The following is a 461,373-nucleotide window of genomic DNA, read 5'->3' as shown; positions in this document are numbered from 1 at the left end:
TCACGGGATCAACCTATAATGAGAATCATGGGATTGGATGTTGGTTCGCGGACAGTCGGCGTGGCGGTCAGTGACCCAATGGGCTGGACAGCACAAGGGATTGAGATTATTCGCATCAATGAAGATGAAGGCAATTTCGGTTATGATCGACTTGCTGAATTGGTGAAAGAATATGAAGTCTCACGTTTTGTGGTAGGACTACCTAAAAATATGAATAATACGATCGGACCTAGAGCGGAAGCTTCTATGGCTTACGGCGCAGCGATCGAACAGCAATTCGGTTTGCCGGTCGTTTACCAAGACGAACGTCTGACGACCGTTCAAGCAGAACGAATGCTGGTAGAACAGGCGAATACCTCGCGTGCCAAACGAAAAAAAGTGATTGATAAATTAGCAGCAGTCATGATTTTGCAGAATTATTTAGATGGTGCTGGGAAACAGCTGTTTTAATTTACAGAAAAGAGGAAAATAAATGTCAGAACATACACACGATCATAACCACGATCACGATCATGAAGGACATGAACACATTACTTTAATCGATGATCAAGGAAATGAAACATTATACGAAATTCTATTAACGGTTGACGGTACGGAAGAATTCGGCCGCAACTACGTCTTGCTTTATCCAGCAGGCGTACCAGAAGAAGAAGATGTTGAATTACAAGCGTACGCTTATATTGAAAACGAAGACGGTTCTGAAGGTGAATTAGAACAGATCGAAACAGAAGCAGAATGGGATATGATTGAAGAAGTCTTCAACACATTCATGGCGGAAGAAGAAGAGTAGTTAAAACGAGTGGGAGAAACCTTTATTTGATAGGGTTTCTCCTTTTTACTTATTTTACTGAATGCCAAATGGAATGCTAGTAGTTAGGAATTTTGATGTTTAACTAATTTTTCAACTATTTGTTCGTTGGTTTCTTTTGCCAAGTGTCCTTACACATCCATGGTTTGAGAGATTTTAGTATGACGTAAGCGGTCTTGGACTTCTTTCATGGTTGCTCCGCTGTCTAATAATCAAGAAGCATGAGTATGTCTTGTAACGTGTACACCTAAGTGAAAACCTTGATTACTAAAGTAAAAAACTTGATTTTCATACAGTGCTAAAAATTCTTTTCTACGCTGTTTACGAGGAGCTACCTAGCAAACGAGAGATAGAGCGAGCCTTCAAGGACCAGCGCTTGTGCAAGGAAGTCGGTATTGACTCTGTGTGTGACAGCTCGTTGTCTGGTCGGACAGCTGAAATCAATCAAGAAGTTTTGATGGAACTTTTTACAAACTTAGTTCAAAAACTAGCAGCCTGCAAATGATTTATTCCACAACGATCTCTCTAAATAAAATGTGGTTTCCTTGGGCGAAGTTTTGAAAGACAAAAGCTGGCATCAACTTGCACTTAAACCTCTGTTATCTGGAGAAAGATAACCAGTATCTGAAAAAAGTTTCACCATTACCAATGCTAGTGAATATGACCGTAACCACTTCGAAGTGTTCGTAGACAAAACAGAGGCAGCTTATGTGGTAGATCGTGGCTATTTTGATTATCAATTGCTGGAAAAAATGAACCACGACGGGTATTTCTTTGGTACCAGAATCAAGAAAAATACTAAAGTAACCGTATTAGATCACATTGAGATCACAAATCATGAAAGCTCTAACGGTCGGATCATCAGTAACCAGCAGGTCATTCTTGGCGGAGGTGTCAATCACATCATTAACGTTTTCGCTTAACAGTCCTCACAAAATGATGAAAACGTTTGCTGATCGTCACGAATCGATTTGACGTAACGCCAAATGAGGTTGCGCGACATGTACCAAGCGCGTTAGCATATCGAGCCATTCTTTAAATACTTGAAGCAGAATCTGTCCATCAAAAAGCTGTATTTTCAAAGCGAAAAAGGTGCGATAAACCAAGTAGTCCTTACATTGATCGCTACTTTACTCACCTACTTGATGTTTGAACCAGCAGAAAATTGGTTGGCTAGACATCTTCTAAATGATTGGTTCGACAAAAAAGTTGATGTCGCTTTCGTTTTCATTTTAATAAAATAGACTATTTCTGGAATAGCAGCCGTCTGTTGCGTAAGCATTCAACTTTTCCTCGATTTTTTAGCAAGATATATTTCCTGAATTTTCTGATAGTATCTTTGCAACATCAGTGGTAGAAAATAGATTGAAACTATTTAAGGTTAGGAATCCTTCGTCTTTCTGATGAATTTTAGAGGTTATTCCCTTAGTATGAAGACACTCTGTCTCGATAAGGCTCAAACTTTGTTATATTCTTTCCTCATCAAATTGAACTGCTTTTTTATGTTGATAGCTTTGACACTGAGCTAGACCGTGATTCGACTTATCAAAGGGAGAATATTTTGCAAAGAACGTAGAAAATCTCCAGAAAAATAACTTGGGGAAAAACCAAGAAGAAAAATAGCGAGCAAGTCATATCTTGAAGAGGTTGATTGAGAATTTGTTGGGGTGCTTAGTAAGATGGTAAAGGGGATTGAAAGGACTGGATAGTTCATGCCATTTGCTATTCAGAAATTTAGTAAAGCAACACAATTTTAGCGTGTTTTTGATTCTTAATATATAACGTGGTAACAGACGTTACGATAAAGATAAATATTTTGAAATGAGTGATACGAATGAAGAACTCTAAAGCCATTCCCGATGGATATATGACAGTAGGTCAGATGGCAAAGAAAGTGAACGTGACAGTAAGGACTTTGCAATACTATGATAAAGTAGGTGTCTTGAAGCCTTCAGCTGAGAGTGATGGTGGGAGACGACTGTATACCGCTAAAGATATGATCCGGTTTAATCAAATTTCGGCGCTGAAATATTTAGGATTTTCTCTGGTTGAAATCAAGGATAAATTACCAAAGATTGATACATCAAAGGAAGTATATGAACTGCTAACCCATCAAGAAAATGAACTTAAAGAACAGCTAAAGCAAATGGCTGACATACTCGAATCAATTGAGAAATTAAAAAATGAAGTAATGCTAATAGAGGAAGTAGATTGGGGAAAATATGCTAGTATAACTGGAAGCATTGCATTAAATAATAGCTCATTTTGGTTATTTAAACATATGGATAATGACACCTATGAAATGTTACACGACAACTTATTTGATGCTAAAGATTTAAAGGGCATTGCCCATAAGCAGAATGAATTAATGGAAAGAGCTAGGGAGCTACAAAAGCAAGGTTATGCACCTACTAGTCCAGAGGGACAAAGATTTGCCAAAGACTTATGGCGTCAGGTCATGTATGTAACGAAAGGTGATCCTAAACTTTTAAGTAAAATGATGGAGTTTGGTCAAAATGTTGATGAAAAGGAGTGGAAAGAATATTATGCCTTCGACAAAGATTTTATGGGGATTGCCATTGAGTCTTATTTGAAAAGTAACGGTGTTTTTGATGAATTGGTTGAACAATCAGACTGAAATGTCAAAAAATTTTTTCTCGCCTTGCTTGTGACGTTACGTCGTCATATACAATATTCTTACGGTGATAACAAAAGCCGAGAAGGAGTGAGATGATGAGTACAGTTGTGATGAAAAACGTAAGTAAATCTTTTGGCGATAATCAAGTGTTAAAAGATGTCAGTTTACAAGCAAATTCCGGTGAAATATTTGGCATGTTAGGTCCATCTGGCGCAGGTAAAACAACGATTATTAACATTTTAACAAGGCAACTTGAAGCTGACTCAGGAGAAGTCTATGTGAATGTTGGAAGTAAAGAAATCGGATTAATGTTAGCTGAAGATGGACTTTTCCCTAGATTAACGTGTTTAGATAACTTAATCATATTTGAAGATATTTACAAAATCAAACGAAGTCATACGCTAGAAATATTAGAGCAAGTCGGTTTAACTAAAGCTATGAAAACACCAGCCGCTAAACTATCAGACGGAATGAGGAAGCGATTAGTTTTAGCTAGGGCAGTGATCCATCAACCGAAAATTTTAATTCTAGATGAACCAACTAGTTCCCTTGATCCGATGACAGCGAGAGGAATCCACCGTTTGATTAACAAACTTCGAGATAATGGTTCGACGATCTTTTTAACGACTCACAACATGGAAGAAGCAACAAACCTTTGCAATCAGGTAGTCATGTTACATCAAGGCAAAATTATTGAACGAGGAAGTCCAAAAGAAATTTGCACAAAGTACAATTCGGTCAAAACAGTAATGGATTTGGAGTCTGTGTTTATTCAATTGACTAGGAGGGATTAGAAAATGAATCATATTAAGGCGATTTTTAAAAAGCAAGTAAAAGATACTCTGAAAAATCCAACTACTTTGCTTCAATTTATTATATTTCCAGGTGTTGCTTGGGCGATGAACCTTGTTCTAAAAAGAACTGATATGCCACCAGAAATGATTGCAGAAATGCCGAATATGGTGCTTATGATGGCTTCCATCTTTGCTGGTATGGGATTAATTCCCGTGGTCACAGGAATGATAGCTGAAGACCGTGAACGAAAAAGCTTAAGATTTCTGACCATGGCAGGGATTAAATCAAGTTCCTATCTGCTAGGAATAGGGTTGGTCGTATTTATCATAAGTGGGGTCACCTCTCTGGCCTTCGCATTCCTAACAGATTTTACTGGTACAGACTTTTGGATTTTTCTAGCCTCCATGTTATCTGCTGTTGTTGGTTCAATTCTACTCGGTGCACTTTTCGGCATCATTTCAAATAATCCTCAGGCAGGAAGTGCACTTGCTGTACCTGTCGCATTGATTTTAGGTTTCGGTCCGATGATGGCTCAATTTAACTCAACCGTTGCCAGATTTTTAAAATTTTTTTATACACAACAACTGAACACGATAACTGATGTTTTATTAGGATATGATGGTGTGTCAGCCGATCTCCTCCAATCTTTTGGAATCATGTGGGCTAATGTCGCTGTATTAGCGGTGTTGTTTGCATTGATTTATAAAAGAAAAGGTGTACGAACTTAATAGCACTTCAAAGAGTCAGTCAAAAGCATATGCTCTCCTAAACCTCTAATTGTGATAATATGCACAAAAAAGTTTATCGCAACTTATATCTATATGGAAGCGACTTCATGAATTCATCCCGATTCTTTTACCCTAGAGCCGTTATTTATCTATGGGGTAGAAAAAGACGGGGAGACCGATTACGGCTTGGTGTTCGAAGCCCAGATCACAGACTTACAGGATGAATTGACCTCAGAGATCGAAGCAATCTATGTAATGGCAGAGCCGCCTGCCAGCTGGACATATCCAACGATTCAGCCGTTGGTATTGGCAGAATATGTTAAACGAGCAAAACAATAATTCAGCCAGCTCAATGGAGGGCTGTCTTGAGTGGGAAAGTAAAAGAAGCTTATTTGACAGGAGTGAGCGAATGAGTTGCGTGATCCTGCAATCAGGCGTAGGATGAAAATGTAAACGTTATCTTATTGGAGAGTAGGGAAAGGCATGGAAAAAATTTATCAAGCAAGTACCGCAGAAGGAGCAATCGATTTTATCAATATGCGCGATTTGGAGATCGCGGCAGAGGAAGTGATTCCTAAAGGTGGGTATGGCTATATCAGCAGTGGTGCGGGGGATATTTTTACCTATCAAGAAAATGAACGCGCCTTCAATCACAAATTGATCATTCCTCATGTCTTAAAGGACATTGAATTACCGGACACAACATTGTCCTTTGGCGGTGACACGTTGTCAGCGCCAATCATTATGGCGCCTGTGGCTGCCCACGGCTTAGCAAATGTTGCGGCAGAACAAGCGTCAGCCAAAGGTGTGTCACGTTTTGGCACGATCTATACGGCGAGTTCGTATGCCTCTTGTACGTTGGAAGAAATCCGAGCAGCTGGAGGTCAAGAAGCGCCGCAGTGGTTCCAGTTTTATATGAGCAAAGACGATGGCATCAATAAAGACATCTTGGCGATGGCAAAACGCAATGGCGCCAAAGCGATCGTTTTGACCGCAGATGCAACTGTTGGAGGCAATCGAGAAACGGATCGCCGCAATGGCTTCACCTTTCCGTTGGCAATGCCGATCGTTCAGGCTTATCAATCAGGGATCGGACAAACGATGGATGCGGTTTACGGCTCCTCAAAACAAAAATTAAGTCCTCAGGATGTCGCTTTTATCGCCAAAGAATCTGATTTGCCGGTTTATGTCAAAGGGGTGCAATCAGAAGAAGATGTGGAACGAGCATTAGGGGCAGGTGCACAAGGGATTTGGGTCTCAAATCACGGGGGACGCCAATTGGATGGTGGTCCAGCTTCCTTTGATTCCTTGCAGATCGTGGCTGAAGCAGTGGCAGGTCGGGCGCCGATCGTCTTTGATAGCGGGGTACGGCGAGGACAGCATGTCTTTAAAGCGATTGCTTGCGGAGCAGATCTAGTGGCGATCGGGCGCCCAGTGATCTATGGGTTGGCTCTAGGTGGTGCTACCGGTGTTCAACAAGTCTTTGATTTCTTCAAAAAAGAATTGGAGATGGTCATGCAGCTTGCGGGGACGCAAACGGTGGCAGATATCAAAAAAGCCGTTTTACGGGACAATCGCTATTTATAAGCAATCCCTCATAAAGGCGCTAGAATCGCTGATTCTGGTGCTTTTTTTAATGGATTTTTCTGATTATGCTGAGGAGCAGGAGCAACTGCTTTGGCTGAAAAAAGTGTATATGATTTTGAAACAATTGCAAAATCCGCTACACTTAAAAGAGACCAATAAACTAAAGGAGAGAGATTGATGATTCCAAAAATTATTCATTATTGCTGGTTTGGCGGCAATCCATTAGGTGAACAAGAAAAGAAATACATGGATACCTGGAAAAAATATTGTCCGGATTATGAGATCAAACGTTGGGATGAATCAACGATCGACCTTTCAAAATTCGGTCCTTATCTAAAAGAGGCCTATGACCAAGAAGAATGGGCATTTGTGTCAGATGTGGTTCGTTTGTATGCGTTAGTGACAGAAGGCGGTATTTATATGGATACCGATATCGAGGTGGTCAAACCTTTAGATGAGCTCTTGACACTGGAGGCATTTATGGGCTTTGAGATCGAAACCAAGATTTCTACTGGGATCATTGGAGCGGTGCCGCACCATCCCTTTATGGAAGAATGGTACCACGATTACGATGACCGAAAATTTGTCCGGGCAGAAAAAACGGAAGATGTCGTCACCAATGTGATCCGAGTGACGGAACTGCTGCAAAACCACGGATTAGAATTGAATAATCAACGACAAACCGTTAAGGGCGTAGAAATCTTCCCGCAAATGACGTTTTCACCAAAAAGCTATATCACTGGTGAGGTCGAGGAAGATCCGAGTACGATGGTGATCCATCAGTTTTCTGGTTCTTGGTTATAAAAGAGTAAGTCTCGAAAAGGATGGACAGCGGAAAAAGCTGTCCGTCCTTTTTGCTTTTGCAAGGGATGATGGAGATGTGATAGAATAGCTTGAAAAAATGAGGAGGCGTTTTGATGGCTATCAAACGATGTACTTTGGCAGATTTAGAAGAATTGGGAGAAATCAGCGTATCCACCTATTACGATACATTTGCTCCTTTCAATACGGAGGAAAATACTCGTATCTATCTAGAAGAAGCCTACAATCTGCCGAAACTGACCCGAGAGTTAGAAAATCCGCAGTCGGCGTTTTATTTTTTACAAGAAAATGATCAAACCGTAGGATATATCAAACTTAACTGGGGTGAGGCACAGACGGAAGCGATTGCCCCAGAGGGGTTGGAAATTGAACGAATCTATATTAAAAAAGAACATAAGCGCAGAGGCTATGGCAAAACACTGCTGCTGTTTGCCCAAGAGACCGCTAAAGAGCTGCAGAAAAAGTCGATCTGGTTAGGTGTTTGGGAATTTAACGACAATGCGTTGGCTTTTTATCATACGATGGGCTTTGAAAGAGTTGGCAGTCACTCCTTTTTTATGGGGGATGATGAGCAGACGGATTTCTTGATGCTGAAAGAACTTTGACATCTGCCTTTGTATGAGGAATTAGAAATTACTTTCCATTTTTTTGGCAATCAAGTATAGTTAAAGGGATTGATGAAAAAAGAACGATTGGTGAAAACCATCGCTAAGGAGAGCAATTGTAAATGGAAAAACAGAGAAACGAAAGTATTTTGTCACGTTTTCTTAAAGGCGTGGTGATTGCCTTGGGCTTTATCTTACCTGGTGTTTCAGGCGGCGTATTGGCAGCCATCTTAGGCATTTATGAGCGGATGCTGCGCTTTATGGCACATCTGACGAAGAATTTTAAAGAGAATTTCCTCTTTTTCCTGCCAGTAGGGATCGGGGGAATCGTAGGGATCGGGCTTTTATCAAAGCCATTAGAGTGGCTGCTGCAAAACTATCAAATCATCGTTTTGTGGGGCTTTGCGGGGGCAATTATTGGGACGTTACCAGCACTTGCTAAAGAATCGACCTTGAAAAGCAAACGGACAACCGGCGACCTGCTTTGGTTCTTCGGCAGTATGGTCATCGGCTTCTTGTTCCTCTATTTTATGGGCGATATCTTAGGAACGATCCCTGCCAATTTCATAGGTTTTGTAATCGCCGGCGGTCTGATCGCGTTAGGTGTTTTGGTTCCTGGCTTGAGTCCTTCAAACCTTTTGCTCGTTTTGGGACTTTATGATCCGATGTTGAAAGGCTTTAAGAGCTTTGACATCATGGGGGTCTTTCTACCGATCGCCATTGGCGGCTTGGCAGTGATGCTGCTGTTTTCGAAATTGATGGAGTGGCTATTGACCCATTATCATTCAAAAGTCTATCACTTCATTTTAGGGATCGTTATTGCCTCAACGATATTGATCGTGATTCCTCCGGTGGCAAACTATAGCGGCTTTACTTGGGTAACGGCTGTCATCGGAATTATTTTGTTTGTCTTGGGGGCTTGGTTAGGTCTTTGGATGAGCAAGCTGGAAGAAAAATACAAGTAAATCAAAACGGCACATCGTTTGGCAATGTGCCGTTTTTGTTAGGTAATGATGGGGACAGCTAAGAAGAAGCGTTGGTCGACAACTGGTAGTAAAAAGATGGGAACGTTTGATAACGATATGATACAGGTTTAAAAACTGTTCTATTTTTGTTGAAAGATTCCCTAGTGTTTGGTATATTGTAGTCTATATAAAGAAGAATTTCCCATGTGTTACAGTTTAGATAATTGTTTGAGGGTTTGAGAAAAAGGAGGGGCAAGCATGCAAGATGCGACCTATTGGGCGGAACAATTGCGGCAAGGAAAAATCAGTTTTGCAGAGCGGGTGGCGATGATCGAAGAAAAAGTCAATCAACAAAATCTGCTTTTGAATGCGCTTGTAACATTTGATCCGCAAGCAGCGATCCAGCATTACGAGCAGCATCTTCAAAAAACGGTTTTTGGGGGACAACCCATGCCGTTAAAAATACTCGGCCAAACCAAAGCAGGGTGGCCAGCAACGTCAGGAGCCAAACTGTTTGCTAAAGCACGAGCCAGCCGCACGGCTCATTTTGTCTCTCGTTTAGAAGAGGCAGGCTTTGTGCCGTTAGGGCAAACCAATGCACCAGAATTTGGATTTAAAAATATCACTGATCCAACATTGTATGGGCCTACACGTAATCCGTGGAATCCTGCCTATTCAGCTGGTGGTTCCAGTGGTGGTGCGGCAGCGGCAGTGGCTTCGGGGATGTTTCCGATTGCGGGTGCCAGTGATGGCGGCGGATCGATCCGCATTCCAGCATCCTTTAGCGGATTGATCGGTTTGAAGCCAACCCGTGGTACGATGCCAGTGGGTCCTAGTGAATGGCGCAGCTGGCAAGGCGCTTCCATCAACTTTGCGTTGACGCTTTCCATGCGTGATACGGAACAGTTGTTTTATGCGTTGCGGACGTCACAGCCGACAGCCCCTTATCAGGCACCGCAAGTAGAATGGCATCATCAGCAAGCGAGTCAAAAACCGCGGTTGAAGGTTGCTTTTACTACCGCATCGCCGACCGGTGGCCAAGTGTCTGAAACTGCCATCCAAGCAGTCCGAAGTGCAGCCGCATTTTTAGAAAAGCAGGGGCATGAAGTCGTTGAAGTGGGCTATCCAGTGGATGGTCAGCAAATGATGACCACTTATTACGCCATGAATGGCGGCGAAACAGCTGCGATGTTTGCTGAGATCAATGCTGCTCGTCAAGTACCGGTCAGACGGGAAGAGATGGAATTGATGACCTGGGCACTTTACCAATATGGCAAAAAACTGCCTGCCGCCGATTACGTTCTTGCCTTGCAGTGGTGGGATCAATTGGCAGAAAAAATGGAAGAAGTCTTTTCAACCTATGATCTCTTTTTGACCCCGACGACGGCTTATCCAGCCCCTTTGATTGAGGAAGACTTACAAAGCGATAGCATTCGCCAAAGACTGCATGAGATCGAATCGCTTGGAAAAAGTGCTGCGGGTGAGTTGATCGAAGAAATGTTTGCCAAGAGCTATGCTCTGACACCTTACACTCAATTAGCCAATTTAACGGGGCAGCCAGCCATCAGCTTGCCAACTGCTCTTAGCGAGGAAGGGTTGCCGCTAGGGGTCCAATTTATGGCGTCTAAAGGCAGAGAAGACCTACTTTTCCAAGTCGGCTATTTATTTGAAACACAGCAACGATTTCTGTTGCCAAAACAAGAAAACTAAGAGGAGGATATTATGAAACAAGTTAGAAAAGGGAAAATCGTTGCAATGGTTGGTTTTTTAGGTTTATTTGCGGGGGTCCTGTTAAGTGCCTGCAGCAAACCAACGGAAGAAGACACCAGTCTAAGTAAGGTAGAAGAAGCCAAAACATTGGTTGTTGCTACTTCGGGAACCTTGTATCCATCGTCTTACTATAACGATGAAAATGAATTAGTGGGCTATGATGTCGATGTGGCAAAAGAAGTCGCCAAACGATTAGGCGTAGAGATCACATTTAAAGAGTACAATGTCGATGGACAAGTTTCTTCTTTAACACGTGGAGAAGCCGATTTTGCTGCCAACGATTTTGGTTTGACAGATGAACGGGCGGAAAAATTCAGTCTCTCAACGCCTATTAAATACTCGTTCGATAGTATGATCGTGCGTAAAAGTGATGACTCTGGGATTGCTTCTTTAGAAGATTTGGATGGCAAAAAAGCTGCTGGTGAACCGAATACCAGCTACATGCGCTTAGCCGAATCCTATGGGGCAGAATTAGTGACTTACGACAACGCAACGAATGATCAGTATTTGACAGATGTTGCGAATGGTCGAACGGATGTGATCTTGAATGATTACTATTTGCAAAAAATGGCGGTTGCTGCTTTGCCAGATATCCCTGTTAAAATTTTAGAAGATGTCTACTTTAATCCGAATGAAACGGGCTTCTTATTTGTGAAAGATCATCAAGCATTGCAGGAAAAAGTGGATGCTGTTTTAGCAGAAATGAAAGAAGACGGCCGTTTAAAAGAACTTGCGGAAACGTATTTTCAAACCGATATTTCAGTAAAATCTGATCAAGCGATCCAAACGGTTGAAACAGACTAATGTATATTCCAACCCTTGATTTGCCGTTGATGTGGGAGTCATTGCCCTATTTGCTGTCGGGCTTGTCCTATACGGTCGGCATTGCTGTCGTTTCGTTTCTAGGTGGCAACGTATTAGGGATCATGCTCACCTTCTTAGGGATGTTGGAAAATCCATTCATTAGAGGGTTCGTGCGGGGCTACCTCTCATTTCTAAGAGGCGTCCCAGCGTTGGTCTTGTTGTTCCTACTGTATTTTGGCTTGCCTTATCAATTGTCGGCGCTTAGTGCTGCGATCATCTGTTTTACATTGACCAGCAGCGCATTTATCGGGGAAATCTACCGAGGATCAATTGCTGGTGTGGATCGTGGACAATTTGATGCTGCCTATGCGTTAGGGTTATCCTTTACGAAAACGATGCGTCTGATTATTTTGCCACAAGCCTTTCGTATTTCTGTACCGGCATTGAGTAATGTGGCAATGGATTTGCTGAAAGGAACCTCCTTGGCAGCAATGATCACGATTCCTGATATTTTTCAAAAAGCCAAGATCGTTGGTGGACGAACCTTTGATTACATGTCCATGTATGTGCTAGTTGCCATCATCTATTGGCTGTTGTGCATTTTGATTGAAGCCGGGCAAAAGCGGTTAGAACAACATTTTTCAAAACGCTTTGCTGCTAATGAGACCGTAAGACAATAAAAAAAGAGCCGAGGCTCGATCACTGCAGAAATCAATTTCTTCTGGAAATGTTTTCTGCAGTTTTTGTATTTGAAAAGATAAAAGAAAGGAGATTGTCATAATAAAATAATAAGCGAAAGCAAGGAAGATGTAGGGATTTCTGGAATGTCAAACTGGGTTCAGTATAAAAATGGTGCTGACCAAGTTATTTTCCTTCACTTAAACAGCCTATATTTCATTCGGTCGGCTCAAGTGATTCATGGTAAAATAAAGAAAAGCAAATCGAGGAGGGGCCTTATGAAGTATGAATGGCGCAAACTAGAAAAAGAGCTTTATCTTCCCAAAAAACCAACAGTGATCGAGGTGCCAACGTATCAATTTATTAGTTTGAGCGGCAGCGGCAATCCGAATCGTCCTGAATTTAGCGAAGAGATCGCCGCTTTATATACGATTTCTTATTCACTCAGGATGGGATTGAAAAAAGGGGCTTTTGGCAATGAACCCTTTGAATACACGGTCTTTCCTTTGGAAGGCGTATGGACCTCGCTGACAAAGCCAGACGGTGCCGTCAACAAAGAAGAATTGATCTACAAAATCATGATTCGCCAACCAGAGCCCGTTACGGAAACACTGTTTCAAGAACAGCTCTTGGCAGTCAAAGAGAAGAAAGACAATCCAAATCTAGAAAAGCTCATCTTTGAGCGCTATGAAGAAGGATTGTGTCTGCAAGCGATGCATACAGGATCTTTTGACAATGAAGCGGAAACCTTTGCGCAAATGAAGGAGCTGTTAAAACAAGAACAGTTAGTGATCCGTCCAACGATGGACACGTTCCAGCATCGAGAAATCTATTTGTCTGATCCGCGAAAAGTCTCACCAGATAAAGCCAAAACCGTCCTGCGATGGGCAGTAGAAGCAGAGGGTGGGATTCAGTGAATAAAAACTATTTAAGCATCGACATCGGTGGCACGAAAATCAAATCGGCTGTCATTGATCGCTCGGGGAATATTCTGACACGAGGACGGATGGATACGCCAAAAAATCTTGCGGAATTTTTGACGGGGATTGAAACGATCGTTGAGGACGTCCATGGAAGCATTCGGGGCATTGCGGTTAGTACCCCAGGAAAAGTCAACCCAGAGACAGGGACGATCTCGTTTGGCGGGGCATTGCCTTTTTTAGATGGGGTCTCCTTAAAACAGCTGCTGGCAAAGTATCAAGTGCCGCTTGCTGTGACCAACGATGGCAAGGCAGCCGCATTAGCTGAATGGTGGCTAGGAAACCTTAAAGGGATTAAAAATGGGGCTGCCATAACATTAGGTACTGGTTTGGGCGGTGGCGTAATCGTTGAGGGAAAACTGATCCAAGGTGCACATTTTCAAGCCGGGGAGTTAAGTTTTCTACTAAATGCCACTAAGAGAAGCGATGCTCCAGAAAACGCTGAGCAACCAGCTAATCAGGGATTGACCCTGCAGCAATTGGCAGGTTTTAGCGGTTCAGCGGTCGCCATGATTCGCCGTAGCGCCCAACTGCTAGGCTTAGCTGATCTTGCGGATGGTGAAGCAGTTTTTGACGCGATCAATCAAAAAGAGCCACAGGTCTGGGCGCTGTTTACAGCGTATTGCCGAGAAATCGCGTGTGTCATACTCAATGTTCAAGCCGTGATTGACTTAGAGCGCTTCGTGATTGGTGGTGGCATCAGTGCCCAAGCGATCGTGGTGGAAGAAATCGACCGTCAGTATCAGCAACTGCTGGCTAGTTTACCGATTTTGCAGCAGACCTTGACGAAGCCGGAAATCCAAGCCTGCAAATTTCAAAATGACGCCAATTTATTAGGGGCGCTCTATCATTTCTTTTTGGAACATGAGCTGAAATAAAATAGACAAAAAAACTGCCGCGAACCAACGATTCGCGACAGTTTTTTTAGGCTTTTTTCTTGGTGTCTTTGTCTTCGTCACCTAGGTAATCTTTGCTAGTGAAGGCACTGTGGAAGTATTTGCCCTCTTGACCGTAATAGCGGTTATAGCGCTGCTTGAATTTGCGGAACACGTAAACGACAAGAACTTTTAGCAGACAATAAATTGGGATCCCGAAAATCACCCCAACGATCCCCATCAAATCACCCATCACTAATAAAACAACCAGAATCGTAATAGGATGAATTTTTAATCGGTCACCCATCACACGGGGCACGACTAAATCCCCATGAAGCAACTGTACAGCAAACCAAGCAATCAAAAATTTAACCAACATCCCGGTGGAGTCTTGTGCGGCAATGAAAAGTCCTGGGAAAAAGACGATAAAAGGACCAATATAGGGGATGATGCAAAGCAGACCAGCGGCGATCGCCAGAATACTGGCATACTCTAAGCCAATCAATAGGAAAACGACCCAATAGATCGCCCCTAAAATCAAGGAAGAAATGATTTGTCCTTTCAAAAAGGCACCGACTTGTATGTCAGAGATCTTGACGATTTCATTAAAGTCTTTGCGAAAACGCGGTGGCACTAATGAGAGGACCGAAAAATAAAACTTGTTGGGGTTGCGCAATAAGAAAAAGGCAATGATCGGTCCAGTGAATAAAGCAATGAACAAGGTCGAAATCGTTGAAAACAAACTGCTGAGCCCAGCAGCACCAGTTTCCCAATAGTCCCCAATAAAACTCATGATGTTGTTGGTGATATTTTGCAATGTGTCTGTAATTTGTGCCATCTCATCTTGAAAAGGGGTATTTTCTAAAAAGGCGGTCGCGTTTTTCTCAAAGTCACTGACCAAACTTGGTAAGCTGTTGATCAGATCGGTGGTTTGTTGCTCCAAAATCGGGTAAAGCTGGAAACCAGCAAAGACGATCAACAAAAGAATCAAAAGATAGATCCCAGCAATCGAAACACTACGGGGAATTTTTTTCGATTCCAATTTATCGACCACCGGGTTAAACAGATAGTAAAGGATCAGCCCAAATAAAAAGGGTGGGATAATAGCTGTAAGTATGGCTGAAAAGGGTGTAAATAAAAAAGAAATCTGATTTAGCAAAAAGACAGCAACTGCCGACAAGATAATCAGTCCTAAGACATAATAGCTTGTTTTGCCGCCTAAAAAGTGGATCAATCGGTTATTTTTCATAATAAACCTCGCTTTCTTAGCTACATTATAACGAAAGACCTCTATTCTGTAAAAAAACAACGTATCTTTCGAAAAAACACTGTCGCGCTTTTAGAATCCTTTTTACTGAAAGAAGCTCGTCCATAAGGAGTTGTCTGGTGAAACTCTTCTTATAAAGCAGGCCAAAAATGCTCCCGTGTTTACAACACAGGAGCGAAAAGAATTATTTGCGCACTGTCGTCAAGGTACAGCGACCAACGGCAGTTTTTAACCCGCTAGCTAACCAAATAGTGGCTTGCCAAGTTTGGATACGGGCGCCGATGCGATCAGGACTAGCTTCTACGATCAGGGTTCCTTCTTGGGCGGCGGCTAGATGGTTGACTTGTAGGTCAACGCCGGCGGCGAAGGCTTCTTCTTGAGCCAAAGCTTGATTGGCACCGATGCTGCAGGCAGTCTCGATCAAAACGCCGTTAATGCCACCGTGAACGAGACCAAAAGGCTGTTTGTGCTGTTCTTTGATGGGCATTCGTAAACGAACAAAATCGGCTGTTGCTGCTTCTACTTCGATTTCTAAAGCTTCTAGTAAGTTCATTTTTTGCTCCTTTTTCTAAGAAAGTTACCATGATTATAGCACGAGTTTTGGTAGAAATAGCCGAAGTTCTAAGAAAGACAGCAACAGGTGGAGAAGTCTTAAGAAATTCCCTTAACCAAAGCAATTTCTAACGAAAAGCGACTAGATATGTGTATAATAGAGCTATGTGAATTGAGGAGGAACAAGTAATGAGAGAATGGAAAACCTTAAAAGAGTACGATGAAATTTTGTTTGAACAACATGGAAAAGTGGCGAAAATCACGATCAATCGCCCAGAAGTCCACAATGCGTTTACACCAAAAACGGTGTTTGAAATGATTGATGCATTTTCGATCAGTCGCGATGAACCAGGCATCGGCGTGATTATTTTGACAGGCGCCGGCGATAAAGCCTTTTGTTCAGGCGGAGACCAAAAAGTCCGTGGTCACGGTGGCTATGTTGGGGAAGATCAGGTTCCTCGCTTAAATGTATTGGATCTGCAGCGCTTGATTCGCACGTTACCAAAACCGGTGATCGCCATGGTCAAAGGCTGGTCGATCGGCGGCGGAAATGTTTTACAATTGGTTTGTGATTTAACGATCGCCGCTGACAATGCTAAATTTGGTCAAACAGGACCAAATGTCGGCAGTTTTGATGGTGGCTATGGTTCGGGCTATCTTGCACGGACGATCGGACATAAAAAAGCCAAGGAAGTTTGGTTCATGACAAAACAATATACTGCTGAAGAAGCATTGGCGATGAACTGGATCAATACAGTCGTTCCTCTTGATCGAGTAGAAGATGAAACGATGGAATGGGCAGAAACGATGCTGCAAAAGAGCCCGTTGGCGTTACGCATGATCAAAGCATCTATGAACGCCGATACGGACGGATTAGCTGGCATTCAGCAATTAGCCGGCGATGCGACCTTATTGTATTACACGATGGATGAAGCCAAAGAAGGTCGTGACGCGTTTAAAGAAAAACGTCAACCAAACTTCGACCAATTCCCTAAATTCCCATAATGACTGGGAGTTGGCTGCAAAGGCAAGCACAACTTCATCCAGAACGACCAGCTTTTTATTGGCATGAAAAAAGCTGGTCGTTTGCTGCCTTGCAAAAAGAGGTTTATGCTTACGCTGCTTATTATCAAGCCCAGTTCGTTGATCAGCCAAACCGGGTAGCTCTTTTTAGCAATAACGCCCCTGAAATGGTCTTTACGATCCTTGCGTTATGGGAGTTGGGGATCGAAGTCCAGCTGCTGAATACGCGATTGACAGCCGCTGAAATCTCCTTCCAATTGCAAGATGCCCACTGCGACTGGGTGATCACGGCGGATCAGGCTGCGGTTTCGGGTGTTCGCAGCTTGACCTTTGGACAAGCGATCAAACAGGCGGAGGCTTTTGTTGGTTCTGTTGTTCCTTCGTTTGTTCCTAATGAAGCAATCTATCAAGCAGAGCAAGTGGCTTCAATTATGTATACCTCTGGTACGACTGGCAATCCCAAGGGTGTGCCTCAAACCTTTGGGAATCATCTAGCAAGTGCCGAAGCGACTCAAAAAAACTTAGCCATCACTAGCGAGGATTGTTGGCTTTGTGCAGTTCCGCTGTATCATATCAGTGGGTTATCAATTCTCTTGCGTTCACTGCGACTTGGAATGAGTGTTCGTTTGTATGAGCGCTTTGATGCTGTAGAAATGGCAAAAGATCTTGAAGCAGGAAAAGGGACGATCGTTTCTTTGGTGGCAAAAATGTTGATGGACTTGCTGCCATTGGTGCCCCAACATGGCTTTGATTCGTTGCGTTATGTACTGCTAGGCGGCGGGCCCATTGCCAAAAGTATATTGGAAAAATGCCAGCAAAAACAGCTTTCTGTGATCCAATCCTATGGGATGACAGAAACTTGTTCACAAGTGGTGGCATTGCCACCAGAAAAAGCTTCAGAAAAAATCGGCTCCTCAGGGGTTCCCCTGCAAAGTGTCCATTTACGAATTGCGGCTGATGCGAAAATGGCAGATCATCAGACTGTTGAAAGTACCCAGCCGATCGGAGAAATCCAACTGCAAGGACCTGCGATCACGACTCGTTACTTGAACGATCGCAGTCCACAGCAGTGGGACCAAGAGGGCTGGTTTGCCACAGGAGATCTAGGTTATCTTGATCAAGAGGGCTTTTTGTATGTAGTCAGTCGTGCAAGCGAACTGATCATATCTGGTGGAGAAAATATCTATCCCGCAGAAGTGGAGCAAGCCTTGTTGCAGCATCCAGCGGTCAAAGAGGCAGCTGTGGTGGGGGAACCAGACGAGGAGTGGGGACAATCTGTCGCGGCTTATTTAACGTTAAATGAGCCCGTCCGACTTCAAGCGTTGTTGGATACATTAGAAGGGCAGATCGCCCATTATAAATTTCCGCGCCGTTTTTATCACGTACGAGAAATGCCGCGCACAGCAAGCGGCAAACTTTTAAAACGGCTATTGCTGAGTGAAGAAAGAGTGAACTACATTGAACAGCAAATCAACAAGTAATTATGAAGCAGCGATCGCTGCCGGGAAAACCTATTTGAGTGAGTATCAGCCTTTAGAAAGGTGTGACTTACTGGCTCTTTATGCAGCGGCACAAGAATATCAAGGGGAACGCTATTTCTGGCGTACTCCTGATGAAACGACTAGTATGGTAGGGTTGGGTTGGTTAGTCACTTTTTCGCAACCCAAACTTGCAGACTTTTCAGAAGTCCGCTCTCTCTTAAAGCAAGCCCATTATCAACCAGAGGCACCTTTTCAGGCGCAGCTGGTTGGGGGCTTTGCTTTTGATGAACAGGCAGAAGTCAGTCAGGATTGGGCTGAGCTAGGTGCCGGTCTCTTTGCGTTGCCAGAAATACTGGTCCGCAAAACTGGCGATCAGTGTGGCGTCGTTTATACAGTAGCCGCTTCTTCCGAGGAACAACGACAACAAAAAGTCGCTGCCTTACAGGAAAAAGTCGCAAGCTGGTTGAATGCCAACCCGGACAAGAGTCTTGTAGCAGAAACGCCTGCTTTTCAGGCACAAGAGGAACTAGAGGTGCCCCAATGGCTGCAAACGGTCGAAGAGACAGTGGCAGCCATTCGCTCGAATGAAACACCGTTGAAAAAAGTGGTTCTGGCCAGGAGAATGAAGATAGAAACGAAGCAGTCGATCATTAGTGCTGGGGTGTTGCAACGGTTGGCGCAACAGCAGCCGAATACCTATCTTTTTGCCATCGAACATGGGGGCCATGTTTTTGCTGGTGCGACGCCAGAACGCTTGCTAAAAGCGACTGTCGATCAATTTGAAACGGTAAGTATCGCAGGTTCCGCACCAAGAGGCCAAACAAAAGAAGAAGATGAGGCACTGGCACAAGCCCTCTTAGCGGACGCAAAAAATACCCATGAACATCAAGTAGTTGTCGATCGCTTAGAAACGGCATTGGCTACTTTGTTAGCTGACGGTTTTCAATCAGAAGCCCGCTCCGTCATCAAGAATCGTGACATTCAGCATTTGTTTGTTCCTTTAGCAGGGCAAAGAAAAGCAGGAGTCAATTTTCTGAGCGCCGTGCAAAAACTACACCCGACCCCAGCATTGGGGGGAGAACCGAAAGAAGCAGCCGTCTCATGGATTCGTACCCATGAACCAGCCAGCAGAGGGATGTACGGTGGACCGATCGGTTGGTTGGGTATTCAAGAAGATATTGGCGAGTTTGCTGTGGCGATCCGCTCAGGATTCTTTAGCGGCAATCAAGCAACGCTGTATGCGGGCTGTGGGATCGTTGCCGATTCAGACGCAGAATCTGAACGTCAAGAAACACGGTTAAAATTTCAACCGATGAGGAGAGGGATCTTAGGAGATGAATAATCAGACAGTCATGACAGACTATTTATTAGCGGCAATCCAGGGACTAAAAGCAGCGGGTGCGAAGCGAGCGGTTATTAGTCCCGGTTCACGCTCAACGCCATTGGCGCTACTATTGCATCGTGATCCTGAGATCACCTGTACGGTGGCTGTCGATGAACGTTCGGCTGCTTTTTTTGCTTTAGGGATGTCCAAAGTTGATCTCCAGCCAACAATCTTACTGTGTACTTCTGGAACTGCAGCAGCCAATTATTATCCAGCCGTTTGTGAAGCAGAAGCTACCAACTTGCCATTGATCGTCTTAACGGCTGATCGCCCGCCAGAACTGCGGGGCGTTGGGGCGCCACAAGCAATGGATCAACAGAATTTGTATGCCTCTCACGTCAAAAAGATGGTAGAGATGACGGTGCCAGAAAACGACCCAGCTTTGTTGCGTTATAGTTTTTGGCAAGCTGCAACTTGCACGATCGAAGCGCAAAAGCAGCCGAGAGGCCCTGTCCAAATCAACTTTCCATTACGGGAGCCGCTGTTGCCTGACTTTAGTCGCCAATGCAGTATACAGCAAGACGTGAGCTATCTGGCACCACAACAAGAGCTGTCAGCAGAGATGATCACCCAGCTAGCCCCTTACTTTGGTAAAAAAGGTATTCTGATTGCTGGAGAAAGCCTTACGATCGAAGAAGCGCAGCAGTTGCTGACTTTTTCAGAGAAATTAGGCTGGCCGATTGTCGGCGATCCATTGACCAATTTGGCGACAGCCGGTACCAAAGTAGGAACATTTATCAGTCAAGCCGATCTTGTTTTCCCGCAATTGACTTCTGCCTTCCAACCAGAAGTGGTCGTGCGTTTTGGTCGCTTACCAGTCACTAAAAATGTCCTATTATGGTTGAACAAAGCAGCGGATACGACGACGTGGCTCTTTGTTGATCCATCGGGACAGTGGCAAGACCAGTTGCATCGGGCAAACTATTTGATCGAAGCAGCGATCAGCACTTTCGTGGCTGCCATCACCCAGTTGCCAATCGTCAAAAATATGGCGTGGCAACAACAATGGCAAGCACTTCAAGCGCGGGCAGATCAGGTGCTTGCTGCATGTCCGCAGTTGCAACAATGGGATGAGAGCAGCGCTGTGCGCATGCTCCAACAATGTTTGCCCGAAGATGCGCAGATCCTTTTGGCAAACAGCAATGCGATCCGTTTCTTTGATCGCTACGGCAGCAAAACTACCTCCACTTATCGAGTGTATGGAAATCGGGGCGTCAATGGGATCGACGGCCTTGTCTCGACCGTGGCTGGGATTGCTTCCGCCAGTCAAAAGCCTACCTACTTGTTGATTGGTGATTTAGCGTTGTACCATGATATGAACGGCCTACAACTACTGCGTCAGTATCAATTGCCAGTAACGATCATTTTACTGAATAATAACGGTGGTGGGATCTTTTCCTTTTTGTCACAAAACACCTTAGAATCAAACGACTTTGTCCCGCTCTTTGGCACGCCGTTAGACCTTGAGTTTCAAAAAGTGGCGGCCTTATATGAGGCAGATTGGCACACACCGACCTCTTTGCTAGAGTTTCAAACGATTTTAACGGAAACAAGCCAACGGCCGTGCTTTCAAATAATCGAAGTGAAAGGTGAGCAAAAAGATCCGGTCAATACATGGCAAGCACTGCAACAGCAGTTTAGCGAGGCGGGAGCACAGCAATGAGGGACACGATAAATGGCGTCAGTTATTTTTATCAGTGGTTGCAACCGTACCGACCAGCCTTACCAACCCTTGTGGCATTGCATGGCTTCACGGGTTCTTCAGAAAGTTTTCGACCGGTTTTTGCAGAGGAAGGTTCTTATAATGTATTGGCAGTCGACTTGATTGGACATGGACGGTCATCGCTTTATGTCCATCCCATGCGTTATGAACTTCCTTTACTGGTGGAGGATCTCGCACAGCTTTTAGCGAAGTTAGGAATTGAACGTTATGGTCTTTATGGCTACTCGATGGGGGCGCGAATCGCACTTGTCTGGGCGGTCATGGAACCAACGGCAGTGACCCATCTTTTGCTTGAGAGTGGTTCACCCGGGTTAGCTGATCCAGCGGAACGACTCGCTCGTCAGCGGCACGATCGTCGCTTAGCGTTGCGCTTACTAAGGGAGCCTTTGGTCGATTTTGTCGATTACTGGCAAGAACTGCCGTTGTTTGCTAGTCAAAAGGAGCTACCTTTAGCGCAGCAGGCTGCTGTACGGCAAGGACGCTTGCAGCAAAACAAATTTGGCTTGGCAGTAAGCTTGGTTTACGGTGGTACTGGCAAACAGCCAAGCTGTTGGTCGGCACTTCCGCAGCTAGCTTGTGAAATTCTTTATTTAGCGGGGGAAAAAGATGTAAAGTTTCGTAAAATCGCCCACCAAATGAAGCAGCTGCAACCAGAGATGACCATCAAAGTCGTTGCTAATGCTGGACATTGTATCCATTTAGAACAGCCGACACAGGTTCGTCATGAAATCGATCAATGGTTTGTAAAAGGATCGGGGCCACAGTCAGCTGATTGACAAGGAGAGAACGCATTGAAGATTGAAAAAATTGAACGCATCGCCTGTCGCTTGCCCCTCAAACAACCCTTTGTGACAAGTTACGGACAATTAACAGAAAAAGCTTTTGATCTTTATTTGGTGACTGCAGAGGATGGAACGGTTGGCATTGGTGAATTGGTCGCTTTTGAGCAGCCAGATTACATTGAAGAAACCCTCTTTTCTGCTCGACAAGTGATTGAAACAGCACTGATCCCATTATTGATTGACCAAGAGATCGAGCATCCGCAAGAAGTTTGGCAATTGTTTCAAACGGTCCAAGGAAACTACATGGCAAAATCGGCTTTGGAAACAGCAATTTGGGATCTATATGGCAAGCACACGCATCAAAGTGTGAAAGAGCTGTATACCGCGACCCGACCGAGTGTCGCGGTTGGCGTTAGTATCGGCATACAAGACTCTGTCGAAAAACTAATGGCTCTTGTTGCCGCTTATGTCGCCCAAGGGTATCAACGAATCAAGTTAAAAATCAAGCCGGGGCAAGATGTGGCACCCTTGCGAGCGATTCGACAAGCCTTTCCAGAATTGCTTTTGATGGCAGATGCGAACGGGGCCTATCAAAGTGAGCCTGAACGCATTTTGGCACTTGATGACTTAGGCTTGGTGATGATCGAGCAACCCCTTAAGGTACGAGATCTGGTGGGGCACAGTCAGCTACAGCGACAGATGAAGACGCCTCTATGTTTGGATGAAGATATTCGAACGGCAGAAGACGTTGATACCGTCGCAGCACTGGACAGCTGCCGTGCGATCAACCTGAAAATCCCTCGTGTCGGTGGGATCACCGAAGCCTTGCGGATCCTTGATCGATGTCAAACCCATGGACTGCTTGTTTGGTTAGGCGGCATGTTTGAGTCTGGTGTGGGACGAGCCATGAATTTGCAATTTGCGAGTCAAGATATTTTCCATTTTCCCGGGGACCTTTCCGCTTCTGACCGTTACTTTTATGATGATGTCATTACACAGCCAGCAACTTTGCATGAAGGCAAGCTGCTGGTACCTGATGGAGAGGGCTTTGGTATCACATTAGCTGAAACAAAGCTAAGTCAATATGGGCAATCTAAAGAACGTATCTACTCAAGAAAACGGTCAGCGAAAGAATAACCGCAGCGAAAGAAAACACAGCGAAAGCAAAAGAAACGGCCAGCAGGGAAATCTGCTGGCCGTTTCTTTTGTTTTAGTCTGCGTTTTTGAATTCTTTTTCAATTTGTAGTCGTTGAACTTTCATGGTTGCTGTTCGTGGGATATCTTCGTAGGCGCGTAAAATTGGTTGATTGAGGTGAGGGAGATCTTCCACCATTTTCCACCAAGCATCCCAATCCATTTCACGATTTGGCGCTAAAGCAATGATTGGTTGTGGTGAGTTTTCTTTGTCGCGAACAATCACAACTTCGGCAAGGAAGTCTAAATGATCTAGCAAAAGGTCTTCCAAGGCAAGATTGCTTTCAATATTTTTGATCAAGTCCACTTGACGGTCTTTTAAGTAAAGATGGCCCTGATCATCCATCATGCCGTAGTCACCACTGTCCCACCAAGCGCCATAGACATTGTCAGCAAAACGCTGATCTTCTTTATAATAGGTCAACGCGCGTCCTTTTGAAAGGAAATGGATGTGCCCATCGGTATTGGCTGGCAGCTCGTTGCCCTCGGCATCGGCGATCCGTGCTCTCGTTAAGTCCTCGAGACCCACACCCATATCACGGGCATCGTTGGTAGCGATGCTTTCTAAGGTATGTGCTTTTAGGATCATTGGCCCGCATTCACTTTGACCATAGACTTGCAAAAAGATTGCTTCTTTTGTTGCTGAAGTATTTAAAAAAGTGGCCATTGTTTGGTTGTTGATGGCATCAAAGGTTGAATGGTAATAGCGAATATTGGCGAAAGCATCTGGTTGTTCTTTTGCCACAAAGCTCCATTGGACAAAATTGTTTGGATGAGTTTCTAAAGCGATTGGTGGATATTCTTTTAGCATGCTTACGACATGAGCGCCGTTGGCATTGGCTAATGGCATCATCGGAAAGCCCATCGCCATCAAGGATGAGATGCCAATATTGAAGCGGGAGTGCACCGGTGAGATATGGAACGCAATTAAATCAGAGTCTGCTTTATCAGAGTCTGCCTTGGTGCGATCAATCTTGGTGAAGATCGTTTTTTGCCATTTTGTCCGCCAACCCATGGAGTTTGCCGAATGACAAATCAATTTTGGAATACCCGTTGTTCCAGAAGTGTGGGTCATATAAGAAATTTGATCCACCGGTAACTCAGTTTGGGCCACTGGTTCCGCTGGTTGTTGCAGCAGATGACGAACAGCAATCTGTTTGTCAGTACTGCTATTTTTCACTTGTGCGACGCGGCCTTCGGTTTCTTCATCAAATAAGATGAATGGATCTTCTAAGCGATCCACAAACACTTCGATGGTTTCAGCAGGGAAATGGTAAGAGATCATAGCAGGAACGGCGCCAAGGTAAGAAGCAGCCGTTGCTAATAAATACGTATCGAATTTTGAAGATTTATAAAGAATGATTTTATCGCCGGCTTGCACGCCTAGTGCAGCAAGTTGGTAAGCACGTTTTAAAATCATTTCATGGCTCGAACGGTAAGTACTACGATAGCCAAGTTCAGGAAATGCTGGCAGCACTTCATCGTGGATGATGGTTGTGTCAGGAAATGCCTCGGCAGCTTCGCGGTAATTGGTGTAAAGATTTAATGGACGATAGTCTAAAATGGTCAAATAGAACACTCCTTTAAAAGTTCGTGAAAAACTTCATTTGATTTCTCCATTTTAGCACAGGAATTTCTCGATACAATAGATTTTCAGTGTTTTTTATTTATTTCTAAAAAATCCTACCCTCAAAGACTTTCGAAGAATGAATGACTGTGATGTGTTATCATTCATTCCTCGTACTAAGCGGAAAAAGCGCATAATCAACGGCTGTATTTTGCTACAAAATCTTCGATTGGGAGCCGAAAATCCAGATAGCGTGCTTCTAATTCTGCACGACTCCAATTCCACCAAGCGATTTCTTGCAAAGCAGTGATCGTTTCTGGATCAAAGCGGTATTTGATCACTTTTGCTGGAACCCCGCCGACGATCGCATAAGGCGGCACATCTTTGGTTACGACTGCGTTTGAGGCGATCACGGCACCATCACCGACGGTCAAACCAGATTGGATCACGGCACCGTGGCCGATCCAGACATCATTGCCAATGACGGTCGTTTTTGCTTTGCGTTTTTCTAAGAAGGACTCGTCCTTTGGCGCAAATCCATAGCCTTCGCCATTATAGGCAAAAAGATGCTGACTAGGGCGTTCATAGGGATGATTGGTAGGTCCGATCCGGACCATCGCAGCGATACTGATAAAACGTCCTAATTGACTGTTCTGAATAAAGCAATATTGTCCCGTATAGGTATAATTGCCAATGGAAGAATGATCAATGTGATTGGCTTCGCCAATTTCGACATAGTCTCCTAAAGTTGTGTCTTGAAGCTGGGAGCCTTTGCCAACGATTGGCTGTTCATCTGGAAAATTTGTGATCGATAGGTGCATAGTAATCATCCTCTCTTGCGTATTGCTATCATTTTACCGCACTTTTTTGTACTATTTGACTAATACGCACTAAAGACAAAAGGAGGTCTGCGTTATGGAGACGATTTATCAGTTAGATAAGATGACCGAAACGATAGGTAAGCGAGCAATCAAAAAAGGATACACGTTAAAAAATCAAGCGGCCCCAGAGGCGCTGTTTGTACGCAGTTCAACGGTTCCTAACGAATTGATCACACCAGAATTAGCTGTGATCGCTCGCTCAGGAACAGGCACCAATACGATCGATTTGGCACGGTGTACTCAAAATGGCACAGTAGTCTTCAATAGTCCCGGTGTCAATGCCAATGCAGTCAAAGAATTGGTGCTCTCCAATTTGTTTCTCAGCGTTCGCCCCTTATTCAAAGCCATCCAGACGGTAGCCGATTTGCAAGAAGAGCTAACGTCAGGTCAAATTGAAGCAGAAGATGTGTTGAAGGTAGCTGAAGAACGGCGAAAAGAAGTGATCGGCGAAGAATTAGCTGGAAAAACCATCGGTATTTTAGGCTTAGGAGAGATCGGTGAACGGGTGGCAAAAGCCTGTCACCAGTTAGGAATGGAAGTCCTCGGCTATGCCCGTACGAAAAAAGCGGCCCACGATTACGAACAAGTCAGTGACTTGCACGTACTGTTGGCCGAATCAGATTTTGTGGTGGTTTTGCTTCCTTTGAGTCAAGAGACCCACGGCTTGCTGAATCGACGAACGATTCAGCAGATGAAAAAAAATGCAGTGCTGATGAATTTTGGTCGTGGGGAGATCGTGGAAGAAACAGCCGTCTTAGAAGCATTAGCCAAAAATCAGCTCAAACAATACATCACTGATTTTCCTAGTGCGGGCTTGATCGGCCAACCGAAAGTATTGTGCTATCCGCATATTGGCGGTAGTACTACCAATGCCTTGGAAAAAGGGGATCACGTAGTTTTTGATCGCATGCATGCCTATTTGCGCGCTGGGACGATTCAAGAATCGGTCAACTTTCCTCATGCAGAGTTGCCTTTTTTGGCACCGTATCGCTTGGCGCTGTTTTATCACGACAAGCCTGGTGCTTTTGCCCCATTATTGCGGATCATTTCTGAAGCAGGTGTAGATATCGATAATTTGACAAGTGAAAGAAAAGCCGGAGTCGCCTATACCTTGATCGATGTTGATGAGACAAATGAAACGCTGCTGCAAAATCTGCAAAAACAGATGCAGCAGGCAGGGGCAATCATTCGTGTACGTTTGATCAAAAATCCGCGAATCAGTGAATAGTTGCCACCAACAATGTTTCTTGTTATGATGAAAAAAAAGTAAAGGAAGTTCATCATGACGAATAAGTTTCAAGATAAAAAGAAGGTCGCTTTGCCTCGTTATCAGCAGATTGCCGTGGCGATCGCGGAACGAATCGTTGAAAATCGCTACCAAGTTGGGCAAAAGATCCATGCACGCTCAACGTTAGCCAGCAATTTCAATGTCTCTCCTGAAACAGCCCGTAAAGCGATCAATGTATTAGTTGATTTAGAAATCATGGATGTCCGTCATGGCAGCGGCGCCTATATTGCTTCAAAGGAAAAAGCACAGGCCTTTGTTGAACAATACCAAGATGTGCAGTCGATCCAAGAAATCAGACAAGATATTTTAGACAGTGTGGAGCGGCAGCAGCAAGAGCTGGATAATTTTTCTGACTTGTTGAACATGTTAGTGCAACAGACCAAAAAGGTACACCACATGAGTCCGTTTGTGCCCTTTGAACTTCAGTTGACGGAACAAGCGCAGCATTTGGAAAAAAGTATCAATGAATTGAATATTTGGCAAGCCACAGGGGCGACGATTATTGCGATCCAAACAACCGAAGAATTGTTGTTGTCACCAGGACCTTATGCGAAATTTAGTGCAGGCAATACGATTTATTTTGTCGGAAATGAACTGGCGTTGCAGCGCATGACCAATTTCTTCTATCCAACGGACCATTCAGCGTAATTCTTTTTCTTGATTCTCATGCTTTTTTTGTAAAAGAAAAAGCATGGGAAATTTTTTTTGACAAAGTGACCACATCTTGTTAAGATAGTATGGTCACTTTCGTGAAATTTTTCAGAAAAAGGAGTATTAATCATTTGAGTAAAGTTAAAGTGGAACATTTAACCAAAATCTTCGGTAAGAAAAAGCAGCAAGCTCTTGCCATGGTCAAAGAACAACGTAGCAAAAACGAGATTTTAGAAAAAACAGGTGCCACCGTCGGGGTCTATGATGTGAACTTTGAAGTCAACGAAGGCGAGATTTTCGTCATCATGGGCCTTTCTGGAAGCGGGAAGTCAACATTGATTCGACTATTGAATCGATTGATCGAGCCGTCTGGCGGAGATATTTACATAGATGGCGTAGATGTTGCCAAAATGAGTAAAGAAGAACTGCGAGAAGTTCGTCGTCACAAAATCAACATGGTTTTCCAAAGCTTTGGCCTTTTCCCTCATCGGACGATTTTAGAGAACACCGAATACGGACTAGAAGTCCGTGGGGTCTCGAAAGAAGAACGAACAGCGAAAGCGGAAAAAGCGTTAGAAAACTCAGGATTGCTTTCTTTTAAAGACCAATATCCTGACCAGCTGTCTGGAGGGATGCAACAGCGTGTGGGACTTGCCCGTGCGTTAGCCAATGATCCAGAGATCCTCTTGATGGACGAAGCCTTTTCAGCACTCGATCCGCTGATTCGCCGTGAAATGCAAGATGAACTTTTAGAACTACAAGCCAATGTTCAAAAAACGATCATCTTTATCACCCATGATTTGAACGAGGCCTTGCGGATCGGTGACCGGATCGCTTTAATGAAAGATGGTCAGATCATGCAGATCGGTACAGGAGAAGATATTTTGACGAATCCTGCCAACCAATACGTGCGTGATTTCGTGGAAGATGTCGATCGTTCCAAAGTCTTGACTGCGCAAAACATCATGGTTCCAGCATTGACGACGAACATCGAGATCGATGGACCAAGCGTAGCATTGAACCGGATGCGGAAAGAAGAAGTCAGCATGTTGTTAGCCGTCGACAAACGTCGTCACCTAAAAGGAAGCTTGACAGCCGAGTCTGCTCGTGAGGCGCGGAAAAACAATCTGACCTTGAAGGAAGTTATTGATAAAAATGTTAAAAAGATTGATAAAGATATGCTGGTAACGGATATCTTCAATTTGATCTATGATTCGCCTACACCTTTAGCCGTGGTAGAAAACGATCGTTTGATCGGAGTCGTGATCCGCGGAAGCGTGATTGAAGCGTTGGCTGAGACCGATTCAGCCGCTCAAGCAGAGGAAGGGGTAGTGACAAATGGATAATTTCTTACAACATACGATTCCGGTAGCTGATTGGGTCGAAAACTTTACTGATTGGCTAACAGGAACTTTCAGTGGATTGTTTTCAGCCTTACAGTCTTTCGGACAATTTATCATGGACGCTATTACAAATGTATTATTGTTTGTACCACCGTTGTTAATGATCGTCTTATTGACGGCTGCTGCCTTTTTCGTTTCACGCAAAAAATTCGGCTTGCCAGCCTTTACTTTTGTTGGGTTGCTGTTCATCTATAATCAAGGGTTATGGACAGACTTGATGAACACCGTGACGTTGGTCTTGTTGTCAAGTTTGGTTTCGATCATCATTGGGATTCCACTAGGGATCTTAATGGCGAAAAGCGAAAAAGCGCAAAGCATCGTGACGCCAATCTTAGACTTTATGCAAACGATGCCTGGTTTCGTTTATTTGATTCCTGCGGTTGCTTTCTTTGGAATCGGCATGGTTCCTGGGGTCTTTGCCTCAGTGATCTTTGCTCTACCACCAACCGTTCGGATGACGAACTTAGGGATTCGCCAAATTTCTCGTGAATTGGTAGAAGCCTCTGATTCCTTCGGTGGGACTGGCTGGCAAAAACTGATCAAATTAGAATTGCCACTAGCCAAAAGTACTATTTTGGCTGGGGTCAACCAAACGACGATGCTGGCATTATCAATGGTCGTGATTGCGTCAATGATCGGGGCTCCTGGATTAGGGCGTGGCGTCTTATCCGCCTTACAACGAGCACAAGTCGGTAACGGATTTGTCAGTGGGGTATCCTTAGTTATTTTGGCGATCATTATGGATCGCTTTACCCAGAATTTGAACCGTTCGGCACATCAAAAAGCAGCGAGCAAGACGAGTCGCAAACAAAAACGTCTTTTTGGCGGGATTGCTGCAGCGGCTGTCGTTGCTTTGATTGGCGCATCGTTTGCCTTTGGAAATGTTTCTGACAGCAAAGGCACGGTGAACTTGGCGTATGTCGAATGGGATACGGAAGTTGCATCTACCCATGTGGTGGCAGAAGTCTTGTCGCAAATGGGCTACGAAGTCAATACGACGCCATTGGATAATGCCATCATGTGGGAATCTGTGGCAAAAGGGGAAGTTGACGGGATGGTTGCTGCTTGGCTGCCATCTACGCATCAATCCCAGTATGAACAGTACCAAGACCAAGTCGAGAACTTGGGTCCTAACTTAGAAGGGGCAAAACTGGGGATCGTTGTCCCAAGCTATATGGATGTAGATTCCATCGCAGACCTTTCTGACGAAGCTGGCAAAACCATCACTGGTATCGAACCAGGCGCTGGTGTCGTAAATGCAGCGGAAAATACGGTTGCGACGTATGACAACCTTTCAGATTGGAATGTCGCTACCTCTTCTTCAGGAGCGATGACAGTGGCATTGGGCCAAGCCATCAAGAACCAAGATGAGATCGTTATTACTGGTTGGTCTCCACATTGGATGTTTGCGAAATATGATCTGAAATATCTGGATGATCCTGAAGGAACAATGGGTGAAGCAGAAAGCATCAATACTGTTGTACGCCAAGGATTAGCAGATGACATGCCAGAAGTTTACGAAGTACTTGATCGTTTCAACTGGACACAAGAAGATATGGAAGAAGTCATGTTAGCAATCAATGACGGAACGTCAGCCGAAGATGCAGCCAAAGATTGGGTAGCCAATCACCCAGAAGAAGTTGCTGCTTGGACGAACTAATGTCTAAAAAAAGAACGACCGCAGATTGAAGCGGTCGTTCTTTTTGTTGTTTAATGACTTTAGTCAGTTTCGTTCGCGTAGCGTACGAAACAAAAAAACCGCGCGTTTCTACGCGTGGACGAAATAGCTTTAGCGATAAAAAACTCCTTTCGATATACTAATAGTGGCTACCAACCGCATATCAGATCGAAAGGAGTTTTTTTTATGTCTAACGACGATAAAAGTTTAGCACATACCAGATGGAATTGTAAGTATCACATAGTCTTCACCCCGAAGTATCGACGAAAAGTGATTTATGGAAAGTTAAGAGTAAGTATTGGTCAGATATTAAGAAAATTGTGTGAGATGAAGGATGTTGAAATCATTGAAGCTCATGCCATGCCTGACCATATTCATATGTTAGTAAGAATACCACCAAAGATTAGTATTTCTAGTTTTATGGGCTACTTAAAAGGACGAAGTGCAACCTTAATCCATGAAAAACATGCGAATTTGAAATATAAGTATGGGAATAAAAGCTTTTGGTCCAAAGGATACTACGTGAGTACGGTTGGGTTAAATCAAAAAACAATCGAAAAATATATTCGAGAACAAGAAGCAGATGATCGAATAAGAGATAGTATAAGTAAACAAGAGTATGTAGATCCATTTAAATAGTTAAAGAGAGATAGGACTGTGAGCGGTTGGTGGTCATTTAAAAAGCCCCTTTTAAGGGGCTAGCGAGTGGTGAGCCCTTCTAGGGCTGTTAAAAAGCCACCCGTTTCACGGGTGGATATTTACTTAAAATACTTAGGTTCATAACGAAAGACGAGGGGATGATTTTTGCAAAAGACGGAGCTTTTGTGCAAGTTAAGCAAAACGATGAAAAGTCGGCTGCATCTGTTCAAACGTACAGAGTTCAGTAAATCCTAATGACCGTAAAAGATCTTGTCCCTCTTTGATTTGAAACCCGAGCTGCTCTGGTTTATGACTATCACTGCCGATGGTTAGCACGCTTCCTCCCAAGTCACGATAAAGCTTGAGGATCTCGATCGATGGCGTATACCCATTGATTCCGTAACGGTGGGAAGAGGTATTCAGTTCAATGCCTTTGCCATCTTTGATCACGACTTTCAAGATCTCTGCGATTTGTTCTTTCGTTTGTTTAAAAGCGTCCTTCTCTTTATCTAAATAACGACGAATCAAATCCATATGGGCTAAGACGGAATACTGTTTATATGTCGTGACTAGCTGATACATTTCATCATAATAGCGCTCGTAGCATTCCTGTTGGCTGCGTCCTTTTTGAAATTCTCCGGTCCAAAATTCTTGATCGTCTACCTGATGAACGGAAAGTAAAATGAAATCGAAGGGATGCGAACGATAAAGACGGGTAAATTGTGGGATCGTGTGCATTTGTATCCCAAATTCCAGCCCAGTTTTTAGCTTGATTTGGTCACTGTATGTTTCCTTTAAGCGTGCCAGTTCGTTAAAATACAAGTCGTAGTAGACATTTTTTACGACTTTATTGGCTCCGACGAGGTATGTATCCGTCGCTTGCCAGTCTTCTTTGACCCCATAATCCACATGATCGGTAAAGCAGATTTCTGCTAAGCCTAGTTTAATGGCGTCTTTGACTACATCTTCCATCAAATACCAAGAATCATCGCTGTAATCACTATGGACGTGATAGTCTGTAAAAATCATGGCGTCTCCTTTTGTTTCGTCATTTTTGCTGCTTCTGCCAGTCTGCTCGTTTTTGATGATAGAGCTGGGCGGCAGTCTCCCAATGTTCTTTGTCAGCCGGCTGAATCTCACGGATCACACGGGCTGGATTGCCGCCGACGATCGTATTCGGCGGCACATCTTTTGTGACGACGGATCCAGCAGCGACGATGGCATGTTTGCCGATCGTGACACCTGGTAAAATCGTACTATTACCCCCGATCCAAACGTAATCTTCGACGGTGATCGGTAGGCCAAATTCCAAATCTTGACTGCGGATCACAGAATCGATCGGATGGCCGGCTGTATAGAAGCTGACCCGTGGTCCCACCATCACATAATCACCAATCAGAATCTTATTGACATCTAAAAAAATGCACTCCATATTGGCATAAAAGTGATCACCAATCTCAACATGGCGACCATAATCAACAAAAAGGGGTGGCTGGACAAAGCAATGCTGCCCAAATTTGCCAAAGAGTACTTTTTCTTTGGCGATGATTCCTTCTCGGTTATCGACTGGTAAATGGTTGATTTCCTGGGCCCGTTTTTTTCCCTCCGCTGAACTATTCTCAGGGAGAATGCCAGCAGCTTGATACAATTGACCAGCCAACATCGCTTGATAATCAAAGTCTTCTTTCATTGCAAAATCCTTTCTAAGACGGTAAATCGTCGGTGGTTAATTCAATCAAATTGCCTTCGGGGTCTTGGACAACTGCTTCATAATAGCCATCGCCTGTTGTACGAGGACCATTTAAAAGAGGGTAGCCATCTTCAACAAACCGTTGAGCGTATCGATCGACGTCAGCTTGATCACCAACTGCTATCGCAAGGTGAGTGTAGCCTAAGCTTTCACTGACACGAGGGCTTAAAAATTTCTTGGTCGTTAATTCTAACCGACTTCCAGAATCAAAGGTCAAAAAATAGGACTGAAAGCCTGTTTTCGGATTATGGTATTTTGGGTTGCTGACCGCCTGAAAGTAGGTTTCATAAAATGTCCTCATTTTTTCCAAATCACTGACATATAGTGCGATGTGTTCAATTTTCATTATCGACAACTCCTTTAATAAGCAACATGCGTCGTTCTTTCTTCGTTCCTTTTTGAACTTAGTAAACTTTGTTTAATAAGTTGCTTCTATTATACCTTTGTTAACAAAATTAATAAAGGTATATTCCCAGCTTTTTATCTGTTAAAATAGGAGCGTTGAGGGGGAGAAAAATGAAAGCTTATCAGCCATCGACCATTAAATTACATAATCAGGCAGTTTTGCTGAATTTGCTAAAACAGCAGCAAGCGCCTATGACCAAGCGCCAACTGGCAGATGCCTCTCAATTAAGCGTGGTAACGATCAACAAGTTGCTTCCTGAATTGATTGAAAAGCAACTACTTTTGACGACGGATCAACCGCAACGAACGGGGGGACGTCAAGCTGCGGCTTACCAGTACAATGCACAACGGACACTGTTGTTGATCATTCAGTTTATCGAAGAAGATCAGCAGATCGTGATTCGTTTTTCAGTTGTTGATCTCGTGGGGAACATTTTGCATCATGAGCAGTCAGCAGAGGGCCGATTGCCGCAGTTCTTGCAAGTGATTCGTCAGATAAAACAGGAATACCCGAAAATCGGCTTGGCAGTCGTGGGGATTCCGGGTGTGGAAATTGCTGGAAGACTGAAGATCATGGATGCTCCGGCATTTAAGGACATGGCGTTAGGGAAATTGATTGAAAAAGAGATCGCTGTAAAAGCGCTTATTGAGAATGACGTGAATGCGGCGGTATTTCATTTCAAAGAAGAGAAAAAAATCGTGGCTGGCATTTATTTTCCGAAAAATTATCCACCAGGTGCGGGACTGGTCATCGACCAACAGCTCTTTAAAGGAGCCAATCATTTAAGTGGCGAAATCAAGCATTTGCCGCATCTTTACACGGCTTCTTATCCTTTGGCAACAGAGGCGATCCCAGAACAAGTGACTGCCACTCTCCAAGCGATCGTGGCAGTGACGGACCCGCATCAAGTCATTTTGTTTTTACCCTCTGAGTGGCAGGCGCTCGTGTCGCGCTCCTTTTTGGAAAAGCAGCTGGCAGCAGTGTTTCAGTATGGCGTCTTGCCAAAATTACACTTTTCCGATCGGTTTTCAGAAAATTATTTAGCTGGGTTGATCACGATGGGAATCGAAGCAGCTGGCTTAGGGCTTTGATTCGCAGCATTCACCTGGGACTTAGGACAAAAACTGCCACCGCTTCCTTTATCAGAAGCAGTGGCAGTTTTTTTGAAAATACGAGAACTCACAGCTTAGCAAGTTTCTGTGCTTTTTCGGTATTCGCAAAATGCAGTTTGGCATATTTGCTCAATAGTGCTATGCCACCTTGTTGTAGTAATTTTGCGGCGACTTGGTCAGCAGCTGCGTGGGCGCCAGAAGGCAAACGCATACCGACTTCTTTGGAGGCTGCCTCTAATTCATCCAAAAAGACTGTACGGCATAAAATAGAGGCTGCCGCTACTGCTAGATGATATTGTTCACCTTTCGTTGCAAAATAGAGCTTTTCGGTGACCGCTGCTTGTTCCGACTTTAAATAGGTGCGATAATTTTTTTCGCTTGTGAACTGATCGATCAAAATGGCATCTGGTGTCTCAGGAGCAATTTTTTGCAAAAGCAAACGAATGGCTTGATTATGCAAAGCAACTTTCATTCGGACCGTGTTGTATTTTGGTTGGATCTCGTTGTATTTTCTGGGCGTGACAGTGAGCAATTGGTAAGGAACCAATTCTTTGATTTTCGGCGCCATCTTACGGATCTCTGGATCTGTCAGCATCTTTGAGTCCTTGACACCTAAGGCTTTCAGTTGTGGTAAATGCTCTTTTTTGGCATAGACGGCACAGACCACCAAAGGACCGAAATAACTGCCGTTGCCGACCTCGTCACTGCCGACGACGCTTTTTTCGCTAAATCCTGCTGGCAACGCAGTGGTTGAAACAGTCGCTTTTTTCTTATCCAGTACAGCACTAGCCGTATCGCCCCATAAGGAAGCTTCTTTTTCAGCAGTCGCTCCTTGAAACATGACTTTTCCAGACGTATAAGCAGTGATCGTCGTTGGCCCTTTTTTGGCGACAAACACTGTATAAGGAACTTTCTTCGCCAGCAATTCTCGTTGGTAAAATTGCTGCATTTTTTGGATAGTTGAAGTTGGTACTTTGATAACGATCGTACTCATTTGATTCCTCCTGATTTTTTGTCTTTTTTTAGGTAGACAAAAGGATACTTTAAGATTTTACCATACTTCTTATTCTTTTTTACTAAGACGATCAGCAAACAAACGATTGGCATGGAAATTCATAAGAAAATCACGTATAATAGTTAAGAGTTTGCGACACATGTTCAATAAGTGATAGAATAGAGCAGAATGTAAGCAATGGGAGGAAATATTCCTATGACGGAGCAAAAGAAACGCTATAAAGCAGTTATCGCGAATCAAAGTTACACGATTATTGGACGCGAAAGCAAAGAACACATGGATATGGTGACAAGATTGGTCAATGACCAACTGCTTGAGATCATGCAATTGTCGCCACAAACCGATCAAGAACAAGCGTCGATCTTATTAGCGATCAACGCTGTTTCCGACCAGCTGAAAAAACAAGAACAGCTGTTGGTCCTACAAAAAAAAGTGGACGAATTGCGGGGACAAGCCATTAAAGCAACGGAGCTTGAGAATCGTATCAAGCGGATCGAAGCGATCGAATCCGAAGCACGGAAAGTTCTCGATGAGACAGGTCGCAGTGATGTGGAGATCCATAATCATGTGGAAGCACAACAGATCTTAAATGAACAAAGGAAACGAAAAATTCAAGAAAAGACAGCCCATGGGTAGTGCGGCGTAGAAAGGATTCCTAAATGATTGGATTATTTGTCTTGGTTTTGTTGTTGGCAGCCTTTTATGGCGGCGCGCGGCGCGGAACCAGTTTACAATTGGTCTCAGTTTTGGGCTATTTGATCTCTTTTTTCTTTGCAGTTGCGAATTACCAAGAAATTGCGAAAAAAATTGAGCTCTATGTTCCTTATATGTCAGTAACGGCGGATTCAAAGTTAAAATACTACGATATGGAACTGGCTTTAGATTTAGACAAAGCCTATTATGCGGCCATCGCTTTTGTGATGGTACTCTTTGCTGGTTGGCTGATCACCAAACTATTAGTGATTTTTGCAGACAGTTTGCGTTACAAACGCCTACGTTTTTTAGGCGGCTATGACTGGGCAGTTGCGGGGGTTTTGAATGTCATCTTGATGTATATCAATTTGTATATGTTTTTCATGATTCTCTCAATGATCCCGTTTGCCACGATTCAAAATCTGTTTGAAACGAGCGGAACTGCGAATTTCATCGTTGATCGGTCACCGATTCTCTCAGATTACTTCTATCGATTGTGGATCACAGATGTGATTGGGTAAAAAGCAGGCAGATGGTTGCAGAGCCATTCTGCCTTTTTCTTAGGAACAAAAAGTTAAAACAAAGCAGGTGAGAAAAGAATGAATACTAAGATTCTTGATGTTTTAGGATTTGAACAAGTAAAGAGTCAAATCGGTCAGTATATCGTAACAGCCCAAGGAAAAGAAGCCTTAGCAAAGCTTGTGCCATCAAGTGATGCGCAAGTTATTTCCTCTTGGCTAGCAGAAACAGAAGACGCGATCAAGATCCAGCGTTTAAGAGGCGGAATCCCTGTACCAAAAATTGAGAATATTCGTCCCCAAATGAAACGGATCGAAATCGGCGCAGATTTAAACGGCGTTGAATTGGCACAAGTTGCCCGCGTCTTATCAACCACGCAGGAATTGAAACGCTTTTTTGCTGATTTGTCTGAAAGTGAGATTGAATTTTCCCGCTTGTATCACTGGGAAGAACAGTTGGTGTCTTTGCCAACCTTGAATCGTCGCTTGAAAGAAGCTATCGATGAGGATGGCCGAGTCACAGACGATGCCTCTCCAGCACTACGGGGAATTCGCCAATCGATCCGACGAGCAGAACGGACGATTCGCGAGACATTGGATGGCATCGTCCGAGGTGGCAATGCAAAGTATCTAAGTGATACGATCGTAACCATGCGAAATGAGCGTTATGTGATTCCAGTCAAACAAGAATACCGAGGTGTTTTTGGCGGCGTGGTTCACGACCAAAGTTCCTCTGGTCAAACCTTGTTTATCGAACCAAAACAAGTAGTGGAACAAAATAACCGTTTGCGTCAACATCAAATTGCGGAACGGGACGAAATCACTCGTATTTTAGCAGAATTATCAGCAGAGTTAGCCCCATACCAAAGAGAGATTCTCCATAATGCGTATGTGATCGGGATCATGGATTTCATGAATGCCAAGGCTCGCTTTGGGAAAGAGATGAAGGCGGTCGTACCAGCGATCAATCAAGATAACCATGTCTTTTTTAAACAAGCACGTCACCCATTGATCGATCAAGAAAAAGTCGTTCCTAACGATATTACGATTGGAAAAGACTATCAAGCTGTTGTCATTACTGGGCCGAATACCGGTGGTAAAACCATCACCTTAAAAACATTAGGGCTGTTGCAGATCATGGGCCAAGCCGGCTTACCAATTCTGGCAGAAGAAGAAAGCCAAATGGGGGTCTTCAATGAAATTTTTGCGGACATTGGTGATGAACAATCCATTGAGCAAAGCCTATCGACCTTTTCTTCACATATGACAACGATCGTTGATGTGTTGAAAAAAGTCGACGAAACAAGTCTGGTGCTTTTTGATGAACTAGGTGCTGGGACCGATCCTCAAGAAGGGGCGGCACTAGCGATTGCGATTTTGGACGAACTTGGGGCTAAGTCGGCTTATGTCATGGCGACGACCCATTATCCAGAATTGAAAGTTTATGGCTATAACCGATCCAATACGATCAACGCCTCTATGGAATTTGATGTTGATACCTTAAGTCCAACCTATCGCTTGTTGATCGGGGTTCCGGGGCGAAGCAATGCGTTTGAGATTTCGAAAAGACTTGGCTTGCCAGATACCATCATTGACCAAGCCAAAGAGATCATGGATGGAGAAAGCCAAGATCTGAATGAAATGATCGCTGATTTGGAAAATCGACGCAAAATGACGGAAACGGAGTATCTGGAAGTTCGTCATCATGTAAAAGAAGCAGCCCGCTTGCACCAAGAATTGGAAGCAGCTTACAGTTATTTCTTTGAAGAACGCGAAAAAGAATTGGCAAAAGCCCGTCAAAAAGCCAATCAAATCGTAGAAGAGGCTAAAGAGGAATCAGAAAAAATCATTGCCGAGATTCGTAAAATGCAGTTAGCTGGCGGTCAAACGAAGGTCAAAGAACACGAACTGATCGATGCGCGCACCAAGCTATCAGGACTGCAGCAAGAAGAACATCTGCAAAAAAACAAGGTTCTGCAAAAAGCCAAAGCAGCCAAGACGCTGAAAGAAGGAGACGAGGTACTCGTAACTTCTTATGGGCAGCGCGGGGTACTGTTGAAAAAAGCCGGTAAAAATCAGTGGCAAGTCCAAATCGGCATTCTGAAAATGAATTTGCCAGAAACAGATCTCCAACCAGCAGCGCCAGTGAAGGAGCCTACACAGCGTATCGTTAATACGATTCGTTCTGCTGACAGCAGTCCAGTGGTCAATCAGTTGGATTTACGCGGCAAGCGGTACGAAGAAGCCCTCAATGAAGTGGATCAGTATTTGGATGCAGCAATTTTGGCAGGTTATCCGCAGGTGACGATTGTTCACGGTAAAGGAACCGGCGCATTGCGTCAAGGGATCACTGACTACCTAAAAAACCATCGCTCGGTGAAAAGTTTTGAATTTGCCCCAGCAAATCAAGGAGGCAATGGAGCGACCATTGTGAAGTTTAACTAAACGTTAAGAACCCTTACCTTTTGTAAGCAGACGATTTTAAAAAACTTCCGATACGTGGTATACTTTTTTTAGTTTTAAAAATGGAGGGGAAGTACGATGGCAAAAGAAATTACCGATAAAACTTTTTCAGAAGAAACCGATAAAGGCTTAGTCCTTATTGATTTTTGGGCAACTTGGTGTGGCCCTTGTCGTATGCAAGCACCGATCTTGGAACAATTAGCGAATGAATATGAGGAAGACGAATTGAAGATCGTGAAAATGGATGTGGATGAAAATCCTGAAACACCTGCTTCATTCGGAATCATGTCTATTCCTACTTTGTTGTTGAAAAAAGACGGACAAGTGGTTGATAAAGCAATTGGGGTTCATACAAAAGATCAATTGAAAGCTTTAGTTGCAGAACATATGTAATAGAAGAAATGTTTTTTAAGCAATAGCCGAAAGTGGCTATTGCTTTTTTTATTTTGGGGACGTTTTTTTCAAATTTTCTTTTAGGCAGTGGTATACTTAAAGTGGGGAGTAGCACTAAAAAATATCTCGTTCATATAGCAAGAAAGTGATACCAAAATAGGATTAAAGGGGGAATAAAAATGAAAAAGTTAAAACGCGGGTTATTTCAAGGCGTTGCGATTGTTGGGGTACTGATCGCACCCATTGTAGGAACGATCACACAAGTTTATGCAGCAAATGAAGGGGATTCGACAACAGCTTCTTTCGCTGCGCAAGAGACGACGTCAGAAAGTTTCTCAGAAGAAAGCGCAGCATCATCTCAAGAGGCCAGCACTGAGAGTATAGAGTCAAGTTCGACAACAGAGTCCTCATCAACGTCTACCTCTTCATCAGAAACAACGTCAAGTACTAGCACGGCTGCGACTGAGACTAGTCAGACCGAGACCACACAAGATTCATCTACTCAATCGACGGAAGAATCTTCTGAAGAACCAGATGTTGCGAAAATCGATGTTAAGAAAGTAGAAGATAATGACCAATATGTAAAAATCAAGTCGATCGCCGCAACGGATCCAGAAACACAAAAAATCCTTTACCGATTAGAAAATGGTCAGTTGATCGAACAAGGAACGATCGATGAATTAGCTGGCAGGGTATATCGTAGTGTCAAACAGTATCAAGGTACCGACAAGCAGACCTATCTTGAAATTCGCGACGATCAAAAGGTTGTCGGTGTCGTAGCAGAAGCAGCAGTGAAAGTTGCCAGCGGAACCTTCAAAACCGAGAAGAAATATGCAACCATCACAAGTGTGAAAGAACCACTTTGGCAAGATGTGTTTTTAGATAAAAAAACGAGCACCTCTTCAAGCATTAATGGTCAAACCTTTGAAATCAAAGAAGTATTCACGACGAATAATAGCGTAGTCTATTACGCATTGTATTCAAATAAAAATGTTCTCATCGGTTGGATAAAAGCCGCCGGTGTTAAGCTAGCGACTTCACCCGGGGGTGCATGGCAATCTGAATCAAAATATGCCACAATCATCAGCGGAAATTATACGCTATGGCAAAATTTTAATTGGACAGCGAAGAAAGGAACGACAGCCGCTTTAAATGGCAAAACAGTCAAAGTTACTGGGAAATATCGTCACTTGAATGGGTCGACGTACTATTCCCTTTATACAAATAACAATAAATGGTTGGGCTATATCAATGCCTCGGGTGTTAAGTTAACGACGGATGCACAAGGCGCCTATCAATCCTACGGAAAATATGTGACATTGACCAAGAAAAATTACACGATTTGGGGAAATTTCCGTTGGTCGAGTAAGAAAAACACTACCACGAAATTAGCGGGAAAAACCTATCTTGCAAAAGGAAGATATAACCACGTCAATGGCGGTGTCTACTTGTCCCTTTATGATGCTAACGGAAAATGGATTGGCTACTTAAATGCCGATGCAGCAACGGTCGCCAACAATCAAGGTGGTACTTGGCAAAGCGAAAAACGCACAGTCCGCCTTAAAAGCAAGAATTATACCTTATGGCAAGATTTAGCTTTTACGAAGAAAAAAGGCAGTAGCGCAAATTACATGAATAAGAATATCCAAGTTACTGGGAAATATCAACATTTCAACGGCTCCACCTACTACTCACTCTATCTCAACAACAAATGGCTGGGCTACATCAATGCAAGTGGAGTGATCAATGCCCATACGATCACTTCTCAAAGCAACATTAGTCGCTATGTGGTCGTTAAGAATGGAGATGGCAATTTCTTTGAAAAAGCCGATCCAAATAGTACGAAACTTGGAAAAAAGAGTGCATACAAAGGCTATATGGCACAAGCGACCAAACTAGCAAAAACAAGTGATGGCAATTACTTGTATCTCGTTTCGCCAGCTGGTCGAATCGGTTGGGTCAAGGAAAATCAAACCACAAATGTAAATAGCAATTTTTGGATGTATACTACAGGAGGGAAATATCCTTCATTAAACGTTCAAAACTTAAACATTGAAGTATCCATCAGCAAACAGCGGGTTTATATCAAATCAGGGAATAAAGTGATTTATACGATGCTTTGCTCGACCGGTGCCTTTAATACACCAACACCTTTAGGGAATTTCCGCATTCAAGCAGAAAAAGGCTTAGCTTTTTCAGGGGCTGCCTACTACCGTTCCTTTAAAGACCATGGGGTCTATTTATTCCATACGATTCCAACGAGTATCGCTTGGTCCACCAATGCTTTTAGTTCCGTTGAAGGACGAAAATTAGGCACTCGGGCTTCTCATGGCTGTATTCGATTAGCAGTGCCGGATGCCAAATGGTTTTACTATAACATGCCTTATAATACACCTGTCAAAATTGCTAATTAATGATCAAAAGTCGTTTCCGTCAACGGAGACGGCTTTTATTTTCCAAAAAAAAGATTGACGCTGGCTATATCATTCGATAATATATCATTAAGTGATATAGGTAATGGATGGAGGAATCTAATGGATGAGGCATTGACAGATTCGACCTATTTGATTTTATTAGCGCTTTTAAAGCCAAAACATGGGTATCTCATCATGAAACAGATTGATGACCTAAGCCAAGGGACGTTTGAGATTGGTCCCGCAACGATGTATACGATTTTGAAAAAGCTTACGAAAAAGGGGTGGATCGATTTAGAAGAAAGCGTTGATCGAAAAAAAATCTATCAAATTACATTAGAAGGAAGACAAATTCTGGAAAAAGATATTCAGCGACGCAAATTATTTTATCAAATCGGAGAACAAGTCTTCGAAGCGTTAGGAGGGGATCAAGATGGGCATCAATAAGAAATATCTTCTTTCTCTTGGCGTCGCCTACTATCCAGAAAAGGAAATGGTTCGTCTGCAAAAACAAGCGTCACTAGGCTGGCATTTTGTGAAGATGAATCGTTTAGGTTTTTTGAAGTTTATCAAAGGAAAACCAGAAGCGACCAAATATGCAGTGGACTTTTTCGAAGGGGAACCATCTGAGATCGTTGACTACTTAGCGATGTATCAAGCTGGGGGCTGGACCTACATTAGCAATTATAAAGATCGGTATTTTTATTTTAAAGCGTCACTAGATACACCGGCGATTTTCAGTGATCAAGAAAGCTATCAAGAACGGATTGATAACGAGACACGTTATTTGATGAAAAAATCGATTCTGTTTTCGGTAATCAGTCTCGCAATACTAGCAGCAATATATTTTATTGCTAGTTATTTCAATATTCGTACAAATCCGTTTAAATCTTTCGGACTAGGAGTACTCACTGGTCTTGTGTTTATTCCGATTGGTATCGGGGTAACCACGATCATTATGAAATTCTTATATAAAAATCGAGCAAGTTATTACAATGAACCAGAGAAACTGGCGAAGCGACAACGGGTAATTCGTGACACAGTCATTTTGATGTTTGTCGGAGCAATCATTGGTGCCGTTATCGGCTTTTTCTTTAGTGATATATTTTATTAGACAGGGAAGGTGAGCATGTGTTAGAAGCAAAACAATTAGTAAAAACATTTGGGGATTATACAGCAGTTGATCATTTATCCTTTACCATCAATGATGGGCAGATCATGGGCTTAATTGGTCAAAACGGAGCAGGAAAAACAACGACATTCCGATTGATATTGGATTTCTTGAAAGCCGATCAAGGAGAAATATTATGGGATGGTCACAAAATTAGTGAAAAAGAATACAATATTATCGGCTATCTGCCAGAAGAACGCGGCTTGTTTCCAAAAGTCACGATTGAAGATCAATTGATCTACTTCGCGCGTTTACGAGGCAAAAAGAAAGAAGACATCGTACCCAAAATCGACTATTGGATGGACAAATTTAAAGTCAAAGGCAAGAAAACTGATAAAGTCAAATCTTTATCAAAAGGAAATCAGCAAAAAGTTCAGCTAATCTCAACATTGATCCATGAACCAAAATTAGTGATTTTAGATGAACCGTTTAGTGGCTTGGACCCAGTCAACGCGGAACTGTTGAAAAACGGGATCATTGAACTGAAAGAAAAAGGCTCTTGCGTCATTTTCTCCAGTCATAATATGGATAACGTAGAAAAAATCTGCGATCACTTGATTATGCTGCGAGATGGTCAAACGGTCTTAAACGGAAAGGTCCATGAAATTCGTGAATCCTTTGGACGAACGAAAGTTTATTTAGAGTCTAATTTGACGAAAGAACAGCTTTTGGCAGTGGCAGGTGTTGAGGAAGTCATTGCCAGAGAAGACGGCAGCTATGATATTACGATCACTGATCCTGCAGTAGGGAAAACCTTATTTGATTTAGCGACGGCGGATGGTTATATCCCTATGTTCAATCAACAACCGCCAACGCTAGAAGAAATCTTTAAGCGGAAGGCAGGAAAAACAAATGAATAAGTTTTGGGTAATCGCATTAGATGTTTATAAGAAAAATATCAAATCAATTTCGTTTTTGATTATGATATTGGTTCCATTCATTGCAATGGGCGGGTTTTATCTAATTAGTTATTTTGCTGATGGTATGAGCAGTGTCGATAAAATTGCTGTTTATGCGAATGAACCAGCCATTGCGCAGACCTTTGTGGACCAAAGTAGCGATGATTATGAATTTGAAGTTGTTGACAGCGAAGAACAAGGACAAAAACAGTTGGCAGACAAAGATGCTGATGCCTTGCTAGTCATTACGGCAACAGAAGATACGTTACAAGGGGAATTGCTGAGTGAGTCCTCGATGGGGCAAGCTTTAGAGCTGACGATCCAACAGTTATTGACGGGTTTGCAGTCCTCCTTTAGAGCTAGTGAGCTTGGATTGACTGCTGAGCAAGTGGCAGTCCTTAGTGAAGTCGCACCGCTTGATCGTCAAAAAGTTTCCTTCAATGAAGATGGCGAAATGACCTATGGAGAAGATAATACCGCGATGCAAGCAGCGGTTAGTACCATCGCAACAATCGTTCTCTTTTTCTTTATCATCACTTACGCACAAATCATTGCGCAAGAAATTGCTTCTGAAAAAGGCACACGCATTATGGAAGTCATTTTGTCTAGTACGCGAGCACAAACCCATTACTACGCCAAATTGACTGGGGTAATCATGGTTGCAGCAACCCAGCTAGTTGCGTATGTTGCGATTTTTGGCGGGAGTTATTTCTGGATCAAGGACAACTCGATGGTAAAAGACTTGTTGGCAAGTTTTTCGTCAGATGGCATTTTTGGTCCTTTCCTCGTGTTTGCGATCGTTTTCGTCTTCTTAGGAATCTTGATCTATTCTGTCTTGTCAGCCCTTTGCGGGTCGTTAGTGAACAAAGCAGAAGATACGGCGAAAGCCATTATTCCAGTGACGTATCTTTCGTTGGGCGGGTATATGCTAGGAATCGTACTAGGCGGTATGGATCCGCATAACGTTGTTTTACGAGTAACTTCTTATATCCCATTCTTGTCCTCGTATATTATGCCAGTACGGCTTGCTAATGATACAGTGGGGATTGGCGGAGCGTTGATTTCAGTAGGAATCCTTGCTGTTACCACGATCGTTCTGATGCTGGTTTCTGCAAAAATGTACAAATCAAATGTCTTGATCTATAACGACAATGGTATCTTGGCAACGTTGAAACAATCACTAGTGTTAATGAAAAACGAGAAATAAGCAAAACGCCCGATTCTTTTCGTAATCGGGCGTTTTTTAGTGGCTAGAATCTAGAAAACAAGGTGCAGGCCTTTAGAATTCCTGCACAAAAAAGTCGAAGATCGATTGCTCAGAAGGCAGCTTGTGAGCGGCTAGCTCAGGATGCCACTGAATACCTAAGATCGGTGCGCCATAGGCGGTGGATTCAATGGCTTCAACAACACCATCAGGAGCGGTGGCGGTCACGTTGAAATCATCTGCAACTGTTTTGACTGCTTGGTGATGAAAAGAATTGACGTGATAGGTTGTGCCTAAAAGAGCAGCCAAACGACTGTCTGCCTTGATTTCCACCCGATGTGTAGGGAATTGAAAGAACGTTGGCAATTGCACGTGTTTGATCGTTGGGTGATCGATCAAAGAGAGATCTTGGTACAAACTCCCACCAAATGCGACATTTAGTAACTGCATACCGCGGCAGATTCCAAGGATCGGTTTGTTTTGAGCCACTGCTTCTTTGATCAATGCCAATTCAAAGACATCACGATCAGGATGAATGCCTTGAATCAAAGGATGAGGATCTTCGCCATAATGGTCAGGGGAGACATCATGACCACCGGCTAACAAGAGTTTATCGATTTTGCTGATATAAGTTGCAGCATCTTCCACGACACTCATTGGTAATAATAGGGGAATGCCTTGGGCTTGTTGGATATGGGTGACAAAATTTTTGGGTGTATAGGACAACCAATGCTCTGCTTCTTCAATCATTGGTCGTTCATTAGCAGCGATGCCGATAATGGGTTTCATTTGATCAAACCTTTCTACTAGTAAATGAATCGAAATGGATCGAAAAAGAAAAAAGGACACGAGGTCCTTTTATCGATCACCTTCGCTTTATTTTTCGCGAATAACTTCGATTTTGTAGCCATCAGGATCTTTCACAAAATAGTAAGAAGGAGAAGTTCCTGGTAGTCCTTTCAGGTCAGTGACATCAAATCCGGCAGCTTGGTGCTTCTCATGAAGCGCTTCTAGATCATCGGTACTGATGGCGATGTGGCCATAGCCGTCGCCTAACTCATAGCCAGGATGGTCATAGTTATATGTCAACTCTAGCTCGTAGTCATCACCAGGCAATGTTAAGTAAACCAAAGTAAATTGATGTTCAGGAAAATCACGACGGCGAGATTCTTCAAAACCAAAGGCAGTTTGATAAAAATCTAGAGAAGCCGTTAAGTCTTTGACGCGGACACAAGTGTGAGCCATTTTCATGGGTAAATCATCCTTTCGATCTTGATAGTTGTATGATAACATATTTTCTCATTTTATAACGAATAAAAGATAACCGAGCGTTATTTCCAGCTTGTCCAGACTATTGGCATAGGGTAAAATGGAAAGAAAGTGTTGGTGGAGGGAATCATGCCAGAAAAGGAAATTGTGTTCGGGGAAAAAGAAGCGGGGAAACCATACAAATCAAGATATGGCGCGTATGTCGTTCTTCCAAATGAAAAAAATGAAGTGATCTTGGTACAAGCACCCAATGGCGCCTATTTTTTACCAGGCGGTGAAATTGAACCAAATGAGACCAAAGAAGAAGCGATCCAGAGAGAATTAATAGAAGAACTTGGATTTGAAGGGGAGATCGCTGCCTATTTAGGAGAAGCAGTTGAATACTTCTATTCACGCCATCGCGATACATTTTACCATCACCCCGGCTATTTCTATTTAATGACCAAATGGAAAAAAGTCTGCGAACCGACAGAAGAAACCAATCAGTTGTCATGGCATACGCCAGAAGAAGCGATTCAGCGATTAAAACGCGGCAGTCATAAATGGGCAGTTGAACAATGGTTAGCAAAATAAAAAAGGCAGGCTTCCGATAAAAAGGAAACCTGCCTTTTTTTACACTTAGTTATTTGCTAAAACATACTTGTTGATTACTTCTGCCACACCGTCTTCTTCGTTTGAAGCGGTTAGGACATCTGCGGCATTTTTCACATTTTCAGTGGCATTGGCCATCGCCACACCGATACCAGCGTATTCCACCATGGTTAAATCATTTTCGTTATCGCCGATCGCCATGACTTCTTCTTGTCTGATGCCTAAGTGCTCCGCCATTTTTTTGACAGCAGCTCCTTTATGGGCTTGTTTATTTAGGACTTCCAAGAAGTAAGGAGCACTTTTAACCACATTGTAGTTGTCGGTCAAACTACTCGGCAATTGTGGGATGATCTGATCCAGTATTTCGGGATCATCGATCATCATCATTTTGATGATATTCAAGTCAGCAGTCATTTCTTCTGGTGTCCGATATTTCAATGGCATGTTGACTAAGAAGGCTTCATAAATCGTGTAAGGACTGATATCGCGGTTAGCGGTATACATGGTATCCTCAGTTTCTACATGAAGGTGAACCCCTAATTTTCTCGCAGTCATCTCAACAAAGAGATAGTCATCTTGGGACAAACCGAATTCAGAGATGATCTCTTGATTTTTGGTTTTTTGAACCAAAGAGCCATTATAAGTAATCACGAAATCATTGTCCGTAAATAAGTCTAGTTCCTTCAATAAATCTTGGACACCAGTTAAGGGGCGTCCCGTACACAAAACGATGCGCACGCCTTGTGCTTCTGCGTCTTTTAATGCTTTGTAAACTGCTGGAGTGATCTTGCGGTCGTTGTTCAGCAGGGTGCCATCGATATCGATGGCGATCAGTTTGATACTCATAAGTTCCTCCTAGTGGCTTGGTTTGATCAAAGCACCATTGCGAATGTGCTTGGCAAACTCTTGATACGTCTCTCCAAATAAATCATAGTGATTTTGGATGTTGGGGTCAATCATTTCTTTTGGAAAATAAAAGCGTTGGTCACCTTGGGTTTGTCCTGCTAAGGCTGCAACAAGTTGACTGGCTTGGGATAATTCTACAAGGGAACCATCTTTTTCCTGTAATTCGATCTGTGTCCGATGCTTACCAGAAGTTGGTCGATAAAAATCATAAGGCAGATCGAAGCTTGAATTGATGGCAGTATAGTAGCGGGGATTGAAGCCGACTTTTTCCACCAGTCCCTGCATTTCTTCAATCATCGGCAACTGTGTCTCGTCGTCAAAGCGGGCGGATTTCAACGGTTTACGATTTAAGAACCGTTTGGCTAAATCGCTGAGGATCGGATCATTTTCTTCTGTCCATTGGGTAAAGTAGGTATTTAATACGCCATCGTCGAGTTTCAAATACTCATCTAAAGTGAATTCTTGTTTTAAAAATGGGAGAAGCAGCTGCGAATGGCCTTGAAACAATTCTGAATGCACCTGATACAGTTCTGCAGCTCGATCCAGCAAATGGGCTAAGATCACTTCCATCCCTCGAGAACTCGCATGGAAATAAACTTGCACATACATTTGGTAACGACTGACGATGTAGTCCTCCACAGCGTGCATGCCATTCATAGAAAAAGCAATACCGCCTTCGTACGGACGAATCACTCGTAGAATGCGAGTCAAATCAAAGGTGCCGTATTCAGTGCCGGTAAAATAAGCATCGCGCAGCAAGTAGTCCATCCGATCAGCATCGATTTGACTGGAAATCATTTGAACGACTTGGGGATTGGGATAGGTTTTAGTGATAACACTTGCCACCTTCTCAGGAAATCCAGCTTCCACACGATTCAATATCTGATGAACTTCCGTCTCAGGAGAAGTGATGATCGCCACTGTGATCGCTTCATGATCCGTATGAAAAATATGCTCAAAGGTGTGGGAGTAGGGTCCGTGGCCCACATCATGAAGCAATGCTGCACACAAGGTCACTAAACGCTCTTTGTCATCCCAGCCGTTTGGCCCGACTTTTTCAATGGGATAATTGCGTTGGAAAATATCGCAAATGCGACGACTGATTTCATAAACGCCCAAGGAATGGGAAAAGCGGCTGTGTTCTGCTCCGTGAAAGGTAAAAGAAGCAGTTCCCAGCTGTTTGATGCGTCGTAAACGCTGTACTTCTTTGGAATTGATCAAATCTAAAATTACTTGGTGCTGTACATGGACATAGTTATGAACGGGGTCACGAAATACTTTTTCTATCGCTAAGGTTTGATATTTATAAGGTAGACTCATCGCTAAACTCCTTTATTGGTTGGTTTCGCTTTTCCATGCCAGCTAAGCGTTGCTGCATTTGTTCGCTAAGGTTATTTTCTGTCAGCCATTGATCCAGTGATTCAAGCGGATATAGGGATTGGTCAGAGATCAAGGAAAGCAGGGCTTTTTGCAAGCGGTCAATCACCTCTTGTGTGGTAAACTTACGGCCGAGGGCTGCTTCTAAAGTGGTCATGCTCGCAGGATTGACGGCTGGATAGCCATTCGTACCAAAGCGCTCTTTCAAACCTGCTTGGTAAAAACGACGAACGAGAGAGCCGCGGGCTGGTTGGTCGCCATTGATGCTCAGATACATCATGACAGCCACGCCATCTTTGATCCGTCGTTGTGCTGTACCAGCAATTTTTTTTCCATCAATACTCAGGTCATAGGTGCCTGGGCAATACGAGTCAGCAATTTCATAAGCCAAAATTGTCTGCTTAGGAAAGGCTGTTTGCAACAATGCTGCCATCATTTCATAGGCTGCATCCGTGGTGACAGCCAAGTGTTTAGGGAAAATGAGGGAGACATTCAAAATACCGGCATCATTGATTACGCCAAGCCCGCCTGAGTTGCGGATGATCGAGGCATAGCCAGCTTCTTTTAAAACCTGCAGACCGTCTGTCAAAAACGGCAACCGGGTATCTTTCATGCCTAAAATCATCGTATCGGACAACTGCCAAAAATGACAATAAACTTGTTCCTGTTTGCCAGCAGCTTCGGTGGCAACATCGGTGAAGGCAAACGGCTCATAAGGATTGTGGATACGTGGTAAGGTTTGATCCATTACATAGATAGTCAAATCGGTTAAACTCCTTTAAAAATAGCTGTTATCCTTATTATATACGATTCTTGGAAAATTACTTGGAGAAAAGAATGAAAACTTGCTTTTGTTTTCGTTTTTTATTTTCAATGAAGAAATAGACCAAGGAGAATCAACTGAAATGATTGACAAACGCATAAAAAAAAGCAAGAATGAAACTGAAATCTTCAAAGGAGGCACACGTACATGCAAGAATTATCAAAAGGAATCCCAATCTCGATTCATTTAACAACCAATGTACGTCAAGCAGGGGAAACAGAGAACTTTCTGTTTGATCTGCAAGGACAAGCAGTCAAGATCGGTGATACCTTATATATCCGTTACAAAGAGATCCAGCCAGATGGCACCGACATTCCCGTTACGATGAAAATCATGCCAGACGGACTGATTCAATTGATTCGCTCAGGGGAAATGCGTATGCGCTTGAAATTTTCTTATAAGGAACGTTTAGAGACGAGCTATCAAACCCCGTATGGCTTGATGATGTTCCACACCTTCACCAATCACTTGCACGTTAGTTTGAAAGACCGTCCATACTCGGGAAAGATCGATATCGATTATGATTTGTTCATGGCTGCTGACAAAGTCGGCGAATACAAACTATCTTTAGAATTTACCGCTTGATCAAAGGGAAATTGAAAGAAAAAATTGCAATTTGAGCCGTAATTTTGTATGATTAGGAGTAGACTGTGAAAGGACGTGTCCTGTTTGGAAATTAATGTATTTGAAGGTGTAAATAAAAACGAATTGTCGATGATTGAAGTTGCCCATGCGATTTTAGAGCAGCGCGGTGACGTGATGGATTTTTCTGATTTGGTCAACCAAATCCAAAATTATCTTGAAACATCAGACAGCGAGATTCGTGATTCATTGGCGCAGTTTTATACAGACTTGAATATCGACGGTAGTTTTATTTCTTTAGGCGACAATCGTTGGGGCTTACGTTCATGGTACGCCATTGATTCGATCGATGAAGAAGTCAACCATGGCATCGAAGACGAGGATGAAGATACACCACGTCGTCGCAAACGTAAAAAAGTCAATGCCTTTATCAACGATGATGAAGACGCAATCGATTATAACGATGATGATCCTGAGGATACTGATTTGTCAGATGACGAAGAAGATGATCTCTTTGATGATGATGATGACGAGGATGAAGAAATCTCGGCATACAATTCAGACTTGCAAGAAATCGGCGCCGACAACAGCACCGATGATGAAGAAGAATTACCTGACAGCATTGAGGAAGATCTCACCATTATCGATGACGATGATGAAGATGATTTTGCGGATGAAGAGGAAGAAGAGGAGTAATCCTCTTCTTTTTTTCGCCTTTTGGTTGCAAGCAACTTATAATCGGTGAAGGACGATTTCGTCTTCTTACATAGATACAAATAAAAAAAGGAACCGCGTCAGCGGTCCCTAAGTGCTTTTGAATTATTGATTTGAATCGAGTATACTTGTAACGAAAAGAAAAAACGCGCCTTGAGGGAATCGAACCCCCGTCTCAAGAACCGGAATCTTACGTGATATCCACTACACTAAAGGCGCGAAGCACAAATATTAGTTTAACCAATTTCAGTGAAAAAAACAAGAGGTAGAATGATGAAATTTCAACAGCAATTTTCACAACAACAAAAACAGACGCAAAAGCTTGCTATGACGCAGAAATTGCAGCAATCGATCCAAGTGCTGCAATTTTCCGCAGACGAATTATTGTCATTCATAGATAACCAGGCATTAGAAAATCCGTTGATTGATCTGGGGGAATATGATTCGCCCATCACACCAAGCAAGAGCAGCGGCTCGTCAGAACAAATAATGGATTATTTAAGTCAGATTCCTGACCAGCATACATCGTTGTTTGAGCACCTCATTGATCAAGTTCATTTAAATTACCGCGACACCTTTTTGCGGACGATCGTTTTATTTTTAGTCGAGTACATTGATTTAAACGGCTTTTTGACGATTGACTTGGAAGAAGCTGGAAAGCTTGTTGGTGGGACCCCAATCCAAATGCTCGATGCTCTAACCTTGATCCAGCAGCTGGATCCGGCAGGAGTCGGTGCTCGTGATCTAAGAGAGTGCTTGATGCTGCAAACGGAAAGAGATGACTATGCGCCGCCAATGGCCTATCTCATTTTAGAAGAATTCTTTACGGAAATGGCAGAGCGCAAGTGGGACAAAATCAGTAAAGCGTTGCAGATCCCTTTAAACGAGATCCAAAAGGTCTTTGACTATGTTCAAACGTTGACCCCGACACCGGGGGCGGCGTTTGGGTCAACGGATGGGCTCTACATTGTACCTGATTTGCGAGTAACGGTTGAAAAAGGACAACCAATCGTGAAATCAAACAAACGCGCCTTACCAGAAGTTCGCTTTCAGCAACAGTACTTTGACCAATTAAAGCAAAGCGGTGATCCGGAGGTCCTAAGTTATTTAGACAATAAAGCCCAAGAGTTCGAGTGGCTAAAGAAGACCTTGCAACAACGAGGGGATACCATCTATCGTGTCGGCGTGCAGATCATTTCTCGGCAAAAGGAGTTTTTCACCCAACCGGATCGACCATTAAAGCCATTGGTTTTAAGAGAAGTTGCCGAAGAGTTAGGCATTCATGAATCAACGGTCAGCCGGGCAGTCAACGGGAAATATTTGGAAACCTCCTTTGGGGTGTTTGAATTGAAACTATTTTTTGGACAGAAAGTTTCGACGCAAGAAAGCGGTGATGACCTGACGACTGCATCGATCAAACAGCAGCTAAAAGCACTGATCGATGAAGAAAATAAAAATAAACCATTGTCAGATCAAAAGTTGACAGATGCCCTCAAAGCCCAAGGCATCGATATTTCCAGACGAACGGTGGCAAAGTATCGCGAAGCCATGAATATTCCTGGTTCTTCCAAGCGGAAACGATTCGAGTAAAGCAAAAGCTTACTACTAACGACGAGTAGGGAAGGCAGCAAAGCCTTTCCTTTTTTTATCGATCACTTCCAATTTTTTAATTTATGACGATTTTATGAAAAGCAAGATTTTGTGACTGAAATAGTTGCGTATCAAGGCGATAAGTGCTACTATTATTGGTGTAGGAAACAGATTTAATTTTTTTTGCAATCGATGGGTCATTTTAAGTCATTGTAGGACGAAAATTGTCCAACGGGAGGATATAAAATGCTCGATGAATTAAAATTGATTGAGGCAATCACCCCGGATATTCTCGCTGTACTCCAGGAACGTTACCGTATCTTAAGAAATATTTATTGGATGCAGCCCGTTGGCCGCCGGACACTTTCGGAAAGTTTATCAATGACGGAACGCGTGTTGAGGACGGAAACAGATATCCTTAAAAAGCTGAAACTGATCGACTCTTCAAAAAGCGGCATGCAATTGACCGCCTACGGAGAAGAAGTGTACACGAAGATCGGTGCACTGATGGATCAGCTGTTCGGAATGCACCAAATCGAGAAACGATTATCAGAGACCTTTGGCATCGAACGTTGTTTGATTGCGAGCGGCGATGGTGATCGACAACCGAAAGTTATTGCTGAATTTGGCCAGTTGCTGAATGAATCGTTGGATCTCTTATTGCCAGAAGGCAAAAACACTATCGCAGTGATGGGAGGGACGACAATGGCGAAAGTTGCTGAGGAATTAGGTAATTTAGAAACCGCCAAACGTCATAACTTGTTTGTACCAGCCCGTGGCGGTATTGGAGAATCAGTCAACGTCCAAGCAAACTCAGTCAGCTCAGTGATGGCGATGCAGACAAATGGCGATTATCGCTCCTTGTTTGTACCAGAACAATTAAGCATGAACACCTACGAGTTTCTCTTGAAAGAACCCGCTATCGTTGATGTCTTAAACTTGATAAGTCAAGCAAATTGTGTTATTCATAGTATTGGACGGGCGTTGCATATGGCGGCTCGACGAAAAATGTCAGAACAAGAAATTCTGATGTTGAAACAAAAAAATGCAGTTGCAGAATCCTTTGGGTATTTCTTTAATGAAGCAGGCGAGGTCGTTTACAAAGTTCCTCGAATTGGGCTTCAATTAAAAGATTTGCAAAAAGTCCCAATCATTTTTGCGGTCGCTGGTGGACAGTCAAAAGCCAAAGCGGTCAATGCATACATGAAAAATGCACCAAAACAAACCTGGCTCATCACTGATGAAGCTTGCGCAAATGAGATTTTAAAAGGGGCAACCCTTTAAAATAAATATTTTTATGATTTTCATAAGGAGGAAATCTTAAATGACAGTTAAAGTAGGTATTAATGGATTTGGACGTATCGGACGCTTAGCATTTCGTCGTATCCAAGAAGTAGAAGGAATCGAAGTTGTGGCTATCAATGATTTAACAGACGCTAAAATGTTAGCTCACTTGTTAAAATATGATACAACACAAGGACGTTTCAACGGTACAGTTGAAGTTCACGAAGGTTCATTCAATGTGAACGGAAACGAAATCAAAGTTTTAGCTAACCGCAACCCTGAAGAATTGCCTTGGGGCGAACTAGGTGTTGAAATCGTGTTAGAATGTACTGGATTCTTCACTTCTAAAGCAGCTGCTGAAAAACATTTAACAGCTGGTGCAAAACGTGTAGTTATCTCAGCTCCTGGTGGAAACGATGTTCCAACAATCGTTTACAACACAAACCATGAAACTTTAACAGGTGAAGAAACAGTTATCTCTGGCGCTTCATGTACAACAAACTGTTTAGCTCCTATGGCGAAAACATTGAACGACAAATTTGGTGTGATTGAAGGATTAATGACTACAATCCACGCTTACACAGGTGACCAAATGACTCTAGACGGACCACACCCTAAAGGTGACTTCCGCCGTGCCCGTGCTGCTGCTGCAAACATCGTGCCTAACTCAACTGGTGCTGCTAAAGCGATCGGCTTAGTAATCCCAGAATTGAACGGCAAATTAGATGGTGCTGCTCAACGTGTTCCTGTTGCAACTGGTTCATTAACTGAATTAGTTACTGTTCTTGACAAAGAAGTAACTGTTGATGAAATCAACGCAGCAATGAAAGAAGCTTCAAACGAATCTTACGGTTACAACACAGACGAAATCGTTTCTTCTGATATCGTTGGTATGACTTACGGTTCATTATTTGATGCAACTCAAACAAAAGTTATGACTGTTGGCGACAAACAATTAGTTAAAACTGTTGCTTGGTACGACAATGAAATGTCATACACTGCACAATTAGTACGTACTTTAGAATACTTCGCTAACCTATAAGAGTTGCGAACGACTTTAATTTAAACCATCGCAAGAGAAAGCGGGGAAGCATCGCGCTTCTCCGCTTTTTTTAACAATTATGCTAGGAGGAATCTGTTCATGGCTAAAATGACAGTTCAAGATATCGATTTAAAAGATAAAAAAGTTCTTGTACGTGTGGACTTCAACGTTCCATTGAAAGATGGAGTGATCGGAGACGATACACGGATCAAAGCAGCATTACCAACAATCAATTACGTGATCGAAAACGGCGGAAAAGCAATTCTTTTCTCACACTTAGGTCGTGTGAAAGAAGAAGCAGATAAAGCTGGAAAATCTTTAGCGCCAGTTGCGAAACGTCTAGGCGAATTGTTAGGCAAAGAAGTAACTTTCGTGGATGAAACCCGCGGCGAAAAATTAGAAGCAGCGATCAACAACATGCAAGATGGCGATGTCGTTGTTTTTGAAAACACTCGTTTCGAAGACATCGATGGCAAAAAAGAAAGCAAAAACGATCCTGAACTAGGTAAATACTGGGCTTCTTTAGGCGATGTTTTTGTAAATGATGCCTTTGGTACCGCACACCGCGCACACGCTTCAAACGTAGGGATCGCTTCAACAGGTATCCCAACAGTTGCTGGTTTCTTAATGGAAAAAGAAATCAAATTCATCGGGGAAGCAGTCGAAGAACCAAAACGTCCAATGATCGCGATTCTTGGTGGAGCAAAAGTATCTGATAAAATCGGCGTAATCGAAAACTTGATTCCTAAAGCAGACAAAATCTTGATCGGCGGCGGAATGACGTATACGTTCTACAAAGCAAAAGGCATGGAAATCGGTAATTCTCTTGTGGAAGCAGATAAAGTAGAATTAGCAAAAGAATTGATCGAAAAAGCTGGCGATAAATTAGTATTACCAGTTGATTCAATCACTGCTGCTGAATTTTCAAATGATGTCCCAACAGAAGAACATACTGGTGATGTTCCTGAAGGACAAATGGGCTTAGATATCGGACCTGAAACCATCGCTTTGTTTGCTGAAACATTAAAAGGCGCAAAAACAGTCGTTTGGAACGGACCTATGGGTGTGTTTGAAATGTCTAACTTCGCAAACGGTACGATTGGTGTTTGTGAAGCAATTGCCAACCTTGAAGATGCAACAACGATCATCGGTGGCGGTGACTCTGCAGCTGCAGCAGAACAATTAGGGTTTGCTGACAAATTTACCCACATCTCAACAGGTGGCGGTGCCAGCCTTGAATTGCTAGAAGGAAAAACACTTCCTGGCCTAGCTGCGATCAACGATAAATAATCAATGACAAGCCGTGCAAAGAACTTTCTTTGCACGCTTGATAACGAAAAGGAGTGCCAGAACATGCGCAAACCAATTATTGCCGGAAACTGGAAAATGAACAAAACTGCGAAAGAAGCAAAAGAATTTGCTGAAGCAGTCAAAACAAAAATTCCTAGCAACGAGACAGTTGACTCTGTGATCGGTTCGCCAGCTTTATTCTTAGAAACATTAGTGAATGCTGCTGAAGGAACAGAATTAAAAATTGCTGCTCAAAACAGCTACTGGGAAAATGAAGGTGCCTTTACTGGCGAAACTTCACCAGCAGCTTTAGCAGATCTAGGTGTTGACTATGTCATCATCGGCCACTCAGAACGTCGTGAATACTTCCATGAGACAGATGAAGACATCAACAAAAAAGCCAAAGCAATCTTTGCAAACGGCATGATTCCAATCCTATGCTGTGGTGAATCTTTAGAAACCTATGAAGCTGGCAAAACAGCTGAGTGGATCGAAGGACAAATCACTGCTGGCTTAGACGGTTTAACAGACGGTCAAGTAAGTAATCTTGTGATTGCTTACGAACCAATCTGGGCAATCGGTACTGGTAAATCAGCGGATGCAAACATCGCAGACGAAATTTGTGGCGTTGTCCGCAAAACCGTTGAAAAATTATACGGCAAAGAAGTTTCAGATAGCGTGCGTATCCAATACGGCGGTTCTGTAAAACCTGAAAACATTGCTGAATACATGGCAAAAGAAAATGTTGACGGAGCATTAGTTGGCGGCGCAAGCTTGCAAGCTGATTCATTCCTAGCATTATTAGATGCTGTAAAATAATTTCATTTTCATGAAAATAACATTTGCAGAATCGTGATTTTTTCACTACAATTAAGTTGTTCGCAAGGGGTATTCCCCTTAAGATAAAACAAACTCAAAGGAGAGACAAAACATGTCAATTATTACTGATGTTTACGCACGCGAAGTCTTAGACTCACGTGGTAACCCAACTATCGAAGTAGAAGTCTACACAGAATCAGGTGCTTTCGGCCGCGGAATGGTTCCTTCAGGAGCTTCAACAGGTGAACACGAAGCAGTTGAATTACGTGATGGCGACAAAGCTCGTTATGGCGGTAAAGGTGTAACGAAAGCAGTTGACAATGTAAATAACATCATTGCAGAAGCTATCATCGGCTACGATGTCCGTGACCAAATGGCTATCGATAAAGCAATGATCGCTTTAGACGGAACTCCTAACAAAGGTAAATTAGGCGCAAACGCGATTCTTGGTGTTTCTATCGCTGTTGCTCGTGCAGCTGCTGATTACCTAGAAGTACCTTTATACCACTACTTAGGCGGATTCAATACAAAAGTATTGCCAACTCCTATGATGAACATCATCAACGGTGGTTCTCACTCTGACGCACCAATCGCTTTCCAAGAATTCATGATCTTGCCTGTAGGCGCACCTACATTCAAAGAAGGCTTACGTTGGGGTACTGAAGTATTCCACGCTTTGAAATCAATCTTGTCTAAACGTGGTTTAGAAACTTCAGTAGGTGACGAAGGTGGTTTCGCTCCTCGTTTTGAAGGAACTGAAGACGGTGTTGAAACAATCTTAGAAGCAATCAAAGCTGCTGGTTTAGAACCAGGCAAAGATGTATACCTAGGATTTGACTGTGCATCATCAGAATTCTACGAAAACGGTGTTTACGACTACTCTAAATTTGAAGGCGAAAACGGCGTAAAACGTACTGCTGCTGAACAAGTTGACTACTTAGAAGAATTAGTTAACAAATACCCAATCATCACTATCGAAGACGGTATGGATGAAAATGACTGGGATGGGTGGAAACTATTAACTGAACGCTTAGGCGACAAAGTTCAATTAGTAGGGGATGACTTGTTCGTTACAAATACTGAAATCCTTGAAAAAGGGATCAAAAACGGTATCGGTAACTCAATCCTTATCAAAGTTAACCAAATCGGTACATTGACTGAAACTTTCAATGCAATCGAAATGGCGAAAGAAGCTGGTTACACTGCAGTAGTTTCTCACCGTTCAGGTGAAACAGAAGATTCAACAATCTCTGATATCGCAGTTGCAACAAACGCTGGCCAAATCAAAACTGGTTCTCTTTCACGTACTGACCGTATTGCAAAATACAACCAATTGCTACGTATCGAAGACCAACTTGGTGAAGTTGCTGAATACAAAGGCTTGCAAGCTTTCTACAACTTAAAAAATAAATAATCTCTCGATTATTGCTTTGCTCTGAAAGAGTAGCGGTTGATTTAACAGTCAGCCGCTGCGATTTCAGAGCTTTTTTGTTGTCTCGATTCATTCATTGAAGACAATGACCATTCATCTAAGATAACTGAAAGTACTCATTTCTTCTTTATTTTCTTTTTCAGAAAAAAGAAATTATAGTTCTGGCTTATCAAAATTCTAAAATAAAAGAAAAAAGGTTAGGAGAAAAAAATGGCTTATGATTATTTGATCGTTGGTACAGGTCTTTTTGGCTCAGTTTTTGCTCATGAAGCAGCGAAACGGGGACATACAGTGAAAATGTTAGAAAAACGGACACATATTGGCGGCAATTGCTATACAGAAAAACAAGCAGGAATCGACGTACATAAATATGGTGCGCACATTTTTCATACATCGAGTAAAAAAATTTGGGATTATATCAATCAGTTTACTGAATTCTATCCCTATATTCATGCACCAATTGCAAACTATCAAGGTGAGTTATATAATCTTCCTTTTAATATGAACACATTTTACCAACTGTGGGGAACCAAAAATCCTGCTGAAGCTCGAATCAAAATATCGACCCAAATTGAAAAGACAGGAATAAAAAGACCACGAAATTTAGAAGAACAAGCTCTTTCTTTAGTCGGGACAGACATCTATCACAAACTGATCAAAGGCTACACTGAAAAACAGTGGGGACGAGAATGTGATCTTCTTCCTTCTTTTATTATCAAAAGACTGCCTATTCGGTATACCTTTAATAACAATTATTTTACGGATATTTTTCAAGGAATACCCAAATTGGGCTATACACAAATGATTCAAAAAATGCTTACACATCCACTGATTGATATTTCTTTAGAGACTGATTTTTTTGCAGATCGCACACATCATGAAGCCTCTTCTAAGAACATTGTTTATACTGGAATGATTGACCAATATTTCGATTATTGTTATGGTGAGTTGGCCTATCGGTCTTTACATTTTGAGACTAAAGTCTATGACACGGATAATTACCAAGGAACAGCAGTCATGAACTTTACAGACAGTCAAACGCCCTATACGCGAATCATTGAGCATAAACATTTTTGTCCAGTGGTGACAAAAAAAACAGTTATCACTAAAGAATACCCGAAAGAGTGGAAGAAAGGAGATATTCCTTACTACCCAATCAACGATCAAAGCAATAATGCACTGTATCGCAAGTATGAGAAATTGGCGCAACAGCAAAAAAAATGTTTATTTGGTGGGCGCCTAGCCAACTATCGCTATTATGATATGGACGATACGATCGCAGCTGCTTTGAAGCTTGTTCAATATGAATTTCCAGCAGAGTAACTTCTTTTATTGGAGAGGTTGCTTTTTTTTTGTCCCGATTCTGGGACAAAACGTAACTTTTTTACTAGCTATGAAATAATTAGTTGTCCTATCTCATAAAGAAATAGGACTTGGGGAAGCTTGTAAAAATATTTTTACGAAAGGGGAGAAAAATAAACGTAATGAGTAAAAAGAATAATTATCGAAAGTTGTTACGATCCAATAAAAGTGAACGCTACAAGATGTATAAAAGCGGAAAACATTGGGTGTATGCAACGATCACTTCTTTTACTGGCATTGCTGGATTGAGTATCACGCCAATCGTGGCGCATGCTTCAGAAATCACACCGCCATTAGATGCAAGTAAAGAAGCAAATGCCGAGAATGTCTTGGCAAATAAAACGACTACCAAAATACCGGCTTCATCGACACAAGAAAGTGAAGCTACTTCACTCTCTGAAAGTACGCAGCCATCGGAAAGTTTTTCTGAATCCGAAAGTAATACGCAGTCACAAAGTGCGACAGAGTCAACTAGTTTAACAGAATCACAGAGTGTGAGTGATTCAGAAATTGAAAACAATGTTACCAGTATTGAAGAATCCCAAAGTGTTTCTGAATCAATGAGTCTTTCTGAGGAGGAGAGTGTGTCCGAATCAGAAAGTTTGAGTATCTCAGAAAGTACTTCGATTTCAGAAAGTGGTTCGTTGTCGTCAAGTGCATCAGAATCGACCAGTTTATCAATGTCACGATCTACAAGTGTTTCTCATTCAACGTCAGTAAGTCAAAAGAACCCACCAAAACAAACAGTCACCGAAAAAAATAAAGTAGAATCACAAAAAGCACAAGAGCTCTTTGATCAATTAGTGCCTAAGAAAGTACAAGCTTCGGTTGACACTACAACGAATTCATTAGAAATAGTAGTCAAAGATGGCAATTCACCAAGTACATCTTTGATACGGGCAGCGCAGCAATATGCTAGTGCCAATAACTTGATTGCAAGTTTTGCAATCACCACTCAATCAGGGCAGATCATTAAAATCAACGTTTCTGCAGATCCGGATATGGGTCGAGAAGAATTTGAACAGGCAATCAATGATGGAAATAAAACCAATTCACCTTCTGGAGTAACAGTTGATGTGCCTGATCAAGTGAAGAATAAAGATTTATACAAACAAACCGCTATTGCTAATGGCACGTATGCGGCAGTTAATGACTGGGCTACCTTAAAAGCAGCGTATGGAAATTCTTCGATTACCTATATCGAGGTCACCGCCAATATTACAGCAGCTACCAATGTGGCTACTCGTGATTTAGGTTGGCGCGAAACGAGTGTGATTATTGACGGGAATGGTTTTACAGTCAATATGGCAGGAGCAGCGTTTAATGTAGGGGCAAGTTCTACGGTTCGCGGTTCTATTTTTACGATCACAAATATTAACTTGATTCATTGGCAGTCAGGCACCAACTCAGGAGACAGTGGGACAGGTACAGCGGACGCAGTGATTGATTCAAGGTCGGCAACAGGTGGTGATGGATACTGGTACTTCAATATCGATAATGTCACTCTCGAAGGACGAGATGGTGTTAGCGGAACAGATACTGCTTATCAACCACGACGACTACTGGATGCTGAGGATAGTCAAGTGACTTTATCTGGCAAAATTGTTGCCAATGTAAAACAAGAATTGATGCAAATTGGGGAAGTAGCTATCGCTAATGGGTCCCATGTAGAGTTGAACCGAACAGCTGGTACCACTGGTTATTCCATGTTTTACTATATGGCGATCCGAGGGAACAATGCGAGTGATACAGGATTCAACCATACCTTTAAAGTAGGTGATGGTGCGACAATTATTGGTAACGAACTTAGTACCTATAATAGTAACAACTATCCCCTTGTCTATTATGGATTTAACTCAATCACTGTTGGAGATGACGTAACCTGGAAACAAGACGGCTTCCAAATGCTCCTTGATTTTTCTCGTTATTCAGGAAGTCAATCAAATGACCGAACTGCAACTTTTGGACAAAATTTGCAAATGACGGCTACGCGTACAGTAGGTTCTAACTCGCTGAATGTCACAAATAGAGCGATTGTTACATTTAATGCAGGAACGGTGCTTGATTTGCAACAATGGAATGCCAATACTGTTGTAAACGTTGATTCTGGCGCAACCATTCGCTTTATTTCACCGCGAGCATTGCACTTAGCACGTCTAACTTCTTCAGGAGCTGTTTCAGCCGGCCGATTGATTACAGGTTCAGGAACATTCGTCATGAATAATTCTCAGATTAGTACATGGCAAGGCAGCAGTAGCCAAACCGATGCTCCAGAAGGAAACCGTAATTTAAAATTCGTAGAAATGACTATTTCAGGTACGACAACCACCATTAAAGATACGGCTGGAAATGTTACTACATCTAATATTGTAGATACCTCTACCCGTGAATTAGCGACTGTTGCTATTGCACCAGGAACTGTAACTGTAAACTATGTTGATCAGTATGGCAATATTATCAAAACTGTTGATATGCCAATTGATCCAGACGTTAATTACATTGGTGAGTATCTTGATTTGCAAACGTTGGAGTATGCAAATGAGTTAATGCCTGATAATTACATGTGGGCGATTGGTACCCAAGTCGCTAGTTCTGCGAAAAATGATGGCCAAAGTGGTGGAGATAGTACGACTGATGCTGATAATGGGGATAGTTATGGACAAGCGACAGTTGCGATCGTTCCGATGGAAAATACCAATTATACCTATAATATTTATGTATACGGTGTTGCCAATAATTCGGTTCAGTACCAATATGTTGACGTTAAGACAGGTCAAGTGATCTCTTCTGAGTACATGAATGCTGGTACCGAAGCTTCAGGAACAGATAGAATTCCTGCAAACTATGGAAATGTTATCGATTGGACCAATAGTTACTATACTTCGACGAATTTACCTCCTGGTTACTATTATGCAACAGGTGCAGTATTAAATGGCAACGTCCAGCCTGGATCTACAACAGTAGGAACAGGTGCGAGTCTAACCACTATTTATGTTGTAGCAGATACACAAACAGTCAACGTAACATTTGTTAATTCAGATGGTCGTCCATTACAGAACCAAACTGGCACAGTTGCCATCAATGGGACGACCGGACAAGAAATAAGTTATACGGATTTAATTGCGGATTACCTCACTCAAACCGGCTATTATGCAGATCAAACAGGGACATTTGTTTTTGATAATACTAGCAATAATGGTAGTACGACAGATAGTGATCAACAGTTTATTACGATCACTCTCTATCCATCTTATCAAGAAGTCGGTGTCGTTGGGAATAACCAACCGGCCTCAGATCCGGCTACAGGGGAAGCATTTGAGCAAATCCCGGGAACAGTCACTGTTGGAAAATATGGTACTTCTGGCGTTTCAAACGAAAGTATTACTCTTGGTGTAACAGATGCAGATTTAGAGAGAAATGGATATATTTATACGGTTACTGGACCAGATGGAGTAGTCTACAATACATTAGCGGAAGCTTTGGCTGCCAATCAAACTTTTGACACTACTAGCAATGGAGCATCTCAAATGGATTCTTCACCTCAGATGTTCACGGTCAATTATGAGCAAGATCCAGTATCATTGTCTACCTCAGAGTCTGTTTCGGGAAGTGAATCATTATCTGAATCCATTATTACTTCTACTTCAGAATCAGAAAGTGTTTCTCTTTCTCAATCGATTTCAGAAAGTGACTCTTTATCAGAATCGATCTCTGTCAGTGATTCAGAATCTATGTCTACATCAACGAGTGAATCTGTTTCAGTATCAGAATCAGAGAGTGATTCATTGTCATCGTCGATTTCAGAAAGTGAATCTGATATGAATGATTCGACATCTGAATCATTATCAACATCAGTCTCTACTTCATCTTCTTTAAGTGATTCAGAATCGGTTTCGATTTCATTGAGTGACTCAGAATCAGCGTCTCTTTCAATAAGTGAATCTATTTCAGTGTCGGACTCAGAGAGTGGCTCGTCATCGACCTCTATCTCAGAAAGTGAATCAATGTCTCTTTCAATTTCGATTAGTGATTCAGAATCTTTATCAGAATCCCTATCTGAAAGTATTTCAACATCTATTTCACTGTCGGATAGTGATTCAATGTCAGAAAGCCTTTCTGCATCAGAATCGTTATCCATATCAGCTAGTGTTTCTGAGTCAGATTCAGAAAGTGATAGTTCTAGCTTTAGTGCCTCTGTTTCTGGATCATTGAGCAACAGTACAAGTGATTCTGAAAGCTTATCTTTATCTGAGTCAGTATCAGTTTCACTCTCGCAATCACTCAGTGAATCCACTTCACTATCATTGTCAGAGAGTGATTCAGTATCAGAAAGTATTTCAGCATCAGAATCATTGTCTGTCGCAATTAGTGAATCTGATTCTTCTTCGCTTAGTGAGAGCATTAGTTTCAGCGAATCTATTTCTGATTCATTGAGTACCAGCATGAGTTTATCAGAAAGTTTATCGGAATCAGACTCGATCTCAAATTCAATTAGTACGTCGATGTCATTGAGCAATAGTGAGTCTACTAGCGAATCAGCAAGCTTCAGTGGCAGCACAAGTGTGAGCAACAGCGATTCCACAAGCGCAAGTACGTCAGTGAGCGAATCAACATCTACAAGTGTTAGTGAGTCGATAAGTACCAGCACATCAGTTAGCGATTCATTATCGTTAAGTAACAGTGAGTCAATGAGCTTGAGTACCTCACTTAGTGATTCCTCCTCATTGAGTGCCAGCATTTCGACCTCACTAAGTGCAAGTGACTCTGCAAGTTATAGCAGCAGTACGAGCGTAAGTAATAGCGATTCGACAAGCGAAAGCATATCTGCAAGTAATTCACTTTCAGTAAGTAATAGTGAGTCAACAAGTGCAAGTACGTCAATCAGCGATTCTTCCTCATTGAGTGCCAGCATTTCGACATCATTAAGTGCAAGTGACTCTGCAAGTTATAGCGGCAGTACGAGCGTAAGTAATAGCGATTCGACAAGCGAAAGCATATCTGCAAGTAATTCACTTTCAGTAAGTATTAGAGAGTCAACAAATGATGGTGTTTACGAACTTCAAAATAAAAAGACACATAAAGAGGTTGATGAAGAGGTCACAAATGATGATGGACAAGTAATCGAAACGGATCTTCCAGAGGGAGAGTATTCCTTTGTGGAAACGGAGGCGCCAGACGGCTACCTGATTGATACGAAACCCATCTCCTTTTCAGAAGATCCAATTGCGAAAGAAGACCAAAAGGTAGTTGTTTCTCTTTCAAAAACAGAATTAGAAAAAGATACGCCGATTACTATCAAAGGGCTGACAAAAGGCACGTCTCCTGTGCTCATCAATGTGGATACTGAAGGAGCAAGTACCGTTAATATCAAGTCGCAAATCAAACTAGAATATACGGATGGCACGTCTCGTAATAGCCATGAAACAGAAGAGTTTGATGATGCTGTTATCTTATGGAATTTTGTTGGCCAATCAGAGGGCCAAACGATTTCGATTAATAGTCCCTTCCAAGGAACCATCTTGGCTGTTGGTGATACAGTGGATGTCCATCAAAATGTTGACGGCAGTATCATTGCGGATACAGTATTGGTCAATGCAGAAACCCATCGCTGGGATCTGCAAGCAAATGAAACAATCGTGCCGACTATTAAACTAGCTGCCATGAATCAATTGCTTTCTTTTGATACAACGACAATCAGCGGGACCAAAACGTGGGACGATTATGACAACAAATTTAATACCCGTCCGGCAAGTATTACGGTTCAATTATTGCAAAACGGTGAAGTGTTCCAAACAAAAACGGTTACCCCAAATAAAGAGGGGGAATGGCATTATGAATTTACGGACCTACCGACAACTGACGAATCTGGTCAGACTTATGATTACACAATCCAAGAAACACCTGTTGAAGGGTATACTACTAAAGTAAACGGTTATGACCTAGTCAACACCTACCGTAATACCGAAACGACAGACGTAGCTGGAACAAAGACATGGGATGACTATAGCAACAAGTTCAACACCCGCCCTGAAAGCATCACTGTCAAGCTGATGCGAAATGATAAGGAAATCGACGATCAAATCGTAAAAGCAGATCACCAAGGCAACTGGACTTATCGCTTTGACAATCTGCCTAAGTATGATGCCGAAGGAAAAGAGTACACTTACACGATCCTAGAAGAAAAAGTGTCAGGTTACACCACTAAAGTCAACGGCTATGACCTAGTCAACACCTACCGTAATACCGAAACGACAGACGTAGCTGGAACAAAGACATGGGATGACTATGAAAACAAGTTCAACACCCGCCCTGAAAGCATCACTGTCAAGCTGATGCGAAATGATAAGGAAATCGACGATCAAATCGTAAAAGCAGATCACCAAGGCAACTGGACTTATCGCTTTGACAATCTGCCTAAGTATGATGCCGAAGGAAAAGCTTACACCTACGCGATCCTAGAAGAAAAAGTGTCAGGTTACACCACTAAAGTCAACGGCTATGACCTAGTCAACACCTACCGTAATACCGAAACGACAGACGTAGGTGGAACAAAGACATGGGATGATTATAGCAACAAGTTCAATACCCGCCCTGAAAGCATCACTGTCGAATTAATGCAAAACGGTAAAGAAATCGCCAAGCAAGTCGTAAAAGCAGATCACCAAGGGGACTGGATCTATCGTTTTGAAGATCTGCCAAAATATGATGCGAAAGGTCAAGCTTACACCTATAGCATTCAAGAAGTGGCTGTCAAAGGATACAAGTCAGATGTCCATGGCTATGATTTGATCAATACTTATGTCGAACCAAAAACGCCGAGAACGCCTGAGACACCGAATGATCCTAGCGGTCCCAAAGTACCAACCCCTTCTGACAAGTCTGATAAACCGAAAAAAATAGCCAGATACGCCGAGCAAAAGCTGGATGACAAAAAGAACCAGACAGAGTCATCACAGACAGATAATGAAAAACGCTTGCCAAAGACAAACGAGGAATCCTCTTATGAACTAAGTGTTCTTGGAGGTATCTTACTCACCATGATTGCTTTCCTATTCTATAAACAGAAACATATTTAACCAAACAAATCTTTGTACTGCTCCTTCGCTAGAAGTCAGTACAAAGATTTTTTCTTAAAAAAGTATAGGACTTATTTAAGACTTGCGACAAAACTTTGGCTGAAAACCGGTGTAAATGGTAAACTAAAATGAAGGGGGGATCCTATGGTTTGGCTATTGCTACTACTGCTTATTTTTATTTTTTTGGTGTACTATGTATATCGCACGTCTGTGATGAAAAAGGGCGTACGCTATTTTGTTTCGGCAATTATTATGCGTAACAATGAATGGTATGAAAAAGAAGGCAGAAAGAAACTGGGGATTCCATACAAAGAGCGGATCGCAAAAAGCAGTTCGGCTTTTTGGGCACAAGGTTCGGAATGTACGGTAACGACCACCGATGATCTGATCTTGAGAGCAGAAGTCTTCGATCAGTGTGCTAAAACATGGGTGATTTGCTTGCATGGGTATCGCAGTGATGGGCAAGCAGACTGTCAAGATGCGGCCGAGAAATTCTGGGCTGCGGGTTACAATGTTTTAGTTCCTGATTTGCGTGGACATGGCCGCAGTGAAGGCAAAGAGATTGGTTTAGGGTGGCTAGATCGGATGGACCTGCTTTTGTGGATCGATAAGATTTTGGAAAAAGACCCCCAAACCCAAATCTTCCTCTATGGTTTAGGAATGGGGGCGGCGACTTTGCTGCTGGCCAGTGGAGAAGTCATGCCGGTGCAAGTGACGGGGTTGATCTCAGACAGCAGTTACACGTCCGTTTACAGTGCCATTCGGGCAAGTCTACCGCAATTTTCTCGGTTACCCGTCAAGCGCTTTTTGCGATTAGCCAATCGTTACAGTAAACACCTAGTTGGCTACCCCTTCCTACAAATCTCAGTGACCCGACAAGTCGGCAGCAACCATTTACCTGTGCTTTTTTTACAAGGAGAGAAGGATACGTTTCTTTCTGAAAAAGAAATCAATACTTTAATGGAGGCAACGGCTGGTCCGAAACAAAAAGTCCTTTTTCCCAGTATGGGACATTTACAGGCAGTTAAAGACGCACCAGAATATTGGACAACCGTTTTGCAATTTATTGAGAATAGCAAACAAAATACAGACATTGTCTGATAGAAAGGGAGAATACAATGGAAATAAAAGAAGAAAACAAGCGTTTTGCTTTATATGATGGAGAAACAGAAATCGGAGAGATCACATGGCAAGAAACGCCAGATGATGTGCTAGAAGTAGACCACACCTTCGTCAACCCTGATTATCGCGGACAGCAATTGGCGCAAAAGTTACTCAAAGCAGTTGTTGAAAAAGCACGACGGGAAGAGAAAAAAATTATGCCTGTCTGCTCTTTTGCGGTCAAGGAGTTTAAAGAGAAACCAGAGTACGATGACGTACTGGTTCGCTGATTTGAACGAAAAGCAATCTATGAGAAAAAGGCTGTCAGAAAGGACAGTCTTTTTTTAAACCATCATGCAAAGGGCAATGACAAAAAGAGAGTAGTAATTTCCAGCGGAAAATGCTAAAATGGAAAGGACGACTTTAGCAAGCAAGGAGGAGCTAACGTGTATAACATCTTATTAACTGCTGTGATCGTTATTTCGATTTTAATGGTCATTACGATCATGATGCAGCCTAGCAAGCAAAATAGTGCAGCTAGTGCCTTTACCGGCGGTGCAGATCAATTGTTTGGTAAGCAAAAAGCCCGTGGATTTGAAGCGGTGATGCAGCGTTCAACGGCCATTTTAGGTTTTGTTTGGATGGTCTTGCTCTTTATTTTGGCTTTTCTTTCATCAAACTAATCACTTTGTTAGCGAACCTCTCGTAAAGAGAGGTTTTTTTCTTTTTAAGGGGAAGATTTTGATCGCATTTGTCGAAGTATTCTTCTTAACTATGGTAGAATTGGACGTGAGGTGAAAGGAAACATGAAAATATTTAATCAACCAAAACCGGTTTTTGCTGAACACGGCAAACGAGCGGTCATTTTGTTCCATGCCTATTCAGGCAGTCCTAACGATGTGCGTATGCTTTGTCGTTCGTTAGAACAAAAAGACTACACCGTTTATACACCGATGTTTACTGGACATGGTACACCGAATCCAGATGATATCTTAGATCAAGGAATGACTGTTTGGCAGCAGGATGCTGCGGATGCAGTTGCTTATGTGAAAGAAAAAGGCTATGAGGAAGTTGCTGTGCTGGGACTTTCCATGGGTGGGATTTTAGCGATGGATCGTTTGACCCAAGATCCAACATTGATGGGGGGCGGACTGTTTTGTTCGCCATTATTTGAAACCAAGAATGAAGTGCCAGTCAATTTTGAAAAGTATGCTGAAATGGTCATACCCTATGCTGATTTAGACGAGGCGACCCAAAAAGAAATATTGGCAGAAGTCCCTCGTAAGGTCAGAGAACAGCTGCAAGGAATCGAAACAGTCGGACAAACCACAGCTGGGCATTTAGGAAAAATCAAGCGCCCAATCTTCCTGGCGCAAGCAGGAAAGGATCAAATGATCGATCCACAGACAGTTTTCAAAACAGCAGGGGCACTGTCCCATGTTCCCTATACGCTTCAATGGTATCCCGAAAGCGGTCATGTGGTGACCGTTGGACCAGAACGGAAAAAATTAGAGCAGGATGTGTTTGCTTTCTTAGAAACACTTGCTTGGAAAGAGTGAGTTATGACAGAAACGATTAAAACAAAAATCATTCAGTTTCTCGAAGAAAGCCGCAAAAAAAGTTTTTCAATGGAAGAAATTGCTGAAGGTCTAGGACTTCAAAAAAGTACAGACTTTAAGAATCTTGTCCAGACAGTAGCGGCGATGGAACGAGAAGGCAGCGTGATTTTTAACAAAAAAGGCAAAGTGAAATTACCCATGAAACGTGTATTTGTGGAAGGGACTTTCCGAGCCAACGAGCGGGGCTTCGGTTTTGTCACGTTGGATGAAGAAGAAGACGATATTTATATCCCTAAAGAAGCAACAGGCTATGCCATGGACGGCGATACCGTTGCTGTAGACATCGTGCACGTTGCGGATCCTTTCTCAGATCGTGGTGCAGAGGGGAAAGTCGTAGAAATCAAACAACGCGCCATCAGTCAGTTGGTCGGCGAGTTTACATTATTTGACGAAAAAGAGATCGAAGAGTCGGATCTATATGGCGTAGTTCAGCCTAAAGATAAAAAACTAAGTGAATTAAAGGTGTTTATTGGCGCTCAAGGGATTCGACCTGTAGATGGTAGCATTGTGATCGTTGAAATCAGCCATTACCCAGAAAAAGGTTATTCGAAAAGCTTAGAGGGGTTGATCACGAAAGTTGTAGGACATAAAAACGATCCTGGAATGGATATATTGTCGATCGTCGTGGCGAACGGGATTCCCACAAAATTCGAGGAAGAAACCTTAGCGGCGGCAGATGCAGTCCCAGATACGATCGATCCTGCCGACTTTCCAGAACGGCGTGATTTGCGAGATCAACAGATTGTAACGATCGATGGAGCGGATGCCAAAGATTTGGATGATGCGGTGACGGTAAAAGCATTGCCTGACGGCAGCTTCTATTTGGGCGTGCATATCGCCGATGTTTCTTATTATGTGACCGAAAACAGCGCATTGGATAAAGAAGCGTTTGATCGGGGAACGAGTGTCTACCTTACGGATCGAGTGATTCCAATGATCCCACAGCGTTTATCAAACGGCATCTGTTCGTTGAATCCAAACGTGCCAAGGTTGACCATGAGCTGTGAAATGTGGATCAACCAAGAGGGGATCGTCACGGATTACAATATTTTCCAAAGTATTATTCAAACAAGTGCCCGGATGACGTATCAAGCAGTCAATCAAATCATTGAAGACAATGATCCAGAAACCACCAAAAAATATGCGGAACTAGTACCGATGTTCCATGATATGGCCGCCTTGCATCACGTGTTAGAAGCGATGCGCATCAAACGTGGGGCAGTTTCTTTTGAAGACCGAGAAGCGAAAGTCTTAGTCGATGGAGAAGGACACCCACAAGAAATCGTTCTGCGAGAACGTGGTGTCGGCGAGCGATTAATCGAGTCCTTCATGTTGGCAGCCAATGAAACCGTGGCGCGCCATTTCAATCGAAAGCATTTACCATTTATTTATCGGATCCATGAGGAACCAAAAGAAGAGAAAATGCGCCGCTTCTTTGATTTTGCGTCTGCTTTAGGGATCGTAGTCAAACAGACCAATGGCTCGATCTCACCAAAACAACTACAAAAAGTGGTTGAAGATGTGGCAGATAAGCCAGAGGCAATGGTTGTCAATACGATGCTACTAAGAAGTATGCAACAAGCGAAGTATTCTGAAGAAAACGTCGGTCACTATGGTTTGGCAGCGGAAGATTATACCCACTTCACGTCACCGATCCGTCGGTACCCCGACTTGATCGTGCATCGCTTGATTCGTTCTTACAGTGAAGATGTCTCTGAAGCCAACCAAAACAAATGGGCGGAAATCTTGCCTGATATCGCAATGCACAGCTCCCAAATGGAACGACGAGCAGTCGATGCAGAAAGAGAAGTCGATGCGCTTAAAAAAGCTGAGTATATGGCCGATAAAGTAGGAGAAGAGTTTGACGGTATCATCAGTTCCGTGGTCAAGTTTGGCTTGTTTATTGAATTGCCTAACACGATTGAAGGGCTGATCCATATCAATAACTTGAAGCGAGATTACTTCCATTATTTGGAAAACCATCTAGCACTTGTGGGGGAACGGACAGGCTTGACCTTTAAAATTGGTCAGAAAGTTCGCATCAAAGTCGTAAAGGCTGATCCAGAAACAAGAGAGATTGATTTCGAACTGGTAGCAGCAGAAGAAGTTGAAAAATTGCAAGCACCAAAAGCTAACAAACGAAGCAACCATCAAAGAAATGAAGCGAACCGCCGTGGAAAAAAACAACGAAACCCTGAGAAAAACCAAGGGAAACGGTTTGAACAATCAGGCAAAGGCAAGCCGAAAAAAGCTGGCAAAGTGAAAAAGAAAAAACCTTTTTATAAAGGAATCAAGAAAAAATAATTGGAGGGATGGCCCGTGCCTAAAGGAGAAGGGAAATTAATCGCCCAAAACAAAAAGGCCCGCCATGATTACACGATCCTCGATACGATCGAAGCGGGGATCGTCTTGCAAGGAACCGAGATCAAGGCGATTCGCAACAGTCGGATCAATTTGAAAGACGGCTTCGTGCGCATTCGTAACGGTGAGGCATTCTTAGTCAATGTGCATATCAGTCCTTACGAGCAAGGCAACATTTTTAATCACGATCCATTGCGGACGAGAAAACTGTTGCTACACAAAAAGCAGATCGCTCGTTTGATTGGCGAAACAAAAAATACTGGTATGACGATTGTGCCATTAAAGGTATATATCAAGGATGGTTATGCCAAAGTTTTGATTGGTTTAGCGAAAGGAAAACGCGAGTATGATAAGCGCGAATCCTTAAAACGCAAAGATCAGGAAAGACAAATTGACCGAGTTCTTAGAAATTTCTAATTTTCTAAGAACTTCTTTTAGAATCCGACAGAGGTTATTGCTTTGAAAATCACGCTAAATTTGGTAGCATTTAAGGGAAATCTGTTGATTTAACAGGCTTTTTCTTCCACATAGCGACACGAGGATTTTTCACTTAATTTAGGATTTTTAGCATTGTGAGTTTTTTGTCTAATTTTCTTGAAAATGCTTTGAAATTTTCCATTCGTGGTGGTATGATACCGATTGTTATGAGAGGAAACGCATTGTAACACCAGATTTTTTTCTGGAGATGACAGGAAAAGAGGTGAGAAAGATTGGAAGATAAATCGCTTATGTTTCATATCGGTCCTATATGGTTTGATGGAACTGTAGCTATGATGACAATCATTTCTTGTATCATTGTTTTTTTGGTGGTCTTTATTTGTACACGTAACTTGCAAATGAAACCGAAAGGGAAGCAGAACTTCATTGAATGGGTCATTGACTTTGTTCGTGGCATCGTGGCGGACAATCTACCAGGATCTCAAGTGAACAACTTTCATTTGCTCGGTGTAACAATGTTTCTTTTTGTGTTTGTGGCAAATGAGATCGGCTTAGTCACGAAAATCGTGACGACAGATGACATTACCTTATGGAAAAGTCCGACAGCAGACCCGTTTGTTACATTGACACTCGCACTTATGGTTATTTCCTTGACACATTTCTTTGGGATCAAGTCGTTGGGCTTCAAAAATTACTTGATCAATTCGTATCTGAAACCGGTGGGCTTTTTATTGCCGCTAAAAATCATCGAAGAATTTACGAATGTCATCACGTTAGGCTTGCGTTTATATGGAAATATATTCGCTGGTGAAGTGTTATTAGGATTGATTGCCAACATGTTTATTAGTCTTGGTTGGTGGTCATTGCCGATCGTGATGCCGCTAGAAATAATCTGGATTGGCTTCTCGCTCTTTATTGGAGCGATCCAAGCTTATGTATTTGTTACATTGACCATGGTATTTATGAGCCACAAAACCGTGGCAGAACATTAATCGAATCGACATACAATTAGGAGGAAAAAAGAATGAACTTTATTGGAGCAGGATTAGCAATTATCGGAGCAGCAATTGGTGCAGGGTATGGTAACGGACAAGTAATCGCAAAAACGATCGAATCAATGGCACGCCAACCTGAAATGTCAGGTCAACTACGTTCAACAATGTTTATCGGGGTAGCGCTAGTCGAAGCTGTACCGATTCTAGGGGTAGTTATCGCGCTGTTATTAGTCTTCCGATAAGACAAGCACGAAAAGGCAGAAACGAACAATTGCACTCGTTTTTGCTTTTTTCTAATGAAACAATGACTTTCAGAAAGGAAGAATCGTTATGCTAAATCAGTTGGTTATAGCGGAAGTTCAAAATCCAATGCTTGGCAATATTATCGTTGTCAGCGGATCAATTCTTCTTTTGCTATTCTTATTGAAACATTTTGCATGGGATGCCATCAGTAGCATGATGCAAAAACGGGAAGATAAAATCGCCAATGATTTGGATTCAGCGGAACAATCACGCTTGAATGCAGCAAAATTAGAAAAAGAACGCCAAGAAAAATTGGCACGTTCTCATTCTGAAGCTGCGGAGATCATCAAGAGCGCCAAAGACAGCGGGGAATTGAGTCGGCAAAATATTTTGAGCGAGACCAAAGAAGAAGTGGCTCGTTTGAAAGAAAAAGCCAACTCAGATATCACCCTTGAAAAAGAAACTGCGTTAAAAGAAGTGAAAGATGATGTGGCAGAACTTTCGCTTCAAATCGCAGAAAAAATCTTAGGCCGCGAATTGACTCCCGAAAATCATGAATCCCTAATCAATCAATATATCGAAGGCTTGGGTTCAGTTAATGAAACTCGATAAATTCACAGTGGGAAAACGCTATGGAAAAGCCTTGTTCGAATTGGCGATGGAAGAACAACGCTTGACAGAAGTTTACCAAGAATTAATGACCTTGCGTCAGATTTATCAGGAGATTCCAACATTCGGCCAAATCGTGACCGATAACCGTTTGGATCTTCATGAGAAAAGACAATTAGTCGATCAATTGCTGAAGGGCTTTGAAGGCTTGGTCAGAAATTTCTTAGAGATCGTTTATGAATATGATCGCATGGATGATCTATTGCTGATCATTGATGAATACGAACGTCGTTACGATGAATATCAAGGTCTTGTTCTCGGAACGATCACAACGGCTGTTGCTTTGTCAGCAGAACAAAAAAGCAAAATTGAAAAGCAGATCGCCGATAAGCTTGGGTACAAGCAGGCACAATTGAAAGAAACGATCGATCCAACGATTTTAGGCGGTGTCATCGTTGAAGCAAATCATCAAGTGATCGACGGTAGTATTAAGAGCCAACTGGATTATCTGCGACAAAAAATCGGCAGATAAACAAGAGATAAGAGGTGAATCGGATGGCCATCAAAGCAGAAGAAATTAGTGCCTTGATCAAAGAGCAAATTAAAAATTATCAGAACGAACTTTCTGTAGAAGAAATCGGTACTGTCACATACGTTGGGGACGGGATCGCCCGCGCCCACGGTTTAGAAAATGCCATGAGTGGAGAACTGCTTGAGTTTTCAAACGGTTCTTATGGGATGGCACAAAACTTAGAGTCAAACGATGTCGGGATCATCATCCTAGGTGATTTTGAAACCATTCGTGAAGGGGACAAAGTAAAACGAACCGGTAAAATCATGGAAGTTCCTGTCGGCGATGCATTAATTGGCCGGGTAGTAAATCCATTAGGGCAACCAATCGATGGTTTAGGTCCGATCGAAACAGATAAATCACGCCCAGTCGAAGCAGCTGCACCAGGTGTTATGCAACGGAAATCCGTTTCGGAACCAATGCAAACTGGTTTAAAAGCTATTGATGCTTTAGTACCAATCGGTCGTGGCCAACGGGAATTAGTCATCGGTGACCGGAAAACTGGGAAAACAACGATCGCTATTGATGCGATCATCAACCAAAAAGGGCAAGACATGATCTGTATCTATGTCGCTATTGGCCAAAAAGACTCAACGGTTCGTGCACAAGTAGAAACATTACGCCGTTACGGTGCACTTGATTACACGATCGTTGTTTCAGCAGGTGCTTCACAACCAGCACCACTGCTTTATATCGCACCTTATGCTGGGGCTGCGATGGGAGAAGAATTCATGTATAACGGCAAACATGTTTTGATCGTCTTTGATGACTTATCAAAACAAGCAGTCGCTTACCGTGAACTTTCTCTACTTCTACGCCGTCCGCCAGGTCGTGAAGCATACCCAGGGGATGTCTTCTACTTGCACTCTCGTTTATTGGAACGTGCAGCGAAATTAAGTGATGAACTAGGCGGTGGATCAATGACGGCATTGCCGTTCGTTGAAACACAAGCAGGGGATATCTCAGCCTATATCCCAACCAACGTGATTTCTATCACAGATGGACAAATTTTCTTAGAAAACGACCTATTTTATTCTGGTGTGCGTCCTGCCGTAGCGGCTGGATTGTCTGTTTCACGGGTTGGTGGTTCTGCGCAGATCAAAGCGATGAAAAAAGTTGCTGGTACCTTGCGTTTGGACTTAGCTAGCTATCGCGAACTAGAGGCCTTTACGCAGTTTGGGTCTGATCTAGATGCTGCGACACAAGCCAAATTAAACCGCGGTCGTCGAACCGTTGAAATCTTGAAGCAAAAACTGCATGAACCATTGGCAGTAGAAAAACAAGTCGTGATTCTTTATGCCTTGACGCATGGATTCATTGATAGTGTGCCAGTCAATAAACTATTGGACTTTGAAGCAGAATTATTTGAATATATCGAAGCAAACGCAGCAACGATTTTTGAAACCATTCGGACAACGAAAGACTTGCCAGAAGAAAGCTTGTTAGATGACACCATTAAAGCATTCAAAGATATTTTCATGGCATCCAACAGTTCTCGGGTGACGCCGCAAGATAAAATATCGACAATGCAAAACGCATAAAAGAGGTGAGAGAAAATGGCTGCTTCATTAAATGAAATCAAGCAACGAATTGCCTCAACAAAAAAAACCAGCCAAATCACAAAGGCCATGCAAATGGTTTCAGCTGCAAAATTAACAAAATCTGAAGCTCATTCGAAACAGTTTCAAGTGTATGCCAACAAAGTACGTGAAATTGTTACGCATTTAACTGCGCAGCAGCTTTCCGATCTTGCAGGTTCCGGTCCTAAAGATGGTGTGAACTATAACAGTATGTTGGTTAGTCGTCCGGTCAAACGCACAGGCTATATCGTCATCACTTCTGATGGCGGTCTAGTGGGCGGCTACAATAGTTCCATCTTGAAGCAAATGATGACCATGTTGGATGAAGACCATGCAAAAGAAGAAGAGTATGTCATGATTGCCATTGGTGCAACTGGCGCCGACTTTTTCAAAGCACGGGGCATCAATTTGGCGTACGAGTTAAGAAACCTTTCGGATCAACCAAGCTTTGACGAGGTGCGTAAAATCGTAACATTGGCGACAACGATGTACCAAAACGAAGTCTTCGATGAATTATATGTGTGTTATAACCATCATATCAACTCATTGACTAGCCAATTTCGTGTGGAGAAAATGTTGCCGATTTCCGATCTAGATCCTGAAGAAGCCGAAAGTTATGAACAAGAATACTTGTTTGAACCTTCCAGAGAAGCGATTTTGAATCAATTACTGCCTCAATACGCTGAAAGCTTGATTTATGGTGCGATTGTTGACGCAAAAACAGCCGAGCATGCTGCCGGAATGACAGCGATGAAAACAGCAACAGATAATGCCAAAAATATTATTGGGGACTTGACGATCTCTTACAACCGAGCGCGCCAAGGCGCAATCACCCAAGAAATTACTGAAATTGTGGCGGGGGCATCCGCGTTAGAATAGTTTCAAGAACGAATGGAGGAATACGAATGAGTTCAGGCAAGATTGTTCAAGTCATTGGTCCCGTTGTTGACGTGGAATTCTCTCTAGACCAATCATTACCAGATATCAACAATGCGTTGATTGTTTACAAAAAAGATGAGCAGAAAACAAAAGTTGTGTTAGAAGCTGCCTTAGAACTTGGCGACGGCGTTATCCGTACGATTGCCATGGAATCAACAGATGGCTTACAACGAGGAATGGAAGTAATCGATACAGGCGCCTCCATTTCTGTTCCAGTTGGGACAGACACCTTAGGACGGGTGTTTAATGTCCTAGGAGACACTATCGATTTAGAAGCGCCGTTCCCTGAAGAAGCACCCCGCAGTGGGATTCACAAAAAAGCTCCTGACTTTGATGAATTGTCAACAAGTACCGAGATCCTTGAGACTGGGATCAAAGTTATCGACTTATTAGCCCCTTATTTAAAAGGGGGGAAAGTTGGTCTTTTCGGTGGTGCCGGTGTTGGTAAAACCGTCTTGATTCAAGAACTGATCCACAACATCGCCCAAGAGCATGGGGGGATCTCTGTCTTCACAGGTGTTGGTGAACGGACACGTGAAGGAAACGACCTTTATAATGAAATGAAAGAATCTGGCGTTATCGAAAAAACAGCCATGGTGTTTGGACAAATGAACGAACCACCAGGTGCTCGGATGCGGGTTGCCTTGACTGGTTTGACCTTAGCGGAGTACTTCCGCGATGTAGAAGGACAAGATGTACTCTTGTTTATCGATAACATTTTCCGATTTACGCAAGCTGGTTCTGAAGTATCTGCCTTACTAGGTCGGATGCCTTCTGCTGTTGGGTATCAACCGACACTAGCAACCGAAATGGGACAATTACAAGAACGGATCACTTCAACGAAAAAAGGATCGGTTACTTCTATTCAAGCGATCTATGTTCCTGCCGATGACTACACGGACCCGGCACCAGCGACTGCTTTTGCCCATTTGGATGCAACAACCAACTTGGAACGGAAATTGACTGAACAAGGGATCTATCCAGCCGTTGATCCACTGGCTTCTTCTTCTAGTGCGTTAGCACCTGAAATCGTTGGTGAAAAACACTATGAAGTAGCGACTGAAGTACAGCATGCGTTGCAACGTTACCGCGAACTACAAGACATCATCGCTATCTTAGGGATGGATGAGTTGTCTGATGAAGAAAAAACGTTAGTGGCTCGTGCGCGTCGGATTCAATTCTTCTTGTCGCAAAACTTCCACGTAGCGGAACAGTTTACTGGACAACCTGGTTCTTATGTACCAGTTGAGGAAACGATCAAAGGCTTTGCTGAGATTCTTGAAGGAAAATATGATGATCTTCCAGAAGAAGCCTTCCGTAGTGTAGGACGAATTGAAGACGTCATTGAAAAAGCGAAAAAAATTGGCTATTAATTAACCAGCCTCGAAGAAAGAGGGGAACCTCATGGATCAATTTTTAACAGTCAATGTGGTGACACCTGCTGGTTTGGTTTACGATCACCACGCGAAAATCGTGGTTGCACGTACGACAGATGGCGAGATCGGTATTTTGCCGCATCATGCCCCAATCATCGTTCCTTTGACGATTGATGAAGTCCGGGTCAAACGGATCGATTCGGATACTCACGTCGACTGGGTCGCCGTCAATGGCGGTATCCTTGAAGTGCGGGACAATGTTGTCTCTATCGTAGCCGATAGTGCGGAACGTGATCGCGACATCGACGTTTCACGGGCAGAAAGAGCAAAACAACGTGCAGAACGTCAAATCGAAGAGGCCAAACAAGTCGAAGATATCGACCAGCTTCGTCGCGCAACGGTTGCTTTGCACCGCGCCATCAATCGAATCAACGTGTCAAAACATTCCTAAAAAAACAAGGGCATCTTGCCTTTGTTTTTTTGTTTCTCCAAGAAAACGTTTTAAAAACTTTTTAAAGTCTTTTCATGAAGGTTTCAAGAAAGATTATTTTTTATCTTGACATCTTTGTGGTATGATAGGAATGTTCAATTATGAAAAAAGGAGCAGGAAGTATGCAAGTGTATGGAATTGATGCAATCATTCGAATCGTGAGTCATTTAGCGTTCATCTATTTAGCATTTTGGGCATTGCAATCTGTGCGGATCGATGCTTTTTTTAAAGCCTTACGAACGACTCAGATACGAATGGTCATGGTGTTTCTTGCGATTGCATTAGGCTACACCGCCAGTACTTTTTTCCTTGAGTTGATTGCGTTATGTCGTAATTTATTTTTAACAGGTTTTTAAGAATTTCATTAATATATGCAAAAACACCGAATATTATGCTATAATTGGCAAGATTTGTGTGAGTCACTGCATTATTTGGAGGGAACATAAATGGAAGAGATGATCGTTCAAGGTGGTAATCGATTAACTGGAACAGTGAAGATCGAAGGGGCAAAAAATGCTGTTCTACCTATCTTAGCGGCAAGCTTATTAGCGGAAGAAGGAACAACGACATTAACAAATGTACCGATCCTTTCCGATGTATTAACAATGAAAGAAGTGATTCGGCATTTAAATGTCGCAATCGATTTTGAAGAAGAAAACAATACGATGACGATCGATGCATCACAAGAGTTAGCGATCGAAGCACCGTATGAGTATGTAAGCCAAATGCGCGCTTCAATCGTAGTCATGGGACCTTTGTTAGCCCGTAATGGTCATGCCAAAGTGGCAATGCCTGGCGGCTGTGCAATCGGCAAACGACCAATTGATCTACATTTGAAGGGATTTCAAGCACTAGGCGCTCAAATCATCCAAAAAGATGGATACATAGAAGCGATCGCCGATGAGTTAAAAGGCAATAGCATTTACTTGGATTTCCCAAGTGTCGGCGCAACGCAAAATATCATGATGGCTGCCGTAAAAGCTAAAGGCATCACCATCATTGAAAACGTCGCTCGTGAACCTGAAATCGTCGATTTAGCAAACATTTTAAACAAAATGGGTGCCAAGGTCTTTGGTGCAGGAACCGAAACGATGCGTATCGAAGGGGTCGAACACCTGCATGCAGTAGATCATTCGATCGTCCAAGACCGTATCGAAGCAGGAACCTTTATGGTTGCAGCTGCGATGACTCAAGGAGACGTTATTATTAAAGATGCAATCTCAGAACACAATCGTCCATTGATTTCAAAATTGATCGAAATGGGCGCAGAAGTGACTGAAGTAGCTGAAGGGATTCGTGTCGTTGGACCTGAAAAATTGAAGGCAACAGATGTGAAAACAATGCCTCACCCAGGTTTTCCTACGGACATGCAAGCGCAAATGTCTGCTATTCAACTTTTAGCAGCTGGAACAAGTGTTGTGAATGAAACGGTATTTGAGAATCGTTTCCAACATTTAGAAGAAATGCGTCGGATGAATGCTCATGTCAAAATCGACGGCAACATAGCAGTGATCGAAGGCGGTCATGAATTGCAAGGTGCGCTGGTCTATGCGACGGATTTACGTGCTGCCGCAGCGTTGATTTTATTAGGTCTGCGTTCAACTGGTCGGACACGTGTCCGCAATCTAAAATATTTGGATCGTGGCTATTACAAATTCCATGAAAAATTGCAGCAATTAGGTGCTTCTGTGGAACGAGTTTCTGAAGCAGTTGAAGAAACCGTACCAGTAAACGCTTAGTAGGAGTAGGAGAGAATAAAGTGAAGTTGAACCGTTACATTCTAACTAGCTTGATAAAAATTCTAATCGTCATTTTGTTAGCTATTTTATTGTTCTTAGCTGGAACAATGATTGGCTATGGAGTGATTGGCGACGGTAGTCCTTTTAAAGTCTTCTCTCCAAGTCTTTGGAATCATATCTTTGAGTTTATGAAGTAAACCAAAACTAGGACTTACGCCTCGTGCTGAGTCCTAGTTTTTTCTATCTGTCTTTACTGCATCGTGATCATAAAAAGAAAGGTTGGCAAGAAATGAGTAAACTTTTGATTGGCTTTGTTCGTTTCTATCAACGTTTTATTTCCCCATTATTTCCTCCTAGCTGTCGTTATTATCCGACTTGCTCAGGATACATGATCCAAGCGATCCAGGTCCATGGGGCTGCTAAGGGAGGCTTGATGGGAATCGCACGTATCTTACGGTGCCATCCTTTTGTAAAGGGGGGAATCGACTACGTGCCTCAGACCTTTACGTTAAAACGTAACACTGATGATAAAGTCAAACCAACATACCGTTATCGGAAAAGTTAAACGAACATAAGAGAAAAAGAAAAGGAAGAAAAACATGATTCGTCCAATCCACCCTAATGAATCGTATCCTTGGTCACTGTTGCTGGATGCGGATCCTGAAAAAACAGTTGTAGAAGGCTATCTATATGACAGCCAGACGCTTGTTTATGAAGAAGATGGAGAAGTGATCGGTGTCTTAGTGTATCAAGACCAAGGCACAAAGTGGGAGATAATGAATGTGGCTGTCTCCCCAGCAAAGCAAGGAAGGGGCATTGGGGGTCAATTGTTGCAAGCTGCCGAAAAAGCGATTCTTAGTCAGCAGCAAGGTGCAAAACACCCTCTTGTCGTGATCAAAACCGGTAGTCTGCCCTCTGCAGCCTTGACTTTGTACCAAAAGCAAGGCTATGTTGAAAAAGACCGGGTGAAAAATTATTTCACCACCCACTATGCTGAACCGATTTTCGAAAATGGGCAGCAGTTGATCGATCAAGTTATTTTGGAAAAGCAGCTCTAATCCCATAGAGATAGTCTATGTCGATTTTAGGCTGTTTTTTTTATTGTTATCGGAAATCGCTTTCTTCATGCGGGGACTTACGGTAAAATAGATAGTATCAGAATAATAAAGGATTGAGGGGAAAAAATGGCGATTTTAGTCTTTGATATGGGTGGTTCAGCAGTAAAATACGGCGTCTGGTCACAAGATTCTTTGGTGAGTAAAGGCAAATTTACTACTCCAAATACTTGGGAGGAAATGAAAACCCAGCTGCAGCAAGTGAGAACAAGCGTAAACGAAGAGATCGAAGGGGTCGGGATCAGTGCGCCGGGTGCGGTCAATGCCCAAGAGCGGCGGATCGACGGCATCAGTGCGATCCCTTATATCCATGGGTTTGATATTTACTCAGAACTCGAAACAGCATTTGGGGTACCAGTAACCATCGAAAATGATGCCAATTGCGCTGGGATGGCTGAATTTTATCAAGGAGCGGGCAAAGAGTTTCAGCAAGCTGCCTTCGTTGTGATTGGAACAGGCGTTGGCGGCACCCTGTTTCAAAATGGTGAGCTAGTCCGTGGGGCACATTTATACGGTGGCGAATTTGGGTTGATGATCTTGGATCAAGGCAAAACATTTTCGCAATTAGGGACAGCGGTTCAGATGGCTTGGCGGTATTGTGATCGAATCGGTGTAGATCGAGCCACAATTACCGGCGAAGAGGTCTTTCAACGCGCAGAAGATGGGGAGGCCATTGCGATCGAGGAAGTCAATAAATTTTACCGCTATTTAGCGCAAGGACTGTTCAGTATTCAATTTGCTTTTGATCCTGAAGTGATCATTATCGGTGGCGGTGTCAGTGCCAAAAAAGGCTTATTACAAGAAGTTGATCAACGGTTGAAAAAAATGCTGGCAGATCAAGCTTTAAATGATTTTGTCCCACTGATCAAGCTTTGTGACTATCGCAATGACGCCAATCTAGTTGGGGCAGCAGCCAATTTTCAAGCATTGTATCCAAGAAATAGCCGCTAACATCTAGATGTGATGTTTTCAAACGTCCTTTTGACAAAAAAATGAAGCAATTCGAAACGTTCAAAAAGTAAGCAAAGGAAAAAAACTTTGCTTACTTTTCTTTTTGCTCAAAAAACTGAAAAGCGATTCCATTGTTGGTGGATCAGTGTTTTAAAAACCCCATTTTTTTATAGCGAAAAAAATAAATTCTGAATAGGTGAAATATTCTGATAATTCGTTGACATTTTCCGGATTTTTCAGTATATTGGATAACATATTCAGGGGAAGTGAAGGAGAGGAAAAATATGAAAAAGAAATTTGCGTTTTTGTTTGCGAGTTTGTTTTTGTTGACAGCGTGTAGCGCTGGACCAACAGGTGGATCAACGGACGGCAGCGGGGCTGCTGAAGGTGGCAACAAACAAGAGGGAGATACTATCAAGATCGGAACCAATTTAGAGTTGTCAGGAGCCGTAGCTGCTTATGGGACGGCTGAAAAAGAAGGAATCGACTTAGCAGTAGAAGAAATCAATGCTGCCGGCGGTGTTCTTGGAAAACAAATTGAAATTATTTCGAAAGATAACAAATCAGATAACAATGAAGCTGCTACAGTAGCAGCCAATTTAGCAACGAATGATAAAGTGGTAGCCATCATTGGTCCAGCAACCTCTGGTGCTACGAAAGCAGCTTTGCCTAACGTGACTAGAGCGCAAGTACCAATGGTTACTCCTTCAGGTACTGACGATGCGATTACTTACACTAGTGGGAAAGTGCAAGAATTTGCCTTCCGTTCTTGTTTCCAAGATAGCTTCCAAGGAACGATCTTAGCGAAATATGCGGCTGAAAATTTGGATGCATCAAAAGCTGTGATCTTGGGAGACAAATCAAGTGATTACGCGATTGGATTGACGGAAGCATTTAAAGAAAGCTACCCAGGCGAAATTGTCTTAGAAGATAACTTTACTGAAGGCGACAAAGATTTCCAAGCAGTTCTTACAAGAATCAAAGATGTCGACTTCGATGTCTTGTTCATTCCAGGCTACTACACAGAAGCTGGTTTGATCATCAAGCAAGCGCGAGAATTAGGAATTGATCAAGCAATCATTGGTGCGGATGGATTCGGTGATGAAAAAATGGTTCAAACAGCTGGTGCAGAAAATGTCAGCAATGTTTACTATACCGGCCACTTCTCTACCAAAGCACCAGCAAACGACAAAGTTGAGCCGTTTGTGGCAGCTTTCAATGAAAAGTATGGCAAAGAACCTTCTGCTTTTAATGCGTTAGCCTATGATGCAGTTTACATGATCAAACAAGCAATCGAAGATCAAAACTCAGCAGATTCATTGGCAATTGCAGCTGGTTTGTCTGAACTGAAAGACTTTGTCGGCGTGACAGGTGAAATCACAATGGATGAAAATCATAACCCTGAGAAATCAGCAGTTGTTTTAGGATTGACTGACGGGAAGGAAACCTCAGCAGACACTGTGGAACCTTAAAAACCTGCAGTTGTTTGGCAGTGAAAACTGGGACAGACCTGATGTGTTTGTCTCAGTTTCTTTTCTCTGACGAGAAGAACCATAATAAATGATATTGGAAGTGAGTATATGGAAATGATGATCCAACAATTGATCAACGGCTTGTTTCTAGGCAGTATCTACGCCTTGTTAGCGTTGGGTTATACGATGGTGTATGGCATCATCAAGTTGATCAACTTCGCCCACGGAGAAGTTTACATGATCGGTAGTTTTATCGGTTACTTTTTGATCAATCAATGGCAATTAGGGTTTTTCCCAGCGTTGTTCATTTCAATGATCGCCAGTGCAGCACTTGGGGTAACGATTGAATTTTTAGCGTATCGTCCCTTACGCAATTCCACGCGAATTTCGGCACTGATCACGGCAATCGGGGTTTCTTATTTTTTGCAAAATGTCATGATCTTTTTCTTTTCAGCCAATGTGCGCCCCTTTCCGCAAGCGATTGAACGACAAACTTATTCCATCGGGTTTGTTCAAGTAAGTAATGTCCAGTTATTGATTTTGGCTGTTTCGGTTACCTTAATGATTCTCTTGCAATTGATCGTGAAAAAGACCCGTATGGGAAAAGCGATGCGGGCAGTAAGTGTTGATGCAGATGCAGCGCGTTTGATGGGGATCAATGTCAATCGAACGATTTCCTTTACCTTTGCCTTAGGCTCGGCTTTGGCTGCAGCTGGCGGGATGCTGATCGGTTTGTATTATAATTCCATTGATCCATCAATGGGCGTCGTTCCTGGTCTGAAATCTTTTGTTGCGGCGGTTCTCGGCGGGATCGGGATCATTCCTGGTGCAGCTTTAGGCGGCTTTGTGATCGGTTTGGTGGAGACAGCAGCGACAGCGCTTGGTTTTTCTGATTACAAGGATGCTTTAGTGTACGTCATTTTAATAATTATATTGTTGGTTCGTCCAGCTGGGATCCTCGGCAAAAATATCAAAGAGAAAGTGTAGGTGGCAGAAATGAAAAAGAATTTACGTTACAACTTAATCTGGCTCGCTCTGGCAGCTATTCTTTATTTCGGATTATTTGCAGCTTACAACGGCGGGATGATCAATCTGTTTTCTGACGCCATCATTGTCAATATCGGGATCAACATCATTTTGGCAGTCAGTTTGAATCTGATCATTGGTTTTTCAGGGCAATTCTCCTTGGGACATGCCGGGTTCATGGCTATCGGTGCTTATGCTGGCGCGATCCTGTCGGCAAGCAATCCAACCTTTGGCGGCTTTTTAACTGGTTTATTGGTGGGAATGCTGGTTTCAGGTGCAGTCGCATTAGTAGTTGGGATTCCGACCCTCCGTTTAAAAGGTGACTATCTAGCGATCGCTACCCTAGGTGTGGCAGAGATCATTCGGATCTTGTTGGTGAACTTACGAGGCTTGACCAATGGCCCTGCAGGAATTTTCGGATTGCCCCAATTCAGTAATTGGCAGATCGTCTTTCTCTTTGCCGTTCTATCGATTCTTGTCGTGTCAAATTTTATCCATAGCGGACCTGGTCGAGCGACTTTAGCGATTCGGGAAGATGAGATCGCTGCAGAATCGATGGGGGTCAACACAACGAAATACAAGGTAATTGCGTTTGTAATGGGAGCAGTGATGGCAAGCATTGCTGGTACCCTTTATGCCAGCTATCAGCAGTCGGTTTTCCCACGAGATTACGGTTTTATGAAATCGATCGATGTCTTGATCATCGTCGTTTTTGGAGGGCTTGGGAGTACCACAGGAGCAGTTGTTTCGGCAGTAGTGCTAGGAATCTTAAATATGTACTTGCAAGGCTTCTCTGATTTGCGTATGATCATTTATGCATTGGCTTTGATCATCATCATGATCTTTAAACCAAGCGGACTTTTAGGAACCTGGGAATTCTCCGTAAAAGGACTGTTGGACAAATTTAGAAAAAAGGGGGATGACAACGATGCCTCTATTAGAAGTTAAAAGCTTAACGAAAAACTTCGGCGGGTTAGCTGCTGTTTCTCATGTAGACCTCCATCTAGATACCAATGAGCTGGTCGGGTTGATTGGACCAAACGGTGCCGGCAAGACAACGCTCTTTAACCTCCTGACAGGTGTGTATGAGCCTAGTGAAGGCGAAGTGCTTTTTGAGACCCAAGGTAAGCCAAAACGTTTAAATGGCGTGAAGCCTTATAAAATCGCGGATTTAGGCCTTTCAAGAACCTTCCAAAACATTCGCTTGTTTAAAAACTTGACCGTGATGGACAACGTTTTGATCGCTATGAACAGTAAGCATAAAGAAGGACTACTGACGAGCATCTTGCGTTTGCCAAAGTATTACAAAAACGAAGAATCCATGAAGAAAAAAGCCTTAGAGCTGTTACGGATCTTTGATATGGATGGAAAAAGTCAAACGTTAGCGAAAAATTTGCCTTATGGCGAGCAACGCCGTTTAGAGATCGTACGCGCATTAGCTACAGAGCCAAAAATTTTGTTTCTTGACGAGCCGGCAGCGGGGATGAATCCTCAGGAAACAACAGAACTGACAAAGCTGATCTATAAGATCCAAAAAGATTTTCAATTGACGATCCTCTTGATCGAGCATGATATGAGTTTGGTCATGGAAGTGTGCGAACGGATCTATGTACTGGAATACGGGCAAGTCATCGCCCACGGTGAACCAGAAGAGATCAAAAACAATCCACGGGTAATCGAAGCCTATCTAGGAGGGGAAATCTGATGCTGGAAATTCAAAATTTAAGTGTTCACTACGGCATGATCCAAGCAGTTCATGATGTTTCCTTCCACGTCAATCAAGGAGAGATCGTTTCGCTGATTGGTGCCAATGGTGCCGGGAAAACCACGATTTTACGGACGATTTCTGGATTGATCCGTCCTTCAAAAGGCTCCGTCACTTTTGAAGGAAAGCAAATTGAGAAAGAAGCACCGCAAAAAATCGTCGCAAACGGCTTGTCGCAGGTGCCAGAAGGGCGGCACGTCTTTTCCGGTTTGACGGTTCAAGAAAACTTAGAGATGGGCGCCTTCTTGCGTAAAGACAGTGGTGTCAAAGAAGACTATGAACAAGTTTACCGCAAGTTTCCTGTATTGAAAGAACGCCTCTCGCAAGATGCGTCGACATTATCTGGCGGTGAGCAGCAGATGTTGGCAATGGGGCGGGCATTGATGTCAAAACCGCGCTTGCTTTTGCTGGATGAGCCATCGATGGGCTTGGCACCAATTTTTATCAAAGAAATTTTTTCCATCATTCAAGAAATCAAGCAGCAAGGAACGACTGTGCTGCTGATCGAACAAAATGCGAAAATGGCTTTATCGATTGCCGATCGCGGCTATGTATTAGAAACGGGGAAAATCGTTTTAGAAGGTACTGGAGAAGAATTACTAGCAAGTGATGAAGTAAGAAAAGCGTATCTAGGAGGCTAAACAATGAGCGTAAGTGATTTTATGACGAAGACGGTCGTCACCGTCGATTCGCAGACACCGATCTTTGATGCAGTAGATTTAATGAAGCAGCATGATATCCATCGTCTGCCCGTCGTTGACGATGGTAAATTAGTAGGGTTGATCACAGAAGGAACGATCGCTGAAGCAACTCCCTCAAAAGCGACAAGCTTAAGCGTTTATGAAATGAACTATCTCTTAAATAAAACGACGGTCGCTGATATCATGTTGAAAAAAGTGACCACGATTGAACCAGATGCACTATTAGAGGACGCCATTTCCGTCATGCGTAGTGAGAACGTGGGGGTTTTACCAGTCATGGATGATGATGCCCTAGTGGGAATCATTACCAACAATGATATTTTTGATGCCTTTTTGAAAATCACTGGCTACCACGATGGCGGGACCCGAGTATCGATCGAGATCACGGATGACCATGTGGGGGTTTTAGCAGACGTGACGAAACTCCTTGCCGATCATCAAATGAGTATTTTGACGATTGTGGTAAATCGGATGGCACTAAAAACAGTTGTTGAGATCCAAGTAGAATCACGGCAAGTCGCAGCAATCGAGAAAATTTTAAGCGATGCAGGATATACCGTGACGAGTGCTGTCTTGACGAACCAGAAGTGATCTAAGGAAATGTAGCTGATCGTAAAGATTGGCTACTTTTTTTATTTATTGACTTTAGTCAGTTTCGTTCGCGTAGCGTACGAAACAAAAAAACCGCGCGTTTCTACGCGTGGACGAAATAGCTTTAGCGATAAAAAACTCCTTTCGATATACTAATAGTGGCTACCAACCGCATATCAGATCGAAAGGAGTTTTTTTATGTCTAACGACGATAAAAGTTTAGCACATACCAGATGGAATTTTAAGTATCACATAGTCTTCACCCCGAAGTATCGACGAAAAGTGATTTATGGAAAGTTAAGAGTAAGTATTGGTCAGATATTAAGAAAATTGTGTGAGATGAAAGATGTTGAAATCATTGAAGCTCATGCCATGCCTGACCATATTCATATGTTAGTAAGAATACCACCAAAGATTAGTATTTCTAGTTTTATGGGCTACTTAAAAGGACGAAGTGCACCCTTAATCCATGAAAAACATGCGAATTTGAAATATAAGTATGGGAATAAAGGCTTTTGGTCCAAAGGATACTACGTGAGTACGGTTGGGTTAAATCAAAAAACAATTGAAAAATATATTCGAGAACAAGAAGCAGATGATCGAATAAGAGATAGTATAAGTAAACAAGAGTATGTAGATCCATTTAAATAGTGAAAGAGAGATAGGGCTGTGAGCGGTTGGTGGTCATTTAAAAAGCCCCTTTTAAGGGGCTAGCGAGTGGTGAGCCCTTCTAGGGCTGTTAAAAAGCCACCCGTTTCACGGGTGGATATTTACTTCCAGAAGAGATTTTCTTTTTCTTTTGCTGCTTTTCTGTTAAAATAGGAAGGTGCTGTAAAGAAAGAGGTGCAACCATGTCTAAGAAAAATAAAGATATCGAAGTCCGTATTGAAGAAACAACAAAAGCCATTCATGGCAAAGACTATACCGTCAATGAATTATTTATCGGTAAAAAACGCATCGGTGAGATTTTAACAACTGGACCAAAAGAATTTCAAAGCTTTTTAGGGGATGAGGATCTAGGTTCGAGCAGAAGCTTAGAAGCTGCCATCGAGATGATTATTCGCCAATGGAATTTACATGAATAATTTCTAGAAAAATTACTTTTTGCTCTTGCAATTTGTTATCTTTTTCGGTATTATAACTATTGTCAGGTTTGAGAAAAACCTTTTGGAGGAGTAGCGAAGTGGCTAAACGCGACGGACTGTAAATCCGTTCCTTAGGGTTCAGTGGTTCGAATCCACTCTCCTCCACCATTATTGGGGTATAGCCAAGCGGTAAGGCAACGGACTTTGACTCCGTCATGCGTTGGTTCGAATCCAGCTACCCCAGTCAAAGAAATACGTAGAAAAAGCAGCAAGCAGACTTGCTGTTTTTTTTTGTTATTTAAAAAGAATCGTTTTTTTTATAAGTACTTAGGGAAATAGGAAGCTGATGAGAAAGAAGCAACTTTCAACGTGCAAGTTTCTACGAAAAAGCAAAAAGTGGTTACTTTGGGGCATTTCTATTAAACAGGCATGGGGTTGCCGTCCATTCTTTCACGGAAGTCTCTTTCAGAGAATTTAAAATATTTGGGCATTTTTTGTTCTGTTTGGTATACTTAGGCAAATCAGTTCCTTTACGAGAACCATTTTTTTGCATGAGAAACGAACGATGACAGGAATATTACCGATTCTCGGATATGATAACTTTACTAGATGGGGGCTTAACGAAGATGGGGAATGAAACAACTTGGGAAAACATAGATCGCCTTTATCTGTTGTGTCAACCAATCATGCAGGTAGAATCGCTAAGTCAGCAAGAGCTGAATGGCTATGAAGTCTTACTGCGTAGCGAGAAGAATAACCGCTTCCCTCAGCAAGAATTCAGTACAATGATTCAAACTGAAAGCGGCAATCAGCAATTGATGGAATGGTATGCTAAGGAATTGCGGCGTTTGTGTCAAAAAAAGCCGGAAACCCGCTTTAGTGTCAATATTCATCCACAACAGCTGCTGTGGCAGTCAACGTGGTCCTTTTTTGAAACGATGGCTGTTCATAAGGAGCAGTTGCAGATTGAATTGACGGAGCATCCCGTACGCATACAGCAGGAGTCATTTGATTTGTCTGTAGCCATTGCAAAAATTAAAGCTTATGGTTATGTGATTGCGGTCGATGATATCGGTTGCGGACAAAATACCCTCTCGTTGGTCTTTGCCAATCTTGCCAGCGTTGATTGTTTGAAATTTTCGTTGTTACCGTTTATTCAGCTTGATGAGGAGATTGGCTTCAGCTTTTTGGCTTGTTGGTTGAAGGTTGCCCAAAAATATCAGCTTGAGCTGATCGTTGAAGGCATCGAGAACCGCGAAAAAATGGTACAGTTGCTTGAGATGGGGGTGCATTTGCAACAAGGGTATTTATGGTCTAAAGGAGAGCGATTGTGATGGAATGTTAGAACGAGGCGTGCTTTTGGCGTTTGGTTTGCCGCTGATGATTGCCAGTTTACTGGTGACCGCAGATGTTTTTGTACGAAGTGTGCAAAAAATATCGGTTTCTCGTCCATTTAAGTATTTTATTATTGGTATTCTGACGTTTACGCATTTGTATTTTATTCTTTCTTTTTCAATGAATTCAGTTGGGTTTATCTGTTATCAATACACAACCGCTTTTATAGCGAGTCATTTTTTATATGGTGATCGTGGTAAGATCTTGATTTTGATAACGCCGTGTATGGTCGTCTTTTATTTGTGGTTTGTCGGTTTTTCTGATGTGGGTAAAGCTTTTTATCTTCCATTATTCGGAGTTGGGCTCTTTGTCCTTGATTTTCTTTTATCAAAAGTCAAGCGGATCCATCCGCAACAGCAATTTTATTTGATGTATTTTTTGACCTGTCTGCTCTCACCGCGTTTTTCGATGCTGGTCCATCATACGACGACCTATGACTGGGAAGCGATGCTGGCAGTATTTGTTGGTTCTTTTGTGCTGTTGGGCGGCTTTATGTGGCTTCATCGGTTGATTGAAGGCGAAGAGTACCAAGTACTGGCAGAGTTGGCGAATAGTAAGATCGATGCGTTGACCGGCTGCTTCAACTATGGGACCTATAACCACGATCTGCTTCAAGCCGTTTCACAGAAAAAGACTGTGACGATCGCCATGATTGATCTCGATCACTTCAAAAAGGTCAACGACCGTTATGGTCATATCGCCGGAAATGAGTTGTTAAGAACCTTTGCCTCACGGACGACTACTTTTTTAGAGGCGCATTTTGCCGAGACCTTTTCCTTTTATCGTTATGGCGGAGAAGAGTTCTGTCTCGTGATCGAAGGGGATGTCAAAGAAAAGACCGTAGCTGCGATGACGACACTGTGTCAAACCATTTCCAGCAGTATGTTTCCTGTGGCCAATTTTGAAAAAGGGACGATGTCTTTGTCTTGCGGCGTTGAAGCGAGTACAGTTTGTCATGGCGATATCTTGGCAGCTGTTGAAAGAGCCGATCAAGCCCTCTATCTCGCAAAACAAAGTGGTCGAAACCGGGTGTGCACCTTGCCTGAGACTTAAAAAATAATGGAAAAATAATTTACACAAATTCACAAAGAATTAAATGTTTATGCACAAAAAGTTAGTAATAATAAAGAATTAATGTTATTTATTTATAAAATATACATTTTGATCATTTTATTTATTTTGAGAATCTTCTTATATCAACAAAAAGATTGAAAATATGTATAATTTCTGGTAAATTATTTTAAATCAAGAGTGATAGAAACTGTCAATGATAAATAGTGATCCTTACTTGATGCTCCGTCCGCTTTTCCATGAAACATCTTTGGAAATGTTCTGTCGAATCAGCAAGTAAGGGTTCTTTTTTTTAGAAAGGAAGCGCAGGAAATGGCAAATACGCTGGTTGTCAATACACTCGCAAATTTAGGTGCAATCATCATCAATATTTACTTGTTGTTCAAAGTCAGTGATGGCTTCGTAGGGCAAGGGACTTTCAAAGCAAAGCAGATCGCAGCGGCGATTGTTTGTGAAACCGTGGTAGGGATGTTGCTAATGAACTTCTCTTATGTCGTATATGAAACAAGATTTGACCTGCGCTTTTTGCTGTACGCTTTTTCTATGAAGTATCTGGGCTGGAAGGTGACCGTACCAACGATGTTCAATCTAGCGTTAGGCCGTTTTTTGTTTGAAGTATCAAAATCTTCCTGGTTGAACTTATATCTCAGTTTCTTTTTGATGGTGACCCTGACGTTTCTCCATGCTTGGGCCAAGCGGCGGCTTAGTGACAAACAAGAGTTGATTTTATCGATCACCTACTTGATTGTTATCTCCTTTCTATTTGGCTGCTATTTGACTGGTGATATTCAAAAAACGACCTTAATTTATATAGTTTATGGCATTCTTGCTTATACGTTGGCGTTTTTCCTTTACTCAATATTAAATGATATGCAGCGCATTTTGGCTTTAGTCAAAATCGATGATTTGACGCAGTTGAACAACTTTCGTAAGTTTCAAGAGGACCGCCAACGCCTAGATACGACCGAGGTGGACTTATCGATCGCTTTGATCGATATCGATCATTTCAAAAATTACAATGACCGTTACGGACACCGTGCCGGGGATGTGATTTTGCAAGAAATCGCTCGTATTTTTTTGAACTACTGTACGGCTAGCAATCCGGTCTATCGCATCGGTGGGGAAGAGTTTGCGATCTTGATCCAAGGAGACGCACAGGCTGCTGCTTATCTCCTCGAAAAAATCCAAAAGCGCATCCGTTACCAAGAAATCATCTTGGATGCCGGCGATTCGGTCAGCATCACGTTGTCGATTGGGATCGCACAACGGCAAAGGGGCGAGCTGCTGATGCAAACACAAGAACGTGCCGATCAAGCATTGTATCGCGCCAAGCGCAGCGGTCGCGACCAACTCTGTCTTTACTGATGGAGTTGGCTTCTTTTCTTTTTTTGTTTTCAAAAATACTACCTTAAATGAGGAACGCATATGGAAAATAGTTTAATCATGATTCCTTCGCTAGAACCTGACCACAAACTGCTGGCTCTGGTGGAGAAAATTCGTTTGCATAACCAGCACCTGCCGATTTTGGTCGTGGATGATGGCAGTGGATCAGCTTATCAGTCTGTCTTTTCGGCGTTGGAACAGCAGTTTGGCTGTCAGGTTTTGACCCATCCAAAGAATCTTGGAAAAGGCGCAGCTATCAAAACCGCCCTCACCGAAGTGCTGACAAATCAACCGGCAGTTGAATTTATGGTGACCATTGATTCGGATGGGCAACATGAGTATACCGATATGATGGCTTGCTTAACCAAGGCACAAGCCCATCCGGACAGCATTATTTTAGGGACCCGATCCTTTGGCAAAGAAGTCCCCTTGCGGAGTAAGTTCGGCAACATTTTGACCCGAAATATCTTACGTTTAGCGACTGGTCTTGCCATCGAGGATTCGCAGACGGGTTTAAGGGTTTTCCCTCGGAAATTCATGACAGATTTGTTGGCGATCTCAGGTGAGCGCTTTGAATATGAAACGCGGATGCTGATCGAAGCCCAGAAGCGGGGGTGGCCGATTCTCTCGCAACCGATCGCCACCATCTATATTGAAGAAAATGCGTCTTCCCATTTTCGGGGCTTGGCAGATTCTGTCGCTATCTATAGCGTCTTTTTGAAGTATTTGTTTTCATCTGTGGTCTCCTTTTTTGTCGATGTGATCGCCTATGCGTTATTGATCCATTTCTTGTCTGTCATCGATCTGTCCTCCATCGTGATCGCTTCGCTGGGGGCCCGATTGATTTCGGCGATCGTCAATTATTACATCAATCGTGAGCTTGTTTTTGGTCAACGGACAAAGAACAGTATGTTGCAATATTTTTTATTGGTGATCGTACAGATTTTGCTGTCCTCTTTCCTCGTCTACTTGATCTATTTGATCCTGCCAATCGGGGATTCTGTGTTGTTAAAAATAGGCGTCGATTGCCTGCTCTTTTTCTTTAGTTACCATGTGCAAAAAAATGTCATCTTTAAGGAGTGATTGAGGTGGAACAAAAACGTTTGCCTTGGGCGAAAAAAGTCGTTTACTTTCTGGCGTTTGTCTTTTCGCTGATCTATTTATCATGGCGGGGGCTGTATACATTGCCATGGCACGAGTCTTGGTTTGCCCTGCTGTTTGGTTTGCTGCTTTGGGGCAGTGAGATCGTATCGAACTTTACGGGCTTGCTGTTGATTTGGAACAAAAACAAAGCAAAGCCTTTTGAAAAACCGATCGTGCCAGAAGCCGACTATCCAGCGATCGATGTGTTGATTGCGACCCATAATGAAGAAGTGCCGCTTTTATTAAAAACGGTCAATGCGGCAGTTCATATGAAATACCCCGATCCCAAAAAAGTTCACATCTACTTGTCAGATGACACCAACCGTCCAGAGGTCAAAGCACTGGCAGATAAATTTGGCATCGGCTATATCGGGTTGACAGGCAATCAGCATGCCAAGTCAGGCAATCTCAATCATGCATTATCAAAAACCAATTCGCCGCTAGTGGCGACCTTTGATGCAGATATGATCCCTTACTCAGATTTTTTGCTGGAAACAGTGCCATATTTTGTGGCAAATCAGCAGGAACGCCGTAAAGACCAGACCATCAAACCGTTGGGCTTTGTCCAAACACCGCAAAGCTTTTATAATGCGGATCTTTTTCAGTACAATCTTTTTTCAGAAGCGGCAATCCCTAACGAGCAGGACTTCTTTTCCAGAGAAGTCAATGTTTTGAACAACGCCCATGATACAGCTATTTATACAGGTTCCAATACGGTGATCGCACGAGAAGCGATCGAAGCCGCTGGCGGATTTCCGACGGACACGATCACGGAAGATTTTGAATTAGGCGCCTTGATCAATTGCAAAGGTTATCGCAGTTTATCAACACTGCAGCCAATGGCCAGCGGTCTGTCTCCCATTGATATCCCAAGTGCCTTAAAGCAGCGGATTCGCTGGGGAAGAGGAGTGGTCCAAAGTGTCCACAATCTCCATCTTTTCAAAAACAAGACGTTGTCTTTGGCGCAAAAAATGGTTTTCTTAAACAGCTATTTGTATTGGTGGTCGTTTTTACGGCGGTTGCTGTTTATTTTCGCGCCGATTTTGTACACCGTCTTTAATGTAAGGGTCGTAGAGACCAACTTTTGGGTCTTGCTGCTGTTTTGGCTGCCAAGCTATACGTTCTTGCATTTGGCGATGCAGGATTTGAGTAGCGATATTCGAACGCAGCGCTGGGGCGAGATCCAGGAAACGATTTTTGCACCTTACCTAGTGATTCCTGTCTTTTTACAAGCCATCGGCATCAAAGAGACCCGTTTCAAAGTGACCAATAAAGCAGCAACTCAGTCTAAAAAAGACTTGTTGTTTGTGGTGCCGCATTTGTTGCTGTTGATTTTGACGATTATCGGCTTAGTGAAGTTTAATTACGGCAAATTCGGCTCAGAGATTTTCTATGGCAGCGTGTTGACTTTCTGGTTGCTGACCCATTTCTTTAACTTAACCTTTGCGGTCTTATTTTATCTTGGTCGCCCGATTTACCGAACGACGGAACGGTTCAGAGCCCATTATCCTGTTGAAGTTTCCGACCAAGACGCCAGCTATTCTTTGATGACAGAAAATATCTCAGAAAACGGCTTGTCCTTCGTTTCTGACGTTCCTCTTTATTTTCCGCCAGATGCGCAGCTGACTTTTAAAATCACCCGTAATGGCTACCAAGCAGAGATGACGGGAAACGTCGTCCGCGTTTTTTCAGGCAAGGACCGCTGGGTCTATGGGGTTGCTTTACACCAATTATCAGAAAAAGACTACTTGGCTTATTTGCAGATCATTTATGATGGCTTCAATCAAAGCCTGCCGGTTCTTCGGGACCCATGGATGACCTTCTTTGATAGTCTTTTTGAGAATCTCGGTAAGCATCTGCTGCAAGCCAAACAAAAGCCATTGCCGCCTCAACGAGTGCCCATACTGACCATTGATCAAAAATGGCACTTTGATGAAGGAACCTATGCGGTCACAACATTTGGTTTTGACCAGCTCACGTTGGCAAAAACAGAAGAGGTCGAGATGCCGACCCATCTAAACTTACCGATCAGTAATCTTGTGCTTCACGCTGAAAAAGCGATGCTTCAACCAACAGAAAATCAAGTGATTTATCAAGTAAGCAATCTTTCCGAGCTGCGTTTTACAGCAGCCTTTCATGAATGGGTAGACAGCTTGCTGAGAAAGGAGGCAGACGATGATCGAGATCCTGCTGCGATTTAGTCTCTTTGGTTTATCATTAGCTGGCTATGCCTATCTTTTTGTACGAGTTTGCCATTTTCCCAAACACATCAGCTGGATCGCTGCTTGCTGTTTGCCGATCCTCGTTCTTTCCTTTGTCGCATATGGTCCCAAAGGATGGTTGATCTGGGGGGCATGGGTTTTATTTGGTCTTGGCTTACTATTATGCGTTTGGCGTTTTTGGCAGGAGTGCCATCAGGTGCGGTGGGGCTTACAAGAGCCCATCATGCTGTGGTTTTACGGCTATTTTGCTTTGTTCGTTTTGACATTGCTTCACAGTCATTTGACCCACTATGACAACTTCTCCCATTGGGCGACGATCGTTAAATTCCTTTATACGCAGGGACAATTGCCAACGGCAGCCGATGCCATCATTAGTTTTACTTCCTATCCTTTAGGCAGCTCGCTATTTGTTACTTATACAGCAATCATCGTTGGCTATCATGAGAATGTCTTGCTGATTGGTCAATTGATTTTGATTTTCTGTAGTCTGTATAGTTTTTTTGCGATTATTCGTGATCCGAAAAGAAAGCTGGCTTTTGCCCTGATCTTCACCAGTATGGCGGTTTTCAATTATTTTAATATTGCGATTCGAATGAATAATTTGTTAGTAGACTTTATCCTGCCAGTGTTGACTTTAGCTGGCATCGCTGGCTTATTCGCTTTAAAAGGCAAAGTACTACCGTCGATCGGTTTCTTTCTTTTGATTGGCGCCTCTCTTGATTTGGTCAAAAATAGTGCCGTCTTTTTTCTGCTGATTTTAGGCGGCTATTTACTAGTCTGCTTGTGGCAGGCATCGGTTCGTTGGCGGCAACGGCTGGGCATGATGATTGTAGGATTAGCTGCCATTGGGCTATCTGTCCTGCCAGCGATTCTTTGGAACCTGCATGTCAAAGCGAATTTTCCTAAATCAAAGCATGAAGTCAGCGTGACCGCTTATAAACAGATTTTTGGCGAAAAGGATTCTCAAATACTGCAGCAGATCACGGATGTTTTTGTTAAAACCATCACGGATGTTGCGACGATCTCCACGCAAGGGATTCTTTTGATCCAAGTTATTTTGTTGGGTAGTTGGCTATTTGTCCGATTTATCATGAAAAAACGCAATCCATTTTTCAAAGAACTGCTGTTGATCGATGGTATTATTGGTCTCTATTACTTGGGTATTTACGCCATGTTCTTGTTCTCGATGCCCACTGATGAAGCACTGTCTTTGGCAGGGTTCGATCGTTATGCCTCGAGTATTGTGATCTTGGCATTAGGTTTGATGACCTTTTTCATGGTCCGGGGCATTGATCATTTGTATCATGAACAAGCGATCGATCGGCGAAACTACCGTAGCTTTGCCAGTTTGACCACAAAAAAAATCTATCAATACAGCACCTTGATTCTGCTGTTTTTTGCGACATTGCTGATCCTCTCAGAAAATAATGGCATGCGTTATACCAATCGTGAATATGCTGCTTCGATTCCAGCACAAGTTTCAGCCGTTACTGGCGATCACTTTGACCTGAACCAGAAAAAATATTTGGTGGTCAGTACTAACAAAGAAGCAGTAGACAGCTACTTAGTTGGCTATGTCGGCAAATATTACTTGTTTTCACCCAATGTCGATGGCCGAGAGAATTTCCTCTTATCTGATGCAGAATTTCGCACGCTATTAAAGCAATACGATGAAGTTGTCGTCTTAGAGGAGCACTATACCTTTAATGCCATGACGAAGAAGCTAACAGGCAAGACCTTTGCCCCAGGCGTATATTCGGTGGCGGAGGTGTTGGGGCGATAAATGGAGAATAGACACCACAAAAGCCGATCCCACTTTAGAGAGGATCGGCTTTTGTGGTGTCTGAAGGTTGATTTATAAGGAATGCTCATCAATAAAAGGAACGGCTGACCTACGTAGAGACCCTAAAAAGTTAGACTTTTGAGGTCGTAGATTCTACACATGGCAGTAAGTAGTTTTTTAATAATAAGAACCAGCCCTACCGCCCATTCTCCGTCTGTCGATAATCACTAGGTGAAATGCCGACTTTTTTCTTGAATAAACGGCTGAAATAGGCGGTGTTTTCAATGCCGATCGCCGATGAGATCTCTTTGATGGATAGCCGAGAATAGCGCAAAAGGTCTTTCGAGTAAGAGATGCGTTTGCTGATCTGGTACTCGATGGGGGGCAAGCCCATGTATTTGGAAAACTCCTTGACGATTTGATACTTATTGATATGATACTTTTCCTCCAAAGATTCCAAGGTGATCCCTTGACGGAAATCTTCTTCTAGCTGGTCACGAATCTGCAAAATATAAAGCGGGATCTCACTATCCGAAAAGTCGAGATGATATTTTTGCAGGAGCAGTTCATTGAGCAGCTGATGGATCAAAACAGAGCTTTGGAAGGCAGTTTTCGCATTTGGTTCTGGCTGTAGCATCAATAAATCTTGTAAGACCAAGTGGATCGGATTTTGACGACTGCTGGCAGGATTGGTGTGAAAAACTGGACTGCCATTCTTTAGAAATTCATCATAAAATGCTGCGACATTGGCGCCATATAGATGGATCCAGTCCATTTCCCAGGGCTCTTGACTAACGGTGCGGTAGTACTGATAGTCTAGACAGTCGATAAAAAACACATCACCTGCTTTTAATTGATAGCTTTTACCTTTGTAGCGCAATTCACCGCAGCCGGACAATGTATATTTGATCAAATAAGAAGGCAGGTTCTCTCGTTCTGTAAAGTAAGGTTTGCTGGCTTTGAAATAGCCGATTTCTTGAATGTAATAGAAAAGTTCACGCTGCTTTTGGGTTGAAGTATTGATGTAACGCAGTGAATCGGTTGACCATGAGTGGTTGGCTTTTTCCCAGTAGTCCATCGGATCCTCCTTTTTACCAAGATTGTGCAAGTCTTTATCAAAATTGTGTGATGAAACTCGTTGATTGTCAAGCTAAAATTGAGGCAACAAGAATGAATCAGTGAATTGTAATCGATTTATTTTTAAACAAGATAATGAAAGGTGGAGACCAGTGAACACATTTATCGCAATCGATATCGGCGCATCAAGCGGTCGTCTGATGCTGAGCCGTTGGGAAAATGAGCAGATCACTTTAGAAGAGATCCATCGCTTTAAAAACGGCTTTCGTCCCCATGACGGCTTTGACCGTTGGGCGATCGATTATTTGATCCAAGAGATTTTAGTAGGACTGCAAAAAGTGAAACAAGCAGGTATCAATGACTGCTTCGTCGGAATCGACACCTGGGCAGTGGATTACTGTTTGATCGATCAAGCAGGCGAGCGTTTAGGCGACCCAGTCGCTTATCGAGATAGTCGCACCAATGATGCGATCGCAACTTTTGGTCAGCGCTATTCTTTGCAAAAACTGTATGAGAAAACAGGCATTCAGCTGCAGCCCTTCAACACGATTTTTCAATTAGCCACAGAAGAAGCGCAACTGTTGCAAAAAGCCGACAAACTGCTATTGATTCCAGACTACTTGGGCTACATTTTTACTGGCAAGATGGTCACGGAAAAAACCAATGCCTCGACGATGCAGCTTCTAAATGCCAACACCCAAACATGGGATGCAGAATTGTTAGCTGAGATCGGCGTAACAGAAGGCCTATTCCCACCTTTGGTTGATGCCGGGACGGTTTTAGGCGCACTGCAAACACAGAAGTTTCCAGCCTATGATTTGCCACAAGCGACCTTTGTCACTGTCGCTAGTCATGATACGGCGTCGGCGATCATCGGTACACCTGGAGAGGGTTCAGATTGGGGCTACATCAGCAGCGGGACTTGGTCATTGCTGGGGATCGAAACCAAAGTACCCAATGTTTCCCTTGCCGCCTTTGATGAAAATTATACGAACGAATGGGGTGCCCACAACACGATTCGCTTTTTAAAAAATATTATGGGCATGTGGCTGATCCAAGAAGTGGCTCGGCAGCAAGACTATCAGTATTCCTATGCAGAATTGGCGGAATTGGCGCAAGCAACGCCTGCTTTTCAACAGTTCGTCGATGTCAATGATCCTCGCTTTTTGAATCCAGAAAACATGATTACTAAACTGCAAGCGTATTGTCGAGAAACCCAGCAGAAAGTTCCAGAAACCGCAGGGGAACTGGCTCGCTGTGTGTATGATAACTTAGCGCTTTGTTATGCCAGTGAATTACAAAAGCTGGAACAGCTGACAGGTACGACGAACAAGCTGCAAAAACTGCATATCGTGGGGGGCGGTTCCAATAATCGCTTTTTAAATCAACTGACGGCTGATGCTGCGCAGCTGACGATCGAAGCTGGCCCAAGTGAAGCAACGGCGATCGGTAATCTTTTAATGCAGATGATGAGTGCTGGCATCTTCACGTCGCTGGCTGAAGCACGCCGCGGGGTCAAACACTCATTTCCTTGCAGTGTTCATGAACCACAGCCTTTTGATCACAAGATTTTAAGCAACTATCAACGTTTTATAGAAGGAGTAGGAAAAAAATGACAACGATTCAACAGCGTTATGAAGAAGCTAAGACAGCATATGCCAAATTAGGCGTCGACACGGATGCGGTTTTGAAAAAATTAGCCGATGTGAAAATCTCGATGCATGTTTGGCAAGGGGACGATGTCCAAGGATTTTTGAGTGATGAAGCGTTATCTGGTGGGATCTCTGTAACGGGGAATTATCCTGGTGCTGCCCATACCCCAGAGGAGTTGCGCCAAGATTTAGAAAAAGCCTACTCTTTGATTCCTGGAAAACACAAATTGAACCTTCACGCCATCTATTTAGACACCGAGGAAGCAGTGGATCTAAATGAATTGGAGCCGAAGCATTTTGAAAAATGGGTTGCTTGGGCGAAGGAACAAGGCTTAGGTTTAGACTTCAATCCAACCTTTTTCTCACATCCCATGTTCAAAGATGGCTTTACCCTTGCTTCACCAGATGAAGAAGTTCGTCAGTTCTGGATCGAACACGGCAAACGTTCGCGTCAAATCGCTGCCTATATGGGGAAAGAAACTGGGCAAGTCTGTGTCAATAATTTCTGGGTGCCAGATGGCTACAAAGACAACCCGATCGATCGTTTTACACCACGGGAACGCTTGATGACAGCATTAGATGAGATTTTTGCTGAAGAATTGCCAGCGGAATACACGGTAGATGCCGTGGAAAGCAAGTTGTTTGGTCTTGGTGCCGAAGCCTACACCGTCGGTTCTCATGAATTTTATATGGGCTATGGCTTGACGCGCGATAAATTGATTTGTTTGGATGCTGGACATTTCCATCCAACCGAAGTGATCTCCAATAAATTGTCTTCATTGGCACTATTTAGCAAAGGCATTTTGCTGCATGTCAGCCGACCTGTACGCTGGGATAGTGATCATGTCGTGATCATGGACGATGAATTGCAAGAGATTGGCCGTGAATTGGTTCGCAATGACTTATTGCCAAAAACCAACATTGGGTTAGATTTCTTTGATGCGACGATCAATCGGGTCGCTGCGTGGGTGATCGGGACGCGCAATACTCAAAAAGCGTTGCTAAAAGCGATGCTAGAACCGATCGAAGAACTAAAAGCAATCGAATTGTCAGGTGATTTCACCACTCGTTTAGCCATGACGGAAGAATTAAAAGACTACCCGTATGCAGATGTTTGGAATTACTTCTGTGAAAGCCAAGGGGTACCAGCAGGTCTGGATTGGCTATCAGAAGTGAAAGCCTATGAAGAAACCGTCTTAAAAGCCAGAAAGTAGGAGAACGATGAAAAAGATTGATATTTTACAAGCGAATTTTGTACAAGAAATGATGGAAACGACAGCAAATCTTTACCGTTTAGGGTGGGATGAGCGCAACGGCGGCAATATTTCTTACTTATTAACAGAAGAAGAGATCTTGCCTTTCATCGATCCGCAAAGCGTCTTGCGGGAAATTCCCATGATTTTTGATGCCACTGCACTAGCTGGCAAGTACTTTATCGTGACAGGTTCAGGAAAATACTTTAAAAATGTAGCGGCACATCCAGCGGAAAACCTTGGTGTGATCCGAGTCAAAGAAGATGGGCAAACATTGGAATTGCTTTGGGGCTTGGAAAATGGTGCGGTGCCAACGAGTGAACTGCCAAGTCATTTTATGAGTCATATCGCTCGCTTGTCGGTCGATCCAGAAAACCGAATCATCATGCATAACCACGCATCGCATCTTTTAGCCATGAGTTTTACCCATGAGTTGGATGAACGCAGTTTCACGAGGACTCTGTGGCAGATGTGTACGGAGTGCTTGGTGGTCTTCCCAGAAGGTGTTTCCATCATTCCTTGGATGGTTCCAGGAACGAACGAGATCGGCGAAGCAACAGCTGCTAAAATGAAAGAAACCCGTTTGGTCCTTTGGCCGCAACATGGGATCTATGGCGCCGGCAAAGATATGGACGAAGTCTTTGGCTTGATTGAAACGGCAGAGAAAGCTGCGGAAGTGTACACCTATGTCAAAGCACAAGGCCCAATTTTACAAACCATTACGGATGAAAATCTGAAAAAATTGGCTGACGCTTTCAAAGTCACTCCCCGAGCAGGCTATCTTGAGGTATAATCAATGGTAGAAGAATAGAAAAGGCTTTCAGTCTTTTCTATTTAAACTATATTGTGAATAAACAAACAAATGGAGGTAGGAAGAATGGCGAATAGAATGATTTTGAATGAAACATCGTATTTTGGAAAAGGAGCGATCGAGAACGTACCGACAGAATTCAAGGCACGAGGGTTCAAAAAAGCGGCAGTGATCACCGACAAAGATTTGGTAAAATTTGAAGTTGCGACCAAAGTGACGAAATTATTGGATGAAGTAGGTATCGACTATACGTTATATGATGGGATCGTGCCCAACCCAACGATCCAAAATGTCAAAGACGGCTTAGCGTTTGTCAAAGAAGCCCAAGCCGATTGCATCATCGCGATTGGCGGTGGTTCACCGATCGACACGGCAAAAGCGATCGCGATCATTGCTACGAATCCTGAATTCTCAGATGTGATTAGTTTGGAAGGCGTGGCAGACACGAAAAATCCATGCTTGCCGATTTTAGCGGTACCGACAACTTCTGGGACTGCAGCCGAGGTAACGATCAACTATGTGATTACAGATGAAGAAAATCATCGGAAATTTGTTTGTGTAGATCCTCACGATATTCCTCTAGTAGCCTTTGTGGACAGTGATATGATGATGGGGATGCCAAAGAGCTTGGCAGCTGCAACGGGAATGGATGCCATGACCCACGCCATCGAAGGCTTCATCACCAAAGGCGCTTGGGAAATGACTGATATGCTGCACATCAAAGCCATCGAAATCATCGGCCGCTCATTGAGAGATTCCGTGAATGGCGATCAAGCAGGACGAGAAGCGATGGCGTTAGGACAATACATTGCCGGTATGGGCTTTTCAAACGTCGGCTTGGGCTTAGTCCATGGCATGGCACATCCATTGTCCGCTTGGTACAACATTCCTCACGGAGTAGCGTGCGCGTCCTTGTTGCCAACCATCATGAAATACAACAAAGACTTTACGGGAGAAAAATATCGTGAGATCGCGATCGTTTTAGGCATTGAAGGGGCAGAAACGATGTCACTTGAAGACGTCCGAGATGCTGCTTGCCAAGCCATCGATCAGTTAAGCAAAGATGTGGGCATTCCAGCGACCATTTCTGAATTAGGCGTCAAAGAAGAAGATATCCCAGCCATCGCCAAAGATGCCTTGAATGATGTCTGCACACCAGGCAACCCGCGGGATACGACTTTAGAAGAGATCATTGAGCTTTATCGTTCGTTGATGTAATCTTGTTAAAGGTACGAAATCCGAAGAAATGAAAGATACTTCTGCAAGTTTCTCTTAACAACGATCTGCTAATCAGTTGCTATTTTAACAGCGCGATGATCCTTTCTTTTGAGAAGATCATCGCGCTGTTTTATTCTGAGGAATTCAATAAAATTGCGATGCAAAGCGTTAGATTTTTGAAGAAATCGTTGTGCCCAGATACTAGTAATCAAATCAAAAAAAGTGATCATTAGAGTTGGTTCTCTAATGGTCATTTTTTTTGCTGTACGCAAGATCACAGCGTACCGATCGCTTCAAAACCATCACCTATTAAGAGCTGAGCGTTTCAGAATTGGTTAGTCAGCCATCCAATCATCTCTTGATAGCAGTTATCAGCGATCGCATTTGGCGTCCGATCAAAGTCATGCTGATCTAAGTCGAGCCAAAGTGTTTTGGCACGGGAGACTTGTGCTGCGAAAGCTTCGGATGCGCTGAAGGGAACGTCTGGATCTTTTTTGCAATGAACGACAAAACATGGAGGAAAGTCTTGATAAGCGGCAGCAGGGATCGCCAAGGCTGCTAGCTGTTCCCGATTCCCTAAATAACGCTGCCAATTGCCGTATTGACGGGCGGAAAGGTACAAAGGGAATCGTTTTTCTAACGTGCCGTGGGTGATTGGTTGGCTTTCAATCATGGCTTCAGCGGCGAGTGGTGGGACTTTCGGAAATTGTGTGTAAAAGCGTGCGGGCTGCAAAAATTCTTTACAAAACAACTCTTGGTAACCGTAAAATCGGATCAAGCCCTTTTGCTCCGAGTGCTTTGTGCGTGCGGTCAGTAAGGTCGCTAAAAAACCGCCGGCGGAGCGACCGAACAAAACGTACTCATTTGTACCAACGCCGCTAAAGTGCCAGCCTTCTGCCAAAAACCACTCCACTGCCTTTTTGGCATGAAGGTAGATATCGTGTAGCGCTACTTCGGGAGCCAGTGGATAATCGAACAGGTAAAGGCTAACACCGGCAGCCAACAATTGGTGGACATAATCCTGCGGAAGGTCTTCCCGCTGACCATAGAGAAAGCCACCACCATGAAAATACAAAAGGCTGATCCGAGGCTGCGCTGCTTTTAGGATCGTCACTTCTAACGGCAAAGTGCCGTAGGTGTCAAATTGGATTTTTTCTGTTTGCGCAAAGGCATTTTTAGGATAAACCATTGTTTTTTTCCTTTCTCTTCTTCGATAGTATAAGGAAGAGTATAGGAGAAGGAAGCGGTTTAAAAAACAGCGTTATGACTAAAAATTGAAACGGTTTTGTCGAAAGTGAACAATGATGTCCCTCAGTAACACGCTTACAATAACCGTATAAATTAAAGGAGGCAGAACAATGGAGTTGAAAAAAGAAGTAGCGGCAATGATCGATGCATTATCTCAGATTGGGAGTGATCCAACTGGAGGAATGACTAGACTGCTTTATACCGATTCATGGAAAGAAGCGCAATCATTTGTAGAAAAACAATTAAAAGAAACTGGCTTAACGACGTCCTATGATGCAGTCGGCAATCTCTTCGGCAGAATGGAAGGCAGCCAGTATCCAGAAGAAACGATTCTTTCAGGGTCACATATCGATACCGTCGTCAACGGTGGCACATTAGACGGTCAATACGGGGTCGTTGCTGCTGCTTTAGCGATCAAGTATTTAAAAGAGACCTATGGGCAACCTTTACGCTCCTTGGAAGTCATCTCAATGGCAGAAGAAGAAGGCAGTCGTTTTCCAACCGTTTTTTGGGGAAGTAAAAACTTTGTCGGAGAGGCCAAAAAAGCCGATGTTGAAGCGATCGCAGATTTTGAAGGCAATAGCTTCGTGGCAGAGATGCAACGCCAAGGCTTTGATTTTCGCGACCCACAAGAACCGGTTCGATCAGACATTAAAGCCTTCGTGGAAATCCATATCGAACAAGGCAGTGTTTTAGAAAAAGAAAATTTGCAGATCGGTGTCGTCAATAGTATCGCTGGTCAAAAGCGCTACACCTTTGTCTTAAAAGGACAAGCCAATCATGCAGGAACCACACCGATGGGGTATCGCCAAGATGCTGTGTATGGTTTTGCCAAAATGTGTGCCGCAGTGATCGACCGTGGCTTAGAGCTTGGGGATCCATTAGTAGTGACATTCGGTAAAGTTGAGCCAAAACCGAATACGGTCAACGTGGTTCCTGGTGAAGTGTTGTTTACGATGGATTGTCGCCATACTGATGGGCAGCTATTGGATGCCTTTACTGCTGAAGCAGAACAGATCATTCAAACGATCGCCCAAGAGCATGACTTGACAGTGGAGATGGATCTATGGATGGATGAACGCCCTGTGCCGATGGACGATACGATCGTTGCCACGGTGGAACACGCGGTGAAGCAAACTGACAAACGCTACAAAGTCATGCATAGTGGGGCGGGGCATGATTCCCAAATCATTGCACCACATTTTCCAACGGCGATGCTGTTTGTACCAAGTATTGATGGGATTAGCCACAACCCAGCCGAAGCAACGACTATCGAAGATTTAACAGCTGGGGTAGAAGTTTTAGCAGCTTCCCTTTACGAGCTAGCATACAAAGAATAGAAAGCAGGGACACACATGGGATACAAAAATAATAACACGGGCTATTTAGATGGATTGCTGCAATCACGAGCAGTCATTAGAAAAAATAATTTTGCGATCTTGCCGCATGATGGGCTAGTGAATAATGTCATTCCAGGATTCGAAAACTGTGAATGTTCGATACTCGGCACACCAAAATTAGGGGCGTCTTTTGTCGATTACATCATTTCATTCAAAAAAGATGGCGCCAACCAATTGGGCTTCGGCGGTCCAGAGATCGAGAGTTTCTTGTATGTCATCTCGGGCAAACTGGAAGTAAGTGATGGCAAAGAAACCCATACATTGACGGACGGAGGCTATATCTATCTGCCTGCTGGAGAAAAACTGTATATGAAAAATCTCCAAGAAGAAGCGACAGAAGTGTTCTTGTATAAGAAGCGTTACCAACCGTTAGAAAATCACCAATCCTACAAAGTAGTGGGGAATCTTTCAGAGTTGACACCGATCCAATACGAAGGGATGGCAGACGTCTTGCTTTGGGATTTCTTACCGAAAGAGTTGGGCTTTGACATGAATATTCATATCCTTTCCTTTGAACCAGGGGCAAGTCATGGCTACATTGAGACCCACTATCAAGAACACGGGGCGTACTTACTGTCAGGTAAAGGGATGTATAACTTAGACAATGAGTGGTTCCCGGTGGAAAAAGGCGACTACATTTTCATGAGTGCCTATGTACAGCAAGCGGCCTATGGTGTTGGTCGTGACGAACCATTGACCTATATTTATTCCAAAGATTGCAACCGCGATCCGGAAATTTAAAGGAGTTTAGAAGATGGAAGAGACGGTTATTGTACAGTCACAAGAGTTACAGCAATTGATCCAAAAAAAATTAGCGGCTGCTGGTTTGTCTGAAGCGCACGCAGCCATCGTTGCAGAGCATTTGGTCTTTGCCGATGCCAGCGGGATCCACTCTCATGGGGCTGTACGGGTAGACTATTACGCAGAGCGGATCGCTAAAGGTGGAATGAATCGCACTCCACAGATCACGTTTGAAGAGACTGGGCCGAGCAGCGGGATCGTTCACGGTCAAAATGGCGCAGGGCAGGTCGTTGTATTAGAAGCGACAAAGCATGCCATTGAGATGGCCAAACGTTCTGGGATCGCGGCAGTTGGTGTACGGAAAACGAGTCATAGTGGGGCGCTATCCTATTATGTCAAAAAAGCTGCAGAAGCTGACTTGATTGCATTATCTATGTGCCAATCAGATTCAATGGTGGTTCCCTTTGGCGGCAAAGAAAATTATTTTGGTACCAATCCAATCGCATTTGCCGCACCACGAAAGCAGGGGGCACCGGTAGTCTTTGATATGGCAACGACGGTCCAAGCATGGGGCAAAATATTAGACGCTCGCTCCAAAAATAAAGAGATTCCTGCAACATGGGCCGTTGATGCCCATGGCAAGCCAACGACGAATCCGCATCATGTTCATGGGTTATTGCCAATCTCAGGACCAAAAGGCTTTGGGTTGATGATGATGGTGGATATCTTGTCTGGAATGCTTCTTGGGCTGCCTTTTGGCAAGCATGTTTCCTCTATGTACAACGATCTGACGAAAGGCCGCGACTTAGGGCAATTTATTTTGCTGATCGATCCGCAACGTTTTACAGATTTAGACACATTTAAAGAATCGGTGGAAACGATGATCGAAGAGCTGCACGATATACCGGCTGCTGAACAGTTCCAGCAAGTCTATTATCCAGGCGAGATCAATCAACTAACTTATGAAAAATATATGGCAGAAGGTATTCCTATCGAAAAGAACATTTATCGCTATCTCATTAGCGACACGGTTCATTTTGACCAGTATTCTGGGTCAGATGCCTTTGCACAGACAGGAACAGGAGAGTGAGGAGACCCATGTTACACACTATTATTCAAAAAAACAATTACCAAGATTCCATTGTTTTAATGCTTTTGACCAATCGTTTACTGACGATCGAAGGGATCAACAACGCTTCGGTCATGATGGGTACACCTGCCAATAAGGATATCTTCAAGACGGGTGGCCTTTATACTGAGGAGATGAGCAATGCGACATCCAACGATATGGTACTCGTTTTAGACATTGAAGGGGAAGAAATCATCGAAACAGTCCTGTCAGAAATCGATGCCTTCTTATCGGACCAAAGCAATAGCGCAGGGGAAGAAACTCAAAGCGTCAAAACTTGGGAAAAAGCCTTAGATCTTGGAAAAGATGCGAAGGTCGCTGTCTTATCGATTCCTGGTACTATGGCAGCACCAGAAATTGAAACCGCATTAGCAGCGGGCAAACATGTTTTTTGTTTCAGTGATAACGTTTCATTGGAAGAGGAAGTTCGGCTAAAGAAACTGGCTCATGAACAAGGACTTCTTTTAATGGGACCAGATTGTGGCACAGGGATTCTCAATGGGATACCAGTAGCCTTCACGAATGCCGTTCGTAAAGGGAAAATCGGTGTTGTCGGCGCTTCGGGTACGGGCATCCAAGAAGTCACCACCATCATTCATAAATTGGGTGCCGGTGTGACACAAGCCATCGGAACCGGTGGACGAGATCTCAAAGAAGAAGTCGGTGGGATCACCATGAAAGACAGCATTCTTGCCTTGGAACATGATCCTGATACGGAGGTGATCGTGGTGATCTCCAAACCACCTGCACCACGTGTCCGCGATGAAGTATTGGCATTATTAAGAAGAGGAACAAAACCTGCAGTCACGATTTTTCTGGGGGAAGAGCCAACGGATCACGAAGAAAATCTTTACCGAGCTTACACGCTGGAAGAAGCGGCTCAATTAGCCGTGCAGCTGCTACGTCAAGAACAGATTGGATTAGAGCCAGTAAAAGAGGAAACGGCAGCTGCCGCTTTTGGCCCTGAACAGCAAAAAATCAAAGCTTACTATTCTGGCGGAACATTGGCGTACGAAGCGGCGATGCTAGTCAAAGCAGGATTAAATCTAGAACAAGAAGATGCCCATCAGGAAGGGTACATCTTAAAAGCAGCTGGCCATGAGATCATCGATTTAGGTGATGACATCTATACGCAAGGCAAGCCCCATCCGATGATCGACCCAACAAAGCGGATCGAACTGTTGAAACAAGCGGGAGAAGATCCTGAAACGGCAGTGATTTTGTTAGATATCGTTTTAGGGTACGGCTCTCATCAAGATATGGCGAGTGAATTGGCACCGACCATCAAATCGTTGAAGGAAGCAGCACAAGCAGCTGGCCGAGAGTTAGCGGTGATCGCTACGATCGTCGGAACTGATTTAGACCCCCAAGACAGTAACGAGCAAGCAGAGATTTTAACAGCAGCTGGCGTGATTTTGTGTCAAAGCAATGCCCAAGCAGTCAAACAAGCTTTAGCATTACTCGGTCACCCCTTTTCACCAATTAATCGTAAGCTGTTGCCAAAAGCAGTGACAACTGCCGATGCATTGCCAGAGCCATCTGAAAAGAGCCGCGAATTGTTGGCGAATGACGCATTCATCAATGTAGGATTGCGTAGCTTTGCGGAAGCAATCCAGACGCATCACGGTCAAGTCGTTCAATATGACTGGCAGCCAATTGCTGGTGGAAACGTAACGTTACAAAAAGCCTTACGTTTCTTAGCACAAGTGTCACTATCAGAGTAGGAGGAAGTTATCGTGTACGAAACTATTGAAGAAGCAAACCAAGCCGTTATTGCCAAAATCGTTGCGGGTTCGCCTTTTTTGCTGGATGTCGTTCCAGCAGTCAGTGTCATTCCAGAGTTAGGTGAAGGAAAAGTCCTATTGCATGCAGGACCACCGATCCGCTACGATCAGATGATCGATCCGATTCAAGGTGCTTGTGTTGGTGCGGGGCTTTTTGAAGGCTGGGGCGAAACGGAAGAAGAGGTACGCCATTTATTAGCATCTGGGGAAGTTCAACTGATTCCTTGTCACCACGTGCAAGCGGTTGGCCCAATGGGGGGCATCACCTCTGCCAATATGCCAGTGCTCGTGGTAGAAAACAAAACCGATGGCAACCGAGCGTATTGTACGATGAACGAAGGGATTGGGGCAGTTTTACGTTTTGGCGCCTATTCTCAAGAAGTCATTGATCGCTTGCATTGGATGAAAAATACGTTAGCACCAGTTTTAAGTGCTGCACTACAAATAAAACCCGATGGCTTGAACATCAATGTCTTAGTCGCAAAAGCAATCGCCATGGGGGATGAGTTCCATCAACGGAATATCGCTGCTTCGTTGGCGTTCTTAAAAGAAGTAGCACCAGCGATCGTTACTCTGGAAGGATTTGAAAAAGAAAAACCAGAAGTCATTCAGTTTCTAGCAGACACGGATCAGTTTTTCTTGAATATCATGATGGCTTCTTCAAAAGCGGTGCTTGATGGCGCCCGAACGATTGAAGAAGGAACGGTTGTGACAGCAATGTGTCGCAACGGGCATGAATTCGGTATCCGTATTTCTGGCATGGGGGACGAGTGGTTTACTGGTCCTGTCAATACACCAAAAGGGCTCTATTTCTCAGGATTCAGTGAAGAAGATGCCTCTCCAGATATGGGCGACAGTGCCATTACGGAAACCTTTGGTGTCGGGGGAATGGCAATGATTGCTGCCCCAGCTGTGACACGCTTCGTTGGTTCCGGCGGATTTCACGATGCGTTGAAAACCAGCAATGAGATGTTAGAGATCTCCATTGATACCAATCCGAATTTTCCCGTTCCTACATGGGACTTCAAAGGGATCTGTTTAGGGATCGATGCTCGTAAAGTCGTGGAAACAGGGATCTTACCGGTGATCAATACAGGGATCGCCAACAAACAAGCTGGACGGGGACAAATTGGTGCCGGGACAGTGACACCACCAATGGATTGCTTTGAAAAAGCTGTCTTGGCTTATGCGAAAAAATTAGGATTTGAAGAATAAATCAGGAACTGAAAACGTGAAAAAGGAGCAACCTAGCGATGATACAGGCAAAATGGATCGAACAAGCTTTATTTGAACCCGCATTTATCAATGGCAACTGGATCGTTCACAGTGTGTTTCAGCATAGTTTCAATCTACAAGATCCTCGTCAGGATCAGCTGATCTGTGTCTCCAAACAAGCGCCTCGCGTGCCCAAAGGGATGATTTTAGCTGCCGACGATTATGCAGCGTTGGCGACAGGCTTAGTTGCTGGTACCGCTCTTTTGGTTCAGCAACGGGTGATCCATTTTCCGCATCATCGTCTGTCTTTTCAAAAGGCAGCCAAATTTACAACCACCTTTCCAGCTGGCACAGTCCCATTTGATCGAGAACTGTTTTGGTCAACCCTCCAAAGCGTCACGGAAAAGACGGGAATTCAAAAAGCTGTTTCAGAAACCATCCGCAGCAATCATCCGTTTTACGACGCAATCGATCAGCTATGCACGCCTTCATTTAAGGAACAACGGCAAGCAGTCGCTTATTTAGTCGGACGGGGTGTCGGATTGACCCCCACAGGCGATGATATGCTAGTTGGTCATTTACTGGCTCGCCGAGTGATGGGGCAAGAAGATACCCGCTTGGTGGCTTATCTACAAAGAAGGCTGTTGACAGTCAATGATTTAACGACTGACGTCAGTAAACATTATCTTCTGCATGCACTGACAGGCGCATTCAATCAATCGGCATTATCCTTGACCAGGTGTACCGATTCAGCGGCTTTTTCCCAAGTAATCAAAGAGATACTAGCGATCGGTCATACCTCGGGGGCCGACTTTTTGGCAGGGTTTGCTCGCAGTATCGATCAATTTCAAAACAATAGAAATGAGGAATTCATATGGCAAAACGAGTGGTCATCGCTCTAGGGGGCAATGCAATTTTAAAACCGAATCAATCAGCGACCGTTGAGACACAGCTTGCAAATATCCAGTTAAGTGCGGAACAGATCGCTAAAATCGAGAAGCTTGACCATCAAATCGTCGTGACGCACGGCAATGGTCCGCAAGTCGGCAATATTTTACGACAAAATGAAGAAGCCAAAGAAGTCGTGCCGCCTTTTCCACTGGATGTCTGCAATGCAGAGTCACAAGGCTTTATCGGGTATTTAATGGAGCAAAGCATCAAAAATAAAATCGAGCAAGAAGAACTGACCAGCAATGTCGTGACCTTATTGACCCAAGTGGAAGTGGCAGCGGATGATCCCGCGTTTGAAAAGCCAACGAAGCCGATCGGCTTGTTCTACTCAGAAGAAGAAGCAAAAAAGATGGCTGAGGAAAAACATTGGGTGATGGAAGAAGATGCTGGACGTGGGTACCGTCGCGTCGTGCCATCTCCACAACCTGTGACGATCCACGGCGTGGAATCAATGGTTCATTTATTGAATCAAAATACCATCGTGATTGCTGGTGGCGGCGGTGGGATTCCAGTCGTAAAACAAGCGGAAGGCTTGAAAGGGATCGAAGCAGTCATCGATAAAGATCGAACTGGGAAAAAAATGGCAGAACAAGTGGATGCCGATGTATTTATGATGCTGACCGACGTCAACAACGTTTATATCAATTATGGAACACCGAAACAAGAAAAATTAACGGGCTTATCCGTAAGTGAAGCGCAAGCATATTTTGATGCGGGGCATTTTGCAGAAGGTAGTATGGGGCCGAAAATGGAAGCGGCGATTGCGTTTGCCAAACAAGGAAAGACAGCAATCATCTGCTCATTGGAAGAAGCGGACTTAGCATTGTTAGGTGAAGCAGGCACAAGGATCGCTGGGTAAAACCAGCGATCCAACTGCTTGATTCGCCTATTAGTCGCCCTCTTCGGACAGCTCAAGGGCTAAACGCAGATCCAGGCTGATGCTAGGATCATGCACGTTTTTTCCTAGTAGCTTTTGACACTGTTCGATGCGGTATTTGATCGTGTTGCGATGAACGAACAAGGCTTTGGCGGTGCGGGTGATCTCACATTGATAATCCAAGTAAGCCCGTAAGGTTTTGCGCAATTCGATGGTGGCATCTTCTTGCGGAAACGCCAATTCTTTAAGAATCGTACGGCAGAAATAATGGATATCTTCAGGGCTCATTTTTTCAAATAGACTCCGCATTCCCCGTTGATGGTAGAAAGAGACGATGGACGAATCATGTTGGCCTCTTCGTTCTTCATAAGCAGTCTTTGCTTCGATGTAGGAGCTGGCTAAATCATTGATACTTTCACAGACACTCCCTACACCAAAGGCCATTCGAAATGGCAACCGACTGGTCAAAGCATTGGCGGTCTCGATCAAATGGTCTTCTAAGGCATCACACTTGTGCTGCACGAAAATCGCAAAGTGATTGCTGCCCTTTAAGCGAAAGAGACAAACATCTTTGATGCGATAAGGTAGTTGTTCACTAAACCACTGATAGACCAGGTCACTTTCTTCTTTTAGGTATTTGTCTTTGCCTTTGGTTTCTTTGGTTGGTTCACAGGCACCATAGATGACACGATAATGGCGGGCTTTGACTAACCCGTAAGTCTTTCCGAGATCTAACCAATCTTTTTGTTCCTGTTTGGAAGATTGCTGGTATTCGATCATCCGTGTTAAAAAGTCACTTTTTAAATCTTCAAAAGATTCTTGCACTTTTTGGTTCTTGTAGAGCATAAACGACAATACCAATGCTGCTTGTTCCAGCGCAAAATCCGAGACAGGATAAGGAATTGCCTCAGGATTCAAAATGACTAAATAATGGGGGAAATAAGTGGAGGTTTCAATGGCATAATAAGAAATTTGTGACGTTTTTTCATGAAGATCTTTGATAGGGATCGCCCCGCTTTTTTCACCAGTAAAAACCCCTTTCGTTTGTCCTAATTGATGGATGTAGTACTCCGCGGGTTTTGACATGCGGGTGAAATGCTTGGAGTGGGCAATCACTTGTTTGAAAGGATTCAACAAAATGATCGGTGTATTGACCATTTGGCCAAAATCAGCGATAAAGCGAGCGATGCTGACATCCTTCATCAAGGAAGCAGAGAACCGTTTTTGGATGTCTAATGCATAACTCAGCTGCTCGGTTTTGGTGTTCCATAGTAAATTCAAAAGCTGGTGCATCAAACGACCCAGCGGCATCGTGGCAGGTACTTCTACGATGGGGAAACCTAAACTATCGGCGTAGGCGATGACTTCAGGATCGATGACATCCAAAAAACGACCGATCTTGATGCCTAATCCAGCGGCATTTTTGGCTACGAGAGAATCGATCAGTTCTAGAAGCGCTCCTTGATTATCTTTATAAACCATCGCCGTGCTTAAGATAAAGGTATGCTCAGGAATATAGTGGGCGATATCGGGGGTCTCAGTGATTTCGATACTGTCGACGGGAATTTCTGCGGTAATGGGATCTGTCAACAAACGCAAATTGGAAAAGCGTGGTGTAGCAAGCAATTCAGCAACTAACTTCATAGAGAAACTCCTTTTGGAAGTGAACAAAATAAACAAAAACATGTCCTTTTTTAGCTTTATTGTACAACAAACTTGGAAACGTTGACAAGGCGTTGGACAGTGAAATCAAAAAGAGAAATGAGGGAAAAAGATGTATAAAGAGTTAACGATCGCACAACGTACGATCATGACACCTGGGCCTGTAGAAGCCCATCCAGCTGTTCTACAAGCAATGACCAATCGTATTTTGGGGCAGTTTGATCCGAATTTTTTGGCGATCATGGATGAGGTCAAAGAAATGATCAAACAACCGTTTGGAACCAAAAACAAAGAGGCATTTGCCATTGACGGGACTTCCCGAGCTGGTTTAGAAGCGGCGCTGATCGCTTTGATCGAACCAGGAGACAAAGTCTTGATCCCAGCCTATGGGCGCTTTGCTTTCTTACTGGGAGAAATCTGTGAACGTGCTCAAGCACAAGTCAAATATGTAGAAAAAGAGTGGACGGCTCCTTTTGCACCCCTAGAGGTCATCAAAGAAATCGACGCATTTCAACCCAAGATCGTGGCGATGGTCCACGGGGAAACCGCCAACGGGCAAATGCAGCCGTTAGCAGAAATCGGGCAGTATTGTCGCGCAAAAGATATTTTCTTTGTCGTTGACATGGTGGCGACTTATGGTGGCGTGGCCCTGTCAGTCGATGATTGGTGTGTCGATTTGGCAATTGCGGGTACACAGAAGTGTTTAAGCGTGCCGTCTGGTCTTTCATTAGTGACCTACAACGAGCGAGTCGAAGCCGTCCTTAATGCCCGTTACCAAAAAGAATTAGGCTTGAGTAAAACGGATCGAAACAAGCGGCACATTATGAGCAATTACCTGGATTTGAGTCAACTGCAACGCTACTGGAACACAGAGCGAATCAACCATCACACAGAAGCGACGAGTATGATCTATGCGCTTCATGAAGGATTACGGATGTTGCTAAACGAAGGCCTTGATGCAGCCTATCAACGTCATTTGACGAATGAAGGCGCGTTGGTCGCTGGACTGGAGGCGATGGGGCTTTCGATTTATGGCGAAAAAGCAACCAAAATGCCGACAGTTACCCCCATCTTTATTCCAGAAGGGGTTGATGGCGAAGCTGTCCGAGAAGAGATGCTTCACTCCTTTGGTGTAGAGATCGCTAGTTCATTTGGTGATCTAAAAGGAAAAATCTGGCGGATTGGAAATATGGGTTACAGCAGCCGCAAAGAAAATATTTTACATGTCCTAGCCGCGTTAGAAGGGGCACTATTGTACCAGCAAGCACCAATTTCTGCCGGCAAAGCGCTCATCGCTGCGTTAAATTACTACCAAAAAACGACTTAAAATTTTAGCACAAATGCACAACGACTGAAAGCGCTTTGTGAAAAATGACAAATGCAATCGTCGGCAAAAAAACGTACACTAAGACTATCTTAAAGCGCTTTCGTTGGCGTGCTTCACAAACTTTACTTGTGTAACTGATGGAGGGAAAAAAATGGAAATCAATAAAGAACGTGGTGGGCTTGCCTACTGGAAACAAATTATTATCTTAATGTGTTCAGGCTGGGTCACTATCTGGATTTATCGTGCTGCGTTATCACCGGTCTATCCGCAAATCAATGAGTCACTTGGCGGCAATATTTCTGATACAGCATTAGGATCGATCGCCAGCTTTTACTTTTTCGGCTATGTGATCATGCAGATCCCTGCCGGCTTTTTAGTGGATAAGATTGGGAAGAAAACAGTTCTGCTTCCGGGATTTGTGGTATTTGCACTGGCAGCTTTACTGATTTCACAAGCCTCTTCAATCACCATGATCTATACCGGTAGCTTTTTAGCAGGGATCGGCTGTGGGTCTTTTTACGGCTCCGCGTATTCTTTGACCTCACAGAACATTCCGAAAGAAAAGAAGAGCTTCTCAACAGCGATCGTCAATAGTGGTTCTGCCGTTGGTTCAGGGTTTGGGATGATCTTATCAAGCTTTATCGTTATTCAGATGAACATGCCTTGGCAAACAATGATGTATTTATCCGCTTTCTTGATCGTTTGTATGACGATCGCTTTCGCATTGGTGATCCGCAGCAACAAAGAAGACGTAGCTTTCTTGGAGAGTCAAGCAGCAGCTGAAGAAGAAACAACGGATCAGCCGAAAGAAAAAGTTTCCCTTTCGACCTTGTTCTCCCTGCGGATGCTCTTTACCTATGTGTTATATTTTGCGACGTGTTATGCCTACTATATGACGGTTACTTGGCTACCAAACTTCTTAGGAACAGAACGAGGCTTCCAAGGAGTCGCAATCGGCTTCTCTTCTTCATTGGTGGCATTTGCTTCCATTCCCGGGGCCTTGTTCTTTAGCCGCTTGGCAGACAAATACATGCATAAAAAAGTTACCTTTATCGTTATTTTAGAAGTATTGGCGGCGTTGATGTTATTAGTAACGGTGCAAGCGACAAATTCGACCTTCTTAATGATCGCGTTGATCTTGTACGGGTTCCTTGGAAAATTAGCAGTTGAACCAATCATCATTTCTTGGCTAGGGGAAAATGCACCCAAAGTTGGGGTCGGTACGACATTAGGGGTCTTCAACTTTTTCGGCATGATGTCTTCCGTTATCGCACCAACGTTGACTGGATCGATCTCGGATGCAACAGGGTCAAAAGTAATGGGCTTTTATATCGCAATTATTTTGTTGATCGGTGGTACATTCTTATTCTTGACTGTAAACTCTAAGAAAACAGCCAAGTAGAAAAGTGAGGAACAACAGATGAAAAAACGATCCTTAAAAATCAGTTTGACCAACCAAATCATGATTGCAACGGTATTGGGGATTTTTTGGGGCGTTTCCTTTCCCGGTTTAGGTGATCAAATGCAGCTAGTCGGGGACTTCTTCTTGCGACTGATTCAAATGTCTGTGGTCGTGTTGGTCATGGGCTCGGTGATTGAAGCGGTGGGGGGACTTGATCCAAAAGAATTAGGTGGTATCGGCGGGAAAGTCTTCCTCTGGTTTACCGGTTCGACCCTTGTCGCCGCTATTTTCGGTCTCTTATTCGCCTTGATCCTCAAGCCCGGCGCAGGCCTTGATCAGTCCCTGCTGCAAAGTACAGAAACGGCATTAAGTACCAGCAGCATGGAAGAAGTCATCTTAAACTTTGTTCCACTGAACATTATTCAAGCCATGGTGGAGCAGAATATGATCCAAGTGATTATTTTTTCGCTCTTCTTTGGCCTTGCCTTGAGCTTGATCAAGCATGAAAAAAAGAATCAGCTGTTTCTAGATATGATCAGCAGTTTTAATCATATTTTGATAAAAATGGTCAGCATGATCATGAAGTTGGCGCCGATTGGGATTTTCGGCCTTGTTGCTTCCTTAGTAGAAGATACCGGTATTCGTGTTTTGGGAATGTTAGCCAGTTTTTTATTGACGTTAGCAGCAGCATCTTTGCTCTTTTTGTTTCTTTGGTTTCTCTTGACGTCGCTCTATTGCAAAGTTTCCTTGTTTCGTTTGATAAAGAACATGTGGCGCCTCTCGGTGATTTCCTTTACGACCACCTCTTCTGCTGTTTCATTGCCGTTTCAAATCGAAGATGGCAAAGAACGATTTGGGATCAGTGATCGAATCAATAAGCTCGTGATGCCTCTGGGCATGACCTTAAATAGCAATGGGCTCTCCTTATTTTTAGCCCTGGCAATCGTAACCGTTGCTCAGGCGTACCAGATCCAATTAAGCTTGGGGGATCTTTTGCAAGTGGTCTTGTTGTCCTCGTTGGCATGCTTGGGAACGATCGTCGTTCCAGGCGGCGGATTAGTCACACTGGCTACGGTTTTACCTATGTTAGGACTGCCTAATGAAAGCATCGCCTTACTGGCAGGGATCGATTGGTTTTCTGGGATGTTTCGGACCCTTTTGAATGTGGATCCTGACGTCACGGTGGCGTTGATCGTTGCTCATGATGAAGGAGAACTGGATCGTGCAGTCTTCAATGGTGAAAAAGCCCCGGTCAAATTAGCAGAAAAAATCACCGATGGCGTATAAGACCAATCATTCTTGTGATGAAACTTTACTCTTTTTTGAAAACGTGCTACGATTGATTCGTTGATAGACTAAAGAAGCTTCCTGAAATACCGTAAACGGTAAACAGTAGCGACTGATTTTCAGCTCGTCATTCAACAGATAAATACGACAAAAAGAGGAGGAAAAAACATGACAGCATCGATGAAATTGTGGATTGACCTTTTGAATAGCTAATTTAAATCTATTTCAAAAGTCTAGGCAATCGTGATTTCAAGGGATGAGTGTCCTCTTTTTTCCAATTTCTTATTAAAATCAGGGTATAGCGGTAGGCTATGGCCTTTTTTTGTTCTTGCGTTTTCCTAGACGGGAAGGACAGACTGATGGAACAATTAAGTGTAAAAATAAACAATCTAATCAAAAATTATGGGTCCAAAGAAGTACTGAACATTGAAGAACTGAGCGCCTATCAAACAGATCGAATCGGGATCGTGGGCGCAAATGGGCAAGGCAAGTCCAGCTTGCTGAAATTGATTGCGGGAGTGATCGATCCTGATTCAGGAACGATCCAAAGAGAAAATTCGTTTCACTATTTCCCGCAAATCGCTGAGGTGACTGAAAAGACGGAGGCTCTTGACTGGGCGCTGTTTGGTCGTTTTTCGATCCCAACGAATGAATTGGCGACACTAAGTGGCGGGGAGGAGACCAAATACCGGTTGGCACAAATGTTATCTTCCTATCAATTAGGACTTTTGCTCGATGAGCCAACGACCCATTTAGACCAGCAAGGAATTCAAGTCTTGATTGAGGAATTGCAGTATTATTATGGCACCCTGATCGTGGTCAGTCATGATCGGTACCTATTGAATCAGCTGGCAACGAAAATCTGGGAAGTCGATCAAGGCAAAGTCATCGAGTATTCTGGCAATTATGACAGTTACCGACAGCAAAAAGAGCAAGCGACACAGCGTGTTGCCTGGGAGGCGGCACAGTATCAGCAACAAAAGCAGCAGTTGACTCAAGCAATCCAAAAGAAAAAAGAACAAGTGATCAAGAGCAGTCGCATTTCTGAAAAAAAGCGGCAGCAAAACATCCGACCAGACCGTTTGTCGTCATCAAAACAAAAGGACACGGTGCAAAAGTCATTGCAAAAAACAGTCAAAGCCATGGAAAGCCGCTTGGATCAGTTGGAAGAAGTGAAGGGTGTCGCCCAGCAGCAGGTGATTCGTTTTCCAGTAGTCCCTGCAGTGGAACTGCATAATAAACGACCGATTCGTGGGGAGCAAGTAACCATTCAAAGAGGGACGAAATGTTTGATAGACAGCAGCAGTTTCCAGTTTGCTGCCGGGAAGAAAATCGCTATCGTGGGTCCGAACGGTTCGGGGAAGTCGACTTTACTAAAAGAAATCATCGCAGGTGGAGAGGGAATCTATTTATCACCGAAAATCGTCTTTGCGATATACGAGCAAATGGGCTATCGAAAAAACAGCACCACACCACTTTTGACGGAATTGATGGCTCAAACAGACTATCAGGAACCACTGGTCCGCAGTATTTTACACAATCTAGGATTTAGCCAGAATGAAGTGATGAAGCCAGTCAATGTGCTAAGCGGCGGAGAAGCGACACGGGTCGAGCTCGCACGCATCTTTACTCAAGCTGCCAATGTCTTGATTCTTGATGAACCGACGAACTTTATTGATCTGCCGACAATCACCGTCTTGGAACAATTGATTCGCAGCTATCGTAGCATGGTTTTGTTCACTTCTCACGATCAAGCGTTTATTGATGCTGTCGCGGATGACGTGTATCAAATCGATCATGGGAAATTAACATTGGTTTCCAGTAACTAGCAGCATTGTCGCTTTTATACCTGTATAGAGAAAAACAGCGCGGGAAAGGAAATGACCGCCCAACGTTCGATCAAAAAATCGGCCGTTGAGCGGTCACTACAAAACCCGCACTGTTTTTTTGCACTAATCGGTATCGCCTAGCTGTTGCTACATCGCTTAATAAATCTTTTTCGTAAAGTATTTTAAGATCAGTGGAGAGATCAAGGTGCTCAATAAGACAACGATCACCAAAGGGGAATACAATGTGGACGAAATCAATTGGTTTTGTTGACCAATCTGCAAAATGATCAATGCCATTTCACCTCGGGAAATCATTCCAGCTCCCACCATCCAAGCACTGTTGTTCGAGAATTTCGCGATTTTCGCCCCGACATAGCCGCCGACCAGTTTGGTCAAGATCGCGACCACGGTAAAGGCAAGAATAAAGAATAATTGCTCATTTAAGCGGGAAAAATCAACTTCTAAGCCAACGCTGACAAAGAACACCGGAATGAAGACGGCATAACCTAATGCTTCGACACTGTGTTCCACTTCCTCACGAACCTTCGTTTGACTGACAGCGATCCCTGCGAAGAAGGCACCAATGACAGAGCTTAACCCAACAAGGTCAGCAAGATACGCCATTCCTAAGCAGATGATCAGTGACATGATGATCACCGCGGAATTTGCAAATAGCTTTTCTGCAAGTGCCAATAAGAACGGAGCGATCCATTTCACCAATAGAAAAATCAACACAAAATAAATCAGTTCTACCAATAAGGTGACCGGCAGTGGTGTTGCTTGGCTGCTTTCGCCGCCTAAAAAGGAAAGGCTAAGACTCAAAACCAACACGACCAAAATATCATCCACGACGGAAGCACCAAGAATCGTCGAACCTTCTTTCGTGTTCACCACATTCAACTCTTTCAATACTTCGACAGAAATACTGACTGAGGTGGCAGCTAATACGATCCCGAAAAAGAACGCTTCTGTGGGACTGCTTTGAAAACCGACTCCTGTGGCATACCCGAAGAGCATCGGGAACACGATCCCCAAAAGGGCAACGAGCATTCCTGGACGAAAATAGCGTTTCAATAAAGAAATATCACTTTCCAGTCCCGCTAAAAACATCAGCAAAATAACACCAATCTCTGAAAAATCATGAACCAGAATATCTGGATGGACCCAATTGAGTCCTGCGCCTCCTAATAAAACCCCCGCTAGCAACTGCCCGATGACAGCAGGAACGCCCATCCGTCTCGCCAGATGCGAGAAGAGGGTCGTCGTGATTAGGATCAAACACAAAATCCCGACAAAATGCATAAAACCTCATCCTTCTTTCCTATAACATACTCCCTTTTAGTATAGCATTCTCTCTTGAATTGAGCCTGTATCAAGCCTTTTTTTAATAAAAGAGTTTCATTAAACCGCACGTTTTTTGAGATGAGGAGGAAGCGAAGGCAATTAGAATTATTCTGCGCAATCATTAAAATAAAAAAACATTATTTTCACTTTACTTGTAACAAATTATTGTTCGAGCCAATGGGCAAGCTGCTGAAAGACCATTTGGACTTGCGGCTCCTCGACGTTTTTCAAAAAGTCGTGGGGCAAATCATAGACAGGGACAAATTTACTTTTAGGCACTTTCTTCAAGCCTTTGCTGTAACGAAAAGGTACTTCCTCATCGGTACTGCTAGCACTGCTGAAAATTGGAGGAAATTGTGAAAGCAGCTCAGGATCAATGGCATAGTCAGAAAGATCCTCAGCTGTTAGCCCATAGATCGTGGCGAGTTCTTGCTGTTGGACCCAATAAACATAAGGCAAATAGCGCTGAAACTGCGGATCATCCCAAACGATCTCGGTTTGATCCAAAGGAGGGACTTGCTCTTTGCTTAAGAGCGGCTGCTGCAAGACTCGTTTGTTTTCGATAAAAGAAAGATCGGTGTACCCATAAAAGTTGACCAGTTTTTCAGGTAATCTCTGTTGTTCCTTCAGTACTTGCTGGGTCAGCGCCAGCATCAAATACCCACCGGCTGACCGACCGCAGAAACAAAATGGGCGATCTTTAAGCACAGTTGCTTGCAATTCTTGAAAGTTCTGCCAGTTCATTGCTAAAATCTCCGCTAACGAGGAATTAGGTGCCAGCAAATAATCGACTGTGAGGACGCTGTATTGCTGCTCTTGAAATAGTGCGATCAGTGATGCGGGAATGTCTTGGCGGGTTCCATAAACAAAACCGCCACCGTGAAAATAAACCAGGTATTTCTCAGAAGCAGGATAAAGGGTCACCGAAGCGCCGGTGGTCAAATGCCATTCTTTTTTCATTTTGCTTGACTCCTTTTCTGAAGCTCTAATAAATAGGTGCCGATCTCGTAATTGACTAATTGGATCGGACTTGTTAGATCGATCTCTAGTAGCTGTTCAATTTTGCTTAGCCGGTAGCGAATCGTTTTGGCATGAAGAAACAAGGTTTCAGCCGTATTTTTGTAATTGCGATTCGTGATAAAAAAGGTATACAGCGTTTTGAACAGCTCTTCATTTTCTTCCGAGAGTTGATACAGCTTCGGGGGAATGCTTTGCTGCAGCTTTTCCAGTTGGTTCTCCTTGATAAAGGAACTAAAGATACCTAAGTCGCTATAGGCAATGATCGGCGCCAAATAAAACTGCCGATTGAAGCGGATCGCATCCAAACACTCTGGCAGGATCTCTTTGATCTGTTCCTTGCGCAAGACTTCGCTGACCACCAAGCAGCCATGTTCATCGGCTAACAGGGCATCATCAAAATGTGTCTGCAGCATCTGTTTCGTCACCTGATGGGCGATCGATTGGAAATTATAGAGGATCACCAAATAATTGTGGTGTTCAAAAAAGACGTGGGGTGTTTTCAACGCCCGTAGCTTGTGCAAAACGACGGACTTACGCTCCTTATCTTTAAAGCTGTTGGAAGCAAAGGCAATGCCTTGGTAGAAATCGTAGCGATCCAGTTGCGCTTCTTCTAACAAAAGATCCAGCTCAGCCAAATTGCTAGGAGTGTTTTGCAAGATCGCATCGGCAAGATTGTTCATGCGATTGTAGCGCTCTTTCTTCAACAAATACTCCATTTGGAGGCGTTCATAGATGACGTCGATCACATTTTCAATAATCATGACTTTTGCCTCAGGGATCTGCGAATCTTTCTGATAAACGATCAAGGTACATAAATCATTGTAAGGATTGATGATCTCTACTTTGATGGCAGTCACATATTGATTGTTCTCATGAGAAAATAATTCCAAATATTCGTAGTGGTTCTTGGTAAACTCAACGGTTTTCATGGGTTCTTGTTTGGTCACCACGAAATTCTTAAAGGATTGACCGACGGACACATGCACATCTAAATGGGGGATGCGCAACGAACAAGGCTTTTCGATCAATTGATAGAACTCCTGCATGATCTGATCGAAAGAAGAGTGGTTGCGCTCGACTTTCATGAAGCGCTGGCGAACTTCGTAATAGGTACGCAGCAGCTGGGTTTGGTGATTCAGCAATGGTTCGTAAACCGCTAGCATGATGGCTTCATAGCTGACTTCTTGCTGCACTTTGATCAAAGGGATCTGATAAGCAAAGCTAAGCTCGATCACCCAATCTGGAATCATAGGGATCAAGCGATCCACTTTGATCACTAAACCGCTGACGCCGATTTGCTGCATTTTTTCAAAAAAAACACGCAGTTCCTCAGGTGATTGGTCTTTGAAGGCATAAAAAGAAGTCAAAATCAATTGATGGGCTTTGCTCCATTTCTCGATATCCATCGCTTCCAGCACCATAACGGAACCGACGGAATTTGTTAAACCAATGGAGCCAGTCAGGACTTTACTTTTTTCAAAAAGCGGCAGTTCAACCAATTCTTTTAATTTCATAAAATGCTCCTTTTTTCTCTTTTGGATAAAAAGTATAGCATTTTTTTAGAACTTTATCCAATGAAAACGCAAACAAGGCTCGTTAGAATGAGAGTATAAGAAAAGGAGGAGAACAAATGCTGCACACAGTAATCTTAAAGAATAACTACCAAGATTCCATTAACTTAATGCTGCTGACGAATACGATCAATGATCTAGGCGATGTCGAAATGAGTCAAATCATGATGGGGACGGATGCAAACAAAGATATATTAAATAACACTGGCTTGCTTTCTAAAGAGGCAGAAGGTGCTTCGCCCAACGATATGATGATCGTGGTCGATAGCCAAAACGAACAAATCATGGATCAAGTTATGCCAGCGATCGATTCATTTTTAGCTGATCTTTCAGCAAAAGATCAAGGCAAAGAAACGCCAGCGGCGGCTTCATGGCAAGAAGCCTTCAGCGCAATGCCGGATGCCAATGTTGCATTATTTAGTATTCCTGGGGAATATGGCGCAGCCGAGATGGAAAAAGCGCTAAAAAATGACTTGCATGTTTTCTCGTTTACGGACAATGTCGCTATCGAAGATGAAGTGCGTTTGAAAAAGCTGGCTCATGAAAAAGGCTTATTGATGATGGGGCCTGACTGTGGGACTGGTATTATTTCTAGCATTCCGATTGCCTTCACGAATGTCGTGGCACCAGGAAACATCGGCGTCGTTGGTGCCTCTGGTACGGGGATTCAAGAAGTGACGACGATCATTGACCGATTAGGCGGTGGTGTCGTTCATGCCATCGGGACCGGCGGACGTGACTTAAGCGACAAAGTTGGGGCGATCACTGTCAAAGATGCCATCGTTGCTTTAGAAAATCATGAACCGACAGATGTGATTTGCGTGATCTCGAAACCACCTGCAAAAGAAGTGCGGGATGAAGTCGTTCAATTGCTGCAAAGTATCAGCAAACCTGTGGTAGCGATTTTCTTAGGAGAAAAACCAGAAGCCCATGAAGGAAAAGTCTATTTGGCACATACTCTGGAAGAAACAGCGCGCATCGCTGTTGATCTTGCCAATGAAGAACCCGTCAAAGCGAACTATTTTGAACGCGTGAAAACCCCAGATGTGCCCAAACTCGCTGAAGATAAAGTGGTCAAAGGTCTTTATTCTGGCGGTACATTAGCTGCCGAAGCAGGAATGCTGATCTCCGAATCCTTGAATCTAGAAGGCCTTGTAAAACAAGAAGGCTATATCTTGCATTCCCACGGCTATGATGTGATCGACCTTGGTGATGATATCTATACCCAAGGCAAACCGCACCCAATGATCGATCCTGAAGTGCGCATCAAAAAAATCGAAGACTATGCGCAAGATGAGCAAACCGGGGTCATTTTATTTGATGTGGTGTTAGGTTACGGCGCACATGCAGATATGGTAGGTGCACTGTTACCAGCCATCGAAGCTGCACAGCAAACAGCCCAAGCAGCTGATCGCGCGCTGTACTTTGTTGCTACCGTCTGCGGAACTGAAAAAGATCCGCAAAACTATCAAGAAGCAGTCAACCGTTTGAAAGCAGCTGGCGTCTATGTGGCACCAAGCAATGCTCAAGCAGTGCAATTAGCCCTCGCCTTAAAAGGGGCGACTCTTTCTGAAGCAGACAAAGCGGTCAATGACTATGCTGGTAGCAAAGTTGAGGTGCCGACAGTTAGCGAGAAAGTGATGGAGCTGTTGACCACCAAACCACGGATCATCAATGTTGGCTTGCAAAGCTTCAATGAATCGATCCTGCAATATGGCGGGAAAACAGAACAATTCAACTGGCGTCCTCGTGCCAACGGCAACAAGAAAATGATCCGCATTTTAGACGCGTTAGAAGAATTTGACGAAAAAATCACAGCTGAAAACCAAGCAGTGACGGATAAAATCAAAAATGCCCAACCATTCTTGATCGATGTCGTTCCAGCTAAATCAGTGATCGCTGAATTAAACGAAAGCCAGAAAACCTTGCTGCATGCAGGACCACCGATCCAATGGTCGGAAATGACGGGACCGATGCAAGGATCTTGTATCGGCGCTGCCTTGTTTGAACGCTGGGCGAAGGATGAAGACGAAGCCCGCCGCTTACTCGAAAGTGGGGAAGTCCGCTTTATGCCATGTCACCATGTCCAGGCAGTTGGACCAATGGGCGGGATCACTTCTGGGAATATGCCTGTCTTTGTGGTTGAAAACCGCCTTGTCGGCAACAAAGCCTACTGTATTTTGAACGAAGGGATCGGTAAAGTCTTACGATTTGGTGCCTATTCACAAGAAGTCATCGATCGTTTGGATTGGATCAAAGACGTCTTAGGACCAGCCATTGCCAAGGCATTACAATTAACAGAAGAAGGCATCAACTTGAATGTATTAATTGCCCGGTCGATCACAATGGGGGATGAATTCCATCAACGTAATATTGCAGCATCATTGAACTTCTTGAAAGAGATCGCACCGTTGATCATCCAAACAGAGATCGATGAAAAGCAAAAATATGAAGTGATCAAGTTCTTAGCAGATACCGATCAGTTCTTCTTGAATATCATGATGGCAACCGGCAAAGCCATCGTTGACGGTGCCCGTGTCGATGCCAAAGGAACGATCGTGACCACCATGACGAGAAATGGCGTCAATTTTGGAGTTCGTGTCGCCCAAACAGAAGACCAATGGCATACTGCACCAGTCAATACGCCGAAAGGTTTGTACTTTACTGGGTTTACCGAAGCAGATGGCAATCCTGATATTGGGGATAGTGCCATTACTGAAACCGTCGGCGTCGGAGCAATGGCGATGGTAGCTGCACCAGGGGTAACACGCTTTGTCGGCGCTGGTGGCTTTGAAGATGCGCTAGAAACTTCCAATGAAATGGCAAAAATCTGTTTCGGTCATAATCCGACCTTCTCGATCCCAACATGGGACTTCCAAGGGACTTGTTTGGGGATCGACATCCGTAAAGTCGTTGAAACAGGCATCACCCCAATCATCAATACCGGGATCGCCCATAAAGAAGCAGGTGTCGGCCAAGTCGGTGCAGGGACTGTGCGCGCACCGTTAGGCTGTTTTGAAAATGCCTTGACGGCTTATGCGAAGGATCTGGGGATCGATGTTGACTGAGAAAATCAAAATCAGTGATTATCTAGACCCATTGCGACGATTCGGTCGTAACGGACGGGTGCATAGCGTGTTTGATCGTTCATTCAATGTGATGATCGGGCAGCAGCTGGTTAACATCAACAATTATCACAACTATTTGACTGGCTTCGGTATCTTTTTACCAGATGCATTGTTTGAACAAGTCCTGCCTTTGATCGAGGTCGGCAATCGCGTGCAAGTCCGAGAGCATGGTCTGACCTTTTACAGCACAAAAGGAACATTTTCTCTGTCATTAGAGGAAAAAGAATTGGTTTCGCTGCAGGTGAAGGAGCTATCCTTCACCTCTGCGGAATTGCAGCTTTTGAAAGAAATCCTGCATCAACAAAAACTAGAAACCAAGATTGGGTTGTCCGAAGATGAGAAAACCCAAGCAGTGTTTGCGGCATTGCGGCAGCCTGTCTCAGATTGGGAACCAATCATTGCTCACCTGATTGGCCGCGGCAAAGGATTGACACCTAGCGGCGATGATCTTTTAGTTGCCTATCAAGCGATGCTCTATGCCTTGCAGCAGCCGGAAGCTGACGCGTTAGCGCAAGCATTGGCAAAACCGTTGTCTACGACGGATGTCAGCCTTGCTTATATTCAAAGTGCCAGTCAAGGGTATGTCAATTCTCTGATGCTGCAATTATTCAAAGACTTAAAAAAGCAAAACCCACAGGTGATTGAAAAAGATGTGCAGCAGTTGATGTCCGTTGGTCATTCGTCAGGCAAAGATCTTAGTTTTGGGTTGTTGTTAGCGTTGGAGTCATTGTCACTTGAGGAAAAAGAATAGAAATGGGGAGAAATCATGGAAATCAGTAACCAGAAAGATGCGGTCAAAGTAAGCAATTCTTACTGGAAAAAAGTCGTTGCTATTTTCTTTGTCGGCTGGATTTTAATGTACGCCACACGGACGATCTTCAATCCAATCATGGGTGTGATCGGAGAAGAATTTAATTTAAGCAACACACAACTAGGACTTGCCAATAGTATTTTCTTTTTGACATATGCCGTTGCGCAAATTCCTTTTGGCATCATCGGCGACAAAATCGGTCGCAAATTGGTGATCGCCCTAGGTTTTGTTTTATTGGCGGTGACTACGTACTTCAGTGGGCTAGCCACAAGCTTCGTTTTGTTCTTAGTGATTCGTGCCATTGCAGGGATTGGTCAAGGTGCCTATTACGGTCCGCAATACGCATTGTCTACCGAAGCGATTCCCGACAACAAACGGACCGTCGGAAATGCCATTATCAACAGTGGGATGGCGTTTGGAACGTCTGGCGGATACTTGCTTTCTAGTAAATTGGTCTTGGATAATGGGGGCCATTGGAGTCAACCCTTCTTCCTAATGGCGATTCCGACCTTGATTGTAGGTGTCTTGTTCTATTTTGTTTTGAAAGAAAAAGTGATTCGTCCAGAAGATGAAGGACAAGAAATAAAAGAAGAGGGGCCAAAAGAAAAGATTTCCTTGAAGCAGATTTTTTCAAACCGCAATCTCGTGGCAGCCTTTGTTCTATGCTTTACCAGCATTTATGCAAACTTTGTGATCATTACTTGGCTGCCGCAATTCTTGATTGCCGAGCGTGGCTTTGAAGGGGCGAGTGTCGGCTTTATTGCTTCCTTAGTCCCATGGGCATCAATTCCAGGTGCGTTGATTTTTGCTCGATTGAATGATAAAACAGGCGCAACGAAAAAATTAGTCTATTTATTGGTCCCATTGGCGACCCTTTCCGTATTTGCCATTGCCTTTGTAACGGATCGTACCTTATTGATCACTGTTTTGATTTTGTATGGATTGACTGGCAAGTTGGCGCTTGATCCAATCGTCGTGACCTTTGTGACGAAAAACGCACCAAAAGGCGCCTTAGGAACGACCTTGAGTGCCTATAACTTTATCGGGATGTCGGGGTCGATCTTAGCGCCTTATGTTACTGGCTTTTTAGCCGATTCTTTAGGATCGATGCAGGTCGGGTTTTACCTGTCTTGTCTATTACTGCTGATCGGATTAGGTGCTTTTGCCGTATTAGCAAAGGAAAATCAGAAGGAGAGCATAAAATGAGTTTGAATGTGATCGCGTTAGGCGGCAATGCTATTTTAGATAAAGACCCCAGTGATGAAGGACAAAAAGCAGTTGTTGCGCAAGCAGCACGTTATATTGCCGATTTTGTCGAAAAAGGGGAAAAAGTCATTGTTTGTCACGGCAATGGACCACAAGTCGGCAATTTACTGCTGCAGCAAAAAGCCGGGGAAAGTGAAAAAAATCCTCAATTGAAATTAGACAGCTGCGTGGCGATGACTCAAGGAAGTATCGGGTATTGGCTGCAAAATGCCTTGATCAATGAGTTTGCCACACGTCAAGCACATCCTTCAGTGATCTCATTAGTCACCCAAGTTCGTGTCGATCCAGCAGATCCATCCTTTGAGAAACCTTCCAAACCAGTCGGACCATTTTATAGTGAAGAGGAAGCCAATGCTGCGATGGCAGCCAATGGCGGGGTATATCAAGAAGATGCTGGGCGTGGTTTCCGCAAAGTGGTTCCATCCCCGAAACCGCAAGAAATCGTTGAAAAAGAAGCCATTAAAACATTGGTCGATGCTGGTGTGATCACGATTTGCGCCGGTGGTGGTGGCGTACCTGTCGTTCGCAACGATAATGGGTTTACTGGCGTGGAAGCCGTCAACGACAAAGACTTTACCGCCAGTGTCTTAGCAAAAGATGTGCAGGCCGATCGCCTGATTATTTTGACCGGTGTCGACAATATCTACATCAATTACAACCAGCCGAATCAGCAAGCCTTAGGGGAAATCAGTGTGGCACAAGCCAAGGGCTACATCGAGGAAGGCCATTTTGCAGCGGGCAGTATGTTGCCAAAAATAGAAGCTGCGATTGATTTTGTTGAAGAAGATGCAGCCAGAACCGCGATTATTACCTCAATCGAAAAGTTAGCTGAACTAGATCAGCATACAGGAACCATACTTCGAAAATAAAGAGGGGATCAAAGTGAAAGCAAAAAAACTACCGATGGTGACGCAGATCGTTATTGCCGTTCTTCTAGGGATTCTTTGCGGTTTGTTCTTTGGGCAAGCCGCTTCATTCCTAAAAATCTTGGGCGATCTTTTCTTGCGTCTGATGCAAATGGCGATCCCGTTATTGATCGTTGGACAAATCATTCAAGCAGTTGGGGGCATTACCCCGAAAGAACTCACACGTTTGGGTGGAAAAACGATCGCTGTCTTTGGGATTTCCTCCTTATTCGCTGCTGCATGGGGTGTGCTGATGGCGGTCTTCTTTGCTCCGGGCAAAGGGATCGACTTTTCACAAGCTGCCGGTGAACCTCTGCAAGCACAAGAAATTTCTATATCAGAGACAGTGATCAACTTTATTCCCACGAATATTTTCGATGCGTTGAGTAAAGGGTCAATTATTCAAATCATCGTTTTTGGGTTATTTTTTGGTGTTGCCCTCAATCGCTTTATGCAAAAGAAACCTGAGTCAGCTCTTTATAGGATGATCGTGGATCTGAATGAGGTCGTCATTGCCATCATTCGTTACGTGATGATCGTGGCACCAATCGGTATTTTTGCATTGATCGCTTCAACGATCAGCTCCCTGGGCTTGCAGATCATTTTGCCATTAGGCAGCTATTTGCTCATCTACGGTCTAGCCACCGTTACGTTCCTTGGGCTGTGGCTAGTCTTGTTGACCGTGTATTGTCGGATCAATCCGTTACGATTGATCAAAAATATGAAAAATATGTCGGTCATGGCATTGGCGACAACCTCTTCTGCCATCACACTGCCGATCGCTATGGAAGAATCCCAGAACAAATTAGGACTCAGTAGCCGCATCACCAATTTGGTATTGCCATTGGGCATGTCTTTGAACAGCAATGGGTCAGCAATGCATATGGCGATTACCGTCATGACGATCGCCCAAATGTATCAAATCAACTTTGACGGGATCCAAATGGTGACGGTAGCTGTCACTGCGACTTTCGTTTCTTTAGCCAATGCTGTTGTTCCCGGAGCGGGGTTAGTTTCCTTGGCAATCATCGTTCCCCAGCTCGGGTTACCAATCGAAAGCATTGCGCTATTTGCTGGTGTCGAATGGTTTGTTGGCATGCTGCGGACGATTTTGAACGTGAACTCAGACGTCTATTCAGCGCTGCTGATCGCTAAGTCAGCCGATGAACTCGATTATCGCGTGTTTAATCAATAGGAGAAGCCGTTGCCAAGCGTGCTTCTCTTTTTCATAAGGAGGAGAAAAGATGGAAGAAATGAGCAGACGTTCTCTGCTGGAATTAGAAGCATTAATGAAAAAGAAACTCTTGGCTGCTGGTTTGCCAGAAGCCGCTGCCAGTGAAACAGCGGCACATTTGACCTTTGCGGATGCGTGCGGGATCCATTCTCATGGTGCCGTGCGGATGGACTACTATGCCGAGCGTTTAGTAAAAGGCGGCATCACGCTGGAACCAAACATGTCTTTTGAAAAAACAAGCGCCGCTACCGGAATTTTCCACGGAGATAACGGTATGGGGCATTATGTGTGCAATGAAGCGATGGCGATCGCCATTCATCTGGCAAAAGAAGCCGGGATCGCTGCAGTAGGAATCGAGCAGACCAGCCATAGCGGGACGATGGCGTATTACGTCAAACAGGCTGCTGAAGCCGACTTAGTGGCGATCGCCATGTGTCAATCGGATCCGATGGCGGTGCCTTTTGGTGGGACCGAAAACTATTTTGGCACCAATCCAATCGCGTTTGCTGCACCACGAGCCAATCATCCGCCGGTGGTTTTTGATATGGCGACAACGGTTCAAGCGTGGGGCAAAATTTTGGACGCTCGTTCGAAGAAACAGCAGATCCCCGATACTTGGGCCGTAGACGAGCAAGGCTTGCCTACCACCGATCCCTATGCAGTCCAAGGATTATTGCCCATCGCCGGTGCTAAAGGATATGGCTTGATGATGATGGTGGATATTTTAGCTGGCTCAATGCTAGGCTTGGCTTTTGGTAAACAGGTCACCTCCATGTATGCGGACTTGACGGAAAAACGCCGCTTAGGACAATTCCTGCTTGTGATCGATCCATCTCGTTTTACCAACACCGAAACCTTCAAGCAAAGCATCGATCAGATGGTGACTGAGCTGCATGCAATCCCGCCAGTAGAAGGGCAATCACAAGTCTACTATCCTGGAGAGATCAGCCAAATACACTTTGAAAAAGCCCAGAAAGAAGGGGTCATGATCCCCAAAGCGATCATCGATTATCTCGAAAGCGAAACCCTCCATTTTGATCGCTATGGTAGTCAAGATTCCTTTGCTAAATAAAAATCCGCAAAAGGCAGTTGGTTCAGAGGGGGATTGAACCAACTGGTTTTTTGCTGTCTGGAGCAAAGAAAAGTTTTCAGTCAGAAAATCGTACATTGTTGGCAGGATCAGACGAATTCTTTGAGTTGGTTCATTTTGTTCAAAGCATTTCTTAAGCCATTCGACCTTTGATTGCTTGTTTTTTGGAATGTGGTAGAATAGGTCGCATAAGGTAAGATCACTCAAGAAATGAGAGAAAAGCGAGGATGCAACGTGGCAATGAATAAAGTGGTTCTTACTGGGAAAATCGCAGAGATGCCTAGTAAAGAAGCGTTTGATGCGGCGGACGATCAAAGCGTACGTTTTGATCTTGTCATTGTGTCTCAATGGCAAAACAGTGAAGAAGTGCACCATGAATGGTTTGCTTGTGTCGTTCATGGAAAACAGGCAGAGACCTTTTTACGGTATACTCAAAAAGGGGCAAGTATCAAAATCAATGGACACTTGCAAGGCTGTCCTTATGAAACACCAGAAGGTCAGAGACTTTGTGCGGCAGAAGTGGTGGTGGATAGCTTCCAAATCTTAGAGTTGGCAGAAGAACCAGCGGCGCCTTTTCCTAAAAAGCGGCCATCGACACTTGATGAAACGACGCAAACAAAGTCGATCCGTAATGAAAAAGATCCCCTAAAAACACAGATGCTGGAGTTTTTAAAAGACAATCGATTATTTTAATGACGAAACATGCGGAAAGCAACGGCTTCTCGCATGTTTTTTTACATAGAGAAAGCATTGGTAAAATTCAACTATATCTGACTAGCGGTGTTCTTTATTGCTTATCAAAGAGGGGGTTAAATAGAATGGTGATTGTAATAAATGATCGCGAAAGTGAAAATAGTATTTCACAAAAAGTGCGGATTGGTTTAGAATAGTTGAAACATATCTTGAGAAAAAGAGCGGCGCTTGCCTTGTGCAACTGCTAGATGCCGCTTTTTTTCTGAAAAAATCGTTAATCAGGGAGGGATGTCGATGGGCAAACCAATTATAGGGATCGCTGCGAATGAAGTGCAAGATGCTGGCGATGTACTGCATCATTTGCCGATCGCCTACACACCATTAGGGTATGTGCGAGCGATCCAGCAAGCGGGCGGACTGCCATTGCTCGTGCCAATCAGTGAGCCAGCTGCAGCTAAGGACTATGTTTCACAGATCGATAAACTGGTATTAGCTGGTGGACAAGATGTTTCACCCAAGTTTTATGGGCAGGAGGCCCATCAGGCAACTGGAAGCGGCTTGTTGGCACGGGATGAGTTTGAACTAGCGCTGATCGATGAAGCGCTGCTGCAAAAGAAACCGATCTTTGCGGTTTGTCGGGGAATGCAGCTGGTCAACGTGGCATTCGGTGGCACGCTGCAGCAAGACATCAGTACCTTCAGTGAGATCATTCATATGCAGGCACCGATTCCGAAAGAAGTGCCGACTCATGCCATCGCGACGGCTGAAAAAAGCATGTTGGCTCGTGTCTATGGTCAAAAAACAAAGGTCAATTCCTTTCATCATCAAGCGGTGGATCGATTGGCTCGTCCATTGCAAAAGACAGCTTGGAGTCCTGATGGCATCATTGAAGGCATTGAACACGTGGGTCAGCGTTTGTTGGCGGTTCAATGGCATCCTGACTTTGCCTATGATGCACTTATACAAGAACAAGCGGTTTTCAAGTATGTCGTTGACGTGTTGTAAGAAAGAGGATCACGCAAGGAGGAGAAAAATGAAAAAGAAAATGATTGGTATCGCTGCTTTCACATTATTGGTTTTAAGTGCCTGCAGTACCACGAGTTCCACGACGGATTCTGGACAGCAAGAGGAGCAAGGCGCCGTGGCGCAAGAGATTCAAGTGTCAACCGCTGGCGCCTTATCGACCCTTGATAGCGGGCAATACACGGATGTCAATAGTTCCGATATGATCGGACAAGTGGCAGAAGGGTTATACCGTCTGGATCAAGAGGGGGATCCTGAGCTTGCGATGGCAGCTGAAGAGCCTACGGTATCAGAAGATGGTCTGGTTTATACCTTCACCATTCGTGATGCAAAATGGAGCAATGGCGATCCTGTTACAGCGGATGATTTTGTCTACGCCTTTCAATATGTTGCCAATCCAGAGAACGGTTCTAGCAGTAGCAATCAAATGGATGTGTTGAAAAATGGCAGTCAAGTGCGTCAAGGGGACGCTGAGGTGAGTGAGTTAGGTGCCAAAGCATTGGACCAGCAGACGTTAGAGCTGACATTGGCAAGTCCAATCTCGTATCTGGATCAAATTTTGGTCGGGACACCTTTTATGCCAAAAAACCAAGCGTTTGCTGAAGAAAAAGGTGCCGATTATGGGTTATCAGCGGAAAATTTTGTCGGCAACGGCCCATTCTTGATCGAAGGGTGGAATGGAACCAACGAATCATGGACGTTAACGAAAAATCCTGATTATTGGGATGCTGAGAATGTCCAATTGACCAAGATCGACGTGCAAGTAGTGAAGGAAACGGCAACTGGTGTGAGCCTTTTTGAAACAGGGGAACTGGACTACACTACCTTGACAGATACTTACGCACAGCAATACCAAAACTCAGCTCAAGCCAACTATGTGCCAAAGGCGCTGGTGGGGTATTTAAGTGCCAACCAAAAACGAGAAGTCACAGGCAATGTCAAGGTACGTCAGGCGATTTTACAAGCCATCGACAAAGAGGCATTTGCCGAAAATATCTTAGGCGATGGGTCCACTGCATTGAACGGCTTTGTGCCAAGCAACTTTGCCAAGGATCCTGAAACAGACCAAGATTTTCGTGAAGAAAACGGCGATTTACTGCCGTATGATCTAACAGCCGCACAAGACCTTTGGGCGCAAGCCAAAGAAGAGCTAGGACAAGACGAGATCACCTTGGAGTTGCTATCGGCAGATACAGCAGCAGCCAAGAAAACCATCGAATTTGTCCAAGGGCAGTTAGAAACCAATTTGCCGGGATTAACCATCGATGCCAAGTCGATTCCTTTACAAAACCGCTTGGACTTGCAATCCCAAGGTGAATTTGATCTCGTCTTTGGGACTTGGACGCCGGATTATGCGGACCCAATCAACTTCTTAGAATTTTATGATTCGACAGGTGGCTTGAATACCTCTGGGTATGCTAGTGAAAGTTACGACCAAGGGTTAGCAGAAGCACGGACGACTTTAGCAAACGACCCAGCTGCCCGTTGGGACTTATTGAAAGAACTCGAAAAGCAATTGATCGTTGAAGATACAGCCGTTTTGCCGTTATATCAAGGAGCGGTGGCGTATTTGAAAACGGATCGCTTGCAAGGGGTGCAAGTGTTTCCTTTTGGACGAACAGTATCCTATCGCCTAGCATCTGTCACAGAATAAACAGGTAGTAAGAAAACAGAGGAACTTTTTTTCAACCAATTGTGCTGATCAAACAGCGCTTGTTGAAAAGAGGGGCATCTGTTTTTTTATTTTTGCCAAAATCCTTGCAACTCTTGGGATAAAACAGGAATTCGTTTTCAAAAAAAGGTTGTTAAAAAGGACTGTTCTGACATTCGCGTTTTTAGAAAAGTCAATCTTTTTTAAATAAAATTAATAAAAGTTGTTGCATTCTCAGAAACTTATCTGTAAAGTGTTAGGTGTAGTCAGCAAAATAAAAAGAGAAGGAGGGATTACGATGCAAAAAGTATTTGATAAAAAAACAACCAAATTGAATAAAGTGAATCCCTCATTCGGTAACCATTAGTGTACAGATAATGTCTATAATAACGACGTTTATGCTCTGTCCTTTTTCCGAAGGGACAGAGCTTTTTTGTGTACTTTTTTAGAATGTGAGGGATAAAACATGAAGTATGTATTAAAACAATTAACAACGTATTTTAAAGAACATAAGGTGCGCTATACCTTTGTATTCGTCTTTATGGTGATCGCTAGTGCGATGTATGTTGCACCGATCTATATTCTGCGCTTGTTCATCGATGCGTTGATTCAAGATAATTTTGATTACTCCGTACTGATCCAATATGTGAGTCTCTTCGCGGGAGCTATCTTGTTAGGATATTTGGCGGAATTTGTTTGGACGTTTAATTTATTTATTGGTTCCTACGATTTGCAAAAACAATTACGGGAACAATTGATGAGCCACTTTCTCAAAATGGGGGCGCCGTTTTACCATCGTTTCCGAACAGGTGATTTAATGACTCGTTCCAGTGACGATGTCCAAGTGATGGGGATGACCGTTGGGTATGGTCTGATGGTTTTCTTAAATACTAGTTTGTATCTAAGCTTTATCGTAGCGATGATGGCTGGGACGGTTTCTTGGTTATTGACCTTGATTGCCTTGATTCCAATGCCGCTTTTAGCCTATTACATTTTCAAATGGGGCTCGCAAGTCGATAAGGCGTTTACGGAAGCGCAGAATTCTGTTTCTGAGATGAACAGTGAAGTGCTGGAGATCATTGATGGCATTCGGGTCGTCCGAGCTTATGGACTAGAAGGAGCCACCACGGAACAGTTTCAAAAGAAAACACTGGAAACACGAGCAAAAAACAATATCGTTTCTGAGATCGATTCCCGTTTTGGGCCGCTGATTACCATCATCTTAGCGATCAGTTTTGTGATGAGCTTTGGTGTCGGGGCGTTTCTTGTTGCTAACCAAACGATCACCATTGGTGCGATGGTTTCTTTCCAAGTGTACTTGACAATGGTCGTTTGGCCGATGATCTCAGCAGGAGATCTTGTGAATGTGATGCAGCAAGGTGCTGCATCCTGGCGTCGGATCAATGAAGTGCTGCAGACAGGGGATGAATTAGAAACGCCAGGCGAAGCAGACCTGCAAGCCATCAATACGATCCGTTTTGAAGCATACCATTTCCAATACCCACAAGCAGCTCGCTATGTGTTAGAAGGACTGGATTTGACGATCACTCGTGGAGAAGTCTTAGGGATCGTTGGGAAGACCGGCAGCGGAAAAACGACGCTGCTAAGACAATTCGGTCACCGCTATCCATACTCTGATCAAGTACCCTTGATCAATGAGCAGCCCTTGACGGCCTATCAAACAACAGCCGTGCGCAACCACTTTGCAGAAGTACCGCAAGAACATACCTTGTTTTCACGAACGATTCGCGAGAACTTGTTATTCGGACAGCCAGACGCTTCCGAAGAAGTATTGTGGGAAGCCCTGGAAGCTGCTTGCTTTAGCGAAGACATCAAGCGGATGCCAGAAGGGCTCGAAACGATTGTCGGTGAGAAAGGCGTTTCCCTTTCTGGTGGACAAAAACAACGCTTGTCATTAGCACGGGCGTTTTTACGAAACAGTGAAGTCCTCTTACTGGATGATGCCCTTTCGGCAGTTGATGCCAAAACGGAACAAGCCATCATCACGAATTTGAAAACGATGAAGCAGGCACCGACCTCCATTATCGTGACCCATCGATTGTCCGCCATCACCGAAGCGGATCAAATCATCGTCTTGGAAGACGGACGGATCACACAGCGTGGTACCCATCAGATTTTGATCGAAACCCCAGGCTGGTACCAAGAACAGTATTACCATCAACAGTTAAAGGAGGACGATACAAGTGTTCTCAACGATTAAGCGCTTGCTCACGTATTTGAGCTATTATAAAAAACAATTTACCGTGGGCGCGATCTTGCTGTTGCTGGCAGCAGCGCTCGAACTGACTTCACCACTGATTGCCAAACAGCTGATCGACCGAGTGATGACACCGGCGGTTGACAGCAGAAACCTAAATACGATGCTTTTGATCCAATTACTCGCTGGGTATTTGCTGGTCAATTTGATTGGTTCCCTTTTTCGTTATATCAGCTTGCTACAATTGCGAAAAATGTCCAACAGTATTGTCAAAAAAATGCGGGATCAGCTTTTTGACCATATGCACAAATTACCGGTTTCTTACTTTGACCAGATTCCAGCCGGCAAGGTCGTCGCACGGATCACGAATGACACCGAAGTCTTGCGGTCTAATTTCTACGTGATCGTGATCAGTAATTTGTTAAGCAACATTATCCAAATCATTGGTGCGTTTATTGCATTATTTCTTTTGAATCGCACTTTAGGAGCAGCGATGCTGATTTTGATCCCGATTCTGGGCATCTGGCAGCATTTTTATACCAAATATGCCTCTCGTTACAATTTAGCAATGCGGGAATATATCTCACAAATCAGTGGGCAGTTAAATGAATTTGTCCAAGGAATGGCGATCATCCAAGCCTTCCAACGAGAAAAGCAGTTGCAGAAAGAATTTAATGAAACAGTAGAGAAATGGTTCAAAACTGGACGTAAATACCTCTTGCTCGATTCAAGTATCGCTTGGGGATTAGGCAATTTGTTGCGAAATTCAACGATCTTGATTTTGATCACGACCTTGGCCGCCTTTTTCCTTGATGGCCGCTTGGCGATATCAGCAGGTTTGCTGTATGCCTTTATTGATTACATCAACCGCCTGTATGATCCCATCGAGGGGCTTGTCCAAACCATCACCAACGTGCAGCAATCATTAGCTGCTGGACAGCGGGTCTTTGAGTTTGCTGATCAGCCGGTTGAAAAACAACAAAGTGAGCAGCTGACTGTTACGAATGGCGATGTTTCTTTCCAACAGGTGACCTTTGGCTACGACCCTGAGCAAGCGATCTTGCACGATATCAACTTTGACGTTGCCGCAGGAGAGACCATTGCTTTAGTCGGTCATACTGGTTCTGGAAAATCGAGTATTTTGAACCTGTTGTTCCGTTTTTATGATCCACAGCAGGGAAAAATCGTTGTGGATGGACAAGTGATCGCTGATTATGATCGTCATAGTTTAAGAGATTCAATGGCGATCGTCATGCAAGATCCCTATCTATTTACTGGAACGATCGCCAGCAACATCGGGATGAACGATCCAACGATCACCGAAGCGATGATTATCGATGCCTTGAAACAAGTCGGCGCTGACTACCTTTTGAGCCGTTATGAAAAAGGCATCCATCATCCAGTCGTTGAAAAAGGCAATGAGTTTTCTAGTGGAGAACGTCAGCTGATCAGTTTCGCCCGTGCATTGGTCTTTGATCCGAAAATCTTGATTCTGGATGAAGCGACGAGCCATGTGGACACTGAAACAGAGTCCATCATTCAAAAGGCGATGACCGTCTTGCAAAAAGGACGGACGACCTTCATGATCGCTCACCGTTTGTCAACGATCAAACAAGCCGATCAAATCTTGGTCCTAGACCAAGGGAAGATCGTGGAAAGGGGAACCCATGCGATTCTTGTCCAAGGGCAAGGAATCTATCAGCAAATGTATCAAATGCAGGCAGAACAGCTGTAATCAGCGGTGATTGCCGACAACGTTAACCGTAAAAGAAAATCCTTGAGCCTCCTGCATGGGAAGTGGCTCAAGGATTTTTAATATAATGCGAAGGTGCAGCCAATCATCTATGGGGAGTAGGAAGAGGAGGCCTTCGCTTATATATCAGTAGGAAAAGCGGCAAGGTGTTGTCGCAATTTTGCTAAGAATTGCTCGCCGATCACTGATAACGGGCGAGCGTTATTTTTAATGAGGATGATCTCACCCTCGGACGCGTCGATCAAAGGAAGAAAAGCCAAGCCTTGGCGTTCTGGTTGGGCAACGATCCCCGAGCCGGTTCCATAAAGATCCGTCTGCTGTAATAGCCGGACCATTGTGCCTCGATCGCTGACATGCACCACTTGAGGGCTTTGAGCAAAGTCGATCAAATCCTCGGAAAAGAACGAATAGCGTTCATCTTCTTGCAAAAAGCGTACTTGCGGATAAGGGGCGAGATCCTTTAAGGAAAGCTGCTTTTTTTCTGTCAAGGGATGAGTCGCTCGTAAAAAGACATGGGGGCGAAACCGTCCCAATGCCTCGAAGGACAATTGGGCGCCTTGTAACAGTCGTTCCAATCCTGCTTGGTTTTGCTCATTCAAATAAAGAACCCCAAATTCACTTCGATATTGCTGCACGTCCGTGATTACCTTTAAGGTCGTGGTTTCTAATAGGCGAAACTGGCGACAGTCGGGAAATTCCTGCAGCAGCTCACTGAAAATTCCAGCCGTGAAATCATAGTGCTGGCTTGCGATGGCGAAGGTTTGACTCGCTGCTTGCTTGCTGGAAAAACGCGTTTGCAGCTGCGCCACTTGACTCAAGATCGGCTGGGCATGGTCTAGAAATTCCGAGCCTTCAGCAGTCAAGCGGGCGCCTTGATTCGTACGCTCAAAAAGCTGGACCTCCAATTCTGTTTCCAACTCTTTCACGGCTTGGGAAAGACTTGGCTGCGAAAGATACAGCCGTTTGGCTGCTTCACGAAAACTTCCATGGTCAGCAATCGCTTGCACGATCCGCATTTGTTGAATATTCAATTTTTGGCCTCCTTTACAAAGATTCAGATGGAAAAGGGTCTACCAATCAATAGTAGTCAGTTCTTTTACTTCTATAATAATAGAAGCTTCTTTAAAAAATAAGACGACAGTTGCTGCTTATTGCTACTTTTCAAGCGGTCATTGCAATTCCTCAGGAATAAACCAATAACCCGTTTGATTCTCTTCTGCCAGCAGTTCTTTAAAGGCTTCAGAATGATAAGCTGCCACCACTGCCTGTGCCCAATCACTATCTTTATTGGCTTCTTTTACCGTTGCCACCAGTTCATATTCTTGCAAAATGTCTTCACTTAATAGGCTTTCCTCTGCAGCGATTCCAGCACTATAAACGATGCTGCCGGGAATCACCGCATAGTCTAAATCTGCTAAGCTGCGGGGGATTTGGGCAGAATCCATCTCGACGATGTCCAGGTCATAAGGATTGTTAGTAATGTTTCTCAAAGTCGCGGCAATGGGCGCCACTTCGGAGTCAAGCTCGATCCAGCCGGCTTTTTGTAGCAGCAACAGGGCACGGGTACTATTTGACGGATCATTGGGGATCCCGATGGTATCGTTTGCTTCAATCGCTGTTAAACTGTTCTTTCTGCCAGGATACAAGCCGGCTGGAACGGTAGGAATCGGTGTGATACCCACTAAATCGGCATCCGTGTTTTCATTGAAGTTTTCTAAATAGGCGGTGTGCTGATCGACGTTTAAGTCGATCTCGCCATCGTTCAATGCAATGTCCGCTTCCAAGACCCCAGTAAAGCCAATATCCGTCACAGTATAGCCAGCTTCTTCTAAAATCGGTTTGATTCCTTTGAGAAATAGTTCACTGTAAGGCCCTGGTGTCGTCCCCAATCTGATTTCTGTTTGCTGTTCCTCGGCATTTCCCGTTACTTCTTCTTGATTGCCACAACCGGCAAATAAAACTAAGGACAATAAACCAATGCCCACACCCAATCGAATCTTTCGTTTCATAACTTTTCCTCCTTTTTTATAAAAAAAGCCTTCCCAAAGAATAGTCTTTGGGAAGGACGATCATTTCGCGGTACCACCTTCGTTTGTTTTTTGCTGAAACAAAAAACCTCAGTCAGTTCATCAAATAAACTGCATTGCGCTATCGGGCTTTCTCCGTCGGGGATTGTTCGTCCACGAATGCTCAAAGGTCATCTTCGGATCTTCTTCCTTACTCGTTTCCACCAGTTCCGAGTTCTCTTGAAAGAAAGGGGGGGATCGTACTCTTCTTCTCACTGCATGTGTATGAAATTAGTAGTATCTTAGAACAAGATGAGAAAGTTGTCAATTGCTTTCGTGATAGGTGATTCCAATCACTACGCAGGTAGAAGGGGAACAAATGGACAAGGGCAAGAATAGACCTAAAAAGCAGATGAATGGTCGAAATCGCTTGGTTGGGTTAGAATCGAAACACAAAACAAAAAAAGAGGCGAGCAAATGAAATTACTTTTGATTGGACATACCGGCACACTTGGGCAGCTTTTAGCTGAAGGCTTTCAGCAGGTACCAGAGGTGGAGCTGATCACGGCTAGCCGTAGCAATGGCGATCATCAGGTCGAAATTGCGGATGCAGACAGTGTCAGCCAGCTATTTGCAGCTACTGGGAAAGTGGATGCTATTGTTTCCGCTGCGGGAAGCACAGTGTTTAAACCCTTTGAGGAATTGACGCCAGCTGATATTCAACAGTCGGTGGCTTCGAAGCTACAAGGACAAGTCAACCTTGCGTTGATTGGCCAGCATTTTCTCAATGAAGGCGGTAGTATCACACTGACTTCTGGAATTATCAAAGACGAATTTATCCCAATGGGCACGCCTTCAGCACTGGTCAATGGCGGTTTAGAAGCCTTCGTGGCATCGGCAGCTTTTGAGATCGGTCATGGGCTACGAATCAATGCAGTCAGTCCCAATGCGCTTGTGGGTTCTTGGGAAACCTTCGCCGATTCTTTCAAAGGCTTTATTCCCGTTGGTGACGCACCCGTTTTTGCAGCGTATCAAAAAGCAGTTTTTGGGATCATGACTGGCAAAACCTTCACCGTTTATTAAGAAAAGCAGAAGTAGGAAAAACCGCCAAATCACAGCTGACTTGGCGGTTTTTGTTCTGCTGAAAAAGAGGTAGCAAACAGTTAAGAAGAGAGCATTTGGATTTTCAGCTTGGGCATTTCTGCTTTGAGTTGTTGGCGAGCAAAAGCCAAGTCATTGATCCAAGAAGCAATCGCTTCTTTTTCTAAGAACAGAGGCATTCGATCATGGACTGGTTCAACAGAATCGTTCGCGGCAGTCGTTAGAATGATTGATTCAGTTTCGATCTGATCCTCTTTTTGAAGGATGCGATAAAAACCAGCGGCATAAATCACGTGATCTTGCGAAAAGAGGAACTTTTCCTTTTCATGATTCCATTCATAGAAACCAGACATCGGAAAGACACAGCGATGCTCTTGGAAAGGTTTGCGAAAAGTCGGTTTCTCTTCAACGGTCTCAGAACGCGCATTGATCATCAAATGCCCTTTTTTAAAGCCGGTAAAGCCCCATCTTGTCACACCAGCTACAACTTGTTGTTGTTGATTTGCACCGATGGTTACGACGTGATTGGAAGGGAAAACATCATTGACAGCGACAGTCTGTTGACGCTTGCGGGCTTTCGCCGCGGCTTCTTGATAATATTCTGACAATTCGCCAGTTGTTGGGTCAAATAAGTATCGGCCGCACATGGACGGGTCACTCCTTTTTTTGGATTGGCTGCTGCCTTTGTTTCAGTATAAAGACTCAAGGCGTCAAAACCAACTAACTTGCTTCACTTCTCGATTCAACAAGAAAAGGATCATAAACATATGTAAAAAGTCAGGAGTATCGCTTGATTTTCTGGAAATCAGATAACAAAAAAAGGCAGTCACCTACTGAGGTTGACAGCCTTTTTTATTCTAGTTGGTTAGCCAATTTTTTTAACTCTCCCGCCGATTTTATTTGCGAAACGTTCAGCATCTTCTCTGCAAGTATAGGTCAATGCAATTGTTTTGTCCCGTGTTCTTTTTCCTTCGGCGGTTAGATAACCATGAAAGATTTTAATCGCATACAATAGATAAACACCTCCTTATCCTTGGTAATAATAACAAATTTACCGCTTACATTCAAGGGATATAGTAAAAGTTTATTTTTTGTTAGTTATTTTATTAAGAATTTATTCAAAGGTTTTAGAAATGATTAAAGGAGAAAGGGAGGGGGTGGAATAGACCAATGCGCATTTGAAGGAATAAGCTCCAGGGAAAAAGAGGAATGTTTCTGAATTTCCATCAAATAAAGAAACTGGTAACTGCTTGAATTATTCTTTTGCTGCACCAATCGAATAGACCAATCCACGTGAATCAAAATTGCCGAAAGAAAACCTATGATAAAGCATAGCTGCCAAACAGGGAATCCATCGTAAGGGATAGGGGCAAGTACGAAAAGGGAAGAGTGGTCCAAACTAAGCACCTGTTTCTGTATTTTTTGATCAAAGAAAAACACCAGACCTTGTACTTTCACAAGATCTGGTGTTTCATCAATTACGCTGATAAACAAATCGCCCATCAAATATGGTCGCTTCAACGGTCGTTTTAAGCAATTCTTCGGCAGTCAAAGGCAAGATGTTTTGGGACAAAATACAAAGATCGGCTAAACAGCCAACTTCTAATCGCCCGATATCTTGCCGACTCAAGGATTTAGCGGCGCCTGCGGTGTGGGCATAGAGGGCATCGGCGATGGAGATTTTTTCTTGTGGCATCAATCCGCCTGCTGGCTGGCCGTTTTTTTCTTGCCGAGCCACCGCATAATACAGCGAGTCTAAAGGGGTCACGTCGATCACGACTGGCGTATCAGTCCCAAAAGCCAAGGTTGCGCCTTGCTCTAGAAAGGACTGAAAAGGAAACATTTGACTGGCACGCTGAGGTCCTACTTCTTCATCGAGGGTCTCATAACCGACTAATAAATGGCTAGGCTGTACGGAGAGTACCAGTTGTTCTTGGCGAACTAGTGGCAGATCAGCGGCATCCATCACTTCCAAGTGTTCCAAGGTATTGGCTTTGCCTTTAGAAAGCGGGTGAGCAGCAGCACTTTCTTGATAAAAGAGGAGTGCTTGTCGAATCGCTTCATCACCAATGGTATGGATGCGCATCGGCCAGTCTTGCTGGTTGGCTTGTAAAATAAAGCGGCGCATCCGTTGAACATCGATCAACGGCATCCCGACATCACCAGCAAAATACGGTGTTTCATATTCCGCTTTTAAAAAAGCGGTGTGCGTACTCGTCACGCCGTCAAAAAATTGTTTGACGCCGCCCATCTGTACTTTTTCGGAGCGATAAGTACGGTAAGTTTCTTTTAGTTGCGTGATGTCTTCTCGCATGGCTGGATAAAAGACAGCGCGCAAGGTCGCTTCTGCTTCCGTCTGTCGATAAAGAGTGGGATAGACTAGATCGTCCCAGCTTTCTCCTGTCAAGGCAACATCGCCGATCGTCGTGATGCCGTATTGATTGAGCTGTTTCATATAGGTCAGAAAAGCAGCAGGGCTTTGTGCTTGGAACGACTGTAAGACCTTTGCTAAATAATGAATGGCGATCGCTTCTAAAAAGCAGCCGCTTAATTGTCCACTGTTTTCGTCAAGTAGTGCCTCCCCGCTGATCCCTGCTGGTAAGTTCTCAGGTGTGATCCCTAAAGCAGCGATCCCTTGGCTATTCAACCAAATACTGTGGGCATCACCGGAAATCAGCATGACAGGCGTGTTGGCACAATAGTTGTCGATCGAATCTTTCGTCGGGTAGACTTGCTGACCGAAATCACTGCTGAACCAGCCGATGCCGATTTTCCATCCATGGGTGATGGGCAGCGCGGGCACTTGCTGGGCAACGGCTTCTTCTGTCACTCCCGTAAGATGGGTCAGTGCCCCTTGATGGAGTAATGCGGAAAGATAAAAATGAACATGAGCATCAATAAAGCCTGGGATGATCATTTGTTCTTTGAGATCAATGACCTGGGTGTCTTCCGCAAGTGTTGGCAGCGCTGAAAGAGGACCCACAGCCGTGATTTTCTGGTCTTCTATCAGGAGAAAGCCCGCAAAAGTCGTTTTCGTTTTGGTATCAAAGATGTGTTCAGATTTTAGTAATAGTGACAATTATAATCCCAACTTCCATTCAAGGAAAAGGTCGTTGTAAAGCTCAACCGCTTCTTTTCCTAAGTATTCATAATGTTCCATTTGTTCCATCGCACTTGGCTCAGGGTAGAAAGCCTTGTCAGCAGTCAGTTCAGCCGGTAGCATGGCTTTTGCCGTTTCACTCGGCGTGGCATAGCCCACGTATTCGGCATTTTGTGCGGCATTTTCTGGGCGGAGCATAAAGTTGATGAAGGCGTAGGCTCCCTCAAGATTACCAACGGTTTTCGGGATCGCAAAATTGTCTGTCCAAATCGCACCGCCGTCATTGGGAACGATATAGGTGACGGCAGGATTTTCCGCCATCACATAAGCGGCATCGCCCGAATACCCGATTCCTAAAGGGGCATCGTTGTTGATCATCAAGGTTTTGATCTCGTCGGTCAAAACTGCTTTGACATTGGGACGGATACTTTCCAGCTTCTTCAAGGCTTTGGCGACCTTGGTCGGGTCTTTTTCGTTTTGGGAAAGACCGAGCGTCTGTAACGCGATTCCTAAGGTTTCGCGAGCACCATCCACCATCAATACATCATTTTTAAATGCAGGGTCCCATAAATCACTCCAGCCATGGATCGAAGAAACATCGACTTCTTCAGTATTTGCCATGATTCCGATCGTGCCCCAAAAATAGGGGATCGAATAGGTATTGTCCGGATCAAAGGCTTGATCCATCAAAAAAGGCGACAGATCTTCCGTTCCCGTCAATTTCTGATGATCTAAAGGCACTAACAGTCCTTCTTCGATCATTTTCGGAATGATCGATTCGCTAGGGAAAACCAAATCATAGCGTGAGCCGCCTTGTTTGATTTTTGTTTCCATCGCTTCGTTGGAGTCAAATGTATTATAAATCACTGAGTAACCAGTCTCAGTCTCGAATGTTTTGATCAATTCGGGGTCAATATATTCGCCCCAATTGTAAATAATCACTGTATTTTTGTCGGACGACGTTGCTGCCCCCGATTCTTTCGTTAACACCGAAGCACCGAAAAACAGCAATGCGGTGATGCCGATCACACCGCCAAAAAATACCCACAACCTTTTCAACTCATCAATTCCTTCTTTCTCTACAATTTCGTATTTCTTGAGTAGCGTAATTGATTTTTAAAGAAAAGGCAATAAAAAAATGAAGAAAAAATAAACCCGTTTCTTTCAAGGCTTAGCAGGAGGAACGGCCAGGTGGCTGGGGCAGTTTCCAAACATATCATTTGTCAAATTTCTTCCTTTTGCCTAAGCTAGGGAAGTGAGAAATCAAGGGATGGAAAAACAGGAACCTCTCTTTGATGAAGAATGAATGTAAGGAGTGAAGCATCAATGGAAACACGTGCTGTCGTTATTGAAGCCTATGGTGGAAAAGACCAATTAAAAGAAGCAACGGTCCAATTACCTGAATTAAAAGCAAATCAATTATTAGTTAAAGTTGCCGCAACATCCATCAACCCAATCGATTGGAAATTAAGAGAAGGCTATTTGAAACAAATGTTTCCATGGGACTTCCCAATTATTTTAGGCTGGGATGTCGCAGGGGATATCGTAGAAATAGGCGCTGACGTGACAGAATTCAAAGTTGGCGATGCGATCTATGCCCGCCCTGAAACGACTCGTTTTGGGACGTATGCTGATTACGCCATCGTCGATGCTGAGTTAGCAGCGATCAAACCAGAAAACCAAAACTACGCAGAAGCAGCTGCAGTGCCATTAGCTGGTTTGACTGCTTACCAAGCGTTGTTTGAACACGGTCGTTTAAAAGCAGGGGAAAAAGTCTTGATCCATGCCGGAGCAGGCGGAGTTGGTACCTATGCGATCCAACTAGCAAAAGCAGCTGGCGCTTACGTCATCACGACGGCTAGTCCTCGTAACCATGAGTTATTACAAAAACTTGGTGCCGATGAGATCATCGATTACCACACGACAGATTTTGAAGAAGTCTTGCAAGACATCGATTTGGTCTTTGATACGATGGGGGGCGACACCCAGAAGAAAAGTTTCACTGTCTTAAAACCTAAGGGCCGTCTGATCTCGATTTTGAGTATTGAAGACGAAGACTTGGCAAAAGAAAAAGACATCTTCGCCAAAGCAGTTTGGTTACGAACCAACGGCAAACAATTGGCAGAATTGACAGAGCTGATCGAAGCAGAAAAAGTCACCAGTATCATCGGTGCAACCTTCCCATTGACAGCACAAGGAATTTACGATGCCCACGCATTGAGTGAGACACACCATGCAGTAGGTAAGATCGTTATTGAAAATCAAGACAATTTCATCAGCCAAGACGCAGAATAAAGGAGGCTGAACCGATGCGCTTATGGCATGAAGCACTGATACCTGCTTTGCCCCGGCAGCAGCTGTTAGGCCAGCATCGTGAAGCAGCAGCCTTACGAGGGTTAGGCTGGGGCAAGAAGCACGCAACGGTCGATTACGTTTTTACTCATCCACCCTATAAATTGGTTCAATACCATCAGTTAGTGCTGGATGAAATGACCCGTCGAGGCTATCGGCCAGCACCTGAATGGTACGATCCAGCGTATCGTGGCAAAAATCTGCCGCTGGAACCATACGTTCAAGCAGTCCCTTTGACTACGCCGATCTATCCAGAACATGATGAAGCATACTTGGAAGAATGCTTAGTGAATCTCCATAGTAAGGGGATCTATCTTTAAAGACCAAACACTTTCCTGAATTTTTGTTCGGGAAAGTGTTTTTTTCGCTTTAAAATCGTTAACTTACAAAAAGTAAGCATATTGTTCGCAACTTTTTTTGTTCCTTGTTATAGTGAGAACAGAGAATCAGTAATGAGAAATGAGGAAAAGAAAATGACCATCAATCACAGAAATCTTGAATTTGGGTTAGATACTTTTGGCGATCTAGCCTTTGATGATACAACGAAAGAACGGATCAGTTACAGCGAATCGTTGCGCAATATCGTAGCGGAAGGAAAATTAGCCGATGAAGTCGGCATCGATGTCATTGCCTTAGGGGAGCACCATCGGGAAGAATATTCGATCTCAAGTCCTGATACGGTACTAGCGGCTTTAGCAATGGTTACCAAAACCATCAAATTAGGTACCGGTGTAACTGTCTTGAGTTCGGATGATCCCGTGCGGGTCTACGAACGGTTCGCGACTGTTGATGCGTTGTCGAACGGTCGCGCACAAATCATGCTGGGACGAGGCTCTTTTACTGAATCATTCCCTCTATTCGGCTATGACTTGCAAGATTATGAAGAACTATTTGAAGAAAAAACAGCAATGTTCAGTGAATTGAGAAAAGGCAAACCATTAACTTGGGAAGGCAAGTTCACGCAATCCTTAAAAAATGCCGACGTTTTTCCAAAAATCGAGGGGCATCAATTAGATACCTATGTGGGTGTCGGTGGAACCCCTGAATCGATCATTCGTGCCGTCCGTTATGGGTTTCCCGTTATGTTAGCGATCATCGGTGGTGAACCTGCTCGTTTTGCGCCCTATGTTGATCTGTATAAAAAGGCAGCGCAGCAATTGGGACAACCGATTCTGCCAATCGGCATGCACTCCCATGGTGTGATCGCCGACACCGACGAAGAAGCCTATGAAATCGGCTGGAACTACATCAAAAAGAGCATGGACAAAATCGGTCTTGATCGCGGCTGGCCAGCCATGAGCAAAGAGCGCTTTGACTTTGAAGTCGAACATGGTTCTTACTATGTAGGCAGTCCAGAAACCGTGGCGCAAAAAATCGCCCGTATGATGCCGCAAGTCGGTGTAGAACGCTTTGATCTGGTTTACGGTACAGGCGGACAGCTGCAAAAAGACCGTTTCAAAACGATTGAATTGTATGGAACCAAAGTGATTCCACGGGTGAAAGAATTGTTGGCAGCAGGTGATGGCAATGCCTAAAACCATCGGAATTTTAGGCGCAGGTAAGTTAGGCTTAGCGCTCGCAAATCTTGGTGCCAAGGCGGGCTATCGGGTTTTGATCGCCAGTACGAAGCCAGCAGAAAAAATCGCCTTATCCGTTTCTGTGTTGGCTCCGGGAGTAATCGCAAAAAATGCCGCTGAAGTGATGGCGGAAGCCCAAACGATCATTTTGGCAATTCCGTTGAGTAAGTACCAACAGCTGCCGGCAGAAGCTTTGGCTGGTAAGCTAGTGATCGATGCCATGAATTATTGGTGGGAAGTCGATGGCAAAGAAACAGAATACTCATCCATTGAGCAGACTTCTTCGGAACGTGTGCAACGCTATTTTTCCCAAAGTAAAGTAGTCAAAGGATTCAATCATATGGGGTACCATGATATCCAAGAGGAATCCTTGCTGACGAGAACGGCTGCTCAAGGAACTGCCAAAAAAGCCATCGCCATTGCTGGTGATGACCAAACCGCCCTTGATCAGACAGCCGAAATCGTTGCCGCCTTCGGCTTTGATCCCTTTCCTATCGGTGCTTTAGCTAATGGCATCATGTTAGAACCCGGCAGTCCTTTCTTTGGTGCCAATCAAACCAAAGAGGGATTGACGGCATTGATGAAGGAGTTTTGGAGTAGTGAGAAAGGGCAAGCGTTCCTGACGCGTTCTGCCACTGTGAATAATGAGCAGCAGGTTTCTCAGTAAAAGAGCCGCCTCAATGTACGACTGGATACGATAAAAACAACCCTCTTCTCAAAAAAAGAAGAGGGTTTTTCCCATCCAGTCAAATCAGCACGTGGTCGCTAAAAAATACAATGTGATTGTTACGATTGTGATTCGTAAGCAGTGGTTGTTACGTTTACGTCTCTGCCAGACGTTCCATAGTGTACATATCAGCCTGTACCTGCTTTGTGCTCGCCTTTGACACCCACCCATATTGATTAAAGATCGACCAGCCAATTGGTTTGTTGGATTTTTCCATCTAATTCTCGCAGCTGCTTGGCGGTCGCATTCAATTGCTCCGTTAGCGTTTTTGTATCGATCGTGCGCACCAGTCGAATTTCGTTGCGACCCATTCGGGGAGCTGCTTTGGTTTCATCCAGTGCTTGCGTAAGCAGTGCATGCTTGCGGCGCAGCTGTTCTCGCTGTTCTAGTGCTTCCATCAGCAATAACGCACTATCTGCTACAGAGGCAGTCGCATTTTTCCGATTGATGGCTACGACTAATTCTGAATACTGTTGATTGATCTCATCGTATTCCTTGAACAATTCTGTGATACTGCGATCCAAGGTATCGCCTTCTTGGACTAACACACTACTAGAGATTTCGTTGCGCAATTGAAACAGACGATTGTTCAAATCTCGTCTTAAAAGTAACGCTTCTGCTAATTTCATTTTGGCACACTCCTTTTTACAAATGAGAAGGCTTATCTAGTTCTTATCCTAGAGAAGAACGTGACGAAAGGCAAGCAAGACGCAAAACAAGCTCTGATAGAAAAATCATAAAAAACTGAATATTCGCAATTCTTGTTGACTTCCAAAAACACCAATAGTATACTTTATAACAATCATGAAATAGACAAAAAAACGTCATTTACCATTTTTTTAGATAAAAAGAAAGACGATGAAGAGAAGAGTAGCTTTGGAATCTGTTAGAAGAGAACCCGGATGGTGAGAAAGGGCAGCAGAAAAAAAGTGAAGATGAGCTCTGAGTGATCTGATTTGTTCACGCAAATCAGACGGAAAGCAGCCGTTACCGTGCCAAGTATCTTAGCGTACTGTTGAGGTGCCATTTGTGAGAGTGGTGCGAAAAAGGGTGGTAACACGAAAATCTCGTCCCTTTGTTTGTCAAAGTTGATAAGCAAAGGGATGAGGTTTTTTCTTTTTATCGTTGAATGCGTTTTTGGCTGTCATGAAAAACACTTGCGTTGGTTGCGCAATCACATAGGAGGAAGAATGAAAATGATCTGGAAGAAGCGTTTATTGGTTGCAGCAGGAGTGATTGGGTTGACCCTTTCTGGCTGCACGACAACAGGAAATACTGAGGGATCAGAGGCTGAAACTAACGGAGCGCCGAATCAAGCGATCGCGGTGAGTCTACCAGCTGAGCTGACGACTCTCGATACGACCCAAACGACGGATAAAGCAACGTTTACCATCGTCCAACATTTATTCGAAGGGCTTTACCGTTTCGATGAAAACAGCGAACCAGTTCCAGGCTTGGCAGAAGGAGTCGAAATCAGTGAAGATGGCAAAACCTATACCTTTACCTTGCGAGACGATGCCAAGTGGAGCAATGGCGAAGCGATCACTTCAGCTGACTTTGCTTATGCGTGGAAAAAGTTAGTTGATCCAGCAACGATGGGACCAAACGCCTATTTGTTGGATAATGTAGTCAATAGTAAAGACATTCGTGAAGGCAATGCAGACGTAGAAACGATTGGTCTGGAAACCCCAGATGATGCGACCTTTATCGTGCAGTTGGAGCAGCCGCAGCCTTCGTTTTTATCCTTGATTTCCATCGGCTGGTTGGCACCGCAAAATCAAGCCTTTGTTGAAGAAAAAGGCGATACCTATGCCCGTACAAGTGAAGATTTGTTGTATTCTGGTCCCTTTACTTTAACCGATTGGCAACAGACGGGAGATGAGTGGACGCTAGTGAAAAACGACCAATACTACGATGCTGATGTCGTTCAATTGGAGGAAATCAAAGGCTCCACCATCAAAGAAGAAAATACGGGGATCCAATTGTTTGAAAGCGGCGACCTTGATTTGCAAAAAATCAGTGGGATCTATGTTCAACAATATGGAGACAATGAAGAGCTAGTTACGCAAAATGATGTGGCGAACTTTTTCTTAGACTTTAACAAAACCGCCAACGATGCCTTAGCAAATGTTCATGTGCGTAAAGCGATCGCATTGGCGATCGACAAAGAAAGTCTCGTGGATAATGTGTTGAACGATGGAGCGAAAGTTTTAAATGGATTGATCCCTACCGGCTTAGCTGCGAATCCAAATACTGGCGAAGATTTTCGAGCATATAGCGGTGATTATAACCTGTATGATTTAGAGGCTGCCAAGGAAGAGTGGGAAAAAGCCCAAGCGGAAATTGGCGAAAGTACGACGCTGCGTTTGTTAGTGACAGATGATGACAATGGCCAAAAAATCGGGGAGTACTTGCAAAGCCAACTCCAAGAAAACTTGCCAGGCTTGTCGATCTCCATCAACAAACAGCCACGTGCCAGCTTGAATCAATCAAGAGCAAATAGTGATTACGAGCTTTCCGTTTCTGGTTGGATCGCTGGAAGCAGTGACATGGATATGTTCTTTATCTTATACAAAACCGGCGCTTCCTTTAACTACGGCGGCTATGTCAATGAAGAATATACGGCGTTGACGGAAGATGCGCGCACCGTTCATGCCAATGACCCCGATCAATATTTTGAAGATTACAAAGCGGCAGAAGAAATTTTATTGGAACAAGATGCTGCGCAAATCCCTCTTTACCAAAGTGCTTCAAATTATCTGATCAAATCAAAGGTAAAAGACATCCAATTCCCAGCTTATGGCGCGCATTTCTTTTTCCGCACCGCCTATGTTAGTGAATAAGGGGAAAAATAGTTGAATGAAACGTGCATGTTTATTCGATGAACATGCGCGTTTTGCAACAAAAAAAGCAGTTCAGAAAGCTGAACTGCTAAATGCGGAAGATGGGAGTTGAACCCACACGAGATAAACTCACACGCGCCTGAAGCGTGCGCGTCTGCCATTCCGCCACTTCCGCATAAGATAAAGATAATCCTTTCTAGGAAGAAATGCAAGTCCAATCTCACAAAAAGGAGCCCGCCAGCGGGGACTGGCGGGATAGGAGTAAAAATGAAAAAGTGTTAGGGTTGTTTGTTGGTATGTATTTATAATAGCGTGTAAATTTGAAAAAAAATTGACGAATCAAACAGAATTCTGAGAAGAAATCGCCAAGAAAAAGTGAAACCATCTAAAACAGTCAGAAGACAAAAAGGAGCCCGCCAGCGGGGACTGGCGGGAAGGAGTAAAAATGAAAAAGTGTTAGGGTTGTTTGTTGGTATGCATTTATAATAGCGTGAAAATGTGAAAAAAAATTGACGAATCAAACAGAATTCTGGGAAGAAATCGCCAAGAAAAAGTGAAACCATCTAAAACAGTCAGAAGACAAAAAGGAGCCCGCCAGCGGGGACTGGCGGGAAGGAGTAAAAATGAAAAAGTGTTAGGGTTGTTTGTTGGTATACAAGTATCATACCGAGAAAATATGAAGAATTTTCGAGCGAAATTCAGGAATTGCGTGAATCTTTTGACAAATTATGCCTTCTGTTTGAATTTTTTCTTAAAAGAGAATTGACAAAAGGCACAAGCTTTGATAATTTAAATGAAACAAAATGCAAACGCGATGAAAAAGAAAGTAGAATCAAGGAAATTGTCTAGCAGAGAGTTCCGGTAGGTGAGAAGGAACGACAACGAATGATTTGAAAATGACTTTGGAGCGGATTTTCTGACTAATTAGGAAAATACGGTTGCCCCGTTAACAAGCGACAGTCTCCGAGTGTTTTCGGGTACTGAATGAGGTGAAGCCTGTGAAGGTTTTGCAGATTAAGGTGGTACCGCAGGTGATGCCCTTAGCTTTGGCTAAGGGCTTTTTTTGTGTCTGCACGGTCAGCTGTTTCAAGCGCAGGTTTTGTTGAAAAGGAGAAAGGTTGTTGGGAGGAGAGAAAAATGCACAAATTAGTGGTTCAAACCGATTTTGGTTTGCAAGATGGAGCGGTCAATGCGATGTACGGGGTAGCTTATCAAGTGGCACCGGAGCTGGTCATTGCTGATTTGACTCATGAGATCGAGCCATACAACATTCATGATGCCAGCTATCGTCTGCTGCAAAGCGTCACCTATTGGCCAGCGGGAACGGTCTTTGTTTCAGTGGTCGATCCTGGCGTAGGGTCTGATCGACGAAGCGTGGTTGCCAAGTTGGCGACCGGACAGTTGGTTTTGACGCCAGATAATGGCACCCTAACCTATTTAGCGACTTATATCGGAATCGCTGAACTACGGGTGATCAATGAGGCAACTGAGCGGTTGGCCGGATCAGCCGAAAGCCATACGTTTCATGGTCGGGATGTTTATATGTATAACGCCGCGCGGCTCGCCAGCGGCGCCATCAGCTTTGATGAGCTAGGAACACCCGAGCCTAAAGAAGCGATCCAAGTCTTTGCCATTGAAAAGCCAAGCCAAACAGCAGAAACGATTACTGGTACGATCGATATTCTCGATATCCGCTTTGGTTCGTTGTGGACGAATATTCCCCATACGTTCTTTAAGCAATGGCAGGTCCAATACAATGAGCCGCTGCTCGTCAGTATTTATTACCAAGATACGCTGCGTTATCAAGAAGAAGTGCGTTTCGGACGCTCCTTTGCGCAAGTGTCGGAAAATGAACCTGTCTTATATGTCAATTTCCTATTGAATATTGGTTTAGGGCTCAACTTGGCTTCATTTGCTGAAACCTATAAAATCGGGACTGGCACGAATTGGAAAATTACCCTCAAAAAAAGGAGAAATGAAAAATGAATCAATCAAAATTTACAGTAAAACACATTGTTGCAATCGGTATCGGTGCTGCGGTCTTTTTCGTCTTAAAACGTTTCGTCACGATTCCGACAGGTTTCCCAAATACAGATATCGCCACAGCCTATCCTTTCTTGGCGCTATTAGGCGTTGTCTACGGTCCAATCGTTGCTGGTTTAGCAGGCTTTATCGGGCATGCTCTAGGAGATTTGACGACTTATGGTCCATGGTGGTCTTGGATCGCCGCCTCTGGGATCTTAGGGGTGTTCTTTGGACTTTTGACTCGTTGGATTCCAATCCAGCAAGGAACCTTTGGCGCTAAAGAAATTCGGACCTTCTTGATCGGTGAAACGATCGCAAATTTGGTCGTCTGGGTGATCATTGCCCCGATCGGTGATATTTTGATCTATGGCGAACCAGCGAACAAAGTCTTTACGCAAGGAGTCATTGCGGGATTGACCAATGCAGTCGTAACTGGGATAATCGGAGTGATCCTGCTAAAAGCCTATGCCCAAACCAAAACCAAAAAAGGCAGCTTGAGCAAGGAATCCTAACCAAAGAAATGTGTGAAGGCTAAAAAATGAAACAAAAAATCATTCAATTTACGAATTTTTCTTTCCAATATGATGCACAAGCGGAACCCACCTTGAAAAACATCGATCTAACGATCTATGAAGGAGAAAAAGTCCTGATCGTCGGTGCCAGCGGTTCTGGCAAAAGTACATTAGGAAAATGTTTGAACGGTTTGATTCCGCAAAATGACAAAGGCAGTAGTACTGGAGCATTGACGATCGGTACCAATGCCTTTGGGCAAGCTTCCATCTACGAGCTGTCTTTGACCGTCGGCACGGTGCTGCAAGACACCGATAGCCAATTTGTAGGCTTGACCGTGGCAGAAGATATCGTGTTTTCATTGGAAAACGATCAGCGTAGTCAAGCTGTGATGCAGGAGGCGCTGCGGGTTTGGGCTGAAAAGACCGACTTAATGGATCATTTGGCGAAAAAACCGCAGGAATTATCGGGTGGCCAAAAGCAGCGTGTTTCAATGGCAGGTGTTTTGATCGATGAAACACCGATTCTACTGTTTGATGAGCCCCTAGCCAACTTGGATCCTCAAACAGGTGTGGAAGCCATCAAAATGATCGACCAGCTGTATCAAGAGAAGCGTTTTACCACCATCATCATCGAACACCGCTTAGAAGAAGTGTTAGCCGCCGCTGTCGATCGCATCATCGTGATGGAAGAAGGCCGCATCCTTGCCGACAGTACACCGAATGAACTATTAAAAACGGATATGCTGCAGCAAGTCGGCATTCGTGAACCACTGTATTTAGCCGCCTTAAAAAAAGCGGGCGTTCCCGTGACCGATGCTGCTGATTTGGTCGCGGTAGAAGCATTTGCATCATCTGAGATTGCCGAAAAACTGACTCAGTTTCAAGAAAAATTTCCGAAAACGGCACTTCCTAGCCACCAGCCGCCGTTGTTGGAAGCGAAGAATCTATCGTTTTCTTACCAAGTCGGTAAACCCATTTTGCAGGCACTGGATTTTACCATCCATCAAGGAGAAATGATTAGTTTGGTCGGGCATAATGGCGCAGGAAAATCGACCTTGTCCCATTTGATTACCGGCTTTTTGACACCGACTTCTGGCAAGTTGCTTTGGCAAGGAACAGACATGGGCAATGATTCCATCAAAGAACGAGCGCAAAAAATCGGGTATGTTCTGCAAAACAGCAATCAAATGCTGTCAAAAAACTTCCTGTTTGACGAAGTTGCCTTAGGCTTGCGCAACCGAAATGTCCCAGAGGCTGAAATCACAGAAAAAGTTCATCAGACCTTGAAAATTTGTGGTCTTTATCCGTTTCGCTCATGGCCATTGTCGGCACTAAGTCATGGGCAAAAACGCCGAGCCGCCATTGCAGCGATCCTCGTCTTAGATCCTGAACTCATTTTATTGGATGAGCCAACAGCAGGACAAGACTATCGCCATTACACCGAAATGATGCAATTCTTACAGGAGTTGAACCAGCGGGGATTAACGATCGTTATGATCACCCACGATATGCACCTGATGTTGGAGTATACACAGCGGACGATCGTTTTGACGCAAGGAACGATTTTGCTGGACGCACCGCCAGAAGTTGTTTTAGCAGACAAACAAGTGGTGAGTGCCGCGAACCTCAAAGAAACCAGCTTGTACACACTGGCGACCCTTAACCAGCTGACAGATCCCGCCGCTTTTACTGCCGCTTTTATTGCCAGCGAGAAGGAGGGACACGATGGAGAGTAATCTAATCGGCTATCTTGACCGCAAAACGTGGATCCACCAACTAAGCGGTGCCGCAAAACTGATTTGTTTTTTGCTGCTATCCGTCATCGGGATGATCTCTTATGATACGCGTTTTCTCATTGGACTGGCATTGTTTTCGGTCTTTCTATTTGCCAGTGCTGGAATTCGCTACCGAGATATCGCTTTTGTATTGAAATTTATCATCTTCTTTTCGCTTTTGAATTTGGTGGCGGTCTATCTTTTCGCACCAGAATATGGGGTGGAGATCTACGGTACGCGCCACGTGATTTTTGAAGGGATCGGTCGGTATACATTGACCCAAGAGCAAGTGTTTTATGAGTTGAATCTGTTGATCAAATATTTTGTCACGATTCCGCCAGGGTTGATTTTCCTGTTTACCACCAATCCAAGCGAGTTGGCGTCCAGTATCAACCGCATCGGGATCTCCTACAAAATCGCCTATGCAGTCGCACTGGCTTTGCGTTACATCCCTGATATTCAAGAGGATTTTCGGACCATTGCCAAAGCGCAGCAAGCACGGGGCGTGGAGCTTTCTAAAAAAGCACCTTTGCGCAAACGCGTGGCAGGCAATGTCGCGATCGCGATTCCTTTGATTTTTTCCAGCTTGGAACGGATCGACCACATTTCTGCTGCCATGGAGCTAAGAAGGTTTGGTAAGCACAAGCAGCGTACCTGGCTGAAAGCTAAGCCGATCCAAGGCAAAGATCTCTTGGCGATTGCTGTTGTTTGCTTGATCGTGGCGCTCGGATTGTCCTTGATGGTCCTTAATGGCGGACGCTTCTACAATCCGTTTTGTTAACAAATCACCCCATGGAAACTTAAAAAACGGACTCATTGTCAATAATGAAAGTGGGACGGATGAATAAGAATGGATTCATCCGTCCCAGAAATGATCGAGCCAAAAAACGCAGGATAGACAGTCAATTGACTTTAGCGAGTGCTACATTTGCTAAAGTCAGTTGCTGCTAGGTCTGCGTTTTTTTGCCGATAAAAAAAGGAGCCCGCCAGCGGGGACTGGCGGGATAGGAGTAAAAATGAAAAAGTGTTAGGGTTGTTTGTTGGTATGTATTAATAATAGCGGGAAAATGTGAAAAAAATAGGAAGAGAAAGCAATAGAAGTGTGTCAATCTGTTGATGATTTTCGTAAAAAATTCCAGCGGAATCCTTTTAGATCTTTGATTGACGGAAACACGAAATAAGGCTACACTGATGGCATCAAAGCAGTACAAGGAGGGGACAGGATGGATGCCATTACGATCAACGGACTAAGCAAACAATACAACAAGAAGTACGCCATCGAGAACGTATCATTGCAAGTGGCAGAAGGAGAAATTTTTGGCTTTATCGGACCAAATGGTGCGGGAAAATCAACGACCATCAAAGTATTGTTGAATTTTATCAAACCAGATGCAGGACAGGCGGCGATTTTGGACGAGATTGCCAACAAGCAGCCAAAGAGATCAAAACGTTTACTGGGTATGTTTCCAGTGATGTACGGTTTTATTCAAAAAAGACGACAGCAGAACTACTGGCATTTACAGCGGATTTTCATCAAGTCAAACAGCCAAAAAAAGAGATTCAGGAGTTGATGGAGCTTTTTCAAATTGATCCAAACAAATCGATCGCAGAGCTTTCTTTAGGGAACAAGAAAAAAGTCGGGCTTGCGAGCGCCTTGATTGCACAACCGAGAATGTTGATTTTAGATGAACCGACCAATGGCTTAGATCCCTTGATTCAAAAAAGGCTGTTTGAAGAGCTCCTTAGAAGAAACAAACAGGGGATGACGATTTTTCTATCTAGCCATGATTTGCATGAAATTCAGACCTATGCCCATCGGACCGCCTTTATTCGTGAAGGACAGATCATCACCGTGAAAGAACTGAGTGAGGAAGAAAATTTCGGCAAAGTTGTAACGCTCACGAATGAGGGGAGCCTCTCATTAGCCGGCTTGGAAAACGTACAAGTTCTTGCTCAGGAATCACACACCTTGCGTTTTTTCTATCAAGGGGACATGAATCAGCTGGCACATTTTTTAACCAATCCTACCATTAAAGAGTTCACGATCGAACACCCAACCCTTGAACAGCAATTTATGCTGCTCTATGAAGGAGGTTCTCAAAAATGACTTTAATGAAAATCGACCTTAAAAATACCTTCAAAGGCTGGCTGGTCTGGACGATCCTTTTTGCAGCAATCATTTTTGCATTTACGGCTATCTATCCTCAAATGATCACGCCAGAAATGAAAACGTCCTTAGACCAGATGTTGGGCTCTTTCAGCCCAGAATTACTAGGCATCTTTAACATCCAACTGACAGGACCCTCAAGCTTGGTTTCACCGACAGGCTTTTTCGGGTACTACTTTCAATACTTATTTATCGCCGCGTGTATTTATGGGATGCTTTTAGGCTTGAACAGTCTGATCACTGAAGAATCAGAAGGAACGATCGAGTATTTATATGCTCAGCCTATTAGCCGCAGAGAAATCGTTGGGTGGAAGTTCCTCGCCCGATTGTTGCTGCTGACTGGCTTTTGGCTGATTGCCTATGGCAGTAGTCTGGCCTCGTTTGTTCTATTCAAACTACCAGGAGATGACCTGTCCGCTTTTATAGAAGAAATCAGCAAAATCTTCGTTGCCGAGTATGGTGTCTTAGTCTTTTTCCTCTGTCTAGGTTTCTTTTTATCCACGATCTTGCGTTCCAGCAAACAAACTGCCAGCGTCGGCTTAGGCTGCGTGTTCGGTCTGTATTTGCTCGGCATCGTGGGGGAACTCTACGATAAATTGGAATGGCTGGCAGGACTTTCACCTGTGCGGATGGCACTACCCGTCCAACTCATGGATAACGGCGCCACATCAGTCCTATGGGTACTGCTGATCGGTATCATCTGTTTCTTTGGCACCTTTTCCCGTTATGAGCGCAAAGACTTGCAGGTCTGAATATATCAATCAAAAGACAAAAAAAGAGCCTGTCAGCGGGGACTGACAGGCAAAGGAGTAAAAATGAAAAAGTGTTAGGGTTGTTTGTTAGTATGCTTATATAATAGTCTCGAAATGTGAAAAAAGTATGACGAAGCAGGCACGTTTTTGCGAAAAAATCATTGCGAAAGTTAAGAAAGCGTAAAGCGTCCCTTCACCAAAAGGCTTGAAGGGACACCCAGAACCTAAAAACACTCCGAAGCAGCAGGCGGTTCATGCTGTTACGGAGTGTTTTTTTAGTTGAAGCTACTTGCTCAAATCAAGGCTATCGACATTAAAGGTGTCGCCATGTGCTAAGTCACCATAACGATAGCCACGGTTAAACCAGTCCACGCGCTGCTGCGATGTGCCGTGCGTAAAACTATCTGGAACAACATAGCCTTGGTATTCTTTTTGCAGTGTATCATCCCCGATGGCATTGGCAGCCGTGATCGCTTCTTGAATATCGCCAGCTTCTAAAATCGGCTGTCCTTGATAGGTTTCACCTTGTAGATACTTTGCAAAAGTACCAGCTAAGTAGTCAGCTTGCAGTTCCAAACGAACGCTGTACTGATTGTATTCCTTTTCTGAAACTTGCTGGCGGATTTTGTCCAATTGTTGGGTGATCCCCAGCTCATTTTGCACATGATGACCGACTTCATGGGCGATGACATAGGCCATTGCAAAGTCGCCGCTTGCGCCATATTTATCAGAAAGCTCATTGGCAAAACTCAGATCAAGGTACACATTCTCATCTGCTGGGCAATAAAACGGACCAACCTGTGACGTGGCATAGCCGCATGCCGACTGGACACTTCCCGTAAATAATACGAGTGTTGGGTCTTGATAGGTTTCTTGCCGCTCTTGAAAAACGTCTTGCCAATAATCTTCTAAATAGCCGAACACGACTGCGGAAAATTCTTTTTCCTCCGTGTACTCACTGGTGCCCACATTTTCTGTCTGGTAATTGGCTGCTTGACCGCTGCCACCCAAGACATCCGGCAGCGAACTTAAATCACCACCGCTAAACAGGAAAAATAAAACAGCGATGATCACCGTACCGATCCCGCCACCAGCAGCCAACATCCCACCTGAGCCAGATGATCGCCCCGTTCGATCATCGACATTTCTGCTTTGTCTACCCCCACGCCATTTCATGTTATCTCCTCCTATATAAATCCTAGCTTAATTATAAGAGAAAGGCGGCAGATTGTGAAAAAAAGCGCCTTGAAATTGTTATAAAATGCCTTCAGGAGCCTTAAAAATCAAAGTGTACACTCCTTTTAATCATTCTTTAATCTAACAATTAGCCTTCTAATTTGGTACAGTAGCAATAAAATAGATGTAGAGGGTGAGCGTATGAAAATGAATTATTCGGGGACATCGGAACGAAGGATTTTGATTTTTAAACGGTTGATTGCTGGCGATCATCTCAGCTATCAGCAGTTAGCAGAGGATTATTTCGTTTCCCGCAGCAGTATTGCCAAAGATATTTCTTATTTAAAAGAGCTGTTTCAAAAAGAAAGCTTACGTCTGAGATTTGATAATTCAGGTACATTTTTTGAAGCAAGTGAATCCCAGATCCATCGGGTGCTCAAACGCTTTTGCTTAATGATGCTGGATCAACCAGCGGCGTTTTCCTTGTTGGTGGAACCTGCGAAATACCAGGAAGTAAATCAGGCCTTTCGTCGAGCGTTAGTGGAAAAACAAGTGGAAATGCCCGACAGCTATATTCAAAGTATCGTCCTTTCCATCGTGCTGCTGATCGAGCGGGCGAGTCATGCGGAAAACTTAGTGATTGAAGAAAACCGCCAAGTGGGGAAGCTGTTTTTGGAGTTCGACAAATATCCGTTAGTCTATGAGCTACTGAAAGAAATCGAAGAACAACACATTTATCAATTTTCACCAAAAGAAGTGCAATATCTAACCTACCTGATCGTCGGTAGCGGCTTGAAATTTTTTATGAAAAGTGAAAAAGTTCCTTTCGTCTTTCGGGGAAAAGTGCGTAACTTGATTCAAAAAATCAGCGAAGGCTTAGGTACCGACTTGACCCAAGACAATCGTTTGGAAGAAGATGTGACGATCCATCTGTATCAACTACTGCTGCGGATCGAAGCGCAAACCACAGTCATCAACCCTTTGTTGGAAGAAATCAAACAAAACTATCCTGCTTTGTATGGCGTGGTCTGGTTCTCGCTTCATGATTTCTTGAAAGCGTATCAAGTGGGGATCTCTGATGATGAGATTGGATTTGTCACGATCCATTTTCAAGCAGCAATCGAGCGAATGCGCCGCATGAACAAAATCATTTTTGTCTGTCCCAATGGCGTCGGCACTAGCTCATTTGTCTCTGCGAAAATTCGCCGCATTCTGCCAGAGATCGACAGTATCGAAACCGTTTCAGTAGAAAAATTAAAGCAGATGGACATTTCGGAGATCGATTTTATTATTTCAACCATCGATCTCGTAGGGATTCAAAAACCTGTGGTGCGGATCTCGCCTATGGTGACCAATCGCGACATGAAGCGGATCATGAATCACTACATCGATTTAGTCATCGATAATGAGGCGGTGGTCGATCAAAATGGTTTACTTCTTCAAGCCCAATCGATGATCCAGCCAACCGTCTTTTTCGAGCGATTTGCCAGCAAAACAGAAGCCATCAATTTTTTGATCGAACAAATCCCTTTTAGTGATGAAAAACGAAAAGCGCAGTTTCGGCAATCCGTCATTGAAAGAGAGCAGCTACAATCAACCTATTTAGATAATGGCTTTGCCATCCCTCATGGCAATCCGAATTATGTCGAAAAAACAGCGATCTCGATTTTGCTTTTGGATCAGCCAGTAGAATGGGGCAACCAAAAAGCCGACATCATTATTTTATTGATGATCCGAGAGGATGAGACGCAAAAGGTGGAACCAATGATGAAATTGATCATGCAAGGAATCGAAAACAAAGAATGGTTCCTATCAAAAATGTTGGAGGTTAAATCAGAATGAAAGTGAAGGATTATTTGCCTGAAAAGCATATACAAACGGATGAGACAGTGGCAGATTGGCGCTTAGCCGTAAAATTAGCTAGCCAGCCCTTGCTGGATGAAGCGCTGATCACGTCAGAATACATCGAAGCGATGATTCAAAGCGTGGAAGAAAATGGTCCTTACATGGTGTTGGCGGATTACTTTGCGCTGATGCATGCCCGTCCTGGAGAAGGGGTTTTGGAGCAAAGTATGAGCCTTTTAGTAACGAAACAGCCCATCGATCTTGAGGGGAAACCGGTGCGGATATTTCTTGTCTTAGCCGCCGCAGATAGTGAAAGCCATCTAGAAAGCTTGAAAGAGATCATGGCGATCTTTATGGATGAAGAAAAATACAACGTGATATTAAACGGCGATCGGGAACAAATTTGTCAATTATTCCAATAGGAGGAAAAGGATATGAAAATTTTAGCAGTATGTGGATTTGGTGTAGGAAGCTCAATGGTATTGAAGATGACGATCGATAAGGTGATCAAAGAGTTAGGGTTGACGGCAACTGCCGAGAATACTGATTTATCAACAGCAAAAGCGACACCAGCAGATGTTTATTTTACGAGTAATGAATTATTGAATGAGTTAAAAGCATCCGTTAAAGCACCCGTTTATCCAATCAAAAAGTATATGGATAAAGAAGAAGTCAAACAGCAAATGGAAAAATTTTTAGCTGAAAGAGAGGGATAAGCATGAATTTTGTTACGGATTATATTTTAAAAAATCCGCCAGTCCTACTGGGGATCATTGCCATGATTGGGTTATTGGTACAAAGAAAACTTTTTGCAGAAGTCGTCAAAGGAACCTTAACAGCTTCCTTCGGGATGGTGGCATTGACGGCTGGGGTAAATATGTTGGTGGGAACGATCGCACCGATCAATGCTGCGGTTCAAACCCAATTAGGAGTTGCTGTGTCAGATGGACTCTCTGACATCACCTTTACGGCAGAATACGGCGGAACAGTTGGCTTAGCGATGTTTTTCGGACTTGTCATTCATTTATTGATTGCTCGCTTTACACCTGTGAAGACGATTTTCCTCACCGGCCACATGTTGTGGTGGTTCCCATTCGTCATCGTCGCTGGGGGCGTTGAAGGCGGACTTACCGGAATCCCACTGTTGATCTTAGGGGCGGTTCTATCTGCTTGTTACTGGTCATTCATGCCATGGATCATGCGGAAATATGTTTGGGATGCCACTGGGGATGATTCATTTTTGATCGGTCATCCAACGGGGATCTTGTCATTGGTTTCAGGATTTGTTGCAAAACGGGTCGGAAACAAAGAAAAATCGACGGAAGATTTGAAAGTGCCTGAAAATCTCTCGTTTTTCCGTGAAATATCGATTACTGGCGCATTAGTGATGTTTTTGATGAATATCGTTATCGGTCTGATTGCGCCCGTATTAGTTCCTGAAGGGGGCAACTTGGTGATGTTTGCGGTTGATGCTGGCTTGAACTTCGGTGCAGGACTATTGATCATGTTGTATGGGGTACGTCTATTGATCAACCAAATCATTCCAGCCTTTCAAGGGATCGCAGAAAAAGTCGTTCCAGGAGCAAAACCAGCTTTTGATGTGCCAATCTTGTTCAACTACCGTCCAAATGCTGTAATCATCGGCTTTATCGTGGCGATGATCACCTCAACGATTTTAGTGGTCATTGCCAATACGACCAACGTCTTTGGCATTTTGATCGTTCCTTTAGTCATCACCAGCTTCTTTGAATGTGGCGGTGCTGCGGTGATTGGTGAAGGACAAGGGGGCTTGCGAGGTGCCATTATTGGCACGATCACAGCTTCTGTCGTTATGGTAGCACTCGTTGGGATCTCTGCAGCGTTATTCTCAACGACGATTCAAAACTGGATCTTGATTTTCGGTGGGAACGATTTATCTCTATGGGGCATCCTTGGTGAATTGATCGGCAAGCTGTTTGGAGGGTTTTAAATGTTTCAATACTTTGAAAAAGCAAAAGAACTATTGTCTATTGTAGAAGAAAAAGAAGCACCAGCGATTGAGCAATCCATTGAATTACTGACGCAAGCCAACTTGACCAAAAAAGCCATCTACATTTTTGGCGCAAGTCACGCTGGGATCTTAGCCGAAGAGATGTATTATCGAGCAGGGGGCATGATGACCATCAACGCGATCTTTGGAAGAGAACTGATGCTTGATCGCAGCCCAATCACCTTCACTAGTAAAATGGAGCGCTTAGAAGGCTACGGTAGGGCCTTGGCGGCGACCCAGCCCTTTACAGCAGGCGATGTGCTGATCTTGCATTCGGTGTCTGGGCGAAACCCAGTTATCATCGATATGGCGCTTCATGCCAAAGAAAAAGGGGTCAAGATCATCGCATTAACTAACCTTACCTATTCGAAAACAGTCAGCAGCCGTCATACATCAGGCTTGCGATTATTTGAAACGGCGGATATCGTCATCGACAATCATGGGGAGATTGGCGATGCTGCTTGTACGATTCCAGACGTAGAACAAAAAGTCGGACCTACATCCACCGTAGTCGGCGCAACGATTTTAAATGCAATCATCGTTGAAGTTTGCCAAAAACTAAAAGAAGCTGGCGTCGACTATCCGCCGATTTTTTACTCAGCGAATCTAGACGGCGGGGATGAATTGAACCAGTCCCTGTTTGAAAAGTACCAAGAAGCGATCCATTATCAGCTGTAAGTAGGGAAGCAAATTCGTTTATTATTGATATTAAAACATCATCTGTTGCTCCGTTGATCAAGGAGCAGCAGATGATGTTTTTTAGGTATCATTGTTTATTCAAACTCTTCATACTCATTTGGGTCTTGACCATCAATACGGCCGTCTTCCTTGTTTAACTGATTGATTTGATTGATTTCATCTTCAGTCAGTTCAAAGTCGAAGATTGCAATATTTTCTCGTTGATGGGCGAGGTTTCTTGATTTTGGAAGGGGCAAAATGCCACGTTCCACATGCCAGCGCAAGATGATTTGACCAGCTGATTTTTGGTATTTCTCAGCTAGTTCAGTGATCAGTGGTTCTTTCAGGGCATCGCTGCCACGACCTAGTGGGCTCCAAGCTTCTGTTACGATGCCGCGTTTTTTGTTCTCTGCAACCATTCGTTCTTGGACCCAGTAAGGATGGATCTCAATTTGATTTAGCGCAGGGGTCACACCAGTTGCTTCAATGATGGTATCCAAATGTTCTGGTTCAAAATTGGAAACGCCGATGGAACGGATCAAGCCTAATTTTTGGGCGGTCACTAAGGCTTGCCAAGCTTCGACATATTTGCCGCGTTTTGGTAATGGCCAGTGGATCAAAAAGGCATCGAAGTAGTCGAGTCCCATGCGAGCAAGGGATTCTTGAATGCTGGTTAGGGCATCATTGTAGCCATGGTATTTTCCCGGTAATTTTGAGGTGATATAAAATTCTGAACGTGGGATACCAGAGCGACGGATCGCTTTGCCGACAATGCCTTCATTGTCATAATTGGTTGAAGAATCGATCAATCGATACCCGTCAGCGATCGCTGCTTGCAGCTGGCTCAACCCTTCGCCACCGCGGATCTGATAGGTACCGATGCCCACTGCGGGGCGTAAATTGCCGTCGTTTAATGTCAGTAAAGGTGCTTTCATAAAATGATTCCTCCTTTTCTTTACATTCTACTCTAACGCTTTTTTGCCAGGAACGTAACCAACTTGCTCAAACAAAGAAAAAAGAGCAACGGTTTCTGTTTCAGAAACAATTGCTCTTTTTGATTAAATTATTTTTCAGGCGGTGTGCCGTACATTTTTGGTGTGACTTGATCGAGTTTTGGCGCTTTTCCTTCGACTTTTGGTTCGTCTAACCATTGGTATTCGCCTTCACCGTCAAGGGCTTTGCCTTTCGCCCAAGAGCCTTCTTTACTTTGGTCGCCTTCTGAGAAGTTATAGAAATCATAAGCGATATCTAAGCGTTCGTTTTTGCGGTCAAAGGTAGACGGCACTAAAATCGAACCTTCGTTTTCTTCCAATTCTTTCACGGCAGCTGCCCAGAGATTTTGGTGGTAGCTATCACGCGCTAATAAGACCGAAAGTAAGTCTTTGACCCCACGGTCATCAATCATTTCATAGATGCGTGCTACTTGCAGACGACCTTGTGATTCCGCATTTAAGTTGGCACGAAAATCAGCAAGTAAGTTGCCACTAGCAATGATATACGCACCTGACCATGGATTGCCGACACTATCAGCAGGACGTGGTCCTAAGCCGGCAACGATGGCATGTTGCGGATTCATTCCAGAAATGATCGCACCGATCGTTGGGTCTTTTTTCATAGCCGCTTCTTGATCTTCCACAGGTGCACCTTCCAGTAGACGTGCAACCATCGTTGCTAACATTTCAACGTGTCCAAGCTCTTCAGTAGCGATATCCATCAACATATCTTTGTATTTTTCTTCCCCACGGCAGCTCCATCCTTGGAATAAGTATTGCATGGCAACACTCATCTCTCCATATTGTCCACCGATTAATTCTTGAAGGTATTTCGCAACTAACGGATTTGGTTTTTCTGGTTTAGCTTCAAACTGTAGTTCTTTTTGATGACGAAACATACTATTCCTCCTAAAATTTTTTATTGGGCCCATAAAAAGTTTCTCATGAATCGAAAGGTTCGTCTAATAAAATGCACTTAGTTCAAAATGAAAAAACCTCCAAAAAGAAAAGCCATTTACTTTGACAAAAAGCGAGAAGCGTTAGATAGTTAAATTAAGAGAGAATTAGAAAAGGAGCGAGTCACCATGTTTCAGTATTACAAAATGGACGACCGAAAAATAAGGGAATCCTCGGAGGAAGATTACAATTGGCTGGTGGTTTCTGGGACAGATCCAGAGGAACAACGCCACTTGTTAGATAAGTATCAACTGCCCGAAGATATTTTTATTGGCGCCAATGAACCAGAAGAAGTCTCACGTTTGGAATACTTACGTAATACTAAGTTAAATCATCCGATTCTTTATACCTTGATCGATTTGTCAGAAGTGACACAAGACCGCATCGAAGATCGTTTAGAACCGGTGACTTTTATTTATACCAAAGATCTTTTAATCACTTATGTCTCTCATCAATCTACATTGATTAAACGCCTGATTGAAAAGCATGAGCAAGATATTCAACGGTATGAAGATATTGTTGCTTACTCGACGTTGATGATCTACACCCATTACATCAAAGGTCTGCAGGGAATGAAGAAGCAAATCGATGATTTGGATCAAGCAGCCCGTAAAACGACGGAAAACAAGGAATTGTTCAATTTAGCCGATACCGAGCGAGACATGGTCTATCTTGATCACACCTTGCGGGACCAAAACCATACCGTCGATCGTTTGATGGATCGCAAAGAATTTTTGGATCGTTTGGATAATGAAGCGCTCGTTTATGACATTAAGCTACGACAGAAGTTTGCCATGAAAATGGTCACCATCTATCGCGACTTGTTAGAAACTATCGGTGGCTTGTTCTCCGATATGATGGACAACAATCTAAACCATCTGATGAAATACTTAGATTCTGCGGCATTAGTGGTGGCTGTGCCATCCTTGATTGCGGGGCTATGGGGGATCAACACCGGGGGACTGCCAGGAAAAGACAATGCGATCGGTACGATCGTCGTCTTCGGCTTGGCTATTTTAGTCGGTATTTTAACCGCCGTCTACTTGTCACGAAAAGACTTTTCAAATTAAAAAGCGCCGCTGCTCTGTAGCACCGTTCATCCATAAAAGGAGAAAGGTGCGACGAAGCAGTCGGCACTTTTTTATTTTAGCCCGCTATCTAAATTGCTGTCGAGAATCCAGCGCTGAAAGGCGAGGAAGACCAGCAGCAAAGGCAAAATGGAAATTACTGAGGCAGCGATCAAAATCGTCCAATTGATATTTTCCGCGCCCACCAAGCTGCGGATCGCCACTTGCAAGGTATATTTTTTCGGATCATTCAAGACGATCAAGGGCCAGATATAATCATTCCACCGCCACTGGAACGAAAAGATCCCCAGTGTCATAATGATTGGTCGGGCAATCGGCAGCATGATTTTCAAAAAGATCATCCCATCCGAGGCGCCATCGATGCGGGCTGATTCAATCAAATCGTCAGGAACGGAGACGAAAAAGGTCCGAAACATAAAGATACCGGTTGCTGTATTGATGGAAGGAATGATGATCCCCAGCAAGTTATCATATAAGCCTAGCGAACGAATGACGGAAAACGTCGGATTCATGATAACTTCCGTCGGCAGCATGGTGGTGGCGATGATACATATGAAGAAAAAACGCAGCCATTTGGCATCGTATTTTGCAAAGGCATAGCCACAGGCGGCGCTGACTAGGATCGTCAATAAAGTGGTGACGACCGCTGAAATCAACGTATTATTGAAGTAACGAAAGAAATCCAATGTCGTCCAAGCATCAATAAAGTTTTGAATGGTTGGATTTTCAGGAATGATTTTCAAGGGATAAGCAAATAGTTCAGTCCCTGGTTTGAAGGCACTCAATAAGAACCAAAGCAGTGGAAAAAGGTACAGTAGGGAAGTGATGATCAATGCCAGCGTTAAAAAAAACATCGCTGACTTTCTTGTGACAGGTCGTTTGGTTTTGATGGTCTTAGATGTCATTCTTGCCGCCTCCAATCTTCATTTGTGCTAAGCCTAACAGTAAAAGAATCACGAAAAGAACCATGGAGGCAGCACTGGCATAGCCGACCCGCATTTTGTCAAACCCAGTCGTATAGATATATTGCACGATCAACATGTTGTCGGTTCCTGGACCACCATTAGTCAGCGATTGCACGAGGGCGAACTCTTTCATAGCGCCGATCGAAGCCAATAAGATGACCATAAAGGAAGTTGGCCGCAGCATAGGCAATGTGATGTAGCGCAATTTGTGCCCAAAGCTAGCGCCGTCGATCTCGGCAGCTTCATACAACGAGCGGGGGATATTTTTCAAAGCTGCAGTAAATTGCAGCATGTTAAAGGCAGTGCCGCCCCAGATGGCAGCCAAAATAATGACAGAAAAGGCAGCATTCGAGTCGGTAAACCACGGGACAGTTTGTTGTCCCGCTTGCTCTAGAATAAAGTTGATAAAGCCAAAGTTTTCACCAAACAGCCATTTCCAGATAACCCCAGCGATGATCCCAGAGATGGTCCATGGTAAGAAAAAAATGATCTTTGCGAAAAATTTGCCTTTCGCCAACTGACTATTCAACATCAAAGCGACGGCGAGAGAAACGACATAGATACTTGGGACCAGAATGATCACATAACGAAATGTGCGGAATAGTGCTTTATAAAAGCTGGCGTCTTGAAACAATTCTTGGTAGTTTGCCAAGCCGATAAAATTGGCTGTCGCAAAGCCTTTATAGTCCGTCAACGAGTAATAAAGTCCTAAGAGTGCTGGAATCAAAAAGAAGATAATGAACAAAATGATGCTTGCGCCAGTGAAAAACAACGGCCATTTGTTTTTTTGTAAAGTGCTCACAGAAAATTCCTCCTCCGACGATCGTATCAGCAACAAAGAACCCGCAGTCTGCAAAAAGCCAGACTATGGGTTCTTTGTGGTTGAACGTCTGTTTATTTCTTCAAAAACCCATCATTGTAATCCTTGATCGTCTTGTCGATTGCCTCATCTAATGTAATTTCATCATTTAATACTTGCACGATGGCATCACGGTAAGCCCCTGTCAATCCAGTGTAGCCTTTCATACTCATCGTCACTTGATCGGTGGTTTGCTTGCTGCTGATTGGTTGAGCAGCGGCTGCGATCTCTTGGTTGTAGATTTCATAAGCATCCTGACCTTGTTCATAATCGACCGTCAAATCTTCCACCGCAGGTAAGTAGCCAGCATAGGTACAAAGCTGTTTGTAATTTTCTTCTTCGTACAACCATTTGATGAATTTTTCGCCTTCTTCACTGTTTTTACTATTGTTGAAGCCAGTGATGAAGTTGCCGCCCATATTTACCGCGCGGGTCTCTTCATAAGGAGAATAGGTGGATTGCCAGTTAAAGTTGCTGATGTTGGTAGAAAAATCAACGATCTGCCAGCTGCCAGAAAAGTAAGCTGGAACACGGCCGCTCTTGAACATAGCAGAAGCATCTTCTCCAGAGGTCCAAACCGATTTTGGCATCACTTCGTCATTGTTCAAATCCACAAATTTTTGCAAAGCCGCTTTCGTAGCATCATCGGTCGTATAAGAATCACCGCTGTCATCTAAAAAGAAATCTTGTCCCCCGTATTGATAGGTGAAAGCCCGTAAACGGTGATCCGACGCGTCCATGACCATGCCGTATTTGGCATCGGTTTTTTCAACGACTTCATTGATCGCAGTTAAAAATTCATCCCAAGTCCAAATGTCTTCTTCCGAAGTGGGGTAGGTCACACCAGCTTCGTCAAACAAATCCGTATTGATAAACAACCCAGTGGCAGTGACATCGGAAGGGAGTGCTTTGACGACATCTGCTTCATCTTTGATCGTCATCGATTCCAATGTTTTTGCCTCACTGGCGATGTCTGATAGATCCATCAGATAGTCATTCCAGTCAGGTTGAACGGTAGAAACCCGCACGACCTCTGGCGCATCATCTGCTTGAACAGCTTTGGTGATCTTTGTCAGCAAGTCCGCATAAGGCACATCGGTGACTTCGACAGTCACACCAGTTTCTTCCTTGTATTTTTCCGCCATTTTCGAATAAGCGCCGCCTTCACTGGTATCTCCAGAAACGAACATACGGATCTGTTTGCTGTCGCTGGCACTGTCACCACTGCCGCATCCAGCGACCCCCAACATCACTGCCGCTAAAGACAAAATTGAATACCCTATTTTTTTGTTCATTTTGTTCCTCTCCTTTATTGAATGATTTTTGTTCAAAAAAACGTTTCCAATCGAAAACGATCGAAACGTCCCCCAATGAAAAATAGCTGAAGTACTGAAAAGATAGCCGCCCAAAAAGAACTGAGGAGTGAAAAGTGCCAATTATCTGACAAAATAAGAGTAGTTCTCCCTCAGTTTAGCGGATAAGATGCAAAATACAAAATAAAACGATTTCAAAAAATGCACCAATACTAAAAAAAACGAATTAAAGCTCTTACAACGATAATTAAGAAGTGCTGATAAACGTTAATATAACAAGGTTTGAAAATTTTTTTTGCAAATTGAGTGCAAATCTTTTGTCTAAAACGGGGATTAAGCGTAACATAATATGTGTAATAACTACTTAAAAGAAAGAAGGAGAAAAATATGCATTGGTTATGGGTATTAATCGTAGGAGCTATTATCGGTTTGATCGCCGGAGCTATCACAAATAAAGGTGGATCAATGGGTTGGATCGCCAACATCGTTGCAGGTTTAGTAGGTTCAGCTATTGGACAAGCGATCTTAGGTTCTTGGGGTCCATCACTTGCTGGAATGGCAATCGTCCCATCAATTATTGGTGCGGTTATTGTCGTTGCTGTTGTTTCATTCTTCTTAGGACGTTCGAACGGCTAGTCCATTCAGCAATTGTTTCCATTTATTTATTTCGGGTAGCAATTACCTCGAATAGACAGGCAAATCCAGAGTTTCTGGGTTTGCCTTTTTTGGTTTCAAGAAACAAGTACAAGCAATCCTTTTGTCATATCGGGAAATTGTCGTTACACTTGAAGTAGGTCAAAAAAGAAAGGAAGAGGTTCAATGAAAAAGCAATATGAAACAGCGATGATCAATCGAGGCGGTCGTGTCGGAGAGGTCGAAGCACCAAATGGCAGTTTTCACCTGAAAATTGACAAACCGGGTCTTCATAGTGAAGGGACTAACCCAGAACAATTATTTGCCGCAGGCTATGCTTCATGCTTCAACGGTGCCGTACAGCATATGCTGAAAGAGCATAACATCGAATCCGAATCCGAAGTTAAAGCAAGAGTGTCTTTGTATCAGCATGAGGACGGTAGTTACCAAATCGGCGTGATTTTAGAAGTATCGTTACCAGGCGTTGAAAAAGCCGAGGCAGAGAAAATCGCAGAAGAAGCGCACGATTTTTGTCCGTATTCTCGGGCCACTCGCGGCAACATTGATGTCGAAGTTCAAGTAGTCTAAGCATTATTGCGAATAGACAAACAATAAGCGGCTGATAAATCAACCGACAAGAGGGAATTCATCAAGGAGGCCAATCAATGAGACAAACAGAGAGCTTGCTGCTTTTGGGCGTGTTTGTGGTTGGCCTTTTTGTGGTGTACTGGCTGAAAAAGCACCGACAGGCGCGCCACAACCAAGCACTGGCAGCCCAGCTGAAGCGTTATCCCAGCGTGCGGCAAGCGTGGCTAGCAGCCGGGGCAAAGAGGGAAGCAGTCCTTTTGGTTCCCGGTTTAAAAGAAGCCACTGCGGCAGTGGCAACGACGGCAACGGCGAAAGCAGAAACGAGGCTACACAAGCATGCAGATCAATGTCAGGCAATGACCCCACAAGGGTTGGCCGTTTCAGAGGACTATTTGTTCATCTCAGCGTATTGTTCGCAGCAGGAACATCACTCACAGCTTTATATAATAGAAAGAACGAGCGGGCGGCATCTGAAAACGGTGGTTCTGCCAAAACGACCTCATGTCGGTGGACTAGTCTTTGATCGAGCAACGCAAATGCTGTGGCTAACCATTACAGGGAAAGGAATGGGGCGCGTGGCGTGTGTTTCTCTGCAGAGACTGCTGGAAGATGATTCCTTGGCAACCAATCAGCCTATCGCGTATCAGCAAGTCATCGAATTGGCAGGCATCACTCACAGCTCCTATTTGGCAGCCGATAGCGGTGAACTTGTCTCAGGGACCTTTGCCTTGAAACAAGGAGGCGTGGTGGCGAATTATCCGCTGTCTGTTCTTTCAGCCAGCGGTCGCAAAGCGCCTCCTCGCATCAAACCGCGTAAGAGAAGGGTCACCACCACGAAAGTCCAAAGTATCGCCTTTACCACTGAATACTTGTTGCTGGCACGTTCTTTTGGACCAGGGGCGGCGGAGTTATGGGTCTTTCCAAAGGATGCAACGGTGCTGACCCGCAAACATGCATTGCGGCGCATCAAGTTTCCCCATTACCTTGAACAGATCGTGGTAGAAAAAGGGCAGCTGTACTGCTTGTTTGAAAGTGGGGCATGGGCGTATCGGCAAAAAGGCGGCAGCATCGATGAAGTCGTGGTATTGGACCTTGCGACTTTGCTCCAGTAAAAGCACTGCTTAAAAAGAAAAAAGACCAGCCTCTTAAGAAGCTGGTCGTAAGTGCAGTGATTATTCCACGATTGCTCGTTGAATATCTAAGACGGTGCCGGTATGAGCATCTGCCAAAAATTCATAGGTGACAAGCTGTCCGTCTTCGGTGCGGGTGATGCCGCCAGTATATCCCTGGGAAGTGATCGCAAATTTGCGCAAAGGTTGTTTTTCGAAATTGATCCAAGAACCTTCGATCGGTCCTTCTTTGATAAACGCCGCTTTTATATTGTCTAAGACATCATCGGCATTCATGGCTTGCCTTTTCTTCAACCAGATCGTTGAAAAAATCCCTCCTGCAAAGCCAAGACCTAAACCGATGGTCAGTCCATTTTTAAAATAATGCAATGGATGCTCATTCTCCATCTAATGTCCCTCCTAAAGTAAGTTTTCCCGAATGTTTTGATCTCGGTGAAAGCACAGGTTCTCTTAACAATAGTTTACCATAGTTTAGAAATATTCTATAAGAAAAATAACCAACAATAGAAATTTGCGCTATAATAAAGAATATCAGTAGGAATAAGGAGGAAGAGAGCACATCCGTTGTTACACCCAAAAATCGCTGGAAAACACAGCCACAGCAAGCGTTGCTTTTTCAAAAAAAGCAGCTTTGTTTCTTTGGGGCAGCAAACAACAGATACGTGTTTCTCGAATGATCATGGAAGAAAAAACATTTCAACGTATCAAAGAACTAACGGAGTTACAAGGAACCAGCGGGTTTGAACACGACGTGCGAACGTATATGCGTGAAGCGATGACTCCATTGGTAGATGAAATCCAACAAGATGGCTTAGGCGGCATCTTCGGTTTGCGTCACCACCAAGAAGCAGATGCACCACGAGTGATGGTAGCTGCTCACATGGACGAAGTTGGTTTCTTATTGACGACGATCACCGATCGCGGCTTATTCAAAGTCACTCCTTTAGGTGGATGGAACCCTTATGTGGTATCTGCTCAACGGTTTACATTGAAAACAGCGAAGGGCGATTACCCATGCGTTTCTTCTTCAGTACCGCCACATTTGTTGCGAGGAAGCAGCGGTCAAAAAAATGTCGAAGTGACAGATATTTTGTTTGATGCTGGGTTTGAATCAAAAGAAGAAGCAGAAAGCTTTGGTGTACGTCCTGGCGATACGATCGTCCCACAAGTGGAAACCATCAAAACAGCCAATGGGAAAAACATCATCTCGAAAGCTTGGGACAACCGTTACGGCTGTGCAGTCGTATTAGAAGCACTTGAAGCCTTGAAAGAGGAAACGTTAGGCCATACGCTGATTGCTGGTGCCAACGTTCAAGAAGAAGTCGGCTTACGGGGTTCTCGTCCGTCTGTGACGAAATTCAAACCAGACTTGTTCTTTGCGGTCGATTGCTCGCCAGCAGATGACACAGTCACGAAAAATGGCACCTTTGGTCATCTAGGAGCCGGGACTTTGATGCGAATCTATGATCCAGGCATGATCATGTTGCCGCGGATGAAAGAATTCTTGTTGGATACAGCAGAAAGCAACAACATTCCTTACCAATACTTTGTTTCAAAAGGTGGTACCGACGCTGGTGCGGCACACATGGCAAATGAAGGGATCCCAAGTTCAGTTATCGGTGTTCCTGGACGATACATCCATACCCACCAAACCCTATTCAGTATCGCTGATTATGAAGCGGCACGGGAAATGGTGATTCAAGTCTTGAAAGGTTTGGATCGTTCAACCGTTGATACGATTTTGGCAGGACAATAAGCGAGAACGAACGAAAGCAAAGAGACAGCAACCCGTTGTCTCTTTTTTTCTGCAGGGGTTCTAAGATCAGCATGTCAGTTGGTAGTCCCTGAAAGAAAGGTGTATACTTAAAGAAAAGAAAGTGGTGAGAATTTGATTATTCCAAAAGATTTAGCAGAGTTAGCAACATATGTGGAGAAAGGCAAAAATGTCTTCTTTTTCACCGCCGATTGGTGTGGGGATTGCCGCTACATCAAACCGCAATTGCCTGAGATCGAAGCGGACTTTCCAGATCTTCAATTTATCGAAGTCGACCGTGATGAATACATGGATGTAGCGGTTGAATGGAACATTTTTGGTATTCCTAGCCTCGTCGTCATCGAAGACGGCAAGGAGCTGGGACGGTTAGTCAACAAGGATCGCAAAACCAAAGAAGAGATCGAAGCCTTTTTAACCAGCGTACAATCAGCATAGGAGGGGAAAAAGATGGAAGCACAAAGATATCAAAACATTTTAGTAGGGATCGATGGGTCAGATCAAGCGATGTCTGCCTTCAAAAAAGCAGTGGAAGTCGCTCGTCGAAATCAAGGGAAGGTCTATGCCGCAACGATCATCGATCAGCAAGTACCGACCATGATGGGCTATGCACCTTTGGATAGTTCCATCTTGGAACAAGAAAAAGATACGGCGAAAAATCTGATCGACGACTGTAAAGCCTACGCAAAATCAGTGGATTTTGATCTAGTAGAAGGCATCGTCGCTTACGGCTCCATCAAAGACGCTCTTGCCACTCAATTACCAGATCAATACGACATCGATTTGATCATGATGGGGCAATCCGGGCTAAACGCCGTGGAACGCTTCATGATGGGGAGTGTCGCCAGCTTCGTTATCCGTGAAGCCCGGTGCGACGTGCTGATCGTATCCCCTGAAGAAACCAAAGCGTAAGGTCATTTTTTTGAAAAAATAAGCTTGTCGTTGCCGTGTTCTTTTCCTTAGTTCGCATGGTAGTAACAAGTGACAAAAGGAAGTTCCTGAGAATCAGCGGTTTTGCTCGCTAGTGAAGCATTGTCTTTAGCAAATGAGCAGTAGCTGGTTTTCAGGCTTTTTTGTCTTTGAAAATAACTAGAATTTCAAGGAAAACAAAGAAATTCCATGACGGATGCCGAAAAATTTGTTAAGATTATGGGCGGAATGAGTAAGTACCTAAGGAGGAAAAAACGTGATTTTTGCTTATAACAAAGAATATGTCAGTGATACACTGATTGCCATCACAGCAGATGATAAAGGATTAGAACAAACCGTCGAACGCAAAGGCAATGTTGCCCAAATCAAAAATGAAGAAGGCACGATCGTCGGCTGGAATTTTTTTGCGATCTCAGAAGTAATGACGATCGAAGGCCGTGGTCAAGTAACGTTGACGAAAGAACAAATCCAACAATTGAACACCATGATCAAAGAAGCAGGATTCAGCGAAGAACTGCCAGCAGATACGGAACCAAAAATCGTTGTTGGCTATGTGAAATCTTGTGTGGAACATCCAGACAGCGACCATCTGTCTATCACGGAAACAGAAGTTGGAGATGGGGAAGTCTTGCAAATCGTCTGTGGCGCTGCCAATATCCGTAAAGGCTTGAAAGTCGTTGTCGCAAAACCTGGCGCAATGATGCCAGATGGCTTGATGATTTGGCCGGGGACGCTTCGTGGCGTAGAAAGCTTCGGAATGATCTGCTCTGCTAAAGAACTACATTTAGAAGGTGCACCAATGAAAAAAGGCATCCTTGAGCTGCCTCAAGATGCCGTTGTAGGTGAAGCTTTTCCGGTCGGTAAAGCCTAAAAAAATGAACTGTCGCTTCCTGTTTTTGCGGCAGTTCATTTTTTGATTGTTTTGATTGGTTTTGGTGATTGGCTGCTTAGTTGCTGCTGTCTGTTGATTGTTCGTTGATCGATGTATCAACGGAAAGTTTTACTTCTGCTGTTTTTTCTTCATCGCCACGATAGAAGGTTACAGTGATTGTGTCACCGACTTTGTGTTTGTACAACGCAGATTGCAGATCAGTTGTGGTGCTGACTTCTGTATCATCGATCTTCGTGATAACGTCATATTGTTGCAATCCTGCTTGTTCTGCTGGAGTTGCATTGTTGACTGAGTAGATCACAACGCCTGAAGTTACGGATGAAGGAACTTTCAAGATTTGTTCTTGTTGTTGTGATGTGATGGAACCTAAATCGATCGTTTGGATCCCTAGTGCAGGGCGGACCACTTTGCCGTCTGCTTCTAGTTGATTGATGATTTCAACGACATCGTTACTTGGGATCGCAAAGCCCATTCCTTCGACACTAACGCCTGAAGCAGAACCAGAGGTGCTGGCGATTTTACTTGAGTTGATCCCAATCACTTGACCATCAACGTTGATCAGTGGACCACCTGAGTTTCCTGGGTTGATCGCAGCATCCGTTTGGATCGCATTGATACTAATCGTACCACCAGATTCGTTTTGGCTCGTTACTTGACGATTCAAGGAAGAAACGATCCCTTGTGTCACAGAGTTTGCGTAATCAGAGCCTAGAGGTGAACCGATCGCGATGGCTGGTTCGCCGACTTTCAAGGCACTTGAATCACCAAATGTTGCGGCAGTTGTAACTTTTTCAGAAGAGATTTTTAAGACGGCTAAGTCTGTGTAAGAATCGGTACCAACCAATTCAGCTTTGACTTTCGTACCATCTGCTAAGACAACTTCCAAACCGTCTTGACCTTCAACTACGTGGTTGTTGGTTACGACATAGGCATCGTCGCCATCGATTTTGTAGATGACCCCACTACCTTCAGAAGAAGCTTCTAAAGCACTGTCGTCGTCGCTTTGGCTATCGCCTTCACTTTGTCCACCTTGCTGACCAAAGAGGCTGTTCCAATCGTTGCTTTGACTTTGTTGTAGATTAATGATGGAAACGACAGAATCTTGTACTTTTTCAACTGCTTTCGTGACATCGCTAGTCACGTCTAGTTTTACATTGGATACCTGTGTTTGTCCGTTAGAATCTTGGACCCCGCTGTTGGTCGTAGTTTCTGGTGTTGAAGTCAAAGATGAACCCATTGCCAAATACAGACCGCCGAAGGTCAATAAACCGCCGACCATACCGCCTAAAATCCCAATACCTAATCGTTTTAATAAACCAGGAGAAGTTTTCTTGCCTGGTGTGACATATTTTCTTGCCATTACTATTTCCCCCTTAATGAATAATTCGTTATAATCAGTATATTCCTTCTATCTGAGATTAGTCTACTAAGAGATTTTGAAAAAAATATGAAGAAGTTGCGTAAGAATCTGTTTCAAACGATGAAATTTTCTTCGCAAAACCGGTTCATTTTTGAATAAAAATAGCAGAGAAATCTGGGGAGAATCAAAGGTTTTTTTATCCACAGTGTGTGGACAATCTTGATGGGGTTGGTTGGGTGGATGGAGGAATCGTTGAATTGTCACAGTTTTATAGATAAGATAGAAGAATTTCAAAGAAAGTCAAAGTGTGTAAAAGGTTGTGGATAGCATTGTCCACATTTTCATAAAATAAGGGGGTAACGAGGAGGAACCTATGAAAATCAAAATCGTCACAGTAGGAAAACTAAAAGAAAAGTACCTCGTTCAAGGAATCAACGAGTACGCCAAACGATTGGGGGCATACGCAAAGCTTGAGTTTGTTGAAGTACCAGATGAAAAAGCACCAGAAACCTTGAGTGAAGCTCAAATGCTGCAAATCAAAGAAAAAGAAGGCCAGCGCATTTTAGCCAAAATCAAAGACACCGAATATGTCTTTGCCTTAGCAATCGAAGGCACCAATCCCACCAGCGAAGCCTTCGCCAAACAAATCGATCAACTCGGCATCCAAGGAAAAAGCCAACTGACCTTCGTCATCGGCGGTTCCCTAGGCTTAAGCCAAGAAGTCATGACTCGCAGTGATGACAAAATCTCCTTTGGCAAAATGACCTACCCGCACCAACTCATGAAACTGATCTTATTGGAGCAAATCTATCGTGCGTATCGAATCAATACGGGGGCGCCGTATCATAAGTAAATATCTCAAGCAATAGAATAGAAAAAAACTATCCACCGATAGTATCGGTAAAAAGGAGCAACAACCATGCGAAATATCAAATTAACGATTGAATATGACGGCAAGCGCTACTTAGGGTGGCAACGACTAGGAGATTCTGAAAAAACGATCCAAGAAAAAGTTGAAGGGGTCATCAAATTATTGACGGGAGAAGAAATTGAGATTGTGGGTTCTGGTAGAACCGATGCGGGCACGCATGCTCGAGGACAAGTGGCGAATTTCAAGACGACCCATCAAATGAGTTTGCCAGAGATGCAGCAGTTCTTTAACCGCTATTTGCCGCAAGACATCGTCGTCAACAAGATTGAAGAAGTGCCTGAGCGCTTCCATGCACGCTATCACGCCAAAGGCAAGCAATACAGCTATTATGTTTGGAACAACGCGATCCCATCGGTCTTTGCTCGCAATACTAGTTTTCATTGCCCGCAGCCCCTTGATTTGGAAAAAATGCAGCAAGCGGCTGAGAAGTTGATCGGCACCCATGATTTTATCGGCTTTTCTGCATTGAAAAAATCAAAAAAATCAACGGTGCGCACGATCGATGAAATCACCATCACACCAGAAGGCGACCTATTGCGGTTTACCTTCAAAGGCAACGGCTTTTTGCATAAAATGGTCCGAATCTTGACAGGCACACTGATTGCCATTGGCGATGGCACACTGCCACCAGAAGTGATCGATCAAGTGTTAGCCGATAAAGTACGACAAGCAGCTGGTGAAACAGTGACTTCTCATGGCTTATTTCTAGATGAGGTGTATTATTAAAAGAAACAGGGTAATGGCTATTTAAGGAAAGGAGATCATCTATTGATCACATTAAAATCCCCACGAGAGATCGAACAAATGAAAACTTCTGGTCGTATCTTGGCAAGTATTCACGAACAGCTACGGGAAAAAATCGTTCCCGGTATCACTACGAACCAAATCAACGCCTTTGTCCATCAACAGATAGAAGCTGCAGGGGCAACAGCCGCGCAAATCGGGTTTGAAGGCTATGAATTTGCGACGTGTATCAGTGTCAATGAAGAGATTTGTCATGGTTTCCCTTCAGAATATGTTTTAAAATCAGGCGATGTCGTCAAAGTCGATTTTTGTGTCGATTACAAAGGGGCAATCTCTGACAGCTGTTGGACGTATGCGGTAGGAGAGATTTCGCCAGAACATCGAGCGCTGATGGAAGTCACGAAAGAAGCCTTGATGAGAGGCATCGAGCAAGCACAGGTCGGTAACCGAGTTGGCGATATTGGTTATGCGATCCAAAGCTTCGCTGAAGAAAAAGGGTATGGTGTCGTGCGGGACTTTATTGCTCACGGCATTGGCCCAACCATTCATGAAGAACCATTCTTTCCTCATTTCGGGTTACCTGGCAAAGGAATTCGGTTGAAAGAAGGCATGACGATCACTATCGAACCGATGATCACGACCGGCACTTGGCGCATGAAGATGGACCCGAACGGCTGGACAGCACGCACGATCGACGGCAGTTATTGTGCCCAATATGAACATTCGATCGCCATCACCAAAGAAGGTCCAGTCATCATGACCTTGCAAAAGGAAGAAACGTCATCATCACTTAATGTCTTTGAAAAAAAACTGTGTGTAATTTCCGTAACATGAATACTTTCTACTCCCCCTGTGTAGGGTGTAGTGTATATGATTTATCTATCGTTGGTTGTCGCACCAATTATTGTTGGTATAGTCATCGAACTATTTTCTCACTGGTTGGATGAGAAAGACAAAGACGACAACTAAGCAAGTTGCTATCCAACTCACATGCTAGCAGTCGCAACTAGCATAAACAAGGCGCTCCCTTTCGTCGCGGTTAGGGAGCGCCTTTGTGCTGCAGTGCTATAAACTTTCTATCGTTTCGCAAGGTTATTATATCACAGGGAAAATAAAAAACTACCCGTGATATCCACTCGAATAAATAAAGAAAACCTAATAAATTTGAAATTTAATTACCTCTACTTCTATTTTCCGAAATATGGATGGTAATCCCCACTTGAGGTATTACCGTGAAAAAAATAGTCTATAGTGGGAGTTATTGTTTTCTCATTTTTTTTAATTAGAGAAAAATTTAAATTAGGTGTACATGTAAGTGATAAATTCGGATAAAGTAAACGACCCAGAATTTTCTGATAAAGCCATGGGTGACGGTTTTGCAGGTATTCCAATTGAAGAAATTATTGGCTTCCTGATTAGTGGGAAAGTTAACTATTTTTTCGAACTAGCTATGCTATCGAATATAGAACACATGAGGGAATAAGTAGGGGAGGGACAGCAATCCCTGTTGTTTACTACTTACTTGCATCTAAATATTGTTAATACCTAAAGAGCGTATCAACGTGGTTATAATCAAATCGTTTATGTCAGTCATTGTCCTGCAATTTGACATTTCGGCATACTACAAATTTTTATTAGCACAGCAGAGTCCACTTTTGAGAACGATTCTTTTTAATGGAATTTAGGTGAATCGACCAAAAAGGATAATTATGTATATACTCCGTCGTGATATATGTTATACTATGTATATACAGAAAGAGGTGTTGCTCATGGAAATGTTACCTATAAAAAAATGGGGCAATAGTAACGGTCTTAGATTGCCAAAGTACATTATGGAGTATCTTGGCATTCATACTGATGACAAAGTGAAGATAATACAAGAAGAAGTAAACGGACATAAACGGCTAATCATCGAAGCAGCAAATTTAGAAAACGAGTTAACGATTGAAGAGTTATTTGAAAATTACACTGCTGAGAGAAATCATGTGGAAATTCAACATTTAGGTGAAGCAGTAGGGAATGAAAAATGGTAAGAAAACCTAGACAAGGGGATATTTTGTTATTGGATACAGCTCCTCGTTCTGGACATGAACAAACGGGAAAAAGACCCTATATTGTTTTAAGTCATGACATGATTGCAGATTATAGTAACGTTGCCACCGTTGCTCCGATTTCTAGTACAAGTAGAAACTATCCGTTATATGTAAGTATTGATCCAGACTATGGAATGAAGACAACAGGAAAAGTATTGTTGGATCAATTAACGACAATTGATTATGAAGCCAGAGCGTGTGTTTTTTTGGAAAAAGCGCATGAGCACTTGGTTGATGAGTTATTGATGAAAGTTAGAACAGTATTTCAAAAAGTAAGTAAATAAAAACAGCATGCTCATCTAATCGATGTTAACCATGCTGTTTTCTTTTATTCTATAAACGCTTTGTCTCGTAACATTATACACCGTACAATCTTTGAGATACTAGCTCTATTCCCGTGATCCTGAACGATGCTTTTATAAACAAGGCAACGGGGGGCGCTTTTGTGTTTGCACTAGCAGTCTTAATACTTTATGCTTGGCGATGGTTGAATTCGGCACGCTACTGCTGGGCATCATTGCAAAAATTTCGACAATTGAGTCTTCGATAAATTTATCAAGGAATCTAATGGCTGTAGGACTAGCCCACAGCGGCTAACATCAAACATCCCCATGATTGAGTTTGTCAGCCACAAAGGTTTCTACACTATACCTGCCCCACTTTGAGAGACTCTCTATAAATAAAGGGAAGGTTACAACTGTAAAATGACTGACCAAGAGATAACAAGCTTGACCTGAAACTTTATGAAAGACCTCAATTTCTTTGTATTGATTCACGAAGGCTTCAAAAGCTGTATAGCGATTTGAATCCATAAAAAACCGGATGTATTGCGTACTTGGGTAGTTTACTACAATACTAAATCGTTGAATGATTCCCTCATCTTGCAATTTCAAGATCCGATTGCCCACGGCTTGTCCCGTCAGGTGGACCATTTCGCCGATTTCTTTGTTCGATAATTTGCTGTTGTGTTTCAGGATAGCTAGGATTTGTTCATCGATGATGTCCATAAGGGTTCCTCCTTTCATAATGAAAGTAAATTGACTTTATCTTTTTCAAGAGACGCTTTGTTGTAGGGTCATATGTATTTATACTGGATTATAACAAATAAGAAAAGAAATGGTGATTCTATGAAAAAAGCTTTAGTAATTATTGATGTCCAAAATGACTATTTTAAAGAAGGAAGAATGGCCCTTCATTCCCCTGAACAGGCGCTTGCAAACATAAATAAACTAGAAGCGTCTTTTATCGAAAAGCAACTCCCGATCATCTATATCCAACACATCAACGATCAAGAAGCAGCTGATTTTTTTGAACGAGGGACCAAAGGTGTGCTGCTGCATGAACAGTTAAAAACAACGCATTCTTCTATTATTATCGAAAAGCACTTTCCTAACTCCTTCATTGAAACAAATTTAAAAGAGACGTTAGACTCTTTAGGTGTTCAACAAGTTATCATCACTGGGATGATGACGCATATGTGCATCGATTCAACCACAAGAGCTAGTAAAGAACTCGGTTATCAGCCCATACTGATTTCTGATGCCACGGCAACGAAAGCATTAACATTTGAAGCACACGAAATTCCTGCGGAAGCTGTTCAACGAGCGTTTTTATCGGCGTTGGAAACCTTCTCTACGGTGATGAAAACCGCTGACTATTTAAACGGATTGTAGAAAAATTGCGTATTTACTAACAAAGGCAAAGGTTCATTTGCATTGAGTGGTTCTTGATCACTCTTTGAAATTGGCGATCCTATCTCATTCCGCTTCAATGTTTCTAAAAAAAATGAATGCCCAGTTGCGTACCCACCAATGATACTGAGCTGGTTCCTCAAAGGATGCATGCGAACCAATTACGCACCAACCCATACAAAAGCCAAAAACGTTCGAGGATTTCTCTCGAACGTTTTTTGGGCATCAAATTGGGCGAATCGGCGAAACTATGGTACAGTGCAACCAAACAAGGAGCGAGAGCCGCTCCTTCATGAGGCAAAGGGGCAATGGTGATGAAGCAAACAACGATGGCGTGGCTGTCAGAAATCTATAATTTGATCTTGCATCCTGGCACGAGACAGTGGGAACGAGAACAACTGGTGCAAGCAAAAAATACACTGGAAACCCAGCTGGCGACCAAACAAAAAGCAGGCAAACACGAAAAAGAATCGTCAAATAGCCTTGAAGACCAACAGATCAAGCGGGTTTTGGAAAAACTAGAAGCGTCGTTGCGTCCTTTGGCACTGAGAAACAATCTGACCCCGAATGTCGCAGAGTTCTATCAAACAATCAGCCAGTCAGCACCGAAAAAGGCAATGAATGAAGATACAGGCAAAGTCCAACCAGCAGAAGTTTCCGTGGAGCCGAACGAAACAGGTGAAAAAGCACAAGAAGTGGCTATTTTTGCTGGCGGCTGCTTTTGGTGTATGGTAGAGCCTTTTGAAGACCAGCCGGGCATTCTTTCCGTCTTGTCGGGGTATACCGGGGGAACAGTCCCGAATCCGACGTATGATCAAGTACTAAGCGGAACAACAGGGCATGTCGAAGCGGTAGAGATCATTTTTGATCCCAAAATCATCACCTATCAGGACTTGTTGCAGTTGTACTGGCAAGTGACTGACCCGACAGATGCTTTCGGACAATTTCAAGATCGCGGCAATTTTTATCGCCCAATCATTTTCTATACGACTGCTGAACAGGAAGTGCTTGCGCAAGAAGCCAAAAAGGAGCTAGCCCAATCTGGTTATTATCAGCAACCCATCGTGACCGAGATCCGCAAGGCCACGCAGTTTTGGCCAGCGGAAAACTACCATCAAGCATTTTACAAGAAGCAGCCAAAGCGCTACCAGCGGATCAAGCGAGCGCGCAAACAACTGATGCTTTTTTATCGGCTGAAACGCTGGACAAACCGAGGAAAAAAACGATCATAAACAGAAGATCACTAAAAAAAGCGAGGCTCCGAGAAAAGGGCAAAAGGATCAAATGAAGGCTCTTTTCTTCACAAGCCGCGTTTTTTTCTGCACTTTTAGCCAATTGGATAAAAAACGTAGATTTATTTTAGAATAATGACCAAAGAAAGCGTTAACAATAAGAATTATAATAGAGAAAGAAAAAGTGGCGAAAAAGGTCGAAAAAGCAGGTGTCTTTTGCTTTATTCCTTTCTTCGAGGAAAGAAGGTGGGAAACACCAGAGAAAAATCAGCGGAAAAATCAATCGGCAACACCCCATAGCAACACAACATTTATTATATGAAGGTTCATATAAGTTAGGAGAAATGTGATGAAAAAAAAAGGAACGTTCGTCTCACTGTTTATGGCTCTCATTCTTTTTATCTTTTCAGAAAGAACAGTGTTTGCGGCAGAAGCGATCAATGAGATCGTCGCACCAACAGGAGTCAAAGCATTTCTAGTACTGATTCCATTAGTGTTAGTGCTGGTTTTGCTCTTTAAAAAAGTAGATATGATCATTGCTGGCTTGATTGCTGGGATCTTGGCGATGATTATTGGCGGGATCAGTTTAGCTGAAGCCAATTCGCAACTGTTGGAAGCTATTCCGGCGATGTTGAGTATTACGGTGCCAATCATCAATTCCGCTGTAGCGATGGCGGTCTTCAAAGCGGGCAGTTATACGGCGGCCTTAACCTTAGCCAAAAGAGGGACCAAAGGAAAAGTGGAATATGTGGCTGGTTTTATTGTCATCTTATTGGCAGCAGCGACTTATATGTCTGGGATCGGCGGCGGGAGTGCGATGGTGATCGCACCGTTAGCATTTGCGGCAGTTGGGGTGGTACCCGAATTGATCGCAGCGATGTCGTTAGCGGCAGCGGTCTCCTTTACGACGTCTCCTGCCTCTTTGGAATCTAGTATCGTGTCTGAACTAGGCGGTTTTAGTGTCGCTTCTTATGTCGATCAAATGCGCCCATTTTGGTTGCTATTCGTTGGTTTGGCGATTTTATTGGCATTCTTCGGAACCAAGCGTCGTCATTTGGGCTTCAAAGAATCTGCCAACCAAGAGTATGAAAACAAAAGCAATGGTGAATTGTTCAAAACGACACTGCCTGCGATCTTCTTGCTTTTTGCGGTCATCTTTGGTCCGTTGATCAATGACCTGATCGGCTTTGTCCTCTTTACACCGCTAGTTTATATGGTGGTCACGTTGGCGTTGATTTTTGTTTGTACCGACTTTTCGATGAATCAATCGGTGGAAGCGATGGTGGACGGATCCACGTATATTTTGACCCGCTTGTTCCAAGTGGGGATCTTTTTAGCCTTCATCAACGTAATCGCTGAAACGGGGACGTTTGCTGTAATTGCCGGTGCGGCACAAAATGCCCCCGCAGCGATCGTCGTTCCCGTGGCGATCTTGACGGGTGTCTTGATTGGGATTCCCGCAGGTGCCTATGTCGGCTCCGTTTTAACACTCGTGCTACCAGTTGCCATTTCATTAGGCTTCCCAGTCTTAGCTCTTGGCTTTGTAACGATGGGGGTTGGCCTCGGCAGTCAAATGAGTTTCGTCAACATTACGATGCAAGCTTTATCTTCTGGTTTCCAAATTCCGATTCTGGATGTAGTCAAAGGAAACGTGAAGTGGTTGAGTTTAGCAGCCGTATTATTATTAGTCATCGGCTTAGTGTTTGGCTGATGGATAGGAGGAAAACATGGATTTATTGATCAAGCAAGCACGTCTTGAAGACGATGCAGAATTAGTAGACATTGCAATTTCAGAAGGAAAAATCACCGCAGTTGCACCCAACATTGAAGAATCAGCAGCAACAACGATTGAGGCGAAAGGCAAAGTGGTGATCCCTGGATTGATCGAAAGCCATATCCACTTAGACAAAGCCTTGATCGCCGATCGTGAGCCCAATAATTCAGGTACGTTGCAAGAAGCGATCCAAGTTACGGTAAAGCTGAAACCGACCTTTACCGAAGAAGACATTTATGATCGGGCGAAACGCGCATTAGAAATGCTGATCGTACATGGCACGACTGCTGTGCGCACCCATGCCGAATTTGATCCAGCACAAGGCTTCACTGGATTTGACACCATCATGCGCTTAAAAGAAGAATACCGCGACTTGATCGATATTCAGGTCGTTGCCTTTCCGCAAGAAGGGATTTTTAAAGCCCCAGGGACGGATAAAATGATGATCGAAGCGATGGAAAAAGGCGCCGATGTCGTTGGCGGCATTCCTTACAATGATGCGCCAGCCAATGAACACATCGACTTGATCTTTGAGATCGCCAAACGATTTGACAAAGACATTGACTTGCATCAAGATTTTGCTGACGAAGCAGACGATACATCGATCGTCTACCTGTGTGAAAAAACCATCGCAGAAGGCTACCAAGGCCGGGTATCAGTAGGACATTTGACTGCGCTGCACGCCATGGAACCGGATCAGCTGGCAGAAGTCATCGATTTGATGGTCAAAGCCCAAATCAATGTGATGCCGTTGCCTGCGACCGACTTGCACTTAGGTGCTAGAAACGATGCCTACAACGTTCGCCGTGCCGTGACGCCGATTCGCAAATTACGTGATGCTGGTGTGAATATCTGCTTAGGCAGCAACAATATCCGAAACGCCTTTACGCCCTATGGCAATGGGGATTTGATCCAAATCGCTATGTTGGCTGTACCAGTGGCACACTTAGGCGGCGCCGATGACTTGCCGACGGTCTTGCCAATGATTACGACCAATACCGCCAAAGCATTAAATATCAAAGACTATGGAATCGCTGTTGGCAACCGCGCAGATTTGATTCTTTTAGATACTCAGAGAAAAGCCGATGTGCTGATCGATATACCTGAACGTTTGATGGTCATCAAAAATGGCCGCATCACTGTGGAAGTCAAAAAAGAGGTGACGATCCACCGCTAAGCGATTTTTCGCCCCTATGGTGGTTGTCACAAAAAAAGTGAATCACTGAAAGAACACGTCCGTCAAAGGCAGTCTGACTGCTTTTGACGGTTGTTTTTTTGTATAGGAGCAACGAGGTCGAAGGGTATGCGCTTTGATTTTCTGAAACCGACAGTGGGACGTTTTCGCTTCAATGAACCTTCCTGATCTAGAAATAGGGAATGCCGCCCATGCAAGGATTTCCTTGACTGATGAATATCCTGATTTTTGCTCTGCGGAGCTGTCCCTTATACTTAAAGAGACAATCGTGGATTATGACTTATTTTCAGCAATTATAAATAAGGAAGCGCTGGTTTTTTCTTTTAAAACCAAATGTTCGAAGCGACGCCAATGCGTAGTTTCTTTGACGCTTTACCTAAGAAACACACTGTTTTGCTGCTTTATGCGCTTCGTTGGTGTGTTGTCTTGTTAGTTTGAACGAATCTCTGACGCACCAGCTAAACACAACAAACAGAATCAAAGGCGTAAGCCATTAAACCATAGAAAATGAAAGAAAGGAGGGGAGCAGCGTAATGAAAAAGAAGCCGCTAAAATTGCTGCTCCTGGTGATCGGGCTAGTGAGTATTCCGTTGCGTTTTCCCTTCTTGCGAGATGCTTTTATTGCGCCCTTGTATGCGCTGCAAGCAGAAGACGAGCACTCATTAACGGAAGAAATGGCTGATTTGAAAGACGCTGATTTTCAATTTTTAACAAGCGGTAAGCAAGGCTATTTAGGGGAGGAAATCCCTATCGAAATCGTGGCGCAGCAGCCAGTAACTGAAGCGGCTGTGGTTTTGCCCCCAGAAGCAGCGATCGAGCCCTCCTTGTTTCCCGAAGGAAGGACGGTTGAACAGGTGGAAGCTGACCAGTGGCGTCTGCTTAGCGAACCCCCTCAAAGCAATTGGCTCTTGCTGTTAACTTTTGCAGAAGGAAGCCACGAAGTCATGGTAGGAGAAGAACGGCTGGCACTAGAGAGCCAAGGTTCACCAGAGGAAAGTGGGGAAGAAACCGAAGAAAGCAAGGGAGAGGGAGTAGAACGCGAGAATGAAGAGCAAAAAGGAAACGCGCATCAAACAGAGCCAGGAGGAGCATTTCCCTATGATGCCGATGATCCAGGCAATCTCTACCTGTTAGAAGTCACGGAGGAGTCAAGCCGAGAGGTCACTAATTGGCAAGAGCTTCTCTTAGCTATCCAAACCCGAACGGTTAATTATATCGCTTTGACCGAGAGCTTTGACTCTCCTGATCGCCCTGCAGAAGGATTGAGTAACGTTGAAATGATTGATTGGTTTGGGGATCAAAACCCCAATGGAGAAGCTTCTTACCTTTATCTCAATTCAGCCGAGATTTCGCGCCCTTTAATTATCGACGGACGAGGACATACAATCGATTTTCGGTCAGTATCGGTTGGTTTTAATGACATGACAGTCAATCCAGATACCCCTTGGGACATTACCCTCCAGAATATTGAGCTGTATAGTGGAAATGACTTTGGACCTATACAATATAACGACTTAGAAACGGACAATCAGGCGGCGGCAACGATACGGTACCATAATGTCAATCATGTCGGCAATCAATTGTTTCATGGGTTTCAATCGACAGCTATTTTATCAGGAAGTGTTTCTTCTATTCAAAAGGATTCTTATGATGCAGCTCTTGGGCGTGGTGAATGGCTCATTAATGCTACCGATCAAGCGAATTTTGAAGTCGGTTATTTGGACGTTCTTGAGGGGGCTAAAGTTCACCTTTCAACAATCGATTCAGGAAATATTTGGTTTCCTCATAGTTCAAATCCAACATTTACGATTGGAGACGATGCGGAGGTTACGATCATTGCAAATGGTACAGGACAAGGTGAAGCGTGGGGAGCAAATATATTCTTTAGATATAGTCCTATCTTAACCGTAGGTAAAGGTGCGACCCTTGATTTGGCACCTAAAAGCAATTCTCCTGCTATTTCAACTAGTGGTTTGCTGCCAGCTCAGACTACTCAGATCAATCTATTGGAGGAAAGCACATTAAAAATCTTCAATTCTGGACGTACTAGTAATAGTAACAATGATTGGACCAATATTATTTCTATGCCACCTGGTCCTGGCAGTAGTATTCATCTCAGAAAAGGGAGTACGCTTGCTATCGAAGCAGTCAATCAACTTCATTCTGCTAGCCATATTATTTATTTTCCTGTATCTGGACATATTACTATTGATGAAGATGCTACCTTTGATATTCGTTCCGATAGCAGGACACTGGCGCATAGTTTGATCTCATTCGGGCACTTTAATTCAACTATCACTATTAATGATGCTGCAAGAGTGAATTTAGAGAAAATTGGTCCTGATACAGGGAATTCTTCCTTGATCCGTAATGCAGCAATAACTGTAAATAATCAGTCGATTAAGCGGTGGAATCTTAGAACCCGAATAGAAGAACCTGATTTTGAATGGGATAATATTGTGCCGTTGTTTGCTCGTGTTAATGAAGCAGGAGTACCGAATAGAGGCGATATCTCGGTTAGCGTATTAGATCCCACTATAGAAGCAGAGGCCTTAGATAGATTTTCGGCAAGAGTGCAACGGCTCTTATTAGAAAAGATTTCTCCTATCGAAGTAACGCTGGATCCTCTATCTAATAATCGCTCTCAACGAAATTCCTATACGATCACAGGAGAAACTGATCCTGGTGCTTACGTACGTTTTAGCAGAGACTTCAGCATGCCAGAACCAGTGATCGGCCCCATTGAAACGGGAGGCGGCGATACAGAATGGTTCCATGTCAATGCCAGAGTAGATGGCACGTTTGAATTTGATCTCTCCCAATTTGACGACTTTGACTATTTCCGTGGGCAAGAAGTTGTAACGGCAAAGGTATTTTTAAATGGACGACGCGATGAGACCTCCATTATCGTTGAAGGCATCAATCCTCGAGACCCTCTGAATCCTGATGTAGATGTTGATCCAGAAAATCGCCCGACGCTTCCTGAAAACCAAGGGTTGATCGGTATCGACTTTATCTCGCAATTTGATTTCGGGCACGTGCCGATTCGTTCGAGTCAAGCCTATTATCCAGCACTGCCGCAAAAACTGCGGAATGCAGAGGATGATTTGGCTGGTGGAGAACGCCCAAATTACGTTCAAATCTCGGATCGGCGTGAGGAGCCCACCGGCTGGACACTGAGCGCGCGGATGGATGAAGCGGGGTTTGTCAGTGAGGAAGGCCATCAGCTGCGGGGAGTCCAGCTCCTACTCAATAATATTCGTATGGCAACGACAGGTTCGAATACCTCCCGTGCGCCCACCTACTGGGAAAGCCGTGAATTAAATACGGGCAGACAAATCTTGGCAAAAGCAGATGAGGGACAAGGCAGCGGAACATGGGTCCAACGCTTTGGGGATCGAGAAACAATGGATCAAAGCGTGATGCTGGAAGTTCCTGTCAACGCTGCGCCGCAAGCAACAAGCTATACGGGCATCATTCATTGGGAATTAAGCTTTGTCCCAGAGCTGGACTGAGTATTCTAAATAAGGAAACCTTATATTGACTTCAAGTATTGAGCAGGCTGTGCGTTCTAGTTGCTTTGCAGGCATACTTGATTGCTGTACAAGCCAAACGCAATTAATAGAATCAAAGGCATAAGCCATGAATCCATAGAAAATGGAAGAAAGGAGGAGATCAACAAAATGAAAAAGAAGCCGCTAAAATTGCTGCTCCTAGTGATTGGGCTAGTGAGTATTCCGTTGAGTTTTCCCTTCTTACGAGATACTTTTATTGCGCCATTGTATGCGCTGCAGGAGCAAGAACGAGAAGAGGATGAGCTTTCTTCATCGGAAGAAATGGCTGATTTAAAAAATGTTGATTTTCAATTTTTAACAAGCAACAAGCAAGGCTATTTAGGGGAGGAAATCCCCATCGAAATCGTGGCACATCAGCCAGTAACCGAAGTGGCGGTGGTTCTGCCGCCAGAGGCAGTGATCGAGCCCTCCTTGTTTCCCGAAGGAATGACGATTGAACAGATGGAAGCCGACCAGTGACAGCTGCTTAGCGAAACACCTCAGAGCAATTGGCTTTTGCCGATAATCTTTGAAGAAGAAGGAACTTACGAAGTACTGGTAGGAGAAGAACGGTTGGCAGTAGAAATCCAAGGTTCACCAGCAGAAGGTGAGGAAGGTCAGGAAGAAGCGCAAGAAAGCGATCGAGAGGAAGCAGAACCCGAGAACGAAGAGCAGAAAGATACAACCGATCCTGACCAAACAGAGCCAAAAGAGGGAGCACTTCCCAATGATGACGATGATTCGGAGAATCCTAAGCGATATGTCGCTAATTGGCAAGAGTTTATCTTAGCAATCCAAACCCGAACGGTTAAGTATATAACTTTGACCGAGAACTTTGACTCTCCTGATCGCCCTGCAGAAGGATTGAGTAACGTTACAATGACTGACTGGTTTGGAAATCAAAATCCCTCTGGAATAGCTACCTACCTCTATCTCAATTCACCAAGGATTTCTCGAACATTAATCATCGAAGGACAAGGACACACAATCGATTTTCGGTCAGTGTCGGTTTGTTTTAATAATATTACAGCACATCCAGAGACGCCTTGGGACATTACCCTCCAGAATATTGAGATGTATAGTGGAAATTACTATGGACCTATACAATATAACGACTTACAAGCTGATAATCAAAGAGCAGCGACGATACGGTACCATAATGTCAATCATGTCGGCAATCAAGTATTCCATGGGTATCAATCGACAGCTGTTTTATCGGGGAATGTTTCTTCTGTACAAAGGAATCCTTATGATGCAGGATTAGGACGTGGTAATTGGAATATTAATGCGACCAACCAAGCGAATTTTGAAGTCGGTTATTTGGAAGTTTTAGAGGGGGCTAAAGTTCACCTTTCGACAATCAATGCAGGAAATGTTTGGTTTCGCTATAGTCCCAATCCAACGTTTACGATTGGAGACGATGCGGAGGTTACAATCATTGCAAATGGTACAGGACAAGGTGAAGCATGGGGGGCAAATATATTCTTTAGATATAGTCCTGTCTTAACCGTAGGTAAAGGTGCGACCCTTGATTTGACGCCTAAAAGCAATTTTCCTGCTATTTCAACTAATGGTTGGGTTCCGGCTCAGACTACTCATATCAATCTACTAGAGGAAAGCACATTAAAAATTTCCAATTCTGGACGTAATACTGCTGCTAACAATGATACGACCAATATCATTTCTATGCCACCTGGTCATGGTAGTAGTATTAATCTCAGAAAAGGGAGTACGCTTGATATCGAAGCAGTCAACCAAAATAATTCTGCTAGCCATGCTATTTTTTTTCACGCATCTGGACAAATTAATATTGATGAAGATGCTACCCTAGATATTAAGTCAGACAGTCTCTCAGCAAGTCAAAGCTTAATTATGTTTTCGACCAATAATAATACGAATAACTCAACGATCAATATAGATGATGCTGCAAGGGTAAATTTACAAAAGACTAGATCAATCACCTCAAGTACGGCACACGTGATTCGAAATGCAATACTAAATGTAAGTAATCAGTCGATTAAGCAATGGATCCCTGGAAATACAAACGAGAATCCTAATTTTGATTGGGAGAATATCTTGAGGTTGAACGCGAATATTAACGGAGCAGGAATACCGGCTAATACGGTTAGCGCATTAGATCCCAATATAGCAGAACATGCTAGAGCGAACTTTACGCCAAGAGCGCAACGTCTCTTGTTTGAGAATATTCCTCCTGTCGAGATCGTGCTTGATCCTCTGACCAATGATCGCTCTCAACGCAATTCCTATACGATCACGGGAGAAACCAGTCCCGGCGCTTACGTTCGTTTCAGTAGGGATCTGAGTTTACCAGAACCAACCTTAGATACTGTTGTAAATGCTGAGGGCGAAACGGAATGGTTCCATGTCATTGCCGAAGAAGATGGCTCCTTTGAATTTGATCTCTCCCAATTTGATGACTTTGATTATTTCCGCGGGCAAGAAGTTGTAACGGCAACGGCATTTTTAAATGGACGACGCGATGAGACCTCCGTCATCGTAGACGGTGTCGATCCTCGAGATCCTCTGAATCCTGATGTAGATGTTGATCCAGATAATCGTCCGACGCTTCCTGAAAACCAAGGGTTGATCAGTATCGACTTTATCTCGCAATTTGATTTCGGACACGTGCCGATTCGTTCGAGTCAAGCCTATTATCCAGCACTGCCACAAAAACTGCGGAATGCAGAGGATGATCCTGCTGGTGGAGAACGTCCAAATTATGTTCAAATCTCGGATCGGCGTGAGGAGTCCACCGGCTGGACACTGAGCGCACGGCTAGATGAAGCAGGGTTTGTCAGTGAGGAAGGCCATCAGCTGCGGGGAGTACAACTCTTACTCAACAACATCCGCATGGCAACGACAAGTTCGAATACATCCAGCACCCCAACCTACTGGGAAAGCCGTGAATTAAATACAGGCAGACAAATCTTGGCAAAAGCAGAAGAGGGACAAGGCAGCGGGACATGGATCCAACGCTTTGGTGATGGAGAAACAATGGATCAAAGTGTGATGCTGGAAGTTCCTGTCAACGCTACGCCGCAAGCAACAAGCTATACGGGCATTATCCACTGGGAATTAAGCTTTGTCCCAGAGATGGACTGAGCCGCCCCAATGTTTCTCAGTAATCGGAAAAAGGAAGAAAATAGAGACAGCAGCTGCAGAGAAAATCTGCAGCTGTTTTTTTATCTGCAAGCAGCCATCGACGATGAAGCGACCGATAGCGCCCTTTGTGCTTTGGCGGATCTTCTTTGCTTAGAGAAATGAGGGGATCATTCATTTCGTATACTAGAGCAGATGCTGCTTTTTATTCCTTCACGTTGAAGGGCAAGAAGTAGTTTGGAAACATTCTGTCACAAAAGACGTAGTCGTTCGCCAAATGTTTCCTTAAAAATGAGAAGATCATTTTCTAGTCATTTGTTCTTTTTTCATCTATGATAGAAAGAAAACCGCTATCACGGAGAGTTTGTTTAAGAAAATCCTGTCAAAACTGTTTGACAATGCTTTAATATCAATGGATTTGAGCAGAAATCACAGCAGGTCTGCGTTAAGGTAGGAGAAGGAGGCCAAGATGACGATTGGGGAAGCACTAAAGAACCATCGAGTCACACAGCAAATGAGCCAAGAAGAAGTAGCAACAAAAATTTTAGTGACCCGCACATCGATCTCAAATTGGGAAACCGGCAAGACGGTCCCAGACAGTTTGAATTTATTAAAACTGAGTACCCTTTATGGGTGCAGTGTCGATGAGCTATTAAAAAAGGAGCGAGCAGGAATGAAAAAGAACTTTCGTACGATGACCTATGGTGCTGGATTGAAAGATGGAACGATGCGTTTGAAAATCGAGACCGATGCCAGCAAGTTTTTCCCAAAAGGGGTTGAAGTCAAAGCATCCGTCGATTTAGAAACAGGAGAAGTGACCTTTTTTGTCGAGCAAGAGGAGTTGAAAAAACTGAAAGCAGCCACTGACGAAAAATAAATTTTTTATGCAGTATTTTGCTGAATTTTGCTTGAACAAGAGAAAAAAAGTGATGGATAAAAAAACACGAGCCTAGCTGCGTCGTGTTTTTTTATGTGGGATGAAAGAGGGCTGAGACAATCGATGAAAGCTGATTCTACTTTTTCTTTTCTGCTATTTTCAAGGTTTGTAACGTTTGAGGAAAAGCGAAAAGACGCTAACGACTATATACAATATATAGTGAATATAACGGTTTTTGTCTAAATGAAGCACAATATATAGTATTTACTTTTTTGAGAGATTGTGTAAAATAGCAGGTGTAGTGAAGAAGGAGCTGTTGTTTTTGAGAGTAACTGTATGTTGCGGCACCCGTTTAGAAAATGAGAAAAAGTTGGCAAAGACCGCTCGTGCCATCGGCAATGCCTTGGCAAAAAATCACATCGAGTTGGTTTATTGCGGCCCTTTGGCTGGCTTGATGAGGGAGATCGTGAAAGGGGTCTTTGAGAAAGAAGGCGCAGTGACAGGGATCTATCCATCAGGTTCCTTTGCAGAAGATTTGCCGCCAATCGTCACTGGATCAAGCACCTATACTGAGTTCTATACGGATACGAGGGAGGAACAAACGCAACAATTGCTGGAAATGAGCGATGCCTACCTTGTATTACCTGGTGGATTTGGTACACTAGAGGAGTTGTCATCAGTATGCTCTTTTACGACTCTTGGGCCATTGTCAGGCAAGCCGATCGGTGTGTTGATGACCGAAGGCTTAACTGATGGACTAAAGCCGCTGCTAAAAATGGTTGAAGCTTCCAGCTTTGCTTGGGCTGAACTGTCTGAAACGCTCTTTTTCCTATCTGACGTTGAGTCGTTGATCCAACGATTGGCTGCGAAGGGGTCAGGAAAGGAGTGCTTGGCAGGATGAAGCATGTCTATTTAGCGGGACCGTTTTTTTCAAACGAACAAGTCGCCCGACTCAAACAGGTAGAACGCAGTTTAGCTGAAAACCCGCAGCCCTTGGCGGTCTATTCGCTGCGCTTGTACCAAGAAGGTTCATCTGAACCCAATACACCAGAACGGGCAAGAGAAATTTTCGAAAAAGACATGCTGGAATTGACACGAGCCGATGTCGTCGTTGCCGTTTTGGATGACCATGAAGGGATCACCGATCCGGGAACAGCCTTTGAAATCGGCGCAGCAAACCTACGAAATAAACCAGTGATCACTTTTCAGGAAAAAGCCGCGGCGGTCAATCTGATGTTGACGGAGTCGGTGCAAGCGTATTTGACTGATCTGGCGGCACGAACAGCGTATGATTTTGAAGAGATGGCGCACCGAGCATTTGTCGGTGACTATATTTAATAAAGGATGATGAATGTGTTATTAATCGCAGGAACGATCGGGGCAGGAAAAAGCAGTTTGACTGATTTTTTATCGAAGGAAATGGCGTCGAAGCCTTTCTATGAAAACGTGGAGGACAACGATGTTCTGCCATTGTTTTATTCCAATCCAGAGCGATACGCCTTTTTATTGCAGATTTTTTTCTTAAACAAAAGCTTTTTAGGGATGCGGGAAGCTTTGTCCAATGATGACAATGTCATTGACCGCTCCATCTATGAGGATAGTTTGATGTTTCATCTAAATGCGGATCTAGGTCGAATCGCACCGATGGAAGTCGAACAATACGATAACCTGTTGAACACGATGTTGCGGGAATTGGAAGAATCAGCGCCGTTGAAGTACCCAGATCTAATGGTTCATATCAAGGTTTCCTTGGATACAATGATTGAACGGATCAACAAACGTGGTCGTTCCTATGAACAAATTACCAACGATCCGACATTGTACGACTATTACAAAGAGTTGAATCAGCGGTACGATGAATGGTATGAAAACTTTGACGTTTGTCCGAAAATGCAAATTGATGGGGATCAATTGGACTTTGTTGCCAATGAAGACAACCTCATGGTGATCCTCGAGATGATCCAAGAAAAATTGGCGGAAGTCCGTGAGACCCATGGCAAAGGACACTATTGTACGGACAAAGCCATCGCAAAAGGTGACTTTTCCAAGAAAAACGCAGCATCTGTGACAAGCTGACCCAGCAGTTGAGGACAGCTTACGAAAAAAACAAGTGTCTTATCGACAATGGGAGGGAGCAAGGCGATGAATGTTGAACGATTTATTGAGGCGAGGAAACAGGCGGGCTTCTCGCAGCAAGAACTTTCGGAAGGAATCTGTACGCAAGCCACTTTGAGTAAATTTGAAAACAACGGGCAGGCACCGTCCCTCAAAATTTTGATCAAATTGTGTAATCGGATCGGCTTGCCATTGGTCGACTTGTTTTCTTCCATGAATGTCGCAACGACCAAAATCAAGGAAGAATTGGCAAAAGCCGAATTCTACTTGATCACGAGCGAGTATGAACAGTTGGCTGCATTGCTAAGTCAAATCGAAGTGAAGCTGATCGATGAACCAGCATTAAAAGCGCAATATGATTATTTAAAAGGCTTTGAAATGATTTTTAATGAAGCGGCGATTACCGATGTCTTGTTTCAATTCGATCAGTTATTGATGAATGAAACGGCGGAGGAATTGTTTGATCTCTTAGCGTATACTGGGATCGGTTTGGTGTATGCCAGAGAAGAGGAATGGGCAAAGGCCGAGTTTTATGTGACGAAGGTCTTTGAGAAAATTTATACCTATCCGATCAAAACGATCGAAGACACGTGGCGGGTGTTGAACATCGTCTTTCATTGCGGCGTCTTTTATGCGAAAGTCGATGATTTGGAAACTAGTGATACCTTGTTGAATTATGTGTTGGCGATTTGTTCCGACAATCATTTGACCTACTACTTGGCTCGCGCGGCAGCCCAACTGACCGAAAATGCCATTCGTGAACAACAGCCGAAAGAAACGATTTTGGAAATGTTACACGATGCACGAGCGTATGCCAAAATCAATAAAAATGTAAAATTACTGGCGCATTTAAAAGCGGTCGAAGAAACGATCGAATAAAAATATATTTTCGACAAAAAAGATTTGTTGCGCAAATGCTTGATAACTAGCAGTCCTTTTGACGAAGGGACTGCTTTTTTTGATTTTCTTTATATAAAAAAATATATAATTGTGTTGACAAAAAAATATATCGGGAGTATTCTTTAATTGTGAAAAAACTAACATAATTTGAGATACATCGTTTTGAGGAGAAGGGATTTTATGAAGGCAGCAGTGAGAGAAGCCGCTCGCACGATTCAGCGGATGGGCACGTCCATTGAGTTAAAAGTCGCTCATACAAAACCAGAAAGTGTACTGGACGAGCTGGAGAACCAGCTGAAAGGATACGACCATCGCTTTAGTGCCAATGATCCGCGATCGGAATTGAATCAGCTGAATCAGTTGGCAGGACAAAAGGGGCTTGTGCTTGATCCAGAATTGTACCAGCTGATCGAAATCGGCAAACATCATAGCTGTGCTCCCCACAGTCAGCTGAATATTGCCATCGGTCCACTGGTCCAAGCATGGCGCATCGGGTTTGAAGATGCCCGCATCGTATCAAAGACGCAGGTCAAAGAATTGCTTGCGCTAACAGACCCGCAACAGATCCAATTGGCAGCAGGCAAGGTTTTTTTGAAAAAAGCTGGAATGAGGATCGACCTCGGAGCATTAGCAAAAGGCTACATCGCTGATAAGTTACGCACCCATTGCCAAGCCCGTGGAGCAGCGTATGGATTGATCAACTTAGGCGGAAATATTGTCTGTTTCGGCGCTGCACCAAATCATTCGGACGGGCATTGGCGGATCGGGATCCGAGATCCCAAAGGCGGTCGGGCAGACACCTTGGGCATTTTGCCAATTAAGGACCAAACCGTCGTCACTTCGGGGATCTATGAGCGGGTCTTGACCACCGCTGAAGGAACGTATCATCATTTGATTGATCCTCAGAGTGGCTTTCCCATCGAATGTGGGTATTTGAGCATCACGATCGTTGCAGCGACATCGTTACTGGGGGAAATCTGGACTTCGCGCTTGTTTGGCAAGCCCATTCCAGTTGTTTTACAAGAGATTCAGCAGCAGCCAGAAATCGAAGGAATCATCGTAACCAAAGAAAATGAAGTCATTGCCTCTAAAGGCATTCAGGCAAGACTTTTAAGATAGCCCAACCAGAAAGGAAGAGACAGGATGAAATTTATCGGATTCGTGGGAACCAATGCCACTCGTTCCACCAATCGCACGTTGTTGCAGTTTATGAAAAAAATGTTTGCCAATGAGGCAGAGATCGAACTAGTCGAGATCAAAGATCTTCCAATGTTCAACAAACCAAAATCAAAAGAGTTGCCCGCACAAGTAACCCAGCTTGCCGAAAAAATCGCGGCAGCAGACGGTGTGATCATCAGCACACCAGAATACGATCATGCCGTACCCGCAGCGTTGATCAATGCTCTGAACTGGTTGTCCTATGGAATTTTCCCGTTTGTTGACAAGCCAGTGATGATCACTGGTGCTTCTTATGGGACGTTAGGTTCTTCTCGTGCGCAAGCCCATCTAAGACAGATTTTGGATTCTCCAGAGTTAAAAGCACGGATCATGCCTAGCTCTGAATTTCTATTAGGTCATTCGCTGCAAGCGTTTGACGAGCAAGGCAACTTGATCGATGAAGAGCAGACCCAAAAACTGCAAGGACTGTTCAACGATTTTCTTTTATTTGTAAAAATTACCAGCCAGTTGCAGCACGCCCATGCCGCCAATCAAAAAGAAGCTGCTGAATTTTCATGGGAAACCATCTAACCGCAAAAGATAGGAGCGTAAAGACAATGAAATTGATCGGAATCGTCGGATCAGCCGCTGAAGTCTCCACCAATCGTCAGCTGCTGAACTTTATCAAAAAGCAATACAAAAAGGAATTCACGTTAGAACTTGTAGAGATCAAAGACTTTCCTCTCTTTAATCAAGAGGAAGATCAAACCCAAAGCCCAGCCATCCAGCGTTTGAATCGGCAATTATTGATGGCAGACGGTGTGATCATTGCTACACCTGAGCACAACCATACCGTGACGGCAGGACTGAAAAGCTTGCTAGAATGGCTTTCATTCAAGATCCATCCTCTGGAAAACAAACCAGTGATGATCGTGGGTGCCTCATACTATGATCAAGGAACTTCAAGGGCCCAGCTGCATCTGCGCCAGATTTTGGACGCACCGGGAGTCAATGCTTTAGTGATGCCAGGAAATGAGTTTTTGTTGGGCAAAGCCAAAGAAGCTTTCGATGAAGCCGGTGATTTGATCGATGCCCGAACGGTTGCTTTTTTAGATGCGACGATCAACAGCTTCTTGCAATTTATCAAAGTCGTTTCTGCTTTAGCGGGTCCCAAACAATTGCCGCCCGAAGACCTCTACGCCACAGGGAAAATCGCAACCACCGTGGAAGGAGTGGATATGTATGATGATCAATGGCTGGAAAAAGCCGCTGAAGCAGTCGGTGCCGTTTCTGGCAATACCTACGTCAAACTAAATCGCGGCTTGCTGACAGTCGATCAGATCAATTACTTCTTAGATTCGATGCCGATGGAATTGACATTTGCCGATAGCAACAACCAATTCTTGTATTACAATCTGCGGGAAGAAGCCCAAAATATGCTGGCAGCACGTGTGCCAGGACAAGTCGGTAATCCATTAGCAAAATGCCATCCTGAAAAATCCTTCAAAAATGTTGAGTGGGTGATCCAACAGCTGCGCAGTGGGGCGACCGACGCGGTTCGGGTCCATGTGCCGAAACAGGTGCCAGAAAAATACATCGTCCACAATTATCAAGCGATGCACGATGAAAACGGTGAATATGCGGGGATCAACGAATACATCCTTGATTTCAAGCCAATCATCGAATGGTATTTGCAACAAACCGGTCAAAAACTTGTCGGCAATGAAGACGCCATTTCCAGTGCTTCTGTGCACCAAGAACCGACCGATGCGGTCACTAGTGCCAGTACTCATGACGCACCTGCAGCAGATGCGGTCACCAGCGCTTCAGTGAAATAAGGGTTGTCTAAAGGGAGAGAAGGAATCGCTAGAAGCATTCGCTTGCAATCAGTTGCCAAGCGAATACTTCTCTTTTTGCTGCTTTTTTATGAATGAACGGTTTTCTATGAGCGATTGAGTTGATCAAGGACATCGTTGCGAGAATTTCACAAAGTTTCTGAAAAAAATTTGCATATTCATCTTTTGCTTCGTATACTAGTTTAGGACGTTGCTTATAAAACGGCTGTATCATCGTACATATTTTTTGATAGGAGGAATTGCATGAAAGACAAACGAAAAGTCTTGCGTCCGTTAGGATCAGGGTTTGCGATGGCGGTTCCTTTGTTTATAGGGATCCTCGTTCAGGACCCTTTGATAAGTTCTGTGGGGGCGATGGGGGCTTTTTCCTACTTGGCTTTTCAACATCGGTCCCTTTTTTATAATCTACGCGCCATTTTGACCCAAGGCGCTGCGTTGCTGTTGGCATTTATTTTAGGCGCTGGGACAGCACTGATTCCTTGGAGCGCGCCTTTTATCATCGGTGCGTTGTCGTTTTCGGCGTTTTTGTTGTCAAAAGTGATGCGGATCCCCAAGCCCGACTATTTCTTCGTGTTGATGCTTTATGCCACCGGCTTTAATTTTCACGCAGCGCACCTTGGAGAGATCTTGCACCACAGTTCCTATTTGCTTTATGGCATCGCAGGCTCGCTGCTTGCTGGACTGGTGATTTCGTTGGCTGAACAGCTGCCGTTGAAAGAAGAAAAAACGGCCTTTCAACAACTGAGCTTGCACGAGAAATATTCGCTAGCATTATCTCAGCAACCAGAAATGGTCATCAAGGCGCTGCACTTTTCTTTGATATTGTTCATTGCGACCTACATTGCCTATCTGTTGCGGGACAGCAACGGCTATTGGATCTTGATTTCTGCTGCTGCCGTCTTGGCAGGAGAACATATGGAAAAAATCAAAAATCGCACGATCGGCAGGGTACTGGGAGGAATCGTGGGGCTGCTGCTGGGTTTCTTATTGATGTCCTTGCATATGCCCCTTGAAGCGATCGCAGTGGTATTGATCATTCTAAACATATTGACGGAGTTTTTTATGCCAGTCAATTATACCGTTGCTAATTTTTTTACCAACCCGCAAGTCCTGCTGTTAATGACCATCGGTACTAGTTTTACGCCGCTGAAATTGATCCCATTGCGTTTTTCAGGGGCATTGATCGGCAGCGTGCTGGCAATGCTGTTGATCTTTCTAATGGATTGGGCAGTAAAGCAAATGGAGCAAGCACTGGGAAACAAACCAGAAGACACGACGGATCAAACACAATAGAATAATGCACCATCATCGATAAGCAAGAGCTGTAGCTCTTGCTTTTTTTGCCTTTGATTCTCTATCTAAACGTTATCTCCATCGGATAGGAAAAATAAGGGAAATATGAAATAATCGAGCAAAGGTTCCTATTTTGAAATAGAAGCGTTTACATTTTTGCAAACTAAAGTGGCAGAAACATCTACTTTTTTTGTTGTAAGCGAAATCATATACTCAAATCAGAGAAGGAGAGAAAGTTGTGAAAAAACGAATCGTAGATGTTTTGCATCGCCTGTTAGTGACTGATTATCCACTATCCATCGAGCAACTGGCAGAAGAGACTGCAGCCAGTGGGCGGACGATCCGCAATGATTTGAATGAGATCAACACGTTTCTTGCTGACTTACACATCGGACCGATCCAAACTCTTCGAGGAAAGGGCATCCTTTTGAAACTGACCTCGAAACAGCAAGCCATCGTTTGGCAGGCATTACACGCACAACAGTCGGAATATATGACCCGTGAAGAGCGTCGTTTTGATCTGCTGCTGCATCTGACATTTTCAAAAGAGATCCTGGTGTTGAATAAAAAAGAAGAAGCGTACCAGATATCGAAAAGTAGCATGGATGAAGACATGCGCCGTTTGCGGGCGGACATCAATAAATATGGCATTGAGATCATCAGCCTAGGAAAAAAAGGACTGCGGTTGAATGGATCGGAACGAGCGATTCGGACGATGATTTTTGACATCATCAATCAGCGGATCGGTAGGTTGCCACTTGATAAACAGACCCCAGATTTAGTCTTTACGAAATTGCTTTATCGCTATTTGCCGCAAAAAGAAATCAAACAGATCCAACTAGTGATGCAAGCAGTGTTGCCGCCAAATCAAAATGAGTTGTATAGCAGCCAAATCTTATTGTTTACCGCCATTTGGCTGATGCGTATCAGAATGAAGGAATTTATCACTCGCATGAACTGGTCTACTTCTAGCAATCAGCTCCAAGGATCAGCCTATATCCAGGCGATCGCTGAAACCTTTTCGATCGAGCCACCAGAAATCGAAGTCAACTATCTTTCTTTCATCATCGAGTCACTGAACTTTAAAGATTTGTCCAATTCCATCGAATGGGCACATGCGCAACTTTTGTCGCTGCAGCTGATCCAATTTGTCGAATGCCAAACCAAGATCCCTTTTAGTAAAAAGGAAGAAGAGCTGTTAGAGGGATTGTATAAACATATGGCAGCGCTGATCGTTCGAGCCAAGAGCGGCATTCAAGTACCCAATCCGATCAAAGAGACTGTTCGCAAAAATTATGGACAAATCTACCAAGCCGTCAAGGGCTTCGCCCCCACGATCGAAGAGATCGTCGGTCATCCACTATCAGAAGATGAACTGACATTTCTCGTGATCCATTTTTCTACAGCCCTAAGTTCATTGAACCACGAGCTCATTACGAGCTATAAGGCGGTCGTCGTCTGTAACCATGGAATGGCAACCGGCAATCTGCTGGCAGCCAGCCTCAAGGAGAAGTTTCCAGAAGTAGAAGTTGCGGCAGTCTTGAATTCACAAGAAGTCAATTTGATTACGAAATTCGATGTGGATCTGGTTTTTTCAACCTATGAGATCGATTATCGAGAAAAGCCGGTATTACTGATCCCACCGATCATCAATGAAGAAAATCACCAAGTGATCCGCCGTTTCTTAAACAACAATGAACAATTCAAGCGGATCGCCTTTGACCAAAAAAATGCCACGCTGTTCTTCAATCAGTTGCTTACAGTGATTGAAGAAAGCGGCGGGACAGTCGATGCTGCCGCCTATCGCAAATTGACACACTTGTTTGAACAAAATCAATTAGCCATTAATGCAAGGGAGATTCAGCCAATGTTAAAAGATGTTTTATCCGCTAATCATATTCAATTAAACGTTCCTGTTCAAAATTGGGAAGAAGCCATTGAACGCTCTGCGCAGCCGCTAGTAAAAGAACAGATCATCGAAAAACGCTATATCGAGGCAATGGTTGCGGCGGTGGAGGAATACGGGCCTTATATCGTCATTGGCAAACATTTGGCGTTGGCGCATGCACGACCAGAAGATGGCGCCCAGCAGTTGGGCGTGAGTGTCCTCACCTTGGCGCCGCCAGTCGCATTTGGGAACCCAGAAATGGACCCCGTCAAAATCATTTTTTGCTTGGCTGCGGTGGACTCCTACTCTCATCTTGCCATCATGAAGGAATTGATCGAACTGATCAATGATGAAGAAAAAGTCACGCAGTTGCTGGCTTGCTCTACGATTGAAGCGTTTCAATCATTGCTATTTTCATAAAAAACAAGAAAAGGGGAAAAAATCATGAACAAATTATCGATCTTATTCGTATGCGGTGCAGGTCTTGGCAGCAGCTTTGCGGCTCAGATGTCAACAGAAGATGTCTTAACGAAATTAGGAGTGGAGGCGAAATTGGATCATGTCGATATCTCATCAGCGGTATCAATGAAACCAGACATCATCATTACGGCAGAGAATTTCCGAACGCAATTTGAAAAGTTTGCCTTGGACCCGACAACCGCAATCATTTATTTACGCAACATCGTTTCAAAACCAGAAATCGAAGAAAAAATCACCCCAGTATTAAAGGAAAAAGGTGCACTGTAAGGAAGAGGCATGACGAAGGGAGTTTGAAAAAATGGGCATCATCAATTTTATCATTGATAATATTTTAACGCAGGCATCGATCACGATCGCTTTGATCGCGATGTTAGGGCTGCTGCTTCAGAAAAAGTCAGCAGGTCAAGTCATTTCAGGAAGTTTGAAGACGCTATTGGGCTTCCAGGTTTTAAGCGCTGGTTCTAGCATCATCGTCGGTAGTTTGACCTATTTCGGCGAGATTTTCACAGAAGGATTCGACATGCAAGGCATAATTCCTTCCATCGAAGCCATCAACGGGCAAGCGATGAATGAGTTGGGCTTGGGTCGGGACATAGCGCTGACATTTTTAGCCATCTTTGTTTTTAATATTTTATTGGCACGCTTTACAAAATGGAAATATATCTTCTTAACGGGTCAAGCCATTTTATGGATGGCGACCATGACGACGGTCTTTGGCTATTTCGCTGGTTTACGCGGCGTTGTCTTGATTCTTGTCGGTGGGTTGATTGGGGCGATCTTTGCCGTAGCGATGCCAGCGATGGCTCAGCCCATCATCCGCAAAGTCACTGGGTCAGACGACATTGCACTCGGACATTTCTGTACGATCGGCTACCTCTTTGAAGCAGGCGTTGCCTATCTGTTTGGAGAAAGAGGCGAGAAGAAAAAATCGATCGAAGACATCAAACTGCCACGTTCTTTTGAATTTTTACAAGATACCTATCTTTCTGTCATGGTCGTGATGGTTCCACTGTATATCGTGACGGTCTTGTTTGCTGGAGAAACCTTTGCTTCTACGCTCTCTGGTGATCAAAATTACATCATGTATGCCTTCTTACAAGCCATTCAATTCGTGGTTGGGGTCTATGTTTTGTTAGCAGGCGTTCGGTTGCTCTTAGGCGAGATCGTCCCTGCGTTTCGTGGGATCGCCATGAAATTGGTGCCTGATGCAAAACCAGCACTCGATTGCCCAGTGTTCTTCCCATATAGCCCAAATGCAGTTATTTTAGGCTTCATTACTACAACGATTGGGACAGTCATCGCCATGTTCGTTTTACCAGTCTTTGGCTTGGCGATGATCTTGCCAGGGATGCTGACGAACTTCTTTGCAGGCGGTACCGCTGGGATCTTCGGCAATGCGGTCGGTGGACGTCGAGGGGCGATCATCGGAGGGATCTTTCACGGCTTCTTCATTACGTTACTGCCAGCCCTACTTGTAACGATCTTCAATCAAATGGGCTTTGTTAACGCTACGGCAACTGATGTGGATACCGTTACGGCAGCCTTGCTATATGCTTGGATCATCAGTCCCTTATTGAAAAACTTTTAATCGCTAGGAGGAAGACCTATGTTCTCTTTTTTCAAAAAAGAAAAAAAGCCCACAGAAACACCAGCGGTTCCTTTGACCGCTGAAGAAAGCCAAGAGGCAGAAGCGCTTATTGCAAATCTAGAAAGTCAGTTGCAAGCAGAAACTGACATCGACGAACAAGCAAAATTGTATGAAGCGTTAGGCTTGGCGCAGGCAAAACTTTCCCGCACAGAAGAAGCGATCGACGCATTGGAAAAAAGCTTGCAGGCGAAAAAATCGATCGGGGACGGCTACAAAAAACTGATGTCCCTTTACAATGCTCAGCGTGCCGCCGCCGCACGAAACGGCGACGATGCAAAGATCGACTATTACATGGACAAAATGGAAGAAATGCGGCAAATCGCCAAACAACTTACGATCAGCGGCAATTAAACTAGACGAGGTGGAATCAAGGATGTATACAACATTAAAAGAAGTAACGAAAACAGCAGAAGCATTGAATTTTACAGTGGGGGCTTTTAATACCCATAATTTAGAAATGCTGCCAAGTATGCTGCGGGCAGCCAAAGAGATGGGGGCACCCATCATCATTCAAACAAGTATCGATACGGCGAAATACATCGGCTATGATGTCTTGGTCAATGTCGTCAAAACGATTGCCGATCACGAGCTAGTAGATGCTGTCTTGCATTTGGATCATGCCAGAGATTTCGATGAGATCAAAGCGGCGATTGATAGCGGCTATAGCTCGGTGATGTATGATGGCTCGCATTTGCCCTTCAAAGAAAACATTTTGAAAACGCGCGCAGTCGTAGAATACGCTCATGCCCATGGGGTGTCCGTCGAAGGAGAACTAGGAACGATCGGCGGCACAGAAGAAGGCATTCATGTGGAAGAAGACGATAAAGTCTTCACACGCCCAGAAGATGCGGTAGAGTTTGTCGCTGCTACTGGCGTCGATGCGCTAGCCATCGCTATCGGAACCAATCACGGTCAATTCCGCTCCAAAACCGAAGTGAATGTTGAGTTATTGAAGGAGATCCATGCAGTCGTCGACGTGCCGCTAGTCATTCATGGAGGAACTGGCGTCAAAGAAGAAGATTATCCTGAATTGATCAATAACGGCATTCGCAAGTTTAATGTAGGTACTGAATTGTTGGTCAATTGGACGAAGATTGCGAAAGAAAATTTTGGGGCAACGGAAGTCAACAAATCTTTGCGCCACAACGTGATCCCATCCAATGAAGCCATCAAAGAAATCGTCAAGCACAAGATCGGCCTTTTCATGAATACGAAAGCGCCGACTGCGATCGGCAAATAGATGGTACGCAAAAAGATGCTTGTTTTATTAGCAGGCAGCCCTGGAACTGGAAAAAGTTATTTACTGAATCTGTTGAAGAAACGTTTTCCTGATCTTTTCGCTCTTACGCCAGATGAAATCAAAGAGTGCTATGCCGAATCCCTCGGCTTTGATTCATTGGCAGAAAAAGCCCAGATCGAAAAGCAGTATGTTTGGCCTTTTTACTATCAGGCATTGGGCTTGTACATGTCTTTAGGAAAACGCTTGGTGGTCTCGGAATACCCTTTTAGTGAAAAACAGAAGCCATTGCTGACTTTTCTCGCCCAAAGCTATGGCTATGACTGCTTGACCATACGTTTGACAGCTTCTTTTGAAACCTTATGGGAAAGACGTTACTTACGTGATCGAGCGGATGACCGCCATTTGAGTTTTATCATGGAACGGTACCATTACGGGGATGTACTGGAAGATAGACAAGCTGCAACCAACCATATAACCAAAGAAGCGTTTCGGCAAATCATCACTGATCGCCGTTACGATGACTTTCAGTTAGGAGCGCTTATCGAAGTCAATGTGGAAGATTACGAGCAAGTGGATTATCGCCCGTTGATCGAGAGAATCGCTGAACAACTCAATGACTCAAATTGAAGAAAAACAGGCGCTACACCTGAAAAGGGCAGCGCCTGTTTTTTTAGTCTAAGCCCAAAAATTTCGAAGTTCCTTGGTTTTGGACTTGGAGGATTTCGGCTAATACTTTGGCATCAAATTGCCCCTCTTTATTGGCAGAATAGACATTGACCTTGAGCTGGTAGTCGGGCAAAGCATAGTTTTCAAGACTTGCTTCAAGCTGCGCGACCGCTTGTTTCGAGAGTGGTTCACCGACGAGTTTTAATTCAAGGGATTGTTTCTGCTCATTAAGTGTTTGCTCCAGCAAATAATGTTCCCCCAGTTTGGCTTCTACAAAACGCTTGGCATGGTATTCCACGATGGTCGTTTGGATCGTCGTATAAACGAAGAAACTGCCAATGACCGTGATCGGTAAGGCAACCACGGCAAACTTCCACCATTTTTGGTGACGGAAATCCCCATACTGCAACAGCCAGATGGTAATGAACAAGGAAAAACAAATCAAAAAGGAATTGGTGAAGAAGAGTTGAGCAGACTCCCATGAAATCGAATAGTCTTTGATCGACAGCCCATAACCCGTCACACAAAGCGGCAAAATCAGGGACGTCCCGATGGAGACACCGATAATGACATCGTTGTCGCGGCCTCTGACTTTGGCAAAAGCCAGTGCTGAACCACCGATCAATGCGATGCAAATATCCCAAATCGTCGCAGACGTCTGGGTCATGATTTCAGGGGTTGTATCTTTGACTGGCGTGAGTAAGAAAAAGGCAAATGAGATGATAAGTACGATGATGACTTGGATGCTAAAGACCAGCAGCCCTTTTTTGACTAAGCGCAAGTGGGAAAGACCTAAACCAAAGCCGATCCCGTTGATCCCATTTAAAAGTGGCGAAATCAACATCGCCCCGATAATCGAGGTAGTGGAATTGTAATTCAAACCAATCGAAGCAATCAGCGTTGCACAAACTAAAAGTGCATAGACGAGCATCGTTTGGTCCATATCTTTTTGAATTTTTCCAATCAATTGTTCTTTGGAAACTAAATCAGGCGTTAAGTTCACCTTCATCATCCTTTCTGAGAAAAATCGTTCTGCTCTTTTCATTGTCCCTTAAATCGGCTGATTTTACAAAAATCTGCGTTTATCAGGCGATGGCAGCAACGAGAATTCAATGATTGGGTTGCCAATCTTTTGCAAAACCGCCGATTTCCTCTAGAATAAGAAGCATAACAGAGAAATGGAAAAGGCGCGGAATGGATGAAAGATTATTTTGCGCAATACAAACGCCTGTTATCGATCGCTGAAGCAGGTTTATACTATGGCAAAGATGTGTACGATAAGGAACGTTACCAAGAGATCAAAGAGTTGGCATTGCATTTGATGAGTACCGTCGTGGATCAAGACGCAGCTGCGTTGACCCTTTTAACAGAAAAAAATGAGGGCTATCCTACGCCCAAAGTCGATGTACGAGCATTGATCCAAAAAGACGAAAAAATCTTGCTGGTGGAAGACAGTCTGACGAAAGAATGGTCACTGCCAGGAGGCTATGCAGAAATTGGCTTGACGCCACGGGAAAACATCAAAAAAGAAGTGCTGGAAGAAACTGGCTTACTCGTTGAGGTCAAGGAGCTGCGAGCAATTTTTGATACGAATCTAAGACCAGACATTCCGCAAGTGTTTCAATACTATAAGCTGGTCTTTGCCTGTGATGTTTTGGCAGGGGACTTCATCAAAAACAGTGAAACCTCCAACAGCGATTACTTTTTGTTGAAGGAGCTGCCGAAGCTTTCCATCAAGCGCACCACCAAGGAACAACTGGAGCAATTGGTGAATGAGAAGTCGTTACACGTTGATTAAAAACAGCTAAGGGTAAGATGTTGGAAAAAGCGTTTTATTGGTTTTTTTAACTGGATAATATTTACTTGCAGATAAAGTTGGTTTATGATTGATTTCGTCGTTTTCATTATAAAAAATCAAGCAATGGCGACACCTTTGCTTGATTGCTGGAGGAGTAAAAATGAAGAATCAAATCAATTCCTTTTTTGGGCTGGATGCCTTACAAACAACGGTCAAACGAGAAATCTTAGCTGGTTTTACCACCTTTATCTCGATGGCCTATATTTTATTCGTCAATCCAACGGTCCTTGGGGCATCTGGGATGGACGAAGGTGCCGTCTTTACGGCAACGGCGTTAGCCAGCGCATTGGGCTGTATCTTGATGGGGGTTTTAGCAAAATACCCGATCGCTACGGCACCCGCATTAGGGATCAACGCGTTCTTTTCTTATTCAGTCTGTATTGGAATGGGGGTTCCATGGCAAACAGCATTAGCGGGTGTGTTTGTGGCATCACTGATTTTCATCGTGATCACGATCTTTAAATTACGGGAGCTGATCATTGATGCGATCCCTGCTGATTTAAAATATGCCATCTCTGGGGGGATCGGTCTGTTCATCGCCTTTTTGGGATTGAGCGAAGGCGGGATCATCGTTTCCGATGATTCGACCCTTGTGGCACTAGGTTCATTGAGTGTCGGTACGACGTGGCTGACGATTTTTGGGTTAGTGATCACTGCCGTCTTGATGGTTCGCAGAGTTCCTGGTGGAATTTTTATCGGGATGGCCGCAACAACTGTTTTAGGTCTTTTGACTGGCTTGATCCAAGCACCATCCAGTATCGTTTCTGCTGCACCGAGTATTTCGTCCACATTCTTAGTGGCGCTAAACCATGTAGGAGACATCAACTCCCTGCAAATGTGGGTCGTAGTACTGACTTTCTTACTCGTCACTTTCTTTGATACTGCAGGCACCTTGGTGGGACTTGCCAATCAAGCGGGTTTTATGAAAGACAACAAAATGCCGCGGGTCGGCAAAGCACTTGCTTCTGACTCCACCGCCATGCTCGCTGGTTCTTTATTAGGGACCTCACCAGTAGGCGCATATGTCGAATCCTCCGCTGGGATCGCCGTGGGCGGTCGCTCTGGCTTGACTGCCGTGACGACTGGAATTTTCTTCTTGTTCGGCTTGTTCTTTTCACCATTGCTATCCGTTGTTACTTCCCAAGTGACGGCACCAGCACTGATCGTTGTAGGTGTGCTGATGGCACAATCGCTGCGAGAAATCAAATGGCACGAAATGGAAATCGCAATCCCAGCCTTCTTGATTCTACTAGGCATGCCGTTGACCTATAGCATCTCCGATGGGATCGCCTTGGGTTTCATCTTTTACCCAATCACCATGTTAGCAGCCAAACGCGGCAAAGAAGTCTCACCAATCATGTACGGCTTGTTCTTTGTCTTTCTTGGGTTTATGTGGATTTTGAATGTGTGAGAGAGACGTTTTAATGTAAACTTAGGATAGGATTTCAACTAATAAAAAACCAGTTAAGCGTGGCTTAGCTGGTTTTTATTATATGTCGCTTGCTATAAAAATGTTCAGAATTGAATAAGGATTTACTATCCGTGGTTTATATGCCGACGGATCAGGGCGTTGTATTGCTTAAAAAAATACTCAATGATCTGATCGATCTTCGCCATATCTTGTAAAGGGAGGTTTTAGTTTCTCTACCATTCATTGATTGTAAGATTACTTTGAAGTGAAGCTTCATTCCAAAACCGCCTAACCCAACAATTTTCACGCAAAACCTGCGCTTTTCTTTCAGTTATTGTTATAATAAAAGAAAACGCAAAGGTGGGAAATCATGACAACGATCAAGGACATTGCTGAAAAGGCGGGAGTAGCGAAAAGTACGGTTTCCCGCTATCTGAACAATGGCTATATCAGTGAAGAAAAGCGCAAAAAAATTGATCAGATCATTGCTGACACTGGCTATCGCCCCAATACATTTGCTCGTTCGCTGAAAGCCCAAGACACGAAATTGCTGGGCGTGATCATTCCTCGACTGAATTCACCATCGACAAATGATGTGTTGAAAGGGATCGATACGACGGCACGGGAAAACGGCTATCAAATGCTGATCACCAACTCTGATCAAAGCGATGAACGGGAATTAGAAAATATCGAAATGCTGGTCAAACAAAAAGTAGCAGGGATGATCCTGTTTGCGCGCAAAATCACGCCGCAGCTGCAAGCGGTGCTGGCAGAGGTTCCTATGCCTGTTTTATTGTTAGGTCAACAGTTAGCTGGCATTCATTCCATCGTCCATGAAGATTATCAAGCTGGCAAAATCATGGCAGAATATGCAGTCAGCGCTGGCCACCGACGTTATTTATTTGTTGGTGTCAGCGAAAATGATTATGCGGTAGGTGTCTTGCGGAAAAAAGGATTTCTTGATGTCTTGGCACAAACGCCCAACGTCAAAGTCGACTTTATCGAAACGTCCTTTTCAAGAAGAGAAACGTACCAAAAAGCCCTTGTGTTCTTGAAAGATCAATCGGCAACGTACATCGCCTGTGCTACCGACAATATTGCTGTTGCTGTATTGAAAGCCGCCCATGAACTAGGGTATCAAGTGCCGCAAGACTTTTCCTTGAACGGATTTGGTGGCTATGATTCGACGGATTATGTCTATCCGACCATCACAACGACCCAATATCCCTATGTCCAATTAGGCATCGATGCCGTCTTAACGATCCAAAAACTGACACAAGGGGAAGAGGTTCCTGAAGTGATCGAATTACCGAATCGATTAGTGGTCAAACAGTCGACTGCCAAGCTTGACAAGCAGGAGAAATAAAGCAAACATTTTAAGAGAAAACAGAACGTCCAGTTGCGGCGTTCTGTTTTTTTATTTTCTTTGCTTGCAATTGCAAACGGTTTCTGTTAATCTACAAATGTAGAACCGGTTCCACAAATGAACCGACGATCAAAGGAGTGGGAAAAATGAAGGAACAAAAAACGATCGACCAAGTGTTAGAAGCTGTTGGCGGCAAAGAAAATGTCAAAAACTTTGAACACTGTGCCACACGTTTGCGCTTGATTTTGAAAGACGATCAGTTAGTAGATAAAGACAAAGCGGAAGCAGTTGAGGGCAGCAAGGGCTATTTTTTCAACACGGGACAGCATCAGTTCATTTTTGGAACAGGAAAAGTCAATGAAGTTTATCAAGCCTTCGCAGCAGAAATGGGCAATGACGCCTCCGCTGATAAAGCTGGCTTCAAAGATGATGTCTATTCGAATCTGTCACCCGTCCAAAAAGTTGTCCGCACGTTGTCAGATGTCTTGGTGCCATTGATTCCAGCTTTGGTAACGACGGGGCTTTTGATGGGGATTCGGGGATTATTGACCGAGTTGGGGGTCACTTATAGTGCTGACTGGTTAGCTATGTTTGAAATGTTAACGGATACAGCGTTTGCCTTTTTACCTGTTTTGATCGCCTATAGTGCGACGAAAAAATTCGGCGGTAATCCGATCATTGGGATCGTGGTAGGATTGATGATGGTGGCACCGCAATTGCCGAACGCTTGGGCAGTTGCCAGCGGGGATGCAGAGCCATTGCACTTATTCGGTTTATCGATCTCTGGGTATCAAGGGTCGATTTTTCCAGCAATTATTGTCGGGCTCTTAGTTTCTAAGCTAGAAAAATGGTTCCGTAAATTTGTTCCGCAAATGATGGATTTGATCGTGACACCATTCTTAACGATCGTCATTACTTTAGGTTTGATTTTGTTTGCGTTAGGACCAATCTTGCAAGTAGCTGAAAGAGCAGTCATCAACAGTATCGTCTACTTGGTGCAAGCACCATTGGGCATCGGTTATATCATTTACGGAGGGGTTCAGCAAGTGATCGTGATCACTGGATTGCACCATTCGTTAAGTATTATTGAGTTAGGGTTATTGAATACGACAGGCGAAAACGTCCTACAAGTCTTAGGTACAGCAAGTATGGCGGGACAATTTGGGGCTGCGATCGCTGCGGCATTTATTTATAAAAACAAAGTCAAACGCTCAAATGCCATCAGTGCGGCGGTTCCAACCTTATTTGGGATCACGGAACCTTTACTATTTGGGGTCAACTTACGCTCGATGCGCATTTTTGGCGCAGGCATGCTGGGAGGCGCAGTCGGCGGGTTTGCGACGTATGTCTTCCAATTAGCTGCCACTGGGATGGGCATCACTTTTATACCAGGTCTATTGTTGTATACTGGAGATTTCGGTGCCATGCTGAAATACGTTGTCGTGATTTTGATTGCCTTTGGTGTCGGTTTTGCTGGTGTCCAATTGCAGCGCAAACCGCTAGCCAAAGAGTTGAACCAATAAATAATCCCTTGCTGTTCATCGGCAAGAGAAAAGAGGTACCACATTGTTAACGAAGGAATACTGGGCACAGCTTGCCCAAACCCAAAACGATTTAGCAGAAAAAATCAGTGCTGATGCGTGGCGCTTGAACTACCATTTGATGCCAGAAACAGGATGGATGAACGACCCGAATGGTCTTTGCCAATTCAAAGGCGTGGTTCATTTTTACCATCAATATGTACCGCAAACGCCCCATGGCGGGGAACCACCCCACTGGGGACACAAAACGTCGACGGATTATGTCACGTTTCAAGAAGAAGCGCTGTTTCTTTCTCCCGAACACGACTATGACAAAGACGGGGTCTACTCGGGTTCTGCCTTTATCGAGAATGACGCGATCCATTTCTTCTATACTGGGAATGTCAAACATCCTGGTGATCATGACTATACCTTTAGTGGACGAGAACAAAACACGGTCCATGTAATCAGCAAAGACGGCTATACCGTCGAAAAGCAAGAAGTCGTGATTCCTCATGAGGACTACCCTGAAGGATTTACCGATCATATTCGTGACCCAAAGGTTTTTGCCCACGAAGGCACCTACTATATGCTGCTAGGCGCGCGTACGTTGGAAAACGAAGGCAAAATTTTGATTTATGAATCGACGGATTTAAATGAATGGACCTATCGAGGAATCTTTTTCGGTGAGGACTATGCTCTAGGCTACATGTGGGAATGCCCAGACTACTTCCATTTAGATGGCAAAGATGTGTTGGTCTTCTCACCGCAAGGCTTGGCAGCCAAAAAACATGCCTACCAAAATATTCATCAATCAGGGTATCTGATTGGTGAGGTGGATTGGGAAACCCTGACGTTTAAAGAAACTTCTGCGTTTCGTGAACTTGATTATGGGTTTGACTTCTATGCCCCGCAAACCTTTGAAGATGAGCAGAAACGTCGGATCTTGTGGGGCTGGATGGGGCTAGGGGATACCAGTCCTGAATACAGCAATCCTACGATCCCTCGCGGCTGGCAGCATGCCGCAACGCTGCCAAGACAGCTTTCGGTCAAAAATGACCAGTTGTATCAAGAACCTTTGCCAGAATTCCAAAAATTGCGAGACAAGCAAGTCAGCCAAAAAATTGTGCTTTCAGAGAAAACGCAGCACTTGTCTTTCGATGAATTGGCATATGAGTTGCAAGTTACGGCGGAAGTCCCATTGCAGCAGTTCCAGCTTGGACTTTTGCAAGATACGACTTTGGCTTATGAAGCTGGTGTCTTCACGATCCATCATGGCGTTTCTGGCTACGGTCGTAAACAGCGCAGTGTCAAGGTCGATGAACTGACGCAGCTGCAGATTTTTGTCGATACGTCTTCGATTGAGATCTTCCTAAATGGCGGGCAATATTGTTTGACCTCTCGCGTGTATCCCAAACGGACCGAGGCGTTCGCTCTCAGCGGAACCGGCACGGTTTGTGTCAATGCTTGGGCATTGGCGAAAAATTAAAGCAACGATCCGAAAACGACAGCAAACAGTTTGTTTTTCTTGTTGCACCCCCAAGAGTCAGCTTTTTCTCTGGCTTTTAGGGGGGCATCATACCAACTATTTTGCTGTCGTTATTTGCTTGTTACTGCTTTTGTTGGTTTTGGATAAAGGTCTGCAGCGCAGGCGCATCGATCCGATAGCCGTCTGCAGTTTTTGTGACTAGTTTTTGCGTTTTGAAATCTTTTAAGGTATACGTTAAATGGCGATAGCTCACGCCTAAGTATTCTGCGGTCTCCGTTAATTTTTCTTGAAAAAGATCATCGATCGAAGCTTCCAACAGTAGATGAGCAAGGCGCCAAGCTAAGGGATAGGTTTGATTGACGGAAAAATGATCCATACGCAGCAGCAATTTTTCACCGATAGTTTTGCCTAGTGTTTGTACGAAAGCCAGGTCTTGCATGAGCCCGTGAGCTGCTGCTTGCATCGGAATGCCCAGACATGTTGTTTCACCGATCGCAACCACGGTTTTCGGTACTGTTTCGGCGCCAATCAACGTGAGATCGCCAATGCAATCACCAGGATGGAGAAACTGCAGCAAGGCACGTTTGCCGTTTTCTTGCGTTTGAATGATCTTGGATTTGCCAGTCAATAGGACGAAAAAGACCGACATCGGCACCGTTTCTTTTTGGATCGCTTCTCGATGATCAAAGGTCCAGAGGGCACTTTGTTGTAAAATCTCCTCAGGAATCGGCAAAGGGCAGCTTTCTTTGATTGGTACCTGCTTTATTGCCAAGGCATAAGCGGTTTTTTTCACTTTTTTCCTCCGAACTAGGAGAAATCTCCTATTTGTTTTTAGTCAGTATAGCACATACTTAGAAAAGCAAAAAAGAAAGTGTGGGAGAAAAAATGAATAAAAAGCAATGGATAGGATCAGGGATTTTTTATGGGTTGAGTGCATTCGGGATCAGCTTGACCATTAAAGCAAGCGTTGGGGTCAGTAGTTTTAATGCCTTGAATGTTACGCTGGCAACGATGTCAGGAATCAAAGTCGGCACCATCACAACAGCCATCAATTTGAGCTTTTTAGCTGCCTGTTGGCTATTGGATCGGCGGCAGACGTCCCTCAAACAAAAAGGCAGTGAGTACTTGATTATGTTTTTTGCTTTGCTGGCATTCGGCTATTTGATCAATGGCTTTGTTTACTACTTCTTGGCATCGCTGCACTTGACGAATTATTGGAGCCAACTAGCTGCTTTGATCGGTGGGATCTTGATTTCTGGAACGGCGACGGGACAAGTCCTACGGTTGCAGGTCTTGAAATTTCCAATCGAGCACTGGTGTCATTTGCTGGCGCAACGCAGTCGTTGGACATTTAAGCAGTACCGTTATGGCGTTGATGCAGTCTGTATTTCGGGGGCACTCTTGCTAGCGATCAGTTTGGGCTTGCCGCTAGCGGTGAGGGAAGGGACCGTCATTAGTTTCTTTTTGCTCTCAGGTGCCGTTGCTTGGTCGAAGGAACGTGATTTGGCAGGGGCTTTACCCATTTGGCAAAGAAACAGTTAGCCAGCAGTATTCTTGGAATCGGGAAGGCGTCGAGTGTTCTAAAAATGCAGAAAGCGTTTTTTATGCTACTCTTATTAAATAAGCGAGATATTTAGTAGGAGGAGACAGGATGAATCGGTTGATTGAAGGGTTTCAGGAAAATTTTGCACCAAAATTGGTTAGGATCAGTGAAAATCGGTTTTTAGTTGCCGTGCGCAACGGAGTCGCCGTTACGATGCCGCTGACGATAATCGGCAGTCTCTTTTTGATTTTAGCCAATCTGCCTTTTCTTGGCTGGACCGAGTTTGTCGGGGAATTTGGCGTCAAACTAGGCGCCGCCAGCAATTTTACATTTGGAATTTTGGGACTGGCCGCTTGTATCGGGATCGCCTACTATTTGGCGGCTTCGTATGAGATCGATCGGATCGGTTCTGTCGTGTTGGCAGTCTGCGCGTTTTTGCTGCTGCAGGCGGGGGAAGAATGGACGATCGATCCAGCTTCTTTGGGGGCGTCTGGTCTGTTTACAGGAATCGTCACGGCGATTGCGACAGTAGTGATCCATCGCTTTTTTCTCAAGCACCGCTTAGTGATTCGGATGCCAGCAGAAGTGCCGACCGCAGTTGCCAAGAGTTTTTCGGTCTTGCTTCCCGGAGCTGCCATCATCACGGGTGCCTGGGTGATTCGGGTCTTGTTGGAATTTAATGTCAATCAATTTGTGCAAGCCATCTTTTCACCGCTGGCAGTTGGTCTAAACACATTGCCTGGGATGCTGTTGTATACCTTTTTGATTTTGTTGCTTTGGTGTTTAGGGATTCATGGCAGCAATGTGATGGGGAGTATCGGCGATCCGATTTTTCTAGCTTTATTAGCAGCCAATACCGAAGCCTACACTGCAGGCGAACCGTTACCGAACATTTTTGCAGGCGGGTTTTATATCATGTTTTTGTGCTATGGAGGCACTGGTTCAACACTGGGGCTGATCATCAACATGTTAGTTTCAAAGAAAAAAGCCTATCGTTCCCTAGGGAAGATGGCTTTGCCCTCTGCTATTTTTTGTATCAATGAGCCAATCATTTTTGGGTTTCCGATCGTGATGAACCCTATTATGATGATTCCTTTCATCCTGACACCCCTTGTATTATGTGTCGGAACGTATTTCTTGTCGGTCACCAATGTCATTGGGCGAATCATGTTCAATCCACCGTGGACCACACCGCCCTTTATCAATACTTACCTTGCAACCGGCGGCAATATCCCTGCTGTTCTTTGGAGTATCGCTTCCTTACTGATTAGTGTGGCGATCTACTATCCATTCTTTAAAATCAGCGAACGAAGTTTAACAGAAGAAGAAAAAGGCGTTACCGACGCAGTTGCCGCGAAGGGGGAGAACTAAACGCTTATGATTGGCTCGTGGTGCGTTGTTTTGTCTGGCAAAGAAAACAGTGGCTGCTACTCATCAAATTGCACAGTGATCCCAGATTTCGTCAATTGTTCCCATTCACGGATCGTTGGCAAGCGGCCTTGGCAAAATAGCTGATCGTCGACACACACGAGTGGCAGACAGCTGCGGCCATTGCTTGCTAATTGCTGCTTGACGGCTTGATTCGTATGAAAAGGGGCAGAATCTTCTGCAAAAAAATATTCGTCGATCGTTAAAGGTTCGTTATGAAATGTTTGATGAGCCTGGATCCTTTCTTCATTTATTTTTAACTGGTGAGTCAAGTGTGCTTCCCAAGTATCTTCTTTCTGGTCGGCATAAACCGCGATCGTTGGCATTGCATCAAATCCTTTCATGGCAGCTGATTTGTCAAAAGTATACCTGAATTTCTTGCCACGAGCAAAAAAGAGTATCAAAAAGAAGTGAAACAACAAAAAAAGACGCAAATGCGTCTTTTTTGTTGTTTCTTATTTATTGACTTTAGTCAGTTTCGTTCGCGTAGCGTACGAAACAAAAAAACCGCGCGTTTCTACGCGTGGACGAAATAGCTTTAGCGATAAAAAACTCCTTTCGATATACTAATAGTGGCTACCAACCGCATATCAGATCGAAAGGAGTTTTTTTATGTCTAACGACGATAAAAGTTTAGCACATACCAGATGGAATTTTAAGTATCACATAGTCTTCACCCCGAAGTATCGACGAAAAGTGATTTATGGAAAGTTAAGAGTAAGTATTGGTCAGATATTAAGAAAATTGTGTGAGATGAAAGATGTTGAAATCATTGAAGCTCATGCCATGCCTGACCATATTCATATGTTAGTAAGAATACCACCAAAGATTAGTATTTCTAGTTTTATGGGCTACTTAAAAGGACGAAGTGCACCCTTAATCCATGAAAAACATGCGAATTTGAAATATAAGTATGGGAATAAAGGCTTTTGGTCCAAAGGATACTACGTGAGTACGGTTGGGTTAAATCAAAAAACAATTGAAAAATATATTCGAGAACAAGAAGCAGATGATCGAATAAGAGATAGTATAAGTAAACAAGAGTATGTAGATCCATTTAAATAGTGAAAGAGAGATAGGGCTGTGAGCGGTTGGTGGTCATTTAAAAAGCCCCTTTTAAGGGGCTAGCGAGTGGTGAGCCCTTCTAGGGCTGTTAAAAAGCCACCCGTTTCACGGGTGGATATTTACTCGTCAGCGGGTAAAAAATCGAAATTGGTCAACTCGTTGTAAGAATACGCTTGGTCGATTTGACCCTTGTCTTTCGTCCAAGCAATGATTGCGTCGAATTGCTCTTGCGGCACTGCCTGGGCATACGGATAGTCTTCCTGGCTGTCTAAGTAGGTACTCATAGCATCGGGAAATTGATAGTCTGCCAAGATGTCGGCATAGTCTTTTGCTGAATGAGCATTCATGTAATCGATGGCTTCGTTGTAAGCAGTGTAGAATGCTTTTAGGTCTTGCGGGCGATTTTGGATAACTTCGTCCATAAATTGCAGTGTGCCGCCTTTGATGCCAGCATCTTTAGAGCTGCCTAAAACAATCGCCCCTTGGGCAGCCAACATGCTGGCTTGCGGTTCCGTATAAACAGCGCCATCGACTTGGTCATTGAGCAATGCTTCGGAACGGGCAGAAAAAGAAGCGATATCCACGATGTCATAGGTAAAATCATTTTCCTGTGCAAATTGGTCCATGATGTATTCTAAAATGAAATTCGGTACAAGGGTGATTTTTTTATCCGCTAACCCTTTCATCTCAGTGATCCCTGAATTCGGTGAAGCGAGAATCTTGAAGTTTTCCAAAATATCAGAAGTGATCGTCATATCGATGCCGTTTTGCTTAAAGGTCGCTTCTGTCATGACATCGCTGATGGTACCATCCAACTCGCCTGCCTGCACCGCCACATTGCGGTCATTCGGGGAAGTGAAGGATTTGAGTTCCACAGTCAATCCTTGCTTTTCGAAAAAGCCTTCTTCTTTTGCTAGAATGATCGGAATCGCTGATTCAGCTGGTAACACCCCGATCGTCAATGTTTGATCTGTGACCGCAGCTTCTGTACTGCTAGTGCTGGAATTGCTGGTACTTGCTGTTTCGTCAGTGTTGCCGCAGGCGGCAGCGCCAACAGCGAATAGTGCTAGGATACTTGCTAAAATCGTTTTTTTCATTGGTTCATTTCCTCGTTTCTAAATCGTTGTTCAAAAGCAGCCATTGGTAGTGAGAACGGGATGACTGCCCGATGGAGTTCCATTGGCTTGGTTTGTGCCGTGTTGATACCTGGTTTGGTGGTAAATGCTAGAACAAAGCCTTCCTTTTCCAAGGTAGCGATCGTCTGCTGATCATAAAAACCAAAGGGATAGGCAAAAACATCCTTGATGGCCACGTGCTGATTACAGCTTCGTAAGTCTTGCGCAAAAGCTGCTGATGTTTCCCACATTGAACGCCCTTGCTGGTCCTTGCGTTCGTGAAAATGATCGGTATGATTGGCATATTCGAAGACATCGCTCATTTCGGCTAATTCGGCGCTGCTCAATGTCCGCGAAACTTCTGGCTCGTAAGGCTGAGGGGCATCAAAAAGCCAGCCAGTTACGACAAAGGCAGTGGCCTTGAAACCAGCTTCTTTCAACAGTGGGTAGGCATATTCTTTCATCGATTGATAACAGTCGTCAAAGGTCAGCAACACGGATTTTTCTGGTAGCGGCTGCTGCCGGAAATAAAAATCTTTGACTTCTGCAAGGGTCAACGTATGGTAATTTTCTGCTTTCAAAAAGTCGATTTGTTGTTTAAAATGAGAAGTGCTATTGAATAAGGGCAGAGGCAAGGCATCTTGATACCCGTCTGCGACTTTGATCGGGCGAACCTGATCATAAAGTTCTGCTTCGGGACGTATTTCATGAAATACGAGGGTCTGAAACATCATAAACCATCCTTTCTTGTCAATCACGCAAAAAATAGTATAGCATAAAATGTGAAAACCAACACAAATAATTTGAAGAAAGAAGTTTATTCTCTGATGAGTATTCTATTCGATTCCGTTTCCTTTACCTATGGAGATACCGCTATTTTTAAAAACCTTTCGTTTTGTTTTGAACAAGGCGCGACCTATGTGCTGCTGGCAGAATCGGGCATTGGCAAAAGCACGCTTTTATCCTTGATCAAAGGGTTGCAGCGACCGCAATCGGGCAGGATCACTTACCAAGGCTGTTCCCCTGACAACATCGAGGTCGTTTTCCAAGAACTGCATTTGTTTCCTTGGCAAACAGTCTACCAAGCACTGGAAATGCCGCTGATTATCAACCAAACCCCTAGTGAGCGCCGTAAAAAACGGGTCGCCAGCTGTTTGGCTGAGTTGGGATTGACGCAGGTGCAGGACCGCTATCCGCATCAGCTTAGCGGCGGTCAAAAACAGCGGGCTGCCATGGGGCGGGGACTGATCACACAGCCCGATGTTTTATTATTGGATGAGCCGACTGCTTCGCTGGACCAAGAAACCAAAGCAAACGCCCAAGCCATGATCGCTGCCCAACAGCAGCGCAGACAAAACAGCTTGATCGTGGTGACCCACGATCCAGAAGAGGCAGTGTTTTTGGGGCAGACGATTTTGCTGCTAAAAGATCAGGGCGTTACGCCGATCAGTAATCCATTTTACGGCAGCCAGCAGGAACGAGACTCGTTGGCTTTTTATGAAGTCGTCTTGCAGTTGAAAGAACAAATGAGGGAGGCGAGGCAATGAAACCCATCAAATCTTTTGCTTGGGGCTTCTGTTCGTTTGTCCTGGTTTGGTGGGGCGTAAGCTGGGTGACCAACAATCGCTCACTGCCTAATCCTTTAGAAACGGCTGAACGTTTTTGGGCACTGCGAGAAGTCATACTGATCCACGCAGGTGCCAGTTTGCTGCGGGTATTTGCGGCGTTGAGCGGGGCGTTGCTAGTCGGGGTGCCGTTAGGAATCTTGATTGGGCGATCCCAAAGAGTGGATCGGCTGCTTGGTCCACTGCTTTACTTTTTATATCCGATTCCTAAAGTTGCGTTTTTACCCGTCTTTATGATTTTCTTTGGCTTAGGCAATCTCTCAAAAATTCTCTTGATTTTTGCGGTGATCGTCATTCAAGTGATCGTCTCGATTCGTGATGCAGTCACGAAGATCCCACCAGCGTATTTTCAGGTCATGAAAAATTATACCAATCAATGGCGCCATGTCTTGCGCTTCGTTATTTTGCCCGCGCTCATGCCCGCGCTTTTTGCCAGTGTGCGGGTCAGTATCGGGATCGCGTTGGCTTCCCTCTTTTTTGCCGAAAACTATAACACGACGTATGGTGTCGGCTATCTGGTCTTAAGTGCGTGGTCAAAAATGGACTACCCACAAATGCTTTCGGGTATCCTCCTGATTGCTTTGATGGGCTATCTGCTTTTTACCAGTATCGATTGGTTGGAAAAAGTGGTGTGCCGTTACCGACAATCTTAAAAAAAAATGATCGATTGATAAATGTTTGCGGCAGTTCGTGTATTTTTGAACAAAATGATTTATACTAAGGATATCTTATTGAGAATCATTCTCACTGAAAGGAAGACCTTACTATGAAAGAAATCGATCTGTCAAAAACGCTCTATGAACTTGTGGCACAATATCCTGAAATACAAGAAATCATGAGTCAACTAGGGTTTACGGCGATCAATCAACCAGGGATGCTGCAAACTGCTGGACGTTATATGACGATACCCAAAGGTGCTCAGATGAAGAAGATCCCCTTGGAAATGGTTTGTCTCGCTTTCGAAAAACAAGGGTTTCTTGTGAAAGGAGCGACGAAATGAAAACCAACAGTCAAAGACAAGAACGGATCGTCGAAATACTGAGTTTGCTTCACCAAGGCGGTTCCTTTGAAGAAGCTAAACGCTTGTTTAACGAAGAATTTGATGGTGTGGATGTGACGGAGATCACTGCTGCTGAAAAAGCTTTGATCCAAACGGGGTTGGACCCTTCTGAGATTCAGCGTTTGTGCAATATTCATGCTGCTGTTTTTAAAGGATCGATCAATGAGATCCATCACTCCAATGAAGAATATGGGCAACCAGGCCATCCTGTGCATACCCTGAGATTGGAGAACCAAGTCCTGCAATCCCTGTTGACCGATGAGATCGACAGCCTCTTAGCCAAAATCAAAACCGGTGATTGGACGCCTAAAAAGCGTCTACAAGCTGCCTGCAATGATTTAATGCAGATCGACAAACACTATGCGCGAAAAGAAACGTTGATTTTTTCTTACATGGAGAAGTACGGCATCACTGCGCCGCCAAAAGTGATGTGGGGTGTTGATGATGATATTCGGGTTATGATCAAAGCGCTCAATGAGCTTTTGGCATCCGAAAAAGCTGCCTATAATCCAATCGCTGTCCAATGGGAAGCAGTCAAAAACGAGATCGAAGAGATGATTTTCAAAGAAGAAGAAATCATGGTGCCCATGACGCTGGATGTCTTCAGTCTTAAAGATTGGGAACAAATTGCGGCTGACAGTTTTGACATCGGCTTTGCCTTTATCCCAGAACCGCTTCCTTGGAAACCGAGCCAAGAAGCCCTTGAAAAGGAACAGGCGGCAGAACCCGCACGGCAAGCGGCGATCAAACAAGCCCAAGAAACAACCGCTGGCATCGCAGCCGGTTTAGGATTCAATGACTTTCAAGTCACAGAATCGGAAGATTCGCCGCAAATTGCTGAACAGCCGACCGTTTCATTGCCTACTGGTAATCTGCAATTTGAGCAATTGGTGGCCATTTTTCAAACGTTGCCAGTGGACTTGACCTTTGTAGATAGTGAAGAGCGGGTGCGCTTTTATTCAGAAGGCAAGAGTCGCGTCTTTCCACGAACGAATTCGGTTTTAGGTCGTGAAGTCGTCAACTGCCATCCACCGAAAAGCATGCATCTCGTGCAACAGATTTTGGATGATTTTCGAGCGGGTACAAGGGAGACAGCTGAATTTTGGATCGATATGCGGGGCCGTAAAATCTATATTCGCTACTTTGCATTAAAAAATGAAGCAGGCATCTATTTAGGTTGTCTAGAAGTCACGCAAGACATTACGGAGATCCAAAAAATCGAAGGGCAAAGCCGTTTGCTGGATCAGTGAGCAGTTTGGAGAAAGGCTGATCCGTGTCTATTTGAAACGAAGCAAAAAAAGAAAAATCAATAAAACGCTTGCAACGTTTCTGGAAAAATAGTATAGTAAAGGCAATCAAATGGGTAGTTACTGATAATGCAGGCTATACCTTTTTACGTGTGTATGGATCCTACACATGTATTAAGGTATCGCCTTTTTTCATTTTAAGGAGGTGAGAAGCGTCTTGAAGATCAAAAAAATCTTAAACAACAATGCAGTTTTGGTCGGACAAGATGGCAAAGATTTTATCTGGATCGGTACCGGCCTTGGCTTCAAAATGAAACCAGGACAAACCGCCGATGAATCAAAAATTGAAAAAGTGTTTGTGCTTCATAAGAAATCTTCTGATCGTTTGATGGAATTGCTAGAGAACATTCCAATCCAATATGCGTCTCTTGCGGATGATATTATCCGTTATGGAAAGCAAGTCATTTCCTACCAGTTAAGTGATTCCATTTACATCTCTTTGACGGATCACATCTATAATTTGATTCGCTTGAAAGAAGAAGGGATCAGCATTAACAATCGCTTGACCTGGGAAATCAAGCGTTTCTATCCTAACGAGTATGCAGTAGGAGAGCATGCGGTTCGGTTGATTGAAAGCAAAACGCAATTCTCCCTAAATGAGGCAGAGATCAGTAATATCGCCATGCATTTTATTAATGCGCAAATCAATGACGATTCAGAGAAGATGGAAGATATCGAATTTCTGACACAAAAAATCAAAGACATTATTTCACTTATTCGTATTCACAATCGTGTGCACATTGATGAGAATAGTTTAGCTTTCGATCGCTTCGTCACCCATTTGAGATTCTTTTTTAAACGGATTGAAAACAAGGAAATCGTTGAAGGCGTCGGGAATCCTCTGTTAGTCCACGTGATTGATAAATATCCTAAAGCCTATGAAACCACCCGTTTGATTGGCGAATATTTAAATAAAACATTATATGACGATGAACAATTGTATTTAACGCTTCATGTACAAAAATTGATCGATCAATAATTCAAGGTGTTACTGATAAAGCAGGCAAGACTTGACAAGGCTACAAGAAATGTAGTGTTGTTTGGTCTTGCCTTTTTTATTGGTTGTATAGTAGAGAAAGGAATGAATGAGATGCAATACCAAGAATTGAATGAACAAATTTTAAAGAATATCGGCGGAAAAGAAAACATTGCTGGATTGACGCATTGTATTACCCGTCTTCGGTTTAAACTTAAAGATGAATCAAAAGCCCAGACCCAAACGATCAAAAATTTGCCGGGGGTTGTCACCGTCGTCCAAAGTGGGGGACAATATCAAGTAGTTATCGGAAATCACGTAGGAGAAGTTTACAAAGAATTTACGGACATGATCGATATGAATACGGAAGAAACTTCTGGGCAAGAGGAAGAACCAAAAGGGATTTTAAACCGATTTATCGATATTGTCGCTGGTATTTTTACGCCGATCATCAATGTCTTGATGGCAGCAGGGATGATCAAAGGGTTACTTGCTTTATTGACAACATTTGAAGTGCTGGATAAAGCATCAGGGACGTATTTGATTTTAAATGCGACAGGGGATGGATTGTTTTATTTCTTCCCACTCTTTCTAGGGTACACTGCTTCGAAAAAATTTGGGGGTAAACCCTTTATCGGAATGGCGATCGGGGCAGCATTAGTTTATCCGACGATCGTAGCAGCAAATGGCGGAAGCGAAGCGATGTATACCTTATTTGCAGGTTCTGTCTTAGAATCTCCAATCTATATTACTTTTCTTGGAATCCCTGTTATATTGATGAGCTATACTTCAAGCGTGATTCCGATTATTGCAGCTACTTATTTGGCATCAAAACTAGAAGCTTTCTTTTCTTTATTGATTCCACGAGCAGTGCGGAGTTTCTTTGTTTCTTTTCTGACCTTGATCATCACAGTGCCATTAGTCTTTCTAATCGTTGGACCGATTACTACTTGGGCAGGATTATTATTAGGGCAAGCATTGTCAGCTGCTTACGAGTTTAGTCCGATTATCGCGGGTATTGTTATCGGTGGATTTTGGCAAGTCTTCATTATGTTTGGCCTGCATTGGGGCTTTGTGCCGATCGCTTTGAACAACTATGCCACACTAGGGTACGATGTCGTGATGATGGCTGGTCTGGCAACACCTGTGGCGATGGCGGGAGTCACCCTCGCAATCTTTTTGAAAACTAGAAACAAAAAATTAAAAGAAATTGCCTTCCCTGCTTTTCTTTCGGCAATCTTTGGTATCACGGAGCCGGCACTGTATGGGGTAACCTTACCTAGGAAAAAAGCATTTTATACTACCTCCATCGCAGTCGCTGTTGCAGGAGGAATCATGGGATTGTTCAAAACAAGAGTCTACATCAACGGCGGGACAGGTATTTTCGCTTTACCACGATTTATTCACCCAGAAAATGGCATTGATAACAGTTTTATCGGGTTTGCCTTAGCTAGTGCCGTTGCCTTCGCATTAGGATTTTTGATCACATTCTTTTATGCCTATAATCCTAAAAGTGATGACGAACCAGCTAGTGAAGGAGCCAACGAAAAAAACGTGGAGCCATCGACACTGAATCATGAACTTGGACAAACTGTTCTCTATGATTTAGCAACACCAGTTAGAGGAACGATCATCCCACTAAAAGAAGTAAAAGACGAAGCGTTTTCCAGCGGATTGTTAGGGAAAGGATTAGCTGTCATTCCGTCAGAAGGAAAGGTCTACGCACCAGCAGATGGAATCGTTTCAACACTTTTTCCGACAAATCATGCTGTGGGAATCACGACCGCAGATGGTGTTGAAGTTCTGATTCATGTAGGGATGGATACAGTGAATTTGAAAGGACAGTATTTCCAGCCAGCCGTTGCCCAAGGAGACTCAGTAACGAAGGGACAATTACTTTTGAGTTTTGATAAAGACGCATTGGAAAAAGAAGGCTATTCCATCGTGACACCGATTATTATTTCAAACACGGCGGATTACCTAGATATTGTTGAAACAGACAAACAAGATGTTGAAAAACAAGATACCTTATTAACGGTCATCGGTTAGGAGGAAAGACAAGTTGAAAAAAAATATCTTTTTATTCGTAGCAGATCAGATGAGAAATGACGCACTCGCACATATGGGGAATCCCGCATCAATCACCCCTAACTTTGATGAACTGGCAGAAGAAGGGGTCTCATTTGAAAATGCCTACTGCCAAAACCCTGTCTGTGTGCCTTCTAGAAATAGTTTTCTGACAGGTTTTTATCCACATGTCAATGGGCATCGAACGATGCACTATTTGCAAAGAGAAGATGAACCCAATATTTTGAAAGAAATGAAGAATCAAGGTTATGAAGTCATCTGGATCGGCAGAAATGATGTGGTTCCAGGGGATAAACCAAAAACAGACTATTGTGATGAATATTATGACGGTGTAGTAGACGAAAACACTCGGGATGCTCAAAACAGTGAAGTCAATCATTCTGCTGATATGAACGAAGCCAGTAAACAGCTGTACGACCAGATGCTTTCAGGAGATACGTATTATTCATTTTATATGGGAAAATTACCAGACAGTGAGGGCTATGGCAAAACGGACTGGAATTGTGTGAAAAAGGCGTTGGACTATCTTGAATGCCGCAGTCAGGAAAAGACAGACAAACCATTTTTCGTTTATTGTACGATCTCATTCCCACATCCACCCTATGCTTGCGAAGATCCATGGTATTCGAGTATTGATCGTCAGAAACTGCCGAAACGTCGGCCGAATATCAAAGATATTCCTAACAAAGCCTCAATGCTGTATGGCATCAATGAGAAACAGAATTTGAACGGTTGGACAGAAGAGCGCTTTGATGAATTACGAGCTACCTATTTAGCAATGGTTTCGCGTTTTGATCATCAACTGGGCATGATCAAAGAGAAGCTGCGTGAAACAGGCTTTTACGATGAGACAAACCTCATTGTTTTCAGTGACCATGGAGACTATACTGGTGACTACACGATCACTGAAAAAGTCCAAAACTGTTTTGAAGAGCCGATCACGAATGTCCCATTGGTCATCAAACCTGCTAAAACGATTGAAAGTGTGCCGCGAATCACCAAAGTACAAGCGGAACTGCTAGATTTACCAGCAACGATCGCCGAACTGGCTGAGTTCGATCTTTCCTATACACAATTTGGAAAATCCTTGGTTCCTGTGATCAAAGGAGCCGAAGAGCACAAAGATGCTGTTTTTTGCGAAGGCGGACGCATTCATGGCGAGACACAAGCGATGGAGCTAGGGCATGGACCGAAATCTCCGTATTGGCCGCGGCTTGCGACACAGTATAGCGAAGGTCCGGAACATACTAAAGCAGTTATGTGCAAGATGGGGAACTATAAATATGTGATGCGTCTTTATGAGCATGACGAATTATATGATTTGGAAAAAGACCCAATGGAAATCAAAAACTTGGCGCTAGAAAGAGAATACGCCGAAATTGTCGAGAAAATGAAACAACGCGTTACTCTTTTTTATATGGAAACGACTGATTTTGTTCCGATGAAACGGGACAAACGCTAAATAAGTAAAAAAAGAATCGAGGCCTCCACATGAAACACATTTCCGTTTTGATCAAGCCAGCATCCTCTTTTTGCAATCTGCGCTGCACCTATTGCTTTTATGCTAACGTCAGTTCCTTGCGTGAAGTGCGTTCCTTTGGCAAAATGAAAAAGGATGTAATGGAAAAGATGATTGCAAACATTTATACAGACTTAGAAGCTGGCGATCATTTGACGTTGGCATTTCAAGGCGGAGAGCCGACGATGGCGGGGCTGAGTTATTTTAGAAAACTAACGGCTTATGTTGCGGCGCAAAAAAAGCAAGTGACAGTACACTATGCGATCCAGACCAACGGCATGGTGATCAATGACAAGTGGTGTCGTTTTTTGAAAGAGCATCGCTTTTTAGTCGGGCTGTCGATCGATGGGCATCCGCTTGCGCACGATCGTCATCGATTAGACGCCAAAGGGCGGGGAACCTTTGCGCGGGTTTTACAGACCAAGCGGTTATTGGATGCCTATCAGATCGAGTACAATGTCTTGTGCGTGTTGACAAATCCGTTAGCAAAGGAAGCCCAGCGTGTGTTTGATTTTCTCAAAGAAGAGCAGATTGCATTTGTGCAGTTCATTCCTTGTTTGGCTGATTTGGATGCCACATCAACCAACGACTATGCCTTGACACCAAGAGCCTTTGCTGGCTTTTATCAGCAGCTGTTGGCGTTTTGGCTGCAGGAATTGAAGCAAGGGCGCTACCTAAGTATCAAGCTGTTCGATGATTTACTGAATCTATTGGTGCGGCAGCAAGTAACTGCCTGCGGGATTCTAGGCAATTGCCAAGTGCAGTATGTGATCGAAGCCGACGGCAGTGTCTATCCTTGTGACTTCTATGTATTAGATGAGTTTCGCATGGGCTATATCCAAGAGCAAACGTTGCGGGAATTGTTTTCTCAAGATTGTTCGCAGCAGTTTTTGTACCAGAAAAAAGACATGCCTTCGAAGTGTACGCAATGTCCTTTCCAAAAAATGTGCCGAGGAGGCTGTAAACGAATGAAAGATGCAATGTACGTGGATAGTGAGGGTTTTTGCGGCTATCAGGAGCTGTTAAAAGACTTCACACCTAGAATCAATGAGATACTGGGGCTTTTGCAAGGGGTGAGACAATGATCGGACTGATTTATTTTCTCGTGATCGTCTTAGCAAATGCCGTAGGGGCAGTTTCGGGCATGGGGGGCGGCGTGCTGATCAAACCGATTTTCGATTTTATCGGCGCCCATTCTGTTGCTGCGATCTCTTTTTACTCGGCGACAGCGGTCTTCACGATGTCCATCGTTTCGACAGCTAGACAATTATCCAGTGGACGGAAAATCAAGTGGTCGATTGCCTTGTGGGTTTCTGGCGGCGCTGTGTTAGGCGGTGTTTTAGGCAATGTTGCCTTTGAACGGTTATTGCTGGTCTTTCGAGACGACAAGATGGTTCAGCTGATCCAAATCCTTGTGACCGTGCTGACACTATTGTTTGCTTTTTTGTATACAAAATATAACTGGCGCGGGTTTGCGCTGAAAAAAGTCGGCTGGTATGCAGCTTGTGGCTTGATTCTCGGCTTTCTAGCCAGTTTGCTAGGGATCGGCGGCGGACCCATCAATGTTTCTTTATTGATGCTGCTGTTTGCCATGCCGATCAAAGAGGCGACGATTTATTCAATTTGTACGATTTTTTTCTCACAGCTGGCGAAAATTTTGACGATCGCTTTTACGACAGGTTTTGGTGCGTATGATCTGCAAATTTTGTGGTTTGTTATTCCAGCCGCGATCGTGGGAGGACTGTTAGGCGCCAAGGCCAGCAACGTCCTGTCACCGCAACGAGTGACACTGGTATTTCAAACTGTGATCGTGCTGGTGTTACTGATTAATCTGTACAATGGCTATCAATTATTGTAAAAAGGAGGCAAGCAGATGCCAACGATTCCAGCAGGAACTTATCGAATCGGCACGAATACGATGGACGGCTTTGCCGAGGATCTTGAGGGACCGCAAATCAGCCTCGACAGTCCAGCATTTGCCATTGATGCCACGACGGTGACGAACCAAGCTTTCCAAGTTTTTGTGGAAGCAACAGGATATGTCACAGAAGCCGAGCGCTTTGGCTGGTCGTTCGTTTTTCACTATTTTTTAAGTGAGCAAACGAAACACCGCAGTCAAAAGGTACCGAATATGGCTTGGTGGTACGCGGTTAGTGGCGCAGATTGGCGTCATCCTGAAGGATCTGATTCAACGATTGCCCAGCGGATGGATCACCCAGTGGTTCAGGTGTCTCGCAACGATGCGATCGCCTATTGCCAATGGGCAAAAAAACGCCTCCCGACAGAAGCAGAGTGGGAGATCGCTGCAAAAGGCGGGACAAGTTTTGAAAAATATCCTTGGGGAAGGGAATTTTTGGCAGAAAATACCTATCATTGCAATATTTGGCAAGGAGAGTTTCCAAAAAGCAACACGCAAGCAGATGGCTTTGGCAATACAGCGCCAGCGAAATGGTATGAGCCCAACGGCTTTGGTCTCTATCAAGTGATCGGCAACGTCTGGGAATGGTGCGTCAATCCTGCCCGCATCCCGCTGACACAGTTTCAACAACAGACGGGACAAACCTTTTGGGCAAGGAATCAAACACAAGATGATCAACTGTATGCGACTCGCGGCGGTTCGTTTTTGTGCCACGAATCCTATTGCAAACGATACCGAATTGCCGCTAGAAATGGTAATTCTGGGATGTCGGCAGCCAATAATTTAGGGTTTCGGTGTGTCAAAGACTTGGATCAGTAAACCGATAAAAGCAAAAGCGGCACCTATCCACGAAGATAGGTACCGCTTGTTTTATTGCCATTCGGATTGATAATTTCCTTTGAGATCATAAACATAATTGATCTCGGTGCGATTACGAATCCCATTTAAACCAACGGTCCAAGTCCATTCGCCTTGGAAGCCGTTTAAAATGACGATGCTGACGCCAGGAACATAGTGATCCAGCTGAGCTGCTCGTGCCTCAGAATCCTTGATGATCTTGGGAATGACGCCCCAATCGATGGCATCAAAGGCAATGGTATCTTCCATCGAAAGCTCGATCGTATCGTCGTCTTTTTTCCATTTGGTCAACAGATTTTCTGGGTAATACCAATACTCGTCTTGCAGGCCTGTGTTTGGATTGATCACTCGCGCAACTGCATAAATGCCGCTTTTTAGCGGGACATTGCGGATGTGAAAACTATAGCTGACCAGTTGCAGCTCTTTGTCCTTGAGTGAGGATTGATTCGGCAGCGCAGCCATAATTTCTTTGGCACTGGCTTCTTCTCGAAAGAGTTGGCGGTCTACAGGTAAAAAGGTGGAAACTACGCCAATACAAAAGAGAATCACTGGCAGCAAGAGCAATGAGAATAACCAATAGAATGGCGATTTTTTCCGTTTCTTGATGCCGATGACCAAACCAACCAAAAAGACCAGCAGAATCCCTGCCACCCAAAAGTAGGGGAACAAACGAATGATCTGATGCCTGGTTTCAACGACTTGGTATTCATTCAGACCAAACCAGTTTTCCGCGATGGTGAGGTTATTTAAAACAATGATTCCGCCAATAATACTTAGAATAAATAAGAAAATCAATAGCAAAAGTATCCGGCCGAGTATCCGACGTATCAGTGAGGGGCTAGTAGGTGGGGTCATGAGTCACGTCCTTTTTATTTTTTCGAAAATAGTAGGTTAAATACAAGAGTAGTACAACTGGTGTTTTTTTTCAATGATTGTAGACAAAAAAACTGCATCCACAGATGCAACCTCAAAAAGTTAGACCAAAAATCTAACTTTTTAGGGTCAGGACACCGCAGATGCAGGTTTTATTTTCATTTAGTCGAGTGTTTGTTGGCGGGCGATAGCTGGAAAGAATTTCAGGCTATACAAGGCGCTGATCCCAAATAGAATATAAATGACGCGGGCAATGATCGACGTGCTGCCGCCGGTGATCGCTGCGACAAGGTCAAACTCGAAGGCGCCGACCAGCAGCCAATTGATACCGCCGATGATCAATAAGGTCAGTGCGATCCCATCAAATGTTTTTAACATAGGAAACTCCTCTCTAGTTGTCGCCCCATCAACGTTCATCGTCGGTGATGGTGACATCTTTTTCTTTCTCGCCTTCTTGATTGCGCTCATTATAGATATAGACATGGCGAACGATTTTAATCAGCGGGCGAATGGTCAAAAAGACACCGCCGATCAAATAGGCGATCGTTCCGTAAATCGCAGGCAAGCTAGTTAATGAAACGATACTTCCGAAAATATAAAACAAGCCCGTCAAAATATCATTCGTAAGTGAGATCAACATGTAGCGATTTTGAAAGTAGATGCGAAAGCGACTTGCCTTGATGATCACATCTTCTTCTTTTCCCGGATCGAATTGATGTTCACTCCGTTTGATTTTTGGCATAGGTGCCATCACTGCTCCTTTATTTGTACTAAGGTTTCAAGACAACTTTGATGTTCTTGTCTTCTTTTTTGTCAAAAATCTCATACGCTTTGGCAGCATCTGCTAAAGGCATCGTGTGGGTGATGATCTGTGACGGGTCAAACAAACCGTCCGCAATCATGTCATAAATTTTTGGCATCAAATGGATCACAGGTGCTTGCCCGTGTTTGACATCGATGTTACGCATAAAGAATTCTTGTAATGGATAAGAAGAAGCTGGTGTCATGTAAACGCCAGTGATTTGGACGGTACCAAATTTTTTTACTGCTTTGGCGGCCATCTGGATCGGTGAGATCGTTCCACTTTGCAAGCTGACTAGGTTTTTGGCTTTTTCTTTGACGGGTTCTAAACCATCCATCCCAACACAGTCGATGATCACATCAGCGCCACCTTTGGTCAGCTCATACAGTTCATCAGCACTAGTAGCCAAATCATCCAATTGGAATGTTTCGACTTGATTGTAGCTGCTGGCTTTTTCTAAGCGATGAGCAACAGGGTCCACGGCAATCACCCGCTTAGCGCCTGCCATCACGGCAAATTTTTGGGCAAACAACCCAACTGGGCCTGAGCCTAAGACGATCACGGTATCATCCTTTTTGACGCCAGCGTTTTGGACACTCCAATACGCTGTAGGTAAGATGTCAGATAAAAACAATACTTTTTCATCAGGGATCGTTGATTCAGGTACGATAAACGAAGTGAAATCTGCGAAAGGTACGCGCAAGAATTCGGCTTGACCGCCCCAGTGGTTGCCGTTCATTTTTCCGAAACCGAATAAGCCGCCATACAATGTATCTTCTGAAGAATTGTCGCATTGACTTTCCATTTCATTTTGACAAAAGTGGCAATGGCCGCAACCGATATTGAAAGGGATGACGACGCGGTCGCCTTTTTTTAGTTTCTGTACTTGACTGCCAACTTCTTCGACAATACCCATTGGTTCGTGACCAACGACATAGCCTTCTTCCAAAACCGAGCCGCCATGGTGGTAAAGGTGGAGATCAGAGCCGCAGATCGCAGTTGCGGTGATTCGGATGATCGCATCCGTCGGTTCTAAAATCGTTGGATCTTCTACACGACGAACGTCCATTTTTTGATTTCCTTGCCAGGTTACTGCTTGCATCATTTTTCCTCCTTGTTTGTTCAGATAAGTTCGGACAATAACTAATTTTTTCAACAACACGTTTTTACTTTTTAGTAACAGATAATTTAATTCTGCAAGGATTTTAACGATTTGACAACGAAAACGCTCAAAACGGTTGATTTGTTTTTTCTTCATCAATGGTTTAAAAAAAGAAAAACAGATGATTTGCTAAAAAAGTGAAAGCGTGACACTATTAAAGTGAAGCATGCATGCGTTACGAGTATCTAACGGAACCTGCATCAACCAGTGACAAGAAATGAGGAGGGATGATCATGGATCTAACGATTCGAGGAAAAGCTTCCTGCACGAATTGCAATGAAAACTTTGATGGGAAGCTGGTCGTTCATTTACAAGAAGACAGCGAGGGGCAATTAACCATGGTACCACCGTTGGAAACGAATGAATTGGCAGAAGATGAAATCGCTATTCATTATGCTTACGGGGAAGTGAAGGAAGCCATCGAAGGAACCTTCGTATGTCCAAACTGTCAGACTGAAAATGAGGTTCGGATTGAAATTCCGACCGAGCTATTAGATGGCTCAATGAATTAAATGAATAATCAAATTGAAAAAGCTCTCTGTTCCTTGAACAGGGAGCTTTCGTTACCTATTGGTCATTGGTTTGTTTTGTACCATCAATGATTTGGACATTGAAGTCTCGTAAGATGTCGAGTCCTTGTGACTCGTGGTTTTTACCAGCGACTAATGTTTTATTGATAGTAAAATCAGCGTCAGGAAAGGCGCTTTGGATCTCGATGGTATTGGAAAGGACACAGATGTTGGTTTCAACACCGGTGATTTCGATTTTCTTTTCTTCTTCAGGTTCAAATAGATTTTTCTTAATGTCGATCAAGACTTCAGGTGGAATACTGTAATAGTATTTCTTGACGACTTTTTCATTTTCGAGAGGCTTAAGTTCTGGGATCAGCTGCAGGGCATCGGCTTCTTCATCAGGTGTTCCTTTGACTTCGATTGGAATGTCGCGGGTGTGTAAGATGTACTCCCCATCCGCCCGTGCTTGTTCTAGGCGCTTGGCGATTCGTTTGACGAGAGCGGCGCCATCTGGCACATACGCTTCGTTCTCTTCATCGAGAATTTGATTTTGCATATCGACAATGACTAGCATGTGGTTACTCCCTTTCTATAAACATCGTTTGTCAAATGGTCTGACGTGAGGTTGAAAAATAGGTGCTATTTCTATGATGCCCCACTTTTTTTATATTTTCAAAGAAAACGCTCTTCTTGTCGAGAAACGGTAAAAACGTTATTTTTTTATTCGAATCACGATGCTTTTTGTTTGCTGAAAAGAAGAAGTAGTGATAGCTTTTAAATAGTACATTAAAAATAAATGAAAGTAGGTTAGGTTAAATGAGAAAGTTATTTTATATGGGGACTTTGCTTTTTTCAGTTGGTGTACTGGCGGCAGGATGCGGCAACAGTGAAACCGCTGATTCCTCGGGGAATGAGTCAGCAGATGGCAAAACGACGTTGGACTTTTGGTCCTTCTGGGGGTCTGGTGCAAGACAAGAAGTAATTGAAGAAATTATTGATGATTTTAATGCGTCACAAGATAAAATCGAGGTCAAATACAGCTACCAGCCTTGGGGCGATATTTGGACAAAATCACTGTCGTCGATCACTGCTGGCAATCCGCCTGATGTTATTGTACAAGATATCAATTCTGTTGCTCAGCGGGCAGAAGCGCAGCAAGCAACGAATTTAAGTGAGTATATCGAAGAGGGCTTTTCTGATGAATTTTATCCGCAATTATGGGATACAGTGGAATACGAAGGGGATGCCTATGCCGTTCCTTTCAATACAGATACGCAAGTGATTTTCTACAATAAGACACTCTTTAAAGAGGCTGGTATCAGTGAAGAGCAACTGCCACAAACGTGGGAGGAGTTAGAAACAGTTGCTCGGAAATTAGATGTCAAAAACGGTGATGACTTTGAGCGGATCGGCTTTTACCCATTGTGGAATTTAGGCGCTGACGTGTGGGCGTTGAATGCCGACGATGGCGTCAGCTGGTTTGACAAGGATGAGAACGTCAAAATCGATACAGACAACAAAGTGGAAGCGTTGGAATGGATCTTAGACTGGCAAGAGTATTATGGTCAAGATACCATCAATCGCTTAGAAGCTGAATTTGGTTCAGGGGTTGCCGATCCATTCATTTCTGGATTAGTGGCGATGCGTGCGCAAAACATCAACTACTACTCAAGTTTAGCGGAAAATGCACCAGATGACTTTGAATTTGGGGTCATTCAAATTCCTGAAAAAGAAAGTGGCTCTGGTCACTGGTCATGGGGCGGCGGGTTCGTCCTAGAAGTGCCATACGGTGCCAAAGATCCTGAAGCGTCCTATGAGTTTATCAAATACTTGTCGACACCAGAAGTTCAAGAGAAATTTGGTGAGAAGAGCTTTGATATCATGGCGAATCGGACAGCCAACGAAAACTTGGTCAACAACGACAATCTAGATGAAAACGGCCAAATGATCTACCAAATGGCGGATGAAAACTTTGCCAATACGGTGATCACGCCTGTGCCATTGACAGCGCCTGACTTCAGCAGTCTTGTCAATGAACAGATCGACCAAATCATGCTAGGTAGCAAAACACCGGCTGAAGGGTTGGCAGATGCGCAAAAAGCGGTGGAAGATCTTGTTGAGCAAAACAAATAAACCTCAAAACGAGCGTTTTTAAAAAAGAAGGAAAGTCCAGTCGGTTAGCGGACTGGGCTTTGCTTTCTGCTTTGCGAAGCGGACATGTTTTCTTGAACAAACAATGAGTAAAAATAGAATGGAGTGGAAGGAATGCCAAAGAAGCGTTCAAAAAGTAAACGGCAAGAAGCTCTTTGGGGCTACTTCTTCGTAGCACCATTTTTGCTTGGGTTCGTGGTGTTTATGTTAGGGCCCATGCTGTTTTCCTTCGTAGGAAGCTTTACCGATTACAATCTGACTTCGAAAATGAATTTTATCGGCTTTAAGAACTTTACCCGCATGTTTACGCAAGATACCCTGTTTTGGAAATCTCTCTATAACACGGCGTATTTTGTACTCTTCAATGTTCCCTTAACCACGTTGTTCAGTGTCTTTCTAGCCACTTTATTGAATCAAAAAATCCGCGGAATCAGTTTTTTCCGAACCACCTTTTACTTGCCAGCGATCCTTTCAGGGGTTGCCGTCTACGTCTTATGGATGCAATTATTATCTCCTTCCGCAGGATTGATCAATACCTTCTTGAGCTGGTTCAATATCAAAGGTCCAGCATGGCTGTTTGATCCCGAATGGACGAAACCAGCGTTGATTTTGATGAAGATTTGGAGTTCGGGGGGCGCGATGCTCTTGTATCTAGCTACCTTGCAAAATATTTCACCGACGCTGTATGAATCGGCTGAGATCGATGGGGCGGGAGTTTGGGCGAAATTCAAAAATATTACGATCCCTTTGATCACGCCAATCATCTTCTATGATGTGATTACTTCAACGATCGGTTCTTTTCAAATTTTCCAAGAAGCATACGTGATGACCAAAAATGGTACCGGCGGTCCTGCAAATTCGCTGCTCTTCTATAATTTGCATATGTGGAACAAAGCCTTCGTCGCCTTTGATATGGGCTATGCGATGGCCATGTCGATGATCTTGTTCTTGATCGTCTTAGTCTTGACCTTTATCAATCTCAAGCTGGCACCACGCTGGGTTCACTATACCGGAGGTGGCAGCTAATGGAAATGACGACAAAAACACGAAGCAAATCAAGCCAACAGCGAGTCAAAAAAATCATCAGCTATGTGGTGATGTCGATCATCGGGATCGTGCTGCTGATTCCGTTGCTGTGGATGGTCTTTACGTCATTGAAACCGATGGAGGAGATCGTGCGCTACCCGCCGACCTTTTTCCCAGAAGAAATCAATCTTGGCAATTATTTGGAGACTATCAACGCCTTTCCATTTTGGCAGTATGCAAAAAATACGTTATTCATTACCGTCTTAGTGGTCTTCGGGAATGTCTTATCAAATTCCTTCATTGCTTATGGGTTTGCAAAATTGGCCTTTCCAGGAAAAAATCTGATCTTTGCCCTCGTCTTGTCTACGATGATGATTCCTGGCTTTGTGACGATGATCCCGCAATATGTTTTGTTTTCCAAAATCGGCTGGGTCGGCACCTATCTGCCGCTGATCGTTCCAGCGTTTTTCGGCAACGCCTTTAACATTTTCTTGATGCGGCAGTTTTACTTGTCCGTCAACAATGAATTGATCGAAGCCGCTAAGATCGATGGCGCCAATCATCTTTATATTTGGAGCCATCTAATGATCCCATTGACGAAACCCGCGCTGATCACGATTGCCATCAACTCCTTCAATGGGGCGTGGAATGATTTCTTAGGACCATTACTGTATATTCAAAACCAAGAAAAGTACACGCTGCAGATTGGCCTGCAAGTCTTCCAAAACCAATCAACGACCCAGTGGAACTACTTGATGGCAGGAGCAACGCTTGTGCTATTGCCGACGATCTTGCTGTTCTTCCTCGCTCAACGCTACTTTATTGAGGGAATGGATCTGACGGGAGGTTCCAAAGGATGAGAACAAAAGTTACCCCGCAACGCTTAAACCAAGCGCTGTTGACTGGCATCAACTGGCTTCCGCATTTACTGGTTTTACAAGGCATGTGGCTGTTGTATTCCTTGCCTTTGATCACGAGTACCACCGCTAGTCGAGCATTGATCGAGACGTTGACGGAACTGCGTAACGATGGCTTGGAGGCAAGCAGCAAAGCTCGTTTTCAGCAAGCATTTCATCAGCAGTGGGCAACAAGAAAAGGGCAAGACCGTTTGCTCAGTCTATTCTTCCTGCTGCTTTTGGCGGACAGCTTTATCTTTAGCCGTTTGCAGCACCCGCTGTTTCAGATCGCTAGTTACGCGTTAGCGTTCACCTTTGGCTTGTTTTGCTTGGTCTTACTTTATCAAACGAGGCTGCTTCACACCTATCCGCAGCAGCCCAGCTCATTGTTTTATAGTTTTTATCAGTTTGCTCGTTCACCCAAACGAGTACTGGCGCATCTTTTAGCAACAGTGACGCTTGTCTTGACCTTTTTGCTGTTTGGCCCAGTCTACTTATTGGTCTTAGGAATCAGCACCTTGTATTTGGTCAATGTCGTGCTCTGTGACCAAGCGCTCAAATAGAAAACAAACGGGTATCCCGAAACTTCCTTAGTGAAAAGCTAAGGAGTTTCGGTTTTTTTGTGAAAAGAAGGTTGACAGGATCAAAAATTATGCCTATGCTGAATGTAAATTTAGTAAACAGTAAACAGATGAGGTGCAGCTATGGCAAGTATGAGAGATATCGCGAAATTAGCCGGGGTGTCGGTAGCAAGTGTTTCTAGAATCCTTAACAATGATGAAACCTTCAGTATCAATGAACACACGCGTCAACGAGTCATTGAGATCGCCAACCAAATGAATTATTCAAAAGAAAAAAATCAACCCCATTCCCGTGAAGTCGGTGACCAAAACACGATTGCCATCATTACCCGCCACGATCGAGAGTCGGAAAGAAACGATCCGTATTTTATGATGATCCGCAATGGGATCGAAAAGGAAGCGGCGAAGTGGCGCTTAAAAACGATTCGGGCCTTTTCCATGCGGGAGCCTCAAAAAGATTTGGCACAATTGGCGAAGTATGGCGCAGTCATTATTATTGGAGAGATGACCAGCGATGCTTTGGCAGAGATCAGTCAGCAAAATGCCAATATTATCCTGGTGGATAATTATAGTGAAGCACCCAGCTACGATTGCATCCAAACCGATTTTGCCCAAAAGACTCACCAGATCCTCACGTTGTTAAAAGAGAAGGGCCATGAGAATATTGCCTTTGTGGGCGGTGTTGCCAGCCGAGTGACGATTTCTGGCGAAGTCGTTTACGATGAACAAGAGATTCGAGCAGAAAATTATCGCCAATGGATGCTGCTCAATAAATTGGAAAAGTTCACAACCGTGCTGCAGGGGAAATGGTCACCAGAGACTGGTTTGCATTTTGGTCAGCAGATCGCGCAAATGAATCCTCGCCCCACAGCGATCGTCGTTGCCAGCGATCCTATGGCTGTCGGGGTTTACAAGGCACTCGCTGAAGCGGGGCTATCGATTCCTAAAGATGTGTCAGTCGTTAGTTTTGATGATATCGAAATGGCGCAATTTATGACGCCCGCACTGTCTTCCGTCAAGATGAAAGCTGAAGAGATGGGGCAGATGAGTGTCGAATTAGCGAAAAATAAAATCCTTGGGGTGCGGACGATGCCTGTTCGCGTCGTTTGTGGCAGTGAATTGATCATTAGAGAATCGATTGCCGAAAAAGATCAGTGACGTCTGATCTTTTTTTATTTTAGGGGTTGTGTAAACATTAACTAAACAACTATACTGATTGTAGTAAACGTTTACAGTTAAAAATAAAGGAGAAAACGAAATGAAGTTTATTGATAAATTAGCCGAAAAGATGGTGCCTTTTGCTCAGATCATTGCCAACAACAAATACTTGTTAAGTCTTCGTGATGGGTTTATGGTCGCTTTTCCTGCAACAATGTTTGCGTCAATTATGATTATTATTCAAAATCTGCCTGCTACTTTCGGACTCTCGGAAAAACTTCCAGAGGGATTCATCACGTTTCTAAACGACTTTTTTGGTCCTATCGGAAATGCGACCATGAGTATCACCGCTATTTTCGTTGTTTTTGGGATCGGCTATCAGTTGGCTGGCAAGTATGGACAAGCCAAATTATTTGCGGGTGCCATCTCACTGTCTTCGTTTTTGATGCTGCTGCCTTTTGGCTCATCCGAAGAGTTAGGTACAGTGATCCCCTTGTCGAAATTAGGGGCTGAGGGAATGTTTGTCGGAATCATCACGGCCATTATCGCTACGCAGATCTATTGCAAAATCAGTGCGGCTGGGCTGACGATCAAAATGCCAGATTCGGTTCCGCCAATGATAGCAGAATCCTTTGTCGCCATCATTCCTGGGGCGGCACCGTTGTTCCTTTTCAATTTGATCCGCTACTTGTTCACCTTTACTTCATGGGGCAATGCCGTTGACTTCGTTTATGAGATTTTGCAAAAACCATTAATGGGCTTAGGCGGTACGTTGCCAGCAGTACTGATCGCCGTCTTGTTCACCCAATTCTTCTGGTGGTTTGGGATTCACGGAACACTAGTGGTCAATGCGGTGATCGATCCAATCATGAATGCGTTAGCGATCGAAAACTATGAAGCTTACAAAGCAGGGGCGGAACAACTGCCCCATATCATTAACACTACGTTTATGGGCGTGTTCGTCAATCAAGGAATGCAGCTGGGGATCTCGATTACGATGGCCTTCTTTATCGCTCGTTCGATTCGGATGAAAAAATTAATGAAGACGGTGATCGCTCCATCTGTTTTCAACGTATCTGAACCGATGACCTTTGGTTTGCCGATCGTCTTGAACCCGATCGCTTTTGTCCCATGGATCTTAGCGCCATTAGCCAGTACGACGATTTCTTACTTTGCGATCGCCGCAGGCTTGGTGCCACGACCAATTGGAGCAACGGTGGTTTGGACGACCCCTGTTTTCTTATCTGGTTGGTTAGGCACGGGTTCTGTTGCCGGCGCAATCTTACAGTTAGTGACGGTTGCCGTAATGACCTTGATTTGGGTGCCATTCTTGATCGTAATGGATCGCGGGTACTTGAAAGAAGAAAAAGCGGAAGCGGCATTAAATGAACAAGCGACATCTGAAACGATCAATCAAAGGGTAGAAGAAAGATAAGCCCAGAAACGGAAAGGAATGCAATAGCGCACCCTTTAGAAAGGAATTTGTGATGAGAACCGATACATTGTCTTGCAGTTATCAAATGAATACCACACCTACGGACTTTTCCCGTGTGTTATTGGCGGAACAAGAGAAATTCTTTCTAGCCAAACAAGCCCAAGAACCGTTCGGGGAAGGCTGCCGTATTGAAACGATGATCCAAACCAAAACCGCCCCGCGGTTGGTACCTGCCGTCATGACGGTCAAAAAAATTGCCGCGGATGAGCTGTGGCTTCGTACGACCCATGAAGAAGGAGTGATCGATCAACGGTACAGTTTTGCACCAGGACGAAAAGGGAAGCTGCAAGTCACGTATTCGGAACAAAGCCGTTTTGAGCAGCAGAAAACAACCTACAGTTTTATGCTGGCGGCGCTGTTTTACAAATTCTTTTTCAATCGCGGCGTCAAAAAACGCTTGCGTTATCTTGAAGCAGCTTGTCAACGAGCAGGGACAAATGAAAAAAATGGGGAAAATTGAGGATAGCAATGATAGAAATTAGGAATGAACAACTCTTTCACTTATACAATGAAAAAATTAGTTATATCATAAATGTGTTACCAAATCAGCAACTGGGTCATGTCTATTTTGGGCCATCTCTAGGCACACTGGCGCCGTTTGATCAAGCGTACCTTGAGAAAAAAGAGAATAAATCGGCAGGAACCGTCAAATTTTTTAAAGCAGACAATCTTTTTACCTTGGCGGACCGTTTTCAAGAATTGCCAACGTATGGGACTTCTGATTTTCGAGAAGGGGCAGTGTCGGTTTTTGAGGAAGAAACCCCTCTTTATGTTGATTTTAAACTTGTGGCTTTTCACTGTTTTGAGGGCAAAGAACGAAAGCTGGCGCAACCAGCCAGCTTTGCTTCTGCCGATGAAAGCCAAAGCATCGTCTTTGAATTAGTAGATCAAGAGCGACAGCTGGAAATGGCGCTCACCTATACGATCTTCAAAGGATCAGGAACCATCACGCGGCAGCAAACACTGACCAATACGGGGAGCAAGCCGAGAACCATCCAGCGCTTTTTGAGTGGTGTCTTGGAGCTGAAAAATCGCGATTTTGAACTGCTGCATCTTTCAGGCGCATGGCTGAAAGAACGGCACATCAAGACGGTCCCTTTGACCCAAGGGACGATCAGTGTCGGCTCGTTAAAAGGAGCGTCTGGTCATCAGCACAATCCTTTTGTCGCCTTAAAAGAACAGCAAGCCACCAATGACACTGGTCACGTCTATGGTGCCAACCTGATTTATTCGGGCAACTTTTTGGCGCAAGCGGAAATGGATGAATGGGACAACGTTCGATTGATGTTGGGGATACATCCTGAGCATTTCAGCTGGCAGCTTTCACAAGGAGAAACTTTTGAAGCCCCAGAATGCCTCTTCACCTTCACCGCTGCTGGTCTGAATGGCTTGAGTCAAGAATCCGCCCAATTTATCGAAAAGCATGTGATTGCCCCTTATTGGCAAAAGCGGCAGCGGCCGATCGTCTTTAATAATTGGGAAGCGACTTATTTTGATTTTAATGAAGAAAAGCTGTTGACCTTAGCCCAAGAAAGCAAGGCGTTAGGGATGGAGTGCTTTGTGCTTGACGATGGTTGGTTTGGAAAACGCAACGACGACCGCAGTTCATTAGGCGATTGGGTGGCGGACCCTGCCAAATTTCCAAAAGGAATCGGGTCTTTTGCTGAGAAAATTCATGCCATGCAGCTGCAACTGGGGATTTGGTTTGAACCAGAAATGGTTTCGCCAGATAGTCAGTTGTACCAAGAGCATCCTGAGTGGGTAGTCAAGCATCCTTATGAGCGGATCTCTGTGGGGCGCGGACAATACGTGTTGGATTTTGCCAATCCAGCAGTGGTCGAGGCGATTTTCGAAGCGATGCAAAAAGTGATCCTTGAAACCAAGCTAGATTACATCAAATGGGATATGAACCGCAATATCACTGAAGCTTACTCTCCCTATTTAGCGGAACAGGGAATTTCTCAGACGGAGTTTTATCATCGCTACATTTTAGGTCTTTATCGCTTATATGAAAAAATCTTAGCTGCGTTTCCGACCCTTTTGATCGAAGGCTGTGCTGGCGGCGGGGGCAGATACGATTTAGGGATCTTATTTTACAGTCCGCAGATTTGGCCTAGTGATGATAGTGATGCAGTGGAACGTTTAGCCATCCAAAGCGGAACGTTGTTAGGGTATCCTTTGTCCTCCTTCAGCAATCACGTGTCGGCGGCACCAAACCACCAAGTCGGCCGGGCAACGTCTTTAGCCTTTCGGCAAACCGTCGCAATGTTTGGGCCTTTGGGGTATGAACTCGATCTCTTTCACTTGTCTGAAACCGAAAAGCAGGCGATCAAATCCCAAATCGTCTTTTATAAAAAACAGCGGCAATTGCTGACCTTTGGCACTTTTTACCAGCTGCAGCAGTTGGACCATGCCAATGAAACGACTTGGGCAGTGTATGACCCACAAAACGAAGAAGCATTGATTGCTTTCTTTCGCGTGCTGGCACAAGCCAATCCGACGGCGGAAGACTTTTTGCCCGCAGCCTTTCTTAATGCCCAACAGGTGTATCAGGTCAATGGCGAAACTGTCTCTGGTCAGCTGTTAAGGCAATTAGGGTTGCGTAAACCCTATCAGTTTAATGCCGTCAACCATGGAACAGCGCAAGTCACTGGCGATTTTCAATCATTTGTCTACCAGTTACAAGCCAAAAAAGGAGTAGAATGATGAGCAATCAATTGTTTGATCAGCAGTTTATGCATGGCGGGGATTACAACCCCGATCAATGGCTGGCTTATCCAGAAATCTTGCAAAAGGATCTTGCCCACATGCAGCAAGCCCATGTCAACACCGTCACATTAGGGGTGTTTGCTTGGAGTGCCTTAGAGCCGCAAGAAGGCGTTTATCAGTTTGACTGGTTGGATCGAGTGTTTGATCAGATCCATGGCATCGGCGGCAAAGTCATTTTGGCCACTCCTAGCGGTGGGCGGCCTCAATGGCTAAGCCAAAAGTATCCTGAAGTCAATCGGACCAACGCCCAAGGGCAAAAACATACCCATGGGTTTCGCCACAATCACTGTTACTCTTCACCGATCTATCGGGAAAAGGTGACGCAAATCAATCAGCAGTTGGCAAAACGTTACGGCAAGCATCCGGCATTAGCCATGTGGCATATCTCCAATGAGTACTCTGGGGAATGCTTTTGCTCCTATTGTCAGGAAAACTGGCGCAGCTGGCTGCAAAAAAAATATGGTGATTTAGCCACGTTGAATCATGCCTGGTGGACTTCTTTTTGGGGCGGTACTTACTCCGATTGGTCGCAGGTTTTACCGCCTTCACCTTTAGGGGAACACAAAGTGCATGGCATGGATCTTGATTGGAAACGATTTGTCACAGATAGGACGATCGATTTTTATTTGCATGAATGTGCGCCGATCCGTCAGCTGACACCGGACATTCCTGTGACGACGAATTTTATGGCGGAAGGACATGCTACCCAAGATTTTATTCCTTTAGAAGGCATTGACTACAGCAAGTTCGCTCGTCATGTGGACATCGTTAGCTGGGATAGTTACCCTGATTGGAACAACAACTTTGAATCCTTGGCAGCGACAGCGATGAAATCCGCCTATGTACATGATCAATACTGGTCATTGAAGAAACAGCCCTTTTTAGTGATGGAATGCACGCCGAGTTTTGTTAACTGGCATTCCTTTAATAAAGCGAAAAAGCCTGGTGTCCATCAGTTGAGTGCCATGCAGCAGATCGCTCACGGCTCAGATAGTACCTTGTATTTTCAATGGCGCCAATCCCGCGGCAATTCAGAAAAATTCCATGGGGCAGTCGTGGGACATGATGATTCCACGGAGAATCGGGTCTTCAAAGAAGTTGCGGCTTACGGCAAGCGCTTGGAAAAAATCAAAGAGATTCAAGGAACCACAAGAAAAAAAGCAGTGGCGATCCTTTTTGATTGGGAAAGCAACTGGGCATTGAAGCGAGGCGGTGGGTTTGGTCGACCAACCAGACGGTATCCGCAAACGTTGCAGGAGCATTATCGTTATTTCTGGGAACAAGACATCGCTGTCGATATTTTGACGCCAGAGCAAGATTTTTCTGACTATCAGTTGGTGATCGCTCCAATGCTTTACTTGATGACATCAGAGACGATGGCAAAACTTTGCCAGTATACACAAGCCGGTGGTACCTTGATTTCCAGTTACTTTAGCGGCATGGTCAATGAAACCGACTTGTTGTATCTGGGGGGCTTGCCACAGCCGTTGCGAGCATTATTAGGCATCAACGTGCTGGAGCTGGAAACTCTTTTTGACACTGAACACAATCAGTTGGTTTTTCAAGGACAGCCCTTTGAAACACGGGACTATTCTGCAATCATCGAAGCCGAAACAGCGGAGGTACTAGGGGAGTATCAAGCGGATTTTTACCAAGGAACACCTGCGATCACCAAACATACCTTTGGTGCCGGCACCGCCTACTATCTGGCGGCTCGCACCAACTATGACTTTTTCGAACAGTTTTATGCCTCTTTGGTCCGTGAGCTGTCCTTGGCAGAGGAAAGGATCGCGCATGCCAATCCTGCAGTCTCGATCCAAGGCAGGATCAGTCCAGAACGAACGTACTTTTTCATCATGAATTTTTCTGAGAAAGAGCAGACACTACACTTGATCAAAGAAGTCGTTGATTTAGAGACCAATCAAGCAGTCCCTCAAACAGCAACCTTGGCGCCGTATGAAGTGCGAGTGGTTTATTTTAACAATTAGCTGACCATCAAAAAAACGTCCCTTTCGATAAATGCAGAAAGGGACGTTTTTTTGATGAATGGTTTATCAGAAATCATTCTGGATCGGATGCTTGGTGCTTTTTCATCCATTGAGGCAATGCGGCACTGATTTGTGTCGGCAAAACGACATAGTGCTCTTTTGCCAATGCTTCGCCAATCAGGCTATGGAGATAGACAGCCGCTTGGATCGTTTCCTCTGTTTTTTCAAACTGTGCCAAAAAGCTGGTGATCATGCCTGCCAGTGTATCCCCCATGCCGCCGGTCGCCATTGCGGGTGTTCCGAGGGGGTTTTGGGCGATGCTGCTGCCGTAAATTTGTGTGCGATGGCTTTTTAAGACTACCAGACTTCCGAGTTTTTGTTGGGCTTGCTGGTTGTTTTCTTCTGTCTGGTCGGCAATTGCCAGTCCGCTGAGCCGTTGCCATTCCATCTGATGCGGCGTGAAGACGACTTGTTCAGGAAAGGGGATGATCAGCGGATATTTGGCAGCCAAATTGATCGCCGAACCATCGATCACCAACCATTGGTGTTCTTTTTGGGCAGAAACGATCCGCTGCAGCAGATCAAAATTGCTTTTTCCTTCGCCTAATCCAGGACCAATCAGTAGGACGTCTGCCGATTCGGTGACCGTATCGATCAGTTCTGTTTGCTGCCAATCGACAAACATCGCTTCAGGCAAGCGGGCGTGCAGGGCGGTTCGGTTGACGCCATCGGAGATCACGGTGGTCAAACCAGTTCCCCCATACACACAGGCTTGCGCAGCCATTAAGATCGCCCCACCGAATTGGCGGTTGCCCCCTACTAAAACGGCTCGGCCAAAAGTGCCTTTGTGGCTTTTTGTCGGGCGCTGTTGGATCACTTTGGATAAAATTGCAGAATCAAGTTGCTCCATGCAATGACTCCTTTCGTTAATCAAAATCGAGTTATATTTATTATACCTGTTTCCTAGAAATTTCATAGAAAAGACCCATGGAAAAAGGCGCAATTTTTTTTCCTTTTTTGGTTTAAGAGTGTTATCATAAATAGCGAGAACAGAAATGGAGGGAACACTATGACAATCGATTGGAAAAAAGAGGTCGAAGCCCGCAAAGACGATTTGCTGAACGACTTGATTGATCTATTGAAAGTGAAAAGTGAAAGAGAAGATGATAAAGCGACTGCGGACGCGCCATTTGGTCCTGGACCTCGTGATGCGTTGCTACACATGCTAGCTTATGGCGAACGTGATGGCTTCACAGTCAAAAACGTCGATAACTACGCTGGTCATATCGAATTTGGTGAAGGAGACGAAACATTAGGGATCTTCGGCCACATGGATGTTGTTCCTGCAGGTGACGGCTGGTCAACCGATCCTTATGATCCAGTCATCAATGACAACAAAATCTATGCTCGTGGTTCTTCTGATGATAAAGGTCCTTCAATGGCTGCCTATTATGGGATGAAGATCATCAAAGAATTGGGCTTGCCATTATCGAAAAAAATCCGTTTTGTCGTTGGTTCTGATGAAGAAAGCGGCTGGGCAGATATGGATTACTACTTTGAGCATGAAGAAAAGCCTGATTTTGGCTTCTCACCAGATGCCAATTTCCCAATCATTAATGGAGAAAAAGGAAATGTGACATTAGGGATCCATTTCCAAGGCAACAATGAAGGAGACTTCACGCTGCAAAGCTTTACTGCTGGCTTGCGAGAAAATATGGTACCAGGAACGGCAACAGCAAGCTTCATTGTTCCATCAACAGAAGAAGCATTAGCGATCGAAAAAGCCTTTTTCGATTACGTTGAAGCCAATCCAGTGACGGGGACGATTGAAACAGAAAATGAACAAGTGACGATCGAATTAGTCGGTAAAGGTGCTCATGGTGCCAGCCCACAATCAGGAATCAATGCGGGGACTTTCTTAGCAGTCTTCTTAGATAACTATGCCTTTGGCGGCGGCGCAAAACAATTCATCCATGCAGCAGCAGCCTATGTCCATGAAGATTTCTACGGTGAAAAATTAGGTGTGGCGTACGAAGACGAAAAAATGGGTAAATTGACAATGAATGCTGGCTTGTTTGCTTTCAAAGCGAACCAAGCAGGAACACAAGCAGACAACTTTATCGCATTGAACTTCCGTTATCCTAAAGGCGTAACTGCGGAAGGACTTGAAATCGGTGTGGAACGCACCGTCGGTATGGAAGGGGCAACCGTTACCCGCAATGACCGCAACATGGAACCTCACTACGTACCAGCAGATGATCCATTGGTAGAAACTTTATTGGCGGTTTATGAAGAACATACCGGCGAAAAAGGCTTCGAACAAATCATCGGCGGCGGCACATACGGTCGTCTATTGAAACGCGGCGTTGCTTATGGCGCAATGTTCCCTGGCTATGTCGACACCATGCACCAAGCCAATGAATTCATGAGCTTGGATGACCTATTCAACGCAGCGGTGATCTATGCAGATGCTATCTACCGTTTGGCGAAATAAAGAGAGATTAATTGGGTCTTTTCACTCGCTAAATAAATACAATTGAACGTTTCGTGCGGCATTCTCGTATCTTTTTCATGTGAGAGAATGCCGCACTTTTTTAGTATGGAACAGGGGGATGAGGTGTAGAAGCAATTAGTCTTTACATTTTTTCTTTAGGATTGCGTCAGTGAGGATTTCTGAAAAATCTAAATGCATAGTTCGTCCTAGTTTATCCGCCCATTGAGGAATCGCCAGTTTTTTCTCGACGAAGGTTTGATTCTCTAAATATTCTGAAACATCAACAAGGACCATCGATAGAAATGATTTTTCTTTGTCGTAATCGAATTCAAAATCTAAATCGTCTATAAACGGATTATTCGCTTCCAGTGATAAACAATTAATGGGGGTAGAGAGCGGAATCTCCCGATTATTTTCAATACAATCTGCCAAAACGATTCCGAGCCAATCGGATGCCATGAATAAAGCATCGGCGATGTCTAAGCCTTGAGTGCCGACTTGCTCAGGAAAATCAGGAAAAGAAATAAAATACTTCACTTCGCTTTCGTCTGTATCGGTGTAATAAAACAATGCAGGGTAACTTGCTAACATAGTGTACAACTCCTTTTTCGCGATTCTCTACAGATCTGATTGCAATGGTAGCGCTCTTATTTTTCACTAGTACCTAGTAGTCTTAAGCAAGAGTTGTTGCTTTTTTTATTGTACCAGTGTCATAAATACTGAACAATAGGCAATATTTTTTAAGAGGAGAGTATCAATTCAGAAATTCTGATGATTGAAAGAACATCATCTTTTGTGGTAATTTAAAAATCTTTGTGTCTATTATTAATGAAAATGTTATATTTTGTTATTGACATCAAATCATCCGAATGATTTACTTTTTGTAAGGAGTTGAAAAGTGATGCCTGATTTAGTGAAATTCATTTTGGTTATTCTGGCGATTTGGGTGGTTTATCAAGTATTTACGACGATTTTATTTACCCTTTCCCAAAAAGCAGTTGCCAAACGAATCAAAAGCGGGAAGATGTCTGATCAGCAGTTGGCGAATTTGTACCACGCTGTAGCACGAGCAAATCAAGGAAGCAATTTCCAAGCGATTTTCTCTTATGGGCTCTTTTACCGCAGCCATGCAAAGCAAAGTGATGCGGTCTATGAACTGTATCGCGCAGAAATGGCGAAAAGAAATCTGCTGTAACCAACTGTGAAGCAGCTGCTTTCGAGAATATTGCTCGAAGTAAAAAAGCCTAGGTCCTGCACAACAAGTGCAGAACCTAGGCTTTTTTGGTATTTACTGGGCAGCAAGCTGTGACAGATAAACACAGCTCCTTGCTGCAGCTATTTCTTGTCTTTGCTGCTTTTTTGATCCATGCCCGCACCGATCGCTACACCTAGTGCGATGCCTAAACCCATGCCTAATGCTAGATTGTCAAAAAACAGCAGCCCAAACGCAGCACCTAATGCCATTCCGACACCGATCCCCAGTCCCATATTGTTAGAAGCGGCTTCCTTTTCTTCAGACGTTTGCGGCGGTTTTTTCGTCATTGTGAAAAACCCCTTTCTTTTTAGTATAGAGGGGTTTCGTTTGGATGACAAATATTCGAACTGCTGCTCAGTGATATGCATCAGGAGAGTGTAGCCGCTAAGTATAGCAAACGGGTTGAACCATTGGTCTATCTTCCGCCGGGCAAATAGTTACGCTCGGGGTTGTAGCGGCGAATGATCTTATTTTCAGCGAGTACGTGCTCATAATAATAAACAGGCGCATCCTTAGTCTCTAGTCGAAAAACAAAGACGAGCGGAACCTTTAAGACGGAATAGCGCGCGGGGATCGCAATATACGATTTTTGATTGCGCTCCATCGTCAGTGCGAATTCATCAAACAAAAGCGCCACTGGTGTGGGAAAGTTTACCAATTCATAATAGTGTTTTTCAAATGCATAGGTTTCTTGTTTTGCATAAGCGATTTTTGCAGCTGGCATACACATTCACCTCACTTGAATTATACGAACGTTTGTTCTGTTTGTAAAGTGAAAAATTACCAAGCGAGGAAAAAGGAGGCGTTCTCTATGAAAAAGATGTTATGCTAACAAGAAATTTGCTACACTAGAGAAAAGAAGGAATCAAAAGGAGCAGATACCATGGATTACGAACGTTTCGCACGATTACAGGCACGCTTTGCCGATGAAAAACTGCTGACCAAAGAAGGGGTCTATCGGTTGCGTTTGTCAGGGAAGGCGCAGTTCGAACTAGCCTTTATCAAAACCGGACCCTGTGGCGAGTCTGTCTACCAGCCGCTGATCAAGGGCACTTTTGCTGAAAAAGAAGCAATCCCTACCTATTTGCTGGATCTTGCGGCGCAGCCTATGACGCAAATCAGTCAGCGAAGCTCCGAAAATGAAGCAGTGTTAGATAAAGCGTTAGTAGCATTAATGGAAAAATGTGAGCAGGCAGTTGCCGTCAACGAAGCCGCACAAGAAGCCGCACGTTAATTAGCATGACAAAGATACAAGAGCCGCCTGAACCTGATTTTTTACACTAAGCAAAAAACGATCCTGACAAGATTCCTTGCCAAAGATCGTTTTTTATTTTCCCGTGGTAATTAGTGTCCTCATTCGCCGAAGTGGTCTGAGAAGCCTTGTTGTTTCATAAAGGCCGCGACATCTGGACGTCGCGGTTCACGGAAAAATTCCGTCATTTTCGTTTGCCAATTGGTTTGCTGTTGATTGCTGCTGCGCTGTGCATAATAGGCTTCTGTCGTTTGATTGTACTGGGCTGTTTGCTCCTGCGTCAGCGGTTGATACTGATCGACACTTACGATCGCTTCTTGGGGCAAGCGGACTTTCGGCTCATTTCTGTGTTGCGGATAGCCGATCGTTAAACCGAATAACGGAAACGTCAATTTTGGTAAGCCGACAAGTTCTGCGATACGAGGCAAATCATTGCGGATGCCGCCGATGTAACAAATTCCTAAGTCTTGCGCTTCAGCGTAAGCTACCATGTTTTGGGCAGCGATGGTCGTATCAACGACAGACACAATAAATGGTTCCATCGTGGTTAAGTGGGTATCAGGCACCCCTGCTTGGGTCAGCAGCTGCTGGTGTTTATGTAAGTCGGCGACAAAAAGATAGAAGACGCCCGTTCGAGTGATGTAATTTGGGGCACCGGCAATTTCTTCGATGGCAGCCAGTTTTTCAGGATCACTGACCTCAATGATCGAATAGGCTTGAACAAAGTTCGAACTGGAACCGCTCTGGGCAACCGTTACTAATTTTTGCTTGAGTTCCTTTGATAGTGGCCGGGGTTGAAAATCTCGGACAGAGCTATGGCGGGTAAAAGTATCAAAAAGATCCATCGTTTTTCCTCCTGTAACGTACAAATTTCTTTCTTCCTTAGTGTAACAGAAAAAAAGGAATGGGAACAAAAAGAATGTTTTCAAAAAATTTTCAAATTGATGTTTTATAGTTGCCAAGCACAAAAGTTTCCGTTATGATAATGATACATTCTTATTATTATTCCTTAGGGGAGTAACCGGTGGCGCAAGCTGCGATAATATCAACAGTAAGTAAGCTGGCGACAGCTTTCTGGTATTATTTGAAATGGTGAGACCTAAGACAAGCGTATACTTGTCTTAGGTCTCTTTTTTTCTAGCAGAGTGCCTAAGGAAAATAAAATTAAAAGGGGCAAAAAAATTGGCGAAAGAAATGTATCAAAAAGAAATCTCGGAAATTATGGCAGAGGTCCAGAGCAGTCCAGAGGGGTTGACGCAGCAAGAGGCAGCCAAGCGGTTAGAAAATGGCTTGAACCAGCTGAAGGAAGCACCTAAGAAATCTAGCTTTGCCTTATTCTTAGATACCTTCAAAGATGCGATGGTGATCGTCTTGCTGATCGTGGCAATCATCCAAATGGTTATGGGTGCCCACGTTGAGTCGATCGTTATCTTCGCAGTACTCTTGTTGAATTCCGTCGTCAGTGTGATTCAAACGAAAAAAGCCGAAGGGTCGTTAGACGCTTTGAAAAGCCTGTCGGCACCAGATGCTAACGTCATTCGGGATGGCAAAGAACAAAGTGTGCTGGCGAAAGAATTGGTTGTCGGCGATATCGTTATTTTAGAAGCTGGGGACTATGTACCAGCAGATGGTCGATTGATCGAAGAGGGTTCTTTGAAGGTCGATGAAGGAATGCTGACTGGAGAATCAACGCCAGCGGAAAAAGAATTAGGGGTGATCGATCGTACCGCACCGATCGGCGACCGTGACAACATGGTCTTCAGTGGAACGATCGTCACTTATGGACGTGGTCGGTTTATCGTAACTGCGACTGGTAATGTGACGGAAATCGGTCAAGTGGCTGGCTTATTGGAAAGTACAGTTGAACACAAAACACCATTGCAAAGAGGATTAGACAGCTTCAGTAAAAAACTGAGCTTGGCGATCTTAGTCCTTTCATTGATTATTTTAGGGGTTCAAGTCGCACGGTTGTTCTTAGGTGACGGAACAGGTGATATGACACAAGACTTAGTCAACGCCTTTATGTTTGCGGTAGCCGTAGCCGTTGCAGCGATTCCAGAAGCCTTGCAATCGATCGTGACGATCGTTCTTTCGATCGGAACAAAACAAATGGCGAAGCGTCATGCCATCATTCGAAAACTACCAGCGGTTGAAACATTGGGTTCAACGAGTATCGTTTGTACCGATAAGACCGGGACTTTGACCCAAAACAAAATGACCGTTGTTGACTACTATTTACCAAATGGGCAAACGGGCACGTTCTCCGATGAGCCAACCACCTGGACATTGCCTGAAAAACGCTTAGTAGAGATCAGTGTCTTGGCCAATGATGCTGCCATCAGTGAAGATGGGGCGAAGCTAGGAGACCCTACTGAAATTGCTTTTCTGGATTACAGTGAGAAACTAAATCAGCCTTATCGGGCAATTCGTCAACAGTTTCCTCGTTTGCAAGAATTGCCTTTCGATTCTGATCGTAAATTGATGTCTACCTTACATGAGATCGATGGCGAACATTTATTGTTGACCAAAGGTGGGCCAGACATCGTCTTTGGGCGCAGTACCAAAGTCTTGATCGATGATCAAGTCGTGCCTTTAACAGATGAAATCAAGCAGAAATTACAACATCAAAACGAAGAATTCTCAAAACGGGCATTACGGGTCTTGGCGTTTGCTTACCGTCCATTGACCGATGCCCAATCACGAGAATTGACACTTGAAGATGAAAACGAGCTGATTTTGGTTGGTTTGATGGCGATGATCGATCCTCCTCGTAAAGAAGTCAAACAAGCCGTAGCGGATGCTAAATCTGCTGGTATCAAAACAGTAATGATCACAGGGGACCACAAAACGACAGCCGTGGCGATTGCACAAGAGATCGGTATTTCAGCCGAGGGCGACTTAGCCTTGACCGGTACGGAATTGGATGCTCTTTCTGAAACCGAACTAGCGGATCAATTAGACAAAATCACAGTCTATGCTCGTGTTTCGCCAGAAAACAAAATCCGTATCGTGCGGGCTTGGCAAGACAAAGGCAAGATCTCTGCCATGACCGGGGATGGGGTCAATGATGCACCCGCCTTGAAACAAGCGGATATCGGGATCGCAATGGGAACCGGAACGGACGTTGCCAAAGACGCAGCGGCGATGGTCTTGACGGATGACAACTTTGCCTCGATCATTCGTGCCGTAGAAGTTGGCCGAAACGTCTTTGACAACATCAAAAAAGCTATTTCGTATTTGTTTGCTGGAAACTTAGGTGCGATCATTGCGATCGTCTTTGCCTTAGTGATGGGTTGGGACAATCCATTTACTGCCTTGCAGCTGCTCTTTATCAACCTAGTCAACGACTCATTACCAGCGATTGCTCTAGGAATGGAAAAAGCCGAACCAACGATCATGCAGCGCCAGCCAAGAGATCCAAATGCTGGTATCTTCACTGGAAAAACATTGATCTCAGTAACGTATCGTGGTATTTTGATTGCCGCTGTCGTGATTTTGGCACAATGGTTAGGAATGAACCAATCACCTGAATTAGGTGTAGCGATGGCCTTCTCAACACTTATCTGGAGCCGAACATTGCAAACATTACCAGCACGCTCAAACACTGAGACTGCTTGGCAAGCTGGCCTTTTTGCCAATAAAATGGTGTGGTTGGCGATCGTCGTTTGTGGTGGACTATACAGCATTACCTTGATTCCTGGCATCCGTGAAGTCTTTGCGATTCCAGCAACCTTCACTTTAGGACATGTCGGTCTATGTATCGCAATGGCTGCTGTGGCAGTTGTTTTGATGGAAATCACGAAACTGATTATTATTGCCGTTCAAAAACGTCAAGGAAACGCCTAAAGCAAAAAACGTATCGATCGTTTGATCGATACGTTTTTTTGTCGTTTATCCTCACTGCTTAGTTGATTTTTTTCAGCTGACTGATTTGGGCAGCGACTTGCTTCAAGAAGGCTTCTTGACCAGCCGGCTGTTCTTGGCTGTAAAGGTAGGCTTCGTATTGCTGCGTCAAGCGGATAAAATCACCATGGAACAGTGGATAGAATGCTTCGAGTCGTTGGGCATAATCGATCAACGGCTCCGCCTCGTTACGGTACAGAACTTTCGTCGTTTGCCGTAAAAACAAAGGATAGGCAGCAACTAGCGACTGTTTGGTAAAGCGGCAGATCAACCATAAATGAATACGGAAAAACGAATGGCGGAAATAGAAAAGTAGGCCAAGTCCTAGGATAGCTAAGCCTCCAAAGAAGCCATTGCGCAGCGTTTGTTTCAACTCCTCAGTCAACCAAACGTCATCGGAAACCGCGGCTGTTGCAGAACTGCTGGTCGTGGTTTCGCTGCTTTCTGTTTCCCTGCTGCTCGATGGTGTTGTTTCGCTGCTAGCGGTCGGTGTTTCTTCGGATTTAGTAGATTCTTGAGTCAACACGGGACGATCTGGATTTTGGAAACTAGGGGTCGGTTCAAAAGGTACCCAACCGTAGCCGTCAAAGTAGACTTCCACCCATGAGTGGGCATTCAAGTTGCGAACGGTATAGGTAGTAATGCCGTTTTCTGTTGCAGGAGATCCAGGAGAAAAGCCTTTTGCCCAGCGAGCAGGGATCTCTAAACTCCGTAGTAGCACGACCATTGCCGTGGAAAAATTGTCGCAGTAGCCGACTTGTGATTCAAATAAAAATTGATCAACATAATCTTGCTCTTCTGCAGGCACGACGGCATCGGTTTTGGAATAGCGGAATACGAGCGGATCTTTCAAATAGCTTTCAACCGCCGTGACTTGATCAAACAGACTGTTGCTTTCAGCGGTGATCTCAGCTGCGAGATCTCGTACCCGCTGCGGCAAAGAATCGGGTAACTGGATATAATCGATCAGAGAATCCGGATAGATCAAAGGCAGATTTTGGAGATTTTCTGCGGCAAAGTCTGGATGGTCCCAATCGAGGGTCAAGGTGGTGTCTGGGAGTGGATCAATGAGATCGACCCGCTGGATGGCGTCGCTGATCTGAAATCCGCGAGCACCGTTTTCAAGGGACAACGTGCTGCGTCCATAGGGCAATGGGACATAGTCTCCATGGTTTTGAAATTGGACCCGAACGGATTCGTTCTCAAGATAGGCTTGCTGATAGCTTTGATCCGCGATCGTGACGCCCTCTGCTTCTAAGCGAGCCTCTTCGCGGCTCGTACTGATCCAGCCCTTACCAGAATAAAAATCTTTGCTTTCCACCCGCCAGTAATGCGGGGTTTCTTGTTGCGCTTCAAATAAAATCGTCGCATCATCCAGTAGTGGTCCGCCTAATTGACGGTCGCTTTCACTGAATCCAGTGCGAGAGCCGCTGGGCGTGCCATGTTCTTCAATAAATTGATAAAAACCCAGCTGATTCAGATTTGTCCGTATAGGCGTGGAACGGGCTGCCAACTGTTCCCGCAGGCTCGTTTGCGGCAAGTAGACAGCAGTGACGGCTAGTCCACCAATCAATAGCATCACAGCGAACCAGGGAGCGATCGTTTGACTGGATTGAAAGACGCTGCGCTGGATCAGTGAAGAAGCCAAGGCACAAAGAAAAATACCCATCAAATGCCACGTCAGATCAAATTGATTAAAAATCACGACTGTTAGCAAGTAGCCGATCATGGTAGCGTAAATCAAGAAAAAGCGTTGATAAGCGATCGGTAAGATCGCTAAAAACAAAACCCAACTAACAATCAATGTCACCGCCGCCAGTTCGGTGATATAGCCGACTTCACCGCTGAGGATCTCTTGAAAGGCACGGTGCAGGTCTAGCCAAAAACGCAGCAGCCAATCAAAAGAAAAGGCAGTCCCATAAGGAAAGATCCGATACAAGACGATCAGCCAAGCGGCTGCCAGCAAAGGCAAACTGTAACGGACTTTCGGCACCACGGTCAAAATCAAACAGACACTAAAGGCATAAGTTAAAAGGGTGAACTGATTGCCAAGGTCATAAACTGCGATAAACGGCAAGATCACCAGTGATAGACTGAGAAAGGTCAGAAGACCAATCAGCGCTTTCTTAATAAATCTCATCCTACCGCCTCCTCAAGTTTATTCAACTGCCTCATTAAATCAGCGTAGGTAAACACTTGGCAGCTGTTTTTTGCTTCCAACTGACTGAGGTAGTCTTCCAGTTGTGGGGTAAAAACCGGGGTAATGAAGACAAGATGGCTGCCAGTCAAAAGCGGTACCCCTTCAGGAACTTTCTCGAAGGGAAGGATCTGGGCATAGGCAGCGGCATCCGTTTGGTAAGGAGAAGTCAATCCGTCACCAATCAAGAGCGGCTGAAAAAGTCGTTGATTTTGCGAGAAATGGTGGATCGAATAAAACAGTGATAAAGTCTCTTCAAAAGCAGGATGATCTTCTCCCCAAAAGAGCAGAACGATGTCTTGTTCTTCTTCATGTTCTCGTTCGCGATAGATCAATTCCTGTTGTTTGCTGGATAATTTCCAATCGATATTTTTTAAGGAATCCCCTAACTGGTATTGACGGAACTGTCGAATAGAAAAATTGGGTTCCCCGTGGGTTTGGCTGCGGACTTGCTGTTTAAAAAATGGCAGCAGGGTAACGGCTTCTGGCGCCAATTTAGGCAGGATCAAAATCGATTGTTTCGCAACTGCAGCGTAGCTTTTTTCAAAAAAGCCAAAGAGATCATGGCTGTACAATTGAACGGGCAATTCTTCATAGATGCCTCGCTCCTTTGGGGTCCAAGGCAGCTGCAGCCGAATCAGATTGCCTCGATAAAAGGCGCTGTGATGACTTTCCTTGAAACGATCGTCAAATTTTAAGGTGAAATCGACCAGCGGCAGCAGCGTCGGGCGATACTTGAAGACTTGCAGCGGTAAGGTGATCGCTGTGTGTGTTTCAGCTTGGATCGATTCTTCTAAAATGATTTGGACCTTCTTGAGGGAGGGGAGCAAGAATAATGCATCAAGCAACAATAACAAAGTCAGTAAAAACCAAAGGCTCCAGCCAGCATTATTATTGAAGATCACACAATAAGCCAGCAGCAGAAAATAGGCAGCGCTAAACAACAGGAGGCTCAGCAGGCGTTCAAGTTTCTTTTTCTTCATCGCTATCTCCTCGTTGGGACAGGCACTCGTTGGATCATCTGTTTCATCAAGTCTGAAAGGGTCTCCGTGCTGGCATGAACGCCACCTTTCAGTAATAAACGATGACCGAAGACTGCTGGTAAAATTCGCTGCAAGTCTTGCGGCGTGACAAAGGTCCGACCTTCCGTCAACGCTAACGCTTTTGCCCCTTTTAAGAAGGCGATCCCACCACGAGGGCTGATACCAAGGTCAATGGCATTATGCTGACGGCTCGCTTGAACCAGCTGCAATGCGTAACGGGCGACCCGCTCATCGACATACACGTCATCGACCATCGCTTTTAAAGCAGTCACTTCATCAGCATGTAAAATGGTTTGGATCTGATCCAAGCTTTGCTGTCGTTTTCCAGTCAAGAGGGCGAGCTCATCTTGAAAATCTGGGTAACCGATATGCAGGCGGAACAAAAAACGATCCAATTGGGCTTCAGGCAAAGGATACGTTCCTTCATACTCGATTGGATTTTGCGTGGCTAAAACAAAAAAGTGGGGACTCAATGGGTACGTTTGATTGTCGATGGTGACATGATTTTCTGACATGGCTTCTAAGAGTGAGGCTTGCGTCCTTGGTGTGGTTCGGTTGATCTCATCTGCCAAGAGGACGGAGGTGAAGATCGGGCCAGGACGAAACTCGAACTGGTGGCTTTGGGAATTAAAAATCGACACACCTAACACATCGTTAGGTAAAAGGTCTGGGGTAAACTGTACCCGTTTGTAGTCACTTTGAATGGCTTTGGCTAACGATTTGACCAACATCGTTTTCCCAACACCAGGGATATCTTCGAATAAAACGTGTCCGCCAGCAAGCAGCGCAGCCACGGTAAATTGGATCACATCTCGTTTGCCTAAAATCACTTTTTCCACTTCTGCGATCAAGGCATCTATTTTTTGTAATTCAGCGGTCATCTGATAACCTCCCTACGTTCGTTTCTTCCATTGTAACGGTTTTCTAGGACTGTCGCAATTTTCGTGTAACAATTAAAGAAAATTTCAAGAATATTCAAAAAAGAGAAATCCTTTCTGCGGATTTGCGAAAGAAAAACAAAAAACTTCCGAAGCGTTTCCTCGGAAGTTTGCGTTTGATAGAACAGAAGCGACTAGAAGGTGTGGTGCAAGAGGTCAGCGGCGATCTGGTCCGCCTGCCGTAAATTCCAAGCATCGGTTCCTGGCTGAGCAGTGGCAGCCGTCAGCCAGTGGATGCCTTCTGTGGGAATCCCAAAACAATAGAGGGTAGGGTAAGGGCGGTCATCTGGTCCGAGGATCTGATTGGTCTCAGGATCGATGGCGATCGCACCCGTCTCAAAAGGCACCTCATTGGGGATCGCCAACTGGTGCGGGTGAATAATCCGATCGTTTAGCAGTTGCCGCAACAAGGAATTGTTGGTTCGACGAATCGCTGACGATGGAATGCGAGCCTCAATTAGTTGCGTCGCGTGATAGCGTGTGTCGTCAAATCGCTTTGAATACGTACAGTAAGCCTCCTCGATCTCAACAGTCATGTCAGGACCTAGTAAGGTCACCACTCCCGCTTCCATCAATGCCACCAGTTCCTGCAGTCGCTGAACTGGCGGTCCGATCGATAAAAAGCTGTTCAAGGGAACGAAAGACTGCCAAAAGAGTGTTTTCAAGTCTTGTACTGGCATTAGCTGATGATCGAGAACAAACCGAATCGGGTCCCGCAGATCTTTAAAGACTTCCAAGGCACTGCTGATAGGTCCTGTTAGATTGCCTTTTTCGGCATCTTGGATTTGGGTACGTAATAGTGCAATGAAAAAGTCTTGCAACGACTGTTGCTTTTTCTGAGCAAAGGGGTCGGCTAGTTGTTGCCATGACCACCACTCCGTCGTAGGAAGCTGCCATTTTTTCAGCAAGTCTTCAGCTCCTTCAGAGGCAACAAAGGCGGCGGTAAAAGCGGCAAGCTGATCTTTGTCCAGCAGCTGTTTTTCTAAAAGCAGCGTCTGATAATAGACGAGTTCTGCCTCTTTTTTTAAATAGAAGAGTAGGGTCTTGCCAGCAACCGTTTTGGCTGCTTGCCAAGCAGCGAGGCGTTCAGGGGTCAAAAAAACGGGCTTTCGCTGCTGCGTCGGTGTTTTTTGATTGCGGCCACGAGGATGATACGGGACACCCCGACGAGAACCTGCGATGATTTGTGGTTCTTCACCAGAAGGTTGATAGACGAGGGATCCATTGACTTTGACGAAGGTGCCGCCCCGACCGCTGGTCAAGCGGGTGACGTAATCGTAAAAGGCAAGTCCTAGTCCCCGTAAAATCACAGGTTCGCCAGCTTTCACCGCCGTTAGATCCGTATCTGCCGCATTGGCTGGCGGTGCATAAAACCAGCCATTATTTTCTGCGGCCGCCGCCAATCGTTGTTCTGCTGCTGACAGTTGGGCTTGTGAATGGCCTGTAGCTAAGACGACGGCATCAACAAGAAATGTTTGGTGAGCCGTCGTCAACTGGTAGCGATTTTTGGAAAGAGGGGTCAAGGAGCTGACACTGTCTGACAGATGGTTGACGGTAATGGATTCAGGCAGCTCTTTTAATAGCTGCTGATAAAACCACTGCTGATAGAGGCCATATAACGCCCGCGAGCAATGCCCGTTAGGATCAAGTGAATCAAGTGCTGTGCATTCCGTAACGAGCTCAGGAGCATGCGTGGCTGCGAAATGTTTCCCTTCTGTCACTGCCCATTCGTATAAGGTAGGTCCTTTGACCACGGGACCGCCGGTGCTTAATGTGTCATCCGTGAAAAGGGTGACTTGACTGGTTACAGAATTCAATAGCAGATCCGCCGATTGGTCCGTGCGCCAAACTGCCCCAGGAAGAAAGGGATCAAACAGCAGCAAGTCGATGGCTTGTTTGTTTTGTTTGCTATGAGCGATCAGTCGTTCTGAAAGTGAAAGTCCACGAGGACCAGCACCAATGATAGCTATTTTCATATCACACCGCCTCAATTATTCTATGGTCTTTGTGTCATCAACGGGCTAAGTCAAAAGGTGTCTTGCGGAAAATCAGCCAGTGCATGCCTAGCACCATGGCTTCCTCGATGGCATCGATATAATGGAAAGCAGGCTGATTGGGTTGTTGCTGCAGCAATGGATTTTTTTGGATCGCGTCTAAGAGATCGGTTTTTACTGCATCACTGCTGGCTAAAATAATACAGTGGGGGGCAAAAGCTGCATTGTAAAATGGCAGTAAGCTTGTCAGGCGCTGAACCAAAGCCGTGCGGTCTTGCGGTGCCCCTTGATCCAAGTAGCCGGGCAAAAACTTTGCCTCTCCCGCTAGGGCGTCTTTTCCTTCTAAAAGTGCACCATTGACCAGGAGCGTGATACCAGGCATGCTTTTTTCGGGATTGTACATGCCGACGATGGTTTGCTGCAAAGAGATCTGTTGGGCGATGCAATAGCCGATCGTTAAAATATGGGCATCGTTTTGACAGTAGAAGGGCAGTGCAGTGACCTCTGCCACGAGGGCTGCCAGGTGCCAGCCATTGAATTTTTCATACCAGCTGGAAGTCACGGTTCCTCCACTGATTTTTCCTGGTAAAAAGAGGGCGATCTGTTCCACAGAGGGAAATAATGCTAGCTCGTTCGTTACACATTCTTGAAAGCGATGAGGGGCAACATCAGGAAACGGCTGGTCGTGTTTTGCCAAAACCTTCCCCTTGCGGTCGATCAGCATGGACCAAAGAGCCAAGGAACCATCGTGATCAATAAAGCTAAGCAAAAGAGAATGACCTCGGTCTTGGTTGAGCTGATAGGTCACAGCAGGGCGCCCTAGCTCTTTTTGCTCCAGCGGACCTTTAGTGATTTCCCCCTCTGCCAACAATTCTTTTAATAATGAGTTAGTGGTGACCATGCTGATGCCGGTTTTCTTTACTAAATCGGAGGCGAATAATGCCCCGTTTTGAAATAAGGTTTTTAAAACCAGCTGTTTGTTTTGCTGGCGAATGGAATGGGTGGTAGAAGCCATAGGTGTTCTCCTTAATGAAGTGATTTAATTAAGTATACCGACGGGATGGAACGATGTAAAGTTTTTAAAAGACTGACTTGACGGAAAACTTGAAAATAAGTATACTTAATTAACAATGTTAATTAAGTGGTTCGCCATAAAGAGGACACGAGGTAGAGGGGAAGAGAAACGTATGATCAAATTAGTCATCACAGATTTAGACGGTACATTTTTGAACAGCCAAGGCAGTTTTGATCGGCCTTATTATGAACAAGTCAGCCAACAAATGAAAGAAGCGGGTGTTGCTTTTGCTGCGTGTACCGGCAAACAGTGTGAACGAGTGGAAGAACTGTTTGGTGAAGCAGCAGCGGATGTTTGGATTCTTGGGGATAGCGCGACCCGCATCAAACATCAAGGCGAATACATCTTTGAATCACTGCTGCCAAACGAATTAGGGCGGCGGATCATTGCGAAGCTCGCTGCGATTGCGCAAGATCATGTGATCATCGCCTGTACACCGACTGCGGCATACATTGCGGAAACGACCAATGAAGCAGATGCCCAGAAAGTTCGCGGCTCTTATCGGGTGGTCAAAACGGTGACGGATTATCAAACCATCACCGAAGATTTTGTGAAGCTCACTATTTTTGATCCCAAACTACGTTGCTTTAAGCATGTCCAACAGTTAGGTGAGTTTACAAACGACGCCTACATCGTGGCTTCGGAAGCCGCTTGGATCGATATCACCAATCAAGGCGTCCACAAAGGAACGACTGTGGCACACTTGCAAGAATTGCTGCACGTCACACCAGAAGAGACTATGGTCTTCGGCGATGGCTTGAACGATTTGGAGTTGATGGCAGCTGGCACGTTTAGTTTCGCCATGAGCAATGCCTTTGAGGAAGTCAAGGCAGCGGCAGCGTTTGTGACCAAGTCAAACGATGAAAATGGCGTGCTGAAAACCATCGAACGTCTGTTACCGCTACAAATGAACCAATAAAAAAACCGCTCCCTAGCAGGGATAGCACGTACTTTCATTTGACTGAAAGTAGAGTGCTGCCTGTTGCTAAGGCGCGGTTTTTTCGTTATGCATGTGGTTGACTGACGCTATAAGGATAGGCATCGGCTGACCACTCTTTGCTGCGAGGGACGATACCTAGCTGGAAGTTCAATGTACCACCGGCAGTCAATTCTTGGTGGGTGAAAAACAATCGCTCGAAGGGTTCTTCGTTCAATGTGATTTTATCCACGAAGAGCTGTTGCGGCGCATTGGGCGTGCTCTTGATCACTAAGTCTTTGCCTGAAGCAAGATGTAGTGTTGCTTGATCAAATAATGGCATGCCGATGACATATTCCCCCGTCCCTGGTGTGACTGGATAAAAGCCCAAGGAGTTGAAAATGTACCAACCAGCCATGCTACCGTTGTCTTCATCGCCAGGAAAGCCTTTGGGCGAGTAATTGAAGCATTGTGTCAATAGCTGCTTGATCAAGGGCTGTGCCATTTCTGGTTTGCCCAAATAGCTGAATAGATACGGATAGTGGAAGCTTGGTTGATTGGAGATCGCCAGCTGACCAAAATCGAGTGCAGCCATCTCGCTCATTTCATGGATCTCAAAGCCGTAGCCTTCTGTCGTATAGCGAGGTTCTTGATTGCACAAGTCGATCAGTTTTGCTTCAAAGGCCGCTTTGCCGCCGTGTTCGGCGATCAAGCCAGCGAAATCATGGTAAACAGCAAAACTGCTTTGCCACGCACTGCCTTCTGCATAGTCTAAGCCCCAGCGTATGTCACTGAATTCTGGACGAAAGGCACCATCGGGATCTTTTGCCCGCATAAAGCCAGTTTCCTGATCGAAAATGTTGCGGTAGTTTTGCGATTGCTGCTGATAATAGTCTGCTTGCTCGTCACCCAGCTGTTGCGCGACTTGTGAAATACAAAAATCACTGTAACAATAATCAAGGGTGTGATTGACCGATTCATGATGCGTCAATGGCACATACCCATAAGTCAAATAGTCCGTCGTGCCGCGCCGACCATAATTGGGATTTTCACTTTGGACGGTGGCGCCTTTTTTCATCGCTGCTAAAAATTCGGGCATCAAATCAGGACGAATGCCTTTTACTGCGGCATCAGCGATCACGGCATCGATCAGCGTCCCTGGCATCAATCCACGCTCATCTGGCGATAGCCATTTTGGTAAAAAGCCGCTTTCGCGATAACTGTTCAAAAAGCCTTCCAGCATGTCTTCCAATTGTTCGACAGCCAAGAGTGAAAAGAGCGGGTAGACAGTTTTATACGTATCCCAAAAGCCGTTGTTTGTATACAGTGGTCCTGGTTTGATTGCTTTTGCCAAGGTATCCCAATGCATTTTGCAGCCCTCTTGGTCGATTTCGAAGAAGGTTTGAGGAAACAAGAATAAGCGATAAAAATTATGATAAAAAGTAGAAACTTGTGTTTGATCGTGATGCTCAATCTCGATTTTTTGCAAAAAATGATTCCATTGCTGTTGGACAGAAGCCAGATAATCGTCAGGAGCCCATTGCTGTTCCCGTTGCAAGTTCAAACAAGCTTGTTCGCGACTGAGAAACGAGGTCGCAAAACGGATCGTCTGTGTTTGGCAATCATCAAAGCGGAGAACGACGAAGGCTTCTTTGCCTGTCAAGGCACCTTCGATCGCCGTGGTGGGTGTTTCAAAACGATAGACGAAATGGAAGGTGAAGCGTTCATCTTCGCACCCTGAAAATACGATCAGTTGACCAGCCACTGTTTGTTCATCCACCTGTTCTAAGACATAGTCACCCGGCAGTGACAAGCCAAGACCTGGCTGATCCCCGCAGTTTTCAATAGTCAGCACACCGCCATACATACTGGGGATCAAAGTCGTTGTTGTTAAATACCGCTGCGTCTTGATTTTAAGAAAGGCTGGATTAAAGGTGCTTTCTTCGGGACGATACGAGCTTTGCGCATGGAAAAGGGTATTTTCAGAAAGCGTGCCGTTTATCGGCAGCATCGTCAGATGGCTGAAATCCCCCATCCATGGGCTAGGCTGATGGGTGAGGCGAAAGCCCTGAAAGGTTCGATCTTCTGGATGAAACCACCAACTGCCGCGTTGATCGCTGGTTTGCGGGGCAAAGTAGTTCATGCCAAAAGGAACCCCTGTATAAGGCAGGCAGTTGCCGTGGGAAAAACTATATTGGTTGTCTGTTCCGTGTCGTGTGTCGATCATTGATACGTTCACTTGGTTCACTCCTTTAATTGGGTTGATTCTCTTTTGATCAAAGAAACCGCCACTAGATGGGTGGTCGTCTCCGTTGGTACTGGGGTTGCTGCCTTCGCAGCGTTGATTTTCTCAATCACTTGGTTTCCTGCCAAGCGCCCCATCTCGGCAAAATTCTGCCCGATAGTCGTTAGTGCTGGATCAACGAGGGCTGCGGCTTGGATATTATCGAAACCAACTAGGGAAATGTTGGCAGGGACGTGCAAATCTGCTTGGCGCAAAGCACGCATCAATTCAATGGCGATCAAGTCATTTTCACAGACGGCTGCCGTGACCTGATGTTCTTCCAAGTAGGCAAGCGCATTCGCGATGCTGGCAGCCGTGTCGTCGAGCTTGGTGCGAAAGGTTCTTTGGGCTTTTTTCAGCGCATCGATGTAACCTAGATAACGCTGACGGACGGATTGCGGATGATGGGTATCACCAAAAATATAAGCGATCCGTTGATGCCCCAACGCAAGTAAATGCTCCGTGGCTAGCTGTCCGCCTTGAAAGTTATCTGGCATCACCGCTGGAAAATCAAACTCATGCAGCTTTTTATCTAAGGTCACGATAGGAAAGTGCTTTTCAGCACATTCGAACAGCAAGTCATAGTAAGAAAACGTATTGCTGGCGTAATAGATCAGGCCGTCGAATTCTTGCATCAGCTCAGCTGCCGTCGTTTTTTCCAAATAATCCACTGGTGTCATCAAAAGTTCAAAGCCGTGTTCTTGCATCACAGGGTAAATGCCTTCGGTAAAGTTTCCTAAAGAGAGATCATTGGCAAAGGGCAAGACAAACAAAATTCGTCCAGTCGCTTTTTTTTCCTTCAATTCTCGGACAAAGCTGCCGCTGCCTTGCACGCGATAGATCAGCTGATTTTGTTCCAGTTCCGTCAAGGCTCTTTTAGAGGTGATCCGACTGACTTGGTATTGTTCAGATAGTTCTTTTTCAGTAGGGACACGACTGCCAGGCGCTAATCGCCCTTCAACGATGGCTTCGTGAAGCTCCGCGTAAATTTTTTTATATAATGGTTGTTTCATAAGAAAACCCCTTTTGATATATCATATTTGTTAGCATACCATAAACCAATAAAAATGAAAACCCTTTAATTATTTTGAAAAAGCGCTAGACATTCAATTAATTCATGATATACTAGGTTCGTAAATTGATATATCAAATCAGGGAAGGTGATGGAATGGTTTATAAAGAAATACCAACTTCAGTAGCAACATTTATGGAAACGATTACGGATCTATGCGGAGAAACGCATGCCGATTGGGCGAAAAATTTTAACGCAGCCTTTGCCAATACACTATTAACGACGGTCAAGCGTCATGAGGATGGCACGACCTTTTTACTGACGGGGGACATTCCAGCCATGTGGCTGCGAGATTCCACTGCACAAGTTCGTCCGTATTTGGTGATCGCCAAAGAAGATGAAGACTTAGCAAGCATGATCAGCGGGTTAGTTAAAAAGCAATTCTACTATATTACGATCGATCCTTACGCAAATGCCTTTAACGAATCAGCCAATGGCGCTGGCCACCAAACAGACGATACAGAAATGAACGATTGGATCTGGGAACGCAAATATGAGATCGACTCTTTGTGTTATCCGATCCAACTGGCCTATCTGCTATATAAAAACACAGGCAGAACCGATCAGTTCAATGATGATTTTGTAACAGGCATCAAAAAAGCCTTGGAGGTGTTTGTGACAGAACAAAACCATGAGGAGTCTCCATATCGCTTTGAACGGGATACCTGGCGAAAAGAAGATACCTTGACTCATGACGGCAAAGGCGCACCAGTGAAACCCGTCGGCTTGACTTGGTCAGGCTTTCGACCAAGTGATGATGCCTGCAAATACGGCTATTTGATTCCCTCCAATATGTTTGCGGTGGTGGTCTTAGGCTATATCCAAGAAATCTTTACGACGGTTTTAGAAGATGCAGCGATCGTGGCACAAGCGAAAAAATTGCAAGCAGATATCGAAGCAGGGATTAAAGCATATGGGTTGACCACGAACCAAGCTGGCGAAGAAGTCTACGCCTATGAAGTGGATGGATTCGGCAATGGCACCCTGATGGATGACAGCAATGTGCCGAATTTGATCGCCGCCCCTTACTTGGGGTATGGCAGCATGGAAGATCCCCTTTATCTTCAAACCCGTAAAACGTTGTTGAGCAGTGAAAATCCGTATTTCTATGAAGGGAAATACGCCAAAGGCATTGGTAGCTCTCATACGCCAGAAAATTATGTGTGGCCGATCGCCATGGCAATGGAAGGGATGATCACCACTGACAAAGAAGAAAAGAAACGAATTTTGGATCAGTTAGTGGCGACAGATGCGGGTACAAATTTGATGCATGAAGGGTTCGATGTCGATGATCCTTCGCAATACACGAGAGAATGGTTCTCGTGGGCGAACATGATGTTTTGTGAATTGGTTATGGATTATTTCGATATCCGAGTGGAAAAATAAGCAGCACGACCCATCACCATTCGAGTGACACAAAAAGCAGTCCAACGACGCAAACAGCGAGGAGTAAAAATCAATGAAGAAACAAGTTTATATCATCTCACACAGCCACTGGGATCGGGAATGGTACATGCCTTACGAACAGCATCACATGCGGCTAGTGGAATTGATGGATGATCTTTTAGAATTAATTGAAAATGACCCTGAGTTCCACAGCTTCCATCTAGATGGACAGACGATCATCTTGGATGACTATTTAGAAGTGCGGCCTGAAAAACGCGAGGCGGTCAAAGCGGCCATCAAACAAGGGAAATTACAGATCGGTCCGTTTTATATTTTGCAAGATGACTTTTTGATCAGTGCCGAATCAAACACCCGTAATATGCTGATTGGAATGGCAGAAAGCAAAAAGTGGGGCACCCCCGTTATGTTGGGGTATTTCCCAGATACTTTCGGCAATATGGGACAAACTCCGCAAATGATGCTGCAAGCCAATCTTGAAAGTGCTGCATTTGGGCGTGGCGTCAAACCGATCGGCTTTGACAACGAAGTTTTACCCGATGATCAATTTACTTCCCAATATTCTGAAATGCATTGGGAAGGTCCAGATGGCAGTCAAATCTTTGGTCTACTTTTTGCCAACTGGTACTCCAATGGCAATGAGATTCCAGTGGATAAAGCAGAAGCCAAAGCTTTTTGGACACAAAAACTGCACGATGTAGAAAAATTTGGTGCCACCAATCATTACTTAATGATGAATGGGGTCGATCATCAACCCGTCCAAAAAGACATTTCGGCAGCGATTCGTACAGCCAACGAGCTATTCCCAGAGTATGAATTCAAACACGCCAGCTTTACCGAATACCTTGAAGCGGTGCAAGCAGATCTGCCAGATGACCTAGGAACTGTCACAGGTGAATTGACCAGTCAAGAAACCGATGGTTGGTATACTTTAGCCAATACCGCCTCTTCCCGAGTTTATCTAAAACAATGGAATACAAAGGTTTCCCGCCAATTAGAAAATGTTGCGGAGCCATTAGCAACTATGGCTTATGAAGCAAACGGCAGCTATCCTCACGATATGTTGGATCATGCGTGGAAAACCCTGATGCAAAATCATCCTCACGACAGTATCTGCGGCTGTTCAGTGGACGAAGTACACCGAGAAATGATGCCGCGCTTTGAAAAAGCCAATGAAATCGGCAAGTTCGTGGCAGATGAAGCGTTACGCAATTTAGTAGCCGCCATCGACACGAGCCAGTTTCCTGAGGAGAGTCGCCCTTTCGTGGTCTTCAACACCACTGGCAGCACCCGTTCTGGTTTAGTGGAAGTCGTGATCGAACTTGAGCGTAAAACATTCCGTGAAGGATTGCCAAGCAAGCTTTACCACGAATTGTTGGCGAAGCCAAAAGGTTCTTATTCGGTGATCGATGAACAGGGGAACCCTGTTGCTGCGATTATCAGTGAAGAAGAGGTCCTTTTTGACTATGAATTGCCTAAAGATGCTTTTCGGATTCCTTTCATGAAACGCTTTGTCAAGGTCCAAGTTGAAGCAAACCAGTTGCCAGAATTTTCATGGCAGACCTTTGCCCTAGTAGAAAAAGCCGCTACGCCAGTAGAGAGCGCCCCGATCGTTTCAGAAGGAGGGCGCAAACTTGCCAACGCACATTTGGAAGCCGTCATTACTGAAAACGGCAGCTTGACGATTACAGACAAAGCAACCCAAAAAACGTATCGCAATTTACTGGTTTTCGAGGATGTGGGGGATATCGCCAATGAGTACATCTTCAAACAACCAGAAGGGGATCAAGCAATCTTATCGACACAATTTCCGCATCACGTGACGATCGAACAAAACGATCCACTGGTGGGGATCGTGCGACTGACGCAAGAATTGCAGATTCCCGTTTCAGCAGATGACCGTTTGTTAGAAGAACAAAAAGCTGTTGTCGATTTCCGTTTCCGTAAGGCACAGCGGAGTCAAGAATTGGTTGCATTCAAGATCGAGACGGAGATTCGCTTAGAACGAACCAGCAACCGCCTGGCATTTAAAACCACCGTCAACAACCAAAGCAAAGATCACCGACTGCGGGTGTTATTCCCAACAGGGATCATCACGGATTTCCATGAAGCTGACAGCATTTATGAAGTCGTAAAACGGCCGAATCAGGTTTCCAGTCATTGGGAAAACCCAACAAATCCGCAGCATCAGCACGCCTTTGTCAACTTGCATGATGAAACTGGCGGCATGACGGTTTCTAATTTTGGTTTGAACGAATATGAAATCGTGAAGGATCAGATCTGCTTGACCTTGTTGCGCTGTACGGGAGAGCTAGGCGATTGGGGCTACTTCCCAACACCAGAAGCGCAATGCTTAGGCAGCCACACCTTTGAATACGGTGTAGCCTGTCATGGGGCTCCTGAAGAACGTTATGAAACGTATCGCCAAGCACAAGCTGCCCAAGTTCCTTGGACGGCAAGTCAGACCGACAAGCATCAAGGCAAGCTAGCCAGCAGCAACCAATATATGGAAGCTCATGGAACGACGGTAGCTATCACCGCTTTAAAACGCAATCGCCAAGACCAGCAGATCGTTTTGCGGGGCTATAATTTGGCGGATCGAGCCACTGCCTTTCACGTGCAAAAAGAGCAGGCGACGCTCTGTCTGTTGAACCTTTTAGAGGAAGAACAAGCATCGACCGTCAATCAGCAATTACACCCATATGAAATTCGTACCATTGGAGTAAAGGAGTGAGAAATGATGGTTTATGGAGGAATTGAAGCCGGCGGCACAAAAATGATTTGTGCCGTTGCCGATGAACAGTTGACGATCATCGCCCAAGAGTCGATCCCAACGACAACACCGGAGGAAACGTTAGCGGCGATCTTTGCCTTTTTCGATCCCTACGATCTCGTGTCATTAGGGGTCGGTTCCTTTGGTCCGATCGGGATCGATCCAACCCAAGCGACCTATGGCCACATACTAGCGACGCCGAAACAGGGCTGGCAGCAGTTCGATTTTCTCGGTGCATTGAAGAAGCGCTACCCAGAGACAGCATTTGCTTGGACAACAGATGTCAATGCTGCCGCTTATGGGGAATTACGCCAAGGAGCGGCGCAAGGCAAAGACAGCTGTGTCTATTTGACAGTAGGAACCGGCATTGGCGCAGGAGTCGTTCGTGAAGGAAAGATTTTCGAGGGGATCGGTCATCCAGAAATCGGTCATACCTATGTCAAACGTCACAGTGAAGATACGTATGCTGGTACATGCCCGTATCACGGCGACTGTCTGGAAGGATTAGCCGCAGGGCCTTCTTTAGAAGGACGTACGGGGATCAAAGGACAAGACTTGCCGCAAGCGCACGAGATTTGGGGGTTGCAGGCCTTTTATCTAGGGCAAGCGCTGGTCAATATCACGTTGACCTTAGCACCTGAGAAAATCATTTTAGGCGGTGGGGTCATGAATCAGCCGCATCTACTCGCTCAAATCCAACAAGCCTTCCAAAAACAAATGGCAGGCTATATGGAGACACCACCAGTGGAAGACTACATCGTCACTTGGGGCTTGCCGAACAAAAGCGGGATTATCGGCTGTCTCTTGTTAGGCAAAGAGCAGGTGACTGCCCATGACTAACCTGTATTTTCCTAAAGATTTTTGGTGGGGAGCTGCTGCCAGCGGTCCGCAAACTGAAGGACGAACGGCCGATGATGGCAAAGGTGATTCGATTTGGGACTATTGGTACGCAACGGAGCCAGAACGTTTTTATCAAAAACGGGGACCAAAAGATACCGTCCAGCTGCTGCAGCGTTACCCAGAAGATGTGGCGTTGATGAAAGAGATCGGCTTTAATTCTTTTCGAACCTCGATCCAGTGGAGTCGCTTGCTGCCAGAAGGAAGAGGGGCGGTCAATCAACAAGCGGTGGCGTTTTATCGCGAGTACTTCGCCACTTTGATCGAAAATGGCATCGAACCCTTCATCAATTTGTATCATTTTGATATGCCGATGGTACTGCAAAAAGAAGGCGGCTGGCTCAATCGCGAGACTGTCACAGCATTTGCAGATTATGCTGCTTTGTGTTTTGAGTTGTTCGGTGATCAAGTCCGTCATTGGTTCACGCAAAATGAACCAATCGTGCCAGTGGAGATGGGGTATTTGTATCAACAGCATTACCCAACAGAAATCAACTTGGCACATGCGGTGCAAGTCGGCTACCATGAAGCACTCGCCAGCGCCTTAGCGATCCAACGCTTCCGTCAATCTCAGCAATCAGGCGAAATCGGCATCATCTTGAATTTGACACCGACTTATCCGAAAGATCCGAACGATGAAAAAGATGTCCAAGCGGCGCAACTGGCAGATGCCTTTTTTAACCGATCCTTCTTAGATCCAGCGGTCAAAGGCACCTTTCCTGTAGAATTGATCGCTGTCTTAAACGAGTTGGCGATCATGCCAGAAACCAGAGCAGAAGATTTGCAGATCATTAAAGAAAACACGGTCGATCTCTTGGGGGTCAACTATTATCAGCCACGGCGGGTGCAGCAAAAGCGTTCTGCCAAAACAGCGGACACACCAATGCCAGAAGATTATTTCGATGTGTATGATTGGCCAGAAAAGAAAATCAATCCCCATCGAGGCTGGGAGATCTATGAACGAGGCATCTATGATACCTTGATCAACCTACGAGACAACTACGGCAATATCCCCTGTTATATTTCAGAAAACGGCATGGGGGTCGAAGATGAAACACGCTTTATCGATGCCAGCGGTCAGATCCAAGATGAGTACCGTATCACCTTTATCAAAGATCATTTGCGGTATGTTCACCAAGCGATCCAAGAAGGCAGCCAGTGCCGCGGGTATCACATGTGGACCTGCATGGACAATTGGTCTTGGCTGAATGAATTCAAAAATCGTTACGGGTTTATTGCTGTCGATTTGGCTACCCAAAAACGGACCATCAAAAAGTCTGGTGAGTGGTTCCACGAAGTGATTCTACAAAACGGCTTTGTCGACTGATCATTCATAAAAAACAAATCAATGAAGCGTCCTATCTTGCAAAAGGTAGGACGTTTTTCAGGTTTTTAGAGAATAAAAACAAAATATAAACAAAGACCTTTAATTTGTTTCATTTTATCTTTAGTTTGTTCCTTATTTTTTAGGGATGAAAGCGTTATTCTAGTAGCATGAAGGAGATGATGAGATGTGAAGAAAAAGGGGTTTTGGAGGAATGTCTGGCAATACAAAGCATTGATATTGATGGCTTTGCCAGGTGTTGTCTGGTTTATCTTTTTTTTCTATATACCTGTATTCGCAAATGTGGTGGCGTTCAAAGATTTCCACATTTCACCAGACGGCTTTTTTGCCAGTTTGAAACAAAGCCCATGGGTCGGCTTTGATAACTTTAAATTTTTATTTGCATCCAATGATGCTTGGCTGATCACTAGAAATACCCTACTCTACAATATCGTATTTTTAGCATTCAACCTATTCTTTGCGATTGCCTTTGCCATTATTATGAGTGAGCTGCGCAATAAGCGCTTGGTAAAAGTGTATCACACGATGTCCCTGTTGCCGTACTTCCTTTCTTGGGTGGTTATTTCGTACTTTGTCTATGCCTTTTTGAGTCCAGACAAAGGGATCATTAACCAATGGATCACGGGTATGGGCGGTGAAGGAATCAACTGGTATGCTGATCCGAAATGGTGGCCGTTTATTTTCGTCTTTATGAATGTCTGGAAGAGCTTAGGCTACAACAGCATCATCTATTATGCGTCAGTGGTCGGGATCGATCAGACGTATTACGAAGCCGCGATGGTCGATGGCGCCAGCAAATGGCAGCAGATCAAAAATGTGACGTTGCCACAGCTGATTCCAATGATTTCTGTTTTGTTGATTTTGAACATCGGTGGGATCTTCCGTGCCGACTTCGGACTTTTCTATCAAGTCCCACGAAACTCTGGGGCGTTGTACCAAGTCACCTCCGTTTTAGATACGTACATTTATAATGGACTGACTGCCACAGGCGACTTCGGGATGACCGCAGCTGCCGGCCTTTATCAATCAGTGGTTGGGGCATTACTATTACTAACAGCGAATTTGGTTGTTCGTAAACTAGAACCAGATTCAGCATTATTCTAAGGAGGATGGATAAATGAAGAAAAAAGTAACGAAAGTCGAGATCCGCTCCTTTAACCCAACGGTCAACCTGATTTTTAATATCGTGATCGGTCTGTTCGCGATTTCCTGTGTCTTGCCGTTTCTCTTTGTGATCGCGATCTCATTGACCAGTGAAACCTCTTTGGCAGAAAACGGCTATCGCTTTTGGCCACAAGAATTTTCGTTCGCAGCGTATACCTACCTGTTTAGCGGACAAATGAGCAGCAAAATTTTCCAAGCATTTGGCGTATCTATTTTTATCACTGTTTTTGGTACCTTCGTCAATGCAACGATGACTTCGCTATATGCCTATGTCATCTCTCGCTCAAATTTTCCATTCCGTCGTTTCTTTACGATCTTCGCTTTGATCACCATGTTGTTTGCGCCAGGGATGGTTGCCAATTACTTAGTGATGGTCAACTTGATCCAATTGAAAGACACGATTTGGGCGTTGATTTTACCCCTTGCCTTAGGGCCTTTTAATATCCTTGTTATGCGGACCTTCTTTAAAAAGACGGTACCAGATAGTATTATAGAATCTGCGCGCATCGACGGTGCCAGCGAAATGAAGATTTTTCTGTCCATCGTGTTGCCGTTAGCCGTTCCAGGGATCGCAACGATCAGTCTATTTGCCGCTCTTGGCTATTGGAATGACTGGTTCAATGCATTGTTGTATATTCAAAAAGACTCTTTAGTGCCGTTACAAGCACTTTTGATGCGGATTCAAAGCAACTTGGACTATCTAGCCAAAAGCTCTGGTATGGCTGCCCAGATCCAAGGTGGTTTGGCCGCTTTGCCAAGCGAAACTGCTCGCATGGCAATCGTTGTTGTTGCAACCTTACCGATTGCGATCACCTATCCATTCTTCCAACGGTATTTTGTCGGTGGTCTGACAATTGGTGGCGTCAAAGAATAATCAAATAAGTATAGGGAGGAAACAAAAATGAATTTGTGGAAAAAAACAGCTTTTGCTGGGATGGCCGCAGCGGCAACTTTGGGAATGGCTGCCTGTGGGTCGAACGGCGCAACATCCGATTCAGAAAACAATGCAGACGGCGTAACGACTTTATTGATGTATCAAGTCGGGGACAAGCCAGAAAACTTTGATCAATTAATGGAGATCGCCAATAAACGCATTGAAGAAAAAACCAACGCTCGCATCGATCTGCAGTATATCGGCTGGGGTGATTGGGATCAAAAAATGAGTACCATCATTTCATCGGGTGAAAACTACGATATTTCCTTTGCCTCAAACTATGTTGCGAATGCGCAAAAAGGCGCGTATGCAGATTTGACGGAGTTAGCACCAAAATATGCCAAAGAAGCGTATGATCAATTAGACGAATCTTATATCAAAGGCAATACGATCGACGGAAAATTATATGCCTTTCCAGTCAACGGCAATATTTATGCCCAACAAGTCTTGACCTTCAATAAAGAGTATTTAGATAAATATGATTTGGATATTAGCGGGATCGAATCTTATGCAGATGCCGAAGACGTGTTGAAGAAGTTTAAAGAAGAAGAACCAAGCATCGCACCGTTTGCGATCGGACAAACCTTTAATGTTTCTGGAAACTATGATTATGTAATCGGGAAAGATTACCCATTTGCTGTTAAATTGGACGGCGATACAACGAAGATCATCAATCAATACGAAGATGATGAACAAATGGAAAACTTGAAATTGATGCACAAATGGTATAACGAAGGCTTGATCCCAACTGATGCAGCCACTAATACGACTGGTTACCCATTAGAAGGCAACACATGGTTCATGCGTGAAGAAACCCAAGGACCAATGGATTACGGCGATACGATCTTAAGCAATGCCGCAGGTCATGAATTGGTTTCACGTCCAATCACGAAACAATTAAAATCAACAGGCCAAGCGCAAATGGCAAACTTTGTCGTAGCGAATGTTTCGAAAAACAAAGAAAAAGCAGTGGAAGTGTTGGGCTTGTTGAACAGCGATCCTGAATTGTTGAATGGATTGGTTTGGGGTGTCGAAGGCGAAGCATGGGAAAAAATCGAGGGCGAAGATAACAAAATCCGTCTCCTTGATGGCTACTTGCCAAATACCCGGATGGCTGCTTGGAACACTGGGAACAACATGATCCTTTATACACAAGAATCCATCACAGACGATATGATCAAAGAGCGTGATGAAAATATTGCTAACGCTGAAGCATCACCAATCTTAGGGTTCAACTTCAAGACTGATAATGTGAAAACAGAAATCACGAATATCGCCAATGTCATGAACCGTTACAAAGCAAGTTTAGCAACGGGAACGATCGATCCAGAAGAAAATGTTCCGAAACTAAACGAAGAATTAAAAACCGCTGGCTGGGAGAAGGTCCGCGATGAAATGCAAAAACAATTTGATGAGTATCGTGCAAGCCAAGAATAAGCAACAGGCGCCGCTCACCAATCAATAGATCAAGTAAGCCGGAGGCTAAACGCATCAGGACCAATGGTTCCCACGTCTAGCTTCTGGCTGCTTTTTCTTTAAAGTAAGTAGCGAAATCTTTGATGAAAAAATAACGTTACTTTTGTTTTTTAACCTTCAAGCAGCAAGCATAGTGCCTCTAAAACGTACATAGCATTAAAAGATTCTCAGGTAGCTTGAGTAGGAAGCTAAAATCATGCTACATTTTCGATAGGGAACAAATAAGGGAGGAATTTTAAATGGAAGAAACAGCAAATAGTGGGTTGGTCAAGGGCTTTCGCTTGATTTGGGCGATCGTGAAGTTGAATTTGTTTTTCGTCGTATTGACATTGGCAGGTGGCGGAATCTTAGGGATCGGTCCAGCGTTTCATACCATTAGTACCTTGATCCATGAAGACGGACTAAATTATGAGCATCAAAGCTTTCGCAGCGCATGGCGCATTTGGCGCAGCGTCTTTGTCAAAGCCAATAAACAGTTTTATCTTTTCTTCCTACTGTCAGGTTTCTTAGTGTATAACTTGTATTTAGCTACCCAGATCCAAGGCTTGATTTGGCTGATGATCTCTTTTGTTTTAGTTGTCGTCAGCGGATTGAGTATCTTACTGTACTTACTAAGTGTGGTTTTTGACACATCCTATGAGATTTCCCTGTGGAATAACCTGAAATTGTCCTTCGTGTGTCTGTTTCTTCATATGGCGACCTTTCTAAAATTGTTAGTGGGGATTGCCAGTATTTTCGCTTTTACTTGGATGATGAAAGGGCTCTTGCTCTTTGGAACCTTCAGTCTATTGATTTTGTGGTGCCACGTGGCGATCAGTCAGGAAAAAACCGTCATTGATCGGGACTTGGCACATGACTAAGCAGCGCTTTCGTTTGTTTAAACATGACTTTTTGATCAATCAGTTGATGCAGTTGTATAGCGTCCTTTTGGTGATCATCTCGATTATTATCATGCTGGTTCTGACGGCATATACTGGGGCAGACCGCTTCAATAGCAGCGAACGCCTCGTGGAAGCAACCAGTATGCAGCTGGATGCATACGTGCAGGATCAAAACGCGGTTGTCTCAGCGGTATTAGGCGAATTTACCAGTTCGGATACTGCTTTTGAATCGCTGCGCAATTATTTACAGCTTTCATTGCCAGACTATTTTTCCTATAGTAATGATATTTTTCGCCAGACGGGACAAAGTGTGTATTTGCCAAACATCCTCTATCGCTTGATCCGTAATCATCCTAGTATCGAAGAGATCATTATTCAACTAGATGAAAGCAATGAGACACTAGTGGCAACCCCAGATACCCCTTATGGAGAAAAACGCAGCGGCAAGCAGATCGATTTGAAAAATCGTCTGTTTTTTGTTCGTTCGATCGCCCAACCAAGTAATTATGCGCAACCGTTAGGGCAAGTCTACGTGATTTTTCACTCAGACGATGTCTTAGCCAATCGACAAGAAGACAACCAAGCGCATGGTATCAACAGTTTTTTGTATACCTCCAATGGTCAGCGGCTATACAAGGATGCCGCAAACCTTAGCAAGCAGACCTTAGCGAAAATTGATCAGGCGGTGGCTCATGGAACTATTCACGACACTCTGTCGAAAGACTTTTATATCAAAAAACAAACGACCGTCAGCGGAGAGTTGTCACTGATCTTGTTGTCAAAAGGTGTGATCTGGCGGGATATTTTTTCCAGCGCCATTTGGATTTTTAGCTTTGGGATTGGGATTCTCTTATTGGTTCTATGGGTGCTCCATCGGACCTTCAAGCGCTATACCTCGCAAGTACAGCAGATCGTCTATGCGACGAAAGAAGTCAGTCAAGGAAATTTTGATAAGCGGATCGATACCGCCAATGTCCAACAAGAGCTGAAAGAAATCGCAGAAGCCATCAATCAAATGACTTACAGTATCAACGAGTATATCAAAGACATCTACACGTTAGAGATCAAGCAGCGAGACGCCGATATGCGGGCGCTGCAAGCACAGATCAATCCGCATTTTCTGTATAATACGTTAGAATACATTCGAATGTATGCCTTGAGTCGCAACCAAGAAGAGCTGGCGGATGTCGTCTATGCCTTTTCGGCACTGCTACGGAACAATACGACGCAAGAAAAGACGAAGACCTTAAAAGAAGAAATCGATTTTTGTGAAAAATATGTCTACTTGTTTCAGATGCGCTACCCAGATAAGATCGCCTATCATGTAACCATCGATTCGGCATTAGAACAGTTGGAATTGCCGAAGTTCACGCTGCAGCCGCTTGTCGAAAACTATTTTGTTCACGGCATCGATTATCAGCGCAATGATAATGCCATCAGTATCAAGGCTTATAAAGAAGTCGAACAGATCGTGATTGAGGTCAAAGACAACGGCAAAGGCGCAGATGCACAGCAGTTGGCGATGATCCAAGAAGAACTGCAAAATCAGGAGATCGGAGCCCAAACCTCGATCGGGATCAAAAATGTTCACGAACGGTTGCGGGGCATGTTCAACGGCGCCTATCAAATGGACGTTACGTCTCAGGCAGGTGCTGGGTTTACGGTCAAGATCCGCTTAGATGAGAAACGTTTGCAAAGGGGGCATGAGACAGATGTATAAAGCAATGTTCGTTGATGATGAATACATGATCTTGCAGGGGCTGCAAATGATCTTGCCTTGGCAAGAATTGGGCTTTGAAGTGGTGCATACAGCGAAAAGTGCTAGTGAAGCCCTCGAGTACTTGCAAGAGCATTCCGTTGATTTGCTGATCACGGATATTCGGATGCCAGAAATGAACGGCATCGATATGATCCGTCAAGCACAAGCGTTTGGGAATCGATTTTTCTCGATCATTCTGTCAGGCTATCAGGAGTTTGCCTTTGTCAAACAAGGCATGGCGTTAGGTGTGCGTAATTATCTCGTCAAACCTGTTAACAAAGAAGAACTACGCAGCAGTGTACAAGCGATTGCAGCTGAGTTAGAGGAGCAGCAAAAACTGTTGGCAGAAAAAGAACTGTATCAAGAATCAAGCCTGCTGCTTTGGTTGAATGATGAATTGAACGAAAGCGAGTACCTCCATTTGCTGGCGCAACAGCGGGTGCCACTAGCAGCACCCTTTACCGTTTTGCAGTTCAATGGGACTGCTGAGATCTTACAAAAAATCACGACGTTTTTTCAGCAACACGATCAGCCATTGATCTTACCAGGGCGATTAGATGAAAACCAAGTGATCATTACTGCTGCTGGACCAAGGCAGCAAATCAACGCTGATCTAAAAGCACTGGCACAGCAGCTCAATAGTACTGACTGGCAGTTGATTATGAGCGAGACCATCAACGAGTGGGAGAATTTGTATAAAGCCTATGAAAAAATCAAGCAGGTTCAGTCACTGCAAGCCTTCTACCCAGATCTGTTCTTACAAGAACAGACGATCCACGTGGATATTTTAGAGCGAAACGAAGAACTCCCGTTTCTGTCTTTTAACAAAGCACTGACCATTGGGGATGTCAAAACGATCCAACATGAGCTGGATAAAATGTTCGCTATTTTGGAACAAACCCAAGCAGACCCTGAGCATGTTCGCTATGTTTCGTTCTTGTTGTTCAATGATATTTATCGGCAGTTACCAGTACTTTCTCATGAAAACCATGAACAAATTTTGGCGCGGATTCGTGAGTCTAATACACTGGCAGATTTGCGGCAGCTCTTTGATGATGTGCTGGAGTTGGCGAAATCGCAGCCGCCGCAAAAACGCTATTCAGAGATCGTTCAAAAGACGATCCAGTTGATCGAAGAAGGCTATACCCATGATTTGACGGTCAAATCAGCGGCTGAAGAACTGCATGTCAGTGTCGTTTATTTAGGGCAGCTCTTTAAGAAAGAAACGGAAATGAGTTTTAATCAGTACGTCAATCTGGTGCGGATCAAGCAAGCCCAGCAGCTGCTGCTTCATTCGAAAGCCACGATCAGTGAGATCGGCGATCGTATTGGTTACAACAATACCAATTATTTTTCCAAAATGTTTAAGAAATTGAATGGTCTGACCCCCAAAGAGTTTCGCGATACCTATGAACAGCATTATGAATCTCTTGATTGAATTTAGATTTCTTCAAAAAAAATCTGGTTTTTGTGATTAAATGATAGTAATTGTGACGCTTTCACGGTAAACTAAGAGAGGAAAAATAAAGAAGAGAGCGTGATGTTGTGAAAGAAACCAAAAAATTTGCACAAGTTTTGATAGGTACCGGGCTGATTGCGTTGGCCATTTCCTTATTGATCACCGCCCATCAAGGATATGATACGATCAGTACGTTTTTACTAGGAATTTTGAATTTCGTCGATGTCCCTTTTTGGATTGCCAGTTTGTGTTTTAATATTATTGTTTTGTTGATTGTTGCAGTCTTTGATCGTGCCGAATTAGGCATTGGCAGTTTTATCAACGGGATCGGCTTAGGCCTGTTGATCGGGATCTTTGAACCAGTGATGGACAAAGTATCGATTCATTTGCCTTTTTATCCTTGGATCGCTATTTTCGCTGCACCGATCTTATTTGGGATCGGCGCTGGTATCTACGTTTCTTCCAACAAAGGATCAGCGGCGTTAGAAGCCTTGACTGCCTTGATCTACAAACGAAGCAAATTGACGCAAAAAACGATCCGTATCGGCTTGGATGCAGCCATGGTCTTGATCGGTTTTGCGTTAGGCGCCAGTGTTGGGTTAGGTACTCTCTTGTGTATCGTCTTTATTGGCCCAATCTTTGAAGCCACCATGAAAACCATCGCTGCTCGGAAGAAAAACGCCTAGCCTTGAGAATAAGTCGGAAAAAGCTGTCTGTGAGGGCAGCTTTTTTGCTGTTTCTATTTAAGGGAATTATCTGATGGAAGAGAAATTCTGATTTCCTTAAGATTCTCTGGGTAAAAAAAGTGTTTTCTCCATGGTTACTGTCTTATTGGACTTGGTATACTGATAAGACGAGTAAAGGAGAAGTGAAAATGAAAAGTTATCGTTCGACGATTGCGGCTTGCTTTGTAGGGTACATCGTTCAAGCCGTCATCAATAATTTTGCCCCATTATTATTTTTGACCTTTCAAAGCCAATACCAGCTACCGATCAGCCAGATTACTTTGCTGGTTAGTTTTAACTTTTTGACCCAGTTAGCCGTCGATTTTGCAGCAATCTTTTTTGTAGACCGCATCGGCTATCGAGTGTCGATCGTAGCCGCGCATTTTTTTGCAGCGATCGGCTTGATTGGTCTAGCCATTTTTCCCTTATGGTTTCCGACCCCGTTTAGCGGATTGTTAGCAGCGGTTTTGTTGTATGCCATTGGCGGTGGCTTGCTGGAAGTCTTAGTCAGTCCCATCGTTGAAGCCTGTCCAACGGAACATAAGGAAAAAACGATGAGCATGCTGCACTCGTTTTATTGCTGGGGGTACGTGGGGGTCGTTTTGTTCTCAACGGCGTTCTTCATGGTGTTCGGTATTCAACAGTGGCCGATTTTGGCGATCATCTGGGCGCTGATCCCGTTGGTCAATTTGTTTTTCTTTACCAAAGTCCCGTTGGCGCCAATCGTTGCCGAAGGAGAACGAGGGTTGACCACTCGGCAGCTCTTTTCCTTGAAAAGCTTTTGGCTGTTTCTGGTGATGATGGTCTGTGCTGGAGCCAGCGAACAAGCAGTCAGCCAATGGGCATCGACCTTTGCCGAACAGGGCTTAGGCGTTAGTAAGACGCTAGGAGATTTAGCAGGGCCAATGGTTTTTGCCTTGATGATGGGGATCTCCCGCTTGCTTTACGGCAAGTTCGGGGAACGCATCGATTTGAAACGCTTTATGTTTTTGAGTGTTTTGCTTTGCCTACTGGCGTATATGATGATCGGCTCTGCTTCATTGCCATTGATCGGGTTCCTTGGCTGCGGCTTAAGCGGTTTTGCCGTAGGGATCATGTGGCCAGGAGTCTTTAGTCTTTCTGCGCAATACATTCGCAACGGCGGAACGGCGCTATTTGCTTATTTGGCATTAGCAGGAGATTTAGGGTGTTCAATCGGACCCGCTGTGGTCGGCAGTATCGTCGAATGGACGGGACAACAGTTGCAGGTTGGGATTCTAGGGGCGATCGTTTTCCCGATCATCTTGCTGGCAGGAATTTATTTGGTTCAACAAATGCACAAAAAACGACAGCTTCCGTTGCTGGTTTTTCAAGAATCCACAAAAGAATAAAAAAAATTTAGAGCAAATGCCGTCTTTTCATGGTATTTGCTTTTTGTTTTCTGAAATTCCTCTAGTCAAGATAGTTTCTATCCGCTATACTTTGACTTATTCATTTAAAAAGGAAGTGATGTTGTGAAAAGTCAATTGAAAAAAGAAATCAGTTTTTTTGGGGCATTATCGACAGTAATGGGAACGGTGATCGGCGCCGGCGTGTTTTTCAAAGCAGCGGCTGTGGTCCAGCAGACCCAATCCACCGGTTTGACCTTGTTGGTCTGGCTGCTTGCCGGCTTTCTAACGATTTGCGGCGGTTTGACGGTGGCGGAGTTAGCGACGGCGATTCCTGAGACTGGCGGACCCATTCGATATATTGAAAGAATTTATGGGAAATTACCCTCCTTTTTATTAGGCTGGGCACAAAGTATCATTTACTTTCCAGCAAACGTGGCGGCTTTAAGTATTATTTTTGCGACCCAGTGTTTGAACTTATTTCATCTACCCAGCAATTATTTGCTTCCTTTATCGATTTTGACCGGAACGAGTGTGACCTTGATCAATCTTTTGGGAACAAAAGCCGCTGCTCAAGTCCAGTCCGTCACGTTAGCAGTCAAGCTGATTCCGATTGCGGTGATCATCGTGGCGGGCCTGTTGACACCAGGGCAAGTATCGGTCTCATTGGTGGATTTTTCTTCCAATACTAAAGGATCGCTTGCAGCTGGCATCAGTAGTGCCCTCTTAGCAACCCTTTTTGCTTATGACGGTTGGATGGGAGTCGGTAATGTCGCTGGGGAAATGAAGCGACCTGAAAAAGATTTACCAAAAGCCATCATCTTTGGGTTGAGTTTTGTTACCTTGGTGTACGTGTTGATCAATGTTGCCTTTTTAAAAACATTGCCTATCGATCAAATCGCTGGTAATTTGAACAGTGCTTCAGAAACTGCGATGGCCTTGTTTGGCAGCTTTGGCGGAAAACTGGTCACGATCGGTATCCTGATCTCTGTGTATGGCGCATTGAACGGCTATACAATGACTGGCTTGCGGGTCCCGTATGCCATGGCGTTGGAAGATGAGATTCCTTTCAGCAAGACCTTTGCCACCTTAAGTAAAACCACCAATGCACCTTATGCGGCGGCCTTTTTACAGTTGGGGATCGCATGTATCATGATGCTTTTAGGCACCTTTGATCTCTTGACCGATATGCTGGTTTTTGTTATGTGGTTCTTTAGTGTATTATTGTTTGTAGGAGTTTTTCGTTTGCGAAAAACAGAACCGCAGATGAAGCGTCCGTATAAAGTTCCCTTCTATCCAATCATTCCCTTGATTGCGATCTTAGGTGGCTGTTTTATCTTGATTATGACCTTGATCACTGATACGTGGTTAGCAGTCGTGGGAATTGGCGTGACGCTACTAGGAATTCCCGTTTTTTATGGAAAAGCAAAAGGAAAAGCGAGAGGAGCGAAAGAATGAAGATCGTTGTACTTGATGGCTATGCGTTGAATCCAGGAGATTTGTCTTGGCAAGGGTTTGAAGAATTAGGAGAGGTGACGGTGTATGATCGTACCTCGTATACAGATAAACAAGAAATTATTGAGCGAATCGGCGATGCCAAAGCAATTTTGACAAATAAAACACCGATCACCGCAGATGTGCTCAAAGCATGTCCGCGATTGACCTACATTGGGGTCTTGGCAACTGGATACAATGTCGTTGATTTGGCAGCAGCGAAGGAACAGGGAATCACCGTGACCAATATTCCTAGCTACAGTACCAATGCAGTGGCACAAGCGACCTTTGCTTTGCTGCTGGAAGTGACGAATCAAGTGGGACACCATAATCGTTCCGTGCATCAGGGCGACTGGCAAACCAGCAAAGATTTTTCTTATTGGCATACACCATTGATGGAATTGGCAGGCAAAACGATTGGGCTGATTGGATATGGTGCGATTGCTCAAGCAGTTGCCACGATCGCTCATGCGTTTCAGTTGAAGGTGATCTACTTTAATCATCGACCAAAACCAGCACAAGCAGATTGGGCAAAACAAGTTTCGCTGGCGGAATTGTATCAAGAAGCAGATATCATCAGCCTTCATGTTCCGCAGTTTCCTGAGACAGAAAAAATGATCGATCGCACAGCATTGGCACAAATGAAATCTTCTGCGATCCTGATCAATACCGCCCGTGGCGGCTTGATCGATGAAGCGGCAGTTGCTGAAGCGCTGCAAACTGGGCAGATCGCAGCATTGGCGGCAGATGTCGTTTCAAAAGAACCGATTGCAGCTGACAATCCCTTATTACAGGCGCCAAATTGCTATTTGACACCGCATATCGCTTGGGCACCCGTCGAAACGCGGCGTCGTTTGATGGGGATCGCTGTGGCGAACTTAAGCGGTTTTAAAGCAGGTACACCGCAAAATGTCGTATAAGCAAAACGAGCAAGTAAAAGGACTTTGACAAAGCAGGCGACTAACAAAGCAGTTAGTCTCGCCAACACAGTAACCATTTCGACCAGTCATCCAGCCTCACAAGGTGATTGGTCGTAGGACTGGTGGTTTGTCTAAGTCTTTTTTTGCTGAAAATGAAAGGAGACGGTCTTGAAAAAGTATTATTATCTAGCGGCCTTTGTTAGCTTGCTGGTCTTGAGCTGGCTGATCCAAACCCAAAGTAGCCGCTTTTATGCACAGCCGATCATAGAAGTACAAACGGTTCAAGTCACCGCCGACCAGCAGCAGATCCAAGGGATCGTTCGTAACGGAGAAGAAGCTGGAGTACTGCGGACAGTCACTACGCAATACACCCCCAACGGGGCGATTCATCCGTTATATCAGACCGGACAACAGCTGCTTTTGCAAAAAGAAGGGGATGGCTGGCAGGTACAAGCACAAAAACGGGATGGGTATCTCTTTTTCTTCCTTGCCTTATTTTTGATGGCTGTAGTCGCAATTGGTGGCAAAAAGGGCTTGCGGGCTTTATTTAGTATCTTTGTGAATACTGGCTTGCTGCTCCTTTTTCTTTGGTTTCACAAAGGCAACAGCTCCTTTTCATTGGTCTTTTTGATGATCGTTTTTACGATCGTCTCGTTGGTTTTGACGATGGGGATTTCCTATGGCTTTCGTACGATCGACAGCCGCAAAATCATTGCCTCGTTAGCCAGCGTCCTCTTGGCGTTTTTTCTCTGTCGGTTCGCCATGGATCTTTTGCAAGATCATGGGCTGCGCTATGAAGAAATGTCGTTTCTGACCCGTCCGTATCGCAGTGTCTATCTAGGGAGTCTGCTGATTGGCGCGATTGGTGCCAGCATGGACAATATTGTCATGCTGATTGCCAGTCTAGATGAGATCCAGCGCATCAATCCCCAGACTAGCCGCAAGGAACGATTAGCGATTGGTCGGTCCATCGCGCAAGATACGACTTCTTCGATGATCAATGTCTTGTTGTTTGCCTATTTAAGCGGAAGTATGCCAGCGCTATTGTTTTACCTCGCAAATGGCTGGCTGCTGTCGCAAGCATTGCCGATGCATCTTTCTTTAGAAATAGTGCGTACAGTATGCGGCGGCTTTGCGTTGGTTTTATCGGTACCTTTGACGCTCCTTTGTTTTGAAGTGCAAAGGAGGAAAGCAAAATGAATGTTTTGTTTGTGTTGATCTTGCTTTTTCTCTTGCTGACCTTCGCTGTTTTTCGGATCGAAGGGCTGTTTCAAGTCACGGGTTTGTTTATGAATGTGGCTGTCTTTCTAGCGCTGCTGGTCCTGATTGACCGAGGGGCACCGATCTTACCAGCGGCTTGTGTTGCCTTTTTAGCCGTGGCGGCGATCACCTTGTTTTTCGTGAACGGCGTCAATCAGAAAACCAAAATTGCCTTTGTCTGTGTGTTGGTCTTTCTAGGGATTTTTCTACTACTATTTCCGCTTGTGCTCTCTGCAATGAATCTTCATGGGTTTTCGGCAGAGGAACTGGATGAGTTGGCGATGTATTCCTTTGATGTAACCATCGATTTTAAGACATTGATGACTGCGATCATTTTGATGAGTTTTTCGGGGGCGGTGACAGATGGGAGTATGGCGATCAGCACTGCGACCTATGAACTTTTTCAAGCAAACCCGCAAGTCTCGCTCAAGGCATTAAGTAAAAGTAGTATGACCGTGGTATCAGACGTATTGTCTTCGACGATCAATACCTTATTGTTTGCCTTTATGGGAAGTAATCTGGCGTTGATTGCGTGGTTTCAAGATTTGTCGATCTCCTTTGGTGAAATGATCAATTCGAAGGCGTTCGTCTCAGAATTGATCGTTTGTTTGATCACAGGTCTGGCAGCGGTGATTATTTTACCCATCACCGCATGGGCAGCAAGTTGGTATTTTTTGAAAAGAAACCGAATGGAATAGGAAGGAGCGCAACCACCATGGAACCACTAATTGAAACTAAGCGATTAGTGCTGCGAGAAATGAGTCATGACGATCGACCAGCGATTGAAAAGATTTTGCAAGATCCAGAAGTTATGATTGCCTATGAAGGACCCTTCAGTGAGCAAGAAGTCACTGGTTGGATCGACAAACAGCTGCAACGCTATCAAAACGATCACATTGGCTTGTGGCTAGTGATTGAGAAAGCATCCGGGCAAGCGATCGGTCAATGCGGGTTGACATGGCAAGACGTCAAGGGAGAGGCCGTTTTAGAAATTGGGTACTTGTTTCAAAAGAACTTCTGGCATCATGGGTTTGCCACAGAAGCCGCCCAGGCTTGTAAAGACTATGCGTTTGCAACGCTGAATGCCGCCATTGTTTATTCGACCATTCGTGAGACCAATCAAGCCTCCATAAATGTGGCATTGCGCAATGGAATGAAGCTGGTGGATCGCTTTGTCAAACACTATCGGCAAGTGGACATGCCGCATCTTGTGTATGCTGTGGCGAAAGAAATGTGAAAAACGAAAGAATGCTTTTTTCGATTTAGACAATGAAACGCCCTTAGAAAGTTAGCTTTTTCTAACTTTCTATGGGCGTTTTTTATGCTTGCGTAAAGCTTTTTCGTTCGATGAGTTCAGCCCCTAAAAGGACTGTTTTGGTGATCGCTCGAGGATGAACGATCTGATCCACCAATAAATCGATCGCGGTTTTGGCGATTTCCTCCACATCAATGTTAAACGTTGTTAGAGGGGGAGCCACAAATTTTGCGATCTCATTGTCGTTGATACTGATTAATTCCAAGCGATCAGGAATGATGATGGATCGTTCATTTAACGCTTGGAGCACACCAACTGCGATGGTGTCAGAAGCCACAAAGAGCGCCTCTGGCAAATTGTCACCACTAAATAAGAACGCCTCATCGAGCGCATCTCGACGAGCCAGCGTTTGACGGAAGATGACCTCGCGACTATCCATTTCTGCACGTTGGGTATCAGGATTTAGATAAGCACCACCAATAAAGCCGATCTTTCGGTATCCTTTTGTTAAAAATAGATCGATCGCCAGTTGCGTCATTCGATCAGTATCAGGTTTGACCGTATCGAACAGCTCTGGACAGGGGTTGATTTCCAAAAGGACGCCATAGGGGCAAACGGATTTGAACTGCTGCGTTTCTTTCTCAGTGAAAGAGCCAATCCCAATAAATCCGGCGACTTCTTGCAGTGTTTCTAAAACATCATCTTCATGGGTGATCAGTTGAATTTCCAAATTGTTGATTTTCGCATATTTTTCTAAAGAGATACGCAATTGTCGAAAATAGACATCTTGCAGCTCTTCTTGTTCTGTCAGCCAGAAAAGGACGGCGATTTTTTCTAGTGTTGTTTTTATTTTTGAGCGATCATAACCTAGGGATAAAGCGGTATGAATAATTTTTTGACGCGTATCGGCTGCGATCGACAACGATTCGTCGCCTTTCAATAATCGGGAAACAGTCGCTTGTGAAAAGCCTGATTGCTCGGCAATTTTTTTTATTGTAACCAATCTTCTTCACCTCTTTCTTCTAGTATACGCTAACAACTTTACCAAGTAAATGAATTTACTAAATATATTTACTGAATAGTGAAAGTTAATAACAAAGAGGTATTTTGAAAAAAATATTCGTGTGATAAACCTTGATTTTATCCGTTTATTTACTCCGTTTAAGAAATTAATTTAGTAAAACTATTTACATATTAAGTAAAATAATTTATTATAAACGAGAAGATAGCGTTTGCAAAATAAAGAAAAGGTGGAGAAATGATGATGAAAAAAATGTCTCGAGTTCTTTTTTTAAGTGTAGCAGCTTTAGGATTAGGTGCTTGCGGTCCACAAAGTGAAGGGACAGATAGTACTGCAGCAAATAGTGGCAGCGATAAGGACTATGATCTATTGGTCTGGGAAGACCAAGCAAAATCAGCTGGGATTGAAGAGGCAGTCAAACAATTTGAAGAAGAACACGATGTGACGATCAAAGTGGTCGAAAAAGCCTATGGTGGACAGATCGAAGATTTACGATTGGATGGACCCGCTGGTACAGGTGCGGATGTCATCACGATTCCTGGCGATCAAATCGGTACAGCCGTTACCGAAGGTTTGTTGAAAGAATTAACAGTCGATCAAACGCTACAAGAGCTGTATACAGAATCAGCAATGCAATCGCAAATCGTTGACGGCAAAGTCTACGGCTTACCAAAAGCGGTTGAAACACAAATTTTGTATTATAACAAAGAACTAATTTCCGAAGAAGACTTGCCACAGACAACGGATGAGTGGCTGGAGTATTCCAAGTCTGTTTTAGGGCCGGATAGCTATGGTCTATTGGCTCAATGGGATCAAATTTACTATGCCCAAGGTGTTCTTGGTGGTTATGGTGGGTATGTATTTGGTACGAATGCAGACGGTTCTTATAATCCAGAGGACATCGGTCTGGCAAATGAAGGCGCGATCGAAGGAGCTGACTATATCCAAAAATTTTATGATGAAGGTGTCTTTCCTCCAGGAATCGTTGGGGAACAAGGTATTAATGTGATTGATTCACTCTTTACAGAAGGGAAAGCGGCAGCCGTGATTTCTGGTCCTTGGAATTTAGCTCCTTTTCAAGAAGCTGGTATTGATTTTGGAGTTCAGGAATTGCCATTGCTGGCCAATGGAGAACATATGGGCTCCTTTATCGGTGTCAAAAGCTACAACGTAAGTAGCTATTCCCAAAACCCTGAATTAGCTGAAGCGTTCGTCAAATTTATCAGCAATGAGGAAAATTCAAAAGTTCGTTATGAAAAAACACAGGAAGTACCAGCAGTTGCTGCCTTAGCGGAAGATTCTACAGTACAAGAAAGTGAAAGTGCCGCAGCCATTGCCGCTCAATCTCAATATGCAGAGCTAACACCAGGAATTACCGAGATGAACTCGGTATGGGAACCAATTGATGCCGCATTACAAACCATTGCTACTGGAAAGGCTGAACCGAAAACAGCTTTACCACAAGCAGTCGATCAGATCAAATCAGCCATTGCAGCAATTCAAAACTAGAAAGTCGTTACGAGGACAAACGTTTCAGATGGTCATTCATCACTAGGAATCAAGTATGGCCGAACGAAACGTTTGTCAGCGGCTTTTTCTTACAGGGGGCGAAAATGTGAAAAACACGCAGTCGTATGCAAAACGAGCAATGCTATTCTCGATAATTCCAGGATTCGGTCAATTTTATAATCGGCAAAAAATCAAAGGTGCTTTATTTTTCTTCTTTTTTGCTATGTATCTTGTCGTCTTTAAAGATTTATTTAATATGGGACTTTGGGGCATCGTGACATTAGGCGTGGAAGTGCCGAGAGACAATTCCATCTTTTTATTAGCAGAAGGATTAGTTGCCTTGATCGTGATCGGTTTTGGTCTGTTGTTCTATTATTTAAACATCCGTGATGCCTATAAAAACGGAGAATTAAGAGACAATGAGCTACCAGTCAACTCTATTCGTGAAAGCTACCAGGCACTATTAAGAGAAGGCTATCCTTATTTAATGAGTAGCCCAGCATTTTTCTTACTCGCGTTTTCTGTTATTTTTCCGATTCTCTTTAGTATCGCGTTAGCTTTTACGAACTATGATCTGTATCATTCTGCACCCGCCAATTTAGCAGATTGGGTGGGATTAGAGACCTTTAAGAAGATTTTTACTGTCGATATTTGGCGTAGTACCTTCTTCAATGTTCTGGGCTGGACAGTTATCTGGACCTTGATCGCCTCAACGTTACAAGTTTCTATCGGAATATTTTTAGCGGTGCTGGTGCATCAAAAAGAACTACGATTCAAAAAGTTCTTTCGAACGATTTTGATCCTCCCATGGGCAGTTCCGGGATTTGTTACGATCTTGGTGTTTTCAGGAATGTTCAATGATTCCTTTGGTGCGATCAATCATTCGATTTTGAATTTCTTCCAGATTTCACCGATTCCTTGGCTAACGAGTGCGAATTGGACCCGTTTAGCTTTGCTACTGATTCAAGGCTGGCTAGGCTTTCCGTATATTTTTATCGTGACTACAGGGACGCTGCAATCCATTCCGGATGATTTGTATGAGGCGGCGACCATCGATGGTGCTTCAGCTATGCAAAAATTCCGCCGAATCACATTGCCATTACTGCTTTATGCAATGGCACCGATTTTGATTACGCAATATACGTTTAACTTCAACAATTTCAATATCATTTATCTGTTTAATTCTGGTGGACCGGCAGTTCCTGGTTCGACCGCTGGTGGTACCGATATTTTGGTTTCGTGGATCTATAAGCTCACGATGCAAAATAGTCAATATGCATTAGCAGCAGCGTTGACGATTCTCTTATCGATCGTCGTGATTGCGATTGCTTTATGGCAATTCCGCCGAACAAATTCATTCAAGGAGGTCGGTTGATATGAATACTACTAGTATAAAAAAACAAAAAATACTCCGTCTTTCCCTGACGTACTTGCTCTTAACGTTGTCTGTGATCGTAATTATCTACCCATTGCTGTGGGCTGTGGGGGCAAGTTTTAATCCGGGAAACAGTTTAGTAAGTACGAGCTTGATTCCAGCTAACCCAACATTAGGGCATTATCAAAAACTATTTGCAGGAGATAATTCTTTGTATTATGTCCAGTGGTATTGGAACTCATTGAAGATTGGAGTCATGACCATGTTCTTGTCACTGATTTTTGTCTCCATGACGGCGTATTCCTTTTCACGATTTCGTTTTACAGGCCGTAAAAATGGGTTGATGCTGTTCTTACTACTACAAATGATCCCGCAGTTCTCTGCCTTGATCGCAATTTTTGTATTGGCGCAAATGCTCGGCTTGATCAATAGCCATTGGTTGCTGATCTTGATTTACGTTGGGGGGCAGATTCCCATGAACACGTACTTATTGAAAGGGTATTTTGACTCGATCCCGTTAGATTTAGACGAGAGTGCCAAGATAGATGGCGCAAGCAATACGCGAATATTCTGGCAAATTTTGATTCCTTTATCACGACCAATGCTGGCAGTCGTTGCCATGAATGGCTTTACTGGACCACTTGGAGACTTTGCCCTGTCTTCTGTGATTTTACGTAATCCTGAGTACTATACATTACCCATCGGGTTATACAAATTAGTCACGGATAAAATGGGAGCCAGCTATACAACTTTTGCGGCAGGGGCTATTTTGATCAGTATTCCGATCGCGCTCGTCTTTATTGCATTACAAAAACATTTTGTCTCCGGTTTGACCGCTGGTGGCACAAAAGGATAGGAAGAGAAGATGACAAGATATAACTTAGAAGAACGCTTTTTACATGGTGGGGATTATAATCCTGACCAGTGGCTAAATTATCCCGAGATCTTAGCCAAAGATTTAGAACTAATGGAAAAAGCTCATGCTAATACATTTTCCCTTGGTATTTTTGCTTGGAGTGCCTTAGAGCCAGCAGAAGGGGTGTTTCAATTTGAATGGTTAGACAAAATCATGGATGAGCTCGCCGAACGAAACAGCAACGTCATTTTAGCGACGCCAAGCGGCGCGCGTCCTGCCTGGTTGTCTAAAGCATACCCTGAAGTTCTACGGACTAATGAAAAACGGGAAAAAATGTTACACGGCGGGCGTCACAATCACTGCTTTTCTTCACCGATCTATCGTGAGAAAGTGGCGATCATCAATCGGAAATTAGCTGAACGCTACCACGACCACCCAGCACTATTAATGTGGCATATATCCAATGAGTATTCTGGAGATTGTCATTGTTCCATTTGCCAAGAAAACTTTCGTCAATGGGTCAAGCAGAAGTACCAAACATTAGCAGCCTTGAATGAGGCCTGGTGGGGACCTTTCTGGAGCCATACGATCACCGATTGGTCGCAAATCGAATCTCCTTCACCGATCGGCGAAATGCAAGTTCATGGACTAAATCTAGACTGGCATCGTTTTGTGACCGATCAGACCATTGATTTCTATGAACATGAGATCAAAGACATTCGTCGTTTGTCTCCAGATGTGCCGATCACAACGAATTTCATGGCAGATACCCGAGATTTGATTCCCTTTTATAGCCTTGATTATGGAAAATTTGCCCAGCATGTGGATGTCATTAGTTGGGATTGTTATCCTGCTTGGCATAATGATTGGGGAACGACCGCTGATTTGGCAAGTAAGGTTGGGTTTATCAATGATCAGTACCGTAGCTTGAAAAAGCAACCCTTTTTGATCATGGAATCAACCCCTAGTGGTGTGAATTGGCATCCAGTCAATCGCACGAAACGCCCCGGGATGCATCTGTTGTCTTCTATGCAATTTATTGCTCACGGTTCAGATAGTAATCTTTATTTCCAATGGCGAAAATCTCGAGGCTCATCTGAGAAGTTCCATGGGGCCGTCGTGGACCATGACAACGACGAACAGAATCGTGTTTTTCAAGATGTAGCCGAAGTGGGAAAAGCCTTAGAAGAAATCAAAGAAATCAAAGGATTGCACAAAAAAGCCAAAGTGGCGATCATCTATGATTGGGATAACAATTGGGCGCTCAATGATGCGCAAGGTTTTGGTTTGGAGAGCAAACGCTACCCACAAACGTTGCAAGAGCATTATCGCTATTTTTGGGATCATGACATCGCGGTTGATGTCATCACGAAAGACCATGTCTTTGACTCTTACCAATTGATCATCGCTCCGATGCTTTACCTTTTACCAAAAGAAACTATGAAAAAGTTTCAACAGTATACGAAAAATGGCGGGACGCTGGTTTCCACTTATTTGACGGGGATCGTGAATGAAACGGACTTGACCTATTTAGGGGGCTGGCCCCAAGAGTTAGAAGAACTGTTTGGTGTGTCTGTGAAAGAAATCGATACGTTATATCCGAAACAAAAAAATCTGCTTTTAATGAAGGAGCAGCAGTACCAAATTCATGATTATTGTAGTGTTGTTCAAACAAACACTGCCCAAACGTTAGGGGTCTACGGTGCTGATTTTTATCAAGGTCAAGCTGCAGTGACCGTAAATGATTATGGTGAAGGAAGTGCCTACTATCTTGGGGGACGGACGGATCAAGCCTTTTTGGAAGACTTCTATCAAGAAGTAACACAACAGCTTTGCATACAAAATGAGTGGGTCCGTCAAGGTTCAACGAACGTGTCGATCCAAAGTAGAGAAAGTCAGCAAGAGCAGCTCGCTCCGACCACCTATTATTTTGTGATGAATTTTTCCGAAGAAAATCAAGAAGTAGAGGTAGCAACTACAGGAGTCGATTTGCTTACTGGAAAAACGACAAACCAAATGCTTCAGTTGGCGCCTTATGAGGTGCAGATTATCAAAGTGACAGCACCAGAACAATAAAAACTATTGTGTCAATTATATGAAAAAAGAAGTACTTACGTTGATGAAAAAAACGTAAGTACTTCTTTTTTATAGAGAGTGTTTTAGTTTTCTTGCGCAAATTCGGCAGCTTTTGTTCCTGCTTGGCGTCCGAAGATGATGATATCGGCAACGGCATTACCGCCAATTCGGTTTTCACCATGCAACCCACCAGTTACTTCACCGGCTGCAAAAAGACCTGGAATGATCTCGTTATCCGTAGCGATCACTTCTGTGTTGGTGTTGATCTTCACGCCGCCCATCGTGTGGTGGATACCAGGAGCGATGGCAATGGCATAGTAAGGTCCTGTTGACAAATCGTTGTCCATTGCTGTGCTGCGTCCAAAGGCTTCGTCTTCACCAGCAGCTACACTGCTGTTCCACGTAGCGATCGTTTCAGCAAGCGCTGCTTCTGGCATGTCCAATTCTTTTGCTAATTCTTCGATCGTGTCAGCGGATTTGACTAACCCTTGTTGCTCGTAAAAATCAATGGCTGTCACGCGTTCTTTGACACCTGCATCAAAAACTAACGTTGCTGATTTTTCAGGTAGGGCAATGATCGCTTCAGAGACTTTGTCTCGTGTTTCCATTTCATTGAAGAACCGTTCGCCTTCTTGATTGACCAAGATCGCGCCTTCTCCACGGACAGCTTCAGTGATCAACAGTGATTTAGACTGATCCACTGTTGGGTGGATTTGGATTTGCTCTAAATCAACCGTTTGTCCACCTAATGCTTCGATCATTTTGATCCCATCACCAGTCGAACCCTCTTGGTTCGTTGTCACGTAGTCTGCCAATTCTGGTTTGTATTCGGTGATCATGTCGAAATTGGCACCGAAACCGCCTGTTGTAACGACAACTGCTTTGGCATCAATGGTTTGTTCGGTTCCTTCCACTTCAACCGTCACCCCGTTGACTTGGCCATCTTCTTCATTGATTTCTTTGACATCGGCATTCACAAAAATTGGGATTTCCAATTCATGGATGTTGCGCATCAAGCCATCAACTAAGTATTCCCCAACAGCGGAACCATCCGATGGACGGTGCGTTCTTTTTTCACTCATCCCGCCAGTCGTTGTTAAGTTGTCTAAAGTGATACCCATGGAATCTAACCAATCGATCGCTTCTGCTGAATGATCCACAAAGTAGCGCAACAATTCTTCATCATTGGTGTTGTGACCACCAGCTAATGTTTCTTCATAAAATAGATCGTTTGAATCTTCGATGCCTTCTGCTTCTTGGAATTTGGTTTCTGAAGCGTTCATTCCTGCAGAAGATTTCAATGTATTCCCACCAGAAATTGGCATTTTTTCTAAAATAACTGGGTTTGCGCCAGCTTCTTTTGCTTGGATCGCAGCGGCCATTCCAGCGCCACCTGCACCGACGATCACGACATCGTAGCTGTCTGCAAGTTCGCTAGGGTCTGTGTATTCTTGACCAGATGCAGCAGAAGTTGCATCTGTTTCTTCATTAGCAGATGAACCAGTACTTGAGCTGCTGCTTGTTTGTGAATCAGCGCCACAAGCACTCAAAGTTGCTAACGAGGTTAGGACTAATAGTGTTTGGAAAATTTTCTTCATTGTTTTTATTCCTCCTAAAACTTTTTCCAAATCAAAGACTAACATAGTTGTCATGTTATTTTTAGCTTTTGTTCGAAAAATCACATAATAATTAGAAAAGTTTAATTTATAAAGCGTTTTAGTCGAGATGAAAGGGTTTCTTGGTCATCATAAAAGAGAGTGAATTCGTGAATTTATGTAAATAGAAGAATTGTTGATTCTTTGATTTGTTTGGTATTAATCATAAAGGGAGAAAGCGAAGAGACTTTGATTCGCCTCTCTTCTGTTATTGAAAAAACGTACGTCACTGAGGTGCCGAGGAATGATCTCTTTTATTAAGAATAAATCAAATGCTTTGCGCTCAAAAGATAGAAAGAAATTGATGGCATCCGTGTTTGTGGGCACCAACTTTTACTCAATAAATAAAGATAGAATCTTAGTTTTCAAGAGTCATTGCCAAGAAACTGTGGTGTTTCTTAAAAAAATCAAGAGAACTGTCTTGCAAAACCAATCCTTTCTTGTATAATAAAAATAAGTTAGGTCTACCTAAAAAATAAATAAACTATCCTTAACTATGGAAATGGAGTGAAAATAATGATTACTTTTTCAGAAATATCCGCAGCCTATGATGGCGATCATCAAGTGATCTCGGATTTGTCGTTTCAAGTAGAAAAACCGTCGATCGTAGGGATCATTGGTCCAAATGGGGCAGGGAAGTCAACGCTGATCAAAGCGGCGTTGAAATTGATCCCTTCCAGTGGGAACATGAGTGTCGACAAAAAAGCGTTAAAAGACTTTCAAAAGGAAATTGCCTATGTCGAACAAAAGACCGCGGTTGATTATACGTTTCCGATCACAGTCAAAGAAGTCGTATCTTTAGGCTTGTATCCTAAGATGCGCATGTTCCAAAGGATGTCGGCAAACGATTGGCAGAAAGTGACAGCCGCTCTGGCAGCGGTAGAAATGGAATCCTTTGCGGAACGTCAGATTGGGGAATTGTCCGGCGGGCAGTTTCAGCGGGTCTTGATTGCTCGAACGTTGGTGCAAGATGCCAACTATATTTTCCTCGATGAGCCCTTTGTAGGGATCGATGCCACCAGTGAAGCGATCATCGTCGGCCTGTTGCGTAACTTGCGAGATGCTGGCAAGACGATTTTTATCGTTCACCATGATCTGGGGAAAATCACCGAATACTTTGATTACTTGGTTCTGCTCAATCAAACCCTGATCGCTGCGGGACCAGTCAGTGAAGTCTTTACCGAAAGCAATTTGAAGCAAACATTTGGCGATGCGATCATCGTGAAAGGAGGCGTTTAACATGTTGACAAGCTTTTTTACGAGTTTAAGTAACTATCATTTCTTGCAAAATGCCTTGATCACGGCAGTCGCGATCGGGATTGTGGCAGGGGTGATCGGTTGTTTTATTATCTTACGTGGGATGTCCTTGATGGGGGATGCAATCTCTCATGCGGTCTTACCAGGGGTAGCCTTGTCTTATATCTTCGGCGTTCATTTTTTTGTCGGGGCGATCTTCTTTGGGATCTTGGCTTCCATGATCATTACCTATATCGCCAATAACAGCCTGATCAAAAGCGATACGGCGATCGGTATCACCTTTAGTTCGTTTCTAGCTTTAGGGGTTATCTTGATTGGAGTAGCAAATAGTTCGACTGATTTGTTTCACATTTTGTTTGGGAATGTGCTAGCGGTGCAAGACAGCGACAAATGGCTGACGATCGCTATCGCTATCCTTGTGCTGGCAGTGATTATCCTCTTCTTCCGTCCACTGTTGATCACGTCTTTTGATCCGATGATGGCAAAGGCCTTTGGGATGAAAGTGCAAGCCTATCACTATTTATTGATGTTCTTATTGACTTTGGTTTCAGTGACAGCGATGCAAAGCGTCGGAACGATCTTGATCGTGGCTCTGTTAGTCACTCCAGCAGCAACGGCTTATCTTTATACAAAACAATTGAAGCGTATGATGGTCATCGCAGGGGTTTTAGGTGGTTTCGCCTCATTTATCGGCTTGTTTATCGGGTACAGCTTTAATATTGCCGCAGGATCAAGTATCGTTTTGACCGCAGGAGCCTTTTTCGTGATCGGTTTCTTGTTCTCACCAAAACAAAAGACCAGTCCAGTCAAACGCTGGTCAGCGACGGCGGTTTTAGCAACGGCAGCTGTAGCTGGTGGCTTCTTTTTGGCACAGCAAAACGGACAGATGGCCCAAACAGAAGGGAAACTTTCAGTAGTAGCGACCAATTCAATCATTGCTGATATTACGGAAAACATTGCCGGTGATCGAATCGATCTTCACAGTATCGTACCAGTGGGGCGTGATCCCCATGAATATGAACCTTTAGTGGAAGATGTTCGAAAAGCGACCGATGCCGATCTTATCCTTTACAACGGCTTGAATCTAGAAACTGGCGGCAATGGCTGGTTTACCAAATTGATGAACAATGCCAATAAGGTAGAAAATGAAGATTACTTTGCCGTCAGTGATGGCGTGGATGTGCTTTATCTTTCTGATGATGAAGACCACAGCAAAGCCGATCCTCATGCCTGGTTAAATCTAGAAAACGGTATGATCTATGCCCGAAACATTGCTCAACGCTTGAGCGAAAAGGACCCTGACAATCGCTCTTTCTATGAAGAAAACCTTGAACGCTACTTGGCTTCATTAGAAGAACTGGATCAGCAAGCGAAGGAAAACTTCCAATCGATTCCCGAAGAGAAGAAATTGATCGTCACCAGTGAGGGAGCCTTCAAATACTTCTCCAAAGCCTACGGTGTACCGTCTGCCTATATCTGGGAAATCAATACCGAAGAAGAAGGAACCCCTGCGCAAATCAAGAACTTAGTGGATCAGCTGCAAAACTCAGCCGTCGCTTCCTTGTTTGTCGAAAGCAGCGTCAATACTCGTCCGATGCAAAGTGTTTCTCGTGATGCAGGTATTCCGATATTCGGAACCGTCTTTACCGATTCGATTGCAGAACCGGGAGAAGAAGGCGACAGCTACTATAACATGATGAAGTGGAATCTCGATACGATTTATCAGGGCTTGAATCAATAATGCAAAAAACATCCTTAGCTCGTTCTGGCTAAGGATGTTTTTTCGTCGTATTTTTGTGCTGGAGAAAAGCAAAGAGATAAAATCCGCAGCCCATCAAAGCAGCAAGAAAAGCGATGACAGGAAAGTACAACCCCTGATCGTATACATAGGCTGTATAAGCGAAGAAGGCGATCAAAAACCAAAGCGTTCCCGAGATGAGCATTTTTTGGTTCCTCCTAATTGTTGAAAAGTGTTTATTTAGTATATTTTAACACGGTAGGCGCAAAAAGAAAATCAGCGAATCGAACGTTTGCTGAAACGAGTCGCTGATTTTTTCCCAATTGCACCGATGAACAGTTAAGAAACGTTCAATTGCTGTTGCGGTTCTAAATGGTAATAAAGGATCTCAGGTGGGACACCGAGTCGGGCGGGAATCTTGGTCATACCAACCCCGCTGGAAACACTTAATAAGGTCTCATTGCCTAAAAGGTAGAGCCCATCGGTATATTTCAACGCGCCCTTTGTTTTCGCATAATAAAAAGGCAAGCGAATCTGCCCGCCATGGCTATGGCCAGAAAGAATCAAGTCGTAGTTTGGCAGATTGGTGATCCGAGAAACATAATCGGGTTCATGGAGCAAAAGCAACTGCCATTCTGCTAAGGTTGCTTCATAGGTAAAACTGACTTTCGGACTTTCTATATCGATACCGACAATATTCATCGACGTTTTGTCATCAGAACCAAAAACCGACTCATTATCAAGTAAGGTAAACCCTGCATGCTGGTATATTTCCTTAACAAAGTAATGCCCGTCATTCAAATGGTCATGGTTCCCCATAACTGCGATCTTACCCAGAGGCGCTTGCAATTTTTTCAGCTTTTCGATCAGTCGCTTGGTTGAACGATGCGGCCATTTTTTATAATTATCGATCAGATCCCCCGTGATGATGATCAGATCCGGCTTGTTTTGGATCGTTGATCGAATGATGCGATTCATTCGCCGTGGTTTGTACCAACGAGAAAAATGAAGGTCGCTGATATGGGCGATCACGAGATTGCTTTCTGCTTGATAAAGATCGTAAGCCTTTGAAATATCTAAGACGGTGCGCTTGTCTTTTTTTATGAGGTAGTGCCGTTGTTTGAGAAGATGCGGTTCAATAATAAAGGAGTAAACTAGCAAGCCCGTAAGGAGGAATGCAATAAGAATGAGGGTGTACATGGCGTGGCTCCTTTTTTGATTTGCTAGTTTCTAGCATAGTAGATTCTTACAAAAAAAGCAATCATGCGAAAGCAAAAATAACAAAAAATATCCATCGTATTTCGTTTGTTTCTTCCATGAAAAAAAGATACAAAAGGGGCTGTAATAGCCGACTTTTGTATCCTAGATCGTAATTATTTGATTTTCACCAAACGTTTAAAGCGTGCTTTGTGTTTGACGGGGATCAAAGCCATGACACAATCATAAGGGACGGAGATGATCGCCCATGCGAGACTTTTACTTGAAGCAAAGGGATAGTTTTGCTTTAAGACAAAATGGCCACTGATCAAGGCAAAACCGATACTGCCGACCCACAGCCATTGCGGGTCCCAATTCGTAAAGTGTTGGAGGGCTGTGATGACAAAGGGATAGCCGTAAAAGTACAATGCAGTCAAAACGAAAGTGACGTTTTTGGTTAATTGACGCAGGGTCAGTAAGAAAAATAAGCCAGAAAGAACGATACCCAATGGAGGGAACAGACTAACTAAGAAGGAATACACGATGCCCCATACGATCATGCTAGGGCCTTTGACGAGAGCGGCTAAGACAAAGACAAAAAGTAGGAATAAGAGCTGTTGCGTAAAGCTTGCTGCTGTCAAAAGTCCGAAGAAACCAACCAATAACCAGTGAGAAAAAGTCGCTGTTTGATTCTTTTGTGGTGTCTGTTGCTGCAATTTTAGCCAGGTAGCAAAATTCGGGAAATCATGCTGGAAATTTCTCTGAAAATCGCTGTTGAATGCTTGATGGGCATTTTGCTGCCGATAGTAATGATATTGATGTTTTAACGTGCCTTTCGTGGCTGCTTTTTGGCCAGAAAAAAAGCGGCCGGGATCAATTTTTGATCGTTCCATATTTCCACCTCCATACGATTTCGTTACCCTCAGTATAGAGAAAATCAGCTTCGGCGTCCTCCAACTTTGGGCGGATTTTTTTGGCTTGCTGAAAGTTTTCTTAAACTGATGAAAAAAGCGAAGAGGATTCGTTTCTTAAACCGTCAAAATATGCTAGAGTATAGAAGGACTAAGGAGGAGATTTCATGATTTTTGATTCTCATACACATTTGAATGCAGAACAGTTTAACGAAGACATTCCCGAAACGGTCGCCCGCGCGCAAGAACTAGGAGTAACGGAGATGGCGGTCGTCGGTTTCGATCAGCCAACGATTGAAAAATCGTTAGCATTAAGCAAAGAATATCCTGGCATTTACAGTATTATCGGTTGGCATCCAACCGAAGCTGGTTCTTATACCCCACAAGTGGAAACCTATTTGCAAGAGCGCTTGGAACGACCAAAAGTCGTTGCCCTAGGTGAAATCGGTTTAGACTATCACTGGATGGAAGATCCGAAGGAAGTTCAAGAAAAGGTCTTTCGTCGGCAAATGGCGATCGCCCGTGAACATCAGCTGCCCATCAGTATTCATACCCGTGAAGCCTTAGAAGATACCTATGCGATTTTAAAGGATGAAAAAGTCCAAACGATCGGCGGCATCATGCACAGCTTTAGCGGGGACGGCGAATGGGCGAAAAAGTTCTTGGACCTAGGAATGTATATTTCCTTTAGTGGTGTCGTGACCTTCAAAAAGGCGACGGAGGTACAAGAAGCTGCGCAAGTCGTGCCACAAGATCGGCTGCTCGTTGAGACTGACGCGCCGTATTTAGCCCCTGTTCCTTATCGCGGCAAGCGCAATGAACCGGGCTATACTCATTATGTAGTGGATAAAATCGCGGAGCTGCGGCAAGAAGCGGTGGCTGATGTTGCGGCCTACACGACAAAAAATGCCCATCGCTTGTTTAGGATCAATGACTGATAAACCGAAAATCGAAGAAATCATTGTCGTCGAAGGCAAAGACGACACCCGTCGGTTGCAAGAAGTGTTCGATGTAGATACCATCGAGACGATCGGTTCGGCGATCGATGACACGATCCTTGATCAAATCGAGCACGCCCAAGAGACACGAGGGGTTATCGTGTTTACCGATCCCGATTTTTCGGGAGAAAAGATCCGCAAGATCATTATGGAAGTCGTTCCTGATGCCAAGCATGCCTTTTTACCGCGCAGCCAGGCAGCACCGAAAAGCAAGGGCAGTTTAGGCGTGGAACACGCCAGCCATGAAGCGTTGAAAGAAGCCTTGCGAAAAGTCGTAACCCCGATTGCTTCAAATGAAGTCAATGAGGGGACCATTGATCGGCAACAGTTGTTAGCGTATGGCTTGATCGCAGGTGCTGGAGCGAAAGAGAAACGAGAGCGGTTGGGGGATCTTTTACGCATCGGCTATACGAACGGCAAACAATTAGAGAAGCGGCTGGCAATGTTTCGTATCACCGATGCAGAGTTGGCAGAAGCAATGAAAATAGTGGAGGAAGAATTGTGAAGGAAGAACGGGATATAGCAACACCCTCAAGAACCAAAGAGATTTTAGCGAAACATGGCTTTACCTTTAAAAAAAGTTTAGGGCAAAACTTCTTAACAGAACCGAATATTTTACGGAAAATCGTAGAGACTGCAGGCATCGACGAGACGACAAACGTCATTGAGGTTGGTCCTGGAATCGGTGCGCTGACCGAACAGTTGGCAAAACGTGCCAAGCAAGTGTTGGCGTTTGAAATTGATGATCGGTTGATCCCAGTGTTAGCCGACACAATGCTGCCATATCAAAATGTGAAAATCATTCATCAAGATGTCTTGCAAGCAGATCTGGCAACGACCATTCAGTCAGCATTCAGCGATACGGCTGCTTCATTAAAAGTTGTCGCAAATTTGCCCTACTACATCACTACGCCAATTATGATGCACTTTTTAGAGTCTCAGGTAAAAGTAGATGAAATGGTCGTGATGATGCAAAAAGAAGTGGCAGATCGAATCTCAGCAGTTCCCGGGACTAAAGCCTATGGCTCGTTGTCGATCGCTGTGCAATACTACATGGAAGCAAAACTGGCATTCATCGTCCCGAAAACCGTTTTTGTGCCCCAACCGAATGTTGATTCGGCTATTTTGAAATTGACGCGTCGATCACAACCAGCAGTCGCAGTCACCGATGAAAAAGAGTTTTTCAAATTAACGAAAGCAGCCTTTCAGCTGCGTCGTAAAACCCTTTGGAACAATTTGCAAAATAGCTATGGAAAAGATGAAACAACCAAACAGTGGTTGGCAGACAGCTTAGAAGCAAGTGGGATCGATCCGAAACGACGTGGAGAAACGCTGTCGTTAGCGGAATTTGCCAAATTAAGCAATGAAATGCAAGCGCGTAAAGGATAACTTCAATAAAAACGGATGTTGAATAAACATTCGTTTTTTTGTGTCTTGACACCTCGTGGAAATACCAGTAGAATAAGCAAGACAGAACTGTCATGACACATTGAAGGAGAGAGTATAAATGAAAAATCATTCCATTCGCCATTTAACGATCGCTGCATTGTTGATCGGCATGGGGATCGTCATTCCCATGGTAATGCCCAAAATCGTCATCGGACCAGCATCTTTTACCTTAGCTAGCCATGTGCCCGTCTTTGTGGCGATGTTCTTTTCACCTGCGATGGCGATCGCGGTAGCTTTAGGAACGACCTTTGGCTTTTTCTTAACACTGCCACCAATCATTGCTTTACGGGCATTGTCCCATGTTGTTTTTGCCGTCATCGGTGCCTTTTATTTACAGAAGCACCCAGATATTTTACTGAAAAATGGCAAACCCTCTTTATTGAATATCAAATTTCAGAGCTTTAACTTGATTATCGGACTGATCCATTCTGCCGTAGAAATGGCAGTCGTTGCCGCCTTTTACTTCACAGGAAATGTACCAGGGACCGCATTCGATGGTAATTTCTACTATTTCTTGTTCGTTTTGATGGGGATCGGCGGTTTGATCCATAGCTTGATCGATTTCAATTTGGCTTATTTTGTTGCAGGTGCCTTAAGCAAACAATTTGATATTCGTTCGTTTTCAAAAGCAAAAGGACGCTTTATTCAGAAACAGAAGAAAGCGGCATAAGCGCCAGTTTGAATAGACCCGCTGCCTAAACGGGTCTATTTTTTTGTGTTTAGATTAAGAAAATACTCCTTCCTAAAAAGTTTATTATAGTGAAATAATAAACAGAAATAAGTTATAATATACAAGAGGAGGAAGTAGATGAAGAAGAAAAAGTTAAAACGGTTACTTTTAGGTATGTTCGTCTTGATGCTCTTCTTTCTGCTGATTTTTTATGACAGTAAGAACGGGCAGTCCCCCTTTGAAAAGATAGAGGATGAATTGACACTAGCACTTTCGGATGAAGAACAAACACCAGAGCCTGAATACAGTGAGGTTATTCAATTGGATGTTCCGTTAGAAAATCAATTCGATGAAGTGGCGTTAGGGAACGGCTGTGAGGTAACGGCTTTATCGATGCTCTTGAATTTTTACGGATTTGATACCAATAAAAATCAATTGGCGGAAGAATTAGCGTATGTCCCGCTTTATGAGGATTATTATCACCATGGAGATCCACGAGAAGGCTTTGTTGGAAACATCTATGGCGGCGATAGCGCGATGGGGGTTGACGTAGAACCGATCACCGATGTCGCCGAAAGGATTGTAAAAGAGCAATACGAAGTCATTAGTGGACGAGACAAAAGCTTTGATGAGATCGTCAAAGTACTACAATCTGGGAAACCAGTTTGGATGATTGCGACGTTAGAATTACAAGTACCTACCGATGCGGATTTCTTTCAATGGAATACCCAAAATGGCGAAATCCTTGTGACGGCATTGATCCATTCGGTGGTGATCACAGGCATCGATGGTGAGACGATGTATGTCAACGACCCTTATGGACATAAGGATCGTGAAGTCAGCAAAGAAGACTTAGCAGCGATCTATGAGAAAATGGGTCAGCAATACTTATATTTAGAAGAAATCTAAGAAAAACCCCTAACTTGCCGTTGACAGTAAATGAAAAAACAATTATAATTTTTTAAAATTAAACAAAGAAATCGATAACGTTGAAGAGAAGAGTAGCAGATCAGCAAAGGTACAGAGACTCCGGTTGGTGAAAAAGGAGACATGCGGTGATCAGTGAAGATGAGCTCTGAGTTTTTTTGTTGGTTCACGCCAGCAAAACGGCATGCGCCCGTTACAGCGCCAAGTATCATAGTGTACTGTTGAGGTGTTATTTGTGAGAATAGCACGAATTAGGGTGGTAACGCGCATCAAGTCGTCCCTTTTATCCGTAAGGATAAAAGGGCGGCTTTTTTTGTTTTTCACAGCTGAAACTATTCGCCTTCTCTTCAACAAGAAATTTAACTGTAAGGAGTTGAAGCAATGCCGATCATTATTCCCAAAGAACTACCCGCTGCAGCGGTCCTGCAAAAAGAAAATGTCTTTGCCTTACTGCAGCATAAAGCGGCGAAACAAGAGATTCGTCCCTTGAAGATCGCAATCGTCAATTTAATGCCGAAAAAGATCGCCACAGAAAATCAATTGCTGCGCCTGCTTTCCCAAAGTCCGCTGCAAATTGAAGTAACTTTATTGAAAATGAAGTACCACGAAAGTAAAAACACGTCTGTCGATCACATGGAAAAGTTCTATCAAGAATTCTCAGTGATCCAGTCCCAACGATTCGACGGCTTGATCATCACTGGTGCCCCTGTTGAAAAAATGGCCTTTGAAGCCATTGATTATTGGCAAGAACTGCAAGAGATCATGGATTGGAGCCAGACGAATTGCACTTCAGTCCTGCATATTTGTTGGGGGGCACAAGCTGGTCTTTATTACCATTATGGTATCGACAAAGTGTTGTACCCAAGCAAATTGTTCGGTGTCTTCGAACAAGCAGTCACGCATTTTCATCCGCTCGTTCGTGGTTTTGACGACGTCTTTTATACGCCCCATTCGCGCTATACTGGCATCGATGAAGGCCAGCTCGCCCAGGCGCCTTTAGAAATCTTGGCAGCGGGTGTTGAAACAGGGCCTTCCATCTTCGTATCAGAAGATCATAAAAATGCCTTCTTGCTAGGGCATTTTGAATACCACACAACGACCTTGAATGAAGAGTACTTGCGAGACATGGAACGGGGCTTAGCTACCGCATTGCCTAAAAATTACTTTGCCTATGACCGTTTAGGCGGAAAGATTACCAACCGTTGGCGGGGGCATGCCTCTTTGTTTTTCAGCAATTGGATCAATGAAACCTATTTGCGAACGCCGTATGACCTGTCCGTCACGCCGACGAAAGAAGGTTACCGAATTGGCAGTGAGCCAGAAGGTCGGGTGAGTATCAATGACGATTGAGCATTTTCTCTCCCACTATGCTAGACAGCGAAAAGGCACTGATTCTTTAAAATGGGATCTTGTGGATCAACGGTTCCAAGGAGAAAAGCTTTTGCCTTTATGGGTAGCTGATATGGATTTTGCTGCACCAAAGGCAGTGGAAGAAGCCTTGCAGCAACTGGTTGCTCAAGGAACCTTTGGCTATGCGATTCCCCCCTCAGGCTATTTTTTAGCCTATCAAGCTTGGCAAGATCGCCACTGGGGGACGAAATTCGAAGAAAAATGGCTCTCGTTTTCCACAGGGGTCGTCCAATCTTTGGTTGATTTGCTTCATTGTTTCACAGAACCAGACGATGGCATCTTGATCCAGCCGCCCGTCTATTATCCCTTTTTTGACAGCATCAAAGAGACGAAAAGGCGCTTGATAGAAGCACCCTTGCAAAAGGTAGGGAATTTTTATCAAATCAATTTTGCTACTTTTGAAGCCAAAATCATTGAAGAAAAAGTGAAACTATTTATTCTCTGCTCCCCCCACAATCCAGTAGGGCGGGTCTGGCAAGAGAAAGAACTGCATCAATTATTGGCCATTTGCCAAAAACATGAGGTTGTCGTGATCGCCGACGAGATCCATCGTGAGCTGATACTCGGTGAGCAGCAATTTGTTTCAGCCGTGACAGTGGCACAGGGGGTCGGCTTTGAGAAGCTGATCGTTCTGGATTCGCCCTCAAAAACTTTCAACTTAGCAGGATTATTGCTCTCTCATGTTTGGATTCCTGATTTAGAGATGCGCAGAGCCTATCAGGCTTGGTGTCGACAATACAAGCAGACGGAAGTCAATCATTTGGGATTGGTGGCTGCGAAAGCCGCGTATGAATCGGGGGATCAATGGCTAGCGGACCTGCTTTTGGTGATTGCTGCCAATGAACAAATGGTCCGCCAGCAACTGCAAGCAGCATTTCCCAAAATTGAGCTCCTGCCATTAGAAGGAACCTATCTTCTCTGGGTGGATCTGCGGCAAGTCATTGCCAAAGAACGAACCAAGCACGTGATCCAAGATACTGCCGGTCTGGCAGTCGACTATGGGGAATGGTTTTCACAAGACGGTCAGGGCTTGATTCGTCTGAATCTTGCGACAACACCGACGATCATTCAAGAAGCCCTTGATCGCATGATCGAGGCAATCAAAAAGGAGGAACGACATGACGATTGATACAGCAACTTTTCTGGCACAATTAGGCAATCATTCGGATCAGCAAACTGGGGCGATCAGCCCACCGATCTATCTTTCCACGACCTTTGCTCATCCTGCGTTAGGGCAAAGTACAGGCTATGATTATACCCGTACCAAAAACCCGACCCGTGATATCTTAGAAGCAGGTCTTGCTGAATTAGAAAAAGGAGATCGGGCAGTAGTGACCAGCTCTGGCATGAGTGCGATCGCTTTGATTTTTGACTTATTTACCAGCGGGAGTCGCTTTTTGGTTTCTCGTGATTTGTATGGCGGCAGCTTTCGCTATTTTGCGGAATTGGAAAAAAGCCAACGGGCATTCTTCGATACCTTCAGCACTGTAACAGAATTAAGTGAAAAACTAACTGACGAGGTAACGGCTGTCTTTTTAGAGACCCCAACGAATCCTTTGATGACCGTGACGGATATTGCTGAAACCGCCAAGCTTGCTCACGACCATGGGGCGCTACTGATCGTAGACAATACCTTTTTGACGCCGTTACGGCAGTTGCCCTTAGAAGAAGGCGCGGATCTAGTGATCCATTCAGGCACCAAGTTCTTATCAGGTCACAATGATATTTTGGCTGGCGTCGTCATCGCCAAAGATGCGCAAGTAGGGGAGCGCTTGAATTATTTAGCCAATACTTCAGGCCCGACCTTGAGCAGCTTTGATACGTGGTTATTCATCCGAAGTTTAAAGACGCTGCCGTTGCGCTTTGAACGGCAAGAAGCCAACGCCAAGGAAGTTGGCCGCTTTTTACGAGCCCATCCGGCGATCAAAGAGGTGCTGTACCCAAATGCAGGGGCGATGATCAGTATTCGGGTGCTTGATGAAACCAAAATCAGCGGCTTCTTAGCGGCATTAAAGGTCTTTACCTTTGCGGAAAGCCTGGGTGGTGTGGAAAGTCTCATCACGTATCCAACGACACAGACCCACGCAGATATTCCTCAAGAGGTACGAGAATCTTATGGATTGACGCCGGATCTTTTACGGATCTCCATTGGGATCGAAAGCAGTAAAGATTTGATCGATGACTTAGAAAATGCACTGAAGATATTCAAATAACCCAACCACAGATCAGCTAGCGAAAAACTTACTTTTGTAGAGTAATTTTATTGACAGTTTTAGTTGTATAGGATAAAGTTACACTACATATGAATAGTGAGTCCGATGTTTTCGGTTGACGGCAACAGGGATTAACCATTTCTCCTTTGAAAAAGTAGGTTGTTTTGAGAAACAGAGGGGAAATTGGTCTAGTTGGGCCATTCGACAAGGAAATAGGACGATTGATCTGAGGAGGGAACAAAAGGGGAAAAAAGGGATGAAAAGAAATGTAGTAAATGTGTTGACGACAGTAGTGATTGGGCTGCTTGCCTTGTTTAGCTTGGCTGCCTGTGGCACCAACCAAGCGGATGAAGAAACGACCGTCGTCAAATTAGGTGTCGTTGGCGAACAAAATGAAGCCTGGGAACATGTGCAGGAAGAATTGAAGGAAAACGAAAATATCGACTTGCAACTGGTGAAGTTCACCGATTATCGCCAACCAATCGTCGCACTAGAGGATGGGTCAATCGATCTTCACGCAGCATTGACGGAAATTTTTATGGATAATGTCAACGAAGAAAGTGGTTATTCCAACACGACGATTGCGTATACGACATTAAACCCACTTGGTATTTATTCCGATAAAATCACTGATGTCAGCGAATTGGCAGATGGTGCTACGGTGGCTTTACCCAATGATGTGTCAAATGAAAGCCGCGCACTATTACTCTTACAAACGGCCGGTTTGATCACTTTGGATGAATCAAAAGGGTTACTGCCAACAACCAGTGATGTCACTGAGAATCTCAAAGCCTTGAAATTTGAGCTGCTTGATTCCAATCAAACGGCTCGGGCAATGACCGATGTCGACATCTCTTTGATCAACAACGGCATGGCAGTCGATGCTGGCTTGGTTCCTACAGAAGATGCGATTTTCTTAGAACCTGTGGCTGACTCCTCCACGCCCTATTATAATGTCATTGCTGCGCGAGCAGACGAAGCAGAAAATGATGTGTACCAAACGGTCGTAGCGTATTATCAGACCGATGAAGTAAAAGCAATTATTGACGAAGTTACCAAGAAATCAAGTATCCCTGTTTGGGAATAAAAAGCAAAAAATCTACTATAATTATATAGGAATAGGAAGTAGGATGGAAAAATGATCAATTGGAAAAAAGGTTTAGCAAGTGTTGCCGTCGTCGGACTAGGATTCGTTCTAGCAGCTTGCGGTGGATCAAATACAGAGGAAACGGCAACCAGCAGTGCAGCTGGTGCTGGCGATGATGCAACATTCACTTATGCCATCAGCGGGGACCCATCGTCCACCAACCCGATCAACACCAGTGATCGCTGGGGCTTGACAGTGACAAACATGATCTATTCTCCACTCGTTACAGTGGAAGCAGATGGAACAACACAAAATGCGTTAGCAGAATCAGTGGAACCGGCGGAAGACGGCCTTTCATTGACCGTGCATTTGAAACAAGATGTCAAATGGTCAGATGGCGAAGATTTTACTGCCGATGACGTTGTTTTCACGTATGAACAAAAAGTCAAAAAAGAAAACGGCAATGCCGATTCGCTTTGGGTCGACGACCAGCCGATCGCGATCGAAAAAGTGGATGAATACACCGTGAAATTTGTGTTGCCAACACCGAGTGCAGCAGCAATCAGCAATATCGCAACCGAAACATACATCATTCCAGAGCACATCTTTAAAGATGTTAGCGACTTTTCGGTCAGTGAACTGCCTGAAAAACCAGTTGGTACGGGTCCATATCAATTGAAAGAATACAAACGTGGTGAGTACTTTACTTTTGAAGCCAATGAAAACTATTATGGCGGCAAGCCTTCGATTCAAAACGTGACCTTGCGGATCATTGAAAGTACTGATACGGCCAAAGTTGCTTTGCAAAAAGGGGAAGTTGACGCAGCCGTTGTTTTGCCTTCAGATATCGAAGACTTAGATGATACGCAAATTTCTGTTTATCCCTATACAGAAAACCGCATCGGATACTTAGGATTAAATACTCATTCAGATGCATTACAAGATGTGAAGGTCCGTCAAGCAGTCTTGTATGCTTTGAACAAAGATGAATTAAATCAAGCAGCGTATTTAGATGAAGACTATTATGCAACACCGTATTCATTCTTACCACCGAACAATCCATACGTCACCGAAGATGTCGAGAAATATGAAACAAATGCTGAAAAAGCAAAAGAGCTTTTACAAGAAGCAGGTGTCACTGATTTGTCATTGAACTTGGCGTTCAACTCAACTGACCCAGCTCAAACGATCCAAGCTACGTTGATCCAACAACAATTGCAACAAGCAGGCATTACAGTTACCCTTGAAGGGGGCGATGGTACTGCGATCTTCACTGAGTTGAAAAAACCTGATTCAACGAAATACAACCTGTTCCTTGGCGGGTATATCATGGGGAATGACCCTGACTTATACGGCAGTTTATTCGAAACTGGCGGCAGTGCCAACTACTTCCAAAGCAATAGCGAAACCATTGACAATTTGTTTGCGCAAGCAGCAGTTGAATTGGACACAGACAAGCGTGAAGCATTGTACGATGATCTGCAAAAAGCCATTGCTGACGAAGCGATCATTTACCCAATCGTTGACAACAAGAAAATCTTAGCGGTCAATAACCGAATTGGTAATGTAGAAGATGCAGGCTTGATCCCAATCTATACATTCGAAGATATGTCTAAATTGACAATCAAGTAAATCCATTGGCTGTGATAAAGAGGAATCTTTTTTATCACAGCTTTTTTCTATGAAAAAGAAAGAAGGTCAATTATGTTTCGATATATTGCAAAACGAGTATTGCAAGCAATCCCTTTGCTATTTGTGATCTCTTTTATCGTATTTTCACTAATACATATCGCCCCGTATGATGTGATCGATTCCATCACGACACCGAATATGTCACAAGAGCAAATCGATCTGTTGCGGCAGCGCTATGGCTTGGATCAACCCTTTTTGGTTCAATATTTTCTTTGGATCAGAAATGTTCTTACTGGTAATCTTGGCTTTTCGTTGGTTTCTCAAAGCAGCATTTCACAAGAACTTGCGACTCGGATCCCGAATACGATTCGGCTAGTGATCCCTGCATATTTGACGGCTTTATTGCTGGCGATCATTTTGGGTCTGTTAGCCGCTGCCAACAAAGGAAAGATTTGGGATCGGATCATTGACGCTGTGGCATCTCTAGGGATCGCCGTGCCGACCTTCTGGTTTGCGATGATCTTGATTTATGTATTTGGTTACTTATTGAATATGTTCCCAATCATTGGCATGTATACAGTCGGCAAAGAAGGGGATTTTGGCGATTTTCTGCAGCACTTTATTTTGCCTTATATCACATTGACTGTCGCCTTCTTCCCAGATTTGACAAGGTATATTCGGGCATCAGCGACTCAGCAAGTATCAGAAGACTACGTGATGGTGCAACGGGCATTTCATGCCAGCAAATGGCAGATTTTCAGCCGTCACATCAGTCGCAATATTTTGATTCCCGTTGTCACACAAATCGGCTTGGCGTTACCGATGTTAGTTACCGGTGCGATCATCACAGAAACGATCTACGGCTGGCCGGGCGTCGGACCTTACTTGATGAGTGCAACGAAAAGCCTCGATTATCCTGTGATCATGGCGATCATGCTGCTGTCAGCAACACTGGTCATCTTAGGGAATTTGTTAGCGGATGTATTATATTCTGTGGTTGATCCACGTATCCGTAAAGGGGGGAGCAAGTAATGAAACGTTTCAAAAAAATCAGTGAAGTCATGCTTGCTTCGCCCATCTATACTTTTTCTGTCGTTTTCTTGACGTTATTGATCGTGTTATCGCTCGTTGCGCCTTTGATCCCGATCGATCCCAATGCAACGGATGTCAGCAACATGTCACAGCCACCGAGCTGGGCTCATTTGTTTGGGACTGATGAAGTGGGGCGGGATTACTTTATTCGGGTCGTCTACGGCGGTCGGGTGTCCTTGTTTGTAGGTGTGTTGGCAATGATCACTGCGACGTTTATCGGGACCCTTGTCGGTCTTGTTTCTGGCTACTTTGGCGGATGGATCGATAACTTGCTGATGCGGCTCGTCGATGTGTTGTCATCAATTCCTTGGCTGGTGTTAGTGATCGTTTTGAGCGTCTTTTTACGTCCTGGACTAACCACGATCATTATTGTGATCGGCGGGTTTTCATGGATGAACATCGCTCGTTTGATTCGTGGTGAAACGTTAGCAGCGAAAGAACGGGAGTATGTTGCTTACGGGAAATTTATCGGTCGTTCTTCATTCAGTATTATCGTGAAGCATGTTTTCCCAGCAGTACTGCCAACCTTGATCGTTGCGGCATCCGCAAGTATTTCTGGAGCGATCATGACCGAATCAGCGTTGAGCTTCCTCGGATTAGGCATTCAGCAGCCGATGGCTTCGTGGGGCAGTCTGTTGCAAAATGCGCAAAACAGCTTGCAGCGGGCACCATACATGGCGATCCTTCCAGGGCTCTTTGTTATTTTCACCATCTATTCCTTCAACAACATCGGCGACATGATCAAACATGTCTTGCAAAGGGAGGTGTGACCGATGAAGACAGAATTATTAGCGATCGAAGCGTTGAATGTGACGTTTCACAGCAAAACCGGTCCGAAACCGTTAGTCAAAAAGCTGGATCTAGTGATTCCAAAAGGCAAAGTGGTTGGGATCGTCGGCGAATCTGGTAGTGGCAAAAGTATGACCATGAAAAGTGTCATGGATCTTTTGCCTGATAAGGTGACCGATCACTATGCCAGTTATACATTTGAAGGAGCAGCAGTGACCGATCGTCGAACATTACCGATCGCCATGATTTTTCAAGACCCGATGACTTCGTTGAATCCTTTGCGTACGATTGGCTATCATTTGATCGAAGTGATTCGCCGCACACAAAAAGTATCGAAAAAAGCAGCTCAAGAAATCGCCGTCAAAGAGTTAGAAAAAGTCGGCATACCTTTTCCAGCACAACGTATGAAACAATATCCCCACGAGCTATCAGGGGGGATGCGTCAGCGGGTGATGATCGCCATGGCTTTATTGGCGCAACCGAAATTGCTGATCGCAGATGAACCGACGACGGCTTTAGATGTGACGATCCAAGCACAGATTTTGGCCTTGATCAAAAACCTGCAAAGAGAGAACCAGCTTTCCGTTGTCCTTGTGACCCATGACTTTGGGGTCGTTGCAGGAATGTGCGACTTTATTAAAGTGATGTATCAAGGCCGAGTCGTGGAAGAAGGCACCACGGAAGAGATCTTTTATCAACCTGCGCATCCTTATACGAAACAATTATTGCAAGCGGCACATTTAGGCGACAAGCATGCCGAATTAAAAGTCTTTGACTATCATGAGACATTGGCAGATGAGTTGCAAGAAACGCAGTTATCTAAGACCCATCGCGTTTGGTGCAATCAGGAGGTGACAGAATAATGGAAGAACTGATTCGCGTAGAACATGCGACGAAAACCTTTCGCAGCAAAAACTGGCGCGGCACTGTCAGTGAAGTCCGAGCGGTCGAAGATGTCAGTCTAACGATCCATCAGGGCGAGACATTGGGGCTAGTAGGGGAATCTGGGAGTGGGAAAACCACTTTAGGACGCAGTATTTTAAATTTAGAGACCTTAACAAGTGGGGAGATTTTCTTCGAAGGCAAAGAGCTAACAGCATTGACGGAAGAAGATCGCAAAGCAGCGTATCAGCAAATGCAGATCATTTTCCAAGATCCGTATTCATCATTGAATCCCCGCATGACGGCACTTGAACTGGTTATGGAGCCGTTGTATCATGAAACGAAAGATGCTGCCCGAGCGAAAGCCAAAGAAATCTTAGCGATCGTCGGGATCACGGGTGATGATGTCCATAAACTGCCCCGCAGTTTCAGCGGCGGACAAAGGCAACGGATCGGCATCGCTCGTGCGGTGGTCAATCGCCCGGCATTCGTCTTGTGTGATGAACCGACTTCGGCATTAGATGTCTCCATTCAGGCTCAGATCATCCAATTGCTGCTGCGTCTGCAAAAAGAGTTTTCGTTGTCTTATTTGTTCATTTCCCATGACTTGTCCGTGATTCGTCATATCAGTGACCGAACAGCCGTCATGTATCAAGGGAAATTAGTTGAATTGGCACCTACCGACCGTTTGTTTGACAATCCGCTGCATCCTTACACGAAGAAATTATTAGCAGCAGCGCCGATCGCTGATCCTGTGTTAGCAAGAGGTGCGATGGAACAAACGGAGATTCAAAGCACGATTACTTTGACACCATTGTATGAATGGGTCGAAGTTGAACCAGATCATTTTGTGAGGAGAGAAAAACGATGACAGTAGAAACATTGACGATCCATCAAGGAAGCGACAAATTTGAAATGACGACCCCAACTGGCAATTGGGTATTAGCACGGGAAAAAGGCTATTCGCCAGTCCAAATGCTGGTGAGTGCGGTCGCTGCTTGCGGCGGCTATGTATACGCATCCGTCCTAGAGAATTCAAAAATCACAGCAGAAATCGAAAAGATCGAAGTCAGCTATGACCGGGACGACAACAAAAAAGCCCAACCAGTCAGTGCCATCCAAATTCAGTTTTATGCGAAAATCGCTGAAGCCGACCATGACAAAGCGACTCGTTGCCTAAAACTCGTTTCACCAAATTGCCCCGTGATCCAATCATTAGATCCTGCGATCGAAGTGACGGAAACAGTGACGTTTATTTAATCGAAAAAGACTTTGTGTGCCTGAAACCAATAGGCGTACAAAGTCTTTTTTTGATCAATAAATAATATTCTCCCGAATAAAGTCGATATCTGTCACTAATAGTTTGCGATCGACACTTTTTAGGGCGCCAGATTCTCGTAATTTTTGCATCATTCGATTGACACTGCTGGCAGAGGTAATGCCGCAAAAGCGAGCGATCTCCTCATTGGTGACTTCAAAGTCAATCAAGACACCATCTGTTGTCTGGATTCCGAACGTTTCATACAGCTCATTGATTTGGGTACAGACAGCACCAAATTTGCCGTTCATCAGCATTTGCTGCATCTTTTTCATCGTATCCATCAAGTTTCTTCGATAATACTCTTTGACATAATCCTGCAGCAGGCGATCACGATTGACATCTGCCCAAAATTGATCCCGCACGATTTTGTATAATTCAGCTTCTTCTGATTCAACCCGCACATTAAAAGGGGCTTCGACTTCTTGAGAGGATTCGTCTTTAAACAAAGAGACGATCTCAAAATCCGTCAAATAGCGCAAGTTGAATTCGCGCCCTTCATGGGTCACTACGCTAGTTTTGATGATGCCTTTTTTTAAAATATAGACGTAGCGATCCGGGATGCCTTCATATGTCAAGTAACTCTTTTTCTTACGGATAACGACCGGTATTGCTTGTTTTTCTAAATAATCACGTAATATCTGTTTCTCCACCCACGTTACTCCTTCACTTCATGCCAACCCAACATTTTCTGAAAAAAATCTGAAATTTCCTCTATTCATGCTTCATTAAAAGACATTTCTGGTGAAAAAGCAATAACAAATGTTAATGTTTCTTGTTAATGCTCTTTTTTAACAGCAAAAGCGCATTTCAAGCAGAGGAAGTTTCGGTATAGTAAAACGCATCACAGCACAAACAGGAGGAATGGAAGAAACATGTCAGATAGGGAAACCAATCAAGAAGGAGTCGTCAGCTCGTTGCCGTCAACTAAAAATGAAAAACTATGGAACAAAGGGTTTATCACGATTACCTTGATCAATTTTATCGTCTTTCTCGTGTATTATTGTTTTGTCGTCATCACCGCGAAATTTGCCACGCAGGAGTTAGGGGCATCCACTGCACAAGCTGGCTTGGCAGCGGGGATCTACATTATCGGGACCTTGATCGCTCGCTTGTATGTTGGGAAAATTTTAGAATTAGTTGGTCGTAAAGCCGTTTTGCGCTGGGGGATATTGTTTTATGTCATTACCACCGCTGCTTATTTGGTCTCAGTCAACATTTATATTTTAGATGCGGTGCGCTTTTTCAATGGCTTTGCTTATGGTGCCGTCTCGACTGCGGCTAATGCGATCGTCACCGCTTATATCCCAGATTCCAAACATGGCGAAGGGATCAATTACTATGGATTAAGTACTAGTTTAGCAGCGGCGGTCGGACCTTTTATTGGTATGCTATTACTACCGACGGTCGGCTTTGATTTCATTATTTGGTTAGCAACTATTTTATCGATCGCAACAGCCATCGCTTGTTTCTGGTTCCCAGTCAAAAACATCCCATTGACGGAAGAACACAAAGCACAGCTGCAAAAATGGTCCGTCAAAAGTTTTGTCGAACCAAAAGTTTTTTTCATTTCTGGGATTGCCTTTTTGATCGGGTTGGCTTATTCCAGCGTTCTCGGCTTCTTATCGATCTACGCCAGTGACCTTGGGTTGGAAACGGCCGGTGCCTTTTTCTTCATCGTCTATGCACTTTCTGTGACCTTCACACGGCCAATGACTGGCAAACTGTTTGACCGTCATGGCGCAGATGCGGTCATGTATCCTAGCTTTCTATTCTTGACCCTGGGTCTTTTCTTATTGAGTATTACTGGCAACAGCTGGATGTTGTTGCTTGCGGGTTGCTTTGTCGGCTTGGGCTATGGCACCTTCATGTCCAATGGCCAAGCCGTCTGTCTGAAAGAAGTCGATCCTCACCGTGTCGGCGTAGCGCTCTCCACTTATTTCATCGGGCTGGATCTCGGCTTAGGCGTAGGTCCCTATGCACTAGGAAGCTTACACGGTCTGTTTGATTATTCGCAAATCTACATCTTATGCGGACTGATCCCAGTCGTCGTTCTTATTTTATACAAATTGTTTTATAAAACGAAACGCGCAGTTGCCGCCGTTGGTACGATGAAGCAGCCAATCAACGAAGAAGACTAACCTCAACCATTACAAAAAGGAGTGTTTCACCATGGATAACAATCAATTGATTATTGAAGCATTGAACAAATTAGTAACGAATATCAACGAATTGAATGAAGAAATGCATGCCATGAAAGAGGTCACCGCAACAATGACCCATGAACAGCTTGCTATCGATCATCAATTACGCGACATCAAATCGGTATTGATCAATGACAATCTGATTGGGTAAATTGTCATAAGGCTTGAAAGGAAACAAGAAACAGGAATGAGCGCTTTTTTTTGAGAATGTTTCCTGCTCACCTACTGGTGGTAGAAAGATTCACATGAGAAAAGCGTTTTTTTGATGCACAAAAAAAGAAAAGCGAACATTGGCAGATTTTGTACAAGAAAATAAGCAAGAAAAATTGTAGCAGTCCGCGCTTGTATGCTATAGTGTGTCTGGGTAGCAATACCTAAAAAAAATCAGAGTAGGAAATAAAGCGTTAAGTGCTGAAAGGATGGGATGTTGCCTTTCGGACGAAGAACGATCATTCGTTCGCGGTTTTATTTTCGCATTCGCTGCATGAATTTGTAGCAACTCTAAAAGGAGATGCTCGCTATGAAAAGAAAAGTCGATGCACACATGATTGCGGTCATGGGACTTTTGATTGCCTTAATGGTCGTCTTGTCGCAAATCTTGGGGTTTGAAACCTCCTATATCAAAATCACATTTTCCTTTGTACCACAGCTGATCATGGGTATGCTGTTTGGTCCGTTTTGGACAGCAGTTGGCTCCTCATTAGCCGATATCGCAGGAATGGTGATTTTTCCAAAATCAGCCTACTTTTTCGGCTTTACCATCAATGCCTTCGTTGGTGGACTGATTTATGGCTACTTCTTTTATCGGAAAGAAGTTACATTAAAACGAGCGGCGATGGTCGTCTTGTTAAATACACTTTTAATAACCTTGATCTTAACACCGATCTGGTTAGCTATGATGCTGAATATTCCTTTGACAAGCTGGGCGATCTGGTCGGTCCGCTTGCTAAAAGCAGTCATCATGTTCCCGATACAAACTGCGTTGATTTACATCGTAGGGCGTGCGGTACCATACAAACGGCTGATCCGACGGTTCGTTTAACGAGTAAAAAAGAACGATAACATCCATTGAAGTGAATCATCTGCGAATATTTCGTCAGTGGTTCACTTTTTTCTTTCTAAGGATTGGCTTAATCATTCTCAATAACTTGTTTAGAGGGGAAGGGGAACCTATGAATAAAAAAGGACTCGCTATGGGACTGTTTCTTTTCTTGGTCTTAGCAGCAATGGGAGGGATGAAGTGGATGATAGAACAGCAAAAACAGCAAACTGAAGAGCCAGCCATGATCCAGCAAAGCAGCTTGAGGGACGAAACACAGGAAGAAAGCAGGGAAAGTCAGGAAACCACCTCAGTTTCCACGTCAACTTCTGTTTCAACTTCCACGCAAGAACAGCCAGAAGAGGCAATAGCAGAAAAAATCGCCACGATGAGTTTAGAGGAAAAGGTCGGGCAATTGTTTTTTGTGCGTGTGCCAGAAAGCAATCAAATCGAAGAGCTTCAAAAGTATCACTTTGGTGGCTATCTGTTATTCGGCCGTGATACCGAAAATGAAACGGCGGAGCGCTTGAAACAGAAAATTTCAGATTACCAAGCAGCCAGCGCCATTCCGCTGTTGATCGGTATGGATGAAGAAGGGGGCACAGTGACTCGCATCAGCCGCAATCCGAACCTTACGGATCAGCGTTTTCTCTCACCACAACAGCTGTATGCCCAAGGTGGATGGTCAGCGATCGAAGAAGATACAGCAACGAAAGCGGAAATTTTAAAAGCTTATGGCATCAATGCTGGGCTGTTTCCCGTTGCCGATGTTTCCACTGATCCGCAGTCCTTTATCTACGACCGAACCATTGGCATGGATGCGCAGGGCACGAGTGCGTTTGTAGAACGTGTGGTTCATGTTTTACAGAAACACCACGTTGGGTCTACCTTGAAGCATTTTCCTGGCTATGGCAACAATCGTGACTCGCATGTCGAAATCGTCACCGATGACCGCCCGCTATCTGCACTGCGGGAAACGGATTTTCTGCCTTTTGCCGCAGGGATCAAAGCTGGTGCCGATAGTATTTTGGTCGCCCATACGATCGTCAATAGTATCGATAAGACCGTACCCGCCTCTATGTCAAAACCCGTGCATGAGCTGCTGCGAAATGAATTGCATTTTAAAGGGGTCATCATGACGGATGACTTGGATATGGCAGGACTTTCTGAGTTCATTCCGCAAAAAGAAGCCGCATTACAGGCGTTGCAGGCGGGAAATGATCTAGTGATCTCCTCTACCTATCAAGAACAGATTCCTTTTGTGGTACAAGCGGTTGAAGATGGCCGCTATTTAGAAGCTGATTTGAATGCTTCCGTCAAACGGGTCTTGCTCTGGAAAGAAGCATTGCATTTACTTTAAGAAAAAAATAAACCTGCTGTTTCCTCTGTGTAAGAGAGTCGTTCTCTTACTGAGAGGAAGCAGCAGGTTTTTTTAAATACTCTGAGCCAGTGCCTCTAATTCTTTGGCAAAGGCTTCTTGCCCAATAAAACGCAGATAATCCAGTGCTTTTTCAATCGTTGCCATTCCTAGCGCACGATCTCCTTGAAACAAGGCGTAGATGCCTTCGAAATAACGAATCATCAAGCGGATACGATCATTGTCCGGCGGCAGGTGATCGGCTAGATACGTCAGCACATGCGCCAACTCGGCAGGTTTTTTGCGATCGATAAACAAGAAAGCCGCATTCGTCAGCAATTTTGTGTAGATTTGATAATTGATACTTAACGCATTGCTGTAAAAAATTTTTTTATTCAGGTGTTTCATTTGATACAAGATGTACTCGTCAGAAAAGAGGAAGAGCAGATTGGTAAATAAGGAGATTTCAAATTTTCCCCACGTGTCGATGCGTTCCAAGTATTTCTTGATGGTCGCTTCGATGATGCGCCGTTCTTCCTCGTCGGTAACCACGCCTTTTTTCTCTAAAATCAAAAAGAATTGACTATACAGTACATAATAGAAGAAATCCTTCGTGGTTTTATACAGTGCTTGGGCTTTGTTGATCAAAGAGAGGACTTCAGAATACTTGCTTTCATAGTAAGCGGTGGTCAACTGTTTGGATAGCTGCTTTTTCTCGCTGACTTGATTGTCATCCAAGCGATACTCAAATTCCTCCAAAGTGACATTTAAACGGTCCAAATACTGGTGCAAAATATCAAAGGCGATGCGGTGCCCTTTTTGTTCAAAGGTTGCCAGTGTACTGCGTTCTGAAATGTTCTCAACCAATTTTCGCTGTGAGATATTTCGTTCCGTTCGTAACTCTTTTAACAAGTCATTGGCCTTCAAAAAATCCCTCCTAAAAAAAGTGGACGGAAAAATAGTCCAAATATGTTACAGCTTTATTTTGCGGGTAAACTTGAAGAAAGTCAATTAAAGGAGGAGAAATGGATGTTTGATTTTTTTAGTTTTCCCTGGGAAGTTGTAGAACTAATGGCTAACGTTTTTTCTTTCTTCAAATAATCGATCCTTTGTGATTGGTTAGCAATTGATTTTTTAACAGGAAAAAAGTATAAGTGGTTTCACGTAATAAGTTACTGTTCATTCGTGCATTCAAACGCCCTCTCCCCAAACAGCTTACCCTGTCAAGGTGCGTAGGTTTGCCGAATCCCTTTTAAAAAAGGAGCAAACACAACAGCGAGTGATTGCTCTTTTTTTGTTGGTCAAAAAACCTGCATACGGCATCGCAACAGTCAGTTTTGTTTTTTCTTGAACATTGGTTCATTTGGATCAGAATAGTAATCAGGATTGAATTCATCATCGATCGAGACCCCGAAAAGAGAAACGAGACTGGGAAGAAACCCAATCATGCCAAGGACGACGGCAACTGGAAGATAGAATTTTTTGTGCTTGTACCACGGAAGCTGCGATTTCTTTTCCATAGGAACTCCTCCTTTTTAAATAGTGTAGCATGTTCTGAGTTGATTGTGTTAATAATTACCTTCAATATTTAAAAATATACTAAAAAGGTATATTGGTATATCTGATGGGGAAAAGGCTTCCTAGTAAAATTTAGGGAGCGTTCGTTTTTGTCATTGTTGCCAGAATCAAGTTTTATAAAAAGGAACCGAGTAAGAAAGCCATCCTTCTTACTCGGTTCCTTTTATTGTAAGTAATCCTTGGTTTGGTCCATCAAGGTTTGAAAGTCTGATTCGTTTTTTCTTATCGCCTCTGTTAGGGTAAACAAATAACCGTTGGGGTCTTTGATGGTCATTTCAAGGGCATTCCACGGCTTTTCCATCAAAGGTTCCACGATCCACTTTTCGGGAATTTTTTGAGCGATATTCTGAAGATCAATCATCGCTACATTCAAAATTGCCCCATCACCAACAGTGAACGAGTCTGCGGCAATCAGCATCAAATCTTGGTAGTCAGCAAGACGCAGATGGTCCATCGTCACTTGATTTTCTTGATTGCGAAACTGATACAATGACTGGAAACCCAAGATTTCTGCAAACCATTTTGATGATTGTTCAATATCTTTTGTCTTCAATTGATAAAACATTGGCATAACATATACTTTCATTTTGACACCTCCTCTTAATTAGAGGATACCACTTGACGCAGCGTCAAAGTCAATAGACATTTTCGTATTGAAGCAAAGCTTGAAAATGGCGTTTCTTTGGCACTTAAGTCAAGGAAAAATGGGCAATAATTGTTTGACTCACTTCATCAGGTGATAAGTGGGTATTGTTGATTTTCAGCGAAGGAATCGTTGGAAAAAGGGTAGTTAATTCCTGTGGCAGGCTTTCTAAGCGATAGTTTTCAAACGAAGACAAAAGCTCGTTTCTAGAAAAATCCAGCGCTCTTTTTGACGGCTTTGCGGCTAAACGGTCCTCATGGCAATTGCGCTTTAAGCGTTCCTCAATATCAGCCACTAATTCGATAAAATAGACCTTTTGCTGGGCATCGGTAAATAGTTGGGCGATCTCTTGTAAAAAAGCTAAATCTCCCGCTTGATCGAAATCAATCAAGACCGTAAAAATGATTGATTTCTCGTATTATTGGCTTCATTTTGAACAAAGGCTTTGAAGAGTTCGATCCGTGTTTGATTAGACAAAGCGAATGCTGCGGGACTATAGCCAAGAAAGTTCGCAAAAAGATCAATGGTCTGGTGATTGAATAAAAGCTTTGCATCCAATCGTTTTTCCAGTTCTTTGCCCACAGTCATTTTCCCTGCGGCTTGTGCGCCAATCAAGACGATCAATGACATCACAACACATCCTTTTTATCAATCGTAACAAAGGTGAGCTATCGTGTAAATTGGTTCTTAGAAAGAAATGATTGAGAAGCTGGAATTTTTCATAAGTGGAAACCAAAGATGCTCTTTTTTAGGTAAAAAGGAATGAGCGGAACTTCTCCGACAAAGGGAAGAAAACCATGCAGCACAATAGCACGGTCTGGAACAACAAAATGACCAGTAGATTGATCGTTTCAAATCGTGAATAAAGATAGAAGTGGATCAGCCATTCGAAGACATTGACAAAGACTAAATAAAGGTAGTGCGCTTTTTTGACTTTGCAGTTTTTTAACCAATAATAGCTTAAGTAATAATCCAGCAAGATCATCAACAATAGAAAAAGTTTGCTGAAAGCCGTCAGATTGTCATGCTGCGAGGCGAGTTTTTTGAAAAAACAGCAAAAGGGTTGGTGTCGGAATATAAATGATCAATAAGGATAGGAAAAAATAGACAATAAAGGGCATAGTCATTCCTCCAATCTGTTATTAAAAAAACATAGATAAACTAACAGATTTATTGAGAGCCGTCAACTGGTTTTTTATCGGAAAATTCGATAATGATAGGTAGTATTGCTTGGAGGAAAAGGTTCAAAGGATAGTCGTTGGTAGCAAAGGATGATTGCGAGATATCCAAAAGAAAGACTCCCTTTTACGAGAAAAGGGAGCGGAGGAGCTGCTTCATAGGGTATATTTATGCCCATGTCTCATTGAGTTTATCCGCATAAAACAAAAGTGCCTGTCGGTAAGACTGGATGTCTGGATCGTTAGAGGTTTCGGCAAGCAGGGTCAATAATCGTTTAGTGGCTTGCTCATACTCGGCGAGATTAAACAGTGTCATGGCATAGAAGGTTTGCAAAGCATGATTTTTTGGATACTGCTTCATCGCTTCTAAAAACACTTCTTCGGCTTTTTGATAATTGCCGAGGGCACGATAGGTGCTGCCTAGACCTAGGTAGGCATCTGGCAAGTCGTTTTCTGATAACCCTAACGAGATTGCTTGTTCATAATAAGGAATTGCCTGTTGCTCTTCCCCTAAAAGATCATAGCTCCAAGCCGTTTGATAATGCACAAAGGCATCTTGGGGATTTTCGGCAGCTAATTGAATCAATTGTTCATTTGATTGTTGCAGTTTTTTTTCAGTCCGCAGTTGGATCGCAGCAGCTAGTCGTTCATTCATTGGTTGGAAGCTCCTTTTTAAATAGTAGAAAATGACTTAGATAACTTGCAAGCATAGCTAAGGGGAAAGATCTGCCCAGCTTTCACCTGCAAAAGAAAAACCGCATGCTTCATACAGCTTGTAGGCTGGCTGGTTTTCAACCGTCACTACCAGATAAAGGTGAGTGAGGCCCATGGCTTTTGCTCGTTGGATCACTTCCTTCATCATCAGCTTGGATAAGCCGTTGCCTTTAAAGGCTGCGCCCATAACAACAAATAATAGCAGGGGAAGCTCTTGAAACGTGCTGGTTACTACGGCACCGATAGGATGATCATCCTTTTGTAACTGAAAAGAAAGCTCTGGAATCAAGGGACCGTATTTTCCGTCAGCGGTCTCTCTCAGCTCTCTTTGCCAGTCAGCAAGCGATTCCCCTTCGTCATCTGTCGTTTCATGATAGGCGGAATAAAAAAGTTCTGCGACACTTCGAGAATTCGGGAGAAACGGCTCAAAAGAAAGGGCGGATTCTTGTAAAGCTTTGGGGGCATGTTGTAAGTCACAAGCCATAATGATTCGTTTCATAGAAGCACTCCTCTCTGCTCGTTTCATTTATTATAGCAGAGCCAAGCTTTTTCACGCTCGTTTTTTTCTAATAAAAGCCCAGATCCAACGAATTCCTTCGTAGATTGCAGTGAAGACTGCCACCAGAAACAAAAACGACATGTAGTGGATCAAAAAAGCGAGCTGAAACCATAAGCCATAGAACATCGGCAGGACGACGAGCAAACAAAGAACCAATTCGATGTTTCGCTTTCTTCTAATTTGAAACCAACGTTCATCTGACATCCTTTTTCCTCCTGTTCATTCTTTACACACACTTTGTTAAATATCCATCTTTTTATAAAATGATCGATATATTTGCGATATTTTGATTAAAAAACTAGAAAATTGATTTGTTTTTTGGTAATCTTGAAAATAAGATTAGAAATAGCTGTTGTTTTTTATTTTGACTGATTTTCCCACGAAAGACAAGGTGAGCACAATGGAAAGAAAACCGATGTATTTAAAAAATGGGCTTCCTTTAACAATGGAACCGGGTAAAATTTACACATGCCTTTATCGTGGCGGTTATTTCATTTGTGAAGAAAAGGGCCAACCGCTGCCACCGATAAAAAGAGAAGCGAAATAAGCGAACTTCTCACTTAAGATTTGTCAGGGATCGAATGGGTTGTTGGAACTGATATCTCCTTTTGGGTACCAATCAAATGATGTCTAGCATTTTCAAAAAATCTCAACGTTCTTCATTCATACCATTCTAAGTCTTAAATTGATTTTGACCGATTTCAATTTAGTAAGAACAATCCGATCCCTGGCAAATGTTAGGTGGAAAGTTGGGCAGGTAGCAAGTGAATCAGTAATAGGTGAAAAACGGTTTTTTCTCACAAAAGATGATTTCACTTGAATAGAACGCCGTTTTTTGCTATAATAGTTCAGGAATTGAAAAATAAAATAGACAAAGGTTGAGCATTTTTTATGCTTCAAGGATCAGGTTTGCCAAGGGGTGAGGCAAACATTCTTGGAGGAATGCTGGCCTTTTTTCATATCAGCATACTTCTTCGTGAGGTATGCTTTTTTTGTTTATTTTTCAGTTGAGAATACAAATCATTATAGGAGGGGAATCGATGAGAGAAGCTTTGACTCGTTTACGAGAAGCAGAAGAAGCCAATGAACAGCAATTGCGCGCTTTGAAAAAAGAATTGCAGTCGGAAGAAGCGCAGCAGCAACAAGCATTGCAAGAGCGATTAGCCGCTTTGGAAGAGGCGCTTGTTCAAGAACAAGCAACAATCGAAGAGCAGTTGCAACAGTCACTAGCAGCACAAAAGCAGCAGCTGGCAAAAGAGAACCAGCAAGTGTTAGATCGTTACCAAAAAAATATGCAAAGCTTCCAAGAGCAAGCGGTTCAACAGATCGTTGAAGGAGTGATCGGGACTTATGGCAGTAACCAAACTAAATAAACTAACGTTGATCACCCCGAAGCACTACCAAGAAAGGTTATTGACGAAGCTGCAAACGATGCAGTTTGTTGAAATCGAGAACGTATTTGAGCAGGAAGCCAACGAAACTTGGCTGCGGGAATTTTTTGCAGGAGCCACCCCAGAAGGTGCTTCTCATCAACCAATGATTCGTCGACTGCAAGAAGCGATCCGCTTTATTCGTCAAAATGGTGATGCGAAAAAAGGCACGGAATGGCAACGAGATGCCTTGCGGCTGTCGGACTTTGAAACAAGCTTCGATGAAGCCGCAGCATTAACGGAGCTGGTTGAAGTCGAGAATTTGCAGGAGCGCTGGGTAGAGACGATCGAAGCGATCGAAGCAGCGACGCAGTCGGAAGAATGGGCGACACAATGGCAAAATCTTGACGTACCCTTGGAGATCGAAGCGCCTGCACATACAACTTTTTTTGCTGGGAGTGTCGAAGGCCCACGCTGGGAAGATCTAGCTGAAGCCTTGCGTCAATTGGAAGAGGTTCATATCGAAGTGATCTATTCTGAACCCAAAAAAGTCAATTTCAGCTGCCTGTTTTTAACAGCGATCGAAGAGCAAGTGTTCCAATTGTTTCACCGATATGGGGTGAAGAAAGAAACTGGCTTGACATCCGAATCACCAAAAGTGGTTTTGCAAAATGCGAAACAAGCCTTGACCTCCTTGACGCAGCAGCGCAAAGAACTGATTACAGAAATCAGTCAGCACAAACAACGGCTGATCCTGCTGCAGCAAGCGGAAGAACTGTTTTTGACTCGTGAGAATCGGGCAATGATGCAACAGCGCTTAGCAGCTGGTCAGACCTTTGCCCTCTTGCGCGGATGGATTGCAAAAAAGGATCAGCCGTTAGTGGCGGAAATGGTCCAAGAATCCTTTGCCAACGAGATTTACTATTCATTTGAAGAACCCACTGCAGAGGAGATCGCTGCCAATCAAGTGCCAACGAAGCTAAAAAACGCCTCGTTTATTCAACCCTTTGAAATGTTGACGGAAATGTACAGCTTGCCAAAATACGATGAGATCGATCCAACCCCATGGATGACGCCTTTTTACTATGTTTTCTTTGGTATGATGGTGGCTGACTTAGGTTATGGTGCATTAATGGCTGTCGCGACCACGATTGGGCTACACGCCTTGCGTTTGCCCAAAGGGACCAAACGGTTTCTGAAATTGTTCCAGATTTTGTCTGTGCCAACTATGATTTGGGGCGCAATCTACGGCTCCTTCTTTGGTGCTACATTGCCCTTCCAACTTTTATCGCCCTCCGAAGATTTTATGGCGATCTTTGGTCTATCCATGATTTTTGGTGGCATCCAACTGTTTACAGGCCTTTATTTAGCAGCCAAAGAAAATATCCGCAAAAAGGATCTTTTAGGTGCAGTCAACGAAGGCTTTGCGTGGCTAGGACTTTTGAGTGGTCTTTTAGTGGCAGCCGCAGGCAATCTTTTGATCGATGTCCCAGCACTAACAACCGTCGGCTTGATTTTAGCAGGCTTTAGTGCCTTATTGATCATCGTGGTACCGATTCTGAAAGGGAAAACCAAAGTGGGCGGCTTCTTTTTAGGCTTGTATGACTTATACGGTGTGACCAGTTATATCGGCGACTTTGTCAGCTATAGCCGCTTGATGGCATTAGGGATCTCTGGTGGGAGTATCGCAGCAGCCTTCAACTTATTGGTGGGCTATTTGCCGCCAGCCGCTCGTTTTTCTGTGGGCATTCTCTTATTGGTTGTCCTACAAGCTTTAAACATCTTTTTATCGTTACTGAGTGCGTATGTGCATGCCGCTCGTTTACAATATGTAGAGTTTTTCGGAAAATTTTTCACTGGTGGGGGGCGCCAATTTGAAACCTTTAAGCCAAGTGAGAAATACGTTGATTTTGATAAAGAAAATGGAGGAGACAATAAATGATTGATTACTTAATTAATAATAATGGTGGTATGGTGTTTGCAATTATCGGAATGGGGATCGCTACGATCTTTTCTGGGATCGGTTCAGCCAAAGGGGTGGGCCAAACTGGTGAAGCAGCGGCAGCCTTAACGACGAATCAGCCGGAGAAGTTTGGACAAGCCTTGATTTTACAATTGCTTCCCGGAACGCAAGGACTATACGGATTCGTTATTGCGTTTATGATCTATGGTAGCTTAAGTGGTGAAATGTCGACAGTGACTGGTATGGCGTACTTGATGGCATCACTGCCAGTTGCCTTTACTGGCTTGTTCTCAGGAATGGCCCAAGGGAAGGTCGCTGCAGCTGGGATTCAAATTTTAGCGAAGAAACCAGAGCATTTCTTTAAAGGGGTTATGTTCTCAGTAATGGTTGAGATGTATGCCATCTTAGGCTTTGTTATTTCTTTCTTACTTTTAGGAACGATTTAAAGGGGGCGAAGGTATGGATGCAATCGACAAAATGATTGCTGAACTAGACCAAGAAGCGCAGACAAAACGGGAACGTTTGGCTGCCGCTGAACGTGCTAGGATCAGTGAAACGATGGCACGTGACTGGGCGAAAAAAGAGTCGGACTTGCAGCTTCGTGCCCAGCAAGCAAAAAAGCAAGCCGAAAAAAATTATCATCAAGCGCAAAATCGCCAAGCAAGTGCCGCTAAGCAGCAGCAAATGGTGAAACAAAACGAATACCTGACACAACTTTTTGAGCAAGCGTATCAACAAATGGTTGCCTGGACGCCAGAAGAGCTGCAGTCATTTGCTGAAAATGTGCTGCAACAGCTGCCGATCAGCGGGACGGTGACCTTCCACGCTGGTCCTGAGCAAGCAGCCCATCTAGATGCCGCTTGGCTTACGTCTTGTCAATCAAAACTACCGTATGAAATCAAAGCAGGCGCACCATTGACAGAAGCAGGCTTTTTGGTGGATGACAACGGCATTCAATACAATTTTACCTATCAGGTACTGCTTGATGAATACAAGAAAGAAACCCGGGAACGGTGGTTGCAGATCATACAACAAGGAGGTTGATCCATGAGGAACTATCATCAATTGAATCCAATCATTCGGCTGAAAGAGATGACGTTGTTAAAACCGCAAGAAGTCGAACAAATGATTGCGGCAAAAGGGTTTGCTGAAGTCGAAGCTGTCTTGCAGCAGACCCATTATCAACGCTATTTAAAGCCAGATTTTCATGAACGATTCGAAACCTATCTCGATGAAGAATTGTTAAAGACGATCAAAGAATTGGCCGAGCTGGTTCCTGATCAAGAGATCCTCCGACTGTATATGATGCCTTTTACTTTCCATAATCTAAAAGTCTTGACCAAAGAGTCAGTCACTGGAAAAGATTATGATCATCTACTGATCGAAGACGGTTTTTACACGATCGATGAGTGTCGGACCGCCATCAAAACGGGAACCTCAGAGGTATTGCCTGAGAAAATCGTGACTACGATCCAAGAAGTGCGGGAGTACTTAGAAGGCGGCGCCGTGCTGCAAGGCATCGATATCATTTACGATCGCCGGTATTTACATGAACAACGGCGACTGGCAGATGAAATCAAGATCCCTGAGCTACAAGAAGCTGTCATCAAGATGATCGATCTGACCAATATAACGATTGCCGCACGTTGTGTACTTCAAAAACGATCGCGCAGTTTTATGGAAGCAGTCTTAGTGAGTGTCGGCAGTATCCCGAAAGAAGAATTTTTAGCGTTTGCGGATGCGTCCTATAGTGACTTTTTAGCCTTCTTATTAGAAAGTGATTATCAGGAAGTGTTGCGGCCTTTGATTCATGAACAGGTGATCGACTTTGCTGGCTTGGCACTTTTACAAGACAATTTGATCACAGAAAGCTATGGCCAAGCCCAAACGGATGCTTTAGGACCACTGCCTTTACTCGCATTTTTGAATGCTAAGGTTTTGGAACTGCAAAACCTGCGTCTCTTGCTAGTAGGCAAACGCAGTGGCTTTACGGAAGAACAACTCAGAGAAAGGATGCGGCACTATGACTCATAAAATCGGCGTAATCGGCGAGAAAGAATCCGTCATTCCTTTTCAACTATTTGGCTTTCAGGTCTGCTATGCCTCGGAAGAAAAAGAAGTGAAGCAGGCGCTGGCAAAATTAATGAAGAACAGTACGATCATCTACCTGACTGAAAAATGTGCCGAGCTGATTCCCGATGAATTAGCAAAAGTCCAACAAAAAATGACACCTGCAGTCATCTTGATTCCTGATTATGATGGTTCCCGAGGAATCGGCAAGCGAATGATTCAAGAAAATGTCGAAAAAGCAGTTGGACAAAACATACTATAGAGAGGAGCCGATGTTGTGGAAAAAGGAACAATTATTAAAGTATCTGGTCCATTGGTTTTAGCCAAAAATATGGGCCATGCAAGTTTAGAAGATATCTGTTATGTAGGAGATTTAGGCGTGGTCGGTGAGATCATCGAAATGCGCGGCGACGTCGCTTCGATCCAAGTCTATGAAGAAACGTCTGGGATCGGACCTGGTGAACCAGTCGAAACCACCGGTGAACCGCTATCCGTCGAATTGGCGCCTGGGATCATGTCACAAATGTTTGATGGCATCCAACGTCCCTTAGAAACCTTCATGTCTGTCACCCAAAGCAACTTCTTGACGCGTGGGGTGCAATTGCCTGCGTTGGATCATGAGAAAAAGTGGCCCTTTGTACCGACAGTCGAAGTCGGCGAAGTAGTCAGTACGGGGATGGTCATCGGCACCGTGCAAGAAACACCGTTGATCAATCACAAGATCATGGTTCCTCATGGCGTTTCAGGAACAGTCAAGGCTGTTTATGTGGGGGAATTTACCATCGATGAAACGATTTATGTTTTAGATACACCCAAAGGAGAACGGTCTTTCACAATGCTGCAAAAATGGCCCGTTCGTCATAGCCGTCCAGTAAAGCAAAAACTGAATCCAGTCGAACCAATGATTACTGGCCAGCGAGTGATCGACACCTTCTTTCCAATCGCTAAAGGCGGGGCGTCAGCCGTTCCAGGACCTTTTGGTGCAGGGAAGACTGTCGTTCAGCACCAAATCGCCAAATGGGCGGATGTCGACCTGGTCGTCTATGTCGGCTGCGGCGAACGCGGCAATGAAATGACCGATGTAATGAACGAGTTTCCAGAGTTGATCGACCCTCGTAGTGGTGAATCTTTAATGGCGAGAACCGTGTTGATCGCTAACACCTCCAATATGCCGGTAGCCGCTCGGGAAGCGTCGATTTATACTGGGATCACGATTGCGGAATACTTCCGAGACATGGGGTATTCAGTGGCGATCATGGCGGATTCCACCTCACGTTGGGCAGAAGCACTGCGAGAAATGTCTGGTCGTCTGGAAGAAATGCCTGGGGATGAAGGGTATCCAGCTTACTTAGGCAGCCGCTTGGCAGAGTATTATGAGCGTTCTGGAAAAGCGATTTGCTTAGGTTCTGATCAAGAAGGCAGTATCACTGCCATCAGCGCCGTTTCACCATCAGGCGGCGATATTTCAGAACCAGTTACCCAAAATACGTTGCGGGTCGTAAAAGTCTTTTGGGGCTTAGATGCCACCTTAGCGCAAAAGCGTCATTTTCCATCGATCGATTGGTTGAAGAGCTATTCTTTATACGAAAATGAATTGGGTGCCTTTTTGGACCAACAAATGCAAGTGGATTGGTCCAAACAAGTAACAGAAGCCATGCGGATGCTGCAAAAAGAATCTGAGTTGTCAGAGATCGTTCGACTTGTCGGCATCGACGCTTTGTCCGAAAAAGATCAGTTATTGCTGGAAACCACCAAATCATTGCGAGAAGATTTCTTGCAGCAAAACGCTTTTGACGACGTCGATACGTTTACCTCTCGTGAAAAGCAGTTCAAAATGCTGGAAACAATCTTGCTGCTCCACAAAGAAGCGGAAGATGCGTTGACACTAGGTGCGTATCTTTCAGAAATCTATGCAGGAACCGAAGAATTGCGAGACAAAGTGGCACGTATGAAGTACTTGCCTGAAACGGAATTAGCAAAAATTTCTGCTTTGCATCAAGAGATCAAAGCAACGATGAAAGAAATTTTACAGAAAGGAGACCGCACCGATGATCAAGGAATATAAAACGATTGGAGAAGTCGTCGGACCATTGATGGCCGTCGATCGCGTCTCCGGTGTCAAATACGAAGAGTTGATCGAAGTCCGCATGCAAAACGGCGAAACGCGGCAAGGACAAGTACTGGAGATCCAAGAAGACAAAGCGTTGGTCCAAATTTTTGAAGGAACCGGCGGGATCAATTTGCGGGAATCTGCGGTGCGTTTCTTAGGACATCCTTTGGAATTAGGCGTTTCCGAGCAAATGATCGGGCGAGTCTTTGACGGCTTAGGTCGGGTCAAAGATGGCGGAGTAGAGATCGTCCCAGAAAAATTTATGGACATCAACGGCGAAGTGATCAATCCAGCAGCGCGGGATTATCCTGATGAGTTTATTCAAACGGGGATCTCATCAATCGACCACTTGAATACGCTCGTTCGGGGACAAAAGCTGCCGATTTTTTCTGGTTCTGGTCTGCCTCATAAAGAATTGGCTTCGCAAATTGCGCGTCAAGCACAAGTGTTGAACTCGGAAGACGATTTCGCTGTTGTGTTTGCTGGCATCGGGATCACCTTTGAAGAAGCAGAATATTTCATGGAAGATTTTCGTCAAACGGGCGCCATCGACCATTCTGTCGTCTTTATGAATCTAGCCAATGACCCAGCGATCGAGCGGATCGCTACTCCCCGAATGGCACTGACGGCAGCCGAATACTTGGCTTACGAAAAGGGCATGCATGTCTTGGTGATCATGACGGATATGACCAACTACTGTGAAGCTTTGCGGGAGATTTCCTCTGCTCGTCGTGAAGTGCCAGGACGTCGGGGTTATCCTGGGTATCTTTATACCAATCTATCAACGTTATATGAACGTGCGGGACGGATTCGCGGCTTGAAAGGTTCAGTGACCCAGCTGCCGATTTTGACCATGCCAGAAGATGACAAAACCCATCCGATTCCCGATTTGACCGGCTATATCACCGAAGGACAAATCATCTTGTCTCGTGATTTGTATAAAAACGGCATCCAGCCACCCATCGATGTCTTGCCGTCATTGTCACGGTTAAAAGATAAAGGGACCGGTGAAGGAAAAACCCGTAAAGACCATGCCGCAACGATGAACCAGTTGTTTTCTGCCTATGCTCAAGGAAAGCAAGCCAAGGAATTGGCAGTCGTTTTAGGAGAATCGGCATTGTCGGAAGTAGATAAAACCTATGCCAAATTTGCGGAACGCTTCGAAAATGAATACTTGAACCAAGGGTATCGCACCAACCGCTCTATTATCGAAACCTTGGAATTAGGGTGGGAATTATTGGCGATGCTGCCAAAAGTCGAGCTGAAGCGGATCAGCGATGCCCTACTGGCGGAATACTTACCGGGAGAGGAGAACAATGGCGCAAAAAACCGTTAATCCAACCCGCATGGAGCTGTCGCGCCTCAGCAAACAATTGGCGACAGCCAAACGCGGACACAAATTATTAAAAGACAAACAAGACGAACTCATGCGTCAATTTATTGAGTTGATCAAAAAGAATGACCGCTTGCGTAAAGAAGTCGAAGAACAATTGCAGCGTGCCATGAAGGCATTTCGCTTAGCCAATGCCACAATCAATGAAAAATACATTGAAGAAATGTTTATTTTACCAGCAACTGAAGTCTCCCTTGAGTTATCCACGAAAAATATCATGAGTGTGGAAGTGCCAGTGATGCATTTTGATTACGACGATACGGTGATGCAAGCGCCGATCGAGTACGGCTTTTTGAATTCCAATGTTCCGTTAGATAATGCGGTCGCCCGTTTTACCGACGTTATGCCGAAGCTGTTGGAGCTAACGGAAATCGAAAAGACCTGTCAATTGATGGCAGGGGAAATCGAACGGACGCGCCGACGCGTCAATGCCCTAGAATATTTGACGATTCCCGAGCTGGAAGAAGCCATTTATGGAATCAAAATGCGGCTGGAAGAAAATGAACGAGCAAACGTAACAAGAATGATCAAAGTGAAGAATAAATCAAAATAAAATGGTATGATAAGAGAAAAAACAAATGCAATAAACTTGGATTACTAAGACATTGGTTTTTGCAAAAGGTCAAAGGAAATGAAAATGAAAAAAAGAAATCGTTTGAAAAAAAAGCTGGCATCGCAACGCTTTTTGATTCCGCAGATCGTCACTCTGGTCTTCGTTTTGCTGATATTGGCAGGAACTGGCTTGCTGATGCTGCCGGCTGTCACCCAAAGTGGTGAAGGCACCAACTTTTTAGATGCGCTGTTTACTGCCACATCGGCTGTTTGCGTGACGGGTCTTTCGACCTTGACCGTAGCCGATCATTACAACCTGTGGGGCCAAGGGATCTTGCTGATGCTGATTGAGATCGGTGGGATCGGCTTCATGTCGATTCCCGTCTTCTTTTACATCTTGGCGAGAAAAAGAGTCCATCTTAGTACTCGGATGATTTTGAGGGAATCATTGAATCTGGACCGAATGTCTGGAGAGATCCATTTGGCATGGTACCTGATTCGGATCGCCTTTTTGATCCAAGTCAGTGGGATCATCTTGCTGGCTTTTGCTTTCGTGCCCCGTTTTGGTTGGGAGCAAGGCCTTTGGTACAGTGTTTTTCATGCGATCTCGGCCTTTTGTAATGCTGGGTTTGATTTGTTCGGCAACAGCATGGTAGGGTTTCAAAACGATCCATTTGTGCTGGGGGTCATCAGTTTCTTGATCATCGCCGGTGGTCTGGGTTTTCTCGTTTGGTTCGATATCCTGCATACGGCGTCCAAAAAACGGTCCCTGCATAGCCGCTTGGCATGGATCGCTATGATCGTTTTGGTGGTTTTTGGAACGGCAGGGTTCTTTTTGACCGAAGCCAATTCACAGTTGATCACGGGTGATTCGGTCATCGAACGTTTTTTCCAATACCTCTTCTTAGCGGTCACCCCAAGAACCGCGGGATTTTTCAGTATTGATTACGGACAAATGAGTCAAGCAGGCTTGATGCTGACGATGATTTTAATGTATATCGGTGGAACCTCTGGATCAACTGCTGGGGGATTGAAGACAACGACATTTGCGGTCTTGATCATCAAGATCCGCAGCTTATTGAAAGGGCGCAGTCGAGCGGAAGTTTTTGGTCGCACGATCAAAGAATCTGCTGTATCGCGTGCCTTTACGTTGTTCTTCCTTACCTTGACGTTATGCTTCGTAGCGATTTTCTTATTGTCGATCACTGAGAGTATGCCGCAAACCCCAAACTTTGGGTTGCCAACCATTGCCTTTGAAGTTTTTTCCGCTTTTGGAACGGTGGGGTTGACCATGGGGTTGACGCCTTACTTGTCGGTTTTTGGCAAACTTTTGATTATTTTTTTGATGTTCATTGGTCGAGTCGGCATCATGACCGTTGCTTTTTCATTGATGAAAAAAGCCAACAAACAAGAAGCTGGCTACAAATATCCTGATGAAACCGTGATGATCGGGTAACGAAACAGGGAAACGAAGCACGCTTCGTTTCCCTGTTTTTCGTTTATTGAAGTACTTCTAACATCACATCTCGTTGGTCATCGCTGACATTTCCCGCATAGTTCGGTGTGATCAAAGATAGACCACCCTCCTTATTTGTAAATAGGTACAGGTTGTGGCTAAAATCAGGATTTCCATTGGAAGTGATCCCTTTTGCAAAGGTCAATTGAGTGTTCACTTTTACGGTGCGAATCCCATTGTCATTTGCTGAAAAGATGCGAATCTCTTTTGTTGCGATCGTATCGACTTGTGCTTCATAGCTTGCGCTGTCGTCGATCAAAATGATCAATGGGCTCGTATTTTGAATCGTGACAGCATCTGGTACATTGACGCCATGGAAATAAAACGTCAGTGAAGGGCCATATTGGGAAAGATCAACCGCATATGGAAACTCGTTGGTGGATACTGAGCTTGCTGTCGTTTGCGTTGCGTCAGAGTGGTCCGTCGATTGCTGGCTTGTGGTTGAAGTTTCTGAAGTAGAGGTTGACGCTAAGGAGCTGTTTTCAGTCGTTTGCATCGTCGTACTTTTTTTGCTTTCAGTAGACACATGACTTTGGCTTAGCTCGCTGGTTGATTGCGCGGCATCTTTTTCGTTGTTACAGCCTGTCAAAAGCCCCACACTGACCAGCGTCAGTGTCCCAATCAAAGAAATTGTTTTTTTCATCGTTTGTTTCATCCTTTCCTACGAATACTAAAACATCTAAAAAAAACAAATTATTGTGTGAAAATGCACAATTATGTTGATATAGTGTTTAAATATTCTTTGGTGTTAAAGATATTGTAGTCCAGAACACTGAAAAAGAATAGGAAGATTTTGCTGAATTTTTCGTCAATTCTATCATAAAACATTCATGAATGCCCGCAGTAGCTGGCTAATTTTGCATAATAAAGTGTTAGCCTTTTCTGGCGACTTGCGTAACGCAGGGATCTAGATTAAAATACCTTGGTATAGAAGAATGGGTGGTGAAGAGGATGGAAAAAGAACGGATGGGGCAATGGTTAGCCTTTACGAATCAGCATCAAGCGATCGAAGCTCGTTTGGAGCAAGCCCTCAAAGCAGAAAGCAATCTGTCTTTGAATGAGTATTACGTGCTTTATTACTTAGAAAAGACCCCCAATCATAGCATGCGCCTCAATGATTTGATCGCCCATTTTGATCTGAGTCAAAGTGCGATGTCACGTATGATCATGCGCATGGAAGACAAGCTGTGCGGTGTGATCGAACGGCATTCTTGTCAAGATGATAAGCGGGGGATCTATATTGATTTGACCCAATCAGGGGAAAAGAAACTGCAGCGTTCAAAAGTCGTTTTTGAAAAAGTCTTGGAGGAAATGCTGGACTAATGATGTTTTTCACTTGTTTTCTCCTTGATTCTTTTGTAATATAGATGCATGTGCATGTATATTTTGATAAAGGGAAAAAAGATGCACCGATTTGCTTTAAGGATCTCCTTGGGCAACTAAGCCAGTCAGATCCACAAAGCGAAATGAATCCAATGGAAAAGGTGGGAAACCCATGCGAAATGTAACAGACAAAGCAACATTTAAGCGCGGATTGCAGTTGAAAAATCGAATCATTATGGCACCAATGACGACCAAGATGTCCTTCTTTGATGGGGTGATTACGAAAGATGAGTTGGCTTACTATGGCTTACGCTCTGGGGAAGTCGGAGCAGTCATCACAGCTGCAGCCAATGTCCAAGAAGATGGCAAGGGCTGGGAAGGGGAATTAGGCGCTTACGACGATGCCTTTTTACCTGGATTAAGTAAATTGGCCAGCACCATCAAAACCAATGGGACCAAAGCTATTTTACAGATTTTTCATGCCGGTCGGATGACGGATGACTCGGTCCTACGAGGAACACAACCGATTTCTGCTAGCGCAGTTGCTGCCGAACGACCAAATGCCCAGGTTCCCCGAGAAGTCACAGTAGATGAGATTTTAACGATTATTGAAAACTTTAAAAAAGCTACCGAACGGGCGATCAAGGCGGGGTTTGATGGCGTAGAACTCCACGGAGCCAATACGTATTTGATCCAACAATTCTTTTCTCCGCACTCAAATCGTCGGTCCGATGAATGGGGTGGCTCACTAGAGAACCGTTATCGTTTTATTGAGAAGCTCGTCGATGAAGTATTGGAAACAGTGGACCAATCAGGTGTGAAGGAGTTTATCGTCGGTTATCGTTTTTCACCGGAAGAATTCGAAGAACCAGGGATTCGCTTTGAAGATACGTTGTTCTTAGTGGACCAACTGGCAGAAAAAGGATTAGACTATCTGCACATCTCCCTTGCGGATTATACCCGCAAATCGATTTCAAAAGCGTACCAAGAAAAATCGATGTTGGCGTATGTCTATGAAAAAATCGCTCAGCGGGTTCCTTTGATTGGTGTAGGGGATGTCCGAACATCGAAAGATGCTGCGGGATTGCTAGAACATGCAGACTTTGTAGCAGTGGGCCGAGCATTGTTGATCGATCCTCATTGGGGACAAAAAGTCTTAGACGGTCAAGATGCGTTGATCCGCACCACGGTTTCTACTTACGAACGTGAGGAACTCGTATTACAAAACGGCGTTTGGGGTTTTATGGAAAACATGATGCCAGATCGCCTAAATGAAGAAAAATAAGCAGACAACCACCTTTGCCTTGGGCGAAGGTGGTTTTTTATGATCGCTACTCATTTTTGGCACATTGAGAAGAGCTGTTTTTTCTCTAATGTGACCCTTTTAGTTTCAAAATGACGAATCAGAAGAAGACTGGGAGAAACAAGCCTGTGATCGAAAGAAAGAGCGCGAAAAGATTTTTTTAGTTAAAATACACGAATGAGTTTTTAGTTTATTTTAATAAATAGTCAAACAATTCAGAATCATTCATTTTTCTTACAAAAAGATAGCGCAAGTCGAGTTGATTGATAAAAAAACAATCAGTTGTTAGACTTAATTCAGGTTAAAAAACCAAAAAGGGGATGTAATGATGAAAAGAGGATTTAGAAATTATTTAGGTTCAGATGAGCGGGAGGCAGGCTATAATTTGTCTTGGGGGTCTATCTTTGCAGGAGTTGTAACATTTATCGCATTGTTCATGACACTCTCAATGATTGGCTCAGCAATCGGTTTTGGTATGGTGGAACCAACCTCTAATAACCCATTAGATGGTGTTGGGACAGGATTATTGATTTGGACAGTGATTACCTTCGTCTTGGCATTATTCGGTGCTGGTTTTGTTTCTGGTGTTGCTGCTCGACGTGTCGGATTGGTTCATGGTTTCTTAACATGGGCAACAAGTATGATCGTGATGATGGTTATGCTCTCTTACTTAACGATCGGTGCTTTTTCTGTAGTCGGTTCACTTTTAGGAAACGTTGCTTCTGCTGTCGGCAGTGGTGTTGAAACAGTGGCATCTGGTGCTGGCGATGTCGCTTCAAAAGCCTTCGATGAAATAACAGGAAACATGGAAGACGTCAATACAGATGAATTACAGGCGAACGTCAATGATGTTTTACAAGATACCGATGTTCCTGAATTGCAACCAGACTACTTGCAAAATCAATTGTCTGATGCGACGAACGACATCAAAGATGCCGGCAAAGACATTGCAACCAATCCAAATGATGCCGATAAAATCATTGATGATTTAGCAAGCAAATTACAAGATCGTGCTACAACGATTGGTGATTCAGTGGATGAAGAAGCAATTTCAAATGCGGTCGCTCAAAATACTGATTTAAGCCAACAAGAAGCAGAAGAAGCAACCAATAACATTGTCACTGGTTTGCAAGATGCTTCTGATGAAGCGCAAAAACAAATCGAAAATGCGCAACAAAATCTTGAACAAGCCAAACAAGACATTGACCAAGCAGTGGAAGACGCTCGTCAAAAAGCGGAAGAAGCAAGTGATGCAACAGCTAAAGCATCCATTTGGGGCTTTGTGGCAATGGTCTTAGGACTCGTTCTTACGTCAATCGGTGGGTTGGTGGGAGCAAACTTAGTCAAAACTGCTGACCACGAAAATCGTATCTAATTCACCTCTCACAAAGAGAGTTAGTGAGCCATAAACCAGTGAACAGCGTTCTGCCAAAGAATCAAATGGCAGCAGCGCTGTTTTCTGCTTTTAAACAAGCGGTTAAAAATCCCCATTGACGAGTGATTTTTCTCATGCTACACTGGCTCTGAGGATTGTTACCGCTTTAGGCGGGCTATACCTATTTTTTTGTGTGAAGAAATCTAAAGAAGAATAGGGTCGTTAAAATGAACGTAACAAAAGTGATCAATAACAACATTGTGATTTCTGAGAATGAGGAAAAACAAGAATTGGTCGTCATGGGCAAAGGCTTAGGCTTTAAGAAAAAGCCAGGCGATGTGATCGACGATACCAAGATTGAGAAAGTCTATCTCAGTACACAAGAGTGGAATGTCACAAAACTAACCCAATTACTTTCTTCTATCCCTATCGAACATATTCAAGCAGCGAATGAGATCATCAGTTTTGCAAAAGTTTCCCTTGGGAAAAAATTGAGCGAAAAATTATTTCTGACGCTGACCGATCATATCAATTATGCTATCGAGCGCTATCAAAATGGCATGGAAATCAAAAATGCCTTGCTATGGGAAATCAAGCGGTTTTATAACCATGAATACCTCATTGGCAAAGAAGCGTTATCGATCATTAAAAATCGCTTGGCGATCGAGCTGCCAGAAGATGAAGCCGGCTTCATTGCATTGCACATCGTTAATGCGGAGTTGGATATGGCGCAGGTCAGTCAAGTATCGGAAATGGCGAAGATCATTCAGCATATCCTAAACATCGTCAAATATCATTTTTCAATGGAGCTTGATGAGTATTCATTGAACTACGAACGCTTTGTGACCCATTTGAAATTTTTTGTCCAGCGCTTATTCAGCGGAACAAAGCTCGATGATGCAGGAACCGGCAGTTTTATTTTTATGTTGAAAGACCGCTATATGAAGGAATATGCGTGTGCGCTGAAAATCAGCGACTACATCAACAAAGAATTCGGTAGACCGTTAGAAGAAGACGAATTGATCTATTTAACTATACACATCAAACGAATAACAAGTGCTTAGGATTGTTACTGGATTGGCAGGCTATACCTAAATGAACTCCCAAGGGGTTCGTTTAGGTATTTTTTTATGTTTTGACACACGAAAAGCAAACAAAGGACCAAAATAGGAGGAACGACATGAATTACAAAGAGTTAGCAAAAACGATCATCACCAATGTTGGTGGGGAAGAAAATATCCAAAGCTTGACCCATTGTGCGACCCGCTTGCGCTTCAACTTGAAAGATGACAGCAAACCACAAGAAAGTACCTTAAAACATACACCAGGCATCATGGGTGTGGTCAACAAAGGCGGACAGTACCAAGTGATCATCGGCAGTGATGTTGGCAATGTCTACAACGAAATCACTGCCCAAACCAATTTGACTAGTGATCAAGAAACAGAAGAAGACGATCGGGGACGTGTAGCGAAAATTATCGATACGATCACTGGGATCTTCACCCCGATCTTGCCAGCCATCACGGCAGCTGGGATGCTAAAAGCGGTCCTTTCGTTGCTGGTGGTCTTCAATGTCTTGACGGCAGAAAGTCAAAGTTACCAAATCCTAAACTTTATGGCAGATGCTGCGTTCTACTTCTTACCGATTCTACTGGCTGCTTCTTCTGCGCAAAAGTTCAAAGCCAACATGTATCTGGCGATGATGGTGGGTGGAATTTTACTGCATCCCAACTTCATCGGTATGGTGACAGCAGTCAATGAGTCAGGTGGCGGCATCCATTTGTTCGGTTTGCCGATTTCACCAGTGACCTATTCATCATCGGTGATCCCCATCATCTTAAGTGTCTGGTTCATGTCTTACGTTGAACCGATTGCTGATAAGGTCTCACCAAAAGCAATCAAATTCTTTAGCAAACCGTTGCTGACGATCTTCGTCGTAGGGACGGTAGCATTAGTTGCTTTAGGTCCTCTAGGCTATATGATCAGTGAAGCGATTTCCGCAGGGATCCAAGCCTTAGAAACGGTCAGCCCATGGATCGTTCCGTTATTGATCGGTGCCTTCACTCCATTGTTCGTGGCAACGGGTACCCACTATGGATTGGTTCCTATCGGTATCAACAACCGAATGACCACAGGTTATGATACAGTGATCTATCCTGGCATGCTGGCTTCAAACGTCAGTCAGGGAGCTGCCGCTATCGGCGTTGGTTTCAAATCAAAAGATTCTACGATCAAACAATTGGCATTTTCTGCAGGTCTGACAGGTCTATTCGGCATCACTGAACCAGCGTTGTATGGGGTCAACTTACGGTTTAAAACACCTTTGTATGCAGCAATGATCGGTGGCGGATTTGGGGGTCTGTTTATGGGAATCATGCGTGTCCGTAATTTCTCAGGCGGCTCACCAGGCCTATTGACTTTGCCAAGCTATATCGGCGATGACACCTTACGTCATTTGACCAATGCCTGTATCGGTGCGGCAATCAGTATCGTGGTCACATTTATTGCGACATTATTCTTATACAAAGACCCTGTTACAGAAGAAGCACCTGAAGCAACACCAGCAGACAAAGAGCAAGAACCAACCCATCAAATCAGCGGGGCGGAGATCAAAGCACCTCTAAAAGGGGAACTAAAAAGCCTACAAGCAGTCAATGACGGCATGTTTTCAGAAGAAATTCTGGGACAAGGGGTGGCGATCGAGCCAATCGTTGGAGAAGTGCTAGCACCAGTCAACGGGACTGTCACAGCAGTCTTTGATTCCAAACATGCCATTGGCTTGACTAGTGAGGAAGGCATTGAGCTGTTGATTCACGTCGGGATCGATACGGTGCAATTGAATGGCGAAGGCTATGCCTATCAAGCAGAAAAAGGGCAGAAAGTATCAGTTGGCGACCCATTGATTACATTTGATATCGAGTTTATCAAAGAAAAAGGTTATCCAGTGATCACGCCAATCGTTATCACTAACAGTGCAGAAGTGGGCGACATTTTGACAGCAAACAGTGGTCCGATCACATTTGGTGATCAAATCATCAAAGTGATCGGCTAAAAAAGGAGAATAAGACATGGGATTTCCAGAAAACTTTTTATGGGGCGGCGCAACAGCCGCCAATCAATGTGAAGGCGGGTTTGATCAAGGGGGGCGTGGACTTGCCAATGTCGATGTGATTCCGACTGGCAAGGACCGACGAGCAGTCATTACCGGCAAGCGTGAGATGCTTGCCTTTGAAGAAGGGTATTTCTATCCAGCAAAAGAAGCGATCGATATGTACCATCATTTCAAAGAAGATATCGCCTTGTTTGCGGAGATGGGCTTTAAAACCTATCGTTTATCGATTGCTTGGTCAAGAATTTTTCCGAAGGGCGACGAAGAAACCCCTAATGAAGAAGGCTTGCGCTTTTATGAAGAACTGTTTTTAGAATGCCGCAAATACCAAATCGAACCTTTGGTGACGATCACGCATTTTGACTGTCCGATCCATCTGATCAAAGAATATGGCGGTTGGCGCAACCGTAAGATGATTGCCTTTTACGAAAACCTTTGTCGGGCGATCTTCACTCGCTACAAAGGATTGGTGAAGTACTGGCTGACCTTTAATGAAATCAATATGATCTTGCATGCCCCGTTTCTCGGTGCAGGGCTGACCTTTACTGAGGGCGAAAATGAAGAACAAATCAAATACCAAGCTGCTCATCATGAGTTAGTCGCTAGTGCGTTGGCAACAAAAATCGCCCACGAGATCGATCCAGAAAACAAAGTAGGCTGTATGCTGGCAGCGGCTAGTTATTATCCTTACAGCTGCAATCCGAAAGATGTCTGGGAAAGCAAAAAAAGCGATCGCGGCAACTATTTCTTTATCGATGTGCAATCGCGAGGAGAATATCCAAATTATGGTTTGAAGATGCTAGCGGAAAAAGGAATCACTTTGGAACAAACCGCCGAAGATACGGCTTTATTAAAAGCCCATACCGTCGATTTTATTTCCTTTTCTTACTATGCCTCTCGGGTCGCTGCTTCAGAAGATTCCGGTGTTGAGAAAACGGAAGGCAACTTGTTCCCGACCATTAAAAATCTGTATTTAGAAGCGTCGGAATGGGGCTGGCAGATTGATCCGCTTGGCTTACGGATCACGATGAATGATCTTTATGATCGTTACCAAAAACCGCTTTTCATCGTCGAAAATGGTCTAGGAGCGGTGGATACACCAAACGAAGATGGAAAAATCAATGATGTGTATCGCATCGAGTATTTACGTGCGCATATCGCAGCGATGAAAGAAGCGATTGACCAAGACGGTGTGGAACTGTTGGGCTATACTTCATGGGGCTGTATCGATTTGGTTTCTGCAGGAACCGGAGAAATGAAGAAACGCTATGGCTATATCTATGTCGATCGCGACAATGAAGGCAATGGCACATTAGCCCGCAGCAAAAAACAATCTTTTTATTGGTACAAAAAAGTGATTGCCTCGAATGGAGAAGATTTGGCTTAAGCCAGTTAACTAACGATTATTATTAAGGAAAGAAACGCCAACGGAACAGGACTGCTCAAGGAAGCTGTCTGGTTCTGTTGGCGCTTTTCTTTTTTAATGAAAGAAATTATGCTATTTCCTCCCGCTGGATCGGCAGCAGCAAGCGAACGGTGGTTCCTTCGTTGATGCGTGATTTTACAGTCAATCCATATTTCTCCCCATAGAGCAGCTTGATACGCTGATCAATATTGTCCAAGCCAATACCCGAATAGTGTTCAAAATGGTTGGCGGTGCTGGTTGGGTGCTCTTCATTGAACCCGATGCCCGTATCGATGATCTCAATTTTCAGGCCTTCCTTACTGACGCGAGAAAAAATCTGGATCAATCCTGAATCCTCTTCGGGAAAGGCATGCAGGTAGGCATTTTCGATAATCGGTTGCAAAATCATTTTCGGTACAAGAATATCTTCGCAGCCATCTTCTGAAAAAATCGTTGATTGGATGCGATTGCCGTAACGTACGTTCATTAACACGAGGTATTCTTCCACGATCGCTAGCTCATCCTTTAAGGGGACGATCTCTTTGCGGTTAAAGGTGTGCCGCAACAATTGGACAAAGCTTTCAATCGCTTGGGTGGCGGCTTCTTGTTCGTTTTGCCAGATCAAAAACTTGATGGCCGTCAATGTGTTGTAGACAAAATGCGGTTGGATCTGCATTTGCAACGAGCGGATCTCGAACTTGCGTTTTTCGGCTTCTGTAACCATTAAATGATCGACATAAGATTCCAAGTCCTCTAGCATCAAGTTATAGGCACGCCCCAATTCTCGCGTTTCGTACGTCCCGTTGATGGTAACCTTGTCGCTGAAATCGCCTTGTGTGACCGCAGGCAGCTTGGCGATCAGCTGATAAATCGGTTGGGTGATGTTGCGGATGATCCAAAATGCCAGCAGACTAAAGAGTAAAATACTGACGACAGAAATCAACAGAGCTGGCTTGATCAGATTCATATTGCGTACTAGATGCGATTCATCCAAAACATCGTAAAAAGTAAAATGATACGAATAAAGGGGCAGCTGATTGATGCTAGTATCTCTTTTGACCGTGACAAGACGATTTTCAAACGGCTTGCCTAAAAGGCTCGGATCAGAAGTGGAAAGAATTTGATTTTGCTCATTGACGATATAGATCGAGTGGAGACTGGTATCTAAGAGTTGACGATAGATCGAAGAAAAATCGGATTCTTTTAAGAAAATCAGGGCATAGCCGAAAATCGTTTCTTCTTTCATTAATTTGCGCACGTACATCAAGCCGGGGGAGTCGCTGGTGGAGGTGCTCAAGCCTTGATCCAAGAAATAATATTGACTGATGGCGTCATTGTCATTGATCTGCTGGATAAAGGCACTGGCGAGAAAATCATCTACTGATTGATTGCGAACCGCATCGTTTTGAAAGAACGTGCCCCCGTTGACCCCAATCAACACTAAATTCGAGGGGATGTCTTGAAACAAAGAGCGGGTGTCTTTTAATTGCTCGTTTAATTCTAAAATCGTACGGCCTTGATTCGTGTCGCCTTCTAAGTATGTTTCAACGGCTTTGCTTTCATCGACGATGTCAAAAATTCGATGGATATTCTCGTTCAGACGCTCATAATCTTCTTGGATTTTTTCCAGTAGTAGCTGATTGGAACTCTGGTACGAGGCAACATAGGCATCTTTCGAGCGACCATAGATCACGACGACAGTTAGCAGACAAACACTAATGACCCCGACGACAACAAAGAGGAAGATCCGACTGAATAATTCATTTTTCTGAATCCATTGGTTGATTTTCATAATTGATTCAACCGTCGATACTTCGATGGGGTGACTTGGCATTCTTTCTTAAAGATGCGAGAAAAATAGCTGATATCCGAATACCCGACCGCTTCACTGATTTCAGATAGATTCAGATCAGATTGTGTCAGTAGTTCTTTGGCTTTATCCAAGCGGGTTTTCTTTACATACTCAGAAAAGCTCATTTTCAGTTTCGCAGAAAGAAAAGCCGAAAGATAGGTGTAACTAAAATGAAAGGTTTCAGCCAGTTCAGACAAAGACAGACTTTTGGTGTAGTTGTCTTGAATGAAGCGCTGGATCGCAACGAGTAGATCATCTTCATCCAGCGGTGATAAGGTCGTCAGCTGTTGACGAATATCATCAATGGTCGCCAACAACAAATCAGAAAAATCTTCCAAATACTGCACGTGACCGATGGCATGCAAAAATTCGGCTTTTAAGCGGCTAAAGAGTGGAGCATTGGGAAATTCTTCTTCCAAGCGGGACAGTAACGTGTAAAAAATACTGCTGGCCTGCTGTTTTAAGAATGTCGGATCGACATTGGATAAGATCATGTCATTAAAATATTCCTCGATTCTGGTGATTCCTAATAAAAAGTTGTTGTCTAACAAAGCCCGTAAGAACTTCTTCGTATCAAAGCGTTCACTTTCAATGTACAAAAAGAGTTCTTGTTCTGGCACCAACCGTTGTCGTTTATAAAAAAACGATTGTCCTTGGCTTTTGGCTTTAAGCGTCACAAAATGGTCCCGCAACTGTTCAATCTTTTGAAAGGGCACACTGAGAGTAAAGAAGGCGTCTGGCTCGGTAAAACGTAATTGTTCCAACGTTTCTTTCAAAGAGGAATAAACATCCGTTCCTTCTGGATAACTGATCACTAAGCCGGCATCTTTGTTACTGGTTTGAAAAAAGAGCGTCTTTAACTGCGGTTGTGATTGAGTAAATTCCGTTAATGCATGCAGCAGCTGATCATTGGCACGAAAGCCGCTAAAATTGGTGGTCAAAATTTGGGCTTGCTGTTGCGACTGATCTAATGCAAGGTAGTCCGCCAAAGGAGCCAACGGTTCTTCATACCCTGCTAAATAGCGATTCAACGATTCTTGCAGCTGCGTCTCCTCAGTCACGGAGCCTTTCGTATGTGACAGCTTTTGTGAGATGTTGTGCAGCGTCTTCAACAAGAGTGTCGGTGTCAGTGTCGGTTTTAAAAGATAATCTACGGCACCATTTCTAAAAGACTGACTGACGTATTGGAAATCATCGTAGCTGCTCAAGACCAAAAAATGGACTTCTGGATATTGTTGTTGAATGATCGTTGTGAGTTGAAGACCGTCCATTTGTGGCATTTTCAAATCCGTGATCACGATGTCGGGATTCAGTTCATGAATCAGCGCCAATGCTTCTTGCCCGTTCGCTGCATCGCCTAAGAGACGGAACCCTTCTTGCTCCCAACGTATCATATGTTTCAATCCATCTCGGATCGTTGCCTCATCATCAACGACTAAGACCGTGCGTAAAATAGTCATGGTATCCCCCCTATATCTCTTCTTTATTATAAACGCTTTCAAAAAAGAAAGGTATTGTAACTTTTTTCTATTTTTGGACTAATTTAGTAAGCTCTTTCATAATTATTGAATACGGTTACAAAATCGGTGTATAGTTAGCCATGTAAATAAAAGGAAAGAGGGATAAAAATGAAAAAACTATTTGCATCGATGGTAACGGCGGCTGCAGTGCTGACTTTGGCAGCTTGCGGAAACAGCAACACAAGCTCAGGGGATTCTGGTGAGTCCTCAAACAAAGTCACGGTCTGGGCATGGGATGAGACCTTCAACATCAAGGCAGTCAATGAAGCCAAAAAAGTATATGAAAATCAAGATGTCGATGTGGAAGTCGTGACGATGTCACAAGATGATATCGTTCAAAAATTAAATACGAGTCTGGCATCTGGAAATACGGACGGACTACCAAATATCGTTTTGATCGAAGACTACCGCATCCAAGGATACCTTTCTTCTTATCCAGATGCGTTTAGTGATCTAACGGATATTGTGAATGAGGAGGATTTCTCCAGCTATAAATTTGCGGTCAATAAAGTCGACGATGTCATTTATGGGGTGCCATTTGACAGTGGCGTCGCAGGACTATTTTACCGCACAGACTATTTGACCGATGCAGGCTATGAGCAAGCTGATCTCCAAGATATTACTTGGGATGATTTTATCAGCATCGCCAAAGACGTCAAAGAAAAAACGGGTCACGCTATGATGTCGTTAGACCCAAGCGATCTTGGCTTGGCACGAATCATTATGCAATCGGCAGGCGAATGGTATACCGGTGAAGATGGCTCCACTGTGACCATCAAAGACAATGAATCCTTCAAAGCCGGTCTAACTGTCTTAGCAACATTGTTGAATGAAGGCTTAGTTGAACAAGTTTCTGATTGGGATGGTGGGGTCAATGCCGTTCAATCGGGGAATGTCGCCTCTGCGCCAACTGGTGCGTGGTATTCCAGCACGATTCAAGGCGCGGAAGACCAAAGCGGCAAATGGGCGATCGCTCCAATCCCATCTATCGCTGGCAACAGCAATTCAGTCAATGCTTCTAGCATCGGCGGAGCAGGCTGGTACGTGATCAAAGGGGTTGATGGCGAAGAAAATGCCAAAGACTTTTTAGCCAATACCTTTGCTTCAAATAAAGAATTGATGGGTACATTAGCTACCGAGATCGGTTTGGTTTCAACCATGAATGCTGCAGAAGAAACGGAAGAATATACGTCGGGGCTTGATTTCTATGGCGGTCAAAAAGTCTTCCAAGATTTCTCTCAATGGTCACAAGAAATTCCAGCCGTGAACTACGGCAATCACACCTATGCCATTGAATCTGTCTTGACTGAAAGCTTGCAACGAGTGATCAACGGCGAAGACATCGATAAAGTATTAGAAGAAGCACAATCACAAGTGGAAGCACAAATTGCAAACTAATCGAACAACTTTGCAGAAACTCGTGAGCGATCGCGAGTTTCTGTGTTAAGGGGGAATTACAATGAAAAACAAAACAAAAAATTGGTTTGCAAACGGCAATGCCTTTATTACCTTACCCGTCATTTTGATCACGATGCTGGTCTTTATTCCGATGGTCTCGGCATTGTTCACGTCATTCCAATCAGGACCACCGACAGCGATGACCTTTAACGGTCTTGGCAACTATCAGCGGATGTTGAGCGACTCAACCTTTAAAAAAGCCTTTGGCAATACGTTTTTATACTTATTAGTCCAAGTTCCGATCATGCTCTTTTTGGCGCTGATCGTATCGAACATATTGAATGACAAAAAATTGAAATTTAAAGGGCTGTTCCGCACCGCCTTATTTTTACCCTGTATCACATCCTTGGTTTCTTATTCCTTGATCATGAAAAGTCTCTTTTCGGCAAATGGGTTAGTCAATAACTTTTTGACGCAACTACACCTGATCGATGCACCGATCCAATGGTTGACGGATCCCTTCTGGGCAAAAGTACTGATCATTTTTGCCATCACGTGGCGTTGGACTGGCTACAATATGATCTTTTTCATCTCAGGCATGCAAAATATCGATCCAAGTATTTACGAAGCGGCAGAGATCGATGGTGCCACGAAATGGGATCAATTCTTCAAAATCACGATTCCCAACTTGCGTCCAATCATCTTATTTACCACGATCACCTCAACGATCGGTACGCTGCAATTATTCGATGAAGTTCAAAATATCACTGGCGGTGGACCAGCCAATGCCACGACGACCTTGTCCCAATATATCTACAATTTGAGTTACAAATTCACGCCAAACTTTGGGTACGCCGCTGCGGTCTCCTTTGTTATCGTGATTGCGATCGTGATCTTATCGATCATCCAAACGAAAATAGGAGGAAAAGAAAATTGAAAACAATCTCACTCACTTTAAAATACGTCTTTCTGGCGATTTTGGCTTTCATCTCTATTTTTCCATTTGTTTGGATGATTCTAGGGATGACCAATCAAACCTTTGATATCGTTGCTGGAAAAATCATGATTGGCGATCAATTGGTGATCAACTTCCAAAATCTCTTTTCTTCTGATTTGAATTTTACTCGGGCATTAGGCAATTCCGCAGTGATTGCCGTGATTACGACCGTCTTTGCGCTGTTGTTCTCCTCCATGGCAGGGTATGGTTTTGAGATCTATCGAACGAAAACCAAAGACCGCATCTTTAATATTCTCTTGCTGTCGATGATGGTGCCTTTTGCCGCGCTAATGATCCCCCTCTATCGGATGTTCAGCAAACTTAGCGGCACACCGATCGGGATCAATACCTTCGCTGTCGTGATTTTGCCCTCAGTCTGTACCGCCTTTTTGATTTTCTTTTTCCGCCAAAACATCAAGGCATTCCCTAGAGAATTAGTCGAAGCTGCTCGGATCGATGGCTTGAATGAACTGAGTATTTTCTTTAGAGTCTACATGCCTACGGCTAAAAATACCTACGCAGCTGCCGCGATCATTACGTTTATGGGCAGCTGGAACAATTATTTATGGCCATTAGTTGCCCTGCAATCACCAGATAAACGGACCGTTCCACTGGTTCTTTCAGCAATGGGTGCTTCTTATACACCTGACTATGGCATGATGATGTGCGGCATCGTGATCGCCACACTGCCGACGGCCATCATTTTCTTCGTTTTACAAAAACAATTTGTCCAAGGGATGCTGGGATCCGTGAAATAAGCGGGGCATCAGCAAACAAATACAAAGTAGAGGGTACGATATGATTCTTTTTGACAAACAATTAAACGTCTTTCATTTAAGCAACGATCAAATCAGCTATCTCTTACAGATAGAGGAAGGGGGCAATGTGGCGCACCTTTATTTTGGGAAGAAAATCGCCCATTATTCTGGTGGCTATCGCTACCCACGCCTTGATCGCTCCTTTTCACCCAATCCCCCAGACAGTAGCGATCGGCTTTTCTCATTAGACACCTTGATGCTGGAGTTTCCTGGTAATGGCTTCGGGGACTTTCGAGAAGCTGCCTATACGATTCGCCAGTCTGACGGCAGCCGAGTCAGCCATTTTGTCTTTAGTGATTACCAGATTCAACAAGGCAAACCAGCCTTAGCAGGATTGCCTCAGACCCATGGGGCCGACGACGGCATCGAAACACTGATTCTGTCCTTAAAAGATGATGTGGCAGGACTCGAACTGCAGCTGTTTTACACAATTTTTGAGGAGGCGGCAGTGATCGTCCGCTCAAGTAAAATAATCAACCACGGAAACCAGCCTGTTACCATCGAACAGCTGGCGAGTCAATCCCTGGATTTTCCTAACCGTCCCTTTGATTTGATCCACTTGCCAGGGGCGTGGGCGAAGGAACGTCAAGTGACCCGAGAACCCATCCATCGCGGCATCAAGCGTTTAGACAGCAAGCGGGGTTCCAGCAGCCATCAGCAAAATCCCTTTGCCGTCTTGCTGGAACCTAATGCTACGGAGTTTGCTGGGGAATGTTTTGGTTTTAGCTTGCTGTATAGCGGCAACCATGAAACCATCATCGAAAAAGATCCTTATCAACAAACCCGTGTGATCATGGGGATCAACAGCTATCAATTTGCCTGGCAATTGCCGCCAACTGAAAGCTTTCAAGCCCCAGAAGCCGTGATTGCTTATAGTGAGGCTGGCTTGAACCAGCTGTCAGCCACCTATCATGACTTTTATGATGAGCATTTGATTCGGGGCAAATACAAAAAGCAAGAACGGCCGATCCTAATCAATAACTGGGAAGCAACGTACTTTGATTTCAATGAAGAAAAGCTGGATGCCCTCGTTGATGAAGCCAAGGAGCTGGGAATCGAACTGTTTGTTTTGGATGACGGCTGGTTTGGTCAGCGAGAAGATGACCAAACCTCATTAGGCGATTGGTTTGAAAACGAAGGCAAGCTAGCTTCTGGCTTGGCAGGATTTGCCCAAAAAGTCCATGACAAAGGGCTGCAATTCGGGCTTTGGCTGGAACCAGAAATGGTTTCGGGCGACAGTGAACTGAACCGACAACACCCTGATTGGCTGTTACAAGTACCAAATCGCAAGCCGGCGCTAAGCCGCAGTCAGTATGTGTTGGACTTTTCTCGACAAGATGTCAGAGACCATCTCTATCAGCAGTTAACCCAACTGTTTGATACGGTTGCCATCGACTATATCAAATGGGACATGAACCGCAGTTTGTCGGATGTCTATTCCTTGCTCCTCGATCCTGCCCAGCAAGGGGAGGTCGCGCATCGCTATCTGCTGGGCTTGTATGAGTTCCTAGAGAAACTGACCACTGCCTATCCAACGATCCTGTTTGAAGGCTGTTCTGGTGGCGGTGGGCGCTTTGATGCTGGCTTCTTGTATTATATGCCGCAGATTTGGACCAGCGACAACACCGATGCCATCGCCCGCCTGAAGATTCAATACGGAACCAGTCTGGTCTATCCGCCATCCACCATGGGTGCGCATCTCTCGGCGATCCCGAACCATCAGACCCAACGGGCAACGGATTTAGCGATTCGCGGCAATGCTGCAATGTCTGGCTTGTTGGGCTATGAGCTTGATTTGACACAACTGACAGCAGAAGAAAAAGCACAGATCAAAGAACAAATCACTTTTTATAAAAAACATCGGCGCCTGCTGCAGTTGGGCCGCTTTGTTCGACTACTCAGCCCTTATGAAGGCAATGACGCCGCCTGGCTGTATGTTTCTCCAGATAAAAAAGAAGCGATCGTCTTTTACTTCCGAGTCTTAGCCGAAGCCTCTGCACCATTGGTTACTTTAAAGCTGGCTGGTCTTGATCCTGACCTCACCTATCAAAGTGGGGGAGAGAGCTTCGGTGGCGATGAATTGATGCAACTCGGGTTGTATATCGATCCTCATTTAGCCGGGGATTATGCCACGCAGCGGTTTCATTTTGTTGCAAAAGCGCCTCATGAATAAAAAAAGCGTCCTGTCAAAGTAGCAAGTTTTGACGGGGCGCTTTATTGTGTTAACGCAAGCTTTTAATTAATGATCGGCAACTGAGAGGCTATTTTAGAACAAATGATTTATTTTTTTCTCGAGAAGTCGTATGATGAAGGAGGAGGCAGGCAGTTTGCTTCTGACAATCAGTAAGAGGAGGGTGTTCAACATGGACGAACAGCCACTAGCAAATGAAACAGAAGAAGGGTTGATCGCGGCAGGATATCGGAAGTATCGTGGCGAAGCGATCGATATTTATTACAACAAAGAGATCTGCACCCACAGCGGTAATTGTGTGCGGGGCAATCCCGCCATTTTTGAAGTTGGACGGCGTCCCTGGGTGATTCCTGATAATGGGGAAGCAGCCCAAGCGGCACAAGTGATCCACACTTGCCCCAGCGGTGCATTAAAGTATGTGTTAAAGGAGGAACAATCATGGAAATCTTAGAAGAAAATGCTCGATTTGTGTTAAAAGACGGTGACAAAGAAATCGGTGAAATGACCTGGTCGGAAGCGGGTGAAACGCGCTTGATCATTGATCATACCTTTGTCGATCCTGCCTATCGGGGGCAAGGATTGGCAGAAAAATTAGTGGCAAAAGGGGTGGAAAAAGCCCGCAAAGAACAAAAGAAAATCATTCCTTTGTGTCCCTTTGCCAAAAAAGAATTTGAACGCAAACCAGAATATGCCGATGTTTGGAACCAATAAATCAACCAAAACAACCCCCACCAGCTCAAGAGTCTTTCTTTGAGCTGGTGGGGGTTGTTGTATGGATGATCAATGTTGGAATTGAGCATGGTACAGGCGATAGTAATAGCCTTGTTCTGCCAGTAATTCTTCATGGGTTCCTTGCTCCACGATTTGACCGGCATCCATTACAAGGATCTTGTCTGCTGCTCGAATCGTTGATAATCGATGGGCGATCACAAAGCTGGTTTTGCCTTCCATCATTTTCAAGAAAGCATCTTGGATTTTTTTCTCAGTCAGAGTATCAACCGAACTGGTTGCTTCATCCAAAATCAGCATTGGTGGGTTGCTGATCATCGTGCGGGCGATCGTTAATAGCTGCCGTTGCCCGTCAGAGATCTTGATCCCTTGATGACCGATCGGTGTATCTAGTGTTTCTGGTAAGCGCATCACATACTCATACATATAGGCATGCTTTAAGGCATCGTAGATTTCTTCATCTGTGGCAGTGTCATTGCCGTATTGCAGGTTTTCTCGTAAAGAGGCATCAAAGAGCCACGTATCCTGCAAGACCATTCCGAAGCTTTGCCGTAATTCTTCTCGTTTCAACTGACGAATATCGGTGCCATCGATCTTGATTGCCCCTTTATCGACATCATAGAAACGCATCAGTAAATTGACCAACGTCGATTTACCAGCACCAGTTTTTCCGACGATCGCGACGGTTTCTCCAGGTTTTGCGGTAAAAGTGAAATCTTCGATCAATTTTTGACCAGGATCATAAGCAAAAGAAACCTCCTCAAAGGCAATCTCGCCTTTGATCTCACCCAGTGATTGAGATTCTTGGTCATCGGCTGTTTCTGGCTCTTGATCCAATAGCTCAAAGGTTCTTGAAAGTCCAGCTAATGCCGTTTGGATCTGGGTGGTAATTCCCGACAATTCAATGAATGGTTTAGAAAACTGACTGGAGTAGATCGTAAAGCTGGAGATCACCCCAACCGTGACGGCACCTGAACCAGAAAAGTAAAGCAGACCGCCGACAAAGCCGACTGACAGATACGCCAAATGATCGACGAATCGCGAAAGGGGATTGGTCAAAGAAGAAGAAAATTGTGCCTTTTGCCCTCGGACATTCAATTCTTGGTTGATCGTTTCAAAACGGTTTTGGTTGATGGTTTCTCGATCAAAGGCTTTGACGATTTTTTGATTGCCGATCATTTCCGTAACAAAGCCTGAAATTTCGCCGACGATTTCTTGTTGGCGAGCAAAATGCGATTGAGACGTTCGTGCCACGATCCAGTTGACCAAAAAGATGATCGGGGTCGAAACCAATACGACCAACGTTAAGGGCACACTCATTTGCAGCATGACGACTAAGGCAATCAAGACGACCGAAATACCAGAGAACAACTGGTTAAAGACTGCAGCGACGGCAATGGAAATATTATCCATGTCGTTGGTAAAACGACTGACGATGTTGCCGTGGGAGTTTTGGTCATAATAGCGCAACGGCAATGTATTGAGATGAGCAAAGCCTTTTTTACGCAAATCGGCGACGGATAAATACGCCACGCGGTTGCCTAGTCGCTGGATCAACCATTGACTGACCACAGTCACTAAGACCACTCCGGCAAACAAAAGCAAAATACGATAGAGGGCGCTGAATTGCACTTGATCAGCACCTATCAGCTGATCGACGGCTTGACCAATCTGATACGTCATATAGACCGAGGAGACGCCAGCAGCGATCCCGAGGACAACTGCTGCCCAAGTTTCCTTCGCGTAGGCAGTCAAATAAGGGAGGTAGCGACGAAAGGCCGACCAATCGAATGATTTCTTTTTCATGCTTCTTCCTCCTCTGCCTGTGATGCCACGATTTCTTGGTATTCTTTTGAAGATGCCAACAGCTCTTCATGGGTCCCTTTGCCTACCAAATTCCCTTGGTCTAAGACTAAGATCTGCTGCGCATCTTGAATGGAGCGAACCCGTTGAGAGATAATGATGACCGTACCACGAATGCTTTCTTTTAAAGCCATCCGCAAATCAAGATCGGTTTGATAGTCAAGGGCGCTTAGAGAGTCATCCAAAATCAAGATATCTGGTTTAGCGATCAACGCTCTGGCGATCGTTAAGCGTTGTTTTTGTCCCCCAGAAAAGTTCTTGCCACCTTCAAAAATCGGGGTATCCAGTTGCTGCGGCAAGGCTTCAACGAAGTCACGGCTTTGAGCGATTTCGAGTGCACGCCAGCATTCTTCATCGGTAGCATCTTTTTTGCCCCATTGCAAGTTTTCTCGAATCGTTCCCGTAAACAGCACGGCGGTTTGAGGCACCATGGCGATTTTTTGGCGTAATTGCTGTAAAGGCCATTTTCGCACATCGTGCCCGTCAACGATCACTTTGCCATCCGCCACATCGTAGAAGCGGGGGATCAATTGGGTCAAGGCAGATTTCCCACTACCGGTTGGTCCAGTGATACCTAAAATAGACCCCGGTGCGACTTGGAAATCAATGTTTTTCAAAGCTAACCCGTATTCTTTTGAAAAGCGGAAATCCACGTGTTCAAAGCGAATCGCTCCGACGTTGTTTTTTGGCTGATCCATAAAGACTTCTGAAAGTTCATCGCCGATCGACGGCTCAGTGGCTAACACTTCGTTGATCCGTGAACCTGATGCTGCGGCACGGGTAAAGATGATTACTAAGTTGGAAACTACGATCAACGCTAAGAGCATTTGATTCATGTAATTGACCAGTGCCAGCACTTGTCCTTGCTGCAAATTGCCAATATTGACTTTGAATCCACCGATATAAAACAACGCGATAATGCCGACATTCATGATCAAGGTGGTGGCAGGCGTCAATAAAGCGGACAGATTTGTGACCCGTAAATAGACATCACTTAAATCATCAGTTGCTTTATCAAAACGCTTCGTTTCCGTTTTTGTGCGAGCAAAGGCACGAATCACCCGAATCCCGCTTAAATTTTGACTTACTAACTCATTCAACTCATCTAAATGGACTTGAACTTTCTTATATAATGGCACGGTTTTGGCGATGATCCAGAATAAGACGATACAAAAGAGCGGTAAGACGAGTAGGAAAATCAAGCCAGCTTGCCAATCAATGACAAAGGCCATAATCACGGAACCGATACTTAGGAAGGGTGCCCGGACCACCAGCCGAATCAGCATCGCCAAAGCAATCTGCATCTGGTTGATGTCGTTGGTCATTCGGGTGATCAAGGTATCCGTACCGAATAAGTTTAGTTCGCTATGGGAAAGGGTGTTGATTTTTTTCATCAAGCGATTGCGTAATTCTGTCCCGAATCCTTGAGAAGCGACGGAAGCATAATACTGACAGATGACGGCACAGATCATGCCTACCACGGACATCACGATCATCCAGATCGTCATTTCAACGACCTTCGACCAATTGTTTTGCCGTAGACCCTCATCGACTAAAGCGGCCATCTGTAAAGGCAGAACCAATTCAAACACCGCTTCTAAAAATTTGAAAAACGGACCAAGAATAATCTGTTTGCGATAATCCTTGGCATAGCGTAACAAGCTAATCATAAAAAACCTCCTAAATTATTTCGGATGTGCAGGATATTCACTGGCTAAACAGGCAAAAACCAAACTATCGGTCCATTCCCCCTTGTTCCACCAGTCTTGGATAAAATGTGCTTCTTGGCGCAATCCTATACGTTGGCAAAGCTTGGCTGAGGCCTGATTGCGGGCATCTAGCGTCGCTTGGACCCGATGGATCTTCTGACTGGCAAACAACCAGTCCAACAATTTTTTCAATGCTTCTTGAGCAAACCCTTGTCCGCCAAATGACGGATGGAAGGCATAGCCAATTTCAACGGAAGACGGCTGACCAGTAGACCACACCGACAAATCGCCGATGACCGTTTGATCGTGTAGTACCGCCAAAGAAAGACCTGCTTGGTCCGTCAAGGCGTGCTGTTGGCATTTTTTGGCAAAAGCCGCCGCTGCCGTTTCTGTCTGCCAAGGCTCATGAAGTAAGAAACGGCAAACTTCCGCTTGCTGATAAATAGCAAAGGTATCGGCAAAATCACTTTCTTGAAACGGACGGATCGTTAACCGTTCACTTTCCATACATACCATAGACAGCCTCCATTTCTTTAGGGACATCTTACCATAGAACGAAATAGCCGAAAACATTATCAGAAAAATACAACAATATTCTTGTAAAAGCATGTAAATTTCATGAAAATTCTTTCTTTTAAAAATAGAACTTGCCAGTTGCTACCCATTTACCGCGCCTGCCAGCGGGCAAGAAAGGTTTTTTGCCAATCGCCTAAAGGCAAGATCACTCGCTGCATTTGAAAACGGTAGGTTTCCCCTCTATAAATAAAACGAATAGGAACCAGCATGCCCACCACCGGATCTTTGTGCTCTTTTGTTAACTCAGCAAGAGGCACGATTTTTTGCTGCAGGACTTTTGTCGAGAAAAGATTCAACGCCAAAATCGTCAATTGCTGATCATCCAAGATGAGCAAAGTACGGCTGGTGATGGCATTGAAGGACTGCCATTTTGCATAGCCGATTACAGCTCCTTCTGTCATATAGGGGGCTGCTAACGCTTGGAAGGTTTTTTTATTTAAAAGAAACATGGGTAGAAAACTCCTTATTAGTTAGAATCAGTTTCGGTGTAGGCAAGCACTCAGCAACCAATCTAGGAAAGAGGTCAGTCAGTTGCAAATGGCTGCAGCATCTGCCGAACTTTTTCAGTATACGCCTGTTTGAGGGCTAATGGTTCGATTTCTTTGATGGTTGGCCCAAATTGCAAGAGAAAATCAGCCAGAAAACTAAGCTCATTTCCGGCAATGTGTCCTTCTAAGCAAAGCTCACTAGGACGTTCCACCACTGCCATATCAGGATATTTTTCTTGCCACAAGCGTTCCTTTGCCGATAGATCAAAGCGGATGTGATAGCCCAGTGTTTGTGTCAACACTTGTTGCTGCAGCTGTTTTTCAGCTAACTGCTGCAAGGTATAGCCTGTTTTTTCAGCCGGAGTAAGTTCTTGCATTGCATCGCAGCGATAGCGACGAAAGGCCTGTTTTTGATAGTCGTAGGCCAAACAGTACCAGTAACCAGCACGAAAATCTAGCTGATAAGGCTGAACAGTCTTGCTCGTTTTTTGATACCGCTGATAGCTAAAGTGGATGACTTGTTCTTGTACGATCGCTGAAAAAAGCGCTGAGAGGATCGGTGCACTCGTCAATTGAGGCACCCCTTGAAACGAAACCGCCGTCTCCATTTTTTCTAACCACTCGGTGTCTCCTTGGTAAAAAGACTGCAACAGTTTTCGCCGTAATCCTTGATAACTTCGATCAAAAGGAGAATCGGATAATTTTTGCAAGAGCTGTAAAGCAAAGAAAAGGGTATACCTTTCATTTTTGTCAAAGTACAAGGGGGTCAGTTGATTTTTCAAAATCTGATAGCCGCCATATCGACCGACTTCTACTACGAGAGGCAAACCCAGCTCTTCCAACGACTGGACATCACGGACGGCTGTACGTTTTGAGATCGCGAAGGTTTCCATTAAATCGGCTAGATGAAAAGTGGCTTTTCCTTGTAAATACAATAGTTCTTGGGTTAAACGTTCTGATTTTTTCATTTCTTTCTCCAATGGTGCCAAGTTTTGGCAAGATTCACAGTTACACTTATGGTAACAAGAAAAGGAGGAACCAACAAATGATCGAACCAAAAATCGCTTTGTTTTTAACGTTAGACGGCAAAGCCCAAGAAGCCATTCAATTTTATCAAGAAACACTAGACGCAACCCTCTTATTTGCCATCACCAACCAGGAGTATCGTGAGAGACTTGATCCATCGCTGGAGATTTTTGCGGGACAAGAACAGTATCTTTCTCACTCCATCCTACAGATCGGAGATTTCCAGTTGCAGCTGGCAGACAATCCATTAGTTGAAGGAGAGGCGATTCAGCTAGGGAATCACTTATCCTTGAGTTTGACGATAGACGACACCAAAATAGCTCAGAAGCTTTATCAACGACTAATGGAAAATGGCAGTCAGATGATCCAAGCACCTAGTGACAACCCATTTGCGTTTTTTTATGCTAGTGTTCGGGATCCTTTTGGTGTAATTATTCAGCTTACTGTCGAGAAAGAAGTTGATCCGTCCAAAAAAGGCGAATGAGAAAAACTCGTTTTTTAATAAAATATCCATAGAAGTTGACTATTTATCCAACTTTCTTTCATTGTCAGAATTATTTTTTAGGAATGTTTAAAGGACTTCACAGAAAAAGAATAAAACTTCTTAAAAAAATAGGCGGATCGTAAAAATTCTGGTACAATCGGGGAGAGCAATTCAGGAGAAATGAAGGAGGCACTATGGATAGAAAGACGAGATATAAGCAGCAAAGAGCCCACAAAGCACGCAATAAGCGCGTGATTATTGGAGGAATCTTTCTTTTCGCCATTGCAGGCATCGTATTATTTGCCGGCTATACGTATTATGCAGCAAAGAATTCAGTGGATAAAATGTTTAAAGAATCCGCTGTGATCAGTTCCAATAAGAGCAAAGAGGACAACTCATTGAAAGCTTCTGACGTGAATTCAAAGTTTGGGATCTTGTTAATGGGTGTTGATAATGACGCGGAACGTGAAAAGACAGAACATTTGGACAGTGCCCGTACCGACAGTTTGATTTACATGGTGTACGATGGCGAAAATAAGAAAATCGATATGGTCAGTCTCCCAAGAGACATTTGGACCAACATTTATGATGGAACAGGAACTGGGACAATTGCTACTACAGCCAAGATCAATAGTGCATTCACAATTGGCGAAGAAGACGCAACGATTGAAACAGTCCAAAACTACCTGCAATTGCCAATTGATTATTACGTAAACATCAACTTTACGAGTTTTGAGAAAATCATTGATGCGATTGGCGGAATCACTGTTGATGTACCTTATGATATCAATAAGAAATATACTTCAGATAACACCGGGGAAACATTGATTCCAGAAGGTCGTCAATTGTTGAACGGTGAGCAAGCCTTGATTTTTGCCCGCATCCGGAAAATGGATACCGATGTGGACCGAGGGAACCGTCAGCAAGAAGTCATTGAAGCAGCGATCCATCAAGCTTTGAAAATCAATAATGTTACCAAGTACCAAGAAATTCTAGACTCAGTCAGTGAAGACGTCAATACAAACTTCAAGTTTGAAGACTTAGTATCTTTAGCTGGTAATATGTTGTCTGGGTTCGATATTCAAAAACATACCTTTGAATGGTACGATGGGGAATCTTATGATGGACAATCGATCGTATATATTCAAGATTATTCTTACAACGAAATTCGTAACGATATGCTGAAAGCCTTAGGTCAAGCACCAGCAGATTCACAAGTAGATGCCAATACAGAAACACAAACCGGTGTTGGAAACGAAACTGGAACCGAAACAGGTGCAGGAACTGGTGACGGATACGGCTCGGAAGTCGTTGATGACGGAACCGGCTACTAAACAAGAACAAAAAGTCAGGAGCAATCCTGACTTTTTTAATACCCTCAGTCCGTCTAACAATCGATTGAAAACAAGGGCAGTCTCTCAAGTCACTTTCGTTTTCATCTAAGAAGCGCAGTGCTATGCTTGAGAAAAGAGACAGCTTGTTGCAGCGAGTCCGACATCGGAGGAGGAACCATGATGGAAAAACAACAAGAACAAAAAGCCCGAAGAATCGTCTTGTTGACCCATGTCTTAGGCTTGATCATGAAAGCCATTGGGTATTTCCTTAGCGGCAGTGCAGTCTTGATGAACGAAAGTATCCACAGTATGATCGATTGCATCAATCAAGGGCTTCTTGCCATCGGTGAAAACCGAGCACAGCGAGGGCGCAGTGAGCTGCATCAGTTTGGTGAAGGACGAGCGACCTATTTTTTTAGTACCGTGGTTGCCATGACGGTTTTTTTAGGCGGAGGCATCTTAGCCGTTGTCGAAGCTAGCCGTGATTTGCTGGATCCAACCCATGAGGTGGAGCAGATTCAGCTAGTAGCAGCAATCTTATTCGTCAGTTTGTTTATTGAAGTGACTGCGGTTCAAGAAGGCTGGCAAGAAGTCAAAGAACAAAACAAACAAAAACAACCCCTCGTCCGTTTTTTGAAAGAAAGCCGGGATTCTGATTTACTTTTAGGCTTTACGGAAAATCTATTTGCCTTAGGGAGTGTAACGATCGCCATCGCAGGAATCTTATTGACCGCTTTGACGAACAATCCGATATTTGATTCCCTCGGAGGTATTTTAGGTGGACTGTTGTTGATTGCTGCCGCTGTCTTTTTAGCCAAAGAATTTTATAGCCTCTTGATTGGCGAAGGGGCATCCACTTCGGATTTAATGGCGATCAAACAAATTTTAGCCGATCCTGCAATCATTCAAATCAAAGATTTGCGAACCCTTCATCTAAGTCCAGAAGAACTTTTGATCGTCGCCGACCTTAGCTTGAAACTAGCGCCGGATGAAGAACCAAGTTCGTTTATCGATACTATTGAACAGCAGATCAAACAGGCTTTGCCTGAACTAAGGGTCTATTGTTATATCGAAAGCGAAGAAGTTGCTTCTTAAACTAGCAGACTGAAAAGCATTTCGCCGGTTGCTGATTTCTCACCATTTCGAGGAATGTTTTTTAGTATTGCCGACCTCGTGGATGGCTGCCGCAGTTCGATGATCTATTTTTGCTTCAAGCTTTGAGGATAACCAGAATCTAGATCGTCAAACAAAAGGGAGTCTTGTTTTTTCGTTTTTTATAGCAAAAAGAAAGAATTTTATTTAAAAATTTGTTGTTTTTTGTTAAAATTAAGTAAGAATAGTGAGCGCTCATTTTTTGAGTTATTTTTTTGGCATAGTTGTAACAATGTAAATCACAACATAGCTAACGCTCAGTTTCTCAAGAAAATGCCGTAACAAGTGCCTTTTTGCACTGCTGAAATGACCAAAATTCTACAGCAATAGTTGTATTACCCATTTGGTCACGTCTGTTTTTTTTCACCACTTGTGAAGCAAAATCCTTTGCGAACATCTTCATCCATGATAGGTTAGAAGTAGGCCGGATGGTTTTTTCACAAAGTACGTACATAGAAAGATCACTTGCGACGATTAAAAGATGCGATTTCATTGCTCGCAAAACGATCGATGCTCATCACACATACCTTTTCCCTCAGCCAGTCAACCTGCGCTTGCTTTTCTTATTGGTTATCTTCCCTTCATTCAGCAATTGCCTGGACCGATTCAAATCAAGAAAATGACTGTGCAAGGTATCTGTACCGATTTATCCCTTCAGAAACGTGGAAACCTTCGGCAAGAACTTTATAATTAAAAGGAGGAATTTGATGGAAAAATTTTACCAGCAAAAGACTGAAGAGACCTTGAAACATTTTGAAAGTGACCGCAAGCAAGGCCTAAGCGGGAAAGAAGCCGACAAACGCTTAGAAAAATACGGAGAAAACACGATCCAGCAACAAGAATCCCTTTCTGTATGGGAATTGCTGTGGCATAACGTAAACAACTTGATTGTTTATCTCTTGCTAGCAGCTGCGTTACTCTCTTTTGCGATGGGGGAAACGGTTGAAGGAATTGCAGTATTGATTGCCGTGGTGATTGCTGTAATGACAGGCTTCATTACAGAATTACGAGCACAAAAATCAATTGATTCACTTCAAAGCATGATTTACACTACCGCAAAAGTGATTCGTGATGGAGAAGTAATGGAGATTGAGTCGGCAAAAATCGTACCAGGCGATATTCTCGTTTTGGAAGAAGGGGATGCTATTGCCGCAGATGCCCGCTTACTTGAAACGAGCAACTTTGCCTGCATTGAATCAGCGTTGACCGGTGAGTCAGAAGCTGTGGAAAAAGATGCTCGAGAAACCTACGAAGAAGATGTTCCATTAGGCGATCGTCGCAATGTCGTTTTCGCAGGAACTGCGGCAACTCGGGGAAATGCCTATGCCGTAGTGACAGAAACCGGCATGAAGACCGAGGTCGGAAAAATCAGTGACATGCTGACCGGTGACAAAAAACGTCAAACACCATTAGATATCGAATTGGATAAGCTTGGAAAAGCAATCATTATTGCAGCGCTCTTTGCGGCAGTGGCAGTTCTGATCGCTGGGGTACTGACGAATCAGCCATTTGTCGAAATGATCCATATTTCGATTATTTTAGCGGTCGCAGCCATTCCTGAAGCCATGCCAGCCGTTTCGACGATCACATTGTCTCGTGGGATGCGAACGATGGCCGAGCACAAAGCCCTTGTCAAATCGTTATCAGCCGTCGAGACTCTTGGCGCCACCAGTATCATTGCCAGTGACAAAACGGGGACGCTGACAGAAAACCAAATGACGGTCGCCGAGATCATTTTAGGTTCTGGGGAAATGTTCAAAGTGACAGGAAATGGGTATGAACCCAACGGAAAATTCTACAAGGCAGACTCGGAGGATGAAACCGAGATCGATGCAACCAATCATGATGCGCTGCAAGGGATGATCGAAAATGGTGCTTTATGTACCACCGCCACTTTACGTGAAAACGAAGGGCAATACGAGATCCTCGGTGATCCAACAGATGGGGCGTTCGTCGTTTTAGGTCAAAAAATCGGCATTGATCGCCAAAAAGAGCAGGACAGCGGGCTGAAGAAAATCGCAGAAATGCCTTTTGATTCCGACAACAAATACATGGTGACCGTGTATGAAGGAGAGCAACGGACATTGATTATCAAAGGGGCACCAGATGTCTTGATTGATTTAGCCGATGCTGATGCCAAAGAAAAGGAAAAGCTCCATGAATACAATGACACGTTAGCCAGTCATGGGCAGCGGGTGATCGCTGTCGGTTGTATCAAGGATTATCAAGGTGGTACGGACGAAGCAGAGCTGAAAGCAGCACTGCAGCAAATCAAGATCCAAGGCTTTGCGGGCATCGTCGATCCGCCACGAACAGATGTCAAAGAAGCAGTGAAGGTCGCCCAAGAAGCGGGGATCCGAGTGAAAATGATCACTGGGGACCATCCGAAGACAGCCTCCATGATTGCCAAAGAAATTGGCTTAAAAGACCACGAAAAAACTATGACGGGTCGTGAAATCGATGAATTGGCAGGACAGGAAGGCTTTAACGAAAAAATCGAAGAAGTGGCCGTCTTTGCGCGAGTCTCACCGAAAAATAAATTACAGCTTGTGGAAGCCTTGCGTGAAGAAGGCGATATCGTTTCAATGACTGGCGATGGCGTTAACGATGCGCCGGCACTCAACGGCGCTGACATCGGGATCGCCATGGGGATCCGCGGCACAGAAGTAGCCAAAGAATCTTCCGATATGATTTTGACGGATGACCGTTTTGGAACGATCGTCGATGCCATCAAAGAAGGACGCATCATTTTTGACAACATCAAAAAATATGTTTCTTTCTTGTTCTCATGTAATATGGTTGAGATCGTGACGATCTTTTTAAGTGTCATCTTCTTGATGCCAATGCCGATCCAACCGCTGCATATCCTTTTCTTAAATCTAGTTATCGATATTGCTCCAGCCATGGCGTTAGCCTTTGAACCAGCTGAAGACGATATTATGAAGCGTCAGCCACGGTCGAAAGCTGATGGCCTCGTCAACAAGCGTTTCTTAGGACGTATCATTTTAAGTGGTGTTGTAATTGGTTTGGTGGCGTTTGGCTTCTTCAACTTCTTGATGTTGACGGATCACGAGTTGCTTTATGCGCAAACAGCGACCTTTACCTTTATGGCAGTGGCGCAATTGATGCATATTTTCAACGTTCGTAAGAGCAGCGGCTTTGGTTTAGACAAAACCCTCTTGAAAAACAAACAGTTGATGGGGGCCTTGCTCCTTTCCGTCGGCTTGCAGCTTTCAGCGGTCTATGTACCGTTTATGAATGAGCTATTAGACACGATGCCAATTCAAGCCGGCACATGGGGGATCATTTTCGCTGCTGCAGCGATCTCCACATTGATCGTCATGGGCTTGAAGAAACTCTTCCAATTAAAATAAAATAAATTCTCCAGTATTGACTCAATACTGGAGTAACGAAGACCCGCAGCCTCATGGTGCACCTTCATCAAAGGATTTGTGATTCGATCCTTGATGAAGTTCGCCTAACTGCGGGTCTTTTTTTTGCTTACTCTTTACAAGCAAAAGAAAATGACTTATACTTGACTAGTCAACAGTTGACTAGTCAATGATGAAAGGAGCGGTTGATGCAATGAATTTACGTGAGCTAAGCGGATTGCTGTATCGGATGAAAATCGTGAACCAAGAATTAACGGCGATCTTTGAAAAAGAGACCGGCTTTAGTCTGACCCGTTATCAGTTGCTGCAGTTTTTGAATGAGCAAGGACGCTGTACCCAAAATCAAGTACAGAATGAATTGAAGATCGATAGTGCAGCGGTCACGCGGCATTTGAAGATTCTCGAAGAAAAACAATTTGTGACTCGGGAACGAAACAAAGACAATAACCGCGAGATTTTTGTTTCTTTGACACCGAAAGCACAAGCCGATTTGGCTAGTTGTGCTTCAAAGCATGCCAGCTCTGAGGAGTCGTTAGGCATCAATTTGACCGAAGAAGAAGAAGCCCAGCTTCTAACATTACTTATGAAATTAGTTCCATGAAAGAAGGCAAACCCATGACAGAATACAGCAACAACAATTTTTCAGAGATTACCTTTGGCCGAAAATCGGTCCGTGTCTATGATGAAACCTACAAAATCCCCCATGAAGAAATGTTGACCATGATCCAAGAGTCAACGACAGCACCTTCCTCAGTCAATATGCAGCCTTGGCGCTTTGTCGTTGTGGAAAGCGATGAGCAAAAAGCAAAATTGAAACCATTGATTCGTTTCAACGTCCGTCAAAATGATACCTCTTCTGCAATGGTCTTGATTTTTGGCGATATGCTTTGTCATGAACTAGGAGAAGAAATTTATAACAAAGCAGTAGCAGAAGGCAAAATGCCAGCGGAGGTTCGTGACCAACAATTAGCAGCGATCATTCCGCATTACGAAAATCTTACAAAAGAACAAATGAATGATGTGGTGAAGATCGACGCTAGTTTAGCAGCGATGCAATTTATGTTAGTTGCGCGGGCACATGGCTATGAAACCAACCCAATCGGTGGCTTTGAAGCGGATCAATTAGCAGAAGCTTTTGGCTTAGACAAAGAGCGTTATGTTCCTGTCATGATCCTTTCAGTCGGAAAAGCCAAAGAATTAGGCTATGAATCCGTTCGGTTGGACGCAGAACAAATTACGACATTCCTATAAGAGGAGGAAAAACGATGGAAATCATCAATGCAACGTTTTACATCAAAGAAGAAAAGCGAGCAGATTTTTTAGCCGCTGTTACCCCATTATTAGCATCGGCGAGAACTGAGGATGGCTGCCACGGCTATCATCTCTATGAATCATTGGAAGAGAACAATCGGTTTGTCATGGTCGAAAAATGGGCGAATCAAGAAGCGATCACCGCCCACAATCAAAACCCGCTGCTGCAACAATTATTCCAGCAAATGCCTGACTTTGCAGCCAAACCGAGCGAGATCGTTGTCGCTCATCAAGGAGAATAAAGATGACGATTTTATCGACGATTTTGATTCTACTGGTTGCCTTAGAGTTTTTCTATATTCTCTATTTAGAAACATTTGCTACTACGTCCAAATCAACGGCGCGGGTCTTCAACGTGACGAAGACAGAACTTGAGCGACCGATCGTGGTGACCTTGTTCAAAAATCAAGGAGTTTACAATGGACTGATCGGTTTGGGGTTACTGTATAGCATCACCTTTGCTTCAGCGCCTTTGGAAATCAGTCGTTTGCTGTTGATCTACATTATCTTAGTGGCTGCATATGGCAGTCTGACTAGCGACAAGAAAATTATTTTGACCCAAGGCGGTCTAGCGATCCTTGCCTTGCTGTCCACCTTTTTTTAACCAATAATACAAGAAACCCCGAACATAGAAAGCTATTCTATAGAATAGAAGCTTTCTATGTTCGGGGTTCTTTTAATGTTTGGGCAAAGAGTACTCAGAACGTGAAAAAAATGATAGGATAAGAGAAGGGACTAACGATTTTCTGGACGTAAACTGGTTGCCGCAAATAAGGCTTTTACTAGAATTGGGGTTAAGACCGCAGCTGTGATCACCTCAGAGATTCCATTTGTTACAGCGATTCCGCCGAGGGTCACGAACAAAGCCGAAGCATCGACACCATAGGTATTAGCAACTAAGCTAGTATACAAGGTTCCCATTAAGGTTAAGACCAGAACCGTATTGGTGATGGTCCCAAAGATTGCTGCAACAATCGACGCAGCGACGACTTTTTTTGTCTTCTTGTAAATGATCGTAAATAAGAGACCAGCCACTAAGCCAACCAACACACGGGGAATCACCGAGATGATTGGATTGGTGAAAACGGCAATGTCTAAGGGCGTTGTTGGAGAGGTAAAGGCGCGAATCATGGTAAAAATACCCCAGACTAAGCCAATGAACATCCCGTCTTTTGTCCCTAAAACGATGGCAGCGACGATCACCGTGATATGGATGATCGTTAAACTAGTGATACCGATCGGAATAAATCCAAGGAAAGGTACCATCGTCTGTAAAATAATAATAGCAGTCAATATGGCACGAATGACAAGGCGATAGGTTTTGCTTTTTGTATTCATTGTAAAAACTCCTTTTTTTATAATGACACTCGTGTCATTTTTAAGTTAGGTTGATTATACAACAAAATGACACTTGTGTCATTCATAATGTGATGAAAGGAGCCAAAAAAATGGCGAAGAAGCAGCAGAGCGAATTGACTACAGCTGAAAAGAAAAAACAACAAAAGCGTGATTTGATTCTTGAAAGTGCCAAAGTCGTCTTTAGTAAGAAAGGCTTGATCGATGCGACCATGAAGGACATTATCGAAGAGTGCGGCATTAGTCGCGGTGGTATTTATTTGTACTTTCGTTCGGTGGATGAGATTTTTTTGGCAGTGTTAGAGCAGCGTTCTAAACGAAAATTTGATGATGTACGAGAGATGATTATGGAGCAAGTGCCCTTTGAAACGATTTTAAACAAATATTTTTCCGACCATCGCAAGCGTCTACTCCACAGCATTTCTGACGGTATGCTGCGAGCCGTCTACGAGTATTACTATACGCATAAAACTGAAGCCTCCAGTTCACTGCAGCAAGCTCAACTTTCTGAGACGAAACGGACGATCCATGAGATCTTTCAAGTCGGCGTTCAGCAAGGTGTGTTAAAAGATGAAAACTTGGCAGTGATTGCCGAAAACTATATGTTCGTGATTGAAGGATTGGGGATTTTGGCTCTGACTGGTCATATCACTGAACAGACTATTGACGACCAAATCGCCGTGATGCGGCAATTACTGCCATATCGCAACTAGCACAGACAAAAAACGCGCTCTTTTCTAGAAAACACTAGGAAAGGGCTTTTTCTTATGAATAAGATTTCGTAAATCAAGCATATTTTGCAAAAAATTAATGTAATAAAAGTGAAATCTAAAACATGATTTATTTTTTCTTAAGAAAAAGAAGATTTTCTATGAAGTTTTCTTGAAGAGTTGATAGATAGGGATTGATTCAACTTTAACGACTTTTTTTACTAGGGAACAATCAATAAAAAAACATCTGATATTTGTGTAACTAAAATGTAAATCGCTTACGGATTGGGTTTGTAGATGAACTATGTTAAAATGAAAATAGTCAAATAAATGAAAAAAAAGTTTTTAAATTGAATTTGGAGGATCAGATGAAGAAGAAAATCTTTGCAACAGTATGTATGTGTGGCATTGTCTTGTCATCGTTCGGCGGCCCTATGACCGTTTTTGCAACGAATCATGACCAATTGATTGAACAAAAAAATAACGAGATTGATCAGTTGAGACAGCAGCGCCAAAGCGTACAAAGGGAAATTGACGGATTGTCTGAGGAAATTGATTCACTGAATCAAGAAGCAGCGACCATTTTAGCGCAGCAAAGTGATTTGCTGCAAGAGATAGAAGGATTAGACCAAGAAATCAGTCAATTAGAAGAGCGAATCGCCAAACGCTCAGAAAATATTGAAAAACAAGCCAGAGAAACACAAATCAATGGCAAAGACGATCATTTTTTAACAGCGGTGTTAGAAGCGGAGTCTGTCAGTGACCTAGTCGGTCGGGTGCATGCCATGACGACGATCATCCGAGCAAACAATGAAGTGATTGAACAGCAAAAAGCCGACCAAAAAGCCGTTGAAGAAAAGCGCGCAGAATCACAAGAAAAAGTTGCAGAATTGCAAGCAGCACAGAGTCATCTAGAAGCGCAAAAAGGTGTCTTGGAAGCCACTCAAGCAGAATTGAATGTGCTAGTCAGTAACCTAGCCTACGAAGAAGCAACAAAAGAAGAAGAAAAAGAACAGCTGCGTGCGGAAAAAGAAGCTTATGAAGCGGAGCAAGCAAGAATTCGTGAAGAAGCAGCTCGCGTTGCTGCTTTACAAGCCCAAGCGGAACAAGCGGCGCAACAGCAAGCAGAACAAGCGGCTGCGGAAGAAGCAGCCTTGAATGAAGCAGCTGCTCAGGCGGATTCAACGGAACCTGAAATAGGAGCAGAAAGTCAGGAACCAGTGGAAGAGCCAGAAGCGCCAGTAGAAACACAACCAGAGGAAACGCAAGGATCTGAGTCGGTTGAAACACCAGAGGCTCCAGAGGAAACACCAGTAGATACACCAGAAATTCAAGAACCAGAAACACCAACAACACCTGCAGCACCGGAGACGCCAGCGGATAGTGCACCTGTAACTCCTGCACCGACGCCAGTGACACCAGCGCCTGCGCCGAAACCAGCGCCGACACCAATCGTGACGCCACCGACAGCGCCTTCCGCACCAGCTTCAACAAATGGTGCCGCGATCGTTGCCGAAGCCTATAAACATATCGGAAAACCATATGTTTGGGGTGCCAAAGGACCTGACAGCTTTGACTGTTCTGGATTTACTCGCTATGTCTTTTTACAAGTAACAGGTAGAGATATTGGCGGTTGGACGGTACCACAAGAAACAGCCGGTACAGTGATTCCAGTCAGCCAAGCGCAACCAGGAGATCTTTTATTCTGGGGTTCATCAGGAAGTACGTATCACGTAGCCATTGCATTAGGCGGTGGTCAATATATTCACGCACCACGACCAGGACAAAACGTTTCTGTTGGTAGCACTGCTTACTTTACACCTAGTTTTGCAGTGAGAATGTAAGGTTTAACTGGATGTGGTTTTAAGGAGAGACAAATGGAAGAAAGAAAATTGATTCGCAGACGAGCGATGAAACAAAAAAGAGGAGTGTTTTACCGCAAAAGTGCAGCCACAACGGCTGCACTTGTTAGCACGGTGAATATTTTGCCAGTGAGTGTCTTAGCTGATACGCTTGAGTCAACAGAAACGCAAAATGGCGTTCGGGTCGTTGAAACAGCTGACTCATCGCAAGATAACTCAACACAAGATTCGGTGATCGTTGTAGAAGACAACGCAACGAATGCTGTATCAGGAACACAAGACAATTCCGATTCCTCAAACGTTGACGTTGTGGGAGTGCCAGAAAGCGAAGACGTACCTGAAAGGGCACCGGCAGATGACACGGCTTCCGAACAAAAAGAGACAGAAATAGGGAGCGACATCCCGGTTCTTTCAGAAGAAGAGCGGATTGCCATTGAAACGAAAGTGATGCCGAACTACAACAATCCAATGGCACGTTCTACCAATCAACAAGCCTTTATTCAGCAAGTAGGGCCGATGGCACAAGAAGTGGCGGGAGCAAATGATCTGTATGCTTCGGTCATGATTGCCCAAGCAATCTTAGAGTCCGGTTGGGGCCAGTCCACACTGACCACTCTTGCGAATAATATGTTTGGCATCAAGGGATCTTACAATGGACAATTTGTAGAGATGCAAACGATGGAAGATGACGGGAATGGCAATCTTTATCCGATTATTGCTAAGTTTCGTAAATATCCCTCGCTAAAAGAATCCTTTCAAGACAATGCCCACGTTTTGAAAACCACCTCATTTTCGCCAGGTGTTTTCTTCTACCATGGGGCATGGAAGTCTAATACCAGTTCTTATCGTGATGCGACACAGTGGCTGCAAGGACGTTATGCAACCGACACGTCTTATGCAAGTAAGCTGAATAACTTGATCGAAACCTACAATTTGACCCAATACGATACCTCAAGCGGTGGCGGTTCGAATAATAACAACAATAATAACAATTCTGAACAAGCCATCAATAAGCAATTCAGGACAAATGCAGCGCTAAATATCCGTTCAGACGCTTCCACCAGTGCCTCGATCGTTGGTTCACTGGCTGCCAATGCGACGTTCCAAGCAGTTGCCCAAAAAAGCGGCACCAGTGTCAACGGTAATACGACCTGGTATCGGATTCAAGGTCGTGGATGGGTAAGTGCCGCTCATGTGACAGAGATCTCATCAAACACGGGTGGGAATGGAAATAACAATAATGGGAATAACAACAATACCGAACAAAGTATCAATAAAGAATTTCGAACAACGGCGGCTTTAAATATCCGTTCAGATGCATCAACTAGCGCCTCAGTTGTCGGCTCGTTGGCGAATAATACGACCTTTCGAGCTGTCGCTCAAAAGACCGGAACCAGTGTGAATGGCAACAATGTCTGGTATCGGATCCAAGGCCGTGGGTGGGTAAGTGCCGCCTATGTCAGCGAAGTAAGCTCAGGAAGTAACAATACCGAGCAAAGCATCAATAAAGAGTTTCGAACAACGGCGACCTTAAACATCCGTTCAGACGCTTCTACTAGTGCCAACATTGTCGGTTCGTTATCAAACAACGCTTCTTTTCGAGCCGTTGCCCAAAAGACTGGGACGAGTGTCAACGGCAACAATATCTGGTATCGAATTGAAGGTCGTGGGTGGGTAAGTGCCGCCTATGTTCGAGAAAATAACACCTCTTCAAGTAGCACCACTCATACGGTGCGTTCGGGAGATACCTTGTGGGGAATCTCGCAACGGTACGGTGTAACAGTAAATCAGTTGATGCAGTGGAACAATCTTTCTGGTTCATTGATTGTGGTAGGGCAACGACTAGTAGTAAGTAGATAAAAAAGAAAAACATCTGTAATCATTTTTTGCGATTGGACGCAAAAGTGGTTTACAGATGTTTTTTACTTATTCTTCTTTGAAGCTATTCATGATCGCTGTCAGTTCATCTTTTGAGGAGTCATACAAACTTTCCAATGTCCAACCGTATAACTGCACATAATTATTTTCTGTTTCAAGGACATAATAAATATAGTGGATATTTAGCCCTTCAACGGTTGCTGGGAAATCAACGAAATAGGCTTTGGTGTCAGGAATTGGTAAAAAGGTGGCAGTCGTATCAAAGCTCGTTGCCAAATTTTCTTGAACCAACCCGAGATAAGTTTCTAAATCGGCGAAATCTTGCTTTGATTCAACGACAGCAGCTAAGTACTTCGTTTCTAATGCATCTGACAACATAAAATCATTGTCAGGATTCAATGAAGTGAAATCTGGTACTTCTTGCCAATTGCTAGGTAACGCAATCTTGTAGTTTGTACCACTGACCCCTGTGATGGTTTGTTCTGAACTTGGTAAAGCAGATTCGCTAGATGAGGCCGTTGATTCTTGATTCATTTCTGTGGAAGATGTCATGGCCATACTTGAAGTGCTTGCACTTTGCGAACTTTCTCCCGCCGAATTTTCTTTTTTTTGTGTACATCCAGCAAAAAGAAGTGTAAACCCCAACAAACTTAAAACAACACTTTTTTTCATTATTCTCACTTTCCCTTCGTATGTGCTTTCAAATAACCAACATTATTTAGTTAATCGTATAATAGGAAAGAAAATAACGCAATAAAATATTCTCAGTTATTGCATGAATAAGGTGAAATTTATTTTTCTTGATGATGAAAATAATGAAACAAAGTCAAAAATAAAAGATTATAAAGGCTTGTTTTCACTTTTTTCCTAGATGGATGCAAAAGTTGATTATAAATATGAGAGTAGTTTTGATATGCTTAGTATAAGAAAGGAAGCATAAAAAAAATGGCGAAGTTGAAAATTGCATGGAATGCATCTAAAAATTGATCGTATTCTTTTTCTTTATCGATGCAAAATATATGCTTTATGTTTTTATTATAAAAACTACTTTATATGGGGAATTTCAAGCGAAAGCAAAATAAGATTTCCCCGAGAAATCAACGAACAGCGCAGAACGACAGTCATCTCTATTGGGGAAAATTGGTTCAATAATATACTTAGGGGGAATGAAATTGCTATATCCATCAGTTAATGAATACTTAAAAAAAATGCGTGAAGGTCTATCGCCAGCTGATATTCGAGAGGATATGCCAGTTGTTTATTCTTATTGGTTAGAACAAGAAGCAGAACTGAAAAAAATTTTAAAGAATCGAGAAACAACTTTTTGGACAGATATCCAAAGAGTACTTTTGATTGATGCAAAATTGGTCTTGTTGCGTAGTTATATCAATGATTACGATTTCCATGGATTTTCAGAGGAGGAAATCATTGCCAACGTAGAACAAGATCACTTTACTTTCAACAAAGAATTATGTGGGTATAGTTTAAAGGAACAAGTCCATCCATCCATTATTTTTGGGAATCAATAAAAGCATAGGAAACAATAAAATGAGCTGTTCATTGAGAGAACGTCACTTTGAACTGAAAATGAGATAGCTTACTTTGTGGTATGATGAATAGGAAAAGTACCACAATAATACGTCATCATTTTTTGAAAGGAGTAAATATGTATGTTCGAATTTGAACGAATTATTTTATTGTTTTTTTGCTATTCATTTATTGGCTGGTTGTGGGAAACGATTTATTGCTCGATAAAAGCAGGTCATTTTGTTTATCGAGGTTTTCTGGTCGGTCCCATCACACCGATTTATGGCTTTGGTATTTTAGGCGTTGTCTACCTATTACGACCAATTCATCAACATATTGTCTTGCTTTTTTTTGCAGCCGCAATACTAGTAACTATTTTGGAGTATGCCACGAGTTTTCTATTGGAAAAATTGTTTCACGCTTCATGGTGGGACTATAATAATGTCCCTTTGAATATCAATGGGAGAGTAGCACTGCCAATCTCCGTATTTTGGGGAGCGTGCTGCGTGATCATCGTTCGATTTATTCATCCCCAGATGCTAGTTTTTGTTCAAACATTAGTAGAACATACAGGATTTTTATTGCCAGTTTTCTTGTTGATGATCCTTTCATTTGATATGGGGTATACTTTGGCAAATTTGGTTGCCTTTCAGAAAGCTGTGCAACAAGTCAATCAAGCCTTTGAACAACACAAAAAAGAGTTGGCTGAAAACATTGAGCAATATAAAAATGATTGGCAAGGGCGATTTGCAGCATTTCCAGAAGAATGGCGCATCTTAAAACAGAATCTACCGAAGTTGAATTTCCATCAAAGAAGACTCTTAAAAAACTTTCAAAAGTTAGAAATCAATCAGATAAAAAGCAGCCAAGAATTGTCGCGCTTCATCGAGGCTATTCGTAGAAAAAAATAGCATTGTTACGATAGTGTTACAGAAAATAAACCCTTATCAAAGCTGATTCTTCCCACTTCTTTCTGAAATCCAATGGAAAAGACTGTTAAAACTCCCACTTTTACGATAATTTGTAACAAATTGTAAAGGTCTTGCAATAAAATTCTTCTTAAGAATTTGTATAATAGGATGTGTTGGAAACCATAGTGAGAAGTGAGGGAATTTTTTGAAGGCAAAGAAACTACGAACAATCGTTGTCGCTGTCTTTGCGGCAGGAATCGTTTCTCCCATCTTTGCGCAGGCTGAGTCACTTGAATCATTGCAAGAGCAAGAAAGTGCCGTCATGCAGCAAAGTCAGGAAATCAGTACGGAAGTGCAGATTGCATTGACTGATGTGAATGCGAAATACAGCGAAGTAGAAGAGTTAAAAGCTCAAATCGCTGAAAATGAAGAATCATTAGCAACAACCAAAGCAGAAATCAAAACTGCACAAGAAACAATTGAAAAGCGTGAAGCAGTCGTTGCGGAACGTATGAAAGACATCCAAGTCAATGGTGGGGCAACCAGAGATTGGACCGTCCTATTAGAATCATCGAACATCCAAGATTTCATCAATCGTGCCTATGCCATGACGATGCTGCAAAACTTGGAAAAAGAAAAGATCGATTCATTGACGGCTGAGAAAGAAAAGCTTGAAACATTAGAAGAAAAAGCGCAATCTACCCAGCAATCGTTGAAAGAAAATCAAACAGCACTAGAATCAGAAGCCAAAGCGCTAGATTCAAAAATCGCCAATCTTCAAGCGCAGTTGAAAGAAAATGAATCAACCTTGGCTCAAATCGCTTCAAGCAAAGAAGCTGAAACTGCTCGTTTAGCCGCTGAAAAAGCAGCAGAAGAACGTGCAGCCAAAGAAGCAGCAGAACAAGCAGCGAAAGAAAAAGAGGAAAAAGAAGCAGCACAAGCGGCTGAACGTTCAAGTTCTTCTGAATCACAATCGTCTGCATCATCTAGCAGCAACACGACTGAAAGCAGCACGTCATCATCGAATAGCTCTTCAAGCAGTAACAGTAATAGTAGCTCGAATAGCAGCTCAAGCAATACAAGCAACAACAATACTAACAATAGCGATACAAGTAGTGGTCGGACATTAATGATGGAATCAACTGCCTACTCGTATAAAGAAGCTGGTGCGAGCTTCTTTACCGCAAGTGGTACAGATTTACGTAAAAATCCAATGGCAGTTGCCGTTGATCCAAGCGTGATTCCGCTAGGCACTTTAGTCAATGTTGAAGGCTATGGCGTAGCACTAGCACTTGATACTGGTGGCGCGATCAAAGGACACATTATCGATGTTCACTTTGATAATGTAGCACAATGTATCCAATGGGGACGTCGTCAAGTAAAAGTCACGATCTTAGATTAATCAAAAAAAGAAGCAGAGGCCTGCTTCTTTTTTTTGGCTTTTTTTCAATAAAACAGAGTGCCGTAAATACCTGATTTGTGGGGTACTTCTAGCACTCTGTTTGATTATCTTTAGTCAGTCAAAATATCTATGTTAAATAAATCACAATCCCTTAAATTCCCATAGATGATCGTTTCCGGCAAGAACGATCATTATAGAGTCGCCTCAGGCTGCCAAATAATAACAAAGAAAAAAGAAGAAAGACACCAGTAGCAAAATTAACTATTGAAATTCGTGTTTAGTTTCGCTTCTAAAGCTTCCCAGTCATAGTCATCCGGAAAGGTTTTAAGGAGCAGATAATCAATGTTCTGGGCGTACTCAGTGATGTATTCCGTATAGTTCGTTACGATCAAATCGATCTGATTCTTTTCTAAATAGGCTTGCGACAATTCGTTGGAATCCGGGAAATAAAAGGTACGAAAACTGCGCAAATAACGGACAGACTTGCACTTTAGTAATTGGCATAGATAATAAGGACCTTCAAATAAAAAGGCAATATTCTTTTTTTCTTGCCAATACAACGATCTGATGGAGGAGATGTACATTGTTAAACTTGTACTCAAGTGATTCAATGTCTCACTATCCCAAGTATCACGAGCTATAGGTTGCGTGAACAAGTAAGTTTTAAACAATTGAAAATCATCCGGGTAACTATCTTCTACAAATTGGATGGCATCAGAAATCATGTGGTTTAACAAAGGCGACAATAATTGTTTGATTTTTGCTACGGTAAAGAATGATTCGATCAAAAGTTGATCGCGAGCAGGATCTGGTGAATCGGGTAAGCAGTCGTTTACAAATAATGCCGCAAGTTTTTTGAGTTCAGGCCAATGGTTGTATTCTTTGCAAAATGTATGTTCAATGGTCAGGTTGCTGATCGATCGTCGTGTTTTCACTAATAAAAATAAATAGAGCATTTCCTCATAAGGAAGTTCTCTTTGGTATTGCTCCTCGATGGCTTCGTTGATTTCGGAAAATAACTTGAAATCATTGTAGTTTTCGAATATAGCTTTGACTGGCTTTGGTAAGGAGATAGGCTGACCAATGCAATGCCGTTCGAAGGTGATATACAAATAGTAATTAAACTCACCGAAAGAGCAAGTATGTTGATTCAGCTGATAGCACTTTGAAAATGCACTGGCAGTGATGTTTTGAATCGCGATAGGCGGAAAAATCGTATGGCCAGTAATCTCGGATTCATAGTAGAAATCATGAAAAAATTTGCGAATGTTGATTTCTTCCCCAACAAAGCTGACTGGGTTGGTTTGAATTTCCAAACGATAAGAGGAAAAAATGGGTTGGACCTTTCGCAAATACCGCAAAACAGTACTCTCAGATATATGATATTTTTCTGCCCATTCAGAAGAAGTAAGCAAATCGTGATGAAAAATACTTTCAATGATATGGAATAAAATCTCATCGGCAATCAAAGCACGTTTTTTTGTAAGGTAATCAGAAGAATTTTTTATAGAAAAAAAATACCCTTTGTGTGAAGAGTCGATCATAAGGCAGTCACCGAAGTGTTCTTTTAAATTCGTAATATCTGTCATGATCGTACGAGTCGTACTTCCTGATGTCTTTGCTAAGCCGACAGTTGAGCAATGGTGATTTTTTTCGAATGCCATTAAAATTTTCAGCCATCGAATCGTAGCCGTATTAGTAATGAAGTTATTTTGAAAATTTCTCAAGATGCAGCTCCTTTCATGAAGAAAAAGCAAAACTCTTTCTTATACATCTTAAAGAAACTTAGGATGGAAAAACAAATCACATATTTCATCGATTGGTGAAATATATACCTGAGCCTGTGTAAGATTTTTTGCGTTTTCTATAAATCATCTGACGATCAGCATATATATAGGTAGAAACACGTTTTTTTCAGCCTCTCAAAGAAGATAAATGGAAATTAATTAGCAAAAGAGACGTTAAGGAAATAACTTTTTAGCGTAGGAATAAAAATTGAACGATTAATTATGTTTCGAGGAAACTGATAGAAGATGAAAGAAAACGGAATTGAAGAGAAAAGTCACTTTTCGAAAGACAACTTATAATTTTAACAGGAATGATTGACGTAAATAAAGAGCATTCGCAAAGGAAACCCTAAGTGCGCCAAGAAAAGAATTCAGCTTTGACAAGTTAATTTATAATAACAAGAAAAGTGTATGAAAATACTTTCTGAATTTCTTTTCTTTTCTATTTATAATGAAAAGATGTTGAGACAGTGAAGGGATTTAATCTCTCAAGGTTATTTTTCTGTAATGTGACAACCTTCAAAGGCGATGAGAACAACGATTATAACTGAATTATTCATTATTTAAAATGAGGGTTTAAAAAAACTGTCAAGTAGAGTAGACGTTATTTATGATTTTTTAAAATAACTGATGTTTGGCATTATACAAGTCTTTTATTGACGAAAAATATACCGTAATAAATAAAAAACGGGAATTTCCTTTATTTAATGCTACATTTCTCTTATAATAAACTAGAATTGCCTTTATTATGTGAGAGGAAGGCAGAATGCTTAAACAAGCACAATTGAAGTAGGGAGTGTGTTCATGGGAAAGCCGTTAATAAAGACTTTGACTGTTTTAGCCGTTGGTATTGGCGCAGTTGCGATTTGTTTTATTGGTTACCGACAAAATAACCAAAGGCATTATCAGCAGCGAGTCGAATATGCACAGACAGCGATTGCCAGCGAAAAAGATCGCATCAATGAGTTGTCGAAAGAGATTGCTGAATTTTACAGCAACGAGGAACAAATATTTTTACGAAAAGACTTGAAAGAAGAAGACGTTCAAAAAACAGTCGCAAAACTTTCTGCAGTGAAAGTATCTGCAGACGATTATGGGATCGATGATGATGCACTGCCAAGTGAGTCAGTGGAGATCCAACAAGAAAAAAACGCCCTTGATGATCAGCTAAAAGACATCGAGGCCAAATTAAAAGTACAAGCAGATACGGAAGCCTTATTTACTGAAGGCGTTTCAAATTGGCAAAGTGCTGAAAATGATGTCATCATTAGAGCCGATCTGAAAGAAACGGACGTTGGGAATGTCCGTGAAAATCTGAGCTTTTTTGAAGATAGTAAATGGAAAGAGTTAGTTGTTTCCTATTTAGAATATGCGGATACTCAATTGGACCGCATTGCAAAATTACAAGAAACGTTTGATGAAATGCTTGATGGGGATGAGGTGACAAGTGAAGTCACCTTAGAAAAATACCTGAGTGCAATCGACAGTATCAGCAAAGTTCGCAATGAAGAATTGAAAGAGAAATTCACCGAATTAGCAGACAAAGTCGCTACCCAAATGGGGTACACAGGATACAGCACGTATACACCCCCCGCTTCAACGGAAAGTTATTCAGAGGATACATCCGCAGGAGATGGCACCTGGACAGATCAAAGTTCAGACACTGTTTACTAATTTAAAGATGTATCGAAGAAAACAGAGATAACTGGAGGAAAGCAAATGTCAAAAGGAAAAAAAATCTTTTTAATTATCTTTTCAATCGTTGCAATTTTAGTCATCGGAATGATCGGTGTCGCTGCAAAATTATATTTTGATGTATCAAACTCAATTCAAGAAACCTATCAATCAGTCGAACGTGATCGAGAAGATCGTCTACGTGAAAATGATGTCGACCTATCCCAAAAAGATTCCTTCTCGGTTTTACTGATGGGGATCGATACCGGTGATTTAGGAAGAGTCGAACAAGGCCGTTCCGATACCATGATGGTCGCGACCATCAGTCCACAAGACAATCAGACGACGGTAGTGAGTATTCCTCGCGATACCTATGTTGATATCGTAGGACATGGAACAACAGATAAAATCAATCATGCCTATGCCTTTGGAGGGGCAGCCATGTCTATGAACACGGTTGAGAAGTTTTTAGATATTCCCATTGATCATTACGTGTCCCTTAATATGGAAGGCTTGAAAGAGTTAGTTGATGCAGTCGGCGGTATTGAAGTTGATAATGATTTGACTTTTTCAATTGATGAATATAATTTTACAATTGGAAGAACAAAATTAAACGGGGAACAAGCACTCGCTTATTCAAGAATGAGATATGACGATCCCAACGGAGACTATGGGCGACAAGATCGACAACGTAAGATGGTGGAAGCAATCGTAAAAAAAGTTCTCAGTCTAGACGGGGTTAGTCAGTATCAGTCAATCTTGAATGCAGTTGAGAACAATATGAAAACTGATATGAGTTTTGATGATATGCGGACATTGGCAATGAATTATCGAAGTGCGTTTCAAACGATCAAACAAGACCAGCTTCAAGGTGAAGGATTCATGCAAGATGGTATCTCCTACCAACGTGTGAGTGATGAAGAATTAAATCGTGTACAAAGTATCCTTAAAGAACAGCTCGATATCAATAACTAGAAGAAAGTGGAGAAATATGGAAGAGACTATTAGTTTAAAAGAAGTATTTGATATATTACGGAAGCACCTGACATCAATATTAATCTCAATGTTTATCGGCTTGGCGTTAGCAGCGATCGTTACCTTTTTTGTTCTTACGCCCAAGTATCGTTCTCAAGCGCAATTGATCGTAACTTTGCCACAAACTGAAACAACAAATGCAAATGATGTAAATACGAATCTACAAATGATCAACACGTATAAAGAACTAGTTACAGGAGATTTGGTTATCAATCAGGTCAAAGACCGAATAGAATCAGAATATGGCATTGATAAAAGCGTACAAGAATTGAAAGATTCTGTTGAAGTGACACAATCACAAAATTCATTGATGTTTTCTATTAGAGCTACAGATACTAGTTCTGTTTATGCTGCAAACATCGCAAATACAACAGCATTAGTCTTCCAAGAAAACGCAAAAGACGTGTTAAATGTGGATAAAATTTCTATTATTTCTAACGCAGAAGCGAGTTCCTCTCCGGTTTCCCCAAACAATAAATTCAATTTAGCAATTGGATTAGTCATAGGGGTTATAATAGGTATTGGTATTGCTTTCTTATTAGAACTACTAGACCGAACAGTCAAAGATGATAAGTTTGTCACGGAAACATTAGGCTTTACGATTTTAGGAACAGTCCCACAAATGTCTGCAAAAGAGTTAAATGCAACGATTCAAAAAAAACCGTCAGTACAAATTATTAAAAAAAATACTAGTGATAAGACGGCTGAATCACGCCGCAGCCGAACAAGAGTCTAAGGAGGAAAGATGAATGGCGAAGATAAAAGAACAAAAAGGAACACAAACGCATGCGGTTAGCTTAATTACATTGGTTGATCCATCATCACCGATTTCAGAACAATATAGAACGATACGGACTAATATTCAATTTGCATCCTCTGCCGACAAGCATATTAAAACATTGGTGATTACATCTTCTGGTCCCGGAGAAGGAAAGTCTACGACATCTGCGAATTTGGCAGTCGTCTTTGCAAAATCTGGTCAGCGGGTATTGTTAGTTGATGCAGATATGCGTAAGCCAACGGTTTATAAAACTTTCAGTCTAAACAACGCTTCTGGTTTAAGTACGGTGCTAAGCACAACGACAAGCGTCTTAGAAGCATCACAAAAAACGGTCATCGATAATCTGTCCGTGCTAACTAGCGGACCTAAGCCTCCAAATCCATCTGAACTTTTAGGATCTTCTAGAATGAATCAAGTAATCGAAGAAGCAAAGAATTTATATGATGTAGTTATTTTTGATATGCCTCCTGTGGTCGCAGTAACGGATGCGCAGATTATGGCTTCAAAAGCTGATGGTACTTTATTGGTTGTTCGAGAAAATGTTTCTCGTAAAGAGTCATTAACAAAAGCAAAAGAGCTTTTAAATATGGTTCACGCACATATACTAGGTGTTGTATATAATGGTGCTGAACACAGAAAAGACTCCGGATATTATTATTATTACGGTAATTAATTGAAAGGATATGAGGGATATGATTGATTTACATTGCCATATTTTACCAGGAATTGATGATGGGGCCGAAGATTTAGAGGCCAGTATCGCAATGGCCGAGAAAGCCATAAGCCAAGGTATCACACATATTTTGTGTACACCTCATCATAACAATGGTAGGTACTGTAATCCAAAATCAGATGTCATTTCTCTAGTTTCATATCTGCAGTCTGAATTAGATAAACGTCAGTTACCTTTAATTGTTCTTGAAGGTCAAGAAGTTCGAATTACAGGGGATTTAATTGATGATATTGCTCAAGACCTGATTTTATTTACAGACTTGGATGACACTTATATTTTGATAGAATTTCCTTCTATAGATGTACCAATTTATACTAATAAAATCTTTTTTGAACTATTTCAAATGGGAAAAACCCCTGTCATTGTGCATCCAGAACGGAATGCATATTTTCGTGAAGATCCAAATAATTTAATTCCTTTTCTGGATATGGGGTGCTTAGCACAACTCACTGCACCAAGCTACGTCGGGAAATTTGGTAAAGATATACAACGTACAGCAAAACAAATGGTGGCGCATAATTTAGTTCAAATGGTTGCATCTGATGCACACGGGGTGAAAAAACGAACTTTCTATATGGAGGAAGCTTATATTCAGATTGCAAAAGATTTTGGAAAAGATAAAGTAATGAAAATGCAACAAGTGTCTAAAGATCTCATAAATGGTGACGAAATTGATTATCCACAATATATTAAAATTAAAAAGAAAAAGTTTGGTTTTATATAGGAGAATGTGAAATGGGTGAGATTGAAACTTTTGATCTTGAGAAAGAAGAAAAAGTTATTTTGAATAAAAATAAGATCAGATCGAAATTCTTTTATAACTTTGTTAAGAGGTTATTAGATATATTAGGGAGCTTTTTTGGGCTGATTTTATTAGCGCCGTTATTTTTAGTAGTGGCTTATAAAATAAAGAAAGAAGACCCCAGTGGCCCAGTATTTTTTTCTCAAGACAGAGTTGGTAAGGATGAAAAAATATTTAAAATGTATAAGTTTCGATCAATGTGCACAGATGCAGAAGAAAAACTAAAAGATTTACTTGAACACAATGAAGTTGACGGGCCTATGTTCAAGATAAAAGAAGACCCTCGTGTTACTAAAATAGGGAAATTTATTAGAAAAACAAGCATTGATGAATTACCTCAATTATGGAATGTTTTAAAAGGGGAGATGACTTTAGTTGGACCTAGACCGCCACTAATTAGAGAAGTGTATATGTATACAGAATATGATAAGCAAAGGTTAATGGTAAAACCGGGCTGTACAGGAGTTTGGCAGGTAAGTGGGAGAAATGATTTACATTTTGATGAGATGGTTGAACTAGATTTAAAATATATAGAATGTATGAGTTTAAAAAATGACTTAAAGATTATTGTAAAAACAATATGTATAATAATCAATCCTAATAGTGCGTATTAAGAAAAGATGGTGTGAAAATGAAAATAATTTTGCTTTCTGGTGGTTCAGGTAAAAGATTATGGCCTCTATCGAATGATCAAAGATCTAAACAATTTATTAAAGTCTTAAAGAACGATAAGGGCAAATTGGAGTCAATGGTTCAGAGGGTTTGGAGACAATTAAAAAGAAGTGGTTTACAAGATGTGACATACATTGCAACGGGAGAAAGCCAAAAATCAATTTTGAAATCGCAATTGGGAATAGATGATAAAAAAATAATTACGGAACCTTTCAGAAGAGATACTTTCCCCGCTATAGTACTGTCTTCCTTATTTTTGAAAGATAGAGAGAAAGCTTCAGTTGACGAAAATATATTTGTATTACCTGTTGATCCTTATGTGGAAGAAGATTTCTTTACGAAAGTATTTGACTTAGATCAAATGCTAAGAGAAAAAAAGTCAAAATTGGGATTAATTGGGATAAATCCAACATATCCATCAGAAAAATATGGTTATATTGTGCCCAATAAAAGTAAAAAAAATATAGTAAAAACTTTTATAGAGAAACCAAATGAGAAAAAAGCTGAATTACTTCTTTCAAATGGTGCATGCTGGAATGCTGGGGTCTTCGGCTTCAAACTTGGAAATTTAGTGGAATATTTAGAAAGTCAAGGAATGCCTACTAGTTACGAACAATCTGCCGAAAATTATGATCAACTTCCAAAAAATAGTTTTGATTATGAGTATGTGGAAAAGCAACATGATATATGCTTTGTGACATATGAAGGTTTTTGGAAGGATTTAGGTACCTGGAATACACTGATTGAAGAAATGGATACAAAAAGTATTGGTATTTCCAATTCTATTGACTCAGTCAATACTAATATAATTAATGAAACCAATCTTCCTATTGTAACATTAGGAGTTTCAGATTTAATAGTCGTTGCTGGACCAGAAGGTTTTTTGGTATCTTCTATTCCATCTTCTCCAAGGGTAAAGGAAATTGATCCCTCGTATTTCGAAAGTATTAGATTTAAAGAAGAAGATTGGGGAACCACAAAGATACTTAAGAAAGATGAGTTTTCAATAATTGTTGAATATGTAATAAAAAATGGACATAAAGTATCTTTTGATTTGAATGAAAATCAAAAAGTGTATAAATTGCATGGTGAAGGTGACATAGAATATGTTTCTAATGAAGTGATATTATATGGTGAAAATAACTTCTCGATAATTTGTATAACAGAAGAAGGTGTCTAAGTGGAAAAAGAAACTGTCGCTATTTTTTCGTTCAAAGGTCCTGCTACCAATGATATGACAGGCGGCATTGAAGTGTATGAACTGGAATTAGCAAAAGTATTGGAAAAAATGGGCTATAATATTGAAATTTTCTGTGGTAAAGATCATGATGAAAATTCTCCAGACCAAGAGCAAATTTCTGATAATATAAGGGTGAGAAGATATAAAGCAATATTTGGATTTTTACCATTTGCATTAATTTCTATGCATCTATCATTTTTCTTTAAACATAAGAAAAATATTAATTATTTAATTGAAAATCAATCTGTAATCCCGATGTTCACAACCTTGTATAAAAAAAGCAGATTGACCATAATACATCATATTACTGGTAAAGATTATTATAGAAAACAAGGTAAAATAAAAGGAAGCATAGGATATTACTTGGAGAAATTTTTTTTGCCTAAGTTTTATAAGAAACAAAGTATTTTGACTGTCAGTGATCATACAAAATCACAGTTAGTTGAGTTAGGATTCAATAGAGATGCTGTTAAGGTTATACCTCCTGTTGTTAATGTAAAACCCAGTGAGATTGTGTTTCATCCAAGAGAGAATATAATTAGCTACATCGGACGATATACTGGACTCCAAGGAAATAAAAAAATAGATCATATTATCGATGTATTACCTGAAATTATTGATTCGGTACCTGATGCAAAACTTATTATAGCGGGATCGATGAAGAAGGAAGATGAACTTAAAAAAAGAGTTGAAAATTTGAATTTAAACGAAAAAGTCTCATTCTTAGGATTTATATCTGATGAAAAAAAATCAGAAATATTAGCTATGTCTAAAGTATTTGCAAGCCCTTCTTATCAAGAAGGTTTCGGAATTACATATATAGAATCTAATATTAATGGAACTCCAGTAGTTGGGTATAAAATTCCTGATTTAATGACAGTCACTGATAGTAGTGGAATTATGGTTGAAAAAGATGATAAGGATTCTTTAAAAGAAGCCATTATAACTCTTTTATTAGATGATGAACAGTGGAATTTATTAAGTAAAGGTGCATATGAAAATGCTGATAAATATTCATCCTATCGAGTAAAAAAGGCTTTGAAACTTTACTTAAGAAATATCTTAGACAATTAAGGAGTATTTATGAAAATTGCAATTTTTAGTCAGCGCTGGATAACAGGAGGAAAGGAAGCTTTTATTGTCAATATGCTTAAAAATGTTGATTTAATTGACAATGAAGTCATAATAGTTACATCCTATAAAGAAACATCATTCTTTGATGATCAACTAAAAAAACTCAATATTTCAGTTATTAGTTTGATTGATAAGAAGCAAAACGTATTTAAACGCAACATTTTACTTCGAAAACAATTAAAAGTATTTCTGAGCAATAATTATTTTGATAAGATTATATTTAATATCGATAATGGATGGGATTTAAATCTAGTAAATATTGCCAAAAAAAAAGGTGTTAAAAGCGTAATAGCGCATTCTCATAATTCTGATGTTAGTCATGATAAGTTTAGAGTAATAAAACTATTGGCACACAGATTAGGAAAATCTCTTTACTCATCTTCACCCACAGATTATTGGGCTTGTTCTAACAAAGCGGCAAATTTTGTCTTTAATTCTAAAATTATAGATCAAGTATCTATCATAAAAAACGGAATCGATACGAACAAGTTTATTTTCTCTTCATTAAAGAGGAAAGAAATTAGAATGGAATTAGGAGTTTCTGTCGATGAAGTACTTATAGGAACTGTTGGAAGATTAAGTGAACAGAAAAATCCTTCTTTTATATTAGAAATAGCAAAAAATCTTCGTTTAAATAGTCAGTATAAGTTTATTTTTGTTGGTGAGGGAGAGATGAGAACATATTTACAACATAAAGCACTACAATATGGTATCGAAAATAATATAATTTTTTATGGCAATAGTAAAGACGTAGCTTCTATGATGTCTGCAATGGATATATTTTTGCTTCCTTCAAAATTTGAAGGATTACCAATAACTTTGATTGAGGCACAAACTAATGGTTTACCTATCCTTGTTTCTGATAAAGTGACAGATGAAGTTATGATTGCTGACAATGTTAAATTCATATCTTTAGATGATGAATTATTGTGGTGTGAGGAAATAAAAAAAATGAAATTAAATGAACAAAGAACCAAATATATAAATAACATTAGGGATTCTGGATACGATATTCATATGACATCAAAGGAGTATTTCGATTTATTGGTGAAATGAGTTTGATACTCAAGTCGAAACAGAAATGAGAGAAAAAATGAAAATTTTGTTTATTCACAATACATTGACAGCTTATAGATTACCTTTTTTTAATGAACTTTCTAAACTATGTGATTTAACTATAATGTTTTATAATTTAGAAGACAATATCAAAATATACAATGATAAAGATAGAACAAAAGAATTAGATAGTCGTATAAAAGTTTATAAACATTATAACAAAAAAACATTACTTCGAATTATGGAAGAGAAGTTTGATTGTATTATTTTACCACCTCTGGATGATTTAAAATCAATGATTATTGCTAAAACTGTTATCAGGAGAAAAGATACCTTAATAGCTCTTTGGTGGGGGAAATGGGTATACCATAAATCTCCCGTATTCACAATAAAATGGGCTAAAGATTTAGTACATACTTTGGTATTAAAAATGTTAAGTAAATATATTGATTTATTTCTATCATATGGATCAAAATCAAAAGAGTATTTGACTAACGTAAATATTCCAGAAAAGAAAGTTTTTAACTTTATTAATTCAACTGAAGTAAATCAAAAAGGGAGTAATTTGAAGTTGCGTGAAAAATATAATATTATGTCCGACAAAAATATTATACTTTTCATGGGACGAATTGTAGAAAGGAAAGGGGTCGAAATATTAATAAAGGCCTTTTTAAAAATAGATTACGATTCTATGCACCTTTTAATATGCGGAGATGGCCCTAATTTGAACTTTTTAAAAGAAAAATATGGTTCTGATGAGGGTATTACTTTCACTGGTCAAATTAATAAGGAAGATATCTCGAATTTCTATATACAAAGTGACGTATTTGTAATCCCTTCATACTTATTTAAAAATAGTGTTGAACCTTGGGGATTAACTGTAAACGAAGCACAACAATTCAACCTACCAATTATAGCAACAACTGCTGTTGGGTCTGCCTATGACTTGATAAATAGTAAAAACGGAATAATGATTGAGCAAAATAATGTAGAAGAATTAGTGGATGCTTTGAAATATATAGTTGGTGGTAAAATTACCAAAGATATGGTAAAGAAAAATAAACACGAAAATTCACCAAGAAAAATGGCGTTGAATTGTTTGGATGCAATAAATCAGTTTCATAAGGGGAATTAAATTGACTAAGAGAAAAGTTGCTAAGTTATTCATAATATATTTTTTTTCAGTCGTATTTATCTTGTACTTTCTATTTTTTTTCAAAGATTTTACGTATTTAGACCTAAGTATAGGTCTAGGATTTTTGGCAAACTTTTTACTATGTTTTATTTTTCTAGTTTTTGCTAAATTAAATATTTCTACTTATAAGGTATGCTATTATTTTATACTTATTTTCTTAGTTATGGCACCTTATTCTCAAATTATATCGGATTATGCACCTTGGGGGGAATATCTTACTAAAAGTGAAATAATAGAAACTAATTTAATTATTCTAGTTTTTCAAATTACTTTTTTTGTAAGTTATTTGTATAGTCAAAGAAAAATTTTAAGCAATCCCTTCCCCCGTTTAGATAAAACAATAAGAACAAATAATAAATATGTAAGCTATTATATGTTATTTGCGATTATTTGCTTTCCGATAGGTGTATGGTTATTTGGATTTAATAATCTTTTTACCAAAAACAATCTCTGGGACGATGGCGATTCATTTTTGTTTTTAATTGAGTTTCTGGTTAGATCAACACCGGTGATAGTTTTATCAATACTATTGAATACTAGAAAAAGCAAAGTTGCGATTAAGCCTAGACTATTAAATCTTAAAATCATTGTTTTAACAATAATTAGCATTTTACTTAACTTTCCTGTTTCTTTATCAAGATTCTTATCAGGTACAGTTTATTTAGGCTTGATCATATCATTTTTAAAAGATAAGTTTTGGAAAAGAAAGCTTTTTGATGTCATGGTTATTTTTTCTATAACGATCATTTTTCCTTTGTTTACCTTGTTTAAAAGATTTGATTTAATTGAAGGTTTTCAGAATATATCAAACTTTTCATTTGGCAATTTTAACAATGTAGACTTCGATTCTTTTACCATGATTGGACGAACAGTTAGATATGTGAATGAACATACTTTTTCTTATGGTAAACAATTAGTTTCGGCATTGTTGTTTTTTGTACCTAGGTCTGTGATTGACATAAAAGGTAAACCTACCAGTACTTTGATAGCTGAGTCACAAGGTTTTTTCTTTACTAACCTTTCTGAACCTATAATGGGAGAGGGCTTTTTTAACTTTGGAATAATTGGCGTTATTATTTTTGCATTGATATTAGGATACACTTTTTGTAAATTAGATTATATGTATTATTATTCTAAAATAGAAAATACTAATATTAATTATGTAGATATAATATTTCCTTTTTCTTTAGGCTTTGTAGTGTTTTTATTTAGAGGAGCACTGCAGCCTGTTGTTGTAAGGATTATGGGATTCTTCTTACCTTTAATATTAATATTTATATTTAATAATTCGATAAACAATTCAAGAGGAGTGAAAAATAAATAGAATGAAATTTCAAGAAAAGCTAGTTGAGTGGAAATCTTTCAAGGATATTACAGAAGAAGAATTAAACGAATTAAATTTATTAGAAGAAGATGAAGATGAGTTAATTGAAAGATTCCATAAAGATTTAGAATTCGGAACAGGCGGACTAAGAGCTTTAATGGGTATGGGAACTAATCGACTTAATAGATATACAATTCGTAAGATTACTTATGGATATGGTAAATTCTTGATTAACTATTACGGAGATTGTGTAAAAGATAAGGGGATCGTAATTGCTTACGACGTTAGAAATAATTCCAAATTGTTCGCACTTGAAGCAGCTAAAACTTTAGCTTATTTAGGAATTAAATCAATGATTTTCAAAGAAGCTACAACTACTCCTGAATTATCTTTTTCCGTGAGTCATCTTAATGCTATAGGTGGTATTGTAATTACGGCCTCGCATAATCCTCCAGAATATAATGGCTATAAAATATATGATTGTACTGGATGCCAAGTAACGCCTAGTCTTGCAGATATAATTATTGATTATATTAATAGAACAAAAATTAATGAGTTAGGGAATATAGACCAAAATCTTATTAATTATCTGGATGATCTTGTTAAGAATGATTATAAAGATTTTGTAAAACGAAGTCTAATGTCTGACTCAACTGAATCTAATTTCGCCCAATTAAAAGTCTTGTACACACCTTTGCATGGAACAGGTAATAAGCCCATCTTATCTTTATTAAATGACAATAAAAATTATGAAGTTTACTCGGTTGCTAGCCAATTAACTGAAGACCCGTTTTTTTCTACAGTCAAAAGTCCAAATCCTGAGGAAAAAGAGGCTTTTATTTTGGCTTTAGAAGAAGGGAAGAAGCATTCAGTTGATCTAATTATGGCAACTGATCCTGACTGTGATAGAGTTGGAGCATATGTTAAAGTAAATGACGATTTTATTGCTTTAAGCGGAAATCAAATAGGTAGCATTATGGTCTATTATATGTCAATTTCAAATAAAAAATATATTGAAGATTTGAAAAGACCATATATATTGAAAACAATAGTCACATCTAATTTAGGAAGTAAAATTGCCGAAAATAATAATATTAAGTGTATAAATACATTGACAGGTTTTAAATATATAGGTGAAAAAATCAATGAATACTTAGATGATTATGATTTTCTGTTGGGATATGAAGAATCGTATGGTTATCTCACAGGTACACATGCTAGAGATAAGGATGGTATAAGTTCTTCACTTTTAATAGCGGAAATGGTATCTTTCTATAAATATCAAGGAAAAACCCTAATCGATGTATTAAATGAAATTTATTCGCAATTTGGCTATTTTGAAGAAGAATTAATTTCATATACGTTTGAGGGGAGAAATGGATTAAATAAAATAAATGAGATTATGTATAAATTTAGGGAAATAAAACTTCATGATAAAATATTCTATGATGCAAATATAGTTAAAATCAATGACTATTTAAAGTCAATTGATAATTTACCAAAATCCGATGTAATAAAAATAATTTTTGATAATGATTCATGGGTGGCAGCTAGGCCATCAGGAACTGAACCAAAAATTAAGTTTTATATTGGATCAACTGGCTCGTCAAAAGAAGAGGCCCTAAAAAATCTCATAAATATAAAAAAATTTATTGAAAATTTAATCAAGTAAGCTTTATGAGTGTTTTATTAAAGAATTGATAGGTGATTACAATTAAAAAGTATGAAGGTAGTATTATTCCGTTTTCAAGTAAAAGTAATAAATATATAAGTTTAATTAAGAAGATGCTGAAATTATCAAAATTTGAACTTAACGAATGTTCTAAAGTACAGCTCATTTTAAAGAAAACTGATTTTTTAGTTCTAAATTGGGTAGAGAGTCAAATTATAAATGATAGGATCATAGTTTCTATGATTAAATTTGTATCTTTGTATGTCTATATAGTCATATTAAGTTTAAGGACTAATATCATATGGACTATGCACAATAAGCGACCACATGGTAGCAAAGGAATAGAATACTTTCTTTCTAAAAAGATAATGAATCTTTTGGCAGCAAAATCCAAATCGATAATTATACACTCTGAGGAATCAAGGAAGTTTTTGTCACAAAAATCAAGAATTGCTGATAAAGTAATTTATCTCCCTCATCCTAACTATTGCAATTGCTATGGTGATATTTTATCAAATGAAACAAATGATACTACTTTGAATCTTGTATTTTTTGGTGCAATAAATGAATACAAGAATCTTGATATTCTAATTGAAATAGTCAAAGAATTGGATAGTTTCCCAATTGATTTGAAAATCTATGGTAATGGAAATTTTGATATCATTGACAATCTAAAGAAAAAAATTGAGAATTCAAATAATATAACTGGTATTTTTAGATTTATTGAAGACGATGAAATTCCTCTAATTTTCTCTAATGCTCATATTATTGTAACTCCTTATGATTTAAATAGTAGTTTAAATTCAGGGACTAACATTTTGGCATTTTCCTATGCAAAAACTATCTTAGGTCCCTATAATGGTACACTAAAAGATATGGATAAAATTAATGAGTATTTCTTTGCCTATGACTATGAAACTAAAGAAGAACATAAAGAGAAGTTAATGGAAAAAATACTATTTATTTTAAATAAGTATGATAGGAATTTTAATGAGTTAAATAATCTAGGAGAAAAATGCTATGAATATGTCCAAGAGAATAACAATATCACTAAAATAAGTGAAATCTTTAAAGCTAAACTTTTGTCAAAAAACATATGGTAGTAGAGGAGAAATTGATGAAAAGAATTTTATTTACAGGTTACTTTGGAGCGGGAAATTTCGGTGATGATTTAATGTTATCTGTATTTTGTAATAATATTGAAAATGAGAATAAATTATATTTTCTCAAGATTTTTCCTCAAAATATCACTGTCGATATTCCAGATTTTGTAAAAGTTATTGATATTTCCATGTATGGTTCAAAAGTCCAGAAAGTTATTTATGGACTGATTATGACTCGTATGCATATGTTTTTTTGGATAGGTGGCACGATTTTTACTGAGCATGACGGAGATGGTGCCTACTCTTTTGTAAAAATAGCAAAATTGCTAAAAAAAAAATATGGTTATCTTGGTGTAGGTATAGGACAAATACACAGTGAAAAACGTATCTATCGAAGTAATTATGCGATACAAAACGCAAATTTTATAACATTTAGGGATAAAAATTCGTATGAAATAGGTAAAAGACTTAATCATAATGTTTTTTTAACTCAAGATTTAGCATACTTATATTTAGAAAAAAAAAATATTGTAAAGGAAAAAGATCAGGTAATCATTTCTTGGAGAGAATTAGGAAAACAACTCTCATTAAGCGAAGAATTAAATCTTATAAGAATATTGGCAATCAGCATTATTAAGAGTAAATTAGATTTCTTGAAAATAAAAATAATTCCTCTGGATGATAGTAATGATTATGATAAAAACTTAATTTTGTATAAAGAATTAATTGATTTGTCAGATCATGCCGAGAATATTGAAATATTATGTGATTTGAAAGCTGACGAAAAGTTTGATTTAATAGCAAGCAGTAAGATTAATATTATGGGGAGACTTCATGGAGTATTTGTATCAGAAGTTTACAAAAGGAATACCTTGAGTATGAGTTATAGTTTGAAAATGGATGAATTTTTGAAAGATTTAAATAAATCTGAAGACAATATATATATTTCTGATTTAAATATTGAAACTATTGATAAAATTTTACAAACAAATAATCCGATATCTGATTATAAGATAGAACAAAATATAGCATTGGCAAAGGAAAATATATTTCTTTTTAATAGCTTTGTTGAAGGTGTATAAATTATATGGAAAAATACAAAAAATTAATTGGTAATTCTTTAGTTTTTGCAATTGGTAATTTTGGAAGTAAAGCAATCAATATTCTTATGGTACCTTTATATACTTTTTTTATGACACCAGGAGAATACGGGGTAGTAGATTTATTTAATACAACTATAAGTTTGTTTTTACCCATAATTACCATAAGTATTAGTGAGGCGGTCATAAGATTCACACTGGATAAAATTAACGAAGAAAAATCTGTAAATAAAGTCTTATCGAATGCTATCTTTATTAACGTAATATCAATTTTAATATGTACATTATTATACCCAGTCCTATCTTACTTTGAATTGTTCGAGGGATACTTATTTATGTTTATACTACTGTTAAGTTTGAATCAGTTAGAGGCAACCTATACCCAATTCACAAGAGCGATAGGTAAAATTAAACAATTTGCTATAAATGGATTAGTTATGACTTTGTTAACAGCTTGTTTTAATATTATATTTCTTGTTTATATGTCTTTAGGAACCAATGGATTTTTGCTGTCACTTATTTTAAGTAACTCTATATCAATAATATATTTATATTTTGTTACAAATAGTTTTGAGAGAGTGAAGATAAGGTTAATTGATTTTAAGCTTATAAAATATATGATTAAATATTCGATTCCATTAATTCCCAATATGATAATGTGGTGGTTAATCAATAGCTCTACTCGATATTTTATTTTATTTTTTGTGGATGCCACAGCAAACGGTATTTTTGCAGTGGCTAACAAAATTCCAACTATTTTATCAATGTTTACTTCTATATTCCAGCAAGCATGGCAACTTTCCGTTTTTGAAGAGTTCAAAAATAACGATAAAGATAAATTTTATTCACAAGTTTTTAAAATATATTATAAATTATTATTCACGTTATCAGCATTAATTATTCCCTTTCTACATATTATTGTTCCCATTATTATTGATGATAGCTTTATAGAAAGTTGGCAAATTATACCAATATTATTAGTAGCCGTTATCTATCAAAGTTTTTCAAGTTTTGTTGGTACGATATACACGGCTTCAATGAATACAAAAGGAATTTTTATATCCTCAATAATTGGTGGATTAATATCTGTATTATTAAACTTCATTTTAGTGCCCTATTATGGATTAACTGGTGCAGGATTCTCATCAGCGTTGAGTTTTGTATGTATGTTTGTGATAAGATATTATGATACTAAGAAAGATATAAAACTTAATATTGATTTTCGATTTTTTATATTTAACAATATTATGATTCTTCTACAAATAGTATTAATACGAGTAATAGGTGGGGCTACTATTCTATTTGTTGTGAACATCCTTATCTTTTTTATACTTTTGGTGTTTAATTGTTTGAGTGAAAAGAAAGGAATTATAAAGTTAAAAAAAATTATAAGGAAATAAGTTACGAATTATAAAATATTTTAAATGTGTTAGAAGCATTCAAGGTAACATATTTGAAAAAGAAAACATTAGTCCTTAATTCCATTTTCCAAACTCTTAAGAAATCTAAGATTCCTCATATAACCCATCAATTTTAATCTTTTTTCTGCATTTCTAAGACAATTAGGAATTGTTGACTTAACTATCATTTTTTTCGCTTTCCATAGTGATAGGAATAAATTCTGCTATGGATGATTAATTGAGGTAACTCATTAGACTTAAAAATTGGTTTGGAAATTATTGCTACAAGATTTTTTCATTCAGAATTAATATTGAAAAAATCATTCAGAATTCTTACCATTTTCAATAATGAGAGATTGGATCATTAAGTTCATCGAATTTATATAGATTTTCACTGAATTAGTTTTATTATAGAAAATTATTATATATAACTTTCGAAATTAGATAAATAATTAGACCAATTAAAATTAGTTTTATCCTTTTACCTAATTTTTGAAAGGTGAACATAAAAGATTTAAAGTTATAACTCTATTATTCTTGCTCATTGATCATTAAATCTAACTCCAACAAATAAGGTAAGATTATTAATAAAGTTAATAAGAGAAAGGTATTTGGTGAGGTTATTATATTTTGCTGATGCTATGTTAAAGAAAGGTGGATTTATTGATAATGAAAATAGGTGTCATTGGAATGGGATACGTGGGGCTAGCAAATGCACTTTTGCTGGCGCAAAAAAATGATGTTATAGCTTATGACATTTTACCTGATAAAATAAGTTATTTAAAAACAAAGAAATCTCCCATATTTGATAAAGAAATCGATGAATTCTTGATTAGGAAAGATTTGAATGTAGAATTTACTAATGATTTTGAAGATGCAGTAAACTTTGGAGAGTATTTAATTATAGCTACTCCTACAGATTACGATGAAAAAAAGAATTACTTCAATACTTCTACAGTTGAAGATGTTATCGAAAAAGCGTTGGCAATTCGCCCAGATGCAACATTTATTATCAAGTCAACAGTTCCGGTAGGTTATACCTTAGATGTCAAAGCAAAGTTTAACACTGAAAATATAATTTTTTCTCCCGAATTTTTACGTGAAGGTAAAGCATTATATGATAATCTACATCCATCAAGAATTGTTGTTGGTGAGGTTTCAGATCGTGGTCAAAAAATTGCTAATTTATTTAAAGAAAATGCTTGGGACGAGGATGTTACTGTACTGCTAACCAACTCTACTGAAGCTGAAGCTATTAAATTATTTTCCAATACTTATTTAGCTTTACGAGTTGCTTATTTCAATGAATTAGATACGTACGCTGAATCTCGTGGACTAGATAGTCGACAAATTATCGAAGGGGTAGGGTTAGATCCAAGGATAGGTACTCATTACAACAATCCTTCGTTTGGTTACGGTGGTTATTGCTTACCTAAAGATACGAAGCAGTTGCGTGCAAATTATGAAGATGTGCCAAGTAATATTATTGGCGCAATTGTCGATGCCAATACAACTAGAAAAGATTTTATTGCTAATCAAATTCTGGCTAAAAACCCCAAAACTGTAGGGATTTACCGCTTAACAATGAAAGCTAATTCTGATAATTTTAGATATTCATCGATTCAAGGGATTATGAAGCGTATTAAAGCAAAAGGAATCGAGGTGGTGGTGTATGAACCATCCCTTAACGAGGAAACATTCTTTAATTCTAAAGTTATTAAGAATTTTGAAGAATTTAAAGACATTTCGGATATCATTGTAAGTAATCGCTTTGAAAGTATTCTCGAAGATGTAAAAGAAAAGGTATACACAAGAGACATTTTTGGAGATAACTAATATTCTTTTGGAGGGGCAAAAATGAAAAAAGTGCGTAAAGCTGTTATTCCTGCAGCAGGGTTAGGGACCAGATTTTTACCAGCAACAAAAGCAATCGCAAAAGAAATGTTACCAATCGTTGATAAACCAACGATTCAATTCATTGTTGAAGAAGCAATTGCTTCAGGAATTGAAGATATTTTAGTTGTGACAGGAAAAGCGAAACGTCCAATTGAAGATCATTTCGATTCAAACTTTGAATTGGAATCAAACCTATCATCAAAAGGGAAAAAAGAGCTTTTGGCACTTGTTGAAGAAACGACAGGAATCAACTTGCATTTTATTCGTCAAAAACGTCCTTTAGGTTTAGGTCATGCGGTTCTCCAAGCAAAAGCTTTTGTAGGCGATGAACCATTTATCGTCATGCTTGGCGATGATATTACGGAGGATGATGTACCTTTAACGAAACAGTTGATCAACAATTACGAAAAAACAAACGCATCAACTCTTGCGGTTATGAAAGTTCCTCATGAAGACACGTCAAAATACGGTATCATTAATCCTAGTGAAGAAGCGGCGAAAGATTTGTATAGCGTAAGTGAATTCATCGAGAAACCATTACCTGCAGACGCTCCGAGTGATTTAGCGATTATCGGTCGATATCTTTTACGACCGGAAATCTTTGGAATTTTGGAAGAACAAGAACCAGGCGCAGGAAATGAGATTCAACTGACTGATGCGATCGATTCACTGAACAAGATTCAACGGGTATTTGCTCATGAGTTTAAAGGTAAACGTTATGATGTTGGGGACAAACTAGGTATGGTCGAAGCGAATATTGAATATGGTTTAAAACATCCTGAAATTAAAGATGAACTTCGGAGTTATATCAAAGAGCTAGATGAGCGAATATAAAATAAAAAGCAATCAGATGAAACTGATTGCTTTTTATTTATAATAATATTGAAGATTGCTTATAAAAATGTTATCTATTGTAATATGATATTCTGTTTCTGAATGAATATTTCTCAGGTAGCATTGATTATAGAGAAAGACTAACTATATAGAGTCAAGTGAAAATTAGCTAAATCAAAAAAATATTTTATAACAGTTAAGTCCAAAAAATGAGTACAACAAATAGACCTTTCACTATTAGATTTTTTTGATTGTTCAATAGCTAATCGGAAACAATCTTATAAGGTTCATTTTTAGTTAAAATAGCATGAATCACATAACAAAGCTTACGAGAAACAGCACCTAAGGCCGTCAGATGATGCTTTCCCTCAGAAATTTTTTTCTGATAAAACGCGCGAAAAACAGGATCACATCGAGAAGCAACTAGAGCAGCTGAAAACAAGGCTTTTCGTAAGTATGGAGATCCACGCTTGCTCATAACATTATGTGTTGCTTCGTATTGCCCAGATTGGGACACAGACGCGTCTATGCCAGCATAAGCAACCAGTTTTTTCGGATTAGAAAATTTGCGAATGTCTCCAATTTCACCAAGAATTGTCGCGCCATTTATAGGGCCGATTCCAGGGATTGTGAGAATAACAGAGTCTAAATTACTCATTATGCGCTTAATTTCTTTTTCAGTTTCTTTTACTTGGCTTTCGATGAATTTCAATTGTTCAATCATGGAGCGTAATTGAAATGTAAAAGCTTCTTGAGCAAATTTCACTCCAAAGGAGTTAGAAGCTGCTTGCTTCAATTGATCTGCTTTCTCTGGCTTTATTCGGTTCCTGCTTAACTCAGCTAAGTATTGAGCCAACGTTTCTGCCGAAATTTCTTCTAGCTCTATAGGAGAACTAAACTCAAGCAATAACTCTTTAGACGCTTTTCCGAAAATACCTTGTTTAGAAAAAGTTGATGCATATTCAGGAAACACTTGATCTAGTACAGCTATGATTTTTCGTTTGAAGTCGCTTGCGGTACCTACTAAATAGGTTCGGTAACGTGAAAGTTGTTTTAACGAAAAAACATTTTCATCAGACAATACTGTTTCTACAAAGGAACCATAACGCATCAAGTCAGCAATCAAAACAGAATCAATAATATCATTTTTTCGTTTTCTGATTTCTGTTCCTTTGCGCCAGCCATCGGTTTGAAGAGGATTCACAACGTGAATCAAAAAGTCTGATTCGTGGAGGTATGAAAAGATGGAGAGCCAATAATGACCCGTAGCTTCCATTCCGACAATAAAGTCAGCGGGAGTCTCTGAATATTTTGAAAGCCGCTCAATCAGGGAATCAGCTCCTTCAGTAGTGTTAGGGAAAGAAAAACCTTTTAGGATCACTTTACCTTCTTCACTCATTAAAGAAGCCACGTGAGTTCGCTTGCCGATATCAATTCCTAAGAAGTACATACATTTGACCTTTCTAAAAAAATATTTTGGATTGAAACCCGCTCAACTGAAAAGCGTCACTACCTTGTACGAGATACGGAGTAAAGCAAAAACTTTCAACATCTAACTCATACGTAATCCACTTATCAGAGAGAGGTGCCAGTCTTTCGATTACGAGCTTCAAAACTCAAGGAGGCAACGGCATAGCCTCTCAATCCAATAAATATATTATCTCAAAATGAATGAGTTAATACCAAATTAAAATAACGATGGTTCATAGGGTTATCCAATCAAAACCGGAAGGTTAAAACCCTAACTCTAATATACAAGGAGGCTACTAACATGAACGTATTAATCACAGGTGGTGCTGGATTTATTGGGAGTAATTTTATCAGATTTATAATTGAAAAAACGGAAAGTACGATCGTTAATTTAGACTTATTGACATATGCTGCAAATCTGGAATATTTAAAAGAAATTCAACAATTACCTAATTACCATTTTATTCAGGGAAATATTAAAGATAGTACGTTGGTTATGAAGACCATCCAAAAATTTAAAATTGATTGTATAATAAATTTTGCCGCAGAGTCTCATGTTGATAATTCAATAAAAAATGCGGAAGACTTTATTCAAACCAATATAGTTGGAACTGCCAATTTGTTAGAATGTGCTAGATTATCCAAAATTAGATATTTACAGATATCGACGGATGAAGTTTATGGTAGTTTAACAGAAGGTTATGCTGATGAGAAGACATTTTTGAATCCTAGTTCGCCATATTCTGCATCGAAGGCTGCTGCAGATCATCTTGTTATGTCCTATCATAAAACCTACGACTTAAATATCAATATTGTTAGGGCAGCAAATAATTACGGTCCAAATCAATACAAAGAAAAATTGATCCCGTTGATGTTACACCAAATAAGCAATAATAAACCATTGCCGATATATGGCAATGGTTTGAATAAACGTGACTGGCTATATGTTGAAGACTTTTGCAGGGCAATCTTCATCATATTAGAGTGCGGAAAAACGGGTGAAATTTATAATGTTAGCGCCCATGAAGAAATTGATAATCTTACTTTAGTTAAGAAGTTGTGTCATTTATGCTCATATGATGAACGCATGATTGAATTCGTTGAAGATCGATTAGGCCATGATTATCGTTATGCCATGGAAACATCAAAGATAGAATCACTTGGCTGGAAACCAAAAACAAACCTAGAAGAAGGGCTAATTAAAACTGTAAAGTGGTACTCTGAAACCAAACAGTTGGAAAGTTGAAATAGCATATAAGATCATGACTTTCATTGGATAATCCTTCATGATTTACATCTCAAACTTCCGCCAATCAAACAAATTAATCACCCCGATTGCTTTAAACGTCAAATAGATAAAATGACCATAATTATGGCCAATCAGATGTAACGCATCTGCGGAAGCTCCTTTATTCGACCAAAGAGTAAAACCTAATATAATGGCTAAGATCAACAGACCTTTTCCTAATGCAAAGACAATTGTTTTTGCAGGGAGGGGTCTTTTTTTTGTGAGGAAAAAGCCGAATAAAAGGACAAAGTTAACTAGTAACAAAAAGTGTGCAGCAGCTGTCCATAGGGTCATTGTTCCTGTAGGTGTTAAGAAGTCGGTGAAAACGCAAGCGACGACTGCAGTCAAATTTAGCAAGTATAGAGAAAGGCGGAAGGTTGGTTTCTTCTCGTCACTCATTCTTTCTGGTTCGTCTGCTAATTGTTCTGGTTTTAGTAGTGACTCTAAATCGATTTGATAGAGATCACTTAATTTAATCAATGTATCGATGTCTGGGGTACTTCGATTGTTTTCCCAATTGGAGATCGTCTGTCTGGTAACAAATAATTTTTCGGAAACTTCTTGTTGGGTGAGCCCTAATTTCAAGCGACTCTCTTTTATTTTTTCAGCTATAGTCATTTCAATGCTCCTTCTGACATATCCTATCACAAAGCGGTTCAAAGAAACAATTGTAAAGTTCGATTTAACGAAAAAATGCACAAGTCATTTTCTTTGTTCTTATAAGATTAAATTAAGATGAGCTTCATTTAGATATTCCTAAAGAATTTCCTGAAATTGCTCGATTTTTTTCACTGAATCCTTCACCTGTAATAAGTAACAATTGTCATATATGAAGTGATAAATGTTCAAAGATAGCACATATTCAGAGTAGAAGATAGTCTTACTCGAATCATTCAAAAAAAGAAAGCCACAATTAAGTAAAAAATAGTTTCCTTTTTTGAAAAAGGAATCATTGATAAAACAAGGATGCCAAGAAGCTTTGCGCTGATTTGCACGGGATTTGCTTGAAGAAAAGGGTGGTTGGATTATAAAATTCCGAAGAGGTGATGTAGTGCAATGATAAGTGAATAAGATATACATATGCTCAACGGAATTTCATGTGCCCGCATAAAAAACTTTTGTCAGGAGTGGATGATACGTCAAATAAAAAAAAATTTTAAATTAAAAATTAATAAATTATAATGATTTTTAGGCGTAAAAATAGGTTGGGAAAAAAATTTTTTATTTTGAAAAAGAAGGTTAAGGTGAAAGTTTGTGAAAAATAAGTTTAAATATATTCTATCTTTAATAATCTTACTAAGTGCTGCGGTGGTAACGCCAGCATTTCAGGTAATGGCGGAAAACCAAATGTTTTCAGAGTCTCAGCAGGGGGATCAGGAAGAAGTGAATGCTGTGCAATCTGATGATATGAATGCTTCTGCGGATGCTGGACAAGCTACCTCTCAAGTAGAAAATGCTACGCAGACAACAACGACCTCATCGAGTGTGGATGCTAAGAACGAGCAAACACAAGCAAGTAGTGACAGTGAAGAAGCCATTAATGGATCAGAAAATAAAGAAGAATCTGCTGCAAGTACTGTAGATAAGGTCCCTTCATCTGTTAATGCTTCAGCTGCAAGAGCTGTCAATGGGCAACTGACGGTTCAAGTGTTAGATGGTAATTCAAACCAACCGATCCAAGGAGCTTATTTCACATTGACCTCTTCAACATCAGGTGAGGTGACATTGTTAGTCACGGACAGTTCAGGAAAGGTTACAATTCAACTTCCTTCAGGTGGCTATTTTATTAAGCAAGTTGGTACCACGAATCAAAGACTAAACTATGCATTCACATCGGTTGGAAATTCCATCACCTTGCAACCAGGGGAAACGAAAACACTTGAACTTTACGAGCGTTTAATTGCGGGTGAGTATGCTTTTGGAGATAGTCCTGATACGATTCATATTCCTGTAAACAGTACATTTGATTTCTCAACCAAAGCATTAGGAATTGAGGCGTTTAAACTAAATTTTAGCGGCAATATAGAAAAAAGCATTTCTGACTCGCAGATCTATCCTTACTACACCAATGTTGACCCAAGCAAGCCAGGTTCCTATGTATCAATTTTTATGGCTCGACAAGCCTCCTATAGCGTGAATACCACACATGTGGTCAATGTCATTGTCGATCCGGAGCAGATTGGAGAGGTAAATGTCCGATACCTTGATGGTCAAGGGCAAGAAATCCATGAGATACAGACTTTAACCGGTACGATTGGTGAACCATATGATGCCAGCACTGAAGATTATAAGCTAACATTTGATGGCTACACGTTAGATGAAACCAAGTTACCAGAAAACAGTAAAGGTGCCTTTGGAGAAACAGCACAAACAGTCACATATATCTACACAAAGAATCCGATACCCGCAGCGGATGTCACAGTCGAGTACGTGGATACAGAAGGCAAAGAAATTCATCCTTCACAAACGATTAGTGGAAACGTAGGTGATTCATATGATGCTAGTACAGAAAAATATCAACTAGCAATCGAAGACTACACATTGGATGAAAGCCAATTGCCAGAAAATAGTATAGGTGTCTTTAGTGAAACCGCGCAAACAGTCACCTATGTGTATACAAAGAATCCGATACCCGCAGCGGATGTAACGGTCGAGTATGTGGATACAGAAGGCAACGAAATTCACGCTAGCCAAACGATCAGTGGAAACGTAGGCGACTCTTATGATGCTAGTACAGAAAAATATCAACTAAAAATCGAAGGCTACACTTTAGACGAAAGCCAGTTGCCAGAAGATCTTAAAGGTGTCTTTTGTGAAACCGCGCAAACAGTCACCTATGTGTATACAAAGAATCCGATACCAGCAGCGGATGTCAAAGTCGAGTACGTAGATACAGAAGGTAAAGAAATTCACGCTTCACAAACAATTAGTGGAAACGTAGGCGACCCATACGATGCTAGCACAGAACAATATCAATTAAAAATCGAAGGCTACACAATGGATGAAAGCCAATTACCAGAAAACAGTATGGGTGTATTTAACGAAACCGCGCAAACCGTCACCTATATCTACACAAAAAATCCTTTACCAGCAGCTGATATAGTAGTGGAATACGTGGACTTAGAAGGCAACGAAATTCACGCTGCTAATAAAATTAGTGGGAATGTGGGTGATCCATACGATGCCAGTACGGAACAATATCAATTAACGATCAAAGGCTACACTTTAGACGAAAGCCAATTACCAGAAAACCTTAAAGGTGTGTTTAGCGAAACAGCGCAAACAGTCACCTACATCTACACGAAAAATCCGATACCAGCAGCGGATATAACAGTAAAATACGTTGATACAGAGGGCAATGAAATTCATGACTCCCAAACCATTAGCGGAAGTATAGGTGATTCATACGATGCCAGCACACTTCAATATAAAGTAACGATTGAAGGCTATACTCTAGATGAAACCCAATTGCCAGAAAATAGTAAAGGTATTTTTAGCGAAATAGCGCAAACAGTCACCTACATCTACACCAAAAATCCCGTACCAGCAGCGGATGTAACAGTGGAGTATGTAGATACAGAAGGCAAAGAAATCCACTCTTCACAAACGATCAGTGGAAACATAGGTGATTCATATGATGCCAACACAGAACAATATCAATTATCGATCGATGGCTATACACTAGATGAAAGCCAATTACCAGAAAATCTAAAAGGAGTATTTGGCGAAACAGCGCAAACAGTCACCTACATCTACACAAAAAGTCCGGTACCAGCAGCGGATGTAACGGTGGAGTATGTAGACACAGAAGGTAACGAAATTCATGCTTCCCAAATCCTATCAGGAAATGTAGGCGAACCTTACGATGCTAGCACAGAAAAATACCAATTATCAATCAACGGCTACGTCTTAGATCGAAGTCGTTTGCCACAAAATGCGAAAGGAACATTCGGCAAGCTGGGGGCAACTGTGACGTACGTTTATACAAAAGAAAACGCAGCAACAGTTGATAGTTCTGATAATAAAGAAAAAGCTCCTGCTCAAACAGTTGTTTCAAAAAAAAGCGCTTCTGCACAAAGATTGCCGCAAACCGATGAGCAGGGGACGTTGTTCCCATTTGTAGTTGGTTTGTGCTTTATCGCCACGGCAAGCTGGCTTTATTTTAAAAAGCGAAAGTAACAATTGATTAAATCATCGGGGAAAGGCGTTACTGACTAAAAAAAGGACAGCTGCGATTCAGCTGTCCTTTTTGTTGCTTATTTACCTAAAAATGAAATGAATCCCAGGGAATCATAAAGAAAATGGCAGATCCAGCTGACCCATACGCTATTGGATTTTTTCCAAACGTAGTTGAGTGCCAATCTGGCAGGCATCAAGGTGAACAATAATTGGATTGGATGAAAACCATACGCTGGGATGTGCCACAAAGCGAATAGCACACTACAAATGATGGAAGACCAGACAAAAGAGAGCCCTTTTTTCTGTAAAGCCAACAAGAGATTGGTGCTAAGCAATTCTTCCCCCATAAGCATGAAGGGAACTTGTAAAAAGACCATTTGGACGGTGATAGTCTCGCTGATCGAGTTTGTTGTGGGTTGTCCAAAAATAGCGGCATAAATAAAGGAAAAGAACACGCCAGTCAAAATGACGAGAGGGACACCCCATAATAAAACGACGAAACGAAAATGCTTGAATTGTTCCAAAAAGGTCCTTCGTAAGAGGAAGTACCCTGCACCAAATGCCAAAATCACATTCCATACAGTACCAACAATGGATAAAACGGAATCGCTTAGGGGTGTATAGGGAAGCATTTGATAGGTTAAACCGATGACTAATGTGAGTATAAATAAATACATTGCTGACTTGTGTTTCATTTTGAACACATCCTTTAAAGTAATTGCCACACGCTGAATTATAAACAGAAAAAACATCAAAGTACAAAAAGATATCTCTCATTATTTTTAAACGAAAATAAAAAGGAGTGAATACGATATCATGACTGACAGGCTTGATTTTATTAGTATCATAATAAAAGATTTCTAAGAACAATTCTCAAAAATGGTGAACAAAAAGAGAAGTTTATAAGAATCTCTGTAACACTGTTGAAATATTATTACGCTTATGTTACATTTTGTTTACGTTATTATGTTTAGGGAGAATATTTATGAAGAAATCAAGCAATTATTCAAATAATTCACAACATAAAGAAGCGACGTCTGAAAAACAAGCACCTTTTTCAAGGGTCGAATCACATCAAAAGCAAACAACGGGAACGGCAAGACGCACGCAAACCACCAATCGTCAAGTTTCTAAAAAGAAGCCAACCCATCGCAAGTATCTCTTTTCTTTGATGACGCTGCTGACAGTTGTCATTATCGCCACTGGCGGTTATATCGCCTTTACGTTGAAGCAGCAAGAAGCCTTGGCAAGGGAAAAATATGAGGCTGCTGCTGAAAAGTTATTGGCATCGATTCAAGAAGAGCAGGTCAAAGAGGGAATTCCAGCAAAACTTGAAACATTGTCTGATGGAGACAAAAAAGAATTGATTTTCCGACCAAAAGAGGAGAATGCGATCCCTGTCAAGGATGCAAGCAAGAAATTGTCGAACATGGCGAACAAATTATGCAAAAAACACACCGACAAAGAGACAGTCACCATTGCTAGGATTGAAGCACAAGCAGTCGCATCGAAAGTGTCAACCTATTCTTTAAAAGCGGACAGCTATGTTTGGAATCGGGAAACTGGTCGCTTTGAAGATGCGGATAGCGTGGTTGCCGATCCAATTTTTATTTCCGAGAAAACCGGCAATGAATTATCCTTGAAAGACTTGGTTCCAGACGAGGGAAGCTTGCTAGGGATCCAGCAAGTCATTCAGCAAAAGATTTTAGACCAAGCCAAGGAACCAGATAAAGTCATTGATGCGGTCTTGGCGATGGATCGAATCACCTATGAGTCGAAATTTACGTATGATCCTGAAAAAGTAACGATCCAGTTACCCCAAAATCAAACTGGCGTATCTGAGATCACGTTGGCGTACAAAGAGATTGCACCGTTTATTGATCCGGAACTTGTTAATGCGGATCAATTGAAAGAGCAACAATCGACATTGGACGAAAACAAAAAATTTGTTGCATTGACTTTTGATGATGGACCAAACGATACCTCGACATTGGATCTCTTAAAAATCTTGAAAGACAATAATGTGAAGGCAACGTTTTTTGAATTAGGACAAATGGTGGATCGCTATCCTGAAGTATCGAAAAAAGTCCATGAAGAAGGGCATGAAATTGCCAGTCACTCGTATTCACACCCGCAATTAAATACGTTGTCGCCGGAGGATGTCAAAGCGGAAATAACGAAGACCGACAAAGCGATCTATCAGGCAACAGGGGTTTTACCTAAGAATTTGCGTCCACCATATGGAGCGATCGACCAACAAAGCGCCCAAGCAGCAGGAAAAGCGATCATTCAATGGAGTGTCGATACCGAGGATTGGAAGCTAAAAGATCCGAATAAGATTCTAAAGGTCGTACAAAACAATGTCTACGATGGATCGATTATTTTGCTTCATGATATTCATCCGAAATCCGTTCAAGCTGTACCAGGTATTATCCAAACGCTGAAAGCGCAAGGCTATGAATTTGTGACGGCGGATCAGTTGTTAAATAGTAAACAAAAACCAATGTATCAATATTTTGGTGAAACAGATGAACGTAGCGTCAGCTAATAGCTAAAAAAGGAAGTGATGATCGCTATCACTTCCTTTTTTATTAAATGAACACTGCAGTTGCCGCGTTATCACTCGTCTGAGGCAAATAGCTGGAGGTAGTCTTCATCCAGCAGTAAAGCAAAGTCATCGGCAAGGGCTTCTTGATCCAGTTCTCGCATGAGAGCTAGCATCTTTGTGGTTATCGTTTGCCCCGCTTTTTGATCGCCGGTTCTTAAGAGCAACACGCCTTGGAAAAATTTGCAGACGGTTTGGTGAAAAAACTCTTTGTAGTCTGTCGCCAAAAGTTTCAATTGGATAACGAGAACTTCCGTTGCATCGTATTGCTGGTGTTTTAATGTGTATTCAATCAAATTGATCAGTAGCGCGCAATAGATTTCCCGACCTTTTTCCATATCGATGTAGTACTCGAGCATCTTGGATACTTTTTTGAAAAAGAGGAAATTATACTCGTTGTCCAAAAGGTCGATGGTGTTGGCGAATAACTGGATTTCTTGCAACGTCCAGCTTTCAACATCAATGAGATAGGAAATAATCGTTTGACGATCACATTCCAAAACAGCTCTTTTCCGATAGACGCCATGCTCTGCCAAGCATTGCAGCATGCGAATTCGCGAGCGAACCTCTGCAATACGGACATTGTTTAGTCTGCTAGTGGTTTGCTGCAGTTCCTGTAATAGCTTTTGTAAATTTGGCAGATCGTGTTTGTTTGAATACTGATTGTACCGATGATTATAGCTATTTTGCTCATCCAGACGATAGCCATTCGCGATATAGAGAAATTCATCGATATTCATTGAGAGATTTTCTAAGATTTGCAACAGCAGGTTGGCAGCAATCTGATGCTTGCCTTTTTCAAATTCGATGGCATAGGATTTTGAAATAATCGTGCCATAGACTTCTTTTTGGGTGAAGCCTTTTTTCAATCGGATTTGTCTGATCGTTTCGCCATACATAAGAAAGCCTCCGCTCTCGTTGGCAGATCTTACCACCAGTGGTGACGTTGATACGAAAGTACCAGGAGAATACCAAGTCATTTATCGCAATGGTAAAGCTGAGGCGAAAGCGACGATCACTGTGTTAGCTGATCAAACGAGCGTTCAAGCTAAAGACAGTACTTTATATGTCGGTGATGAATGGGAAGCCGCCGACAACTTTGTTTCCGCAACGGACAAGACCGGATCAAACCTACCATTTTCAGGAGTGATGGTTAGTGGTTCAGTCGATACCTCCAAAGCAGGCGAATATCCAGTGGTTTATCAAAACGGAAAAGTAAAAGCAAGGGCGACGATTACGGTTGTTGCCAACCAAGAAACGGTAGTCACCAAAGATAGTACGATTTATGAAGGCGATGACTGGCAAGTCGCCGACAACTTCGTGTCGGCAACAGACAAAGACGGCAACGAAGTAAAACTGGCTGATATCACAACAGTAGGTACAGTTGACAACACCACATCAGGGAAATATGAAGTAATTTATCGCAATGGCAAAGCTGAAGCAACAGCGACAATCACTGTATTGGCAGATCAAACGAGTGTCAAAGCCAAAGACAGTACCTTATATGTTGGGGATGACTGGCATGCGGTTGATAACTTTGTTTCGGCAACGGACAAAACAGGATCGAATGTTCCATTTTCAGGAGTGACGGTTAGTGGCTCAGTTGATACGAGCAAAGAAGGTCAGTACAAAGTTACTTATAGCAATGGTAAAATGGAAGCTATTGCTACGATCACGGTTGTTGCGAACCAAGAAACGGTGGCAGCTAAAGATAGTACGTTGTATGTAGGTGACTCATGGGAAGCCGCGGATAATTTTCTTTCCGCAACAGACAAAGACGGCAAGGCATTGCCGCTAACAGAAGTAACCGTTGATGGCGCAGTTGACACCTCTAAAGCAGGCAGATATGAAGTGATTTATCGCAATGGCAAAGCCGAAGCGACTGCCACGATCACCGTGTTAGCTGATCAAACGAGAGTCAAAGCCAAAGACAGTACTCTGTATGTCGGCGACGATTGGGAAGCTGCCGACAACTTTGTCTCAGCCACGGACAAAACGGGAGCAACGGTTGAATTATCAGGAGTGATCGTTACTGGTACTGTCGATACCAATCAAGAAGGCACATACGAAGTCACTTATACGAATGGAAAAGTCAGCGACATAGCGACAATCACTGTGGTTGCTCACGAAGAAACGGTCGTAGCAAAAGATAGTACGATCTATGAAGGAGAGAAGTGGCAAGCCGTCGATAATTTTGTCTCGGCAACAGATAAAAGCGGACAAGCAGTCGATTATGATCAAGTATTGACTAGCGGTACAGTCAATACTGATGTGCCTGGAAAATACCAAGTAATCTACCGCAACGGCAAAGCCGAAGCAACTGCCACGATCACCGTGTTGGCAGATCAAACCTCTGTGACCGTGAAAGATAGCGTGATTTATGTCGGTGACAACTGGACAGCTGCCGACAATTTTGTCTCCGCTACAGATCGTGACGGTAAGTCACTCGCATTGGAGCAACTGCTGGTGGACGGTTCGGTTGATACGAAGAAAACGGGCACCTATCAAGTCAACTATTCAATCGTAACTGATGAAGCAGCAACTCCTAACTTTTTCGCACGCTTATTTGGTACTGACTCACAAGAAGCAGTCACCGCCACAGCGACGATTAAAGTCATTGAAAAAGCAGAGGATCCAGAGGAGGAAGATCAGCAACCAGAGAAAGATGATTCTAACAAAGGGCAAGAAAAACCAACGGATGCAGGTCAGCCTGGCAAACAAAGCAAAGCGACCGCAAAGGACAAACGGGTGTTACCAAAGACCGGTACAGCCATCACTCAAGGCTATTCGATTGCAGGAGTGAGCCTTGTGGCACTAGCGGGGATCTTCTTCTTTCGTAAAAAACACACGAACAAAAGCAGAAAAACGAAATAAGTCTCAATGACTATAACAGCGGATATCGTTAAGGATATCCGCTGTTTTTAGTTTGTTTTCTAAAAAAAACCTGCAGTATTGCGGTTTTCTTGTCTGATAAGCAGACGTATAAAGAAGATATAAAGACTCTAGCAGAAGATTTACACTATTTTTATTTCTTTTTGCGTATGCTTACGTCATGAAGGAGTGAAGAATATGAATCTTGTTTTAGGAATAATCGGAGTGATCGTAATGATCTATCTCTTTTGGTATTTGTTTGAGGGGGGAGAACAATGAGTAGCTATTTTGTGCAAGGTTTTTTATTTTTACTGATCTTACTAGCAGCAGCGGTTCCTTTGGGCTGGTATATCAAAGAAATCATGCAAGGAAAAACACCGCGGTTTGTCCGCTTTATTCAACCGATTGAACGGTTGACCTATCGAGTGATTGGTTCAGTCAGCAAAAAAGAAATGACCGCCAAAACCTATCTATTCTCAGTCTTGGCCGTCAGTGTCTTTTCCATCATCGGCTTGATCGGATTATTGATGGTCCAGCACTGGTTACCGCAAGGGGCAGCCGTTGAGAATATGTCCTTTGACTTAGCATTGAACACAGCCGTCAGTTTTGTGACGAACACGAACTGGCAAGCTTACGCTGGGGAAGAAGCACTGACCAATCTTTCCCAAGCATTAGGATTAACGGTGCAAAATTTCTTATCTGCGGCAGTCGGACTAGCCGTACTGTGTGCCATGATTCGTGGGCTGCAACAAAAACAAAAACGAACGGTAGGAAATTTTTGGCAAGACATCACCCGTTCTTTGCTCTATATTCTTTTACCACTTTCATTGATGTTAGCGATCTTGCTCCTGTCTCAAGGCGTTGTCCAAACGTTGAGCAGTGGCGTGGGAGTCAATGGATTTGAAGGGGAATCCTTTTGGATGGCGCTCGGACCAGTAGCGAGTCAAATCGCCATCAAGCAATTAGGGACCAACGGCGGCGGTTTTTTTGGTGCCAACGCTGCCCACCCATTTGAAAACCCAACGCTGCTCAGTAATTTTTTAGAAAACTTAGCGATCTTGTTGCTGCCAGCTGCTTTGATTTTTGCCTTTGGCTTTTGGATCAAAGAGTGGAAACAAGGACGTACGATCTTGATCACCGCAACCGTCTTTTTGATCCTGGCTTTTATTGGCGTAGTGATCAGTGAAGCTTATGGACCGCAGTTCAGTCAAGTGCTTGGGAATGCCAATTTAGAAGGCAAAGAAGTACGTTTTGGTATCGGTTGGTCGAGTCTCTGGGCAGTGAGTACCACCGCTGCTTCCAGTGGATCAATCAATGCCATGCTGGATAGTTTCACACCACTCGGGGGTGCAATCCCGATGTTCTTGATGCAGCTGGGGGAAATCATCTTTGGCGGTGTTGGTAGCGGACTTTATGGCATGATCGCTTTTCTATTATTGACGGTCTTTATCGCTGGTTTACTCGTGGGACGAACACCAGAATATATCGGCAAAAAAATCGAAGCCTTTGACATTAAAATGACGAGTATCGTTATTTTGACGCCATTGCTACTGACGCTTTTCGGGGCTATGTTGATGACCTTACATCCTGACATCATGAGCTGGCTAACCAACCAAGGCGCCCATGGCTTTAGCGAACTGTTGTATGCAGCAACTTCCTTCAGCAACAACAACGGGAGTGCCTTTGGCGGCTTGACCGCAGATACTGTTTTCCTAAATAGTTTGGGTAGTATCTTGATGTTCGTTTCACGTTTCGTTCCCATCGCAGCCATTTTGTATCTCGCAGAAAACATGGGGGCCAAAAAGAAAACCGTTCGTAATGAAGGAACCTTGTCAACCACGAGTCCAGTCTTTGTCACGATGCTGATCATTGTGATCATCGTGATCGGTGCACTGAGCTTTTTACCAGCGATGGCTTTAGGACCAATCGCAGACTTTTTTACAACGAAATAGGAGAGAAAAAAAATGAAAAAAATCTATCAATGGGCGATCGGCGAATCCTTTAAGAAATTGGACCCTCGCCAACAAATCAAAAACCCCGTGATGTTTGTGGTCTACTTAGGGGCGATCTTGACAACGATTTTATGTTTTCAAGAACAAACGGTCCCGTTGTGGTTTAGCATCAGTGTGACCGTCTTCTTATGGTTGACTATATTGTTTGCCAATTTTGCCGAAGCAGTGGCAGAAGGGCGCGGCAAAGCACAAGCGGATAGTTTGAAGCAAGCAAAAAAAGACATCATGACCTACAAAGTCATGTCCTTGGAAGATGTCGCCAAAGAGGCTTTTATCGAAGTCCGTTCCTCCGATTTGAAAAAAGGCGACTTGGTTTATGTTCCATCTGGCGAACAAATTCCTGCCGATGGGGATGTCGTGGAAGGTGCTGCTTCGGTGGACGAAAGTGCCATCACAGGAGAATCAGCACCTGTCATTCGTGAGTCTGGTGGCGACCGTAGTGCAGTCACGGGAGGAACCCTAGTCGTTTCTGATTACTTGGTCATCAAAGTGACCGCTGAAAATGGTCATTCTTTTTTAGATAAGATGATTGCGATGGTGGAAGGGACGCAGCGGAAAAAAACACCCAATGAGATTGGCCTGCAGCTGTTCTTAGTGACACTGACCATCATCTTCTTGGCTGTTTCCATCACATTGATTCCCTTTACCGATTTTAGCAGTCAGTTATCTGGTCGGGGAACGGCGATTTCCAGTGTGATCGTGATCGCTTTACTGATTTGTCTTGCACCAACCACGATCGGCGCCTTGATTTCCTCAATTGGGATCGCTGGAATGAGTCGTTTGACTAAAGAAAATGTCATCGCCATGAGTGGCCGCGCAATTGAAGCAGCAGGAGATGTGGATGTTTTGCTGCTGGATAAAACAGGAACCATTACTTTGGGAAATCGCCGTGCCAGCGAGTTCTTGCCGGTACCGGGAGTCACCGCCAAAGAGTTAGCAGATGCAGCGCAGTTGGCATCTTTTGCCGATGAAACGGCGGAAGGCCGCAGTATCGTGATTTTAGCCAAAGAAGCCTTCAATATTCGGGAACGGGAATTTCAGCAAGCCGATGTCCACTGGATCGATTTTAGTGCCAAAACCCGGATGTCTGGGATCGATTATCGTGGCGATGAGATCCGTAAAGGAGCTGCTGATACGATCAAGCAATATGTGACGGCAAAAGGGCAGACCTATCCCACTGCGTGTGACGAGATCGTAGAAAAAGTCGCTAAAGCTGGTGGAACCCCATTGGTCGTAGTAAAAAATGGCCAAGTACTCGGAGTCGTTTATTTAAAAGACATCGTGAAAAACGGCGTCAAAGAAAAATTTGCCGACATGCGCAAGATGGGCATCAAGACGATCATGATCACTGGGGACAACCCCTTGACGGCAGCTGCTATTGCCGCCGAAGCGGGCGTCGATGATTTCTTAGCCGAAGCAACACCAGAAAACAAAATGAACCTGATTCGCGAATATCAGGAAAAAGGGCATTTGGTGGCGATGACGGGGGATGGAACCAACGATGCACCCGCACTCGCCCAAGCCGATGTGGCAATGGCGATGAATACCGGTACGCAAGCAGCCAAAGAAGCGGGCAATATGATCGATCTTGATTCCAGCCCGACCAAATTACTGCAAGTAGTCCAAATTGGTAAACAGCTGCTGATGACCCGTGGGGCTTTGACGACCTTTAGTATCGCAAATGATATCGCCAAATATTTCGCAGTGATTCCTGTTCTGTTTTATGCGATTTATCCAGAACTCGCAGCGCTGAATATCATGAATCTTGGTAGTCCCTTAACGGCGATTTTGTCCGCAGTCATCTACAATGCAGTCGTGATCATCGCCTTGATCCCTTTGGCGTTGAAAGGGGTCAAATACCAAGAAAAACCAGCCAGCCAAATGCTGCGGCACAATCTGGTCGTCTACGGACTAGGCGGCATCATCGCACCATTCATTTGCATCAAGCTAGTAGATTTGCTTTTGTCAGCTGTTCTGCTATAAGAAAAATCCATCAGAGTCAAGGAGTCATTTAGGAGGAAAACATGATGAAGAACACCCTCTTTGCCAGTATCAAATTTTTACTAGTTAGTACCGTGTTATTTGGCGGTCTCTATACATTGTTGGTCACTGGTGTCGGACAAGTCTTTTTTGCCCATCAAGCCAACGGCAGTCAAATCGTGGAAGACGGAGCGGTCAAAGGGTCTGAGCTGCTTGCGCAACCCTTTGACCAAGCAGGTTACTTCCAAGGGCGTGATCAAACCGTTTCACAATTGTCGCCCTATGATACGACCCAAAAAAAGACTGTAGCTGAGCGGACAGCGACGTTGCTGGCAGAAAACCCCACCCAAACCAGTGTGCCGATCGATCTCGTGACCGCTTCGGGTAGTGGGGTCGATCCTGATATCAGTGTCGAAGCGGCACTTTTTCAACTACCGCGGATCGCTGACACAAGAGGCATCGATGAACAAACAATTCATGATATAATAAACAGGAATAAAGTAGCTGATTTGTTCTCCAACAGAGAATACGTCAATATCATGACCTTGAATCAGCAGCTCGATCAATTACCCGAGGAATAGGGGGAAGCATCTATGAGTGAAAACAACCAGCAGACGATTCCAGAAGAGATGCTGCTGCAAGCAGGCTTTGGACCTAAACGTGGCAAACTACGGGTGTTTTTCGGTTTTGCTGCCGGTGTCGGAAAAACCTATACGATGTTAACCGAAGCCCATGAGTGTTTGCTCATGGGCAAAAATGTGGTGATCGGCTATATCGAACCCCACAAACGTCCCGATACCAATCGATTGCTTGAAGGGTTACCACAAGTACCATTAAAGCAATACCAGCACAAGCAATTGACCCTTTATGAGCCAGATATCGATCGACTGATCCAACTAAAACCAGATATCGTCTTGATCGATGAGTTGGCACATACCAATCCCATTGGTGCGCGAAACAAAAAACGTTACCAAGATGTCGATGAATTATTGAATGCAGGAATCACCGTCTACACGACCATCAATGTCCAACATATCGAAAGTCTCAATGATATCGTGGAAAAGGTCACGGAAGTGGAAGTCAGAGAAACAGTCCCCGACACCTTTTTCCAGCACGCCAGCTTGCGGGTAGTGGATGTTGAACCAGACGAACTGATCGATCGATTGGAACAAGGAAAAATCTATGCTGATGAAAATGCCAAACGAGCGCTAAAAAACTTTTTTACACCAGAAAAACTTGATCACCTGCGGGGATTAGCGATCCAAAAAGCTTCCAATCATATCAATCAAATGAACGGCGGTCGAAAACGAGTTCAAAGCAAGCTTTTGACGATCATTGATGATCGCTTGCCGAAAATGGCAGAGAAATGCATTCGTTGGACCGCCCGCTTAGCCCAAGGAGTGGGTGCCGAATGGACGGTTATCCAAGTTCGATCGTTAGATGATACACCTACCGAGGTGCCATTGGCAGAGCGTTTGGGAGCAGAAGTCATCAACATCGAAGCGGATGACAGTTTTGAGACCATCGTAGAGTATGCCAAAATGACGGGTGCCAGTGACATTATCATGGGGAAACAGGTTTCTCAGAAGTGGTTCCAAAAATTGTTTGTCGAGGATTTAGAAGACCGCTTGATTCGGCGCCTTGATGATATTGAGATCCATTTGATTCCTTTTAAAGAAAAAATGCAGCGACCACGGCTGACGTTTTCGCAATTATTTGAAGGCGGTGGTCGAGATTTCACCTTGACCTTTGGGCTGATCATGCTCGCCACCATAGTGACAGAAGGCATGCAGTACTTACATTTCGGCGATCAGAATTTGATGCTGGTTTATATCTTTTTTGTTCTCTTAGTGGCACGTTACACGAGTGGCTATCTATGGAGTGCCATGGCATCGATCATTAGTGTCCTTTCTTACAACTGGTTCTTTGTCGAACCTTTGTATTCCTTGACGGTCTATAAAGCAGGCTATCCAATCACATTAGTGATCATGCTGATCGTTGCCTTGATGATCAGTAACTTGATGGTTCGATTGAAGACCCAAGCAGAAAATGCCAAGGAAAAAGAGCATCAAATGGAGATATTGTATGAACTGAACAAACAATACATGGAAACGCGGAATGAGCAAGAAATCTATGAAAGTACGACCACCTATTTGGCACGCTTACTCCAGCGAGAAGTGGCGTTATATGACAGAGAAGGCCATTTAAGAAGTCTGCATTCTTCAAGAGAAACACTGTCTCAACTGACTGGCAAGGATGAGAAAGCCGTCGCTTTTTGGGTCGTGAAAAATCAAAAAGAAGCCGGTCGCGGCACAGATACTCTAATTGGTGCCAATGGGTTCTACTTGCCGATCGTTTTAAACGGCAAACCACTAGGCGCCCTTGGGGTAGAACGCAACGAGGAGCATCAGTTGGCCAATAGTCAATTGAATTACTTGCGCCTTGTAATCACCCAAATCGCGACCGTGTTGGAGCAAGTCTCATTAGCGAGTGAGAAAGAACAGATCCAATTAGAAAACGAACGGGAAAAAGTCCGCAGCAATCTGTTGCGTGCGGTCTCCCATGACTTGCGGACCCCCTTGACGACAATTTCTGGCATTGCCGAAACATTGAGTGAAACCGAAGGCGTGATCAAAAAGGAAACGAAACAAAAGCTGCTAGGAGACATCCAAAGTGAATCCCAGTGGTTGATCCGCATGGTTGAAAACTTATTGTCGGTGACCCGCATCAACTTGACCAATATGGCGGTCAAGCGCAGTGAAGAACCGATCGAGGAAATTATCGAAGCGGTTTTGACACACCTAAAAAAAGTCTATCCGCAACTAAAAATCATTGTGAAGATGCCTGATCAGCTGATTTTTGTCCAAGTCGATCCCATCTTGATCGAACAAGCCTTGTTTAATTTGATTGAAAATGGGGTTCGCCATGGAACCGCCGATACACCGATTTTCTTGCGAGTTTCTCAAGAGCAGGATGTGGTCATTGAAATCGAAAACCAAGGGGAGATCCCCTTAGGACAATACCAAAAAATCCAAGCGAATTTGACCAATGACACCGAAGTGCCGGTGGATTCAAAAAATGGATTAGGCATCGGACTGAGTATCGTCAAAACCATCATCCATGCCCATGAAGGCAAATTAGCAATCGAAACGAAAGCAGGCAGTACGATCTTTCGTATTTATTTAAAGCAGTAAGGAGGGAGAACATGCAGCGACATTTTTTATTGATTGAAGATGATTCGAATATCGTTGATTTTATGGAAGTCGTCTTGCAAAGAGAGCATTACAATTTTACGTCAGTCGGCACTGGCATGGAGGCATTGATGCTCTTGCAGGAAGAAACCATCGACTTCATCTTGCTGGATCTGGGCTTACCGGACATTGACGGCATGGAGCTGTTGAAAATCATTCGTAAGCGCATGAACACACCGATCATCGTGATCTCTGCTCGCAAAGATGAACAAGACAAAGTGCAAGCATTAGACCTCGGTGCCGATGATTATGTAACGAAGCCCTTCAGTACCAATGAGTTATTTGCCCGCATTCGCACGGCACTACGGCACAAGGAGACAACTGCCTTTAGCAGCAGCCCAATTCTTGTAAACAAGGAGTTAACGATCGATTTTGAGAAAAAAATCCTGTACAAGAATCAAAATGAGATCCATTTGACCAAAAACGAATACCGCATCATGGCAGTTATGTTCAAGAATTTAGGCAAAGTCGTCACTTATGATACGCTCACCAGCGAAGTCTGGGGACCTTTTGCAGCGGATGCACAAACTTTGCGAGTCAATATCTCAAACATTCGCAAAAAAATCGAAACCAATACGCTGCAGCCAGAATATTTGATCACTGAAATCGGTGTCGGGTATCGCTTGCGGGAGTACCCAGCAGAACTCTCTGAATAAATTCGTTTCAACTGTAAATAGCCTCTTCCTAAACTTTAGGAGGAGGCTATTTACTTTCATTGCATCAATTACCATAGTATCCACAGCTTTATACCATAAGACAGTGCTAATCCAAGGTGAGAAGAGACTGCACGAAGGGGAAAATGTCGCTCATTCAAATTTTGTTTATTAGTCCTATGTGTATTGCTGGGAAATAGGTTGTTTGATCAGTCATACTGCTTTTTTATTATACAGTTTCCAAAGAGTTAGTTAACTAACAGGTAGAAAAAATTGAAAAAAAGCAGCATCAACGATGCCACTCCATGGTGTTTTCGATTTCATTGGTATCAGAATCCACTTGTTCAGAAACGATGGTAAAGCCATGTTTGAGATAAAACGCAATAGCAGCTGTATTTTTTTGGTAGACATTCAGAGTCAGCTTCTCGTGTTCTGCTTGTACTTTTTGTAAAAGCTGCTTACCAATGCCGAGGGCACGATAGTCTTTCAAAACGAAAATACCAGCGATATAATCGTCCAACAACCCGATGAAGCCGACGGGCTGATCATCCACCGAATAGGTGTAGATAAGGGCATCGGCAAAGGCTTTTTTCACAAAGTCATAGTTATCTTGCCAATGGGCAGCTGAGATAAAGTCATGGGCATCCAAATTGCTTTGCAGCCAAATCTAGGCGATAGTTTCTAATTCAGAATCGGTAAATTTGGTCACTTGTTGTATCATGAGAACCTCCGTTTTTTTATTCAGTATAGCATAGGTCCACTGCTGATTACTGGAAATCGCGGCATTTTCGTAGGCAATCGGACAGGAGATGAACCAATTGATAAGTAACGAAGGTTAAATGACGAAGAAAAGCAATCTTTTTCGTTGAAATATTCTAACAATTTTGTTTCAGCTAGATGTCAATTTCTTGCAGCCAGATGTTATTTGTGTGAAAACAGCCCCAAGAGTGAAATCTTTCGGTATGCTAAAGAAAGCGATAAGACACATCTAGTTAAGGAGAAAAAATGAAAAAGACACTTTTGGTTGCAAGTTCACTTGTTTTGCTGACGCTGCCTGTCGTGACGGTATCCGCAGACAGCTTTGATCAGAAGATCCAGCAGCAAAATGAAAAAATCAATGACATAAAAAATGAATCCACCTCATTAGAATCACTGAAACGATCTACAGAGGCAGAGATTCAATCGATTGAAGGAGAAATCCAAGCAATCCTACAAAAGAAAACGACGACGGAAGAAGAAGTCAATGCCTTGGCACAAGAAATCCAAGTCATTGAAGAGAAAATCATCAAGCGCACAGAAGTACTGGCGAATCAAGCGCGTGACATTCAAACGTCGGAACCTTCCAATCGTTTGTTCCAAAAAATCGTTGATGCGGAGTCCATCGGAGAAGCTATTCAACGGGCGATCGCTTCAGTAACGATCATGAATGCCAGCAATAGCATTGTCGAACAACAGCAAGAAGATATTGCAACAAGCCAGAAATTGGAAAAAGAGTTGCAGGAACAATTGGTTGCGATCGAAGAGCAGTCAAACGCATTGCAAGGAAAACAAGCGGAATTAGCTGATGTCAAATTGAATCAAGAAGTTGCACTAGCCGACCTTGCCTTGGCGTTGAACACCGAAGAAGAGAAAAAAGACCAATTGGAAGCGGACAAAGCAGAAGCACAACGGCAAAAAGAAGCAGCGTTGAAGCAACTGGCTGAACAAGAAGCACAAGAAGCAAAAGCGCGCAAAGAAGCAGAAGAAGCAGCAAAACGTCAGCAAGCAGCAGAAGCCAAGTCAGCTGAAACCGCTGAAAGTCCTGCCGTTCAACAAGCAGCAGTGGCAGCAGACCAGCCGAAGACGGAAGCCGCAGTGGCGCCAGAAAAATCGGTGTCGTCAGAAAAAACTGCAGCTACGCCTGCACCTGTGCAGCAAGCAGCTGAGCCAAAGGAACAAGCAAGCACAGGTGGATGGCAAATGCCAGTCGATTCGGTTCATATTTCGAGTCGTTTTGGGTATCGAACAGATCCAACAGGTGCATCAGGAAATCAACATAATGGCATCGACTTTACTGGGGGGACAGGAACGCCGATCTATGCGATCCAAGCAGGCGAAGTCGTTGAAGCGGGCTATGGTCCGTCAACTGGTAACTATGTGATCATCAAACATGCCAATGGCGTTTACAGCTACTACATGCACTTTAGTACGCTGCCAGCTGTCTCGGTCGGACAAAGCGTCTCAGCTAGACAATATGTTGGCGGTATGGGAACGACTGGGAATTCAACTGGCGTCCATCTACATTTAGGGATGTCAACAAGCTTATGGTCTGGATTCTTTGATCCGGCGCCAGAATTAGGCTTATAATAGTCAGAAAAACCGCAGAAGCGAACAGGCTTCTGCGGTTTTTTGGGTTGCTCTTCTTTTACGAAGTCTAAATTGGCTCAGCGCCAAAAGCGGGTCATCTCCGCTTTGTCTTTCAGGTTGAAAGCGATCATGTCTTCAATCAATGCTTGATCGATCGGCTCAGTCCACTTGATGCGAAAAATGTTATCCGTATGGCTGTAGCCAGCTTTTTCGATGGCATCGGCAAACTGTTCAAGACACTTGGTTTCAGGGGAGACAGAAAAATGCGGTTTTGAAACGCTGAAACCGATAATAAAGGTCTCATGGGCGGTGAACATCGGCTGATTCCACTTGATGACTGGAACGAGGTCAGGAAATTTCTTGGTAATAGCGGCAAATAAGGCACGCAGTTTTTCTTGCTTTACTGGCTCTTCAATGCTGGTTAAGTAAGTTTCTAATACATCCATTGGGAGGATCTCCTTTCGTTTTAAGGAACGAGTACAGGGAATGTCGATCACTAAAAATAACGCGTGTTCGAAATCAAACATTTTGTTACTTAGAGTGTACTGTAAAGTTAGCAAGTTTACAAACCTGTTGCCTTGTTTGGGGGATAAAGCCTTCAGGAACAAACACTGTTTGCAAAAACGAATGCTAAAAATAACTTTTTTCTACTCGAACAAAAGCCAAGAGTCAGGAAGATTCCCTCGCTATCCTGCAAGGTTCCTTGAGATTCGCTTAACTTTTCAGAAATAACGAATGAAAAAGCAGATTATTTTCAGAGAACACTTTCAAAAAGAAATCGGTTGCATTCAACAAGAATTCTGCTAGAATATAACTTGTTCGAACAAGTTGTTGAGCGAAAGCAAAACGAAAGGAGGAGGACTTGTGACCAAAAGGAAACCGGTAACCCAAGCAGCCAAGAAAGAATATGCAAACAAAAGTATGCGGTTTAATCGTTTTTTACTTTTTCGTTATATGACTGCGATCTTTTTCTTTGTCAATCTTTATTGGACTCTATTGAGTCTGTCTCAATGGACATGGGCTGGTTTGATTCCCATTGCCTTATTGATCGTTGATGGACTTATACTTATTGAACAAACTCAAAAATATTGGCAGCAATCGAATCGTTTACTGGTGACAAAGATCGGTTATTGGCTCCAATTCGGCGTCAATCTCATTGCAATTTTTGGTATTTTGATCGGGCAGCAAGCAACGTTGATTCCTTTTATGAATCAATCGGGTAGAGGGATCTTACTTGCTTTGTTTTCTGTCGGCATGATGGCGTGTTTGTTCATTCAGCGTAAAGCGTGGTTGATCGAGCATGACCGCGACAAATATTTCACGTATTTGACTACATTTGAAACTCAAGGAGGAACAGTCAATGGATTCAGAAAATAACAAAATGTTTGCCTTCTTGGACCGCTACTTAATGGGTCCAATGGGGAAAATCTCACAATTACGGATCGTTCGTGGGGTCATGGCAGCTGGGATGGCGTCGATTCCTTTCACTATCGTAGGATCGATGTTCTTGATCGTCAGTGTTTTGCCACAAAGCTTCCCTGCATTAGAAGGTATTTGGAGTGCGTCATTCGATAAAATTCAAAATCTTTACATGTTAGGTAATACCGCAACAATGGGGATTTTAGCTCTTTACTTCTGTGTCGTGTTTGGTTACGAGTATACAAAAATCCAAGCGCAAGAAGAAAAAATCGTTCTTAGCCCAGTCAATGGTGCATTGCTTTCAATGATGGCGTTCTTTATGTGCTTGCCACAACTAGTTTTTGAAGGCGGTATGGCAACACTAGTCAATGTGATTTCTGATGACCAAAAAATCATCGATGGGTGGGAAATGGCTGGCGGCGTTACTCGTTTAGGAACAACTGGGATCTTTACAGCGATCATCATGGCGATCATTGCCGTAAAAATCTACGCATTCTGTGTGAAACGCAATATTGTCATTAAAATGCCTGACACAGTGCCAACAGGAGTATCTTCCTCTTTCACGGCATTGATTCCAACGGCACTGACTTCATTAGCTGTGATCGTTATCAATGGTGCATTAGTCGCAATGGGCACAGATATTTTTAAAGTCATTGCGATTCCGTTTAGTTTCGTGACGCAATTGACCAGTACCTGGATCGGACTGCTTGTTATCTACTTCTTCATGCATGCACTATGGATCGTCGGTATTCATGGGGCAACGATCGTGACCTCATTCTTGACGCCAATCGTATTGTCAAATATGGTGGAAAACCAAAATGGTGCCAACATTGCCTTTGCGGGTGAGTTTAACAACAGTTTCGTTACGATCGGTGGTTCAGGAGCGACGTTAGGAATGGTGATTTTCATCGCCTTCTTTGCAAAATCAGCGCAGTTAAGTGCTTTAGGAAAAGCAGCGATCGTGCCATCCTTCTTCAATATCAATGAACCGATTTTGTTCGGGATGCCAGTGGTATACAACCCGTACACAGCGATCCCATTCTTCTTAGCACCAATGGCTTCAATGTCCGTTGCTTATTTTGGCATCAACTTAGGCTTTGTTAACCCACCGATTGCTCAAGTAGCGTGGCCGACCCCAATTGGATTATCTGGCTTTATTGGTTCAGGTGGTGACTGGCGTGCCTTTGTCTTAGCAATCATCTGTGCAGTTGTTGCTTTCTTGATTTGGTTCCCATTCATCAAAATGTATGATGGCAAATTATACAAGGACGAACAAGCAAACGCAACGAAGGCATAATCAATCCGTTTTTTTGATAAGCCGGCTATGAAAAATAGCTGGCTTTTTTTACGCCAAAGATGATAATAGTAGTAGAGAATCCGAAGGAAAGGAGTAGGCAAATGACGAAACTCAGCATTGAAGACTTAGCAGCGGAATTGATCAGAAAAATTGAAGCGGGTGATATTGGAAATGAGCAGGGGAAGATGCCTAGTGAACGAGAGCTTTTGGCAATTTATCCAGTTTCTCGTTATACGTTACGTCAAGCCCTCAATAAATTGAGCAAGATGGGCTGGATCTACCAGATGCAAGGCCGCGGCTCGTATATTCGCTTTCAAAACAACCAAAAACCGGCCATTGAACAAGGAGATCTTGGCTTCAATGAAGACTTGACCCGGGGCGAGAAAAACATTCGAACGGTCAAAGCCTCAAAGCGGCTGGTCAAAGTATCAGAGGCGCTGTTTCTTCCAAGTCAAAAACAATTTGCGAAAGATCAACACTTTATCGAAGTCCAACGTTTTCGCACATTAGATGACAAACCCTATTTGATTGAACGTTCCTATTATATACCTGAAATCGTAGGGGAGATCTCCGAAACGATGATGGAAGGGTCAATGTTCCAAGCTTTGGCAGAAGAAAAACAACTGACAGTCGCCTTCATCGACAAGTTTATCCAAAGCAAACCGTTAACGAAGGAACAAGCTGCCTTCTTTCATTTAGAAGAAGGCATGCCAGCATTGATTGTAAGGGATGATAGTTACTTAAAAAATGGCGAACTATTGGCATTTTCGATGATTCATTATGATTATCGGATGGCAACCTTGTATATGCACAAAAAGATAATACTTTAAGTTATTAACAATGCAAATCGACTAAAAACGATGACAAGCATGGTCTTTGTTCCCCTCGTTTTTTCGTGCTAGACTAAAATTATCAGCAGCTTTTAGCAACTGGCAGCTAAACGTTGAGAATTTAGCGTCTAAAACGAGGAAAAGAAAGGACGTGCCGCAATGGCAACAACAGCCAAAGAAACCAAAGTACATGATGTATTTGAATCGATCGCTTCCCGTTATGATCGAATGAACGGTATTATCTCCTTTCAGCTGCACAAACGGTGGCGCAAGGACACCATGAAACGAATGGCAGTACCAATGGGTGCTGAGATATTAGATTTATGTTGCGGTACCGGGGATTGGGCGTTTGCGTTGAATGAAGCGGTCGGTCCGACGGGGCAAGTGACCGGCGTTGATTTTAGCGAAGAAATGTTAACGGTTGCCAAAGAAAAGGCAAAGAAAAAGCAACAAACACAGATCCAGTGGCAGACTGGCAATGCGATGGCATTAAGCTTTCCAGACGAGCACTTTGATTATGTGACGATCGGATTCGGGTTGAGAAATGTCGCGGATCGCCAACAAGTCTTGGCAGAGATCCATCGGGTGCTGCGCCCAGGCGGGAAAATCGTTTGTCTCGAAACATCACAACCCACACTGATCGGCTGGCGGCAACTGTTTACTTTTTATTTTCACCATGTCATGCCGTTATTTGGCAAACTGTTCGCCAAAAGCTATCAAGAATACTCCTGGCTGCAGGAGTCTGCACGGGATTTTCCTGACAAGGAGGCATTGAAACGAGAATTTCAGGCAGCTGGCTTTGATGTGTTGCAAGTCAAAAGCTATGCAGGAGGTGCGGCGGCGATGCATCTAGGGGCCAAATCCTAAGATTGCTTTCCCTTTGTGGGAGAAAAACGAAAAATGAAAGAGACCATCATGCCCTTTATGGCTTGATGGTCTCTTTGCGTTGAGCAATTCAGAGAGTGATTGTTATTTTTTCTTTTGGTTTAAAACAATATTGGTGTATAACCCAATGGTCACCACGTAATAAATGGCGTAGAGGGCGATAAAGATGCCAAAAGGCAGCCATAGGTCATGGTACGGATCGATCATCAAGGTGGTGAACATTTTTAGACCGAACAAGACATGGATCATTCCTAAGATACCAGGAACTAGGAAGAGCACGCCAATCTCTTTGCGGATCGAGCTTTTCAGTAAACGCGTGCGGGTACCGATTTTTTTCAGCATCGTGTAACGTTGAATGTCGCTGTTTGCCCCCGAGAGGATTTTGAACATCAGGCAGCTAGCTAACATCGTCAAGAAGGCGATACCCAGGAAGAAGCCCATAAATTCAAAACCAGAGAAAATCCCGTTATAGCTGTCGTAAGCGAAGACCCGTTGTGAAAAATTCATATCGGCGGTTTCTGAAGAATTTGCGTCTTGATTTGCTTGCGCCAAATCACGCAACGCATCGTAGCTTGCTTGGAAGTCTTTGACTTGTACCATTCGCAAGCTGGTTTCCGATGCATTGACCGCACCAAAAGCGGTTTGATCGACGACTTGGATCTCCTTACCTCGTTGTTCTGGTAAGAGGTAGCTACGCAATTGGTCCTGGGCGGTCACATCAGAAGCTAATTGATCGCCAGTCAGCTTGTTGTAAGTAACATCGACACTCAACTGATCCATACTGGAGCTGAGCAAGTTGTTTTCGTTGAATTGTTCCTTCACGTAATAAATGGTGTCATCTGTTTCTTTCATGCTGTAGGTCACATCAAGGGTCGGGTTTAACGCGTTGACTTTTTCGTCAGAGGCGTTTTGGGCATTGTTCAAATACAAATCATAAGGGGCAACAGTTTTTGCTAGGATAGGGATCTCGTTTTTAAAGCCAAGCCCAACCGTTAAGGCACCTAATGCTAGAGCAAAAAGCATCGCCACCATTGAAAGCATCTGGGTATACTCACGAATCCGAAAGCTTAATTGCGACAAGGTGAAATTGTTTAACTTTTTCAACGCGATCGTATCGTTCTTCTTTAATAGGGATAAAAGAGCGATGATCACCGAACGAAAGACTAGGTATGTGCCAAGAACGATCGTGACAAGGGCGATGCCGATGCCGATCAATTGGAAGGTCATCAAATCGCTCATCATATAATAGCCGATGGCTAAGGAACAAAGACCTAAAATGGTTTGCAAGAAGAGCAAGAATGGCCGTTGTTTGACTTGTGCGGGCGTGCTTGTTTCTCGTAATAATGCTAAAATCGATTTTTTGGCAATTGCCCGTGCATTGAAGATGGCAGCAATCAAAAAGAGAACCGAGAAGAAGACGAGGGTTACGATCAATGCCTCTGGACTAAATGCTGCATAATGGGTGATCTGCAAGTTTAATTGATTGACTAGCAAAGTATTGACACCACTTGCTAAGCCGATCCCTAAGATAGATCCGACGGCGGTGGCAACGATACCTACCATAAAGGTTTCGATAAAAATCATTTGGGCGATCTTTCGTCCTTTGGCTCCTAACATCATAAACATGGCATAGTCCTTTTGGCGCATCGCCATCAAGAAAGAATTGGCATATAAGATGTAGGCAAAGGTAATGATCCCTAAGAGGACCGAACCAAAACGAAAGACGAAGACTACCATACTGATGATCGAGTTGCTTTTTAAAAAGGCTTCATTGCTCGCCATTGATTCGAACATATAAAAGATGGCTGAAGCCATGACTAAACCAGAAAAGAGGACGATATAATCCTTCAACCGAGCTTTGATCCCGGTAAGTGATAGTTTCCAAAGCATGTGTTCTTCCTCCTTATTGTTCCAAGTTTCCTAGAATGACAAGGATCTGGCGGTAAAACGCTTCACGGCTTTGATCCTCACGTTTGACTTCTTGATGGATCTTTCCGTCCTTGATAAATAAAATACGTTGGCAATAGCTGGCAGAAAGGGGATCATGAGTGACCAATAAAATCGATACTTGGTCATTGGTATTCAAGTCGTCCATCATATTCAATAAGTCTTTCGCACTTTTTGAATCCAAGGCACCTGTGGGTTCATCCGCAAAAAGGATCGTTGGTTCCGTGATCAAGGCTCGAGCGGCTGCCACCCGTTGCTTTTGTCCACCAGAGATCGCTGCTGGATATTTGTCGAGAATATGTGTGATGGACAAGCGTTCTGCGACTTGTTTGATCCGTTGTTGGATGATCTTTGGTTTGACTCCTTGTAAAGACAACGGCACAGCGATGTTTTCTGAAGCCGTTAAGTTTTCTAATAGATTGAAGTCTTGGAAAATAAAGCCGATTTCACGGCTGCGGAAATCCGCCAAGGCATCGCCTTTTAGTTTGGTGATATCGCTATTGTTGATGCGAATGGCACCTTTTGTCGGATGATCCAACGTTGAAAGAATGTTTAGTAGGGTGGATTTCCCTGAGCCTGAAGCCCCCATGATCCCAATGAATTCGCCTTTTTCAATATCAAAGCTGATACCTTTTAAGGCTTCGGTTTGTTTTTCGTTGGCTTTTCCGTATACTTTGGTCAGTTCATTTGCTTGAATAATTTTTTCCATCGTTGCGTTCCGCTCCTTTTAATTGGGTTAATGCTTTGGCTGGGATGTCTTTTTCTTTGACCTCTTCATAGCCAGTTACCCCTTTTTTTTCGTTCCAAGTAAGCTTCAAATAGGCTTCTTTACGCAATGGTCGTTCTTGGAAACCGTTGAAATCAAGGGTTTTGTTTTTGCCGTTCTCATCATACCCTGGCAATTCGTAATGGTATTGCGTATAGACATTCCCATTGTCATCCTTAGAAGTCGTCTTTTCACCATCTGTGGTGATTTGGACATAGTAGCTGTCGCCGCCCATGATGACGGTTTGTGCGACTTGCAATGCGCCGAACCCTATGAGGAGGAGCGCTGCAAGTCCAATCAGAAGTTTTTTCATCTATCGGTCACCTCGTTTTTTATTATGATGAAAGTATAACGCTGGTTTTCTGAAAAGTAGTGTGAAAAATCTATCAATAAACTTTCATTTTTGTCACGACAAACGAACAAAAAACGTTTCTAAAGGGTGAAGGTCACCGCTTAGAAACGTTTTTTGCGTAGGGCTTTTCAGTTGTATTTTTTGCGATACAATTCAACGATCAATTGCTCATCCTCGTACATAATGGCGGCTTCGTCGATCATTAATCCTAATAGATAGTAATCTTTTTCTTCATGGATCGTTTGATGACCGCCTAAAAGCTCCACATAATAATTTTCTAACGTGCTATCTCTTGGTGTGTTGAGCATGTCGATAAAATGTTCTAAATCAGAGGGTTGCTCTGGAAATTGACCTTGCACAACTGCTTTAAACCCCTCTGCTTCAAAGGCCATCTCACTTATTATCTTTTGACAGTCATGGGACAAAAAGTAGGTGACCACTTCATCGACGATTCGCCGTGCCCGTTCTTTTTCAATCATTTTCTTCTCCGCCTTCTGATTTGCTGGTATTCATCTAACAATGGTACCATTGCTGCCGCGACAAATCCACTGGAAAAGCCATTATTGTATAAGTTCAATCCTCCATGTAAATAGGTGATATTTGTGACCAAGGCTGCATGGACTACCCCAGCGATTACGCCAGCAATCGGACCATAGTACCCACTGATGGGGGCTAAACTGGTGCCGAAGATCGCTGTCAGCAATAAGCTGAAGGTCGATACGTCAGAGGTCAAACCGACCTTGGTTGCTAAAACTACCCCTATCATGACAGGCAAACTATTTCTCCAGTGATTCCCGAATGCACTGAAGCCTATCACGGTCAATATTGCGCCTAAAAGGGGACCAGATAGTTCCCCTTGTAAGAAGAAGACAAAGAACAGCATCAACATCCCCATCATCGCCATGTTCATCATCGTGACCCCAAGGGAAAAAATCGTGACATAGTCCGTCATTAATTTCCCTGACGTTTGAAAAAGCTCAGGCAAGCCTTTGAGGGATCGCTGATTTAGAAGATATCCGATAAGAAACATAGCAAGACAAAGAATGAGCAAGAACCCAGTCAGGTAATAGTGATACTCCGTCGTCAATTGTTTGTTTGAATAGACTTCTAAGTCGAACAGGCGTAAAAAACTCGTGAAAAACATAGTGATGATGCCAGCAGCAAATCCGATATTATACAAAGAAAAACCTTGGTGGAATTGTAAAAATTGTGCTGCTAGAGGAGGGAGCGCCAAACCGATCAATAGACCGATGCCATAACCAAAAGCGATCCCGACGGGTAAAGGCAACCCTAAACCGAATGCTAAGTAACTGATAACCGGCGAGGCGGCACTGCCAAATAAGGCAACCAGTGAATATTGTGTAGCGGGGCGTTGCTGTATGTAAGAGTATAAATAGACACCAAGTGGAATGGGAATCGAGTTAAAAATGTTTTTTCCAAAAAAAGAAAAGCCAGATATGGTAAAAAAAGCAGCGATCATTGGTCCACTAATAATCGTTCCTTGCTTTTTCGCAAGGAGGATACTGATCAATGTCAATAAGCCACTGTTTAAAAAGGCGCTTCCAAGATTGCCGATCGCAAAATAATCAGAAATCAAATTGCTGGGGGCATTTAAGATTGCCAGCGAGCCTTGCCACAAAGCTTGAGGAGGGGAAGCAACCAAGCCAATGAGGATCAAGACGATGCTATACGCCAAAAGCAAGCGCTGGGTTAAGAGCTGTGAGATAGGTGCAAAGGGTTTCGATTTTGTTTGTAAGAAAACTCGTTTATCTGCCATAGTTTCATTGAACGCTCCTTTTTTCATAGTATCACACCTTTTAGCGACAAAAAAGTATTTTTTGACAGTTTTAAGTAGCGGGAGAACATGAGAAATGAGAACCAAAAAAGGGAGAAAAAGAAAAATTTAAGAAAATACGAATAAAAATAACGGCGATGTATCAAGGAGAATCGCCCTTTTTTCAATAATTTCATCAATCGGTGAAATTATTGACAGAAAGAATTTTACGAAAATTGTTATAATTTAGTTAATCTCGTTCAGATTTTCTAATAAAAAAGCCATTTTAAGATAAAAAAAACTGTTTGCTTGGTTTTTTTATTCGAAGATCAAGTGATCACTGAATCACGAGGAAGGGATTTAAATAAGGAGGAAGAGTATGAAGAAAACGAAGTTTGGCATGATTACTTTATTGGCAGCGCTTGTTTTAGGGGCTTGCGGACAAAGTAACGAAGGTGGAACAGGTTCGACTGATACACAAGAATCATCAACTGAGGCAGCTGGATTTGATATCAATGATTTGCAGCTTGCAGTTGAAAATAACGATGAAGTGATCGATGGGGGCGTCTTAGATGTTGCGGTAGTAACAGATACGCAATTCCAAGGGTTGTTTCAATGGGAGTTTTATCAAGATGCTTATGACCGTGATTTCATGTTACCAAGCCATGAATATTTGTTCCTACAAGATGAAGATTTCCGAATTGTGAATGGTGGACCAGCTGATTTAGAATTAGATGTCGATAACAACAAAGCAACGATCACTTTGCGTGAAGACTTGAAATGGTCTGACGGGGTCGATGTAACGGCTGAAGACGTGATCTTCTCTTATGAAGTCATCGGACATCAAGACTATGATGGCGTTCGTTACAACAATGATTTTACGAATATCGTTGGTATGGAAGAATACCACAGCGGCGAAGCTGATACGATCTCAGGGATCACAGCAGTCAGCGATAAAGTCGTTGAAATCGAGTTTAAAGAAATGCATCCAGGTATGCAGCAATCCGGTGGAGCGATCTGGAACTCTGCACTAGCGAAACATGCCTTTGAAGGCATTGAAGTGGCAGATATGCCTTCAAGTGATCCCGTTCGAACCAATCCAATCGGTTTTGGTCCATACAAAATGAGTAATATCGTACCAGGTGAGACGGTGGAATATGTACCGAATGAACATTACTATGGCGATACACCAAACTTAGAAAAAATCGTGATGCGTAACGTCCCTTCGGCTTCAATCAATGAAGCGTTAAACGCGAAGCAATACGATTTAGTCTTAAAAATGCCAACAGATACCTTTGATACGTATCAAAACATGGATGGCTACCAAATGTTAGGTCGTCCAGAACAGTCTTACACGTATCTTGGCTTTAATTTAGGTTCATGGAATGATGAAACAAACAGTGTTGATTTTGATCCAAATGCAAAAATGGCGAACAAAGCATTGCGTCAAGCAATGGGCTATGCCATTGACAATGATGCGATCGGTGAGCGTTTCTACCACGGCTTGCGTTCAAATGCTTCAACATTGATCCCACCTGTTTATGGTACGTTGCACAATAGCGATGCCGAAGGATACCATTTAGATATGGAGAAAGCAAACCAACTTCTAGATGACGCTGGCTTTATCGACGTGGATGGCGACGGCTTCCGGGAAGATCCAGATGGCAACAAATTGACCATCAACTTTGCGTCAATGTCTGGTGGGGAAGTTGCCCAACCATTGGCGGATTACTATGTTCAACAATGGCAAGAAATCGGTTTAGATGTTCAATATTCAACAGGTCGTTTGATCGATTTCCAAGCCTTCTATGACAAGCTGAAAAACGATGATCCAGATATCGATGTCTTCCAAGCTGCTTGGTCTACTGGTTCAGATCCATCACCAACCAGCTTATGGGGACCAAATTCAGCATTTAACTACACTCGTTTTGAATCAGATGAAAATACTGAATTGTTAGCTGCGATCGATTCAATCGATTCCTTTGATGAAGCAACACGGAAGGCTGCTTTTGATGCATGGCAAGAATATGCGATTGAAGAAGCTTTTGCGATCCCAACGTTGTATCGGAATCAAATCTTACCGGTCTCTGATCGTGTCGCAAACTTTACCTGGGCATTTGACGCCGATCATAATCCATGGGCAACCATCGGTGTGACTTCAGAATCTCGTTAATCGGTTAGTAAATTGCACAAATGAATCGGCAGCAGCATGCTCGTTGCTTTTGCCAAACAAAACCAGTTAGGATTAAAACCTAACTGGTTTTTTCTTGGTCCATGCAGAAGGAAGAAGCAAGTCGAATGTTGAACCCTTCATTTCGAGCGGCTGTTTCGTGGGCGGGTTGGAGTGACATTGACGAAAAAGCTGAGCTCCGTTGGAAGATCAGCTTTTTTTGTTAGATAACATTACATAAATGCCCATTTAATAAGCGGCTAAATCGCACGATTGGTAACAGCAGCAAGCAACTGTTGGAGATCGTCTTTATGGTTCTGGTAACCGGCTTGTTCAATAACGACTAAGGTGTTTTTTAGAATCTCTTTGTTCAACTGAGCGGATTGCAAATACGAGTATATTTCCTGATACAGTACTTGATGGATTTTTAAATAAAAATAGAGGGGTGTATTGGGGAGCGGTTCAGACAAGAGCAGAAACTTGTTAAGCAGATAGGCATCTTTATTTTCACTGGCGAAGGCACAGCCGTTTAAGATCACGACACTTAACAGATTTGCATAAAATGGATCATTGGCGTAGTGAAGGATTTTTTTGATCCCATGATCTAAGTAATAACTGATCGTTTCTTGGTCAAAAATAAATAACAAATTTGAGAATAAATTTAACTCAAAGCGCCCCCAGGTTTCGATATCAAACAAGTATTGCTTTACCAGTTCGACTTCTTGGGTGTAAGCTCCTTGATTCATCAGAAATGATTCACGGTTGAGCAGCAGCAATCCTTGGACATACAAAGAATAATAGAAAAAATTTTGTGTCTCAAAGTAGCGTTTTTCCAGGTTAGTCAAGTAGTCGAGAGTCAGTGTTCGCTCATAGTAACGGGTATAGAAATCTTGCACCAGCTGACGTTTCTGATCCGTGGCTTCGCTGTCGATCAACAGACTGAACTCATGAACCGTAATATTCATTTTGTCTAAGTAGTCAAACAGGGTTTGTGAAGAGAGGTTTGTTTTACGATTTTCGAATGAAGAAAGGGTGGTGCGTGAGGAAATACCTTCGGCAAGCTTGGCTTGCGAGATTTTGCGATCTGTGCGCAGTTTTTTGATTAAAGAGCCTTGCTGTTTCATGGGGGACCTCCTTAATTGTGACGCATTTCTGAACAATGTGATTTTAATAACATGTTATCAAATATAATAAGGTATAGCAAATAATAAAGGAGGTAGTTTTTCATGGAATTTGAACCATTCGGCCCTTGGGAAATCAACCCATTTAAAAACTAGTACTGCCTTTTCTGCGAAACCTTATCGTTGACCTTTCAATGATAAGTCTTGTGACTGTTTTCTTTATGATAGGAACAGCATTTTCCTCGCTCTCTGCGGTTTTTATCGCAGGATCGAGTAACATCTTGAAGAATCGAAAGGTTATTTGATTGCTTCCCCCTCTCAAAGACACCTTTTCGTTTGTGGAAGTCATGAATCGCTAAAAGCGGTCAGTCACATTGAATGTCTGTCATGCACCAGACCTTCCCCAATTCTTTGTGATTGATCGTTTTTTGTAAAGCATCATCCTTCTAGCTATGACCGTAATGTACGAAGATTACGGTTTTTTTGTGTTGTGTGCTGTTGGATAAAAAATGCCCAAGCTGTTACAGAGGATTTATTCAGAAAAACCCCTCACTATCAGTAAGAAAACTACGAGCAAATCAGAGTGAAACGAAGCCAAAAACGAAAAAAGAAAAACGTTTGCAAAAAAAGTGTTGACATTTTTTCTCAGAATGAGTACTATTATCTCAACGGAACATGAGAGTGTTCTCATTACTGGATTCGTTACTGTTCGGCAGGCAAGACCAGAGGAAAAAAGTGCGTTGATTACCCAAAGTTTCTTGGGTTGTACACTTTTTTGCTTTGGTCTTCTTTTTTTGCTCCATTATTTCTATTCGCTAAAAAAGAACCGGTTCCAAGGTAAGATCCAGTCATTGATCAGCAAAGGAGGGGAGAAGTAAAACGCAATGAACTGCCAGCTAGGTTTGACGATAGCCTGCAGCACTGTCTGGAGCAGTCAATCACCTTGTCACTTAACGGCACATCAGAGAAAGAAAAAAATACAAGACCTTCTGCATAGACGTCAAAGGATGCAACGTTTTTTATGGGCTATGCTGATCAAGGAGGATCGTTCGTGAAGATTATCAAGAGGATCAACAACAATGTTGTACTTTCAAAAGAAGATGAAGTTGAAGTGATCCTAATGGGAAAAGGGATCGGCTTTCAAACGAAACCGGGTGACCCGATTCCAGCTGAGCGAATCGAAAAAAAATACTATCCAGAAGATGATTTGACAGTGGAACATATGTCGAAAGTCATGACGAAGGCTGACGAAAAACAAATGGCCGTCATTTATGAAATCGTGCGTCTTTTTCGGGATAGTGTTGGAACCGATTTCAATCCAAATGTTTATTTCACACTGATGGATCATATCTTGTTTGCCATCAGTCGTCAAAAGCAAGAAATTGTTTTGACCAATCCCATGCATTGGGAAATCAAGAAAATCTATGCCAAGGAATATGCGGTCAGTGTCCAAGCGGTCGAGTTGATCCGCAAAGAGCTGTATCCCGATTTTTCACAAGAAGAAGCTGCGTTTATCACTTTGCATTTCGTCAATGCGCAAATTGAAAAAAGCGCCAATCAAAGTGCTTATGAGCACACCGAGTTGACGAACAATATTTTACGAATCGTTAAGTACAGCATGAACATCGAGTTTGATGAGAATTCTTCTTACTTCCAACGGTTCGTGACCCACATTCGCTATTATTTAATTCGACAAAGTCAAGAAAAAGAAGAGCCAGTATTGGCAAATCCAATGATTGCCTTGGCCTTCAGCAGCTATCCAAAAGAAAAAGAAACCGCAGATTCGATCAAAGAATACTTATTTGAACAAAAGGGCTGGCATGTCAACGATATGGAATTGATGTATTTGATTCTGCATATCGGTAACTTAGCCGCTCACTCAAAATTAACCTAAGAATGGAAATGGATTCGTTACAGTTCGGCTGGCAAGACCTGCACTTTCTTACAATACTCGATGAGGAAACCCGTCGCTCTTTTTTTAGGGGGTCTCTCATGCTTGTTTATTGTAGAAATGGCTGGTCTTTTTATTTTTATTAAATGACCAATAAAAGAGGAGCAATCAAAATGGCAAAATATACTGAATTAGCGCAAGACATTTTGGCCCACGTTGGTGGCAAAGAAAATGTCTCATCTGTAAAACACTGTGTGACTCGCTTACGGTTCCACTTAAAAGACGAAAGCAAAGCGGACACTGATTATTTGCAAAAACGTGACGGTGTCGTGACCGTCGTCAAAGCAGGCGGACAATACCAAGTCGTTATTGGCAATCATGTGCCAGATGTTTATGATGAAGTGTTGAAAGTCGGCGGATTAGCCGATGGTGGCAGTCTTGATATCGATGAAGGCGACGGGCAAAAAGGCAGCTTGTTTGACCGCTTTATCGATGTTATCTCAAGCCTGTTCCAACCGTTCTTAGGTCCATTAGCGGCAGCTGGTATCTTAAAAGGGATCACGGCGTTGCTGGCAGCAACTGGGATGGAAGCGACCAATGGTATCTATGTAGTAATGAATACTTTAGGCGATGGTTTGTTCCAATACTTACCAATGATCTTAGCCGTCACTGCAGCGAAGAAATTCAAGATGAACACCTATACAGCATTAGCGATCGCAGGGGCGATGGTCTATCCTGGCTTAGCAGAAAGTGTGGCTGAAGCGAGCAAAGTCTTCGGTCTAACCTTGACCTTACCAGCAGGTGGCTACTTTAACAGCGTACTGCCAATCATTTTAGCGATTTTTGTCGCTTCAAAAATTGAGCAGTTTATGCGCAAAGTCACACCTGACGTAGTCAAAATGTTTGTGGTTCCGTTTGTAACGATTTTGATCACCGTGCCGTTGACCTTCTTTGTGGTAGGTCCAGTCGCAAATACAGCATCTAGCTGGATCGGTGTTGCTTTCCAAGCGGTGTATGATTTCAGCCCAATTATTTACGGCTTTGCTTTAGGGGCATTATGGCAAGTATTAGTTATGTTTGGTCTTCACTGGGGTCTTGTGCCATTGGCGATCATGGATATGGCGCAAAACGGCTCTTCGATTATTTTGACCGCAGCAGTGCTACCATGCTTCACGCAAACGGGTGTGTTAGCAGCGATTTGGTTGAAAACGAAAGAACCAAAAGTCAAACAAGGCGCAATGCCAGCATTGATCTCATCGATCTTCGGTGTGACTGAACCTGCGATCTATGGGTACACGTTGCCAATGAAAACACCATTTATCGTTTCTTGTTTAGTTTCAGGTTTCGTCGGTATCTACTTGTCAATCTTTAACGTCACTGGTTATGCAATGGGTGGTATGGGTATCTTCTTGTATCCTGCATATATTGATCCAGCAACAGGCAGCTTCCATAGTGTGATCCACTTGGCGATCGGTACAGTGATTGCGATCGTAGCGTCATTTATCATCATGATGTTGTTGAAAGTACCAACATTGTATACAACTGTTGATTCACCGGTCGACGGTCAAGCAACACCAGCAGCGCCAGCGCCAGAAGCAAAAACTGTTTCTGCCAGCGTCAAAGATGAAACAGTCAAAAGCCCAGTAACTGGTCAAGTGGTTGCTTTAGCAGATGTGGAAGACAAAGTCTTTTCTTCAGGTGCTATGGGAAAAGGGATTGCCGTTGAACCAGCGATCGGTGAAATCACTGCGCCAGCAGATGCAGAAGTCAAAATCTTGTTTCCAACAAAACATGCCATCGGTTTAGTGACAGAAGATGGAACAGAACTATTGATCCACATCGGCATGAATACGGTAGAACTTGAAGGCAATCACTTTACTGCCTACATCAACCAAGGAGACAAAGTCAAAGCTGGTCAAAAATTGATCTCTTTTGATACAGAGGCTATTCGTGCGGAAGGCTATTCCTTGCTGACACCAGTCATCGTCACGAACTCTAACGACTACAGTGACATCCAAACGACACAGTCAAAAGAAGTAACAGCGCAGGACGATTTGATTGAAGTCGTAAAATAAATGCGTTTAACGGCACGTCGCTGGATCAGTAAGAATGCTTTCTTGCTGATCTGCTGTGTCGATTATTAAAGAAAAAGAAAGTAGGCTAATCATGACAGAAAAACAATTTCCAAAAGGCTTTTTATGGGGCGGCGCCACTGCAGCCAACCAATTTGAAGGAGCATGGAACGAAGGCGGACGTGGTCCAGCGACATCCGATACAGCGATCGCTGTCAAACCAGAAGACCGCAAAAACATGGCAGAATTTGCTGCACCAATGACACGGGAAAAAGTTTTGTTTGCCTTAAATGACAAAGAAGGCTTGTATCCAAAACGTTGGGGGTCAGATTTTTACCATCGCTACAAAGAAGATATCGCCTTGTATGCAGAGATGGGCTTCAAAACCTTCCGTCTGTCCATCGCTTGGTCAAGAATTTTTCCAAATGGTGACGATGCTCAGCCAAATGAAGAGGGCTTACAATTTTATGACAATGTGTTTGATGAGTGTGCGAAATACGGGATCGAACCCTTAGTGACCCTCTCTCACTACGAAACACCTATCGGGATCGCGTTGAACTATGGCGGCTGGAAAAATCGCCAAGTGATCGATTTGTTCGTCAAATACGCAGAGACCGTGTTGACCCGCTACAAAGACAAAGTCAAATACTGGTTGACCTTCAATGAAATCAATATCATGGGGATCTCTGGCTATGTTGGTGGTGCCTTGTTATCCGAAGACGGCACACAAAACCTTTCTGACATGTATCAAGCCGTGCATCATCAATTTGTGGCTTCTAGTTTAGCAACAAAATTTGCCCACGAAATCAATCCTGACATCAAAGTAGGGATGATGTTGGCACGGATGCAAGCTTACCCAGCTACACCAAATCCAGCAGATGTGATGGAAGAAATCAAGCGTGACCACGAGAATCTCTTCTTCTCTGATGTCCAAGTTCGTGGGAAGTATCCCGCATATACGAAGCGCTTCTTTAAAGAAAACGGCATCGAAGTGACCTTCGAAGACGGCGATTTAGACCTTCTTGCGCAATACCCTGTCGACTTCATGTCCTTTTCTTACTACATGAGTTCTATTGCTCGCCACAATCCTGAAGAAGGCGGCGAAGCAACTGCTGGCAACTTTTCTTTAGGTGAATCAAACCCTTACTTGGAAGCCTCTGACTGGGGGTGGCAAATCGATCCAATCGGCTTGCGTGTGACTTTGAATAACTTGTACGACCGCTATCAAGTACCGTTGTTTATCGTTGAAAACGGCTTAGGTGCCTTGGATACGGTGGAAGAGGATGGTTCGATCCATGACAGCTATCGCATCGATTATTTGAAGGCGCATATCGAACAAATGTATGAAGCGATCGAAGATGGTGTGGAATTGATGGGCTATACGCCTTGGGGTTGTACCGACTTAGTATCGGCTTCCACGTCAGAAATGTCGAAACGCTACGGCTTTGTCTATGTAGACGCGGATGATGAAGGAAACGGCAGCTTTGACCGTTCCCGTAAAGATAGTTTCTACTGGTACAAAGAAGTGATTGCCACCAATGGCGGTAGTTTGTTACAGGATTAAAAATAAACCAAAGCGGCTCTCTTTTGTGAGAGCCGCTTTTTTTGCTGGGTTTAGAGAACAAAGAAGAAAAAGGGAATCAGAAGCTGCCATGCCAGAAAAATCAAAGATACAGTCAACGTCCAATTCTTCATTTTTGGCTTAGGCACAACGGATTCAGGCATCAAATACACAAGGGAAAAAACCGTGAGAAAAAATAGCAGGGTCAGTGGTTGGACGACAAAGGTCAGCCAGCTCATAGGAAACGCTCCTTTCAAGAGGTTTGATGATTCTTTGTTATGATGTGGTAATTTACAATTTCATTATATATTTAATTGTTTAGGAAGGCAATGTGTTCTTGGGGATCGCAAGAGTCGCAACGAAAGGAATCAGAGAGAAAGGCTTGGCATGCCGTAATCGGCGAAAAGTGATTTTTTCATCAAAGCAGACTGAATAAGAATGAGTGAGGATGAATAATAAAAAAATCCCCTCGAAAGGGGATCATGAGCCGCAATCCTTACGAAGGGGATGAAAGGAGCTACTTCATAGGTATAGATCGTCTTTGTTGTAGTCAAAAGGCATTAAGAGGGCGTTTTGGCGCGAGCAAGGCGCAGCTGCAGTCAACGTTTTCTACTACGCAAATAAAAAATATACCCAAGCAGACTAGCAGAAATCAAGAAACCCATAAAATAAACGGTTAGTTTCATATCTGGCATGACATAGGAGTATTCTAAGATTTTACAAACAAAGATGATCAAAGAAACAGTGATCGTTAGAGAAACCCATGTGAAACGCGGCAGTCGTTTTGTTAGGAAGACCAAACCTAACGAAAAAAAGATGACTGGTACCCAAAAGATCAAGCGAACAAGTTGGATCTTTTTATCTCTCCTTATTCTTTCTTATTTGAGTAAAAGGATAACGTAAATATTCATTTTTTTAAAATAATATCCATTGGTTGTGAAAAAAATAGTTAATAATCAGAAGGGTATGTGAAGACCCGCTAATGTTTTTAGTACCGCGAATAAACAGCATTTTTTTTAGAAAACGAGCATGCTTTTTATTACTTTAGAAAGTTTCAGCACATATTACAGACACCAAACGCTGGATGATCGACAGCCACCACAGTCATCCCGATGTTTTTCTACAGACCGCAAAGGAGATGGAGGCCTTTCGTCGGGCACTCCTCGAACTGCTAGAAAAGTAGCAAAATCAACCACTGCACACAGAAATTTCACTACGATTTCCCAGCAGAATGATGAGATACCTGTGGGCGTTTTCACTACTGAGTCACACAGCTTTTTCATTTCATTAAGCATCTGTTTTCTTACAGATGCTTTTTTTCTGGTGAGCATTTCGTTTCTCATTCCCTCCATCTTCCTTTACACTTTTAAGTAAGGTCATAACAAACGATGACAAATAAGAAGTAGAAATAATCAAGGAGGAAACGAGCATGTCAGAAAAAATCAACAATCCGTTAACGAAGTATTATGATGGCAAATTTGAAAAACAGGTGCAAGAAGCACCGGCAATTCAAGGAAAGATGCAGCCAGTACCTGATTGCGGGGAAGAAAGCTACTCAGGTTCAGACAAATTAGCTGGACGCAAAGCATTAGTGACCGGTGGTGATTCTGGTATTGGTCGAGCAGCAGCGATCGCTTTTGCCAAAGAAGGCGCCGATGTTGCAATCAACTATCTTCCTTTTGAAGAAGAAGACGCGCAAGAAGTCAAAGCAGTCATTGAAAAAGCTGGACGCAAAGCCGTCTTGATCCCAGGAGACTTGAAAGATGAAACCTTCGCTCGTCAATTGGTTCATGAAGCAGCCAAAGAATTAGGCGGGTTAGATACATTGGTTCTAAATGCTGGGATGCAACAAGCGGTGAAGGACATCAAAGAGTTGACTACGCAACAAATTCAAGACACCTTTACAACGAATATCATCTCGATGTATTGGACAGTCCAAGAAGCATTGGATTACTTACCAGCTGGTGGAAGCATCATCACGACCACTTCGATCCAAAGTGCGGAACCAAGCGCCCATCTTTTAGACTATGCAGCCACGAAAGGTGCCATTACTTCCTTTAGTAAAGGGCTAGCTGCACAATTAAGTGAAAAAGGCATTCGGGTCAATACCGTTGCGCCTGGTCCAATCTGGACGCCACTTCAAATTTCTGGTGGCCAACCACAATCTGCGATCCCAGAATTTGGTCAAAAAGAATTGATGAGACGTGCTGGACAACCAGTCGAATTAGCACCAGTCTACGTTTTCCTAGCCTCTGATGAAGCAAGCTATGTAACTGGTCAAGTGTACAGTGTAACGGGTGGTAGCTTCTTCGCTTAACAACCCTGGATAAACTTGTAGGAAAAAAGCTCGAGCAAAGATGCTCGGGCTTTTTTTGTGGATGGAAATGGAATCGGCAGCTTACTTTCCTTGTTTGGCAAACATCTTGGTCATCATCAATTGATTGATCTTTGCAAAAACGGCTGCCCACTCTTGTTCGGCTTGTAGGTTAGACAGTAAGACTAATTTTTCGGAAAAAATCACTTCTTCATAACTATCGGTAATCAAAAGATCGGCTGCTTCCATCTGGTTAATAAAAGTCACTGAAGCTTTGGAATAAATCGAACGGATCCTTGTCTCGATCATTTGCTTCGTGCGGTATTGGATCGTCGTTTGAATATAGATCGACACGGTCGGGGGCGTATTCATCTGTGTTTCTAAAAACAAGAGATGCGCAAGATAAGGCAACTGTGTCTGTTCAAAATACTTTTTGTCCAAATCAGCAAATGGATACCTTTCAATGTGGGTCAGTAAAAGCTTGCAGATTGCTTCATAGGTTTTGTCTTTCGAAGGAGTGTTTTCGGTCAACAGTTGGTGTTCGAGCTGCCACACTTCCAGAAGATCGATGCCGATAATGATCGATAGATTGAAGACCAGCAGACAGCTGCTTAATAGTTTTTCAAATTCGGCGACTTCTTGACTTGGAGCAAAGGTATCGTGCCAGTCTTTGATCATTGCAGTGAAAAAGCGCACAAGATCGGTATCAGAATGTTTGATTTCTTGGATGATCGCTTGATTCTTCTCTTGGGGAATTACCCCTGGCAAAAAGACATGCAAAAAGAAATTTAAGTAAAGATATTCTGACTGAAGCGTCTTTTCTGTGGCATAATCGGCACTCAAAAAAAGCGATTCGAGGATTTCCTCTGGTAAAAAACAATAAAAATTCATCAATCCCATGTATTTTTCAGGGATCGCTGGCAAATATTTTTTCTGGATCGTTCGGCTGACCACTGCTTGCCAAAATGCAGCGAGTTTATTTTTCGTCAACGGATCAAAGTGAGAAACAGCAAAGAACGCTGTAAACTCTTCGACATTTTTATGGGAAACGCTCGGCAATAGCCACAAATCAGCAGGCGCACTTTGGGTCAAGAAACTGTAGGTGAAAATACGGATATCAAGCTCTTTTCCAGCAAGAACGATGCGATTATTCAGGTCTGTTCGAATTTGGATTTGAAACTTTTCCAATAGTTGATTGATTTTCTTGATCAACCGATACATATGCGATTGGCTGACATGCAAATCCAAACATAATTGCGTCAAGGTCATTTGCGGGCGCCCAATCAAGTAGTGAATCAAGGTGTATTGTGTGGAGTTGAGCAAATAATGGTACATCAATTTTGCATAGAAAGGTTCATCATCATCTGCTCGCTCAACAAAATACTGATTGTAATGATTTTTTGATAGAAGCAGGTGAGGGGAAAGCAACTGCAAATCTTCATTTAAAAAATAAATATATTTTTGCAGACTTTTTTGTGGGATGTTCAAAAATTCTGACAGTTGGACCAATGTCACGCCATTGGAATTACAGACAACTTTGAAAATCTCTAATTTCTTTTCTTCTGCGGGAGAAATGAATTCTCGATACATAAGGGATTCTCCTTTTTGGCGTTTTTTTTACGCTAAATCTGTGAACCGTATGATAACCATGATGGATTATACTTATGATAGATGAGAATAGAATGAAAAAACACCAATTAAATTATTATTTTTTAAAGCTGTTTTTTTCGATTAACCTCGGTTTCTCATTAAAAAAAGTGAAGGAAGAGATGAAAATGAACAAAAAGGCAGTAATGTTAGGTTTGGTCGGAATGGGTTTAGGAATGGCGCCGACTGCGGCAGCTGCAGCAGAAGCGAATCCAACGGCTTCAATGACGAGTCAAGCAACGCTAACGATCGAACAAGGAATCTTGTCACTGGATCAGGTGACTAATTTTAACTTCGGTACAAGCAGTATCCAAGAGATCGCTACCGATGAACAAGTGATTCAAGCAACGTCGAATGAAGTGACATCGATCACAGATTACCGTGGGCCGAATCAAGCTGGCTGGCAGTTGACGGCGCAATTATCGAAAATGACGAATGCGAGCGATAACGAGCTGGCAAATGCCAAAGTCACTTTAAATGGTACAACGGCTTCTGGCGATGCAGCGCTAGTCGCGGGCACCGAATTGATGGTAGGGGCAACAGACCCAACGCTGATTGCTTCTGCTAATGGCACAACTGGCTTAGCAACCAATGACTTTAACTTTTCCAATGCTTCATTAACCGTACCGAAGCAAAATGTGAACAGCGGCACTTATAGCGGCACGATCACTTGGACATTAGCGAACACGTATCAAGCGGAGTAGGAAAGAAAGGGCGACAATGAAAAAACCAATCAAGTGCTTCGTACTCATTAGTTTCTTTATCAGTTTGTGTTGCGTTACGAAAGTCACCGGTCATGCACAGACCACACGGTTCACTGTAACCCCTGAACTTCCCCAAAATCAAGTCAGTGACGTCACTTATTTCGACTTACTGGTAAATCATGAGACCGAACAGAATTTGATCGTTGCCCTTCATAACACGAGTTCGGAAACCCTTACGATACAAGCATCCGCACTGAATAGTTACACAGCTGCTACTGGGATCATCGCTTATCAGGCAGCCGAAACAGCAAAGGATTTTGGCGGTGTGTCTTTCACGACCTTGATAAAGAAACCAAATCAAATGATTCAGCTTGAACCAGGGGAAACACGCCAAGTGGTATTTCCTCTTTCAATGAATGACAAGCGTTTTACAGGTGAAATCATAGGTGCCTTTTCTTTTGAAGAAGAACAAAAGGAGGGGCAAGAGGCGGAGGAAACCAGTCTTACGTCAACCTATAAAATCGTCCAAGGTGTCCGCCTTCGCCAGCAGTTAGATGCGCTACCTGATCCTGAACTTTCCTTGATCAAAAGTGAGGCGGTAGAAAAAGATGGCATCGCATCCCTAAAAAGCCGCATTGAAAATGATCAGCCAGTGGCTTTTGGGAAGATTGCTGTTAAGACTGTGATTCGTGAGCAAGACAGTGACAGCGTTGTGGGGGGATTTACAGCAGAAAGTTTTCAATTTGGCCCAAACTCTACACTGGATCTTTATAGCGCGTTTGATGAAGAAATCGTAGAGCCGGGAACCTACCACATTCAAATCGAGCTGAGTGCCCCACGTGGAACGTGGGTTTTTGAGGATAGCGTCACTGTTTCTCGCCCAGAAGCTGAAACGATCAATCGAAAAACGATCGTGGGATCAGGCTCTCTTCACAGCAACCGTTGGGTATATATTGTTGCAGTGGTCATTCTCCTGCTTATTTCCAGTCTATTGCTCCTGATGTATTTGCGACGAAAAAAATCAAAGGAAACAACAGAGCAGGAATGAGAAGACTTCATTTAAGTACTTGCTCAAACAAAGCGGAGGATGACGATGAAAAAATTTCTTACGACACGTTTTTTACTTTTCTTCTTGTTAGGTATCGCCTTATTTCATACAGGAAACGCATCTGTGGAGGCTACCGTCGTTGAGCCGGATTTTGCGACATTACCGATCGATGAAACCTTGATCACTACGGTGGGTCAAGCTGGTTCTCCGCAAGGATCGGATGGCTATAATTATGTTCAGATCAATGATGGCGTGACATCAAATGTCAGTGGAGGCGTTTGGTTCAACAAAGCGGTTTCTTTTACCCGATCATTTCGTTTAGAAATGGCTTTTTGCATCGAAAATGCAGCTGCTGATAGCGATGGCTTAGCTTTTGTTATGCAAAGCAGTGGCTTAAATGCCCTTGCGCAACAAGCAGGTCCAACGATTGGTGTCTGGTCCAACACCGGTGGAACCAATCCATTGAATACCGGTGCGATTCCGCAAAGCTTTGCCATTGAATTTGATACCTTCTATAATTCTGGTAGTTTGGGTGTTCATGGTGCCATGGATCGTGATGCCCCCAATAGTCATCATATCGCATGGAATTTTCCAGGTTCAAACGACGCCTATACGACAGAAGGTTGGTTGCCGACATACAAGGTCGTCAACCATCTTGATCCTGTCGCTGTCACCAAGATTTCTGATAGCCAGTGGCATACGTTTACCGTTACTTTCGATCAGCCCAATCAAACCTTACATTATTCTGTCCCAGATTTTGGGGTCGATGTCACGGTTCCCGTGGATGATACGTTCAAAACGAACGTGAACTTAGTCAACAATGCGCCAGTTTATTTTGGTTTTACTGGTGCTAATGGTGGAAATGTCCAAGAAAAAGCAGTGGCATTCATTGATGTCGAAGGCTTGGTCGATATGGAATTGCGTACAGGCGTATTTGAACGTGACCCCAACAAGCTGTTGCTAGATACTGAGACAGCTCTGAGTCAACCACCAGTCGTTGATGCGCAAAAAACAATTACTTATGCCACGTATCTTTCTTATAAGGACACCAGTGATTTAACGGAGTTGGAAGCAGGCATCAAGCTGCGTTCGTTTCTTCCAGAAGGCTTTTCTTTAGTCGATGAGACAGTGTATTTCGGTGGTCCTGATTTGATGGTAAATGGTATGCCAGAAGGCGGCACGCCGATTGATTTTAGCGTTGAAGCTGGTGAGTTGGTCGCGACCCTACCTGCATTAGCCAAAGGGAATGACTATCTGATCCACTATTCGATTACCTATACGGGGGCGCCGCTCAATGAGAACTTGAATCAAACGGCGCCTGTGCAGACGACCTTCCAAGGGAATGCCTTTGTATCGAGTCTCGTATCTGGCAGCCCTGAGACGCATTCCTACACGATGACCGGTGTGTTTCCGCCCACGCTGACAACGGGTGTGCCTACCTTAGCAGAAGCGAAAGAAACCCAGCAGATTGTGCGGGAAAATCGTTTGTGCTTTACCCCGATCACCATCGATGACCGCAATTCAACGCAAGCACGCTTGTATGTTACGGATTTTTTTACGGAAGCAGAGACGGTGACGGAGGCAGATTTCTTAGAAACAGCTCAGATAGAGCGTGCCACATTGGCAGATCCCTTTACATACACGTTGGAACGAGATACCGCGAATCTGGAGCCGGGCACCACTTATTATCTTGCTGCTTTTGTGATCGATGCAGAAGGAAATCAATCAGAAACCCATTATTATGGCATTGATTTTCGAGGCAGTGTACAATTTCTCAGTGCGCCGGAGTCGATCAACGGACCGACAATCAATGTAAATAAGCTCGCACGATCGATCCGAAGTGATGGCTTTGCCTATCTTCCTGTTTCGTTTGATCAAACCTCGGCACTGCTGTCTATCAGCAACAGCAGTGAAGGGACTTGGCAGCTTAGTGGGCAAATGACTGATTTCTTGCAAGACCAGCAGCAGTTGGCCAAAGACGTCCAATTCGTGATCTATGATCCGCTCGACGATCACTTGGTGGCAACAGTTACGAAAGAAGAAACGATCCTTTTTCAGCAGCTTCCCGACGGCGAGGCTGATTTGACCCTTGCTTTAAATGAATACAACTGCTATTTACGATTTGTTCCTGATTTTGATTTGATTCAACCGGGGACGTATACTGGTACGGTCAATTGGCAGTTGGAGAGTACGATTGTAGACGAATAAAAAAAACGCCATTACGGCGTTTTTTTTATTAAAGTTCTCAGTCGATCACTGCTAACTTTGTCGACTTTTCGCAATTTTTAAAACTAATGATAGGCCTGCTAAAGCAAAACTGCCGTATTTAACGAATTTTTCCAAGGAATCTAAAGTTTGCTGTTTTTTGCGTTTGCAGTCCGGACAGCTTTTTTCATTGCCAGTTAACTTCTTGCCACATTTACAATGGTTCTTCATCTTTGCTCCACTCCTCGTCTCGTTTATTTTGATGACTTTCTCTACTTTAATTATACATGTTGCTGAAGGTTCTGTCTGAGATTATGCTGTCTCCGTTTTTTGTGAAGGGCAATAAGGGTTGCTGGTTGTTTGTTTCAAATCGATCACGCTAAAGGATGCCATCCTTGGCGGCTGATTTTTCGTATAGAAGAGAGGCAATCTATCTAAAAAAGGAGGGAAATCTGACAAATTTCTCATTTTCAGATGTTGCTGATTCGCTTTGCTTATCAGTTCAGCAAAATTTTGCTATTGTGGAGTAAGATTGAGGAATCAAAAAACGACTTCTCCTTTTTTTCTTGATTCTATCCTTAATCTGAGAACGAAAATCACCGATAGTATGCTATATATAGGAACAGGGAGCCATCCTTGACGATGTCGAATATGGCATTTGAATGAAAGGATTGATGAAATAAGTGATTTCTTCAATAATCTATACGGACACAAAGGCTTATTTGGATAAGGTGGTCGATCAAGCACTGTTGGATTTGTTAAAATCTGATTATCCCAAAGTCTATGATCATGTACAACAATTGATTGCTAACTTTGAAGAAACGATCCAACAAATTGATCACTCAAATTTTTGGCAATTGATGCCAGAGATTTTAGGCTATGATTCACGCTTTGTCTTGTTGAACTCGTTGCAATTGTCAGAAGACAAATTTTTGACGGAAATCGAGGTTATTCAGATGATCGAACGCGATTATCCGAATTTGAATAAAGAGTTTTGTGGCTATTCCTTAAAAGAAAAAGAGCACGAAAGCCTGATCTTCAACATCCAATAAGCGGTTCTTCTTAGGATCACTTGATAGAAAAGAAAGCGACTAGCGCATCTAGTCGCTTTTTTTTTATGGAGAAGAAGGAGAATTAAACGTGTTATTTATCATTAAAGTAAAAATTATTTTGAAATTATGAATAAAATAGATTATTATTGTATATAATCCTTTTAGTGAAAGAAAAAACAATCGTAAAATGAAGAGGATAGATAGCTTATGTCAATAGCTGCGATTGTTTTGATTAGAAAATAAGAACCAGCCTGATTGGCATGGAAAGGAGCAGTTATGGATTACTTGAGTTTTTCAAAAAAAGAGTGGGAAGTCTTAGTTTGTTTTTGGGCTGTGGATGAGCCGCTATGCTGTACCGAATTTAGTGAACGCTTCGGCTTGAATCGCAACACGTCATTGTCAGTGATTCGTAAGTTAGTCAATAAAGGGATACTTGAGATCGCAAGTATCAAGATGAGTGGGTCAGTTTTGGCTCGTCGTTTCCAACCAGCCGTCACCGAATTGGAGATTTTGCAAAGTGGTTTGACGGAGGAACAAATTTTTGAACTGGTAAAAATTGCGATCAAAAAAATTGAAGACCCAGAACAATTAACTCAGTTGCGAAATGTTATTGGCGAATTGAAAACCAAAGCTTCGTAGGTCATCTGGTTTTCTTCGCTGTTTGTTAGTGAAGGTTTAAAAGATAAAAAAATGATCCACTGTGAAAACAGCGGATCATTTTTCTTGTTCCTGAAATTTTTGGACCATTTTGGTCGTCAATTCGTGGAGGACTGACAGTTCTTCCGGTTCAAGAGGCAAGAATTCAGTTACTTTGTAGGGGATCTCTAGTGCTTGTTCATGGAGTCTTTTGCCTGAATCAGTCAATGTGACCCGCAAGGAACGTTCATCGTCTTGATTTCGATTTCTTACTAGGTATCCTTTTGCTTCAAGCTTTTTTAAAACCGGTGTCAGTGTGCCAGAATCTAGACATAATTGCTTCCCCAATTCTTTGACACTGATCGCTTCATCTTCCCATAACACCAACATCACTAAATATTGGGTATAGGTCAAATTCAACGGGTCCAGTAAGTCTTTGTACTGTTTGATAATTTCTTTTGAAGCGGCGTATAGAGGAAAACACAATTGGTTTTCTAACGCTAAGACATTCATGTTTTCACCCCTTTTTCTAACATCCGCCTCTTATCATAGCTGTTTTTTCAACGAAAGTCTACTCGCTAACGGCTTTGACAGTCACTTCAATGTTGCCAGCTGTAGCTTTTGAGTAAGGACATACGGTATGAGCGATTTCAAGCAATTCTTGTGTTTCCTCTGTTGATAAACCTTCGATTTGACCTTCGATCTCAACGCCTAAAACAAAGCTTGATTCACTTTCTGCATATAGGGTCACTTGTGCACTGACAGTCGAAGCACCGTCGATTCCTTTGTTGCTTTTCACTAATTCAAGGGCACTATTGAAACAAGCACTAAACCCAGCCGCAAAAAGTTGTTCTGGATTGGTGGCATTTTCAACACGTTTGCCAGGTGCAGTAATATTTAGTTCAAATGAATGATCGGGACTATGAACTTCTCCTGAACGGCCACCAGTGTTGATCATTTTTGTTGAATACATTTTTTTCATCATTTCTTCACTCCTGATTTTTATATTTTGTACAATTAGATTGTATGCAATTTAATTGGTAAATGCAAGCGATTTGTTTTCAGCTCGTCTTTTTTTCTAAAAAGGAGGGAATTATGAAATGTATACTGTCCTCTTGGGTGAAACGTGCTATTATAGTTAGTAACACTTGTCATAGAATGAACGAATCAATTGAAACGAAAAATAACCTGCACGAAGGCAAAGAGGGTGGAAAATCATCGTAGACTACATGGAACAACGAGCGGTTGGACGTTATTTTCGATCGCTGACGGATCATTATTCAGGCTATATCCGTCTTTATGGCACCTACACAGAATATCGGGTGATTGCAGGGATTCCTGCTGAAAATGTCATGTTAGAGATTATCGGGGTTGAAAACGGTGTCTTATTGACCCGTGTTAACAATACATTATTTGAAAATGGAAGAGGGTTTTTACAATGATCATTATCCAAATTATTTTAGTTATCTTCGTATTAGTGATTCTGATTTGGCTGATCGCAAGCACTGCTGTGATCGTTCGTCAAGGGGAAGTCAAAGTTGTGGAAAGTTTTGGGAAATATGTTCGAACGTTGGAACCAGGTCTTCATTTTCTTGTTCCGATTTTATATACCGTAAGAGAAAGAGTGTCCTTGAAACAGATTCCTCTGGAGATCGAACCGCAAAGTGCAATTACAAAAGACAACGTAATCGTGCAGATCGATGAAGCAATCAAATACCACGTTACAGATGTTCGTGCCTTTGTTTACGAAAATGAAAACTCCGTTATCTCAATGATTCAAGATGCCCAATCAAACTTACGGGGGATCATCGGGAAAATGGATCTGAACGAGGTTCTAAATGGAACTGAAGAAATCAACGTGGCACTATTTACTTCAATCAAAGACATCACTGCTGGCTATGGGTTAGCGATCGACCGGATCAATATCGGGGAAATCAAAGTTTCCCAAGAAATCATTGAATCAATGAATAAATTGATCACAGCCTCCAGAGACAAAGAATCCATGATCACAAGAGCCCAAGGGGAGAAATCTTCTTCAGTCTTAAGTGCCGAAGCCAAAGCTTCTCAAATGACGATCGACGCGCAAGCTCGGGCAGAACAAACCCAAATCGATGCAGAGGCGCGGGCAAAACGTGTACGGATCGATGCTGAGGCAGAAGCGGAACGAATCGCGAAAATCACTGAAGCTGAACGCAAACGGATTTTAGCTATCAATGAAGCAATCAAAGAAAGCCAGCTAGACGAGCGCTCCTTATCTTATCTAGGGATCGAAGCCTTTAAAGACGTGGTTAACAGCAATACCAACACGGTCATTCTGCCATCCAATATGACGGAACTAGGAAATATTCCAGTCGTCAAACAACTTTGGGAAAACGCACCATCTAAATCAGCAGAATAACTTCTAAGCGCAACAATTAAAAAAGCTCAAATGCTCCGAGAATAAACCGGCGCATTTGAGCTTTTTTATTTCGTTTTGTCTGCCGCTTGATTATCGACAATCAACAGGGCAATCATGACATAACCGATCCAACTGTCCCGAGAATATAAGATGTAGCGAGGGGACCAAGAAGCGGCATATTTCTGTTTGTATTCCCGCAATCCTTCAAAGGAATAGAAGCGAGACCCGAAGGTGTAAACGAGATAGGCGATCCGCTCTTGCAAGAAACTACTGCGGAAAGTACCAACATTGGCTAATGGTGCCATACCTAAATCGAATTGTTGGTAGCCTTGTTCTTTAAAATAATCAAACAGCTGAATAAACAAGAAATCCATCGTTCCGTTCGGGGCTTTTTCAGGATCGTGACGCATCAGATCAATGGAAGCTAAGCCTGTCTGATAAGTTGGCATAAAGGAGGCAAACGCGACGATCTCTTGTTGCTGATTACGGACGACTGCAATTGGTGCGGTACTCAGATAGGATTCTGAAAAGAATCCAAGGGAGAACCCTTTTTCTTTCCGTCCATCTAGCCAGTTGTCAGAAATTTCCTTAAGGGTGGCAAAGGTTTCGGCTGAAAAGGGTGGAGTTAGCACATCAAAGGTAAAGCCTTCTTTGGTGATCTTGTTGTTCAATGCCCGCTGTCCCTTCATTTTCTTTCCTGAGAGGGTGAAGCTAGGCAGATCCACATAGGCTTTCTCACCGAATTTGATAAAGTCATACCCGAATTCATGCAGCAGCATCACCATTTCTTCACTACTTTCATAAAAGACTGGCAAGTAATTCCACTGATCCATCTCTGTTAAAAAGGTTTCCAGTGCATGGGGAAAGTCTGCTTGCTTCCCAGAAGGATCACCCATGACTAAGCATTTATTATTAAAGGTCGTAAATTGAAAAAAGACCGTCGGCTCGCCGATTTCTGGATAAACGTACACTTGCTTGTCTTTTAAATAGACAAGATGGCTATCGCTATTGCCGCCATAAGTGTTCAAAATATGCTTCACTTTATCGGTGGCGGCACTGACACCGAGTTGGTGCTTTGGTCCCATCAAGTAGCGTGCAAACAGCAGCATCGCAACGGCGACGAATAAAATCGCAACGAAGCCTTGGAGCCATAATTTTTCAGAAGGGAAAAGCAAAAAATCCATCGAATGGTGATGCGTCGGATGCCGATTGATATGGGGCATATTGTAGACCCCGATAATGACATAGAGGATCGTCAATGAACCAACCAGCAAACCATCGATCGTCAGCCATTCCCAAGCGAAAACCAGTTGCTTTCGGAATAACTCGCTTTTTGAAAAAATCATGATCGCCAGTAATAATAGAAGAAACAGCATGGTCGAAAAGCGGAAACCCGCAAAAATAGCATAGCCGATCGTTGCTGCAATCAACAAAAGCGTCGGCACATACGCGCGACTGACACGGGCAGAGATGCCGCGACCGGCAATCAAAAAGAGATAGCCGAGAAAGATACTCGGGTACTGCATTACAAAATTCAAGCGAATCGGATTGAGGTGGGCTAACCATTTGATTTGATCAAAGGCTTCTGGGATCGTGGCGGAAAGCACCAACATCGTTCCAGTCAAATAAAGCAGCAACACTTCGATCTTGTGGAATACTTCCAACAACAAGCTTTTTGGAATACCAGAAAAGCGCTGGTTGAGGGAGACACCGACATTTTTTGAGAAAAAAAGCAAACCGATCAAAAAGGGAATGATGTAATAAAACAGACGGAACAGCAAGAGCCAGGCAATGACACTTTCACGGGGAATCTGTAGTGAACCCATTCCCATGATCATCATGACATCAAAGGTTCCTAGTTCCCCGGGAATCATCGAGACGATCCCAATCACGGAAGCAGCGATGAAAAGCGGCAACAGTTGAAACACATCGACCGAGAGACCCATCAACAGACCCGTCGTAAAGAAGGCGGCAAAAACACCTAGCCATTCCAATAAGGAAGCGGCGATCAGCTGCAGACGATCACGTCGTTGCAGCCCACCTAAGTAGGCATTTTTTTTGGAAAAACTAAGCGCATAGACGATTGGAAAATAAAGACTGCCGCCTAAAAGCCAGATCCAATACTGTTGGAGATAATCGGTCGTGGGACCGAAGAGGACGAATGCCAGCGCAGCAAGCGATAAAATCGAAAGACCAGACATCAAATAGATAAAAATCTTCGATATTGCTTGGGCAACGTCTTTGCCTTTTTTTCCTTTGCCATAAAATTCCGACCGTAACCCGATACTGATGAAACCGCCAAAGCCGATCAAATTGTTCATGGTATTGATGATCCAGCTGGTTTCTAGTAAATAACGGCGATCTGGTTTGTCCCCTAGCAAGCGATTCAAGACGATATCATATAAGACCATGGGAAAGACACACAGTAAGCCAATGACAGCCATTAAAGCCACTCGCCAAAGGGATAGCTGCGCAAACAATTGTTTTAGTTGATCAATCGAGATCGTCTTGCTTAACGAAAGCAGCTCGCCGAACACGATCACGGCGACTGCAATTAAGAAGAGGGCTTTAAACAGTGAGCGGTGGTCGCGGAGCCAAGTAAAGATTCTCATAGTTATTCACCGACCTTTTCTAAAAAAGATAAAACTTTCGTATTAAATACTTCTGGATTTTTTCGTGCAAAACTATGTCCTTGTCCTTTGACGACGATAAAATTGGACTGAGGAATACTGTTTGCAATATAAAAAGAATGGGAAAGCTTGATCGAATCACGTTTGCCGACCAAAATCAATGTCGGCACACTGAGGTGATTCAAATCGGCTGTAGATAAACCGATTGGACGAAACAACAATCCCAAAATAGGCAGAAAGCCCCGCATGCCTTTGGAGAATGGGGAACAAAGCCAAACGATCAGATATTGCAAGACACTGCCGATTCGAGAAAAGAGCCTCACACCTCGCGGTTCCGTGTTGCCAGAGTTTAAAATCATGCAGCTGACATGCTCTGGGTAGAGATGGCAAAAGACCATCGCCAGATTGGCACCATCGCTAAATCCTAGTAAGGCGATTTTCGTTAGCTTTTCTTGCTGAATAATTGCTAAAAGATCTGTTGCCATTTTAAAAAAATCGATTTTCTTCTGCGTATTAGTGGATTTGCCATGCCCTCGACTATCGATTAAATACAGTTGATGTTTTTGACGCAAGGCGTCGACCTGCTTTGAGAAATAGGCACTGCTGCCGCCATTTCCGTGCAATAAAAAAAGAGGGCGTCCTGAACCGGTTTTCTCGTAATAGAGGACAGACCCGTCCGGTAAGGGCGCGTAACATTTTTCAACTTCCATTTTTTCACCTACTTTCTAAGAGTATACCTTGAAGTCAGGGACGATCACAAATATATCACTAGATAAAATGAGAAAAAATAACAATCTGCTCATCTTTTTTTTACCAGAAGTTCAGGAAAAGGCTTTTTTCTTTACAATGTAAAGAAAAATAATTGGTAAACATAATTAATCTGTTTTCAGAAAATTCTTTACAAATGGACGATCGTTGTCTATAATCGAACTAACTAATTGAGAATGATTTTCATTTACGAAAGAGAGGCTAGCCAATGACCACTATAGCAGATGTTCTGATTATCGGCGGAGGACCCACTGGACTCTATGCGAGTTTTTATGCTGGATTACGTGATCTATCGGTCGTATTGTTTGAAGCACAAGCCGAATTAGGCGGGAAGATCAATTTCTATCCTGAAAAAATGGTCTGGGATGTGGGTGCATTGCCGCCCACCAAGGGAAAGAAAGTCAAAGAACACTTGATTGAACAGGCCAAGTTGTTTGATCCAACGATCTATCTGAAAACGAAAATCATTTCATTGACCAAGGAAGACGACCTTTTTTATGCAGTGGATGACCAAGGGAGGACCCATGTTGGACGCACCGTTTTAGTCTGTATCGGCGGCGGTGTCGTTTCTCCGCAAAAATTGCCATGTTTCATCCATAATAATGTCGACAACTATATCCACTATCAGTTTCCTGACCAGCAAGCGATCCAAGGCAAGCATCTAGTGATCTCTGGCGGCGGTGATGCGGCAGTG

414 protein-coding genes, 4 tRNA genes, 7 pseudogenes, 1 riboswitch and 3 other annotated features (2 of these 429 running past the window's edge) are annotated in these 461,373 nt (G+C 43.2%); of the genes and pseudogenes, 321 read left to right on the top strand and 104 right to left on the bottom strand.

Annotation, left to right across the window (positions count from 1 at the left end):
* The 3 genes in view from CO692_RS03715 to CO692_RS03705 are tightly spaced (at most 22 nt apart) and all read left to right on the top strand, a layout consistent with a single transcriptional unit that may run on beyond the window.
* Positions 1-19: the end of an IreB family regulatory phosphoprotein gene (locus CO692_RS03715; RefSeq protein ID WP_005228556.1), read on the top strand. It extends 248 nt beyond the left edge of the window; the window shows 19 of its 267 coding nt (coding positions 249-267); its start codon lies off the left edge, out of view; it ends in the stop codon at positions 17-19.
* A complete protein-coding gene (gene ruvX / locus CO692_RS03710) occupies positions 19-450 on the top strand; it encodes a Holliday junction resolvase RuvX (protein WP_005234242.1) in 432 nt (143 codons plus the stop codon). The genes CO692_RS03715 and ruvX overlap by 1 nt, the downstream gene beginning before the upstream one ends.
* A 22-nt stretch (positions 451-472) precedes the next feature.
* Entirely contained in the window at positions 473-790 is a 318-nt protein-coding gene (locus CO692_RS03705) for a DUF1292 domain-containing protein (protein WP_005228559.1), read from the top strand.
* A gap of 83 nt (positions 791-873) precedes the next feature.
* On the opposite strand, the pseudogene CO692_RS18080 reads toward CO692_RS03705, so the two are convergent.
* Positions 874-1,059: pseudogene (locus CO692_RS18080) on the bottom strand (site-specific integrase); the annotation flags it as partial.
* A gap of 429 nt (positions 1,060-1,488) precedes the next feature.
* Here CO692_RS18080 and CO692_RS17845 point away from each other — a divergent pair.
* From CO692_RS17845 to CO692_RS03630, 14 genes and pseudogenes are all read left to right on the top strand, one after another.
* Complete coding sequence (locus CO692_RS17845; protein WP_264291238.1) at positions 1,489-1,731, top strand: transposase; 243 nt, start codon at positions 1,489-1,491, stop codon at positions 1,729-1,731.
* Between the two features lie 911 nt (positions 1,732-2,642).
* Entirely contained in the window at positions 2,643-3,446 is an 804-nt protein-coding gene (locus CO692_RS03690) for a MerR family transcriptional regulator (RefSeq protein ID WP_096741578.1), read from the top strand.
* Positions 3,447-3,541: 95 nt separating this feature from the next.
* A complete protein-coding gene (locus CO692_RS03685) occupies positions 3,542-4,240 on the top strand; it encodes an ABC transporter ATP-binding protein (RefSeq protein WP_192940718.1) in 699 nt (232 codons plus the stop codon).
* 3 nt (positions 4,241-4,243) lie between these two features.
* Positions 4,244-4,969 carry an ABC transporter permease gene (locus CO692_RS03680; RefSeq protein WP_096741576.1) on the top strand — a complete coding sequence of 242 codons (726 nt, stop codon included), beginning with the start codon at positions 4,244-4,246 and terminating at the stop codon, positions 4,967-4,969.
* 126 nt (positions 4,970-5,095) lie between these two features.
* Positions 5,096-5,308 (top strand): annotated as a pseudogene (locus CO692_RS03675) (NUDIX hydrolase); the annotation flags it as partial.
* A 144-nt stretch (positions 5,309-5,452) separates the two neighbouring features.
* A complete protein-coding gene (locus tag CO692_RS03670; protein ID WP_010749842.1) occupies positions 5,453-6,556 on the top strand; it encodes an alpha-hydroxy-acid oxidizing protein in 1,104 nt (367 codons plus the stop codon).
* A gap of 177 nt (positions 6,557-6,733) precedes the next feature.
* Positions 6,734-7,360 (top strand): glycosyltransferase family 32 protein, encoded by a 627-nt coding sequence (locus tag CO692_RS03665; protein ID WP_010749841.1) that lies wholly within the window; start codon positions 6,734-6,736, stop codon positions 7,358-7,360.
* 113 nt (positions 7,361-7,473) lie between these two features.
* Entirely contained in the window at positions 7,474-7,983 is a 510-nt protein-coding gene (locus tag CO692_RS03660; RefSeq protein ID WP_015510214.1) for a GNAT family N-acetyltransferase, read from the top strand.
* 122 nt (positions 7,984-8,105) lie between these two features.
* Positions 8,106-8,948 (top strand): DUF368 domain-containing protein, encoded by an 843-nt coding sequence (locus CO692_RS03655; RefSeq protein ID WP_096741575.1) that lies wholly within the window; start codon positions 8,106-8,108, stop codon positions 8,946-8,948.
* Between the two features lie 258 nt (positions 8,949-9,206).
* On the top strand, positions 9,207-10,658 hold the full coding sequence (locus CO692_RS03650; protein WP_096741574.1) for an amidase: 1,452 nt from the start codon (positions 9,207-9,209) through the stop codon (positions 10,656-10,658).
* Positions 10,659-10,670: 12 nt separating this feature from the next.
* Entirely contained in the window at positions 10,671-11,522 is an 852-nt protein-coding gene (locus tag CO692_RS03645; RefSeq protein ID WP_015510211.1) for a transporter substrate-binding domain-containing protein, read from the top strand.
* A complete protein-coding gene (locus CO692_RS03640; protein ID WP_096741573.1) occupies positions 11,522-12,202 on the top strand; it encodes an amino acid ABC transporter permease in 681 nt (226 codons plus the stop codon). Before CO692_RS03645 ends, CO692_RS03640 begins: the two co-directional genes overlap by 1 nt.
* Positions 12,203-12,478: 276 nt before the next feature.
* Positions 12,479-13,117: a GyrI-like domain-containing protein gene (locus CO692_RS03635; protein ID WP_077451838.1), complete on the top strand. Its 639-nt coding sequence runs from the start codon at positions 12,479-12,481 to the stop codon at positions 13,115-13,117.
* On the top strand, positions 13,114-14,058 hold the full coding sequence (locus CO692_RS03630) for an ROK family protein (RefSeq protein WP_096741572.1): 945 nt from the start codon (positions 13,114-13,116) through the stop codon (positions 14,056-14,058). Before CO692_RS03635 ends, CO692_RS03630 begins: the two co-directional genes overlap by 4 nt.
* Before the next feature lie 46 nt (positions 14,059-14,104).
* Here the strand turns inward: CO692_RS03630 and CO692_RS03625 are convergent, their stop codons facing one another.
* Together CO692_RS03625 and CO692_RS03620 are read right to left on the bottom strand one after the other, a co-directional pair.
* Complete coding sequence (locus tag CO692_RS03625) at positions 14,105-15,304, bottom strand: AI-2E family transporter (RefSeq protein ID WP_060792815.1); 1,200 nt, start codon at positions 15,302-15,304, stop codon at positions 14,105-14,107.
* Between the two features lie 202 nt (positions 15,305-15,506).
* Positions 15,507-15,875 (bottom strand): PaaI family thioesterase, encoded by a 369-nt coding sequence (locus tag CO692_RS03620; RefSeq protein ID WP_005234285.1) that lies wholly within the window; start codon positions 15,873-15,875, stop codon positions 15,507-15,509.
* Positions 15,876-16,063: 188 nt separating this feature from the next.
* Between CO692_RS03620 and menB the strand changes: the two genes are divergently transcribed.
* Genes menB through menC form a run of 6 tightly spaced genes read left to right on the top strand, consistent with a single transcriptional unit; the run spans position 16,064 to position 23,404 of the window.
* On the top strand, positions 16,064-16,879 hold the full coding sequence (gene menB, locus CO692_RS03615; RefSeq protein ID WP_010749830.1) for a 1,4-dihydroxy-2-naphthoyl-CoA synthase: 816 nt from the start codon (positions 16,064-16,066) through the stop codon (positions 16,877-16,879).
* Entirely contained in the window at positions 16,879-18,378 is a 1,500-nt protein-coding gene (gene menE / locus CO692_RS03610) for an o-succinylbenzoate--CoA ligase (protein ID WP_096741571.1), read from the top strand. The genes menB and menE overlap by 1 nt, the downstream gene beginning before the upstream one ends.
* Positions 18,356-19,720 carry an isochorismate synthase gene (locus tag CO692_RS03605; RefSeq protein ID WP_096741570.1) on the top strand — a complete coding sequence of 455 codons (1,365 nt, stop codon included), beginning with the start codon at positions 18,356-18,358 and terminating at the stop codon, positions 19,718-19,720. Before menE ends, CO692_RS03605 begins: the two co-directional genes overlap by 23 nt.
* On the top strand, positions 19,713-21,425 hold the full coding sequence (menD, locus tag CO692_RS03600; protein ID WP_096741569.1) for a 2-succinyl-5-enolpyruvyl-6-hydroxy-3-cyclohexene-1-carboxylic-acid synthase: 1,713 nt from the start codon (positions 19,713-19,715) through the stop codon (positions 21,423-21,425). Before CO692_RS03605 ends, menD begins: the two co-directional genes overlap by 8 nt.
* Positions 21,422-22,261, top strand: a complete 840-nt coding sequence (gene menH, locus CO692_RS03595; RefSeq protein WP_096741568.1) for a 2-succinyl-6-hydroxy-2,4-cyclohexadiene-1-carboxylate synthase — start codon at positions 21,422-21,424, stop codon at positions 22,259-22,261. Before menD ends, menH begins: the two co-directional genes overlap by 4 nt.
* A 15-nt stretch (positions 22,262-22,276) precedes the next feature.
* On the top strand, positions 22,277-23,404 hold the full coding sequence (gene menC / locus CO692_RS03590; RefSeq protein ID WP_096741567.1) for an o-succinylbenzoate synthase: 1,128 nt from the start codon (positions 22,277-22,279) through the stop codon (positions 23,402-23,404).
* 73 nt (positions 23,405-23,477) lie between these two features.
* Here menC and CO692_RS03585 read toward each other — a convergent pair whose 3' ends face one another.
* Together CO692_RS03585 and CO692_RS03580 are read right to left on the bottom strand one after the other, a co-directional pair.
* A complete protein-coding gene (locus CO692_RS03585; protein WP_096741566.1) occupies positions 23,478-25,031 on the bottom strand; it encodes an AMP-binding protein in 1,554 nt (517 codons plus the stop codon).
* 194 nt (positions 25,032-25,225) lie between these two features.
* Entirely contained in the window at positions 25,226-25,849 is a 624-nt protein-coding gene (locus CO692_RS03580) for a DapH/DapD/GlmU-related protein (protein ID WP_096741565.1), read from the bottom strand.
* 94 nt (positions 25,850-25,943) lie between these two features.
* Between CO692_RS03580 and CO692_RS03575 the strand changes: the two genes are divergently transcribed.
* From CO692_RS03575 to tnpA (CO692_RS03555), 5 genes are all read left to right on the top strand, one after another.
* A complete protein-coding gene (locus CO692_RS03575) occupies positions 25,944-27,137 on the top strand; it encodes an NAD(P)-dependent oxidoreductase (protein ID WP_096741564.1) in 1,194 nt (397 codons plus the stop codon).
* A gap of 54 nt (positions 27,138-27,191) precedes the next feature.
* Positions 27,192-27,845 (top strand): GntR family transcriptional regulator, encoded by a 654-nt coding sequence (locus CO692_RS03570; protein ID WP_061053152.1) that lies wholly within the window; start codon positions 27,192-27,194, stop codon positions 27,843-27,845.
* Positions 27,846-27,979: 134 nt separating this feature from the next.
* Positions 27,980-29,194: a quaternary amine ABC transporter ATP-binding protein gene (locus tag CO692_RS03565; RefSeq protein ID WP_005228609.1), complete on the top strand. Its 1,215-nt coding sequence runs from the start codon at positions 27,980-27,982 to the stop codon at positions 29,192-29,194.
* Positions 29,187-30,911, top strand: coding sequence for an ABC transporter permease/substrate binding protein (locus tag CO692_RS03560; protein ID WP_005228611.1), 1,725 nt, complete (start codon positions 29,187-29,189; stop codon positions 30,909-30,911). The genes CO692_RS03565 and CO692_RS03560 overlap by 8 nt, the downstream gene beginning before the upstream one ends.
* A gap of 204 nt (positions 30,912-31,115) precedes the next feature.
* A complete protein-coding gene (tnpA, locus tag CO692_RS03555) occupies positions 31,116-31,568 on the top strand; it encodes an IS200/IS605 family transposase (RefSeq protein ID WP_008382269.1) in 453 nt (150 codons plus the stop codon).
* Between the two features lie 192 nt (positions 31,569-31,760).
* Here the strand turns inward: tnpA (CO692_RS03555) and CO692_RS03550 are convergent, their stop codons facing one another.
* Genes CO692_RS03550 through CO692_RS03540 form a run of 3 tightly spaced genes read right to left on the bottom strand, consistent with a single transcriptional unit; the run spans position 31,761 to position 33,664 of the window.
* Complete coding sequence (locus CO692_RS03550) at positions 31,761-32,597, bottom strand: histidinol-phosphatase HisJ family protein (protein WP_096741563.1); 837 nt, start codon at positions 32,595-32,597, stop codon at positions 31,761-31,763.
* Between the two features lie 19 nt (positions 32,598-32,616).
* Positions 32,617-33,258, bottom strand: coding sequence for a sugar O-acetyltransferase (locus CO692_RS03545; protein ID WP_096741562.1), 642 nt, complete (start codon positions 33,256-33,258; stop codon positions 32,617-32,619).
* A 13-nt stretch (positions 33,259-33,271) separates the two neighbouring features.
* On the bottom strand, positions 33,272-33,664 hold the full coding sequence (locus CO692_RS03540) for a VOC family protein (RefSeq protein WP_096741561.1): 393 nt from the start codon (positions 33,662-33,664) through the stop codon (positions 33,272-33,274).
* Between the two features lie 170 nt (positions 33,665-33,834).
* Between CO692_RS03540 and CO692_RS03535 the strand changes: the two genes are divergently transcribed.
* Positions 33,835-34,815 carry an ROK family protein gene (locus CO692_RS03535; protein ID WP_077451811.1) on the top strand — a complete coding sequence of 327 codons (981 nt, stop codon included), beginning with the start codon at positions 33,835-33,837 and terminating at the stop codon, positions 34,813-34,815.
* 88 nt (positions 34,816-34,903) lie between these two features.
* Here the strand turns inward: CO692_RS03535 and rnhC are convergent, their stop codons facing one another.
* Positions 34,904-35,830 carry a ribonuclease HIII gene (gene rnhC, locus CO692_RS03530; RefSeq protein WP_096741560.1) on the bottom strand — a complete coding sequence of 309 codons (927 nt, stop codon included), beginning with the start codon at positions 35,828-35,830 and terminating at the stop codon, positions 34,904-34,906.
* Between the two features lie 216 nt (positions 35,831-36,046).
* On the opposite strand from rnhC, the gene zapA reads away from it, so the two are divergent.
* The 9 genes from zapA (at position 36,047) to CO692_RS03485 (ending at position 45,609) form a co-directional block, all read left to right on the top strand.
* A complete protein-coding gene (gene zapA / locus CO692_RS03525) occupies positions 36,047-36,487 on the top strand; it encodes a cell division protein ZapA (protein WP_005228634.1) in 441 nt (146 codons plus the stop codon).
* A 23-nt stretch (positions 36,488-36,510) separates the two neighbouring features.
* Positions 36,511-37,065, top strand: a complete 555-nt coding sequence (locus CO692_RS03520; RefSeq protein ID WP_005234314.1) for a CvpA family protein — start codon at positions 36,511-36,513, stop codon at positions 37,063-37,065.
* 78 nt (positions 37,066-37,143) lie between these two features.
* Entirely contained in the window at positions 37,144-39,507 is a 2,364-nt protein-coding gene (locus tag CO692_RS03515) for an endonuclease MutS2 (protein WP_096741559.1), read from the top strand.
* A gap of 96 nt (positions 39,508-39,603) precedes the next feature.
* Positions 39,604-39,918, top strand: a complete 315-nt coding sequence (gene trxA / locus CO692_RS03510; RefSeq protein WP_005228645.1) for a thioredoxin — start codon at positions 39,604-39,606, stop codon at positions 39,916-39,918.
* A 179-nt stretch (positions 39,919-40,097) separates the two neighbouring features.
* Complete coding sequence (locus CO692_RS03505) at positions 40,098-42,332, top strand: L,D-transpeptidase (protein WP_096741558.1); 2,235 nt, start codon at positions 40,098-40,100, stop codon at positions 42,330-42,332.
* Between the two features lie 120 nt (positions 42,333-42,452).
* Complete coding sequence (locus tag CO692_RS03500) at positions 42,453-42,779, top strand: PadR family transcriptional regulator (RefSeq protein ID WP_077451805.1); 327 nt, start codon at positions 42,453-42,455, stop codon at positions 42,777-42,779.
* On the top strand, positions 42,766-43,446 hold the full coding sequence (locus tag CO692_RS03495) for a DUF2812 domain-containing protein (RefSeq protein WP_077451803.1): 681 nt from the start codon (positions 42,766-42,768) through the stop codon (positions 43,444-43,446). The genes CO692_RS03500 and CO692_RS03495 overlap by 14 nt, the downstream gene beginning before the upstream one ends.
* 17 nt (positions 43,447-43,463) lie before the next feature.
* Positions 43,464-44,363: an ABC transporter ATP-binding protein gene (locus CO692_RS03490; RefSeq protein WP_096741557.1), complete on the top strand. Its 900-nt coding sequence runs from the start codon at positions 43,464-43,466 to the stop codon at positions 44,361-44,363.
* Positions 44,356-45,609: an ABC transporter permease gene (locus tag CO692_RS03485; RefSeq protein ID WP_096741556.1), complete on the top strand. Its 1,254-nt coding sequence runs from the start codon at positions 44,356-44,358 to the stop codon at positions 45,607-45,609. Before CO692_RS03490 ends, CO692_RS03485 begins: the two co-directional genes overlap by 8 nt.
* Positions 45,610-45,681: 72 nt before the next feature.
* Here CO692_RS03485 and CO692_RS03480 read toward each other — a convergent pair whose 3' ends face one another.
* Positions 45,682-46,395 carry a gamma-glutamyl-gamma-aminobutyrate hydrolase family protein gene (locus CO692_RS03480; RefSeq protein ID WP_096741555.1) on the bottom strand — a complete coding sequence of 238 codons (714 nt, stop codon included), beginning with the start codon at positions 46,393-46,395 and terminating at the stop codon, positions 45,682-45,684.
* 87 nt (positions 46,396-46,482) lie between these two features.
* Entirely contained in the window at positions 46,483-46,857 is a 375-nt protein-coding gene (locus CO692_RS03475) for a VOC family protein (RefSeq protein WP_005234340.1), read from the bottom strand.
* Between the two features lie 147 nt (positions 46,858-47,004).
* Here CO692_RS03475 and CO692_RS03470 point away from each other — a divergent pair, with 147 nt between their 5' ends.
* Positions 47,005-47,448, top strand: coding sequence for an NUDIX hydrolase (locus CO692_RS03470; protein ID WP_005234342.1), 444 nt, complete (start codon positions 47,005-47,007; stop codon positions 47,446-47,448).
* Positions 47,449-47,493: 45 nt separating this feature from the next.
* On the opposite strand, the gene yidA is transcribed toward CO692_RS03470, so the two are convergent.
* From yidA to CO692_RS03455, 3 genes are read right to left on the bottom strand one after another with little or no spacing between them, the layout of a single operon-like run.
* On the bottom strand, positions 47,494-48,312 hold the full coding sequence (gene yidA, locus CO692_RS03465) for a sugar-phosphatase (RefSeq protein WP_096741554.1): 819 nt from the start codon (positions 48,310-48,312) through the stop codon (positions 47,494-47,496).
* A gap of 9 nt (positions 48,313-48,321) precedes the next feature.
* Positions 48,322-49,692 (bottom strand): HD domain-containing protein, encoded by a 1,371-nt coding sequence (locus CO692_RS03460; RefSeq protein ID WP_096741553.1) that lies wholly within the window; start codon positions 49,690-49,692, stop codon positions 48,322-48,324.
* On the bottom strand, positions 49,676-50,497 hold the full coding sequence (locus tag CO692_RS03455) for a biotin/lipoate A/B protein ligase family protein (protein ID WP_396000726.1): 822 nt from the start codon (positions 50,495-50,497) through the stop codon (positions 49,676-49,678). Before CO692_RS03455 ends, CO692_RS03460 begins: the two co-directional genes overlap by 17 nt.
* Positions 50,498-50,719: 222 nt before the next feature.
* On the opposite strand from CO692_RS03455, the gene CO692_RS03450 reads away from it, so the two are divergent.
* Complete coding sequence (locus CO692_RS03450; RefSeq protein ID WP_077451789.1) at positions 50,720-51,157, top strand: DUF1934 domain-containing protein; 438 nt, start codon at positions 50,720-50,722, stop codon at positions 51,155-51,157.
* An 84-nt stretch (positions 51,158-51,241) separates the two neighbouring features.
* The gene (gene rpoE, locus CO692_RS03445) at positions 51,242-51,850 is read left to right on the top strand and encodes a DNA-directed RNA polymerase subunit delta (protein WP_005234347.1); all 609 of its coding nucleotides are present in this window, start codon (positions 51,242-51,244) and stop codon (positions 51,848-51,850) included.
* A 165-nt stretch (positions 51,851-52,015) separates the two neighbouring features.
* On the opposite strand, the gene CO692_RS03440 is transcribed toward rpoE, so the two are convergent.
* A tRNA-Arg gene (locus tag CO692_RS03440) sits at positions 52,016-52,087 on the bottom strand.
* 51 nt (positions 52,088-52,138) lie between these two features.
* On the opposite strand from CO692_RS03440, the gene rpoN reads away from it, so the two are divergent.
* The 44 genes from rpoN to CO692_RS03210 all read left to right on the top strand — a co-directional run bounded on the left by rpoN (position 52,139) and on the right by CO692_RS03210 (position 99,527).
* On the top strand, positions 52,139-53,458 hold the full coding sequence (gene rpoN, locus CO692_RS03435; protein ID WP_185932308.1) for an RNA polymerase factor sigma-54: 1,320 nt from the start codon (positions 52,139-52,141) through the stop codon (positions 53,456-53,458).
* A gap of 246 nt (positions 53,459-53,704) precedes the next feature.
* Positions 53,705-54,742, top strand: coding sequence for a sugar-binding transcriptional regulator (locus tag CO692_RS03430; RefSeq protein WP_005228675.1), 1,038 nt, complete (start codon positions 53,705-53,707; stop codon positions 54,740-54,742).
* A 40-nt stretch (positions 54,743-54,782) separates the two neighbouring features.
* On the top strand, positions 54,783-55,784 hold the full coding sequence (gene gap / locus CO692_RS03425) for a type I glyceraldehyde-3-phosphate dehydrogenase (RefSeq protein ID WP_008380858.1): 1,002 nt from the start codon (positions 54,783-54,785) through the stop codon (positions 55,782-55,784).
* A gap of 99 nt (positions 55,785-55,883) precedes the next feature.
* Positions 55,884-57,074 carry a phosphoglycerate kinase gene (locus CO692_RS03420; RefSeq protein ID WP_005234355.1) on the top strand — a complete coding sequence of 397 codons (1,191 nt, stop codon included), beginning with the start codon at positions 55,884-55,886 and terminating at the stop codon, positions 57,072-57,074.
* A gap of 63 nt (positions 57,075-57,137) precedes the next feature.
* The gene (gene tpiA / locus CO692_RS03415) at positions 57,138-57,893 is read left to right on the top strand and encodes a triose-phosphate isomerase (protein ID WP_008380860.1); all 756 of its coding nucleotides are present in this window, start codon (positions 57,138-57,140) and stop codon (positions 57,891-57,893) included.
* A 112-nt stretch (positions 57,894-58,005) separates the two neighbouring features.
* A complete protein-coding gene (eno, locus tag CO692_RS03410) occupies positions 58,006-59,307 on the top strand; it encodes a surface-displayed alpha-enolase (RefSeq protein ID WP_005234360.1) in 1,302 nt (433 codons plus the stop codon).
* Between the two features lie 228 nt (positions 59,308-59,535).
* Positions 59,536-60,648, top strand: coding sequence for a UDP-galactopyranose mutase (gene glf, locus CO692_RS03405; protein WP_096741550.1), 1,113 nt, complete (start codon positions 59,536-59,538; stop codon positions 60,646-60,648).
* Between the two features lie 161 nt (positions 60,649-60,809).
* Complete coding sequence (locus tag CO692_RS03400) at positions 60,810-67,763, top strand: Cna B-type domain-containing protein (RefSeq protein ID WP_096741549.1); 6,954 nt, start codon at positions 60,810-60,812, stop codon at positions 67,761-67,763.
* Positions 67,764-67,907: 144 nt separating this feature from the next.
* The gene (locus CO692_RS03395; protein WP_096741548.1) at positions 67,908-68,864 is read left to right on the top strand and encodes an alpha/beta hydrolase; all 957 of its coding nucleotides are present in this window, start codon (positions 67,908-67,910) and stop codon (positions 68,862-68,864) included.
* A gap of 17 nt (positions 68,865-68,881) precedes the next feature.
* Entirely contained in the window at positions 68,882-69,154 is a 273-nt protein-coding gene (locus CO692_RS03390; protein ID WP_005234370.1) for a GNAT family N-acetyltransferase, read from the top strand.
* A 156-nt stretch (positions 69,155-69,310) separates the two neighbouring features.
* Complete coding sequence (gene secG, locus CO692_RS03385; RefSeq protein WP_005228700.1) at positions 69,311-69,547, top strand: preprotein translocase subunit SecG; 237 nt, start codon at positions 69,311-69,313, stop codon at positions 69,545-69,547.
* A gap of 123 nt (positions 69,548-69,670) precedes the next feature.
* Positions 69,671-70,423 (top strand): alpha/beta hydrolase, encoded by a 753-nt coding sequence (locus CO692_RS03380; protein ID WP_096741547.1) that lies wholly within the window; start codon positions 69,671-69,673, stop codon positions 70,421-70,423.
* A 3-nt stretch (positions 70,424-70,426) separates the two neighbouring features.
* Positions 70,427-72,787 (top strand): ribonuclease R, encoded by a 2,361-nt coding sequence (rnr, locus tag CO692_RS03375; RefSeq protein ID WP_096741546.1) that lies wholly within the window; start codon positions 70,427-70,429, stop codon positions 72,785-72,787.
* Between the two features lie 15 nt (positions 72,788-72,802).
* The gene (gene smpB / locus CO692_RS03370) at positions 72,803-73,261 is read left to right on the top strand and encodes an SsrA-binding protein SmpB (protein ID WP_008380870.1); all 459 of its coding nucleotides are present in this window, start codon (positions 72,803-72,805) and stop codon (positions 73,259-73,261) included.
* Positions 73,262-73,554: 293 nt separating this feature from the next.
* Entirely contained in the window at positions 73,555-74,274 is a 720-nt protein-coding gene (gene atpB / locus CO692_RS03365; RefSeq protein WP_096741545.1) for a F0F1 ATP synthase subunit A, read from the top strand.
* Positions 74,275-74,306: 32 nt separating this feature from the next.
* The gene (gene atpE / locus CO692_RS03360) at positions 74,307-74,519 is read left to right on the top strand and encodes an ATP synthase F0 subunit C (RefSeq protein WP_005228705.1); all 213 of its coding nucleotides are present in this window, start codon (positions 74,307-74,309) and stop codon (positions 74,517-74,519) included.
* Positions 74,520-74,607: 88 nt separating this feature from the next.
* Positions 74,608-75,132, top strand: coding sequence for a F0F1 ATP synthase subunit B (gene atpF / locus CO692_RS03355; protein ID WP_005228706.1), 525 nt, complete (start codon positions 74,608-74,610; stop codon positions 75,130-75,132).
* Positions 75,119-75,661: a F0F1 ATP synthase subunit delta gene (locus CO692_RS03350; RefSeq protein ID WP_016619750.1), complete on the top strand. Its 543-nt coding sequence runs from the start codon at positions 75,119-75,121 to the stop codon at positions 75,659-75,661. Before atpF ends, CO692_RS03350 begins: the two co-directional genes overlap by 14 nt.
* A 23-nt stretch (positions 75,662-75,684) precedes the next feature.
* Complete coding sequence (atpA, locus tag CO692_RS03345; protein ID WP_005228708.1) at positions 75,685-77,241, top strand: F0F1 ATP synthase subunit alpha; 1,557 nt, start codon at positions 75,685-75,687, stop codon at positions 77,239-77,241.
* 15 nt (positions 77,242-77,256) lie between these two features.
* A complete protein-coding gene (locus CO692_RS03340; protein ID WP_005228710.1) occupies positions 77,257-78,159 on the top strand; it encodes a F0F1 ATP synthase subunit gamma in 903 nt (300 codons plus the stop codon).
* A 26-nt stretch (positions 78,160-78,185) separates the two neighbouring features.
* Positions 78,186-79,592 carry a F0F1 ATP synthase subunit beta gene (gene atpD, locus CO692_RS03335; protein WP_086291912.1) on the top strand — a complete coding sequence of 469 codons (1,407 nt, stop codon included), beginning with the start codon at positions 78,186-78,188 and terminating at the stop codon, positions 79,590-79,592.
* Between the two features lie 31 nt (positions 79,593-79,623).
* Positions 79,624-80,046: a F0F1 ATP synthase subunit epsilon gene (locus CO692_RS03330; protein ID WP_005228716.1), complete on the top strand. Its 423-nt coding sequence runs from the start codon at positions 79,624-79,626 to the stop codon at positions 80,044-80,046.
* Positions 80,047-80,207: 161 nt separating this feature from the next.
* Positions 80,208-80,441: a DUF1146 family protein gene (locus tag CO692_RS03325; RefSeq protein WP_008380880.1), complete on the top strand. Its 234-nt coding sequence runs from the start codon at positions 80,208-80,210 to the stop codon at positions 80,439-80,441.
* 90 nt (positions 80,442-80,531) lie between these two features.
* Positions 80,532-81,824 (top strand): UDP-N-acetylglucosamine 1-carboxyvinyltransferase, encoded by a 1,293-nt coding sequence (murA, locus tag CO692_RS03320; RefSeq protein ID WP_077452891.1) that lies wholly within the window; start codon positions 80,532-80,534, stop codon positions 81,822-81,824.
* Positions 81,825-81,844: 20 nt separating this feature from the next.
* Positions 81,845-82,021, top strand: coding sequence for a DNA-directed RNA polymerase subunit beta (locus CO692_RS03315; protein WP_005228723.1), 177 nt, complete (start codon positions 81,845-81,847; stop codon positions 82,019-82,021).
* 92 nt (positions 82,022-82,113) lie between these two features.
* Positions 82,114-82,389 carry a membrane protein insertion efficiency factor YidD gene (gene yidD / locus CO692_RS03310; protein ID WP_206600723.1) on the top strand — a complete coding sequence of 92 codons (276 nt, stop codon included), beginning with the start codon at positions 82,114-82,116 and terminating at the stop codon, positions 82,387-82,389.
* A 34-nt stretch (positions 82,390-82,423) separates the two neighbouring features.
* Positions 82,424-82,882: a GNAT family N-acetyltransferase gene (locus CO692_RS03305; protein WP_096741544.1), complete on the top strand. Its 459-nt coding sequence runs from the start codon at positions 82,424-82,426 to the stop codon at positions 82,880-82,882.
* A 126-nt stretch (positions 82,883-83,008) separates the two neighbouring features.
* Positions 83,009-83,890, top strand: a complete 882-nt coding sequence (locus tag CO692_RS03300; RefSeq protein WP_096741543.1) for an ROK family protein — start codon at positions 83,009-83,011, stop codon at positions 83,888-83,890.
* Between the two features lie 284 nt (positions 83,891-84,174).
* Positions 84,175-85,362, top strand: a complete 1,188-nt coding sequence (locus CO692_RS03290) for an ABC transporter substrate-binding protein (protein WP_096741542.1) — start codon at positions 84,175-84,177, stop codon at positions 85,360-85,362.
* A 108-nt stretch (positions 85,363-85,470) separates the two neighbouring features.
* Positions 85,471-86,349, top strand: a complete 879-nt coding sequence (locus CO692_RS03285) for a branched-chain amino acid ABC transporter permease (protein WP_005228742.1) — start codon at positions 85,471-85,473, stop codon at positions 86,347-86,349.
* A 9-nt stretch (positions 86,350-86,358) separates the two neighbouring features.
* Entirely contained in the window at positions 86,359-87,336 is a 978-nt protein-coding gene (locus CO692_RS03280; RefSeq protein WP_005228744.1) for a branched-chain amino acid ABC transporter permease, read from the top strand.
* Positions 87,317-88,093, top strand: a complete 777-nt coding sequence (locus tag CO692_RS03275; protein WP_008380898.1) for an ABC transporter ATP-binding protein — start codon at positions 87,317-87,319, stop codon at positions 88,091-88,093. The genes CO692_RS03280 and CO692_RS03275 overlap by 20 nt, the downstream gene beginning before the upstream one ends.
* A complete protein-coding gene (locus CO692_RS03270) occupies positions 88,093-88,794 on the top strand; it encodes an ABC transporter ATP-binding protein (protein ID WP_005234392.1) in 702 nt (233 codons plus the stop codon). The genes CO692_RS03275 and CO692_RS03270 overlap by 1 nt, the downstream gene beginning before the upstream one ends.
* 3 nt (positions 88,795-88,797) lie before the next feature.
* Positions 88,798-89,445: a CBS and ACT domain-containing protein gene (locus tag CO692_RS03265; RefSeq protein WP_077452887.1), complete on the top strand. Its 648-nt coding sequence runs from the start codon at positions 88,798-88,800 to the stop codon at positions 89,443-89,445.
* A gap of 198 nt (positions 89,446-89,643) precedes the next feature.
* Positions 89,644-90,096 (top strand): IS200/IS605 family transposase, encoded by a 453-nt coding sequence (tnpA, locus tag CO692_RS03260; RefSeq protein WP_096741460.1) that lies wholly within the window; start codon positions 89,644-89,646, stop codon positions 90,094-90,096.
* Between the two features lie 200 nt (positions 90,097-90,296).
* A complete protein-coding gene (locus CO692_RS03255) occupies positions 90,297-90,530 on the top strand; it encodes a DUF2969 domain-containing protein (RefSeq protein WP_005228752.1) in 234 nt (77 codons plus the stop codon).
* 84 nt (positions 90,531-90,614) lie between these two features.
* A tRNA-Tyr gene (locus CO692_RS03250) sits at positions 90,615-90,698 on the top strand.
* A 4-nt stretch (positions 90,699-90,702) separates the two neighbouring features.
* Positions 90,703-90,774 (top strand) — tRNA-Gln (locus CO692_RS03245).
* 382 nt (positions 90,775-91,156) lie between these two features.
* On the top strand, positions 91,157-91,864 hold the full coding sequence (locus CO692_RS03235) for an EAL domain-containing protein (protein ID WP_096741541.1): 708 nt from the start codon (positions 91,157-91,159) through the stop codon (positions 91,862-91,864).
* Positions 91,865-91,868: 4 nt separating this feature from the next.
* Positions 91,869-92,978, top strand: coding sequence for a GGDEF domain-containing protein (locus CO692_RS03230; protein WP_096741540.1), 1,110 nt, complete (start codon positions 91,869-91,871; stop codon positions 92,976-92,978).
* A 330-nt stretch (positions 92,979-93,308) separates the two neighbouring features.
* Positions 93,309-94,361 (top strand): GGDEF domain-containing protein, encoded by a 1,053-nt coding sequence (locus tag CO692_RS03225; RefSeq protein WP_096741539.1) that lies wholly within the window; start codon positions 93,309-93,311, stop codon positions 94,359-94,361.
* Positions 94,362-94,421: 60 nt separating this feature from the next.
* Complete coding sequence (locus tag CO692_RS03220) at positions 94,422-95,462, top strand: bifunctional glycosyltransferase family 2/GtrA family protein (RefSeq protein WP_096741538.1); 1,041 nt, start codon at positions 94,422-94,424, stop codon at positions 95,460-95,462.
* Positions 95,459-97,723, top strand: a complete 2,265-nt coding sequence (locus CO692_RS03215; RefSeq protein WP_096741537.1) for a glycosyltransferase family 2 protein — start codon at positions 95,459-95,461, stop codon at positions 97,721-97,723. Before CO692_RS03220 ends, CO692_RS03215 begins: the two co-directional genes overlap by 4 nt.
* Complete coding sequence (locus CO692_RS03210) at positions 97,698-99,527, top strand: lantibiotic ABC transporter permease (protein WP_096741536.1); 1,830 nt, start codon at positions 97,698-97,700, stop codon at positions 99,525-99,527. Before CO692_RS03215 ends, CO692_RS03210 begins: the two co-directional genes overlap by 26 nt.
* Before the next feature lie 196 nt (positions 99,528-99,723).
* Here CO692_RS03210 and CO692_RS03205 read toward each other — a convergent pair whose 3' ends face one another.
* Positions 99,724-100,605, bottom strand: coding sequence for an AraC family transcriptional regulator (locus CO692_RS03205; RefSeq protein ID WP_096741535.1), 882 nt, complete (start codon positions 100,603-100,605; stop codon positions 99,724-99,726).
* A 199-nt stretch (positions 100,606-100,804) separates the two neighbouring features.
* On the opposite strand from CO692_RS03205, the gene rhaB reads away from it, so the two are divergent.
* The 4 genes from rhaB to fucO all read left to right on the top strand — a co-directional run bounded on the left by rhaB (position 100,805) and on the right by fucO (position 105,538).
* Positions 100,805-102,220: a rhamnulokinase gene (rhaB, locus tag CO692_RS03200; protein ID WP_396000727.1), complete on the top strand. Its 1,416-nt coding sequence runs from the start codon at positions 100,805-100,807 to the stop codon at positions 102,218-102,220.
* Positions 102,217-103,470, top strand: coding sequence for an L-rhamnose isomerase (gene rhaA / locus CO692_RS03195; RefSeq protein ID WP_016612607.1), 1,254 nt, complete (start codon positions 102,217-102,219; stop codon positions 103,468-103,470). The genes rhaB and rhaA overlap by 4 nt, the downstream gene beginning before the upstream one ends.
* Positions 103,471-103,477: 7 nt before the next feature.
* Positions 103,478-104,302 carry a rhamnulose-1-phosphate aldolase gene (gene rhaD / locus CO692_RS03190; RefSeq protein ID WP_005234418.1) on the top strand — a complete coding sequence of 275 codons (825 nt, stop codon included), beginning with the start codon at positions 103,478-103,480 and terminating at the stop codon, positions 104,300-104,302.
* Positions 104,303-104,386: 84 nt separating this feature from the next.
* A complete protein-coding gene (gene fucO / locus CO692_RS03185) occupies positions 104,387-105,538 on the top strand; it encodes a lactaldehyde reductase (RefSeq protein WP_096741533.1) in 1,152 nt (383 codons plus the stop codon).
* 325 nt (positions 105,539-105,863) lie between these two features.
* Here the strand turns inward: fucO and CO692_RS03180 are convergent, their stop codons facing one another.
* Positions 105,864-106,727 (bottom strand): alpha/beta hydrolase, encoded by an 864-nt coding sequence (locus tag CO692_RS03180; RefSeq protein WP_096741532.1) that lies wholly within the window; start codon positions 106,725-106,727, stop codon positions 105,864-105,866.
* A 169-nt stretch (positions 106,728-106,896) separates the two neighbouring features.
* On the opposite strand from CO692_RS03180, the gene allC reads away from it, so the two are divergent.
* Genes allC through arcC (CO692_RS03145) form a run of 7 tightly spaced genes read left to right on the top strand, consistent with a single transcriptional unit; the run spans position 106,897 to position 114,865 of the window.
* A complete protein-coding gene (gene allC, locus CO692_RS03175) occupies positions 106,897-108,126 on the top strand; it encodes an allantoate deiminase (protein WP_096741531.1) in 1,230 nt (409 codons plus the stop codon).
* A gap of 15 nt (positions 108,127-108,141) precedes the next feature.
* On the top strand, positions 108,142-108,927 hold the full coding sequence (gene allE / locus CO692_RS03170) for a (S)-ureidoglycine aminohydrolase (protein ID WP_081117457.1): 786 nt from the start codon (positions 108,142-108,144) through the stop codon (positions 108,925-108,927).
* Positions 108,928-108,940: 13 nt separating this feature from the next.
* Positions 108,941-110,017: an ureidoglycolate dehydrogenase gene (gene allD, locus CO692_RS03165; protein WP_096741530.1), complete on the top strand. Its 1,077-nt coding sequence runs from the start codon at positions 108,941-108,943 to the stop codon at positions 110,015-110,017.
* 8 nt (positions 110,018-110,025) lie between these two features.
* Positions 110,026-111,780 carry an acyl-CoA synthetase FdrA gene (gene fdrA / locus CO692_RS03160; RefSeq protein WP_096741529.1) on the top strand — a complete coding sequence of 585 codons (1,755 nt, stop codon included), beginning with the start codon at positions 110,026-110,028 and terminating at the stop codon, positions 111,778-111,780.
* A 12-nt stretch (positions 111,781-111,792) separates the two neighbouring features.
* On the top strand, positions 111,793-113,055 hold the full coding sequence (locus CO692_RS03155; protein WP_096741528.1) for a DUF1116 domain-containing protein: 1,263 nt from the start codon (positions 111,793-111,795) through the stop codon (positions 113,053-113,055).
* Positions 113,056-113,093: 38 nt separating this feature from the next.
* Positions 113,094-113,957 carry a DUF2877 domain-containing protein gene (locus CO692_RS03150; protein WP_096741527.1) on the top strand — a complete coding sequence of 288 codons (864 nt, stop codon included), beginning with the start codon at positions 113,094-113,096 and terminating at the stop codon, positions 113,955-113,957.
* Complete coding sequence (gene arcC, locus CO692_RS03145; protein WP_096741526.1) at positions 113,930-114,865, top strand: carbamate kinase; 936 nt, start codon at positions 113,930-113,932, stop codon at positions 114,863-114,865. Before CO692_RS03150 ends, arcC (CO692_RS03145) begins: the two co-directional genes overlap by 28 nt.
* A gap of 30 nt (positions 114,866-114,895) precedes the next feature.
* On the opposite strand, the gene CO692_RS03140 is transcribed toward arcC (CO692_RS03145), so the two are convergent.
* On the bottom strand, positions 114,896-116,527 hold the full coding sequence (locus CO692_RS03140; RefSeq protein WP_096741525.1) for a PucR family transcriptional regulator: 1,632 nt from the start codon (positions 116,525-116,527) through the stop codon (positions 114,896-114,898).
* Between the two features lie 130 nt (positions 116,528-116,657).
* Here CO692_RS03140 and CO692_RS03135 point away from each other — a divergent pair, with 130 nt between their 5' ends.
* The 4 genes from CO692_RS03135 (at position 116,658) to abc-f (ending at position 122,390) form a co-directional block, all read left to right on the top strand.
* The gene (locus CO692_RS03135) at positions 116,658-117,872 is read left to right on the top strand and encodes a pyridoxal-phosphate-dependent aminotransferase family protein (RefSeq protein ID WP_096741524.1); all 1,215 of its coding nucleotides are present in this window, start codon (positions 116,658-116,660) and stop codon (positions 117,870-117,872) included.
* 151 nt (positions 117,873-118,023) lie between these two features.
* The gene (locus CO692_RS03130; RefSeq protein WP_081117449.1) at positions 118,024-119,274 is read left to right on the top strand and encodes an MFS transporter; all 1,251 of its coding nucleotides are present in this window, start codon (positions 118,024-118,026) and stop codon (positions 119,272-119,274) included.
* 18 nt (positions 119,275-119,292) lie between these two features.
* Positions 119,293-120,561, top strand: coding sequence for a dicarboxylate/amino acid:cation symporter (locus CO692_RS03125; RefSeq protein ID WP_096741523.1), 1,269 nt, complete (start codon positions 119,293-119,295; stop codon positions 120,559-120,561).
* Positions 120,562-120,920: 359 nt separating this feature from the next.
* Complete coding sequence (gene abc-f, locus CO692_RS03120) at positions 120,921-122,390, top strand: ribosomal protection-like ABC-F family protein (protein ID WP_096741522.1); 1,470 nt, start codon at positions 120,921-120,923, stop codon at positions 122,388-122,390.
* 156 nt (positions 122,391-122,546) lie between these two features.
* On the opposite strand, the gene CO692_RS03115 is transcribed toward abc-f, so the two are convergent.
* The 3 genes from CO692_RS03115 to CO692_RS03105 all read right to left on the bottom strand — a co-directional run bounded on the left by CO692_RS03115 (position 122,547) and on the right by CO692_RS03105 (position 126,268).
* A complete protein-coding gene (locus CO692_RS03115; RefSeq protein WP_081117446.1) occupies positions 122,547-123,692 on the bottom strand; it encodes a cation:proton antiporter in 1,146 nt (381 codons plus the stop codon).
* A gap of 204 nt (positions 123,693-123,896) precedes the next feature.
* Positions 123,897-124,694 (bottom strand): alpha/beta hydrolase, encoded by a 798-nt coding sequence (locus CO692_RS03110; protein WP_096741521.1) that lies wholly within the window; start codon positions 124,692-124,694, stop codon positions 123,897-123,899.
* Positions 124,691-126,268 carry a PucR family transcriptional regulator gene (locus CO692_RS03105; RefSeq protein ID WP_077452862.1) on the bottom strand — a complete coding sequence of 526 codons (1,578 nt, stop codon included), beginning with the start codon at positions 126,266-126,268 and terminating at the stop codon, positions 124,691-124,693. The genes CO692_RS03110 and CO692_RS03105 overlap by 4 nt, the downstream gene beginning before the upstream one ends.
* A 116-nt stretch (positions 126,269-126,384) precedes the next feature.
* Between CO692_RS03105 and fdrA (CO692_RS03100) the strand changes: the two genes are divergently transcribed.
* From fdrA (CO692_RS03100) to CO692_RS03045, 11 genes are all read left to right on the top strand, one after another.
* Positions 126,385-129,393, top strand: a complete 3,009-nt coding sequence (gene fdrA, locus CO692_RS03100; protein ID WP_096741520.1) for a DUF1116 domain-containing protein — start codon at positions 126,385-126,387, stop codon at positions 129,391-129,393.
* Entirely contained in the window at positions 129,383-130,204 is an 822-nt protein-coding gene (locus CO692_RS03095) for a DUF2877 domain-containing protein (RefSeq protein WP_096741519.1), read from the top strand. The genes fdrA (CO692_RS03100) and CO692_RS03095 overlap by 11 nt, the downstream gene beginning before the upstream one ends.
* Positions 130,205-130,219: 15 nt before the next feature.
* Positions 130,220-131,470 carry an MFS transporter gene (locus CO692_RS03090; RefSeq protein ID WP_096741518.1) on the top strand — a complete coding sequence of 417 codons (1,251 nt, stop codon included), beginning with the start codon at positions 130,220-130,222 and terminating at the stop codon, positions 131,468-131,470.
* The gene (arcC, locus tag CO692_RS03085) at positions 131,467-132,399 is read left to right on the top strand and encodes a carbamate kinase (RefSeq protein WP_077452859.1); all 933 of its coding nucleotides are present in this window, start codon (positions 131,467-131,469) and stop codon (positions 132,397-132,399) included. The genes CO692_RS03090 and arcC (CO692_RS03085) overlap by 4 nt, the downstream gene beginning before the upstream one ends.
* Positions 132,400-132,412: 13 nt before the next feature.
* Positions 132,413-133,630 (top strand): dicarboxylate/amino acid:cation symporter, encoded by a 1,218-nt coding sequence (locus CO692_RS03080; RefSeq protein WP_096741517.1) that lies wholly within the window; start codon positions 132,413-132,415, stop codon positions 133,628-133,630.
* A 49-nt stretch (positions 133,631-133,679) separates the two neighbouring features.
* The gene (gene allD / locus CO692_RS03075; RefSeq protein WP_096741516.1) at positions 133,680-134,741 is read left to right on the top strand and encodes an ureidoglycolate dehydrogenase; all 1,062 of its coding nucleotides are present in this window, start codon (positions 133,680-133,682) and stop codon (positions 134,739-134,741) included.
* A 228-nt stretch (positions 134,742-134,969) separates the two neighbouring features.
* Positions 134,970-135,452, top strand: a complete 483-nt coding sequence (gene ssb, locus CO692_RS03070; RefSeq protein ID WP_086291946.1) for a single-stranded DNA-binding protein — start codon at positions 134,970-134,972, stop codon at positions 135,450-135,452.
* Positions 135,453-135,746: 294 nt separating this feature from the next.
* The gene (locus tag CO692_RS03060) at positions 135,747-136,457 is read left to right on the top strand and encodes a gamma-glutamyl-gamma-aminobutyrate hydrolase family protein (RefSeq protein ID WP_096741514.1); all 711 of its coding nucleotides are present in this window, start codon (positions 135,747-135,749) and stop codon (positions 136,455-136,457) included.
* 28 nt (positions 136,458-136,485) lie between these two features.
* Positions 136,486-138,129, top strand: a complete 1,644-nt coding sequence (locus CO692_RS03055; RefSeq protein WP_096741513.1) for a peptide ABC transporter substrate-binding protein — start codon at positions 136,486-136,488, stop codon at positions 138,127-138,129.
* A 463-nt stretch (positions 138,130-138,592) separates the two neighbouring features.
* The gene (locus tag CO692_RS03050) at positions 138,593-140,347 is read left to right on the top strand and encodes an ABC transporter ATP-binding protein (RefSeq protein WP_096741512.1); all 1,755 of its coding nucleotides are present in this window, start codon (positions 138,593-138,595) and stop codon (positions 140,345-140,347) included.
* Positions 140,331-142,079, top strand: a complete 1,749-nt coding sequence (locus CO692_RS03045) for an ABC transporter ATP-binding protein (protein ID WP_096741511.1) — start codon at positions 140,331-140,333, stop codon at positions 142,077-142,079. The genes CO692_RS03050 and CO692_RS03045 overlap by 17 nt, the downstream gene beginning before the upstream one ends.
* A 137-nt stretch (positions 142,080-142,216) precedes the next feature.
* On the opposite strand, the gene CO692_RS03040 is transcribed toward CO692_RS03045, so the two are convergent.
* Together CO692_RS03040 and CO692_RS03035 are read right to left on the bottom strand one after the other, a co-directional pair.
* Complete coding sequence (locus tag CO692_RS03040) at positions 142,217-143,128, bottom strand: LysR family transcriptional regulator (RefSeq protein WP_096741510.1); 912 nt, start codon at positions 143,126-143,128, stop codon at positions 142,217-142,219.
* Positions 143,129-143,266: 138 nt separating this feature from the next.
* Positions 143,267-144,106 (bottom strand): MetQ/NlpA family ABC transporter substrate-binding protein, encoded by an 840-nt coding sequence (locus CO692_RS03035; protein WP_096741509.1) that lies wholly within the window; start codon positions 144,104-144,106, stop codon positions 143,267-143,269.
* Between the two features lie 49 nt (positions 144,107-144,155).
* Positions 144,156-144,388: a binding site (T-box leader), on the bottom strand.
* A 192-nt stretch (positions 144,389-144,580) separates the two neighbouring features.
* Between CO692_RS03035 and CO692_RS03030 the strand changes: the two genes are divergently transcribed.
* Positions 144,581-145,186: a short chain dehydrogenase gene (locus tag CO692_RS03030; RefSeq protein ID WP_077452848.1), complete on the top strand. Its 606-nt coding sequence runs from the start codon at positions 144,581-144,583 to the stop codon at positions 145,184-145,186.
* An 80-nt stretch (positions 145,187-145,266) separates the two neighbouring features.
* On the opposite strand, the gene CO692_RS03025 is transcribed toward CO692_RS03030, so the two are convergent.
* The 5 genes from CO692_RS03025 to CO692_RS03005 all read right to left on the bottom strand — a co-directional run bounded on the left by CO692_RS03025 (position 145,267) and on the right by CO692_RS03005 (position 149,363).
* Complete coding sequence (locus tag CO692_RS03025) at positions 145,267-145,851, bottom strand: SOS response-associated peptidase (protein ID WP_096741508.1); 585 nt, start codon at positions 145,849-145,851, stop codon at positions 145,267-145,269.
* 218 nt (positions 145,852-146,069) lie between these two features.
* Positions 146,070-146,216 (bottom strand): hypothetical protein, encoded by a 147-nt coding sequence (locus tag CO692_RS17640; protein ID WP_005234527.1) that lies wholly within the window; start codon positions 146,214-146,216, stop codon positions 146,070-146,072.
* 125 nt (positions 146,217-146,341) lie between these two features.
* A complete protein-coding gene (locus CO692_RS17835; RefSeq protein ID WP_226818225.1) occupies positions 146,342-146,707 on the bottom strand; it encodes a hypothetical protein in 366 nt (121 codons plus the stop codon).
* Positions 146,679-148,283, bottom strand: coding sequence for an amidohydrolase (locus tag CO692_RS03010; protein WP_096741507.1), 1,605 nt, complete (start codon positions 148,281-148,283; stop codon positions 146,679-146,681). The genes CO692_RS17835 and CO692_RS03010 overlap by 29 nt, the downstream gene beginning before the upstream one ends.
* A complete protein-coding gene (locus CO692_RS03005; RefSeq protein WP_086291956.1) occupies positions 148,284-149,363 on the bottom strand; it encodes an ABC transporter substrate-binding protein in 1,080 nt (359 codons plus the stop codon). It abuts the gene before it with no gap.
* 267 nt (positions 149,364-149,630) lie between these two features.
* Here CO692_RS03005 and CO692_RS03000 point away from each other — a divergent pair, with 267 nt between their 5' ends.
* From CO692_RS03000 to CO692_RS02985, 4 genes are all read left to right on the top strand, one after another.
* Positions 149,631-150,599, top strand: coding sequence for an NADP-dependent oxidoreductase (locus tag CO692_RS03000; RefSeq protein ID WP_096741506.1), 969 nt, complete (start codon positions 149,631-149,633; stop codon positions 150,597-150,599).
* Positions 150,600-150,613: 14 nt separating this feature from the next.
* Entirely contained in the window at positions 150,614-150,976 is a 363-nt protein-coding gene (locus tag CO692_RS02995) for a TIGR02328 family protein (protein WP_096741505.1), read from the top strand.
* Between the two features lie 153 nt (positions 150,977-151,129).
* Positions 151,130-152,191: an LLM class flavin-dependent oxidoreductase gene (locus tag CO692_RS02990; protein WP_015509212.1), complete on the top strand. Its 1,062-nt coding sequence runs from the start codon at positions 151,130-151,132 to the stop codon at positions 152,189-152,191.
* On the top strand, positions 152,184-152,900 hold the full coding sequence (locus tag CO692_RS02985; protein ID WP_096741504.1) for an NADPH-dependent F420 reductase: 717 nt from the start codon (positions 152,184-152,186) through the stop codon (positions 152,898-152,900). The genes CO692_RS02990 and CO692_RS02985 overlap by 8 nt, the downstream gene beginning before the upstream one ends.
* Positions 152,901-153,136: 236 nt before the next feature.
* On the opposite strand, the gene CO692_RS02980 is transcribed toward CO692_RS02985, so the two are convergent.
* On the bottom strand, positions 153,137-153,589 hold the full coding sequence (locus CO692_RS02980) for a DIP1984 family protein (RefSeq protein WP_096741503.1): 453 nt from the start codon (positions 153,587-153,589) through the stop codon (positions 153,137-153,139).
* Between the two features lie 561 nt (positions 153,590-154,150).
* On the opposite strand from CO692_RS02980, the gene CO692_RS02975 reads away from it, so the two are divergent.
* Complete coding sequence (locus tag CO692_RS02975) at positions 154,151-155,803, top strand: peptide ABC transporter substrate-binding protein (protein ID WP_096741502.1); 1,653 nt, start codon at positions 154,151-154,153, stop codon at positions 155,801-155,803.
* A gap of 93 nt (positions 155,804-155,896) precedes the next feature.
* Here the strand turns inward: CO692_RS02975 and CO692_RS02970 are convergent.
* Positions 155,897-155,978: transfer RNA gene (locus CO692_RS02970), tRNA-Leu, on the bottom strand.
* Between the two features lie 630 nt (positions 155,979-156,608).
* Positions 156,609-156,848: a binding site (T-box leader), on the top strand.
* A gap of 92 nt (positions 156,849-156,940) precedes the next feature.
* Between CO692_RS02970 and CO692_RS02965 the strand changes: the two genes are divergently transcribed.
* The 6 genes and pseudogenes from CO692_RS02965 (at position 156,941) to CO692_RS02940 (ending at position 163,034) form a co-directional block, all read left to right on the top strand.
* Positions 156,941-157,789: an S-adenosyl-l-methionine hydroxide adenosyltransferase family protein gene (locus CO692_RS02965; RefSeq protein ID WP_096741501.1), complete on the top strand. Its 849-nt coding sequence runs from the start codon at positions 156,941-156,943 to the stop codon at positions 157,787-157,789.
* A complete protein-coding gene (locus CO692_RS02960) occupies positions 157,786-158,340 on the top strand; it encodes an ECF-type riboflavin transporter substrate-binding protein (protein ID WP_005225401.1) in 555 nt (184 codons plus the stop codon). Before CO692_RS02965 ends, CO692_RS02960 begins: the two co-directional genes overlap by 4 nt.
* A gap of 26 nt (positions 158,341-158,366) precedes the next feature.
* Complete coding sequence (locus CO692_RS02955; RefSeq protein ID WP_096741500.1) at positions 158,367-160,076, top strand: ABC transporter ATP-binding protein; 1,710 nt, start codon at positions 158,367-158,369, stop codon at positions 160,074-160,076.
* Positions 160,066-160,896, top strand: coding sequence for an energy-coupling factor transporter transmembrane component T family protein (locus CO692_RS02950; RefSeq protein ID WP_096741499.1), 831 nt, complete (start codon positions 160,066-160,068; stop codon positions 160,894-160,896). Before CO692_RS02955 ends, CO692_RS02950 begins: the two co-directional genes overlap by 11 nt.
* 442 nt (positions 160,897-161,338) lie before the next feature.
* Positions 161,339-162,222: pseudogene (locus CO692_RS02945) on the top strand (ABC transporter ATP-binding protein).
* On the top strand, positions 162,219-163,034 hold the full coding sequence (locus CO692_RS02940; protein ID WP_096741498.1) for an ABC transporter permease subunit: 816 nt from the start codon (positions 162,219-162,221) through the stop codon (positions 163,032-163,034). Before CO692_RS02945 ends, CO692_RS02940 begins: the two are co-directional and overlap by 4 nt.
* A 285-nt stretch (positions 163,035-163,319) precedes the next feature.
* Here CO692_RS02940 and CO692_RS02935 read toward each other — a convergent pair whose 3' ends face one another.
* The gene (locus CO692_RS02935) at positions 163,320-164,210 is read right to left on the bottom strand and encodes a neutral zinc metallopeptidase (RefSeq protein ID WP_086291965.1); all 891 of its coding nucleotides are present in this window, start codon (positions 164,208-164,210) and stop codon (positions 163,320-163,322) included.
* A 201-nt stretch (positions 164,211-164,411) separates the two neighbouring features.
* Here CO692_RS02935 and CO692_RS02930 point away from each other — a divergent pair, with 201 nt between their 5' ends.
* From CO692_RS02930 to CO692_RS02910, 5 genes are read left to right on the top strand one after another with little or no spacing between them, the layout of a single operon-like run.
* A complete protein-coding gene (locus CO692_RS02930) occupies positions 164,412-166,052 on the top strand; it encodes a BglG family transcription antiterminator (RefSeq protein ID WP_096741497.1) in 1,641 nt (546 codons plus the stop codon).
* Positions 166,049-166,477: a PTS sugar transporter subunit IIA gene (locus CO692_RS02925; RefSeq protein ID WP_096741496.1), complete on the top strand. Its 429-nt coding sequence runs from the start codon at positions 166,049-166,051 to the stop codon at positions 166,475-166,477. Before CO692_RS02930 ends, CO692_RS02925 begins: the two co-directional genes overlap by 4 nt.
* Before the next feature lie 12 nt (positions 166,478-166,489).
* On the top strand, positions 166,490-166,771 hold the full coding sequence (locus CO692_RS02920) for a PTS sugar transporter subunit IIB (RefSeq protein WP_005225413.1): 282 nt from the start codon (positions 166,490-166,492) through the stop codon (positions 166,769-166,771).
* Positions 166,772-166,773: 2 nt separating this feature from the next.
* Positions 166,774-168,024: a PTS ascorbate transporter subunit IIC gene (locus CO692_RS02915; RefSeq protein ID WP_096741495.1), complete on the top strand. Its 1,251-nt coding sequence runs from the start codon at positions 166,774-166,776 to the stop codon at positions 168,022-168,024.
* A complete protein-coding gene (locus CO692_RS02910) occupies positions 168,025-168,762 on the top strand; it encodes an SIS domain-containing protein (protein ID WP_096741494.1) in 738 nt (245 codons plus the stop codon). It abuts the gene before it with no gap.
* Positions 168,763-168,857: 95 nt separating this feature from the next.
* On the opposite strand, the gene CO692_RS02905 is transcribed toward CO692_RS02910, so the two are convergent.
* A complete protein-coding gene (locus CO692_RS02905; RefSeq protein ID WP_096741493.1) occupies positions 168,858-169,697 on the bottom strand; it encodes an aldo/keto reductase in 840 nt (279 codons plus the stop codon).
* Between the two features lie 128 nt (positions 169,698-169,825).
* Positions 169,826-170,653: a manganese catalase family protein gene (locus CO692_RS02900; protein WP_034857733.1), complete on the bottom strand. Its 828-nt coding sequence runs from the start codon at positions 170,651-170,653 to the stop codon at positions 169,826-169,828.
* A gap of 186 nt (positions 170,654-170,839) precedes the next feature.
* On the opposite strand from CO692_RS02900, the gene CO692_RS02895 reads away from it, so the two are divergent.
* Positions 170,840-171,781, top strand: coding sequence for a magnesium transporter CorA family protein (locus tag CO692_RS02895; protein WP_096741492.1), 942 nt, complete (start codon positions 170,840-170,842; stop codon positions 171,779-171,781).
* 71 nt (positions 171,782-171,852) lie between these two features.
* Here the strand turns inward: CO692_RS02895 and CO692_RS02890 are convergent, their stop codons facing one another.
* The 3 genes from CO692_RS02890 to CO692_RS02880 form a co-directional block, all read right to left on the bottom strand.
* Positions 171,853-172,704, bottom strand: a complete 852-nt coding sequence (locus CO692_RS02890) for a carbohydrate ABC transporter permease (RefSeq protein ID WP_010747711.1) — start codon at positions 172,702-172,704, stop codon at positions 171,853-171,855.
* Complete coding sequence (locus CO692_RS02885) at positions 172,694-173,566, bottom strand: carbohydrate ABC transporter permease (protein ID WP_086291975.1); 873 nt, start codon at positions 173,564-173,566, stop codon at positions 172,694-172,696. Before CO692_RS02885 ends, CO692_RS02890 begins: the two co-directional genes overlap by 11 nt.
* A 92-nt stretch (positions 173,567-173,658) precedes the next feature.
* A complete protein-coding gene (locus CO692_RS02880) occupies positions 173,659-174,918 on the bottom strand; it encodes an ABC transporter substrate-binding protein (RefSeq protein ID WP_077452822.1) in 1,260 nt (419 codons plus the stop codon).
* A 405-nt stretch (positions 174,919-175,323) separates the two neighbouring features.
* Here CO692_RS02880 and CO692_RS02875 point away from each other — a divergent pair, with 405 nt between their 5' ends.
* The 3 genes from CO692_RS02875 to CO692_RS02865 all read left to right on the top strand — a co-directional run bounded on the left by CO692_RS02875 (position 175,324) and on the right by CO692_RS02865 (position 177,269).
* The gene (locus CO692_RS02875) at positions 175,324-175,572 is read left to right on the top strand and encodes a GlsB/YeaQ/YmgE family stress response membrane protein (protein WP_005225422.1); all 249 of its coding nucleotides are present in this window, start codon (positions 175,324-175,326) and stop codon (positions 175,570-175,572) included.
* A 183-nt stretch (positions 175,573-175,755) separates the two neighbouring features.
* Positions 175,756-176,157: an Ohr family peroxiredoxin gene (locus CO692_RS02870; RefSeq protein WP_005225423.1), complete on the top strand. Its 402-nt coding sequence runs from the start codon at positions 175,756-175,758 to the stop codon at positions 176,155-176,157.
* A 77-nt stretch (positions 176,158-176,234) separates the two neighbouring features.
* Complete coding sequence (locus tag CO692_RS02865; RefSeq protein ID WP_096741491.1) at positions 176,235-177,269, top strand: hypothetical protein; 1,035 nt, start codon at positions 176,235-176,237, stop codon at positions 177,267-177,269.
* A gap of 60 nt (positions 177,270-177,329) precedes the next feature.
* Here CO692_RS02865 and CO692_RS02860 read toward each other — a convergent pair whose 3' ends face one another.
* Entirely contained in the window at positions 177,330-177,674 is a 345-nt protein-coding gene (locus CO692_RS02860) for a peptidase (protein WP_005234590.1), read from the bottom strand.
* A 292-nt stretch (positions 177,675-177,966) separates the two neighbouring features.
* On the opposite strand from CO692_RS02860, the gene pepA reads away from it, so the two are divergent.
* The 4 genes from pepA to ytpR all read left to right on the top strand — a co-directional run bounded on the left by pepA (position 177,967) and on the right by ytpR (position 180,859).
* Positions 177,967-179,043 carry a glutamyl aminopeptidase gene (gene pepA, locus CO692_RS02850; RefSeq protein WP_077452910.1) on the top strand — a complete coding sequence of 359 codons (1,077 nt, stop codon included), beginning with the start codon at positions 177,967-177,969 and terminating at the stop codon, positions 179,041-179,043.
* A gap of 132 nt (positions 179,044-179,175) precedes the next feature.
* Positions 179,176-179,496 (top strand): thioredoxin family protein, encoded by a 321-nt coding sequence (locus tag CO692_RS02845; RefSeq protein WP_026008043.1) that lies wholly within the window; start codon positions 179,176-179,178, stop codon positions 179,494-179,496.
* A gap of 12 nt (positions 179,497-179,508) precedes the next feature.
* Positions 179,509-179,970 carry a universal stress protein gene (locus tag CO692_RS02840; RefSeq protein ID WP_096741490.1) on the top strand — a complete coding sequence of 154 codons (462 nt, stop codon included), beginning with the start codon at positions 179,509-179,511 and terminating at the stop codon, positions 179,968-179,970.
* 274 nt (positions 179,971-180,244) lie between these two features.
* Positions 180,245-180,859, top strand: coding sequence for a YtpR family tRNA-binding protein (gene ytpR / locus CO692_RS02835; protein ID WP_096741489.1), 615 nt, complete (start codon positions 180,245-180,247; stop codon positions 180,857-180,859).
* Between the two features lie 76 nt (positions 180,860-180,935).
* Here the strand turns inward: ytpR and CO692_RS02830 are convergent, their stop codons facing one another.
* Positions 180,936-182,240 carry a S1C family serine protease gene (locus CO692_RS02830; protein ID WP_096741488.1) on the bottom strand — a complete coding sequence of 435 codons (1,305 nt, stop codon included), beginning with the start codon at positions 182,238-182,240 and terminating at the stop codon, positions 180,936-180,938.
* Positions 182,241-182,613: 373 nt separating this feature from the next.
* On the opposite strand from CO692_RS02830, the gene rlmH reads away from it, so the two are divergent.
* The 7 genes from rlmH (at position 182,614) to CO692_RS02805 (ending at position 186,292) form a co-directional block, all read left to right on the top strand.
* On the top strand, positions 182,614-183,093 hold the full coding sequence (gene rlmH, locus CO692_RS02825; protein WP_077452817.1) for a 23S rRNA (pseudouridine(1915)-N(3))-methyltransferase RlmH: 480 nt from the start codon (positions 182,614-182,616) through the stop codon (positions 183,091-183,093).
* 66 nt (positions 183,094-183,159) lie between these two features.
* Entirely contained in the window at positions 183,160-183,897 is a 738-nt protein-coding gene (gene truA / locus CO692_RS02820; protein WP_096741487.1) for a tRNA pseudouridine(38-40) synthase TruA, read from the top strand.
* A 42-nt stretch (positions 183,898-183,939) separates the two neighbouring features.
* Entirely contained in the window at positions 183,940-184,749 is an 810-nt protein-coding gene (gene map, locus CO692_RS02815) for a type I methionyl aminopeptidase (protein ID WP_096741486.1), read from the top strand.
* A gap of 36 nt (positions 184,750-184,785) precedes the next feature.
* Positions 184,786-184,884, top strand: a complete 99-nt coding sequence (locus tag CO692_RS17565; protein ID WP_123906405.1) for a type I toxin-antitoxin system Fst family toxin — start codon at positions 184,786-184,788, stop codon at positions 184,882-184,884.
* A 346-nt stretch (positions 184,885-185,230) separates the two neighbouring features.
* Complete coding sequence (locus CO692_RS17560) at positions 185,231-185,398, top strand: hypothetical protein (RefSeq protein ID WP_123906404.1); 168 nt, start codon at positions 185,231-185,233, stop codon at positions 185,396-185,398.
* Positions 185,399-185,684: 286 nt separating this feature from the next.
* Positions 185,685-185,948 carry an AbrB/MazE/SpoVT family DNA-binding domain-containing protein gene (locus CO692_RS02810; RefSeq protein ID WP_074932272.1) on the top strand — a complete coding sequence of 88 codons (264 nt, stop codon included), beginning with the start codon at positions 185,685-185,687 and terminating at the stop codon, positions 185,946-185,948.
* Entirely contained in the window at positions 185,942-186,292 is a 351-nt protein-coding gene (locus tag CO692_RS02805) for a type II toxin-antitoxin system PemK/MazF family toxin (protein WP_096741485.1), read from the top strand. Before CO692_RS02810 ends, CO692_RS02805 begins: the two co-directional genes overlap by 7 nt.
* A gap of 315 nt (positions 186,293-186,607) precedes the next feature.
* Here CO692_RS02805 and CO692_RS02800 read toward each other — a convergent pair whose 3' ends face one another.
* Positions 186,608-187,015, bottom strand: a complete 408-nt coding sequence (locus tag CO692_RS02800) for an AsnC family transcriptional regulator (RefSeq protein WP_317720856.1) — start codon at positions 187,013-187,015, stop codon at positions 186,608-186,610.
* A 120-nt stretch (positions 187,016-187,135) separates the two neighbouring features.
* On the opposite strand from CO692_RS02800, the gene CO692_RS02795 reads away from it, so the two are divergent.
* The 23 genes from CO692_RS02795 (at position 187,136) to CO692_RS02685 (ending at position 212,656) form a co-directional block, all read left to right on the top strand.
* Positions 187,136-187,681, top strand: a complete 546-nt coding sequence (locus CO692_RS02795) for a cysteine hydrolase family protein (protein WP_185932311.1) — start codon at positions 187,136-187,138, stop codon at positions 187,679-187,681.
* Positions 187,682-188,007: 326 nt separating this feature from the next.
* Positions 188,008-188,931, top strand: coding sequence for a peptide-methionine (S)-S-oxide reductase MsrA (gene msrA / locus CO692_RS02785; RefSeq protein WP_096741481.1), 924 nt, complete (start codon positions 188,008-188,010; stop codon positions 188,929-188,931).
* A 349-nt stretch (positions 188,932-189,280) separates the two neighbouring features.
* Entirely contained in the window at positions 189,281-190,642 is a 1,362-nt protein-coding gene (locus CO692_RS02780) for a citrate transporter (protein ID WP_096741480.1), read from the top strand.
* A gap of 16 nt (positions 190,643-190,658) precedes the next feature.
* The gene (locus tag CO692_RS02775; RefSeq protein WP_096741479.1) at positions 190,659-191,882 is read left to right on the top strand and encodes an amidohydrolase family protein; all 1,224 of its coding nucleotides are present in this window, start codon (positions 190,659-190,661) and stop codon (positions 191,880-191,882) included.
* Positions 191,883-192,433: 551 nt separating this feature from the next.
* Complete coding sequence (locus tag CO692_RS02770) at positions 192,434-195,415, top strand: WxL domain-containing protein (RefSeq protein WP_096741478.1); 2,982 nt, start codon at positions 192,434-192,436, stop codon at positions 195,413-195,415.
* A 168-nt stretch (positions 195,416-195,583) separates the two neighbouring features.
* Entirely contained in the window at positions 195,584-195,934 is a 351-nt protein-coding gene (locus CO692_RS17830; RefSeq protein WP_226818222.1) for a hypothetical protein, read from the top strand.
* 36 nt (positions 195,935-195,970) lie between these two features.
* Entirely contained in the window at positions 195,971-198,577 is a 2,607-nt protein-coding gene (locus tag CO692_RS02765; protein WP_226818220.1) for a WxL domain-containing protein, read from the top strand.
* Positions 198,578-198,586: 9 nt separating this feature from the next.
* A complete protein-coding gene (locus tag CO692_RS17635) occupies positions 198,587-198,739 on the top strand; it encodes a hypothetical protein (RefSeq protein ID WP_017144328.1) in 153 nt (50 codons plus the stop codon).
* 304 nt (positions 198,740-199,043) lie between these two features.
* Positions 199,044-199,451 (top strand): helix-turn-helix domain-containing protein, encoded by a 408-nt coding sequence (locus CO692_RS02760; RefSeq protein ID WP_015509256.1) that lies wholly within the window; start codon positions 199,044-199,046, stop codon positions 199,449-199,451.
* 322 nt (positions 199,452-199,773) lie between these two features.
* Positions 199,774-200,352: an LOG family protein gene (locus CO692_RS02755; RefSeq protein ID WP_096741477.1), complete on the top strand. Its 579-nt coding sequence runs from the start codon at positions 199,774-199,776 to the stop codon at positions 200,350-200,352.
* A complete protein-coding gene (locus CO692_RS02750) occupies positions 200,349-200,789 on the top strand; it encodes a nucleoside 2-deoxyribosyltransferase (protein ID WP_096741476.1) in 441 nt (146 codons plus the stop codon). The genes CO692_RS02755 and CO692_RS02750 overlap by 4 nt, the downstream gene beginning before the upstream one ends.
* 15 nt (positions 200,790-200,804) lie before the next feature.
* Positions 200,805-201,527, top strand: coding sequence for a deoxynucleoside kinase (locus CO692_RS02745; protein WP_096741475.1), 723 nt, complete (start codon positions 200,805-200,807; stop codon positions 201,525-201,527).
* 66 nt (positions 201,528-201,593) lie between these two features.
* Positions 201,594-202,445, top strand: coding sequence for a helix-turn-helix domain-containing protein (locus CO692_RS02740; RefSeq protein WP_015509261.1), 852 nt, complete (start codon positions 201,594-201,596; stop codon positions 202,443-202,445).
* Positions 202,446-202,646: 201 nt separating this feature from the next.
* Positions 202,647-203,585: an FAD:protein FMN transferase gene (locus CO692_RS02735; RefSeq protein ID WP_096741474.1), complete on the top strand. Its 939-nt coding sequence runs from the start codon at positions 202,647-202,649 to the stop codon at positions 203,583-203,585.
* Between the two features lie 24 nt (positions 203,586-203,609).
* The gene (locus CO692_RS02730; protein WP_096741473.1) at positions 203,610-204,215 is read left to right on the top strand and encodes an NADPH-dependent FMN reductase; all 606 of its coding nucleotides are present in this window, start codon (positions 203,610-203,612) and stop codon (positions 204,213-204,215) included.
* A gap of 26 nt (positions 204,216-204,241) precedes the next feature.
* Positions 204,242-205,462, top strand: a complete 1,221-nt coding sequence (locus CO692_RS02725; protein WP_042890446.1) for an NAD(P)H-dependent oxidoreductase — start codon at positions 204,242-204,244, stop codon at positions 205,460-205,462.
* A 261-nt stretch (positions 205,463-205,723) separates the two neighbouring features.
* Entirely contained in the window at positions 205,724-206,773 is a 1,050-nt protein-coding gene (locus CO692_RS02715; RefSeq protein ID WP_096741470.1) for an FUSC family protein, read from the top strand.
* A gap of 238 nt (positions 206,774-207,011) precedes the next feature.
* A complete protein-coding gene (locus tag CO692_RS02710) occupies positions 207,012-209,081 on the top strand; it encodes a BglG family transcription antiterminator (RefSeq protein WP_096741469.1) in 2,070 nt (689 codons plus the stop codon).
* 24 nt (positions 209,082-209,105) lie between these two features.
* Positions 209,106-209,408 (top strand): PTS sugar transporter subunit IIB, encoded by a 303-nt coding sequence (locus CO692_RS02705; protein WP_074932245.1) that lies wholly within the window; start codon positions 209,106-209,108, stop codon positions 209,406-209,408.
* Positions 209,409-209,439: 31 nt separating this feature from the next.
* Entirely contained in the window at positions 209,440-210,729 is a 1,290-nt protein-coding gene (locus CO692_RS02700; RefSeq protein ID WP_008379073.1) for a PTS sugar transporter subunit IIC, read from the top strand.
* Between the two features lie 18 nt (positions 210,730-210,747).
* Positions 210,748-211,140, top strand: a complete 393-nt coding sequence (locus CO692_RS02695) for a hypothetical protein (protein ID WP_005225457.1) — start codon at positions 210,748-210,750, stop codon at positions 211,138-211,140.
* A 22-nt stretch (positions 211,141-211,162) separates the two neighbouring features.
* A complete protein-coding gene (locus CO692_RS02690; RefSeq protein WP_010747730.1) occupies positions 211,163-212,029 on the top strand; it encodes a class II fructose-bisphosphate aldolase in 867 nt (288 codons plus the stop codon).
* The gene (locus CO692_RS02685) at positions 212,030-212,656 is read left to right on the top strand and encodes a zeta toxin family protein (protein ID WP_096741468.1); all 627 of its coding nucleotides are present in this window, start codon (positions 212,030-212,032) and stop codon (positions 212,654-212,656) included.
* A 43-nt stretch (positions 212,657-212,699) separates the two neighbouring features.
* Here CO692_RS02685 and CO692_RS02680 read toward each other — a convergent pair whose 3' ends face one another.
* Positions 212,700-213,704: a DUF389 domain-containing protein gene (locus CO692_RS02680; protein ID WP_226818218.1), complete on the bottom strand. Its 1,005-nt coding sequence runs from the start codon at positions 213,702-213,704 to the stop codon at positions 212,700-212,702.
* A gap of 189 nt (positions 213,705-213,893) precedes the next feature.
* Between CO692_RS02680 and CO692_RS02675 the strand changes: the two genes are divergently transcribed.
* From CO692_RS02675 to CO692_RS02655, 5 genes are all read left to right on the top strand, one after another.
* Positions 213,894-214,493, top strand: coding sequence for an NUDIX hydrolase N-terminal domain-containing protein (locus CO692_RS02675; RefSeq protein WP_096741467.1), 600 nt, complete (start codon positions 213,894-213,896; stop codon positions 214,491-214,493).
* 160 nt (positions 214,494-214,653) lie between these two features.
* Complete coding sequence (locus CO692_RS02670) at positions 214,654-215,964, top strand: NCS2 family permease (RefSeq protein WP_081116571.1); 1,311 nt, start codon at positions 214,654-214,656, stop codon at positions 215,962-215,964.
* A gap of 370 nt (positions 215,965-216,334) precedes the next feature.
* Complete coding sequence (locus CO692_RS02665) at positions 216,335-217,330, top strand: LacI family DNA-binding transcriptional regulator (RefSeq protein WP_096741466.1); 996 nt, start codon at positions 216,335-216,337, stop codon at positions 217,328-217,330.
* A 146-nt stretch (positions 217,331-217,476) separates the two neighbouring features.
* Positions 217,477-218,853: a PTS transporter subunit EIIC gene (locus CO692_RS02660; RefSeq protein WP_096741465.1), complete on the top strand. Its 1,377-nt coding sequence runs from the start codon at positions 217,477-217,479 to the stop codon at positions 218,851-218,853.
* Between the two features lie 43 nt (positions 218,854-218,896).
* Positions 218,897-220,339: a glycoside hydrolase family 32 protein gene (locus CO692_RS02655; protein WP_096741464.1), complete on the top strand. Its 1,443-nt coding sequence runs from the start codon at positions 218,897-218,899 to the stop codon at positions 220,337-220,339.
* A gap of 121 nt (positions 220,340-220,460) precedes the next feature.
* On the opposite strand, the gene CO692_RS02650 is transcribed toward CO692_RS02655, so the two are convergent.
* A complete protein-coding gene (locus tag CO692_RS02650; RefSeq protein ID WP_096741463.1) occupies positions 220,461-221,132 on the bottom strand; it encodes a cyclic nucleotide-binding domain-containing protein in 672 nt (223 codons plus the stop codon).
* 92 nt (positions 221,133-221,224) lie between these two features.
* Between CO692_RS02650 and CO692_RS02645 the strand changes: the two genes are divergently transcribed.
* Positions 221,225-221,881: a YczE/YyaS/YitT family protein gene (locus CO692_RS02645; RefSeq protein ID WP_096741462.1), complete on the top strand. Its 657-nt coding sequence runs from the start codon at positions 221,225-221,227 to the stop codon at positions 221,879-221,881.
* A gap of 109 nt (positions 221,882-221,990) precedes the next feature.
* Positions 221,991-223,253 (top strand): PTS sugar transporter subunit IIC, encoded by a 1,263-nt coding sequence (locus CO692_RS02640; protein ID WP_096741461.1) that lies wholly within the window; start codon positions 221,991-221,993, stop codon positions 223,251-223,253.
* 56 nt (positions 223,254-223,309) lie between these two features.
* Here the strand turns inward: CO692_RS02640 and CO692_RS02635 are convergent, their stop codons facing one another.
* Positions 223,310-223,714 (bottom strand): arsenic metallochaperone ArsD family protein, encoded by a 405-nt coding sequence (locus tag CO692_RS02635; RefSeq protein WP_096742850.1) that lies wholly within the window; start codon positions 223,712-223,714, stop codon positions 223,310-223,312.
* Positions 223,715-223,922: 208 nt separating this feature from the next.
* On the opposite strand from CO692_RS02635, the gene tnpA (CO692_RS02630) reads away from it, so the two are divergent.
* Complete coding sequence (tnpA, locus tag CO692_RS02630; protein WP_096741460.1) at positions 223,923-224,375, top strand: IS200/IS605 family transposase; 453 nt, start codon at positions 223,923-223,925, stop codon at positions 224,373-224,375.
* 119 nt (positions 224,376-224,494) lie between these two features.
* Here the strand turns inward: tnpA (CO692_RS02630) and CO692_RS02625 are convergent, their stop codons facing one another.
* Positions 224,495-225,472, bottom strand: coding sequence for an ABC transporter substrate-binding protein (locus CO692_RS02625; RefSeq protein ID WP_096741459.1), 978 nt, complete (start codon positions 225,470-225,472; stop codon positions 224,495-224,497).
* Complete coding sequence (locus tag CO692_RS02620) at positions 225,469-226,221, bottom strand: polysaccharide deacetylase family protein (protein ID WP_185932313.1); 753 nt, start codon at positions 226,219-226,221, stop codon at positions 225,469-225,471. Before CO692_RS02620 ends, CO692_RS02625 begins: the two co-directional genes overlap by 4 nt.
* Before the next feature lie 96 nt (positions 226,222-226,317).
* Between CO692_RS02620 and CO692_RS02615 the strand changes: the two genes are divergently transcribed.
* The 10 genes from CO692_RS02615 (at position 226,318) to CO692_RS02570 (ending at position 236,802) form a co-directional block, all read left to right on the top strand.
* Positions 226,318-227,037 (top strand): ABC transporter ATP-binding protein, encoded by a 720-nt coding sequence (locus CO692_RS02615; RefSeq protein ID WP_226818214.1) that lies wholly within the window; start codon positions 226,318-226,320, stop codon positions 227,035-227,037.
* The gene (locus CO692_RS02610) at positions 227,034-227,768 is read left to right on the top strand and encodes an ABC transporter permease (protein WP_096741456.1); all 735 of its coding nucleotides are present in this window, start codon (positions 227,034-227,036) and stop codon (positions 227,766-227,768) included. The genes CO692_RS02615 and CO692_RS02610 overlap by 4 nt, the downstream gene beginning before the upstream one ends.
* Positions 227,769-227,881: 113 nt before the next feature.
* Positions 227,882-228,115 carry a DUF1858 domain-containing protein gene (locus CO692_RS02605; protein ID WP_010747746.1) on the top strand — a complete coding sequence of 78 codons (234 nt, stop codon included), beginning with the start codon at positions 227,882-227,884 and terminating at the stop codon, positions 228,113-228,115.
* Positions 228,112-229,425, top strand: a complete 1,314-nt coding sequence (locus CO692_RS02600) for a DUF438 domain-containing protein (RefSeq protein WP_096741455.1) — start codon at positions 228,112-228,114, stop codon at positions 229,423-229,425. The genes CO692_RS02605 and CO692_RS02600 overlap by 4 nt, the downstream gene beginning before the upstream one ends.
* Before the next feature lie 214 nt (positions 229,426-229,639).
* On the top strand, positions 229,640-230,461 hold the full coding sequence (locus tag CO692_RS02595; protein ID WP_096741454.1) for a PRD domain-containing protein: 822 nt from the start codon (positions 229,640-229,642) through the stop codon (positions 230,459-230,461).
* 111 nt (positions 230,462-230,572) lie between these two features.
* Positions 230,573-232,507 carry a beta-glucoside-specific PTS transporter subunit IIABC gene (locus CO692_RS02590; RefSeq protein ID WP_096741453.1) on the top strand — a complete coding sequence of 645 codons (1,935 nt, stop codon included), beginning with the start codon at positions 230,573-230,575 and terminating at the stop codon, positions 232,505-232,507.
* A 13-nt stretch (positions 232,508-232,520) separates the two neighbouring features.
* Positions 232,521-234,008 (top strand): sulfatase-like hydrolase/transferase, encoded by a 1,488-nt coding sequence (locus CO692_RS02585; protein ID WP_096741452.1) that lies wholly within the window; start codon positions 232,521-232,523, stop codon positions 234,006-234,008.
* A gap of 29 nt (positions 234,009-234,037) precedes the next feature.
* The gene (locus CO692_RS02580) at positions 234,038-235,150 is read left to right on the top strand and encodes a radical SAM/SPASM domain-containing protein (RefSeq protein WP_096741451.1); all 1,113 of its coding nucleotides are present in this window, start codon (positions 234,038-234,040) and stop codon (positions 235,148-235,150) included.
* Complete coding sequence (locus CO692_RS02575; protein ID WP_096741450.1) at positions 235,147-235,923, top strand: sulfite exporter TauE/SafE family protein; 777 nt, start codon at positions 235,147-235,149, stop codon at positions 235,921-235,923. Before CO692_RS02580 ends, CO692_RS02575 begins: the two co-directional genes overlap by 4 nt.
* Before the next feature lie 15 nt (positions 235,924-235,938).
* Positions 235,939-236,802, top strand: a complete 864-nt coding sequence (locus CO692_RS02570) for a formylglycine-generating enzyme family protein (protein WP_096741449.1) — start codon at positions 235,939-235,941, stop codon at positions 236,800-236,802.
* A gap of 51 nt (positions 236,803-236,853) precedes the next feature.
* On the opposite strand, the gene CO692_RS02565 is transcribed toward CO692_RS02570, so the two are convergent.
* From CO692_RS02565 to CO692_RS02550, 4 genes are all read right to left on the bottom strand, one after another.
* Complete coding sequence (locus tag CO692_RS02565; protein WP_096741448.1) at positions 236,854-237,696, bottom strand: hypothetical protein; 843 nt, start codon at positions 237,694-237,696, stop codon at positions 236,854-236,856.
* Positions 237,697-237,876: 180 nt separating this feature from the next.
* Complete coding sequence (locus CO692_RS02560; RefSeq protein ID WP_226818212.1) at positions 237,877-238,092, bottom strand: DUF378 domain-containing protein; 216 nt, start codon at positions 238,090-238,092, stop codon at positions 237,877-237,879.
* A 28-nt stretch (positions 238,093-238,120) separates the two neighbouring features.
* Positions 238,121-238,465 carry a YrhK family protein gene (locus CO692_RS02555; RefSeq protein ID WP_015509287.1) on the bottom strand — a complete coding sequence of 115 codons (345 nt, stop codon included), beginning with the start codon at positions 238,463-238,465 and terminating at the stop codon, positions 238,121-238,123.
* Between the two features lie 19 nt (positions 238,466-238,484).
* Entirely contained in the window at positions 238,485-239,618 is a 1,134-nt protein-coding gene (locus CO692_RS02550; RefSeq protein ID WP_074534994.1) for an alcohol dehydrogenase catalytic domain-containing protein, read from the bottom strand.
* 287 nt (positions 239,619-239,905) lie between these two features.
* Here CO692_RS02550 and CO692_RS02545 point away from each other — a divergent pair, with 287 nt between their 5' ends.
* The gene (locus CO692_RS02545; protein ID WP_026008050.1) at positions 239,906-240,190 is read left to right on the top strand and encodes a hypothetical protein; all 285 of its coding nucleotides are present in this window, start codon (positions 239,906-239,908) and stop codon (positions 240,188-240,190) included.
* A 55-nt stretch (positions 240,191-240,245) separates the two neighbouring features.
* Here the strand turns inward: CO692_RS02545 and CO692_RS02540 are convergent, their stop codons facing one another.
* On the bottom strand, positions 240,246-240,764 hold the full coding sequence (locus tag CO692_RS02540) for an isochorismatase family protein (RefSeq protein WP_010747758.1): 519 nt from the start codon (positions 240,762-240,764) through the stop codon (positions 240,246-240,248).
* 242 nt (positions 240,765-241,006) lie between these two features.
* On the opposite strand from CO692_RS02540, the gene CO692_RS02535 reads away from it, so the two are divergent.
* The 9 genes from CO692_RS02535 to CO692_RS02495 all read left to right on the top strand — a co-directional run bounded on the left by CO692_RS02535 (position 241,007) and on the right by CO692_RS02495 (position 252,254).
* Positions 241,007-242,323: an ABC transporter substrate-binding protein gene (locus CO692_RS02535; RefSeq protein WP_008379010.1), complete on the top strand. Its 1,317-nt coding sequence runs from the start codon at positions 241,007-241,009 to the stop codon at positions 242,321-242,323.
* Positions 242,324-242,455: 132 nt separating this feature from the next.
* On the top strand, positions 242,456-243,367 hold the full coding sequence (locus CO692_RS02530; RefSeq protein WP_005234717.1) for a carbohydrate ABC transporter permease: 912 nt from the start codon (positions 242,456-242,458) through the stop codon (positions 243,365-243,367).
* The gene (locus CO692_RS02525) at positions 243,367-244,227 is read left to right on the top strand and encodes a carbohydrate ABC transporter permease (RefSeq protein ID WP_005225484.1); all 861 of its coding nucleotides are present in this window, start codon (positions 243,367-243,369) and stop codon (positions 244,225-244,227) included. Before CO692_RS02530 ends, CO692_RS02525 begins: the two co-directional genes overlap by 1 nt.
* Positions 244,224-244,826: a hypothetical protein gene (locus CO692_RS02520; protein WP_081116575.1), complete on the top strand. Its 603-nt coding sequence runs from the start codon at positions 244,224-244,226 to the stop codon at positions 244,824-244,826. The genes CO692_RS02525 and CO692_RS02520 overlap by 4 nt, the downstream gene beginning before the upstream one ends.
* Before the next feature lie 141 nt (positions 244,827-244,967).
* Complete coding sequence (locus CO692_RS02515) at positions 244,968-246,002, top strand: LacI family DNA-binding transcriptional regulator (RefSeq protein WP_016621049.1); 1,035 nt, start codon at positions 244,968-244,970, stop codon at positions 246,000-246,002.
* 100 nt (positions 246,003-246,102) lie between these two features.
* Positions 246,103-247,437, top strand: coding sequence for a PTS sugar transporter subunit IIC (locus tag CO692_RS02510; RefSeq protein WP_015509292.1), 1,335 nt, complete (start codon positions 246,103-246,105; stop codon positions 247,435-247,437).
* Positions 247,438-247,489: 52 nt separating this feature from the next.
* Entirely contained in the window at positions 247,490-247,957 is a 468-nt protein-coding gene (locus CO692_RS02505; RefSeq protein WP_010747761.1) for a hypothetical protein, read from the top strand.
* An 8-nt stretch (positions 247,958-247,965) separates the two neighbouring features.
* Positions 247,966-250,203, top strand: coding sequence for an alpha-galactosidase (locus CO692_RS02500; RefSeq protein ID WP_096741446.1), 2,238 nt, complete (start codon positions 247,966-247,968; stop codon positions 250,201-250,203).
* Positions 250,200-252,254: a beta-galactosidase gene (locus CO692_RS02495; RefSeq protein ID WP_096741445.1), complete on the top strand. Its 2,055-nt coding sequence runs from the start codon at positions 250,200-250,202 to the stop codon at positions 252,252-252,254. The genes CO692_RS02500 and CO692_RS02495 overlap by 4 nt, the downstream gene beginning before the upstream one ends.
* A 73-nt stretch (positions 252,255-252,327) precedes the next feature.
* Here the strand turns inward: CO692_RS02495 and CO692_RS02490 are convergent, their stop codons facing one another.
* Positions 252,328-253,164 (bottom strand): NAD(P)H-hydrate dehydratase, encoded by an 837-nt coding sequence (locus CO692_RS02490; protein WP_081116578.1) that lies wholly within the window; start codon positions 253,162-253,164, stop codon positions 252,328-252,330.
* Positions 253,165-253,323: 159 nt separating this feature from the next.
* Between CO692_RS02490 and pepV the strand changes: the two genes are divergently transcribed.
* Entirely contained in the window at positions 253,324-254,748 is a 1,425-nt protein-coding gene (gene pepV / locus CO692_RS02485) for a dipeptidase PepV (RefSeq protein WP_096741444.1), read from the top strand.
* A 135-nt stretch (positions 254,749-254,883) separates the two neighbouring features.
* Here the strand turns inward: pepV and CO692_RS02480 are convergent, their stop codons facing one another.
* Positions 254,884-255,339 carry a type II toxin-antitoxin system HicB family antitoxin gene (locus CO692_RS02480; protein WP_081116579.1) on the bottom strand — a complete coding sequence of 152 codons (456 nt, stop codon included), beginning with the start codon at positions 255,337-255,339 and terminating at the stop codon, positions 254,884-254,886.
* Positions 255,340-255,649: 310 nt separating this feature from the next.
* On the opposite strand from CO692_RS02480, the gene CO692_RS02475 reads away from it, so the two are divergent.
* A complete protein-coding gene (locus tag CO692_RS02475) occupies positions 255,650-255,943 on the top strand; it encodes a hypothetical protein (protein WP_005234725.1) in 294 nt (97 codons plus the stop codon).
* A 140-nt stretch (positions 255,944-256,083) separates the two neighbouring features.
* On the opposite strand, the gene CO692_RS02470 is transcribed toward CO692_RS02475, so the two are convergent.
* Both CO692_RS02470 and CO692_RS02465 read right to left on the bottom strand, forming a co-directional pair.
* Positions 256,084-256,290 carry a hypothetical protein gene (locus CO692_RS02470; protein WP_034857684.1) on the bottom strand — a complete coding sequence of 69 codons (207 nt, stop codon included), beginning with the start codon at positions 256,288-256,290 and terminating at the stop codon, positions 256,084-256,086.
* A 128-nt stretch (positions 256,291-256,418) separates the two neighbouring features.
* Entirely contained in the window at positions 256,419-256,727 is a 309-nt protein-coding gene (locus CO692_RS02465; RefSeq protein WP_008378984.1) for a DUF5960 family protein, read from the bottom strand.
* Positions 256,728-256,886: 159 nt separating this feature from the next.
* Between CO692_RS02465 and CO692_RS02460 the strand changes: the two genes are divergently transcribed.
* The gene (locus tag CO692_RS02460; RefSeq protein WP_081116580.1) at positions 256,887-257,237 is read left to right on the top strand and encodes a hypothetical protein; all 351 of its coding nucleotides are present in this window, start codon (positions 256,887-256,889) and stop codon (positions 257,235-257,237) included.
* A 119-nt stretch (positions 257,238-257,356) separates the two neighbouring features.
* On the opposite strand, the gene CO692_RS02455 is transcribed toward CO692_RS02460, so the two are convergent.
* A complete protein-coding gene (locus CO692_RS02455) occupies positions 257,357-258,100 on the bottom strand; it encodes an NADPH-dependent oxidoreductase (RefSeq protein WP_005225498.1) in 744 nt (247 codons plus the stop codon).
* Between the two features lie 349 nt (positions 258,101-258,449).
* Between CO692_RS02455 and CO692_RS02450 the strand changes: the two genes are divergently transcribed.
* Complete coding sequence (locus CO692_RS02450; protein ID WP_016608271.1) at positions 258,450-261,101, top strand: cation-translocating P-type ATPase; 2,652 nt, start codon at positions 258,450-258,452, stop codon at positions 261,099-261,101.
* Positions 261,102-261,159: 58 nt separating this feature from the next.
* Here the strand turns inward: CO692_RS02450 and CO692_RS02445 are convergent, their stop codons facing one another.
* The 5 genes from CO692_RS02445 to CO692_RS02425 form a co-directional block, all read right to left on the bottom strand.
* Positions 261,160-263,298, bottom strand: a complete 2,139-nt coding sequence (locus CO692_RS02445; RefSeq protein ID WP_096741443.1) for a transglutaminase-like domain-containing protein — start codon at positions 263,296-263,298, stop codon at positions 261,160-261,162.
* A complete protein-coding gene (locus CO692_RS02440) occupies positions 263,295-264,338 on the bottom strand; it encodes a DUF58 domain-containing protein (protein ID WP_096741442.1) in 1,044 nt (347 codons plus the stop codon). The genes CO692_RS02445 and CO692_RS02440 overlap by 4 nt, the downstream gene beginning before the upstream one ends.
* A gap of 2 nt (positions 264,339-264,340) precedes the next feature.
* Complete coding sequence (locus CO692_RS02435; protein WP_005225502.1) at positions 264,341-265,279, bottom strand: AAA family ATPase; 939 nt, start codon at positions 265,277-265,279, stop codon at positions 264,341-264,343.
* Between the two features lie 191 nt (positions 265,280-265,470).
* Positions 265,471-267,312 (bottom strand): FAD/NAD(P)-binding protein, encoded by a 1,842-nt coding sequence (locus tag CO692_RS02430; protein ID WP_096741441.1) that lies wholly within the window; start codon positions 267,310-267,312, stop codon positions 265,471-265,473.
* 37 nt (positions 267,313-267,349) lie between these two features.
* On the bottom strand, positions 267,350-268,345 hold the full coding sequence (locus tag CO692_RS02425) for an ROK family protein (protein WP_096741440.1): 996 nt from the start codon (positions 268,343-268,345) through the stop codon (positions 267,350-267,352).
* A 172-nt stretch (positions 268,346-268,517) separates the two neighbouring features.
* Here CO692_RS02425 and CO692_RS02420 point away from each other — a divergent pair, with 172 nt between their 5' ends.
* Positions 268,518-269,324 carry a Cof-type HAD-IIB family hydrolase gene (locus CO692_RS02420; protein WP_096741439.1) on the top strand — a complete coding sequence of 269 codons (807 nt, stop codon included), beginning with the start codon at positions 268,518-268,520 and terminating at the stop codon, positions 269,322-269,324.
* Between the two features lie 85 nt (positions 269,325-269,409).
* On the opposite strand, the gene CO692_RS02415 is transcribed toward CO692_RS02420, so the two are convergent.
* Positions 269,410-271,560, bottom strand: a complete 2,151-nt coding sequence (locus CO692_RS02415; protein WP_096741438.1) for a GH92 family glycosyl hydrolase — start codon at positions 271,558-271,560, stop codon at positions 269,410-269,412.
* A 5-nt stretch (positions 271,561-271,565) separates the two neighbouring features.
* Entirely contained in the window at positions 271,566-272,618 is a 1,053-nt protein-coding gene (locus CO692_RS02410; RefSeq protein WP_096741437.1) for a GntR family transcriptional regulator, read from the bottom strand.
* A gap of 155 nt (positions 272,619-272,773) precedes the next feature.
* On the opposite strand from CO692_RS02410, the gene CO692_RS02405 reads away from it, so the two are divergent.
* From CO692_RS02405 to CO692_RS02325, 17 genes are all read left to right on the top strand, one after another.
* Positions 272,774-274,063 (top strand): glycoside hydrolase family 125 protein, encoded by a 1,290-nt coding sequence (locus CO692_RS02405; protein WP_096741436.1) that lies wholly within the window; start codon positions 272,774-272,776, stop codon positions 274,061-274,063.
* A gap of 73 nt (positions 274,064-274,136) precedes the next feature.
* Positions 274,137-276,815 (top strand): alpha-mannosidase, encoded by a 2,679-nt coding sequence (locus CO692_RS02400; protein WP_096741435.1) that lies wholly within the window; start codon positions 274,137-274,139, stop codon positions 276,813-276,815.
* Between the two features lie 3 nt (positions 276,816-276,818).
* Positions 276,819-277,694 (top strand): ROK family protein, encoded by an 876-nt coding sequence (locus CO692_RS02395; protein ID WP_005225513.1) that lies wholly within the window; start codon positions 276,819-276,821, stop codon positions 277,692-277,694.
* On the top strand, positions 277,687-279,078 hold the full coding sequence (locus CO692_RS02390; RefSeq protein WP_096741434.1) for a glycoside hydrolase family 1 protein: 1,392 nt from the start codon (positions 277,687-277,689) through the stop codon (positions 279,076-279,078). Before CO692_RS02395 ends, CO692_RS02390 begins: the two co-directional genes overlap by 8 nt.
* Positions 279,079-279,318: 240 nt before the next feature.
* A complete protein-coding gene (locus CO692_RS02385) occupies positions 279,319-280,200 on the top strand; it encodes an ABC transporter permease (RefSeq protein ID WP_086294872.1) in 882 nt (293 codons plus the stop codon).
* Between the two features lie 13 nt (positions 280,201-280,213).
* Entirely contained in the window at positions 280,214-281,134 is a 921-nt protein-coding gene (locus CO692_RS02380) for a carbohydrate ABC transporter permease (RefSeq protein WP_005225516.1), read from the top strand.
* 27 nt (positions 281,135-281,161) lie between these two features.
* Entirely contained in the window at positions 281,162-282,631 is a 1,470-nt protein-coding gene (locus tag CO692_RS02375; RefSeq protein ID WP_096741433.1) for an ABC transporter substrate-binding protein, read from the top strand.
* A 278-nt stretch (positions 282,632-282,909) separates the two neighbouring features.
* The gene (locus CO692_RS02370; protein WP_010747780.1) at positions 282,910-283,530 is read left to right on the top strand and encodes a DUF624 domain-containing protein; all 621 of its coding nucleotides are present in this window, start codon (positions 282,910-282,912) and stop codon (positions 283,528-283,530) included.
* A complete protein-coding gene (locus tag CO692_RS02365) occupies positions 283,523-285,271 on the top strand; it encodes a sensor histidine kinase (RefSeq protein ID WP_081116591.1) in 1,749 nt (582 codons plus the stop codon). Before CO692_RS02370 ends, CO692_RS02365 begins: the two co-directional genes overlap by 8 nt.
* On the top strand, positions 285,264-286,748 hold the full coding sequence (locus CO692_RS02360; protein ID WP_005225520.1) for a response regulator transcription factor: 1,485 nt from the start codon (positions 285,264-285,266) through the stop codon (positions 286,746-286,748). The genes CO692_RS02365 and CO692_RS02360 overlap by 8 nt, the downstream gene beginning before the upstream one ends.
* 107 nt (positions 286,749-286,855) lie before the next feature.
* On the top strand, positions 286,856-287,455 hold the full coding sequence (locus tag CO692_RS02355; protein WP_005225521.1) for a YczE/YyaS/YitT family protein: 600 nt from the start codon (positions 286,856-286,858) through the stop codon (positions 287,453-287,455).
* A 188-nt stretch (positions 287,456-287,643) separates the two neighbouring features.
* Positions 287,644-288,864, top strand: coding sequence for an MFS transporter (locus CO692_RS02350; protein WP_096741432.1), 1,221 nt, complete (start codon positions 287,644-287,646; stop codon positions 288,862-288,864).
* A gap of 123 nt (positions 288,865-288,987) precedes the next feature.
* A complete protein-coding gene (locus tag CO692_RS02345; RefSeq protein ID WP_096741431.1) occupies positions 288,988-290,319 on the top strand; it encodes an APC family permease in 1,332 nt (443 codons plus the stop codon).
* Positions 290,316-291,275, top strand: coding sequence for a D-2-hydroxyacid dehydrogenase (locus CO692_RS02340; RefSeq protein ID WP_096741430.1), 960 nt, complete (start codon positions 290,316-290,318; stop codon positions 291,273-291,275). The genes CO692_RS02345 and CO692_RS02340 overlap by 4 nt, the downstream gene beginning before the upstream one ends.
* Before the next feature lie 168 nt (positions 291,276-291,443).
* Complete coding sequence (locus tag CO692_RS02335) at positions 291,444-292,475, top strand: YibE/F family protein (RefSeq protein WP_096741429.1); 1,032 nt, start codon at positions 291,444-291,446, stop codon at positions 292,473-292,475.
* On the top strand, positions 292,472-293,233 hold the full coding sequence (locus CO692_RS02330; RefSeq protein ID WP_096741428.1) for a YibE/F family protein: 762 nt from the start codon (positions 292,472-292,474) through the stop codon (positions 293,231-293,233). Before CO692_RS02335 ends, CO692_RS02330 begins: the two co-directional genes overlap by 4 nt.
* A gap of 17 nt (positions 293,234-293,250) precedes the next feature.
* Positions 293,251-293,772: a GNAT family N-acetyltransferase gene (locus CO692_RS02325; protein WP_096741427.1), complete on the top strand. Its 522-nt coding sequence runs from the start codon at positions 293,251-293,253 to the stop codon at positions 293,770-293,772.
* 82 nt (positions 293,773-293,854) lie between these two features.
* Here CO692_RS02325 and CO692_RS02320 read toward each other — a convergent pair whose 3' ends face one another.
* Positions 293,855-294,793: a LacI family DNA-binding transcriptional regulator gene (locus tag CO692_RS02320; RefSeq protein WP_096741426.1), complete on the bottom strand. Its 939-nt coding sequence runs from the start codon at positions 294,791-294,793 to the stop codon at positions 293,855-293,857.
* 255 nt (positions 294,794-295,048) lie between these two features.
* Between CO692_RS02320 and CO692_RS02315 the strand changes: the two genes are divergently transcribed.
* From CO692_RS02315 to CO692_RS02300, 4 genes are all read left to right on the top strand, one after another.
* Positions 295,049-296,320: an extracellular solute-binding protein gene (locus tag CO692_RS02315; RefSeq protein ID WP_096741425.1), complete on the top strand. Its 1,272-nt coding sequence runs from the start codon at positions 295,049-295,051 to the stop codon at positions 296,318-296,320.
* Positions 296,321-296,459: 139 nt separating this feature from the next.
* Positions 296,460-297,695 (top strand): carbohydrate ABC transporter permease, encoded by a 1,236-nt coding sequence (locus CO692_RS02310; RefSeq protein ID WP_096742849.1) that lies wholly within the window; start codon positions 296,460-296,462, stop codon positions 297,693-297,695.
* A gap of 1 nt (position 297,696) precedes the next feature.
* Complete coding sequence (locus tag CO692_RS02305) at positions 297,697-298,551, top strand: sugar ABC transporter permease (protein WP_096741424.1); 855 nt, start codon at positions 297,697-297,699, stop codon at positions 298,549-298,551.
* Between the two features lie 9 nt (positions 298,552-298,560).
* On the top strand, positions 298,561-300,627 hold the full coding sequence (locus tag CO692_RS02300) for a beta-galactosidase (RefSeq protein WP_096741423.1): 2,067 nt from the start codon (positions 298,561-298,563) through the stop codon (positions 300,625-300,627).
* An 83-nt stretch (positions 300,628-300,710) separates the two neighbouring features.
* Here CO692_RS02300 and CO692_RS02295 read toward each other — a convergent pair whose 3' ends face one another.
* On the bottom strand, positions 300,711-302,225 hold the full coding sequence (locus CO692_RS02295) for a flavocytochrome c (protein ID WP_010747793.1): 1,515 nt from the start codon (positions 302,223-302,225) through the stop codon (positions 300,711-300,713).
* Between the two features lie 573 nt (positions 302,226-302,798).
* Between CO692_RS02295 and CO692_RS02285 the strand changes: the two genes are divergently transcribed.
* Together CO692_RS02285 and CO692_RS18075 are read left to right on the top strand one after the other, a co-directional pair.
* Entirely contained in the window at positions 302,799-303,521 is a 723-nt protein-coding gene (locus CO692_RS02285) for a metal ABC transporter ATP-binding protein (RefSeq protein ID WP_060791832.1), read from the top strand.
* 1 nt (position 303,522) lies between these two features.
* Complete coding sequence (locus CO692_RS18075; RefSeq protein ID WP_096741421.1) at positions 303,523-305,280, top strand: metal ABC transporter permease subunit; 1,758 nt, start codon at positions 303,523-303,525, stop codon at positions 305,278-305,280.
* Between the two features lie 28 nt (positions 305,281-305,308).
* Here CO692_RS18075 and CO692_RS17630 read toward each other — a convergent pair whose 3' ends face one another.
* From CO692_RS17630 to CO692_RS02270, 3 genes are all read right to left on the bottom strand, one after another.
* The gene (locus CO692_RS17630; protein ID WP_185932315.1) at positions 305,309-305,482 is read right to left on the bottom strand and encodes a hypothetical protein; all 174 of its coding nucleotides are present in this window, start codon (positions 305,480-305,482) and stop codon (positions 305,309-305,311) included.
* A 134-nt stretch (positions 305,483-305,616) separates the two neighbouring features.
* On the bottom strand, positions 305,617-306,477 hold the full coding sequence (locus tag CO692_RS02275) for a metallophosphoesterase (RefSeq protein WP_015509322.1): 861 nt from the start codon (positions 306,475-306,477) through the stop codon (positions 305,617-305,619).
* Between the two features lie 173 nt (positions 306,478-306,650).
* A complete protein-coding gene (locus tag CO692_RS02270; protein ID WP_096741420.1) occupies positions 306,651-307,367 on the bottom strand; it encodes a hypothetical protein in 717 nt (238 codons plus the stop codon).
* 185 nt (positions 307,368-307,552) lie between these two features.
* Here CO692_RS02270 and CO692_RS02265 point away from each other — a divergent pair, with 185 nt between their 5' ends.
* From CO692_RS02265 to CO692_RS02195, 15 genes are all read left to right on the top strand, one after another.
* Complete coding sequence (locus CO692_RS02265; protein ID WP_074932156.1) at positions 307,553-308,323, top strand: TatD family hydrolase; 771 nt, start codon at positions 307,553-307,555, stop codon at positions 308,321-308,323.
* Positions 308,316-308,888, top strand: a complete 573-nt coding sequence (gene rnmV / locus CO692_RS02260; RefSeq protein WP_081116602.1) for a ribonuclease M5 — start codon at positions 308,316-308,318, stop codon at positions 308,886-308,888. Before CO692_RS02265 ends, rnmV begins: the two co-directional genes overlap by 8 nt.
* Complete coding sequence (gene rsmA, locus CO692_RS02255) at positions 308,885-309,772, top strand: 16S rRNA (adenine(1518)-N(6)/adenine(1519)-N(6))-dimethyltransferase RsmA (RefSeq protein ID WP_081116603.1); 888 nt, start codon at positions 308,885-308,887, stop codon at positions 309,770-309,772. The genes rnmV and rsmA overlap by 4 nt, the downstream gene beginning before the upstream one ends.
* Before the next feature lie 118 nt (positions 309,773-309,890).
* Positions 309,891-310,502, top strand: a complete 612-nt coding sequence (locus CO692_RS02250; protein WP_005225537.1) for a hypothetical protein — start codon at positions 309,891-309,893, stop codon at positions 310,500-310,502.
* 138 nt (positions 310,503-310,640) lie between these two features.
* Positions 310,641-311,411 carry a C39 family peptidase gene (locus CO692_RS02245; RefSeq protein WP_081116604.1) on the top strand — a complete coding sequence of 257 codons (771 nt, stop codon included), beginning with the start codon at positions 310,641-310,643 and terminating at the stop codon, positions 311,409-311,411.
* A gap of 399 nt (positions 311,412-311,810) precedes the next feature.
* On the top strand, positions 311,811-312,779 hold the full coding sequence (locus tag CO692_RS02240; RefSeq protein WP_010747802.1) for a homoserine O-succinyltransferase: 969 nt from the start codon (positions 311,811-311,813) through the stop codon (positions 312,777-312,779).
* Positions 312,769-313,968, top strand: a complete 1,200-nt coding sequence (locus tag CO692_RS02235; RefSeq protein ID WP_096741419.1) for a MalY/PatB family protein — start codon at positions 312,769-312,771, stop codon at positions 313,966-313,968. Before CO692_RS02240 ends, CO692_RS02235 begins: the two co-directional genes overlap by 11 nt.
* The gene (locus CO692_RS02230; RefSeq protein ID WP_096741418.1) at positions 313,958-315,052 is read left to right on the top strand and encodes an aminotransferase class I/II-fold pyridoxal phosphate-dependent enzyme; all 1,095 of its coding nucleotides are present in this window, start codon (positions 313,958-313,960) and stop codon (positions 315,050-315,052) included. The genes CO692_RS02235 and CO692_RS02230 overlap by 11 nt, the downstream gene beginning before the upstream one ends.
* 256 nt (positions 315,053-315,308) lie before the next feature.
* Positions 315,309-316,139, top strand: coding sequence for a MetQ/NlpA family ABC transporter substrate-binding protein (locus CO692_RS02225; protein ID WP_096741417.1), 831 nt, complete (start codon positions 315,309-315,311; stop codon positions 316,137-316,139).
* Between the two features lie 51 nt (positions 316,140-316,190).
* A complete protein-coding gene (locus CO692_RS02220) occupies positions 316,191-317,771 on the top strand; it encodes an ABC transporter substrate-binding protein (RefSeq protein WP_081116608.1) in 1,581 nt (526 codons plus the stop codon).
* Positions 317,772-317,843: 72 nt separating this feature from the next.
* Complete coding sequence (locus tag CO692_RS02215) at positions 317,844-318,803, top strand: ABC transporter permease (RefSeq protein WP_096741416.1); 960 nt, start codon at positions 317,844-317,846, stop codon at positions 318,801-318,803.
* Complete coding sequence (locus CO692_RS02210) at positions 318,803-319,633, top strand: ABC transporter permease (RefSeq protein ID WP_010747808.1); 831 nt, start codon at positions 318,803-318,805, stop codon at positions 319,631-319,633. The genes CO692_RS02215 and CO692_RS02210 overlap by 1 nt, the downstream gene beginning before the upstream one ends.
* 3 nt (positions 319,634-319,636) lie before the next feature.
* A complete protein-coding gene (locus tag CO692_RS02205; RefSeq protein WP_096741415.1) occupies positions 319,637-320,515 on the top strand; it encodes an ABC transporter ATP-binding protein in 879 nt (292 codons plus the stop codon).
* The gene (locus CO692_RS02200; RefSeq protein WP_096741414.1) at positions 320,515-321,405 is read left to right on the top strand and encodes an ATP-binding cassette domain-containing protein; all 891 of its coding nucleotides are present in this window, start codon (positions 320,515-320,517) and stop codon (positions 321,403-321,405) included. Before CO692_RS02205 ends, CO692_RS02200 begins: the two co-directional genes overlap by 1 nt.
* Complete coding sequence (locus CO692_RS02195; RefSeq protein WP_015509333.1) at positions 321,402-321,794, top strand: OsmC family protein; 393 nt, start codon at positions 321,402-321,404, stop codon at positions 321,792-321,794. The genes CO692_RS02200 and CO692_RS02195 overlap by 4 nt, the downstream gene beginning before the upstream one ends.
* Before the next feature lie 54 nt (positions 321,795-321,848).
* Here the strand turns inward: CO692_RS02195 and CO692_RS02190 are convergent, their stop codons facing one another.
* Positions 321,849-322,505 (bottom strand): Crp/Fnr family transcriptional regulator, encoded by a 657-nt coding sequence (locus CO692_RS02190; protein ID WP_008378905.1) that lies wholly within the window; start codon positions 322,503-322,505, stop codon positions 321,849-321,851.
* 222 nt (positions 322,506-322,727) lie between these two features.
* Between CO692_RS02190 and CO692_RS02185 the strand changes: the two genes are divergently transcribed.
* From CO692_RS02185 to CO692_RS02170, 4 genes are all read left to right on the top strand, one after another.
* On the top strand, positions 322,728-323,993 hold the full coding sequence (locus CO692_RS02185; RefSeq protein WP_096741413.1) for an MFS transporter: 1,266 nt from the start codon (positions 322,728-322,730) through the stop codon (positions 323,991-323,993).
* A gap of 31 nt (positions 323,994-324,024) precedes the next feature.
* Positions 324,025-324,207, top strand: coding sequence for a hypothetical protein (locus tag CO692_RS02180; RefSeq protein WP_005225550.1), 183 nt, complete (start codon positions 324,025-324,027; stop codon positions 324,205-324,207).
* A gap of 232 nt (positions 324,208-324,439) precedes the next feature.
* Positions 324,440-324,541, top strand: a riboswitch (THF riboswitch).
* 26 nt (positions 324,542-324,567) lie between these two features.
* Positions 324,568-325,098 (top strand): folate family ECF transporter S component, encoded by a 531-nt coding sequence (locus tag CO692_RS02175; RefSeq protein ID WP_005225551.1) that lies wholly within the window; start codon positions 324,568-324,570, stop codon positions 325,096-325,098.
* A gap of 130 nt (positions 325,099-325,228) precedes the next feature.
* Positions 325,229-326,455: a glycoside hydrolase family 3 protein gene (locus CO692_RS02170; RefSeq protein WP_096741412.1), complete on the top strand. Its 1,227-nt coding sequence runs from the start codon at positions 325,229-325,231 to the stop codon at positions 326,453-326,455.
* 72 nt (positions 326,456-326,527) lie between these two features.
* On the opposite strand, the gene CO692_RS02165 is transcribed toward CO692_RS02170, so the two are convergent.
* From CO692_RS02165 to CO692_RS02125, 8 genes and pseudogenes are all read right to left on the bottom strand, one after another.
* Positions 326,528-327,379, bottom strand: coding sequence for an Rgg/GadR/MutR family transcriptional regulator (locus CO692_RS02165; protein ID WP_096741411.1), 852 nt, complete (start codon positions 327,377-327,379; stop codon positions 326,528-326,530).
* A 404-nt stretch (positions 327,380-327,783) separates the two neighbouring features.
* Positions 327,784-327,972, bottom strand: a complete 189-nt coding sequence (locus CO692_RS02160) for a hypothetical protein (protein WP_096741410.1) — start codon at positions 327,970-327,972, stop codon at positions 327,784-327,786.
* Between the two features lie 221 nt (positions 327,973-328,193).
* Positions 328,194-328,616 carry a hypothetical protein gene (locus tag CO692_RS02155; protein WP_010747816.1) on the bottom strand — a complete coding sequence of 141 codons (423 nt, stop codon included), beginning with the start codon at positions 328,614-328,616 and terminating at the stop codon, positions 328,194-328,196.
* 103 nt (positions 328,617-328,719) lie between these two features.
* Positions 328,720-329,303, bottom strand: a pseudogene (locus CO692_RS02150) (hypothetical protein).
* Positions 329,304-329,421: 118 nt separating this feature from the next.
* Positions 329,422-329,794, bottom strand: a pseudogene (locus CO692_RS02145) (hypothetical protein).
* Positions 329,795-330,020: 226 nt separating this feature from the next.
* Entirely contained in the window at positions 330,021-330,506 is a 486-nt protein-coding gene (locus CO692_RS02135; RefSeq protein WP_010747820.1) for a tetratricopeptide repeat protein, read from the bottom strand.
* Positions 330,507-330,563: 57 nt separating this feature from the next.
* Positions 330,564-331,091 (bottom strand): GNAT family N-acetyltransferase, encoded by a 528-nt coding sequence (locus CO692_RS02130; RefSeq protein ID WP_034695438.1) that lies wholly within the window; start codon positions 331,089-331,091, stop codon positions 330,564-330,566.
* Between the two features lie 24 nt (positions 331,092-331,115).
* Entirely contained in the window at positions 331,116-331,328 is a 213-nt protein-coding gene (locus CO692_RS02125; RefSeq protein ID WP_010747822.1) for a hypothetical protein, read from the bottom strand.
* A 672-nt stretch (positions 331,329-332,000) separates the two neighbouring features.
* Positions 332,001-332,054: a sequence feature (sodium ion sensor (DUF1646 type); this cis-regulatory element may regulate processes involved in with the transportation of sodium ions), on the top strand.
* A 110-nt stretch (positions 332,055-332,164) separates the two neighbouring features.
* On the opposite strand from CO692_RS02125, the gene CO692_RS02120 reads away from it, so the two are divergent.
* From CO692_RS02120 to CO692_RS02075, 10 genes are all read left to right on the top strand, one after another.
* Positions 332,165-332,497 carry a hypothetical protein gene (locus CO692_RS02120; protein ID WP_010747823.1) on the top strand — a complete coding sequence of 111 codons (333 nt, stop codon included), beginning with the start codon at positions 332,165-332,167 and terminating at the stop codon, positions 332,495-332,497.
* Complete coding sequence (locus CO692_RS02115) at positions 332,475-334,436, top strand: V-type ATP synthase subunit I (RefSeq protein ID WP_010747824.1); 1,962 nt, start codon at positions 332,475-332,477, stop codon at positions 334,434-334,436. The genes CO692_RS02120 and CO692_RS02115 overlap by 23 nt, the downstream gene beginning before the upstream one ends.
* Positions 334,433-334,903, top strand: a complete 471-nt coding sequence (locus tag CO692_RS02110; protein ID WP_005225567.1) for a V-type ATP synthase subunit K — start codon at positions 334,433-334,435, stop codon at positions 334,901-334,903. Before CO692_RS02115 ends, CO692_RS02110 begins: the two co-directional genes overlap by 4 nt.
* A 13-nt stretch (positions 334,904-334,916) precedes the next feature.
* A complete protein-coding gene (locus CO692_RS02105) occupies positions 334,917-335,501 on the top strand; it encodes a hypothetical protein (protein WP_010747825.1) in 585 nt (194 codons plus the stop codon).
* Between the two features lie 3 nt (positions 335,502-335,504).
* Positions 335,505-336,491, top strand: a complete 987-nt coding sequence (locus tag CO692_RS02100; RefSeq protein WP_010747826.1) for a V-type ATPase subunit — start codon at positions 335,505-335,507, stop codon at positions 336,489-336,491.
* Positions 336,481-336,789, top strand: a complete 309-nt coding sequence (locus CO692_RS02095) for a V-type ATP synthase subunit F (RefSeq protein ID WP_005225570.1) — start codon at positions 336,481-336,483, stop codon at positions 336,787-336,789. The genes CO692_RS02100 and CO692_RS02095 overlap by 11 nt, the downstream gene beginning before the upstream one ends.
* Positions 336,790-336,804: 15 nt before the next feature.
* Positions 336,805-338,592 carry a V-type ATP synthase subunit A gene (locus CO692_RS02090; RefSeq protein WP_010747827.1) on the top strand — a complete coding sequence of 596 codons (1,788 nt, stop codon included), beginning with the start codon at positions 336,805-336,807 and terminating at the stop codon, positions 338,590-338,592.
* A complete protein-coding gene (locus tag CO692_RS02085) occupies positions 338,576-339,973 on the top strand; it encodes a V-type ATP synthase subunit B (RefSeq protein WP_010747828.1) in 1,398 nt (465 codons plus the stop codon). The genes CO692_RS02090 and CO692_RS02085 overlap by 17 nt, the downstream gene beginning before the upstream one ends.
* Positions 339,954-340,583, top strand: coding sequence for a V-type ATP synthase subunit D (locus CO692_RS02080; protein WP_010747829.1), 630 nt, complete (start codon positions 339,954-339,956; stop codon positions 340,581-340,583). The genes CO692_RS02085 and CO692_RS02080 overlap by 20 nt, the downstream gene beginning before the upstream one ends.
* A gap of 78 nt (positions 340,584-340,661) precedes the next feature.
* Entirely contained in the window at positions 340,662-342,038 is a 1,377-nt protein-coding gene (locus CO692_RS02075) for a TrkH family potassium uptake protein (protein ID WP_034695440.1), read from the top strand.
* Positions 342,039-342,081: 43 nt separating this feature from the next.
* Here the strand turns inward: CO692_RS02075 and CO692_RS02070 are convergent, their stop codons facing one another.
* Positions 342,082-342,741, bottom strand: coding sequence for a hypothetical protein (locus CO692_RS02070; protein WP_010747831.1), 660 nt, complete (start codon positions 342,739-342,741; stop codon positions 342,082-342,084).
* A 308-nt stretch (positions 342,742-343,049) separates the two neighbouring features.
* On the opposite strand from CO692_RS02070, the gene CO692_RS02065 reads away from it, so the two are divergent.
* The 6 genes from CO692_RS02065 (at position 343,050) to CO692_RS02040 (ending at position 350,595) form a co-directional block, all read left to right on the top strand.
* Positions 343,050-343,421: a MarR family winged helix-turn-helix transcriptional regulator gene (locus CO692_RS02065; RefSeq protein WP_010747832.1), complete on the top strand. Its 372-nt coding sequence runs from the start codon at positions 343,050-343,052 to the stop codon at positions 343,419-343,421.
* Between the two features lie 172 nt (positions 343,422-343,593).
* On the top strand, positions 343,594-344,706 hold the full coding sequence (locus tag CO692_RS02060; protein WP_010747833.1) for an NADH-dependent flavin oxidoreductase: 1,113 nt from the start codon (positions 343,594-343,596) through the stop codon (positions 344,704-344,706).
* A 346-nt stretch (positions 344,707-345,052) separates the two neighbouring features.
* Positions 345,053-346,099 (top strand): hypothetical protein, encoded by a 1,047-nt coding sequence (locus CO692_RS02055; RefSeq protein WP_010747834.1) that lies wholly within the window; start codon positions 345,053-345,055, stop codon positions 346,097-346,099.
* 227 nt (positions 346,100-346,326) lie between these two features.
* Positions 346,327-347,163 carry a BglG family transcription antiterminator LicT gene (gene licT / locus CO692_RS02050; RefSeq protein WP_010747835.1) on the top strand — a complete coding sequence of 279 codons (837 nt, stop codon included), beginning with the start codon at positions 346,327-346,329 and terminating at the stop codon, positions 347,161-347,163.
* A gap of 116 nt (positions 347,164-347,279) precedes the next feature.
* Positions 347,280-349,151 (top strand): beta-glucoside-specific PTS transporter subunit IIABC, encoded by a 1,872-nt coding sequence (locus CO692_RS02045; RefSeq protein ID WP_096741409.1) that lies wholly within the window; start codon positions 347,280-347,282, stop codon positions 349,149-349,151.
* Positions 349,152-349,167: 16 nt separating this feature from the next.
* Complete coding sequence (locus tag CO692_RS02040) at positions 349,168-350,595, top strand: 6-phospho-beta-glucosidase (RefSeq protein ID WP_096741408.1); 1,428 nt, start codon at positions 349,168-349,170, stop codon at positions 350,593-350,595.
* Between the two features lie 106 nt (positions 350,596-350,701).
* On the opposite strand, the gene CO692_RS02035 is transcribed toward CO692_RS02040, so the two are convergent.
* Together CO692_RS02035 and CO692_RS02030 are read right to left on the bottom strand one after the other, a co-directional pair.
* Complete coding sequence (locus CO692_RS02035; protein WP_096741407.1) at positions 350,702-352,405, bottom strand: sensor histidine kinase; 1,704 nt, start codon at positions 352,403-352,405, stop codon at positions 350,702-350,704.
* Positions 352,402-353,925, bottom strand: coding sequence for a response regulator (locus CO692_RS02030; RefSeq protein ID WP_096741406.1), 1,524 nt, complete (start codon positions 353,923-353,925; stop codon positions 352,402-352,404). The genes CO692_RS02035 and CO692_RS02030 overlap by 4 nt, the downstream gene beginning before the upstream one ends.
* 168 nt (positions 353,926-354,093) lie before the next feature.
* Here CO692_RS02030 and CO692_RS02025 point away from each other — a divergent pair, with 168 nt between their 5' ends.
* From CO692_RS02025 to CO692_RS02000, 6 genes and pseudogenes are all read left to right on the top strand, one after another.
* The gene (locus CO692_RS02025; protein ID WP_096741405.1) at positions 354,094-355,383 is read left to right on the top strand and encodes an ABC transporter substrate-binding protein; all 1,290 of its coding nucleotides are present in this window, start codon (positions 354,094-354,096) and stop codon (positions 355,381-355,383) included.
* A 61-nt stretch (positions 355,384-355,444) separates the two neighbouring features.
* Positions 355,445-356,320, top strand: a complete 876-nt coding sequence (locus tag CO692_RS02020) for a carbohydrate ABC transporter permease (protein WP_010747841.1) — start codon at positions 355,445-355,447, stop codon at positions 356,318-356,320.
* A 2-nt stretch (positions 356,321-356,322) separates the two neighbouring features.
* Positions 356,323-357,138: pseudogene (locus CO692_RS02015) on the top strand (carbohydrate ABC transporter permease); the annotation flags it as partial.
* A 40-nt stretch (positions 357,139-357,178) separates the two neighbouring features.
* Positions 357,179-359,371: an alpha-galactosidase gene (locus tag CO692_RS02010; RefSeq protein ID WP_096741404.1), complete on the top strand. Its 2,193-nt coding sequence runs from the start codon at positions 357,179-357,181 to the stop codon at positions 359,369-359,371.
* A 190-nt stretch (positions 359,372-359,561) separates the two neighbouring features.
* Positions 359,562-359,840 (top strand): (4Fe-4S)-binding protein, encoded by a 279-nt coding sequence (locus tag CO692_RS02005; protein WP_008378829.1) that lies wholly within the window; start codon positions 359,562-359,564, stop codon positions 359,838-359,840.
* Positions 359,828-360,100 (top strand): GNAT family N-acetyltransferase, encoded by a 273-nt coding sequence (locus CO692_RS02000; protein WP_016613524.1) that lies wholly within the window; start codon positions 359,828-359,830, stop codon positions 360,098-360,100. Before CO692_RS02005 ends, CO692_RS02000 begins: the two co-directional genes overlap by 13 nt.
* A gap of 69 nt (positions 360,101-360,169) precedes the next feature.
* Here CO692_RS02000 and CO692_RS01995 read toward each other — a convergent pair whose 3' ends face one another.
* From CO692_RS01995 to CO692_RS01975, 5 genes are all read right to left on the bottom strand, one after another.
* Positions 360,170-361,924, bottom strand: coding sequence for an ABC transporter ATP-binding protein (locus CO692_RS01995; RefSeq protein WP_010747846.1), 1,755 nt, complete (start codon positions 361,922-361,924; stop codon positions 360,170-360,172).
* Positions 361,921-363,651, bottom strand: a complete 1,731-nt coding sequence (locus tag CO692_RS01990; RefSeq protein ID WP_077452695.1) for an ABC transporter ATP-binding protein — start codon at positions 363,649-363,651, stop codon at positions 361,921-361,923. The genes CO692_RS01995 and CO692_RS01990 overlap by 4 nt, the downstream gene beginning before the upstream one ends.
* A gap of 15 nt (positions 363,652-363,666) precedes the next feature.
* The gene (locus CO692_RS01985) at positions 363,667-364,206 is read right to left on the bottom strand and encodes a GNAT family N-acetyltransferase (protein ID WP_096741403.1); all 540 of its coding nucleotides are present in this window, start codon (positions 364,204-364,206) and stop codon (positions 363,667-363,669) included.
* 149 nt (positions 364,207-364,355) lie between these two features.
* Entirely contained in the window at positions 364,356-364,715 is a 360-nt protein-coding gene (locus CO692_RS01980; RefSeq protein ID WP_096741402.1) for a hypothetical protein, read from the bottom strand.
* 74 nt (positions 364,716-364,789) lie between these two features.
* Positions 364,790-365,722, bottom strand: a complete 933-nt coding sequence (locus tag CO692_RS01975) for a helix-turn-helix transcriptional regulator (RefSeq protein WP_096741401.1) — start codon at positions 365,720-365,722, stop codon at positions 364,790-364,792.
* Positions 365,723-365,799: 77 nt separating this feature from the next.
* Between CO692_RS01975 and CO692_RS01970 the strand changes: the two genes are divergently transcribed.
* The 8 genes from CO692_RS01970 to CO692_RS01930 all read left to right on the top strand — a co-directional run bounded on the left by CO692_RS01970 (position 365,800) and on the right by CO692_RS01930 (position 374,057).
* On the top strand, positions 365,800-366,264 hold the full coding sequence (locus CO692_RS01970) for a VOC family protein (protein WP_096741400.1): 465 nt from the start codon (positions 365,800-365,802) through the stop codon (positions 366,262-366,264).
* A gap of 194 nt (positions 366,265-366,458) precedes the next feature.
* Positions 366,459-367,598 (top strand): LCP family protein, encoded by a 1,140-nt coding sequence (locus CO692_RS01965; protein WP_081117015.1) that lies wholly within the window; start codon positions 366,459-366,461, stop codon positions 367,596-367,598.
* 177 nt (positions 367,599-367,775) lie between these two features.
* Positions 367,776-368,693, top strand: a complete 918-nt coding sequence (locus CO692_RS01960; RefSeq protein WP_096741399.1) for a cation diffusion facilitator family transporter — start codon at positions 367,776-367,778, stop codon at positions 368,691-368,693.
* Between the two features lie 764 nt (positions 368,694-369,457).
* Positions 369,458-372,124: a cation-translocating P-type ATPase gene (locus CO692_RS01950; RefSeq protein ID WP_096741397.1), complete on the top strand. Its 2,667-nt coding sequence runs from the start codon at positions 369,458-369,460 to the stop codon at positions 372,122-372,124.
* 211 nt (positions 372,125-372,335) lie between these two features.
* Positions 372,336-372,743 carry a MarR family winged helix-turn-helix transcriptional regulator gene (locus CO692_RS01945; RefSeq protein ID WP_008378808.1) on the top strand — a complete coding sequence of 136 codons (408 nt, stop codon included), beginning with the start codon at positions 372,336-372,338 and terminating at the stop codon, positions 372,741-372,743.
* Positions 372,744-372,757: 14 nt separating this feature from the next.
* The gene (locus CO692_RS01940; RefSeq protein WP_008378805.1) at positions 372,758-373,393 is read left to right on the top strand and encodes a nitroreductase family protein; all 636 of its coding nucleotides are present in this window, start codon (positions 372,758-372,760) and stop codon (positions 373,391-373,393) included.
* 14 nt (positions 373,394-373,407) lie between these two features.
* On the top strand, positions 373,408-373,695 hold the full coding sequence (locus tag CO692_RS01935; protein WP_081117011.1) for a putative quinol monooxygenase: 288 nt from the start codon (positions 373,408-373,410) through the stop codon (positions 373,693-373,695).
* 2 nt (positions 373,696-373,697) lie between these two features.
* On the top strand, positions 373,698-374,057 hold the full coding sequence (locus CO692_RS01930) for a DUF1304 domain-containing protein (RefSeq protein ID WP_096741396.1): 360 nt from the start codon (positions 373,698-373,700) through the stop codon (positions 374,055-374,057).
* A 131-nt stretch (positions 374,058-374,188) separates the two neighbouring features.
* Here CO692_RS01930 and CO692_RS01925 read toward each other — a convergent pair whose 3' ends face one another.
* Positions 374,189-374,791, bottom strand: coding sequence for an ECF transporter S component (locus CO692_RS01925; protein WP_081117009.1), 603 nt, complete (start codon positions 374,789-374,791; stop codon positions 374,189-374,191).
* A 110-nt stretch (positions 374,792-374,901) separates the two neighbouring features.
* Here CO692_RS01925 and CO692_RS01920 point away from each other — a divergent pair, with 110 nt between their 5' ends.
* The 3 genes from CO692_RS01920 (at position 374,902) to CO692_RS01910 (ending at position 379,241) form a co-directional block, all read left to right on the top strand.
* A complete protein-coding gene (locus tag CO692_RS01920) occupies positions 374,902-375,522 on the top strand; it encodes a TetR/AcrR family transcriptional regulator (protein ID WP_081118135.1) in 621 nt (206 codons plus the stop codon).
* A gap of 365 nt (positions 375,523-375,887) precedes the next feature.
* A complete protein-coding gene (locus CO692_RS01915) occupies positions 375,888-377,363 on the top strand; it encodes an NlpC/P60 family protein (protein WP_096741395.1) in 1,476 nt (491 codons plus the stop codon).
* Positions 377,364-377,396: 33 nt separating this feature from the next.
* Positions 377,397-379,241 (top strand): glucosaminidase domain-containing protein, encoded by a 1,845-nt coding sequence (locus CO692_RS01910; protein ID WP_096741394.1) that lies wholly within the window; start codon positions 377,397-377,399, stop codon positions 379,239-379,241.
* A 66-nt stretch (positions 379,242-379,307) separates the two neighbouring features.
* Here the strand turns inward: CO692_RS01910 and CO692_RS01905 are convergent, their stop codons facing one another.
* Positions 379,308-379,931 carry a hypothetical protein gene (locus tag CO692_RS01905; protein WP_077454610.1) on the bottom strand — a complete coding sequence of 208 codons (624 nt, stop codon included), beginning with the start codon at positions 379,929-379,931 and terminating at the stop codon, positions 379,308-379,310.
* A 494-nt stretch (positions 379,932-380,425) separates the two neighbouring features.
* On the opposite strand from CO692_RS01905, the gene CO692_RS01900 reads away from it, so the two are divergent.
* From CO692_RS01900 to CO692_RS01890, 3 genes are all read left to right on the top strand, one after another.
* Positions 380,426-380,788, top strand: coding sequence for a DUF7006 family protein (locus tag CO692_RS01900; RefSeq protein WP_223272947.1), 363 nt, complete (start codon positions 380,426-380,428; stop codon positions 380,786-380,788).
* Between the two features lie 141 nt (positions 380,789-380,929).
* Positions 380,930-381,697, top strand: coding sequence for a putative ABC transporter permease (locus CO692_RS01895; RefSeq protein WP_096741393.1), 768 nt, complete (start codon positions 380,930-380,932; stop codon positions 381,695-381,697).
* 205 nt (positions 381,698-381,902) lie between these two features.
* Positions 381,903-383,099, top strand: coding sequence for a 3D domain-containing protein (locus tag CO692_RS01890; RefSeq protein ID WP_096741392.1), 1,197 nt, complete (start codon positions 381,903-381,905; stop codon positions 383,097-383,099).
* 257 nt (positions 383,100-383,356) lie between these two features.
* Here CO692_RS01890 and CO692_RS01885 read toward each other — a convergent pair whose 3' ends face one another.
* Entirely contained in the window at positions 383,357-384,826 is a 1,470-nt protein-coding gene (locus CO692_RS01885; protein WP_096741391.1) for a helix-turn-helix domain-containing protein, read from the bottom strand.
* Between the two features lie 864 nt (positions 384,827-385,690).
* On the opposite strand from CO692_RS01885, the gene CO692_RS01880 reads away from it, so the two are divergent.
* From CO692_RS01880 to galU, 17 genes are all read left to right on the top strand, one after another.
* Positions 385,691-386,560: a hypothetical protein gene (locus tag CO692_RS01880; protein ID WP_096741390.1), complete on the top strand. Its 870-nt coding sequence runs from the start codon at positions 385,691-385,693 to the stop codon at positions 386,558-386,560.
* Positions 386,561-386,605: 45 nt separating this feature from the next.
* Positions 386,606-387,535 carry an LCP family protein gene (locus CO692_RS01875; RefSeq protein ID WP_096741389.1) on the top strand — a complete coding sequence of 310 codons (930 nt, stop codon included), beginning with the start codon at positions 386,606-386,608 and terminating at the stop codon, positions 387,533-387,535.
* A gap of 16 nt (positions 387,536-387,551) precedes the next feature.
* Complete coding sequence (locus tag CO692_RS01870) at positions 387,552-388,331, top strand: YveK family protein (protein ID WP_096741388.1); 780 nt, start codon at positions 387,552-387,554, stop codon at positions 388,329-388,331.
* Positions 388,332-388,344: 13 nt separating this feature from the next.
* Complete coding sequence (locus CO692_RS01865) at positions 388,345-389,049, top strand: CpsD/CapB family tyrosine-protein kinase (RefSeq protein ID WP_096741387.1); 705 nt, start codon at positions 388,345-388,347, stop codon at positions 389,047-389,049.
* Positions 389,050-389,068: 19 nt separating this feature from the next.
* Positions 389,069-389,833 (top strand): tyrosine-protein phosphatase, encoded by a 765-nt coding sequence (locus CO692_RS01860; protein ID WP_096741386.1) that lies wholly within the window; start codon positions 389,069-389,071, stop codon positions 389,831-389,833.
* Between the two features lie 11 nt (positions 389,834-389,844).
* On the top strand, positions 389,845-390,525 hold the full coding sequence (locus tag CO692_RS01855; protein ID WP_096741385.1) for a sugar transferase: 681 nt from the start codon (positions 389,845-389,847) through the stop codon (positions 390,523-390,525).
* 17 nt (positions 390,526-390,542) lie between these two features.
* Positions 390,543-391,763 carry a sugar phosphate nucleotidyltransferase gene (locus CO692_RS01850; protein WP_096741384.1) on the top strand — a complete coding sequence of 407 codons (1,221 nt, stop codon included), beginning with the start codon at positions 390,543-390,545 and terminating at the stop codon, positions 391,761-391,763.
* Positions 391,764-392,897: a glycosyltransferase family 4 protein gene (locus CO692_RS01845; protein WP_096741383.1), complete on the top strand. Its 1,134-nt coding sequence runs from the start codon at positions 391,764-391,766 to the stop codon at positions 392,895-392,897. It abuts the gene before it with no gap.
* 9 nt (positions 392,898-392,906) lie between these two features.
* Positions 392,907-394,013 carry a glycosyltransferase gene (locus CO692_RS01840; RefSeq protein ID WP_096741382.1) on the top strand — a complete coding sequence of 369 codons (1,107 nt, stop codon included), beginning with the start codon at positions 392,907-392,909 and terminating at the stop codon, positions 394,011-394,013.
* Positions 394,014-394,050: 37 nt separating this feature from the next.
* Complete coding sequence (locus CO692_RS01835) at positions 394,051-395,148, top strand: glycosyltransferase family 4 protein (protein WP_192940717.1); 1,098 nt, start codon at positions 394,051-394,053, stop codon at positions 395,146-395,148.
* Position 395,149: 1 nt separating this feature from the next.
* Positions 395,150-396,532: an O-antigen polymerase gene (locus CO692_RS01830; RefSeq protein WP_096741380.1), complete on the top strand. Its 1,383-nt coding sequence runs from the start codon at positions 395,150-395,152 to the stop codon at positions 396,530-396,532.
* 1 nt (position 396,533) lies between these two features.
* On the top strand, positions 396,534-398,204 hold the full coding sequence (locus tag CO692_RS01825) for a phospho-sugar mutase (RefSeq protein ID WP_096741379.1): 1,671 nt from the start codon (positions 396,534-396,536) through the stop codon (positions 398,202-398,204).
* Positions 398,205-398,236: 32 nt separating this feature from the next.
* Positions 398,237-399,307, top strand: coding sequence for a hypothetical protein (locus CO692_RS01820; RefSeq protein WP_096741378.1), 1,071 nt, complete (start codon positions 398,237-398,239; stop codon positions 399,305-399,307).
* A 14-nt stretch (positions 399,308-399,321) separates the two neighbouring features.
* Entirely contained in the window at positions 399,322-400,389 is a 1,068-nt protein-coding gene (locus CO692_RS01815; RefSeq protein ID WP_192940716.1) for a polysaccharide pyruvyl transferase family protein, read from the top strand.
* Between the two features lie 5 nt (positions 400,390-400,394).
* The gene (locus CO692_RS01810; protein WP_096741376.1) at positions 400,395-401,807 is read left to right on the top strand and encodes a lipopolysaccharide biosynthesis protein; all 1,413 of its coding nucleotides are present in this window, start codon (positions 400,395-400,397) and stop codon (positions 401,805-401,807) included.
* 669 nt (positions 401,808-402,476) lie between these two features.
* Positions 402,477-403,643: a nucleotide sugar dehydrogenase gene (locus CO692_RS01805; RefSeq protein WP_096741375.1), complete on the top strand. Its 1,167-nt coding sequence runs from the start codon at positions 402,477-402,479 to the stop codon at positions 403,641-403,643.
* Positions 403,644-403,664: 21 nt separating this feature from the next.
* Positions 403,665-404,537, top strand: coding sequence for a UTP--glucose-1-phosphate uridylyltransferase GalU (gene galU, locus CO692_RS01800; protein WP_096741374.1), 873 nt, complete (start codon positions 403,665-403,667; stop codon positions 404,535-404,537).
* A 262-nt stretch (positions 404,538-404,799) separates the two neighbouring features.
* On the opposite strand, the gene CO692_RS01795 is transcribed toward galU, so the two are convergent.
* On the bottom strand, positions 404,800-405,987 hold the full coding sequence (locus CO692_RS01795; RefSeq protein ID WP_096741373.1) for an IS110 family transposase: 1,188 nt from the start codon (positions 405,985-405,987) through the stop codon (positions 404,800-404,802).
* A gap of 321 nt (positions 405,988-406,308) precedes the next feature.
* Here CO692_RS01795 and rfbB point away from each other — a divergent pair, with 321 nt between their 5' ends.
* On the top strand, positions 406,309-407,253 hold the full coding sequence (gene rfbB, locus CO692_RS01790; RefSeq protein WP_096741372.1) for a dTDP-glucose 4,6-dehydratase: 945 nt from the start codon (positions 406,309-406,311) through the stop codon (positions 407,251-407,253).
* A gap of 45 nt (positions 407,254-407,298) precedes the next feature.
* Here the strand turns inward: rfbB and CO692_RS01785 are convergent, their stop codons facing one another.
* A complete protein-coding gene (locus tag CO692_RS01785) occupies positions 407,299-407,913 on the bottom strand; it encodes a helix-turn-helix domain-containing protein (RefSeq protein ID WP_096741371.1) in 615 nt (204 codons plus the stop codon).
* A gap of 636 nt (positions 407,914-408,549) precedes the next feature.
* Here CO692_RS01785 and CO692_RS01780 point away from each other — a divergent pair.
* A complete protein-coding gene (locus CO692_RS01780; protein WP_096741370.1) occupies positions 408,550-411,474 on the top strand; it encodes a MucBP domain-containing protein in 2,925 nt (974 codons plus the stop codon).
* Between the two features lie 77 nt (positions 411,475-411,551).
* Here the strand turns inward: CO692_RS01780 and CO692_RS01775 are convergent, their stop codons facing one another.
* Positions 411,552-412,226: a CPBP family intramembrane glutamic endopeptidase gene (locus CO692_RS01775; RefSeq protein WP_096741369.1), complete on the bottom strand. Its 675-nt coding sequence runs from the start codon at positions 412,224-412,226 to the stop codon at positions 411,552-411,554.
* Between the two features lie 233 nt (positions 412,227-412,459).
* On the opposite strand from CO692_RS01775, the gene CO692_RS01770 reads away from it, so the two are divergent.
* Positions 412,460-414,022 carry a polysaccharide deacetylase family protein gene (locus tag CO692_RS01770; protein WP_096741368.1) on the top strand — a complete coding sequence of 521 codons (1,563 nt, stop codon included), beginning with the start codon at positions 412,460-412,462 and terminating at the stop codon, positions 414,020-414,022.
* 71 nt (positions 414,023-414,093) lie between these two features.
* Here the strand turns inward: CO692_RS01770 and CO692_RS01765 are convergent, their stop codons facing one another.
* Complete coding sequence (locus tag CO692_RS01765) at positions 414,094-414,978, bottom strand: helix-turn-helix domain-containing protein (RefSeq protein WP_096742848.1); 885 nt, start codon at positions 414,976-414,978, stop codon at positions 414,094-414,096.
* Positions 414,979-414,988: 10 nt separating this feature from the next.
* Between CO692_RS01765 and CO692_RS01760 the strand changes: the two are divergent.
* The 6 genes and pseudogenes from CO692_RS01760 to CO692_RS01735 form a co-directional block, all read left to right on the top strand.
* A pseudogene (locus tag CO692_RS01760) lies at positions 414,989-416,953 on the top strand (bacterial Ig-like domain-containing protein); the annotation flags it as partial.
* A gap of 272 nt (positions 416,954-417,225) precedes the next feature.
* Positions 417,226-418,902: a potassium-transporting ATPase subunit KdpA gene (gene kdpA / locus CO692_RS01755; RefSeq protein WP_096741367.1), complete on the top strand. Its 1,677-nt coding sequence runs from the start codon at positions 417,226-417,228 to the stop codon at positions 418,900-418,902.
* Between the two features lie 12 nt (positions 418,903-418,914).
* Positions 418,915-420,945, top strand: coding sequence for a potassium-transporting ATPase subunit KdpB (gene kdpB / locus CO692_RS01750; RefSeq protein ID WP_096741366.1), 2,031 nt, complete (start codon positions 418,915-418,917; stop codon positions 420,943-420,945).
* Positions 420,946-420,986: 41 nt separating this feature from the next.
* Positions 420,987-421,523, top strand: a complete 537-nt coding sequence (locus tag CO692_RS01745) for a potassium-transporting ATPase subunit C (RefSeq protein ID WP_096741365.1) — start codon at positions 420,987-420,989, stop codon at positions 421,521-421,523.
* 12 nt (positions 421,524-421,535) lie between these two features.
* Positions 421,536-424,136 (top strand): sensor histidine kinase, encoded by a 2,601-nt coding sequence (locus CO692_RS01740; RefSeq protein ID WP_096741364.1) that lies wholly within the window; start codon positions 421,536-421,538, stop codon positions 424,134-424,136.
* Positions 424,137-424,147: 11 nt separating this feature from the next.
* Positions 424,148-424,849, top strand: a complete 702-nt coding sequence (locus CO692_RS01735; protein ID WP_086294957.1) for a response regulator transcription factor — start codon at positions 424,148-424,150, stop codon at positions 424,847-424,849.
* A 286-nt stretch (positions 424,850-425,135) separates the two neighbouring features.
* Here the strand turns inward: CO692_RS01735 and CO692_RS01730 are convergent, their stop codons facing one another.
* Positions 425,136-425,513 (bottom strand): GNAT family N-acetyltransferase, encoded by a 378-nt coding sequence (locus CO692_RS01730; RefSeq protein WP_319016570.1) that lies wholly within the window; start codon positions 425,511-425,513, stop codon positions 425,136-425,138.
* A 338-nt stretch (positions 425,514-425,851) separates the two neighbouring features.
* On the opposite strand from CO692_RS01730, the gene CO692_RS01725 reads away from it, so the two are divergent.
* Positions 425,852-427,192 carry a peptidoglycan DD-metalloendopeptidase family protein gene (locus tag CO692_RS01725; protein WP_096741363.1) on the top strand — a complete coding sequence of 447 codons (1,341 nt, stop codon included), beginning with the start codon at positions 425,852-425,854 and terminating at the stop codon, positions 427,190-427,192.
* A gap of 77 nt (positions 427,193-427,269) precedes the next feature.
* Here the strand turns inward: CO692_RS01725 and CO692_RS01720 are convergent, their stop codons facing one another.
* The gene (locus CO692_RS01720) at positions 427,270-427,638 is read right to left on the bottom strand and encodes an iron chaperone (RefSeq protein WP_096741362.1); all 369 of its coding nucleotides are present in this window, start codon (positions 427,636-427,638) and stop codon (positions 427,270-427,272) included.
* 418 nt (positions 427,639-428,056) lie between these two features.
* Between CO692_RS01720 and CO692_RS01715 the strand changes: the two genes are divergently transcribed.
* The 4 genes from CO692_RS01715 (at position 428,057) to CO692_RS01700 (ending at position 431,605) form a co-directional block, all read left to right on the top strand.
* Entirely contained in the window at positions 428,057-428,569 is a 513-nt protein-coding gene (locus CO692_RS01715) for a hypothetical protein (RefSeq protein WP_015509419.1), read from the top strand.
* Positions 428,553-429,908 (top strand): PTS cellobiose transporter subunit IIC, encoded by a 1,356-nt coding sequence (gene celB / locus CO692_RS01710; RefSeq protein ID WP_015509420.1) that lies wholly within the window; start codon positions 428,553-428,555, stop codon positions 429,906-429,908. Before CO692_RS01715 ends, celB begins: the two co-directional genes overlap by 17 nt.
* A gap of 101 nt (positions 429,909-430,009) precedes the next feature.
* The gene (locus CO692_RS01705; RefSeq protein ID WP_096741361.1) at positions 430,010-430,738 is read left to right on the top strand and encodes a GntR family transcriptional regulator; all 729 of its coding nucleotides are present in this window, start codon (positions 430,010-430,012) and stop codon (positions 430,736-430,738) included.
* 159 nt (positions 430,739-430,897) lie between these two features.
* Positions 430,898-431,605, top strand: coding sequence for a demethylmenaquinone methyltransferase (locus tag CO692_RS01700; RefSeq protein WP_096741360.1), 708 nt, complete (start codon positions 430,898-430,900; stop codon positions 431,603-431,605).
* Between the two features lie 102 nt (positions 431,606-431,707).
* Here CO692_RS01700 and CO692_RS01695 read toward each other — a convergent pair whose 3' ends face one another.
* The 5 genes from CO692_RS01695 to CO692_RS01675 all read right to left on the bottom strand — a co-directional run bounded on the left by CO692_RS01695 (position 431,708) and on the right by CO692_RS01675 (position 436,465).
* Positions 431,708-433,513, bottom strand: a complete 1,806-nt coding sequence (locus CO692_RS01695; RefSeq protein ID WP_096741359.1) for an ABC transporter permease — start codon at positions 433,511-433,513, stop codon at positions 431,708-431,710.
* 13 nt (positions 433,514-433,526) lie between these two features.
* Positions 433,527-434,279, bottom strand: coding sequence for an ABC transporter ATP-binding protein (locus CO692_RS01690; RefSeq protein ID WP_016610385.1), 753 nt, complete (start codon positions 434,277-434,279; stop codon positions 433,527-433,529).
* A complete protein-coding gene (locus CO692_RS01685; protein WP_096741358.1) occupies positions 434,254-434,649 on the bottom strand; it encodes a YxeA family protein in 396 nt (131 codons plus the stop codon). The genes CO692_RS01690 and CO692_RS01685 overlap by 26 nt, the downstream gene beginning before the upstream one ends.
* Positions 434,650-434,816: 167 nt before the next feature.
* A complete protein-coding gene (locus CO692_RS01680) occupies positions 434,817-435,167 on the bottom strand; it encodes a hypothetical protein (protein WP_074931821.1) in 351 nt (116 codons plus the stop codon).
* The gene (locus CO692_RS01675; protein ID WP_015509442.1) at positions 435,164-436,465 is read right to left on the bottom strand and encodes a DUF1576 domain-containing protein; all 1,302 of its coding nucleotides are present in this window, start codon (positions 436,463-436,465) and stop codon (positions 435,164-435,166) included. Before CO692_RS01675 ends, CO692_RS01680 begins: the two co-directional genes overlap by 4 nt.
* A gap of 376 nt (positions 436,466-436,841) precedes the next feature.
* Between CO692_RS01675 and CO692_RS01670 the strand changes: the two genes are divergently transcribed.
* The gene (locus tag CO692_RS01670) at positions 436,842-438,635 is read left to right on the top strand and encodes an oligopeptide ABC transporter substrate-binding protein (protein WP_096741357.1); all 1,794 of its coding nucleotides are present in this window, start codon (positions 436,842-436,844) and stop codon (positions 438,633-438,635) included.
* 257 nt (positions 438,636-438,892) lie between these two features.
* Here the strand turns inward: CO692_RS01670 and CO692_RS01665 are convergent, their stop codons facing one another.
* On the bottom strand, positions 438,893-439,756 hold the full coding sequence (locus CO692_RS01665; protein WP_096741356.1) for a helix-turn-helix domain-containing protein: 864 nt from the start codon (positions 439,754-439,756) through the stop codon (positions 438,893-438,895).
* A gap of 1,048 nt (positions 439,757-440,804) precedes the next feature.
* Between CO692_RS01665 and CO692_RS01655 the strand changes: the two genes are divergently transcribed.
* The 3 genes from CO692_RS01655 (at position 440,805) to CO692_RS01645 (ending at position 445,280) form a co-directional block, all read left to right on the top strand.
* The gene (locus CO692_RS01655) at positions 440,805-441,647 is read left to right on the top strand and encodes a PRD domain-containing protein (protein ID WP_005225677.1); all 843 of its coding nucleotides are present in this window, start codon (positions 440,805-440,807) and stop codon (positions 441,645-441,647) included.
* A 170-nt stretch (positions 441,648-441,817) separates the two neighbouring features.
* Positions 441,818-443,719, top strand: a complete 1,902-nt coding sequence (locus CO692_RS01650; protein ID WP_010747921.1) for a beta-glucoside-specific PTS transporter subunit IIABC — start codon at positions 441,818-441,820, stop codon at positions 443,717-443,719.
* Between the two features lie 91 nt (positions 443,720-443,810).
* Positions 443,811-445,280, top strand: coding sequence for a glycoside hydrolase family 1 protein (locus CO692_RS01645; RefSeq protein ID WP_096741354.1), 1,470 nt, complete (start codon positions 443,811-443,813; stop codon positions 445,278-445,280).
* 50 nt (positions 445,281-445,330) lie between these two features.
* Here the strand turns inward: CO692_RS01645 and CO692_RS01640 are convergent, their stop codons facing one another.
* Positions 445,331-445,516 carry a hypothetical protein gene (locus CO692_RS01640; protein ID WP_096741353.1) on the bottom strand — a complete coding sequence of 62 codons (186 nt, stop codon included), beginning with the start codon at positions 445,514-445,516 and terminating at the stop codon, positions 445,331-445,333.
* A 1,190-nt stretch (positions 445,517-446,706) separates the two neighbouring features.
* Here CO692_RS01640 and CO692_RS01630 point away from each other — a divergent pair.
* The gene (locus tag CO692_RS01630) at positions 446,707-447,594 is read left to right on the top strand and encodes an SDR family oxidoreductase (protein ID WP_096741351.1); all 888 of its coding nucleotides are present in this window, start codon (positions 446,707-446,709) and stop codon (positions 447,592-447,594) included.
* 81 nt (positions 447,595-447,675) lie between these two features.
* On the opposite strand, the gene CO692_RS01625 is transcribed toward CO692_RS01630, so the two are convergent.
* Complete coding sequence (locus CO692_RS01625) at positions 447,676-449,181, bottom strand: helix-turn-helix domain-containing protein (RefSeq protein WP_096741350.1); 1,506 nt, start codon at positions 449,179-449,181, stop codon at positions 447,676-447,678.
* Between the two features lie 92 nt (positions 449,182-449,273).
* Here CO692_RS01625 and CO692_RS01620 point away from each other — a divergent pair, with 92 nt between their 5' ends.
* The 5 genes from CO692_RS01620 to CO692_RS01595 all read left to right on the top strand — a co-directional run bounded on the left by CO692_RS01620 (position 449,274) and on the right by CO692_RS01595 (position 454,886).
* Entirely contained in the window at positions 449,274-449,942 is a 669-nt protein-coding gene (locus CO692_RS01620; protein WP_096741349.1) for a WxL domain-containing protein, read from the top strand.
* A gap of 16 nt (positions 449,943-449,958) precedes the next feature.
* Complete coding sequence (locus CO692_RS01615) at positions 449,959-450,990, top strand: DUF916 and DUF3324 domain-containing protein (RefSeq protein ID WP_096741348.1); 1,032 nt, start codon at positions 449,959-449,961, stop codon at positions 450,988-450,990.
* A gap of 45 nt (positions 450,991-451,035) precedes the next feature.
* Positions 451,036-453,198, top strand: a complete 2,163-nt coding sequence (locus tag CO692_RS01610; protein WP_096741347.1) for an L-type lectin-domain containing protein — start codon at positions 451,036-451,038, stop codon at positions 453,196-453,198.
* A gap of 680 nt (positions 453,199-453,878) precedes the next feature.
* On the top strand, positions 453,879-454,247 hold the full coding sequence (locus CO692_RS01600) for a DUF7006 family protein (RefSeq protein WP_015509452.1): 369 nt from the start codon (positions 453,879-453,881) through the stop codon (positions 454,245-454,247).
* Between the two features lie 276 nt (positions 454,248-454,523).
* The gene (locus CO692_RS01595; RefSeq protein WP_005225688.1) at positions 454,524-454,886 is read left to right on the top strand and encodes a hypothetical protein; all 363 of its coding nucleotides are present in this window, start codon (positions 454,524-454,526) and stop codon (positions 454,884-454,886) included.
* A 75-nt stretch (positions 454,887-454,961) separates the two neighbouring features.
* Here the strand turns inward: CO692_RS01595 and CO692_RS01590 are convergent, their stop codons facing one another.
* Entirely contained in the window at positions 454,962-455,396 is a 435-nt protein-coding gene (locus CO692_RS01590) for a MarR family winged helix-turn-helix transcriptional regulator (protein ID WP_015509453.1), read from the bottom strand.
* A 58-nt stretch (positions 455,397-455,454) separates the two neighbouring features.
* Positions 455,455-455,865 (bottom strand): organic hydroperoxide resistance protein, encoded by a 411-nt coding sequence (locus tag CO692_RS01585; protein WP_026008061.1) that lies wholly within the window; start codon positions 455,863-455,865, stop codon positions 455,455-455,457.
* A 247-nt stretch (positions 455,866-456,112) separates the two neighbouring features.
* Here CO692_RS01585 and CO692_RS01580 point away from each other — a divergent pair, with 247 nt between their 5' ends.
* Both CO692_RS01580 and CO692_RS01575 read left to right on the top strand, forming a co-directional pair.
* The gene (locus CO692_RS01580; RefSeq protein WP_005225691.1) at positions 456,113-456,325 is read left to right on the top strand and encodes a hypothetical protein; all 213 of its coding nucleotides are present in this window, start codon (positions 456,113-456,115) and stop codon (positions 456,323-456,325) included.
* Positions 456,322-457,281 (top strand): SPFH domain-containing protein, encoded by a 960-nt coding sequence (locus CO692_RS01575; RefSeq protein WP_010747934.1) that lies wholly within the window; start codon positions 456,322-456,324, stop codon positions 457,279-457,281. Before CO692_RS01580 ends, CO692_RS01575 begins: the two co-directional genes overlap by 4 nt.
* A gap of 65 nt (positions 457,282-457,346) precedes the next feature.
* Here the strand turns inward: CO692_RS01575 and mprF are convergent, their stop codons facing one another.
* Together mprF and CO692_RS01565 are read right to left on the bottom strand one after the other, a co-directional pair.
* Positions 457,347-459,893 (bottom strand): bifunctional lysylphosphatidylglycerol flippase/synthetase MprF, encoded by a 2,547-nt coding sequence (gene mprF, locus CO692_RS01570; protein ID WP_096741346.1) that lies wholly within the window; start codon positions 459,891-459,893, stop codon positions 457,347-457,349.
* A 2-nt stretch (positions 459,894-459,895) separates the two neighbouring features.
* Positions 459,896-460,621, bottom strand: coding sequence for an alpha/beta fold hydrolase (locus CO692_RS01565; protein WP_005225694.1), 726 nt, complete (start codon positions 460,619-460,621; stop codon positions 459,896-459,898).
* A 266-nt stretch (positions 460,622-460,887) separates the two neighbouring features.
* Here CO692_RS01565 and CO692_RS01560 point away from each other — a divergent pair, with 266 nt between their 5' ends.
* On the top strand, positions 460,888-461,373 hold the start of the coding sequence (locus CO692_RS01560; protein WP_005225695.1) for an NAD(P)/FAD-dependent oxidoreductase. The gene runs 540 nt beyond the window's last position; only the first 486 of its 1,026 coding nucleotides appear in the window; its start codon is at positions 460,888-460,890; its stop codon lies off the right edge, out of view.

Origin of the sequence: Enterococcus sp. FDAARGOS_375 (assembly GCF_002393265.1) — a bacterium.
Lineage (GTDB): Bacteria > Bacillota > Bacilli > Lactobacillales > Enterococcaceae > Enterococcus_D > Enterococcus_D innesii.
This window is presented reverse-complemented; position numbering and strand designations above follow the sequence as displayed.

Bases quoted from the DNA above. Each gene is read 5' to 3' on its own strand.
- ruvX (WP_005234242.1), top strand. From the start codon at position 19: ATGAGAATCATGGGATTGGATGTTGGTTCGCGGACAGTCGGCGTGGCG.
- CO692_RS03705 (WP_005228559.1), top strand. From the start codon at position 473: ATGTCAGAACATACACACGATCATAACCACGATCACGATCATGAAGGA.
- CO692_RS03690 (WP_096741578.1), top strand. From the start codon at position 2,643: ATGAAGAACTCTAAAGCCATTCCCGATGGATATATGACAGTAGGTCAG.
- CO692_RS03685 (WP_192940718.1), top strand. From the start codon at position 3,542: ATGAGTACAGTTGTGATGAAAAACGTAAGTAAATCTTTTGGCGATAAT.
- CO692_RS03680 (WP_096741576.1), top strand. From the start codon at position 4,244: ATGAATCATATTAAGGCGATTTTTAAAAAGCAAGTAAAAGATACTCTG.
- CO692_RS03670 (WP_010749842.1), top strand. From the start codon at position 5,453: ATGGAAAAAATTTATCAAGCAAGTACCGCAGAAGGAGCAATCGATTTT.
- CO692_RS03665 (WP_010749841.1), top strand. From the start codon at position 6,734: ATGATTCCAAAAATTATTCATTATTGCTGGTTTGGCGGCAATCCATTA.
- CO692_RS03660 (WP_015510214.1), top strand. From the start codon at position 7,474: ATGGCTATCAAACGATGTACTTTGGCAGATTTAGAAGAATTGGGAGAA.
- CO692_RS03655 (WP_096741575.1), top strand. From the start codon at position 8,106: ATGGAAAAACAGAGAAACGAAAGTATTTTGTCACGTTTTCTTAAAGGC.
- CO692_RS03650 (WP_096741574.1), top strand. From the start codon at position 9,207: ATGCAAGATGCGACCTATTGGGCGGAACAATTGCGGCAAGGAAAAATC.
- CO692_RS03645 (WP_015510211.1), top strand. From the start codon at position 10,671: ATGAAACAAGTTAGAAAAGGGAAAATCGTTGCAATGGTTGGTTTTTTA.
- CO692_RS03640 (WP_096741573.1), top strand. From the start codon at position 11,522: ATGTATATTCCAACCCTTGATTTGCCGTTGATGTGGGAGTCATTGCCC.
- CO692_RS03635 (WP_077451838.1), top strand. From the start codon at position 12,479: ATGAAGTATGAATGGCGCAAACTAGAAAAAGAGCTTTATCTTCCCAAA.
- CO692_RS03625 (WP_060792815.1), bottom strand. From the start codon at position 15,304: ATGAAAAATAACCGATTGATCCACTTTTTAGGCGGCAAAACAAGCTAT.
- CO692_RS03620 (WP_005234285.1), bottom strand. From the start codon at position 15,875: ATGAACTTACTAGAAGCTTTAGAAATCGAAGTAGAAGCAGCAACAGCC.
- menB (WP_010749830.1), top strand. From the start codon at position 16,064: ATGAGAGAATGGAAAACCTTAAAAGAGTACGATGAAATTTTGTTTGAA.
- menE (WP_096741571.1), top strand. From the start codon at position 16,879: ATGACTGGGAGTTGGCTGCAAAGGCAAGCACAACTTCATCCAGAACGA.
- menD (WP_096741569.1), top strand. From the start codon at position 19,713: ATGAATAATCAGACAGTCATGACAGACTATTTATTAGCGGCAATCCAG.
- menH (WP_096741568.1), top strand. From the start codon at position 21,422: ATGAGGGACACGATAAATGGCGTCAGTTATTTTTATCAGTGGTTGCAA.
- CO692_RS03580 (WP_096741565.1), bottom strand. From the start codon at position 25,849: ATGCACCTATCGATCACAAATTTTCCAGATGAACAGCCAATCGTTGGC.
- CO692_RS03575 (WP_096741564.1), top strand. From the start codon at position 25,944: ATGGAGACGATTTATCAGTTAGATAAGATGACCGAAACGATAGGTAAG.
- CO692_RS03570 (WP_061053152.1), top strand. From the start codon at position 27,192: ATGACGAATAAGTTTCAAGATAAAAAGAAGGTCGCTTTGCCTCGTTAT.
- CO692_RS03560 (WP_005228611.1), top strand. From the start codon at position 29,187: ATGGATAATTTCTTACAACATACGATTCCGGTAGCTGATTGGGTCGAA.
- tnpA (WP_008382269.1), top strand. From the start codon at position 31,116: ATGTCTAACGACGATAAAAGTTTAGCACATACCAGATGGAATTGTAAG.
- CO692_RS03550 (WP_096741563.1), bottom strand. From the start codon at position 32,597: ATGATTTTTACAGACTATCACGTCCATAGTGATTACAGCGATGATTCT.
- CO692_RS03545 (WP_096741562.1), bottom strand. From the start codon at position 33,258: ATGAAAGAAGACTTTGATTATCAAGCGATGTTGGCTGGTCAATTGTAT.
- CO692_RS03540 (WP_096741561.1), bottom strand. From the start codon at position 33,664: ATGAAAATTGAACACATCGCACTATATGTCAGTGATTTGGAAAAAATG.
- CO692_RS03535 (WP_077451811.1), top strand. From the start codon at position 33,835: ATGAAAGCTTATCAGCCATCGACCATTAAATTACATAATCAGGCAGTT.
- rnhC (WP_096741560.1), bottom strand. From the start codon at position 35,830: ATGAGTACGATCGTTATCAAAGTACCAACTTCAACTATCCAAAAAATG.
- zapA (WP_005228634.1), top strand. From the start codon at position 36,047: ATGACGGAGCAAAAGAAACGCTATAAAGCAGTTATCGCGAATCAAAGT.
- CO692_RS03520 (WP_005234314.1), top strand. From the start codon at position 36,511: ATGATTGGATTATTTGTCTTGGTTTTGTTGTTGGCAGCCTTTTATGGC.
- CO692_RS03515 (WP_096741559.1), top strand. From the start codon at position 37,144: ATGAATACTAAGATTCTTGATGTTTTAGGATTTGAACAAGTAAAGAGT.
- trxA (WP_005228645.1), top strand. From the start codon at position 39,604: ATGGCAAAAGAAATTACCGATAAAACTTTTTCAGAAGAAACCGATAAA.
- CO692_RS03505 (WP_096741558.1), top strand. From the start codon at position 40,098: ATGAAAAAGTTAAAACGCGGGTTATTTCAAGGCGTTGCGATTGTTGGG.
- CO692_RS03500 (WP_077451805.1), top strand. From the start codon at position 42,453: ATGGATGAGGCATTGACAGATTCGACCTATTTGATTTTATTAGCGCTT.
- CO692_RS03495 (WP_077451803.1), top strand. From the start codon at position 42,766: ATGGGCATCAATAAGAAATATCTTCTTTCTCTTGGCGTCGCCTACTAT.
- CO692_RS03485 (WP_096741556.1), top strand. From the start codon at position 44,356: ATGAATAAGTTTTGGGTAATCGCATTAGATGTTTATAAGAAAAATATC.
- CO692_RS03480 (WP_096741555.1), bottom strand. From the start codon at position 46,395: ATGAAACCCATTATCGGCATCGCTGCTAATGAACGACCAATGATTGAA.
- CO692_RS03475 (WP_005234340.1), bottom strand. From the start codon at position 46,857: ATGAAAATGGCTCACACTTGTGTCCGCGTCAAAGACTTAACGGCTTCT.
- CO692_RS03470 (WP_005234342.1), top strand. From the start codon at position 47,005: ATGCCAGAAAAGGAAATTGTGTTCGGGGAAAAAGAAGCGGGGAAACCA.
- yidA (WP_096741554.1), bottom strand. From the start codon at position 48,312: ATGAGTATCAAACTGATCGCCATCGATATCGATGGCACCCTGCTGAAC.
- CO692_RS03460 (WP_096741553.1), bottom strand. From the start codon at position 49,692: ATGAGTCTACCTTATAAATATCAAACCTTAGCGATAGAAAAAGTATTT.
- CO692_RS03455 (WP_396000726.1), bottom strand. From the start codon at position 50,497: ATGGATCAAACCTTACCACGTATCCACAATCCTTATGAGCCGTTTGCC.
- CO692_RS03450 (WP_077451789.1), top strand. From the start codon at position 50,720: ATGCAAGAATTATCAAAAGGAATCCCAATCTCGATTCATTTAACAACC.
- rpoN (WP_185932308.1), top strand. From the start codon at position 52,139: ATGATGAAATTTCAACAGCAATTTTCACAACAACAAAAACAGACGCAA.
- CO692_RS03430 (WP_005228675.1), top strand. From the start codon at position 53,705: ATGCTCGATGAATTAAAATTGATTGAGGCAATCACCCCGGATATTCTC.
- gap (WP_008380858.1), top strand. From the start codon at position 54,783: ATGACAGTTAAAGTAGGTATTAATGGATTTGGACGTATCGGACGCTTA.
- CO692_RS03420 (WP_005234355.1), top strand. From the start codon at position 55,884: ATGGCTAAAATGACAGTTCAAGATATCGATTTAAAAGATAAAAAAGTT.
- tpiA (WP_008380860.1), top strand. From the start codon at position 57,138: ATGCGCAAACCAATTATTGCCGGAAACTGGAAAATGAACAAAACTGCG.
- eno (WP_005234360.1), top strand. From the start codon at position 58,006: ATGTCAATTATTACTGATGTTTACGCACGCGAAGTCTTAGACTCACGT.
- glf (WP_096741550.1), top strand. From the start codon at position 59,536: ATGGCTTATGATTATTTGATCGTTGGTACAGGTCTTTTTGGCTCAGTT.
- CO692_RS03400 (WP_096741549.1), top strand. From the start codon at position 60,810: ATGAGTAAAAAGAATAATTATCGAAAGTTGTTACGATCCAATAAAAGT.
- CO692_RS03395 (WP_096741548.1), top strand. From the start codon at position 67,908: ATGGTTTGGCTATTGCTACTACTGCTTATTTTTATTTTTTTGGTGTAC.
- CO692_RS03390 (WP_005234370.1), top strand. From the start codon at position 68,882: ATGGAAATAAAAGAAGAAAACAAGCGTTTTGCTTTATATGATGGAGAA.
- CO692_RS03380 (WP_096741547.1), top strand. From the start codon at position 69,671: ATGAAAATATTTAATCAACCAAAACCGGTTTTTGCTGAACACGGCAAA.
- rnr (WP_096741546.1), top strand. From the start codon at position 70,427: ATGACAGAAACGATTAAAACAAAAATCATTCAGTTTCTCGAAGAAAGC.
- atpE (WP_005228705.1), top strand. From the start codon at position 74,307: ATGAACTTTATTGGAGCAGGATTAGCAATTATCGGAGCAGCAATTGGT.
- atpF (WP_005228706.1), top strand. From the start codon at position 74,608: ATGCTAAATCAGTTGGTTATAGCGGAAGTTCAAAATCCAATGCTTGGC.
- CO692_RS03350 (WP_016619750.1), top strand. From the start codon at position 75,119: ATGAAACTCGATAAATTCACAGTGGGAAAACGCTATGGAAAAGCCTTG.
- atpA (WP_005228708.1), top strand. From the start codon at position 75,685: ATGGCCATCAAAGCAGAAGAAATTAGTGCCTTGATCAAAGAGCAAATT.
- CO692_RS03340 (WP_005228710.1), top strand. From the start codon at position 77,257: ATGGCTGCTTCATTAAATGAAATCAAGCAACGAATTGCCTCAACAAAA.
- atpD (WP_086291912.1), top strand. From the start codon at position 78,186: ATGAGTTCAGGCAAGATTGTTCAAGTCATTGGTCCCGTTGTTGACGTG.
- CO692_RS03330 (WP_005228716.1), top strand. From the start codon at position 79,624: ATGGATCAATTTTTAACAGTCAATGTGGTGACACCTGCTGGTTTGGTT.
- CO692_RS03325 (WP_008380880.1), top strand. From the start codon at position 80,208: ATGCAAGTGTATGGAATTGATGCAATCATTCGAATCGTGAGTCATTTA.
- murA (WP_077452891.1), top strand. From the start codon at position 80,532: ATGGAAGAGATGATCGTTCAAGGTGGTAATCGATTAACTGGAACAGTG.
- yidD (WP_206600723.1), top strand. From the start codon at position 82,114: ATGAGTAAACTTTTGATTGGCTTTGTTCGTTTCTATCAACGTTTTATT.
- CO692_RS03305 (WP_096741544.1), top strand. From the start codon at position 82,424: ATGATTCGTCCAATCCACCCTAATGAATCGTATCCTTGGTCACTGTTG.
- CO692_RS03300 (WP_096741543.1), top strand. From the start codon at position 83,009: ATGGCGATTTTAGTCTTTGATATGGGTGGTTCAGCAGTAAAATACGGC.
- CO692_RS03290 (WP_096741542.1), top strand. From the start codon at position 84,175: ATGAAAAAGAAATTTGCGTTTTTGTTTGCGAGTTTGTTTTTGTTGACA.
- CO692_RS03285 (WP_005228742.1), top strand. From the start codon at position 85,471: ATGGAAATGATGATCCAACAATTGATCAACGGCTTGTTTCTAGGCAGT.
- CO692_RS03280 (WP_005228744.1), top strand. From the start codon at position 86,359: ATGAAAAAGAATTTACGTTACAACTTAATCTGGCTCGCTCTGGCAGCT.
- CO692_RS03275 (WP_008380898.1), top strand. From the start codon at position 87,317: ATGCCTCTATTAGAAGTTAAAAGCTTAACGAAAAACTTCGGCGGGTTA.
- CO692_RS03270 (WP_005234392.1), top strand. From the start codon at position 88,093: ATGCTGGAAATTCAAAATTTAAGTGTTCACTACGGCATGATCCAAGCA.
- CO692_RS03265 (WP_077452887.1), top strand. From the start codon at position 88,798: ATGAGCGTAAGTGATTTTATGACGAAGACGGTCGTCACCGTCGATTCG.
- tnpA (WP_096741460.1), top strand. From the start codon at position 89,644: ATGTCTAACGACGATAAAAGTTTAGCACATACCAGATGGAATTTTAAG.
- CO692_RS03255 (WP_005228752.1), top strand. From the start codon at position 90,297: ATGTCTAAGAAAAATAAAGATATCGAAGTCCGTATTGAAGAAACAACA.
- CO692_RS03235 (WP_096741541.1), top strand. From the start codon at position 91,157: ATGGGGAATGAAACAACTTGGGAAAACATAGATCGCCTTTATCTGTTG.
- CO692_RS03230 (WP_096741540.1), top strand. From the start codon at position 91,869: ATGTTAGAACGAGGCGTGCTTTTGGCGTTTGGTTTGCCGCTGATGATT.
- CO692_RS03225 (WP_096741539.1), top strand. From the start codon at position 93,309: ATGGCAAATACGCTGGTTGTCAATACACTCGCAAATTTAGGTGCAATC.
- CO692_RS03220 (WP_096741538.1), top strand. From the start codon at position 94,422: ATGGAAAATAGTTTAATCATGATTCCTTCGCTAGAACCTGACCACAAA.
- CO692_RS03210 (WP_096741536.1), top strand. From the start codon at position 97,698: ATGATCGAGATCCTGCTGCGATTTAGTCTCTTTGGTTTATCATTAGCT.
- CO692_RS03205 (WP_096741535.1), bottom strand. From the start codon at position 100,605: ATGGACTACTGGGAAAAAGCCAACCACTCATGGTCAACCGATTCACTG.
- rhaB (WP_396000727.1), top strand. From the start codon at position 100,805: ATGCTGAGCCGTTGGGAAAATGAGCAGATCACTTTAGAAGAGATCCAT.
- rhaA (WP_016612607.1), top strand. From the start codon at position 102,217: ATGACAACGATTCAACAGCGTTATGAAGAAGCTAAGACAGCATATGCC.
- rhaD (WP_005234418.1), top strand. From the start codon at position 103,478: ATGAAAAAGATTGATATTTTACAAGCGAATTTTGTACAAGAAATGATG.
- fucO (WP_096741533.1), top strand. From the start codon at position 104,387: ATGGCGAATAGAATGATTTTGAATGAAACATCGTATTTTGGAAAAGGA.
- CO692_RS03180 (WP_096741532.1), bottom strand. From the start codon at position 106,727: ATGGTTTATCCTAAAAATGCCTTTGCGCAAACAGAAAAAATCCAATTT.
- allC (WP_096741531.1), top strand. From the start codon at position 106,897: ATGGAGTTGAAAAAAGAAGTAGCGGCAATGATCGATGCATTATCTCAG.
- allE (WP_081117457.1), top strand. From the start codon at position 108,142: ATGGGATACAAAAATAATAACACGGGCTATTTAGATGGATTGCTGCAA.
- allD (WP_096741530.1), top strand. From the start codon at position 108,941: ATGGAAGAGACGGTTATTGTACAGTCACAAGAGTTACAGCAATTGATC.
- fdrA (WP_096741529.1), top strand. From the start codon at position 110,026: ATGTTACACACTATTATTCAAAAAAACAATTACCAAGATTCCATTGTT.
- CO692_RS03150 (WP_096741527.1), top strand. From the start codon at position 113,094: ATGATACAGGCAAAATGGATCGAACAAGCTTTATTTGAACCCGCATTT.
- arcC (WP_096741526.1), top strand. From the start codon at position 113,930: ATGGCAAAACGAGTGGTCATCGCTCTAGGGGGCAATGCAATTTTAAAA.
- CO692_RS03140 (WP_096741525.1), bottom strand. From the start codon at position 116,527: ATGAAGTTAGTTGCTGAATTGCTTGCTACACCACGCTTTTCCAATTTG.
- CO692_RS03135 (WP_096741524.1), top strand. From the start codon at position 116,658: ATGTATAAAGAGTTAACGATCGCACAACGTACGATCATGACACCTGGG.
- CO692_RS03130 (WP_081117449.1), top strand. From the start codon at position 118,024: ATGGAAATCAATAAAGAACGTGGTGGGCTTGCCTACTGGAAACAAATT.
- CO692_RS03125 (WP_096741523.1), top strand. From the start codon at position 119,293: ATGAAAAAACGATCCTTAAAAATCAGTTTGACCAACCAAATCATGATT.
- abc-f (WP_096741522.1), top strand. From the start codon at position 120,921: ATGGAACAATTAAGTGTAAAAATAAACAATCTAATCAAAAATTATGGG.
- CO692_RS03115 (WP_081117446.1), bottom strand. From the start codon at position 123,692: ATGCATTTTGTCGGGATTTTGTGTTTGATCCTAATCACGACGACCCTC.
- CO692_RS03110 (WP_096741521.1), bottom strand. From the start codon at position 124,694: ATGAAAAAAGAATGGCATTTGACCACCGGCGCTTCGGTGACCCTTTAT.
- CO692_RS03105 (WP_077452862.1), bottom strand. From the start codon at position 126,268: ATGAAATTAAAAGAATTGGTTGAACTGCCGCTTTTTGAAAAAAGTAAA.
- fdrA (WP_096741520.1), top strand. From the start codon at position 126,385: ATGCTGCACACAGTAATCTTAAAGAATAACTACCAAGATTCCATTAAC.
- CO692_RS03095 (WP_096741519.1), top strand. From the start codon at position 129,383: ATGTTGACTGAGAAAATCAAAATCAGTGATTATCTAGACCCATTGCGA.
- CO692_RS03090 (WP_096741518.1), top strand. From the start codon at position 130,220: ATGGAAATCAGTAACCAGAAAGATGCGGTCAAAGTAAGCAATTCTTAC.
- arcC (WP_077452859.1), top strand. From the start codon at position 131,467: ATGAGTTTGAATGTGATCGCGTTAGGCGGCAATGCTATTTTAGATAAA.
- allD (WP_096741516.1), top strand. From the start codon at position 133,680: ATGGAAGAAATGAGCAGACGTTCTCTGCTGGAATTAGAAGCATTAATG.
- ssb (WP_086291946.1), top strand. From the start codon at position 134,970: ATGAGAGAAAAGCGAGGATGCAACGTGGCAATGAATAAAGTGGTTCTT.
- CO692_RS03060 (WP_096741514.1), top strand. From the start codon at position 135,747: ATGGGCAAACCAATTATAGGGATCGCTGCGAATGAAGTGCAAGATGCT.
- CO692_RS03055 (WP_096741513.1), top strand. From the start codon at position 136,486: ATGAAAAAGAAAATGATTGGTATCGCTGCTTTCACATTATTGGTTTTA.
- CO692_RS03050 (WP_096741512.1), top strand. From the start codon at position 138,593: ATGAAGTATGTATTAAAACAATTAACAACGTATTTTAAAGAACATAAG.
- CO692_RS03035 (WP_096741509.1), bottom strand. From the start codon at position 144,106: ATGAAACGAAAGATTCGATTGGGTGTGGGCATTGGTTTATTGTCCTTA.
- CO692_RS03030 (WP_077452848.1), top strand. From the start codon at position 144,581: ATGAAATTACTTTTGATTGGACATACCGGCACACTTGGGCAGCTTTTA.
- CO692_RS03025 (WP_096741508.1), bottom strand. From the start codon at position 145,851: ATGTGCGGCCGATACTTATTTGACCCAACAACTGGCGAATTGTCAGAA.
- CO692_RS17835 (WP_226818225.1), bottom strand. From the start codon at position 146,707: ATGGGCGATTTGTTTATCAGCGTAATTGATGAAACACCAGATCTTGTG.
- CO692_RS03000 (WP_096741506.1), top strand. From the start codon at position 149,631: ATGGAAACACGTGCTGTCGTTATTGAAGCCTATGGTGGAAAAGACCAA.
- CO692_RS02995 (WP_096741505.1), top strand. From the start codon at position 150,614: ATGCGCTTATGGCATGAAGCACTGATACCTGCTTTGCCCCGGCAGCAG.
- CO692_RS02990 (WP_015509212.1), top strand. From the start codon at position 151,130: ATGACCATCAATCACAGAAATCTTGAATTTGGGTTAGATACTTTTGGC.
- CO692_RS02985 (WP_096741504.1), top strand. From the start codon at position 152,184: ATGCCTAAAACCATCGGAATTTTAGGCGCAGGTAAGTTAGGCTTAGCG.
- CO692_RS02980 (WP_096741503.1), bottom strand. From the start codon at position 153,589: ATGAAATTAGCAGAAGCGTTACTTTTAAGACGAGATTTGAACAATCGT.
- CO692_RS02975 (WP_096741502.1), top strand. From the start codon at position 154,151: ATGAAAATGATCTGGAAGAAGCGTTTATTGGTTGCAGCAGGAGTGATT.
- CO692_RS02965 (WP_096741501.1), top strand. From the start codon at position 156,941: ATGCACAAATTAGTGGTTCAAACCGATTTTGGTTTGCAAGATGGAGCG.
- CO692_RS02960 (WP_005225401.1), top strand. From the start codon at position 157,786: ATGAATCAATCAAAATTTACAGTAAAACACATTGTTGCAATCGGTATC.
- CO692_RS02955 (WP_096741500.1), top strand. From the start codon at position 158,367: ATGAAACAAAAAATCATTCAATTTACGAATTTTTCTTTCCAATATGAT.
- CO692_RS02950 (WP_096741499.1), top strand. From the start codon at position 160,066: ATGGAGAGTAATCTAATCGGCTATCTTGACCGCAAAACGTGGATCCAC.
- CO692_RS02940 (WP_096741498.1), top strand. From the start codon at position 162,219: ATGACTTTAATGAAAATCGACCTTAAAAATACCTTCAAAGGCTGGCTG.
- CO692_RS02935 (WP_086291965.1), bottom strand. From the start codon at position 164,210: ATGAAATGGCGTGGGGGTAGACAAAGCAGAAATGTCGATGATCGAACG.
- CO692_RS02930 (WP_096741497.1), top strand. From the start codon at position 164,412: ATGAAAATGAATTATTCGGGGACATCGGAACGAAGGATTTTGATTTTT.
- CO692_RS02925 (WP_096741496.1), top strand. From the start codon at position 166,049: ATGAAAGTGAAGGATTATTTGCCTGAAAAGCATATACAAACGGATGAG.
- CO692_RS02920 (WP_005225413.1), top strand. From the start codon at position 166,490: ATGAAAATTTTAGCAGTATGTGGATTTGGTGTAGGAAGCTCAATGGTA.
- CO692_RS02915 (WP_096741495.1), top strand. From the start codon at position 166,774: ATGAATTTTGTTACGGATTATATTTTAAAAAATCCGCCAGTCCTACTG.
- CO692_RS02910 (WP_096741494.1), top strand. From the start codon at position 168,025: ATGTTTCAATACTTTGAAAAAGCAAAAGAACTATTGTCTATTGTAGAA.
- CO692_RS02905 (WP_096741493.1), bottom strand. From the start codon at position 169,697: ATGAAAGCACCTTTACTGACATTAAACGACGGCAATTTACGCCCCGCA.
- CO692_RS02900 (WP_034857733.1), bottom strand. From the start codon at position 170,653: ATGTTTCGTCATCAAAAAGAACTACAGTTTGAAGCTAAACCAGAAAAA.
- CO692_RS02895 (WP_096741492.1), top strand. From the start codon at position 170,840: ATGTTTCAGTATTACAAAATGGACGACCGAAAAATAAGGGAATCCTCG.
- CO692_RS02890 (WP_010747711.1), bottom strand. From the start codon at position 172,704: ATGACATCTAAGACCATCAAAACCAAACGACCTGTCACAAGAAAGTCA.
- CO692_RS02880 (WP_077452822.1), bottom strand. From the start codon at position 174,918: ATGAACAAAAAAATAGGGTATTCAATTTTGTCTTTAGCGGCAGTGATG.
- CO692_RS02875 (WP_005225422.1), top strand. From the start codon at position 175,324: ATGCATTGGTTATGGGTATTAATCGTAGGAGCTATTATCGGTTTGATC.
- CO692_RS02870 (WP_005225423.1), top strand. From the start codon at position 175,756: ATGAAAAAGCAATATGAAACAGCGATGATCAATCGAGGCGGTCGTGTC.
- CO692_RS02865 (WP_096741491.1), top strand. From the start codon at position 176,235: ATGAGACAAACAGAGAGCTTGCTGCTTTTGGGCGTGTTTGTGGTTGGC.
- CO692_RS02860 (WP_005234590.1), bottom strand. From the start codon at position 177,674: ATGGAGAATGAGCATCCATTGCATTATTTTAAAAATGGACTGACCATC.
- pepA (WP_077452910.1), top strand. From the start codon at position 177,967: ATGGAAGAAAAAACATTTCAACGTATCAAAGAACTAACGGAGTTACAA.
- CO692_RS02840 (WP_096741490.1), top strand. From the start codon at position 179,509: ATGGAAGCACAAAGATATCAAAACATTTTAGTAGGGATCGATGGGTCA.
- CO692_RS02830 (WP_096741488.1), bottom strand. From the start codon at position 182,240: ATGGCAAGAAAATATGTCACACCAGGCAAGAAAACTTCTCCTGGTTTA.
- rlmH (WP_077452817.1), top strand. From the start codon at position 182,614: ATGAAAATCAAAATCGTCACAGTAGGAAAACTAAAAGAAAAGTACCTC.
- truA (WP_096741487.1), top strand. From the start codon at position 183,160: ATGCGAAATATCAAATTAACGATTGAATATGACGGCAAGCGCTACTTA.
- CO692_RS17565 (WP_123906405.1), top strand. From the start codon at position 184,786: ATGATTTATCTATCGTTGGTTGTCGCACCAATTATTGTTGGTATAGTC.
- CO692_RS02810 (WP_074932272.1), top strand. From the start codon at position 185,685: ATGGAAATGTTACCTATAAAAAAATGGGGCAATAGTAACGGTCTTAGA.
- CO692_RS02805 (WP_096741485.1), top strand. From the start codon at position 185,942: ATGGTAAGAAAACCTAGACAAGGGGATATTTTGTTATTGGATACAGCT.
- CO692_RS02800 (WP_317720856.1), bottom strand. From the start codon at position 187,015: ATGGACATCATCGATGAACAAATCCTAGCTATCCTGAAACACAACAGC.
- CO692_RS02795 (WP_185932311.1), top strand. From the start codon at position 187,136: ATGAAAAAAGCTTTAGTAATTATTGATGTCCAAAATGACTATTTTAAA.
- msrA (WP_096741481.1), top strand. From the start codon at position 188,008: ATGGTGATGAAGCAAACAACGATGGCGTGGCTGTCAGAAATCTATAAT.
- CO692_RS02780 (WP_096741480.1), top strand. From the start codon at position 189,281: ATGAAAAAAAAAGGAACGTTCGTCTCACTGTTTATGGCTCTCATTCTT.
- CO692_RS02775 (WP_096741479.1), top strand. From the start codon at position 190,659: ATGGATTTATTGATCAAGCAAGCACGTCTTGAAGACGATGCAGAATTA.
- CO692_RS02770 (WP_096741478.1), top strand. From the start codon at position 192,434: ATGAAAAAGAAGCCGCTAAAATTGCTGCTCCTGGTGATCGGGCTAGTG.
- CO692_RS17830 (WP_226818222.1), top strand. From the start codon at position 195,584: ATGAAAAAGAAGCCGCTAAAATTGCTGCTCCTAGTGATTGGGCTAGTG.
- CO692_RS17635 (WP_017144328.1), top strand. From the start codon at position 198,587: ATGTTTCTCAGTAATCGGAAAAAGGAAGAAAATAGAGACAGCAGCTGC.
- CO692_RS02760 (WP_015509256.1), top strand. From the start codon at position 199,044: ATGACGATTGGGGAAGCACTAAAGAACCATCGAGTCACACAGCAAATG.
- CO692_RS02750 (WP_096741476.1), top strand. From the start codon at position 200,349: ATGAAGCATGTCTATTTAGCGGGACCGTTTTTTTCAAACGAACAAGTC.
- CO692_RS02740 (WP_015509261.1), top strand. From the start codon at position 201,594: ATGAATGTTGAACGATTTATTGAGGCGAGGAAACAGGCGGGCTTCTCG.
- CO692_RS02735 (WP_096741474.1), top strand. From the start codon at position 202,647: ATGAAGGCAGCAGTGAGAGAAGCCGCTCGCACGATTCAGCGGATGGGC.
- CO692_RS02730 (WP_096741473.1), top strand. From the start codon at position 203,610: ATGAAATTTATCGGATTCGTGGGAACCAATGCCACTCGTTCCACCAAT.
- CO692_RS02725 (WP_042890446.1), top strand. From the start codon at position 204,242: ATGAAATTGATCGGAATCGTCGGATCAGCCGCTGAAGTCTCCACCAAT.
- CO692_RS02715 (WP_096741470.1), top strand. From the start codon at position 205,724: ATGAAAGACAAACGAAAAGTCTTGCGTCCGTTAGGATCAGGGTTTGCG.
- CO692_RS02705 (WP_074932245.1), top strand. From the start codon at position 209,106: ATGAACAAATTATCGATCTTATTCGTATGCGGTGCAGGTCTTGGCAGC.
- CO692_RS02700 (WP_008379073.1), top strand. From the start codon at position 209,440: ATGGGCATCATCAATTTTATCATTGATAATATTTTAACGCAGGCATCG.
- CO692_RS02695 (WP_005225457.1), top strand. From the start codon at position 210,748: ATGTTCTCTTTTTTCAAAAAAGAAAAAAAGCCCACAGAAACACCAGCG.
- CO692_RS02690 (WP_010747730.1), top strand. From the start codon at position 211,163: ATGTATACAACATTAAAAGAAGTAACGAAAACAGCAGAAGCATTGAAT.
- CO692_RS02685 (WP_096741468.1), top strand. From the start codon at position 212,030: ATGGTACGCAAAAAGATGCTTGTTTTATTAGCAGGCAGCCCTGGAACT.
- CO692_RS02680 (WP_226818218.1), bottom strand. From the start codon at position 213,704: ATGAAGGTGAACTTAACGCCTGATTTAGTTTCCAAAGAACAATTGATT.
- CO692_RS02675 (WP_096741467.1), top strand. From the start codon at position 213,894: ATGAAAGATTATTTTGCGCAATACAAACGCCTGTTATCGATCGCTGAA.
- CO692_RS02670 (WP_081116571.1), top strand. From the start codon at position 214,654: ATGAAGAATCAAATCAATTCCTTTTTTGGGCTGGATGCCTTACAAACA.
- CO692_RS02665 (WP_096741466.1), top strand. From the start codon at position 216,335: ATGACAACGATCAAGGACATTGCTGAAAAGGCGGGAGTAGCGAAAAGT.
- CO692_RS02660 (WP_096741465.1), top strand. From the start codon at position 217,477: ATGAAGGAACAAAAAACGATCGACCAAGTGTTAGAAGCTGTTGGCGGC.
- CO692_RS02645 (WP_096741462.1), top strand. From the start codon at position 221,225: ATGAATAAAAAGCAATGGATAGGATCAGGGATTTTTTATGGGTTGAGT.
- CO692_RS02640 (WP_096741461.1), top strand. From the start codon at position 221,991: ATGAATCGGTTGATTGAAGGGTTTCAGGAAAATTTTGCACCAAAATTG.
- tnpA (WP_096741460.1), top strand. From the start codon at position 223,923: ATGTCTAACGACGATAAAAGTTTAGCACATACCAGATGGAATTTTAAG.
- CO692_RS02625 (WP_096741459.1), bottom strand. From the start codon at position 225,472: ATGAAAAAAACGATTTTAGCAAGTATCCTAGCACTATTCGCTGTTGGC.
- CO692_RS02620 (WP_185932313.1), bottom strand. From the start codon at position 226,221: ATGTTTCAGACCCTCGTATTTCATGAAATACGTCCCGAAGCAGAACTT.
- CO692_RS02615 (WP_226818214.1), top strand. From the start codon at position 226,318: ATGAGTATTCTATTCGATTCCGTTTCCTTTACCTATGGAGATACCGCT.
- CO692_RS02610 (WP_096741456.1), top strand. From the start codon at position 227,034: ATGAAACCCATCAAATCTTTTGCTTGGGGCTTCTGTTCGTTTGTCCTG.
- CO692_RS02605 (WP_010747746.1), top strand. From the start codon at position 227,882: ATGAAAGAAATCGATCTGTCAAAAACGCTCTATGAACTTGTGGCACAA.
- CO692_RS02600 (WP_096741455.1), top strand. From the start codon at position 228,112: ATGAAAACCAACAGTCAAAGACAAGAACGGATCGTCGAAATACTGAGT.
- CO692_RS02590 (WP_096741453.1), top strand. From the start codon at position 230,573: ATGCAATACCAAGAATTGAATGAACAAATTTTAAAGAATATCGGCGGA.
- CO692_RS02580 (WP_096741451.1), top strand. From the start codon at position 234,038: ATGAAACACATTTCCGTTTTGATCAAGCCAGCATCCTCTTTTTGCAAT.
- CO692_RS02575 (WP_096741450.1), top strand. From the start codon at position 235,147: ATGATCGGACTGATTTATTTTCTCGTGATCGTCTTAGCAAATGCCGTA.
- CO692_RS02570 (WP_096741449.1), top strand. From the start codon at position 235,939: ATGCCAACGATTCCAGCAGGAACTTATCGAATCGGCACGAATACGATG.
- CO692_RS02565 (WP_096741448.1), bottom strand. From the start codon at position 237,696: ATGACCCCACCTACTAGCCCCTCACTGATACGTCGGATACTCGGCCGG.
- CO692_RS02560 (WP_226818212.1), bottom strand. From the start codon at position 238,092: ATGTTAAAAACATTTGATGGGATCGCACTGACCTTATTGATCATCGGC.
- CO692_RS02555 (WP_015509287.1), bottom strand. From the start codon at position 238,465: ATGGCACCTATGCCAAAAATCAAACGGAGTGAACATCAATTCGATCCG.
- CO692_RS02550 (WP_074534994.1), bottom strand. From the start codon at position 239,618: ATGCAAGCAGTAACCTGGCAAGGAAATCAAAAAATGGACGTTCGTCGT.
- CO692_RS02545 (WP_026008050.1), top strand. From the start codon at position 239,906: ATGATCATGGATCTAACGATTCGAGGAAAAGCTTCCTGCACGAATTGC.
- CO692_RS02540 (WP_010747758.1), bottom strand. From the start codon at position 240,764: ATGCTAGTCATTGTCGATATGCAAAATCAAATTCTCGATGAAGAGAAC.
- CO692_RS02535 (WP_008379010.1), top strand. From the start codon at position 241,007: ATGAGAAAGTTATTTTATATGGGGACTTTGCTTTTTTCAGTTGGTGTA.
- CO692_RS02530 (WP_005234717.1), top strand. From the start codon at position 242,456: ATGCCAAAGAAGCGTTCAAAAAGTAAACGGCAAGAAGCTCTTTGGGGC.
- CO692_RS02525 (WP_005225484.1), top strand. From the start codon at position 243,367: ATGGAAATGACGACAAAAACACGAAGCAAATCAAGCCAACAGCGAGTC.
- CO692_RS02520 (WP_081116575.1), top strand. From the start codon at position 244,224: ATGAGAACAAAAGTTACCCCGCAACGCTTAAACCAAGCGCTGTTGACT.
- CO692_RS02515 (WP_016621049.1), top strand. From the start codon at position 244,968: ATGGCAAGTATGAGAGATATCGCGAAATTAGCCGGGGTGTCGGTAGCA.
- CO692_RS02510 (WP_015509292.1), top strand. From the start codon at position 246,103: ATGAAGTTTATTGATAAATTAGCCGAAAAGATGGTGCCTTTTGCTCAG.
- CO692_RS02505 (WP_010747761.1), top strand. From the start codon at position 247,490: ATGAGAACCGATACATTGTCTTGCAGTTATCAAATGAATACCACACCT.
- CO692_RS02500 (WP_096741446.1), top strand. From the start codon at position 247,966: ATGATAGAAATTAGGAATGAACAACTCTTTCACTTATACAATGAAAAA.
- CO692_RS02495 (WP_096741445.1), top strand. From the start codon at position 250,200: ATGATGAGCAATCAATTGTTTGATCAGCAGTTTATGCATGGCGGGGAT.
- CO692_RS02490 (WP_081116578.1), bottom strand. From the start codon at position 253,164: ATGGAGCAACTTGATTCTGCAATTTTATCCAAAGTGATCCAACAGCGC.
- pepV (WP_096741444.1), top strand. From the start codon at position 253,324: ATGACAATCGATTGGAAAAAAGAGGTCGAAGCCCGCAAAGACGATTTG.
- CO692_RS02480 (WP_081116579.1), bottom strand. From the start codon at position 255,339: ATGTTAGCAAGTTACCCTGCATTGTTTTATTACACCGATACAGACGAA.
- CO692_RS02475 (WP_005234725.1), top strand. From the start codon at position 255,650: ATGCCTGATTTAGTGAAATTCATTTTGGTTATTCTGGCGATTTGGGTG.
- CO692_RS02470 (WP_034857684.1), bottom strand. From the start codon at position 256,290: ATGACGAAAAAACCGCCGCAAACGTCTGAAGAAAAGGAAGCCGCTTCT.
- CO692_RS02465 (WP_008378984.1), bottom strand. From the start codon at position 256,727: ATGCCAGCTGCAAAAATCGCTTATGCAAAACAAGAAACCTATGCATTT.
- CO692_RS02460 (WP_081116580.1), top strand. From the start codon at position 256,887: ATGGATTACGAACGTTTCGCACGATTACAGGCACGCTTTGCCGATGAA.
- CO692_RS02455 (WP_005225498.1), bottom strand. From the start codon at position 258,100: ATGGATCTTTTTGATACTTTTACCCGCCATAGCTCTGTCCGAGATTTT.
- CO692_RS02450 (WP_016608271.1), top strand. From the start codon at position 258,450: ATGTATCAAAAAGAAATCTCGGAAATTATGGCAGAGGTCCAGAGCAGT.
- CO692_RS02445 (WP_096741443.1), bottom strand. From the start codon at position 263,298: ATGAGATTTATTAAGAAAGCGCTGATTGGTCTTCTGACCTTTCTCAGT.
- CO692_RS02440 (WP_096741442.1), bottom strand. From the start codon at position 264,338: ATGAAGAAAAAGAAACTTGAACGCCTGCTGAGCCTCCTGTTGTTTAGC.
- CO692_RS02435 (WP_005225502.1), bottom strand. From the start codon at position 265,279: ATGACCGCTGAATTACAAAAAATAGATGCCTTGATCGCAGAAGTGGAA.
- CO692_RS02430 (WP_096741441.1), bottom strand. From the start codon at position 267,312: ATGAAAATAGCTATCATTGGTGCTGGTCCTCGTGGACTTTCACTTTCA.
- CO692_RS02425 (WP_096741440.1), bottom strand. From the start codon at position 268,345: ATGGCTTCTACCACCCATTCCATTCGCCAGCAAAACAAACAGCTGGTT.
- CO692_RS02420 (WP_096741439.1), top strand. From the start codon at position 268,518: ATGATCAAATTAGTCATCACAGATTTAGACGGTACATTTTTGAACAGC.
- CO692_RS02410 (WP_096741437.1), bottom strand. From the start codon at position 272,618: ATGAAACAACCATTATATAAAAAAATTTACGCGGAGCTTCACGAAGCC.
- CO692_RS02405 (WP_096741436.1), top strand. From the start codon at position 272,774: ATGGTTTATAAAGAAATACCAACTTCAGTAGCAACATTTATGGAAACG.
- CO692_RS02400 (WP_096741435.1), top strand. From the start codon at position 274,137: ATGAAGAAACAAGTTTATATCATCTCACACAGCCACTGGGATCGGGAA.
- CO692_RS02395 (WP_005225513.1), top strand. From the start codon at position 276,819: ATGATGGTTTATGGAGGAATTGAAGCCGGCGGCACAAAAATGATTTGT.
- CO692_RS02390 (WP_096741434.1), top strand. From the start codon at position 277,687: ATGACTAACCTGTATTTTCCTAAAGATTTTTGGTGGGGAGCTGCTGCC.
- CO692_RS02385 (WP_086294872.1), top strand. From the start codon at position 279,319: ATGGCTTTGCCAGGTGTTGTCTGGTTTATCTTTTTTTTCTATATACCT.
- CO692_RS02380 (WP_005225516.1), top strand. From the start codon at position 280,214: ATGAAGAAAAAAGTAACGAAAGTCGAGATCCGCTCCTTTAACCCAACG.
- CO692_RS02375 (WP_096741433.1), top strand. From the start codon at position 281,162: ATGAATTTGTGGAAAAAAACAGCTTTTGCTGGGATGGCCGCAGCGGCA.
- CO692_RS02370 (WP_010747780.1), top strand. From the start codon at position 282,910: ATGGAAGAAACAGCAAATAGTGGGTTGGTCAAGGGCTTTCGCTTGATT.
- CO692_RS02365 (WP_081116591.1), top strand. From the start codon at position 283,523: ATGACTAAGCAGCGCTTTCGTTTGTTTAAACATGACTTTTTGATCAAT.
- CO692_RS02360 (WP_005225520.1), top strand. From the start codon at position 285,264: ATGTATAAAGCAATGTTCGTTGATGATGAATACATGATCTTGCAGGGG.
- CO692_RS02350 (WP_096741432.1), top strand. From the start codon at position 287,644: ATGAAAAGTTATCGTTCGACGATTGCGGCTTGCTTTGTAGGGTACATC.
- CO692_RS02340 (WP_096741430.1), top strand. From the start codon at position 290,316: ATGAAGATCGTTGTACTTGATGGCTATGCGTTGAATCCAGGAGATTTG.
- CO692_RS02330 (WP_096741428.1), top strand. From the start codon at position 292,472: ATGAATGTTTTGTTTGTGTTGATCTTGCTTTTTCTCTTGCTGACCTTC.
- CO692_RS02325 (WP_096741427.1), top strand. From the start codon at position 293,251: ATGGAACCACTAATTGAAACTAAGCGATTAGTGCTGCGAGAAATGAGT.
- CO692_RS02315 (WP_096741425.1), top strand. From the start codon at position 295,049: ATGATGATGAAAAAAATGTCTCGAGTTCTTTTTTTAAGTGTAGCAGCT.
- CO692_RS02310 (WP_096742849.1), top strand. From the start codon at position 296,460: ATGCTATTCTCGATAATTCCAGGATTCGGTCAATTTTATAATCGGCAA.
- CO692_RS02305 (WP_096741424.1), top strand. From the start codon at position 297,697: ATGAATACTACTAGTATAAAAAAACAAAAAATACTCCGTCTTTCCCTG.
- CO692_RS02300 (WP_096741423.1), top strand. From the start codon at position 298,561: ATGACAAGATATAACTTAGAAGAACGCTTTTTACATGGTGGGGATTAT.
- CO692_RS02295 (WP_010747793.1), bottom strand. From the start codon at position 302,225: ATGAAGAAAATTTTCCAAACACTATTAGTCCTAACCTCGTTAGCAACT.
- CO692_RS02285 (WP_060791832.1), top strand. From the start codon at position 302,799: ATGATTACTTTTTCAGAAATATCCGCAGCCTATGATGGCGATCATCAA.
- CO692_RS18075 (WP_096741421.1), top strand. From the start codon at position 303,523: ATGTTGACAAGCTTTTTTACGAGTTTAAGTAACTATCATTTCTTGCAA.
- CO692_RS17630 (WP_185932315.1), bottom strand. From the start codon at position 305,482: ATGCTCATCTCGGGAACGCTTTGGTTTTTGATCGCCTTCTTCGCTTAT.
- CO692_RS02275 (WP_015509322.1), bottom strand. From the start codon at position 306,477: ATGTACACCCTCATTCTTATTGCATTCCTCCTTACGGGCTTGCTAGTT.
- CO692_RS02270 (WP_096741420.1), bottom strand. From the start codon at position 307,367: ATGGAACGATCAAAAATTGATCCCGGCCGCTTTTTTTCTGGCCAAAAA.
- CO692_RS02265 (WP_074932156.1), top strand. From the start codon at position 307,553: ATGATTTTTGATTCTCATACACATTTGAATGCAGAACAGTTTAACGAA.
- rnmV (WP_081116602.1), top strand. From the start codon at position 308,316: ATGACTGATAAACCGAAAATCGAAGAAATCATTGTCGTCGAAGGCAAA.
- CO692_RS02250 (WP_005225537.1), top strand. From the start codon at position 309,891: ATGAAAAATCATTCCATTCGCCATTTAACGATCGCTGCATTGTTGATC.
- CO692_RS02245 (WP_081116604.1), top strand. From the start codon at position 310,641: ATGAAGAAGAAAAAGTTAAAACGGTTACTTTTAGGTATGTTCGTCTTG.
- CO692_RS02240 (WP_010747802.1), top strand. From the start codon at position 311,811: ATGCCGATCATTATTCCCAAAGAACTACCCGCTGCAGCGGTCCTGCAA.
- CO692_RS02235 (WP_096741419.1), top strand. From the start codon at position 312,769: ATGACGATTGAGCATTTTCTCTCCCACTATGCTAGACAGCGAAAAGGC.
- CO692_RS02230 (WP_096741418.1), top strand. From the start codon at position 313,958: ATGACGATTGATACAGCAACTTTTCTGGCACAATTAGGCAATCATTCG.
- CO692_RS02225 (WP_096741417.1), top strand. From the start codon at position 315,309: ATGAAAAGAAATGTAGTAAATGTGTTGACGACAGTAGTGATTGGGCTG.
- CO692_RS02220 (WP_081116608.1), top strand. From the start codon at position 316,191: ATGATCAATTGGAAAAAAGGTTTAGCAAGTGTTGCCGTCGTCGGACTA.
- CO692_RS02215 (WP_096741416.1), top strand. From the start codon at position 317,844: ATGTTTCGATATATTGCAAAACGAGTATTGCAAGCAATCCCTTTGCTA.
- CO692_RS02210 (WP_010747808.1), top strand. From the start codon at position 318,803: ATGAAACGTTTCAAAAAAATCAGTGAAGTCATGCTTGCTTCGCCCATC.
- CO692_RS02205 (WP_096741415.1), top strand. From the start codon at position 319,637: ATGAAGACAGAATTATTAGCGATCGAAGCGTTGAATGTGACGTTTCAC.
- CO692_RS02200 (WP_096741414.1), top strand. From the start codon at position 320,515: ATGGAAGAACTGATTCGCGTAGAACATGCGACGAAAACCTTTCGCAGC.
- CO692_RS02195 (WP_015509333.1), top strand. From the start codon at position 321,402: ATGACAGTAGAAACATTGACGATCCATCAAGGAAGCGACAAATTTGAA.
- CO692_RS02185 (WP_096741413.1), top strand. From the start codon at position 322,728: ATGTCAGATAGGGAAACCAATCAAGAAGGAGTCGTCAGCTCGTTGCCG.
- CO692_RS02180 (WP_005225550.1), top strand. From the start codon at position 324,025: ATGGATAACAATCAATTGATTATTGAAGCATTGAACAAATTAGTAACG.
- CO692_RS02175 (WP_005225551.1), top strand. From the start codon at position 324,568: ATGCTCGCTATGAAAAGAAAAGTCGATGCACACATGATTGCGGTCATG.
- CO692_RS02170 (WP_096741412.1), top strand. From the start codon at position 325,229: ATGAATAAAAAAGGACTCGCTATGGGACTGTTTCTTTTCTTGGTCTTA.
- CO692_RS02160 (WP_096741410.1), bottom strand. From the start codon at position 327,972: ATGGAAAAGAAATCGCAGCTTCCGTGGTACAAGCACAAAAAATTCTAT.
- CO692_RS02155 (WP_010747816.1), bottom strand. From the start codon at position 328,616: ATGAAAGTATATGTTATGCCAATGTTTTATCAATTGAAGACAAAAGAT.
- CO692_RS02135 (WP_010747820.1), bottom strand. From the start codon at position 330,506: ATGAATGAACGACTAGCTGCTGCGATCCAACTGCGGACTGAAAAAAAA.
- CO692_RS02130 (WP_034695438.1), bottom strand. From the start codon at position 331,091: ATGAAACGAGCAGAGAGGAGTGCTTCTATGAAACGAATCATTATGGCT.
- CO692_RS02125 (WP_010747822.1), bottom strand. From the start codon at position 331,328: ATGTCAGATGAACGTTGGTTTCAAATTAGAAGAAAGCGAAACATCGAA.
- CO692_RS02120 (WP_010747823.1), top strand. From the start codon at position 332,165: ATGAGAGAAGCTTTGACTCGTTTACGAGAAGCAGAAGAAGCCAATGAA.
- CO692_RS02115 (WP_010747824.1), top strand. From the start codon at position 332,475: ATGGCAGTAACCAAACTAAATAAACTAACGTTGATCACCCCGAAGCAC.
- CO692_RS02110 (WP_005225567.1), top strand. From the start codon at position 334,433: ATGATTGATTACTTAATTAATAATAATGGTGGTATGGTGTTTGCAATT.
- CO692_RS02105 (WP_010747825.1), top strand. From the start codon at position 334,917: ATGGATGCAATCGACAAAATGATTGCTGAACTAGACCAAGAAGCGCAG.
- CO692_RS02100 (WP_010747826.1), top strand. From the start codon at position 335,505: ATGAGGAACTATCATCAATTGAATCCAATCATTCGGCTGAAAGAGATG.
- CO692_RS02095 (WP_005225570.1), top strand. From the start codon at position 336,481: ATGACTCATAAAATCGGCGTAATCGGCGAGAAAGAATCCGTCATTCCT.
- CO692_RS02085 (WP_010747828.1), top strand. From the start codon at position 338,576: ATGATCAAGGAATATAAAACGATTGGAGAAGTCGTCGGACCATTGATG.
- CO692_RS02080 (WP_010747829.1), top strand. From the start codon at position 339,954: ATGGCGCAAAAAACCGTTAATCCAACCCGCATGGAGCTGTCGCGCCTC.
- CO692_RS02075 (WP_034695440.1), top strand. From the start codon at position 340,662: ATGAAAATGAAAAAAAGAAATCGTTTGAAAAAAAAGCTGGCATCGCAA.
- CO692_RS02070 (WP_010747831.1), bottom strand. From the start codon at position 342,741: ATGAAAAAAACAATTTCTTTGATTGGGACACTGACGCTGGTCAGTGTG.
- CO692_RS02065 (WP_010747832.1), top strand. From the start codon at position 343,050: ATGGAAAAAGAACGGATGGGGCAATGGTTAGCCTTTACGAATCAGCAT.
- CO692_RS02060 (WP_010747833.1), top strand. From the start codon at position 343,594: ATGCGAAATGTAACAGACAAAGCAACATTTAAGCGCGGATTGCAGTTG.
- CO692_RS02055 (WP_010747834.1), top strand. From the start codon at position 345,053: ATGAAAAGAGGATTTAGAAATTATTTAGGTTCAGATGAGCGGGAGGCA.
- licT (WP_010747835.1), top strand. From the start codon at position 346,327: ATGAACGTAACAAAAGTGATCAATAACAACATTGTGATTTCTGAGAAT.
- CO692_RS02045 (WP_096741409.1), top strand. From the start codon at position 347,280: ATGAATTACAAAGAGTTAGCAAAAACGATCATCACCAATGTTGGTGGG.
- CO692_RS02040 (WP_096741408.1), top strand. From the start codon at position 349,168: ATGGGATTTCCAGAAAACTTTTTATGGGGCGGCGCAACAGCCGCCAAT.
- CO692_RS02035 (WP_096741407.1), bottom strand. From the start codon at position 352,405: ATGAAAATCAACCAATGGATTCAGAAAAATGAATTATTCAGTCGGATC.
- CO692_RS02030 (WP_096741406.1), bottom strand. From the start codon at position 353,925: ATGACTATTTTACGCACGGTCTTAGTCGTTGATGATGAGGCAACGATC.
- CO692_RS02025 (WP_096741405.1), top strand. From the start codon at position 354,094: ATGAAAAAACTATTTGCATCGATGGTAACGGCGGCTGCAGTGCTGACT.
- CO692_RS02020 (WP_010747841.1), top strand. From the start codon at position 355,445: ATGAAAAACAAAACAAAAAATTGGTTTGCAAACGGCAATGCCTTTATT.
- CO692_RS02010 (WP_096741404.1), top strand. From the start codon at position 357,179: ATGATTCTTTTTGACAAACAATTAAACGTCTTTCATTTAAGCAACGAT.
- CO692_RS02005 (WP_008378829.1), top strand. From the start codon at position 359,562: ATGGACGAACAGCCACTAGCAAATGAAACAGAAGAAGGGTTGATCGCG.
- CO692_RS02000 (WP_016613524.1), top strand. From the start codon at position 359,828: ATGGAAATCTTAGAAGAAAATGCTCGATTTGTGTTAAAAGACGGTGAC.
- CO692_RS01995 (WP_010747846.1), bottom strand. From the start codon at position 361,924: ATGAAAAAGAAATCATTCGATTGGTCGGCCTTTCGTCGCTACCTCCCT.
- CO692_RS01990 (WP_077452695.1), bottom strand. From the start codon at position 363,651: ATGATTAGCTTGTTACGCTATGCCAAGGATTATCGCAAACAGATTATT.
- CO692_RS01985 (WP_096741403.1), bottom strand. From the start codon at position 364,206: ATGGTATGTATGGAAAGTGAACGGTTAACGATCCGTCCGTTTCAAGAA.
- CO692_RS01980 (WP_096741402.1), bottom strand. From the start codon at position 364,715: ATGTTTCTTTTAAATAAAAAAACCTTCCAAGCGTTAGCAGCCCCCTAT.
- CO692_RS01975 (WP_096741401.1), bottom strand. From the start codon at position 365,722: ATGAAAAAATCAGAACGTTTAACCCAAGAACTATTGTATTTACAAGGA.
- CO692_RS01970 (WP_096741400.1), top strand. From the start codon at position 365,800: ATGATCGAACCAAAAATCGCTTTGTTTTTAACGTTAGACGGCAAAGCC.
- CO692_RS01965 (WP_081117015.1), top strand. From the start codon at position 366,459: ATGGATAGAAAGACGAGATATAAGCAGCAAAGAGCCCACAAAGCACGC.
- CO692_RS01960 (WP_096741399.1), top strand. From the start codon at position 367,776: ATGATGGAAAAACAACAAGAACAAAAAGCCCGAAGAATCGTCTTGTTG.
- CO692_RS01950 (WP_096741397.1), top strand. From the start codon at position 369,458: ATGGAAAAATTTTACCAGCAAAAGACTGAAGAGACCTTGAAACATTTT.
- CO692_RS01945 (WP_008378808.1), top strand. From the start codon at position 372,336: ATGAATTTACGTGAGCTAAGCGGATTGCTGTATCGGATGAAAATCGTG.
- CO692_RS01940 (WP_008378805.1), top strand. From the start codon at position 372,758: ATGACAGAATACAGCAACAACAATTTTTCAGAGATTACCTTTGGCCGA.
- CO692_RS01935 (WP_081117011.1), top strand. From the start codon at position 373,408: ATGGAAATCATCAATGCAACGTTTTACATCAAAGAAGAAAAGCGAGCA.
- CO692_RS01930 (WP_096741396.1), top strand. From the start codon at position 373,698: ATGACGATTTTATCGACGATTTTGATTCTACTGGTTGCCTTAGAGTTT.
- CO692_RS01925 (WP_081117009.1), bottom strand. From the start codon at position 374,791: ATGAATACAAAAAGCAAAACCTATCGCCTTGTCATTCGTGCCATATTG.
- CO692_RS01920 (WP_081118135.1), top strand. From the start codon at position 374,902: ATGGCGAAGAAGCAGCAGAGCGAATTGACTACAGCTGAAAAGAAAAAA.
- CO692_RS01915 (WP_096741395.1), top strand. From the start codon at position 375,888: ATGAAGAAGAAAATCTTTGCAACAGTATGTATGTGTGGCATTGTCTTG.
- CO692_RS01910 (WP_096741394.1), top strand. From the start codon at position 377,397: ATGGAAGAAAGAAAATTGATTCGCAGACGAGCGATGAAACAAAAAAGA.
- CO692_RS01905 (WP_077454610.1), bottom strand. From the start codon at position 379,931: ATGAAAAAAAGTGTTGTTTTAAGTTTGTTGGGGTTTACACTTCTTTTT.
- CO692_RS01900 (WP_223272947.1), top strand. From the start codon at position 380,426: ATGAAATTGCTATATCCATCAGTTAATGAATACTTAAAAAAAATGCGT.
- CO692_RS01895 (WP_096741393.1), top strand. From the start codon at position 380,930: ATGTTCGAATTTGAACGAATTATTTTATTGTTTTTTTGCTATTCATTT.
- CO692_RS01880 (WP_096741390.1), top strand. From the start codon at position 385,691: ATGGGAAAGCCGTTAATAAAGACTTTGACTGTTTTAGCCGTTGGTATT.
- CO692_RS01875 (WP_096741389.1), top strand. From the start codon at position 386,606: ATGTCAAAAGGAAAAAAAATCTTTTTAATTATCTTTTCAATCGTTGCA.
- CO692_RS01870 (WP_096741388.1), top strand. From the start codon at position 387,552: ATGGAAGAGACTATTAGTTTAAAAGAAGTATTTGATATATTACGGAAG.
- CO692_RS01865 (WP_096741387.1), top strand. From the start codon at position 388,345: ATGGCGAAGATAAAAGAACAAAAAGGAACACAAACGCATGCGGTTAGC.
- CO692_RS01860 (WP_096741386.1), top strand. From the start codon at position 389,069: ATGATTGATTTACATTGCCATATTTTACCAGGAATTGATGATGGGGCC.
- CO692_RS01855 (WP_096741385.1), top strand. From the start codon at position 389,845: ATGGGTGAGATTGAAACTTTTGATCTTGAGAAAGAAGAAAAAGTTATT.
- CO692_RS01850 (WP_096741384.1), top strand. From the start codon at position 390,543: ATGAAAATAATTTTGCTTTCTGGTGGTTCAGGTAAAAGATTATGGCCT.
- CO692_RS01840 (WP_096741382.1), top strand. From the start codon at position 392,907: ATGAAAATTGCAATTTTTAGTCAGCGCTGGATAACAGGAGGAAAGGAA.
- CO692_RS01835 (WP_192940717.1), top strand. From the start codon at position 394,051: ATGAAAATTTTGTTTATTCACAATACATTGACAGCTTATAGATTACCT.
- CO692_RS01825 (WP_096741379.1), top strand. From the start codon at position 396,534: ATGAAATTTCAAGAAAAGCTAGTTGAGTGGAAATCTTTCAAGGATATT.
- CO692_RS01815 (WP_192940716.1), top strand. From the start codon at position 399,322: ATGAAAAGAATTTTATTTACAGGTTACTTTGGAGCGGGAAATTTCGGT.
- CO692_RS01810 (WP_096741376.1), top strand. From the start codon at position 400,395: ATGGAAAAATACAAAAAATTAATTGGTAATTCTTTAGTTTTTGCAATT.
- CO692_RS01805 (WP_096741375.1), top strand. From the start codon at position 402,477: ATGAAAATAGGTGTCATTGGAATGGGATACGTGGGGCTAGCAAATGCA.
- galU (WP_096741374.1), top strand. From the start codon at position 403,665: ATGAAAAAAGTGCGTAAAGCTGTTATTCCTGCAGCAGGGTTAGGGACC.
- CO692_RS01795 (WP_096741373.1), bottom strand. From the start codon at position 405,987: ATGTACTTCTTAGGAATTGATATCGGCAAGCGAACTCACGTGGCTTCT.
- rfbB (WP_096741372.1), top strand. From the start codon at position 406,309: ATGAACGTATTAATCACAGGTGGTGCTGGATTTATTGGGAGTAATTTT.
- CO692_RS01785 (WP_096741371.1), bottom strand. From the start codon at position 407,913: ATGACTATAGCTGAAAAAATAAAAGAGAGTCGCTTGAAATTAGGGCTC.
- CO692_RS01775 (WP_096741369.1), bottom strand. From the start codon at position 412,226: ATGTTTTTTCTGTTTATAATTCAGCGTGTGGCAATTACTTTAAAGGAT.
- CO692_RS01770 (WP_096741368.1), top strand. From the start codon at position 412,460: ATGAAGAAATCAAGCAATTATTCAAATAATTCACAACATAAAGAAGCG.
- CO692_RS01765 (WP_096742848.1), bottom strand. From the start codon at position 414,978: ATGTATGGCGAAACGATCAGACAAATCCGATTGAAAAAAGGCTTCACC.
- kdpA (WP_096741367.1), top strand. From the start codon at position 417,226: ATGAGTAGCTATTTTGTGCAAGGTTTTTTATTTTTACTGATCTTACTA.
- kdpB (WP_096741366.1), top strand. From the start codon at position 418,915: ATGAAAAAAATCTATCAATGGGCGATCGGCGAATCCTTTAAGAAATTG.
- CO692_RS01745 (WP_096741365.1), top strand. From the start codon at position 420,987: ATGATGAAGAACACCCTCTTTGCCAGTATCAAATTTTTACTAGTTAGT.
- CO692_RS01740 (WP_096741364.1), top strand. From the start codon at position 421,536: ATGAGTGAAAACAACCAGCAGACGATTCCAGAAGAGATGCTGCTGCAA.
- CO692_RS01735 (WP_086294957.1), top strand. From the start codon at position 424,148: ATGCAGCGACATTTTTTATTGATTGAAGATGATTCGAATATCGTTGAT.
- CO692_RS01725 (WP_096741363.1), top strand. From the start codon at position 425,852: ATGAAAAAGACACTTTTGGTTGCAAGTTCACTTGTTTTGCTGACGCTG.
- CO692_RS01720 (WP_096741362.1), bottom strand. From the start codon at position 427,638: ATGGATGTATTAGAAACTTACTTAACCAGCATTGAAGAGCCAGTAAAG.
- celB (WP_015509420.1), top strand. From the start codon at position 428,553: ATGGATTCAGAAAATAACAAAATGTTTGCCTTCTTGGACCGCTACTTA.
- CO692_RS01705 (WP_096741361.1), top strand. From the start codon at position 430,010: ATGACGAAACTCAGCATTGAAGACTTAGCAGCGGAATTGATCAGAAAA.
- CO692_RS01700 (WP_096741360.1), top strand. From the start codon at position 430,898: ATGGCAACAACAGCCAAAGAAACCAAAGTACATGATGTATTTGAATCG.
- CO692_RS01695 (WP_096741359.1), bottom strand. From the start codon at position 433,513: ATGCTTTGGAAACTATCACTTACCGGGATCAAAGCTCGGTTGAAGGAT.
- CO692_RS01690 (WP_016610385.1), bottom strand. From the start codon at position 434,279: ATGGAAAAAATTATTCAAGCAAATGAACTGACCAAAGTATACGGAAAA.
- CO692_RS01685 (WP_096741358.1), bottom strand. From the start codon at position 434,649: ATGAAAAAACTTCTGATTGGACTTGCAGCGCTCCTCCTCATAGGGTTC.
- CO692_RS01680 (WP_074931821.1), bottom strand. From the start codon at position 435,167: ATGATTGAAAAAGAACGGGCACGGCGAATCGTCGATGAAGTGGTCACC.
- CO692_RS01675 (WP_015509442.1), bottom strand. From the start codon at position 436,465: ATGGCAGATAAACGAGTTTTCTTACAAACAAAATCGAAACCCTTTGCA.
- CO692_RS01670 (WP_096741357.1), top strand. From the start codon at position 436,842: ATGAAGAAAACGAAGTTTGGCATGATTACTTTATTGGCAGCGCTTGTT.
- CO692_RS01665 (WP_096741356.1), bottom strand. From the start codon at position 439,756: ATGAAACAGCAAGGCTCTTTAATCAAAAAACTGCGCACAGATCGCAAA.
- CO692_RS01650 (WP_010747921.1), top strand. From the start codon at position 441,818: ATGGCAAAATATACTGAATTAGCGCAAGACATTTTGGCCCACGTTGGT.
- CO692_RS01645 (WP_096741354.1), top strand. From the start codon at position 443,811: ATGACAGAAAAACAATTTCCAAAAGGCTTTTTATGGGGCGGCGCCACT.
- CO692_RS01640 (WP_096741353.1), bottom strand. From the start codon at position 445,516: ATGAGCTGGCTGACCTTTGTCGTCCAACCACTGACCCTGCTATTTTTT.
- CO692_RS01630 (WP_096741351.1), top strand. From the start codon at position 446,707: ATGTCAGAAAAAATCAACAATCCGTTAACGAAGTATTATGATGGCAAA.
- CO692_RS01625 (WP_096741350.1), bottom strand. From the start codon at position 449,181: ATGTATCGAGAATTCATTTCTCCCGCAGAAGAAAAGAAATTAGAGATT.
- CO692_RS01620 (WP_096741349.1), top strand. From the start codon at position 449,274: ATGAAAAAACACCAATTAAATTATTATTTTTTAAAGCTGTTTTTTTCG.
- CO692_RS01615 (WP_096741348.1), top strand. From the start codon at position 449,959: ATGAAAAAACCAATCAAGTGCTTCGTACTCATTAGTTTCTTTATCAGT.
- CO692_RS01610 (WP_096741347.1), top strand. From the start codon at position 451,036: ATGAAAAAATTTCTTACGACACGTTTTTTACTTTTCTTCTTGTTAGGT.
- CO692_RS01595 (WP_005225688.1), top strand. From the start codon at position 454,524: ATGGATTACTTGAGTTTTTCAAAAAAAGAGTGGGAAGTCTTAGTTTGT.
- CO692_RS01590 (WP_015509453.1), bottom strand. From the start codon at position 455,396: ATGAATGTCTTAGCGTTAGAAAACCAATTGTGTTTTCCTCTATACGCC.
- CO692_RS01585 (WP_026008061.1), bottom strand. From the start codon at position 455,865: ATGAAAAAAATGTATTCAACAAAAATGATCAACACTGGTGGCCGTTCA.
- CO692_RS01580 (WP_005225691.1), top strand. From the start codon at position 456,113: ATGGAACAACGAGCGGTTGGACGTTATTTTCGATCGCTGACGGATCAT.
- CO692_RS01575 (WP_010747934.1), top strand. From the start codon at position 456,322: ATGATCATTATCCAAATTATTTTAGTTATCTTCGTATTAGTGATTCTG.
- mprF (WP_096741346.1), bottom strand. From the start codon at position 459,893: ATGAGAATCTTTACTTGGCTCCGCGACCACCGCTCACTGTTTAAAGCC.
- CO692_RS01565 (WP_005225694.1), bottom strand. From the start codon at position 460,621: ATGGAAGTTGAAAAATGTTACGCGCCCTTACCGGACGGGTCTGTCCTC.